Origin of the sequence: Amycolatopsis sp. WQ 127309, from assembly GCF_023023025.1 — a bacterium.
Classification (GTDB): Bacteria; Actinomycetota; Actinomycetes; order Mycobacteriales; family Pseudonocardiaceae; genus Amycolatopsis.
The window spans coordinates 10,055,457-10,506,114 of sequence record NZ_CP095481.1 but is presented as its reverse complement, the minus strand read 5'-3'; the positions used below and the strand labels follow the sequence as shown (position 1 = coordinate 10,506,114).

The window sequence follows — 450,658 nt, the reverse complement described above, 5'->3', positions numbered from 1 at the left end:
CCGAGGCGGACGCGGCGAGCGGCACGATCGCCTACTACCTGCAGCCGTCGCTCGACGGGTCCCGGCCGGGCACGTACTACGCGAACACGTACGAGGCGGACAAGCGCCCGCGGTTCACCAGCGAGGCGATCGCGTTCCACGAAGCCGTTCCTGGGCACCACTTCCAGCTCAGCCTGGCTCAGGAACTGCGGGAGCTGCCGCTGCTGCGGCGGATCGGCATGTTCAACGCCTACGCCGAGGGCTGGGGGCTCTACACCGAGCGGCTCGCGGACGAGATGGGGCTGTACTCCGACGACGTCTCGCGCTTCGGCATGCTGACGCAGGACTCGATGCGCGCGGGCCGGCTGGTCGTCGACACCGGGCTGCACGCGCTGGGCTGGAGCCGGCAGCGGGCGATCGACTTCCTCGTCGAGCACACGCCGATGGCGCGGCTCGAGATCGAAGCCGAGGTCGACCGCTACACGGCGTGGCCGGGGCAGGCGCTCGGCTACATGGTCGGACGGCTGGAGATCCAGCGGCTGCGCGCGGAGGCCGAGCAGGCGCTGGGTGAGCGGTTCGACATCCGCGGGTTCCACGAAGTCGTGCTGGGCCACGGGATGCTGCCGCTGACGGCGCTGGCCAAGGTCGTCGCGGACTGGGTGGCGGCGGGCAGCGCCGGGGACACCCCGGACAGCCTCGCCGACGAGCTGGTCGCGGTGAACTTCGAGCGGCAGCCGGTCTTCCCGTCGGTGTTCGGCCTGCCCGGCGACCACGACAAGCTGGCCGACCAGAGCGCCGAGGCCGAGGCCCGCTTCCGGGCCCGGTACGCGGACATCGCCGCGCGGGCCGGGGCACTCGACGTCACCGGCCTGCCGGCCGCCACGCGAATCACCCGGGAAGTCGTGGTCTCGCAGGCGAAGACCGAGATCGACGTGATCGACTCCCGCCGGTCCGACGTCGCGGTCAGCGACGGGCTCGCCGCGCCCGCCCTGGAACTGCTGCTCTACCTGCCGCAGACGGTGCTGGACGACGAACCGAAGGTGCGCGGCTACCTCAGCCGGCTCGCCGGCATCGGGGACTACCTCGACGCGTTGATCACGCGTCAGCGCGCCGCCGTCGCCGAGGGCTTCGTGCCGCCGGAGTTCCTGGTGCGCATCGGGATCGGTTACGTCGAGCGGTATCTCGGCGCGCCGGCGAAGGACCCGCTGAAGGTGACACCGCCGTACGCGCTCGACGGCTTCGAGGCCGAGCGTGACCGGCTGCTCGCCGAGGTCGTCCGCCCGGCCTACGAGCGCTACCGCGCGTTCCTGGCCGACGAGGTCACGTCGGCGGCCCGGCCCGAGACGTCCGCGGGCATCGGGCAGCTGCCCGGCGGGGCCGAGCGCTACGCGGCGCTGATCCGCGCGGAGACGACGACCGAGCGCACGGCGCAGGACCTGCACGACACCGGCCTGGCGCTGATCGAGCGGCTCGCGGGGGAGTACCGCGAGCTGGGCGGGAAGCTGTTCGGCACCAAGGATCTCGCTGAGATCTTCGACCGGATCCGGACCGATCCCGCGCTGCGCTGGCGCGACGGCGAGGAGCTGCTGGAAGCCGCGCGCACGGCCATCACGCGCGCGGAAGCCGTGGCGCCGCACTGGTTCTCGCGGGTCCCGGCGCAGCAGTGCGGCGTCGCGCCGGTGCCCGAGGCGGAGGCGACGAGCGGCACGATCGCGTACTACCTGGAGCCTTCGCTCGACGGGACCCGGCCGGGCGTCTACTACGCCAACACCCACGAGGCCGAGAAGCGCCCGCGGTTCACCAGCGAGGCGATCGCGTTCCACGAAGCCGTGCCGGGGCACCACTTCCAGCTGTGCCTCGCCCAGGAGCTCACCGGGCTGCCGCTGCTGCGGATCATCGCGCACGTCAACGCGTACGCCGAGGGCTGGGGCCTGTACGCCGAGCGGCTCGCGGACGAGATGGGGCTCTACTCCGACGACGTCTCGCGGCTGGGCATGCTGACGCAGGACTCGATGCGGGCCGGCCGGCTGGTCGTCGACACCGGGCTGCACGCGCTCGGCTGGAGCCGGCAGCAGGCCGTCGACTACCTCGTCGAGCACACGCCGATGGCTCAGCTCGAGATCGAGGCGGAGATCGACCGCTACGCCGCGAACCCGGGCCAGGCGCTCGGGTACATGGTCGGGCGGCTGGAGATCCAGCGGCTGCGGGCCGAAGCCGAGCAGGCGCTGGGCGAGGCGTTCGACATCCGCGAGTTCCACGACGTCGTGCTCGGCAACGGGACGCTCCCGCTCCCGGTGCTCGCCACCGCCGTCGCCGATTGGGTGGCCGCGCGCGCCGCCCGGGACGAGGAGTGACCGTGACCTGGCTCGAACTCGCCGACGACACGCCGTTCGGCTTGGACAACCTGCCCTACGGCGTGTTCTCCGTGGGCGGGGCGCCCGAGCGCCGGATCGGCGTGCCGGTCGGCGACCGGGTGCTGGACCTGACGGCCGCGGCGGCGGAGACGGCGGCGTCGTTCGCGCCGCTGCTGACGTCCGGGGTGCTGAACCCGCTGCTGGCCGCCGGGCCGGCGACGTGGCGGGAGGTGCGCGAGAGCGTCCGGGAGTGGCTGACCGAGCCGCGGTACGCCGATCAGCTGCGGCCGCACCTGGTGCCGCTGACCGAGGTGACCACGCACCTGGCGATCGAGGTCGCGGACTACGTCGACTTCTACTCCAGCGAGCACCACGCGCTCAACGCGGGCAAGATCTTCCGGCCCGACGCGGTCGAGCTGCCGCCGAACTGGAAGCACCTGCCGATCGGCTACCACGGCCGGGCCGGCACGGTGGTCGCGTCGGGCACCCCGGTCGTCCGCCCGAACGGCCAGCGCAAGCCACGCAACGCCGACGCGCCGGCGTTCGGCCCGTCGCAGCGGCTGGACATCGAGGCGGAGGTGGGCTTCGTCGTCGGCGTCCCGTCCACGCTGGGCACTCCGGTGTCCACAGAGGACTTCGCGGCGCACGTGTTCGGCGTCTGCCTGGTCAACGACTGGTCGGCCCGCGACCTGCAGGCGTGGGAGTACCAGCCGCTGGGCCCGTTCCTGGCCAAGTCGTTCGCGACGTCGGTGTCGCCGTGGATCGTCCCGCTCGACGCGCTGGAGCACGCCCGCGTCGCCGGCCCGCCGCAGGACCCGGAGCCGTTCGAGTACCTGCGCACCAGCGAGAAGTGGGGCCTGGACCTGGCGATGGAGGTCCGGCTCAACGGCCACCTGGTGTCGAGCCCGCCGTTCGCCACGCAGTACTGGAACGCGGCCCAGCAGCTGGCCCACCTGACGGTCAACGGCGCGAGCCTGCGCACGGGCGACCTGTACGCGTCGGGCACGGTGACGGGCCCGGAGCCGCACCAGCGGGGCTCGCTGCTGGAACTGTCCTGGGGCGGCCGCGAACCGTTCGAGCTGCCCGACGGAACCACCCGCACCTTCCTGGAGGACGGCGACGAAGTCGCGATCACCGCAACGGCCCCCGGCCCGAACGGCACCCGCATCGGCTTCGGCGAAGTCCGAGGCACCGTAGTCCCCACCTGACCCCGAACCCGTCACCCGCGTGACCGAACCCGGAACTCGCGTGATCAGAGACGTGACTCGCGTGATTGGACCCGGAACTCGCGAGTTCCGGCCAGGATCACGCGAGTTCCGGCCAGGATCACGCGAGATCCGGCCCGAATCACGCGGGTTACGGGCCTGATCACGTGAGTTGCGGGCTGGGGGACGCGAGATTCGGGTTGGGGCGTGACGATCCCCCGGCGGGGGTGTCCGGACTGCGGGGGACACCTGCGGATGAGAGGGTCGGCGCGTGCAACGTGGAGCGGTGAAGGCCGTCGTGAGCAGGCCGTTCCGGCGGGCCGGGGCGACCCTGGCGCGGTACCGGGAACGCGACGGTGACCACTACGCCGCCGCGATGACGTTCTTCAGCCTCTTGGCGCTGGTGCCGCTGATCATGGTGGCCGTCTCGGTGGCCGGGTTCGTGCTGGCCGGCGACCGGCTGCTGTTCGCCGAACTCGACCGGGTCATCGCCGCCTCGCTGCCGCCCGAGCTGGGCGGGCAGGTCACGAACGTCGTGCACACCGTCGTCGGCGAACGCGGGCGGATCGGGATCCTCGCGCTGGCCGTCGCGGTCTACTCGGGCTGGAGCTGGATCAGCAACGTCCGCGACGCCGTCACCGCGATGCTCGGCCAGGAACGCACCCCGCGGCCGCTGCTGCGCGGCATCGCCGCCGACGTCGTGGCGCTCGCCGGCGTCGGGATCGCGATGGCCGTCTCCTTCGGCCTCGCGTCGCTCACCGGCGCGGCCGGCGCGTGGCTGCTCGAGGTGATCGGCCTGACCGGCGGCTTCGCGCACGTCGTGCTCGTCGCGGGCTCGCTCCTGCTCGGGCTGGCGGCGAACTGGCTGGTCATCGCCTGGTGCCTGGCCCGGCTGCCGCGCCGGGCACTGCCGCTGCGCTCGACGCTGCGCCCGGCCGGGGCCGCCGCCGTCGGGCTCGGCGCGATCCAGCAGGCCGGCGGCCTCTACCTGCACCTGCTCGGGCGCTCACCGGCCGTCGCGACGTTCGGCACGCTCGTCGGCGTCCTGCTGTTCGGCTACCTGATCGTGCGCTGGCTGCTGATGGTCACGGTGTGGATCACCGTCCGGGACGACCCGCCGGCCGGCACGTTCGGCGCCGACGTCCGGTACGCCGGCACGACGCTCGGGGCCGGCGCGTCGGCGGAGCTGGTGGTCCGCACGCTGACCGGCCGGTAACATCCGAACTAAGCGCTTGCTCACCACAGGAGGACGTCCATGAAGATCGGGACCGCGGTCAGCTACTCCGGAGGCTTCGCCGACAGCGTCGCCGACGTCGTCGAACTGGAGAAAGCCGGCCTCGACATCGTCTTCGTGCCGGAGGCGTACTCGTTCGACGCCGTCAGCCAGCTCGGCTACCTCGCCGCGAAGACCGAGCGTGTGCAGCTCGCGTCCGGGATCTTCCAGATCTACACGCGCACGCCGACCCTGACCGCGATGACCGCCGCCGGGCTCGACTTCGTCTCCGACGGCCGCTTCGTCCTCGGCCTCGGCGCCTCCGGCCCGCAGGTCATCGAGGGCTTCCACGGCGTGAAGTACGACGCGCCGCTGGGCCGCACCCGCGAGATCGTCGAGGTCTGCCGCCAGGTCTGGCGCCGCGAGCGCGTCGTCCACGAGGGCAAGCACTACACGATCCCGCTGCCGCCCGAGCAGGGTTCCGGCCTCGGCAAGCCGCTCAAGCTGATCAACCACCCGGTGCGCGAGCGGATCCCGGTGCTGCTGGCCTCGATCGGGCCGAAGAACGTCGCGCTCACGGCCGAGATCGCCGAAGGCTGGCAGCCGATCTTCTTCCACCCCGAGAAGGCCGCCGACGTCTGGGGCGCGTCCCTGGCCGAGGGCCAGGCGAAGCGCGACCCGGCGCTGGGCGAGCTGGACACCTACGTCACGGTCGCGCTGGCGATCGGCGACGACGTCGAGGCGCTGCTGGACCACGTGCGCCCGGTGGTGGCCCTCTACGTCGGCGGGATGGGCGCCCGGGGCAAGAACTTCTACAACGACCTCGCCTGCCGCTACGGCTACGAGGCCGAGGCGAAGCTGATCCAGGACCTCTACCTCGACGGCAAGAAGGCGGAGGCCGCGGCCGCGGTCCCGCTGGAGCTGCTGCGCGCGATCTCCCTGGTCGGCCCGGCGGGCTACGTGAAGGAGCGGCTGGCCGCGTTCGCCGAGGCGGGCGCGACGACGGTGATCGTCAACCCGCTGCAGCCGGGCCGCGAAGGCCGGGTGGCGGCGGTGTCGCAGCTGCGCGAGCTGATCGGCTGACCCCGCGCGCTCAGCTGGGCACGGCGTAGACGGCGACGCGCCGGCTGGTGACGCCGGCGCTGTCGAACGTCCCGTCGCTGGTGATCAGGCGCAATTCGGGCCCGGTGCCCTCCGGGGCGATGAGCGTGCTGTCCGGCTCGTTGGGCGGGAAGACCGCCGTGTGGCGGACGGCGAAGCTGGTGTCGTGGCCGGTTTCGTCGCGCACCACGATCTCCGCGCCGGGCATCAGGGTGCCGAGGCCGGCGAACGCGCCGTTCGCGTAGCCGAAGCCGGAGTGCCCGGACAGCACCGCGACGCCCGGGCTGCCCGGCGCCGGGCCGTCGGCGAACCAGCCGACGCCGTACGCCGTGCCGGGCTGCTCGCGGCGGCCGCCGGCGACCCGGCCGAGGTCGACGATGTGGTCGAGCGTCTGGTGGAGGTCGGGGATCCGCAGCCCGGCCGGCGGGGCGCCGGACGGCACCGCGGCGGGGCGGCCCGGGTCCGGGGCGCCGGCGGGCAGCGAGGTGTCCGGGGTGAGCACGAGGGTGACGCCGACGAGGACGCCGACGAGCCCGGCCACCACGGCGAGCACCACGCCGGCTGGTCGCACGAGTTCGGATCGCCGTTCGCTCACGTTCGCCTGCTCCACACCTGTTCGATGTCTCAACAGTCGCGATCCGCTGAGTGGCGTTACCGAATCGTGTCCAGTGGTGTCGAGGTTCACTCGATTGGGTTATCTGCCTGTGATCTGCGCGTCAGAAAGGCCCGTTGAGAGCGGCAAAATGCGTCAATGTCCGGCACCGTGAGGGGAGATCCGCCAAAATAACTGGTTTCGACCGGTCGGACTGGGGATATTCACCAGGCGGAAGTGAGGTGCGCCGAGCTGTGCGGAAAATTGAAGAGCCGGAAGCGGGCACAGTGGGCGTGCTGGACGTCGGATCGTTCAGCGCCCGGCTGGTGGTGGTGCCGGTCGCCGGCGCGTCCCTCGCGCCGGTGCTCAACCACCAGACGCGCCTGCGCCTGGACCGCGAGCTCGACGCCCGCGGCCGGCTGACCGCCCGCGGTATCGCTTCGGTGACCGCCGCCGTCGCGGCCGGCATGACCACCGCCTACCGCCACGGTGTCAGCAGTGTGTACCCACTGGCGACGTCGTCCATTCGCGACGCGGTCAACTCGGCCGACGTCGTCCGGCACGTCGCCGGCGAAACCGGCGTCGAGCTGCAGTTCCTGTCCGGCCGCCGCGAGGCCGAGCTGGCCTACCTGGCCGCGCGCCGCTGGTACGGCCCGAAGGCCGGGCCGCTGCTGATCCTCGACATCGGCGGCGGCACGGTGGAGCTCGCGGCGGGCTGCGGCGAGCAGGCCACGTTCGCGAAGTCGCTGCCGATGGGCGCGCGCTCCCTGACCCGCGACTGGCTGCCGACCGAGCGCGTCTCGGGCAAGCAGGTGAAGGCGTTGCGCGCGTACGCGCTGGACCAGGCCACCGCCGTGCTGGGCGCCGCGGACATCGCGGGCCACCGCACGGTCGGCTGTTCGAAGGTCCTGCAGCAGCTCGCGCGGCTCGCGGGTGCCCGGCCGGGCAAGTCCCGCGACCTGCGGCTCGACGACCTGCGCGCCTGCATCCCGCGGCTGGCCGCGATGCCGACGTCGAAGCGGGCCGAGCTGCCGGGCATTTCCCGCAACCGCGCCCACCAGGCCCTGGCGGGCGCGATCGTGGCCGAGGCCCTGCTGAGCGTCGCCGGCGGCCAGGTGACGATCTGCCCCTGGTCCACGCGTGACGGCCTGCTGCTCTCCCTGCGCGACGACGCCGTCAAGGGCCACCGCCGCGGTGGCCGCCGCGGCCGGGTGCAGGTCGCCTGAATCCCGCCGTCCCCTGGTCGTGGCCGGGAAAACCGGGTATCCCGGAAGGTATGAGCCAAACGCAGCGGTCCCACGGCAAGGACGACGAAGACGACGAGCTCCTCAAGCTGCCCACGGCGGGGCAGCTGACGCACGACGTGCCCACCACGCCGGACCCGGACGTCAAGCCGGCCGGCACCGAGGAGATCCCGGACCCACCCGGCCGGGACGCGGTGAGCGACCTCCCGCAGTGACCGGCCGCCGAAGTCCGTGAATGCCACATCCAGGGACGAGTGGTCCCTCGATGTGGCATTCACGGACTTTCGAGGTCAGCGCCCTTCAGCGCCCTTCGGCGGTGATCGGGTTGGACGGCTCCTCGAACTGACGCAGCTTCGACGTGTCGCGCCGCATCGGGGCGCGGCCCGGCGGCTGGTGCGGCGGGTCGCCCGCGTCGATCTTCGGGATCGCGAACCGCTGGGGCTCGACGGTGACCGTGACGCGCTCGCCGTGGTGCAGCACCTGCAGCGGCTCGCCGGCCAGCACGTGGTAGGTGGCCTGGTCGGGATCGATCTCGACCTGGAACCGCGTGCCGCGGAACATCAGCCGGAAGGTGATCCGGTCCAGCTGCGGCGGCAGCCGCGGCGCGAACGCCAGCACGCCGCCGTGGTCGCGCAGCCCGCCGAACCCGGCCACCGCGCCCTGCCACGCCCCGGCCAGCGACGCCATGTGCAGGCCGTTGCGGACGTTGTTGTGCACGTCGTGCAGGTCGGTCAGCGCGGCCTCGGCGAGGTAGTCGTAGGCCAGCTCCAGGTGGCCCACCTCGGCCGCCACCACGGCCTGCGTGCCCGCCGACAGCGAGGAGTCCCGCACCGTGCGGGCCTCGTAGTAGGCGAAGTTGCGCGCCTTCTCCTCCATGCTGAACGAGTCCCCGCACATGTGCAGGGCCAGCACGAGGTCCGCCTGCTTCACGACCTGCTTGCGGTAGAGGTCGAAGTACGGGAAGTGCAGCAGCAGCGGGTAGTGCGCCATGTCGGTGCCCTCGTAGTCCCACTCGTCGTGGTCGAGAAACCCCTCCGACTGCGGGTGCACGCCGAGCTCCTGGTCGTAGGGCAGGTACATCGCCGCGGCGGCGGCGCGCCACGTGTCGAGCTCGACGGTGTCGACCTCGAAGTGGGCCGCGATGTCGGGGTGCCGCTCGCACGACGCCGCGGCCGCCAGCAGGTTCCGGCGCGCCATCAGGTTCGTGTAGACGTTGTTGTCCGCCACCGCCGAGTACTCGTCCGGCCCGGTGACGCCGTCGATGCGGAACGCGCCGTGCCGGTCGTGGTGGCCCAGCGATGCCCACAGCCGCGCGGTTTCCAGCAGAAGCTCGACGCCGTAGTTGCGCTCGAACTCCTCGTCGCCGGTCGCGTTGAGGTAGCGCAGCACGGCGTCGGCGATGTCCGCGCTGACGTGGAACGCCGCCGTGCCGGCCGGCCAGTAGGCCGAGCACTCGGCGCCGTTGATCGAGCGCCACGGGAACGCCGCGCCGCGCAGGCCCAGCTGGTGCGCGCGTTCCCTGGCTTTGTCCATTGTGGAGTGCCGCCAGCGCAGCGCGTCGCGGGCCGCGTCCGGCATCGTGTAGGTGAGCACCGGCAGTACGAACGACTCGGTGTCCCAGAACGCGTGGCCGTCGTAACCCGGGCCGGTGAGGCCCTTGCCCGCGACCGCGCGGCTTTCCCCGCGAGCACCGGCCTGCAGCAGGTGGAACAGCGCGAACCGGACGGCCTGCTGCAGCTCGGGATCACCGTCGATCTCGATGTCCGAGGTGGCCCAGAACTCGTCGAGGAACTCGCGCTGCTCGGTGAGCAGGCCCTTCCAGGTGGTCTGCCGGGCCCCGGCCAGCGCGGCCTCGACCTGCGAGCGCAGCGCCGGCACCGAGCGCTGCGCCGACCAGCCGTAGGCGAGGAACTTCGTGATCCGCAGCCGCCCGCCCTTGGGGACGTCGACCGCGACGGTGAGCCGCGCGAGGTCCTCTTCGGAGTGGATCCGGGCGCGGATCCCGTCGTCCACCTCGATCTTGTGGTCCATGGCCGCGGCCATCCGCAGCCCGGAGCGCCGCGTCTGGTGCACCAGCACGGCGTTGTAGTCGGTGGCGCGGTGGAACTCGCCCACCAGCGGCGACTCCAGCGCCGCGGCCACCCGCGGGTCCCGGGTGTCGGACTCGATCGGCTCGTTGGCCAGCAGGTCGGACTGCACGACCAGCTGCAGGTCCTCGTCGAGCGGCTCGACCTCGTAGCGGATCGCGGCGATCGCGCGCTGGGTGAACGACACCATCCGCTCGGTGCGCACGCGGACCCGGCGCCCGGTGGGCGAGGACCACTCGGTCGTCCGGGTCAGCGTGCCGCGGCGGAAGTCGAGCACCCGGTCGTGCGCGGTCGCCGCGCCGTAGCGCATGTCGAGCGGCTCGTCCTCGACCAGCAGCCGGATGATCTTGCCGTCGGTCACGTTGACGACGGTCTGGCCCTCTTCGGGGTAGCCGTAGCCCGCCTCGGCGTACGGGAGCCCGTGCTCCTCGTAGAAGCCGTTGAGGTAGGTGCCGGGCAGGCCGCGCGGCTCGGCTTCCTCGAGCGTGCCGCGCAGCCCGATGTGGCCGTTCGACACCGCGAAGGCCGATTCGGTGCGCTGCAGGGCGTCGACGTCCATGCCGCGCCACCGCAGTTCCCACGGCGAGCACTCGTACCCGCGTGGTTCGTCGCTCATTCAGTCCTCCAGCAGTTCGGCGAGGTCGTCGACGACGACGTCGGCGCCGTGCGCGCGCAGTTCTTCGGCCTGGTCGGCCCGGTTGACGCCGACGACGTACCCGAACCCGCCCGCCTTGCCCGCCTGGACGCCGGACTGGGCGTCCTCGAACACGGCGGCGTGTTCGGGTTCGACCCCGAGGGCTTCGGCGCCGGCCAGGAACGAGTCCGGCGCGGGCTTGCCCTTGAGGTGCTGCTCCCGGATGGTGAGGCCGTCGACGCGGGCCTCGATGTATTTGCTCAGGTCACCCGCGTCGAGCACCTTGGCGCCGTTCGCCGACGACGTCACGACGGCGATCCGGAGCCCGGCGGCCTTGACCGCTTCGAGGTAGCGGATCGAGCCGGGGTAGGGGCTCACTCCGCGTTCGTCGATGATCTTCAGCACCAGCTCGTTCTTGCGGTTGCCCACGCCGTTGACGGTCGGGGCGTCGACCGCGTCGTCCGGATCGCCTTCCGGCAGCTCGATCCCGCGCGACTTCAGGAATTCCCGCACCCCGTCGGCGCGGGGGCGGCCGTCCACATAGGTCGCGTAGTCCTTGTCCGTGAACTCCTGGAACCCGGCGCCGTCGCGGGCGCGCAGATATTCGTCGAATGTCCGTTTCCAGGCCTCACGGTGGAGAACCGCAGTTCCGGTCAGCACCCCGTCGAGGTCGAATAGGCACGCGGTGATGGTTTCCGGCAATCCCGTCATGCCCGCACGCTACCGGTCATCGCCGGGGTTCGCGGGCTCTTCGGGGTGCGGTCGCACCCGATGGATGAGTTCGTGCACGGTGGCGTCGGCGAGCCGGTAGCGCACCACCCGGCCGGTGCGCTGCGTGGTGACCAGCCCGTGCGCCCGCAGCAGCCGCAGGGCCTGCGAAACCGCGGTGTCCGTCATGCCCGTGACCGCGGCCAGGTCGGTGACGCTGATCTCCCGCGCGTAGTGGATCGAGACGAGCAGCGCGAGCCGCGAGGGGTCGGCGACGACGGAGAAGCGCTGGGCCCATTCGGCGATGACGGCGCGGTCGCCGAGCCCGTCGGCCGCCGCGGCCACCCGCTCCGGGTCGATCAGCTTGCGGCCGGGGTCGGTGCTCACCCCCGGATGATTCCACCTGGGGTCCGGGCGGACCACCGGTGGCCTGGGTCACGCGCCGCTTGACGCTGCCGGGGGTTCGGACGACGCTGTCGAATTAAGACGCTTGTCATAGTCCGCTCGCCCGAGGAGTCCAGATGACCGATGTCGCCGCCGAGGCCGGGACCAGCTCGAAGACCATCACCTGGCAGGACCCGCTGCCGACCGCCCGGCTCGGCCGCACGATGTCCGGCTTCGAGTACCTGACGGCCATCGCCGAGGGCCGCATCCCCGGCCCGCCGATCGCCGCGCACTTCGGGCTGCGCTGGGAAAGCATCGGCCACGGCGAGGTCGTCGCGGTCCTGGAGCCGGACGAGTCGATGTACAACCCGATCGGCATGGTCCACGGCGGCGTCGCGGCCACGATGCTGGACTCGGTGGTCGGCTGCGCCGTGCACTCGACGCTGCCGGCGGGCGTCGGCTACTCGTCGGTGGAGCTCAAGGTCAGCTACCTGCGCGCGATCCACGCGGGCCGCGGCGAGATCCGTGCGACCGGCCGCGTCGTGAAGGAGGGCTCGCGGATCGCCTTCGCCGAGGGCGAGATCCGCGACGCCGAGGGCAAGCTGCTCGCGACGGCGTCGGGGACCTGCGTCATCACGCGCTAGCGGGCTTCCTTGACGTCCCAGTGCTCCACGAGCAGGCCGTCTTCGACGCGCAGGATGTCGACGACGGCGTAGCTGCTCCCGGGGAGCTGCACGCGCAGGTGCACCGCGACGAGGTCGTCCTCGGCGACGACGTGCTCGATCGTCGTGGTCCCGCCCATCAGCGGCGAGTTCGCCACGGCTTCGGCGAACGCGTCACGGCCGGCGGGGAGGCCGGGGCTGTGGGTGACGAAGTCGGGGTGCAGCACGGCCTTCGCGGCGTCGATGTCCTTGTGCACGAACAGGTTCTCGAGGCAGTCGACGACGATTTCGCGGGTTTCGCTCATGGCGTCCATGGTCGGCTTTCCGCGGGCGGCCGTCGATTACGCCGGAGGTAATCACCTCGGGGGCCGCGGACCACCGGGACCCGGAGATCACGGTGCCCCTCACGGCTCGAAAGTCAGGCCGCGCCCACGCGGCGGTCGAAGACCAGGCCTTCGGCCGCCCGCAGGCCCACGCTGATGGCGCCCGTCAGGACCGCGTCTTCGCCCAGTTCGCCCTGGACCACCTTCGGCACCAACGGCGTGAACGCGCGCAGGGCCCGGTCGATCGGTTCCAGCAGGAGGTCGGCCGCCGTGCCCATGCCGCCGCCCAGGACGATCAGTTCCGGGTCGATCACCGCCGCCACCGAGGCCACCGTGTACGCCAGGCGATCCGCTTCCGTCTCCACCGCGCGGCGGGCGAGCTCGTCGCCTTCGCGGGCCAGGCGGAACACCTCGCGGGCCGATTTCGCGGTGCCCAGGCCGAGTTCGCGGGCGCCGCGGACGACCGACTGGGCCGCCGTCGCCTCTTCGAGGTGGCCGCGGGTGGGCGGCAGGCCCGGGGAGTCGGCCGCGCGGGTGCGGCCGTACGGGAGGTAGCCGATCTCGCCCGCCGCGCCGGTGGCGCCGCGGAACACCCGGCCGTCGACCATGATGCCCATGCCGACGCCGGTGCCGATCGTGATGCAGCCGAACACCGCCACACCCCGCGCGGCGCCGCTTTCGCCTTCGCCGACGGCGGTGAGGTTCGCGTCGTTCTCCACCACCAGGCCCGGGCCCAGCGCGGCCTCGAGGTCGTCGATCAGCCCGGCCCGGCCCCAGCCCGGCAGGTTCGGCGCGTGCCGGAAGCAGCGCTTGTCCGGGTCGGCGACGCCGGGGGAGCCGACGACGCGGACAACGATGTCGGCCGCCGTCAGGCCCGCCTCGGCGACGGCGTCGGCCGCGATCCGGCCGACCGTGGCGACCAGCGTCGCGCCGGAGCGGGCGGAGTTGCGTTCGTCGCGGCGCGCCACGAGCGTCCGGCCGAGGTCCGACACGGCGACGCGGATGTGCTCGCGGCCGATGTCGACGCCCAGCACGTACCCCGCGGTCGGGTCGGCTTCGTACAGCACGGCGGACCGTCCGGTGCCGGTGGAGGTGTGCCCGGTCGGGCGCGCCAGCCCGGCCGCCTCGAGCGCGAGCAGCGCCTGGCTGACCGTCGGCTTCGAGAGCCCGGTGTCCTTCGCGACCTGCGGCCGCGTCGCCGGGCCGCTGCGCCGCAGCAGGTCCAGCACCGCGCGCTGGTTGATCTTCCGCATCCCGGCGGGGGTGCCGACCGTGGGGATTTCTACGCCGGCCACCGGTGCCCGCCTCCTGTTGTCCTCGTGCTCACTGCCAACCTAACCGCCGCGCCGCCGCCGGGGACGGGAATTCCGCCGGAAGGCCGTCCGTTGAGCCGACCATGAGCACTCCGGTACGCGGGCGGGTCCGCGTGGCACAAGGCGCGAAGCGGGTACGGGTGTTCCTCGGCGGGCGGAACGTCGCGGACACGGTGCACCCCCTCCTGGTGTGGGAAGTCCCGTACTACCCCACGTACTACTTCCCACGCGCGGACGTGGAGAGCGGCCTCCTCACCCCCTCCGGGCGGACGTCGCACTCGCCCAGCCGGGGAGAAGGTGTTCTGTCGACGATAAAGGTTGCCGGGTCCGAGGCGGTGGACGGCGCGCTGGAGTACCCGGATTCGCCCATCGAGGAGCTGCGCGGCCACGTGCGGTTCGACTTCGCCGCGTTCGACTGGTTCGAAGAGGACGAGCAGATCTTCACCCACCCCCGCGATCCCGGGGTCCGCGTCGACATCCTGCCCAGCTCGCGGCACGTCCGGATCGAGGTCGGCGGCGTGACCGTCGCGGACACCGTCCGCGCGCACCTGCTGTTCGAGACCGACCTGCCCACCCGGTACTACCTGCCGCGCGTGGACGTCCGGATGGATCTGCTCGAGAAGACCCAGACGGTGACGCACTGCCCGTACAAGGGGGCGACGGAGTACTTCTCGGTGACCGGGCACGAGGACCTCGCCTGGAGCTACCCGACGCCGTTGCCGGAGAGCACCCGCGTCGCCGGGCTGGTCGCCTTCCTCGACGAGAAGGTCGACGTCTACGTCGACGACGTCCTGCAGGAGCGGCCCAAGACCAAGTTCGCCTGAGTCCTCACGCGTCCGGCAGCCAGTTCCCGTGGAACCCCGCGGGCACCCGCTGCGGCAGGTGGACGACGGCGACCGGCGCGGCGGCGACGTCCCCGGCGTCGAAGACCACGAGGTCGCTGCGGTCTTCGGCGGCGTCGTGGACGTAGGTGAGCAGCCAGCCGTCGCCGCCCGCGGCGGGGACGAACACGGCCTCGCCGGGGGTGCGCCCGGGCGCGAAGACGTGCTGCTCGACGCCGCCGGTGTGCAGGTCGTGGCGGCGCAGGAAGCTCTGCTCGCCGTCGCGGCCGCCCTGCGTGACGTGCCCGAACCGGACGTCGGAGCCGGCGAACCGGTCGTCGATGCGGGGGAACTCGGCGGGCCGCTCGTCGAGCCGTTCCTCGGTGACGCGGCCGGTCGCCGGGTCGAGCGTCCAGCGCCACAGCACGCCGCGCGCCGGGTCGTGCCCCGCCCACCACAGGTGGTCGTAGCGGACGACGTGCACCACGATCCGGCCGTCGGCGGTGTCGTGCGCGTTGAGCGTGTGGAAGACGTAGCACGGCTCGACGTCGAACCAGCGGACGCCGCCGGCCGGGTCGTCGCGGCGCAGCACACCGAGGCGCGCGCCGTAGCCGGCGTCCCAGCGGTAGGGCATGCCCTGGCCGACCGACGCCGGGTCGAACACCACCGGCAGGTCGTAGAACACGGCGTGGGCCGCGGTGAGCGCGAAGTCGTGCATCATCGTCAGGCCCGGCACGTCGATCGGCTGCTTCACGACGAGCTTCCCGCTCGCGTCGGCGCGGTAGTAGCTCACGTGCGGCGCGGTGATGCTGCCGTAGCCGAAGAAGTGCAGTTCCCCGGTGGTGGGGCAGATCTTCGGGTGCGCGGTCATCGAGTCGGCCAGTTCGCCGCCGAAGTCGTACGCGCCCACGGTGTCCAGCTCGGTCGTGATCTCGTACGGCAGCGACGACTCGACGAGCGCGAGCGTCCGGCCGGCGTGGGTGACGACGTGCGTGTTGGCCGTGCTGGTGCGCAGGTTCCGGGAGCCGTCGGCGTTGTAGAGCACGGCGTCGTCGTCGCCGAAGCTCTCGGTGCGCACCCAGCGGTTGCGGTACCAGGCGGCGCGGCCGTGCTCGAGGCGGACGCCGTGCAGCATGCCGTCGCCGGTGAACCAGTGCTTGCTGCCGGTGCGCGGGTTGGGGCCGTTGCGCAGGTACCAGCCGGTCAGCTCGGGCGGCAGCGCGCCGGTCACCGGCAGGTCGAACGCGGTCAGCTCGTCGTGGACGGGCGCGTACGCCCCGGTGAGGTGGAAGTCGGTCGTGGTCATCGGGTCACGCGGCTTTCTGCGCGCGGGCGCGGACGATGCGCGGGTAGCGGACGGTGAAGGCGACGGGGACGGCGAAGCCGAGGACCTTGAGCACGATCAGCGCGGCCGTCGCGTGCGGGGCGTAGTGCAGCAGCGCGATGCCGGCGAGGCCGGTGACGGTGAAGCTCACGGCCCACACGAGCGTGATGATCAGGTTGACGCGCTTGAAGCCCGGGTTGTCCCACAGCTCCGGCGGCGTCATCGTCTTGGCGATGCCGAGGGTGAACGGGCGGCGCAGGAGGATCGAACCCCAGGCGGTGAGCGCCAGCCAGGCGTCGGTGAGCGCGCCGGTGTAGGTCTTCAGCGGCGACGCCGGGAAGCTGAACGCGACGACGGTGAGCAGCGCGAAGAAGGCGAGCGCGCTCAGCTCGATGATCAGCGTGGCCGTCTTGCGGCCTTCACGGCGGGCCACGGCGAGCAGGACGGCGGCCAGCACGAGCCCGGTGAGGGCCGACCAGCGCCAGTCGAACTGGGTCGCGACGACCGCGAAGGCGATCCACGGGATGAAGCTCTTGAGGTAGTTCATGGCCGGTCTCCCCATGACGTTCCAACTATGACATGTCGAAACTAGAGGGTCATCGTTGGACATGTCAAGTGTGGAAGGTAAGATGGGGGCATGAGCCTTCGACACGCGGTGCTCGGCATGCTGGACGAGGCGCCGGCCAGTGGTTACGACCTGCTGAAACGCTTCGAGCAGGCGATGTCCAACGTGTGGGCGGCGACGCAGAGCCAGCTGTACGGCGAACTCGGCAAGCTCGAGAAGGCCGGCCTCATCCGGGTCCTCGCCGAGGGCCCGCGCGGGCGCAAGGAGTACGAGATCACCGAGGACGGCCGCGTCGAGCTGCGGCACTGGCTGGTCGAGGTGAAGCCCAACCGGTCCCCGCGCAACGAGGTCCTGCTGCGCGTCTACTTCCTGGGCTCGGTGTCGCCGGAGAAGGCGAAGGAGTTCATCGAGTACATGGGCGAGAACAGCCGTCAGCGCGAAGAACGCCTCACGGAGCTGGAAGCGTCGATCGACTGGGGCGACGACAACGAGGCCCAGTACGGCCGCCTGGTCCTGGAGTGGGGCAAGCGCTTCTCGGCGATGAACCGCGAGTGGTCCGAATGGGCCGTCAAGCAGATCGAGTGACTCGCGTATAACGCCCTATATGGGACCGCCCGGCCGTGTCGGCTCCGACGTCGGCTGGACCGGCCGGCGCACTCGCTTGCGCCGTCCGGCACTGTGGCGGCGCACACATTCGGCGGCTTCCGCTGTCATCTCGTCACAGAGATGGCCTGACACGACTACGCCGCGTTGACGCCCTGACAACGCCTGCTTAGCGTGACCCGGGTCACGAGGTCCCCGCCTCCCCGCCACGCTGCTCCGTCCCGTGCCGCTGTGACGCGCACCCGGAGCCCCCGAAGGGATTCCCGATGGCCAGTCCCACCACCGAACCCGCGAACCCGGGGCAGGTCGGCCGCCGCCGGTTCCTGACCTACCTGGTCGCCGCGCCGACCCTCACCATCGCCACGAAGCTGACCGCGGACGCCGTCACGCCGGCCGTCGCCGAAGCTTCGATCCCGACGCTGCCGCAGCCCGCCGAGATCCTCGACCTCGGCGACGTCCTGACGCTGTCGGGCGTGCCGACCGCCGGGTTGCTCGTGCTCGAGATGACCGCGGACGGCCGCGCGCGGCTGCAGCTGCCGCGCTGCGAGGTGGGCCAGGGCATCAGCACGGCGAACGCGATGCTCGTGGCGGAGGAGCTGGACCTGCCGCTGGACCGCGTCGACGTCGTGCTTTCCGACGCCCGCACCGAGCTGCTGTTCAACCAGCTCACCGGTGGCTCCAACACGATGCGCTCGCTGTACGACCCGGTGCGCCTCACCGCGGCGACCGCGCGAGCGCGGATGATGGCGACGGCCGCGGCGCAGTGGGGGACCGACGCGTCGCGACTGTCCACACGCGACGGTGCGGTGTGGGCGCCGGACGGCCGCAAGGCCGGTTACGGCACGCTCGCCGGGCCCGCGTCGCGCGCCGGCCTCAGCATCGGCGTGGTGCAGCCGAAGCCCGAGTCCGCGCACACCCTCGTCGGCACGCCGACCTCGCGCAAGGACGCCCGCGCGATGGTCACCGGGCAGCAGGTCTACACCCTCGACCTCGACATCCCGGGCGCGAACCCGGTGATGGTGCGCCGGCCGCCGACGATCAACGGCACCGTCAAGAAGGTCGACAACGAAGCCGCCGTCCGGGCCATGCCGGGGATCATCGACATCGCCGTCGTGAAGACCGGCGTCGCGGTGATGGCCGAGACGTTCGGCCAGGCCCTCGACGGCAAGGACGCCCTCGACGTCACCTGGGGCCCGGGCACCGTCGACGGCGAGAACAACGAGACGATCAAGAAGAAGCTGCACGACGCCACGCTGCCGTTCGTCGTGCCGCCGCTGCTGACGCAGTACGTCGACGGCGAGTTCGACTTCGCGTTCGCCAGCCACGCGCCGATGGAGTCGAACTCCGCGGTCGCCGACGTCCGCGACGGCAGCGCGACCATCTGGGCCGGCCTGAAGTCGCCGATCGTGGCGAAGCAGACCATCGCGCAGGAGCTGGGGCTGCCGGAGAACAAGGTGACCGTGCACGTCCAGCAGGGCGGCGGATCCTTCGGCCGCCGGCTGTTCTTCGACGCCGCCCTCGAAGCCGCACACATCTCGCAGGCGATGAAGAAGCCCGTCCGGCTCATGTGGAGCCGGATCGACGACATGCGCCACGGCCGGGCGCGCGCGGCGAGCCACCACAAGATCCGCGCCACCTTCGCGCTCGGGCAGGTGCTCACGTTCGAGCACCGCGTCGCCAGCGTCGAAACCGATTGGAGCCACGGCCTCGGCGAGATCCTCACGGCGTTCGCGGCGAAGCTGCCCGTCGCCGGGAACCTGAGCTTCGCGCAGACGGTGTTCCTGCTGACGATCAAGTCGCCGTACAACTTCGGCGTCACCACACAGCTGCTCAACGAGGTGCCGCTGAAGTTCCACACCGCGGCGTGGCGCTCGGTCTACTCCGCGAACACCCGCGGCGCCGAGGAGATCATGGTCGACGAGATCGCCGCGAAGCTCGGCAAGGACCCGGTGCAGTTCCGCCGCGAGTTCATCAAGGTCGACCGCCAGCGCGCGGTGCTCGACAAGGTCGCCGAGCTCGGCGGGTGGGGCAAGAAGATGCCGAAGGGCTTCGCGCAGGGCATCGCGGTGCACGGCGAGTACAAGTCGTTCACCGCTTGTCTCGTCGAGCTGGACGCCCGCGACCCGAAGTACCCGCGCGTCACCAAGGCGACCATCGCGGTGGACGTCGGCAAGCCGGTGAACCCGCGCGGCATCCAGGCGCAGATGCTCGGCGGCCTGACCGACGCGATCTCGACGACGCTCACCGCGGGCCTGCACATCGACAAGGGCCTGCCGCTGGAGGGCAGCTACTCGCAGTTCCACTACGCGCGGCAGAAGAACTCGCCGCCGGACGTCACGGTGCACGTCATGCCGGCGACCGGCGACGACATCGGCGGCGCGGGCGAGCTCGGCCTGCCGGCACCGGTCGGCGCGATCGCCAACGCCTACGCCCGCGCCACCGGGATCAAGCCCCGCAGCTTCCCGCTCACGTTCCCGGTCGACTTCGACCCGTTCCCGCGCTGACAGGAGTTCCCACCATGCCGAACTACACCTTCGTGGTGAACGGGAAGACCGTCACCGTGGACGCGCCGGCCGACCTGCCGATGCTGTGGGCGCTGCGCGACAAGCTCAAGGTCCGCGGGCCGAAGTACGGCTGCGGCATCAACGTCTGCAAGGCGTGCACCAGCCACCTCGACGGCGAGGCGTTCAACCCCTGCGTCACGCCCGTTTCCGACTGCGCGGGCAAGGAGGTCACCACGATCGAGGGGCTGGCCGACGGCGAGAACCTGCACCCGGTCCAGGAAGCGTGGCTGGAGCAGGACGTCGCGCAGTGCGGGTACTGCCAGCCCGGCCAGATCATGGCCGCCGTCGCGCTGCTGAAGAAGACGAAGAACCCGACCGACGCCGAGATCGACGCGATCGAGAACGTCTGCCGCTGCGGCACGTACTTCCGGATCCGGGAGGCGATCAAGAGCGCGGCCGCCAAGATGTGATCACGCGGATGCGGGGGTTCCGCGACGGAATCTCCGCATCCGCGGATCTTGGCCGAAGTTCACCCGGTCGTGGTGCGGCCGTTCGGGTTAGATGTCGGTCTCGGGCCTCGACGAGGAGGCCGGGGACGCGGAGGCACCATGCACGACCAGGCCGGAGAGCTGGCGCCCGCCGTCTCGACGCTGGCCGCCGAGGTCGAGCGGAAGCTGCCGGAGCTGATCGAGAGCACCGTCGCCCGGATCCGGGCCGAGATGCCGGTGTACCGCGACGCCCGCTTCGTCACCCAGGCGGAGCTGCGGAACTCGGTGCGCGCCAACCTCGACCACGCGCTGCGGACGCTACGCGGCGCCGGCGGACCGGACCTGTCCCAGGCCCGCGCGACCGGCCGGGCCCGCGCGCTGCAGGGCGCGCCGCTGCCGGAGCTGCTGCGCGCCTACCGGATCGGGCTGACCGAGGTCTGGCACCGGTTCGTGGAGCTGACCGCGCGCGGCTCGTCGCAGGACCTGGCCGGGCTCGTCGCCGCGACGACGGCGATCTGGGCCCTCATCGACGACCTCGCCGAAGCGCTCACGACGTCCTACCGGGACACGACGGCGGAAGTGCTGGTGGCGCACCAGAACCGGCGCTCGGCGCTGGTCGAGGCGCTGTTCGCCGGCGGCTCCGCGACCGAGGGCACGCTGTGGGACATCGCCCGCGTGCTCGACCTCTCGCTCGACGGCACGTTCGTGGTGGTCGCCGCGGAGACCCCGCGGCCGGGCCACGAACCGCTGCCGCAGATCGAGCAGCGGCTGCGCGACCGGCACCACGCGTCGGCCTGGCGGCTCAGCCCGGACCTGCAGGTCGGCGTCGTGTCCCTGCGCGACCCGAGCGCGTCGAAGGCGATCGTGGAGCTGGTCCGCGAGCACCCGGTGGGCCGCGTCGGGATGAGCCCGGTGTTCACCGGCCTCGCCCACACCGCCCGCGCGCTGCACCTCGCGCGGGTGGCGCTGTCGAGCCTGGCGCCGGGCACGCCGTCGCTGGTGCAGTTCACCGAGTCGCCGCTGGCCGGGCTGGTGGCCAGCTCGCCGGAGGCGTCGGTGCAGCTGGCCCACCACGTGCTGCAGCCGATCCTCGACCTGCCGGGCGACGACCGGAACGTGCTGCTGCTGACGCTGCGCGCCTGGTTCGACTGCCAGGGTTCGACGAAGCTGACGTCGGAGCGGATGTTCTGCCACCCCAACACGATCCGCCACCGCCTGCGCCGCGTCACCGACGAGCTGGGCCGCTCCCTGACCGACCCGGCGGACATCGCCGAGCTGGGCGCGGCACTGCGGGCACTGAACCTCTTCCCGGAAGCGACCCACCTCCCCGCGCCGCGCTGAGCCCGCCACTCTGCTCGAAAGCCGTGAAGGACTCCTTACCAGCGCTAAGAGCCGGGAAGGAGTCCTTCACGGCTTTCAGGCCGCTCCCTGGCTTTACATTGCCGTGTTGCCGGAGAGGTCACGACGCCAGTAGTTCGCGGGTGCGGGCCTGGTCCGCCGCCGAGCCGAAGGGCATCACCAGCAGCTCCGTCGCACCCGCGTCTTCGAGGGATTTCACCTGGCGCCGCACGGTTTCCTCGTCGCCGATGATCGCGCTGTCCGACGCCTTCGCGTAGCCGTCGCGGTCCAGGACCGCTCGGTACGCCGGGACGCTCGCGGCGGCGCCGTAGGTCTCCTCGACCCAGGCGCGGCGTTCGTCCACTTCGGACGTGACGCAGATCAGCTGCCCGGAGACCACGCGCGACGCGGTGCCCAGCGCCGGCACCACGAACTCGCCGATCGCCCGCGGGCCGGCCCAGGTCGTGATCACGCCGTCGGCGAGCTCGCCGGCCAGCCGGGTCGACCTCGGGCTCACCGAGCCCACCAGCACCGCGGGCCGCCCGGCGCCGGGGGCGTTCACGCCGCCCGCCGCGGTGAGCGTCTCGCCGTGGACGTCCGCCTTTTCCCCGCGCAGCACCGGGTTCAGCGCCTGGAGGTACTCGCGCAGGTGGCGGATCGGGCGGTCGTAGGAGTAGCCGAACTCGTGCTCGACGATGTACCGGTGGCTCAGCCCGACGCCGAGGTGGACCGGCACGCCGGTGGCGGCCTGCACGGTCAGCGCCTGCGCGGCCATGGTGATCGGGTGCCGCGGGTAGGTCGGCACGACGCAGGTGCCCAGCTCGATCCCGGGCGCGGCGGCGCCGAGCGCGGGCAGCGCGGTGAGGGCGTCCCAGCCGCCGCGTTGCGCCAGCCACAGGGTCCGGTAGCCGAGCTTCGCCGCTTCGCGTGCTTGCGCGGTCATGGCGTCGAAGCCGACGCCGAGTTCGTCGATCAGGATTCCGGTGCGCATGTGTGTTCTCCCAGTGTGTTCAGTACGCGCGTTCGAGCCGTTTCCGGTCGAGCGCGACGGATTCGGTGAAGAGCGCGATGGCCCGCGGCGCGACCGCCCGCAGCTGCGTCGTCGAGACGGCCACGGGTTCGAAGGCGTGGTCGACGGTGTCGGCGATCAGCGCGGGCTCCGCCGGGGGAACGCCGACGAGGAAGCCGTGCAGCACCGCGCGGTAGGCGACGGCGAGCTCGCGGGCCGGCCGGTCGGTGCGGAGCAGGTCGTTGTCCGCCAGCAGTTCGAGGTACTCGACGAACGCCTCGTCGTGGCGCGGGTCGAGCTTGTCGTGCAGCTTCGGCAGGAGCTTGCCGAGCGTCTCGGTGTCGTCGGCGTACCCGGCGCGCAGCAGCGGGCGGGCCAGCACGTTCGTGTACTGGACCTCGGTCAGCGTGGCGAGCCGCGCGGCGAGCGGGTCGGCTTCGAGCGTCCGCACCAGGTCTTCGATGCTGCGGACGGACTCCCGCAGCAGGACGGCGAGGAACAGCTCCTCGCGGTTCTTCCAGTGCAGGTAGACGGTCCCCTTGCCGACGCCGGCGCGCTCGGCGACGTCCTCGATCGTGGTGCGCCGGTAGCCGGCGCGCAGCAGCAGCTCGGCGGCGGCGTCGAGGATCCGCTCGGCCCGTTCGGCGCGGTCTTCGGCAGGAGGCATGTGGCCATCGTATGACCGAATACGAAATCTGGTCAAACGTCAGGCCGGGAAAACGGCGAGGCGCTCAGCACCCCGCCGTCCCGTTGCCGGACCGGTCGGCGACCGTCAGCCGTCCGACGACCGCTTCCAGAGGTTGATGTCCGCGTCGGTCGCGTGGCCGTCGATCTCGGTCAGCTCCTCGGAGCTGAAGTCGAGGTTGCCGAGCGCGCCGACGTTGTCCTCCAGCTGCTTGACGCTGCTCGCGCCGATCAGCACCGACGTCACGCGGGCGTCGCGCAGCGCCCAGGCCAGCGCGAGCTGGGCCAGCGACTGCCCGCGGCGCCCGGCGATCCCGTTGAGCGCGCGGACGCGGCCCAGCCGGTCGTCGTCGAGGGTGTCCGGGTCGAGCGACTTGCCCTGCGCGGCCCGGGAGTCCGCCGGGACGCCGGTCAGGTACTTGTCGGTCAGCAGGCCCTGGGCGAGCGGGGAGAACGCGATGCAGCCCGCGCCCGCGTCCGCCAGCGTGTCGAGCAGGTGGTCCTCCTCGATCCAGCGGTTCAGCATCGAGTACGACGGCTGGTGGATCAGCAGCGGCGTGCCGAGCTCCCGCAGCAGCCGCGCCGCTTCGGCCGTCCGCTCCGAGCTGTACGACGAGATCCCGACGTAAAGCGCTTTCCCGGCGCGGACGGCGCTGTCGAGCGCGCCGACCGTCTCCTCCAGCGGCGTCTCGGGGTCGAACCGGTGCGAGTAGAAGATGTCGACGTAGTCCAGGCCCATGCGGCCCAGCGACTGGTCCAAGGAGGACAGCAGGTACTTGCGGGAACCCCACTCGCCGTACGGCCCGGGCCACATGTCGTAGCCGGCCTTGGTCGAGATCACCAGCTCGTCGCGGTAGGGCTTGAAGTCGGTGGCCAGCAGCCGCCCGAAGTTCTCCTCGGCCGAGCCGAACGGCGGGCCGTAGTTGTTGGCCAGGTCGAAGTGCGTGATGCCGAGGTCGAAGGCGCGGCGGGTGATGTCGCGCTGGGTCTGCAGGGGCTTGTCGTGGCCGAAGTTGTGCCACAGCCCGAGCGAGATCGCGGGCAGCTTCAGCCCGGACCGCCCGCAGCGCCGGTAGGGGATCGAGTCGTATCGGCCGGAAGCCGCAACATAGGTCACGCGGCCGATGCTAACCGTCCGGGACGTACTCGCCAGTCCGGTAGAGTCCGGGGTGAGCGAGCGCTTAGGAGGCCATCGGTGGGCACCGGATTCTTCACCTCCGTCGACGACGTGTCGGCGAAACTGGCCGAGGCCGGCTACCTGGCGTCGACGGCGGTGGCGACCACGGTGTTCCTCGCCGACCGGCTCGGCAAGCCGTTGCTGGTCGAAGGCCCCGCCGGCGTCGGCAAGACCGAGCTGGCCAAGGCCGTCGCCCAGGTCAGCGGCTCGCGGCTGGTGCGCCTGCAGTGCTACGAGGGCATCGACGAGGCCCGCGCGCTGTACGAGTGGAACCACGCGAAGCAGCTGCTGCGGATCACCGCCGGCCGCGACGAGACGTGGGAGGACGCCCGCACCGACATCTTCGGCGAGGAGTTCCTGCTGCGCCGCCCGCTGCTCACGGCGATCTCCTCGGACGAGCCGACCGTGCTGCTCATCGACGAGACCGACAAGGCCGACATGGAGGTCGAGGGCCTGCTGCTGGAGGTGCTCGGCGACTTCCAGGTGACCGTGCCGGAGCTGGGCACGATCACCGCCACGCGCGCGCCGTTCGCCGTGCTGACGTCCAACGCGACGCGCGAGCTGTCCGAGGCGCTGCGCCGCCGCTGCCTGTTCCTGCACATCGACTTCCCGGACGAGGACCTGGAGCGCGAGATCGTCCGGCTCAAGGTGCCCGGCATCGACGACGCGCTGGCCGATTCCGTCGTCCGGGTGATCGCCGCGCTGCGCGCGATGGACCTGCGGAAACTGCCGTCGGTCGCCGAGACCATCGACTGGGCGCGCACGCTGCTCGCGCTGGGTGCCACGACGCTGAGCGAGCAGGTGGTGCGGGAGAGCCTCGGCGTCGTGCTCAAGCACCAGGACGACATCACCAAGGCCGGCGCCGGGCTGCAGCTCGAACAGGTCCTGGACGCGTCGTGACCGGCGGCGTGCCGGAGCGGCTCGCGTCGTTCGTCAAGGCGCTGCGGGTGCAGGGCATCCCGGCGGGTCCGGCCGAGACGGTCGACGCCGCCGCGGCGCTGGAGGTCCTCGGCTTCGACGACCGCGAGCTGGTCCGCGAAGGCCTGGCCGCGGCCCTGGTCCGCCGCGGCGGGCAGCGCGCGGTGTTCGACGCCGCGTTCGACCTGTACTTTCCCGCCGGGATCGGCGCGCCCGAACGGGCCCGGTCGGACACCACCCTCGAAGAGCTGCGGGAGCAGCTCGCGGCGGCGTTGACCGCCGGCGACGAGCAGGCCCTGGCGCAGCTGGCCGGGCTCGCCGTCGACATGCTGGGCCAGTACGGCTCGTCGTCCGGCCCCGGTGGCGGCTTCTCGGCCCACCAGACCCTCGACCGGCTGCAGCCGCAGACGCTCATCGCGCGCGTGCTCGCGGCGATGCGCGGCGGCGGGGCGCGCGGCGAGTTCACCGACCGGCTCGACCGCGACGAGATCCGCCGTCGCGTCGAGGGCTTCCGCGGCCAGGTCCGCACCGAGGCCCGCCGCCGCGCGGCCGAGGTCCGCGGCCGCGAGCGCGTCGCCAAGCACGCGATCGCGCCCGCGGCGGACCGCGTCGACTTCCTCATCGCCAGCCGCAGCCAGCTCGCCGAGCTGCGGCGCACGATCCAGCCGTTGTCCCGCAAGCTGGCGACCCGCCTCGCGGCCCGCCGCAAGCGCACCACGCGCGGGCAGATCGACCTGCGCCGCACACTGCGCCGGTCGCTCTCGACCGGTGGCGTGCCGCTGCGCCCGGCGTACCGCCACCGCCGGCCCGGCCGGCCGGAAATCGTGCTGCTGTGCGACCTTTCCGGCTCGGTGGCGGGGTTCGCGAACTTCACCATGCTGCTCGTGCAGGCGCTGCGCGACCAGTTCAGCAAGATCCGCGTGTTCGCGTTCGTCGACAGCGCGGACGAGGTCACGCACCTGGTCACCACCGGCGTCGCCGACCCGGAGAAGCTCGGCGCGCGCATGCTCGCCGAAGCCGCGCTGGTGCGCTGGGACGGCCACAGCGACTACGGCGGCTCGCTCGCGCAGTTCACGGCGAACTGGCTCGACGCGGTCGGCCCGCGGACGTCGGTGATCATCCTCGGCGACGCCCGCACCAACGGCGGCGACCCGAACCTCGACGCCGTCCGCGCGATCAAGTCGCGCGCCCGCCACGTCTACTGGCTGAACCCCGAGCGGCGATCGCTGTGGTCGACCGGCGACTCGGCGGCGCTGGAGTACGCCGACGTCGTCGAGATGCACGAATGCCGCACGGTGCACCAGCTTTCGACGCTGGTCACCCGCCTGCTGCCGGTGTGAGCCACGCGTCGATGTCGCGCAGCATCCCGGATTTCGTCGTCTCGGGCGCGAACGACGCGTGCACGCTCGCCCGGGCGAAGTGGGCCATCACGGCGTCGTCGTAGCCGAAAGCCTGTTGGACGCGGGCGTATTCGCCGGCCAGCTGCGCGCCGGTGACCGACGGGACGTCGGTGTTCAGGGTGACCCGCAGGCCCGCGTCGAGCAGCCGGGGGAGCGGGTGCCCGGGCAGTGACGGCACCAAGCCGAGCGTGACGTTCGACGACGGGCAGACCTCGAGGGCGAGCCCGCGGTCGCGGACCTCCGCGGTCAGCTCGGGGTCGTCGAGGACGCGGATGCCGTGGCCGAGGCGTTCGGTCCGGCCGATTTCGAGGGCTTCGCGGATGCTGTCCGGCCCGGCGTCCTCGCCGGTGTGGTGCAGCAGGTGGATCCCGGCCGCGCGGGCCTTCTCGAAGAGCGTCGCGAACGGCCGGAGCGAGTGGTTCTCCTCGCCGGCCATGCCGATCGCGAACACGTCGTCGTACTTCAGGGCGAGTGCGAGGGTGCGCTCGGCGCGGTCGACCGACCGGCGGCGGGAGTGGTCCAGCAGCAGCCGCCACTCGATCGCGCCGCTGTCGCGGAGTCCTTTGAGGACGGACGCGAGCGGCATCTCCGGGTCGCCCAGGCGTTCCCCGTGGGCGGCGGTGGTGAACGTGATCTCGGCGTAGCGCGTGCCCTGCGCGGCTTCGTCCGCGCAGTACTCGCGGGCGATCCGCTCGAAGTCCTCAGGCCGTCGCAGGCACGACCGGATGAGCGCGTTGTAGTCGGCGAAGGCGCGGAAGCCGTCGAAGGCGGGCTGCTCGGCCGGGACGTCGACGCCGTTGGCCGCGCCGAGCTCGCGGAGCGTGCCCGGCCGGATCGTGCTCTCCAGGTGGACGTGCAGGTGGGCTTTCGGCAGGGCGGCCAGGTCGCGCATGATCGCGAGCCTAGGGGGCCGTGGCCGGGATGCGCGCGCGAATTTCCGGCCGAGACGCAACTCGCGGGTTGCGCCTGACGCAGTCTCGTGCAACTCTGTGGTTGCACGAGAAACCGACTCAAGGGGATGAAGATGAACCAGGACCAGGTCGAGCAGGAGATCGTGATCGACGCGCCGGTCGAGCGGGTGTGGGCGGTGCTCACCGAGCCGGAGCACGTCGGCCGGTGGTTCGGCGACGGCACGCCGGCGCCGGTGGACCTGCGGCCGGGCGGGATCATCCGCCTCGACCACGGCGACCACGGCACCTTCCCGACCAAGATCGTCGCCCTCGACCCGCCGCGCTCGCTGTCGTACCGCTGGGCCAGCGGGTTCCCGGGCGTCGTCGCCGACGAGGACAACTCGACCCTGGTCGAGTTCACGCTGTCGGCGGAGGGTGGCGGCACGCGGCTGAAGGTGGTCGAAAGCGGCTTCACCACCCGTGCGCCGTCGCCGTCGCCGTCCCCGGACGACACCCGCGAGAGCCACGAGCAGGGCTGGACGGCGGTGATCGCCAAGCTCGGGGAGCTGTCCGAGAAACTGGCGGTATGACGACGGAGCCCACCGAGCCCACCGAGCCCATCGCGGCCGAAGAGGTCTTCGCGGCCCTGGCCGACCCGACCCGGCGCCGCCTGCTGGAGCTGCTGTCCGGGCGCGGCGACGCGACGGCGACGGAACTGGCGGCGGACCTCCCCGTCACCCGCCAGGCCGTGGTCAAGCACCTCGCGGTGCTGGATCAGGCCGGCCTGGTGACGGGCCGCCGCGACGGCCGCGAGCGCCGCTACCAGGTCCGGCCGGCCGGACTGGCGGCCACGGCGCACTGGATGAACGAGGTGGCCACCCGGTGGTCGTCCCGCTTGTCGGCGATCAAGCGGCTGGCGGAGCAGGCCGAGCAAGACTGACGCCGCCCGCCCGCGGCCCGTCGCGCGTGACCGAGCCCGTGACTCGCGTGACCGAGCCCGTCACCCGCGTGACTGGGCCCGTGACTCGCGTGATCGGGGCCGGAACTCGCGAGTCACGGCTTCGATCACGCGAGTTCCGGCTTCGATCACGCCGGTTCCGGCTTCGATCACGTGAGTTACGGCTTCGGACACGGTGGTTCCGGCCTCGGGCACGCGAGATCGGGGTGCGGGGAGACCGGGTGGTCCGGCGGGCCGGAGGTTTGGCGGAGGTCACACGGGGAACCTCTGGGGGGTTCGTCCGCGTTGTCAGGATGACCGTTACCGATGAGGGAGGACCACCGTGGCTTTCATGCGCAAGCTCACCGTGCTGGCCGGAGCCGCCGGCGCCGCCCGCGCCTACGCCAAGAAGAACCCCGAGAAGGTGAACCAGGTCGTCGGCAAGGCCGCCAAGTTCGCCGACGACAGGACCAAGGGCAAGTACCACCAGCAGATCGCCGGCGTCGTCCGCAAGGTCAGCACGGTGACCGGGCCGGACGGGCGGCCGGGGCCGGCCGCCCGCTAGACCCGGGTCACTCGGCGGACAGGGTTTCGAGCACGCCTTCGCCGTACTTGGCGAGCTTGTTCTCACCGACTCCGCTGACCGTGCCCAGGTCCGCCAGCGACGACGGCCACTGCGTGGCGATCTGGCGCAGGGTCGCGTCGTGGAAGATGACGTAGGCGGGTACGCCCTGCTCCTTCGCGACGCCGGCCCGCCAGGCCCGCAGCCGTTCGAACAGCGGGGCCGCCTCCGCGGGCATGTCCACCGCGGGGGCGGCTTTCCTGCTGCCGCCACGCGCTTTCGGCGGGGCGGTCCGCTCGGGCTCGCGCCGCAGCATGACCTCACGGTCGCCGCCCAGCACCTCGGCGCTCGCCTCGGTGAGCACCAGCGAGCCGTAGTCGCCCTCGACCGCGAGCCAGCCCTGGGCGAGCAGCTGCCGCACGACCGCGCGCCACTCCGGCTCGCGCAGCTCGGTGCCGATGCCGAACGTCTTCAGCGTGTCGTGCTGGAACTGCGTGACCTTCGGCGTGGACTTGCCGAGCAGGATGTCGATGACCTGCCCGGCGCCGAACTTCTGGCGGCGTTCGTTGCGCAGCCGCACGATCGTGGACAGCAGCTTCTGCGCGGGGATCGTGCCGTCGAACTTCTCCGGCGGGTTCAGGCACGTGTCGCAGTTGCCGCAGGGCTCGGCCTTCTGCCCGAAGTAGTTGAGGATCTGCACGCGGCGGCATTCGACCGTCTCGCACAGCGCCAGCATCGCGTTGAGGTGCGCGCCGAGCCGCCGCCGGTGGGCGTCGTCGCCCTCGGACGTGTCGATCATCTTGCGCTGCTGCACCACGTCCTGCAGCCCGTAGGCCAGCCAGGCCGTCGACGGCAGCCCGTCGCGGCCCGCGCGGCCGGTCTCCTGGTAGTAGCCCTCCACGGACTTGGGCAGGTCGAGGTGCGCGACGAACCGGACGTCCGGTTTGTCGATGCCCATCCCGAACGCGATCGTGGCGACCACGATCAGCCCGTCTTCCCGCAGGAAGCGCGACTGGTGTTTCGCGCGGATACGCGAGTCCAGCCCCGCGTGGTAGGGCACGGCCGGGATCCCGTTCTGCACCAGGAACTCCGCGGTCTTCTCCACCGAGTTCCGGGACAGGCAGTAGACGATCCCGGCGTCACCCTGGTGCTCGGTGCGCAGCAGCTCCAGCAGCTGCCGCTGCGGCGAGTTCTTGCCGACGATCCGGTACTGGATGTTCGGCCGGTCGAAGCTCGCGACGAAGTGGCGGGCCTCGTCGAGGTTCAGCCGGGCCGCGATCTCCTTGTGCGTGGCCTCGGTGGCGGTCGCGGTGAGCGCGATCCGCGGCACGTCCGGCCAGCGCTCGTGCAGCGCCGAGAGCTGCAGGTAGTCGGGCCGGAAGTCGTGGCCCCACTGGGCGACGCAGTGCGCTTCGTCGATCGCGAACAGCGAGATCTTGCCGCGGTCGAGCAGCCGCACGGTGGCTTCCACCGAAAGCCGTTCCGGCGCAAGGTAGAGCAGGTCGAGCTCACCGGACAGGAACGCCGACTCGACCTCCTGACGGGCTGCGTAGTCCTGGGTGGAGTTGAGGAAACCCGCCCGGACGCCGGCGTTGCGCAGCGCGTCGACCTGGTCCTGCATCAGCGCGATCAGCGGCGAGACCACCACGCCCACGCCCGGCCGCACCAGCGCCGGGATCTGGTAGCACAGCGACTTCCCGCCGCCGGTGGGCATCAGCACGAGCGCGTCGCCGCCGGCGATCACGTGCTCGACGATCGCCGCTTGTTCGCCGCGGAAGCTGTCGTAGCCGAACACCCGGCGCAGGGTGTCGAGGGCTTCGGAGTCCGTTCCGGCTTCGAGGTGGGTCTCGGTGGCTGCCACCCGGCCGAGTCTAGAGCCGGGGTACGACAACTTCCGTGCGCCCTCTCCGGCGTGCCGGAACAGGCGGTCGGGCGGGCCGCACCCCGCGGAAGCCGCGTGATCCGGAACCTGACCCGTCCCCGTCACGGCCGGGTGACACACTGGAGCCGATGGACGAGTACTTCCCGGTGACCGACCTGGCCGCGCACTTCGGCGGCGAGTGGCGGCTGGACCGCGAGATCCGCACCGCCGACGGCGAGCCCGCGGGCGAGGTCACCGGCACCGCCACCTTCACCGAGGAGAGCGGCGTGCTCGTCTACCGCGAAGCCGGCGAAATGCGGCTCGACGGCTACACCGGCCCGGTGACGCGCACGCTGCACTACCGGCCCACCGCGCCCGGCCGGGCCGACGTCCACTTCGACCACGGCGGCTTCTTCCACGAGCTCGACCTGCGTGAAGGGCACTGGCGGACCGACCACCCCTGCCGCGACGACCTGTACCGCGGCAGCTACCGCGTGCTCGACGCCGGCCGCTGGCGGCAGGAGTGGGCGGTCCGCGGGCCGGCCAAGGACCACGTGATCGTCACCCGGTTCAGCCGGCCGCCGGGCTGAGCAGGTCGGCCAGGTCGATCCGGCGCAGGAACTCGCTCCGGATCCGGTCGCCGACCTCCGCGACCAGCCACCCGCCGTCGTCGGCCGGGTCGATGTGCGTCCGGAACGGCCGCTGCCCCTTGGGGAGGTCCACCACCCGCGCGAGCTCTTCGGCGACCGCCGCGACATCGGCGCCGGCCGGGGTGATCTCGGCCAGCTTCGCCGCGACGTGGTCGGTCAGGCCCGCGTAACGCTCTTCGTAGGCGGCCGCGACGTCCGTGTCGGCCGGGTGCCCGGAGTTCGGGAAGTGATTGGTGCCCGAGGTGAACGCGCCGGGCACGATGATCGCGGTGTCGACGCCGAAGCGGGCCACCTCGGCGGCGTAGGAGACGGCGAGGCTGTCCATCGCCGCCTTCGCCGCGAAGTACGGCGCGAGGTAGGGCGGGGTGCCGCCGCGGACGCTGCTGCTCGACACCCACACCAGCAGCCCGTCGCGCTGCGCGCGCAGGTGGGGGAGGGCGGCGCGGTTGACGCGCTGGGTGCCGATCGCGTTGGTGTCGTACAGCTGCGCGAGCTGCTCGGCGGTGAACGCCTCGGCCGGGCCGAGCACCATGTGCCCGGCGTTGTGCACCACGACGTCCAGCCGGCCGTGCTCGGCGACGATCGACGCGATCGCGGCGTCGGCCGACTCCTGGCTTGAGACGTCCAGCTCGACCGAGCGCAGGTCCGTCTCGTGGTCGCGGGCGAACGCGGCGGCGGCGTCGACCTGCGGCGCGTTGCGGCCGCCGGTGTCGCGCATGCCCGCGTAGACGGTGTGCCCGGCGCGGGCCAGCGCCCGGGCGGAGAGGGCGCCGATCCCGCTGGAGGCGCCGGTGACGACGATGATCATGGCTCTTTTCCTTTCCGGGTAAGGGTTTCTCAGACGATCCCGCCGTTGGCGCGCAGCACCTGGCCGTTGACCCAGCGGGCCGGCCCGGCGAGGAACGCGACGACCTCGGCGATGTCCCCGGGCTGCCCGAGGCGCTCGAGCGGCGGCTGCTTGGCCATCCGGTCGATGGTCTCCTGGTCCTTGCCGTCCAGGAACAGGGCGGTCGCGGTCGGCCCGGGGGCGACGGTGTTCACGGTGATGTCGCGCCCGCGCAGCTCGCGCGCGAGGATCATGGTGATCGCCTCGACCGCGCCCTTGGTGGCGTTGTAGACGCCGTAGCCGGGCAGGTTCAGCCCGAGCACGGACGTCGAGGTCAGGACGACCGCGCCGCCGTCGCGCACCCGCTTCGCCGCCTGCTGGGCCACGGCGAACGTGCCGCGGATGTTGGTGCGGTGCACCCGGTCCAGGACGTCGAAGTCGGTGTCCGCGATCGGGGTCGGCGCGGTCATCACGCCGGCCAGGTGGGCGACGACGTCGACGCCGCCGTAGGTGCGCTCCGCCGTGTCGAACAGGTCCGCGACCGCGTCGAGGTCGGCGACGTCGGCCTTGACCGCGATCGCCCGGCCACCGCGCTCGGTGATGGCCGCGACGGCGGCGTCCGCCTCGGTCTGGTTGCCCGCGTAGTTGACGACGACGGCCATACCGTCGGCGGCCAGGCGTTCGGCGACCTGGCGGCCGATGCCGCGGGAGCCGCCGGTGACGATCGCGACGCGGGGTTCGGTGGTGCTCATCGGTGCCTTCTTCCTCTCGGGTGGCGCTGGTAGCGCCGCTTCCGTCTTGCTGTTATCGACGATAGCACTCGAACGTTAACGACGCTAGTCTTGAGTTGTTATCGTCGTTACACCGTGCGCGCCTTCCCGGGGGTGTGGGCATCCGGCGGTACCGGCATCCGCCGGACGGCCGAATCGGAAGTCCGGGCGCGCCAACGGGTTTCGGAGCCGGTGGAGCGGGAACCCTTGGCATATCGGGGAGCTCGACATCCTTTAAGGAGTTTTGTGCGATGCCCACATGGCTGATCGTCGTGATCGTCGTCGTGGCCGTCGCGGTGCTCGGCGCCGTGATCTGGCTGGTGACGCAGGAGATGCAGCGGAAACGCCTGCAGCAGCGGTTCGGTCCGGAGTACGACCGGACGGTCGAGGAGAAGGACAGCCCGCGGGCCGCGCAGCGTGAACTGGCCGAGCGGGAGCGCCGCCACAAGGAGCTCGACATCCGCCCCCTGTCGGCGTCGGCGCGCGAGCGCTACACCCGGGAATGGGCGCAGGCCCAGGAAAACTTCGTCGACCACCCGGCCGCCGCGGTGGCCGAGGCCGACCGCGTCCTGGTCTCCCTGATGTCCGATCGCGGGTACCCGACCGAAGGCTACGAGCAGCAGCTGGCCGACCTGTCGGTCCGGCACGCCAAGACCCTCGAGCACTACCGCGCCGCCCACGCGACGCAGCACGAGCGCAGCGGCGCGTCCACTGAGGACCTCCGCGACGCGATGGTGCACTACCGCACCGTGTTCGAGGACCTGCTGACCGACGGCTCCGATGGTGCGGACAGCGCGGACGCCGCCGACGACCACCACGAGCAGCGCCGCAACGGCCACGACCACAACGGTCACGACCACAGCGAGCGCGAGCACGACCGCACCGCCCAGGACGGCACCGCTGTCGCGGCGGACCGCACCGCCGGTGCGTCGGACCGCACCGAACACGACCCCAGCGAAAAGGTACGAGACCGTGACGGCGTACAGCCCGAGCGGGAAGCGTCCGCACAGCCGCGGACCGAGTGGAACGGAGGACGCTGACCATGACCGATCACCTCACCCGGCACAGCGCCGAACAGGACGACGACTTCGCCCGCGAGGGTGACGTGCGCGAGACCGGCGCCGGCGGGCTCGCCGAGCACGGCGGGACGGACTTCCGCGAGCCGGTCGCCGAAGACCACGGGGACGACCAGGCCCTGAGCACCGCCGACCTGGCGTCGGCGACGGGCCGGCACGACACCGCCACGGACACCACGGCGGACACCAGTGCCGACACGGCCGCTGACACCACATCGGACACTCACACGGACACCGCCGCCTCCGCACGGCCGTCGGCCGATGACGGCGCCGACCAGCAGCCGTTGATCGACGAGGAGAAGGTCACGGGCTTCCGCGACCGCTGGCAGGGCGTCCAGACGGGCTTCGTCGACGACCCGCAGAAGGCGGTCCGCGAGGCCGACGAGCTGGTCGCCGGCGTCATCAGCGCGCTGGCCACGACGTTCGCCGAGCACAAGAGCGAGCTGGAAGGCCAGTGGCAGCACGGCGAGCCGGCCACCGAGGACCTGCGTCTCGCGCTGCGGCGCTACCGCTCGTTCTTCGACCAGCTGCTGCCCCGCTAGCCACCACCGGTGCCGGCGTGCATGATCGACGCACGCCGGCACACCGGTGTCCGCGAACGGGGAGGGCAAGCCGATGAACGTGGCCGATCTGCTCACAGACGGCTTCAGCAGGGTCCAGGGCTCCGTGCACGCGGCGGTGGAAGGTCTCACCGCCGAGCAGCTCGGGGCCCGCCTCGACGACGAGGCCAACTCGATCGCCTGGCTGGTCTGGCACCTGACCCGCGTCCAGGACGACCACGTCGCCGGCGTGGCCGGGACCGAGCAGGTGTGGACGAGCCAGGACTGGCTGACCCGGTTCGGCCTCCCCTTTCCGGCGGGCGACACCGGCTACGGGCACCGCCCGGCCGACGTCGAAGCGGTCCGGGTCGAGGCCGAGCTGCTCACCGGGTACTACGACGCGGTGCACGAGCAGACCCTCAAGTACGTCCAGGGGCTCGACGGCCAGGCCCTCGACCGGGTCGTCGACGAGGCCTGGGACCCACCGGTCACCCTCGGCGTGCGGCTGGTGAGCGTCGTCGACGACGACATCCAGCACGCCGGGCAGGCCCAGTTCGTCCGCGGCGTCCTCGAACGCCGCTAGTCAGTCCTCGTAGCCGTCGCCGCGGTGGTCCGGGAGCCGTTGCGGCCCCGGACCGGCGGCGCCGAGCCGGTCGCCCGGGTTGGCGAGCCGGCACTTCGACAGCGACATGCAGCCACAGCCGATACAGTCGCCCAGCTGGTCGCGCAGCTGCGCCAGCTGCCGGATCCGCGCGTCCAGGTCCTCCTGCCAGCAGCGGGAGATCCGCGCCCAGTCGGCGCGCGTGGGGGTGCGGTCGTCGGGCAGCAGCGCGAGCACCTCGCGGATCGCCGACAGCGGCATCCCGACCCGTTGCGACATCCGGACGAACGTCACCCGCCGCAGCGTGTCGCGGCAGTAGCGGCGCTGGTTGCCGGCCGTGCGCCGGCTGCGGATCAGCCCCTCGTCCTCGTAGAAGCGCAGGGCCGAGGCGGGCACCCCGCTGCGTCGCGACAGTTCGCCGACGGTGAGGTCGGGCAGCCTCCGGGCTGTGGCGTTCACCATGCTCCCAGCCAACCACAGCCGCGCGCTTGACTTCAAGCGAGCTTGAAGTCTCATCCTGACCCGGACGGCAACAACGCCGCTGTGTCAAGGAGGAAGCGTGGCCGAAGTTCCGGTACGGGTCGCCGTGATCGTGGGAAGTGTCCGGGAAGGACGGTTCGGCCCGGTGGTCGCGGACTGGCTGGCCGCCGTCGCGGGCGAGCACGGCGGGTTCGACGTCGACGTGGTCGACCTCGCCGAACCGGAGCTGCCGCTGGCGATGCCGGCGTTCGGGAGCACGCCGCCGCCCGCGGTGCTCGCCGAGGCCGCCAAGGTGACGCCGCGGCTGGCGGCCGCGGACGCGTTCGTCGTGGTCACCCCGGAGTACAACCACAGCTACCCGGCGGCGCTCAAGAACGTCATCGACTGGCACCGCACCGAGTGGGCCGCGAAGCCGGTCGCGTTCGTCTCCTACGGCGGCATGTCCGGTGGCCTGCGCGCGGTCGAGCACCTGCGCGCGGTCTTCGCCGAACTGCACGCGGTGACCATCCGCGAGACGGTCAGCTTCCACGGCGCGCACACCCGGTTCGGCGCCGACGGCGTCCCGACGGACGACAGCGCGGGTGTCGCGGCGAAGGCGCTGCTGGACCAGCTGCAGTGGTGGGCGCGCTCGCTGTCCGAGGCCCGCGCGGCCCGGCCCTACCCCGGCTGACGCCGGGGCCGGGTCGCTCAGAACGCCTGGCAGGTCTGCGACGGGAGCTGGAAGTCGGAGCCGGCGAGGGTGATGGCGCCGTCGGCCACGTAGCCGCCGTCGGCGACCAGGGCGGCGACCGCGGTGCAGACCAGCTGGTTGACCGCGATCTGCGTGAGCCGCTTCAGCGGGAACGAAAAGGTGATCGTCGTGGGTGAGCCGGAGCTCAGCGTGATCGGGCCGGTTTCGGCCGGGAGCATCGTCGCGTAGCCGTCGGCCGTCTCGGCGTAGGACGGGCCGCCCAGCAACGTCGCCAACGCCGCGGAGACGCCGACCGCGTCCCCGGTCGACCGGGTCACCGGCGTCACCCGCCCGTCGAGGACGAAGTACAGGGTCAGGTCGGTGCCGAGCCCGTTCGTCGCCGGGTTCCGCAGGGTCGGCGCCGGCCCGGCGGGGACGACCGGCGTCGGCTTGACGCCGCACGCGCTCACCAGGAGCAGCGCGGCCAGGACGAGGAGCTTCTTCACCACGCCTCCCGGGGCAGGCGCAGCTCGAACCGGGCGCCGGTGCCGGTGTTGACCGCGACGATGTCGCCGCCGTGCAGGCGGGCGTTCTCGCGCGCGATGGACAGCCCCAGCCCACTGCCTTCGGACCGGGCCCGGGCCGTGTCGGCCTTGGTGAAGCGGTCGAACACGCGGGGGAGCACCGCCTCCGGGATGCCCGGCCCGTGGTCGGTGACGGTGAGCACGATGTCGCCGCCCGCCGCCCGCACGGCCACCTCGACCGGCGGCGCGCCGTGCCGCAGCGCGTTGCCGACCAGGTTCGCCACGACGATGTCGAGCCGCCGCCGGTCGAGCCGCGCCGTGATGCCGGGCGGCAGGTCGGCGACCACGTCGGCACCGGGCTCCCAGCCGCGCGCGGCGAGGCTGTCGGTGACCGCGGCGGCGACGTCCAGGTCCTCCCGCCGCAGCTCCGCGCGGCCGGCGTCGAACCGGGAGATCTCGATCAGGTCCTGCACCAGCCGGGTCAGCCGCCGGGTCTCGGCCGACACCAGCCGCGCCGCGACCGCCGTGTCCGGCGGCAGCTGGTCGGCGTCCTCGTCGAGGACGTCGGTGACCGCGTTCATCGCGGCCAGCGGGGTGCGCAGCTCGTGCGAGACGTCGGCGACGAACCGGCGCGCCTCGGACTCCATCGTGCGCAGCGTGCCGACCGTGCGCTCCAGTTCCGCCGCGGTGTTGTTGAACGTCGTGACCAGCTGCGCCAGCTCGTCGGACCCCTTCACCCGCAGCCGCACGTCCAGCTTGCCCCGGCCGAGCTGGCTCGCCGCGGTGTTCAGCGCCCGCACCGGCCGCAGCACCTGGCGCGCGGCCAGCAGCGCCAGCACCACCGCGAACGGGAGCGCCAGCGCCGAGGTCTGCCAGGCCGTGCGGGACAGCTCGTCGATCGCGGCCTGCTGCTGGATCAGCGACACCATCGTGTAGACCTCGATGCCACTGGTCCGGCCGCTCGTCCCGGTCTGCACCGGCACGCCGACGAAGAACTGGGGGAAGCCCTCCGTGTCGACCCGCTGGAACTGGATGTTCGTGCTGACGGACACGGCATGGCGCAGGTCGGCGGGCACGCTGTCCACGCTGATGCCCGAACCCGAGCGCAGGCCGTGGTAGACGACGACGGCGTTGCTGGACTTGAGCGCCGTGCCGAACGCGTCGAGGCTCGCCTGGGTCGGCGGCAGGGACACGGTCGGCAGGTACGCGACGATCTGGTCGCGCAGCTTCAGCATCGTCTGGTCCTGGAAGCCGCCGAGGATGGCGTTGCGGGCGGAGACGTAGCTGGCGCCCGCCGCGGCGGTGGCGCCGATGATCATGATCACCGCGAACGCCGCGACCAGCCGGGGTCTCAGCCCGGCGAGCCACGACCGGATCCGCGAGGTCACGACCGGCCGAACCGGTAGCCGAAGCCGCGGACGGTCTGCACGTACTCCGGCCTCGCGGGCACGTCCTCGATCTTCGCGCGCAGCCGCTGCACGCAGGCGTCGACCAGGCGGGAGTCGCCGAGGTAGTCGTGGTCCCACACCGACGAGAGGATCTGCCGGCGGCTGTACACCTGCCCGGGGGTGCGCGAGAGCTCCAGCAGCAGCTTGAGCTCGGTCGGCGTCAGCGAAACCGGGGTGCCCCGCTTCGTCACCTCCAGCCCGGCCCGGTCGATCACCAGGTCGCCGTGCCGTTCCTCGGGGGCGGGCTGTTCGGTGGGCCGTTCGCTGACCGCGCGACGCAGCACGGCGCGGATCCGCGCGTCCAGCACCCGCGGTTCGACCGGCTTGGCCACGTAGTCGTCCGCACCCGCTTCCAGCCCGGCGACGATGTCGAAGTCGTCGCTGCGCGCGGTCAGCATGACGATCGGGATCGGCCCCGACGCCCGCATCCGGCGGCAGGTCTCGAAGCCGTCCATGCCGGGCAGCATCAGGTCGAGCACGACGATGTCGGGTCTGCGGAGCACGAGCAATTCGATGCCGGCCTCGCCCGACTCCGCGGTGTGCACCACGTGTCCCTGCCGGCGCAGGGCCAGTTCCAGTCCCTCCCGCACCGCCGCGTCGTCCTCTACCACCAGTACCTCGGCCACGGCGCCATTATTCGGAAAACCGCACGTCGTGGCGACTCAGGGCGATCTTGTAGCAAAACCATGACATCGTGCTGACGGGATCTCGAAATGCCGGCTCCAGACTCGGGGACATGGCAGTGATTCTTTTCGAGGCACCCCCCACCGCCCGCCCCGCGCGGCACGCCCTGGTGACCCGGGCCGCGTCCCGTACCGCGGTGCTCCTCGCGGGCACGGCCGGGTTCGCCCTCGCCTTCGTCGCGGCCTACCTGCTCTTCGTCCGCACCGAGGCCGGGCGCAGCGTCGAGAACGGCGTCGTCCGCAGCGCCCAGTCGGCGGGCTCCACCGTGAGCTGGGCCCAGCCGCTGGCGGACCTGGACCTGGTGGTCGTGCTCGGCGGCGTCGCGGTGCTCCTCGTGGTGATCTCCCTGCTGCGGCGCCGGTTCGCGCTCGGCGTGACGGCCCTGATCCTGCTCGCGGCCCCGCTGGTGGTGGCGCAGCTGCTCAAGCTGTACGTCCTGGACCGCCCCAGCACCGGCGACCGGCTCGGCGTGGCCGCCCACAACAGCTTCCCCAGCGGGCACGTCAGCGCGGCGATGGCCGTGCTGCTGGCGCTCGCGATCGTCCTGCCCCGCCGCTTCCGCCTGCAGGTATTGGTGGCCGGCGGGGTCGGCGTCGCCTGGGTCGCGGCCGCGGCCGTGGCGCTGGGCTGGCACCGGTTGAGCGACACCGTCGGCGGCTGCCTCCTGGTCGCCGCGGTCACCTGCGCCGGGGCGGCGGTGGTGTCCGCCCGCCGCCCCGACGGTGACCGCGTGCCGCTGGTCCCGGTGCTCTGCGGCCTGCTGGCCCCGCCGGCGCTGGTGCTCGCCGGCTTCGCGGTGCTGGCCACGGCGACGTCCGGCGCGGCCCAGTTCGTCGCCGCGATGGTGCTGGCCGCGCTGTCCGCGATGGCGGTCGTGCTGCTGCTCACGGGCCCGCTGCGCCGCGTGGCGTTCGACCCGGCCGAGAGCCGGATCCGGCTCTCGGCCCCGGCGCCGCTGACCCGATGCCGCTGATCCGGCGGCCGGTGCTGGCGGTCTGCGGCTGGAGCCGCCCAGCGGTCGCCGGCGGCCGGTTCCAGTGGCGGGAACCGGTGCTCGGGTTCTCCGGTGCTCGGGTTCTCCTGCGGGCAGGTTCTCCGGGCGGGCGGGTTGTCCGGCGGGTGTGCTGTCCGATCGGGCGAGGGAGGGGCGGATGTCCAAGGATCCCGCCCGGTTTCGCCCGGCCACGGCCGGGGTTGCTGCCGCGGTTGCGGGCGTCACGCGTGATTCGCGGGGCATCGCGCGTGATCGGGGAGGCATTGCGCGTGATTGGCGGGGCATCACGTGTGGCTGGCGGGGCATCGCGCGTGATTGGAGGGTCGCGTGACTGGGGTCGACACGGTGCGTTGGTGGCGGGCCAGTTTTGGGGGATTGGCCCGCGACAGGCGTTCTCGCGGGGCTTAGCGTCGGGGACATGCACCCGAGGCTGGCCCATGACCTGAACTCCCTGCCTGATCTTCTTGACGCCACGCGGAAACTGGCCGGGGAGGCGCTTGCCGGGCTGGATGGGCGGGCCGCTGCTGTGCCGCCTGGGGTGGCGACGCCGGCTCCGTTGCCGGTTGAAGGGGTCGGAGGACTTGGGGCGTTGGACGAGTTCGCGCAGCGGTGGGAACCCGGGTTCGCCGCCAGTGCCGGGCCTCGTTACCTCGGGTTCGTGACCGGTGGGGCGACGCCCGCGTCGCTCGCCGGGGACTGGCTCACCGCCGCCTACGACCAGAACCCCGCCAGCGGCATGGACTCCTCGGCGCAGGACCTGGAGCGCGAGACCGTCGGCTGGCTCGCCGAGCTGTTCGGGCTCGGCGCGGAGTTCTCCGGCGCCTTCGTCACCGGGGCCACGATGTCCACCGTGACCGGGCTCGCCATCGCGCGGGAATGGCTCGGTGAGCGGGCCGACGTGTCCGTCACCGACGACGGCGCCGCCGCGCTCGGTCCGGTCACCGTGCTGTCCGGCTCGCCGCACTCGAGCATCCCGAAAGCGTTGTCGTTCCTCGGGATGGGCCGGTCCGCACTGCGGAAGGTGCCGGTGCTGCCAGGCCGTGAAGCCGTCGACGTCGCGAAGCTCGGCGAGCTGCTCGAAGCGCTCGACGGCCCGGCCGTCGTCGTCGCCAACGCGGGCACGGTGAACACCGTCGACTTCGACGACCTGCGCGCCATCGCGGCGCTCAAGCAGCGCCACGACTTCTGGCTGCACGTCGACGCCGCGTTCGGCGGGTTCGCCGCCCTGGCCCCGGAGCACGCCGCGCTGACCGCTGGCCTCGACCAGGCCGACTCCGTGGTCGTCGACCTGCACAAGTGGCTCAACGTGCCCTACGACTCGGCCGTCCAGTTCACCCGCCGCCGCGACCTGCAGCTGCGGGTGTTCAGCAACAACGCGGCCTACCTCGGCGAGATCGGCGAGACCCCGGACTTCCTGCACCTGACGCCGGAGAACTCCCGGCGGCTGCGCGCGCTGCCCGCCTGGTTCTCGCTCGTGGCCTACGGCCGGGACGGGCACCGCGAGATCGTCGAGCGCTGTGTCGCGCTGGCCCGGGACCTCGGGCAGCGCCTCGACGGCTCGCCGCGCTGGCGGCTGCTCGCGCCGGTGCGGCTCAACGTGGTCTGCTTCACCACGGCCGGGGACGTGACCCAAGCACGGATCGACGCCCTCGTCGACGGGATCGCCGCGGAGGGCACCACGTTCCTGACCCCGACGGTCCACGACGGCCGCCCGGCGCTGCGGGCCGCGTTCAGCAACTGGCGGACGACCGCGGCCGACGTCGAGCGGGTCTTCGCCGCGCTGGAACAGGTGGGCGCCGGCTAACTGCGGTCCGACTTCGGCATCAGGTACTTCCACGGCGACGCGCCGGTGCCCAGCTCGCACGGCACGTGCACCAGCGCCGGGCGGCCCGAGGCGAACGCCTTGTCCAGGGCGCCGCGCAGTTCGTCCGGGGTGCGGGCGGTGAGGCCGAGTGCGCCGAACGTCTCGGCCAGCCGGGCGAAGTCCGGGTTGTGCAGCCGCCCGCCCAGGGCCCGGCCCTCGAACAGCCGCTCCTGGTCGAGGTGGACGTTGCCGTAGTAGCCGTTGTCGAACACCACGGCCACCACGTTCAGCCCGTATTGGACGGCCGTGGCCAGCTCCTGCGCGGCGAACATGAAACCGCCGTCGCCGGCCACCGACACCACCGGCCGGCCGGGGAACGCGGCCTGCACGCCCAGCGCCGTCGGGTAGCCGAAGCCGAGCGTGCCCTGGTGGCCGCAGGTGACGAAGGTGCGTGGGGTGTAGACCTCGAACCCGAAGTAGGACGCGAACCCGACCTGGCAGATCTCCTCGACGAAGAAGCCGTCGCGGGGCAGCACGTCCCGGATCGCGCGCAGGTATTCCAGTTCCGGGCCGACGTCGGAGAACCGCTCGGCGGTGTTCGCCTTCAGCTCGGTGAACTCCGCGGTCCGGTCCGTCCGTTGTGGACCGACGGCGGCGGCCAGCGCCGCCGCGGCGTCACCGGCGTCGGCGACGATCGCGACGTCCGCCTCCAGCCGGGTCGCCTGCCGCGGGTCGATGTCGAGCAGGATCGTCTTCAGGCCCGCGGGTTTCTCCGGCCAGCGGAACCAGGACAGCTCCATCCGCGAGCCGATGCCGATCACGACGTCGGTCTCCGGCCACCGCTCGAACCCGGACACGCAGGTGAAGCCGAGCGGGTGGTCGTCGCCGACGATCCCGCGACCGCCGCGGAACGGCACCACCGGCGCCTGCAGCCGCTCGGCCAGCGCCCGGACCGCGGCGGCCGCGTGCCGGGCGCCGCCGCCCACCATGATCATCGGATTCTTGGCGCCGGCCAGCAGTTCCGCGGCCGCCGCGATGGCGTCCGGGTCGACGGCCGGGCGGGGCAGCGGCAGTGGTCCGGCCACCTCGGCGGGGGCGCGCAGGCCCAGCACGTCCCAGGGGACGGCCAGCGAGACCGGCCGCGGCCGCCCGCCCGCGGCCTCCCGGAACGCCGTCGCCAGCGCGTCCGGGACCTCGGCCGGGTGCTCGACCAGTGCCGACCACTTGGTGATCGTGCGCAGGGTGGCGAGCTGGTCGGGCATCTCGTGCAGGTGCCCGAGCCCGCGGCCGAGGTAGGCGCGCGGGATCTCGCTCGTCAGGCACAGCACCGGCGCGCTGGCCCCGTGGGCCGAGAGCATGGCGGCCGAGGCGTTGAGGACGCCGGGCCCCGGCACCACTGTGTAGACGCCGGTCCGGCCCGTCGCTTGCGCGTACCCGAACGCCATGTAGGCCACGGTCTGCTCGTGCCGCGCGCCGATCACCCGGATGCCGCCGGTGCGGGCCAGGCTGTCGAACAAGTCGTAGGTCTGCACGCCGGGCAGCCCGAACACGGTGTCGACGCCGTGGGCGCGCAGCCCGCCGACGATCAGGTCGGCCGCGGTGGGGGAAGGCGGGGACATCGGCATCGGCACGGCCTCCTGGGCGTCGTCCGTCGGCGGGACCATATATGGTTTCCTACATGATCAGCGCCTCCTCGGGAAGACCGGCGGTCACCAAGTCCCAGCTGGCCTACGAGACGATCAAGGCCAGGATCGTCGACGGCCGCTACGGGCCCGGGTACCGGCTGGTGCTCGACCGGATCGGCCGTGAGCTGGCCGTCAGCGCGGTGCCGGTGCGCGAGGCCCTGCGCCGGCTCGAGGCCGAGGAGCTGATCGAGTTCGAGCGGAACGTCGGGGCTCGGGTGATCGCCATCGACCCCACCGCCTACCAGCACGCCATGCAGACGGTGGCGATCGTCGAAGGCGCGGCCACCGGGCTCGCCGCGCCGCTGCTCACGCCCGAGACGCTCGCGCGGGCCCGCGCCCTCAACGACCGGATGCGCCGCAGCCTCGCCGAGTTCGACCCGCTCGCGTTCACCGCGCTGAACGCGGAGTTCCACGAGGTGCTCTTCAGCGCCTGCCCGAACCCCAACCTGGTCGACCTGGTCCAGCGCTGCTGGACCCGGCTCGCCGCGGTCCGCGACAGCACGTTCGCCTCCGTGCCGGGGCGGGCGCCGCGCTCGGTGGCCGAGCACGACCGGCTGCTCGACCTGATCGAGGGCGGGAGTGACCCGGCGGAGGTCGAGCAGTACGCGCGAGGGCATCGGCTGGCGACGCTGGCGGCCTACCAGGCCCGGGAGCGCTGAGCCGTTCGCCCGGGCCCCGGTCAGGCCGGCGGAGGCCGGTGAGTCAGCGAGCCGGGTTGTGGCGTGGCTTGATGCGGACCGCCGGCAACTCCGGGGCCGGCAGCCGCTGCGGGGTGCCCGCGTAACCGGTGACGCTGCCGAACTGGTCGGACTCCGCTTGCCACGCCTCGCGGAAGTCCGCGATCTCCTCGTGCGTCCGGCCGACGAAGTTCCACCACATCAGGATCTCTTCGTCGAACGGTGTCCCGCCGAGCACCAGGAAACGCGCGGGCGTGGATCCGTTGTTGCTCAACGTCAGGCGGCGCAGGCCGGTGCCGACGTAACCCAGCTCCGCCGCGCGGACGGCGGTGCCGGCGACGGTCACCGCGCCGGAGTCCACGAGGACGCCGTGCTCGAAGTCCGGGTCGACGCCGAGGGACATGTGGGCGTCCGGGTGCAGCACCAGTTCCGCGCCCAGCAACGGGGTGAACGTCGGGATCGGCGACGTGCGCCCGGCCAGCGACCCGAGGAACACCCGGATCTCCGCGCCCTCGATCCGGTTCACCGACGGCACGTAGTGGTGGAAGCCGCGGGCCGTGTGCCGGTGCCGCTCGGGCAGCGCCACCCAGAGCTGGACGCCGTGCAACGTCTTCGTGGCCGGGGTCGAGACCTCCGAGTGGCAGATGCCGTGGCCGCCGGTCATCAGGTTGAGCTCGCCGGGCCGGACCATCGCGTGCGTGCCCAGGCTGTCGCGGTGTTCGACCTCGCCCGCAAACAGCCAGCTCACCGTCTGCAGGCCGGTGTGCGGGTGCGGCGCGACGTCCATGGCGACGTCTTCCGGGCCGTAGTGATCGGCGAAGCACCACGCGCCGATGAGCGAGCGGGACCGCTGGGGGAGCGTCCGCCGCACGCGCATCGCCCGCGGGCCGCCCAGCGGTACTTCGCGCGGGGTGAGGACTTCCACGGCCGGGCGCAGCGGGTCGGCCGCCTCGGGCCGGTCGCCGCAGGCGAGCTCGGCGGGGTCGGCCTCGATGTTGCTCATGCCGCCACCGTACTTGCGTTCTGGAGTTGTCAAACACCTCGGCCGCTCAGGCGGCGGGCCGCTGCTCTCCGGTGACGATCGCCTGGCCGGCGGGCGTCAGCACCGCCGGCACGAGCTCGCCCGGCCGCCCGGTGCAGGTCGCGCTGATCAGCCCCAGGTGGGCCAGCGCGTGCGCGGCGAACTGGTCGCCGCACGACAGGCCGTCGATGAAGAGGTCGGGTTCGCTGCTGCACGACACCAGGCCCCTCCCGGCCCCGACGGCCCGCAGCATCGCCAGCATGCGGTGGTTCACCAAGGGGTGCACCGTCGTCCGTGGCTTTCCGTCCCCGTCCATCCCGGCCCCTCCCGCTCGTGGTTCGGCATCGTCCTACTCATGCGTCGAACCAGATGACGGGACTTCGACATCACATCCGGTACCGGCCCGGCCAGAGCGTGTGCCTCATCGTCGCTCCGGCCGGTCCAGCCGGGCTCGACTTCCCGTCGACAGTCGTTCGGAAGGGAGTCGGGAGCGGATGGGTGCGGCCGGCCTCAGAAGGGCGGTTCCCCCACCCCGGCGGCCACCGGTTCCGGCATCCAGGCGCCACCTCCCGTGCCGTCGCCGACCCGGACGGCCTTGGTCACCTTCGCCGTGGCGTACCGCAGCGACGGGCCGATCTCGTCGACGTCCAGTTCCAGCACGGTGCGCTTCTCGCCCTCCTTCGTGTCGTACGACCGCTGTCTCAGCCGGCCGTGGACGACCACGCGCGCGCCGCGCCCGAGCGACTCCGCGACGTTCTCCGCGTACTGCCGCCACACGCTGCAGCGCAGGAACATCGCGTCACCGTCGCGCCATTGGCCGGACTCGCGGTCCAGCGTGCGCGGCGTGGACGCGACCGTGAAGTTCGCGACCGCGGCGCCGGCCGGGGTGAACCGCAGCTCGGGGTCCGTCGTCAGGTTGCCGACCACCGTGACCAGCGTTTCGCCTGCCATCGGGTCCTCCTTCTCCTCGGGTGCGGGGTGCACCGCTCTCGCCGACGAGCAGAGCACGGGGGACCGACAATTCCGGGCGGAGGCGACGAGTCGCCGTCCCCCGGCCGAGGTGGTTGCATGCCGCCATGCCGACGGCGTTTCAGAAGGAGCTCGTCACCCTGGCCCACCGGCTCGCGGACCTGTGCGGGCTGGTCGCGGGCACGCTCGAGGTGGCCACGCGCGCCCTGCTCGAAAGTGACCTCACGCTGGGCGGACGCGTGCGGGAACAGGCCGCGGCGGTGACCGCGCTGGGGGCCGCCTGCGAGGACCAGGCGTGCGCGCTGCTGGCCCTGCACGCCCCGCGCGAGGAGGACGTCAAGGCGGTCGTCGCCGCTGTGCACACCGCCGCGGATCTCACTCGGATGGGTGGTCTCGCGGACGAGGTCGCGGACCGGGTGCGGCGGGTGCCGGTGGACGCGCGGCCCGCGTTCACGCGGCTGGCCGCGCACGCGGTCGCCGCCGCGCGGGACCTGCAGAAGATCCTCACCGGAGCGGACGCCGGGCTCGCCGAAGCCGTCGAAGGCACCGAAGCGGCCGAGCGGGAGCTGCGCGAGTGGGCCGGGTCCCTTGAGCGGCCGCACGGCGCGGTCGACGTCGTGCTGCTCGCCGCGGCCCACGTCCGGTTCGCCGGGACGGCCGCCCGGATCGCCCGCCGGGCCGGCGGGTTCGCGCGGCTCCCGGCGGTCAGTGCCTAGTGCTCAGCGGCCCTGCTGCGGGAACTCGCCCTGCTGGGGGTTCGGGCCCGGCTGCTGGAAGCCCTGCGGCTGCGACGGGTGCGGCGGCTGGAAACCCTGCTGCGGGAACCCCTGGGACGGGTGCTGCGGGTAGGGCTGCGACGCCTGCTGCTGCGCCTGCTCCTCCTGCGCCTGCAGCCGGACGGCGTCCTCCTTCGGGATCCGGTTCTCGATCCCGCAGAACGTGCACTGCGCCGTGTACTTGACGTGGATTGGGAACAGCGGGATGAAGAAGAGCGTGAACTTCGTGACCGACTTGCGGACGGCGTGCGAGGCGGGGTTGCCGCAGCGGCCGCAGAGGAACGTCGTCATCGCCAGCACGAAGATCCTCGTGCGGTAGCCCCAGATCAGCATCGTCTTCTCTCCTGTCGGTCCTGCGTTCGCCGGGGAGCCTGACACACCGGCGCGCCGGGCCGTGGAGGTTTCGCCAAACCGGCCGGATGGGTTCCCGGCAAAGCGGACATACGCGTACCTGGAGGGTCGGCCCGGGGCGCCGGGACTAGATTCACGATCATGCCGAGCGACTTCAGCCTCAAAGCGATGAACGCCGTCCACCGCGGTCTGGTCAAGATCACCGGCGGCCGGCTGGGCTGGAACGCCGCCGCCATGCCGGTCCTGGAGCTGACCACCGTGGGCCGCAAGAGCGGGCAGCCGCGGTCGGTCATGCTGACCTCGCCGCACCAGGAGGGTGACGCGCTGGTCGTCGTCGCCTCGCGCGGGGGCGACGACACGCACCCCGCGTGGTTCCTGAACCTGCGCGACAACCCGGACGTCGAGGTGTCGGTCAAGGGCGCGCCGCGGCGGCCGATGCTCGCCCGGGTCGCCGACGGCGAGGAGCGGGCCCGGCTGTGGCCGAAGATCACCGCCGAGTTCAAGAACTACGCGGGCTACCAGACGAAGACCGAGCGGGAGATCCCGCTCGTGTTCCTCGAACCGAAGTAGGTCACGACCGGGCCGCCAGGTACGCCGGGTCCGGCCCGGGGATCTGCTGGTCCGGCACGCCGGCCAGCAGCCGGCTCATGGCGTGGAAGTACGGCGGCGCGGCGACCGTGCCGCCGAACGCGCCGTGCCCGCAGTTGCCCAGGTGCACGGGTGTGCCCGGGCAGATCTCCCGCGGGTGCGAACCGTCGGCGAACACCATGGACGACACGGCGTAGCCGTCGACGCCGCCGACGAACGCGACCGACTCGCTCTGCTGGGTCGTGCCCGTCTTGCCGATGTCCGGGCGCGTCCAGCCCGCCGCGTGCGCGGCCTGGGCCGACGTGCCGCTCGTGGTGTCCTTGCTCAGGCCCGCTTCGAGCGTGTTCGCGACGCCGGTGGGGATGACCTGCTCGCACGCCTGCTGCGGCACGGACACGGCGTTGCCGTTCCGGTCGGTGACCGACAGGATCGGGTTCGGCGGGCACCAGACGCCGCCGCTCATCAGCGTCGCCGAGACGTTGGCCATCTCCAGCGGGCTGACCGGGCTGTTGCCGAGGGTGAACGAGAGCAGGTTCTGGAAGTACTTCGACTGCGGTTCGTTGTACTGCGGGTTCGACGACTTCGGGTCGGGCACCGCGCCCGCGTCGTTCGTCGCGAGGGTGTTGCGCAGCCCCAGCTTTTGCGCCATGTCGAGCACGGCGGGCATCCCGACCTCGTTCTCGAGCCCGACGAACGCGACGTTCGGCGACGTCGCGAGCCCGTCGGCGAGGGTGATCGGGTCGGCGTAGTGGCCGTCGTTGTGGACGGTGTAGCAGGCGGTGTGGCTGTCGGCGTTCGGCGGCGTGAAGCACTGGCTGTCCGGGTTCGGCAGCGGCGTGTCCAGGCCGGCCTTGCCGGTGACCATCGCCGCGGCCGAGGTGAAGATCTTGAACGACGAGCCCGCGCCGAACTCGTTGCTCGCGTCGGCCACGATGTCGGTGGACGTCTCACCCTTCGCCGGGTCGGTGCCGAAGTTCCGGTTGGCGACCATGGCGAGCACCTGGTGCCCGTTCGCGCCCGGCTGCACGACGGCGAAGGTGTTGGCCACGCCGTCCTGGGTCGTCGGCACGTTCGCGTCGACGGCGTCCTTCGCCACCTGCGAGACGCGCGGGTCCAGCGTGGTCTTGATCGTGTAGCCACCGGTCGCGAGCTGGTCCGGCGTGAAGCCGGCGTGCGCGAGGTAGGTCTCGGCGTAGGTGCAGAAGAACCCCGCGTCCGGCGCCGCGCCCATGCACGTGCCCGACGGGGTGACCGGGCCGCCGGGCAGCAGCCCGAGCGGGGCGTCCTTGGCCGTCGCGGCGTAGGCCGCGGGCAGCGAGCCGTTGGTGACCATGTCGTCGATCACCGTGTTGCGGCGCTGGGTCGCTTTGTCCGGGTGCGAGTACGGGTTGTAGATGCTCGGGTTGTTCACCATTCCGGCGAGCAGCGCGGCCTGCGGCACGGTCAGTTTGTCCGCCGTCGTCCCGAAGTACGCTTTTGCCGCGGCTCCGACGCCGTACACCGTTCCGCTGAATTCGACCACGTTGAGGTAACTGGCCAGAATGTCGTCCTTGCTCATCGTGTCGTTGAGCTGGACGGCCATTTTCGCCTCGCGCAGCTTGCGGGCGAGCGAGTCCTCGCGGTCGGCTTGCTGGGCCGCCGGGTCGGTCCGGTCGACGACGTTCACGAGGTAGTTCTTGACGTACTGCTGGGTGATCGTCGACGCGCCCTGCAGCGAGCCGCCGGCGCTGTCGTTGACCGCCGCCCGCGCCATGCCCTGCAGGTCGACGCCGCCTTCGGTGTAGAAGCGGCGGTCCTCGACGCCGATGATCGCGGCCTTCATGGTCGTCGCGATCCCGGCCGCGGTCACCGGCAGCCGGTACTGCGAGTACAGCGTCGCGATCGGGGCGCCGTCGCGGTCGGTCACCGTGGTCGTCAGCGGCGGATCGGCCGCCGCGAGCTGTGCGGAAATGGCGTCGACGGAATCGCTGACCTCATTCGACAGCAGGCCGGCGCCGATGGCGGCGGGCGCCACCGTGCCGGCCGCCAGAATTCCGGCGAGCACACAAAAACCGACAAAGGGGACCACGCCCCGGCCACGATTCACGGAATCGAGATTAGCCATTTCCGGATAAGGCCTCCGTTCGGTGAGACATGTGCCTCACCGGGCCAACCTGCCGAGGAGTGCCGAAGCGACCGAAATCGCCACCACCGTCGCGGCGATCAGGACGGCGAAGTCGAGCCCGAGGTGGGCCGGGGTGCCGATGAGCAGCCCGCGCAGGGCGTCGACCTGGTAGCTCAGCGGGTTGACGTGGCTGAGCACCTTGAGCCAGCCCGGCATCAGGTCCACCGGGTAGAGCGCGTTCGACCCGAAGAACAGCGGCATCGTGATCGCCTGCCCGATGCCCATCAGCCGTTCGCGCGACAGCACGACCCCGGCGATGACGATGGACAGACAGCAGAAGAACGCCGACCCGAGCACCAGCACGACGGCCATCGCGAGCAGCTTCAGCGGGTTCACGGTCAGCCCGACGCCCAGGATCGCGGCGAGGATCAGCACCATCAATGCCTGGACGAGCGCGCGGACCCCGGCCGCGAACGCCTTCCCGGCGACGAGGGCCGCGCGCGGGGTCGGCGTCACCAGGAGCTTGGCGAGCACGCCCGCGTCGCGTTCCCAGATGATCTGGATGCCGTAGAAGATCGAGATGAACAACGCCGACTGCGCGAGGATGCCGGGCGCCAGGTAGTCGAGGTAGGGCGTCGAGCCGGTCGGGATGGCCTTGAGCCGGGTGAACGTTTCGCCGAAGATCAGCAGCCACAGCGCGGGCTGGATCGCGCGGGTGAGCAGCTCGGTCTGGTCGCGGCGCAGCTTCTGCAGCTCCACCAGGCACATCGCGCCGACACGCGCGGCCAGGATGCGCAGCTGCCGCAGCGGGCCGGGGTCAGCCGAGACGGCGGGCGGTGCGGCGAGTGGCACGGACACTGCGGATCCCTCCTTCTGCACTCGCGAGCCGGTCGCCGGTGACCGCGCGGAACACGTCGTCCAAAGTGGACTCGGGGCCGAGGTCGGCCTCGAGCTCGGCCGGGGTGCCCAGCGCGCGGATCTTGCCGGTGTGCATCAGCGCGACGCGGTCGCAGTACTGCTCGGCCTCGTCCATGTAGTGCGTGGTGACGAGCACGGTCATCCCGGTCTCGGCGCGGATCTGCGCGATCCGCTCCCACACCGCCGAGCGGGCGACCGGGTCGAGCCCGATCGTCGGCTCGTCGAGGATGAGCAGCCGCGGGGAGCTGACCAGGGCCTGAGCCAGCTCGAGGCGGCGGATCATGCCGCCGGAGTAGCCCTTGGCCGTGCGGTCGGCGTCGCCGGTCAGGCCGACCAGGTCGAGCGCGCGCCCGACCTCGTCGGCGCGCCGGGCGCGGGGGACGTCGAAGAGCCGGGCGAACAGGGCGACGTTCTCGCGGCCGGTCAGCGCGCCGTCGGCGGACAGCTGCTGCGGGACGTAGCCGATCAGCCGCCGCACGGCCATCTTCCGGCGGGCGACGTCGAGGCCGCACACCGTGATCCGGCCGGGCCCGGTGGGCAGCAGCGTGGTGATCATCCGCAGCGTGGTGGTCTTGCCGGCGCCGTTCGGGCCGAGCAGGCCGAACACCTCGCCGGGGTGGATCTCCAGGTCGACGCCGTCCACCGCGCGCGTCGCGCCGAAGGAGTGAGTGAGGTCGGTGCACCGCACCGCGGGTTCGGTCACGGCCGCTCCTTGAGGATGCCCATGAGTTTTTCCAGCGCCGGCAGGGCTTGTTCGATCACGGCTTTGTCCTCTTCGGACAGTCCGGTGAGGGCGTCGGCGACCAGGCCGGTCCGGGCGCGGTGTCAGGCGGCCATCCGGTCGGTGGCCGCGGCGGTGAGCTCCAGCCGGGTCGCGCGCCGGTCGAGGGGGTCGGGTTCACGGTGCAGCAGCCCGGCTTCGACGAGCTGGTTGACCAGGGTGCTGACGGAGTTGGCCGCCAGGTGCAGTTCGCGCGCGGCCGCCGCGACGCCGACGCCGGGGTGGTCGGCGACCACGCGCAGGACCTCGACCTGCGCGCCGGGCAGGGGAAAGCTCGGGACGTCGGCCCGAACCCGGCGGCGCACCACCCGACGGATGCCCTGGACGGCGCCCAGGAGCCGTTCGGCGAGTTCGGTCATGGCCCCAAAGTAGCTCTGAATCAGAACTATTAGCAACGCTAAATGTCTGGTTGGTGAGAAAGCGGGGGAAAGGTCCGGATGATCGCGCCGCACGACCGGCCGGGTTCGCGGGTCAGTGTGGCGATCATGGTCAGCCGGTGCGGGAACGCCCAGGACGGCCGGCTCGCGGAGTACCGCGCCGTCTCCGGAAACGCCGGCGAAGGCGCACGGGGCGCGCGTGGTCGCGACGACGTCGAGTGCGGCGAAGGCGGCCAAGCCGGCCGAACTCGGGGCGGACACGGTGATCGACTACGCCGGGACGCCCGAGCGGGGCCGGGCCGTGCCCGACGCGACCGGCGGTTGCGGCGTGGGCCGGATCGTCGAGGTGGATGGGCCCGGCACGTTCGCGCGGTCGCTCGTCGCGGCCGGGACGCACCACGCCGAGATCGGGTTCGCCGGCGGGGGCGGTGCGGCGGCTCGCCGTCCGCCCGATCGGACCGGTCATCGACAGCGTTCACCCGTTCGGGGACGCCGACGCAGCGTTCCGGCACTTCGCGGGCCGGGGGAACTTCGGGAAGGTCGTCATCACGACCCCGTGAAAGGGGTACCGCTGATCGGCTGAACCACTGTGACGTCGACCGTTCGGCGGCACCCCGGCGCCGTTCGCCGCGTGATCGGCCGGTTCCGGACCGGAATCGCCGGGCCGGGGAGCATGCTGTCCTTTCCGACCCCGCGACCCCGCACCTGACGTCCACTGTGGACATTGCCAGCGTGCCCGGCCCGGCGTCATCTCGACCGGAGAATGGACACCCCGCCCGTGACCCTGCTGGACAGCAAACTCGTCCGCTGCTGGACTTCCCGCCCGAACCTGCAGTCCCTCTACGGCCTCGCCGCGGCCGCTCCGCGGGTGCGCGGCGCGCTCGGCCTGGTCCCGACCGGCGGCGGCACGCTGAGCTTCAAGGTGGACGGCGACGCGCTGGACCGCACCGAGGCCGAGCTGCTCGCCGCGACGTCGGCCAAGCTGCCGGTGCACCCGCTGGTGACCCAGGACCTCTACGGCCGCTCGACGGTCCGCTGCTGGCGCCGCAACCGCGACCTGCGCGTGCTGACCGGTGACCTGGTGGACGTCGCCGACCGGCTGGCGCGGGCCGGTTACGGCGGCGCGCTGCGCTTCGCGAGCGTCGAGTTCGCTGACCCGGACGGCCGCCGGGACGGCCGGCTGCAGCTGGTGTACCTGTTCGGGCGCGGCACCTTCCACGCCGCGGCAGCGCCCGGGACGGGCACCCTGGACCGCGCGCTGGAGCTGCGCGCCCGGGCCGCGCTGCACGGCTCGCTCCCGTTGGAACCGCACGCGCACCGCCGCTTCGTCGTCTGAAAATTTCGCGTTTGGCGTGGTCACGGGCTTCTGCGAGGATGCTGCATCTTCCGACCGAAGGAGAGCGCCATGGCTTCCCGCCTGAACCCGTACCTGAGCTTCGAGGACAACGCCCGCCAGGCCATGGAGTTCTACGAGACGGTGTTCGGGGGCAAGCTCACCGTGCACACGTTCGGGTCATTCGGTGCGCCTGACGGGCCGGAGGCCGAGAAGGTCATGCACGCCCAGCTGGACACCGACGGCGGCTACACGCTGATGGCGTCCGACACCCCCGAGGGGATGGAATACCACCCGGGCACGAACATCACCGTCAGCCTCAGCGGGGACGACGCCGACGACCTGCGGACCTACTGGGACAAGCTGAGCGCGGGCGGCACCGTGACGGTTCCGTTCGAAAAGCAGGCGTGGGCCGACGAATTCGGTTGCTGCATCGACAAGTTCGGCATCCCGTGGATGGTGAACATCGGGCACTAGCCCGAACCGGGGCGTTGCAGCGGGCGCCGTCGTCGGTGACGATGGAGGACCGGCGTGCCCGAGATCGCGCCGGGGCCGAAGGAGGCCCGATGGCGGGTTCCCCCTGGACGTGCGCGCAGTGCGGCGCGGTCAACGCCGCCGCCGCGCAGCGGTGCGGCACCTGCGCGAGCCTGGCCCCTGGCCGGGCCCGCGCGCGGGCGCTGTGGGTGCTGCTCACCCTGATGGTGGTCGCCGCCGTCGCGGTGACCGGCGTCCTGCTGTTCGCCGGGCGCCCGAAGTCCTCGCCGGCCGCGTCCGGGCCGTTCCCGCAGTACACGACACCCGCGTTGCCGACGACCAAGACGGTCGTCACGACCGCGAACGGCGTCACCCCGCCCGCCCCGCCCGCGCTGTCCGCTCCGTCGTCGACGTCGGCCCCGCCGTCGACGTCGTCGGCCCCGGCCGGGAAGCCGTGCCCGGGTGACGCCGCCCGGTACCTGCCCGGCGGCGCGGGCACGGCGCTGCTCGTGGGGGAGACGGTCAAGTCCGTCGTCACGGTCTGCAAGACCCCCGACGGCCGGATCTTCTACGACGGCCAGGCCCGCGGGCAGGGTGCGTCGGACGACACCCACATCACGCTGCCGGCCCAGCCCTCGGGCGACGGCTTCGTCGCGGTGAACGGCCAGTACAGCTACCAGGTCGGCGGCGGCAGGCTCGTGGTGTCGGACGGCGGCCAGGTGCTCTCGGACGACGAGCTGACCACGGTCGGCTGAGCGCGCGCTCACGATGTGGGAGCGGCGGCGCGCGGCGGGGCTTTCGACGCATCCTGGCGGGTGATCACCCCGAGCCGGAACCCCCGAGGTAGCGCATGTCTTCTCCGCTGGACAACCCGACCTGGACGTCGCTGGCCGGGCCGCACGCCCGCTTCGCCGAGCGGCAGGGGCGCGTGCTGCGGTACCCGGAAGACGTCGCGCCCTTCCTGGGGCTGCCCGACGACCCCGGCGAGCAGGACTGGCTCGACGTCGCGACGCTGGGCGGGCCCGGCGCGACCGTGGTCGTCGCCTCCACCTTCGCCCGGCCGCCTGCCGGGTGGGAGGTGATCGAGGCGCTGCCGGGGGTGCAGCTCGTCGACGAGGGGGTCGCGGCCGCCGAGGACCCGGAAGCCGTGCGGCTGGGGCCCGCGGACGTGCCGGAGATGCTCGACCTCGTCGCGCGGACGCAGCCCGGGCCGTTCCGGAAGCGGACCGTCGAGCTCGGCACCTACCTCGGGATCCGGCGTGAGGGCGCGCTCGTGGCGATGGCCGGGGAGCGGCTGCACCCGCCCGGCTACACCGAGATCAGCGCCGTCTGCACCGACCCGGCGTTCCGCGGGCAGGGCCTGGGCACGCGGCTCGTGCACGCGGTCGCGTTCGGCATCCGCGCGCGGGGCGAGACGCCGATGATGCACGCGGCCGCGCGCAACACCTCGGCGATCCGGCTCTACCAGTCGCTCGGGTTCGTGCTGCGGCACCGGCCGGACTTCGTCGCGGTGCGGGTGCCGGCCTGAGTCAGGCGCCGGTCGACGAGCCGGGCCGGACGATCATCAGCACGGTGACCGCGGCCCAGAGCAGGTTGAACACGCCGGTCGTCATGCCCAGCCGGCTCACGGTGCCCGGCGCGGGTGCGGCCAGCTGACGCCGCTGGCTGGGCAGCACCACGAACGCCAGCACGGCAGCCGCGACCGCCGTCAGCCCGATGGACACGATCAGCCACGGGTCGCCCATGACGTGCATGGTGCCCGCGACGCCGAAGCCGAACACCGGCACGGCGATCGCGACGTAGGCGTAGACGCGGCAGATCCGGTGCAGCACGGTCACCGTGGTGAGATCGCCGCCGGCGGCGACGCGGCGCACGGCCGCGGGGAACATGCTGGCCGCGACGGCGACCGGGCCGACGGCCAGGATCGCCGCCAGGACGTGCACCGAGAGCAGGAACTTCGACACGGAACTCCTCAGTCGTGCGGGGGACGAGCCGAAGTTATCGGCCCGGCCGCGGCACCGGGAGTGGCTGGAATGCCAGATAGCGCCGGGATCTGGCCAACGCCCGCCGGGTCAGCCGTCGAGGTCGGCCAGGCCCGCGTAGACGTCCGGCCGCCGGCGTCGCAGCCAGGCCGCCAGGGCCAGCCCGGCGACCAGCGCCACCGCCGGCAGCCACGGCAGCAGGGCGATCGCCGGCGCGTCGGAACCGGCGAGGGTGGGGAAGTTGAGGATCGCCAGGGTCGTCACGGCGATCAGGCCGAGGCCACCGAGCGCGGGCGCCACCGCCGTGCGCGCGGCCGAGCGCGAACAGGTACCGCGTCGCGGAGTTGTGCAGCGCCAGCAGCGCGGCGAACAGGCTGACGACCAGCAGCAGCATCATCACGTCGGTGAGGACCGGGCCCAGGTCGGTACCGCTGATGGCGAACACGAGGTCACCCGCCGAGAGGTGGTCCCGCGCGGCCGCCCCGGCCTGCTCGACGCCGGTCGCGCTGACGACCGCCCACGTCGTGACCGCGGCGAAGACGCCGATCAGCACGATCGCGGTGTAGGTCGCGCGGGAGATCGTCCGGTGCGGGTCGCGGGCCTCCTCGCTGAACAGGCCGGTCGCCTCGAACCCGACGAAAGCGTTGAAGGCGAACAGGAAGGCGATCCCGGCCGAGCCGGAGAACACCACGCTGGGGTGGAAGGCGTGGACGTCCAGGCCGGTCCGGGCGCCGCCCGAGCGCGAACACCGCGACGGCCGACACGAGGCTCCACAGCGGCCACGGCGTGTGCCACCCGAAGACCTGCTCGACGACGTTGGCCGTGAAGAACCCGCTCGTGCCGACCGCGCCGGCCACGAAGCAGTTGTAGCCCAGGAGCGCGACGAGCGCCGCGACCAGGCCGAGCGGGCGGCCAGCCCGCGCGTGACGTAGCCGTAGAACCCGCCCGCGCCGACGACGACCTTGCTCATCTGGGCGTAGCCGACGCCGAAGAGCACCAGGATCACCGCGGCGAGCAGGAACGCGCCGGGCATGCCGCCGCCGTCGCCGAGGGCGATCCCGAGCGAGGCCACGACGATGATGCCGGTGAGCGGGGCGACCGCGGCCAGCACGAGGAACACCACCCCCGGCGTGCCGAGGGCGTCCCGGCGCAGGGCGCCCGCTTCCGATCCGGCCATGGACGTCTCCTCCGCTGGGGCACCGATGCCCCGGCATCGTGCGCCGCGCGGCGGCCCGCGGTCTTGCTCCGCAGCGCAAGGCCGTTGTCGAGGGACGCCTAGCTGGGCACCCACAGGGTGACGCGGGTGCCGCGGCCCGGCTGGGAGTCGACCGTGCCGCGGCCGCCGACCTCGGCCAGCCGCGCCATGATGGACTGGGTGATGCCGAAGCCCGGCGGGCGGTCCTGGACGTCGAAGCCCTGGCCCTGGTCCCGCGCGACCACCGCGATCCCGCCGTCGCGTTCCTCCACGCGCAGCACGACCTGCTTGGTCCCGGAGTGCTTCACGGTGTTGCGCAACGCTTCCCGGACCGCCTCGCACATCGCGGTCCGGCGGTCCTGCGACAGCTTGTCGTCGTCGGCGAAGTCCGCGGCGACCAGCTGGGTGCGCAGGCCGTCGCGGGCCATCTCGGTCGCGACGTCGGCGAGCTCGACGGCGAAGCCGCGCGACGAACCGGACTGGACGGGCTCGGTGATCTTCCGGCGCAGCTCGGCCGCCTCGGCCTTGGCGACCGAGCGCAGCTCCTTGAGCCGGGCGACGGCCTGCGCGTCGTCCCCGGGGGCCGAGATCGCCAGCGCTTCGAGGGTCTGCAGGACGCTGTCGTGCATGATGCGCCGGGTCCGGTGGCGCTCGGCCTCGCGCCCGCGGCGCAGCCCGATGTCGAGGGCGAACCGGGTGCCGACGCCGAGCAGGATGAGGATGCCCGCGCCGAGCACGATGGCGACGGCGAGCGCGATCATGCAGCCGACCGACCGGGTCAGCACGAGCGGGTCGTCCAGCGGGAGGCCGCCGGCCAGGGTGAGCGCCGAGCGGAGCGGGAGGGCCGCGGCGAACAGCCACAGCGCCGTCGGGATGCCGGAGGTGCCCGCCCACATCGCGACCGCGCCGACCAGCCAGGTCCAGGTGACGTCGACGGCGAACGGCTGCACCGCGGCCGGGACGCTCACCGCGACGGCGAAGTTGAGCGCCACGCCGATCGCCAGGTCCAGCGCGAGGGCGCGGCCGGTGACGCGGCCTCGCAGGCCGCCGGCCCGCAGCACCCAGGCCACGGCGGCGATGTTGACGACGACGGCGAACACCGTGGCCGAGAGCACCGGGCCCAGCCCGAGGCGGCCGTTGGCGGCGGTGTACCCGATGAACACCTTGATGAACGTCGCGATCCGGTAGGCCAGCGGCACGACGACCCAGTAGCGCGAGGCCCGCGCGAGTGTCGCGGCGCCGACCGCGGCGAGGTCGGCCCCGTCGGCGTCCGGGTCCGCCGTCTCCACGGGCGTGCCGTTGCGCAGCAGCGTGCGGACGTACGCGCGCGGCGGCGCGCCAAAGCCCGCCTCGGGCATCGATGTCCCCATTCATCCGGCCGTCCGGGCGGCCTGAGCCTGACAGCGCGGCCAGGGCACAGTCAACCGTCCGGCTGACAAGTCTGCCCTGGTGGACCAAAGCCCGCCGTACGAGCGGGCGGCCGGGACGTGATCAGTAGGTGGCCCCCGCGTGGAATGTGGTGTCCTCGCCGGTGTAGGCCAGCCAGCCCGGCGAGCCGGTGGTGGCGAAGCGGTACCAGGCGCCGTTCAGGTCGTGGGCCAGCTGCCGCGGCGCGTGCTCGCCGAGGAGGCCGCGCGGCCCGGACAGCACGTCGAGCGCGTCGAAGACGAACGGCAGCTCCAGGCCGTGGCACGCGCCCAGCCGGCCGTCCATCAGCGGGGAGCGCCACTCGAACTCGTAGCGGTAGGTGCGCCCGGCGTGGTTCTCGGCCAGGTCCCGCACCGAGTCGCGGAAGACCAGGTCGGTCAGCGCGTCGACGAGCACCTCGCCCGCCACGCGGTCGCCGCCGAGGCCGTAGCGCCGCAGGACACCGGCCGGGTCGGGGTGCGACACGGCCAGCGACGCGACGGCCTGGTCGTCGGTGACGGCTTCGAGCACGCCGGTCGGCACCAGGTAGAGCCGCATCTCCTCGCGGCAGCTGCCGACGATCAGGTCGACGCCGGCCCCCGCGCCCGCCTTGATCGCCTTGCCCGGGTGCTGCGGCAGCACGTCGTCGCCGACCATCGGCAGGAACGGGCTGATCCCGTAGCCGCGGTCGTAGCCCAGCGCGTCGCGCAGGTCGGGCGCGCCACCCGGGCGCAGCACCGCGTCCTGGGCGTCGAGCAGCTGCTCGGTCGACACCTTGCGGAACGCCTCGGCGGTCGCCTCGACGCGCAGCTCGTCGGCGACGACGCGGGCGAGCCGCCGCGCCTCGACGACGCCGCGCACCATGTCGGGGTGTCCACTTTGGACGATGGCCCGGCGGAACAGCCCGGTCGCGAGCGGCGAGGCGAGCAGGCACGCGACGCTCACCGCGCCGGCGGACTCGCCGGCCAGGGTGACGTTGTCGGGGTCGCCGCCGAACGCCGCGATGTTCTCCCGCACCCACTTGAGCGCCGCCAGCTGGTCGCGCAGGCCCAGGTTCGTCACGCCGCCGTCCAGCGGCAGGAACCCGTCGACACCGAGCCGGTACTGCACGGTCACCAGGACCGCCCCGGCTCGCGCGAACGCCGTGCCGTCGTAGACCGACGCCGAGCCGGTGCCGCCGATGAACGCGCCGCCGTGCACGAACACGAGCACCGGCAGCCCGGCCGCGCCCGGGTCCGGCGTCCAGACGTCGACCGTCAGGTACTCCGGCCCCGGCCGCCAGCCGGGGCCGACGACCGGGCCGAGGTCGAGGCCCGGGAAGTCGCGGTGGCGCTGCGGGGCGGTCGGCCCCGGTCTGCGCGCGTCGCGGACGTCCTCCCACGGCGGCGCCGGCACGGCCTCGGCGAACCGCAGCTCGCCCTCGGGCGCGGCGGCGTACGGGACGCCGCGGAACCGGGCGACGCCGGCGGCGGTGAGCTCCCCGCGGACCGCGCCGGACGTGGTGGGGACGACGGGCTCGGTCATGCGGGGGTCCCTTCGTGGAAAACCTTGCCGGGGTTGAGGATCTGGTGCGGGTCCAGCGCCCGTTTGACCGCGCGGTGCAGCTCGAGCACCGCCGGGCCGAGCTCGCGGGTCAGGCCGGATTGCTTGAGCAGGCCGACGCCGTGCTCCCCGGTGACCGTGCCGCCGAGGTCGAGCGCGTCGGCGATGATGTCGTCGAACGCGGCCTGGGCGTTCTTGCGCGCGGTCTCGTCGCCGGGCGGGGTCACCAGCAGCGGGTGCAGGTTGCCGTCGCCGATGTGCGCGATGTTGGCGATCACGACGTCGTGGCGCAGCGCGGCCCGGTCGATCCGCGCGAGCATCTCCGGCACGGCCCGCGTCGGCACGCAGACGTCCTCGGTGAGCACCGGCCCGAGCCGTTCCAGCGCCGGGTAGGCCAGGCGCCGGGCGTCGAACAGCGCGTCGGCCTCGGCCTGGTCGGTCGACTGGGCGGCCCACGTCGCGCCGGCCTGTTCGAAGCATTCGAGCAGCACGGCGGCTTCGTGCTCGCCCTGCGCGCCGGGTGCGTCGGTGCGCCCGAGCAGCACGACGTTCGCGTCGGTGCTCAGGCCCATGTTCTTCCACGCGTCGACCGCGGCGAGGCAGTGCCGGTCGACGAGTTCGAGCGCCGAGGGCAGCACGCCGCGGGCCGCGACCGCCGCGGCGGCCTCCCCGGCCGCGACCGTCGTGTCGAAGTAGCCGGCCACCGTGCGCTCGGCGGCCCGCGCCGGGCGCAGCCGCACGGTGACTTCGGTGATGACGCCCAAGGTGCCTTCGGAGCCGACCATCAGCCCGGTCAGGTCGTAGCCCGCCACGCCCTTCGCGGTGCGGCGGCCGAGCCGGACGAGCTCGCCGGTGCCGGTCACGACCTGCATCGCCAGGACGTAGTCGCGGGTGACGCCGTACTTGACGCAGCAGACGCCGCCGGCGTTGGTCGCCACGTTGCCGCCGATCGTCGACCACGGCGAGCTCGCCGGGTCCGGCGGGTACCAGAGCCCGCGCTCGGCGCAGGCGGCGCGCAGGTCGTCGTTGACCACGCCGGGCTCGACGACCGCGAGCCGTTCCTGCTCGTCGATCTCCTTGATGGCGCGCAGCCGGTCGGTCACCAGCACCACGCAGCCTTCGACGGCGTTCGCGCCACCGGAGAGCCCGGTGCCGGCGCCGCGGGTGACCAGCGGCGCGCCGTGCCGGACGCACTGGCGCACCACGGTCTGGACCTCTTCGGCGGTGTGCGGCCGGACCACGACGACGGGCAGCGCGCAGGGCGCCCATTCGGCCTCGTCGTGGGCGAAGCCGCGCAGCACGTCCGGGTCGCGGACCAGGCGGTCGGCCGGCAGGGCGGCGGCCAGGTCGTCGATCAGCATTCTCGGGGGACTCCTCGGTGTCGCCCGTCAGCCTAGGACTGTGGAGGGGCCGCGTCATGGGCGAATCGGCCCGTGATCGTCGCGGAAGGGTAACGGCCGGGTGAGGCATCCCGGAGGAGTCGGTTGTGGTGCGCAACTCGGCAGGTGGACGTGACTTTCCGGCACCGCGTGGTGACGCCACGCGAAGGCGCCCGGCCGCGATGTGTCCTTTGTGGACGCATCGCGGCCGGGCCGCCGGGATCGCTACTCCGACTGGGCCTCCGCCAGCAGGTCCTCGATGGTGATCGGGATGTGGCGGACCCGGACGCCGGTGGCGTTGAACACGGCGTTGGCGACGGCGGCGGCCATCCCGACCGTGCCGATCTCGCCGAGCCCCTTGGCGCCCACGGCGTTGTGCAGCGTGTCCGGGTACTCGACGAAGTGGACGTCGACCTCCGGGATGTCCGCGTTCACCGGGAGCAGGTAGCTCGCGAAGTCGCCGTTGGCGAGCCGGCCGTTCGCCTCGACCTCCAGGCCCTCGTGCAGCGCGGCCGACACACCCCAGATCATCCCGCCCATGAGCTGGCTGCGGGCCGCCCGCGCGTTGATGATCCGGCCCGTGTCGAAGACGCCGAGCATCCGCGACACCCGCACCTCGCGCGTCCACTTGTGCACGCGGACCTCGCAGAACTGCGCGCCGAAGGAGCTGAAGGAGTGCTTCGTCAGCTCCTCGCCGGGAGCCGACGAGCCCGTCACCTCGAGGGAAGTGCGGCCGACGGCGCGCAGCAGCTCGCCGAACGTCATCGACTTCCCGCCGGCCAGCACGCGGCCGTCGGCGTAGGAGACCTCGGCGCCCGCGAACGGCGCGCCCGGGTCGGCCGCCAGCGCCACCAGCTCGTCGATGGCCTTGGTCGCGGCGATCATGATGGCCGTGCCGACGCTCGCCGTCGCGGTCGAGCCGCCGGACAGCCCGCCCGGCGGCAGCGACGAGTCACCGAGCTTGGGCACGATCTTCTCCGGCGCGATGTCCAGCGATTCGCCGCCCACCAGGGAAAGCACGGTCAGCAGGCCGGTGCCGGGGTCCGCGCCGCTCGTCGCGACGACGGCGGTGTCGTCGGCCTGCAGGGTGATCCCGACGGTCGTCGGGAAGCGCAGGGCCGGGAACATCGCGGTGGCCGTGCCGAGGCCGACCTCCCAGTCGCCGTCGGTGTGCCCGTGCGGCTTGCGGTGCTCCCAGCCGAACCGCTGCGCGCCGATCTGGAAGCACTCGTCGAGGTGCTTGCTCGACCACTGCAGGTCGTGCCCGGGCGGCGCGGTCGAGTTGTTGCGCGTGCGCAGCTCGATCGGGTCCATGTCCAGCGCGACGGCCAGCTCGTCGATCGCGCTCTCCAGCGCGAACGACCCGGGTGCCTCGCCGGGGGCCCGCATGAACGTCGTCGGCGGGATGTTCAGCGGCACCACCTTCTGGCTGATGTGCAGGTTGCGGGTGGCGTACCACTCGCGGGACGTGCCGTGCGACGTCGGCTCGACGAACGCGCGGTGGATGTCGGTGCTGCACCAGGAGTCGTGGCGCAGGGCGACGAGCGTGCCGTCGCGTTCGGCGCCGAGCGTCATCTTCTGGACCGTCGCCGCGCGGCCCGCGGTCGCGGTGAACACCTGCTCGCGGGTGAGCGCGGCCTTCACCGGCCGGTCGAGCGCCCGGGCCGCGGCGGCGGCGAGGAACGCCGGCGCCGAGGTGCGGCCCTTGCCGCCGAACGCGCCGCCGACGTACGGGTTCAGCGCGTGCACGGCCGCGACGTCCAGCTGCAGCGCGCTCGCCAGTTCCTGGGCCTGCAGGTGCGCGCCCTGGTTTCCGCTGTAGACGGTCAGCTCGCCGTCGTCCCAGACCGCGACGGCCGAGTGCGGCTCCATCGCGGCGTGGTTCTGGGTCGCCGTGCGGTAGGTCGCTTCGACGATCACCGGGCTCCCCGCCAGCGCGTCGTCGAAGGATTCGACGCCGTCTTCGAGGACTTCGAACGTCGACGGGGTGCCGTCCCGGCCCGGCGGGGCGTCCTCCGCCGCGGCGAGGCCGTCCTCCAGCGACGTCAGCGCCGGCTTGGCGCGGTAGGTGACCTCGACGAGCATCGCCGCGTCGCGGGCCTGCTCGAAGGTCTCCGCCACGACGAAGCCGATCGCCTGGCCGTAGTAGGCGACTTCCTTGTCCTGCATGGGCACCCACGTCTCGCCGAACAGCGGCGAGACCGGGGTGCGCAGCTCCAGCGGGTCGAACGGGGAGTACACGCCGAGCACGCCGGGCGCGCTCTTCGCCGCCGTGACGTCCATGGCTTCGAGCTCGGCGTGGGCGACCGTGCTGAGCACGACGTAGCCGTAGACCATGCCGGGGACGTTGTGGTCGGCGCCGTACTTGGCCCGGCCGGTGACCTTCACCGGCGCGTCGAGACGGGCGGCGGTCATCGGGCGGTCCCCTCGGTCAGCTCGAGCAGGGCGCGGATCAGGGTCCGCTTCAGCAGCGGCACCTTGAAAGCGTTTTCGGACAGCGGCCGGGCCCCGTCGGCCGCGCCGGACACGGCGGCCTCGAAGGTGGCCTGCGTCGCGGGCTTCCCGCGCAGCGCGTCCTCGACGGCGGGCAGCCGCCACGGCACCGTGCCGACGCCGCCCGCGGCGATCCGGGCGTCGGCGATGACGCCGTCCCGGACGTCCAGCGCGACGGCGGCGGAGCACAGCGCGAACTCGTAGGACTGCCGGTCGCGCACCTTGACGTAGGTGGAGTTCGCCGCCCAGGCCAGCTCGGGGACGACGACCTCGGTGATCAGCTCGCCGGTGCGCAGGTCGTTCTCCACCTCGGGCGTGTCGCCCGGCAGCCGGTAGAACTCGGCCAGCTTCACCGTGCGGGTGCCGTCCGGGCCGGCCAGCCGCAGCTCGGCGTCGAGCGCGACCAGCGCGACGGCGACGTCACTGGCGTGCGTCGCCGCGCAGGAGCCGCTGCTGCCGAGGATCGCGTGCATCCGGTTGGCGCCTTCGAGCGCCGGGCAGCCGCTGCCGGGCACCCGCTTGTTGCACGGCGTGGCGACGTCGCGGAAGTACGAGCAGCGCGTGCGCTGCAGCAGGTTCCCGCCGATGCTGGCCATGTTCCGGAGCTGCTGCGACGCGCTCAGCAGCAGCGCGCGGGAGATCGCCGGGTACACCCCGGGGTGCGCGGCGATGTCGCTCATCCGCTCGAGCGCGCCGAAGCGCAGCCCATCGGTGGTGTCGATGCCGCGCAACGGGACGTTGTTGATGTCGAGGACGTGGCGCGGGGTGAGGACGTTCAGCTTCATCAGGTCGACGAGCGTCGTGCCGCCGGCGAGGAAGGTGCCGGGCGTGGCGAGGGCGTCGTCGAGGGTGGTGGGCGCGGTCAGCTCAAAGGGACGCATCGACCCGCCTCGCCTGCTGGACCGCCGCGACGATGTTCGGGTAGGCCGCGCACCGGCAGAGGTTGCCGGACATGAACTCGCGCACGTCGGTGACGTCCTGCTCGACGGCCGCGACCGCCGACATGATCTGGCCGGAGGTGCAGAACCCGCACTGCAGCGCGTCCTGGTCCACGAAGGCCCGCTGCACCGGGTGCAGGTCGTCCCCTGTGGACAGTCCTTCGACGGTGGTCACCGGCTGCTGCACGGTGGCGGCGAGGGTGAGGCACGAGAGCACGGGCCGGCCGCCGACGTGCACGGTGCAGGCGCCGCACTGGCCCCGGTCGCAGCCCTTCTTCGGGCCGGTGACGTCGAGGCGCTCGCGCAGTGCGTCGAGCAGGGTCACGCCGGGATCGACGTCCAGGTGCTCGGTACTGCCATTGACTTCGAGTGAGATGTCCACTGGTCTCTTTCCGCGGATCGTCCGGGTGGGGAGCTGGCGGCGTGGTGGGAGCGTGGTGTACCGGATACTCATCCGCTTCACCTTTTCGCGAGGTTAGCGGATTACAATCCGGCTCGCAACGAACCCGAAAGCTGGAGTTGCTCCAGGCCGGGGCGGCGCTGCACTAGATTACCGGCGAACGGATCCACCACCGGGAGGGACGATGACGACCGGCGCGGCAGGCTCTACGGGTTCGGTCAGCCCCCGGCGCGCCGACACCCGGCGCAACCACGAGCGCATCCTCGTCGCGGCCGGCGAGTCGCTCACCGCGACGGGCGAGGTCTCGTTCAACGCGATCGCGAAGCACGCCGAAGTCGGTGTCGGCACGGTGTACCGGCACTTCCCGACGCCGGAGGCGCTGATCCTGGCGGTCTACGAACGCGAGGTGCGGCACCTGGTCGACGTCGTCCCGGTGCTGCTGGAGAAGTACGCGCCGGCGGAGGCGTTCCGCGTCTGGGCGACGGACCACCTGGCGCACTACATGATGACGAAACGCGGGCTGGCGGACGCCCTGCGCGCGGCGACGGCGTCACGCGGCGAACTGCCGGCGAGCGCGTACGAAGCGATGGTCGGCGCGGTCTCGACGCTGCTGGCGGCGACCACCGAGGCGGGCGTGGTCCGCGCGGACCTGGATCCGGTGACGGTGCTGCGGGGGCTCGGCGGGCTGCTGCACCTCGACCCGAACGGCCAGTGGCGGCGGGACGCGGCGGCGCTGGCGGATCTGCTGTGGCGGGGAATGGCCGCGCCCGGCGCGGCGGCCTGCGACTGAAATCCACCGGCATTCACCCGCGGTGAGCTGGGAAATGACAACGGCTGTCCGGTGCACGTTTCTCGAAACAGCCGAGCCGGAATCAGGCGGCCGGCCGGAAGGATATCCACCGGCGGCGAGTGAGCAGTGTCCTCGCCGCCGGTGGATCGGCCTTCGTGATCGCTCCCCGGAGATCGGCCGGCACGGCACTACTTCTTCGCGGCGGCGACCTTCTTGCGCGGCGCCCGCTTGCGCGCCGGCGCCGGGGCGGCGGCCTGCAGCTGCGCCTCGTCGTAGGCGTTGACGATCTCGGAGGACAGGCGGCCCCGCTCGGAGACGTCGTAGCCGTTCTCGTTGGCCCAGGCGCGGATCGCGCGCGAGCGCTCGCGGTCGGCCGAGCTCGCCGCCGTCGACTGGCCGGTCGCGACGCGCACCTTGCGGCCACCGGTCTTGCGGCCCGCCGCGATGAACCGGGAGAGCTCCTCGCGCAGCGCGGCGGCGTTCTCGTCGGAAAGGTCGATCTCGTAGCTGACGCCGTCGAGGCCGAACGGAACGGTGTGGCTGGCCGGGCTGCCGTCGATGTCGTCCAGCATTTCGACGAGGACCTTCTGGGCCATGGGGCTGCTCCTTGAACGTTGATGTCCGTAGTGCGACTGTGACCGAACGCACGATAAATGCCCGATCCACTGTGGAGCGTAGCAGTCGACATACTGGCGCGTACGTTGTCGATCGAATGAGCTAATCAAGTGTCGATACAATTCGCTCTTTGTCTCCGTTCGTTTCGGTACGTCGAGCGCAAATCAAGTCCTTTGTGGACCACCGGGCCGTCGTGGTCCGGGATCGCCGACGCCGGGGGCGAGCGCGGCGGCTTTCCGCTGATGACGCTGCGGTGAACGGAGAGTGAACAGCCCAATCCGGCGCGTAGGACCGGCTTCCGGCGGGCCTGCGCGAGCGTCCGACGACACGCCGCTGTGAGCTGTTGCGCTGAACGGGTGACACCGCCGCGGGCCCGGGAGTGCGGTACGGTCGGCCGGCAGCGGTTCAACCGGCAGCCGTCGCACCCCGAGACCCACGACCCCGTCAAGGGGCCGGTGTGGGACTGGACTGGTGCACGAGCGGTTTGGCCTCACGGTTCAACCCAGGAGGCTTCGCCTATGACCATGATTCCGCTGCCCCGGCCCAGAGACCCCGCAGGTCAAGCGGCCATCGCGAGCTTCGACGTGCTCATCACCGCCGACGCCGCCGTGCTCTCGGCCACCGGTGAGCTCGACATCAGCGTCACCGATCACCTCGCCGGCCTCATCGAGCGGGAGCTCGCCTTCCGGCCGCGCGCCCTGGTCGTCGACGCCTCGGCCGTGACGTTCTGCGCCGCCCGGGCGCTGACCGTCCTGCTCAACTCCGCCGCCGACGCCCACGCGGCCGGCGTGCCCTTCGCCGTCGTCACCCGCAGCCGCGCGGTGCTGCGCCCCCTGAGCGTGCTCGGGCTGGAGCGCGTCCTGCCGCTGCACGCCGACCTTTCCGAGGCCCTGGCCTGGCTGACGCTGCTGCCGGACCTCACGACCGGCTAGCTCGGCCCCGGCTGGTCCGCACTAACTCGCCCGCGGGCAGGGCTCTTCCGTCTCCGCGCAGCGCAGGCGGCCCCACACGAGCTTGCCGTCGTCGTGGTGGCTCACGCCCCACGCGAGGCACAGCTGGTCGACGACCCGCAGGCCGCGCCCGCCGTCCCGGCCGGGGACCCGCAACCGCGGTTCCCCGGTGCCGACGTCGGCGACGGCGACGGTCACCTCGCACGGCCCGCAGGTGCAGCGCAGCCGCAGCTCGACCGGCCCGCCCGCGTGCAGGTAGGCGTTGTCCAGCAGTTCTCCGACAATCAACAGCGCGTCCAGCCGATGCAGGTCCCCGAGCGCGGTCATCCGCGACTCGGCCCACATCCGGGCATCGGCGAGACCGGACGGGTCGGTGCCGGCCACGTCCAGGGTCTGCCAGCCTGGCTGGTCCGCCGTGGTCCAGTTCACAGGCACGATGTGACTCCTCCCGAGGGCGCGCACCCGGGGGCGCGACGTCCTCTACCGAGGAGGGTTACCCGGGCCGGCGGCGGTTACCCGCGAATCGGCACATCGGGTTCCGCCCGGGTGACGGCGGACGGGCGGGTCCGCGGGCCGAACACGGCCAGGACCACCGCGCCGACCAGCCAGGTGCCGGCGATGAAGAGGAACACGCTCCGATAGCCGCTGCCGGTGTAGAGCGCGGCCACGATCAGGGGACCCGCCGCGTTCGACAGCCGCCCGAGCCCGTAGGAGACGCCGGTGCCCAGCGACCGGCTCCGCGTGTCGAACAGCTCGGGGGAGTAGGCGTAGCCGAGGGCCGTGTAGCCGCGTTCGAACAGGTTCACCAGGAACCCGAAGACCACGATCAGGACCGGGTTGAAGGTGAGCCCGTAGAGCAGGCCGCACAGCGCGATGACCGTGCCGAAGGCGACCAGGCACCACTTGCGTTCGAACCGGTCGGTGACCAGGGCGGCCAGGTACGACCCGAGCGGCGCGCCGACGGTCGTCAGGGCCACGTAGAAGACCGACTTCTCGACGCTGAAGCCCTCCTGGGCCAGCAGCGTGGGCGCCCAGCTCGAGTAGCCGAAGAAGCCGATCGTCTGCGTCACCCACACGACGGTCAGCAGCAAGGTGGGGTACAGGTACTTCTTCTGCAGCAGCAGGCGCAGCGGCGCCTTCGTCACCGAAGCTTCTTCGACGGGCGGTTCGGGCTCGGGCAACGGCCCCTGCTCCGCCGCGACCTGGTCTTCGATCTCCCGCAGGATCCGGTCCGCCTCGGCGTGGTCGCCGCGGCTCTCGTGCCAGCGCGGTGACTCCTTGAGCCGCCGGGTGAAGAAGACGAGCAGCACGCCGAGCGCGCCCCACAGGTAGACCAGCCGCCACGACCAGTCGTTGATCGGCACCACCGCGCTGGCGATCAGGTTGGTGACCGGGGTGCCGCAGATGCCGATCACGATCGCGTAGGCCTGGTACTTGCCGCGGCTGGCGGCCGGGTACAGCTCGTTGACGTAGATGACGGCCACGACGGTCATCGCCGAAAGCCCGGCCGAGGTCAGGACGCGGAACACGCCGAGGGAAACGACGTCCCACGAGAAGACGGCGGCGAAGGAGAAGACGCCGAACCACAAGGTCGTCCACAGCAGCGCGCGTTTGCGGCCCCACCGGTCGGCGAGGCCGCTCGCGATGACCGCGCCGAAGAACATCCCGACGAACGACAGCGACGTGACGTAGGCGACCTGGTCGACCGTCACGCCCCACAGCTTGATCAGCTTGGGCGCGGTGGTGGCGAAGCTGTTGATGTCCGCGAACTCGAAGAAGTAGGCGAACGAGACGGCGAGCAGGGTGATCTTGTGGAACCGGGAGATCGGCAGGCGGTTCAGCCGGTTCAGGGAGTTCGCTTGCTGCATGGGGGTTCCTGTCGCTCAGGCGTCAGTCATTGCCGGGCCAGTACAGGTGCGCCGGGTTGGCCACGAGCAGCTTCCGCTGCTGTTCGGCCGTGATCGCCACTTGCGGCACGTAGTCGACCAGCAGGCCGTCGTCCGGCATGTGGCCCAGGAGGTTGGGGTGCGGCCAGTCGCTGCCCCACAGCACGCGGTCGGGGAACTCCGCCACGACGCACCGGCCGAACGGGACGACGTCGCGATAGGCGTGTCGCTCGCCGCCGAGGGCGGGCGGCCCGGTGACGGTCAGGCGCTCCGGGCAGCTGACCTTGACCCAGACGTCGTTGCGCTCGACGAACCGCAGGAAGCGGCCGAACTCCCGCCCGCCGACCGGCTGCGTGACGTCCGGGCGGCCCAGGTGGTCCACGACGAGCGGGGTGGGCAGCGCGCCGAAGAACCCTTCCAGCTCGGGCAGGTCGACGCTCTCGAAGTAGAGGACGACGTGCCAGCCGAGCGGGGCGATCTTCTGCGCGATGGTGGCCAGCGCTTCGTGCGGGGCGGTGTCGACCAGGCGTTTCACGAAGTTGAAGCGCACGCCGCGCACCCCCGCGGCGTCGAGCTCGCGCAGTTCGCGGTCGCTGACGTCCGGCCGGACGGTCGCGATCCCGCGCGCCCGGCCGCCCGCCGCGCGGACGGCGTCGACCATGGCGGAGTTGTCCGCGCCGTGGCAGGTGGTCTGGACGATGACGTTGCGCGAGACGCCGAGGTGGTCGCGCAGGGCGAAGAGGTCGTCCTTGCCGCCGTCGCACGGGGTGTACTTGCGTTCCGGTGCGAAGGGGAACTCGGCCTGCGGGCCGAAGACGTGGCAGTGCGCGTCGACGGTGCCGGGCGGGAGCCGGAACTCAGGCTTCGACGGGTGGGCGTACCAGTCGAGCCAGCCGGGGGTTTTCGGTTCGGTCATGGGGCTTCCTCACCGGCCTTGACGCGTCAGCAGGGCATCGAGGCGGGGGTAGACGGCGCGGGCGTTGTGCTCCCGGATCGCGGTCAGGTCCTTTTCGGACAGTTTCGCGGCTTCGACGTAGCGCCGCGTGTCGTCGAAGTGGTGGCCGGTCGACGGGTCGACGTCGCGGACGGCGCCGATCATCTCCGAGGCGAACAGGATGTTCTTCGCCGGGATGACGTCGAACAGCAGGTCCGAGCCGGGCTGGTGGTAGACGCAGGTGTCGAAGAAGACGTTGCCCAGCAGGTGTTCTTCGAGCGGCGGCTTGCCCAGCGCCAGCGCCAGGCCGCGGAACCGGCCCCAGTGGTAGGGCACCGCGCCGCCGCCGTGCGGGATGATCAGCCGCAGGGTGGGGAAGTCCGCGAACAGGTCACCCTGGAGCAGTTGCATGAACGCGGTGGTGTCGGCGTTGAGGTAGTGCGCGCCGGTGGTGTGGAAGGCGGGGTTCACGCTCGTGCTGACGTGGACCATCGCCGGGACGTCGTACTCGACCATCTTCTCGTAGACGGGGTACCACGACCGGTCGGTGAGCGGCGGCGCCGTCCAGTGGCCGCCGGAGGGATCGGGGTTGAGGTTCAGCGCGACGGCGCCGTACTCCTCGACGCACCGCGTCAGCTCCGGGACGCAGGTGGCCGGGTCGGCGCCGGGGGACTGCGGGAGCATCGCGGCCGGCGCGAACCGCCCGGGGTAGAGCGTGCTGACGCGGTAGCAGAGCTCGTTGCAGAGCGCGGCCCACGCCGACGACGTCGCGAAGTCCCCAATGTGGTGGGCCATGAAGGACGCGCGGGGCGAGAAGATCGTGAGGTCGATGCCGCGTTCGTCCATCAGTCGCAGCTGGTTCGGCTCGATCGTTTCTCGCAGCTCGTCGTCGCTGATCCGCAGGTCGGCGCGGGCCGGCGCGGGCCAGCCGGCCAGGGCGGCGACCTGCCGCTCGCGCCAGGCGGCCAACGCCGGCGGCGCGGTGGTGTAGTGCCCGTGGCAGTCGATGAGCATGACTCGCACCCTAATCGTCGATGAAATTGTTGACAATATCTACGACGAAAAGTTCTCACGCACCCGCCGCTGCTCAGTTGTCCACATCCCCCGAAATCCCTCCACAACCCCGCATCTTTCGTAGCGAAAGTGGCGTTCTGGGGGTGAGTGGTGAGCGGGCTTCGGGGTTGTGGGGAGGGTGGTTCAGCCGAGGTCGAGCAGGGGGGCGGCCATGCGGTCGACGTACGCGCCGAGCGCCTCGCGGTCGGCCGCGGTCAGGGCCTTCGTGCCCACTTTGCCGCGCAGTACGGCGATCCCGGTGATCACCGCGGCCAGCAGCTCCGCGCGCAGCTCGCGGTCCGGGCCGCTCAGGCGCGGGGCGAGCTGCTCGTCGAAGGCGCGTTCGATCCGCTCGCGGACGACGGCCCGGATCATGTCGTCGTTCGCCGCGATCACCAGGCCGGACAGGCCGCCGGGGTGCTCGGCGCCGACGTTCAACGCGCGCTCCAGCAGCGCGCGGGGGAGGTCCTTCAGCGGGAGGTCCGTCGTCATGGTGTCGGCGGAGTCCCAGCCTTGGTCCGCCGCCTCGGCGAACAGCTTCTCCTTCGATCCGAAGTAGCGGTAGACCAGCGCCTGGTTCACCCCGGCCCGGGCCGCGACGTCGCGGGTGCTCGTGCCCTCGACGCCGTTTTCGCTCAGCAGCGTCCGGGCCGCGGTCAGCAGCGCTGCCCGGGTCGCCGCCGCGTCCCGGCGGCGGGCGCGCGGTGTCGCCGTGTCCATCGCCGGCCTCCGTTTCGTCGGTCTCCGCAGTGTAGACCAGCGCAAACGCACTGTGAGGGCGATCACCAGGCGGTTAAGTAGTCACTCGTTGACTTGGCTTCCGGCACCTGGCTACCGTGGAAGTCGTCAGTTGACTACAAAGGAGAATCCCGTGTCCGACACCCTCACCGCCCCAGCGCCCGTGCGGCCCGGCCGGCGCGCGGAGTCGCATCCGACGGCGGTGCTGCTGGTGCTGGCGCTGTCGACGTTCGCGATCGTCGTCATGCAGAGCATGGTCATGCCGATCCTGTCCGGCCTCGCTCAGTCGCTGGACGTCTCGATGGCCGACGTGTCGTGGGTCGTGACCGTCAACATGCTGTCCGCGGCGGTGTTCACGCCGTTGCTCGGTTCGCTCGGCGACAAGCTGGGCCGCAAGCGCGTCCTGATGGCGACGCTCGCGCTGACCACCCTCGGCTCGGTGCTGGTGGCCGTCTCGACGTCGATGGGCGTCGTGCTGGCCGGCCGCGCGCTGCAGGGCATGGGCTTCGCGGCCATGCCGCTGGCCATCGGGATCGTCCGGTCGATCTTCCCGCCGGAGCGCGTCCCCTCGAGCATCGCGCTGCTGAGCGCGCTCACCGGCATCGGCGCGGGCGCGGGCCTGCTCGTGTCCGGGCTGCTGGTGCAGGCGGGCGTGTCGGCGCAGGGCATGTTCTGGATCTCGGCGGCGGTCACCGCCCTCGGCCTGCTCGGCACCGCCGCGCTGATCCGGCTGCCGGAGACGGCCGGCAAGTTCTACGTCGACGTCTTCGGCTTGCTGACGCTCGCCGGCGGCCTGGTCTGCCTGGTGCTCGGCATCAACCGCGGGCCGGCGTGGGGCTGGGGCTCGGCCACCGTCCTCGGCCTGTTCGCCGGCGCGGTCGTGCTGCTGGCCGCGTGGGTGGTCGTCGAGCGGCGCGTGCGCGAACCGCTGGTCGACATCGCGATGATGCGCACGCCGGTCGTGCTGGGCACCAACATCGCCACCTTCCTCACCGGCGCCGGCATGTACGGCGCGTTCATCCTGGTGATCCAGTTCGTGCAGACGCCGGGCCGGTTCGGGTACGGCTTCGGGTCCGACGCGCTCGGCGCGGGCCTGACGCTGCTGCCGATGACCGCGGGCACCCTACTTGCCGCCGGCGCGGTGTCGGTGCTGATCCGCCGCGTCGGCCCGAAGTGGCCGATGGTGATCGGCACGGTCGTCGCCACCGCGACGTTCGCGTTCCTGCTCGCCTTCCACGCCGAGCACTGGCACTTCTACGTCGCGACCGGCCTGCTCGGCCTCGGGCTGGGGCTGGCGTTCGGCGCGATCCCGACGTTGCTCAACAGCGGCGTCACCCCCGAGCAGACGAGCGTCGCCAACAGCGTCAACCAGACGCTGCGCTCGATCGGCGGCTCCATCGGCACGGCGGTGGCGTCGGCGATCCTGGCCGCGACCCTGCTGCCGGGCCTCCCCCTGCCCACGGTCGGCGCGTACACCACCGCGTTCACCGTGTCCGGCGCGATCTGCGTCCTCGCGGTCGTCGCCGCTGTGTTCGTCCCGTACCGACACCGCGAAACCACGAAGGAGTCTCGATGACGAGGGCGTATCCCTTCAGTGAGCCGGAAAAACTGGACATCGAGCCGCTGTTCGAGCAGCTGCGCACCGAAGAACCGCTGAGCCGCGTCACCATGCCCTACGGCGAACCAGCCTGGCTGGCGACGCGCTACGAGGACGTCAAGGTGGTGCTGGGGGACCCGCGCTTCAGCCGCGCGGCGGCGACCGGGCGCGACGAGCCGCGGCTGCGCCCGCACCTGCCGCCGCCGGGCAACATCCTCAGCCTCGACCCGCCGGACCACAGCCGGCTGCGGCGCCTGGTGATGAAGGCGTTCACCATGCGCCGGATCGACGCGCTGCGGACGCGGGCGCAGGAGATCGCCGACGGGCTCGTCGACACGATGCTGGCCCAGGGTCCGCCCGCCGACCTGGTCGAGGCCTTCGCGCTGCCGTTCCCGGTGACGGTGATCTGCGAGCTGCTGGGCGTCCCGTTCGAGGACCGCGGCGACTTCCGCGTCTGGTCGGACGCGTTCCTCTCGACGACGAAGTTCACGCCGGACGAAGTCCTCGACGCGATGACGAAGATGAACGAATACATGGCCGGCCTGATCGCGCAGCGCCGGGAGACGCCGCACGACGACCTGCTCGGCGCGCTGGTCGTGGCCCGCGACGAAGACGACCGGCTCTCGGAGGAGGAGCTGCTGTCGCTGGCGCAGACGCTGCTGGTGGCCGGGCACGAGACGACCGCGTCCCAGATCCCGAACTTCGTGTACGCGCTGCTCACGCACCCGGGCCAGCTGGCGCTGCTGCGCGCGGACCTGAGCCTGGTGCCGAAGGCGGTGGAGGAGCTGATGCGGTTCGTCCCGCTCGGCACCGGCGCGGGTATCGCGCGCTACGCGACGGAAGACGTCGAGCTGGGCGGGGTGACGGTCCGGGCGGGGGAGCCGGTGCTGCCCGCGCTGGCGTCCGCGAACCGCGACGGCTCGGTGTACTCGGACCCGGAGGTGCTGGACCTGCTGCGCGGGGAGGCGACGCACATCGGCTTCGGCCACGGCGCCCACCACTGCCTGGGCGCGCCGCTGGCCCGGATGGAACTGCAGGTCGCGCTGGACACGCTGCTGCGGCGGCTGCCGGAACTGCGGCTGGCCGAGGGCGAGGCCGGCATCGGCTGGAAGCTGGGCCTCTCGACGCGCGGGCCGCTGCAGCTGCCGCTGGCCTGGGGCTGAGCGACCCCGTCCCGCACCCGGCACGCGCCGGGTGCGGGACCGGGCTCAGTGCACCCGGGTGAGCGGGATGCGGTGGAACACAATGGTTTCGTACGGGCCGGCCGTGCCGGTCTCGTAGAGCAGCCCGGCGGTGAGCGGGTCGGCCTGCACGAGGTCGGAGTACGCCGCGGGCCCGGTGGTCAGCGTCCGGCCCGGGATCCAGGTGCGCCCGCGGTCGGTGCTCAGCCGCAGCTGCATCACCGCGCGCGTCGCGGGGTCGGAGGGGCCGGAGTACAGCAGCAGCCACGGGATCGTCGTCTGCAGCACGCTGCCCTCGACCTTCGTCCCGGACAGCGCCGGCTGCGCCCGGTACGGCCGCACGAGCGTCTTGCCGCCGTCCACGCTGTAGCCGTCGACCCGGTGCTCGGCCGCGGAACCCTGGTTGCGGCTGGAGAAGTAGAGCGTGCCGTCGGGCAGTTCCGTCGCCGAGGTCTCGTTCGCGGCGACGACGCCGTCGGTGCGGTCGTCGGTGAAGCCGATGTGCCAGGTGCGGCCGTCGTCGTCGCTGTAGAGGTCGTGGCCGCCGTAGTACTTCGCCTCGGTGCCGACGTCGGCCGAGCCGGCCGGCGGCGAGCTGGAATGGTTGGCGGGCACGACGATCCGGCCCGCGTGCGGGCCGTGCCGCAGCAGCGTGGCGTGCCCGGGACCGGTGGCGTACCACCGCCAGCCGGGCCGTTTCGTGTCCGCGGTGATGTCGCGCGCGGCGCTCCAGGTGCGGCCGTTGTCGCCGCTGCGCTGGACGAACACCCGGCGGGTGTCCTGCTCCGACGCCGCGCCGGTCATGATCTGCTTCTCCGAGACGAGTCCGTTGTGGACGGTCAGGAGGACGAGGTCGCCGTTGCGGGCCAGCACCGGCGTCGGGTTGCCCGCGGTGGCGTCGCCGTTGGTGGTCACCACGGCGAGCGGGCCCCAGGTGCAGCCGCCGTCGCGCGACGAGCGGGACACCGTCCGGATGGCGCCGGAGTCGCCGGCCGAGTCGCGCCGGCCTTCGGCGAACGCCACCAGCGACCCGTTCGCGGCGCGCACCACCGCGGGGATCCGGAAGGTGTCGTATCCCTCGGTGCCGGAGGTGAACGGCACCGAGGACGCGCATCCTCGGTCGGCGGCCGAGGCCGCCCGGGTGAAGGGCAGCCAGACCACGGCCGCGGCCAGCAGGATCGCGCCCGCTCGGCGTTTCGATGACACCGGTTCCGCCTCCTCGCTGAGGGGATGGAGTGGTAGGACATGGGATGTCCGACGTCCTATGACCGACAACCTAAGGAGGCGGTGCGCGGTTCGTCAAGGACTACGCTGAACCGAGCGCTCGCGAGGAGGACCGTGGACCACCGGAAGCACTTCGCCGACATCCACCGGCGTCCGCAGCTGTACGGATTGGACGGCAGCTACCACGACTACTGCACGTACCTGCTCGGTGTGGACGCGGGCAACGACGGCGGGCTGCTGACCGGCTTCAAGGAGTCGCTCGTGCCCCGGGTCGGCACCGGCGGCAACCTGACCTGGACGTCGCTGGTGCTGTACCTGGCCTTCCCCGGCCGCACGTCGGGGTGGCACGACGAAGCGGCGGGGGACGGCCGTCAGCTCGCGGTCGACCTGCTCTTCACGTTGCTGGACGAGTTCCTCGAGACGCGTTCCGAGGCGCGCGGCACCGCCGCGATCTTCGCCGGGTACCTGGCCTGGCGCGAGGCCCGGCCGTGGGCGCGCCGCGCGTCACTCGGCCAGGTCGTCCCAGCGGAGGAGGATCGCGGCGGCGAGCAGGCCGGCCACGACGATCTTCCCGATGATCAGCAGCGCGCTCGCGCCGGTCACCTGCCTGAGGTCCAGTAGCACCCCGGCGAACACCTTCGCGCCCCCAGCGCCGCCGGAAGCCGACGGCGACCACGCCGGCCAGCTGCACCGCGGAGGCCAGCAACGCCAGCACGAGCCACGGCGACGTCTCGCCGCCGTGGCCGATTTCGTCGGCCAGGCCCCCCAGGACGCCACTTTCGCTACGAAAGATGCGGGGTTGTGGAGGGATTTCGGGGGATGTGGACAGTGATCTGGAGGACCAGGACCAGGACCAGGACCAGGACCAGGACCATGGCCACGGCCGTGCCCAGGCCGAAGAGGACCAGCATCACCGGGAGGAAGACCCGCCCGGCGGTGCCGCCGGTGGCGGGTTCGGGCACACGACGACGAGGCACGGCGAGCCCTCCGCTCCAGCGATCCGGAACCTCCCACCGTGCCGGAAACCGGCGCCGTTGACCATCGGGCATTCGCCGTAGCCGCGGTGCCGGGCGGGCTTACCGCCCGGCACCGGTGGTCACGACGCGCTGCAGAGGGTGCCGTTCAGGGTGAACGCCGTCGGCAGGATGTTCGGGCCGCCGTAGTCGGCCGTGAAGCCCGGGTCGACGCTCGCGCCCGGGGCCAGCGCCGTGGCCGACGTGACCGTCACGGTGGTGCCGGTCTGGGTCCAGGTGCCGTTCCAGCCGCCGGTGAGGTGCTGCCGCGCGGTCGGCCAGGTGAAGGTCAACGTCCAGTTCGGCGCCGGTTTCGTGCCCGTGTTGGTGAGGTGGACGCCGCCGACGAAGCCGCTCGACCAGTCGGTGACGTCGGACATCGTGGCCGCGCACGTGCTCCGCGCCGGCGCGCCCGTGGTGAACGTCAGCGACGGCGACGCCCAGGAGACGGTGCCCGCCGTGTCCCGCGCCAGCACGTTGACCGTGTACCGGCTGCCCGGGACGAGGTTGCCGACGGTGAACGACCTGCCCGCGGTCTCGCCCCACGCCTCACTGGTCGTGCCGACGGTCCGGTAGACCTCGTACTTCGCGACCGGGTGGCCGCCGGGCGCGGCCGCGGGCCAGGTGAGCGTCGCCGAACGGTCGGTGACCTGGCCGGCTGTCACCGGACCGGGTGCGGCCGGGGCTCCGGTGACCGCGGTCGCCGGGTGCAGCACCAGCGTGGTCAGCGAGTACGGCGGCAGCGTCCGGCTCGTGCTGCTGCCGCCGGCGCCCTCCGCGATCGACGTCGCGCCGTTGGTGAAGGTGTACACCTTCGACGCCGTGGCGGCCGGGGCGTAACCGGCGTAATCGACGGCGACCGTGTGGGCGTTGCCGGGATCCTTGTTGACCAGCAGCACGGAAAGATCGCCGTCGGGCCGGCGGGCGGCGTGCGCGGTGACCAGCGGCTCGCTCGTCCCCGCGCGGACCAGCTGGTCTCCGGGGCGCGCGAAGAGGCTCAGCATCTTCAAGCCGTGGTAGGGCGCGAACGGCGTGTTCAGCGGCGGCTCGCAGACGTCGCCCAGGCACGTCGCGCTGGAGAGCATCCCCATGTCCCCGTAGTCGGTCTGACCCTCCACTGTGGACACCTGCGACGCGCCGTTGTGCGTGTCCCACCAGTCGACGGTGAACACGCCGTTCTCCAGCATCGTGCTGTACGTCTCGGCGGCGAACAGCGCGCCGGGCTGGGTGTCCATGCCGACCGAGGTGTTGGTCTCGGTGAGCGCGACGCCGATCCGCCCGGGGTTCGCGCCCGCGTACTGCGCGATCTCGCGCCGGACGACGTACACCATGTCGTCCACCTGCTCGGGCTTGGCGAGCGCCTCCGCCGCCGTGGCGCCGCCGGGGTACCAGTGCAGGACGACGAAGTCGACATGGGGACCGGCGATCGACAGCACGGTCTGGTTCCAGTCGGCGGTGTCGCCGTCGCCGACGATGCCGTCGGGCCAGTTCGCCGGGGTCGTCAGCACCGCGCCGATCTTGACCGACGGGTCGACGGCCTTCATGGCCGCGGCGTAGGCGACGACGCCGTTGGCGTAGGCCGTGGGGCTCTTGTCGGCGTGGTTGTCGGCTTCCCAGTTCGCGCCGTAGTGGCCGTTGCCGTACAGCTCGTTGCCGATCTCCCAGTAGCGGGCGCCGTAGCCCTTGGTGACGTTGGCGTACCGGACCCAGTCCGCCGCTTCCTGCGGTGTGCCGGTGCCGTAGTTGGCGATGATGATCGGCTGGGCCCCGGTGCGCCGCGCGCCGCCCATGAAGGTGTCGAAGTCGGTGTCCGGTGCGACGTAGCCGCCCGGCGCGGTGTTGTCCTTCCAGTGGTAGATGTCGCCGTAGGAACCGCCGGGGTAGCGCAGCACGCGCACGCCGGCGTCGCCGAGCAGGCCGGCCACGGTGTCGGTGCCGAGCTGGCTGTCCCAGACGGCGTGGTTGGCCCCGAGTGCGGTGTCCGCCACGGAGGCCAGGCCGGCCCGCGCGTTCACGGTGACGGCGACGTCCGGCTCGGCCGCGGTGGCGGGGGCGGCCCCGGCCAGGCCCGCGGCGAGCAGGACCGCCGCGGCCGTGACGGCGCGGCGAAGTGGTCGAGCTGTCATGAAGAGTCCATCCCTCACTCGTCCGGATCGAACAGAATGCAAGATGGCTGAGAGCGCTCCCAGAAAGCGAACCACCGGCGCTGCCGGAAGTCAACGCCCGGGGTGAAGGGTTCAGCGGGTCGCGGCGTGCTCGCGCGACGCGGCGCGGACCAGTCGCGCGGTGGTGCGGGTTCGGCTGTGCGGGCCGAGGACCCGGGCGGTTGAGCGGGCGCTGGTCGTGCGACGCGGTGTCGACCGGGTCGACTGTGCGACGGCCGCGCGAGCGCGGTCGGTGTGGTGGGTGGGGCGAGGATCCGGACGGTTTAGCGGGTCGCCGCGTGCTCGCGTGACGCGGCGCGGACCAGGCCGGCGACGGCGCGGGACCGGCTGTGCGGTGGCCACGCGATCACCGTCGTCACGGCGGGCGCGTCGACGACCGGCACGGCGGCGAGGTCCGCGCGCAGGTGGGTGCGGCACGACTCGGCGAGGATCACCGTGGTCCGGCCGAGCGCGATCAGCTGGTAGAGCTGGGTCAGGTTCCGTACCTCGGCGCCCGGGCCGTCCGGATAACCGCCGTCGGGACGCGGCCAGCGGGCCATCGGGAGGTCGGGCAGCGCCGCGACGTCGGCGGTCCGGACGTGCGACCGGCCGGCGAGCGGGTGCCCGGCCGGCAGGATCACGACCTGCCCCTCGGTGCCCAGCTCCTCGGTGTCGAACCCGGCCGTCGAGTCGTAGGGCCAGTGCATCAGCGCGACGTCGGCCTGCCCGTCGCGCAACAGCCGTTCCTGCTCGCGGGCCTCGCACAGCAGCACGTCGACGTCGGCGGCGTCCGGCTCGGCGGCGTACGCGGCGAGCAGTTCCTTCAGCAGGTCACCGGAAACGCCGGCCTTGGTGACGAGGACGAGCCCGGTCCGGCCGGTCGCGGCCCGCCGGGTGCGCCGCTCGGCCGCGGCCAGCGCGCCGAGGACGGCGCGGCCCTCGGCCAGCAGCACGGATCCGGCGTCGGTGAGCGTGACCGAGCGGCTGGTGCGCTCGAACAGCGTGACGCCGAGCCGCCGTTCGAGAAGGCCGATCGCGCGCGACAGCGGGGGCTGGGCCATGCCCAGACGCTCGGCCGCGCGGCCGAAGTGCAGTTCCTCGGCGACGGCGACGAAGTACTGCAGCTCGCGCGTCTCCATGACCTCACGCTACATCGATACCGGCCGGGTATCGATCGCCGACGCGGACGGTGTTGGTGCCCGGCCGCGGCGCGGCCAAGCTCGAGTTCATGAGTGAAAAGACGATCGCGCTGGTCACCGGCGCCAACAAGGGAATCGGGTACGAGATCGCGGCCGGCCTGGGTGCGCTCGGCTGGAGCGTGGGCGTCGGCGCCCGCGACGAGCAGCGGCGCGAGACCGCCGTGGCGAAGCTGCGCGCGGGCGGCGCCGACGCGTTCGGCGTACCCCTCGACGTGACCGGCGACGCGAGCGTGACCGCCGCGGCCGTGCTCCTCGACGAGCGCTTCGGCCGCCTCGACGTCCTGGTCAACAACGCCGCGGTCGTCGGCGGTTTCCCGCAGGAGCCCACGAAGGTCGGCCTCGGCACCGTGCGCGCGGCCGTGGAGACCAACGTGTACGGCGTGATCCGGGTGATCAACACGATGCTGCCGCTGCTGCGCCGTTCGGCCTCGCCGCGGATCGTCAACCTGTCCAGCGAAACCGGCTCGCTGACCCGGCAGTCCGCGGCGGACGCCGACTTCGGGTTCCTGTCCGCCGCGTACATGCCGTCGAAGACGTTCCTCAACGCCGTCGTCGTCCAGTACGCCAAGGAACTGCGCGACACGAACATCCTGATCAACAACGCCTGCCCGGGTTACGTCGCGACGGACCTGAACGGCTTCCGCGGCGTGCGCACCCCCGAACAGGGCGCGGTCACGGCGATCCGCCTCGCGACCCTGCCGGCCGACGGCCCGACGGGCGGCTTCTTCGACGACAACGGCGTGGTGCCCTGGTAGCGAACAGGTCCAGCGGCCGCCGGGTCAGGTGCGGTACGGGCCGTGGTTCCCGAGGTCCGGGCTGACGTGCGGGCCGGCGGCGTCCGGGTCGCTCCCGGGGAAGCGGGTCCGCACGCGAGCGTCCTGGCGCCGGCGGACCAGCGCCGACAGCGTCGCCGCGTGCACCACGGCCAGCAGGAGCAGGAACACGCCGACCCGGCCGACGAGCGCGGGCGCCGAGCCCGACCACCCGGGGCCGATCACCGAGAGCAGGGCCAGCAGGCCCAGCGCGACGAGGTGGAAGACCGTCACCACCATCGTCGCCGTCGGCCCGCCGGCGCCGTCCGGGCCGCGCAGGTAGCGCCGGCCGTCGCGGTGGAGGACCTGGCCGTCCGCCACCACGAAGATCAGCCCGATGATCAGGAACCCCAGCAGATCGTTGCCGGCCATCGTCGCCTCCTCGTTTCGGGTGGGGTACCCGCGCGACGAGCCCCGGCCGGGTCGTTCACCGCATCGAGCGAGTACGTCACGTGGCGGGCGACCGGGTCCGTTGTGCGCCACCGGTCTGGTTCCGCTGGATCACCCCGGGATACAGTGCGCGCGGTTGAAAAACACAGCCGCCGGTGGCCTTGCCTGTGCGGGCGCCGTTACGCCTGATCCGGTGGCCTGTGTGCGGGCGGCTTGGTGAGGCCTCATTCGAGAGAGGCTCGATGTCGTGACCGCTCCTTCGGTCGGCTCCACCCGCGTCACGGTGCCCCCGCTTTCGCTGCCGTCCGCGGTCAACCGGCTCTCGGTGCTGCTGGTCGAGGACGACGACGGCGACGCGCTGCTGGTCGAGGAGATGCTCGCCGACGTCCCGGTCGAGGCCGAGCGGATCACGCTGCTGCGGGTGGCGACCCTGGCGGCCGCGCTGCCGCACGTCGGGGGCGTCGACTGCGTGCTGCTCGACCTGCAGCTGCCCGACGCGTCCGGCCTGACCGCCCTCACGACGTTGCGCCGACACAGCCCGGGCAGCGCCATCGTGGTGCTGACCGGGCAGAACGACACCGCCACCGGCGTGGCCGCCGTGGCCGCCGGGGCCCAGGACTACCTCGGCAAGGACCAGGTCGACGGCCCGCTGCTGATGCGCGCCATGCGCTACGCCTGGGAACGGCGGCGAGCCGAGGGCGCCGAACAGCGGCTCCTGGAGCAGCAGCTGCTCGCGGGGGAGAACGCGCGGCTCGAACGCGGCCTGCTGCCCACCCCGCTGCTCGCCGACGACGGCCTCGGCCTGGCGGTCCGCTACCGCCCGGGCCGCGACGGCGCGTTGCTGGGCGGCGACTTCTACGACACGGTCGAGCTCGCCGACGGCACCGTCGAGGTGATCATCGGGGACGTCTGCGGGCACGGCCCGGACGAAGCCGCGCTGGGCGTGGCGCTGCGGATCGCGTGGCGGGCCCTGGTGCTGGCCGGGCTGCCGGCCACCGAGGTGCTGGCCACGGTCGACCGGGTCCTGGTGAACGAGCGGATCGAGCCGCTGTTCGCCACCGCGTGCGTGGTCACCGTGGCCCCGGACCGGACGTCCGCGCGGATGGTGCTCGCCGGGCACCCGCCGCCGTTGCTGCTGGGCGGGGCCGGCCCGGTGGAGTTCCTGTCCTCCGACGGCCTGGGCCCGCCGCTGGGCCTCCCGCTGAAGCGGCCCCGGCGCCAGACCGAGGTCGCGCTGGCGCCGGGCTGGTCCCTGCTGCTCTACACCGACGGCATCTTCGAGGGCCGCTCCGGCGGCGGCGATCGCCTCGGCCGCACCCGGATGGCCGCGCTGGCCGGGGAGCTCCTCACCGGGCCGGGTGACGCCGGTGCGGCGCTGGACGCCCTGATCGGCCGCGTCCAGCAGCTGAACGACGGCCCGGTGGACGACGACATCGCGCTGGTCCTGCTCACCCAGCGAGCCGCCGGAGGAGCCCGATGACGCGGGAACGCGCGTCCTGGCCGCTGCGGCGCTGGGCCGGGGTGCTGGCGCTCGTCGAGGCCGTCCTGCTCGTCGGCGCCCTCGCGGGCGGCGCGCTCGCGCTGTCCCGCCTCGACGACGCCCGGAGCCGGCTGCTCGACGTGGTGGGGCCGCAGCTGCTGCAGGCCAAGGCCCTCTCGACGGCGCTGGTCGACCAGGAGACCGGGATCCGCGGTTACCTGCTGACCCGGCAGCAGGAGTTCCTCGAGCCGTACCGGGCCGGGCTCGCCGACCAGGACCGGGCCGTGGCGGAGCTGCGCCGGCTGGGCGCCACCCCGGACACCGCGCCGGGGCGCGACCTCGCCGCGGTCCTGGCCGGCGCCGACGCGTGGCGTGGGGCGGCCCTCGCCCAGGCGGCGCCGGGCGGCCCCGCGCCGACGGCGGGGCAGGTGGAACAGGACAAGAAGCTCTTCGACGCGCTGCGCGGCCGCCTCACCGAGCAGGACGCGCACCTCGACGCCGCCCGGCTGGACGCCCGCGCGGACCTCGCGGCCGCGACGAACCTGCTGACCTGGATCCTCGTCACCATCGCCGTGGTGATCGCGGCGGCGTTCGTCCTGCTGTTCGCGGGCCTGCGCCGGGCCGTGGTCGGGCCGATCCAGCAGCTGGCCGCCGCGGTGCGCGACACGGCCGCGCGCGACCTGCACCGGCCGGTGGTGGCGACCGGGCCCCGGGAGGTGCGCCAGCTCGGCGCCGACGTCGACGTGATGCGCCGGCGCATCCTCGAAGAGGTGGCCGAGCTGGAGCGGGCCCACACGCTGCTGGAGGCCCGGACGCACGCCCTGGAGCGGTCGAACTCCGACCTGGAGCAGTTCGCCTACGTCGCCTCGCACGACCTCCAGGAGCCGCTGCGGAAGGTGACCAGCTTCTGCCAGCTGCTGGAGAAGCGCTACCACGACAAGCTCGACGAGCGCGGCGAGCAGTACATCGGGTTCGCCGTCGACGGCGCCAAGCGGATGCAGGTGCTGATCAACGACCTGCTGGCGTTCTCCCGCGTCGGCCGCCGCGGTGGCGAGCCGGTGGCGGTCGAGACGGCGGCGCTGGTGGCCACGGCCACGGCGAACCTCGAGAGCGTGCTCGCCGACGCCGGCGCGCGGGTGAGCGTCGCCGACGGCCTGCCGCCGGTGCGGGGTGAGCAGTCGCTGCTGACCGCGGTGTTCCAGAACCTGATCGGCAACGCCGTGAAGTTCCACGGCGAACGGCCACCCGAGATCACCGTCGCCGCCGAGCGCGACGGCGCGGACTGGGTGTTCTCCGTGACGGACAACGGGATCGGGATCGACGCGCAGTACGCCGAGCGGATCTTCGTGATCTTCCAGCGGCTGCACGGCCGCGGCGACTACCCGGGCACCGGGATCGGCCTGGCGATGTGCCGCAAGATCGTCGAGCACCACGGCGGCCGCATCTGGCTGGACACCGAAGTCGCCGAAGGCACGTGCTTCCGATTCACCCTCCCCGCACTCGTGGCCCCGGAACTCGCCGGTGCCGTCGCCGAAGAACAGGACGCGGCATGACCCAGACCCCGGAACCGATCGACGTCCTGCTCGTGGAGGACGACCCCGGCGACGTCCTGATGACGCGGGAAGCGTTCGAGCACTACAAGATCCGCAACACCCTGTCGGTCGTCTCCGACGGCGAGCAGGCGCTGCAGTTCCTCCGGCGCGAGCCGCCCTACGAGGACGCGCCGCGGCCCGGCCTGATCCTGCTCGACCTCAACCTGCCCCGCCGGGACGGCCGTGAGGTGCTCGCCGAGGTCAAGGCCAGCCCGGAGCTGCGGAGCATCCCGGTCGTCGTGCTGACGACGTCCGAGGCCGAGGAGGACATCGCGCGCAGCTACGACCTGCACGCCAACGCCTACGTCACCAAGCCCGTCGACTTCGACAGCTTCGTCGAGGCCGTCCGCCAGATCGACAGCTTCTTCGTCACGGTGGTCAAGCTTCCGCACTGAGCCGGTCTTCGAGCACGCCCGCGAGGGCCGCGGCGATGAGCGCGACGGCCCGGTCCTCGTCGCCGGCCAGCCGCCGCAGGACGTCCTTCGCGAGCGCCGGCGGCATCTCGGCGAAGGCCTGGGTCAAGCGGATCCGCACCGCGGAGTCCGCGGTGGGCGCGGCCAGCTCGGCGGTCAGCGCGCTCATGATCCGGTCCGCGCTGGAGGCATCCCGGGACAGCGCGCCGAGCAGCTCCGCCGCCTCGACGTCGTTCGTGCCCTCGACCACCATCGTGACGAGCGTCGGCACGGCCGCGGTCTCGCCGCGCGCGGCCGACGCCAGCGCGGCGTGCCGGCGCACGGCCGGGTCCGGGTCGCCGAGGGCCGCCGCGAGCAGCGCGGTCGCCTCGGCGCCGGCGAACCCGGCGATCGCCCGGACCGCGCGCCGGCGGACGTCGACGTCCGCCGAGGTCATGCCGGGCGCCAGGCTCGCGACGCCGTCGCCGCCCGCCCGCGCGAGGGCCCACCGCAGGGCGCCGGCGACGTTCGCGTCGGCCTCGGCCAGGACCGCGCCGGCCAGCAGGTCGGCCGGCAGCGGCACGTCGTCGGCCGGGGCCAGGACGGCCTGCTGCCGGCGCGCGGCACTGGCCGAGTCGAGCCCGCGCAGGAGCTCGATGATGCCCAGGACGTCCGGCCAGCCCTCGGGCGCCGAAGCGTCGACCGCCCGGAGCCGGTCGAGCAGCTCCCGCTCCCGCCGCAGCCGGTCTTCGGTCCGCCGGATGAGGTCGCCGACCAGCGTGGCCGGTGCGAAGGCGGGATCCTCCAGCGCCCGGCCGATCTGGCGCAGCGACAACCCCAGTGACCGCAGGCTCTCCACGTGGAAGATCCGGCGGATGTCCCGGGCCGCGTATTCGCGGTAGCCGCCGACGGTGCGCCCGGTCGGGCGCACCAGCCCGAGGGTGTCGTAGTGCCGGAGCATCCGGCTGCTCACCCCCGAGCGGCGCGCCACCTCGCCGATCAGCACGACGTCCCGCCCGAGTGCTCCGGGCCGAGCGCGACGATCCGCTTGGCCTCGTCGACGCCCGGGTCGAACGCGGCGTCCGGGTCGCGCAGCAGCCGTTCCGTGGCACGGGCGTGCGCCCGCACCGCCGGGTCGGCACTCGCCAGGCCCGGCCGCAGCGCCGGCTCGACGCCGTCGCCGAGCGCGACGAGCGCCCGGCTGAGGCTCAGCCGCACGGTCCGGTCGCCGCGACCGAGCTGCGTGACCAGCTCCGCGGCCAGCTCGCCGCGGTCGCCGTCCGGGACGAGGACGACGGCGGCCCGCCAGGCGCTGCGCGCGACCTCGTCGTCGGCGTCGCGCAGCAGCGCCGGCGTGATCGCGGGCCACGTCGCGGCGTCGCCGATCTTGGACAGCGTGTGCAGGGCCTGGCTCCGGGCTTGCGCGTGTTCGGACCGGAGCTCCCCGAGCAGCTTGGGCACGGTGACGTCCGCCGGGAGCCGGGTCAGGGCCCAGGTGAGCATGTCGCGCACGAAGAAGTCCGGCTCGATCGCGGACCGCGCCACGAGCGTGTCGGCGAAGCCGGGCTCGGCGCGCGTGCCGGCCTCCAGGGCCGCCTGCAGCCGCGTCGACGAGTTCCCGGCGCCCAGCGCGTCGAACAGGGTCGGGTTCACGGTGATCACCTCCTGCGCCCAGTGAAGACCTTGTCACGGTGTCAAGGTCAAGGCGCTTGCCAGTTCTTTGACAGGTGTCTATAAAGTGCGGGTGAGCATCGACAGCCGTGACCCGCGGGCCGCCCGGTCGCGGGCGGCGCTGTACGCGGCGGCCGTGCGGCTGGTGTCCGGCCGCGGCAGCGCGAGCGTCCCGGTGACCGACCTGGCCGAAGCCGCCGGGGTCAGCCGTCAGCTCGTCTACCTGCACTTCGCCGACCGGGACGCGCTGCTGGTCGCCGCGGCGCTCGACCTCGCGCGGCGCGAGCTGCTGCCCGCCCGGGAGTCCGGGCGCGCCGCGGTGCTCGCCACGGCCCGGCACTTCGCCGCGCACCGCGCGTTCTACCGCGCCCTGCTCACCGGCCCGTGCGCGTTCGCGCTGACCACCGCATTGGGTGAGCTGCTCGCGCCGGTCAACCGCCACGCCGTCCGGGCGCTCTTCGGCGACCGCGTGCCGGCCGGGACGGCCGACGACCTCGCCGTGTTCCTCACCGGGGGCGCCGGCGCGGTGATCAACGCCTGGCTGCTCGGTGCCGAGGAGACGCTCGATCCCGGGGACCTTGCCGATCGCCTCGGCCGCATCCTGCACACCCTCGGCGCGAGAAGGGAAGCGTGACGATGACCCACCCGGAACTGACGATGGAACTGGTGGCCAGGCTGGAGGTGCTGATCGCCGAGCCGATCGACGCCGGGGTGACGCCGGCCGGGCACCGGCGCGTCATCCCGATCACCGGCGGCCGCGCCGACGGCCCGCGCGTCACCGGCGAGGTGCTCGGCATCGGCGCGGACTGGAGCGTCGTGCGGGGTGACGGCGTCGCCGCCGTCACGGCGAAGTACCTGATCCGCACCGACGACGGCGTCGTGCTCACCGTGACCAACACCGGCGCGTTCACCGCGCGGGGGATTGTCACGAGCCCGCGCGTCGAAGCGCCCGAAGGCCCGTACGCCTGGCTCAACGACGCCGTTCTCGTCGGCACGCTCGTCCCGCTGCTCGACGGCGCCCGGCCGCGCGGGGTTTCGCTGCAGTTCCACCAAGTCACCGCGAAGTGAGGTCGTCCGTGTCGATCCTGTCGAAGCCGTTCGTCGCCGACGGGGTGGCCCGCCTGCTGGGGGCCGCCGCCGCGCGGGCGGTCAAACCGCGTCCGCTGTTCCCCGAGATTCCCGGCCGCACCGGCGAAATCACGATCCCGACCCGGCACGGCCCGATGGCCGCCACCCTGTACCGCCCGCCGGGAGACGCCCGGGGCGTGTACGTCAACGCCCACGGCGGCGGGTTCGTGATCGGCGCCCCGATCGGGGACGACCCGCTGTGCCGGTACCTCGCCGAGCACGCGGGGGTGGTCGTGGTCAACGTCGACTACGCGCTCGCGCCGGCCCGGCGGTTCCCCGTGCCGTGCGAACAGGTCCACGACGCGCTGACGTGGGCGGCCGCGCCCGAGCGCGAGTGGGCCGGCGGGCGGCTGTGCGTCGGCGGGCAGAGCGCCGGCGGCTCGCTCGCGGCCGCGGCGTCCCGGCTCGCGCTGCGCGACGGCGGTCCGGCGATCGCGGTGCAGGTGCTGCACTACCCGCCGCTGGACCTCGTCACCCCGGCCGCGGCCAAGCCCGCGCCGCGGGGCGCGGTGATCCGGCCGTGGATGGGGGAGGTCTTCGACACCGCCTACATCCCCGACGCCGCCCGCCGCACCGACCCGCTGGCGTCACCGGCGTGGGGGAGCAACGGCGACGGCCTGGTGGGCATCGCACCCGCGCTCGTGCTCACCTGCGAGTACGACCGGCTGCGCGCCGAAGCCGTCGCCTACGCGGCCAAGCTCGCGGAAGCCGGCGCGCTGGTGGAGCACTACGACATCCGCGGCGTCGACCACGGGTACGACCTCATGGGCGGCGACTCCGAGCTGGTCCGGCGGGTCTACGCGTTCCTCGCCCTGCACGTCGAACGCGCGGTGACGGCCTGAGCGGTGTCCTCAGGGCACCACCAGCACCGGCCAGTGGCCCGCCCTGATCAGCTTCGTGGCGACCGAGCCCGCGAAGCGGTGACCCGCCTTCTGCGACGCGCCGACGACGACCGTGTCCACCTGGCAGCGATCGGCGGTGTCGCGCAACGCCGTGTACGGGTCGCCGAACATCTTGAGGAGCGTCACCGGCACCTCGAGTTCTTCGGCGCCCGACCGGATCTGGTCGCGCAGCTCGGTGTAGACCTGCCACGTCGTGTCGTGCTCGACGGCGGCGGCGACCGGCGGCCCGAGGGTCGTCAGGGCCGAGTGTCGCGCGATGAAGGCGACGATCAGCCGGCCGCCTTGGCGCCGCGTCAGGCCGAAAGCGTAGGCGGCCGCCCGCATCGCGGTGTCGGAGCCGTCGACCCCGGCCAGGATGGCCCGCGCCGCCGGGCCCCGGCGCGGGCCGAACCGCTCCACAGTGGACTCGAAAGCACTGGACCCGAATGCACTGGACCCGAACGCGTTGGACCCGAACGCGTCGAGCTCGGCGGGGCTCATCGTGGCCACCTACCCCGCGACCGGCGCTTCGGTCTTCCGCTCGACGTCGATCGTCGTGCGCAGGGTGATCGGCTTGAGCAGCAGCGCCGCGATCACGCCGACGACCGCCACCGCCGCGGAGATCAGGAAGATGTGCGCGGTCGCGTCGCCGTAGACGGTGTGGACGACCGTCTGCACCTGCGGCGGCAGGGCTTTGAGGTTCAACGCGCTGACGCCGCCGGTCGACGCCTGGCCCGCGGGCACGTGCAGCGCCGCGGACAGGTCGGCCGTCACCCGGTTCGCCAGGACGGCGCCCAGCACCGAAATGCCGATGGTGCCGCCGAGTGACCGGAAGAACGTGACCGACGCGCTCGCCGAGCCGAGGTCGCGCAGGGGCACGTCGTTCTGCACGGCCAGCACGAGGTTCTGCATGGTCATGCCGACCCCGACGCCGACGACGGCCATCGCGACGCCGATCAGCCACAGTGACGTGGCGTGGTCGACCAGGCCCAGCACGAGGAACCCGGCCACCAGGATCACGCTGCCGGCCACGATGTAGGGCTTGATCTTGCCGGTGCGGCTGATCAACCGGCCGGAGACGGTCGAGGAGACCAGCACACCGGCCATCATCGGCATGGTCAGCAGACCGGCCTCGGTGGGCGAGAAGCCGCGGCCGATCTGGAAGTACTGGCCGAGGAACACCGCGCCGCCGAACATGGCCATGCCGACCGCGAGGCTGGCGATGATCGCCAGCGCGGGGGTGCGCTGGACGACGATCTTCAGCGGTACCACGGGTTCGCGGACCTTCAGCTCCACCAGCACGGCCAGCGCGAGGAGCACGAGACCGCCCGCCACCATCACGGCGGTCTGCCAGGAGCCCCAGGCGAAGGTGTTGCCCACGAAGGAAACCCAGATCAGCAGGACACTCACGCCCGCGGCGATGAGGCCGGCGCCTAGGTAGTCGACCCGGACGTCGTCGCGGCGCACGGTCTCCAGCTTGAGCGTGCGCTGCAGGACGACGAACGCGAGCGCCGCGATCGGCACGCCGACGAAGAAGCACCAGCGCCAGCCGAGCCACGGCACGTCCACGATCAGGCCGCCCAGCAGCGGGCCACCGACCGTCGCCACCGCCATCACGGCGCCGAGGTAGCCGTTGTACCGGCCGCGTTCCCGCGGCGGGATGATCGCCGCGATCACGACCTGGACCAGGGCTTGCAGGCCGCCGACGCCGATGCCCTGGAACGCGCGGGCGGCGATGAGCTGCCCGGTGTCCTGGCTGAAGCCGCTGATCGTCGACCCGGCCACGAAGATCACGATCGCGACCTGGACCAGCGTCTTCTTGTTGAACAGGTCGGCGAGCTTGCCCCAGATCGGGGTCGTGGCCGTGGCTGCCAGCAGGGTGGCCGTGACCACCCACGTGTATTGGGTCTGGGTGCCGTTCAGCGAGCCGATGATCAGCGGCAGCGAGGTCGAGACGACCGTCGAGCTGATCATGGCCACGAACAGCGCGAGCAGCAGCCCGGACAGCGACTCCAGCACCTCGCGGTGCCGCATCGCGCCCGCCTCGTTTCTCTCCGCTTTCACAGGACTCCTTCACGTCTCCGTAAATTATTGCCCACTGTGCAAACTTGCGCAATGGGCACTATGGGCCCGTCGTTAAGCTGTCGGCATGGACACCCTCGACACGCTGCGCACGCGCAAGAAGGCGGCGACGCGGCAGTCGCTGCACGAGGCGGCGCTGCGGCTGGCGGTGGAGCGCGGCCTCGACGGCGTCACCGTCGAGGACATCGCCGACGAGGTGGGCGTGTCCCGGCGGACGTTCTCCAACTACTTCGCGAACAAGGAAGACGCGATCCTGCACGCCGACCGCGAGCGGACCCGGGAGCTGGTGGCCCTGGTCGAGAGCAGGCCGGCCGGCGAGGAGCCGTGGGCGGCGCTGCGCGCGGCGAGCCGCGGGCTCTACCAGGCGCGGCCCGTGCCCGACCCCCAGTGGGTGGCGCAGCTGCGGCTGCTCCGGCGGCACCCGTCGCTGCTGGCGCAGCAGGCCGGCGACCAGATCGCCCTGGAACGCGACCTCACGGCGGTGCTGCTCGCCCGCGGCGGCCGCGTCGACGACGAACTGGCCCGCCTCATGACGGCGACGTTCCTCGCGGTCGTGCGGACCGGGATCGTGCGGTGGCTGGAAGGTCCGGGCGAGCAGCCGCTGGCCGAGGTCGTCGACCGCCTGCTGGGGCGCGTCCAGCTGCGCTGAGCGCCGCCCGACCCCGCGGTGTCGGATGGCGGCGAGTGCGTTCGTGGTGGAGGTGAGAGGCCGGCACCGGACCGGTCCCCGCGCACCGCTCGCGAGGAGAACGCCATGACCGCCACGTACACGTTCGACGTCTTTTCCACCCTCGACGGCTTCGGCTCCCACCACGGCGACTGGGGTGGCTACTGGGGCAAGCAGGGCCCCGAGCTGCTCGCCCGCCGCCACGCCTTGTACGACGAAGAGCAGCGGATGGTCTTCGGCGCCGGCACGTTCCGGGAGCACGTGGCGATGCTGGCCGCGAGTCCCGCCGAGGTCTCCGACCCGTGGGTCACGAGGATGCGGAACCTCCCGGCGACGGTCCTGTCGAGCACCCTGCGAGAGCCCCTGGGCTGGCCGGACGCGACGGTGGTGACCGGCGACGCGGTCGACGTCGTCACCCGGCTCAAGGAGGAGTCCGACGTCCCGTTGCGGTCCCACGGGGGCCTGTCGCTGAACCGCGCCCTGCTGGCGGCCGGGCTGGTGGACCGCGTCCAGGTGACGCTCTTCCCGGTGATCAGCGGCCGGACGGGACAGGCCCCGATCTTCCACGGCGCGGCCGACTTCGATCTGGAGCTGCTGGAGACCCGGACCCTGGACGGCCGCACGCAGGAGCTGGTCTACCGGCCCACGGTGCACGCCGGCTCGCGCTGATGGCCCGGTTCGCGAGTAATCGCCGGTCGTCCGGGTAACCCCGGGGGGAGACGCAGTCGTCGGCTCCCCATCGCTCGGCAAAGGACCTCATGGACGACCCGGACCAGTCCACTCGTGAATACCGCTTCGAGGCCGGTGCCGTACCCGACCTCGCGGCCATGCGGGGGTGGCTGCGACGCGTGCTCAAGGGCGCCTCGCCCGACGGTGTCCAGGACGTCCTGCTGCTGGCGACCGAGCTGGTCACCAACGCGCTGGACCACGCCCACGGCGTGCAGGCGCTGCGCGTCCGGTACCGGGCTCGCCGTTCCCCGGTCCGGCTGGAGGTCGACGACCCGCGGCCGGACCTCGGGCTACGGCTCGGCGGGTCGTCGCCGGGCGACACGCGGGGGCGGGGGCTCCTGCTCGTCGACGCGATCAGCCGCCGGTGGGGCGTCGTCACGCACGGCACCGCCCGCAAGACGGTGTGGGCCGACGTCGTCGCCGGCTGAGCCGCGCGTGCTGGTGCACTGGCCTTTGGCCGGGGTTCGAGCCCCAGCCGACCGGCCCGACCCCGCCAGGCGCGTCGGCCACTTCGACGAGCGCGGCGTGACGGCGAGCGGAACGGTTTGCGTGGTGCGGCCGGGAATCAGGTGGCTTCCATGTCCACACCGGACACTTTGGGCGCACGAGGCACGGCAGGCACAACCGGAGCCGGCGCCGGATCCAGGACGAACCGGGTCAACGCGGCGCGGGGATCCATGCCGCGCAGCTGATTGAGCTCCCGCAGGGGTTTGCGCAGCTGCTCGAACTCGGGCCCGACCTCGTCGGTGATCTGCTGCTGCATCGCGCCGAGGGCGTTCTTGCCCTTCACCACGGCTTTGCGGACGGTGGTGAGCGCGCCGGGCAGCCGTTCGGGGCCGATGATGAACAGCGCGGCCACGAGCAGGACGAGCAGGTGCTCGGCGCTGAGTCCGAACATCGTGATCTCCTTTCCGGGCAGGACGCGGTGGGTGCCGGATTCCCCGACGGAACCCGGCACCCGCCGCGGCCGGTGCTCAGTTGGCGGCGCTGGTGTTCACTTCGCCGTTGACGCCCTTGGGGAAGAACCCGCCGGAGGTGGCGGCCTTGTTCGTCAGGTAGACGATGTTGAGGACCTGACCGGGGGAGCGGCTGTAGGCGATGCCGTTGGCGTCGGTGGGGACGATGTTGGCGTTGCCGTGGCTGTCGATGACGCCCTGGTCGTCGTCGGTCGGGCCGTCGAGGCTGTCCCGCGCGTTGGACAGCTTCACGCTGGCCTCCCGGAGGTCGCGGCCGAGCAGGCCGAGCCCGAGGATGCCTTCGTTGTGCTGGTAGAGCGCGCTGCGGATGTTGGCCGCGTGGTAGGCCTCGACGGCGAGGATGCCCGCCGCGGCTTCGAGGTAGGTCTTGTTGGTGATCAAGGGCGCGGCGCCCTTGTAGGCCGTGACGCCGACGTCTTCGAAGAGGAACGCGGCGAGCAGGAAGTTCTCCTCGCACGCGAAGGCGTCGAAGCTGCGGCCGGGCTTGACCAGGCCGGCGGCCTGGGCCGCGGCGGTGAAGCTGGACTGCAGGTCGATCGCGGGGCGGCTGACGGCGGCGGAGCCGAGGGCGGAACGCAGGAACTGGACGTGCGCCTTCTCGTCGCCGGCGATCTCCTGCGCGTACTGCTTGGCGGCCTTGGTCTTGAACTTCACCGCGCGGCCGCCGGTGACGCCGCCGCGGGTGCCGGTGCCGGTGGTCATCGCGTCGGCGAGGCCCTTGCCGGTGACGGCGTGCAGGTAGAACTCGGCTTCGAGGTACTCGAGGTTGAGGGCGAAGTTGAGCACCGCCCCGTCGCTCACCCCGCTCGCCGCGGCCGCCGCGGCGGCCGCGGCCGGTCGTGCGGTGGCCGCGGACGCGGTCCCGTTGGTGAGACCGCCGAGCGCACCGGCGCCGACGACGCCGAGCCCGGTCATACCGGCGGCCTTGAGGAAGCGGCGGCGGTCCTGGTCGTTCTCCGCGCTCCGGTTGATCATCGAAGCGGCGTAACGCTTGCCAAACACGGACGAACTCCTCCCCGCCCGCGCAGGGCGGGCGTAACCCACCGTCGGATTCCCGGCGCTGGGCGGATCCTTCGTGGACCTTCCCCTTTCGGGGCCGCGCCGATCGCGGATTGGTGTGGATCGCCGGATCGGGTGATCGTCTTCCGTCCAGGGGTCGCCCGCCGGCTGTGCGTGCGGCTGCTGCCCGCGGTGCCGGGCGAACCCGCCGGGAACGTGGCTTCCGCGCGCCGGATCCGGGTGTTGGTGGTCCGGGCGCTGCGGGCCGAGCCGGGGCCGCGGTGCGACGCGGCGCTGCTGGAGGCGGCCCTCGCCGACGCCGTCCTGAGGTCGCCGCGACGACCGGCTGGACCCGGGCCCAGGTGCTGCGCCTGCTCGACGCGGGACTGTCGTCGATCACCACGCGTGTCCACATCGGTCACCTGCCCCGGCAGACGAGCAGGGCGACCCAGGGCTGTTCGACGCCCCGACGGCACGAGGCCCTCCGGCGTACCGGAAGGCCTCGTGCGGTGACCGGAAAGGTCAGTGGGGCAGGTGGAAGTCGTTGCCGGAGCCGATGGACAGGTGGCTCAGGTCGGCGCCGATGGAGCCGCTCAGCGCGCCGTCGCCGATGTTGCCGACGACGTCGTGGACGTCGGAGACGCCGGACACGTCGCCGTGCGAGGCGATGTCGCCGACGTGGCTGGTGACATCGCCCAGGTGGGTGGTGACGTCGCCGAGGGTGCCGTTGTGCGAGACGTCGCCCAGGTGCGCGGTCGCCTGGTTCACGACATCGCCGACGGTGTGCTCCAGGCCGGTGTTCGCGCCCAGCGAGCCGGTGAGGTCGCCGATCGTCGAGCCGACGCCCTGCGCGCCGTCGACGGCCGAGGTGAGGCCGGAGACGTTCTGCAGGCCCGAGGTGAGGTTGCCACCGTCGAGGGCGCCGGTGACGTCGCCGCCGGCCACGTGCCCGGTGACGTCGCCGACCGCGCCGGTCACGGTGGTGACCGGGTCGAGCTGGCCGCCGCCGACGTGGTCGATGCTGCCGGCGAGGTCGCCCGCGGCGGAGAACGGGTCGGTGATGTTCTGGGTGAGGGCGGTCATCCCGCTCACCGCGCCGAGCACGTTGTTCTCGGAGGTGGCGTCGCCGAGGGCCAGGTTCTGCGTGAGGGCCTTGAGCTGCTCGATCGCGCTGGCCTGGCCGGTGATGGAGCCGAGGTCGAGGCCGTTCTCGCCGCCCAGGTTGCCGACGGGCGCGAAGTCGAGCACGAGCGGGAGGATGTCGTGCAGGTCGGCGCCGGAGATGTCGCCGAGGCCCGCGTCGTTCAGCGTCTGCTGCGGGTCCTGGCCGAAGGAGCCGCGGGCGGACGGGTCGTTGAGCAGGTTGAGCGTGAATTCGTACAGCGACTGCGCGGGGTTCATCGACCAGGCTCTCTGTGGGGGGCAGGTGACGTCGCCGATCACGGGGATCATCGACCGCACCGACGCTAAGGCCGGCCCGGTGGCGGCCACATCAGGTCTGACGCCTAGTCACGATCTTGACCACCCCTGAGGGGGACGCCTCAGCCGTTAGGGGATCGGGCGCCGGTGTGGCGCAGGTCTCGTCCGCGAACCCGGGGTCGAACCGCCCATCTGCGCGCCCGTGCTGGCCCGAACCTCTTGCGGTGACCAGAACGGGTCGCCGGGTTCGGAGGTGCGACCGTCGTGAAGGAGCTGCTGCCCCCGCAGCTGCGTGACCTGCTGACCGGGATCGCCACCCGACCGGCGGACCCGGTCCGGGTGATCCTGTCCGGCCCGCCCGGCCACGGGAAGTCGACGATGCTGAGCGCGATCGGCCGGCACTACCGCGACGCCGGCGTCGCGGTGATCGGCCGGGACACGCTCGCCGAGCGGCCGGTCCCGCCCGGCGCGGCGATCCTGCTCGACGACGCCGACACCCTCGACGGCGCGGCCCGCGCGACGCTCGCCGGGCTGGCCGGGGCGACGGACCGGCTGGTGCTCACGCACACGCCCGGGGCGCCGGGCGCCCTCGCCGCGGAGCTGATCCTCCCGGGCACCCGGCACATCCGGCTCACCGCGTGGGCCGCCGACGACATTGCCCGGTTCGCCCAGGAGACGCTCGGCCGGTCCCTCACGCGCGATCAGGCCGCGTCGGCCCAGCGGGCTACGGCGGGGCTGCCCCGGCTGGTGACGCACTGGCTGCGGCTGTCCGGCGCGGGGGAGCTGATCGACGAGCTGCGCTCGGAGCTGGACCTGCTCGGCGAACCGGGCCGGACCTACCTCGTCGTGGCCGGCGCCGGGAGCGGCCGTGACCTCGAGCTGCTCGCGGCGGCCCTGGACCTGGACCGCGACGACGTCTCCGCGGTCGTCACCCGGGTCCGCGGCGCCGGGCTCCTCGCGGCCGGCGACAGCGTGCCCCCGCTCGTCGTGCGCGCCCTGCGCGAGCACGTCGGCGTCGACCGCCAGCTCACCGTGCTGGTCCGGATGCTCGACGTCCTGCTGGCCGCCGGGCAGCCGGTGCTGCCGGTCGCCCGCGAACTGCTGCGCCTGGGGGCCGCGGGCGAGGTCGTGCGGGCCGGGCTCGAGGCCGCGGCCGGCGAGGCGCTCGCCGGCGACCCGTCGCTCGCGGCCGACCTCTACGCCGCCGCGGCTCGCGGTGGCAGCTCGCGGACGCGGCTGGCCCCGGGCTGGGCCAGCGCGTCCGTCCGCGCGGGACGGCTCGACACGGCGCTGGCCCTCGGCGACGAACTCCTGAACTCCGCCACGCCCGAAGACCGGACGCGCGGCGCGCTGGTCGCGGGGACGGTCATCGCCCGCCGCGGCGACCTGGCCCGCGGCGCCGAGCTCCTGCGCTGGTCGGGGGAGCCGGGCGCGAGACGGCTGGCCGACCTAGCCGGCATCGCCCTCGGCGAGGCGAGACCCGGCGAACCGGAAGCCGCCGGGCCGCTCCCGGCCTACGGGCACGTCGCCGGGCAGCTGCTGGACGGGATCCGGGAGTCGGTGTCCGGCCGTCCCGAAGCCGCGCTGGCGACGCTGCTGGCCGCGGCCGACTCCGCGGCGGCCGACGGTACCGGTCACCTCCTGCCGGATTCCCCGGCCGCGCTGGCCGCCCTGGTGGCGGTGCACGCCGCCGAGTTCGACCTCGCCCACGGCGTCCTCACCCGCGCCGCCGGCGGCGACCGGCACACGCTCCTGCTCGGCTGGACCGCGATGCTCCGCGGCGACCTGGCCGCCGCCGGAACCCACCGCGCGGCCGTGCGCGGACCGCTGGCTCCACGCGACGAACTCTTCCTGCACGCCCTCGACCTCGGGCTGGCGCGGCGCAGCGACACCCCGGACGCGGTCCGCGCGCGCTGGCCCGCGGCCTACGAGGCGATGATGCGCCAGCCGGTCGACCTGTTCACGCTGCTGCCCCTCGGCGAGCTGCTCGTGGCGGCGGCGCGGGTCGAGGAGAGCTTCCGCGTCGCGTCCCACCACGCTCGGGCCGTCGCGCTGCTGGAGCGGCTCGGCTCGCCGGCGTTGTGGTCGGCGTGGCTGAACTGGTCGGTGTTCCACGCCGCGGTCGTGACCGGGGACCGCGAGACCGCACGCGAGACCCTGCGTCCCTTCGCCTCGGCGTCCGGACGGCTGGGGCCGGCACTGGCCGCGGCGGGTGACACGTGGCTCGCGGTGCTCGGCGGCACCGTGGACGGCGACGCCGTGCTGGCCGCCGCGGAGCAGCTGCACCGCGCCGGGCTCCGGTGGGACGCCGCGAGGCTCGCCGGGCAGGCGGCGATCCGCGCGACCGACCGCACGGCGATGGTGACGTTGTTGCGTGCGGCCAAGAGGTTCTCGGCCGGGGCCACCGCGAAGCCGGCCACGACGGACACGGCGGCCGCGACCACGCTGACCCCGCGCGAGCGCGACATCGGCCGGCTGGTCGTCGAGGGCCACACCTACCGCGAGATCGGGGAACAGCTCCACATCTCGGGCAAGACCGTCGAGCACCACATGGCCCGCATCCGCGGCAAGCTCGGGGTGACCGACCGGCGCACGATCGCGACAGTGCTGCGCGGCATGCTGGGCGAGACCGTCTGATCGCTTGCGGGGCGCGGAAATCGCGTCGGGGAGGGCCGGTCGCCGCCACGGCCCTGGAGTGATCCGGCGGTGGCGACGACCGGCGGAACGCCGCCGCTTCGGCGTCCCCCGGCGGCGGACTCGTGCAATCCGCCGTCAGGTCTTTCGGGCGCGCTTGTCCAGCGCGCACAACGCGACCGCCGCAGCTCCGGTCATCACCGGGCTGCGGCGGTCGTCGTCACCGGGCCACCCGCAAGGGAGGTAGTGGAGGCCCGGAAGTGCTTACTGCTTGTTGGTGCCGGGGGTGAGCACCTTGTCGATGACGAAGACGGTGGCGTTCTTGGTGGGGATGTTGCCGCAGAGGATCTTCGCGCCGTTGACGGTCATGTTGTCGCCGGTACCTTCGATCTTCAGCGGGCCACCGGCGGCGTTGAGGCTGTCGAGGGTGCCGGCGGACGCGAGGCCCTTGGCGTCGTAACGCTTGCCGACGACGTGGTACTGCAGGATCGGCGACAGCTCGGCCGGCTTGCCCGCCAGCTCGTTGAACTTGGCGTCACCCAGCGCGGCAAAGGCCGGGTCGGCCGGCGCGAACACCGTGATGGCCGGCGCGCTGTTGAGGGTGTCGACCAGGTTGGTGGCCTTGACCGCGGCGACCAGCTTGGTCAGCAGCGGGTTGGTCGAGGCGGCGGAGGCGACGGGCTGCGGGCCCATCGAGTCCAGCGAACCGGGCGCGGAACCCTGCGGCAGCTGCGAGCAGGCCGGGCCGAAGACGTCGGCGTTGGTCGTCATGCCATCGGAAGCACCCGCGGCGGCGCTGGTCGACGGGGCGGCCATCGAGGACGACGGGGCCGGGGCGCTGGAGCTGCCCGACGACGCGGTGTCGCTGCTGCCACACGCGGTCAGGGCCAGGGCGGCAGCCGCGGCGATGCCGATTCCGGCGACACGAAGCTTGGTCACAAAGATCACTCCTATTGAGCGGCTGAAGCAGTCCACTGTGGACTACCTGGTGCCGGTGGTCCGGCACGACCGCCGGAACGTTTCGGCGGTGCGTCGTGCTGGGATTCGCAGCCGCCGCGGCGGCGGACGGGTCCGGTCGCACGATTAACTCGATCAGGTGAACGGACGTGCTTCCGGAACGTCCGCCGCCGAGATCACGGCGTCCGGTGTGGACCGTGCTCGCCGGAAACTCCGCTCGTCACCCACAGGCGTGGTCCACGGTCCGGTGCCCGTCTTTCGCCCACAGCGGCGGCGAACGACCAGTGATCCCGCCGGGATCAGGTCCGTTGTTCGTTCGAGGAGAAGGAGATCACCGTGAGCACACTCCGCCGTCGCGTCCTGGCGACCGCCGCACTGCCGGCCGCGGCACTCGGCTTCCTGCTGATCGCGCCGGGGGCGGCGTCCGCCTCCACCGCGGCTCCGCAGGTGACCGCCGCGGTCGCCGATCACCACCACCACGACCACGGCTTGAACCTGAGCATCCTGATCGGCCTGCGGATCACCGGCGGCCACTACGGTCACGACGGCGGTCACGACGGCGGCTGGGACGACGGCCTGCTCGGCGGCGGTGGCCTGTTCGACCTCGGCTGAGCTGTTCCTCGTACCCCGTAACGGGCGGGGCACCGGATACCTCCGGTGCCCCGCCCGTTTTGCCGTCGGCCGAAACGCGTTACCGGGGAAGGCCGCAGCGGCACCCGCCGCTCGCGTGGCAGATCATGCCCTCGGTCTCCGGGATCCGGCTGTAGCGGGTGCCGTCGTCGAACTCGACCTCGATGATGTCGAGCGGGTCGACGTCGCGGACGGTGCCGCGGGTGGCCTGGCGCGCGCCCGTCGCGGGATCGGGTGCGCTGAACACGACGACCCGGTCGCCGCGGTGGAAGTGGTTCCACTCCCAGCCGTTGAGGTCGTACCACGTCCCGGTGAACGCGCGCGAGACCATCGACACCGGCAGGTCGAGCGTCATCGCCACCCGGATCATCGCCTCCGGTGGGATGAGCTCGGCGGGCCGTTCGCCCGGCCGGAGCCAGTCGCCCAGGGAGGGCAGGCCGGCCGACGCCGCGATCGAGCGCGGTGACCGGCCGGGTTGGTGGCGGTCCAGCAGTACCGCGACCCGCGTCCGTTCCATCTCCACCTCCTCCCCGCCGGGGCCCAGTATTCCGCACTTGCGGATCCAGAGGATTGTTCGAACCGATAACGCGGAAAAAAGTACCCACCTGGAGCCGTGGCTGCCGCGAATGACCGACGCAGGCCCTCGGACGACGGGCCGGGGACTTCGGAGGAGTGCGGCGATGTGGACCTTGATCCTGATCGGTTTGCTCGGCGGGTTGATCACGGGGGTGTCGCCGTGCATCCTGCCGGTGCTGCCGGTCGTGTTCTTCGCCGGTGGAGCCAAGAAGACGGCCGACGGTGAGCCACCGCCCGAGCCGGACGTCGCGGGGGACGGCGGGGTCGCGGTGGCGACCCGGAAGCAGCAACGGGCCCGCAACCGGCGGCCGTACGCGGTGATCGGCGGGCTCGTGCTGAGCTTCACCGTCTTCACCCTGCTCGGCTCGTTGCTGATCAAGGCGCTGAACCTGCCGGACGACATCCTGCGGATCGTCGGGCTGGTCGTGTTGTCGGTCGTGGGCCTGAGCCTGCTGGTCCCGCCGCTGGAACGCCTGCTGGAGAAGCCGTTCTCGAAGCTGCCGCAGCGGAAGGTCAACCCCAACGGCGGCGGCTTCGGCCTCGGGCTGGGGCTCGGGCTGCTGTACGTCCCGTGCGCCGGACCGGTCCTGACCGCGATCACGATCGCCGCGGCCAACGGCAAGATCGGTGTCGAGACGGTTGCTCTCACCGTGTCCTTCGCGATCGGCGCGACCGCGCCGCTGCTGGTGTTCGCTCTGGCGGGGGCCAAGATCTCGGAGCGGGTGAAGTTCTTCCGCAAGAACAACGGCAAGGTCCGCGCGATCGGCGGCGTCGTCATGCTGCTGCTCGCGGTGGCGCTGTACTTCGACCTGCCGTCGCTGCTGCAGACCAAGCTGCCGGACTACACGGGTGCGTTGCAGGAGAAGGTGGAGGGCAGCGACGCGATCGGCAAGCTGCGGCTGTCGAACCTCGGTGACGCGAGCAACCAGGCGCTGGACAAGTGCGCGAACAACGACCAGGGCCGGCTGCGCGACTGCGGGCCGACGCCGGAGTTCGAGAACATCGACGCCTGGATCAACAGCTCGCCGCAGACGATGGCCGGGCTCAAGGGCAAGGTCGTGCTGGTCGACTTCTGGACGTACTCCTGCATCAACTGCCAGCGCAGCATCCCGCACATCAAGGACCTCTACTCCCGCTACCAGGCCGACGGTCTCGAAGTCGTCGGCGTGCACACGCCGGAGTTCGCGTTCGAGCACGACAAGGGCAACGTCGAGGCCGCGACGAAGAAGTTCGGCATCACCTACCCGGTGGCGATCGACAACGAGACGAGCACGTTCAACAACTTCCGCAACCAGTACTGGCCGGCGCGCTACCTGATCGACGCGACCGGGCAGGTCCGCTACTTCAAGCTCGGTGAAGGCGACTACGACCAGACGGAGAACCTGGTCCGGCAGCTGCTGCAGCAGGCCAAGCCGGGTGTGGCCCTGCCGGCGCCGGGCGACCTGCCCGACACCAGGCCGACGGATCAGCGCACGACCCGCGAGACGTACCTCAGCCGCGGCGAGCTGCCGAAGACCTACGCCCCGGGCGGAACCCCGCTGGCGCTGGAGAAGGAAACGAGCTACGCGTTCCCGTCGGTGGTGCCGGACGGCAAGGTCGCGTTCGCCGGCAACTGGACGGTCGACTACGAGAAGTCCACGGCGGGCGCGGGCGCGGAGGTCCGGCTCGGGTACACGGCCAGGAGCACGAACCTGGTGCTGGCGGGCGAGGGCACGGTGACGATCGCGAACGGCGACGGCCCGTCGCGCACGATCAAGGTGTCCGGGACGCCGAACCTGTACCGCCTGACGCAGACGCCGGACCTGCACACCGGCCAGCTGACGTTGACGCTCAGCCCGGGTCTGCAGGCTTACTCGTTCACCTTCGACTGAGCACGCGAGGACCACGGAAATGCTTGAGGGACAAGAAGAGGTGCGGGGCCTGATCGTCGTCGGGTCGGGTCCTGCCGGATACACCGCTGCCGTTTACGCGGCGCGGGCGCAACTCGAACCGCTGGTGTTCGAGGGCACGCAGTTCGGTGGCGCGCTGATGACGACGACCGAGGTCGAGAACTTCCCCGGGTTTCGCGACGGCATCATGGGTCCGGACCTTCTTCCGCGACCACGACATCGTGGTCGCCGGTGGTGGCGACTCGGCGATGGAGGAGGCGACCTTCCTGACGAAAGGTCGAGGGCCTGAAGCTGAAGGACACCATCACCGCGTCCGGCTCCGGCTGCAGCGCCGCGATCGACGCGGAACGCCGGCTCGCCGAACACAGCACAACCATGAGGAGAAGCCATGTTGGAAGTCACTGACGCCAGTTTCGCCACCGACGTCCTCCACAGCGAGAAGCCCGTTCTGGTCGACTTCTGGGCGACCTGGTGCGGACCGTGCAAGAAGCTCACGCCGGTGCTCGAAGAGATCGCGGCCGAACAGAGCGACGTGACGTTCGTGAAGCTGAACGTCGACGACAACCCGGACACCGCCCGCGACTACCAGGTGATGTCGCTCCCGACGATGATCCTGTTCGCGAACGGCGAGCCGGTGAAGCAGATCATCGGCGCGAAGAAGAAGACCGCACTGCTGTCGGACATCGCCGGCGCCCTGTAGCCGAGCCCGTCCTCCGCGCCGATCGGTCCACGGCACTGGCGGGGGCGGAGCGAGACGAGCACGGCGCCGGTGTCAGGTGCCGATCGCCAGCAGGACGACGTCGTCCTCGTGGCCGCCCGGCTCCACCATGTGCTCCAGTGCGGCGTCGGCCATGGCCTCTGGGGCCTGGCCGGCCAGCCGGGAGAGCAGCGTGCGGAGGCGGTCGATGGCCCGGTCGAGGTCTTCGCCGCGGCGTTCGATGAGGCCGTCCGTGTAGAGGAAGACCAGGTCGCCCGGCTCCAGGGTCCGTCGCTGGTCCGTGCGGTCGCGGGTCCGGAAGCCCAGGTGGCTGAAGAGCGCGTCGTGCTCGGTGAGCAGCTCTGTGCGGCCGTCGGCGTGGACCAGGATCGGGGGTGGGTGGCCCGCGTTGGTGCTCGTCAGCTCCCAGCGGCCGGTGCCGTCCGGGCTCAGGTGCGCGTGCAGCAGCGTGCCGCTCGCGGGGATGTCCAGCCCGGTCAGGGCGGCCTCCAGGGCTTCGACGGTCGCGGCCGGGCCGGCGTCGGGCAGGTTCCACGCGGTCTGGCGCATCATGCTGCGGACCTGCCCCATCAGCGTGGATGCGTGGACGTCGTGGCCGGTGATGTCGCCGACCGTCACGGCCAGGGCCGGCGCGCCGGGGAGCGGGACGGCGTCGTACCAGTCGCCACCGACGGCTTCGTCGACCTCGGACGGCCGGTAGCGGGCCGCGAGCCGCAGGCCGGGCACCGACGGCAGGTCCGTGAGCATGGCTTCCTGCAGCTCGCGGGCCACGCTGATCCGCCGCTCGAGCTGGCGGACGCGTTCGAGCGCCTGGGCGGTGTAGGTGGCCAGGGTGGTGATCACGGCGCGCTCGGCGCTGTCGAGCGCGTGCGGCCGGTCCCAGCCGAGGGTGAGGACGCCGAGGACGTCCCGGCTGCCGACGAGCGGCGCACAGGCCGTCGCGTGCAGGCGCAGGTCGCGGTAGAGCCGCCCGACGGCGTCGGGGAACTCCGCGTCGATCGCGGCCGGGTCCTCGTAGCACAGCAGCCGTCGTTCGCGGAACGCCTTCGCCGTGGCCAGGGCGGCGTCGGCCCGGAAGACGCCGAACTCGGCGTCGGCGAGGGCCGGGCGGCCCGGCTCGGGCACCCGGCGCAGCATCCCGCCGGGCTCGGCGACGACCAGCCCGATGTAGGTCGGCCGGTGCTCGGCGGAGACGAACCAGCTGATCTCGTGGCGGATCTGCGCCAGCGTCCGGCTCCCGGCCAGCGCCTGTGCGGCGCTGAGCAGGATCTCGTTGCGGGCGTGGGCGCGGTCGAGCTGGGTGGCCAGCTCGTCCCGGCGGTCGCGGTCGCGCTTGCTCTGCCGGGTGGCCAGGCGCAGGCGGATCTCGGTGGCGCACATCGTCGCCAGGTCCGTCAGGGTGGCGATCTCGTCGCCGGTCCAGGTCCGCGGCCGGGTGTCGATCGCGCACAGCGAGCCGAGCACGTGGCCGTCGGTGTCGGTCAGCGGGATGCCCGCGTAGGCGACGACGCCGAGGTCGGGGATGGCCAGGTTGTCGCTGGTCAGCGCCACCGTGCGGGCGTCGGCGAGCACGAGCGGTTCGCCGGTGATGACGACGTGCTGGCAGAACGAGTGGCTGAGCGGGGTGTGGCGGGCGGTGGCCCACGGCTCGGGGAGCCCCTGCATGCCGGGGAAGACCTGGCGGTCCGGCTCGACCAGGGACACCAGCGCCACCGGGACCCGCAGCTGCACCCGGACCATGGCGGCGAACCGGTCCATCGCGCTGTCCGCGCGGGCCGAGAGCCCGCTGTCGTGCAACGCGCCCGTCCGCCCCGGGTCGCAGAGGACCAGGTCGGGTCTGCCGTCCGGCACCGGGCTCGCCTCCCCGCCTCCGGTCGGTCCGGAGCACCAGGACAGCGTAAGTGGTGGGCCCGGGCGGACCGGGCGAGCGGGGCACCGGATCGCGGTACCCCGCTCGCCCGCCTCGCTGTGACGACGGGTCCGGTCAGGCCAGCGGGAGCCGCGCCACGGCGGCGGTGGTCGGCTGCGGCGAGCCCGCCGCGGGCTCCGTGGTGATGGCGACCCGGTCGGTGTCGCCCGGCAGGACCGCGCCGAGCGTCCCGTCGCCCGCCGGCAGCAGGCCGGCGGACTGCGGACCGCGCGGGCCGATCAGCCAGACCTGGTAGGCGTGCCCGGCGTCGAGCGCGGGCAGCCCCGAGGCGGTCACGACGACCCGGCCGAGCGACCGCGAGAGGATCGCGGTGGCCGCGCCGGCCCGGACGGTGACGGCGTCCGAGGCGTTCTGGACCTGGGCGGAGCCGGCGACCGGAACCGGTGTGGTGCCGGTCTGCGACAGGCCGATCCCGACGCCGCCGACCAGGATCGCGGCGGCGGCCGCGATCGACGCGGTGACGATCGTGGCGCGCTTGCGCCACGTCCGTCGCGCGGCGGCGGGTGCCACCCGGGGCGGGAGCTGCCGGGTCTCGGCGACCGCGGTGAGCACCCGGCTGCGCAGGCCGTTGCCGGGGACGGCCGTCATCGCGGCACCGAGGCGCGCGGCGGTCTCCCGGAGTTCGCGGACTTCCGCGGCGCAGGTCCCGCACTCGGCCAGGTGACGGTCGAAGGCGGCGCGTTCGAGGTCGGTGACGGCGTCGAGGACGTACGCACCGGTGAGGGTGTGGGCTTCGGCGGTGGTCATCGGGTCGCTCCCAACGCGTCCCGCAGGCGGATCATGCCGTCGCGCATGCGGGTTTTGACGGTGCCGATCGCGACGCCGAGCTTTTCGGCGACCTCCCGGCAGGTGAGTCCGTGGAAATAGGCGAGCAGGATCGACTCCCGCTGCAGATCGGTGAGCACGCCCAGCGCCTCCCGGACCAGGTCGCGGTCCACAGTGGACATCGTCGACTCGGCGACGTCGTCGTACGGGCGTCGCATGTCCAGCAGGTCGGATCGTTCCTGCCGGTTGCGGGCGGACTGCTCGGAGCGGACCCGGTCGATGGCCCGGCGGTGGGCGATCGTCAGCGCCCACGTGCTGACCTTCGCCCGCGCGGAGTCGAACTGGGCGGCCTTGCGCCAGATTTCGAGCAGCACCTCCTGGGTGACCTCTTCGGACTGCGCGCGGCTGCGCAGGACCTGCATCACGGTGCCGAAGATCGGGCTCGCGAGCTGGTCGTAGAGCAGGGCGAAAGCCTGCTCGTCGCCCAGCGCGGATCGCCGGAGGAGTTCTTCGGGGGTGGCGGGCGCGTTGTCCGGGTGGGTGCCGGTGGGTCGATGGAGGAGGGTTACGGTGGTGGCGCGTGCGGCGGCGGCCATGAAAGTCCTTCCCGGCCGGAGCCGAGCCTGTGACGCAGTGGATCGCTGCGAGCGGCCTGTCTTCAGATGTTCGAGGTCGACCCCGGTGCGTATTGGTCGTTGTTCCAGCCGAGCGGCCGACGCCCCTTTCGGGTGATCGTGGGTGTCGGGAAGGTCACGGCACCAATACGCTGGGCGGGTCAGAGCCGAACGCCGGGTATGACCGCAACGGAACTGGCTCGCCCCGAGACACCCGCGCCACCGGGGAAGACGCGGCTGCGGTTTTTCGCGGCCGCTTTCACCGGCGTCCTCGCCCTGGCCGCCGCACTGGCGGCCGGGCACCTGGTCGCGGGGTTCATCAGCATCAACGCCTCGCCCTACCTCGCGGTGGGCAACGGCGCCATCGACCTCACGCCGATCGAGCTGAAGGACTTCGCCGTCCGCACGTTCGGCACCTACGACAAGCTCGTGCTGCTGGGCAGCATGGCCGTGGTCATGGTGGGCGTCGCCGCGCTCGCGGGTGTCCTTTCGCGACGGTCGCCGGTGCCGGGCACCGTGCTCATCGCCGTGTTCGGCCTGGTCGGCGCGTTCGCCGTCTACCAGCGCCCGGACCTGAGCGCGGTCGCGCTGCTGGCCCCGGTCGCCAGCCTGATCGTCGGCGTCGCGGTTTTCCTTCTCCTGCACCGGATCGCGCCGCGGGTGTGGCGCGACCCGGAGACCGACGAGAAGACCGGCACGTCCCGGCGGCGGTTCCTGATCGGCGGCGCGGGTGTCGTCGTGGGTGCCGGCGCGGCCGGTCTCGGCGGGCAGCTGATCAGCTCGTCCCGCGACGCCACCGCGTCCCGGGAGGCGGTCGGCAAGCTCGTCCCGGCGCGCACGGCGCCGATGATCCCGGCGGACGCCGACTTCGCCAAGCTGGGCACGCCGCCGTTCCTGACGCCCAACGACAAGTTCTACCGCGTGGACACGGCGTTGTCGGTGCCGCAGGTGCGGACCGAGGACTGGAGCCTGCGGCTGCACGGCATGGTCGGCCGCGAAATCCGCTACAGCTACAACGACATCCGCAACCGGCCGCTGGTCGAGCGCACCGTCACCATGACGTGCGTGTCCAACGAGGTCGGCGGCGACTACGTGTCGACGTCGAACTTCATCGGCGTCGACCTGGCCGACCTGCTGCAGGAAGCCGGCGTGAAACCCGGCGCCGAGCAGCTGTTCTGCACCAGCGTCGACGGCTGGACCTCCGGCACGCCCGTCGCGGCCGCCCAGGATCGAGGCCGCGGCGCGATGCTCGCCATCGGCATGAACGGCGAGCCGCTCCCGCTGGAACACGGTTTTCCCGCCCGGCTCGTCACGCCCGGCCTGTTCGGCTACGTGTCGGCGACGAAGTGGGTCGTGGACATCGAGGTCACGACGTGGGCCGCGCGTCAGGCGTACTGGCTGAAGCGCGGCTGGAGCAAGGAAGCGCCGATCAAGACGGAGTCGCGGTTCGATTCGCACCGCGGGTTCGCCAGCGTCCCCAAGGGGAAGACGCGCGTCGCGGGCGTGGCGTGGGCCCAGCACACCGGGATCGAGAAGGTCGAGGTGCGCGTGGACCAGGGCCCGTGGCAGCAAACCACGCTGTCGCAGGAGGTCAACCTCAACACCTGGCGGATGTGGTGGACCGAGGTCGACCTGCCCGCCGGCGTGCACCAGGTGTTCTGCCGCGCCACCGACAAGTCCGGCTACACCCAGACCGACATGCGCGCGGGCACCGTTCCCGACGGCGCGACCGGCTGGCACAACGTCACGTTCACGGCCGCCTGAGAAAACCTTCCCCGAAACCAATCCGGTTCCCCGGGGGTTCCGAATCACCAGCAACAAGACGGAAACCGCTGAAGTTCCGTTTCCACCGCGTAATCCCCTGGAGTGAATTCATGAGCAAGCTTCGTATTGCCGGAATCGGTCTCACCGCGGCTGCCGCCCTGACCCTGACCGCGTGCAGTGGCAGCGACACCGCGTCGTCGGGCAGCTCCAGCGCCCCGGCCCCGTCGTCCTCGATGGCCGCCCCGTCGACCAGCGCCGCCGCCGGTGCTTCCGATGGCATGACGACCAACGCCGACGTCTTCGGCCCGGCCTGCTCGCAGCTGCCGCAGGGTTCCGCGCCCGGTTCGCTGGACTCGATGGGCCCGCAGCCCGTCGCCTCCGCCGCCTCGACCAACCCGCTGCTGACCAAGCTGGTCGCCGCGGTCAAGGCCACCAACCTGGTCGACACCCTCAACAGCGCGCCGGCCATCACGGTGTTCGCGCCGGCCGACCCGGCCTTCGCCGCGCTGGGTGACGCCAAGTTCAACGAGCTGGCGGGCAAGCCGGCCGAGCTGTCGCCGATCCTGCAGTACCACGTCGTCGGCAAGCGCTACGACGCCAAGGGCCTCGCGTCCGCCGGCACCCTCGACAGCCTCAACGCCGCCGGTGGGCCGCTGAAGATTGAAGGCACCGGGGACAACATGACCGTCAATGGCGCGAAGATTCTGTGCGGCAACATCCCCACCAAGAACGCCACCGTCTTCGTCATCGACAAGGTGCTCACCCCCGGCACCAACAAGTAAGTCCTTCGTCCGGTCGTCGCCGTAGCCGAATCTCCATGGCTACGGCGACGACCGGTTTTCCGCGTTCGACGGCAGCACCGGGGCCGCGGGCGGGCTCCACTTCTCCTCGATGCGGCCGAAGTGCCAGACGGCGAGGGCGGCCAGCCAGGTGAGGACGAAGAGCCCGACGATCAGGAAGCCGCGCGAACGCCCAGGCGTAGGCGAAGTTCGTGAAGCACCCGTCGATGGCGTCGAACGCGTGCCGCATGCCGAGCGTGAACGCCGTGACCCCCAATCCCAGGCCGAACACCCCGGACGGTGGTGTTCTTCGGCATCGCGCTCATCGCCGCCTCGAGTTCGGGGGACACGGTGGAGCAGGGAATATCGGTGACACCAGACAGATGAACAGGTCGAAGGCAACGGCCGGAATGTTCACCTGTTCGGGAGTGAACCGGACCACACACGGCTCCGAATGGGATCGTGCTTGCCCGGAAGAACGGGCCCGGAGGCTGTTTCCGCATCGGGCGGGAACGACCCGGAACGGCACCGGCGACGGTGCCGTCGGTGAAAGGTCTGCTGCATGCCAGTACTGCTCCCGTCCCGCCGGACCCGGCGTGTGGGCCTCTCCCTGCTCGCGGTGGGGAGTGTGGTGCTCACGAGCGCGCTGATCGGCCTGGGCACCGATCTCGCCGCCGCGTCGAGCCACCGCGAGGCGCCGCTCATCGCCGGGGACCCGCCGGTCGACAACACCGACGTCTACGCCTTCGTCAGCCCGGACAAGCCGGACACCGTCACGCTGGTCGCGAACTGGTACCCGTTCGAGGAACCCAACGGCGGCCCGAACTTCTACCCCTGGGCCACCGACGCCCACTACGACATCAACATCGACAGCGACGGCGACGCCAAACCGGACCTGACCTACCGGTGGACGTTCAAGACCGACGATCGCCGCGGCAAGTCGACGTTCCTCTACGACAACGGCCCGGTGACGTCGCTCGACGACCCGAACCTGTTGTTCCGCCAGAGCTACGACCTCGACGTGATCGACAAGTACGGCCGCTCGAAGAACGTCGTGCGCTCCGGCAAGACGGCGCCGTCGAACACCGGTGCGGCGTCGATGCCGAACTACGGCGCGCTGCGCGATCAGGCCGTGACGAACCTGCCCGGCGGCGGCAAGAGCTTCGCCGGCCAGGCCGACGACTCGTTCTTCCTCGACCTGCGCGTCTTCGACCTGCTCTACGGCGGCAACCTGTCCGAGGTCGGCCAGGACACCCTGCGCGGCTACAACGTCAACACCATCGCGCTGCAGGTGCCGAAGTCCGCGCTCGCGCTGAACGGCAACGCGGCCCGCAACCCGGTGATCGGCGTGTGGAGCGACACCGAACGGCAGTCGCTGAGCATCAAGACCCCGGGCAAAGACACCCAGGCCGGCCCGTACGTCCAGGTCTCGCGCCTGGGCAACCCGCTGGTCAACGAGGTCGTCGTGCCCGCCGGGCTCAAGGACAAGTTCAACGCGCTCACCCCGGACCAGGACCACAACGTCCCGGAGCTGGTCAGCCGGGTCACCGACCCCGAGGTGCCCAAGCTGATCCAGGCCATCTACGGGCTCCCGGCCCCCGCGACCCCGCGCAACGACCTGGCCGAGATCTTCCTGACCGGCGTCACCACCAAGGCCGGTGGCCCGATCAAGGCGGACCTCAACTCGCAGCTGAACAACGCCGACGTCAACGCCAAGAAGTTCACGCCGTCGGAGATGCTGCGGCTCAACACCGCGGTGCCGGTCGCGGCGAACCCGAACCGGCTCGGCGTCCTCGCCGGTGACCTGCAGGGCTTCCCGAACGGGCGCCGGCTCACCGACGACGTCGTCGACATCGAGGTCCAGGCGCTCGAAGGGGCCGCGCAGACCGGCGTCATCGTCCCGGCGCTGGCGACCGGGGACAAGGTGGACGCCAACGACGTGCCGTTCGGGAGCGCCTTCCCGTACGTCGCGCTGCCGCACAACTCCGCGGTGAACGCGGGCGGCGGAGGCGGGGCCGCCGGTGGAGGTGCCACGTCCGGAGGAGCCGCCGGTCCCGCTGCCGGCACCCCGTTCCCGGTCAAGCCCGCGCTCGGCGGCCTGGCCGCCGCGGCGCTGCTGGGGTCCGGCGTGTGGTTGCTGCGGCGCCGTCCCGGTACCGCGGTCGAATAAGTCCACCGACGCCGGTGGCGGGTGCTCGGCACCCGTCACCGGCGTCCGGCCGTGAGGTCCCCGAATGTCCGAACGCTCCACCCGCCCGCGCCGGATCCTGGCGGTCGTCGTCCTGGTCGCCGGCGCGGTGACGCTCGTCGCGAGCGTCTCGGCCGGGCAGTCCGCCCCCGCCGCGGGTCCCGCGCCGGTCCCCGTCGCGCAGAACACGCTGGCCCACAGCATCAGCGTCGCGCAGGACAAGCTCCGCCGGACGCCCCAGGACCCGCTCACCTGGGCCCAGCTCGGCACCGCCTACGTCGAGCAGGCCCGGATCACCGCGGACCCCGCCTACTACCCGAAAGCGCAGGGCGCGCTGGAGAAGTCCCTGCAGCAGCAGCCCGAGGGCAACGGCCCGGCGCTGATCGGGATGGGTGCGCTCGCCAACGCCCGGCACGACTTCGCCGCCGGGAAGACCTGGGGCGAACGCGCGGAAGCCGCGTTGCCCGACACCGCCGAGTCCTACGGCGTGCTCGCCGACGCGCTGACCCAGCTCGGCGACGCAGGCGGGGCCACCGACGCGATCCAGCGGATGCTCGACCACAAGCCCGGCGTGTCGTCCTTCACCCGCGCCTCCTACGACCTCGAGCTGCACGGCCGGGTCGACGACGCCCGGGCGGCCCTGCAACGCGCGGTCGCCGACGCCACCAGCCCCAGCGACGTCGCCTTCTGCCGCTACTACCTCGGCGAACTCGCGTTCAACTCCGGCGACCTCGACGCCGCGGCGGCCGAGTACGACCAGGGGCTGGCCGTCGACACGCGGAACGTCTCGCTGCTGGAGGGCCGGGCCAAGGTCGCCGCCGCGCGCGGCCGGGTCGACGACGCTCTGGCCGGCTACCGCGACATCGTCGCCCGGGTGCCGCTGCCGCAGTACCTGCAGGAGTACACCGACCTGCTCGTCGCGGCCGGCCGCGGGCCCGAGGCCGAGCAGCAGTTCGCGGTGCTCGACAGCCAGCAGCGGCTCTTCGCCGCGGCCGGGGTCACCGACGACCTGACCGCGTCCGCCGTCGCCGCGAGCCGCGGCGACAACGCCGGTGCGCTGGCGCACGCGCAGGCCGAATGGGGACGCCGGCAGAATGTGCTCGTCGCCGACGCCCTCGGCTGGGCCCTGCACCTCAACGGCCGCGACGCCGAGGCGGTGACCTACCTCGACCGCGCCGCCTCGCTCGGCGGGCGCACCGCGACGTTCGCGTACCACCGGGGTATGACGCTCTCGGCGCTGCACCGCGACGCCGACGCCGTCGCGGCGCTGTCGGACGCGCTCGGCACCAACCCGTACTTCTCCCCGCTCGGCGCCCCGGACGCGCGCCGGACGCTCGACCGGCTCAAGGCGGCGCGGTGAAACGGCTCGTGGCCGTCCTGTTCGGGCTGCTGGCGCTCGCACTCCTCGCCGCGCCGGCCGCGGCCGCGCACCCGCTCGGGAACTTCACGGTCAACCACTACGACGGGCTGACGCTGCACCCGGGCACGCTCGACCTGTTGTCCGTTGTGGACAGTGCGGAGATCCCGACGGTCCAGGACAAGCCGGCCGTGGACACCGACCACGACGGCGTGGTCAGCGCCGCGGAGGCCGCTGCCCGGGCCGCCGTCGACTGCGCGGCCAAGCTGTCGGCCACGCCCGTCACGGTCGACGGCCGGCTCGTGCCGCTGACGCTGAACTCCAGCACCCTGGAGTTCCCGCCGGGCCAGGCCGGGCTCGCGACGAGCAGGCTCACCTGCGCGATGTCCGCGCCCGCTCGGCTGGACCGGGCCGCGACGCTGACGATCCGCGACGGCTTCCGCACCGACCGGATCGGCTGGCGCGAGATGACCGCCGTCGGCGACGGCGTCCGCCTCCCGGCCGACGGGCTGCCGACGTCCAGCGTCAGCAACGAGCTGCGTGCCTACCCCGACGACCTGCTGGCCAACCCGCTCGACGTCCGCGAGGCCACCCTGCGCGTCGAACCCGGGGCCGGCGGGGGTGCCGCCGCCGACGTCGCCCCGCACCTCGGGCCGCTGGACGCGGTGGTCGGCACGGTCACCCGGACGTTCACCGGCTTGGTCGGCACCGACGACCTGACCCCGGCGGTGGGCGCGCTCGCCGTGCTGCTGTCGCTGCTCCTCGGCGCGTCGCACGCCGCCCTGCCCGGGCACGGCAAGACGCTGATCGCCGCCTACCTGGCCGGGAAACGCGGGTCGACGCGGGACGCGCTGGTCGTCGGCGCGACGGTGACGGTGACCCACACCGCCGGGGTGCTGCTGCTGGGGTTGGTCATCAGCGGGTCGAGCGCGCTCGCGGGGGAGAGCGTGCTGAGCTGGCTCGGGGTGGCGAGCGGGCTGCTGGTGACGGGCATCGGCGGCTGGCTGCTGGTGACGGCGCTGCGCAACCGCGCGAAGCAGGTGCCGGAGGAACCGGTCCTGGTCGGTGCCGTCGCCGGAGCGGGAACGCCCGGCCACGGACATGGGCACGGTCATGGGCATGGCCACGGCCACGGGCATGGACACGGACACGGGCATGGGCAGGGCTTCGGGCGTGGCGGACTGATCGGGATGGGGGTCGCCGGGGGGCTGGTCCCGAGCCCGTCGGCGCTCGTCGTCCTGCTGGGCGCGGTCGCGCTCGGCCGGACGTGGTTCGGCGTCCTGCTGGTCTTCGGCTACGGGTTCGGCATGGCGGCCACCCTGACCGCCGTCGGCCTGATCCTGGTCCGGCTGCGCGACCGCCTGGAGACGATGCGCCGCATGGACCGGCTGCGGGCCCGGGCCGCCCGGTTGTCCGGCTGGATGCCGGTGCTCACCGCGACACTGGTGCTGGTGGTCGGGCTCGGCCTGGCCGTCCGTGCCGCGACGGGAAACGGATGACGATGCGCGTGATCGCCGTACTGGCCTGCTTGCTCTTGGTCGCCGGGTGTTCGGCCGCCCCGCCCGATCCCGGGCCGGTGTTCGACAACGAGGGCAACCAGCCGGTCGGCTGCATGAAGCACCAGCCGGCCGGTCCGGGCGCCCGCTACCGCGATCCGGCGCAGGTCCGGACCGACGAAACCCTGCCCCTGCTGCGGTACTACACCGCCAACGGGCGGAAGCCGTACTGCGACCGCGCGGCGCCGTCCGACGCCGACCGGGCGTGGGCGGGGGTGTACGTCACCTTGGGGGCCGACCGCGCGAACGTCGCGGGCGTCCTGGGCTGACGGCGCTCAACGCGGGATCAGCTCCCGGAGCTTGGCCGCGGCCAGCCGCACGCGCGACTTCACGGTGTTGACCGGAATCCCCAGTGCCGCGGCGATTTCCCGGTAGGCCACCCCGTCGATGTAGGCCCGCGTGAGCAGGATCTGCTGTTCCTTCGGCAGTTTCGCCAGCGCGTCCCGGAGCCTGCGGACCTCGGCCCCGGTGAGGGCCTGTTCGCTGGGATCGGGCTCGGTCGGGATCAACGCTTGTCGGGCGACCAGGTTGTCGCGCTCGCGCGCCGCCTGTGCCGCGCGCACCCGGTCGACGGCCCGCCGCCGCGCGATCATCGTGACCCAGCGGGCGCCGGTGCCCTGCGCGACGTCGAAGCGGGCCGCTGTCGCCCAGAGTTCGAGGAACGTCTCCTGGGTGACCTCTTCGGACTGCGCGTGGTCCTGCACCACGCCGAACACGATGTGGAAGACCAGGCCGAAGAATTCCCGGTACAACCGGTCGAAGGCGGAACGGTCTCCGCACGCCACCCGCTCGAGCAGTTCTTCCATGGCCGCGATTCCTGTCTCGGCAGTCTGAACGACAGAACGTGAACTCGTTTCGGGCAGCGGGGGCCGGGCTGCCTGTCCATGAAGCGTTCGAGGCATTGGCGCGTCGGGCTTGGTCCGAGCCGGCGCCGCGCGGACGAAGCCCGGCGGACCGGTGCCGCGGAGACTGGGCCATCAGAGTGATCCTCGCGAGGATCAGGTCAGGGGATTTCTCACCCTGATGTGCGTTTCGTCGCAGGTGGCGGGGATGCGCCCGGAGAATCCGGGTGTTCTGCAGGCCGGCCGGGTCGCCTTACCGGGTGAACCCGATCGGGTGGGCCTCCGAACCATGGTGGTCGGTGGACACCGATCCGAGATCTGGCCGAGGCGGTCCGACCCGGGGTGCGCGGCAACCGGTGAGGTTGCCGCCCGCACTCGGATGATCGCCGGTTTCGCTGACTTTCGTCTTTGCTCCGGCCGGATCTCACCAACGAGCCTGCTCGGCTTCGAGCCGGACGCAGCGCGCAGAGAGCGTGGTGTCGAATGCGATCTTTCAGGAACGACAGGGTTTTCGGCGGTAAGCCGGTGCTGGGTATCGCCGGCGAGACCGACCGCCGGGCCTTCCTCCGGATGGCGGGTCTGGTCGGGGTCGGCGCGACCCTGGTCGCGGGCGGCCTGGGGTCGGTGGTGACCTCGGCGATCGCCGCGCCGGCCGCCGGTGACGCGGGTGATCTCGAGATCCTCAACTACGCGTTGACGCTCGAGTACCTGGAGTCGGACTTCTACACGATGGGGCTGGCGAAGAAGCTCGTCAGCGGCCGTGAACTCGAGCTGATCACCGAGATCGCCGACCACGAGAGCGCGCACGTCACGGCGGTCACGGCGTTGATCAAGCAGCTCGGCGGCACCCCGGTCGCCAAGCCGGCGATCAAGTACCCGGACGAGACGTTCAAGGACAAGGCGGGTTTCCTGAAAGCGGCGTCCACCTTCGAAGAGGTCGGCGTGACGGCGTACCACGGTCAGGTCGGGCTGATCAAGAGCGGTGACGTGCTGGGCGCGGCCGCGTCCATCGCCGGTGTGGAGTCGCGGCACGCGGCCGTGCTGGCCTCGCTCATGGGCGGCGCGCCGTTCCCCGCGCCCATCGAGAAGCAGCGGACGAAGGACGAAGTCCTCGCCATCGTCAAGCCGTTCCTCTCCTGACTTCCCGACCTCGTAAGGAAAGCACTCATGAACAGGCGTGATCTCATCCACGGGCAGGCCACCGACGTCTCGCCCCAGCTGGCACTCGGCGCGCTCAACAACCGCTGGGCGCTGGCCCAGGCCGGCGACTTCGGGAGCGACCTCGACGTCCTCAACTACGCGCTGACGCTGGAGTACCTCGAATCGGCGTTCTACGTCCAGGGCAACAAAGCCGTCTCCCTCGAAGGAGCGGAAGCCGACTACCTCAAGCAGATCCAGTCCGACGAGGAGTCGCACGTCACGACCCTGACCGCGACGATCAAGAAGCTGGGCGGGACCCCGGTCGAAGCGCCGATGGTGAACTTCGGGGCCGCGTTCGACAACCGCATGAGCTTCCTGACGGCCAGCCACACCTTCGAGAACGTCGGTGTCGGCGCCTACCTCGGTGCGGCGGGCTTCGTCAAGGACAAGACCATCCTGCAGGCCGCGGCGGGCATCTTCGGTGTGGAAGCCCGGCACGCGGCGGTCGTCGGGAACCTGCTCGGCCTGCCCGCCAAGGGCGGGGTCTTCATGGGCAACACCGAGACGCCGAAGGACAAGGCGACCGTGCTCGCCGCCGTCGCGCCGTTCCTGGTCGCCACGCCGACCGTGCCGAAGGGCGCCCCGGCGATGGGCGCGGGCGGTGCGAGCGACGACAAGACCGGCATCGCCCTCACGGCCACCGGAGCGGTCCTGGTCGCCGGCGCGGCGGCGGTCGCCGTGGGCCGCCACCGCCGTCCGGGCGACGACGAAGAAACCCGTGGCTGACCAGGTTCCCGAGCCCGGCGGGCGTCGTGTCGACGCCCGCCGGCGCCGCCGCGTGCTCCTGCCGGCGCTCGCGGTGGTGCTGGCCCTGACCGGCGGCGGCCTGGTCTGGGCCGGCGTCACCCACAAGCCCGGCCCAGACCCCGTCGCCGCGGCCGGCAGCATCCCCGCACCGGCCACGAAGACCCCGCCGCCCACGACGCCCACCGGCCGCCCGGCCCCCCGCCCGACGGTGCCGTTGCCCCGGTCGACGCCGGTCTCGATCCAGGTGCCCAGCATCGGCGTGGACGGTTCGCTGCTGTCGCTGGGCCTCAACCCCGACCGGACCGTCGAGTCGCCCAAGGACTTCAGCAGAGCCGGGTGGTACGACTACGGCCCGACCCCGGGCGAGGCGGGCGCGTCGGTCATCCTGGGCCACATCGACTCCTACCGCGGCCCGGCCGTGTTCTACCGGCTGTCCAAGCTCACACCGGGGGCCGAGATCCACATCCGCCGCAGCGACGGCAGAACGGCCACGTTCACGGTCGACGCCCTGAGGCAGTACCCGAAGAGCCGATTCCCGGCGGAGGACGTCTACGGAGCAGTCGAGTACGCGGGCCTACGCCTGGTCACCTGCGGTGGCGACTTCGACCGAGCGGCGCGCAGCTACCTGGACAACATCGTCGCCTACGCCCACCTCACCGGAACGAGCTGAGCAGCCCGACGCGAACCGGTACCCGAGGTCGTTCGTCCACACAGGACCGTGATGGATGCCTCGGCGCTGGTGTCACGCCTGGACCAGCCTGATGTCACGGGCGTAACGTGCGCGGGATGGGTGTCGAACCTCGTGGCCACCCGGCACCGCGGCTTCGCGCCGTCGGCCGGCAGTGACCGGCTCGTTCTGGTGGGACCTGCTGATCGGCGCCGCCATCGCGCTCGTGCTGGCCTGGCTCGCGCTGATCGTCGCGCTCGTCGTCGTCCGGCCGCGGGGCGGTCTCCTGCGCGAGGCCCTGCGGCTGCTGCCTGACGTGCTGCGGCTCATCCGGCGCCTGGCCGCGGACCCCGCCCTGCCCCGCGGCGTCCGGATCCGGCTCGGTCTCCTGCTGGTCTACCTCGCCATGCCGATCGACCTGATCCCCGACTTCATCCCGGTGCTCGGCCACGCCGACGACGCCATCATCGTCACGGCCGTCCTCCGCGGCGTCGTCCGCCGCGCGGGACTCGACGCCGTGCGCGCCCACTGGCCCGGCACCGACGACGGCTTCGCCGCGGCGGCCCGCCTGGCCGGAATCCGCACCCCGGCGAACTGACCGTTCCGCTCGTGCGGGGAGGGCCGCCGTTCGTCCGTGATCCGGTGCCGGTCGTTCGTGATCGGTTGCCGGGCCCGGCGCGGGGCGCAGAAGGTAACAGCCATGTTCGTGCACTGTCTCGGAGTCGCGGCCGGCGGCGGATATCCGCAGTGGAACTGCGCGTGCGCCGGCTGCCGGAAGGCCCGTGCCAAGACCGAAGCCGCGACGACCCACGCCGGGATCGCCGTCTCCGGAACCGGTGAGCGGTGGTTCCTGCTGAACGCGACCCCGGACGTCCACCACCAGATCGCGGCGGATCCCGCGCTGCACCCGGGCCCGGAAGTCCGCGAGACACCGGTGGCCGGGGTGCTCCTGACGGACGCGGAGTTCGATCACACGATCGGCCTGCTGGTGCTGCGGGAGGGATCGGCGCTGACGGTGTACGGGACGTCGCCCGTGCTCGAAGCGCTGACCACGTCCTTCCCGGTCCGGGACCTGCTGAGCGATTACGCCGACCTCTCCTGGTCCCGGCTCGACACCGGCCGGCCCCTGGACCTGGACGACCGGTTGCGCGTGACGGCCTTCCCGACCGGGTCCAAGCCACCTCGCTACGTCGGGCGTCCGGGCGCCTCGGCCGAGTGGGAGGTGGGGTTCCGCCTGGAAGACCGGGTGACGGGCGGAACCGTGGTGTACGCGCCGACGCTGCCCCGGTGGGACGCGGCGTTCGCCGAGCAGGTGGCGCCGGCCGACTGCGTCTTCCTGGACGGCACGTTCTGGACGGACGACGAAATGTCCGGCCAGGGCGCGGGAAGCCGGACCGGGCGCTCGATGGGACACTTGCCCGTCGGTGGCGCCGACGGCTCCGCTCACGCGCTGGCCGCGCTGCCGGCGAAGCGGAAGATCTACACGCACATCAACAACACGAACCCGATCCTCGACGAAGAGTCCCCGGAGCGACGCCGGCTGACGGACCTGGGCATCGAGGTCGGTCGGGCCGGCTTGGAGGTGGAAGTGTGAACGCCTGGTCCTCGGAAGCGACGGAGGAGTTCGAAGCGCGGCTGCGGTCGATCGGGGAGAAGCGGTACCACCACCTGCACCCGTTCAACGAACGGATGCACGCGGGCTCGCTGACCGAAGAGGAGTTCCGGGGGTGGGTGCGGAATCGCTTCTACTACCAGGTGAACCTGCCGGTGAAGGACGCGTTCATCCTGACCAAGCTCCCCGGCCGGGACGACCGGCGCCGGTGGATCCAGCGCATCATCGACCACGACGGGCGCACGGGGGACGAGGGCGGCCTCGAGAAGTGGGTGCGCCTGGGCGCAGCCGTCGGGTTGACCCGCGAGCAGCTGTTCGACAACGACACGGTGCTGCCCGGCGTGCGCTTCGCCGTGGACGCCTACGTGGACTTCTGCCGCCGGCGGCCGTGGCTGGAGTCCGTGGCGTCGGCTCTGACCGAGCTGTTCGCGCCGGATCTGCTCAGCCGCCGGATCACCGACGTCGAGCACCACTACCCGTGGATCGCGCCGGAAGGCCTGGACTATTTCCGGGCCCGGCTCACCCAGCAGCCGAAAGACATCGCGCACCTGCTCGACCTGGTGCTCGGCCACGCGACGTCCCGGGAGCAGCAGGACGCCTGCGCGCGGGCGCTGGAGTTCAAGTGCGACGTCCTCTGGAGCCTGCTCGACGCCGTGCAGCTCGCGTACGGCAAGAGTTCGTGATGGACACCGGCGACCTGACGGCCACGCCCCGGCTGGCCACCAAGGCGGTGCTCAAGCACGACAGCGTCCGGGACGTGGAGCTGCTGCTGCTACCCGAGAGGGTGGTGCTCCTGAACAAGTCCGGCGCGGCGATCCTGGGACTCTGCGACGGCAGCCGGACCGTGCGGCAGCTGGTCGAGCGGCTCGAGCACGACTTCGAGGCGACCGATCTCACCAGCGACGTCATGGCGTTCCTCCAGGACGCCAGCGGCCGCGGCTGGGTGGTGGTCACATGACCGCGCCGCCGCCCTACGGCCTGCTGGCCGAGGTCACCCACCGGTGCCCGCTGCACTGCGTCTACTGCTCGAACCCCCTGGCGCTGCTCGAGCGGCAGGACGAGCTCGGCACCGAGCACTGGCTGCGGGTGCTCGGCGAAGCGGCCGGGCTCGGCGTCCTGCAGGTCCACTTTTCGGGCGGCGAACCCCTCGTCCGCGGCGATCTGGAGACGCTGGTCGCCGAGTGCCGCCGCCTCGGCCTGTACACGAACCTCATCACCAGCGGCCTCGGGCTCACCGAGCGCCGCGCGGAATCGCTCGTCGCGGCGGGGCTCAACAGCGCACAGCTGAGCATCCAGGGCGACGCCGCCGAGGCGACGGACCTGATCGCGGCGAGCAAGCGCTTCGACAAGAAGGAAGCGGCCGCGCGCGTCATCCGCGACGCCGGGCTGCCGCTGAACATGAACGTCGTCCTGCACCGGCTGAACCTGGACCGGCTGGACGCGATCATCGACGTCTGCGTGAAGTGGGGCGCCGAACGGCTGGAGCTCGCCAACGCCCAGTACTACGGCTGGGCGCTGCGCAACCGCGAACCGCTGATGCCGAGCCAGGCCCAGCTGGACGAGGCGGTCGGCGTCTACGCCCGCCGGAAGGCCGAACTGGCGGAGCGGCTGGAACTGCTCTGGATCCTCCCGGACTACTACGAGACCTACCCCAAGCCGTGCATGGGCGGCTGGGCGCGCACGGCGCTGACCGTCGCCCCGGACGGCGTCGTCTACCCCTGCCCGGTGGCCGCCGGGATCACGACGATGGAGTTCGCTTCGGTGCGCGACCACGACCTCGCGTGGATCTGGACGAAGTCGGCCGCGTTCGAGGCGTTCCGGGGCACGGACTGGATGCCCGGCCCGTGCCGGAGCTGCCCGCGCAAGGAGCTGGACTTCGGCGGCTGCCGGTGCCAGGCCTTCGCGCTGACCGGCGACGCGGGCCGCACCGATCCGGTGTGCAAGCACTCGCCGGACCACCACCTGGTGCAGGACGTCCTGCTCCGGGCCAACCGGGAAGATCCCGGCGGGCAGCTCGTCCACCGCGGGCCGACGGTTCCGGCGCACGAGCGGTAGTCCCATTCGTGGGCCGCGGAGCGCCGTTCGGCACCGGTTGCCGACCGCTGGTTCAAGATCGGTTGTAGCGCCTCCGCCGGATCCCAGATGCTCTTCGATGTCCGCGACAGAGGAGGAAAACATGCAGTGGGAAACTCCGGAGTACACGATCGTCGAGGTGTGCGCTGAGGTCACCGGCTACTTCTACCGGGGCTGACCGCAGAGTCCCCGTGTCGGCGTGAGGCCCCGGCTCCCGGAATCCGACCGGGGCCTTCCGCCACCCTGGTCCTTCTCCCGAGGTGGTTCGAGTGACGCTTGAATTCCTTCCGCTGATCGCCCTCGCCTTCGGTCTCAGTCTCGACAACTTCCGCTCGTCGATCGCCATCGGCACCATCCCGTTCGGCTGGCGGCGCGCTCTGCAGGTGGCCCTCGTCTTCGGCGTGTGGGACGCGGTGGGGCCGCTGCTGGGCGGATTCCTCGGTCACTTCCTGGGCGACTTCCTCGGTGACTGGGCCGAGTACATCGGGGCGGCCGCGCTCGGGTTGTACGGGGTGTACTTCATCGTCGGGGCGATCCGGCACCCGGAGCCCGAAGACATGGACCACCCCTGGGTGACGCTCTTCGGGATGCCGCTTTCGCTGAGCATCGACAACTTCATCGCCGGCACGAGCCTGGGCATCGCCGGGTTCTCCCTCGTGGTCCCGATGCTGGCCTTCGGCGGCATGACCGTGCTCATGTCGTTCGCCGGCCTGTACGTGGGGCGGCTGGCCGCCAAGGTCGTCCGGGTCCGGTCCGACCTGTTCAGCGGGATCGCGCTGCTCGGCGCGGCGATCCTGCTGCCACTGGCCTTCGGCTGAACCGTGGGTGACACCGGATGCCCGAGAACCCCGACACCCACGTCTACCGCACCTACGACAAGGTCCTGGGCACGACCCGGGCGGCCCGGCGGAACCCGCCGGTGGCGAACGGTGACCCCAACGACTGGTGGCCGCACCGGGTCGACCTGACGGCCCTGCACCGGCGCTCGCTCCCGGACTTCGGCTACGCCGCGGAATTCGCGACGGTGGACCTCGGCGAACTGGCGCGGGACGTCGACGAGGTGCTCACGACGTCCCAGGACTGGTGGCCCGCCGAATTCGGGCACTACGGTCCCCTCGTGCTGCGCATGGCCTGGCACGCCGCGGGCACCTACCGCGTCAGCGACGGCCGGGGCGGCGCCGCTGCCGGCATGCAACGCTTCGCCCCGTTGAACAGCTGGCCGGACAACCGGAACCTCGACAAGGCGCGCCGGTTGCTGTGGCCGGTCAAGAAGAAGTACGGGCGCCGGATCTCCTGGGCGGACCTGATGGTCTTCGCCGGCAACCGGGCACTGGAGTCCATGGGCTTCAAGACTTTCGGGTTCGGCGGCGGCCGTCCCGAGGTGTGGGGACCCGACGAGACGTACTGGGGTCCGGAACGCAAGTGGCTGGCCGAAGAGCGCTACAGCGGCCTGCGCGAGCTCGACGAACCCCTGGCCGCCACCGAGATGGGGCTGATCTACGTCGACCCGCAGGGCCCGGCCACCAACCCCGACCCGCGGCTCGCCGCCCGCGACATCCGGGAGACCTTCAAGCGGATGGGACTGGGCGACGAGGAGACGGTGGCGCTCATCGCGGGCGGGCACACCTTCGGCAAGACCCACGGCCCGGCGGAGCCGAACGCGGTCTGCGGGCCCGAACCCGAGGCCGCGCCGCTCACCGCGCAGGGCCTGGGCTGGACCGGCAGGCACGGCAGCGGCATCGCGGCCGACACGGTCACCAGCGGACTGGAAGGGATGTGGACGCGCACGCCCGCCGCGTGGGACCACACGTTCTTCGAGACGCTCTTCGAGTACAAGTGGGACGTCGAGCTCAGCCCGGCCGGCCTGTGGCAGTGGATCCCGGCCGACGGCCAGGGCGAAGGCACCGTGCCGGACCCCTTCGACCCGGACGTGAAACACCACCCGGTCATGCTCACCACGGACCTCTCGCTGCAGGAGGACCCGGTCTACGCGGCGATTTCGCGGCGGTTCCTGGAGCACCCGGACCAGTTCGAGGACGCGTTCGCGCGGGCCTGGTTCAAGCTGACCCACCTCGACATGGGCCCGCGCCGGCGGTACCTGGGGGCGCTCGTCCCGGCCGAACCGCTGATCTGGCAGGACCCGGTGCCGGCGGTGGACCACGAGCTCGTGGACGCCGGCGACGTCGCCGCCCTCAAACGCGAGATCCTCGGCTCCGGCCTGAGCGTCACCCAGCTCGTGGCGACGGCGTGGGCGTCGGCTTCGACCTACCGCGACAGCGACAAGCGCGGCGGGGCGAACGGCGCGCGGATCCGGCTCGCACCGCAGCGCGGCTGGCCGGTCAACGAACCCGGGCAGCTGAACGTCGTCCTGCCCGTGCTGGAAAGGATTCACCAGCGGTTCAACGCCGCGCAGCCGGGGGACAAACGGATCTCGATGGCCGACCTGATCGTGCTCGGCGGGTGCGCCGCGGTGGAGCGCGCCGCCGCGGCCGGCGGCCACGACGCCGGCGTCCCGTTCCGGCCCGGGCGCACCGACGCGACCCAGGAGTGGACCGACGTCGAGTCGTTCGGCGTGTTGCACCCCTGGGCGGACGGCTTCCGGAACCACCTGCGCGACGGCTTCCGGCTGCCGCCCGAGCACCTGCTGATCGACCGGGCGAACCTGCTGACCTTGAGCGCACCCGAGATGACCGTGCTGCTCGGCGGGCTGCGGGTGCTCGGCGTCACCCACCGGCGTTCTCCGGTGGGGGTGCTGACTTCGGCGCCGGGGTCGTTGACGAACGACTTCTTCGTCAACCTGCTGGACATGGCGACGGTGTGGGCGCCGAAGGGGAGCGGGGACCGGTGGAGCGCGATCTACGAGGGCCGCGACCGGGGCACCGGGGAGGTGAAGTGGACCGCGAGCCGGGTCGACCTCCTCTTCGGTTCGCACTCCGAGCTGAGAGCGCTTTCGGAGGTGTACGCGAGCGACGACGCGGGCGGGAAGTTCGTCCGGGACTTCGTCGCGGCGTGGGTGAAGGTCATGGAACTAGACCGGTTCGACCTGCGGTGAACGGTACCTCTCGCCGGGCGAACGGTGGGGCCGGGCTGTTCTGTGGCAACGGATATCGTGCGGACGGGCCCGGAGGTAGAGTCCGAACGCGTTGCAGGACAACAGAAGTCCGAAGCACCTGTAGGAGGTGGGTCCGATGACGACTGCCCAGGAACGAGAAGACCTCCTGGTCGATCTCCGCGGACAGAACAAGGCGACCATCGGTGCCGTGCTCGGGTCCGGCACGATCGCCAAGGCGACCGAGCGGGCCGACGGGACGATGGAAGCGACCATCCGGATCCGTGAGGACGCCATGGCGTGGGAACCGGGGGTGCTGATCATGCCGCACTCCGGCGTCCTCGAGCTGACGATCATCAACGACGACAAGAACACCCACGCCTGCTTGCTGCCCAGCAACGGGGACAAGCAGTTCATCGGCCTGCTGAACCACTCGAAGGGCAGTGCGACCATCGAACTGGACGGTCCCGGCTGCTACTGGTACGGCTCGCCGGCCGGCAACGACGAGGGCCGGGGCCTGACCGCCGCCATCGTCGTGACCGGTGAAGTGCCGCCGGAGGCCAAGCTCGACCGACCCGCCCAGCCGCGGCCGTAGAAAGGCAGGAACCACCATGACGATCGAATACCTCGACGCCGGCAAGGCGATCGACCACGGCAAGCTGTCCAACCTGCCGCACCGCGCGCCGGACGTGACGCGCGGCCTCGGCTACGAGCGCATCCTCCGGGCACGCAGCGAATCGCACAACTGGATCACCTACTACGGCGACTACGACGGCAAGCGGCACAGCCTGCTCGAGGAGATCGACGCCGGGAACGTCAAGGACCTGAAGGTCGCCTGGATCTTCCAGGCGGGGGCGAGCGGAATGATCGCCTCGACGTCGACCTACGCGTTCGAGGCCTGCCCGCTGGTCGTCGACGGCGTCATGTTCGTCACCGGCTGGGACGGCTGGCTCTGGGCGCTCGACGCGAAGAGCGGCGAGCAGCTGTGGCGCTACAAGCACGCGATCCCGATCGACGTGACCCTGTGCTGCGCCAACGTCAACCGCGGCTGCGCGGTGGCGAGCGGCAAGGTCTACATGGTGACCCAGAACGCCCAGCTGGTCGCGCTCGACGCCACCACGGGGCGGAAGGTCTGGCAGAAGCCCATCGGCGACGTACGAGCCGGCGAGAGCGCCACGATCGCCCCGCTGGTCATCAAGGACACCCTCATCACCGGGTCCTCCGGCGGCGAGTACGGCGTCCGCGGCCACATCGACTGCTGGGACCTCGAGACCGGCGAGCGGCGCTGGCGCACCTACACCGTGCCGAAGCCGGGCGAGCCCGGCTCGGAGACCTGGCCCGCCGACGGCGAGGCCTGGCAGCGCGGCGGCGCGAACCACTGGGTCACCGGAAGCTTCGACCCGGAGCTGAACCTCTACTACGCGGGCACCGGGAACCCGGCTCCCGACTTCGACGGCGACGTCCGCGTAGGGGACAACCTCTACACCGACAGCGTGGTCGCGCTGGACGTCGACACGGGCGAGATCCAGTGGCACTACCAGTTCACCCCGCACGACCTGTGGGACTACGACTCCACGATGGAGATGACCCTGTTCGAGCGGGACGGCAAGAAGCTGCTGGCCCACTTCGACAAGAACGGGTACATGTTCGTCCTCGACCGCACCAACGGCGAGCTGCAGCACGTCACGCCGTTCGTCGACCGGATCGACTGGGGCGTCATCACCCGCGACGGCAAGGTGACCGCGCGGAAGTACCCGGACAAGGAAGGCGAGCCCTGCCACTTCTTCCCCGGCCCCGCCGGCGCGAAGGAGTGGACGCACGCGTCGTACAACCCGGACCACGACCTGTTCTACGTCCCGGTGGCCGACGTGGGCGCCACCGCCACCCGGCGTCGCCGCGAGTTCAAGGAGGGCATGCCCTACTGGGGTGCCGCCGTCGAGGTCGACGTCGACGACATGGCCGGCTCGGTCAGCGCGTTCGACTCCCACGGTGAAGAGAGGTGGCGCCACCGGCTCGACAGCATGCCGATGGCCGCGTCGACCCTCAGCACCGCGGGGAACGTCGTGTTCGCCGGCACGCCCGCGGGTGATTTCCTGGCGCTGCACGCGGAAACGGGGGAGAAGCTCTGGAGCTTCCAGTGCGGCTGCGGTCACCACAGCAGCCCGAGCACCTACAGCGTCGAGGGCAAGCAGTACATCGCGGTGCCGGTCGGCTGGGGTGGCTGGCTCGAGGGCATCGTCCCCGGCATGTCCGGTCAGGGACACGGTGCCGCGCTGATCGTCTTCGCCCTGTGACGGGAAACCACCGCTGACGCGGCCGAGCCGTCGCCGCGGCGACGGCTCGGCCACGGGACCGAGGTGATGTGATGGACCAGCCGGCGGTACCCGGGAGCGTGCGGTTGCCGTGCCTGTACTGCGGCGAGCGCTACGGGCCCGACGACGTCGCACGGCACACCGAGCCGGTGCGCTGCGGGCGCTGCATCACGTGCGTCGACAAGCCCGCGTGCTTCGACTGCCGCCTGATGTACTGCGTCTGCGACGTGCACCGGTACCGCGGCTGACGAGCGCCGGTCAGATCTCCAGCGCCCGGCGCACGGTCGGGGCGTTCCGCCGGGAGACCGGCACCATGGTCTGGGCGTCGTCGTCCATGACCAGGAACAGCTCGCCCTTGTGCCGGCGCTCGACCTCCCGGATCCGGCTGAGGTTCACCACGTACTGGCGGTGCACCCGGAGGAACCCGGAACCGGTCAGCTCGGCTTCGAGCCGGTCGAGGCCCGGCGAGGCGGAGCGCAGCAGTCCCTGGTCGGTGGACAGCCAGACGTCGTTGCCGTCCGACTGGGCGAAGGAGACTTCGGGCAGCCACAGCAGGACCATGCGGTTCTCGCGGGTCGCGACCATCCGGTGCGGCTGCACGTGCGGCGGCACGTCCTCCTTCGCCCGGGGCAACGGATCCCCTTCGGCCACACCGAACGAAACGACGTTGCCGACCAGGTGCCCGGACAGGAAGACCGGCTGGAAGCTGATCGACGTCGGTTCGCTGGCCAGCCGGGTGGAGATCTGCGTCGAACCGGCCCAGTCGGGATTGCGCACCGCCTGCGCGGCGGCGTGCTTGGCGGCCCGGATGAACTCCGGCAGCTCCGGTTTCCACCGCACCGCGGGATCGGGCGCCGGGGTGGAGCCCGGGATGCCGAGGAGCACGCCCGCCGTGTCGTCGGCGAGCACGACCCGGCCCGCGGCGTCCACGGCCGCGAGCGCCGCGCTCGAGCCCGACCTGACGTGGCCGAAGGCGGCCATCAGCTCGGCGCCGTCGTCCCTGGCGCGCCGGCGCAGGATGCGCTGGGTCATCGTGGCGGCGTTGCCGAGCCAGGCTCCCACCGTGCCGGGGAGGTCGCCGCGCCAGCACGAGATGTTGAGCACCGCGACCGGTTCCCGGGTCACCACGTCCCGGACCGCCACCCCGGCGCAGGTCCAGTCGTGGAACGCCCGGCACCAGTGCTCGGCGCCGCGGATCAGCACCGGGGCGTAGGACATGAGCGCGGTACCCATGCCGTTCGTCCCGGTGGCGCCCTCGGACCAGCAGAACCACCGGGCCAGGTTGGCTTCGGCGGCGACGTCCTGCGTGGCCTGGTCACCCCATTGGGCCAGCACCCGGCCGGTGCCGTCGGTGATGGTCACGATGCCGCCGAGGGTGCCGACCTCGTGGGCCAGCGAAGCGGCGCGGAAGCCGAGCTCGGCGAACACGACGTCGTGCTCCAGCGCGTGGCCGACCTCCGCGACGGCCGCCGGGGCTTCGGTCAGGCCCGGGTCGACCCGGTACTGGTCCCGGCACCGGTGCCAGGAGATCGCTATCTCGGGCCGCACCCCGCTGAGGTCGTCCCCGCCCCGCGCGAACCGCTCCCACGCCTGGAACACCGACGCGCCACCACGGCCGCGGGAGCTCGGGTCGAGCTGGCGTACCTGTGCCATGGGGAGACCGCCTTTGGTCTGTCGGGCCCGGGCGCGGCGATTGGCCTTCGTAGCAAGCTAAACCGGGCATCGGAGCGAGGGCAAGCCGCGCGTGATGACTGCGGGCGAACGTCCCACGAACGGTGGTGCGGCGATGACGGGCGGCGGCCATTCACCCACCGGCGGTCGGGACGGTGTTCGGCCACCAGCCGGGCATATGCTCGGAGCCTGCCCGGAATTCTTCGCCAGCCCACCCGTCCGTCCGGGTAGTTCTACAGCGAAGCGGCCGAACGGCGTGGACAAGTCGTGAGATCCTTCGCCCGGCGACAAGGAGGTCGCGATGACCGGGACAGTGCCGCCACTGGTGATCGCACCGAGCCGGCCCGGGTCCGCCGGCTCCCTGATGGCCACCTCGTCGGCGAAGGAAGTGGCCCGGGCGTGGGAGGACTTCGCCGGGGGCGAAAACATCGAAACGGGCGTTCGGCCCGAGATTCTCGCCTCGTGGTACCGGTGCCGGGATCGCTACGACGTGGACCGCGCGCTGGACGTCGCGCCGGAGGCCCGGGGCGAAGAGGGCCGGCGGAGCGACACCGGCGTGATCTTCACCGCGCTCGGCGGCCTCGGCGCGCTGGCCGGCCGGGAAGTGGAGCGCGACGGCGCCGTCGTCACCGTGACGGACGGGGACGGGCGCGTCCTCGGCGCCTGGGGCGACCCCACCGCGCAGCGGCGCGCCGAACTGCACAACCTCGCGCCGTGGTCGTCGTGGTCGGAGGAGTGCACCGGCACGAACGGGATGGGGACGTCGCTCGAGGTGTCCGGTCCGGTGACCGTGACGGGGCCGGAACACTGGTGCGAAGCGTTCCACCAGTGGGCGTGCGCGGGCACTTCCATCCGCGACGTGGTGACCGGTGCGCCGGTCGCGTCGATCAACATCTCGCGGTGGAACGCGGCGCTGTCCGAGCGCGTGCCGCCGTGGCTGACGCAAGCGGCCGCGTTCGTGGAACAGGAGATCTACCGGCGCGCCATCTACGAAGCCGACAAGGTCGTCGCCGAGTTCACCAGGAAGTGCGCGCACGCCGGTGGTTCGTTCCTGGCGGTGGATCGCGGGGGAAACGTGCTCGCCGCGAACGAATCGGCCGTCGCGATGCTCGGGCTGACCGGCGAAGCCCGCATCGTCACGGGGGTGACCGAACCGGCGCGGCGGTGGACCCCGGACATCACGGGACTGCCGGAAGTGCTGCGGTGGGCGAAGGACCGGGCGCGGGGAAGCGCCGAGTGGAGCGGCCACGCCCGGCTGCCGGTTCGTCCCGGTGAAGAGCCCACGCCGGTGACCGTGCGATCCGTCGTCGACGCGAACCACGTGGTGGGCATGCTGTGCGCGTTCGGGGTGGCTGAGGGGGAGGCCTACGAGGGAGGCGCCGACGACGTCGTCGGACCGCTGCCCCGGTGCGTCATCGGGATGCGCAACGACCGGCTGGTCCTGCTGGCCCCGTCGGAGATCCGCTACGCCGAGGCCCAGCGGAACATCGTCTGGCTGGTCACGGAACGGGGCCGGATCCAGGCCGCGACCCGCGGCCTGGACAACGTCGAGCGGTCCCTGACGTCCTACGGATTCCGCCGGGCGCACCGCCGTTTCCTGGTGAACCTGCGCCGGGTGGCGGAAGTGGAGCGGGGCATCAAGGGAGAGCTGTTCCTGATCATGGACTCCCGGACCCACGAGCTGGTCCCCGTTTCCCGGCGCCACGCCCCGGACCTGCGGCGCATGCTGGGAGTGTGACCAGCGGGAAAGCGCTTCCAGTACCCCGAGACGACGAGGTGCCGTCCCCATGGCCGCCAGAAGATGGTTCCAGCGGGAGCACGACGCGGATGCCCCAGAGCTGCCCGGCCTCCGGCGCCTGACCGTACGCGAGTGGCTGCGCGGACGCCTGACGGACCACGGGCGGGCGAAAGCCGCCTGCAACGCACTGTGCGAGCACGACGAGAAGTCGGCGCCGTGCTGGATCTGTTCCGTGCGGTACTGGTGAACTGCCGGCGCGGTGGATGAGTAAACCGGCCGAAAACGGGAAAACCCAAGCATGACTCACGACTTCGAGAAGCGCGATCGGGTCCGGAGCGAGAAGACCGGGCGCACCGCCGTCCGCCGGCCGGACGCTGTCCACCCGGCCTGACCACGCGACATCGTCGAGAGAGCGGAGCGGACATGAGTGCCGAAGACAACCAGATCGTCACCGATATCGCGAAGAAGGTCGGTACGGCGATGATCACCACCCACCAGGCCGACGGCAAGCTGGTGAGCAGGCCGATGACCGGTCAGCGGGTGGAGTTCGACGGGTCGGCGTGGTTCTTCGTCGCGAGAAGCGCCGACATGGTGGCCGAGGTCGCCCGCGACAGCCGGGTCAACGTCGGTTACGCCGGCTCCGGTTCGTGGCTGTCGCTCAGCGGTGCCGCGTCCGTGGTGGACGACGTCGCCCGGAAGAAGGCTTTGTGGAACGAGTTCGTCGAGGCGTGGTTCCCGGGTGGTCCGGAGGACGCGGACGTCGTGCTGCTCAAGGTGGACGCGCAGTCGGCGGAGTACTGGACGACCCCCGGCGGCAAGCCGCGGGCGTTGTTCGAGATGGCCAAGGCGCGGGTCACCGGGTCGGCTCCTGACCCCGGCACCAACGAAACCGTCGATCTGTAGGGTTCAAGCGAGGAAGCCGTGACCTGCCCTGACGGGCCGGTCACGGCTTGAGTTCCTCGGTGGTCAGGGGTGCAGGACGACCTTCGTCCAGCCGTCCTCGCGCTTGTCGAAGTGCTCGTACCCTTCGGCGGCCTGGTCGAGGCTCAGTTCGTGCGACACCAGGAACCCCGGCGTGGCGATGCCTTCGGTGATCAGATCCCGCAGCTGCGCGTTGTACTGCTTGGTGTTGCACTGGCCGGTGCCCATCGACTGGCCCTTGAAGAAGAACGTGCCGTAGTCGAACGCCAGCTTGCCCTGCTTGGCGAGTTCGCCTTCGGCGCCCGGGTCCTGCGGCACGTAGACGCCGACGACGCCGATGCCACCGGTCGGTTTCACCGCGGCGACCAGCTCGTTGAGGACGATCTCCGGCTGCTCGACGCCGTCGGCGCCGTGGGCCTGGTAGCCGACCGCGTCGACCCCGCGGTCGGCGCCGCCGCCGGTGAGGTCGGTGAGCTGCTCGACGGCGTCGCCGGTGGACCGGTCGATCGGGATCGCGCCGAGCTGCTCGGCGAGCTTGAGCCGGTCGGGCTGCTGGTCGACGACGAAGACGCGGGACGCGCCCTTGATCTTGGCGGCGTGCGCGGCCATGAGACCGACGGGCCCGGCGCCGTAGACGACGATGGTCTCGCCGGGCTGCATCTTGGCGAGTTCGACGCCGTGCCAGCCGGTCGGGAAGATGTCCGAGAGCATCGTGTAGTCGAGTTCGTGCTCGGTGCCTTCGGGCAGCACGAGCGCGTTGAAGTCGGCCCACGGCACGCGCAGGTATTCGGCCTGGCCGCCGTTGTAGGGGCCCATGCTGGCGTAGCCGTACGCGGCGCCCGCGGAACCGGGGTTCGCGCGCAGGCAGAAGCCGGTCAGGCCCTTGAAGCAGTTGCCGCAGGTCCCGCACGCGATGTTGAACGGCAGCGAGACGCGGTCGCCGACCGCGATCCGCTCGACGGCATCGCCGACGGACTCGACGACGCCCATGTTCTCGTGGCCGAGGACCTTGCCTTCTTCGACGTCGGTGCGGCCTTCGTACATGTGCAGGTCCGAGCCGCAGATGTTGGTCGTGGTGATCCGGACGATCGCGTCCTTGGGGTCCTCGATCCGCGCGTCCGCGACGTCCTTGACGGTGACGTCGTACGGTCCTTGGTACACCAATGCCCTCATGGGAGGCCCTCTTTCCCGATCTTGGTCGTACCCCTCGGATTCCCGGGGCGCCCGATCGGAAACCTCGCGGGGCGTCAGGAAGCCGGGTACGGCGCCGCGCTGAGCAGGCGGACCAGGTGGACGGCGTGTCGATTCCGGAGCTGCGGCAAGCCTTGACCTGCTCAGGACCGAGTATCGAGCCGGGAACCTGGCCGCAGTCAGCTCGTTGCCGGGTGGTCGAGATTAGAACAGATGATCGACATCACGATGTCCTATATGGACGCCTCGCCGACCCCTCTGCGGTGCGGCACAACGAAGTTCGCGGTCGCCGGGTTTGGAGATTCGGCCGTTCTGGTAATACTCTGTGTGACGTCGGCCAGTACGGGCCTGACGAGTTCCACTTTGGAGGACTGGAATGACGAACAAGGCCCAGCTGATCGAGGCTCTGTCGGAGCGCTTGGGTGACGACAAGAAGGTGGCTGCGCAGGCCGTCGACGGTCTGGTGGACATCATCATCCGGACGGTCAACAAGGGCGAGAAGGTGAACATCACCGGCTTCGGTGTGTTCGAGAAGCGCGCCCGTGCGGCCCGCACCGCTCGCAACCCGCGCACCGGTCAGGCCGTGAAGGTCAAGAAGACCAACGTGCCCGCCTTCCGCGCCGGCACCACCTTCAAGGACGTCATCTCCGGCACGAAGAAGCTGGCCAAGGTCGCGCCGGTGAAGCGCGCCACGGCGGCGTCCACGACGACTCGTGCGTCCGTGGCGAAGGCGTCGGCCCCGGCGAAGGCCACCAGCACGCGGGCCACCACGCCCCGCGCGGCCGCGGCCAAGCCGGCCACCGCCCGCGCGACGGCCACCCGCACGCGCGCCACCACGGCGAAGCCGGCCGCCAAGGCCACCGCGACCAAGGCGGCGACCGCCACCAAGGCCGCCCCGAAGACCGCGGCCGCCAAGGCCGCCCCGGCCAAGGCCACCGCCGCCAAGGCCACCACCACCCGGGCAAAGGCGGCGGCCAAGCCGGCCGCCACCAAGACCGCGGCGGCGAAGAAGCCCGCCGCAGCCAAGGCCCCGGCCAAGCGCACGTCGGCCGCCAAGAAGTAGGTTCGCTCACTCGAAAGCCGGAAGGGCCCCGCACACCTCGTGCGGGGCCCTTCCGCATGTCCGGGATCTCGAGTCCGAGCCAGCAGCTGCGACGGCGCCAGCACTGCGGCCTCGGCGTAGCCCGGATCGAGCAACCTGGTCCGGAGAGCGACGAAGTTCTCATCGGGCCGACGCCTGCTCAGGTTTCTCAGGACGTTGAGCGCGACCCGGGCGTTGTGGTGCTGTGCCCATCGTTCGCCGTGGCCTTGAAGCACCAGGAGGATCCGCTCGGATACCTGCAAGCACCGGGCTGGAGGTCGATCCCGGCCGAGAATGCGAGGACCAGCAGGGCGGCGAACGTCGCGAGGAGCCGGTCCCGACGTCGGCCCACGGCGGGGCGGTTTCGCAGATGGCTTCGGCGGAGGTGCCGGCGTCGAGGTAGGCGCGTGCCGTGGCGTGGGCCGGTCCCCGGAGCTGATCGTTTTCCAGTGTCAGGCGTTGGATCTGGGCGCAGGCGAGGTCCAGTTGGCGGCGTAGGTCGTGGTTCTGCGTTCGCAGCACGGCGTTGGCGTGCGCGAGGTCGCGGGCTCCTGTTGGCCAGGCCGAGGCGTTGGGCGAGGGCGAGCACGCTGACCTGGTTGCCGTCGCGGGCCATGGCGGAGAGGGCAGCCTGGACGTCGTCAGGGGATGGCAGGACGGTGTGGCGGGTCATGATGCTTGTCGCACCTCACATGATCAAGGAGCAGATGGTGCTCCTGGTGGATCTAGCATCGGAATGGCCCGGCCCGGGAAAGACCGGGTTCGAGCCTGAAAGGATGCGGCGTGGGTTCGACGAACACGGTGGCGGAGTTCCAGCACTTCCACGAAGAAGGACGTGCGCCGGAACAAGGCATGCGGTACGCGTGCCGGATACCGGTGGCGGGGAACACTGTCGGCTGGCAGGCCTGTGTCGGTGCGGGCGGCTCGAGGTTCCGGGTGGACAAAGAGCTCGTGACGTCGCGCACGTCTTTTCTCGAGACCTTCGCCGGCGCGAAGGGTGAGCAAAGCTGGCAGTTCGGCGGGGAGGACAGCGTCACTCCCGCACCCGTGTTCTACCTGCTGGCGCCCGTGGGCGGGGACGTCCGCATCCGGCACGCGGGTGCGGAGACCGTGCTGTCGGCGGGGCAGTTCACGATCGCCACCTCCGCCGCGCGGCTCGTGGTGGAGTACGGCGAGGGCGCCCGGGTGATCATGGCGTTCGCCGCGGAAACCACCGTGCCTCGCCGCAGCGCGCTCACCGCCGCGCTCGGCGTCGCACAGCCGGTGGACGAGACCGGTGGGCTGCTGCTCAAGCACGTCGATGCGACGTTGCGGGTCGCGAGGCTGCTCAAGCCCGAATCGCTGGGAGCCGCGGCGGACGCCGCGGGCGAGTTGATGACGGCCACGCTGGCCGGTCTTCCGCACGGCGGGACGACCGCGGACGACCGGCTGCGGAGCCGGATCGAGACCTACGTCGAACTCCGGTTGCGCGATCCCCACCTCGGCGTGGAGCAGATCGCCGCCGCGCACCACGTCTCCCGGAGAACGGTCTACCGGCTGTTCGAGAAGATCGGGGAGGGGGTGGCTTCCTACATCCGCGGCCGCCGCCTCGACCGGTGCCGTGCCGATGTCATCGAGCGTCCCGACCTCTCGGTCGCCGCCATCTGCGAACGCTGGGGAGCCGGAGAGCCGAGACACTTCGCCCGGACGTACCGGGCCCGCTTCGGCGAGAGCCCGGGGGACACCAGGCGCCGGCTTGGCACGGAGGGGTGATCCGAGACGGCACGGATCGTGGTCGCCGGAGGCCGGTCCGCGAGGTCACGCTGGACTCCTGATCAAGAACGAGGAGACCACATGCCAGGCAAGCTCGCCGGGAAGATTGCGCTCATCACCGGAGGATCGACCGGGATGGCCCTGTCCACGGCGGAGAAGTTCATCGCCGAAGGCGCGGTCGTCTACATCACCGGGCGACGTCCCGAAGTGCTCGACGAAGCCGTCGAGCGGCTCGGACCGCGCGCCCGCGGCGTCGTCGCCGACGGCGCGAGCCTGGACGACATCAACCGCCTCTTCGATCGGATCGGAGCCGAAGAGGGGCGGCTCGACGTGCTGTTCGCCAGCGCCGCGGCCGGCACGCTTGTCGAGCCGCTCACCGAGGTGACGCTGGAAAGCTACGACCGGATCTTCGGTATCAACGTCCGGGGCACGGTGTTCACCGCGCAGAAGGCCGTGGAGCTGATGACCGGCGGCGGGTCGATCATCCTGAACGGGTCAGCCGCCGCGGTGAAGGCGATGCCCGGGTCGTCGCTGTACTCGGCCAGCAAGAACGCGCTGGCGGCCCTCGCGCGCGTCTGGAGCGCCGAGCTGGCGGATCGGCGGATCCGGGTGAACGTCCTGCACCCTGGTCCGATCGACACCGCCGCACTCCAGACGATCACCCCGGAGCACCGCGACCACCTGGTGGCGCTCACCACCATCGGCCGCCTCGGCCGGCCCGACGAGATCGCCACGGCTGTGCTCTTCCTCGCCTGCGCGGATTCCAGCTTCGTCAGTGGCACCGAGCTCTTCGCCGGTGGTGGCATGGGCCAGAGCTGAGTATCCCTTGCCCACTTGCTGCTGACCCTGCTCTCGCAGGCCGCGGATGGGGCTCGGAGGCGGGTGCTCGCTCGGAGGCGATTCGCTCGACCTCCGACCGCGGCACACCCAGGGTGTCTTCGGCCCCGGTGGCCGCAACAGTTGCTCACGTGTGCGCGTGGCCGAAGCCCGGAAACTTGCCGTGCCGCCACACCGTGGTCAGCCGGACCCGGGCGATCTTCCAGCCGTCGGCGGTGCGGCGGAGGTCGTGGTCGTACCAGCCGCCGACCATCCAGTCGCCGGCTTCGTCGTCGGGTTCGACGACGTGCATCGCCTGGACGTAGGAGTTGGTGCGCGCCGAGTCGCCGGTGATGTCGATGCGGTGGTTGCTGCTCATGTGGTGGGTGCCGTGGATGGCCATCAGGCCCTTGGGACCCCCGTCGGCCTGCAGCACCGTCTTGTTCTTGTGGTTGCCCGGTAGCTCCAGCACGCCGTCCTCGGTGAACAGGTCGAGCCAGTCCTGCCAGTGCTTCGTGTCGAGGTTCTGGGCGAAACGGTGGAGCACGTCGCTGATGAGCGTCCGGTCGTAGAGCCATTCGAGCTTGCCGGTGGTGTCCATGGAGTCCTCTTCCCGGATCGACGTCAGTCGGCGAAGGGCAGGTCGCTGCGACCGCGCACGGGCAGCAGGACGTGCGATGGGTGGGTGGCGCCGAGGTGCACGGTGTCGCTGCCGACCTGGGTCGGCAGGAAGGCGTGGTGGAACTGGTCGTCGGTGAACTTGGTGTCCATGCAGGCGATTTCCACGCGGATGCGCGAGCCGGCGGAGAAGTGGTGCCCGCAGCCGACGAGCGCGATCCGCAGCTCGGCCGGCTCCCCGGGCGGCAGCGGTTCGGCCTTCGTGTGCAGGTGCCGTGGCTCGCCCGGCACGCTCGCCACCTCGTCGAGCGCGCGGTGGGCCGCTCGGAGCCAGCCCTTGCTGACGATCCGCGACGGGGGCTGGATCCCGGCTGATCGCCGCGCGTCGTCCTGGGGCAGCTGTTCGCAGAGCCGCACGACGACTTGCGTGTCCTCCCTGGTCGAGGACAGGTGCGTGACGACCTCGACCGGCCCGGCGACGTCGACGCCCTCGGCCAGGGGCGCCGAGGTGAACGTGATGGTCTCGCGCACGGTGTCGGGCCCGGCGGGCGTCATGACAACGGGGCCGAGCAGCCAGTTCTCCTTCGGGTAGTCGTAGGAGGTGCTCGAGTCGGCGCCCGGCTCGGGCACGAGGCTCCCGTCGTTGACCGATGTGACGGAACCGCTCGTGCGGCCGTCGAAGTACAACGGCGTGTAGGTGGCGTCGCCGGGCGGCCACTGCTCGGCCGCGACGGTTTCCCTGCTGCCGGCCAGGGTGTACTCGACGGTCGGGCGCTGGGTGTACTCGGTGTCGAGACCTTTGAGGTAGTGGTCGTAGAACGGCAGCAGCACCTCCCGGTGGAACTCCACCGTCGCGAACAGCCGCAGCGCCTCCGCACCGCTGGCCAGGTCCAGCACCTTGAGCTTCTTCGGACCGCCCAGCAGCTGGAAGGCGCGCAGGTTGCCGCCCAGGTGCAGTTCGCGCTTGGCCCAGTTGCCGATGGAGTAGACCGGGATGTCGACGTCGGCGAAGGCGGACTCGAAGTCCCGCTCGGCCCAGAACTCGTCCCGTTCGGGATGTTCGAGGAGCAAGGCGTCGAGGTCGACGTCGAGGCCGCGGGGCGCGGAGCCGTTGGCCGGGTGCTTGTTGGCCACGCGCACGGAAGCGTTCCACCACCACCACATGAAGGTCGACATCACCCCGCCGGGGTAGGCCCAGCCCAGGTACGGGTCGTAGTGACCGTCGTAGGGTGCGGCGCAGGTCAGGTGCGGGGGCCGCTCGGAGATCATCATCCACTGCGCCATGCAGTAGTAGGACATGCCGATCGACCCGACCTTGCCGGTCGACCACTCCCGGCCGGCCACCCACTCGATGGCCTCGGCCAGGTCGCGGCGCTCGCGACGGTCGAGGAAGCCGTACTGTCCTTCCGACTTGCCGGTGCCGCGGACGTCGACGTGGACGTAGGCGTAGCCCTGCTCGACGTAGAACTCGATCGGGCCGGTCTCGAGCCAGAAGAAGACCATGCTCGGTGGGAGGTCGTCGTTGTCGTAGCGGTACGGCGACGCGGCGAAGAGCGCCGGGAACGGGCCGGGGCCTGCCGGCCGGTACACCCTGGCGCCGAGGGCGACGCCGTCGCTCATCGCGATCTGGATCTCTTCCCGAATCACGGGAGCTCCTCTCGTCGGTGTTCTCCTCACCACCGTCGTCCGGTCCGGTCATCGCGTCCAGCGATGATCGACAATCCTGCTATCGCGTAGCGCGATAGTATGGGATCGTGGAGCTACACCAGCTGGAGTACTTCGTGGCCGTCGCCGAGGAGGGCGGCTTCACCGCGGGCGCGCGCCGGGCGGGCGTGGTCCAGTCCGCCGCGTCCACCGCGGTACGCCGGCTCGAGGCCGAATTCGGCCTGGACCTGTTCACCCGGGCCGGACGACGGGTCGAGCTGACCGAGCCCGGACGCACGCTGCTCGCCGACGCGCGCGAGATCATCGCCGCGACCCGGTTCGCCCGCGAGCACCTGCAGCAGCGCGGAGAGGGGCTCACCGGCACCGTCACCATCGGGACCCTGCTCGCGACCGGCTCCCTCGACCTGGCCGCGGCCCTGCGCACGTTCCACGCGCAGCACCCCGCGGTCTACGTGCGGCTGCGGCACCGCCCCGGCCATTCGGAGACCCACCTCGCCGCGGTCGCCGAAGGCGCGGTGGACCTCGCTGTGGTGCTGGTCCCGGGCCGCGTGCCCGACGGGGTGCGCATCGACCCGGTGGCCGCGATCACCCCGGCGCTCGTGGCGTCGCCACACCACGACCTGGCCGGGCGCGCGGAGGTGCGGCTGGCCGACCTGGCCGGCAAGACCTTCATCGACTTCCCGGCCGGCTGGGGAAACCGGGACGCCACCGACGCGCTGTTCCGCACGGCGGGCGTGCACCGCACGGTGTCGATCGAGGCCACCGACATCGCGTCGACGCTCGAACTGGTGGCCGGGGGACTCGGGCTGGCCTTCGTGCCCGAGTCCGCGGCCGGCCACCACGGCGGCGTCGTCCGGATCCGCCTCGCCGCGGCGCCCCCGACGGTGCCGCTCGGTATCGCGAGCACGAGCCGCCGCCGGCTGTCCCCGGCCACCGACGCCTTGCGCCGCGCCTTGCTCGTCACCGCCTGACGCCACCGCGCTCACGACCAGGTGGACGTCGCCGCGACCGCGTCGAGCGGAATTCCGCGTACAGCTACCCCCACGTCCGCCACGCGAATCGAAACGGCTCCTGGAGTCCGAAGTGGACACCGGCGATCACTTCCCGCAGGCCTGTGGTCGCTTGGGCTGGTCCTCGATGCGGGGAGGATCGACGGCGACGACGATAGCTGCGGCGACTCATGACGGGAACATGACGATGCGGCTCCTGAGTGCGGCGACGTTGTCGCCTGATCAGATTGTCGCTGTATTGAGTCAAATTTCACGTGGCCCGTGACACCGTGCAACGGTGCGCGGACCTGGTGGTTGAAGGCAACGTCGGCTGAATCGCTCCGGCCGCGCACAACCTCGCGGCCGGTTCTGCAGCCTGCTCTCCGACCCTAGTCGGGTGGCGTCGAACCTGCGTTGGCCGCCATCGCGTCGGCGATCTGCTCCCACAACGGTGCCGGCAGGTCGTGACCCATTCCGGGGAAGGTGAGCAGGCGGGAACCGGGGACGGCGGCAGCGGTGGCCTCGCCCCCGCTGAGGGTGATCAGCGGATCGTCTTCGCCGTGGATGACCAGGAACGGTGTGCGGACCTTTCGCAGGCCGTCGGTGCGGTCCGGTGAGCTCAGGATCGCGGCCAGCTGACGGCTGAAACCTCGGGGTGAGTAAGACCGGTCGTACGCAGCGGCGGCCAGTTTCCACCGGACGTCGTCGTCGACCGGGTAGGCCGGGGAGCCGATGGCCCGGCTGATCCCGACGGAGCGAGCGATCGCCTCCTCCCGGGTCGCGCCCGGCGGCGTGAGAAGCGCGGTGGTCGCCTCGGCGGTCGGGGCGCCCACGTGCGGGTTGCCGGTGGTCGACATGATGGTGCAGGCCGAGGCGACGAGTGCGGGGTAGCGGATCGCGAGCGCTTGCGTGATCATGCCGCCCATCGACATGCCGGCCACGTGCGTCCGGGCGATTCCCAGGTGTGTCAGCAGGCTTGCGGTGTCGTCGGCGAGGTGATCGATCCGGTAGGGCGCGGAGGTGGAGTCGCCGCTGAGGACGGCGCCGAGGTCGGGTGGACCGTCGAGCTTGGCCGAGAGGCCGCTGTCGCGGTTGTCGAAGCGGATGACGAAGAAGCCGTGGCCGCGCAAGAGGTCCACGAGTCCCTCCGGCCACGCGGTGAGCTGGAGGCCGAGACCCGTGATGAGCAGGAAGGCGGGATCGGCGGGATCACCGTCGGTGACGTAGTGGATGTCGTTCCCGTCGACAGGTGCTGTGGGCATCGATCAGTTCCCTTCGGCCTGCGGTGTGATGAGGTACTTGGCGCCGGTCGCCTTCCTCGAATAGGCGTCGATCGCTTCCGGGGTGAGCGCCTGCGCGAGGGTCAGTTCACCGGTGTAGCCGCTGGCGAAGGTCGTCGTGAGTTCCGCCGCGACGCGGCCGAACATCCGCGTGCGCTCGTCGTCCCCGACGCCGGCGAGGAAGGACAGGAGCAGCCAGCCGCCGATACTCCAGGCGAAGCCGAAGTTCCTGGCGAGCACCGTCGGGCTCGGGTCGAGGCCGCCGTAGACGTACACCTGCTTGTGGACGCTCGACCCGTATCCGGCGAACGGCGCGGCCGCGCCGGCCACCGTCTCCATCGCCGTGAGGATCCGACCGGCCAGTTCACCGCCCGCCGTGGCGTCGAACGCCAACGTCGCGGAAGCCTCGGCAAGCGCGGCGACGAGGTCCTCGGTGAACGTGGGCGCCGAGGAGTCGCAGACGAACTCGGCGCCGATCGAGCGCAGCAGTTTCTCCTGCTCCGGCCGGCGGACGACGGAGACGAGAGGCACGTCGTCGGCGCGACAGAGTTTCACCAGCATCTGCCCCAGGTTGGAAGCGGCCGCGGTGTTGACGAGACCGGTGTGGCCTTCGCGGCGCAGGGTGGCCACCATGCCGAGAGCGGTGAGCGGATTGACGAACGAGGATGCGCCCTGCTTCGCCGACACCCCCTCGGGCAGCGGCAGACAGCCTGCCGCGTCGGTGATCCGGTACTGCGCGTACAGCCCTGCGCCGGCCAGCGCCACGGTGCGTCCCAGCAGCGCCTGCGCCGCGGTGTCGACCCCGGCGGCCACCACCGTCCCGGCGCCCTCGCTGCCCGCAGGCAGCGAGATGCCGACGCGCGCTGCCAGCCGTCGCAACGTCCCGCCGGCCAGGGGCGCGGTGACGATCGGCCGGTCTCCGGAGCCGGAGTAGCGCGCTCCGGCCAGGTTCGGGCCTGCGAAAAGCAGCATGAGGTCCGAGGGGTTGAGGGGTGCCGCGTCCACCCGGACCAGCACCTGGTTTCCGATGGGGACGGGGACCGGGGTTTCGGCGATCGAGAGCTCGATCGTGCCGTCCGCGGTGACGCGGCTGCGCAGCTCGAGCGACGTGGCGGGAAGCGTGGCCGGCATCAAACCTCCTTCGCGTCCGTGTCGGGGCGGAAGTCGAGCCCGTCGAACCGTGCGCTGTCGCGCCACTTCTCGATGTAGCGGAAGTACTCCGCCGAGCCGGCCGGGTACCGGGACTGGTTGAGCCGTTCCCGGCGCTGGAGCGGGCGCCCCTCGTTGTTGTAGTAGCCGGGAGTGCAGTCGGGGTCGTAGATCAGCGACATGGTGGGGTCGAGCAGCTGGTCGATCCACGCCGCTTGCGCGGTCGCGGTCGTCTCGACCTCCCTCGCGCCGGTGGCGTGCGCGTGGGCGATGACCGCGGCGGTGGTGGTCCCCGCCTCGACCAGGTTGTGGGTGACGTTCGAGATCAGGTTGGCCGCCTGTCCCGTCTGGACGACGAACATGTTCGGGAAGCCGTGCACGTGGATGCCGTGCAGCGACACCATGCCCTCGGACCAGGCCTGGGACAGCGCGACCCCGCCGCGGCCGACCGGGTCGAATCCCGCCCGGCGCTCGTAAGAGGTGCCGAACTCGAATCCCGACGCCAGGATCAGGCAGTCGAGCGGGTAGTGCTTGCCGCCTGCCCACGCGCCGGTGGCGTCGATCCGCTCCACGCCCTGGCCGTCGGTGTCGATCAGCTGGACACCCGGTCGGTTGTAGGCGTCGAGGTACTCGTCGTGGAAGCACGGGCGTTTGCACAGCTGCCGGTACCACGGCTTGAGGGCTTCGGCCGCTGCCGGATCCGCGACCATGGCGTCGATCCGGGCGCGGATCTCGTCCATCTTCTCGTCGTCGGCGTCCTCGTAGGCTTGGCGGAAGGTCTCCGGCGTGGGTGTGCCGCCGCCTGCGACGATCCGGTCGCGGATCCGGATGGCGATGTCGGTCCAGCCGTCTTTGACGAGGTCTTCCCCGGCGAACCCGCCACCCTGCAGCGTGGCGAAGTTCATCAGCCACTCGCGTTGCCACCCTGGCTTGAGCGAGGCGAACCAGTCAGGGTCGATCGGGTGGTTGCCGCGCACGTCCACAGAGGACGGCGTGCGCTGGAACACCGAAAGCGAACCGGCGTCCCGGGCCAGCCGCGGGATGCACTGGACCGCGGTCGCCCCCGTGCCGATGATCCCGACCCGCTTGTCGGCCAGCCCGGTCAGCGGTGCGCCGTCCGGGTCTCCGCCGGTGTAGCCGTAGTCCCAGCGGCTGGTGTGGAAGCACTGGCCCGCGAAGGTCTCGATACCCGGGATACCGGGGAGCTTCGGCCGGTGCAGCGGGCCGGTGCCCAGTGTCACGAACCGGGCCCGCAGCTCGTCGCCCCGGTCGGTGCGGACCAGCCACCGGCTGCGTACCTCGTCCCAGATCAGCTCCTGCACCACGGTGGCGCACAGGGCGCCGTCGTTCAGGCCGAACGTGTCGGCGATGCGGCGGGCGTGGGCGAGGATCTCCGGCGCCTGCACGTATTTGGCGGACGGGACGTGCCCGGTCTCCTCCAGCAGCGGGAGGTACACCATGGCCGCGGTGTCGCACATCGCCCCGGGGTAACGGTTCCAGTACCAGACACCGCCGAGGCCGCCGCCGCCCTCGACGATGCGGATGTCGGTGACGCCGGCCTCGACCAGGCGGGCACCGGTCACCAGGCCGGCGAACCCGCCACCGATGATCACGACCTCGACGTCGTCGACGATCGGGTCCCGCTCGGTCCGGCTCGTGTGGGGATCGGCGGTGAAGTGCGCGAACCGGCCCACCGGTTCGAGGTACTGATCGGTTCCGTCCGACCGGACCCGCTTGTCCCGCTCGCTGCGGTAGCGCGCCCGCAGATCTGCTCGTTCCATGTCAGTGCTTCTTCACGAGGTTCTTGGCCACGAGGGTCTCGGCAGCGGCGACGATCGCCTCCTCGGGTGAACGCGGTACCCAGCCGAGCACCTCGCGGGCCTTCGTGTTGGACGTCTTGCGCGCATAGCCGAGGTCGGGTGCGATGTGCCGCATCTCCCCGGACAACCGCGCCCCCGCCCGCACGACGAAGTCCGGGATGTTCCGCGTGGGGACCTTCTTGGCGGCGGCGCCGAGGCGCTGCCTGATCAGGGCACCGATGTCCCTCATCGGGATCGCCGGGCCGGTGGAGAGGATGAACCGCTGGCCCGCGGCAGCGGGCGTCGTCATCGCGAGGACGTGGGCCGAAGCGACGTCACGCACATCGACGACCGGGAAGTAGAGGTCCGGGAAGCCGGGCATGTCGCCGTTGAGGATCCGCTGGATGAGCTGGTTGGAGCCGGAGACGTCGTGGCCCATGACCGGCCCCATGACGGCGACGGGAAGCGTCGTGGCGAGCTCCAGCGAACCGCCTTCGGTCTTGACGAACTCCCAGGCGGCCTGCTCGGCGATGGTCTTGCTGGCGCCGTAGGCGTCGACGTCGTGAGCACCGACGACAGTCCAGTCGTCCTCGGTGAAGACGTGGTCGTCGTGCGGGTGGCCCCAGCCGACCGCGTGGAACGCCGAGGTCAGGACGACTCGCCGCACGCCGGCGTCCCGGGCGGCGCGCAGCACGCGCAGAGTGCCCTCGCGAGCGGGCGCGATCAGCTCCTCCGGGTCGTCGACGTGTCCGGGCTGCACGGGAGAGGCGACGTGCAGGACGTAGTCCACTTCGGACACCGCGTCCGCCCAGCCGGCGTCGTCGGTCAGGTCGGCGGCCACGAAGCTGAGGGCGTCGCCGTTGACCATCCCCGCTTCGGTCAGCACGGACCGCACGGCTGCTTCGCGGTGCAGTGAGCGGACGGTGGTGCGCACGAGGTAGCCCTGCTCGAGCAGGTGAAGGATGCAGTGGCCGGCGATGAACCCGGAGCCACCGGTGACGAGAACTCGTTCTTGGATCATGCTCCCAGAGTTGCGCGCCGTTCGGGTGCCTGCCAGTTCCCGTCGTTCCTGGGGACAGCAGGACCAGCCACCCGTGACACTCCGCAGCTACCGTGGTGGGGGTGAGCGATGATCGGAATCTGCTGGGCGACTTCTTGCGCGCACGCCGTGAGCTGATTTCACCCGACCAGGTGGGTATCCCCGTCCACGGCCTGCGGCGCGTGCGCGGTCTGCGCCGGGAGGAAGTCGCGATGCTGGCCGGGATCAGTGCCGACTATTACCTCCGTCTCGAACAGGGGCGTGACCGTCGGCCGTCGGTTCAAGTTCTCGAGTCGATCGCCAGGGCTCTGCGGTTGGACGCGGAGTCGGCCGCGTACCTGGCAGGGCTCGCCGGAGACGGACGCAAGCGTCGTCGGCGGGCGGCCAAGGAGACGGTCCCGGCCGGGATCCGGAAGCTCGTGGCGACCCTGCCGCTGCCGGCTTTCGTCGAGGGCCGCTACCTCGACGTCCTGGCGGCCAACGCTCTGGCGACGGCGATCTCGCCGCGGCTCGCGGTGGGCGGCAACCGGCTGCGGGACGTGTTCCTGGATCCGGCGGAGCAGGCTCTCATCCCGGACTGGGAAGTGGTCACCAGGGGGCTGATCGCGGGGTTCCGCCAGTCGGTCGGCGCCGATGTCGGCGACCAGCGTTCCATCGATCTCGTCGGTGAGCTCACGCTGGCGAGCCCGCGCTTCGTGGCCTTGTGGGCACGTCACGACGTCGGCCCTATGCAGGGCGGCCTGATGCGGTTCGACCACCCCCAAGTGGGGGAGATCGTCGTGAACCGGGAGAAGCTCGCCATCCCGGGCACCGAGGGCATGATGCTTGTGGTGTACCACGCCGACGCCGGCACCGAGAACGCGGAGAAGCTCGCTCTCCTCGCCTCGGCCTCGCTGTCGCCGGTAGCTCCGAAGGACCGCGAAACCCGGTCACCCAGAACATGATCCGGCGCCGGGCCCAGCTGGCCGAGCGCCCGTTCGACGAGGTGTCCGCGAACGACGTCCCAGGGCGCGACGTCCGGTGCGGGCTGCACCCGTTCAGGTGCACGGGCAGACGTCACCACTTTGTGCCGCCGCTCATCGAGGACAAGAGCAAGGGGCACCACCGCCGAGCGCTTCTGGTTGCGGTCCGCCCTCGGGGCGCGGAACAACTCAGTTGGTGTAGAGGTCGCCCTCCTCCGGGCCGCGTCGTCGCGACGGAGAATGTGGCACCCGTTCGAGAAGGTTCAGTTCGGACGAAGCATTACATCGAGGCGGCGTACGAGGTGCGTGATGGTTTCATCAGCGGAGCCATCGGCGGCGGTCTGGGCGCTCTGGGCGGCGGGGCAGCTGGCAAGATTGTGAAGAAGTTCATCAGTCGCTGACGAGGCTGGCTCCCGCTGGCTCCCGCAAACGTAGGGGCCAGCAGGGCTGACTCTTGAGGAAGGGCTAACGTGGCAAAAGGTTCCGAAATAGCCAGGAAGTAAAAAAATGTTCTGGGCATTCCCTGCTTCTCCTCTTGGTAGCGGCTGCGACGATGTTCTTCGTAATCAGGACGCCGACCAATTGGTTGCTGGTCATAGTCTTTTCGGGACTCGGACTCGTCATCATCGGTTCGCTGCTTCGCGTCGCGCTCCACGCCGGTAACCGAAGTCGCATAACCTCGCGACTCGGCCTGCCTGAACGCGGGTATAAGTCACCATTCCGCTGCTTCAACGGGTGCTGTACGAGCTTGTGTGGGCGAGTCACGTTTGGAGCCGGATGGGCCGTGCGGCCAGACCGTCACCCAGATCGCCTCGTGGGCTTACTACGACTCGTTGGGGACCGACTCCATCGCCGACCTGCTCAACCAGGACCTGGCCAAGTTCCCGCCCCCGACGCCACCCGAGAAGGAACGAGCCCGTGGAAGCTGGTGCAGCTCCAGCGTCAACGACATCCTGCGGAACCCCAAGTACACCGGCTATCAGGTCTACAACCGGCGGGCCACGCGATCACGCCGAGCCGGCTCACGAGCCACTCGTCCCGAAGTGGATGTACGACGAGCTCATGGATCGTCGGAAGGCCAAGCGACGGTCCCGGGCCGACAGCGGACCGAACTCGCACCCCCAGACGCGCCGGACGTACACCTTCCGCGGGATGATCTTCTGCCCATGCAGTCGCCGCATGGTCGGTGACCCATGTCACGGTCGTGCGTACTACCTGTGCCGGCCGAGCAACAACAACCGCGGCAGGCCCGACAAGTGGCCGGGTCTTCGGGCCGGACCGGAAGGGGATCATCGAGGCGCAACTGGCAGGCGTCGATGATCACGAGACAACGAAGCCGAGGCGCAGCGGCAAAGACTCAGGCAAGCCATGGACGACTTAGCGAAGAAGCAGCGCCGAGTTGGCGGCGAAGCTGTCCGGTGTGGACGAGGCGGCCAGTGCAGGTCCGCGGCTGCCGACCGCAGACGATCTGTCGCTGCTGGATGGACTGCCGTACCTCGCCGTCAACCTGGCCAAGGCGCCCGAAGCGCTGCTCAGGACACTCTTCGAGGTGCTTCAGCTCCGCGTCCAGGTCCACGACGGGGGAGAGCATGCGGCACTGACGGTTACCTTGCCCGCCGACCAGGTCAGCGAGGTCGCGGGCACAGCAGAGAGGATCAGCGATCAGATGAACCCGCAAGCAACGCCAGGCCAGAGTGCCGGAGCGGCTTGTGGGGTTCTGGAACGTGCCCCCGGTGAGATTCGAACTCACACTGGACGGGTTTTGAATCCGTTGCCTCTGCCAGTTGGGCTACGGGGGCTTGGCATGGTGACTCTACGGGATCACCGCACGCGGGGCGTGGTCGGGGGCGGGGTGTCGCGCCCGCCACTACGTGGTGAACGCCATCTCTTCGACTGGATCGTTCCCGGTAGGCTTCAGGCTTCGCGGAACGCCGCGAAATCGAACGTTCCGCCGAGTCTTCAGGAGGACCCCGGTGACCGATCAGGCTACCGAGGCCAACGGTGCCGCCACCGTGCCGCAGCGTCGGGTGCTCGTTGCGGAGGACGAGGCGCTCATCCGGCTGGACCTCGTCGAAATGCTGCGTGAAGAGGGTTACGAGGTCGTCGGTGAGGCAGGGGATGGCGAACAGGCCATCGCGCTGGCCACCGATCTCAAGCCCGACCTCGTGATCCTCGACGTCAAGATGCCCAAGCTCGACGGCATCGAGGCCGCGTCGAAGATCACCGGCGATCGGATCGCGCCCGTGGTGATCCTGACCGCCTTCAGCCAGCGTGACCTCGTCGAACGGGCGCGGGACGCGGGCACCATGGCCTACCTCGTCAAGCCGTTCGCGAAGCGTGACCTCGTGCCGGCCATCGAGCTCGCCGTCAGCCGGTTCTCCGAGCTGCAGGCCCTCGAAGCGGAGGTCGCCGGCCTCACCGACCGGCTCGAGACGCGGAAGGTCATCGACCGCGCCAAGGGCCTGCTGATGAGCCGGCAGGGCTTGACCGAGCCGGATGCCTTCCGGTGGATCCAGCGCACCGCGATGGACCGCCGGACCACGATGAAGGCCGTCGCCGAGGCGGTCGTGGAGAGCATCGGGACCTAGAAACGACGGCGGCCGGCAGGCAGAATCACGTGAGTGAAACTCCGCCTGCCGGCCTTCGTCGTCCTGGGACTGGTGCTGGGACTGACGGCGGGCTGCACCGCCGCCGAACCGAGCGCCCCCGCGCCGACGACCTACGAGCTGCCGCCGCGTCAGGTGCGGCCGGACGAGACCGCGCTCAAGGTGCCGCCCGCGAAGAACGGCGACACCGAGTTCGACCTGATCGGCTTCGCCGCGGGGCTGCCCAGCATCACCGGCAGCCACACCGAAATGCCCGCCAAGGGCCAGTACGTGCGGCTGCGGCTCGTCGTGACCAACACCGGCACCTCGAGCGTCCTGTTCGACACGATGCGCCAGCTGCTCGTCGACGACCAGGGCGCCACCCACCCGCCGGACGAGCAGGCCATGCTGATCAAGCGTCAGCCCGCCCAGTTCGACCTCGGGCACAGCGTGCGCGTCGAGTTCGACCTCTACTGGGACATCCCGAAGGACCGGAAGCCGATGAGCGTCAGGGCCTTCGGCGGCCCCACCATCACCGACATGAAGAACGTCAACGGCACCGACATCAAGCTGTGAGAAAAGGGGCCCGGCACGAAGCCGGGCCCCCCAAAAAACACTCTCAGACGCCGAGGTCGCCACCGAGGTAGGCAGCCCGCACCTTCGGGTCGTTCAGCAGGTCGGCCCCGCGGGCGCTCTGGACCACACGGCCCGTCTCGAGCACGTACGCGCGGTCCGACAGCTTCAGCGCCTGCTGGGCGTTCTGCTCGACCAGCAGCACCGTGGTGCCGCGCTTGTTGATCTCGCGGATGATGTCGAAGATCTGCGCGATCAGCATCGGCGCCAGGCCCATCGACGGCTCGTCGAGCAGCAGCACCTTGGGCTTCGTCATCAGCGCGCGGCCGATGGCGATCATCTGCTGCTCGCCGCCCGACATCGTGCCGCCGAACTGCGTCTTGCGCTCGTTGAGCCGGGGGAACAGCTCGTAGACCTCGTCGAGGTCGCCCTGGAGCTCGTCCTTGCGGGTGTAGGCACCCATCAGGAGGTTCTCCTGCACCGTCATGCCGGGGAACACGCCCCGGCCTTCCGGCGACTGGCCGATCCCGAGCAGCACGCGCTTGTGCCCCGGGGTCTTCGAGATGTCCTGGCCGTTGAACACGATCCGGCCGCTGGTCAGCGGGCGGAGGCCGGAGATCGTCTTGAGCGTCGTGGTCTTGCCGGCGCCGTTGGCCCCGATGAGGGAGACGATCTCGCCCTCGTCGACCTGGATGCTCATGCCCTTGAGGGCGGCGATCTTCCCGTAGTGGACGTTGATGTCCTCGACCTCAAGAAGCATCTTCGGACACCCCCAGATACGCCTCGATCACCTTCTGGTTGTTCTGCACCTCGTGCGGCAGCCCTTCTGCGATCTTCTGGCCGAAGTCCAGCACGGCCAGCCGGTCGCTGATGTGCATGACCAGGCCCATGTCGTGCTCGATCAGCAGCACGGTGCGGCCGTCGTCGCGGATCTTGCGGATCAGCTCCTGCAGGGCGATCTTCTCCGCCGGGTTCATGCCCGCGGCCGGTTCGTCGAGCAGCAGCAGCTTCGGGTCGGTCGCGAGCGCCCGCGCGATCTCCAGCCGGCGCTGGTCGCCGTAGGAGAGGTTCTTCGCGACGTGGTGCTCGACCCGGCCGATGCCGACGAAGTCGAGCAGCTCACGCGCCCGGTCCCGGCCGTGCTTCTCTTCCTTGCGGTGCGTCGGCAGGCCGAGCACCGCGCCGATGGCGCCCGTCTTGTGGTGCGCGTCCGCGCCCACCATGACGTTCTCCAGCGCCGACATGTTGTGGAACAGCCGGATGTTCTGGAACGTCCGGGCGACGCCGCGCTTGGCGACCTTGAACCGCTTCATGCCGTCGATGCGGTCGCCGTCGAAGCGGACCTCGCCCTCGGTCGGCGAGTAGACGCCGGTGACCACGTTGAACACCGTGGTCTTGCCGGCGCCGTTCGGGCCGATGAGGGCGAAGATCTCGCCCTCGTTGATGCTGATGTTGACCTCGCGCAGGGCGGTGACGCCGCCGAACCGCATGGTCACGTTGTCGAACTCGAGCAAGGGGCTCACTTGGTCACCTCCGCCGACGCCTCGGAGTCGGGGCCGGCCACTTCGGCACCCATCGCGCCCATGCCGCCGGTTCCTTCCCGTAGTTCGGCCTTCCGCTGCCGGGACGGCAGGATGCCTTCCGGCCGCAGCGCCATCATCAGCACCAGCACGGCGCCGAAGACGAAGATGCGGTAGTCGGCGAAGTCCCGGAACCGCTCGGGCAGCCACGCGACGACGAACGCGCCGAGGATGACGCCCGGCAGGTTGCCCGCCCCGCCCAGCACGACCGCGGCCAGGATGGTCGCGGACAGGATGAACGGGAAGTTGTTCGGCTCGACGAAGACCGCCTTGCTCGCGTAGATCGTGCCGGCGAAGCCACCGATCATGGCGCCGATGGCGAAGGCGAGCAGCTTGAACTTGAACGTCGGCACGCCCATCAGCTCGGCCGCGTCCTCGTCCTCGCGGATCGCCGCCCACGCCCGCCCGACGCGGCTCTTGTTGAGCCGGATCGAGAAGACGACGACGAGCACGATCGCGAACAGCATCAGGTAGTAGTACGGCGCCGGGTCGAGGAAGAACTCCATGCCGAACAGCGGCTCCGGGTGCGGGACGTTCGTGATGCCGCGCGCGCCGCCGATGGCGTCGGTGTTGTTCGCGGTGATCCGGACGATCTCGCCGAAGCCCAGGGTGACGATAGCCAGATAGTCACCCCGTAGCCGTAGTGTCGGGGCGCCGAGGATGACGCCGGACACCGAGGCCAGGAAGATGCCGAGCACCACCGTGGGCCAGAACGACCAGCCGTACTTCGTGCCGATCGCCGCCCACGTGTAGGCGCCGATCGCGAAGAACGCGACGTACCCGAGGTCCAGCATGCCGGCGTGGCCGACCACGATGTTGAGGCCGACCGCCAGCAGGATGTACGTCCCGATCGGGAAGATCAGGACCGTCGTCCAGTCCGAGTCCGGGGACATGAACGAGCCGATCCACGGCGCGGGCAGGATCAGCGCGAACACGATCACCAGCAGGTAGACGCCGTAGCGCTGCCACTGGGGCGCGTCGGCCCACCAGTCCCGGGTGCCGTCGATCGGGTGGAACCTCCGGCGGGCCGGCGATTCGTTTCCGTCTACCACTTCGTCGCCTTTCATACGCGTGCCCGCTGCAGCGATTCACCGAGAATGCCGGTGGGCCGGAACATGAGCACGAGCACCAGGATCACGAAAGCGGTGACGTCCTTCCAGGCCGAGCCCAGGAAGATGGAGCTCCAGTTCTCGACCAGGCCCAGCACGATCCCGCCCAGCAGGGCGCCGCGCAGGTTGCCGATACCGCCGAGCACGGCGGCGGTGAACGCCTTGATGCCGAGCAGGAACCCGATGCGGTAGTCGGTGTTTTCGTATTCCATGACGAACAGGGCGGCGGCGACGCCGGCCATGGCCCCGCCGAGCAGGAAGGTGATGCGGACGATCCGGTCGATGCTCACGCCCATCAGGACGGCGGCCTCGGGGTCCTGCGCGGTGGCGCGGATACCGCGGCCGATCCGGGTGCGGCGCACCAGCTGGTCGAGCACGACCATCACGATGACCGCGCCGATGATGACGAAGACGTGGTCGGTGCGCACGACGCCGTTGCCGATGCGGAACAGTTCCTCGTGCGGGATGAACCGGGGCGCGGACTGCTGCACGCGGCCGGACTTGCCGAAGACGTCCGGGATGACGATGAGCGCGAACAGCTCCTGCAGGAACAGCGACGCGCCGATGGCCGAGATCAGGGCGGCGAGCCGGGTCGCGCCCTTCTTGCGCAGCGGCCGGTAGGCGACCTGCTCCAGCACGATCGCCGAACCGCCCGACACGAGCGCCGAGACGACGATGAGCAGGATCAGGATGCCGATCATCGAGAAGATCGTGAACGGCGCCGCCGGCGCGATCGTGATGAGGATGAACAGGGACGTCATCGTCCCGATCATGAAGATTTCGGAGTGCGCGAAGTTGATCAGCCGCAGCACGCCGTAGACCATCGTGTAGCCCAGGGCGATGAGCGCGTAGATGGAGCCGGCTACCAGGCCGCCGATGGTGCTGCCCAGAAACTGGCTCTGCAGATCTTGGAACATGACGTAGTTGCCTTACCTGACGGGGCGAGGATGGTCGCCACATTGGCGGAGAGCGGGGGTGCTGTGGCCGACCACAGCGCCCCCGCTCCCGTTAGGTGTTTCTACCGCTCCGTCAGCCGGTGATCTTGGCTTCGGTCGAGGCGCCGAGGTTCTTGATGACCCCGCCCACGACCTGGTACACGTAGATCGCGTTGGTCTGCGGCTCGCCGTTGTCCTTGAACTTGATCTGCTTCGACGCGCCCTTGAAGTCCTCGGTCTTCAGGAAGTCGTTGATCTTCTCGCCGGTGGTGTTGCCCGCCTTGACCGCGTTGATGATGGCGGTCGCGGCGTCGTAGCCCTCGGTCGCGTAGATCGCCGGGTCGACGTTGAACTTCGCCTTGTACTTGGTGGCGAACTCGTTGCCCGGGGCACCCGCGTCGGGGATGTTGCAGGGGCAGCCGACGACGGCGCCTTCGGCGGCCGCGGCACCCGCGCCCGAGACCAGCTGCGGGTCGAGCGAACCGTCACCGGTGGCGAAGACGGCCTTCACGCCGCCGTCGCGGAGCTGCTTGAGCAGCCGGCCGGCCTGGGCGTAGTAACCGCCGTAGGTGATGACGTCCGGGTTGGCCGCCTTGACCTTCTGGACGGTCGAGGAGTAGTCCGACGCGTCCTTGGCGAACTTGTCGCGCTCGGTCGTGATGCCCTTGTCCTTGAAGGTCTTCTCGAACGCGTCGGCCAGGCCGACGCTGTACTCCTGGTCGTCCGAGAGGACGTACGCGTTCTTCGGCGACTTCGCCGTGATGAGGAAGTTCGCGATGCCGGGACCCTGGTCGTTGTCGTTCGCGACGACGCGGTGCCAGTACTTCCAGCCGTTCGCGGCCAGACCCGGGTTGGTCGCCGACGGCGACACGCTCGGGACCTTGCCCTGCTCGAGGACGCCGCCGACGGCCTTCGACTCACCGGAGAAGGCCGGGCCGATCAGCGCGGTGATCTTGTCCGTGCCGATCGCGGTCTGCACCAGCGAGGTGGCCTGCTCCGGCTTGCCCTGGCTGTCGTAGTTCTTCAGCTCGAGCTTCACCGAAGGATTCGTGGCGTTGTACTCGTCGATCGCGAGCTTGGCGCCGTTGTTGGGCGGGATCACGATCCCGGAGTTCTCCCCGGTCAGGTCGCCCATGAACCCGATCTTCAGCGTGCTGCCGTCACCGCTGCCCGACGAGCTGCTGCCGCCGGCACAGCCCGCCAGCGCAAGCGACGTCGCCGCCGCGAGGGCGAGGACCCGTCCAAAACGCACTCCTGACACCGACTACCTCCCATGACCAACCACCGCCGGTAGGCGTTGCCCCCGACACAGGGGCTAGGTTAGGGCAGGAAGATATCCCTCTCGCCCGTCATGTGCACAGGCGGCCTCACTACTCTGTGTCCACATCGTGACGATCGCAACCGACACGAATTGCACGAAAAGCCGAACAACGTTTCGCTTCAAGGTCGTGCTGGTCACGCAGAGAAGTCGACTATCCACGTCCACCGGACGAATGGATGACGGCCGTGTTTCCGCCGTATGTCGTCGCCCATTTCCCGGGACGGTGCGTGGCCGGTTTCCCAGGCGATCCGCTGTTCCCCCGCACGGACCGGGCGCTGTCGCCGGGATGCACCTTACGTCCGGTTCGCCCGGCCCGGCGCACCACCCCCGTCCCAGGTCTGCCCGAAAGGCTTCCCGCCCGGGAACTCCGGTCACAACCACCGGTTGTCGACGGCGTCGAAACGGCTGTTGGACGCCCCCGCCGCTGCGCGGTTCGCTGGTCGCAGACCGGAGAACAAGGGAGAACAGATGCGGATCGCGGAGCTCGAAGTCGTCGAAGGGGTCGCGGCGGGGGTGCCGTTCGTGGCGTTGCCGCCGGCGGATCCGGCCGCGCCGGCGGCGCTGCTGGCCGGCTGGCACCTGATGGAGCCGCCCGCGAGCGAGCGCGCGCTGGCGGCGGCGCTGCCGATGGCGGGACTGCAGGCCTGGCGGGTGTACTTCGGGCTCCCGCTCACCGGGGCGCGGCTGCCCGGGGGCGGGCCCGCCGAGCTCTTCCGGCTGGCGAGCGAGGACGCCGTCCTCAACGTCTTCGGGCCGGTGACCGACCAGGCCGCGGGGGAGTTCCCGGCGGCGCTCGCCGCGCTGCGCGACCGGCTGCCCGGCGCCGACGGCCCGCTGGGCGTCTTCGGCGGCTCGGCCGGCTCGCTGGTGGCCCTGGAGGTGCTCGCCCGGGGAGACGCCGACGTCGCCGCCGGCGCGATCGTGAGCCCGGTCGCCCAGCTGGCGCCGGTCATCGGGCGCAACGAGCGGGTCTACGACGTCACCTACCCGTGGAGCGCGCGGTCCCACGCGGTCGCGGCGCACCACGACTACGTCAGGCGGGCCGCCGAGCTCTCGGCGCCGCTGCTGATCGTGGCCGGGTCGGCCGACGACATCGCGGTCCGCGAGCCCGCCGCGGCCCTGCGCGACCGGCTCGGCGACCGGGCCGAGCTGGTGACGATCGACGGGATGGGGCACGAGTTCGCCGAGGCGCCGGGGCTCGACGCCGCACCGCAGACCGCGGACGCGGCCCGGGTCGACGCCGCGTTCAGCGCGTGGTTCGGACCGCGGTTGCGACGCTGAGGTCGCCTTCCGGCAGCCAGGCGCGGTCCGGGTCGTAGGCGCACCAGTCCTCTTCGCGGCCGGTGCGCCAGGCCAGCGTCAGCAGCCGCCGCAGCGCCGGGCGCGCCTTCCCGCGCCGCCAGACCAGCGACCACGGGAACAGCGGCGACGGCTCGAACGGCAGCACCTTCAGGTCGAGGTCGGGCGCCAGCTCCATGTCCGCCCCGGCGAGGGTGACGCGCCGCTTGCCGTAGCGCGTCTGCTCGAGGGTGTGCCGCAGGTCGTAGCTGACGCCGGAGTCGTCGATCGGCACGCCGAACGTGCCGCACAGCTCGGCCACGTACGACTGCCATTCGGCGGCCCCGCCGTGCCCCGGCAGCCAGATCCCGTCGGCGCGCAGCTCGTCGAGGGGCAGCACGTCCAGCACGGCCAGCGGGTGTTCCGGGGCGAGCAGCGCGACCAGCGGTTCCAGCCGGATCGGCCGGTGCTCCAGCTCGTCCGGCAGCGGCTTGCCGAACCCGGTGACCCGGCCGACCGCGACGTCCAGCTCCCCGGACAGCAGCGGCTCGACGGCGTGCGCGAACCCGCCGCCGGCGATCCGGTCGATCCGCAGCGCCGGGTCGCGCTCGGCGAGCCGGCGCAGCAGGAACATCGGGGCGAGCCGGAAGTCGACGACGTCCAGGCGCAGCGGCCGGTCGTCGGCGCCCATCGCGGCGACCGCGGCGTCGGCCACCCGCAGCAGCTCGAGCGCGTGCGGCAGGAACCGCTCACCGTCGGCGGTCAGCTCGACCGACCGGTTGGTGCGCAGGAACAACGGCACCGCCAGGGCGTCTTCGAGCTTCCGGATCCGCTTCGACAGCGCCTGCTGCGTGAGGAACAGCGTCTGCGCGGCGCGGCCGAAGTGCCGCAGCTCCGCGGTGACGGTGAACGCCCGCACCTGGGCGATGTCGAGGTCCACGGCTCAGGAGCCCGGCGGGCGGTCCCGGACGACGCAGGTGAGCCGGGCGGTGCAGGTGCGGCGGCCCTCGTCGTCGGTCAGGACGATTTCGGTGGTGATGGTGCCGCGGCCGACGTGCAGCGGCGTCGCCACCCCGGTGACCTTGCCCGAGCGGACGGCCCGGTGGTGGGTGCAGGACAGCTCGAGGCCCATCGCGGCGCGGCCGGGGCCGGCGTTCAGCGCGGCGACCGTGGAGCCCAGCGCCTCGGCGAGCACGGCGTTGGCGCCGCCGTGCAGCAGGCCGTAGGGCTGGAGGTTGCCCTCGACCGGGATCGTGCCGACCACCCGCTCGGGTGTCACCTCGATCAGCTGCATCCCGACCTTGTCGTTCAGCTGCTGGTCGGCCGCCGCCGGGTCGATGCCCGCCAACCGGTCCACGTCGATGTGGGCGGGACGTTCCGTCACTCAATGCTCCTGTTCCTATGCGACACGTAAGAGTGTCGTACCCCCAGCCTAGACTCGGCGACGTGAGCCCGAGTGAGAAGACGACCGTTGCCAACGCCACAGGAACCACCGCAGTCGCGGAGCGGCCGAAGCTGCTGCTGATCGACGGCCATTCGATGGCCTACCGCGCGTTCTTCGCGCTGCCCGCCGAGAACTTCAGGACCAAGACCGGGCAGGTCACGAACGCGGTCTTCGGGTTCACGTCGATGCTCATCAACCTCCTGCGCGACGAAGCGCCGACCCACCTCGCGGTGGCGTTCGACCTCTCGCGCAAGACGTTCCGGTCGGAGACCTTCGCCGACTACAAGGCGAACCGCAGCGCGACGCCGGACGAGTTCCGCGGCCAGGTCGACCTGGTCCGCGAAGTCCTGGACGTGCTCGGCATCCCGTCGCTGACGAAGGAGAACTACGAAGCCGACGACATCATCGCCACGCTCACGACGCAGGCCACCGCCGAAGACTTCGACGTCCTCATCTGTACCGGCGACCGCGACGCGCTGCAGCTGGTCACCGAGCACGTCACCGTGCTCTACCCGAAGCGCGGCGTTTCGGAGATGACCCGGTTCACCCCGGAGGCCGTCGAGGAGAAGTACGGGCTCACCCCGCGGCAGTACCCGGACTTCGCGGCCCTGCGCGGCGACCCCTCCGACAACCTGCCGAACATCCCCGGCGTCGGCGAGAAGACCGCGGCCAAGTGGATCAAGCAGTTCGGCTCGCTCGACGACCTGATCGACCGCGTCGACGAGGTCAAGGGCAAGGTCGGGGACGCGCTGCGGGCCCACCTCAGCTCGGTGCAGCTGAACCGCCAGCTGACCGAGCTGATCCGCGACGTCGAACTGGAGATCGGCCCGGGCGGGCTGGAGCTGCGCCCGTGGGACCGCGAGGCCGTGCACGCGCTGTTCGACGAGCTGGAGTTCCGCGTGCTGCGGGACCGGCTGTTCGCGACGCTGCAGAGCGCCGAACCCGAGGCCGACGAAGGGTTCGAGGTCTCGGGTGACGCGCTGGCCCCCGGCGCGCTGGCGGCGTGGCTCACCGCGCACGCGGGCCCGGCCGAGCCGGTGGCGCTGTCCTTCCGCAGCATGGGCACCTCGGTCCGCTCCGACCTGCGCGCGGTCGCCTTCGCGACGGCTGACGGCGAAGGCGCCTACGTCGACGTCACGGCGATGGACCAGGCCGACGACGCGGCGCTCGCCGCCTGGTTCGCCGACCCGAAGATCCGCAAGACCGGCCACGACCTCAAGGTCGCGCTGCACGCGATCCACGCCCGCGGCTGGGCGCTCGCCGGGCTCGCGATGGACACCGCGCTGGCCGCGTACCTGGTGCGGCCGGGGCAGCGCACGTTCGACCTGGACGACCTCGCGCTGCGCTACCTGCACCGCGAGCTGCGCTCGGAGACCGACGGCGGCGACGGGCAGCTGTCGCTGCTCGACGGCGGCGCCGAAGGCTTGGAGCAGAAGGAGATCCAAGAAGAGCTCGTCAAGGCGCGGGCCGTCTTCGAGCTGGCCGGCGCGCTCGACAAGGAGCTCGACGAGATCGGCGGCGCGAAGCTGCTCGCCGAGCTGGAGCTGCCGCTGCTGGAGGTGATCACCGCGCTGGAGGTCGCCGGGGTCGCCGTCGACCTGGAGCAGCTGACCACGCTCGAGGCGCACTACCTGAGCCGTGTTACGCAGGCCGCCGAAGCCGCGTACGAGGTCATCGGCAAGCAGATCAACCTCGGTTCGCCGAAGCAGCTGCAGGTCGTGCTGTTCGACGAGCTCGGCATGCCGAAGACCAAGCGCACCAAAACCGGCTACACGACCGACGCCGAGGCGCTGCAGGGGCTGTTCGAGAAGACCGAGCACCCGTTCCTGCAGCACATGCTGGAGCACCGGGACGCGACGAAGCTGCGCACGACGGTCGAGGGGCTCATCAAGTCCGTCGCCGACGACGGCCGCATCCACACCACGCTGCTGCAGACGATCGCGGCCACCGGGCGGCTGTCGTCGACCGAGCCGAACCTGCAGAACATCCCGGTCCGCACCGAGGAAGGCCGCCGCATCCGCGACGCGTTCGTCGTCGGCGCGGGGTACACCGAGCTGATGACCGCGGACTACAGCCAGATCGAGATGCGGATCATGGCGCACCTCTCGCAGGACGCAGGCCTCATCGAGGCCTTCAACAGCGGCGAGGACCTGCACACGTTCGTCGCGTCGCGGGCGTTCTCGCTGCCGCCGGAGGAGATCACGCCGGAGCTGCGCTACCGCGTCAAGGCCATGTCGTACGGCCTCGCGTACGGGCTGTCGGCGTACGGCCTCTCGGCGCAGCTGCGGATCTCGACCGACGACGCCAAGTCCCAGATGGAGGCGTACTTCGACCGCTTCGGCGGCGTGCGCGACTACCTCCACTCGGTCGTCGGGGTGGCCGCGAAGAACGGCTACACCGAGACGGTCTTCGGCCGCCGCCGCTACCTGCCGGACCTCAACAGCGACAACCGCCAGCGCCGCGAGATGGCCGAGCGGATGGCGCTCAACGCCCCGATCCAGGGCAGCGCGGCCGACATCATCAAGGTCGCGATGCTCAACGTCCACCGCGAGCTGGTCAAGGCGAAGCTCGAGAGCCGGATCCTGCTGCAGGTGCACGACGAGCTCGTGCTCGAAGTCGCCGAGGGCGAGCGCGAGGAGCTGGAGAAACTCGTGCGCCACGGCATGGGTTCGGCCTACGAGCTCGCCGTCCCGCTGGAGGTTTCGGTCGGCTACGGCCGGTCCTGGAACGACGCCGCGCACTGACGTCTTCCCGGCGAACCCCGCACCGTCCGGTGCGGGGTTCGTCCACGTCCAGGTGACGTCGCCTACGCTGCGTCGCCGTCGGAATCACCGGGTCGTGGGGCGGGACTACTCGGCCGGACGGCGCCGCGCGCCGGTCCGCCGGACGAAGCTGGGTGGCCCGAACGGCCCACCGGGCCCGGCCGAAAGGACCACCATGGCCACCGATTTCCAGCGGCGCAAGATCTCCGGCGTCTTCGGCGCGATGGACGCCGACGCCGACGGCTACCTCACCGAGTCCGATTTCCGGGCGCTCACCACGAGATGGCTCGACCTGCGCGGCACCGACGACAGCACCGCCGAAGGGCAGAAGCTCGCCGCCATCATGATGGGCTGGTGGGGCACGTTGCTCGCGGCGTCGGACCGGGACCGCGACGGCAAGGTCACCCTCGACGAGGTCCTCCAGGTCGTCGATGACCTGCCCAAGACACCCGCCGCGGTCACCGGCACCGCCGACGCGATGTTCGAAGCCGTCGACGAAAACGGCGACGGCGCCATCTCCGCGGCCGAGTACCGGCAGCTGATCGAAGCCTGGAACGGCACCGAAACCCCGACCGACGAGGTCTTCGCCCACCTCGACCTCGACGGTGACGGCCGGCTCTCCCGCGAGGAGTTCACCGGGCACTGGCTGGAGTTCTGGGCGGGCGACGACCCCGCCGCCCCGGGTAGCTGGGTTTTCGGCCGCGTGTGATCCGCTCTGTGATCCGCTCATCGGGACGCCGCTGCGCCGAATGGCGGACGCCGTCCGGCGCAGGTGTTACTGCTGGGTAGCGGGTCCCGCGCCGACGTGAGCCGATCACGGCGTAGGGTCCGCCGAATGGGGTTCGAGCGTGAGCGACGACGCTGGCGGGTCCGGCTGCACGACGAACTCGGCCGGCTGTGCGGCGCGGGCACGGTACTCGACGAGTACCACGTCCTCACCAGCGCGCACGTCGTCGAGACCGCCGGCGGCGCGCGATCCGCGTTGAGCGTCGACTTCGTCGGCCTGGCCGAGGCGTTGCCCGGCACGGCCACCGTCGTCGAAGGGTGCTGGGTGCCCTCCGACGGCGGTGGCCGTGGCGACCTCGCCCTGCTGCGCCTCGAACGTCCCGAGTCCCGCGTGTTCCGCGCGCCGCTGCACCGGATGCCGCTCGGGGAGCACCAGCTCGTGCGCGCCTTCGGTTTCCCGCCCGGCTCGGTCGGCCGCTGGACCCACGCCCGCCTCGGCGGCGCCGAACACCCCGGCGGCCCGGGCGGCGAATGGATCCGGTTGCTGCGCACGGCCGAGGCCGAGTCGCTCGGCCCCGGGTTCGGCGGCACCGCGGTGCTCGACGAAGCGACCGGGCACGTCGTCGGCATGGTCGTCGGCAAGGACACCGGGACCTGGATGATCCCCGTCGAGACCATGCTCGGGCACCTGCCGCAGCTGAGCATCTGGACCTCCGGCGGCCCCGCCGTCGACGCCAGTTTCTCCCGCCCCGTCGGCGAAACCGTCGACGTCTCCTTCGTGCAGCGCGTTGTCGACTGGTTCGCCAAGGCCGAGCCCGGCACCGTCTGGGTCGTCGACACCGGCGAGGCCGGCTCGCCGGTCGCGGCGGCGCTGCGCTTCGGCATCGTGCTGGCCGACCGCGAACGCTCGCTCGGCGTCCCCGGGCTGCCGCCGGCGCTCGGCCAGATGCCCCCGGCCGGCAGCGTCGACCTCGCGGTGGACGCGACCGGCCGCACCGCCGACGCCGTCCGCCACCGCATCGAAGAACGGCTCACCGGCGGCGTCGCCGGCCGCACGCTCGTCGTCGACGCGATCGACGACTCCGCCGAACCGGACCGGCTCGTCGGCGAGGTGCTCGGCCCGCTCGCCGGCCGCGCGGCCGAGCTCGGCATCCGCCTGCTGCTCGGCTTTCGCGAGGAGTCCTCGCCCGGAGTGGCGGCGGTGCGGGCGAGCACGGACCGGGCCCGCCCGGCGACCGACGACCTCGCCGGCCGCCTCGACGTCCTGACCCAGGCCGTGGAAGAGCTCGCCGAGATCGAGGCCTACCAGCTGCGGGTGGCGACGCGCTTCACCGGCGTCGCGATGCTGCCCGCGCGGGCCCACCGGCTGCGCGGCACGCTCAAGCAGCTCCGCTCGGCCGAGGTCGACGGCGACGCCGAGTGGGTCGAGCGCCACATCGACGGCCACGAGCACGCGGTCGCCCCGGCGGTCGAGGACGGCCGCCGCCAGCGCGCGGTGCTCGACGGCCTCGTCGCCCGCCGCGAGGAGCTGCGCGCCCGCCTGGCCGGCGACAACGAACTGGCCCGCGAACACGGCGTCGCGACCGACCCGGAGCTGGAGCAGGTGTACGTCCCGGCGAAGCGCCTGCTGATCGACGGCCCCTGCGAACTCACGGCGGCGGCCACCGCGGTCGACACGTACGCGGCCGCGGTCCGCGCCCGCATCGAAGACCGCTGACCGCCAGCTTTCCGCTCGGCGCAAGGAAAAGCCGTGAAGGCCTCCTTACCGGCTCTTACGGCCGGTAAGGAGGCCTTCACGGCTTTCGGCGCCCGGAATTGTCGGTGCTCGCCGGTAAAGTGGAAGACGGGGGCGGCGCCCCGCGGGCTACCGCGAAACCGTGGCCGAGCGAACCGCGGGCTACCGCGAAACCGCGGCCGAGCGAACCGCGGCCGAGCGAACCGCAGCCGCGGAAACCGCGGCCGGCAAAGCGCGCCCCGCGGTCGCCGGTGAAGCGGCAGCTACCTCCTGCCCAGGCCGCGGATCAGCACCATCACCGCGTCCCGGACCTCCGCCCGCGTCCGTTCCGGGCCGAACACCTGCCAGTCCAGCGCGACCACCAGCATCGTGCCGAACAGCCCGGCCGCCGCCGTCGGGATCTGGACTCCCTCCGGCAGCCTCCCGGCCTCCTCCAAGCGGGAGAGCTGGCTCTTCACGATCGAGATGATTTCCTCGCGCAGCAAGGAAAGCGTGCCGTGCCACTGGCCGGGTGTGCGCCACAGCTCGCTCACCAGGATCTGCGAAAACCCCGGATACCGGGCGATGAACTCCAAAGTCACGTCGATCTGGGCCTCGATCACCTCGAGGGGATCCGCATCCGAAACCGCGTCGCGCAGCCGCCCGGCGAGCGTGTCGACGCCGTAGCGCAGGAGGCCGTCGACCAGGCCGTCCTTCGAACCGAAGTTGTAGTAGACGGTGCCCTTCGCGACGCCCGCCTCGGCGGCGATGTCGTCGACGGTGAGGCCCACCAGGCCCCGGCTCTTCGTGAGGCGCAGCGTGGCCTCGAAGAGCTTCTGCTTGGTCCCGCCGCTCACAGGCTCAGCTCGGGCTTGAGCGCCGACACCGTCCAGACCCGGCGTTTGCGCGCGGCCAGCGTGGACACCAGGATCCCGCCGGCCAGGTAGGCCAGCAGCACGCCGATGTCGCCGAGGATCTGCACGGTGGCGCCACTGTAGAACAGGTGCCGGAAGCCGTCGATCGCGTACCCCATCGGCAGCACGACGTGCAGCGGGTACAAGGCGTCCGGGATGGTCTGCCACGGGAACGTGCCGCCCGCGCTGACCAGCTGCAGCACCAGCAGCACCAGGCCGAGGAACTTGCCGACCGCGCCGAAGAACGCGTTGAGCGCGTGCACTACCGACGTGAACGTCAGCGACACCAGCACCGCGAACCCGATCGCGCCCAGCGGGTGCGCGATGTGGATGCCGACCAGCCACGTCACCGCGCCGAACAGGACGATCACCTGCGCGATGCCGAGCAGCGCCGAGGACAGCCAGCCGCCCACGGCGACCCGGAACGGTGACGCGCCGGCGGTCAGCGCGCGCGTCGAGAGCGGGCGCAGGATCAGGAACAGCACGAACGCGCCGATCCAGGTGGCCAGCGAGATGAAGAACGGCGCCAGGCCCGCGCCGTAAGTCCCGGCCGACGCCTCGCCGTTGGCGTTGACCGCCACCGGGTCCGCGATGGTGTTGGCCGTCGCCGCGCGGGTCGGGTCGTCCGGGTTCGGGATCTCCTTGAGCCCGGCCGAAAGCCCGTCACGCAGCTTCACCGCGCCGTCGGCGAGCTGGTTCGTGCCGGTGACCGCGGTCTTCTCGCCGTCGTCGAGCTTGGCGGCGCCGTCCTTGAGCTGGTTCGCGCCGTCGGACGCCTGCGCGATGCCGTTCGCCAGCTGCGGCGACGCGGTGGCGAGCTTGGCCGCGCCGTCGGACACCTGCTTGGCGCCGTCGGCCAGCTTCGCGAGATCCCCGTTGGCCTGCTGGATCTTGCTGTTGGCCTGGTCGACGGGGGAGCGCAGCTGGTCGGCCTTCGCGAGGATCGCCGTGACCTGCTCCTCCGGCACCCCGGCGTTCCGGAGATCGGTCTGCAGCTGCGTGCGGTAGCTGTCGAGCTTGCCCTGGATGTCGGACGACGCGGTCGCGGCGACGGACGCGGCGTCGGCGACCTTCTGGTCCCCGGCGGCCACCTGCGAGGCACCGTCGGCGAGTTTCTGCGTCTGGGACGGCAGATCCGCGGTGCTGCTCTTGAGCGTGCCGAGGCCGGTGGCGAGCGTCGAGGAGCCATCGGCGAGCTGGGCCGCGCCGCTGGCGAGCTGCTGCTGGCCGGACTTCAGCTGGTTGGCGCCGTCCGCGAGCTGCGACGCACCGGTCGACGCTTCCTGGATCTTCCCGTAGATCGTGGAGAAGCCGACCAGGAACCGGTCCGCGGCCTCGCTGCCGACCTTCTCCGCGATCGTCTTGCGCACCTGCTCGGCGACCTGCTTCGCGATCGTCCCGGACAGGTAGTTGTTGGCGTCGTTGGTGGTCAGCGTGATCGTCGCCTGCTGCGGCTGGAAGTTGCCGACCGACAGCAGCGCGGCGGAAAACCCGCTCGGGATGCCGATCGCGAAGGAGTACTTGTCGTCGCGGACGCCGTCACGGGCGTCCTGCTCGGACACCTCGTGCCACTGGAACGTGCCGGACTTGACCAGCTCGTCGGTCACCTCACGGCCGACGTTGCGTTGCTGCCCGGTGGAGTCCTGCGCGCCCATGTCGCTGGTGAAGACGGCGGCGGGCAGCTTGTCCAGCCGGCCGTACGGGTCGTAGTTCGCGTAGAGGTAGAAGGACGCGTACAGCAGCGGCACCAGCACGAGCGCGACCAGTGCCAGCTTGGGCATCGTGCCGGTGGACAGCCGCCGCAGTTCGTTGCGGGCGATCCGGAAGGCGTTCATGCGGATTCTCCGTCAGTGACGTTCCCCGGGCTCGCAGGGAGCTCTTCGGTGGGTTCCGGGGAGTAGTTCTGCGGCGACGGCTGCTCGGCCGAGCCGATGCGCGCGGGGGTGAAGGGCAGCGCGGACGCCGGCGTCGTGGCGGTCAGCACCACCACGGCGAGGCCGCGTCCGGCCTGCTCGCGGGCCAGCCCGGCCCAGCTGTCGACGTCGCTCGTGTGCCGGTCGGGGGTGTCGAGCACGAGGACGCGCACGCCCTTGCGCGCCGCGGCCAGCTCGGTGAGCAGCCGGGTGCGCAGGGCGGGGGCGAGGTTCTCGAACCGGGTGCCGGCGTACGGCGCCGCGTCGTGCTCGGTGAGCCAGCGGGCGACGTCCTCCTTGCCCGCCGGGCGGTGCGCCAGGGCCAGCTCCTCGCCGACGACCACGCGCAGGGGCAGCGCGTCGTCCGGCTCGCTGACCTCGGGCGCGTCGACGACCGCGACGAGCGCGGACAGCCCGGCGTCCGAGCCGTCGACCGTGACCGTGCCGGTGCTCGGCTTGAGCCGCCCGGCCAGCGCCAGGCCGAACGCGGTGACGCCGACGCCGGGTTCACCGTGCACGATCGCCAGGTCGCCCTCGCCGACGGTCAGCGAGGTGGGCGGTAACAAGGTGCCGTGGTGCCCTTCGAGGGACACCCGATCGGCTCGGACCTGCACGGGGACTCCAGCGTGGAAGACTTTTGAACTGACCGGTCAGTTCAAAAGTTAGCCCTCGCCGGGGTGTGGAGCAAGATCACCGGACGCACGTCACACCAGTGGGTGACTCACCGCAGCGCGGCCGCCGGCCGCACCTCCCACGTCGTCCACAGTGGACGATAGCCCTGCCGGTGCCAGAACACCGAGGCCAGCGGGTTGGTCGGGTTGTAGTAGAGGTACGTGCCGGTCGCGCCGCCCGCGTGCAGCTCCCGGTGGACGCGGGCCATCAGCGCCCGGCCGACGCCGCCGCCCCGCTCGCCGGGCGCGGTCACGACGTTGTTCACGTAGCCCCAGCGCCCCGGCGGGAGCAGCTCGGCCGCCGCGCCGCCGGGGGTCGCCTCGACCCACGCGCAGTGCGCCATCGCGCGCACCTCGCCGTCGTCCCCGGCCAGCCAGACCAGCGGTTCTTCGGCGTCGAGGGCCTCGCGCAGGGCGGGCGCCAGCAGATCGGCGGTGTTCGCGCGGCGGGGTGCGGCGACCAGGCCGGTGTAGTCGAACGTCGCCGTCGCCAGCTCCAGCGCCACGGCGAAGTCGGCGGGCCCGGCCCGGCGGACGGCCGCCGAGGGGTCCGGCGCGGCCGGGGGAGCGGTCCGCACGCCCAGCGCGCCGAGCGGGACCAGGCCGTGGTCGAGGAAGGCGCGGATCGCCTCGGCGTCCCGGCTGGGCCAGACGACGACGCACGCCGAGTCGGCGCCGGTGGCCTCGCTCTCGAGCTGCCCCTTCAGCGCGCGCAGGAGCAGGTCGGCGCCCTCGGTGCCGGTGTCGCCCAGGTAGGGGAACAGCTGCCAGGTGTCGGCGGCCGACCACAGCGTCGCCGCGTCGCCGGGGCCCAGCCGGTGCCGCTGCAGCACGCCGGTGACCTGGGTGCCGTCCGCCGTCGCCGCGTCCAGCCGCAGGCCCTCGGCGGGCGGCGCGGCGGGCGGCAGCAGCGCGTCGACGGCCGCGAAGCGTGCCTTGTGGGCAGCGAGCAGCGGCTCGGCGATGTCCATGGTTCCCCTCTGGTCGTCGGTCAGGACCAGGCCGGTCGCCGGATCCACATCGTCCACAGTGGACGATAACCCTGCCGGTGCCAGAACACCGGGGAGAGCGGGTTCGCCGGGTGGTAGAAGAGAAAGGTACCGCGCACCTCGTACGAGAGCAGGGTGCGATGGGCCGCCGCCATCAGCGCCCGGCCGACGCCGCCGTCGCGCGCCGCGGGCGCCACCGACAGCGTGTCGACGTACCCCCAGAGCCCCGGGAGCAGCCGGCCGTGGATGCTGTCGCCCGGCGCCGGCGAGGTCAGGGCGCAGGCGGCCATCCCGGCCGGCACGCCCTCGTCCTCGGCCAGCCAGGCCAGGCCGCTGAACCGCTGCGCCCGGACGACCTCCGCGCGCAGCCGGGCCCGCGCGTCCGGCCGCGGCACGGCGGTGCCGACCAGCGACGTGTACCGCCACTCGGCCAGCCGCAGCTCGGTGAGCGCCTCGACGTCGCCGCTGCCGGCCCGCCGGACGCGCACCCGCGCCGGGCCCGGGTCCGGCGGCGGCTCGACGGGCCGGACGGCCAGGCAGGTCATCGGCGCGAAGCCGTGCGCCAGCAGGACGGCGGACGCCTCGTCGTCCCGGCTCGGCCAGGTCAGCATGCAGCCCGAGTCCGGCCCGCTGCCCGCCCCGCGCAGCCGCTCGCGCCACGCGCCCAGCAGCGCCGCGAGACCCGCCGCGCCGGTCTCGCCCGGCACCGCGGTCAGCTCGTGGATCTGCGCCGGGCCCCACAGCGCGGGCCACGACGCCGGCGCGTGCACGGCGTGCGTCAGCAGGCCGCCCGCCTTCCGGCCGCCCACGGTCACCAGCAGCGGCTCGCTCGTCATGGGCGGGGCCGCGATCGGCGGCAGCTGCGGGTCGAGCGCGGCGAACCGCGCGTTCTGCTGGTCTTCGAGGGACGTCACGAGCGGTGCGTGCGGAAGATCGCGGTGCCCGGGAACAGCCGGCCGCGCAGCGGGCTCCACTGGCCCCACGGCCGCGTGTGCCCCGCCGGCCACTCCGGCTCGACCAGGTCGGTGAGGGTGAACCCGGCGGCGGCCAGCGCGCGCACGTAGTCGCCGAGGGTGTGGTGGTACTCGACGTAGGTGGCGGTGCCGTCGTCGTCGACCTCGACGTAGGGCGTGCGGTCGAAGTACGGCTGGGTGACGGTGAGCCCCTGCGGGCCCGGGTCGTCCGGGAAGATCCACCGCATCGGGTGCGTCACCGAGAACACCCACGGCGCGCCGGGCCGCAGCACCCGGTGGACCTCGGCGAACACCGCGTCCACCGACGCCACGAACGGGATCGCGCCGAACGCCGAGCAGGCCGCGTCGAAGCTGCCGGAGGCGAGCGGCAGGTACTCGGCGTTGGCCTGCACGAGCGGCACGGCGACGCCGGTGCGCGCGTTGCCGGCCTGCGCGTGGCGCAGCATGCCGGCGGACAGGTCGGTCGCCACGGCGTCGGCGCCCTGGGCGCGCAGCCAGCGCGCGCACGCGGCCTGGCCGCAGCCGACCTCCAGCACGCGCTTGCCGCGGACGTCGCCGAGCAGCCGCGCCTCGTCTTCCCGCACGCCCTCCGGGCACCAGACGAAGTCGGCGTCGCCGAGGAACCCGCCGTGCTCGGCCTGGTAGTCGTCGGCGTCGGCGTCCCACCAGGCGAGGTTCGCGGCCGCGGCCTCCGGCCCGCCGACCTCGCGGTAGGCGACGGCGGTCGTGCCCAGCCGGTGCTCGGCGGCGTCGTGGCGCCCCGGCGCGGCGGGCTCGTTCGGTGGCATGATGGTGTCTCCGGTCCCGGCCGCCGGCGGCTGCCCTGCTGCCTGCTCCACCCGCGTCCTCCAGCCTGCGATTTGCCTTCGCGAGGACCTTAGCGATCGCCGGGGGACCCTGATTGTGCCGCCTAGCGACTGCCGCGTAGGATCAGTGTTAGCGCAGTGGGTTCGCGCTGCCTTCCGCTCAGCTTCGTCTCGGGCTCGGGTCGCGCACCGTTTGCGGGTCATGCCGCGGTCGTTCACTGGTGGACGTTTGCTCGCAGGGTCGTCGCATGCTCCCAACAGCCCATCGCGCCGACAACTGCCAACCCTCGATTCCCATCCACCGGAGCAACCCGCCTAATGACCATCGACACCGTCACCGCCCCGACCGCCCCGAACGCGGCCCCTCAGGTCGCCATCAACGACATCGGGTCGGAGGAAGACTTCCTCGCGGCTATCGACAAGACGATCAAGTACTTCAACGATGGCGACATCGTCGAAGGCACCATCGTCAAGGTCGACCGCGACGAGGTCCTGCTCGACATCGGCTACAAGACCGAGGGCGTCATCCCCTCGCGTGAGCTCTCCATCAAGCACGATGTCGACCCGGCTGAGGTTGTCACCGTCGGCGATGAGGTCGAAGCCCTTGTCCTCCAGAAGGAGGACAAGGAAGGCCGTCTGATCCTGTCCAAGAAGCGCGCGCAGTACGAGCGCGCCTGGGGCACGATCGAGGAGCTCAAGGAGAAGGACGAGCCCGTCAAGGGCACCGTCATCGAGGTCGTCAAGGGCGGCCTCATCCTGGACATCGGCCTGCGCGGCTTCCTGCCCGCGTCGCTGGTCGAGATGCGCCGCGTCCGCGACCTGCAGCCCTACGTGGGCCGCGAGCTCGAGGCGAAGATCATCGAGCTGGACAAGAACCGCAACAACGTGGTCCTGTCCCGCCGCGCCTACCTCGAGCAGACCCAGTCCGAGGTGCGCAGCGAGTTCCTCAACGCGCTCGCCAAGGGCCAGGTCCGCAAGGGCGTCGTGTCGTCCATCGTCAACTTCGGTGCCTTCGTGGACCTGGGTGGCGTCGACGGCCTGGTGCACGTTTCCGAGCTGTCCTGGAAGCACATCGACCACCCGTCCGAGGTCGTCGAGGTCGGCCAGGAGGTCACGGTCGAGGTCCTGGACGTCGACATGGACCGCGAGCGCGTCTCGCTGTCGCTGAAGGCGACCCAGGAAGACCCGTGGCGCCAGTTCGCCCGCACCCACGCGATCGGTCAGATCGTGCCGGGCAAGGTCACGAAGCTGGTTCCGTTCGGTGCGTTCGTGCGCGTCGAAGAGGGCATCGAGGGCCTGGTCCACATCTCCGAGCTGGCCGAGCGCCACGTGGAGATCCCGGAGCAGGTCGTCCAGGTCAACGGCGACGTCATGGTCAAGGTCATCGACATCGACCTCGAGCGCCGTCGCATCTCGCTGTCGCTGAAGCAGGCGAACGAGGGTGTCACGCCGGACACCGAGTTCGACCCGACCCAGTACGGCATGGCCGCCGAGTACGACCCCGAGGGCAACTACATCTACCCCGAGGGCTTCGACCCGGACACCCAGGAGTGGCAGGAAGGCTTCGACAAGCAGCGTGAGGAGTGGGAGCGTCAGTACGCCGAGGCCCACACTCGTTACGAGGCCCACATGAAGCAGGTCGTGAAGGCCGTCGAGGCCGACGCGGAAGCCGCCGCCGACGCGGCGACCGGCATCGAGGGTGGCGCGGAAAGCTACACCTCGTCGGGTTCGACCTCGACCGACACGAAGAGCAGCGGTGGCACCCTCGCCTCCGACGAGCAGCTCGCGGCTCTCCGCGAGAAGCTCTCCGGCGGTGCGTGAGCACTAGCTCTCTGAGCTGAAACCCAGCGAACCCCGGTCCGGAAACGGCCCGGGGTTCGCTGCGTTCCAGGCCCCGCCGACTCGGCCCGCCCAGCCTGGTCTCGGGGTCCGCGAGTCACGCCCCGAAGCACGCGAGTCCCGGCCTGGATCACGCGGGTCACGGCCCGAGTACGCGAGTCTCGGCCCCGATCACGCGAGTTCCGGCCTGGATCACGCGAGTTCCGGCTCCGATCACGCGGGCAGCGGCCTGGATGACGCGACTTCCGGTCCTGATCACGCGGGCAGCGGCCTGGATGACGCGACTTCCGGTCCTGAACACGCGGGTCGCGGCCCGAGTACGCGAGTCTCGGCCCCGATCACGCGAGTTCCGGCCTGGATCACGCGAGTTCCGGCTCCGATCACGCGGGTCGCGGGTCCGGACACGCGGGCCGTCCGCCGGTTCGAGCAGTCTCGCGCCGTCCGTCGACCCGGACCGGACCGGGACCGGACCGGCCTCGCCGGCCGCGGTCGTGAGGTCAGTGGTTGCGCAGGCCCAGGCCGGTCGTCATCGCTGTGACGCCGCGGCGGTACATCTCCGCGTTCGCCTCGTCCGTCGGCGGGATGAACCACTCCGGCAGCGCCGTCCGGGAGGCGAGCATCAGCTCCGCGCCGACCAGGCCGTGCATCGCCGTCCACAGGTGGTACGCCGCCGTCCGGGCGTCGACGTCGGGTGGGCTGATCCGGCGGACCCGGTCGATGAACAGGCCGAACGTCGTGCGCACCACGGCCGAGCGCAACGCCGGGTCGGGGTCGAACCCCGGGATCGGGCGCTCGAACATCAACGCGTAGCGCGCCGGGCTTTCGCGGGCGAAACGCCGGTACGCCATCGCCAGGTCGAGCAGGTCGGCGAAGCCGTCGGGACCCTCCGGCGGCAGCGCCTCCAGCATCTCGCGCAGCGAGTCGAACGTGCGCTCGTACAGGGCGTCGAGCAGGCCGTCGCGGCCGCCGAAGCGGGCGTACACCGAGATCGTCGACGCGCCGGCCGCCTCGGCCACGCCCCGCACCGTGAGAGCCGTGACGCCGCGGTCGAACAGCACCGACAGCGCCGCGTCGAGGTAGCGCTCGCGGTGTCCCTGTTCGACGGGGCGCATCGAGACGTGCCTGGTGGCCACGGGCGCACCCCCTTCGCAGCAGCCGCGCACGACGGCGTTCGGGTTACTCACCCGCAGCAAAAGATACGATATCCGCAGCTTCTTGGGAATGCGCCGCATGTCCGGATGTGCGGCATTCCCGTCCGATGGGCACCGGTCGGGCTGCGGCGAACCCTGGCAGCGTGCGGAAGCACCGACGAAAGGGCTTCCCCGATGACAGACACCATCACCGTCCCCGACACCGCGCTGGCCCGCGAAGCCGCCGAGCTCGTGCGCGACACCGCCGGTCCGCTCCTGTTCGACCACTCTTCGCGCGTCTACCTGTTCGGCGCGCTGCAGGGCCGGCGCCGTGGCCTCGCCTTCGACGCCGAACTGCTCTACGTCGCGGCCCTGTTCCACGACCTCGGCCTGGTCGACGGCCATCGCACGGACCGCCGCTTCGAGCTCGACGGCGCCGACGAAGCCCGGCGCTTCCTGCTCGGTCACGGCGTCGACGCGGAACGGGCCCGGATCGCCTGGACGGCCATCGCGCTGCACACCACCCCCGGCATCCCCGAGCACATGGAACCGGAGGTCGCGCTGGTCACCGCGGGGGTCGAGTACGACGTCCTCGGCATCGGCTACCACGACCTGCCCGCGCGGGACCGTGCCGCGATCGTCGCCGCGCACCCGCGGCCGGACTTCAAGCGCCGCATCCTTGCCGCGTTCACCTACGGCATCCGTGACCGGCCCGACACGGCGTTCGGGAACGTCAAAGCCGATGTGCTGGCGCGGTTCGTGCCAGGCTTCGAGCGGCAGGACTTCGTCACCACGATCTTGGACTCACCCTGGGAGGACTGAACCGGATGGAGCACCCCGAGCCCGGCACCGTCGTCGTCACCGCGACCGGCGACGGCACCTACACGCAGCAGGTCGGCACGGCGGGGCACACGCTGCTGGTCGACGAGCCGGTGTCCGTCGGCGGCGCCGACGCCGGCCCGAACCCGTACGAGCTGCTGCTCGCGTCGCTGGGGTCGTGCACCGCGATCACGCTGCGGATGTACGCCGACCGCAAGGGCATCCCGCTCGACGCCGCGACGATCCGGCTGCGGCACGAGCGGATCCACGCCGAGGACTGCGAGAAGTGCGAGACCGAGCACGGGATGCTCAGCCGCATCACCCGCGAGATCGAGCTGGCCGGCGACCTCGACGACGACCAGCGCGCCAAGCTCATGCTGATCGCCGACAAGTGCCCGGTGCACCGGACGCTGTCGTCGGAGATCGTGATCGAGACGCGCGAAACGGGCCGCTGAGCAGGGCCCGTCAGGCGGCCTGCGCCGTGACCGGCCGCACGGTGGCGACGCCGACGGCGGGGACCCAGATGCGTTCGAGCGCGGCCGCGCGGGCCTTGCGGCGGAGCCCGGCGAAGCTGTGCTTCGCCGGGACCAGCAGGGTGCTCAGCCACGTCCGCCGGTAATCCTCCAGGGCCGTCGCCACGGAGTGGTGAACCAGGCAGTGCACCAGCCCCGGCGAGCCGAGCCGGTGCCTCCCGACGTGCTTGCTGTCCGCCATCGTTCCTCCGTGTGGGCGACCCTCGTCGCGGCGCACGGTACGCATCTGCACCGATGAAGGTGAGCAAGAAACGCGGCGTGTCCACATTTCGGTTGAGTCACGCGTCACGATCGGCTTGCGGATCACCCGTCCGTGTGTTTCGTGTTAAGCGGTCCGGGCATCGCCCTTCACGCACAGGGTGCCGAACGGGATCCACGTGCTGCCCACCGCGCAGAGCGCGCGCTGCGGCGTGTGCCGGCAGGTCACCTGCACCCGGCGGACGCCGGACACGCACTGCGTCACCGTGGCGCCGGCCGACGGCGTGGTGGACGCGACGTCCGGCACGGTCAACGCGAGCCCGCCCGCGCACAGCACGGCCGCCGCCGACCTGCCGATGTTCGTCATCCCCATGAGCCCTCCCTCGATGACGCGAGCCGGAAGACCCGCTGCCGGGGGCGTCGGAAACGATTACCCGCGTTACGGGCGCCGACGGCGTGTCACGCGAATGGCGCAGACCGCCGCCGAAGTCCGCAGGCGGCCGCCGGGGGAGCTTGACTAGGGTGATCGGCATGTTGCGTGTGGGGTTGACGGGTGGGATCGGGGCCGGCAAGTCGACCGTGGCGAACCGGCTCGCCGAACACGGCGCCGTGCTGGTGGACTCCGACAAGATCGCCCGCGAGGTGGTCGAGCCCGGCACCGAGGGGCTCGCCCGGCTCGTCGAGGAGTTCGGCCCGGAGATCCTGGCCGCCGACGGTTCGCTCGACCGGCCGGTGCTCGCCGCCAAGGCGTTCGCCGACGACGAGTCGCGCCGCCGGCTCAACGCGATCGTGCACCCGCTGGTCGGGGCCCGCACCGGTGAGCTGATGGCCGCCGCCGCGCCGGACGCGATCGTCGTGCACGACATCCCGCTGCTGGTGGAGGGCGGGCTCGCGACGGCGTACCACCTGGTCGTCGTGGTCGACGCGCCCGTCGAGGTGCGGGTCCGGCGGCTGGTGTCGGCGCGCGGGATGGCCGAGCCGGACGCCCGCGCGCGGATCCGGGCGCAGGCGAGCGACGAGCAGCGCCGCGCCGTCGCCGACGTCTGGCTGGACAACGGCGGTGCCGAGGACGCGGTGCTCGCCGACGTCGACGCGCTGTGGGCGGACCGGCTGGTGCCGTTCGAGGCGAACGTCCGGCTGCGCCGGCCGCGGCCCCCGGTGTCGCCGAAGATCGCCGGGTACGACCTCACCTGGCCGCAGCAGGCCGAGCGGGTGCTCGCCCGCGTCCGCGCCGTGAGCGGCGAGCTGGCCCGGCGCGCCGACCACATCGGGTCCACCGCCGTGCCGGACCTGCCGGCCAAGGACGTCCTCGACCTCCAGCTGACCGTGTCCACTTTGGACGACGCCGACAAGCTCACCGAGCTGCTCTCCGACGCCGGTTTCCCGCGCCTGGCCGGGGAGTGGGGCGACGACGCCCAGGACGGCGCCGGCACCTGGCCGAAGCGGCTGCACGTCGGCGCCGACCCGAAACGGCCGGTGAACCTGCACGTCCGGTCCGTCGAGACACCCGCGTGGCGGCTCGCGCTGCTGTTCCGCGACTTCGTGCGCGCGCACCCGGCCGAGCGGGACGACTACCGCGACGTGAAGCTGCGGCTGGCCGACGCGCACGCCGCCGACGGCACCGTCGCCGCCTACGCCGACGAGAAGCAGGACTGGGTCAACGGCGCGTTCGTCCGGGCGGAGAAGTGGGCCGAGACGACCGGCTGGACGCCCTAGGAGCCGAGCAGCCCGCGTTCGAACGCGACGGCGACGGCGGCCGCGCGGTCCTTGACCCCGAGCTTCGCGTAGACGTGGATCAGGTGCGTCTTGACCGTCGCTTCGCTGATGAACAGCTTCTTCGCCGTCTCCTTGTTCGACGAGCCGCGCGCGACCAGCGTCAGCACCTCGAGCTCGCGCTGCGACAACGGTTCCCGCGCGGGCCGGCGCATCCGCCCCATCAGCCGGCCGGCGACGGCGGGGGAGAGCACGGCCTGTCCGCGGGCCGCCGCCCGGACCGCGCGGAACAGCTCCTCGCGGGGCGCGTCCTTGAGCAGGTAGCCGGTCGCGCCCGCCTCGATCGCCGGCAGGACGTCCGAGTCGGTGTCGTACGTCGTCAGCACCAGGATCCGCGCCGGGTTCCCCAGCCGCGCGAGCTCGCTGATCGCCGTGACGCCGTCGGTGCCCGGCATCCGCAGGTCCATCAGCACGACGGCGGGCCGCAGCCGTTCGGCCAGGGTGACGGCTTCGGCGCCGTCGGCCGCCTCGCCGAGCACCTCGAAACCCTCTTCGCCGTGGGCCGGTTCCGCGGACAGGATGCCGCGCAGGCCGTCCCGGACGATCGGGTGGTCGTCGGCGATCAGCACGGTGATCGTCATGCGGGAGCCTCCGGGAGCAACGGGACGGCGGGCAGGGCGACGGAGATTGCGGTCCCGGCGCCGGGCTCGGACTCGACGTGGAGCGTACCGGCGAGCCGCCGCACCCGGCGGCGCATGCCCGGCAGCCCGAACCCGCCGTCCCCGGTCGCGGGCTCGAAGCCGGCTCCGTCGTCCCGGACGTCCAAGGTCACCTCGTCGTCCATGTACGACAGGGTGAGACCGACCCGGCCCGCCGCCGCGTGCTTGTCCACATTGGACAGGGCTTCCTGGGTGATCCGCAGGACCGTCGCCTCGATCTCCGGGTGCAGCCGCCGCGGGTCGCCGGTGGTGGTGCACGTCGCGGGCACGCCGGTCCGCTCGCTCCACCGCGCCGCGACGTCGGCCAGCGCGTCGGGAAGCGTTGCGCCGTCGAGGGGTTCGGGGTGCAGCGCGCGCACCGAGCGGCGCGCGGCGGTGAGGTTCTCCCGGGCGAGCGCGGTCGCGGAGTCCAGGTGCCGCTGCCACTCCGCGGGGTGCTCCTTGGCGAGCGCGGCGGCTTCCAGCTGCGTGATGATGCCGGTGAAACCCTGCGCCAGGGTGTCGTGGATCTCCTGGGCGAGCCGCTGCCGCTCGTCGAGCATCCCGGCTTCCCGGGCCTGGCTGAGCAGCTGCCGTTGCAGGCCTTCGTTCTCGGCTTGGGCGGCGGCCAGTTCGTCCAGGGTGCGGCGGCGTTGCTCGTTCTGCCGGGCGACGGCCGTCGACAGCAGCCCGCCGCCCCCGATCGCCGCGGTCTGCACGATGGTGATCGTGATCCAGATGCCCGGCTTGTCGCCCAGGGCGCGGACCGGCCCGCCGTTGCCGAGGGTGTTGATCAGCAGGGACGTCGCCGCCAGCGCGAGGAAGGCGAGCCAGGTGGGCCGCACCTGCATCGCGGCGAGGAACGCGTAGATCATGAAGATGAGGAACGTGACGTCCCGGACCTCCAGCGCACTGCCCAGTCCGATCACGCCGAGGAAGGTGACCAGGGCGAACACCGGGTGCTCGCGCAGCCGCACCGGCGCGAGGACGACCGTGCCGAGCACCCAGAGCGCGGTCGCGGCGACCAGGACGCCGGTGGTCGCCCACCAGCGGCCGCCGTGGCCGCCGACGCCGAGGGTGATCGCGGTCGCGATCGCGAGCAGGACGCCGGGGACGTACCTCTCGATCCGGCTCAGCCACGGCTGCCAGCCGGTCGGCTCCTGCGCGGTCAGCGGCGGCCACAGCGGCCGGTTCCAGTCGAACCCGGCGCTCACGCCCGGAGCCCCGGCCGGATCGCGGCGAACGGCAGCAGCGCGGTTTTCGCCTGGTCGGAGGCGGTGGTCACGGCGTTCATCACGCTCCTGTCCTTCGCCGGGGCCGGTCTTGCGCCGCACCCTACGGGCTTCACGTGTGTGTGTTCGTCAGCTTCGGCCACAGCGTGGGCCACGGCTCGGTGCGGCCGGTCGCCAGCCACATCGGCTGCCCGGCGAAGTAACTCGGCTTCGCTTCGCCGGTGTCCACCTCGCCGAGCGGCCGGAGGCCGGCGAAGTGCCCGAGCAACGGCCGCGGGTCGGCCCCGACGTACAGGACGTCGGTCGCGTCGGCGGCCGGCACGACCAGGGTCGCGTACCCGCGGTTGCCGCTGGCCGGTTCCGGCAGCCCGAGGTCACGGCCGTAGCGGTCGAGCGCGCTCGCCTCCCAGTACGACTCGGTCACCACCGCGGTGTGCGCCTTGCCGGGCAGCGCGGCGAACGTCGTAGCGACCGACCGGGCGCCTTCGGGCCAGCCGATCTCCGCGAACGCGAACACCGGCGCCGGCAGCGCCGGGTGCTCGGTCAGCCAGGCCCGCGGCCAGACCGGCAGCGCGCCGGGCACGGCGAGCAGCGCCGCCACGACGTAACACGGCCACGTCGCGAGCCACCGCCACCGGCGTGACGGCTCCCGGCGTTCCAGCGCGACCGCGGCCATCGCCCAGCACACCGGGAACATCCCGGCGACGTAGTAGTTCCGGCCGTTCACGGCCAGGAACACCACGGTCAGCGCGACCGCCGTCCAGCCGAGGAACCGGAGTTCGGGGCTGCGCAGGAGCCGCCACAGGCCGTAGCAGAGCAGGACCGCGCCGACCGGGAGGCCGGCGACGAGCAGCACCTCCGGCAGGAACAGCCCGCGCCCGCCCCAGGTGTCCGCGACCTCCTGGGAGATCGCCGCGCCCATGCCGAGCTGCGGCCAGCCGTGCGCCGCCTGCCAGAGCAGCGTCGGCACCAGCGCCACCACGGCGATCGCGGCCCCGGCCCACAACGCGGGCCGCCGCAGCAGTTCCCGCGGGCCGCACACCAGGATCGCCACGCCGGCGGCGAGCCAGAAGCCGCCGATGAGGAACTTCGTGTACAGCGCGAGCGCCGTCACGACCCCGGCCCACACGAGCAGGCCGTCGGCGCGGGTGCGCAGCCAGCGGACCAGCAGCCACAGCAGCAGTGTCCAGAGGAACGGGTCCACTGTGGACGTCGCGAGGTAGTGCCCGCTCGCCAGGACCTGGATCGCCACGGCGAAAGTGCCAGCGGCAAGCGTTTGCGCCTTCGCCGCGCCGCCGAGTTCGCGGGCGATCAGCGCGGTCAGGACGACGCCGGCCAGCACCGCCAGCATCGCCGGGATCCGCAGCACGAACGGCGTGTGGCCGAGCGCGTCCATCGTCCGGGCGAGCAGCGGCAGCAACGGCGGCTGGTCGACGTAGCCCCAGGCCAGGTGCCGGCCCGCGGCGAGGAAGTAGAGCTCGTCGCCGAAGTAGCCGTAGCGGTTCGCGGTCAGCACCAGCGGGACGGCGAGCAGCGCGGTGACGACGGCCAGCGGGACGCGGGCGATCGGGGCCACCGGCCGGCGCCGGGCCGGTGCGGGCGCGGTCGTCACACCCATCGGAACACCCGCGTCGCGATCGCCGTGCAGACGACGGCGAAGGCCGCCATCGCCCCGAGCTGCAGCAGCTCCGGGGCATCGCCGGCCCAGGTGGCGCGCAGCGCGTTGAGCGTCGCGCCGAGCGGCAGGACGTCGGCGACGTGCTGCAGGAACGGCGGCAGCTGCTCCTTCGGCACCCACACCCCGCCGAGCGCCAGCATCGGGAAGAACAACGCCGACCCGATGCCACTGGCCGCGCGGCCGGTGGGCGCGAGCGCCGCCACCAGCAGCCCGACCGAGAACAACGCCAGCGCGCCGAGCACGAGCGAGAGCAGGAACCCGGCTGGGTTGCCCGGCAGCGCGATGCCGAGCGCGAGCGTGCCCACCCCCACGATGAGCACGACCACCACGACCACCGCGGCCAGGTTCACCAGCAGCTGCGCGGCGAGCAGCCGGCTCGGCGGCACCGGGCTGGCGGAAAGCCGTTTCAGCAGGCCCTTTTCCCGGTAGGTGCCCAGCGCGTTCGGGAACTGCGTCAACGCCAGCATGGCGATCAGGATCGTCACGGCCATCGGCGCGATCACCGTGGCCAGCGCGCTGTGCCCGCCGTACTTCGGGTCCGGGGCGTTCGCGCCGGGCATCAGCCCGAACACCAGCAGCAGCGCGAGCGGGATGCCGACGACGACGGCCGGGGCACCCGGGTCGCGCAGGAACACCTTCGCCTCGGCGGTGGTCAGCTTGGTCAGGACACTCATGGTTTCCCCCTCATTCCGGCTTGTGGCCGGTCAGCGCGACGAAGGCGTCGTCGAGACCGGCTTGCTCGACGCGCAGGTCCCCGGCGATCACGCCGAGCCGGGCGAGCAGCGACGTCACGGCGTGCAGCACGTTGCCCCGGCCGGTCACCACGACCTGGCCGCCGTGCCGCTCGACGCGGCGGACCTCGGGCAGGGCCTCCAACGCGGCCGCGTCGACGGGGCTCGACGGCCGGAACCGGACGACCTGCTCGTCGTCCACCCCGGCGACCAGCCCGGCCGGCGTGTCGAGTGCGACGACGCGTCCGGCGTCGATGACCGCGATCCGGTCGCAGAGCCGCTCGGCCTCGGCCATGAAGTGCGTGACCAGCAGGATCGTCACGCCCTGGTCGCGCACGGCCTCGATCAGGTCCCACGTGTCGCGGCGGGCCTGCGGGTCGAGGCCGGTGGTCAGCTCGTCGAGCACCGCGACCTCCGGGCTGCCGATCAGCGCGAGCGCGATGGACAGCCGTTGCTGCTGGCCGCCGGAGAGCTTCTTGTACGCGGTGGTCCGCTGCTCGGTCAGCCCCAGCGTGGCGAGCAGCCGAGACTGGTCCGCGGGCTTGCGGTAGAAGCCGGCGTAGAGGTCGAGCAGCTCGCCGACCCGCAGCTTGTCCTGCAGCCGGCTCTCCTGGAGCTGGACGCCGACGCGCTGGCGCAGCTCGGCGCGGTCGCGGTGCGGGTCGAGCCCGAGCACCGACAGCGTGCCGCCGTCGGGCACCCGCAGCCCTTCCAGGCACTCGACGGTCGTGGTCTTGCCCGCGCCGTTCGGGCCCAGGATGCCGAAGATCTCGCCGCGCTCGACGTCGAACGAGACGTCGTCGACCGCGACCTTCTCGCCGTACCGCTTGTGGAGGTGCTCGACCTGGATGACCGGCATGCCGCCGTCCCCTCTCGATCCGTTGTGCGAACGGATCGAGCGTCCCGCGGCGGCGGGGGCCGGCGAATCGTCGGGACGGCCGGGATCGGGTCCTCCACCGGAGGACCCGGCATCCACCGGATGGTGGACCCGGTGGCCCTCAGGGGTGGCGCCGCCAGGTCAGCGTGACGTCCTTCGTGGCGAGCCAGGCGGCGAGGTCGTAGCCGTGCGAGGCCAGCCCCTCGATGGCCGCGTAGGTGGTCTCCAGCGCGGCCTCGGCCTCGTCCGCCGTGACGAGGCCCGCGGTGCGGGCTTCCAGCAGCTCGTCGGTGTCGATGGTGCGCAGGGAGAGCTTGTCCTTCAGCACGATGTCGACGTAGAGGTCGGTGGCGACCCAGCGGGGGCCGTCGCGGTTCACGCGGACGACGTCCAGGTAGAAGTCCTGGTCGCGTTCGTGGCCGGGGGAGAACCAGAAGTCGGTGACGCGCAGGCCGAGCTCCGGCAGCAGCCACGACTCGAGGTAGTGGAACTGGGCACGGCCCGGCGCCGGGCGGGCGAGGTACAGGCCGAACGGTTCCTCGCGGAACTCCTCGACCTCCCGGCTGATGCCCTTCGGGTCGATGTTCGTGCGCGCGGCCGGGTCGAAGATTTCGACCTTGGGCGGGTGCAGTCCCGTCATGGCCCCATCCTGCCCGCAAGTGAGCGGAACCCGGTCACGAATCGCGAACGGCGGCGGTGCGAGCCACACGTTCGGGCTAAGGTGCGCCGACGACCGGGGGAACCGAGGGGACTGGGGATGTTCGGGATCATCAGGCCGTGCCGGCACCGGCTGTCCGGTTCGTTGCACGCGGACTGGGTCGCGCACCTGTGCGGGCTCTGCCTCACGCTGCGCGACGAGCACGGCCAGCTCGCGCGCGTCGTCACCAACTACGACGGGCTGATCATCTCGGTCCTCGTCGAAGCCCAGACGCCGCGCGCGGACGGGCGCCGCGACGCGGGTCCGTGCCCGCTGCGCGGCATGCGCTCGGCGTCGGTGGCCCGCGGCGAAGGCGCCCAGCTGGCCGCGGCGGTGTCGCTGGTGCTGGCCGCGGCGAAGGTCGGCGACCACGTCGAGGACCGCGACGGCGCGTTCGGCAGGCGCCCGGTGGCGGTGGCCGCCCGCCGCGTCGCGTCCCGCTGGGCGAAGCAGGGCAGCCGCACGGGTGGCCGCGTCGGGTTCGACACGACGGTGCTGACCGAAGCCGTCGACCGCCAGGGCGAACTGGAACGGGCGATGCGCCCGGGCGACTCGGCGCTGCTGGCCACCGAGCCCGCGGAACTGGCCACGTCGGCGGCGTTCGCCCGCACGGCGGAGCTGGCCGGACGGCCGGGCAACGTGGCGCCCCTGGCCGAGGCGGGCCGCCTGTTCGGCCGCGCGGCGCACCTGCTGGACGCGGTCGAGGACCAGGCGGCGGACGCGGCGGCGGGAGCGTGGAACCCGTTGCTGGCCACGGGAACGGACCTCGTGGAGGCCCGCCGGCTGTGCGACGACGCGGTGCTGGGGGTGGAGCTGGCGTTGCGGGAGGCGGAGTTCGCCCAACCGGCGCTGGTGCACGCACTGCTGGCGCACGAGCTGAGGCAAGCGGTCCGCCGCGCCTTCGGCCACGGCTCGGCCCACGACCACAGCGGTGGTCACGCGCACGGACACAGCCACGGCGGTGCTGCAGACGGTCCGCAGGGGCACGGTTTCCGGCCTGGCGATCCCGCCGGGCCGGGCGGTCAGCCGTGGTTGCCTGCTGCCGGTGCCGCCGGGCTGCTCGGCGGTGGTTTTCAGCCTGGCGATCCCGTTGGGCCTAGCCGGTTCACGGTTGGTGGCCTTAAGGCCGGCGATCCCGCCGAGCCGGGTTCGCAGCTCGGGGACAGCGCAGGTGGTGCCACCGGGCAGCAACCGCCGCCAGGGTGGATCGGGCCGGGGCCGCGGCCTCAGCAGCATCCGCACCAGCCGCCGGGGCAGCAGCCGCCGCCTGGAGGTCCGCAGTGGGGCGGTGGGCCGGGCGGTCCCGGCCGGCCGGGAAACCCGGGTGGCCCGGGTTGGTCCGGAAGCCCCGGCGGCCCAGGTGGTCCTGCCGGACCCGGCGGTCCCTGGGGTCCGGCCGGACCCGGAGGCCCAGGCGGTCCGGGAGGCCCCGGCGGCCCGGGCGGACCGGGTGGCCCCGGAGGTCCCGGCGGGCCGGACGGGCCCGACGGCCCGGAACCCGAGCCCCTCGACGGCAAGGGCGGCGGCCTCTGGGTCCCGAAGTTCGCCGTGCCCCCGAAGAAGCGCACCTTCTTCTTCGGCTGCGCCGTAGCCTCCTACATGTGCTGTACCTGCCAGTTCTGCTGCCGTGATCCCTATCCCGGGCCGTGGAGCGGGAAACCGTCGGCGACCGGCGGCTGCGACTGCGACTGTGACTGCTGCGACTGCTGTTCCTGTTGTGACTGCAACTGAAGGGAACCGTGATGACCGAGCCGATGGACCAGCTGCACGACCGCGGCCGCGCCACCTTCGCGGGGCTGGTCGAGGGTGGCGAAGCCCGGCTCGACGCCCTCTTCGCCACCGTCCCCGCGCTCGGTGAGCTGGCCGTCGGCACGGTCTACGGTCACCTCCACGAGCGCCCGGCCCTCGACGCCCGCACACGCGAAGCCGCCACCCTCGCCGCGATCATCGCGGCGGGGATGGTCGGGCCGCCGCTGAGCGTGCACCTCCGCACCGGCCTGGCGTCCGGGCTGTCGCCGGCCGAGGTGGGCGAGATCGTGGTCCAGACGGCCGCGTTCGCCGGTTTCCCCCGCGCGGTTTCCGCGGCCGACCAGCTGAACCGGCTCTTCGACGGTCACGGCCTGCCGATCCCGCCGCCGGCGTCGGCCCGCGAGGTCGTCCTGGGGTACCTGGAAGCGCCGGGCGCCGAGGTCGCCGAGGTGCTCGCGGAGTTCCCGCGCACCGAGGTCCAGGCGACCGGCCCCGACCGGGTGCTGGTCTCGTGCTTCGGCCCCGGGCCCGCGCCGGGCGCCGTCGTGCACTGCGTGGTGGCCGGCGGCGAAGTGGCCTTCGCGACGGTGTTCCGACCCCGCTGACCAGGGCCGACGGAAATTGTCGGTGCCGAGGCTTACTCTGGTCGACGTGGCTTTCGCAACCGAACACCCCGTGCTGGCGCAGTCCGACTTCCGGCCCGTCTCGGAGATCCCCCGGGAAGGCGGCCGGTTCGAGGTCGTCAGCGACTACCAGCCCGCCGGTGACCAGCCGGCGGCCATCGACGAGCTCGAACGGCGCGTCAACGCCGGCGAGAAGGACGTCGTGCTCCTGGGCGCCACCGGTACCGGCAAGTCGGCGACGACAGCGTGGCTGATCGAGCGCGTGCAACGGCCGGCACTGGTGATGGCGCCGAACAAGACCCTCGCCGCGCAGCTGGCGAACGAGCTGCGCGAGCTGTTCCCGCACAACGCGGTCGAGTACTTCGTCAGCTACTACGACTACTACCAGCCCGAGGCGTACATCGCGCAGACGGACACCTACATCGAGAAGGACTCGTCGATCAACGACGACGTCGAGCGGCTGCGGCACTCGGCGACGATGAACCTGCTGTCCCGGCGTGACGTCATCGTGGTCGCGAGCGTGTCCTGCATCTACGGCCTGGGCACCCCGCAGTCCTACCTCGACCGGTCCTCGAAGCTGAAGATCGGCGAGCGGCTCGACCGGGACGTCTTCCTGCGCGCGCTGGTCGACGTGCAGTACACGCGCAACGACATCGCGTTCGCGCGCGGCACGTTCCGCGCGCGCGGCGACACGGTCGAGATCATCCCGGCGTACGAGGAGCTCGCGATCCGCGTCGAGTTCTTCGGCGACGAGATCGAGAAGCTGTACTACCTGCACCCGCTGACCGGCGACATCGTCAAGGAGGTCGACGAGGTCCGGATCTTCCCCGCGACGCACTACGTCGCCGGCCCGGAGCGCATGGAGAAGGCGATCAAGGGCATCGAGCAGGAGCTCGAGGATCGCCTGGCGGAGCTGGAGAAGCAGGGCAAGCTGCTGGAAGCGCAGCGGCTGCGGATGCGCACGTCCTACGACATCGAGATGATGCGGCAGGTCGGGTTCTGCTCCGGCATCGAGAACTACTCGCGGCACATCGACGGCCGCGGCGCCGGCACCGCGCCGGCGACGCTGATCGACTACTTCCCGGAAGACTTCCTGCTGGTCATCGACGAGTCGCACCAGACCGTCCCGCAGATCGGCGGGATGTACGAGGGCGACATGTCGCGCAAGCGCAACCTGGTCGAATACGGCTTCCGGCTGCCGAGCGCCGTCGACAACCGGCCGCTGACCTGGGAGGAGTTCTCCGACCGGATCGGGCAGACGGTGTACCTGTCGGCGACACCGGGGCCGTTCGAGATGGGCCAGGCGGGCGGCGAGTTCGTCGAGCAGGTGATCCGGCCGACCGGCCTGGTCGACCCGAAGGTGGTCGTGAAGCCCACCGAGGGCCAGATCGACGACCTGGTGCACGAGATCCGGGAGCGCGCGGAGAAGGACGAGCGCGTCCTGGTCACCACGCTGACGAAGAAGATGTCCGAGGACCTCACGGACTACCTGCTGGAGCTGGGCATCCGGGTGCGGTACCTGCACTCCGAGGTGGACACGCTGCGCCGGGTGGAGCTGCTGCGGCAGCTGCGGGCGGGCGACTTCGACGTGCTGGTCGGCATCAACCTGCTGCGGGAGGGCCTCGACCTGCCGGAGGTGTCGCTGGTGGCGATCCTCGACGCGGACAAGGAAGGCTTCCTGCGCAGCGGGACCTCGCTGATCCAGACGATCGGCCGCGCGGCGCGCAACGTGTCGGGCGAAGTGCACATGTACGCCGACAAGATCACCGACTCCATGCGGCACGCGATCGACGAGACCGACCGCCGCCGCGAGAAGCAGGTCGCCTACAACGTGGAGCGCGGGGTCGACCCGCAGCCGCTGCGGAAGAAGATCGCCGACATCCTCGACCGGGTCTACAGCGAGGCGGAGGACACCGAGCAGGTCTCGGTCGGCGGCTCGGGCCGCAACTCCTCGCGCGGCAAGAAGCCGGAACAGGGCGACCGGGTGCGCAGCTCCGGGATGCTGGTGGACAAGGACGTCTCGGCGATGCCGCGGGCCCAGCTCGCGGACCTGATCCAGCAGATGACCGACCAGATGATGCAGGCGGCCCGCGACCTGCAGTTCGAGCTGGCGGCCCGCCTGCGCGACGAGGTCCAGGACCTGAAGAAGGAGCTGCGCGGAATGGACGCCGCAGGCATCAAGTAGCCGGACACGACACCAGCAGGGTGGCGGTTGTCGCCCGGGCGGAACAGTGATCGCCCGATCGAGTATTACACCCCTGTTGGTACGCTTCCACCATGGCGATGAACATCAAGGACCCGGAGGCCGAGCGCTTGGCCGCCGAGGTCGCCGCACTGACGGGTGACACCAAAACCGGTGCCGTCCGCGAAGCCCTGCGCCTGCGCCGCGACCAGCTCATGGCGCGGGACAACGCCGAAGTGCGGCTGAAGCGGATGCGGCGAGTACTGGAAGAGGAGATCTGGCCGTTGATCCCGCCTGAGGAGCTCGGGAAGCCGATCCCGAAGGACGAGTGGGAAGAGATCCTCGGGTTCGGGCCGGGTGGCGTGTGATCATCGACAGCTCGGCCATTGTGGCGATCCTGCGCCAGGAGCCGGACCACGAACGACTCGAGGAGCGCCTCGCGGAGGCGGACTCGGCCAGGATCGGCGCGCCGACTCTCGTCGAGGTCGGCATCGTGCTCACCACGCGGCTCGGCGCGCGGGGCCAGCTGGTGCTCGCCAGGTTCCTCCAGGACAACAACATCGCGACCGCACCCTTCACCGAAGAACACGCGGAGGTGGCGATCGAAGCGTTCAAGCAGTACGGGAAGGGACATCACCCGGCCAAGCTGAACATGGGCGACTGCTACAGCTATGCCACCGCCAAGGTCGCCCGGGAGCCGTTGCTGTGCATCGGCGACGACTTCCCGCAGACCGATCTCGAGCTGGTGAAGCTCGGGTCGTGAACATCGAAGCCGTGGTCGCGTACTGCCTGGGGTTGCCGGGTGCCGAGGAGACCTATCCGTTCGGTGACCACGTGCTCGTCGCGAAGGTCGGCGGCAAGGGGTTCGCCTTCATCGGCCAGGAGGAGCCCGGCAGTGTCGCCGTCAAGTGCGGGGCCACGCTGGAAGAAGCGGCCGAACTGCGTGAGCGCCATCCCGACGCCGTGACCGTGATGGACTACCTCGGCCGGTACGGCTGGAACCGCGTCCGGCTCGGCGCCGGGGTGTCCGACGCCGAGCTGGAAGAACTCCTCGACGCCTCCTACGAGGCCGTCGTGAAGAAACTGCCCCGCGCCAAGCGGCCCTGAACTCAGTCCGGCACCGGCGCGTTCTCGTCCGCCTGCAGCATCCCGAAGATGTTGCCCTCGGTGTCCTTGCAGTACGCCAGCCACCCGACACCCGGGACGGGCTGCTTCGGGAGCGCCAGCGTTCCGCCCGCCCGCGCCACTTCGCCGAGGGTGTGGTCGACGTCGGCGACGTCGATCGTGTTGACGAAACCGTGTACCGGCCCCGAATCCGCGGGTGGCGGGCCCTGCCGTGGCACCAGGCCGCCGTCGATGCCCTCGCCGTCGCCGGTGGAGATCATCCAGTACGGGACCTCGCCCCAGCGCTCGAACTTCCAGCCGAACACCGCGGTGTAGAACGCCACCGCGCGCTCGGGGTCGGCCGCGTGGATCTCGAAGTGGATCGGACGAGGCATGCTCGCCTCCTCAGGCCGGGTCGGCAGGTGACGGGAGACTACGCCTGCCGACGCGGAACAGGGGAGGTCAGAGCCGTGGGTGCCCCGACAGGGTGAGATCGGCGTCGAAGTCCGGGAAGCCGGCCGGCGCGCTCCGGGCGCTCAGCGCGGACGCGGCCGGGGGCAGCCCGGCCCAGCGCCGGACCGTCGCGGTCGCCGCGGCGGCGTCGGCCGCGGGCAGCTGGGCGATCCTCGAGCCGTGGTTGCCGCCCGGGACGTAGTAGCGGTACGAGTCCCGGCTGCCGAAGCCGAGCTCGAACGGCTCGGCGCCCCACGGGTCGTTCGAGCCGTAGACGAACAGCAGCCGCGTGCCGCGCGACTTCACCCAGAAGTCGACGTCCGGCATGGCCAGGTAGTCGAACCGGGGCAGGCGGACCGAGCTCGGCACGAACGTCTTCGGCTGGTCGGCTCCCGGGTAGCGCAGCAGGTCGCGCAGGTAGCCGTCGTACGCCTCGGGCGCGCCCAGCTGGACCGCGGCCTGGTAGTAGTACGGGATGTAGGGCGAGAGGTCCTGGTCGGAGTAGGTGTTGAGGCTCTCCACCTTCTCGTACCAGGCGTAGACGTCGGCCGCGGGCGCGCCGGGTTTCGGCACCGTCGCGCAGTCCGCCTGCGTCTGGTACTGCCAGAACGCGAAGTACGAGTCGATCACCGAGATCTCGAGGGACTTGTCGGCCGAGCCGACGATCGAGAACGTCAGCCCCCGCTTCGCCGCGTCCACCGCGGCGATCGCGCCGAGCTCGTCACGACGCTTCAGCGCGTCGCGCTGGATGGCCTTGAGCGCGTCGCGGCAGCCGGGGTCGTTGCCGACGCGCGAGAGGAACTTGTTGTAGACGTCGATCGGGTCGATGACGTCGTTGGGTGCGACGTAGGGGACCGTGCCGTCGACGTCGTCGGGGAAGAAGCGCCGGAAGTACGTCGCGGTCATGCCGCCCTTGCTGCCGCCGGTGGCCAGCCACTTGCCCGGGTAGATCGCCTTGAACGCCTGCACGGCGCTGTGCTCGTCCGCGGCGGCCTGCCAGATCGTCAGCTGCTGCGCCCAGTTCTCCGGCTGCGGCCGTGACGGCGTGAAGTAGCGGTACTCCATCGAAAGCTGGTTGCCGTTGACGATCTGCGTCGGCTCCGACCGGTTCGGCGCGGTGCTGACGTTGTAGCCGCTGGTGAAGGCGACCGTCGGGGCGGCGAAGTCGCGGTGCAGCAGGGTGAACCGCTGCTGGAACGTGCCCGCGCCGGGGTGGCGGTGGTCGGCGGGCTGGGTGAAGGTCAGCTCGAAGAACCGGAACCCCGCCGGGGCCGGGTCCTCCTTGACGATCGTCAGGCCGGGGATCCCCCGCAGGGCCGCTTCGATGTCGGTCGCCGCGCCGGCCGACGGCGCGAGGCCCGTCAGCGCGGCCAGTGCCAGCACGGCCGCCGAACAGGCGGTGAACAGTCTGCGCATGAAGCACCTTCCCCGGCTTCGGACCACTGCGTGGGACCCTCACAGAACCGGCCGGGGTGGGCAATCGGCTGACCGGGCGCACCCTTCGCCGGAAACCGACTTTCGGCGGGTACCGCGGCTCCCGGGTGGCGTCCTCGCCGCTGCGCAGTCGCGCGCATTGTGCAAGTTGTCCGGGTGATCGGCGCCACGTTACCGTCCGGATCCAGAAGGCACCGGCATCGAGCGAGGGGTCCGCCATGAAGGTTTCCGACTGCCCGACCACCCAGGTCGAGGTCCGCATCGAGGCGTCGCCGGCCGAGGTCTGGCACTGGCTGCTGGACGTCGACCTGCCGGCCCGCTTCTCCACCGAGTTCCAGGGCGGCGGCTGGCTCGAAGGCAGCGCGCCCGGCCTCGGCGCGCAGTTCCGCGGCCGCAACTCCCACCCCGTCGCGGGGGAGTGGGAGACGGTCTCGACCATCACCGGCTTCGAGCCCGGCCGGCTGTTCGCGTGGGCCGTGATGGACGTGGCCGACCCGGCCGCGTCGTGGAAGTTCCAGCTGGTCCCGGACGGCGAGGGCACCATCCTGCGCCAGTGGGCGCAGATCGGCCCGGGCCCGTCCAACCTGACGACCATCATCGGCTCGATGCCCGAGCACGAAGAAGAGATCGTCGCGATGCGCCTGGGCGAGCTGCACGACAACATGCAGCGGACGGTCGAAGGCATCAAGTCCCTCGCCGAGTCCGGCGTCCGCGCGGTCTAGGCGCGGCCGGAGCCGCCCAGCACCTTGTCCACATAGGACTTGACGGCGCCGAGCGCCTCGGGCGCCCGCCACATCCGCTCGATCCGCGGGTCGTCGGCGTGGCGGTACTCCGCGATCCGCTCGTGGTAGGGCTGCCGGATCTGGGCCTTGGTGTGCGCGAACGGCTCGGCGGGCAGGTCGCCGAGCCGGGCCGCGATGGCGACGGCCCGCTCGAGGACCTCCTCCGGCGGCGCGAGTTCGTCGGCCAAGCCGCGGGTGAGTGCGTCCTCGCCGCCGACGGTCGCGCCCGAGTAGGTCAGCGACGGCAGCGGTGTCGTGCCGTACGCGCAGCGCAGGATCTCCAGCGCGGCGAGCGGGAACGGCAGCCCGACGAGCAGTTCGGTGACGCCGATCCGGCCGGGCCCGGTGGTGAGGACGCGGTGGTCGCACGCCGCGGCGAGGACCGCGCCGCCGGCGATCGCGTGGCCGTTGAGCGCCGCGACGACCGGACGCGGGAAGCCGAACACCGCCAGCAGCGCGTCCGACAGCAGCGGCAGGAACTCCGACACGTACGCGGCGCCGCCGTCGCTGATCCGCCTGAGGTCGACGCCGGCGGAGAAGATGCCGCCGGTGCCGGTCAGCACCACCGCGCGGGCGGCGCCGGCTTCCTCCAGCCGCAGCACGAGGTCCCGGCAGGAATCGGTGTCGAGGGTGTTGCCCTTGCCGTGGTCGATCCGGAGCACGGCGACGTCGGACTGGCTCTCCAGGGTGATCGGCACAGCGCGACCGTACCGCGCCGGGACGACCCCGGCCGAGCGGAAACCGCCCGGCCGGGCCGCCTCAGCTGGTGATGTCCTTCGTGGCGAACCGGCGGCCCGCGTAGAGGAAGAACACCGCGCCGTAGATCGTCGCCGACAGCAGGCCGCTGGCCAGGTTCGTCCAGTCGACGTCGGTGGAGATCAGGTCCATCCAGGAGAACCCGTAGTGCGTCGGCAGGTAGTTGCGCAGGCCTTCCAGCGCCGTGATCTGGTCGAGGATCTGTGACAGGATCGCCGCCAGCACCGCGCCGCCGACCGCGCCGAGCGGGGCGTCGGTCGTCACGCTCAACGCCAGCGCGAGCCCGGCCACCCAGGCCAGCTGCAGGATGATGTACACAGTGGACAGTGCGATGGCGAGCAGGCTGTCGCCGAAGGACACCGCGTCGCCGGTCGGGCTGATCGCGTCGCCCGCGCCGTACCAGATGACGCCGACGCCGAGCGAGACCAGCGGCAGCAGGATCAGCGCCGCCGCCGACAGCAGCCCGGACACGATCGCCTTCTGGCGCAGCACCCGGTGCCGCGGCACCGGGATCGCCAGCAGGTACTTCAGGCTCGACCACGACGCCTCGCTCGCGATGGTGTCGCCGAAGAACAGCGCGACGATCATCGGCAGCAGGAACGTGCCCGACACGAACAGCGCCAGCACCACGAAGTTCGGCGCGCTGGCCGTGGCCAGGTCGACGAACCCGCCACTGCGCCGGTTCGGGTTCGACTGCCCCGCCTCGAACGCGATCACCAGGATGAACGGCAGGATCGCGACGAACCCGAGCAGCAGCTGTGTCCGCCGCCGCTTGAGCTGACGCCGCAGTTCGACGCCGAGCCCGAGCGTCCGCCGCGCTGAGTAGCCCGCGACGGCGCCGTCCGGCCCGACCCCGGCGTGTTCGCTCGAGGCGAGGTCGCTCAGCTCGTCCAGCGCGTGCGGGTCCGTGTGGACCCCTGAGTTCGAGCTGTTCACGACTGGTCTCCCACCAGTTGCAGGAACGCGTCTTCGAGCCGGCGCCGCGGCCCGGCCTGCTCCACGGCGACCCCGGCGCGGACCAGGGCCGCGACCGCTTCGGCACGTGGCAGCCCGTCGAGGTCGGCGTGCACCAGATCGCCTTCGACGTCGACCGTGCTGACGCCGGCGATCGCCTTGAGCGCCGCGGCGGCCGCGGCCGGGTCGTCGACCCGGAACGTCGCCTCGCCGCCGGCCGCGGCCAGCTCGCCGACCTCACCCGAGGCGACCAGCGCGCCGCGGTGCATGACCACGACGTGCGTGCAGGTCTGCTCGACCTCGGCCAGCAGGTGGCTGGACACCACCACGGTGCGCCCGGTCGCGGCGTAGCGCTGCAGCACCTCGCGCATCTGGTGGATCTGGGGCGGGTCGAGCCCGTTGGTCGGCTCGTCGAGCACCATCAGCTCCGGCAGGCCGAGCATCGCCTGGGCGATCGCCAGCCGCTGCCGCATGCCCTGGCTGTAGGTCCGCACCCGGCGGTCGACGGCGGTGCCGAGCCCGGCGATCTCCAGCGCCTCGCCGAAGTGCGCCTTCTCCGCGGGCCGCCCGGTGCTCGCCCAGTACAGCCGGAGGTTCTCGCGGCCGGACAGGTGCGGCAGGAAGCCGGACCCCTCGACGAACGAGCCGATGCGCGAGAGCACCGGCGCGCCGGCGGTGATCTTGTGGCCGAACACGCGGATGCTGCCTTCGGTCGGCGTGATCAGGCCCATCAGCATCCGCAGCGTGGTGGTCTTGCCCGCGCCGTTCGGCCCGAGCAGGCCCAGCACCTGGCCCGGTTCGACGCGGAACGACAGGTCGTTCACGGCGACGAACCCGCCCGCGTACGTCTTGCGCAGGCCCTCGATGACGAGCGGCGTGGTGGCCAGCTCCGGGTCGACGTCGGTCGCCCGGCGCCGGCGCAGCGCCGCGAACAGCACCGCGGCGAGGGCGATCGCCAGGGTGACGGCGATGCCGACGATCTGCCCGACCGGGGCCGGGGTGCCGACCGACGTCCCGGGCACGACCGGCAGGGCCAGCGCGGTGCCGCCGCCGGCGAGCGCGACGCGGAACACCGCGGGCGCGGCCGGGGCGGCGAACGCCTGGTCGGTGGTGCCGACGACCAGCCGCAGCGAGTGCCCGCCCTCGATCGGCCGGACGATGCCCGGCAGCGTCACGGTGACCTCGACCGGGTTGCCGTTGGCGGGCAGCCCGCTCACCCGGAACGGGGCGATCGCGTTGGCCGGCAGCACCCGCGAGCCGTCCTGGCCGACGTCGTAGAGCTTCGCGAACAGCACCGCTTCCGGCTGCGGTTGCGCCGGGTCCGCGGCGACCTGCAGCCGCACGGTGGCGGCGCCGCTGACGACGACCTGCCCGTCGACCGGCGCGGTGGTGAACTGCGCGGCCTGGCCGGGCGGGTCGTTGCTGAACAGCGCGCCGAGCCGCGAGGTGCTGCTCGCGAGGCCGTTGAGCCCGGGGATCCCGCTCACCGCCGCGGGGTTCGCCCCGGCCGGGCGCACGACCGGCTGGACCGGGCCGGACATCGGCAGCAGCCGCCGCTCGGTGGCCGGCCCGGTCAGGCCGGGGTAGGCGGCGGCGTTGACCGTGCGCACCGACGGCGTTCCGTTGGCGCGCAACGTGCCCTGGACGTCGTAGCTGAACCCGGTGCCGGGGTCGCCGCCGGTGACGGCGGTCCAGAGGAAGTCGCCGATCTTCCCGCGCAGCTGCGGCCCGGGCTTCCCGCCGTCGTGGCCGCCGGTGTACCAGACGGTCTTGACCTTGCCGCCCGCCGCGGTGATCTGCCGGGCGGTCGCGTCGGCCTGGTCGAGGCCGAACAGGGTGTCGCTCTCGCCCTGCACCAGCATCGTCGGCACGGTGATCTTGCTCGTCACGGACACCGGGGAGACGCGGCGCAGCAGGTCCAGGCTCGCCTGGCTCGACGCGCCGGTGGTGCCCAGCTCGGTGTAGGCCTTGCAGACGGCGGCGGTGAACCGGCCGCACGGGTCGGCCGACCCCGCGCGTGGCCCGCCCCCGCCCGAAGGCGCGGCCGGGACGGCGGCCGCGGCCCCGGCGGCGCCGGTAGACCCCGTGTCGGTCGCCTGCCCGGCTTCGGGCGCGTCGGCCGACGGCGCGCCACTGGAGGCGGGGCCGGAGCCGGCGGAGAAGAAGATGCCGGCCCAGCTCTTCTTGAACACGCCGTCGGTCGCGAACGCCCCGGCGGCCGGGGTGCCCGCCGCCGGGGCCTTCGGGGCGGCCGCGTTCGGGACGAGGGCCTGCCCGAGGTCGTTGTAGGTGATCACCGGCGCGATCGCGTCGACGCGCTTGTCCGTGCCGGCCAGCAGCAGCGACAGCGCGCCGCCGTAGGACGCGCCGGTGACGGCGATCTTCGGGTCGCCGTTGGGGTCCGTCGTCACCTGGTGCTGCGCGACGAGCCGGTCGATCAGCCGGCTCGCGTCGGCGACTTCGCCGTCCGGGTCGTTCAGCCCGATCTTGCCGGTGCTCTTGCCGAACCCGCGCGCGGACCACGTCATCACGACGAAGCCCTTCCGGGCGAGTTCGCGGGCGTCGTCGGCGACGCTGGTCTTGTCGCCGCCGAAGCCGTGCGCGAGCAGCACCGCGGGCGCGGGCACGGTGGCGGGCAGGTAGGTGGTCGTGTCGATCTTGACCTGGTCGGCCGAACCCGGCGCGGCGGGCATGTCGATCAGCGCGTCCTGGGTGGGCACCGCGGGCGGGGCCGTGTCGCGCGTCGCCCAGAGGACGGTCGCGGCGGCCAGGACCACCACGACGGCGCCGAGCGCGGTGAGGCGGCCGCGGCGGGAGCGCGGGAGCGGGAGTCGGGGCACGGGGTGACCGTATGTGAAGTTTCCTGAGAGTGCCCTCCGCAACTCACGTCGATCACACGCTGATCACACGCTCGGGACCACCTGGTGGACCGAAGTGACCGGAATTACAGGACCAACCTGGTGACGTGCGCGATTCCGGCTGGCGCTCGGGCGGGGAGAACCGGCAAACTGGACGCGCTGTGAGGGGAGTATTCCTTCGCGGCGGTGTCGTCAGCACGGTGGCCATGCGCCCCCGGCACCGTCGGCCGGTGTTCGCACCGGCGGAAGAGACCTCCGGTTAGTTGCTCATGCGCGCTATCCGGAGGTTCTGGTTCCATGACTGTCCCCCTGTGGCTGTGGATCGCCACGATCGGTGGCCTGCTCGCGCTCATTGCGCTCGACCTGGTCATCGTCGATCACAAGCCGCACGCGGTCACCACGGGTGAAGCCGCGCGCTGGGTGGTCTTCTACGTGTCCTGCGCGGTGCTCTTCGGCGCCGGCGTGTGGTTCTTCGCCGGGCACGACCCGGGTGTCGAGTTCTTCACCGGGTACATCACCGAGTACTCGCTGAGCGTCGACAACCTGTTCATCTTCATGATCATCATGGCGTCGTTCAAGGTGCCCGCCATCCACCAGCACCGCGTGCTGCTGGTCGGGATCCTGCTGGCGCTGGCGATGCGCAGTGTGTTCATCGCCGTCGGCGCGGCGTTGATCGAGCAGTTCGTCTGGGTGTTCTTCCTCTTCGGCGCGATCCTGGTCTGGACCGCGATCAGCATGCTGCGCGGCAAGGGCGAGGACGAGGAGTACCACGAGAACGCCGTCACCCGGCAGGTCCGCAAGATCGCCCCGGTCACCGACGACTACCACGACCACAAGTACACCGTGAAGATCGACGGCAAGCGGATGATCACGCCGATGCTGCTGGTGATCGTGGCCATCGGCTCCGCGGACCTGCTGTTCGCCGTCGACTCGATCCCGGCGATCTTCGGCATCACGCAGGAAGCCTTCCTCGTCTTCACCGCCAACGCGTTCGCGCTGATGGGCCTGCGGCAGCTGTACTTCCTGCTCGGCGGCCTGGTGACGAAGCTGGTCTACCTGACCTACGGCCTCGCGGTGATCCTCGCGTTCATCGGCGCGAAGCTGTTCCTGCACGCGCTGCACGAGTACCACGTGGTGCCGGACTGGCTGGACATCAACAACTGGATCTCCCTCGGCGTGATCATCGTCGTCCTCACCGTCACGACGGTGACGAGCCTCGCGAAGGCGCGGCGTGACGAGCGCAAACAGGTGACCGCGTGACGACCGACGAAAGTCGTTCGCACCGCTAAGGGATTCGGGTACCGTCGGACGGGTGCGCCCTGCCGACATCGAACACCTCGTCGTCCCCGGCCGTCCCGCCCTGCGCGGCGACCTGCTGCTGACCGCCGTCCAGAACCCCGACCTGAAGACGAACGCCGCGCACAGCGCGCTGCGGCGCGTGTCGTTCGACGGCGGCGAGTCCGCGTGGACGCACGGTCCGCGTGACTCGGCGCCGTCGATCTCCCCGGACGGGCGCTGGGTGGCGTTCCTGCGCGCCGGGGCGGGCGAGGATGCCGACGGGCGCCCGCAGCTGCACCTGATGCCGACCGATGGCGGTGACGCGCGGCGCCTCACGTCGCTGCACCTCGGCGCCGGCGAGCCGGTGTGGGCCCCGGACTCGCGGCGCGTCGCCTTCGTCGCGCGGCTGCCCGAAGCCGGGCGCTACGGAACCGAAGACGCCGACGGCGAGACGCCGGAACCGGCGGCCGAGGCCCCACGCCGGATCACGCGCATGGACTACCGGATCGACGACATCGGCTTCCTCCGCGACCGCGTGCAGCGTCTGTTCGCCGTCGACGCCGTGGCGGCGTTCGAAGCGGGCGACGAGCCGGCCCTGGAACCGCTGACGTCGGGCGAGTTCGAACCGGCCCAACCGGTGTGGACGCCGGACGGCAGCCGGATCGTCTTCACCGCGGCGCCGGACTGGGACGCGGCCGAGAGCGACGTGCGCGACATCTGCGCGATCTCCGCCGAGGGCGGCGAACCCGAGGTCCTCGTGCGCGGCGAGGGGTACTCGGAGCGTCCGGTGTTCGGCCCCGGCGGCACGTTGTTCTACTTCGGACAGTCCTTCGAGGACCACCGCGAAGCCGCGGCGACGGGGCTTTACGCCGCGACGCCGGCGTTCGGCGCCGGACCGGTGGAGGCGCGCCGGCTCACCGACATCGAGACGGTCGACTGCGAGGCGGCCGCCGGGCCGCCGGCGCCGCGCGAGGGCGACGTGCTCGTGGCCGTCCGCAACCGCGGCGCGGTGGAGCTGCGCGCGGTTCCGCTCGACGCCGTCGACGCGCCGCTGGCCGACCTGACCGTGGTCTACGCGGACCGCTCCGCGGTCCGGTCGTTCACCGTGGACGGTCCGGTGATCGCGGCGGTCGTCGCCACCCTGGAGACCTCGGGTGACCTCGTGGTGCTCGGCCCGGTCGCCCCGCGGGTGCTGACCGACTACTCGAAGCCGTTGCGGGATAAGGGACTCCGGCCGGTCCTCGAGCTGGAGACCACCGCGCCGGACGGTTACCCGGTGCACGGCTGGCTGGTGCTGCCCGAAGGCGAGGGCCCGCACCCGGTGCTGCGCGTGGTGCACGGCGGCCCGTTCGCCCAGCAGGACTGGGCGGTGTTCGACGAGGCGCAGGTGTTCGCGTCCGCCGGGTACGCGGTGGTGCTCGGCAACCCGCGCGGGTCGGCGGGCTACGGCCAGCAGCACGGCCACGCGATCACCCACGCCTTCGGCACGGTCGACGCCGACGACGTCCTGGCCCTGCTCGACAAGGCGCTGGAGCGCCCGGACCTGGACGCCTCGCGCGTCGGGATCATGGGCGGCTCGTACGGCGGGTTCATGACGAGCTGGCTGGCTTCCCACCACGGCGAGCGGTTCCGCGCGGCGTGGAGCGAGCGCGCGGTCAACGCGTGGGACTCGATGGCCGGCAGCTCCGACATCGGCTACACGTTCGTCGACTCCTACATCGGCGCCGACCCCGAGGTGCAGCGCGACCGCAGCCCGCTCAGCTACGCGGACAAGATCCGCATCCCGTTCGCGGTGGTGCACTCGGAGGAGGACTGGCGCTGCCCGCTGGAGCAGGCGCAGCGGATGTTCGTCGCACTCCGGCGCGCCGGCGTGGACGCGGAGTTCCTGCTGTTCCCCGGCGAAGGCCACGAGCTGTCCCGCTCCGGCCGGCCGCGCCACCGCGTCCAGCGGTTCGACGCGATCCTCGAGTGGTGGGCGCGGCACCTGTGACCGCGCGGGTCTTGTCCCGGCCCCGGCCGCCTGCGAATCTTCGTACCCATGACGCTGCCCGAGGTGGACTTCGAGCTGGAGACCTGGCGCATGGTGCTGTTCCGCAAGGGACCTCGCGCCGACGAGATCTCCGAGGAGATGGCTCGTGAGCTGCGGGCCCGCCACCTCGCGGCCGCCCGGCAGCAGCAGGCGGCCGGGTCGCTGCGGCTCGCGGGGGCGATCCCGGAGCCGTCGGCCGCGCTGCCGGTGACCGGGGTGGCGTTCTTCCGGACGTCGGAGGCGGAGACGCGCGCGATCCTCGACGCCGACCCGGCCGAGCAGGCCGGGCTGATCGCGTCGGAGATCGTCGGGTTCGTCTGCCCGCGGGGCACGCTCGGCTGAGCGGCCCGGCGCTCAGTTCAGGAGCGTGTAGTTCAGCTCTTCGCAGACGCGGCCGAGCGGGACGTCCAGGCCCGGGTGGTCGAGGGGCAGCAGGACGTCCGGCGCGATCGGCAGGGCCGCGCCCGCCGGCGGGTCCCACAGGCAGATCGCGGGGTCGCCGGAGTCCATCGAGGAGCGGTACCAGAGGCCGTCGAGGTCGCTGAAGGCCGCGCGGATCGCCCGCGCCCAGGCTTGCGTCAGCTTCTTCGGCCCGCTGGAGATCTCCTGCGACGCGCCGACGCGCGTCGGCCACAGGCCGGTCAGGTCGAGCAGGCGCAGCGTGCGGGTCGGGCGGACCACGACCAGCCGGGGGCCGCGGGTGCGGCGGTCGACCGTCGAGCTGGTCTGGTAGACCTCGGCGATCGACGTGCGCACGGTGAGGCCGAAGTAGAGCACCCCGTTGGCGGGGTCGGTGACCGGCGCGCCGCCGCGGCCGGGCGACTGCTGGTCGAACCGGCCGTGCGGGAGCGGGCCGGTGTAGCGGAACGAGTTCCACTGCTGGGGGTGGTTGCCGTGCGCCGTGAAGATCCGCACCAGCCTGGTCGTGGGCTGGACCGTCACCACGTCACTGGCGCGATTCAGCTGCCGGACCAGGACGGATCGGGCGGGCGGCAGCGGTAGCCGGGCCATGGGTCGGGGGTGGTCCGTCCTTGTCGGTGATCTTGCTCGGGGAGGTCCAGCCTAGAACGGCGAGCCGAGCGTGGCGATGAGGCGCGCGACGTGCTCCGGGTCACCACCCGAGAGGAGCCACTGGCGCGGGGTCGCCGGGTGGTCGTTGATCACCAGATCGGGTTGGGGGGTGCTCATGAACGCGGCGACGACGAGCGCGGGCTGGTCCTCGGGCAGGGCCTTGAGCACGACCTCGAGACCGGGCAGCACCCCCGAGCCGGCGAACTGCCACGCCGGGAGCCGCCAGCCGCTGTCCTTCCAGCCGGTCAACCGGCCTTCCTTGAGACGGTGCCGGATGCGGCTGTCGTCGACCCCGAGGGTCTTGGCCGCTTCGTTGACACTCAGGGCGCCTTCGGCGAGCACGGCGTGGGCGGCGACGGTGCGCGCCCGAAAGTCCGGTTCTTCTTCCCGCCGCGGCGAGAGATCCAGGCCGACATCGGTGAGCGCGGCGCGCTGATCGGCCGAGAAGTAGTGCGAGGGATCAGGATTAGGTGGGGAAAGCCTGCGCGCGGCGTCTTCGACGAGCGTGAGGAACTCGTTCGCGTCGACCTTCAGACCCGCCTTGGCGAGGATGTTCTCCAGCGCTACAGACATGCCGCTCAGGTTAACCCGAAACAGCGCGGCTGTGCGGGTTCGTGCGGGTTCGTGCCCTATCTGTGGGCGAATTCACCAGAGATCGACACTTTACGCACATCATCCAACACGTTGAGTAGGCAACTTCCGCAAAGTTTGCCCGCATCGGGCGAGGTTGTCCAGTCGCCCTTTCGCTTGACACCTCGCCTCCGCCGACTTAGGTTCCGTGTGAGTAAACGATTTCCGCTCCGTGCTCACAGGATCCGGCGAGTTGGCGCCGGTCATGGGGGACACAGGGGGTGGGGCGTGCCTGGGGGCCTGGCACGAGCCGCCCCCAGGCACGTCTGTCCCCGGTCCAGCTGAGTCTCGGGTTCACGCCGAACGCCCGCGCCTCGAGCCCTCGGCTACGTGAGCCGACGCTCCAGGCACGCGACCCGACGTTCCAGGTACGCGAGCCGACGGCTGGGTACGTGGGCCGACTCTCTAGGTACGTGAGCCGACCCTTCAGGTGTGCGACCGACGGTCTGGGTACGCGAGCTGATCTTCCTGGCGTGCGAGCCGGCTCTGCCGGGAACCGGCCCTGGAGTGCAGGAGCCGACCCACCGAGTGCGGTGCCGGTGTTCAGGTGCGCAAGCCGACCGTTCAGGCGCGCGAGCCGACTCTCCAGGTGCGCGGGCCGACTGGCTGGGTGCGTGAGCCGACCCGTTGGGATGCGCGCGCCTACGCTGCCGGGAGCTGGTCTCAGGTGAGCGAGGCGGTATTGCGGGTGCGGGTCAGCGGCGGGAGCTCTTCCGCTCGATCAAGCGTGCTTCCAGCGTGGTCGTCGTCGTGTCGCGGGTGCTGTCCGAGATCCGGGCCAGCAGCAGCTGTGCCGCTACCCGGCCGACCTCGTACGCCGGTTGGGCGACCACCGTCAGGGGTGGGTCGATCAGGGTTGTCCACGGGGCGTCGTCGAACGAGACGATGCCGATGTCCCGGCCCGAACGCAGGCCGCGGGACGACAGCGCCTCCAGGACTCCGATCGCCATCGTGCTGTTCGCGACCAGGAGCGCGTCCGGCGGGGACGGCTCGTCCAGCAGCTCCAGCGCCGCCAAGCGGGCGCCTTCCGCGCGGTACTCCGCCCGCCGGAACACGGCGTTCTCCTCGCCGACGACGTCGGCGTAGCCCGCCAGGCGGTCGTCGGCCGTGCGGACGCCCGCGGGGCCGGTCAGGCAGCCGACGCGGTCGTAGCCGCCCGCCAGCAGGTGCCGGGTCGCCTCCGCCGCCGCGTGGCGCGTGTCGACCAGCACCTGGTCGCCCGCCGCTTCCGGCAGCGGCCGGTCGACCGCCACCAGCGGCGTGCCCTGGCGGTGCAGGCCCTCGACGTTCGTCGACCGGCCGGTGGGGGACAGCACCACCCCGGCGACCCGCTCCTGCAGCGCGACCTCGATGTAGCGCCGCTCCTTGTCCTCGTTCTCGTCGGAGTTGCAGAGCACCACCGAGTACCCGGACCGCTGCGCGAGGTCCTCGACGCCGCGCGCGATCGCCGTGAAGAACGGGTTCTCGACGTCGGAGATGATCAGCGCGAGCACCGCCGTCTCCTGACGGCGCAGGTTCCGGGCCAGCCCGTTCGGGTGATACCCCAGCTCGGTGGCGGCTTCCTGCACCCGCGCGGCCAGCGTCGGGTCCACTGTGGACTTGCCGTTGAGCGCGCGCGACACGGTCGCCGTGGAGACGCCGGCCCTCGCCGCGACGTCACTGATGGTGGCCACACGCCCTCCCGATCGAAGCCCTGGTCACACTTCGAGGGGGAGGATAGCGCTCCCGGTGGTCGTTCACCGTCCGCTCACCGATCCGGGCCGGGCACCCCGCGCCGTTACGCCGAACGGACCTCGTCCACTGTGGACCGCCCGGCGAAGTAGGCGCGCGGGGTCAGTCCGGTCAGGGCCCGGACGTCCCGGCTGAGGTGGGCCTGGTCGGCATACCCCGCGGCGGCGGCCAGCGCGGCCAGCCCCGGTGCCCGCATCGCCAGCGAGACCGCGCGCTGGAACCGGCTCACCCGCAGGTAGGTGGCCGGCCCGTAGCCGATCGCCTGGACGAAGCGCCGCCGCAGCCGGCGTTCGGCGACGCCGACCTGACCGGCGGCTTCCGTGACCCGGGTGGCTCCGGCGTCCAGCCGGGCGACCAGTGCCGCCACCGCGGGGTCGGGCGGTGGGGCGTCCGGCAACCGGGTGGCGATCGCGGCCGCCGGGGAGAGGGCGCCCGAGAGCAGCTGTTCGGTCAGCAGCTCGCCCTCGTGGCCCCACAGTTCGCGCAGGGGGACGCGGTGGTCGCGCAGCTCGTCGGCGGCCACGCCGAGCACCGCCGCCGCGCGGCCCGGGGTGAACCGGACGCCGTGCATGACCTCGCCGGGCACGGTCACCGACGACCAGGCCCGGGTGTCCGGGCCCGCGACGAACGCTCCGCTCGCGCCGACGACCAGGTCCAGGCAGCCGTCGGGCACGATCCGCTTCGGCGCCGAGGCGGCCGACCGCCACACGCAGCGGGCGACGCCCCGCAGCGGCGGGGGTGGCGCGACCTCTTCGTACATACTCCGATCATGCACCCGGGGTCCGACAGTTTCGCGCCGCCCATCGACTCGCTGGCCTGGATCCACGTCCGCGACCGGCGGCTGTTGTCGGTCCGCACCACCGGGAAGACGAAGTTCTACCTGCCGGGCGGCAAGCGTGAGCCGGGCGAAGGCGACGTCGCGGGGTTGTGCCGCGAGATCCGCGAGGAGCTCGGGATCACGCTCGACCCGCTCAGCTTCCGGTTCTTCGCCGCGCTGGAGGAGCAGGCCGACGGGTTCGCCGACGGCCGCCTGGTGCGGATGACCTGCTACACGGCCGCGCACGAGGGCGAGCCGGCGCCGTCGCGGGAGATCGCGGAGGCGGCCTGGCTGAGCACGGCGGACGCGCCGGTGTGCCCGCCCGCCGGTCAGCGGGTGCTGCGGATGCTCGCTGACGCCGGGCTGGTGGATTGACGACGCGGCTCATGGCTGCAGATCGAGGGTGCCGCGGTCGTTTCGTGTGTTCGCCCGGCTGGGCGCCGGGTGTGGTGGATGCTCGCGGGAGCTGGGTTGGTGGATTGACCACACGGCTCGCGGCCCGAGATTCACGATGCCGCGGTCGCTCGTGCGCGCCCGCGGGGCGTCGGTGTTGTGGATGCCTGCTCGGAGCTGGGTTGGTGGATTGATCACGCGGCTTATGGCTGGAGGTCGACGAATGCTGCGGTCGTCTCGCGCGTCCGCCCGCGCGCCGGGTGTTGTGGATGCCTGCCCGGGGCCGGGCTGGTGGATCGACCACGCCGCTCACGGCTCCAGGTCCACGACGCCGCGGCCGCTTGGCAGGTCGAATGGCACCGATGCCTGGTCGTGGACTATCAGCCAGTCGCCCTCGATCTTGCGGAAGCCGAACGTTGCCCGGACCCACATTCCGTTCGTCGCCGTTCCGTCACCCAGGGTGCCGCTGAGCCGGCCGAAGCAGTGGCCGAACGCCACGTCCTCACCCACGATGAGCGTGAGGTCGCGTACTTCGTACGTCACCTCCGCGAACAACGTGAACGCTCTCGCCCAGTTCTTCAGCTTCGCCTCGACCCCGACGTGCTGCAGCGGCGGCTCGACGTCGAACGACACTACGTCCGCCGCGTAGATCCGTCTCAGCGCGTCGAGATCCTTGGCTTGGATCCCGGCGACGATCTTGCCGACCTGCTGCCGGATCGCGTCGTGTGCCGTTGTCGTCATCGTCGTCCCCTTCGGTTGTGGACCTTCACTGATAACGACGACGCAGCCCGTGGAAATGTGAGGTCCGCGGCGCACCCGATTGGGTGAAAGTTGGACTTCTTGCCGACCAGGCGTTAACGCGGAGTTAGGTCACGGCGAGATGTAGACGACGTACTCGACGGAAGTGCGCTCGACGAGAGAAGACCTCTCCATGAGTGTTCCCATCGTGACCCAACCTGCGACGCCCAACGAGCGGGACCGCGGCCGCTGCCGGCCCGCGGGCAACGTCGTCGTCGTGCTCGGGGTGCTCGCACTGGCGTTCGTGGTGACGTCGTACGTGGTGCCGCGGTCCGGCGGCGGCCCGGTGCGGGACGAGCCCGTCGCCGCCCCCGTCGCGCCGGCCGCCGTCCGCACCGTGACCCACTCCGTCGTCTACGAGCTGCTCGGCGCGAACGGCGCCCGCAACGTCACCTACTCGGCCGCGGGGTCGACGCTGGCCCAGCAGACCGAGGTCACCACGCCGTGGTCGACCACCTTCACCCGCGTCGGCCCGGCCGACCGCACCGAGTTCTACAGCATCGCCGCCCAGAACCCCGGCCCCGGCGAGCTGCGCTGCCGGATCGTCGTCGACGGCGTCGTGCTCGCCGAGAAGGCCGTTAGCGCGCCGGGACGCCAGTTCAGCTGCGCCGTCTGAAGGCCGCGTAAGGCAGGATCGGCGGTGTGATCACCTTCGGGCCCGCCCTGGTGGCGGTGCTGGTCCTGCTCACCGCGGCCGGGGCCGCCATCGTCCGCTGGGGTGAGCTGGGCCAGGGGCGGGCGGTGCTGATCGCCGCCGTCCGCGCGGTCGCCCAGCTGGCCCTCGTGTCGCTGGTGATCACCGCGATCCTGCGCTCGAACCCGCTGACCGGCCTGTTCGTGCTGCTCATGTTCGGCATCGCCGCGGCGACGTCCGCGCGCCGCGCCGGCGGCTGGGCGAACCTCCCGTGGACGGCCCTCGCGATCGCGGCCGGCGTCGCGCCCGTGCTGGCGCTGGTCCTCGGCGCCGGGGTCGTCCCGCTGCGGCCGATCGCCGTCGTGCCGATCGCCGGCATCGTCATCGGCGGCGCGATGACGGCGACGTCGCAGGCCGCCCGCCGGGCCCTCGATGAACTCGAGGCCCGCCACGGCGAGTACGAAGCCGCGCTCGCCCTCGGCTTCATGCCCCGCCCGGCCGCCCTCGAAATCTGCCGTCCGAGCGCCGGCCACGCGTTGATCCCGGCCCTGGACCAGACCCGCACAGTCGGCCTGGTGACGCTGCCCGGCGCCTACGTCGGTGTCCTGCTCGGCGGCGCCGGCCCGATTCAGGCGGGTACGACGCAGGTGCTCGTGCTCATCGGGCTGCTGGCCGCGGAGGCCGTGGCGATCCTGGTGACCGTGCAGTGCGTCGCGGCCGGGAAGCTCAGCCGAGCGGGTTAGCGAGGTGCGCGGTGTCGTTGAAGCGCCGCACGATCCAGTTGTCGCCGTGCAGCACCAGGTGCGAGATCGAGCCGTTGTCCGCGCCGAGGTAGGCGAACCGCTCGACCGAGCGACCGGCCTGGGCGAACACCTCGCCGATCACGCCGCCGTGGGTGAAGACCGCGACGCGCTGGTCGGGGTGGGCGGCGGCGATGCGGGTGAGCGCGTCGCGCAGCCGGGCGCCGAACGCCTCGTCGGACTCCGCGCCGGGGATGACGTCCCAGCGCTGCTCGGCCCACAGCCGGTCGACGATCGGGTGGCCGTCGGTCGTGTGCTTCCGGAAGAGACCGTTCTCCCAGTCGCCGAGGTGGATCTCGCGCAGCTCCGGCTCGACGACCGGGGTGATCCCCAGCTTCTCGGCCAGCGGCGCGGCGGTCTGCACCGTGCGGCGCAGCGTCGTCACGTAGATGGCGTCGATGCGCTCACCGGCCAACCGGTCGCCGACGCGCCGGGCGTGGTCGCGGCCCTCCGGCGCGAGGTCCGGGTCGGCCTGGCCGTCGACCAGGTCGAACGGGGCGCTGGCCCGGGCCGGCGCGGATTCGCCGTGCCGGATCAGGAAGATCTCGGTGGCGCCGGACGGCGGGGTGAACCGGTGCTGCCGGTACTCGATCTCCTGCTCGGGCGTGCTCATGGCCCCGACCCTAGCCGAGCTGTTTGTCCACGAAACACCATCGCCACGTCTCGCCCGGCTCGAAGCTGCGCATCACCGGGTGCCGGCTCTCGTGGAAGTGGCGGGTCGCGTGGCGGCGCGGCGAGGAGTCGCAGCACGCGACGTTGCCGCACTTGAGGCACATCCGCAGGTGCACCCAGGTCGTCCCCTCCTCGACGCAGGCCGCGCAGGTGTCCGGCGAGCTGGGGTCCTTGTCGACCCACTCGTGGGCCAGGTGCTTGCACGAGCCGGCCGTCGCGGCCGGGGTGCGCAGCTCGCGGCCCTCGACCTCGGGTTCCTCCTCGGCGCGGTCGAGCATGGACTCCTCGATGTCGAGGCGCTCCAGGACCTTCCGCAGGACGTCGTCGTCGGCGCTGCCGGCGTCGCGGGCCTTCAGGAACTGGTCGCGTTCGACCTCGAGGAGCTGGATCCGCAGCCGGCGGTAGGCGTCGCTGGGCGTCTCGGCCAGCACGCTCTGCCGGCCGAGCCGCTCCCACGCCGAGTCGGACCGGTTCTGCAGCCGGTCGCGGATGCGCTGGATGATCTCGGGCGGGTCGTCCGGCTGCTGGATCTCCTCGAGCTTCGTCAGCGCCGCGGTCGTCATGTCGTGCAGCACCGACGCCTCCTGCAGCGCGTCCTCCGCCGGGTCCGGCCGCGGCAGGCGCAGCCGCCGGATCAGCGGCGGCAGCGTCATGCCCTGCACGGCGAGCGTGCCGGCCACGACGACGAACGCGGCGAGCACCAGCACGGCCCGCTGCGGGGTGTCGGCGGGCAGCACGAACGCGGCGGCGAGCGTGACCACCCCGCGCATCCCCGCCCAGGAGATCACCGCGGAGTAGCGCCACGGCCAGATCTTCGCCTTCGGCCGCTTCGGCACGAGCCGCCGTTCCAGCCGTTTCACGGTGCCGATCCCGAGCATCCACAGCATCCGCGTGGCGATCGTCGCGCCGAGCACCGCGACGCATATCCAGGTCAGCAACCCCAGCGACAACCCGGTTTCGCTGACTTCGGACAGGATCCGCCGCAGCTGCAGGCCGATCAGCAGGAAGACCATGTTCTCCAGCAGGAACGCGATGGTCTGCCAGTTCAGCCTGCTGGCCAGCCGCGCCGGGCCGGAGAGGATCTTCGGGGCCTTGTGCCCCAGGATCAGCCCGGCGACGACCACCGCGAGCACACCGGACCCGTGGATCGCCTCGGCCGGGATGTAGGCGATGAACGGCACCGCGAACGACAGCGCGGTGTCGAGCACCGCTTCGTTCATCCGCGCGCGGATGAAGGCGGCCACGAACCCGATGACCAGCCCGACCACGATCCCGCCGATGGCCGCGCGCAGGAAGTCGGCGCCGACCTGCCAGATGCTGACCGAGCCGGCCAGCGCGGCGATGGCCGTGCGCAGCGCGACCAGCGCGGCCGCGTCGTTGAACAGGCTCTCGCCCTCCAGCAGCCGGATCAGCTTGCGGGGCATGCCGACGCGGCGGGCGACGACGCTGGCGGCGACCGCGTCCGGCGGTGCGACGATCGCCCCGAGCGCGATCGCGCCGGCCAGCGGCAGGTCGGGGACCACGGCCCAGGCGACCAGCCCGACGCCGAAGGCGGTGAACACGACCAGCCCGACCGACATCAGCCCGATCGCGCCGCGGTTCTTCCGGAAGTCCACCAGGGACGTCTGGATGGCCGCCGAGTACAGCAGCGGCGGGAGCAGGCCGAGGAGCACGACCTCGGGGTCCAGGTGGTACTCGGGCACGCCCGGCACGTAGGACGCGCCGACGCCGACGACGATCAGGCACAGGGGCGCGGACCAGTCCAGCCGCCGCGCGAGCGCGCTGACGACGAGGACGGTCACGACCAGGGCCACTATCTCTGCCGCGATGTGCACGGGGGTAATCATCACCCGGACCGCCGTGGCGGTGTGCCGCGCGGGTCGGTTCTGGTTGAATCCTCCCTGGCTCAGCGAGTGGACGCCGCCGGCTCCTGAAGCCCTGCTTGATCCGTTTCGTCCGATCATGGAGGGTTTGATGGCGGTTTCGCGAACACGACGTCTGCTGCGGCTCGGCCTGGTGGCCGCGCTGACGGCCGCGGCACTGGCCGGCGGGGTGGTCACCGCCTCGGCCGCGCCCGTCCCGTCCACCAGCGTCGTCCCGGCGCCCGCGAGCACTGTCCCGGCGAGCGGGGTGACGTACACCCTCGGCTCCGGCGTCGCGATCTCCGCCGACGTCGCCGCGATCGGGGACCAGCTCGCGACGACCCTGCGCCGGTCGACCGGCTACGCGGTCCCGGTGCACACGCCGCCGTCGGGCACCGACGGCGTCCGGCTGCTGCTCTCGGGCGCGCCGGATTCGGTCGGTGACCAGGGCTACCAGCTCGACGTCACGGCGTCGGGCGTGGTCGTGCGGGCCCGGCAGGCCGCGGGCCTGTTCGCCGGCGCCCAGACGCTGCTGCAGCTGCTCCCGCCCGCCGCCCAGGGCAGCACCACGGCGGCGGGGCCGTGGGTGCTGGCCGGCGGCCGGATCACCGACCAGCCGCGGTTCGGCTACCGCGGCGCGATGCTCGACGTCGCCCGGCACTTCTTCACCGTCGCGCAGGTCGAGCGGTACGTCGACCAGCTCGCCCGGTACAAGGTGAACACCCTGCACCTGCACCTGGCCGACGACCAGGGCTGGCGGATCGTGATCAACGGCTGGGAACGGCTGGCGACCTACGGCGGCAGCACCCAGACCGGCGGCGGGCCGGGCGGCTACTACACGCAGGCCGACTACGCCGCGATCGTCGCCTACGCGCAGGCGCGGTACATCACGGTCGTCCCGGAGATCGACATGCCGGGCCACACGAACGCCGCGCTGGCCTCCTACGCCGAGCTGAACTGCGACGGCAAGGCGCGCCCGCTCTACACCGGCACCGACGTCGGGTTCAGCTCGCTGTGCACGTCGAAGGAGATCACGTACACGTTCCTCGACGCCGTCATCGGCCAGCTGGCGGCCCTGACGCCGGGGAAGTACCTGCACATCGGCGGGGACGAGGCGCAGTCGACGAAACCGGCGGACTACAAGACGTTCATGAACCGCGTCCAGCAGATCACGGCGTCACACGGCAAGAGCGCGCTGGCCTGGCACGACGTCGTCAACGCGACCCCGGCGGCCGGCACCGTCGCGCAGTTCTGGGACACCACCACGAGCAACAGCGCAGTGGCGACGGCGGCCAGGAACGGGACGAAGCTCGTGCTGTCGCCGGCCAACCACGCCTACCTCGACATGAAGTACACGTCGAGCTCGCCGATCGGGCAGGACTGGGCCGGGCTGGTCGAGGTCAAGAAGGCCTACGACTGGAACCCCGGCGCGTACCTGTCGGGCGTCGCCGAGTCCGCCGTCTCGGGCGTCGAAGCTCCACTGTGGACGGAGACGGTCACGACGAGCGCGGACGTCGAGTACCTGGCCTTCCCGCGGCTCGCGGCGATCGCCGAGCTCGGCTGGTCGCCGCCGAGCACGCACGACTGGACGGCGTTCTCGAAGCGGCTCGCCGCCCAGGGACCGCTCTGGAAACTGCTGGGGCTCAAGTACTACAAGTCCCCGCAGGTGCCCTGGCCGGCCGGTTCCTAGCCGCGACGGTACAGGTCGAGTTCTCCGGGCAAGGCCGCCGCGCCGCACTCGGCGCCGGGCCGCGAGAAGTCGGCGAGGTACGCGGTGTCGGCGGCGTGCTGTTCCGCGATGCCCGTCACGACCGCGGCCGCGCCGAACGCGGTGAGGGCGAGGAGCAGGACGACCGGCAGGACGCGGATCACCACGCGGGCATTGTCCGCCTAGGCTGGCTTCGTGACGATGGCAGAGATCGCGGGCGGCGCGGTGCGCGGCTCCGCGCGGGACGGGGTCAGGACCTTCCTCGGCGTGCCGTACGCCGAGCCGCCGGTGGGGGCGCTGCGGTTCCGCGCGCCGCGGCCGGCGCCGCCCTGGTCCGGCGTCCGCGACGCGACCCGGTGGGCCCCGCGGGCGCCCCAGCCCGAGCTGACCGGGCGGGGCTTCACCGGCGACGAGGACTGCCTCTACGTCAACGTCTACGCGCCGGAGGCGCCCGGCCCGTACCCGGTGCTGGTGTGGATCCACGGCGGTGGCGGCGTGATGGGCGCGCCGCACCAGTTCGACGGGTCGGCGCTGGCCCGGCGCGGGGTGGTCGTCGTGACCGTCGCCTACCGGCTCGGCGTCCTCGGCATGCTGCACCTGCCCGGCGTCGCCGACGCGAACCTCTCGCTGCGCGACCAGGTGGCCGCGCTGGAATGGGTGCGCGGCAACGTCTCCGCGTTCGGCGGCGACCCGGCGCGGGTCACGCTGGCCGGGCAGTCCAACGGCGGCCGCACGGTCGGGACGCTGCTGGCCGTGCCCGCCACGCGCGGCCTGGTCCACCAGGCGATCGTGCAGAGCGGCACCGGCGTCGGCGCGGTGGTGCACACCCCGGCCGAGGGCGCGGCGATCGCGTCGGCGGTCCTCAAGGAGCTGGACGTCTCGGCTGCGGAGCTGGCGACGTTGCCGATGACGCGGATTCTCCAGGCGCAGCAACGGGTTTCGGCCGCGTCGGGCACCAAGGTCACTTACCGCGTGGTCGTCGACGGCGACCTGCTGCCTTCGCGTCCGCTCGACGGCGTCCGCGAAGTCCCGCTGCTCATCGGGACGACGGCCGACGAGGAAGACCTCTTCAGCTGGCTGCAGTCGGGCGGCGCGAAGCTCCTCGGCGCCGGCTCGACGATGCTGGGGCCCGCGGAGATCGACAAGGCCGTCGCGGCGTACGCCGAGCTGCTCGACTGGCCGGACGAGCAGGTCCGTAACCGGGCGCTGACGGCGGGAGACTGGTGGATCCCGGCGATCCGGTTCGCCGAGAAGCAGCGCGACGCCTGGATGTACCGCCTCGACTGGCGGATCGCGCCCCGCGGCCGCGGCCTGGGCGCGCCGCACGGCCTGGACCTGCCGTTGGTGTTCGACGACATCGGCAACAAGAACTGGCGCTTCCTCTTCGCCGGCCGCCCACGCCCCGCCGAGCGCTTACAGGCGCTGGCAACGGAGATGTCGAGCGCCTGGGTCCGCTTCATCACCACGGGCGACCCAGGCTGGCCGCGCTACACGCCGTCCGAGCGCATCACGCGCCTCTTCGACGACGTCACCACCACGGTCCCCGACCCGGACCGCGCCCAGCGCCTGCTCTGGGACACCTTTAGTCCGTGAATGCCACATTGAGGGACACTAGGTCTCTCAATGTGGCATTCACGGACTTGGGCTAGACGGTGATCTTGTCGACGTTCGGGCCGCCGTTGGCGGTCGTCGCGGTCGTCTTGATCTTGTTCGGCCCGGCGGTCAGCGTCACGTGGACCGTGACCGTCTGCCAGGTGTCCCAGTTCCCGGTGCCGCCGAAGGCCAGCGCGGACGCCACCTTCGTGCCGTTCACCGAGACGTCCATCGGGCGGTTCACCGTGGTGCCGTTGGCGTACCGCAGGACGACGTCGGCGGGGCCGGCGGCCGCCGCGTCGACGGAGAACTCCACCGCGCTGCCGGTCGCGTTGTCGTAGTTGACGAACCCGCTGCCGGTGAACCCGGCGTGGTTCGACTCCGCGACACCGCTGGTGATCGTGGCGTCCTCGGCCTGGTAGTCGGCCGGGGTGCCGGGGGTGCCGGGGGTGCCCGGATCGGTGGTGCCGTTCGCGGGCACCGTCTTCGTGCCGGTGTTCCAGCCCGCGACCCGCACGGACGGCGTCGCGCCCTTGAGGTCCGCGGTCCGGTACGTCGCGGTGAGCGTCGCCGACTCGCCGGGCCAGAGGCTGACCTGGTTGTCGGTCCACGTCACCGGCAGCACCGGTGCGCCCGCCGCGCCGAGGACGTGCGCGTCGACGAAGAACGCCGGCAGCTTGCCGGTGGAGCTGTTCTTCAGCGTCACCTTGGTGGTCGTGGTGCCGTCGGAGTTCGCCGCCGAGTTCGCGGTGGTGTCGACCGCGACCTGGCCCAGGCCGTTCAGCCCGGTCAGGTCGGCGTACGACGTCGTCGGCGTGTAGTACCAGTCGCTGTTGTCCCAGTCGAGCGTGTCGGCCTTGGTGGACAGCCAGTAGACGTTGCGGCTGACCTCCTTGCCCGCCGGGTCGGTCAGGACGAGCTTCGCCAGGTACGTCGTCGACAGGCCGCTCACCGCGGGGATGGTCAGCGCGGTGGTCTTGGCGCCGTCACCGCCGACCGAGAGACCGGTCTTGGACTGGGTGAACTTCTCCGTCCCGTCGAGGTTGTACAGCTTGACCGACGCGGTCAGGTTCGACGCCGCGTCGTGGTTGTGGTTGACCACCACGACGGACTTGTTGTCGTAGGAGTACTGGATGTGCAACGGTTCGTTCGCCTTCTTGGCCCCGAAGTACGAGCCGTTCTGGTCGAGGTAGGCGTCGAACAGCTGCCAGTGCAGCGACGTCCAGCCGCTGTTGAGCATCCAGTAGATGATCCCGGTCGACGGGTTCGAGCTGTCGCTGAAGTTGCGCGAGTGCGACTCGAACTCGGCGCGGACGTTCTCGTACTGCGCCAGCTGCGCCTTGCGGACGAAGTCGTCCAGGCTCGCCGGCTTGCCGTAGCGGCCGGTCAGCGCATCGCCGTAGAGCTTCAGGTTGGCGAACGTCGAGGACGACGACCGGTGGTACTGCGCGGTCGACGGGCTCTTCCACAACGTGTCCAGCTCAGTCGGCGACATCATCCGCTTGAGCGTGTCCATCGTCGGGATGTCCGGCCCGGCGCTGGTTTCGGAGTTGAAGCCGAACGCCCCGCCGAGGTCGGTGTGCGCCTTGTCGTACCAGTAGTTCGGCGGGACGTAGTCGTACGGCCCGTTCATCTTCATGCCGGACGCGCCGAGCTGCGGCGACGACTTCGCCGACGCGGCCGGGACGATCGGGGTGGCCCAGTCCGCGGCCTTCAGCGCGTCGAGGTAGTTCTTCTCGATCGTCGCGTCGGGGGCGAAGTCGCTGCCGATCAGGAACGAGATGACGCTCGGGTGATCGCGCAGCCGCTCGGCCTCCGCGGTCATCGACGCCTTGGCGATCGGGTAGTCGGCGGCGGTCCAGGGGTCACCCTTCTCGCTGCCGTTGACCTGGCCCTCCCACTTGTCGCAGCACTCCCAGCCGGGCAGCGTCAGCACGCCCATCCGGTCGGCGAGGTCGAAGAACTCGTCCGGTTCGATGTGCCCTTCCAGGCGCACGGTGTTGAGCCCGAGGTCCTTGACGTAGGCCAGCTTGTCCGCCGCGTACTGCGCGTTCCAGCGCAGGAACAGGTCCGGCGAGTAGCCGCCGCCCTTGATCAGCAGCGGGCGCCCGTTGATCGTGTACGCCCGGCCGCCGGCGGAGTTGACCGTCGACTTCACCTCGCGCACGCCGAAGCTCTCGTGGGAGGTGTCCGACGCCGTGCCGCCGACGTTCGCGCTGAGGCCGAGGTCGTAGAGCGGCTGCCCGCCCATCCCGGCCGGCCACCACACCTGCGGGTTGTCGATCCCGACGGCCGGGAAGGTGACGGTCTTCTTCTCCTTGGCCGCCAGGGAAACCGCCTGGCTGATCGCCTTGCCGGCGACCGTGCCGGACACCGTCGCCGAGACCGCGGCCGCCGAGTCGTTGCGGACGTCGGCCTTCACCGTGAGGTCGGCGTGCGTCGTGCCGGTCAGCTTCGTCACGACGTGGCCGCCGCGCAGCGCGACCGGCCCGCTGCGGCGGACCAGGACGTCGCGCACGATGCCCATGTTCTGGTCCGGCGGGGTCTGCGCCCAGTCGATCCAGCCCATCGACAGGTCCTTGTCCGGGTCGTTCGGGTAGACCTTGAACGCGACGCTGTTCGTGCCGGCCTTCACCTGCGCGGTGATGTCCAGGTCCTGCCGCGTGTAGGCGCCGTTGACCTGCGCCTTGTCCGCGATCTTCGTCCCGTTGACCCAGACGTCGGCCTTCGACAGCACGCCGCTGAAGTCGAGGTAGGTGCGCTGGGTGGTGTCGGTGACGGTGAGGTCGGTCCGGTACCACCACGGGACCTTGAAGTCCGCGGCCGGCACGTTCTTCATGTTCGTCGAGTAGAACGGGTCGGCGTACTTGCCGTTGGCCAGCAGCCCGGCGTAGACCGTCGAGCGCGGGCCGACCGGGTACCAGCCGGCGGTGTTGAAGCCGGGCTTCGACACCGCCGAGTCGTCGCCGACCTGGGCCGAGGTCTGGATCAGGAAACCGGGGACCGCGGTGGCCGGGCCGGCCGCGGCGACGGTGGCTTTCGCCGCCACCTGCCCGCCGGCCGCCGGAACGGCCGCCCCGCCCAGCGCGACGGCCAGCGTGACCGCCGCCAGCAGCCGTAAGGTTGTTCTTTGCCGATGACTCACTAGCTGCGCCTCCTAGGCACCACGGCGGCGAGGGACGGTGACCATCGTTAGGGAACTTTCCTAACAATTGCGGACGATAGTAGCGGTCCGGTCACTCCGGGAACAGGGGTGTTCGTCCGGTTGGTCAGCCCCGCGCCGCGTGCCACGCGGCCGCCGCGCGCAGGGCCAGCAGGAGCGGCAGCGAGCCGTCTTCCCAGATCCGCCGCGGTAGTGCCTCGCTCAGCGGAACACCGGCGGCCAGTGCGGCGCCGACCGCCGCGAGATCGACGTCGAAGAGCGTCGACCCGGCGCTGTAGAGCCGCTCGCCGCTGACCGGCCGGCGTCCGGCGACGTCCGCGCTGTCGACGTCCAGCTCCGTCAGCCCGAAGAACTCGGGCTTCGCCCCGCGCTCCATCCAGCGCGCGAAGCCGACCAGCCGGGTCTCGCGGACGTCTTCGGGCTTGAGCCCGCTTTCTTCGCACAGTTCGCGTTCCATGCCCGCACGGACGGCGTCGTGCAGCAGCGGCCGGGGTTCGCCGGCCGGCGTCCGCAGGTCGCGGGGTTCGAGCGAGCCGCTGCCCGAGGGCGCCAGCAGCAGCCCGCTCGCGGCGTTGAGCGACGACTGCCGGACGGTGACGAGCTTGCCGTCGGTGGTGAAGGCGACCGTGGAGACGCCGACCAGGTCCGTCAGCGCGCTGCTGCTCAACGTCCGCAGCACGCCGGCCGAGTCGGTGAGCTCGGCCTTGCGCAGGTCGTACTCCTCGCCGGTCTCGCCGCGGGTGATGCGCAGCGTGCCGAGTTCGTTCGAGCAGACGGCGTCGAAGAACCGCGCGCGGTGCAGCCGGATCGGCGCGGGCCGAGAGCCGGCGGCGGGCAGCGGATCGCCGTGCATGCCGACGACCGGGCCGTTGAAGAGCAACCGCCCCCGGGCGCGCAGCGGAAGCACGTGCGGCGCGGTCGCCTTCAGCGCGGGCGGCAGCCGGTAGGGCTCCTCGGCGACGGTGATCGTGTGCTGCCCCGCCCAGAGGTCCCGGTCGATCGCGGCGCTGACCAGCGCGGTCCCGCGCGCGGGCACGGCGAGGTACTCGGACGGCGGGTAAGCGGCGGGCGGCGGCAGGTCACCGGTGGGGAAGGGCGCGGCGATCGCGGTGAACTCGAACCCGGCCCAGCGGCGGCGCAGCAGCCGGACGTCCCGGGTGAAGGTGGCGACGCCGAGCGCGAGTGCGACGACCGACAGCACGACGCCGACGGCACTGGGCAGAATGGTGACCACGCCGAGCAGCACCCCGAGCCCGGACGCGGCGAGCGGCCACTCCCGGGCGCCGATGAAGCCGAAGTAGTCCGCCTTCGCCCGCGCGCGGCGCGTCAGTTTTCCCATCGCCGCACTGTTTTAGCACGACGGGGGTGCTGCGCGGGACGGGTTTCGGCGACTGCCGTCGATCCGGTCCGCTCGGCGTCCGTGGCTTGCTGCAGCCGGCCGGGCGCGTCGCCCAGCGTGCGCGACGCTCGGCGTCAGGCTTCCGCGTCGAGGTAGACCCAGTGGCCGTCGTCGCGGCGGAAGCGGCTGTTCTCCTCCAGGAAGCCGTCGCGGCCGCGGTGGCGGTAGTGCGCGCGGAACTCGACGGTGCCCTCGTTGTGCAGCAGGCCGCCGCCGGTGCGGGCGAGGATCTCCAGCCGCGTCCACTGCTGGCCGGCGTCGAGCGCCAGCTTCCGCGGCCGGGTGTCCGGGTGCCAGGTGCGCAGCAGGTAACCGGCGTCCCCGACGGCGAAGGCGCTGAACCGCGACCGCATCAGCAGCTCGGCGGTCGGCGCCGCCAGGCCACCGTCGTGGAACCGGCCACAGCAGGCGGCGTAGGACCCGGTGAGGCCGCACGGGCAGGAAGCGGGAGACATCCGGGAATTGTGCCACGGCGCACCGAGCGGGCAGCAGCCGTCCTTTGTGGACTAGTCCGCGTTGACCGGCTTGCCGCTCTCCCGCGCCTCCTGGGCGCCGCGCACCGCGAGGCGGTCCGCGCGCTCGTTGCCCGGCAGGCCCGCGTGGCCCTTCACCCAGAGCCACTCCACCTCGTGCTCGCGGACCGCTTCGTCCAGGCGCTGCCACAGGTCCGCGTTCTTGACCGGCTCGCGCGCCGCCGTCTTCCAGCCGTTGCTCTTCCACCTCGGGAGCCACTGCGTGATGCCGTTGCGCACGTACGTGCTGTCGGTGAACACGCGGACCTGCGACGGCCGCTTCAGGCTCTCCAGCGCGCGGATCGGCGCCGTCAGCTCCATGCGGTTGTTCGTCGTCGGGGTGGCTTCGCCGCCGTACAGCTCGCGCTCGTGCCGCCCGTACGTCAGCACCGCGCCCCAGCCGCCGGGTCCCGGGTTTCCGCTGCACGCGCCGTCGGTGTAGATCTCCACGGCCTGTCCGTCCTCGCCTGCCACGGCGGCGACCCTACCGGTCGTCTTGCCCTCGCCCCGGGCCACCACGCCGGGTTACGGTGGAGATCCGGAGGGGAGCCATGACAGGGCACGACGACCAGGCCGAGGGGGCGCTCCTGGCCTACCTCGCCGACGCCGATCGCGAGTACCTGCTCGCCCGGGGGACCCGCCGCCGGTTCCGCGCCAACGACGTCGTGCTCATGGAGGGTGACCCGTCCGACCACGTGCATGTGCTGGTCTCCGGCTGGGTGCGGGTCTCGAAGATCGTCGAGGACGGCCGTGAGGTGCTCTTCGGGCTGCGTGGACCCGGCGAGGTCCTGGGCGATCTCGCCGCGGTCACCGGCCGGCCCCGGACGGCGTCGGTGCGCGCGATCGAGCCGTGCACGGTCTTCCAGCTGACCGGCGCCGAGTTCGTCGACGTGCTGCACGTCCGGCCCGAAATCGCCATCGCGACGATCAAGACCGTCGCGGCGCGCCTGCGCTACGCCGAGTCGGCGCGGGTCGACTCGGCCGTCTTCGACGTGAGCCGCCGCGTCGCGGTCGTCCTGGTGCGGCTCGCCGACGAGCACGGCCGTAGGGTGCCCGAAGGCATCGTCATCGAGGCTTCACTGTCGCAGGAAGACATCGCCGCCCAGATCGGCGCCGCGCGCCGGACGGTCGCGCGGGCCCTGCGCGTGCTGCGCGAGCGCGGGATCGTCGAGACCGGCCGGCGCCGGATCCTGATCCGCCAGCCGCGGGTGCTGCGGGCGTTCGCCAGTTCTGAGCCAAACGGCACACAACGCCCGTGACAACGGGCCTCTGAGAACCGCCCGCCTCGCGCGATTCTGGGATCGGCCGGAAAAGAAAGAGATGCCACCGGCCGGATTCCGTTTTTGAGCGAGGCTCGGGGGAGTGCTTGTCGTGAACGTCTACTGCAAAATCCGGACCCTGGTGAAATCCGTTTCCGCCGCGTTCGCCGCCGGCGTCGTCGCGGGTTTGCTGGTGGCCTCCGGAACCGCGGCGGAACCGGCGGCACCGATCCCCGCCTCGTCCTGGGTGCAGCGATGAGGAGGTGTGTGATGGAGAGCCACTCGATCTGGGCGCTGATCTTCGGCGCGAACTGACGCACCCGCGGTGCGGCCCGGCCGGCCGGCTCGTGGGGGGTCGACCGGCCGGGCTATTCGCCCGCACACAACTGTCCGCTATTTGTCATGCCGGCGCGGAACTGCCGCTGGTAAGGTGACGAGCCGTTCTGCGACTCTCTTTGCCGCAGCGAGGAGGAGGGCCGGGTGACGGCGGAGAACTCCTTCCCGTTCGTGCGCGAGCTGAACGAACTGCGCCGCGGCCGCGGTCTGGACGCCACCGATCTGCACCAGCGGATCGGGCCGTGCCTGCGCGAAGCGTGCCGGATCGCCGAGGCCGACTCGCCCGCCGCCGCGCGGCACAAGCTCGTCCTGCGGCTCACCGAGCTCTGCGGCCGGCTGCCCGCGGACCTGCGGCTGGCCGCGCTGGCGGCGCTCGGCCTGCACGAGGAAGCGGCCGGGGAGTTCCTGGACCGGCGGATCTCGTGGCTGGCCGGCATGCTCGACCGGGACCCGCGCACCGCGCGCCGGCGCATCGACCTCGCCTTCCGCCGGCTCGACGAGCTGCTCGGCGAACCCAGCCAGGGCCGGGACCTGCATCCGCTGGCCGGCTGGTACGTCGAGTCGATGAAGGTGATGCTCCGCTTCGACCGCGATCTCCCGGACCTGCAGGAGGAACGCCGGATCGTCGCGGAGGTCGACGAGCTCGACGAGCTGGTCCTGTCGTTCAGCGTGCCGGCCGTGCCCGGCACCGACCCGGTGCCCGACATCACCGCCGACGTGCTCTTCGGCGGCGAGATCGTCGAGGCCAAGCAGGTTTCGGCGAGTCACGCGCAGTTCGTCATGCGGCTGCCCAGCCCGTTGCGGCTGGGCCAGCGCCACGAGTACGGCATCCGGTTCACGCCGCAGCGGACGTCGTTGCGGCCGTACTACGCCCTCACCCCGTTGCGCCGCTGCGAGGAGTTCTCGGTCCGCGTCCGCTTCGACCGCGCCGATCCGCCGGCCCGGGTGTGGCGGCTCAACGGCGTGCCGGGGCGGGTGGTCGACGACGGCGTCGACTCGGGGGACGCGCTGACCGTCAACCGGGTCGGCGAGGTGGGGCTGGAGTTCCACGAGCTGCACCAGGGGCTGAGCTACGGCCTGCAGTGGTCGTTCGACCCCCGGGGCGACTGAGCCGGGAGGAATGAGGAGGCCGTGCGCACCGTCCCGCTGGCCGCGACCGTCGTCCGGATCGGGATCGTCGCCCCGAGCCGCGGCCGCACCGCGCGTTCGGTGCACCTCGCCGTCACCCTCGACGCGGTGCTGGACGAGGTGTTCGAGCGCGTCCCGGTGCCCTACCGCACCCCGAGCTGGTACCGGCGCCCGGAAGGGGACAACACGACGCTGGTCATCCCGCCGGCGGTGCCGCCGCGGTGGGTCGCGACCGGGCTGGTCGAGCTGGTGGCCGAGGCGCTGGGCCGCCGCAACCGCCACCTCAACGAGTTCGGCCGGCTGCGCCTGCGGCTGGCGGTCGCCCACGGCGACGTCGTGCTGCGCCCGCCCCACTTCGGCGGCGCCGCGGTCGCGTTGTCGTCCTGGCTGTGCGACTCGGCCGAGCTGAAGGCGGCGATGACCGCGGCTCCGGAGGAGGACCAGGTGCTGATCGTGTCCGACCGGCTCTACGACGAGATCGCCGGTGAGGGCGAGCACGACCTGGACCCGGCGGTGTTCCGGCGGGTCGTCGTCCCGGCCGGCGGCGGCCGCGAGATCGGCTGGCTGCACGCCCGTCCGGATGCTGGGACGCGGAATAGCGGGGCGAGGGACGGGTTGCCTCCTTTGTAGCCGACGGGAAGGGGCCCAGCGATGAGCACGTTCACGCAGGAGTGGCAGGACTGGAAGACCGGGCGCGAGTCGGACCTCGCCGCACCGCACGGCTGGCTGGCGCTGGTGTCGCTGGACTGGCTGACCGACGCCCCGCGCGAGTACCCGGGCATCCCCGGCCGCTGGTGGCAGGACGCCGACGCGGCGTACGTCGACCCGGCCGGCGCCTCGCTCGAGCACGACGGCACCCCGATCACGGACGTCCGGCGCTTCGAGCTGGTCAACAGCGGCGCGGGCACGCGCGTGCTGGCCGGCGACGTCGAGATCGAGGTGGCCCGCCGCTCGGGATACCTGATCCGGGTGCACGACCCGAAGGCCGAGGTGCTGCGCGCTTTCCACGGCGTCCCGGCGTACGAGCCGTCGCCGTCGTGGGTGCTGTCCGGCCGCTTCGAGCCGTTCGACGCGCCGCGGCCGACCACGGTGGGTGCGGTGGTCGAGGGCCTGAGCCACGTCTACACGGCGCCGGGCCTGGTCCACTTCGAGCACGACGGCGCGTCGCACACGCTGACCGCGTTCAACGGACGGGAAGGCGGCTTCAGCATCCTGTTCACCGACGGGACGAGCGGCGTCACGACGTACGCGGCCAACCGGTCGCTGCCGGTCGGCGCGCCGGCCGCGGACGGCACGGTGACCCTCGACTTCAACCGCGCGGTCAACCTGCCGTGCGCGTTCACGGACTTCGCGACGTGCCCCCTGCCCCCGGCGGGCAACCACCTGGCCTTCGCGGTGGAGGCGGGGGAGAAGACCCCGTACGAGCGCTGACGGGGTCCGCCCCACGTTTCAGCTGGCGACGTCGATCACGATGCGGTTGGGCGCGGTGAGCGTGAAGACGTTCACCGTCGTCCGCGACCGCACGCCGAGCCCGACGGTCAGCTGGGCTTCGAAGTCCCCGGTGACGGCGACGGCCATGACGTTGCGCAGGTTCCACGTCCGGAACTTCTGCGGCCCGGTGTAGGTGGGCACGCCGTTGTCGTCGTGCGCGGCGGCGAACGGCACGGTGACGTTGATGAAGTACTGCCCGGTGAGCCACACGACGTCCCCGGTCGGGTCGGCGGTGAGCTCGTCGAACAGCTGGTAACTGGCGCTCGGCGCGCCGCCGGCGGTGAGGTCGAGCACGATCCGGTCGAACCCGGGGTTGGCCCCGGTCCGGATGGCGGTCAGGGTGGGAACGCTGTGCACGGCGGCGTTCGCGGGCGCCGCGGCCGCGGTCACCGCGGCGGCGAGCACCATGGTGACGGCGACGAGGGCGCGTCTGACGGGTCTGGACATGGTTGGGCCTCCTGGCGGGTGCGAACCGGTGGAAGCCCCAGCGCTGGGGTCATGCGGGGGACGCCCGGTTCGTCCGGGGAGTTGCCCGGTGTCCGGGATCGGCGGCCCAAGCGTTATCCGGCTGCTCCGAACGTGTCGTGAGCGGGAAACCGGGTTCTGACCCGGTTTCCCCTTCACGACCGCGTCTGGGACCTCACCAGCCGCGTTCGCGCCATTCGGCGAGCTTCGGGCGCTCCGCGCCCAGTGTCGAGTCGTCGCCGTGGCCCGGGTAGAACCACGTGTCGTCCGGCAGTTCGTCGAAGATCCGGGACGACACGTCGTCCACCAGTGTCGAGAAGTCCTCCGGGGACGTCGTCCGGCCCACGCCGCCCGGGAAGAGCGAGTCTCCGGTGAACAGGTGCGGGTGGCCCGCCGGGTCGCGGTACAGCAGGGCGATCGAGCCCGGTGTGTGGCCGCGCAGGTGGATCACCGAAAGGGTGACCTTGCCCACCGTGAGCGTGTCTCCGTGCTCCACCAGGAAGTCCGGCGGCACCGGCAACGGCTCGGCGTCCAGCGGGTGCGCCGCGGTGTTCGAGCCGTTCGCGCCCGCCACCGCGCCCAGGGCCTGCCAGTGGTCCTGGTGCTGGTGGGTCGTGACGACCGTGCGCAGGGCCGGGCGGTCCGGGCCGTGGCCGATCAGGTCGGAGATGCGCTCGGGGTCGCTCGCCGCGTCGATGAGCAGGGCTTCGTTCTCCTCCCGGCACACCAGCAGGTACGCGTTGTTGTCCATCGGGCCGACGGACAGCTTGGTGATGGTCAGCGCGTCCAGGGTCCGCCGGGAGGCGTCGCCGCCCGGGTCGACGTGCCCGGTGTAGGTCTCCACGATGTTCACCCCGCCCACGGTAGTCGGGGCACCGCAAGCGGTTCCACCCGCACAAGCGTGCGCTCACCTCGCCACGTAGGCTCGCCGGAGCCCCGCAAGCCGACCCCGCGCCGACCCGTGCCGACCCAGGGAAGACCGTGCCGACGACTCCGACGCCGACCCCGGTGCGAGGCGTACGCCGGATCAGCTGGGACCTCCTGCGCGTCTTCGCCGTCCTCGCGGTGATCCTCGGACATGTCACCCACCAGGGTGCTCTTCTGCACCCGGAGCTCACGGGGTACCCCGTGCGGGTGACCGCGCAGTTCGGGGCGGCGATCCTCCTGGTGATCTCCGCGTTCTTCGTGTGCGCGAGCCTCCGCAAAGGCCGTCCGGGCCGGTGGCTGTGGAACCGGGTCGCACGGCTCGTGCCCGCCTACCTGGTCGCGGTGCTCGTCACCTACCTGGTGACGCGGTACGCCGCCATCCGCTTCAGCGGGCTGCCGTTCCCGCCGGGCCTGACCGGCTTCCTCTTCGGCGTGCCGCAGGGTCTGCCGACGGACCCCTCGCCCTGGTACATCCCGACCTGGGCCGACCTGCTCGCCAACCTGGGCATGGTCCCCGAATGGGGTTACCGCTTCGAGTGGTTTTACTACCTCGACGGCTCCTATTGGACACTCCCCGTGCAGCTCGCGGCCTTCGCCTGCGCGGCGCTGCTGTGGCCGCGGGCGTGGCGGACACACCGGGTGACCGTCGGCCTGCTGTGGGCGCTGATCCTGGTGCCGCTGGTGATCCGGTTCGCGATCGTCCCGCCGTCGCTGGAGCCGTCCACGCACCAGAAGGTCGCCGACTCCGTCTTCTACGGCCTGGGCCTGCACCGCGCGCACGTCTTCGCCATCGGCGCCGCCCTCTGGCTGTGGTCGAAGGAGCGGCTCGCGCACTGGCACGTCGCGCTGTTCGTGCTCGCCACCTGCGTGGCGCAGGACCTGCAGGTGTTCCCGTTCCACCGCGAACTGCCGCAGGACGCCCAGCGCTGGCCGTCCACGATCGGGTTCGCCGTGCTGCTCGCGGGCGTCTGCCTCGCCGCGCGCGGGCCGGACTGGCGCTTCCCCGGGCTGCGCCGGATCGCCCCGGCCGTCACCTGGCTCGCGGGCATCTCGTATGGTCTTTATCTGGTGCACCAGGAACTGGGTTACATCCTGGCGCGCGCCCTGATCAACCTCGGCGTCCCCGGCTGGCTGCGGCTCCCCGCGGTCGTGGCCGCCGCCGTGCTGGCGGGCTGGGCGATCACCGCGGGCGTCGAACGGCCGGTCCACCGGTGGCTCACCGCTCGCCGGGATCGCCATCGCAAGCCGGAAGAACCGCAGGTCACGGACTCGGAGCCGGTTTTTGTCGGTGGTGGCTCGTAGCATGGAGGCCGCCGCTCGTGCAGTCTCCGACCGAGCCGGCAACCAGCTGAGAATGACACTGAAGGGACCCTGGCGTGGCTGATCGCCTCGTTGTTCGCGGCGCCCGCGAGCACAACCTCCGCGGCGTGGATCTCGACCTGCCCCGCGACAGCCTGATCGTGTTCACGGGTCTGTCCGGCTCCGGTAAGTCGAGCCTCGCCTTCGACACCATCTTCGCCGAGGGGCAGCGCCGGTACGTCGAGTCGCTGTCCGCGTACGCCCGCCAGTTCCTGGGGCAGATGGACAAGCCGGACGTCGACTTCATCGAGGGCCTCTCGCCCGCGGTGTCGATCGACCAGAAGTCCACCTCGCGCAACCCGCGCTCGACCGTGGGCACGATCACCGAGGTCTACGACTACCTCCGGCTGCTCTACGCCCGCGCCGGCAAGGCCCACTGCCCCAAGTGCGGTGAGCCGATCAGCAAGCAGACTCCGCAGCAGATCGTCGACCAGGTGCTGGAGATGGACGAGGGCGTCCGCTTCCAGGTGCTCGCGCCGGTCGTGCGCGGCCGCAAGGGCGAGTACGTCGACCTGTTCGAGAACCTGCAGCAGCAGGGCTACGCGCGCGTGGTCGTCGACGGCACGGTGCACCCGCTCACCGACCCGCCGAAGCTGAAGAAGCAGGAGAAGCACCAGATCGGCGTGGTGATCGACCGGCTGAGCGTGAAGTCGAGCTCGCGCCAGCGGCTCACCGACTCGGTCGAGACGGCGCTGCGGCTGGCCGACGGGCTGATCGAGCTCGAGTTCGTCGACCTGCCGGAGAACGACCCGCACCGCATCCGCGGCTTCTCCGAGAACCTGGCCTGCCCGAACGGCCACCCGCTGGCCATCGAGGACCTCGAGCCCCGCTCGTTCTCCTTCAACTCGCCCTACGGCGCGTGCCCGGTGTGCACCGGCATCGGCATCCGCAAGGAGGTCGACCCGGAGCTGGTGGTGCCGGACGACGAGCTGTCGCTGGCCGAGGGCGCCATCGCGCCGTGGGCGGGCGGGCAGAGCGCGGACTACTTCGTCCGGCTGCTCGAGTCGCTGTCGGAGACCATCGGGTTCCGGATGGACACGGCGTGGCGCAAGCTGCCCGCGCGCGCCCAGAAGGCGGTGCTGCACGGCGTCGACGAGCAGGTGCACGTCCGCTACAAGAACCGCTACGGCCGCCAGCGGTCGTACTACGCCAGCTTCGAGGGCGTCATCCCGTTCCTCGAGCGGCGCCAGGAGCAGACCGAGTCCGAGTACATGCGCGAGCGGTACGAGGGCTACATGCGCGAGGTGCCGTGCCCGACCTGCCAGGGCACCCGGCTCAAGCCGGAGATCCTCGCCGTCACGCTGCAGCACAAGACCCGCGGTGACATGTCGATCGCCGAGGTCTGCGGGCTCTCCATCGCCGAGGCGTCGCAGTTCCTCGACGAGCTAGAGCTCGGGCAGCGCGAGTCGATGATCGCCGGGGCCGTGCTCAAGGAGATCCAGGCCCGCCTGCGGTTCCTGCTCGACGTCGGCCTGACGTACCTCTCGCTCGACCGCGCGTCGGGCACGCTGTCGGGCGGCGAGGCGCAGCGCATCCGGCTCGCCACGCAGATCGGCTCCGGCCTGGTCGGCGTGCTGTACGTGCTGGACGAGCCGTCGATCGGCCTGCACCAGCGCGACAACCACCGGCTGATCGAGACGCTGACCCGGCTGCGCAACCTGGGCAACACGCTGATCGTCGTCGAGCACGACGAGGACACCATCCGCTCCAGCGACTGGGTGGTCGACATCGGCCCGGGCGCCGGCGAGCACGGCGGCCACATCGTCCACAGTGGACCGTACAAGAAGCTGCTGAAGAGCAAGGACTCGCTCACCGGGCAGTACCTGTCCGGGCGCCGCAGGATCGAGGTCCCGGCGATCCGGCGGCCGATCGACAAGAAGCGGCAGCTGACCGTCATCGGCGCGCGCGAGCACAACCTGCGCGGGCTGGACGTCTCGTTCCCGCTCGGCTGCCTCGTCTCGGTCACCGGGGTCTCCGGTTCGGGCAAGTCGACGCTGGTGAACGACATCCTGGCGACGGTGCTGGCGAACAAGCTCAACGGCGCCCGCCAGGTGCCGGGCCGCCACACCCGGATCAACGGCCTCGCCCAGGTCGACAAGCTGGTGCGCGTCGACCAGTCGCCGATCGGGCGGACCCCGCGGTCCAACCCGGCCACCTACACCGGTGTCTGGGACCACGTCCGCAAGCTGTTCTCGGCGACCACCGAGGCGAAGGTGCGCGGCTACCAGCAGGGCCGGTTCTCGTTCAACGTCAAGGGCGGCCGCTGCGAGGCCTGCGCCGGCGACGGCACGATCAAGATCGAGATGAACTTCCTGCCGGACGTCTACGTCCCGTGCGAGGTCTGCAAGGGCGCGCGGTACAACCGCGAGACCCTCGAGGTGCACTACAAGGGCAAGACCGTCTCGGACGTGCTCGACATGCCGATCGAAGAGGCGGCGGAGTTCTTCGAGCCGATCAAGGCGATCCACCGGCACCTGCAGACCCTGGTCGACGTCGGCCTCGGCTACGTCCGGCTCGGCCAGCCGGCGCCGACGCTCTCCGGTGGCGAGGCGCAGCGCGTGAAGCTCGCGAGCGAGCTGCAGAAGCGCTCGACCGGCAAGACGGTCTACATCCTCGACGAGCCGACCACCGGCCTGCACTTCGAGGACATCAACAAGCTCATCGGCGTGATCAACGGGCTGGTCGACAAGGGCAACTCGGTGATCGTGATCGAGCACAACCTCGACGTGATCAAGACGTCCGACTGGATCATCGACATGGGCCCGGAGGGCGGCAACGGCGGTGGCACGGTGATCGCCGAGGGCACGCCCGAGCACGTGGCCGGGGTCGAGACCAGCTACACCGGCGAGTTCCTGCGCCACGTCCTCACGGCCGAGTAGGCCGGGTAGCGCGTCACCGCTCCTTGCCGGTGGTCTGGTGGACCACCGGCGAGAGCGGCCCGTAGAAGAGCGCACGGACCCGGTACGACGATCCCTGTTCCCCCGGCAGGAGGGACAGGGCGCACACGGACGTGTCCGGGTCCGTCACCTCGACCGGCGAGAAGTCCTTCTCGCCCGGGCGGCGGATCTCCAGCAGGAACCCGGCTTCGTCGGGTGACATGTCGGTCCACGAGACCGTCAGCGTGCCGTCCCCGGCGTCCACCAGGCGCAGGTGCGCCGGCCCGGTGCCGCCCTTCGAGAGCTTCGTCGGCGCGCCCACGGTCGTCTCCACCGACACCGGGCCGGTGAACGGCTGCTCCCGGTAGTAGAACGGCGTCTCCGGGATCAGGTCCGGGTGGTGGTAGCTCGTCGTGTGCGGCGGCAGGAACTCGAGCGTCGTCCACGGCCCGGCGGGGTCGTTCGCGTACTCGACGCGGTGGCCCGCGTCGTCGTCGGGCCACGCCAGCACCACGTCGGTGGGGGACGTCAGGGTCGCGGTGAGCGGCGGCGGGGCGGGGGCGGGTGCCGCGGCGCAGCCCGCGGCCAGGAGCACCACCAGGACTAGCGGTTTCGCGGACACGGCGGCTCCCGGGACGACGGGGGCGGCGGAACGGTACCCAGCCTAGGAACCCGCCCGCACGGCGACAAGACCGTGCCGATCACCGGGACACACCAATCCGTCCGTGAACCGGCACCGAACCCGCGCGAATCCCCCCTGAACCGTTTCGGCCGGGCGTCCGTGTCTGGGATGTCGAGGTCCGCTGGACGGCGGTGCCGCCCTCACCGAGGAGAAGAACGTGATGAACCGTATCCGGACGGCCGTCGTCTGCGCTGCCGCATTCGCTGTCGTGGCCCCGCTGTCGGCCTGCGGCGACATGGCATCGGGAGCCGTGGGGCCGGAACACGGCCAGCCCGGGCACGTGATGCTGGCCGCCGCCACGGTGGCGGGAGTCGGCGCGGTCGTCACGGACGCCTCCGACAAGACGCTGTACCGGTTCGACAAGGACATGTCGCAGCCGCCGACGTCCACCTGCGACGCTCAGTGCGCGGCCACCTGGCCCCCGGTGCTCGCCGGGGAGGCCCCGCCGATGCTCAAGGGCATCCAGGACACCCAGGTCGGCACGCTGGACCGCAAGGACGGCAGCAAGCAGCTCACGCTGAACGGCTGGCCACTGTACGAGTTCTCGGGCGACAAGGCACCGGGGCAGGCGAACGGCCAGGGCGTCAACGGCACCTGGTTCGCCGTCGCCCCGGACGGCAGCAAGATCACCGCGCCGGCCGCGGCCGGCGGCTCCGGCTACTGATACCGACGGTTTCCGGGCAGAACGAGGAAGGACGGGCAGCCGATGAACACCATGGTCGCGCTGCGCTCGACCCACGCACCGCCGGTGGCGCTGCGGGTTGCAGTACTGTCCTCGCCGACTCAGAACACCGTCGGGAGGACGAGGGTGGCGATCGGAGGCAGGCGGCCGAAGAAGGCCAAAGGCGAAGACCTGATTCGGCAGCTTTACGCCGAACACGGGCGGAGCCTGCTGGCCTACGCGACGAGGCTGACCGGTGATCGTGCGGCAGCCGAGGACGTGGTCCAGGAGACGCTGGTACGGGCGTGGAAACACGCAGACGACCTGCAGAACGACGGGAAGGGCTCGGTGCGCGGCTGGTTGCTGACCGTCGCGCGCAACCTGGTCACCGACCGGGCGCGAGCCCGGGCGGCACGGCCACAGGAAGTGGCCGAACCGGCCGAAGGCGTGCCCACGCCGTCCGTCGAGCGCGATCACGCCCAGGGCGTGGTCGACTCGATGACGGTGCTCGGTGCGATGGACGGGTTGTCCAACGAACATCGAGAGGTCCTGGTGGAGATCTACTACCGGGGACGGACGGTGGCCGAAGCGGCGAGAACACTGGGCGTCGCACCGGGTACCGTGAAATCAAGGTCGTACTACGCACTCAGGGCTCTCAGAGCCTCGATGATCTCGGGAAGCGGAACGGAGGTGGCGCGGTGAACGCGGTGGACGAAAGTCATACGCAGCTCGGCGCGTACGCCCTCGGGGCGCTCGACCCGGCGGAGGCGGCCGACTTCGAACGACGGCACCTGCAAACCTGCGCCCAGTGCAGGTTCGACCTGAACGAGCTCGTGGCGTTGCGCGAGTCGCTCGACGAGGTGCCGCCCGAGGCGTTCCTCGACGGGCCGCCCGAAGGCGGGGAGCTGCTGCTGCAGAAGACCCTCCGGCGGGTGCGCGAAGAGGAGACGGCGGCACCGGCGCGGACCGCGTCGCGGCCGGCGTCCCGGCGGGGCCTGGCCCTGGTCGCGGCGGCGGTGCTGGTCGTGGCCGCACTCGGCGGCGGGATCCTGGTCGGGCGGCAGACGTCCGACTCGAGCATCGCGGCGCCGGCGTTCCCCCCGGACACCCCGGCGGGGACGAAGAGCGTCGAAGGGCGGGATCCGACGACCGGCGTGCAGCTGGCCGCGTCGGTGGCGCCCTTCGCGGGCTGGGTCAAGGTCAACGTCGCCGTCAAAGGCGTCAAGGCCGGGGAACAGTGCCTGCTGCAGGTCGTGACCAAGGAAGGCCAAGCGGTCACCGCCGGCAGCTGGAAAGTGTCCGAGAAGTGGGAGAGCCAGGGCTTTTCGCTCGATGGGTCCGCGCTGGTCGCGCCCGACGACGTGAAGTCGGTCGACATCGTCACGGTGGACGGCCGGAAGCTGGTCTCGGCCCAGGTGTGAGGTCGTGATGGGCGCGCGCTACCGGTTCAGCAGCTCCTGGCTGCTGCCCGGTACCGCGCCCGAGCGGGTGTTCGGCGCGGTCACCGACCTCGCCGGCTACCCGCGGTGGTGGTCGGACGTCCGCACGGTGCGCCGGGTGGACGACGACACCGCCGAACTGGTCTGCCGTTCGCGGCTCCCGTTCCGGCTGGTCGTCCGGATGCACCGCGACCACCAGGACGAGCGGGCGGGCCTGATGCGGGTCAGGCTCAGCGGAGACCTCGAAGGGGTGCTGGCCGGCACCGTTCGCGCGACGGGCGCGGGGACGCTGCTGGAGATCACCCAGGACGTCCACGCGCGCAAGGCGTTGCTGCGGCGGTTCGGCACGGTGGCCCGGCCACTCTTCCGCGTGAACCACGCGCTGATGATGCGCCGGGGTCACCGGGGCTTGAGCACCTACCTCGCGTGAGCGGGGCGACGACCCGGCCGGGAGAACCCGGGTCGTCGCCCCGCTCACGCGGAACCGGCGACGCACACCTCCGGCTCGGTGGCGCTCCGGTGTGGACGTCGGGCCAGCACCGCCGCCCCGAGCGCGATCGCCGCGATCAGGAACCCCGCGCTCGTGCCGTAGGCCAGCCGGAAACCCGACGCCAGCGCCTCGCGGTGGTCCACCGAGCCCAGGCTCGCCGTGCGCGACGCGGCCACCGTGGCCAGTACCGCGGTGCCGATCGCCGCACCCACCTGCTGCGTGGTGTTGATCAGCCCGGACGCCACTCCCGAGTCCGCCGGCGCGGCACCCGACATCGCCAGGCCCATCAACGCGGGGATCGCCACGCCGGCGCCGAGACCCATCACCAGCAACGGCGGCAGGACGTCGGTGAAGTAGGCACCCCGCACCGAAACCCGGGTGAGCAGCAGCAGGCCGGCGATCACCAGGCCCAGGCCGGACAGCAGCACCGTGCGCGGCCCGAACCGCTCCGCGAGCTTGCCCGCGAAACCGAGCGACGCGATCGCGATCACCACCGGCACCGGCAGGAACGCGACGCCGGTGCGCAGCGCGTCGAGGCCCAGCACCTGCTGCAGGTACAGCGCGGTGACGAACTGGAAGCCGAGCATCCCGGCGACCATCAGGACCATCACCAGGTTGGCGCCGGTGACCGCGCGGCTGCGGAACAGCCGCAACGGCAGCAGCGGCGTGCGCGCCTTCGCCTGCCGCACCACGAATCCGGCGAGCAGGACGACGGCGGCACCCAGGGCGATCCGGTTGTAGCCCGTGATCCCGTAGACGCCGAGCATCACAGCGGCGGTGACCAGGACGGCGCCGAGCGCGTCCAGGCCCGCCCGCAGGCCGCTGCCGCGGTCCGCCTCGACCACCCGGACGGCCAGCACCAGCGCGACGGCGCCGATCGGCAGGTTGACGTAGAACGTCCAGTGCCAGCTCAGCGCCTGGGTCAGCGCGCCGCCCGCGATGAGCCCGATCGACGCGCCCGCGGCCTGCGTGAAGCTGTAGACGCCGATCGCCTTCGCCCGGGCCCGCGGCTCCGGGTACATCGTGACGATCATCCCGAGCACCACGGCCGACGCCAGCGCGCCGCCGACGCCCTGCACGAACCGCGACACGACCAGGGACGGCCGCGCTGTCGGCGAGGCCGGCGGCCAGCGACGCCGCCGTGAACAGGCCCAGGCCGCCGAGGAAGACCCGGCGGCGGCCGAGCAGGTCGCCGAGCCGGCCGGAGAGCAGGAGCAGGCCGCCGAAGGCAACCAGGTAGGCGGTGACGACCCAGGCGAGCCCGGCGGCCGTGAAGCCGAGGTCGGCCTGGATCGCGGGCAGCGCCACCGCGACGATGCTGCTGTCGAGCACGACCATCAGCGACGCGGCGCACAGCACCGCCAACGCGAGGCCGCGGGATCGGGTGGGATGGTTCTCGGCCATGGCAGGCCCCTCCAGTCGAGCGTTTCCCCTGGTCGTCTCCAGGGCACTTCTTGTAACAGTGCCCATCATGTGTGACCATGGGTGCGCCGTGAAGGAGGCACTTCCATGTCCCAGGGGAACATCGATGTACCTGTCCAGGCAGCGGAGGTGGACCCGGAGAAACTCGAGGCCTGCACGCTGCTCGAGGTCATCAACCGGGTCAGCGGGAAGTGGCCGATCGGCATCCTGCTGGAGGCCATGCGCGGCCCGGTGCGGTTCACCGAGCTGGAGCGCGCGGTCGAGGGCATCAGCCGCCGGATGCTGACGCTGACCCTGCGCAACCTGGAGCGTGACGGCCTGCTGGTGCGCACGGTCTACCCGACGGTCCCGCCGCGCGTGGAGTACGAGGCCACGCCGATGGCGAAGGAGCTGTACCAGTCGCTGACCGGCCTGCTCGGCTGGGCGGAGCGGCACCGCGAGTCGATCGCCGCCGCCCGCGTCGTCTACGACGGCCACGCGGCCTGCTGACAGGCCGCCGCCTGTGTGAAGTTCGCGTGAAGCGATGCATCTTTCCTGGGGAAAGCTACGCCTCGGGGCCCTCGGGCGCAGCTTTCTCGCCGAAAGTGCCGACCTGAAGACGTGGAAACGGGCCGCGGTGCGAAGTCGGGGAACTCGCACCGCGGCCCGCGTGGCTCGTGCTCAGCGGGGGCGTGAGCACGAACGTGGTGGGGTTACTTCGCGGGTTGCTTGGCCGCGTCGTCCAGGTCGTCGGTGGCGGCCGCGTGGCTGTGGTCGTCGAGCATGGTCGCCTCGTCGAAGGGTTCCTGCCCGGCGAAGACCCGCTCGGCCTTCTCCCGGTCGAACTCCTTCGTCCAGTTTCCGATGAGGACGGTCGCGACGGCGTTGCCGGCGAAGTTCGTCAGCGCGCGGGCCTCCGACATGAACCGGTCGATGCCGAGGATGAAGCCGACGCCGTTGACCAGTTCCGGCCGGTGCGACTGCAGGCCGGACGCCAGCGTCGCGATGCCCGAGCCACTGACGCCCGCCGCGCCCTTCGACGCGATGATCATGAACGCCAGCAGGCCGATCTGCGAACCGATCGAGAGCGGCTCGTCCTGCGCGGCGGCGATGAACAGCGTCGCCATGGTCAGGTAGATCGCGGTGCCGTCCAGGTTGAACGAGTAGCCGGTCGGCACCGTGATGCCGACGACCGACTTGCTGACGCCGACGTGTTCCATCTTCGCGATCAGGCGCGGCAGCGCCGACTCCGAGGACGACGTCGAGAGGATCAGCAGGAACTCGCGGCCGAGGTAGCGCAGCAGGTTCCAGATGAACACGCGGGCGCCGAGCCACAGCACGATCCCGAGGATCACGAACACGAAGATCAGGCAGGTGGCGTAGAAGCCGATCATGATCACGGCGAGGCTCTTCAACGCGGCCCAGCCGGTCGCGCCGACGACGGCGGCGATGGCGCCGAACGCGCCGATCGGGGCGGCCCACATGATCATGGACAGGACGCGGAACACGAGACGCTGGATGTGCTCGATGCCGCGCAGGATCGGGGCGCCCTTGGGGCCCAGCTTCTGCAGTGCGAACCCGACGAACAGCGCGACCAGCAGGGCCTGCAGCACTTCGCCGTCGGTGAAAGCGGAGACAAAGGTCTTGGGGATGATGCCGAGCAGGAAGTCGACCGGGCCTTCGGCGCCGGTGGCGGACTTCTGGACGCTCTTCACGTCGGCCGGGTTGAGGTGCAGGCCGGTGCCAGGGTGCAGGATGTTGCCGACGACCAGGCCGATCGCCAGGGCGAAGGTCGACATGATGATGAAGTAGAACAGGGCCATCAGTCCGACTTTGCCGACCTTGGCCGCTTTCGCGACGGAGCCGACGCCGATGACGATGGTGCAGAAGATGATCGGTGTGATCATCATCTTGATCAGGTTGACGAAGCCGTCACCGAGGGGCTTGAGGCCCTTGGCGAAGCCGGGGAAGAGGAAACCCACCAGGATCCCGAGGGCCACGGCGACGATCACGGCCAGGTACAGGTAGTGGGTCTTGTCCCGCTTGCGCGGGGTCTCCTCGGTTGTCGGTGGGGTCGGCACCGTTGCCTCCAGCTCAGGGGTGTTCCAGGTTGCGGCACACTGTAGGCCCACCGAGGTGACCCGGCTCACTTGTGTTCATTGAGTTCGCGCGATGATCGCACCGTCCCGTTCGGACACCCGGGCCCCGGTGTGCTGGTATGAGGAGGTGTCCCCGACGTCGTCCCGCTGGAGCCTGGCGCGCCAGCTGCTCGTGCTGCAGCTGGTGGTGCTCTGCGTGCTCGCGGGCGCCGGGATCACGTTCGCCTACCTCGACGCGTCGCGGGCGACCGACCAGAACGCCAAGGACCAGGTGCGCGCCGTCGCCGCGACGGTGGCCGACGCGCCGTCCGTCATCGCCGCGGTGGACGCGCCCGCCCCGAGCGCCACGCTGCAGCCGTTCGCGGTGCGCGTGCAGGCCGACACCGGCGTCGACTTCATCACGATCATGAGCCCGGCCGGGATCCGGTTCACCCACCCGAATCCGGCCCTGATCGGGCAGCACTACATCGGGAACATCGCGCAGGCGCAGCGCGGGCAGCAGCTCACCGAGACCTACACCGGCTCCCTCGGCCCGTCGATCCGCACGGTCGTCCCGGTGTTCGGCGCGGACCGGCGGGTGATCGCGCTGGTCGCCGTCGGGATCACCGTCGCGGCGATCTCGGCCGAGCTGCGCGAACGGCTCTGGCCGCTGTTCGGCGTCGCGGGCGCGGTGCTGCTGGTGGGCGCGCTCGGCGGCTGGCTGATCAGCGCGCGGCTCCGCCGCCAGACGCGCGGGATCGCGCCGGACGAGCTGAGCAACCTGTTCGAGTACCACGAAGCCGTGCTGCACTCGGTCCGCGAAGGGGTGCTGCTGGTCGGCCGCGACGGGAAGGTCGGGCTCTGCAACGACGGCGCGCGCGTCCTGCTCGGACTCGACGCCGACCCGGTCGGCCGGGAGCTGGGCGCGCTGGGCCTGCCCGCCGAGCTGGTGACGGCGTTCGGCTCGGCCGAGACCCGCGCCGAGGAGCTGCACCTGACCGACGCGCGCGTGCTGCTGGTCAGCACGACCGCCGTCCGCGCGGGCGGCCGGGCGCAGGGCACCGTCGTGGTCCTGCGTGACCACACCGAACTGCAGTCGCTGACCGGGGAGCTGACCACCGCGCGCGGTCTCGCAGAAGCGTTGCGGTCGCAGGCGCACGAGGCCGCGAACCGGCTGCACACCGTGGTTTCCCTGGTGGAGATCGGCAAACCCGAGCAGGCCGTCGAGTTCGCGACGGCCGAGCTCGCGCTCGCCCAGGAACTGACCGACCGCGTCGTCGGCGCCGTCGCCGAACCGGTGCTCGCCGCGCTGCTGCTGGGGAAGGCGGCCGAGGCGAGCGAACGCGGAGTGGAGCTGACGATCACGCCGGACACGATGATCGACGACGCGACCCACGGCGTCGCCGCGCGCGACCTCGTCACCATCCTCGGCAACCTGATCGACAACGGCATCGACGCCGCGGTGCACGGCGACGGCCGGCCGGCGGTCGTCGTCACCGCCCGCTCCGACGCCGACGAGCTGCTGCTGCGCGTCGCCGACACCGGCCCGGGCGTCCCCGACGACGCCGACGTCTTCCGCCGCGGCTGGTCGACGAAGGCCGGGGAAGGACACGGCCTCGGGCTCGCGCTCGTCGGGCAGGCGGTGCGCCGCTACGGCGGTACGGTCGACGTCGGGCGGGACGGCGGCGCGGTGTTCACCGTGCGCCTGCCGCGGCAGGAGGCCGGCCGGTGATCCGGGTGCTGGTGGTGGAGGACGAACCGGTGGCCGCCGAGGCGCACCGCGTCTACGTCGAACGGCTCGCGGGGTTCTCCGTGGCGGGCGTGGTCCACTCCGGTGGCGACGCGTTGCGGTTCTGCGAACGCGAGCCGGTCGACCTCGTGCTGCTGGACTTCTACCTGCCGGACACCCACGGCCTGGCGGTCTGCCGCTCGCTGCGCGCGGCCGGGCTGCCGATCGACGTCATCGCCGTGACGTCGGCGCGCGACCTCGCGCTGGTGAAGGCCGCGGTGTCGGTCGGTGTGGTGCAGTACCTCCTCAAGCCGTTCACCTTCGCCACCCTGCGCGAAAAACTGGAGCGCTACGCCGAATTCCGCGACGCGTCCGGCGAGGTGTCCGGCCAGGCCGAGATCGACCGGGCCCTGGGCACGCTGCGCACGACCGAGCAACCGCCGCTGCCGAAGGGCATGAGCGTCCAGACGCTGGAAGCGATCACCGACGCGCTGGGCGGGGCAGCGGACGGCCTGTCGGCGGGCGCGGCGGCCGCGGCGATCGGCGCGTCCCGCGTCACGGCCCGCCGGTACCTGGAGTACTTGGCGGACAACGGAATGGCCCACCGCGAGCCGCACTACGGCCAGGTCGGCCGGCCCGAGGTCTGGTACCGCCTGACCCGTGCCTAGGCGGTGTCCTGCAAGTCAAGCTCGCGGTCTTCGCGCCCAGGCGGCCCCTGACGGCACGGGCGGATCACCCGAGTACAACCCGGTACGAGGGCGCTCCGCCCGCACCGCCAGGAACCACCTGGATCACGAAGCCCATCGAGCAGACTTACAGGACACCGCCTAGGCTTCGCGCGGCTCGATGCGCTCGGTCAGTTGCTCGCTCCACGCCCGGATGGCCGCGGCCTGGGCGGGGCTGAGCGTGTCGAGGAAGTAGCGGCGGATGTTGCCGGCGTGCCCGGCGATCGCGTCCCGCGCGGCGCGGTCGCCCTCGGCGGTCAGCCCGACCCGCGTGCGGCGGCCGCCGGTCCCGGACTCCGTCCGCGCCACGAAACCGCGGTTCTCCATCCGGGTCAGCTGGTGCGAGACACGGCTCTTCTCCCAGTCGAGGGACGCGCAGAGCTCGCTGACGCGCAGTTCGTGGCCGGGCGCGCGCTGCAGGGTCAGCAGCACGCTGAACTCGGCCTTCGAAATGCCGGAGTCGCGTTGCAGGCCGCGGTCGAGCTCCTGGGTGAGCAGGCGCTGAGCCTGCGTCCAGGAGTGCCAGAACGCCCACTCGTCCGGGGTCAGCGACTCGGTCATGACGAAAGCGTACCCGAGAGTTGACGCGTCAACTACACGCGCCCTACAGTTGACGTATCAACTGAGCAAAGGGGAATCATGGGAACTCTGGTGCGCGGCGGCACGGTCATCAGCGTCGACCCGGCGATCGGCGACCTGCCGCGCGGGGACGTGCTCGTCGAGGACGGCCGGATCAGCGCCGTCGCCGAGCGGCTCGACGCGCCGGGCGCGGACGTGCTCGACGCGACCGGCATGCTCGTGCTGCCCGGTTTCGTCGACACCCACCGGCACACCTGGCAGGCGGTGTTCCGCGGGCTCGCCGCCGACTGGACGTTCGCCCGGTACGGCCCGGCGATGCACGGCTTGCTGCGCCCGCTCTACCGGCCCGAGGACGTGCTCGTCGGCACGCTGCTCGGCCGGCTCGAAGCGCTGCACTCGGGCGTCACCACGGTGCTGGACTGGTGCCACTGCACCGACACTCCCGCCCACGGCGACGCCGCGCTCGACGCCCTTCGCCAAGCGCCCGGGCGGAGCGTTTTCTGTTACGGCGCAGGTGTCGCCACCGACGGCCCGGTCGCCGCCGAACTCGCCCGGATGCGCGACCGGTGCCCCGGCGACGACGGGCTCGTGACGATGGCGGCCGGCCTGCGCGGTCCGCAGCGGACCGCCATCGAGACCACAGCCGCCGACGTCGCCGCGGCCCGCGACCTCGGGCTGCGGGTCAGCGTCCACGCGCACGTCCGCGCCGGGGCGACGGCGGGCCGCCGGCCGATCGCGGCGATGGGGGAGCACGGGCTGCTCGACGACCGGACGACGATCGTGCACGGCAACGGCCTGGACGACGACGAGCTGGCGATGCTGGCCGACGCGGGCTGCTCGGTGTCGATCAGCCCCGACGTCGAGCTGAAGATGGGCCTCGGCTGGCCGGAAACCGGCCGCGTGCTCGCCGCGGGCATCCGCCCGGCACTGTCCGTCGACAACTGCCCCACGGCCGGCGGCGACATGTTCTCGGCCATGCGCACCGCGCTCGGCGTGCAACGCGGCCTCGACACCGCGCACGGCCGGCCGCCGTCGCTGACCAGCCGTGACGTGCTGGAGTTCGCCACCGTCGACGGCGCCCGCGCCCTCGGGCTCGGCGACCGGACCGGCAGCATCACCCCGGGCAAGCAGGCCGACCTCGTGCTGCTGCGCGCCGACGACCTGACGCTCTTCCCGGTCAACCACCCGGCGGGCGCGATCCTGTCCGCCGGACATCCCGGGCTCGTCGACACCGTGCTCGTCGCCGGCGAAGTCGTCAAACGCGGCGGCGCGCTGGTCGGCGTCGACCTCGAAGAGCTGCGAGAACGCGCGTTGCGCTCCCGCGCCCGGATCGCCGCGGCCGCCGGCATCCCCCTCGACGGGTCGTGGCTTCCCGTATAACGCTCTATACCGTGGCGCGACTTCCGGGGGTTCCGGTGGGGAAAGCATTGCGGTACAACGGGAACCTGCCGATGAAGGGGAAAGCCGCATGCGGAACTGGGCCGGTCTCGTCGCCGCGGTGCTGCTGCTGGCCGCGGGGGCCGTCACCCCGGCGTACGCCGGCGAACCCGCGGGCACCGTCACCGACGTCCAGGTGACCGGGCCCGTCGCCCAGCGGTTCAACCTCGTCGTCCTCGGCGACGGCTACACCGCGGCCGAGCAGCCGAAGTTCCAGGCCGACGTCGCGCGGCACATGAACACGCTCTGGTCGCTCGAGCCGTTCAAGTCCTACCGCAGCTACTTCAACGTCTACGCCGTGTCGATCGCCTCGCCGGAGTCCGGTGTGGACTGTGACCCCGGGCTGGACGCGCCGCGGCGGAACACGCCGCTGAACATGGGGTTCTGGGGCGGGTGTGACGCCGGGAGCGTGCAGCGGCTGCTGACCGTCGACGACGCGGCCGCCCAGCGTTACGCCGACCTCGTGCCCGGCACGACCAAGGCCAACCGGCAGATCCTCGCGCTGGGCAACAGCACCACCTACGGCGGCGCGGGCGGCACCTACGCGACGGCGTCGGGCGGCAACGCGCTGTCGGCGCTCATCTCGCCGCACGAGCTGGGCCACTCGCTCGGCGGCCTCGACGACGAGTACGACTACTACGCGCGCGGCGTCCCGGGCGGGGCGTACGAAGGCGGCGAGCCCGCGTCGATCCACCACACCACGCTGACCGAGCCGCAGATGCGCGAGCAGCACGCGAAGTGGTACCGCTGGCTCGGCGAGCCCAGCGAGTCCGGCGGCACGATCGGGCGGTACGAAGGCGGGCTCTACACCCAGACCGGCGTGTGGCGGCCCAGCGCGCACTCGATGATGAAGACCCTCGGCTACGCCTACGACCAGGTCGGCCGCGAGCGGATGACCCAGCGGATCTCCGCGAAGGTGCCGTTGCTGGGCGACGGCACCCCGGCCGGGACGATCGGCGCCGACCGCGTCGTGTGGGTGCGCACGATGCACCCGGTCGATCACCGCCTCGACGTCACCTGGACCCTCGACGGCCGTCCCGTGCGTGGCTCCGACGCGCTCGACCTGCGCCACGTCCGCGTTTCGCCGGGCAAGCACACGCTGACGGCGAAGGTGACCGACCCGACGCCGTTCGTCCGCGACCCGGCGGCCCGGCCGACGGCGACGCGCACGTGGACCGTCGACACGACGGTGACCACCGCGCCGTCCGGCGGCCCCGCGGTCGTGGGGTCGACGCCGACTTCGCAGCCGGTCGGCGGGCACGACGTCGTCTACGTCGAAACCGGTGAGCCGACCGGCTCGATCCCTTCCGTGCGCTGGAAGCTCGACGGTCGTCCGGTCGCGAGCGGCCCCGACTTCGCCCTCGGCGAGTCCCGCGGCGCGCACACCCTCACCGCGACCACCGGCGGCACGACCCTGACCTGGGCGGTGGACGCGTCCGGCCCGACGACGACGGCCGAACTGCCGGCGGGCAAGGACCACGTCTTCCACGGCTCGTTCACGATGCGCCTGACGGCGTCCGACGGTTTGCCGGAGTTCCGCGTGGACGGCGACGGCTGGTACAAGTACTACGGCTGGCCGACGGACCCGAACGCGCCGTTCCTGTTCACGCCGCGGGGTACGGAGATCGACGGCCTGGCGTACGGCAACCTCGGCCCGGGCGGGCTGACGGTCTCGCCGTTCGCGCCCCGCACCCCGGGTTACGGCCGTCACCGCATCGAATACCGCTCGATCGACGCGGCGGGCAACGTCGGCCCGACGAAGTCGGTCACGGTGACGCTGCTGCCGTGACGCGCGTGCGTAAACCCGTTGGCGATCCACCGCGGCCGCTGCTACCGTCCCGGCAGCCGTGCCAGAGAACGAGGAGGTGGTACCCGTGACCGCAGTTACGACATGGGTGCTCCCCTCCGGGGTCACGGCCGGGCGATAAGTCGTCCGGGGAGCGCCGTTCAGCGCACTCCCGAAAGGCACGACCATGCACTTCACCTCAGAACAGCGCCTCGACGACGGCGTCCTCGAGCGCGAGTTCACCCTCGGCGAGATCCCCGGCATCCTGTGGACGCCCGAAACCACCGCCGCCCCGGTCCCGTTGATCCTGCTCGGCCACCCCGGCGGCCTGCGCAGGATGTACCCGCGCCTGGCGGCCCGGGCCCGGGCCGCCGTGGCTGAGGGCTACGCCGCGGCGACCATCGAGCTGCCCGGCAGCGGTGACCGGCCCCGGTTCACCGCCGTCGACGAGGCCCGCGCCGACCTGCAGCGGGCGCTGAAGGCCGGCGAGCCGGTCACCGGCGACATCGTCGACCGGCTCGTCCTCCCGCTGGTCGAGCGGGCGGTCCCGGAATGGCGGACCACCCTGGACGCCCTCCTCGCGCAGCCCGGGATCGGCGGCCCGGTCGGGTTTTCCGGCGGGGTGCTCGCGATCGCCATCCGGCTGGCGGTGGTCGAGCCACGCATCGCGGCCGCCGTGCTGTTCGCCGGGAGTTTCGTGCCCCGCAGCGTGGTCGAGGAGGCCCGTCAGGTCACCATCCCGCTGCTGGTCCTGCTGCAGTGGGACGACGAAGGCAACGACCGGCAGCTCGCCCTGGACGTGTTCGACGCCTTCGGCTCGAAGGAGAAGACGTTGCACGCCAACACGGGCGGGCACACCGGCGTCCCGGCGTTCGAGGGTGACGACGGGAACCGGTTCTTCGGCCGGCACCTGAGGTAAGGCGGCGGTTCAGCGTGGCCGGCCCGGCACTCCCGGCCGGGTCTGCCACGGCCGCGGCCCGTCGAGCGGCCGGTACTCGACGCCGAGCGCGTCCAGCCGCGGCAGGTGGTGGTCCCGCAGCCGCGGCAGGAACTCGGCGTAGTCGCGCGGCCCGCTGCTCCACGCCACCTCCGCGAACGCCGACAGCCGCGGGAACGCCATGTAGTCCACCCGCCGGACGCTGTCCAGGTGCTCGCTCCACACCTGCGCCTGCACACCCCGCAGGCGCGGTCCGCTCAACGCCGGTTCGTAGGCGTAGACGTCCTCCAGTGTGTGCACCATGCCGACCGGGATCGGCTCGTCCGGGTGCGCGGACTGGCGGTGGTCCAGGTACACGTGCTGCTCGGGGCACATGACGACGTCGTGCCCGGCCGCGGCGGCCTGCCGGCCCGCGGTCTCGTTCTGCCAGGAGCCGATCACCATCGGGGGCAGGCCGCCGATGTCGAGGACCTCGTCCCAGCCCATCGGCGTCCGGCCGCGCGCCACCAGGTGCTCGGCCAGTAGCCGGACGAACTCGCGGTGCTCGTCGGTCGCGCCCGGCGTCTCGTCGCCGCCCAGGGCGATCACCGGGGACGGGAAGATCTCCAGCAGGTGGTCGAACACCTGGCGGAAGAAGTCCAAAGTGGACTCCTTCGGCGAGAGCAGCGAAGTGCTGATGCCCCAGGCGGTCCAGATCTCGTAGGACGCCTCGGTGCCCAGCTCCGGGTACGCCGCCAGTGCTGCGCGCGCGTGGCCGGGGATGTCGATCTCCGGGACCACGGTGATCGCCCGCTCGGCGGCGTAGGCCACGATCTCCCGCAGGTCGTCGCCGGTGTAGAACCCGCCGTGCGGCCGGCCGTCCTGCGCGCCCCCGCTGCCCGCCATCGACGACGGCCGCCAGCCGCCCACCGACGTCAGCTTGGGAAATGAAGGGACCTCGAAGCGCCAGCCCTGGTCGTCGGTCAGGTGCAGGTTCAGCACGTTCAGCTTGTGCGCGGCCAGCAGGTCGACGAACCGCAGCACCTCGGCCTTGGTCCGGAAGTGCCGGGCGACGTCGAGCAGGCAGCCGCGCCAGCCGAAGCGCGGGTGGTCCTCGACCACTCCGCACGGCAGCGAGAGTTCCCGGCCGAGCGAAGCCGCGCGGAACGCGTCCGGCCCCACGAGCTGGCGCAACGTCTGCCGCCCGTAGACCTCCCCGGCCGCGTCACCGCAGGACAACACGACGCCGTCCGGCGAGATCTCCAGCCGGTAGCCCTCGGCGGGCAGGTCCGCCGGCCGCACCTCGACCGGCGCGGGCCACGGGCACGAACCCGCGGCGGGCGTCACCGAAACCGGGCGGGGGAGCAAGGTGGCAAAAGACATGTCAGCCCTTCACGGCGCCGGCCATGCCGGACACCAGCCGTCGTTGGACGAGGACGAAGAACACCAGCACCGGCACGGTCATCAGCGTCGAGGACGCCATCACCGCGCCCCAGTCGGTGTCCTCCGGCTTGAAGAACACCAGGATCGCCTGCGGCAGCGTCTGGTTCTCGGTCTTGGAGATGATGAACGTCTTGGCGAAGAGGAAGTCGTTCCACGCGTGGATGAACGCCAGCACGCTCACTGCGACCAGTCCGGGCGCGACCAGCGGGAACAGGATCTGCCAGGTGAACCGCATCCGGGACGCGCCGTCGAGCTTGGCCGCCTCCTCCAGCTCCACCGGCACCGCCGCGACGAACCCGCGCAGCATCCAGATCGCGAACGGCAGGCTGAAGGCCAGGTGGACCAGCACCAGCGAACCCAGCTCGTTCAGCCCGAACGCCGGCGCCACGCCGCCGATCTGGCGCATCAGGAAGAACAACGGAATGGTCAGCGCCTCCACCGGCACCATCTGCGCGACCAGGATCATCACCAGCAGCACGGTCCGGCCCTTGAACGAGAACCGCGTCAGCGCGACCGCCGAGAGGAACGACAGCAGCAGCGACAGCACCACGACGACCAGGGCCACCACCAGGCTGTTCAGGAAGAACCGCCCGAAGCCCGACACCGTGAGCACGCGGGTGAAGCTGTCGAACGACGGGCTGAACGTCCACGGTTTCGGGTTCGCCGACTGGATCTCGCCCGGCGGCTTGAACGCCGAGAGCAGCATCCAGTACAGCGGGAACGCCACGATCCCGGCGATCACGACCGTGACGATCTCGGCGATCAGCCGGCCCGGACGGCGGACGCGGCGGACGCGCCGGCTCGTGATCACAGCCATGCCGCGCTCCGGCGCTGCGAGCGGACGTAGAGCCCGGTGACCGACAGCAGCAACAGCGTCATGACGACTCCGATCGCCGAGCCGAGGCCGTATTCCTGCCCGGCGAAGGCCTGTTGGTAGGCGTAGACGTTGAGGACCAGGTTGCGTCCGGCGACGCCGCCGCCGTTGGTCATCACGTAGATCTGGGTGAACACCTTGAAGTCCCAGATGATCGACTGGACGGTCGCGATCACCAGCAGTGGCCGCACCATCGGCAGGACGATCGACCGCGTCGAGCGCCAGGCCGACGCGCCGTCGAGCGACGCGGCCTCCAGGACCTCGTCCGGGATGCCCTTGATCCCGGCGTACATCGTCACCATGACGAACGGGAACGAGCACCAGACGACCTCGGCGGCGACCAGGCCGAACGCGCCGATCGTGCCGAACGTCCAGGAGTGGTGCTCGAACGGCAGCCCGATCCCCGAGAGCACCTCGTTGACCAGCCCGAAGTCGGTGTCGAAGAGGAACAGCCAGACGTAGGAGCCGGCCATCGCCGGGGTCGACCACGCGCCGAGCGCGGCGAGGAACAGCAGCATCCGGGGGAGCGCGCGCACCCGGCTCGCCAGGACCGCGAGCCCGGTGCCGACGAGGAGACTGCCGAGCACGCAGGCCGCGGCGAACCCGACCGTGTTGCCGAGCACCGTCCAGAACTGCACCTGCGACAGCAGGTCGGCGTAGTTCGCGAAACCGAGGAACACCAGCGGCGCGTTGCCCGCGGCCTGCGGCTGGCCGTAGTCGTAGAACGAGATCAGGACCAGTTCGTAGATCGGGTACGCGAGCAGCGCGGCGAGCAGGACGCCCGCGGGCAGCAGGTACAGGATCGCGGCCCGGCCGTCCCGCCGCCGCCGTCGCGGCGCCTTGGCGGGCGCCGCGACAACCGGACGGGTTTGCTGGGCGACCACTACCCGAAGGCCTTGTCCATCGCGGCGGCGGCGTCGGTCAGCGCGGCGGCCGGGTCCTTGCCGCCGGTGGCGATCTGCTGCACGGCGGTCGGCAGCACGTTCTGGCTGTCGATCTTGGACCACGCCGGCGTCGCCGGGACGAACTTCGTGCCCGCCTTGAGGGTGTCGACGAACGGCTTGAGGAACGGGTCGTTCGCGGCCAGCTTCTGCTGCACGGAGCTCAGCGTCGGCAGGTTGCCCATCGCCGTGTACATCTTCTCCTGGTACTTCGCGCCGCCGAGCAGCTCGATGAACTCCAGCGCCAGGCCTCGGTGCTTGCTCGCGTTGAACACGCCCAGCAGGTTGCCGCCGGCGAACGCCGGGGCGACGCTGCCCGCCGTGGTGCCCGGGATCGGCACGACGGCGTACTTGCCCTTCACCGCGCCCTGGTCGACGGCCTTGCGGTTGAAGTCGCCGCCGACGGTCATCCCGGCCTTGCCGCCCGCGAACGCCGTGACGCTCTGCGTGCCGGTCAGGTTCGCGCACTGCGCGGGCGGGCAGATGTCGTCCTTGAGCAGGTCGGCGTACTGGGTGACGCCGGACCTGGCCTGCTCACCGGTGACCGTCGACTTCCACTTGCCGTCGCTCTCCTGCGCCAGCTCACCGCCGTTGGCCCAGAGGAACGGCAGCATCGCGTAGGTGTACTTGCCGCCGACGGAGATGCCGTACAGGTCCGGCTTCGCGGCGCGGATCTTGCGCGCGTCCTCGGTGAGCTCGGCGAGCGTCGTCGGCGGCTTGAGGCCCAGCTCGGTGAAGACGTCGGTGCGGTAGTACAACGCGCGGACGCCGGTGTACCAGGGCAGGCCGTAGGTCTTGCCGCCGGACTTCGCCGTGTCCACGACGGTCGGGATGAGGTCCTTGCCCTCGCTCCACGCCGCGAGGTCGCCGGTCAGGTCGGCGAGCGCGCCGGTGGCGGCGTAGTTGGAGACGTCGGTGTTGCCGAACTCGGCGACGTCCGGCGCGTTGGCCGGGTCGTTGAAGGCGCCGGAGAACTTGTCGGCGCGACCCTCGACCGGCACCCACTGGACGTCCACCTCGACGCCGGAGTGCGCGGCCTTGAACTCGGCGATCGCGTCCTTGACCGCCGCCTCCTTCGGCGCGCGGCTGGCCTCGTCGAACAGCCAGACGCGGACGGTGCCGGTCTTGTCGTCCGCGCCGGCGCCCGCGGGCGCGGACTGGGTGGGGGCGCAGCCGGCCAGCAAAGCCAGGCCGGCGACGACGGGCAGGGTGCGGCGCAGTCTCATGGGGTCCCTCCAGTGGGTGCGCTCGTGAGTGGTCAGGGCGGTTGGAACCGCCCTGACCACTCACGAGGCTGGTGCTCAGACGAAGTAAGTGGAGTTGACGCTGCCGACGGCCAGGCTGCCGGCGACCGCGCCGGGCAGGCCGGTCGCCGGGTCGCGCGGCAGCCAGGTGACGGTGCCGGAACGCTGGTTCGCGACGTAGAACCAGGCTTCGGCGGGATCGAGGGACACGTGCCGCGGCCAGTTGCCGCCACTGGACACAGTGGACACCAGCTTGAGCGTGGCGCCGCCGCCGGAGACGGCGAACGTGGCCAGGGTGTTGGGCCCGCGCACGGTGGCGTGGACGAACTTCCCGTCGCGCGACACGACGATCTCGCCCGGGTACAGGTCGCCGGTGCTGCCCGCCGGCACGGCCGGGACGACCGACAGCGCCTTGAGCGTGCCGGCCGCCGCGTCCCAGCTCGCCACCGTGATCTCGGGCCGCAGCTCCTGCACGATGTAGGCGAACTTCCCGGTGGGGTCGAACGCCAGGTGCCGCGGCCCGGCGCCGGTGGGCAGCTTCAGCTGCTGGTGCTGCGAAAGCTTCCCGGTGGCGACGTCGAGTGAGTAGACGTACACCGAGTCCGCGCCGAGGTCGACCGAGAGCACCCAGCGCCCGCTCGGGTCGTTGACGACCTGGTGCGCGTTCGGCGCGCGGTCGGATCCCTGGTGCTGAGCCAGATCCGTGGCCGCGCCGAGCTTCCCGCCCGTCAGGATCGGCAGCACGACGACGCTGCCGGTGCCGTAGTTGGCCGCCAGCACGTACTTCCCGCTCGAGTGCACGCTCAGGTGCGTCGGCGCGCTGCCCTTCGTCGAAACCTTGTTGAGCAGCTTCGGGTTCGTGACGTCGGTGATGTTCAGCGCCGAGACGAACCCGTTCGGGTCGCCCTCGTTGGTGACGTACAGCGTCTTGCCGTCGGCGCTGCGGCCGAACCAGGACGTGTCGCTGATCCCCGGCACCGTGCGGACCTGGGTCAGCGCGGCACCGGAACGGCTCGTGACGTCCAGGCCGTGGCCGTCGGCTCCGGTGGTGTAACTGCCGACGTACACAGTGGCTCCGGCGGTGCAGACCTGCGCGGCGGCGGACGCGAACTGCGCGCCCAGGACGGTGGCGGCGCCGGCGGCACCGGCCGCGCCGAGGAACGTGCGACGGGAAAGCTCGGCCATCGTGGTGTCTCCCAAGGGTATCGGTGACGGCGAACGTGGCGGCGTATCGGTCCAGTGTAGTGGAAATTCCGCTGTGGTCTAGACCACAAGCATGGCCAGTGCGGCGACCGCGAAGCCCGACACCGAAAGCACGGTCTCCAGCGCGGTCCACGTCTTCAGCGTCTCCGGCACGGTCATCCCGAAGTAGCGCGAGACGATCCAGAACCCGCCGTCGTTGACGTGCGAGGCGATGATCGACCCGGCCGAGATGGCCACGACGATGAGCGCCAGCTGCGCCTGGGAGTAGTGCAGCTCGGCGACGGTCGGCGCGACGATGCCACTCGTGGTCACGATGGCCACGGTCGCGGATCCCTGGGCGATCCGCATGCCGCAGCTGATCACGTACGAGGCGAGGATCACCGGCAGGCCGGCGTCCCCCAGCGACTTGGCGACGGCGGTGCCGATGCCGGTGGCCGAGAGCACCGCGCCGAAGAACGCGCCCGCGCCGACGACCAGCAGGATCATCGCGACCGGCCGCAGCGCCGCGGCGGACAGCTCGCCGAGCTGCTTGCCGTTGATCCCGCGCCGGTGCCCGAGCAGCCACGACGCCAGCAGCACCGCGATGGTCAGCGCGACCGCGGGCGTCCCGATGAACGCGGCGACCCCGGCCAGCGTCGAGCCCTTGGGCAGCCAGATGCTGCCGAACGTGCCCGCCAGGATCAGCACCAGCGGCACCGCGATGATGCCGCCGACCAGGCCGAGCGACGGCGGGTTCTCGTGCTCGTCGTCGGCGCCGCCCAGGTCCGCGAACTCCTCGGGGATCTTGATGTCGATCTTCTTGCCGATCCACGTCGAGTACAGGATGCCGCCGACGAACCACGCCGGGATGCCGCAGATGGCCCCCATCAGGATGATCCAGCCGAGGTCGACGTGCAGCAGCCCGGCGGCCGCGACCGGCCCGGGGTGCGGCGGCAGGAACGCGTGCGTGATCGACAGGCCGGCCAGCAGCGGCAGGGCGTAGAGCACCAGCGAGCGGCCGCCCTGCTTAGCAGCGGCGTAGACCAGCGGCGCGAGCACGAAGATGCCGATGTCGAAGAACACCGGGATGCCGAAGATCAGGCCCGACACGCCCATCGCCAGCGGCGCGCGCTTCTCGCCGAACGCCCGCAGCAGCGACGACGTCAGCACGCGGGCGCCGCCGGACTTCTCCAGGATCGACCCGAGCAGGGTGCCGAGCCCGATGATCGCGGTGATGTGCCCGAGGATGCTGCCGAACCCCTTCTCCAGCAAGGAGTCCGACGTCTTCTGCGCGGTGCCGACCAGGGTGCCGACCGGCAGGCCGGCGGCCAGCGCGGTGAGCAGGCTGACCACGATCAGGGCGATGAACGGCTCGACCTTGACCTTGATGATCAGCAGCAACAGCAGGGCGATCGAGACGGCGGCGAGGGTGAGGAGCCCGCCCGTGGTGTGTTGCAGCCAGTGGATCATCGGGTTCTCCCGGGATTGCGCAGGGATCGGCCGGCGAGGGCGCCGGTGGGACGGCCGTCGTCGAGGGCGGCGACGCCGTTGACGAACACGTGCGTGATGCCCGCGGCGGCCTGCCGCGGGTCGTCGAAGGTCGCGGTGTCGGTGACCGCGTCCGGGTCGAACAGCACCAGGTCCGCGGCGTAGCCGGCGCGGACGAGCCCGCGGTCGGTCAGCCGCAGCCGCCGCGCGGCCCGCCCGGTGAGGTGGGCGACGCACTCGGCGAGGTCCAGCACGCCCAGTTCACGGACGTACCGGGCCAGGTAACGGGGGAACGTGCCCCAGGCCCGCGGGTGCGGGCGGGCGCCGACGAGCAGGCCGTCGCTGCCGCCGGTGTGCGTCCGGTGGCGCATGATCGCCTGGACGTTCTCCTCGTGCCCGACGTGCATCAGGCACGACGTGCCGAGGCGCTCGTCGAGCAGCGTGTCGAAGTACAGTGCCGCCGGTTCGCTGCCCGCGGCGCGCGCCGAACCGGCGACACTGTGCCCCACCAGGTGGGCGTTGTGGTCGTTGCGGACGCCGTTGATCTCGATGGCGTCCCAGTCGATCGGGACGCCGTGCGCCCCGTCCGAACCGGACTCTTCGATCTCCGCCCGGATCCGTTCCCGGGTGTCCACATCGGACAGCCGGGCCAGGGTGGCGTCGAGCCCGCCCTCGGTGGCCCAGCTCGGCAGCAGCGCGGACAGGTAGGTCGCGCCCGGCAGGTACGGGTAGGTGTCGAGGGTGACGTCGCAGCCGTCGTCGAGCGCCTCGTCCAGCAGCTGCAGCAGGTCGGGCGCTTTGCCCTTGTTCACCGAGAAGTTCATCGTCGCGTGCGCCAGGTGCAGCGGGCAGCCCGACCGCCGGGAGACGTCGATCATCTCGGCGAACGCTTCGAGGGCGCCCTTGCCGTAGCTGCGGTGGTGCGGGCTGTAGAAGCCGCCACCCTCGCCGACCACGCGGCACAGCTCGACCAGCTCACCGGTGTCCGCGTACATCCCCGGCGTGTAGGTGAGGCCCGACGACATCCCCATCGCGCCCTCGGCCAGGCCGGTCGCGACGAGCTCCTTCATCCGCGTCAGCTCGGCGTCGGTGGCCGGCCGGTCGTCCCAGCCGACGGCGAGCATCCGCACGGTGCCCTGCGGCACGAGGTAGGCGGCGTTGACGGCGACGCCCTGGTCCAGGCGGTCGAGGTACTCGCCGACCGAGCGCCAGTTCCAGTCGAAGCCCGCCGGGTCGTCGTTCCAGCCCGCGAGCTGCTGGCGCAGCGCCGCGAGGACGACGTCGTCGACCGGGGCGTAGGACAGCCCGTCCTGGCCGAGCACCTCGGTGGTGACGCCTTGGGTGATCTTGGCCGGGTGGTCCGGGTTGGCCAGCAGCTGCAGGTCGGAGTGCGAATGCATGTCGATGAACCCGGGCGCGAGGACCAGGCCGTCGGCGTCGATGTTCCGGTTCCCGGCCAGCGAACCGGCTTCCGCGACGCTCGCGATCCGGCCGCCGGTGACGCCGACGTCGTGGCGCGTGAGCGCGTCCCCGGTGCCGTCGGCGACCAGTGCGCCGCGCAGGACGACGTCCATCAGAACCACGTCCGGACGAGGTCGACGACGGTTTCGCCGTCGGCCGCCGTCACCGGCAGGAGCGGCCACTTGTCGAACACCGTGCACGGGTGCGAGAGGCCGAGCCCGATCCAGTCGCCGACCTCGACCGGCGATCCCGCCGGCAGCGTGAGGAAGGCGTGCTGGTCGTTCATCTTCGCGATGACGTGGCCTTCGAGCGGTTCCGCGGGGCCACGCGGGGTGCGGCGCAGCTGCGGTTCCGGCATGCCTTCGTCGAAGGACGCGTCCCGCTTGCCGATGGTCAGCAGCGCCAGGGTGTCCGACGGCTTCGACGTCACCTGGGCCCAGGCGTGCAGTGCGGGCCGGAAGGACTCGACGCCGTCGATGCGCGGGTGCTCGCCGAGCGGGGAGATCTCGCGGTAGAAGCCGTCGTCGTGGGTGATGTAGGCGCCGCTGCGCAGCACCGGGAGCACGTCGAGACCGTCGGGCCACGGCTTGGTGAGCTCGTTCGCGACCTGGTCGAAGTAGGCGCTGCCGCCGGCGGTGACGATGATCTGGCCGTTGAGGAGACCCTTGTCCGCGAAGGTGATCGCGAGCTCGCGCAGACCGTCCACGTAGGAGCTGATCTTGGCGAGGGCGGCGTCGTCGGTGTCGTGCGAGAGCGCGCCTTCGTAACCGCCGGTGCCGCGCAGCCGCAGCGCCGGGCTGGCGTGCACGGCTTCCGCGACGGCCAGCGCGGTCGCCGTGTCGCGGACGCCGGTGCGGCCGCCGTCGGCGCCCAGTTCGAGCAGGACGTCCACCGGCCGGCTCGTGCCTTCGAGGGCTTCGGTCATCAGCTCGACGCCGCGGACCGAGTCCACCCAGCAGATGAACTCGAACGTGGGGTCGGCCTTGAGTTCTTCCGCCAGCCAGCGCAGGCCGCCGGGGTCGAGCAGCTGGTTGGCCAGCAGGATCCGCGAGACGCCGAACGCGCGGTAGATGCGCAGGTGCCCGGCGTTGGCGCAGGTGATGCCCCAGGCGCCGTGCTCGATCTGGCGGGCGAACAGCTGCGGGGCCATCGTCGTCTTGCCGTGCGGGGCGAGGACGACACCGCGGGCGGCGCACCAGGCGGCCATCGTCCGCAGGTTGTGTTCGAGGGCTTCGTCGTCGAGCACCACGAAGGGTGCGAAGAACCCGTCGGTGAACAGGTTGAGCCGCCGGTCCGCGGCCTCGCCCAGCGTGAGCCCGGTCAGGGCGGGCGCGGCCGAGCGGAACCGCCAGTCGACGCGCTCCTGGCGGAGGGCGTCGAGCGCGGCGGTGTCGATCGAGCAAGGGGCGGGTGTGTTCATCGGCGGCGACCTCGGTTGCGTATGTTGCAACGACTGTTGCGCATTTTGAGTGCCATAGGTGTAGCATCCGGGTCGCCACAGGTCAACGGGGTGAAGGACAGGGGAGACGGAAAGTGACAAGCGGGCCCGAAGTGCTCTGTGTCGGCGAGACGATGGCGCTGTTCGTGCCCGCCGAACCCGGCCCGCCGGACGAGGTGCGCCGGTGGACGCGCACCATCGGCGGCGCCGAGTCGAACGTGGCCTGTCACCTGCCCGCGCTCGGCGTCCCGAGCGGCTGGGTGAGCGCGGTCGGCGACGACCCGTTCGGCCACGCGATGCTGCGCGAGATCGCGGCGGCCGGCGTCGACGTCAGCGCGTGTTCGGTCGACCCGGTGCGCCCCACCGGCCTCTACGTCAAGGAAAGCGGCGCCGGCGGCAGCCCCGTGCGCTACTACCGCGCCGGCTCCGCGGCCTCCGGCATGGGCCCTTCGCTGCTGGATCGGCTCGACCTCGACGGCGTCCGCGTGTTGCACCTGTCCGGGATCACCCCGGCGCTGTCCGACAGCTGCCTCGCGCTGGTGCGCGCGCTGCTGGACGCGCCCCGCGGCGACCGGCTCGTCTCCTTCGACGTCAACCTGCGGCCCGCGCTGTGGGCCGGCCGCGACCCCCGTCTGCTCGCGGAACTGGCCGGCCAGGCCGACATCGTCCTGACCGGCGACGACGAAGCCCAGCACGTGTGGGGGACCGGCGACCCGGTTTCGCTGCGGGCCCTCCTGCCGGGCCCGCGCACGCTGGTCGTCAAACACGGCGAGCGCGGGGCGACCCTCGTCGAAGGCGAGCCGCTGTTCGCGCCCGCGTTGCGCGTCGACGTCGTCGAGCCGGTCGGCGCCGGGGACGCGTTCGCCGCGGGTTTCCTCGCCGCGACCCTGCGCGGCGCCGCGCCCCTGGAACGGCTCCGGCGCGGGCACCTGCAGGCCGCCGCCACCCTGCTCACCCACGACGACGTCGGCGTACCGCTGCCGCGCACGGTCGTGGATACCCTGCTGAACGCGGACCCGGACGAGTGGCGTTCGGCCAGGCTGACGGGAGAGGGGGTTCTCGCTTGAGTCAAAGTCTGGACCGCGCGCTGACGCTGCTGAACTCGATCGCGCAGGACGCGCGCACCCTCGACGACCTCGCCGAGGAGATCGGCGTCCACAAGTCGACGGTGCTGCGCCTGCTGCGCACCCTGGAGCAGCACCACTTCGTCCGCCGCGAGGGCACCCGCTACTACCGGCTCGGCAGCGCGATGTTCGACCTCGCGAACCAAGCCCTCGACTCGATCGACGTCCGGCGCAGCGCCCAGCCCGCGCTGGCCGCGCTCAACGCCCGCACCGGGCACACCGTGCACCTGGCCAGCTACGACGACGGCGAAGTCGTCTACATCGACAAGTACGAGGGCCGCCACTCGGTGCGGATGTACTCCCGCGTCGGCAAGCGCGCGCCGCTGCACTGCACCGCCGTCGGGAAGGTCCTGGTCGCCGCGATGCCTTCCGCGAAACGCGAGGAGATCGCCCGGTCCATGGAGTACCCGGTGCTGACGCCGAACACGATCACCACGCCGGAGGACTACCTCGCCGAGCTGGATCGGGTCGCGCAGCTCGGGTACGCCGTCGACAACGCCGAGCACGAGGACTTCATCCACTGCGTCGCGGCGCCGGTGCGCGGCGCGGACGGCGAAGTGCTGGCCGCGGCGTCGATGTCGGTGCCGAAGGTGCTGCTCGACTACGAAGGCCTGCTCGCGCTGGTCCCGGACCTGCGGGCCGCGACGAACGAAGCTTCCGTCCACAGTGGATGGACGGGGAACGGAAAGGGGCACTGATGAGCAAGACGGCAGTTTCCACCGAGAACGCGCCGAAGCCGCCGGCGAAGTTCTCGCAGGCCGTCCGCAAGGGAAACCTGCTGCAGGTCGCGGGCCAGGTGGCCTTCGACCCGGCCACGAACGAGATCGTCGGCGACGACGTCGCGGGCCAGACCCGCCAGACGTTCAAGAACATCGAAGCCGTGCTCAAGGAGGCGGGTTCGAGCCTCGCTGACGCGATCATGGTGCGCGTCTACCTCACCGACACCGCGCACTTCGCGCCGTTCAACGAGGTCTACAACGAGCTCATCGGCGAAGGCCCGCACGCCGCCCGCACGACGGTGTACGTCGGCCTCCCGGGCGCACTGCTCGTCGAGATCGACGTGCTCTGCGTGCTGGACTGAGGTCGTCCCTGGGGCCGGCTTCCCGGCCCCAGGGATCAGCCGAGGACGCTCGTGTAGCCGTTGATCGCGGGCTGCCCGCCGAGGTGGGCGTAGAGCACGTTCGAGCCGCGTTCTATCTCACCCCGGCCGACCAGGTCGATGAGTCCCGCCATGGACTTCCCTTCGTACACCGGGTCGGTGATCATCCCCTCCAGCCGGGCGCACGTCTCGATGGCGTCCACAGTGGACGCGTCGGGGATGCCGTAGATCCCGGCGTGGTACCGGTCGTCCAGCTCGACGTCCGCGATCTCGCCCGCGCCGATCAGCTCCGCGGTGGCGCGCGCGATCCGCGTGACCTGCTCGCGGGTTTCGTCCGGCTTGGCGGAGGCGTCGATGCCCAGGATGCGCCGGGGTTTGCCTAGCGCGGTCCCGGCGACCATCCCGCCCTGGGTGCTGCCGGTGACCGAGCAGACGATCACGGTGTCGAAGAAGACGCCGAGCTGCTCTTCCTGCGCTTCCAGCTCGACGATCCAGTTGGCGAAGCCGAGCCCGCCGAGCCGGTGGTCCGACGCACCGGCCGGGATGGCGTACGGCTTCCCGCCGCCGGCCTCGATCTCGGCGACGGCGTCCTCCCAGGCCTGCTTGAACCCGATGCCGAAACCGGCGTCGACCAGCCGGACGTCCGCGCCGAGGATCCGCGAGAGCTGGATGTTGCCGACCTTGTCGTAGAGCGGATCGTGCCAGTCGACCCAGCTTTCCTGCACCAGCACGGCCTTCAGCCCGGCACGCGCCGCGGCGGCCGCGACCTGCCGGGTGTGGTTGGACTGGACACCGCCGATCGAGACGAGCGTGTCGGCGCCTTCTTTCAGGGCGTCGGCGACGAGGTACTCCAGCTTGCGCGTCTTGTTGCCGCCGTACGCGAGCCCGGAGTTGACGTCCTCACGCTTGGCCCAGACCTGCGCGCCGCCGAGGTGGGCCGTGAGCCGCTCCAGGGGATGCACCGGCGACGGCCCGAAGAGCAACGGGAAGCGCGGGAAGTCGGCGAGGGTCATCGGTCCTCCAGCAGGTCGGTCCAGATGGTCGAGATCACGGAGACGGCGGTGTCGGTGTCGCGCTTCTCGAGGGCGTCGATGAGCCGCGTGTGGCGTTCCACCGAGTTCCAGGCGAGCGCCGAGCTGAACCGCGCGTGTTCGAGCCGGCGCAGCAGCGGCGTGTACCGGTCGAGAGTGGCGGCCACGGCGGCGTTCCCGGCCAGCCGCACGGGAACATCGTGCAGCTCGTCGTCAGCCTTGACGGCGGCGGCGACGTCACCGGCTTCGATCGCCGCGGCAAAGCGATCGTTGGCCGCCCGCATCACGGCGACGTCGTCCCGGCCGACCTTCGCCACAGCCTGCCGGACGGCGAACTCGTGCAGCAGCCGGACGATCTCCCGGGCGTCGAGGACGTCGGGGGACATCACTTCGGAGACCCGGGTGTAGCTCTGGGGTTTGGAGTCGACGAGCCCGTCGTCGGCCAGCCGCAACAGGGCTTGGCGGATGGGGGCTCTCGACAGGCCGAGCTGATCGGCCAGATCGGCGTCGCGCAGCGGCGCACCGGGCGGCAGCGAGCCATCGACGATGGCGTGACGGATGCGGTCGTACGCCTCGTCTCGCAGTAATGGGCGACTGACCTTCGAGAGACTCACATCTAACATGTTAGATGTTATGAGGCTCGTCCGGCAACTATTTCGAGCTTGAAGCCATCCCTGGCGCCGGGCGCTTAGCGTCGGTGCCGGGTGCCGGGTGCCGGGTGCCGGGTGCCGGGTGCCGGGTGCCGGGTGCCGGCGCGGTGCCGGTGCTGAATGCGGGTGCTGGCGCGGGGTGCTGGATGCGGGGTGCTGGCGCGGCGCGGGGCTGGTGCCGGATGCGGTGCTGGCGCGGCGCGGGTGCCGGTGCCGGATGCGGTGCGCGGTGTTGGCGTGGGGTGCTGGATGCGGGTGCGGCGCGCGGTGTTGGCGTGGTGCCGGTGCCGGTGCCGGTGCCGGTGCCGATGCCGATGCGGGGGTGCTGGTGCGGTGCGTGTGCGGGTGCTGGATGCGGGTGCGGTGCTGGCGTGGTGCTGGTGTTGGTGCACCGGTGGTGCGGGTCGCGGTCGGCGAGCCAGACCCAGCGGGACACCGGAGCATCGCGGTGCGCTTCCGCCGCGATGTCTCCATCCGCCCGTGACGTCTCCAGTCGCCCGCGGGTCCCCGCCCGCCATGCCGCCAGTCGTCCGCGATGCCCACGGGTGCCGGACGCTTGTCCACAGGTGCCCCGTGATGTGGACAACCGAGCCCAGACCGCCGCCTTTTCCGGGTCCTGTCGGGCACCCCCGGTAAACTGGACTTGGGGACGCCCCCCGGAGAGGGCGGGGGCTGTTCTTTGGGCGGGGCCGCCGGGAAGTGCGGTCAGTAAACGGGGCCGGTGTACTTCTCGCCGGGGCCCTGACCGGGGGCGTCCGGCACGGCCGACGCCTCGCGGAAGGCCTTCTGGAGCGACTGCAGACCGTCGCGCAGCGGGCCGGCGTGCAGGCCGAGGTACTCGGCGGACGCGGTGATGAGCCCGGCGAGCGCGGTGATCAGGCGGCGCGCCTCGTCGAGGTCGCGGTGCGGCGAGTTGTCCGGGTCGGCGTCGGCGAGGCCGAGGCGTTCGGCCCCGGCCGACAGCAGCATGACGGCCGCGCGGCTGATCACCTCCACGCTGGGGATGTCCTCCAGGTGGCGGGCTTCGGGGGAATACGGGGGCGGTGCGGAGGGTTGATCTGACACGTCTGGTACTCTTCCACCTGCGACCAGCTCCCGAGCGATCGGGGGCGGCAAGTGGAGCCCCGCTCCCACCCGCGTCACCGTTCAGGTGTCCGGGTCCGGTCTCGCCCGGACTGCAAGTCCAGGGTGAAGTACCCGGCTTAGCGGCCGGATGCGATCGGAAACAGAGTGGGCCCCGCGCACCGAAATGGTGTCGGGGCCTTCGCTATGTGGGCACCAGGTCGAAACGAGAACAGGAAACATTCCTCGGACCAAGGAGGCCCCATCAGCTCCGAGACACGCATCAACGACCGAATCCGGGTGCCGGAGGTCCGACTCGTCGGACCCGCCGGCGAACAGGTCGGCATCGTCCGGATCGAAGATGCGCTGCGCCTGGCGCAAGAGAACGATCTCGACCTCGTCGAGGTCGCGCCGCAGGCCCGCCCGCCGGTGTGCAAGCTCATGGACTTCGGCAAGTTCAAGTACGAGAGCGCGCAGAAGGCCCGCGAGTCGCGTCGCAACCAGCAGCTGACCGTCATCAAGGAACAGAAGCTGCGCCCCAAGATCGATCAGCACGACTACGAGACCAAGAAGGGTCACGTGTCGCGCTTCCTGGCGGCGGGCAACAAGGTCAAGGTCACGATCATGTTCCGCGGTCGCGAGCAGTCCCGGCCGGAGCTCGGCTACCGGCTGCTGCAGAAGCTCGCCGAAGACGTCACGGAGCTCGGCTTCGTCGAGTCGTCGGCCAAGCAGGACGGTCGCAACATGATCATGGTGCTGGCCCCGCACAAGAACGTGAAGCCGAAGGCCAAGGTCGAGCCGGTTCCCGAATCGGTCCCCGAGGCGTAAGGCGCCGACCAGCACATGTCAGCGGCTCACCGGAGTCTCCGGTGAGCCGCCGCACGAAAGAGGACTGAAATGCCGAAGATGAAGACCCACAGCGGCACGTCCAAGCGCGTCCGCGTCACGGGCACGGGCAAGCTGCGCCGTCAGAAGGCCGGCCGCCGGCACCTGATGGAGAAGAAGTCCAACCGCCTCACGCGCCGGCTCGAGGGCACCACCGAGATCGCCAAGCCCGACACCGGTCGCGTCAAGCGCCTCCTCGGCCGCTGACCACCGACTTGCTCTAACCACCCGGGGCGCCCCTTCGCCCCCTGAGATCGACAGGATGGACCCGTGGCACGCGTCAAGCGGGCGGTCAACGCCCAGAAGAAGCGTCGCGCAACTCTCGAACTGGCCAGCGGCTACCGCGGCCAGCGTTCGCGGCTGTACCGCAAGGCCAAGGAGCAGACGCTTCACTCGCTCAACTACGCCTACCGGGACCGTCGTGCCCGCAAGGGTGACTTCCGTCGCCTGTGGGTCACCCGCATCAACGCGGCCGCCCGCGAGAACGGCGTGACCTACAACCGGTTCATCCAGGGCATCAAGGCCGCGGGTGTCGAGGTCGACCGCAAGATCCTCGCGGACCTCGCCGTCAACGACGCCGTCGCCTTCACCGCGCTGGCCGAGCTCGCCAAGGCCAACGTGAACACCGAAGCGAAGTCGGCCTGACCGGCAGCTTTCCCCGACCCGGGGTGGATCCGTTCACCGAACGGACCCCCCGGGTCGTTGCTGCGCGCAAGCTGACCCGGCGCGCGGACCGGGACAAGACCGGCCGGTTCCTGGCCGAAGGCGCCAACGCCGTCGAAGCCGCCTTGGCGAACGGAACGGTCCACGAACTGTTCGTGACGTCGCGCGCGGCCGCCCAGCACGCGAACCTGGTCGAGGCCGCCCGCGCGGCCGGCGTCCCGGTCTCGCCGATCACCGACCGCGCCGCGGACGGCCTGTCGGAAACCGTGACGCCCCAAGGCATCGTGGCGGTCTGCGCCCTGCTCGACCATCCACTCGAGACGGCCGTGATCCCGGGCGCCCGGCTGGTGGTCGTGCTGGTGGACATCGCCGACCCGGGCAACGCGGGCACGGTGATCCGCGTGGCGGACGCGGCGGGCGCGGACGCCGTCGTCCTGGCGGGCGACACGGTCGACCCCCACAACGGCAAGTGCGTCCGAGCGGCCGCGGGCAGCCTGTTCCACCTCCCGATCACCCGCGTCCGGGACATCTCGGCCGCGCTGAAGGCCTGTTCGGCGGCGGGCCTGCGCACGTACGCGGCCCACGGCTACGCCGACGCCGAACTCGATCGGGTGGACCTGACCGAGCCGACGGCCTGGGTGTTCGGCAACGAGGCCCACGGCCTTTCGGAAGCTGTTCTGGCCGAGACGGATCTGGCGGTCCGCATCCCGCTGTACGGCAAGGCAGAGAGCCTCAACCTGGCCACGGCGGCGGCGGTCTGCGTCTACACGAGCGCCATGGCGGCCCGCCGCTGAGGCGTGGCCCATCGCCCGCTCAGCCGAGACCACCGCCCGTCCCACCACGGCCTCCCTTGCGTGGCGCCGCAGCGTCGACCCCACCGCGGCCTCCTTTCGTGGCGCCGCGGCGGCCGACCCCACACTGCCCGTCCCGCCGTGGCCGCCCGTCGTGGCGTCCCGGCGGTCGGTCGCGCCGGTGTCCGCCTACCGGACACGCGCTGCAGGCCGACCAGTGGTTTCACCCCGCGCGACCGGATTACCGGCGGCCCGGCCTGGTCATCGTTCAGTCCTGTCAGGCCCGTACCCGGGCGTGCATCGGCACGGGGCGAGGGCGACCAAGGGCGCCCTGACCCGATCCCATAGACTTTTCTTGCCTTTGACCTCTCGTGCGCCGCGTTGTCCGGCGGAGCACGAACGACCAGTCCCAGCGGACGCCGAGGAGTTATGTCCGGAGCCAAGGAGAAGGAAGCCCAGGGCGGCGCGGTTCTCGCCCCCGAGACGCTGCAGGAGGCGGTCAAGGCCGCCGAAGCGGCGTTCGCCGCCGCGACCGGGCTCGATGCGCTGGCCGAGGTCAAGCCCGCGCATCTCGGTGACCACTCGCCGCTGCTGCTGGCGCGCCGCGAGATCGGCGCCCTGCCCAAGCAGGAGAAGGCCGAGGCCGGCAAGCGCGTCAACGAGGCGCGCCAGGCCGTCCAGTCGGCCTTCGACACCCGCCGCGCCGAGCTCCAGGTGGAGCGCGACGAGCGCGTGCTGCGCGAAGAAGCCGTCGATGTCACCCTTCCGTGGGACCGCGTGCCGCGCGGTGCCCGGCACCCGATCAGCACCGTCTCCGAGCGCGTCGCCGACGCGTTCATCGCGATGGGCTACGAGGTCGCCGAAGGCCCGGAGCTCGAAGCCGAGTGGTTCAACTTCGACGCGCTGAACTTCGGCAAGGACCACCCCGCGCGCCAGCTGCAGGACACGTTCTACGTCGGCGAAGAGGACTCCGGCCTGGTGCTGCGCACGCACACCTCGCCCGTCCAGGCCCGCACCCTGCTGCACCGCGACCTGCCCGTGTACGTCGTGTGCCCCGGCCGGACGTACCGCACCGACGAGCTCGACTCGACCCACACCCCGGTGTTCACCCAGGTCGAGGGCCTCGCGGTGGACAAGGGCATCACCATGGCGCACCTCAAGGGCACGCTGGACGCCTTCGCCCGCGCGATGTTCGGCGAGAACTCCAAGACCCGGCTGCGCCCGCACTTCTTCCCGTTCACCGAGCCGTCCGCCGAGGTGGACGTCTGGTTCGAGGAGAAGAAGGGCGGCCCCGGCTGGGTCGAGTGGGGCGGCTGCGGCATGGTCAACCCGAACGTCCTGCGCGCCTGCGGCGTCGACCCCGAGGTGTACTCGGGCTTCGCCTTCGGCATGGGCATCGAGCGCACCCTGCAGTTCCGCAACGGGATCCCGGACATGCGCGACATGGTGGAAGGCGACGTCCGCTTCACCCTTCCCTTCGGAACGGAGGCGTAGTGCGAGTCCCAGTCAGCTGGCTGACCGAACACCTCGACGTGGGCGAGGAGATCACGCCGCAGGACCTGGCCGACGCGTTCGTCCGGATCGGGATCGAGGTCGACGACCTCCGCGAGCTCGGGCCCGTGACCGGCCCGCTGGTCGTCGGCCGCGTGGCCGAGATCGAGGAACTGACCGAGTTCAAGAAGCCGGTGCGCTTCTGCCGCGTCGACGTCGGCGAGGTCGCCGAGGACGACGACGAGCCCGAAGACGACGACGAAGACGAGGACGACGAAGAGTCGGGCGAGTTCGACGAGGGCCCGCACGGCATCAGGACCCGCGGCATCATCTGCGGCGCGCGCAACTTCACCGAGGGCGACCTGGTCGTCGTCGCGCTGCCCGGCGCGGTGCTGCCGGGCGACTTCGCCATCGCCTCCCGCAAGACCTACGGCCGCATCAGCGACGGCATGATCTGCTCGGCGCGCGAGCTCGGCCTCGGCGAGGACCACACCGGCATCCTGGTGCTGCCGCCGGGCACCGCGAGCCCGGGCGACGACGCCCAGGAGCTGCTCGCCCTGAACGACACGGTGATCGAGCTCGCGCCGACCCCGGACCGCGGTTACGCGCTGTCGGTCCGCGGCCTGGCTCGCGAGCTGTCGAACGCCCTCGACGTGCCCTTCGGCGACCCTGCGCTGCTGGAGGTCCCGGCGGCCGAAGGTGACGCCTGGCCGGTCCGCGTCGAGGACCCCGAGGGCTGCCCGCGGTTCGTGCTGCGCCGGGTCACCGGGCTGGACTCGACCGCGCCGACCCCGTGGTGGATGCGGCGGCGGCTGATGCTGGCCGGCATCCGCTCGATCTCCCTGGCCGTCGACGTCACCAACTACGTGATGCTTGAGCTCGGGCACCCGCTGCACGCGTTCGCCACCAAGGCCATCCAGGGCGATCTGGTGGTGCGCAAGGCGAAGCCGGGCGAGAAGCTGACCACCCTGGACGACGTCGAGCGCACGCTCGACCCGGACGACGTGGTGATCGCCGACGACAGCGGCGTCATCTCGCTGGCCGGCACCATGGGTGGCGCGAGCACCGAGATCACGCCGGAGAGCACGGACGTGCTGCTCGAGGCGGCGCACTGGAACCCGGCGTCGATCAGCCGCACGGCCCGGCGCCACAAGCTGTTCTCCGAGGCGGCCAAGCGGTTCGAGCGGTTCACCGACCCGCAGCTGTGCGGGCCGGCGGTCGAGCTGGCCGCCCGGCTGCTGCGGCAGTACGGCGACGCCGCCATCCGGCCCGGCCGCACCGACGAGGGCACGGTCGAGCCGAACCCGCCGGTCCGGATGCCGATCAACCTGCCCGACAAGGTCGCGGGCGTGAGCTACCAGCGCGGCGTGACCGTGCGCCGGCTCAGCCAGATCGGCTGCAAGGTCACGGTCAGCACGGGCGACGACGGCACCGGCCTCGTCACCGCGATCCCGCCGAGCTGGCGCGGTGACCTGCGCCAGCCCGCCGACCTCGTCGAAGAGGTGCTGCGGCTCGAGGGCTACGACAGCATCCCGTCGACGCTGCCCGCCGCCCCGGCCGGCCGCGGCCTGACCGACGGCCAGCGGCGCGTCCGCGGTGTCGCGCGGGCCCTGGCCGAGGCCGGGTACGTCGAGGTGCGCCCGTTCCCGTTCGTCGGCGACGCGGTGTGGGACGCCTTCGGGCTCCCGGCGGACGACGTCCGCCGCAACGCCGTCGTGGTGCGCAACCCGCTGGAGGCCGAGCGCAACAAGCTGGCCACCACGCTGCTGCCGGGCCTGCTGGACACGCTGCAGCGCAACGTGTCGCGCGGGATGAAAGACGTGGCGCTGTTCCACGTCGGCCAGGTCGTGCTGCCCGCGCCGAACCCGCTGAAGGTCCCGGTGCTCGGCGTCGACCGCCGCCCGACCGACGAGGAACTGGCCGTTCTCGAAGAGGCCGTGCCGAAGCAGCCGCTGCACGTCGCCGTCGTGCTCGCCGGCCAGCGCCACCGCGCCGGCTGGTGGGGCGGGGGCGAGCAGGCGAGCTGGGCCGACGCGGTGCAGGCCGCCCGGACGATCGCCGAGGCCGCCGGGGTCGAGCTGACCACGCAGGCCACCGATCTGCCGCCGTGGCACCCGGGCCGCTGCGCCCAGCTGCGGGTCGGCGACTGGCCGGTCGGCCATGCGGGCGAGCTGCACCCCAAGGTCGTCGAGGCGCTCGGCCTGCCGCCGCGCACCGTGGCGATGGAGCTCGACCTCGACGCGATCCCGCTGCCGGACTCCCGGCCGGCGCCGAGCGTGTCCGGCTACCCGCCGGTGCTGCTCGACGTCGCGCTGGTCGCGGCCGCGGACGTTCCGTCGGGTGACCTGGCCGCGGTGCTGCGCACCGGGGCGGGCGAGCTGCTCGAGGACATCACGCTGTTCGACGTCTACGCCGGCGAGCAGGTCGGCGAGGGCAAGCGGTCGCTGGCCTACAAGCTGCGCTTCCGCGCCCCGGACCGGACGCTGACCGTCGACGAGGCGACCAAGGCCCGCGACGCCGCGGTCGCCGCGGCGGGCGAACGGTTCGAAGCGACCTTGCGCTGACGCACGACGCTCTCGAAGAGGGGCCGGGAAACCGGCCCCTCTTTCGCGTCCGGCCCCGCACACCCGACCGACCAGTCGCACCAGAACGCAGGCGACCCACCAGGCGCGCGCCCCGACCCTCCAGGCACGCGAGCCGACTCTCCGGGTACGCGACCCGACCGTCCGGGCACACCGGTCGGCCGTAGGTGTCGCGGCGCCGGGCACCTCTTCGAAGCCGAACGTCACCCGATGTGCTTGAGCGCCTCCCGGCGCGACAGCCCCGACAGGCCGGGGTGATCGTCCACGAAGGACCGCACCCAGTCCGGTGACGTCTTCGCGTAGTCGCGCAGTGCCCAGCCGATTCCCTTGCGCAGGAAGAACTCCGGCTCGGCGATCGCGGGTTCGATCGCCCGGGTCAGCAGGTCGGTGTCGGTGTCCTCCTTCGCGCCGACCTGGCAGATGATCGCCGTGCGCCGCCGCCAGAGGTCGTCGTCGGCCGCCCAGCGCAGCATGATCGGCGTGACCTCGCCGCGGGCGGAACGCAGGATCGGGCCCACCCGCCGGATCGCCAGCTCGTCGACGTGGTCCCACCACGCCCCCGTGACGATCATTTCCTCGTACATCGGGATCAGCCCGGGATCCTGCCACGACCGGTAGGCGCGATAGCCGGAAAGATCGACCGCCGCGTACCGCTCCTCCCGGAACTCGGCGTCCCGCCACAGCGCCAGGATCGTCGCCGAATACGTCACTCGATCGGGCAGTATGTGGTCGGCGAACACCCGCTTGAGAAGCATGCTCCGCTCCGGTTTGGCCACTCCGCGATACGGCATGGCCGACTTCATGTACGCCCGCATCTCGGGTGCCTTCACCGGATCGCCCAGCTCGGCCAGCCCGGTGCGGACGGCTTTGACCAGCCGTTCGTCCGCGGTCATCCGTCCTCCCGTCATCCCCGGTCGCCCGGAGCGTACCGGCGGCCACCGACGGTTCCGGGTGCTCGCCGATCGGGGGAGGTCCCGACGAAAGGCGGATGGCGGAAGTCGTGGCGGTCAGCGAGATTGTGCAGGGTTGCCGGTAGTTTCGGCGAAATCCGGCGAACTCTGTCGAATGCGGACGAAAAGGACGACTGTGATAAGAATCGTTGCCGCTGTCGCCGCTGTGGGGCTCGCGGCCGGGCTGCTGGCCGCCGCACCCGCCGCGTCGGCGGACCCCGGGGTGCAGTTCAGTCCCGCGCCGATCGCCTGGGGGCCCTGCGACTCGGCGAGCCTCAAGGCGGCGGGCGCCGAGTGCGGCTTCCTCGAAGTGCCGATGGACTACGCGAAGCCGGGCGGGGCGAAGGTCTCCGTCGCGGTGTCGCGGATCAAGCACAAGACCGCGCAGTCCCAAGGGATCATGCTGGTGAACCCGGGCGGCCCCGGCGGGTCCGGCCTCGGGCTCTCGGTGCTCGGCAAGTACGTGCCGAACCACGCGGGGGACAACTACGACTGGATCGGCTTCGACCCGCGGGGCGTCGGCTCCAGCAAGCCCGCGATCAGCTGTGACGGCAACTACTTCAGCTACGACCGGCCGGCGTACGTGCCGACCTCGCCGAAGCTGGAGAAGACCTGGCTCGACCGCTCCAAGGGCTACGCGCAGGCGTGCCGCAAGAACGGCGCGATCCTCGACCACCTGAAGACGACCGACGTCGCGCAGGACATGGACAGCCTGCGCAAGGCGCTGGGCGAGAAGCAGATCAACTACTACGGCTTCTCCTACGGCACCTACCTCGGCCAGGTGTACAGCACGATGTACCCCAAGAACGTCCGCCGGATGGTGCTCGACGGCAACGTCGACCCGCGGAAGGTCTGGTACCAGGCCAACCTCGACCAGGACGTCGCGTTCGACAAGAACATCAAGATCTACTTCGACTGGCTGGCGTCCTACGACAGCGTCTACCACCTGGGCAAGACCGGTTCCGCGGTGGAGAAGCTCTGGTACGACACCCAGCGCAAGCTCGCCAGGAACCCGGCCGGCGGGGTGATCGGCGGTGACGAGTGGACCGACGTCTTCCTGCAGGCCGGCTACTACGTCTTCGGCTGGGTCGACATGGCCAAGGCGTTCGACGGTTTCGTCCACAAGGGTGACTGGCAGACGCTGAAGGCGCTCTACGACGACTCGAACCCGCCCGGCGACGACAACGGTTTCGCCGTCTACCTGGGTGTGCAGTGCACCGACACCCAGTGGCCGACCAGCTGGAACAAGTGGCGGGTCGACAACTGGCTGACCTACGCCAAGGCCCCGTTCGAGACCTGGGGCAACGCCTGGTTCAACGCACCCTGCGTGTTCTGGCCGGCGAAGGCGGGCAAGCCCGTCGACATCAACGGCAGCAAGGTCGCCGGGGCGCTCCTCATCAGCGAAGAGCTCGACGCCGCGACGCCGTACGCCGGCAGCCTCGAGGTCCGCAAGCGGTTCCCGAACTCGAGCCTGATCAGCGCGCCGGGCGGCACCACGCACGCCGGTTCGCTGTCCGGGGTGTCCTGTGTGGACGACAAGATCGCCGACTACCTGGCGAACGGAACGTTGCCGGCGCGCCGGCCCGGCAACCACTCCGACGTCCAGTGCAGCCCGGTTCCGCCGCCGGTGCCCGACGGCGCCGCCGCGCAGAAGTCGGACAACACCGCGAAGGCGGCCCAGGAGAAGCAGCGCACCTTGGCTCAGCTGCTGCACTTCTGAGCGGAATCGACGTGGGTCAGTGCCCCGGTCCGGCTCGTCCGGACCGGGGCACCGTCTTGTCCGCAGGTGTCGCATCGTGGCCTCCCGGTGACGTGGTGTGGTCGACGAGGACGCTAGGGGAGGGGTCCGACAATTTCGGAGCGGAGTCGGCCGTGAGCAGCGCGTGGCCGAAAATTGTCGGGGGTGCGCGCTAGCTTCACGGCATGTCGATCATCGAAGAGCGCCGGACCGAGATCCGGGCACAGGAGATCATCTACCAGATCGCGGTCGCCACCAGGACGGACGAAGACCGCGCCGAACCGAACACCAGGGTGATGATCACCCTGGAAGCCGGCGGTCCCGAGGGCGAACCGGTCGCCGAGGGCAGCCTCGACCTGGACGTCGCCGTGGCGGCCACGGTGGCCGACCTGGTCGCCGACGGCCTGTTGTCCGCGACGACCGGCGCCGGCCGGTCGTCGCGGCGAAGATCCGCGGCCCGGGCCGCCCAGCAAGGCCGCCCGTGGAACGACGAGATGGACGCGGAGCTGGAGAGCCGGTGGCTGGCCGGCGAGAGCGTCACGGAGATCGCGGCGTACTTCGAGCGCACCCCCGGTGGCATCCGCTCCCGGCTGCCGCGCGTGGGCTGCGACCCGGAGAACCCGGGCTGCTACCTCCCCGTGCCGCCGAGCCGGCGCGTGGACCTGGACGGGGGTGAACCGGGCTGAGCACGGTGGCGGGCCGGTCCACTCCGGACCGTCCCGCCACCGCGGCCGTCCCGTTTCCTTCACCCACCGGAGTTGTCCTGATGAGTTTCGATCTCGCCGTGTGGCACCAGCCCACGGCCGCCGAAGAAGCGGCCCGCAAGTACGCCGCGCTGACGTCCCCCGAACCGGTGGTGATCCCGCTGCACCCCCGGGCCGTCGCGTACCACCGGGAGCTGACGGCCCGCTACCCGGAACTGACCGACGTGCCGGTCGAGGACCTCGGCAGCTGCCCGTGGTCGTGCGCCTTGACCGTCGCCGGTGACGGCGTGGTCATGTCGCTGAGCTGGTCCGCTCCCGACGCCGTCGTGTCGTACGTCCAGGAGCTGGCCGGGCGGCACGGGATGGTCCTCTACGACCCGCAGGACGCCACCGTGTACCCACCCTCGGGCGGTGCAGAGTGAGTTCCGTGCCGGGGAACCCGGACGACCGCGGATCAGCCGCCCACGCCCGCGCCCGCCAGCGCGCGGGCGGCGAGGACCTCCAGGCGGGCCACCAGTTCCGGCGGCTCCTCGACCGTGAACGCGCAGCCCAGCCCGAGCAGGCGGAACGCGAGCCAGTCCAGGGTGTCCCCGTGGCTGTGCCAGCGGCAGCCACCGTCCGGCAGCGGCGTCAGCTCGCCCACCGCCGTGCCCAGGCGCGGGGTGATCTCGTCGGCCGTCGCGGCCAGCGTGGCCACCGCCTGGTAGGTGGGCGCGAGGTCGTAGAGCCGTTCGACGACGTAGGCCGCGAGATCCGTCGCGGGTGGCCGGCGCGGGGCGATGCGGCCGCCGGTCGCCTCGGCGTCGTGGACCCGGTCGACGCGGAAGACCCGCCAGTCGTCCCGGTCGAGGTCGAAGGCGACCAGGTACCAGCGCCGTCCGGTGGCGACCAGCCGGAGCGGCTCGGCCCGGCGCCGGGACTCGGTCCCGTCGCCCGAGTGGTAGCGGAACCGGACCGTCTCGTTGTTGGTGATCGCGCCGGCGAACACGGTCAGCTGCGCGGGGTCGACGACGGGGCCGGTGGCCGGCACCGCGACGGTCGCCGTGCCGATCGTGCTCACCCTGCGGCGCAACCGCGCGGGCAGGATCTGCTCGAGCTTGGCCAGCGCCCGCACGGACGCTTCCTCGATGCCGTCGACGGCTTGGCCCGCGGCCGTCCGCAAGCCCACGGCGATCGCGACGGCTTCGTCGTCGTCGAGCACGAGGGGTGGCATCGCGGTGCCGGCGATCAGCCGGTAGCCACCGGTGACGCCGCGGCTGGCCTCGACCGGGTAGCCGAGTTCGCGCAGCCGCTCGACATCACGGCGGATCGTGCGCGGGCTGACCCCGAGCCGGTCGGCCAGTTCGCTGCCCGGCCACTCCCGTGGGGTCTGGAGCAGCGAGAGCAGTCCGAGCAGCCGCGCCGGGGTGTCCGTCATCGGCACAGCATCCCAAGCGCCGCGGCACGGCGTCCGCGCGGTGGCGGGCACCACTTCCCGGTATTCCTGTTTGTTTAGCCTTGCAAGGGCGTGCATAATCATGCGTATGACGGTGAACATCGCGGTGACCGGAGCCAGCGGGTACGCGGGCGGCGAACTCCTGCGCCTGCTGCTGGCCCATCCCGAGGTCGAGATCGGCACGCTCACGGCGGCCAGCAGCGCCGGCACGAAGCTCGGCGTCCACCAGCCACACCTGGTTCCCCTGGCCGACCGTGTCCTGACGGAGACCACGCCGGAGACCCTGGCCGGCCACGACGTCGTCTTCCTGGCCCTGCCCCACGGGCACTCCGCGGCGATCGCGGCGCAGCTCGGCCCGGACGTCCTGGTCGTCGACCTCGGCGCCGACCACCGGCTGGCCGACGCGGCCGATTGGCAGCGTTGGTACGGCGGTGACCACGCCGGCCAATGGCCGTACGGCCTCCCCGAACTGCCGGGCGCGCGGGAGAAGCTCGCCGGCACGAAGCGCATCGCCGTGCCGGGTTGCTTCCCGACCGGCGGCTCGCTCGCCCTCGCGCCCGCCCTGGGCGCCGGCCTGATCGAGCCCGACGTGACGGTCGTGGCCGTCACCGGCACCTCCGGCGCGGGCAAGAGCCTGAAGCCTAACCTGCTCGGCTCCGAGGTGATGGGCTCGGCCAGCGCGTACGGCGTCGGCGGCGCCCACCGCCACACCCCGGAGTTCGCGCAGAACCTCGCCGCTGTCGCGGGTGAGCGGGTCACCGTGTCCTTCACCCCGGTGCTCGCGCCGATGCCGCGCGGCATCCTCACCACGGCGAGTGCCCCGCTGAAGGCGGGCATCGACGCGGCCGCTGTCCGCGAAGCCTACGAAAAGGCCTACGACGCGGAACCGTTCGTCCAGCTCCTGCCCGAAGGCGCCTGGCCGACCACCTCCGCGACGCTCGGCTCGAACAACGTCCAGCTCCAGGTCACGGTCGACACCGACGCGCGGCGCCTGGTCGTCGTCGCCGCGATCGACAACCTGACCAAGGGCACCGCGGGCGGTGCCGTCCAGTCGATGAACCTGGCCCTCGGCCTCCCCGAAACCACCGGCCTTTCCACCGTAGGAGTGGCACCGTGACCGTCACCGGCCCCCAGGGCTTCCGCGCAGCCGGCGTCGCCGCCGGGATCAAGGCGTCCGGCGCCCTCGACTTCACGCTGGTCGTCAACGACGGCCCGCTCGACGTCGCCGCGGGTGTGTTCACCCGCAACGTGATCAAGGCCGCGCCCGTGCTGTGGTCGCAGGAGGTGCTCAAGCAGCAGCGGCTCAAGGCCGTCGTCCTCAACTCCGGCGGCGCCAACGCGGCCACCGGGCCCGGCGGTTTCCAGGACACCCACGCCACGGCCGAGAAGGTCGCCGAGGTGCTCGGCGCCGGCGCGATCGAGGTGGCCGTCTGCTCCACCGGCCTGATCGGTGAACGCCTGCCGATGGACGCCGTGCTGGCCGGGGTCGACACCGCCGTGAAGGCCCTCGACGCGAGTGACCAGGCGAGCCTGAACGCAGCCACCGGCGTGATGACCACGGACACGAAACCGAAGCAGGCCTTCGCGAAGCACGACTCCGGCTGGAGCGTCGGCGGGTTCGCCAAGGGCGCGGGCATGCTCGCCCCGAACCTCGCCACCATGCTCTCGGTCCTCACCACCGACGCCGTGGCGGACAAGGAAACCCTCGACCGCGCCCTGCGCGCGGCCACCCACGTCACGTTCGACCGCCTCGACGTCGACGGCGGCACGTCCACCAACGACACGGTGCTGGTCCTGGCCTCCGGAGCGAGCGGCGTCGAACCCACCGAGGCGGAGCTCGCCGAGCTGCTCACCGCGGTCAGCCACGACCTGGTGCTCCAGCTGCGCGCCGACTCCGAGGGTGCGACGAAGGACGTCGACATCACCGTGAAGGGCGCGGAGTCGGAGACCGACGCGATCGCCGTCGCCCGCACGATCGCCGAGGACAACCTGGTCAAGACGGCCCTCTTCGGCTCCGACCCGAACTGGGGCCGGATCGCCATGGCGCTCGGCCGCGTCCCGGCCCGCATCGACCCGGAGACCGTGTCGATCGCGGTCAACGGCGTCACCCTGTTCGCGAAGGGGATGCCGGCCGCCGACCGGTCCGAGGCCGACCTCACCGGCCGGGCCATCGAGATCGTCGTCGACCTGGGCGTCGGGTCGGCCGGATCGACGGTCTACACCACGGATCTTTCGCACGGTTACGTCGAAGAGAACAGCGCGTACTCCTCATGACCGGCTCGGAGGCTCTGATTTCCGCGGACGAGAGACTGGCGACGGCGGCCGAGAAGGCCGGGGTGCTCATCGAGGCGCTGCCCTGGCTGCAGCGGTTCCACGGCGCCACCGTCGTGGTGAAGTACGGCGGCAACGCCATGATCGACGACGCCCTGAAGGCGGCCTTCGCCGAGGACATGGTGTTCCTCCGGCTGGCCGGCCTGCGCCCGGTCGTCGTGCACGGCGGCGGTCCGCAGATCACCGCGATGCTCAACCGGCTCGGCGTGCCCGGCGAGTTCAAGGGCGGGCTGCGCGTCACCACGCCGGAGACGATGGACATCGTCCGGATGGTGCTCACCGGCCAGGTCAGCCGCGAGCTCGTCGGGCTGATCAACGCCCACGGGCCGTACGCGGTCGGCATCTCCGGCGAGGACGCCCGGCTGTTCACCGCCGAGCGCAAACAGGCCACTGTGGACGGTGAACAAGTCGACATCGGCCTGGTCGGCGAGGTCGCCGAGGTCAACCCGGACGCCGTGCTCGACATCGTCAACGCCGGGCGCATCCCGGTGGTGTCCACGGTCGCCCCGGACGTCGACGGAGTGGTGCACAACGTCAACGCCGACACCGCGGCCGGAGCGCTGGCGGCCGCGCTGGGCGCCGAAAAGCTCGTCGTGCTCACCGACGTCGAAGGCCTGTACGCGGACTGGCCGGACCGCTCGTCGCTGATCGACCGCATCCGCGTCGACCACCTCGAGCCGATGCTGCCCGGCCTGGCCAGCGGCATGATCCCGAAGATGGAGGCGTGCGTGCGCGCCATCCGCGGCGGGGTGCGCCGGGCCCACGTGATCGACGGCCGCCTCGCCCATTCGGTGCTGCTGGAGGTCTTCACCTCCCGCGGCGTCGGCACCATGGTCTTCCCCGAAACGGAGCTCCCGTGACCGACCTCAAGTCCAATGTGGATGGCCAGCAGCACTGGAAGTCCGCGCTGATGGACAACTACGGCACCCCCGCGCTGACCCTCGTCCGCGGCGAGGGCGCGAAGGTGTGGGACGCCGACGGCGCCGAGTACGTCGACCTGGTCGGCGGCATCGCCGTCAACGCGCTCGGCCACGCGCACCCGGCGATCGTCGCCGCGGTCACCGAGCAGATCTCGCGGCTCGGCCACACGTCGAACCTGTACGTCAACCCGGTCGCCGTCGAGCTCGCCGAAGCGCTGCTCGACGTCGCCGGCCTCGCCGGCAACGGCAAGGTGCTGTTCGTCAACTCCGGAGCCGAGGCGAACGAAGCCGCGCTGAAGATCAGCCGGCTGACCGGGCGCACCAAGGTGATCGCGGCCGAGGGCGCGTTCCACGGCCGGACCATGGGCGCGTTGACCCTCACCGGGCAGCCCGGCAAGCGCGACCCGTTCAAGCCGCTGGTGCCCGGGGTGGAGCACGTGCCGTTCGGGGACGTCGCGGCGCTCAAGGCGGCCGTCGACACCGACACCGCGGCCGTGTTCCTGGAGCCGGTGCTCGGCGAAGCCGGGGTGATCCCGGCGCCGGACGGCTACCTGCAGGCCGCGCGCGAGATCACCAAGGCCACCGGCACGTTGCTGGTGCTCGACGAGGTGCAGACCGGCCTCGGCCGGCTCGGCACCTGGTTCGGCTACCAGCAGGCCGGCATCGTGCCGGACGTGATCACCCTGGCCAAGGGGCTCGGCGGCGGCCTGCCGCTGGGCGCGGTGATCGGCGTCGGCGCGGCGGCCGACCTGCTCAAGCCCGGCCAGCACGGCACCACGTTCGGCGGCAACCCCGTCTGCTGCGCGGCGGGCCTGGCCGTGCTCCGGACCATCGCCGACGACAACCTCCTCGACCACGTCTCCGCGCTGGGCAAGGACATCGCGGCGGGCGTCGAAGCGCTCGGCCACCCGCTCGTCGCCGGGGTGCGCGGCGCGGGCCTGCTGCTGGGGATCTCGCTGCGCCGGCCCGTCTCGGTAGCGGTGGCCAAGGCCGTCCAGGACGCCGGCTACCTGGTCAACCCGATCGCGCCCGACACCGTGCGGCTCGCGCCGCCGCTCGTGCTGGACAGCGACCAGGCCGACGGCTTCCTCGCCGCGCTTCCGGGCGCGCTCGACGCCGCGGCCACCGAATCGAAGGACTCCGACTGATGCCCCGCCACTTCCTCCGCGACGACGACGTCAGTCCCGCCGAGCAGAAAGCCATCCTCGACCTCGCCGACGCGCTGAAGGCCGACCCGCTCGGCAACCGCACGCTGGCCGGGAAGTCCGTCACGGCGATCTTCGAGAAGAACTCGACCCGCACCCGGTTCTCTTTCGAGGTGGGCATCAGCCAGCTCGGCGGGCACCCGGTGATCGTCGACGGCCGGTCGATGCAGCTGGGCCGGGAAGAGACGATCGAGGACACCTCGCGCGTGCTGTCGCGGTACGTCGACGCGATCGTCTGGCGGACCTTCGCGCAGAAGCGCATCGAAGCGATGGCCTCGGCCGCGTCGATCCCGGTCGTCAACGCGCTGACCGACGAGTTCCACCCGTGCCAGGTGCTCACCGACCTGATGACGATCCGGGAGCGCAAGGGTGAGCTCGCCGGGCTCACCCTCGTCTACCTCGGTGACGGCGCCAACAACATGGCGCACTCGCTGCTGCTCGGCGGTGTCACCGCCGGGATGCACGTCCGGGTGGTCTCGCCGCTCGGGTTCCAGCCCGACCAGCAGGTCATCCTCGACGCCAAGACGCGCGGTGAGGACACCGGCGGCACGGCCACGGCGTTCACCGATCCATACGAAGCGGTGGCCGGCGCCGACGTGCTCGTCACCGACACCTGGACGTCGATGGGGCAGGAGAACGACGGCCTCGACCGGATCGGCCCGTTCCGCGCCCTCCAGGTCAACACCGAGCTGCTGAAGAAGGCGGCGGACGACGCGATCGTGCTCCACTGCCTGCCGGCGCACCGCGGCTGGGAGATCACCGACGAGGTGATCGACGGCCCGGCCAGCGCGGTGTGGGACGAGGCCGAGAACCGGCTGCACGTCCAGAAGGCGCTGCTGGTCTGGCTCTTCGAAGAGAGCCGGCCCGAAGAGAGCCGGCGATGACCAGCAGCCGGGTGGGGCGGCAGGCCAGGATCACCGAGCTGGTGTCGTCCACGACCATCCGCAGCCAGACCGAGCTCGCGAAGCTGCTGGCCGCGGAGGGCATCGACGTCACCCAGGCGACGCTGTCGCGCGACCTCGACGAGCTGGGCGCGGTCAAGCTGCGCGGCCCGGACTCCGGCGCGCCGGTCTACGTGATCCCCGAGGACGGCAGCCCGGTCCGCGGGGTCCAGGGTGGCACGTCACGCCTGTCCCGGCTGCTGGCCGAGCTGATGGTCTCGGCCGACTCGTCGGGCAACCTGATGGTCCTGCGGACCCCGCCGGGCGCGGCGCAGTTCCTGGCCAGCGCCATCGACCGCGCGGCGCTGGAGGAGGTCGTCGGCTCGATCGCGGGCGACGACACCGTCGCCGTCATCGCCCGGGAACCCTTGTCGGGCAAGGAACTCGCCGAACGCTTCGCCGCGCTGGCCCAGCGCTCGGTCACGGAACACGGAGACGAGACAACGCCATGATCGTGCTCGCCGGTACCGGTGGGGAGGTCGCCCCGGCCGCCGCGAAGCTCGCCGAGGAGACCGGAGCCGAGGTCGTGACGCTCGTCGTCGACCTCGGCGGCCACCCGCCGGCCGGCGGCTCGAACCACGACACGGCCGCCTTCGCGGACGACCACTGCCTTCCGGCGATCCAGGCCAACGCGCTCGTCACCGGACTGGCCTGGCCCGCGGTCGTCCGCCGGCTGGCCGACGCGGCCCGGCGGTGCGGCGCCACGACCGTCGCGCACGGGTACGCCGGGCGCGGCGCGCACCGGTTCGCGGCCGGGCTGGCCGCGGTCGCTCCGGATCTCCGGGTGCTCGCGGTGCCCGGCGCGCCCCCGGCCGAGCGGACTCTCTGGGGGTACGTGGTCGAACCCGGCGACCGGTGGCGGTTCCCCGCCGAGGGGGAGTTCCTCGCCCCGGAGGAGGTCACCGTGACCTTCGACGCCGGGGTCCCGGTGGCGGTCGACGGTGAGACGGTCTCGGTCGCCGAAGCCCTCCGGAGGCTGAACCGCCGGGCGGCGGCGCAGGGCGCCGGGAAACACCGGACCGAAGACGGCCGGACGTTCGCGGCTCCGGGCGCACTCGTGCTGGTCACGGCGCACCGTGCGCTCGAAAGCGCCACCCTCGAGCCGGAGCTGGCCCGGTTCAAGCGGCAGGTCGACCGCGAATGGGCCACCCTGGTCCGCGACGGCCAGTGGTTCTCACCGCTGAAGCACGCGCTGGACAGCTTCGTCGTCGAAGCGCAGGAAGCGGTCTCGGGCGACGTGCGGCTGTTGCTGCACGACGGCCGCGTCACCGCGCTCGAACCGCGTGACGCCCGGCCCGCGGCGGAGTACGTCGCGCGGCCCGGCAAGATCACCGCACAAGCTTGACCCACCGATCGAACCAGATACAGGAGAAGCGAGAACAGTGAGCGGGAACGAGCAGCCGGTGCAGCTGTGGGGCGGCCGGTTCGCCAGCGGTCCGGCGGAGGCCATGGCGGCGCTGAGCGCGTCGACGCACTTCGACTGGCGCCTGGCGCCCTACGACATCGCCGGCTCCCGCGCGCACGCCCGGGTGCTGAGCAAGGCGGGCCTGCTCACCGGCGACGAATTGACCGGCATGCTGACCGCGCTCGACACCCTCGCCCAGGACGTCGCTTCCGGGGCGTTCACCCCGACGATCGCCGACGAGGATGTGCACACGGCACTCGAGCGCGGGCTGCTGGAGCGGGCGGGCACCGAGCTCGGCGGCAAGCTGCGCGCCGGCCGGTCGCGCAACGACCAGGTGGCGACCCTCTTCCGGATGTGGCTGCGGGACGCCGCCCGCCGCGTCGTCGCCGGCACGCTCGACATCGTCGACGCGCTGGTGTCGCAGGCCAAGCGGCACCCGGACGCGATCCTGCCCGGCCGCACGCACCTGCAGCACGCCCAGCCCGTGCTGCTCGCGCACCACCTGCTGGCCCACGGCCAGGCGCTGCTCCGCGACGTCTCGCGGCTGCAGGACTGGGACGCCCGCACGGCCGAGTCGCCGTACGGCTCGGGTGCGCTCGCCGGCTCGTCGCTGGGGCTCGACCCGGAGGCGGTCGCCGCGGAGCTCGGCTTCGCGACCAGCGTGGAGAACTCCATCGACGGCACCGCCTCGCGCGATTTCGTCGCCGAGTTCGCCTTCGCCGTCTCGATGCTGGCGATCAACCTGTCCCGGATCGCCGAAGAGGTGATCATCTGGAACACCGCCGAGTTCGGCTACGTGACGCTGGACGACGCCTGGGCCACCGGCAGCTCGATCATGCCGCAGAAGAAGAACCCGGACGTCGCCGAGCTGACCCGCGGCAAGGCGGGCCGGCTCATCGGCAACCTCACCGGTCTGCTGGCGACGCTGAAGGCCCAGCCGCTGGCCTACAACCGGGACCTGCAGGAGGACAAGGAGCCGGTGTTCGACTCGGTCGAGCAGCTCGAGCTCCTGTTCCCGGCCATCGCCGGCATGCTCGCCACGCTGACCTTCCACACCGACCGCCTCGCCGAGCTGGCCCCGGCCGGGTTCACGCTGGCCACCGACATCGCGGAGTGGCTGGTGCGCCAGGGCGTCCCGTTCCGCGTCGCGCACGAAGCGGCGGGTGAGAGCGTCCGGGTCGCCGAGTCGCGCGGCGTCGGCCTGGACGAGCTCACCGACGAGGAGTTCGAGAAGATCAACCCGGCCCTGACGCCCGCGGTGCGCGAGGTCCTGACCGTCGAAGGCTCGGTGAAGTCCCGCGACGCGCGGGGCGGCACGGCGCCGGTGCGGGTGGCCGAGCAGCGCGCGCGTCTCGAAGAGCGGGTCACCGCCGCCCGCCACTGGCTGAACTGAGCCGGCGAGCCGGGCCGACACCACTGTCGGCCCGGCTCGATAGGCTGGTCGTCGCACGACTTCCCGAAGGAGGGGACGCTTGAGCGGCGACGCAGGCCGGTTGTTCACCCGCGCCGAACTGGCGCTGGACCCGGTCGACCTGGCCCAGTTGCTGCTCGGCTCCGTGCTGGAGGCGACCGGGCCCGACGGCACCGTCGGCGTCCGGCTGGTCGAGGTCGAGGCCTACCGCGGCGAAGACGATCCGGCGTCGCACTGCTACCGCGGCCGGACCCCGCGCAACGCGGTCATGTGGGGGCCGGCCGGTCACCTGTACGTGTACTTCGTCTACGGGATGCATTTCTGCGCGAACGTCGTCGGCACCCACGAGGATATGCCGGGAGCCGTGCTGGTGCGGGCCGGCGAGGTCGTCTCGGGTCTCGACGTCGTCCGCAAGCGGCGCCCGAACGCCCGGGGGACCGGGGAACTGGCCAAGGGCCCGGCCATCCTCACGTCGGTGCTGCGCATCGACCGCGAGCAGAACGGCGTCGACCTGACCGACCCGGCGTCGCCGGTGCGGCTGCACGTCGGCGAGCGGGTGCCGGCCGAACGGATCCGGGTCGGGCCCCGCGTCGGCGTCGCGACGGCGATCGACACGCCGTGGCGGTTCTGGGACGGTGCCTCCCCGGCCGTGTCCACCTACCGCCGCGGCGGGAAGCGCCGGGTCCGACCCGCCAGTTAGTCGGTTGACCTGGTGCGGGAGGATCTACAGGCGTGAGCGAACACATCCTCGACGAGCTGTCCTGGCGCGGCCTCATCGCGCAGTCCACCGACATCGACGCCCTTCGGCGCGAGCTCGACCAGGGTCCTGTGACGCTCTATTGCGGTTTCGACCCGACCGCGCCCAGCCTGCACGCCGGCAACCTCGTCCCGCTGCTCATGCTCAAGCGGTTCCAGCGCGCCGGGCACCGGCCGATCGTGCTGGCCGGCGGCGCGACCGGGATGGTCGGCGACCCGCGCGACACGGGTGAGCGCACGCTGAACACCCTCGACGTCGTCGCGGAGTGGGCCGGGCGCATCCGCGGTCAGCTGGAGCGGTTCGTCGACTTCGACGACAGCCCGATCGGCGCGGTCGTCGAGAACAACCTCAACTGGACCGGCCAGCAGAACGTCCTGGAGTTCCTGCGCGACGCCGGGAAGCACTTCTCGGTCAACGTCATGCTCAACCGGGAGACGGTCAAGCGCCGGCTCGAGAGCGACGGCATGTCGTACACCGAGTTCAGCTACCTGCTGCTGCAGTCGCAGGACTACCAGCAGCTGTACCGCCAGTACGGCTGCAAGCTGCAGGTCGGCGGCTCCGACCAGTGGGGCAACCTCGTCGGCGGGGTCGACCTGATCCGCCGCACCGAGGGGGTGAGCGTGCACGCGCTCACCGCGCCGCTGGTCACCGACGCCGAGGGCCGAAAGTTCGGCAAGTCCACCGGCGGCGGCAAGCTGTGGCTCGACCCGGAGATGACCTCGCCGTACGCCTGGTACCAGTACTTCGTCAACGTGGGTGACGCCGACGTGGTCCGCTACCTGCGGATGTTCACCTTCCTCGACCAGGAGGAGATCGCCGCGCTGGCCGAGGACACCGAACAACGTCCCCACCTGCGCTCGGCGCAGAAGCGGCTGGCCGAGGAGTTCACCACCCTCGTACACGGGGAGAACCAGACCCGGCAGGTGATCAACGCCAGCCAGGCGCTGTTCGGCCGCGGCGAGCTGGCCGACCTCGACGAACGGACCCTCGACGCCGCCATGGCCGAGGTCCCGAACGGCAAGGTCGACCCGTCCGGCGAGGCGACGATCGTCGACCTGCTGCTCGCCGGGGGACTGGTCGACAGCAAGGGCGCCGCGCGCCGCACGGTGAAAGAGGGCGGCGCGTACGTGAACAACGTGAAGATCGGTGACGAGGAGTGGAAGCCCGCTTCGGACGACGCGCTCCACGGCAAGTGGCTCGTCGTCCGCCGGGGCCGGCGCAACGTCGCCGGCGTCGCGCTGGGCGGTTAGCCGCCTCCGCGGCCCGGAACAGGGCTTGACCTGCGGTAACGCGGTTAAGGTACCCCCCTGTTCCGGGCCCCGGAAGGCCATGTAAAGTTCTCCAAGTCGCCAGGGAAACCGGGTGGCCACCGGGACACGAACCAAGCTCTCGCAGAAGCGATTGAGTGGGTGTCCCACCAAATAGCTTGAAACAATCGCCGAGGTTGAGCCCGCCGATAACGTGGGTGATGTCAGAGTGTGTTGCTTGAGAACTCAACAGTGTGCTAGTGAACTAAGCCAGTAGAGCTTATATAACCTCGTATGAGGTTCCTTTGAGATTGATTGAGTACATAGTCTCGATCAAACTATTCATTGTTGGAGAGTTTGATCCTGGCTCAGGACGAACGCTGGCGGCGTGCTTAACACATGCAAGTCGAACGATGAAGCCTTCGGGTGGATTAGTGGCGAACGGGTGAGTAACACGTGGGTAATCTGCCCTGCACTCTGGGATAAGCCTTGGAAACGAGGTCTAATACCGGATATCACAACGCTTCGCATGGAGTGTTGTTGAAAGTTCTGGCGGTGCAGGATGAACCCGCGGCCTATCAGCTTGTTGGTGGGGTAGTGGCCTACCAAGGCGACGACGGGTAGCCGGCCTGAGAGGGTGACCGGCCACACTGGGACTGAGACACGGCCCAGACTCCTACGGGAGGCAGCAGTGGGGAATATTGCACAATGGGCGAAAGCCTGATGCAGCGACGCCGCGTGAGGGATGACGGCCTTCGGGTTGTAAACCTCTTTCGCCAGGGACGAAGCGCAAGTGACGGTACCTGGATAAGAAGCACCGGCTAACTACGTGCCAGCAGCCGCGGTAATACGTAGGGTGCAAGCGTTGTCCGGATTTATTGGGCGTAAAGAGCTCGTAGGCGGTTTGTCGCGTCGGCTGTGAAATCTGGAGGCTTAACCTTCAGCGTGCAGTCGATACGGGCAGACTTGAGTTCGGTAGGGGAGACTGGAATTCCTGGTGTAGCGGTGAAATGCGCAGATATCAGGAGGAACACCGGTGGCGAAGGCGGGTCTCTGGGCCGATACTGACGCTGAGGAGCGAAAGCGTGGGGAGCGAACAGGATTAGATACCCTGGTAGTCCACGCTGTAAACGGTGGGTGCTAGGTGTGGGCGACATTCCACGTTGTCCGTGCCGTAGCTAACGCATTAAGCACCCCGCCTGGGGAGTACGGCCGCAAGGCTAAAACTCAAAGGAATTGACGGGGGCCCGCACAAGCGGCGGAGCATGTGGATTAATTCGATGCAACGCGAAGAACCTTACCTGGGCTTGACATGCGCCAGACATCCCCAGAGATGGGGCTTCCCTTGTGGTTGGTGTACAGGTGGTGCATGGCTGTCGTCAGCTCGTGTCGTGAGATGTTGGGTTAAGTCCCGCAACGAGCGCAACCCTTATCCTACGTTGCCAGCGCGTTATGGCGGGGACTCGTGGGAGACTGCCGGGGTCAACTCGGAGGAAGGTGGGGATGACGTCAAGTCATCATGCCCCTTATGTCCAGGGCTTCACACATGCTACAATGGCTGGTACAGAGGGCTGCGATACCGCGAGGTGGAGCGAATCCCTTAAAGCCGGTCTCAGTTCGGATCGCAGTCTGCAACTCGACTGCGTGAAGTCGGAGTCGCTAGTAATCGCAGATCAGCAACGCTGCGGTGAATACGTTCCCGGGCCTTGTACACACCGCCCGTCACGTCATGAAAGTCGGTAACACCCGAAGCCCATGGCCCAACCCTTCGGGGAGGGAGTGGTCGAAGGTGGGACTGGCGATTGGGACGAAGTCGTAACAAGGTAGCCGTACCGGAAGGTGCGGCTGGATCACCTCCTTTCTAAGGAGCACAACACATCCACGTTCCCGGGATACCCGGATCAAGGGCGTGGGGTGGGCGCGGTTTAACACTCGAATGCAGTGTTGCCGGGCTTGCTCAAGGAATTGTGGAACTACTGGTTATGGCTCATCGCGGTGACAGACGCCTGCTGTTAGTACTGATCCTTCGGGGTCGTGGAGGACGCTCGCAGAGTCGAGTGGTGGGTTGTTCGCGAAGCACACTGTTGGGTCCTGAGGCAACACGCCTTAGGGCTTACACAGCCTGGGAATGTGGTTTGTTTCTGGTGTGGTGTTTGAGAACTGTAGAGTGGATGCGAGCATCTTTGTGGTCAAGTTGTTAAGGGCACATGGTGGATGTCTTGGCTTCAGGAGCCGATGAAGGACGTAGGAGGCTGCGATAAGCCTCGGGGAGCTGTCAACCGAGCTGTGATCCGAGGATTTCCGAATGGGGAAACCCAGCACCAGTGATGTGGTGTTACCCGCACCTGAATATATAGGGTGTGTGGAGGGAACGCGGGGAAGTGAAACATCTCAGTACCCGTAGGAAGAGAAAACAACCGTGATTCCGTGAGTAGTGGCGAGCGAAAGCGGAAGAGGCTAAACCGATTGCATGTGATACCTGTCAGGGGTTGTGTAGTCGGTGTTGTGGGACCCGCCTTGAAGGAACTGACATTTCTTCGGAATTGACGCATGGGTTAGTGGAACGCCTTGGGATGGGCGGCCGGAGTGGGTGAGAGCCCCGTACGCGAAAACTTGTGTTGTTGTTCTTGGTGGTGTTCCCGAGTAGCAGCGAGCTCGTGGAATTTGCTGTGAATCTGCCGGGACCACCCGGTAAGCCTAAATACTTCCTGAAGACCGATAGCGGACTAGTACCGTGAGGGAAAGATGAAAAGTACCCCGGGAGGGGAGTGAAAGAGTACCTGAAACCGTGTGCCTACAAGCCGTCAGAGCTGTAATGGTGATGGCGTGCCTTTTGAAGAATGAGCCTGCGAGTTAGTGCTGCGTGGCGAGGTTAACCCGTGTGGGGTAGCCGTAGCGAAAGCGAGTCTGAATAGGGCGAATATAGTCGCGTGGTCTAGACCCGAAGCGGAGTGATCTACCCATGGCCAGGGTGAAGCGACGGTAAGACGTCGTGGAGGCCCGAACCCACTTAGGTTGAAAACTGAGGGGATGAGCTGTGGGTAGGGGTGAAAGGCCAATCAAACTCCGTGATAGCTGGTTCTCCCCGAAATGCATTTAGGTGCAGCGTCGTATGTTTCACCACGGGGGTAGAGCTACTGGATGGTCTAGGGGCCTTACCGGGTTACCGAAATCAACCAAACTCCGAATACCGTGGTGTGAGAGTGCGGCAGTGAGACGGCGGGGGATAAGCTTCGTCGTCGAGAGGGAAACAGCCCAGAACACCAGCTAAGGCCCCTAAGTGTGTGCTCAGTGGGAAAGGATGTGGGATTGCCCAGACAACCAGGAGGTTGGCTTAGAAGCAGCCACCCTTGAAAGAGTGCGTAATAGCTCACTGGTCAAGTGGTCCTGCGCCGACAATGTAGCGGGGCTTAAGCACACCGCCGAAGCTGTGTCATTGACACAATAGATCCATGCGAGCCCTTGAGGTTTGTGTGTAGTCGTGTTGATGGGTAGGGGAGCGTCCTGCACCCAGGGAAGCCGTGGCGGAAGCTAGCGGTGGAGGGTGTGGGAGTGAGAATGCAGGCATGAGTAGCGAATGCAGAGTGAGAAACTCTGCCGCCGGATGACCAAGGGTTCCTGGGCCAGGCTAATCCGCCCAGGGTAAGTCGGGACCTAAGGCGAGGCCGACAGGCGTAGTCGATGGACAACGGGTTGATATTCCCGTACCCGAGCATGTGCGCCCATGACGAGGCGTTTGATACTAACCACCCAAAGCCATATCCTGAAGTCTTCGGATGGAGGGGTGTGTGTGGAGCGTGGGACCTGATTTCGTAGTAGTCAAGCGATGGGGTGACGCAGGAAGGTAGCTCCGCCAGGCGATGGTTGTCCTGGTGTAAGCGTGTAGGAGAAAGCATAGGCAAATCCGTGCTTTATATACTCTGAGACGTGATGCGTAGCCGTTTGAGGCGAAGTAGAGTGATCCTATGCTGCCGAGAAAAGCCTCTAGTGAGTGCATGCACGGCCCGTACCCCAAACCAACACAGGTGGTCAGGTAGAGAATACTAAGGCGATCGGGTGAACTGTGGTTAAGGAACTCGGCAAAATGCCCCCGTAACTTCGGGAGAAGGGGGGCCAAACATCCTGAAGCTCTTCGCGAGCTAGGGGTGGGTGGCCGCAGAGACCAGCGGAAAGCGACTGTTTACTAAAAACACAGGTCCATGCGAAGTCGCAAGACGATGTATATGGACTGACGCCTGCCCGGTGCTGGAACGTTAAGAGGACCGGTTAATCCCTTCGGGGGTGAAGCTGAGAATTTAAGCGCCAGTAAACGGCGGTGGTAACTATAACCATCCTAAGGTAGCGAAATTCCTTGTCGGGTAAGTTCCGACCTGCACGAATGGCGTAACGACTTTCCGGCTGTCTCAACCACAGGCCCGGCGAAATTGCACTACGAGTAAAGATGCTCGTTACGCGCGGCAGGACGGAAAGACCCCGGGACCTTTACTATAGTTTGGTATTGGTTTTCGGTTCGGCTTGTGTAGGATAGGTGGGAGACTGTGAAGCGGTGACGCTAGTTACTGTGGAGTCATTGTTGAAATACCACTCTGGTCGAATTGGGAATCTGAACCTCGGGCCATGATCTGGTTCAGGGACAGTGCCTGATGGGTAGTTTAACTGGGGCGGTTGCCTCCTAAAGAGTAACGGAGGCGCCCAAAGGTTCCCTCAGCCTGGTTGGCAATCAGGTGTTGAGTGCAAGTGCACAAGGGAGCTTGACTGTGAGACAGACATGTCGAGCAGGGACGAAAGTCGGGACTAGTGATCCGGCACCACCTGGTGGAAGGGGTGTCGCTCAACGGATAAAAGGTACCCCGGGGATAACAGGCTGATCTTGCCCAAGAGTCCATATCGACGGCATGGTTTGGCACCTCGATGTCGGCTCGTCGCATCCTGGGGCCGGAGTAGGTCCCAAGGGTTGGGCTGTTCGCCCATTAAAGCGGCACGCGAGCTGGGTTTAGAACGTCGTGAGACAGTTCGGTCCCTATCCGCCGCGCGCGTAGGATACTTGAGGAAGGCTGTCCCTAGTACGAGAGGACCGGGACGGACGAACCTCTGGTGTGCCAGTTGTCCCGCCAGGGGCATGGCTGGTTGGCCACGTTCGGAAGGGATAACCGCTGAAGGCATCTAAGCGGGAAGCCTGTTCCAAGATGAGGTATCCCACCCTTTGTGGGTTAAGGCCCCCAATAGACCATTGGGTTGATAGGCCAGATATGGAAGCACAGTAATGTGTTGTCGAGTTGACTGGTACTAATAGGCCGAGGACTTGTCTACGAAGGTGTTACGCATCCACTCTACGGTTCTGAAACACCACACGACCCTCTTTTTGGGGGTGTGGGTGTTTGATAGTGTTTCGGTGGTTTTAGCGTCAGGGAAACGCCCGGTCCCATTCCGAACCCGGAAGCTAAGCTTGACAGCGCCGATGGTACTGCAACCGAAGGGTTGTGGGAGAGTAGGACACCGCCAAACTTACCTTCCGTACGGCCCGTTAGGATAGCCAGTTGGCTGCCCTAGCGGGCCGTACGTGTATGTCCAGACCAAGATTTTCCACGGCAGGAGGCCAGGTGTCCGAGTTCGGTCGACGAGACTCAAGCGATGATGGGTCCGGCCGGTCGGCTCGCCGGGACGAAGGCTCCCGGAGCCGGTCGGACGCACCCCGGGGGAACCCCCAGCGTGGTGCCCGGCAGGACCGAGGCGGCCGCGACGGTGGTTACCAGGGCCGGCCTCGCCGTGACGACCAGGGCGTCCGGGGTGGTGGCAAGCCGTCCCGGGGCGGCGACGGTCCCCGTGATCGCGATCAGCGCGGCGGATACGCAGGTCAGAGCCGTGACAGCGGCCGCGCGTCCAGCTCCAGCTCCAGTGACCGCGGTGGTTACCGCGACTCCGGCGACTCGCGTGACCGGGGAAGCCGGCCCAGCGGTGGCGGCACCCGGTTCTCCGGTGGGCCCGCTCGCTCGGGTGGCGGCCGCTACGAGGACCGTGGCGGCAACCGCTCCGGCGGGCGCTACGAAGGCTCGGGCAACCGGTCGGGCGGCGGCTCCGACGACCGCGGCGGCCGGCCGAGTGGCGGCCGTCCGCAGGGCAAGTCGTCCTTCGGCGACCGCAAGCCGCGCTGGGAAGACCGCAGCGGCTCCGACCGCGGCCCCCGCACCGGCGGCTTCAAGCCGGACGACCGCGGCAGCTCCAGCCGTCGCGACGACGACCGCGGCCCCCGCACTGGTGGGTACCGTTCGGACGACCGCGGCAGTTCGGCTCGTCGTGATGACGATCGTGGTTCCCGTTCCGGTGGTTTCCGTTCGGATGACCGTGGCAATTCGAGTCGTCGTGACGATGACCGTGGTTCCCGTTCCGGTGGCTTCCGTTCGGACGACCGCAGCAGTTCGAACCGTCGTGATGACGACCGTGGTTCGCGTACCGGTGGATTCCGGTCGGACGATCGCGGCAAGAGCAGTTACCCCCGTCGTGATGACGACCGTGGGCCCCGCACCGGTGCTCCGCGTTCGGATGACCGCGGTAAGGGCAGCTACGAGCGTCGTGACGACTCCCGTGGTGACCGTTCCGGCAGCTTCGACCGGAGCAAGAGCAGCTACCCGCGTCGTGACGACGATCGTGGCCGTGGTGGCTACGACAAGGGTGCTCGCTCCAGCGGTCCCCGTTCCGATGACCGCGGCTCGGCGCGTACCGGCGGCTTCCGCTCGGACGACCGCAAGAGCAGCTACCCGCGTCGCGACGACGATCGTGGTGCCCCTCGCTCGGACGACAGCGGCAAGAGCAGCTACCAGCGTCGTGATGACGACCGCAAGCCCGGGACCTCCCGGGAGTCCGGCAGCTACCAGCGCCGGGACGACGACCGCAAGCCGGGCGGCTACCAGGGGCGCGACGAGAACCGCCGCACCGGTGGTTACCAGGGGCGTGACGAGAACCGTCGGACCGGTGGCTACCAGGGCCGTGACGACAACCGCGGTCCGCGCGACTCCGGCGGCCGGGACGACCGCTCCGGCGGGGGTTCCCGCGACACCGGGAAGCCGTTCGACAACACCCGCGACGACAAGCGTCCGGCTCGCGACCACGGCGACCGCAAGGACCGTCCCGTGCGGCGGGAGTTCGAGCGCAAGGACAGCGTCCACCGCAACCCGCGGCCCGGCGTCCACACCCCGCTCGACGACGAGGCCTTGGCGAGGGAGTTCCTGGAAGCGCCGGAGCTGCCTGAAGGCGTCGAGTTCTCCGACCTCGACGAGGAAGCCCGCCGCGAGCTGCGGACGCTGCCGAAGGCGCTGGCCGAGACCGTCGGGAAGCACCTCGTCGCGGCCGGCGGCCTGATGGACAGCGACCCCGAGGCCGCGCTCGAGCACGCCAAGTACGCCAAGGCCAAGGCCTCGCGCGTGCCGATCGTCCGGGAGGCGCTCGGCCTGGTCGCCTACAACTCCGGCAACTGGGCAGAGGCGCTGTCGGAACTGCGTGCCGTCCGGCGGATGACCCGCAGCGACGACCACATCGCCATCATCGCCGACGCCGAACGCGCGCTGGGCCGGCCCGAGCGGGCTCTGGACCTCGCGAAAGAGGCCGACACGACGAAGCTGGCGAAGGCCACGCAGGTCGAGCTGGCGATCGTCGCGGCCGGGGCGCGCCGGGACCTCGGGCAGATCAACGCCGCGGTCGTTTCGCTGCAGGGTGCGGACCTCAAGGCCGAGAAGCGCGACCCGTGGAGCGCGCGGCTCTTCTACGCCTACGCCGACAACCTGGTCGCGGCGGAGCGCAAGGACGAGGCCATCCGCTGGTTCCTCAACGCGGCGGAAGCCGACGCGGACGACGAGACCGACGCGGCCGAGCGCGCCGCGGACCTCTCGAACGAAGGGATCGAGCCGGCCAAGGCGGCCAAGACCACCGAGGCTCCCAAGACGACCGAGTCGGCGAAGACCGCTGAAGCGGCCGGGACCGACGAGCCCACCAAGGCAACGAAGGCGACCGAGCCGACGAAGGCGACCGACGCTGTCGAGACGACCGACGCGGCCCAGGCGGACGAGCCGACGAAGGCGACTGGGGCGGCCAAGACCGCTGAGGTAACCGAGGCGGCCAAGGCAACCCAGGCGAACGAGTCGGCCGAGACCGCCGACGCAACCGACCCGGCCAAGGCTGAAGCCGCCGACCCGGCCAAGGCCGAGGCCGACAAGCCGGCCAAGGTTGAAGCCGACAAGCCGGCCCCGGCCGAAGGTGACGAGCCTGGTGCCACCGTCGAGTCGGATGACTGACTCCCTGCTGGCGGCCTGTGACGCCGTCCTGTTCGATCTCGATGGCACCGTCTACCACGGCACCCAGGTGATCCCGGGGGCCCCGGAGACGGTCAAGGCCGCCCGGGATCACGGGACGCCGGTGCGGTTCGTCACGAACAACGCGTCCAAGGCTCCGGTCGAGGTCGTCGAGCACCTCGTCGGCCTCGGCATGCCCGCCGACGTCGGCGAGGTGCACACCAGCGCCCAGGCTGGTGCGGTGCTCCTGAGGGAACGGCTCGCGCCGGGGGCCGAGGTGCTCGTCGTGGGCACCGAGGCGCTCGCGGCCGAGGTTGCCCAGGCCGGGTTGGAGCCCGTCCGGGAGAACAGCGAGAGCGTCCAGGCTGTCGTGCAGGGGCACTCGCCCGACAACACCTGGGCCGCGCTCGCCGAGGCGTGCCTGGCCATCCGGGCGGGTGCGCTGTGGGTGGCCTGCAACGTCGACGCGACGCTGCCCAGCGAGCGGGGCCTGCTGCCGGGCAACGGCTCGATGGTCGCCGCGCTGCGCACGGCCACCGACGTCGAACCGGTGGTCGCCGGGAAGCCGGAGCCGCTGCTGTTCGAGACCGCGGCGAAGTCGGCCGGGGCGGAGCATCCGCTCGTCGTCGGTGACCGGCTCGACACCGACATCGCCGGCGCGGTCGCCGCGGGTGTCGACTCGCTCGTCGTGCTCTCCGGCGTTGCGACGCCGAAGCAGCTGGTCGAGGCCATCCCGGCCGAGCGCGGTACCTACCTCGCGGCGGACCTCACCGCGCTCACGTCCACTCTCGAAGAACTGAAGATCGGGCCTCGGCCCGGCTGGTCGGTCGACGCCGGGGACGGCGTCCTCACCGTCGACGGCGAGGGTGACGACCTGGACCTGCTCCGGGCGCTCTGCCACGCGGCGTGGGAGTCCGGCAAGACGAAGGTCCAGGCCGACGGCGACACCGCGAAGGCCGCGCTGGCGCGGCTCGGACTGGCCTGACTGATACCGTTCTTGACGTGCAGGATCACCCGTACCCCGTCCCGGGACCGCCGCCCGGTGCGTTCTCCGAGCAGACCGACCCGCGGGCCGGCATCGCCGAGGCCGTCGCCGGTCTGGACGACCTGGACGCGCTTCCGCTCACCGAGCACGTCGAGCGCTTCGACGCCGTGCACACCGAGCTGACCGTGGCCCTGTCCAGCATCGACAAGGTCTGACCAGGTGCCCAAGCGGGCCCGCCTCGACGCGGAACTGGTTCGGCGCGGCCTCGCCCGCTCACGCGAGCAGGCCTCGGCGCTGATCACCGGCGGCAAGGTCACCGTGCGCGGGATGGTCGCGGCGAAGCCCGCCACCGGTGTGGAGACCGACGCGCCCATCGTCGTGAAGGACGAAGACGACCCCGGCTGGGCTTCGCGCGGTGCGCATAAGCTGCTCGGGGCGCTCGAGGCGTTCGGCCCGCTCGGGCTGGAGGTCGAAGGCAAGCGCTGTCTCGACGCCGGTGCGTCCACCGGCGGGTTCACCGACGTGCTGCTGCGCGCCGGCGCCGCGACCGTGATCGCCGCCGACGTCGGCCGCGGCCTGCTCGACTGGCGGATCCGCACCGACGAACGGGTCGTGGTGCTGGACCGCACCAACGTCCGCAACCTCACGCCGGACGATCTTGGCGGCCAAGTCGATCTCGTGGTCGGCGATCTGTCGTTCATCTCGCTCAAGCTCGTGCTGCCCGCGCTCGTCGACTGCGTGCGCGAGGGCGCCGATCTGGTGCCGATGGTGAAGCCCCAGTTCGAAGTGGGCAAGGACCGGCTGGGTAGCGGTGGTGTCGTGCGCGACCCCGAACTGCGCGCCGAATCGGTGCTGAACGTGCTCGACGAAGCCGCGAAACTGGGCCTCTCGCTGCGCGGGGTGACCGCCAGCCCGCTGCCGGGGCCGTCCGGGAACGTCGAGTATTTCGTGTGGCTCAGGAAAGAACACGTGGCCGAGTCCACTGTGGACGCGGTAGACAGGTCTGAGGCCGAGCGGCTCGTCCGAACCGCCGTCGAGGAAGGGCCCGCATGACCACCGAACGTGAAGTTCTCCTCATGGTGCACCCCGACCGGGACGCCACCGGCGAGGCGGCGCGCGAGGTTTCCGCGCGCTTCGCCAAGGCCGGGATCCGGATCCGGGTGATCGAGGACGACGTCTGCGCGCTGATCAACCCGGACGAGCACGGCGTCGGCGCGTCCTGCACCGTCGTCGACCCGGACGACAACCCCGCCGCGGGGGTCGAGCTGGTGTTCGTGCTCGGCGGTGACGGCACGCTGCTGCGCGCGGCCGAAATCGCCCGCCCGGCCGGGGTGCCGGTGCTGGGCGTGAACCTGGGCCGTGTCGGGTTCCTCGCCGAGGCCGACTCGGACGCGCTGGCCGACACCGTGCAGCGCGTCGTCGACGGCGACTACCAGGTCGAAGAGCGGATGACGATCGACGTCACCGTCACCCACGGCGGCACCGAGCTGAGCCGGACCTGGGCGCTGAACGAGGCCAGCGTCGAGAAGAGCACGCGCGAGCGGGTGCTCGACGCGCTGATCGAGGTCGACGGGCGGCCGGTTTCGGCGTTCGGCTGCGACGGTGTGCTGTGCGCCACACCGACCGGTTCGACGGCGTACGCGTTTTCGGCCGGCGGCCCGGTCATCTGGCCGGACGTGCAGGCGCTGCTGGTCGTGCCGAGCAACGCGCACGCGATGTTCTCGCGGCCGCTGGTCGTCTCGCGCGACTCGGTGATCACCGTCGGGATCGACCCGGACGGCTCGTCCGCGGTCCTGACCTGCGACGGCACCCGCAGCCACGACCTGCCGCCGGGCGCGCGCGTGCGGGTCACGTGCGGCGGGACGCCGGTGCGGCTGGTCCGGTTGTGGGACGGCCCGTTCACCGATCGCCTGGTGCAGAAGTTCGCTTTGCCGGTGAAGAGCTGGCGCGAGCGGCACGCCCGCCCGAACGAGTAAGGGCGCGAACGGCCCGTTCGGCGCTTTATTCGAACATATCGGCGACTCGCCGGGCCGCCGGGTGCGCGGAGTGTCGGTGGGGGCCGCTACGGTAGGCGGCGTGCTGGCCGAGATGCGCATCCAGGGCCTCGGAGTCATCGAGGACGCCCTGCTGGAACTGCACGCGGGCTTCACCGTCGTCACCGGTGAGACGGGTGCCGGGAAGACCATGGTCGTCACCGGGCTCCACCTGCTCTCCGGGGGCCGGGCCGAGGTCTCGAAGGTACGAACGGGGATGCTCAAGGCGTTCGTGGAAGGACGGTTCACCTATTCGGGCGTCGAAGGCGCCGAACGGATCGTCACCGACTCCGGTGCCGACGTGGACGAGGACGGCAGCGTCATCGCGCTGCGCGCCATCGCCGTCGACGGCCGGTCCCGGGCCCACCTGGGCGGTCGGTCGGTGCCGGTCGGCGTGCTCGCGGAGCTGTCCGAACAGCTGATCGCGGTGCACGGGCAGAACGACCAGCTGCGGCTGCTGCGCCCGGCCGAGCAGCGCGCGGTGATCGACCGGTTCGCCGGCGACGCCGTCACCAAGCCGCTGCGCGCCTACCAGGAGATCCGCTCCGAGTGGCTGGCGGTGATCGCCGAGCTGACCGAGCGCTCCACTCGCTCCCGCGAGATGGCCCAGCAGGCGGACCTGCTCAAGCACGGGCTCACCGAGATCGACGCGGTCGAGCCGACCCCGGGCGAGGACGTCGACCTCACCGCGCAGATCAAGCGGCTCGCGGCGGTCGACGAGCTGCGGGCGACCGCGACCGAGGCCCACATCGCCGTGTCCGGCTCGGCCGAAGGCGATCCGGACGCCCCGGGCGCCATGGGCCTGGTCTCCGAGGCGCTGCGGCGGTTGTCGACGTCGGAAGACGGCGTGCTGCGCGAGCTGGCGCCGCGGCTGGAAGAGGCGTCGGTGCTGCTGGCCGACGTCGGGGCCGAGCTCGGCGGGTACGTCGAGACGCTCGACGCCGACCCGGCACTGCTGGAGAAGGTGCTGGCCCGGCAAGGCGACCTCAAGCGGCTGACCCGCAAGTACGCGGCGGACGTCGACGGCGTGCTCGCCTGGGCCGAGGACGCCCGGCGCCGCCTGGAGACCATGGACACCTCGGAAGAGGCGCTGGCCGAGCTGGCGATGCGGCGCGACCAGCTCGCGGTGCAGCTGGCCACCCACGCCGTCGAGGTGTCGGCGGCGCGGGAGAAGTCCGCCTCGGAGCTGGCGGCGGAGATCACCCGGGAGCTGTCCGGCCTGGCGATGGGCCAGGCCGCGATCGAGGTGACGGTCGAGCAGCGCCCGGCCGAGCACGGCGACACGCACGCGCTGGCCATCGACGGCCACGCGGTGCACGCGGGCGCGGACGGCATCGACGACGTCGAGCTGCTGCTGCGCGCGCACGACGGCGCGCCGCCGCTGCCGGTGCACAAGGCCGCCTCGGGCGGTGAGCTGTCCCGGGTGATGCTGGCGATCGAGGTCGTTCTCGCGCACGCCGACACGGTGCAGACGCTGGTGTTCGACGAGGTCGACGCGGGCGTCGGCGGCCGTGCGGCGATCGAGATCGGCCGCCGGCTGGCGCGGCTCGCGCGGACCCACCAGGTCCTGGTGGTCACGCACCTGCCGCAGGTGGCCGCGTTCGCCGACCAGCACCTGGTGGTGGACAAGGGCCACACCGGCGGGGTGACCCGCAGCGGGATCAAGAACCTGAGCCAGGGCGACCGCGTCAGCGAGCTGGCCCGGATGCTCGCCGGCATGGACAACGAAACGGGCCGCGCGCACGCGGAGGAACTGCTGGCGACGGCCGAGAAGGACAAGACCGAGTTCGAGCCGAAACGCAAGCGGGCCAAGAAGAAGTAATACGCGTCAGCCGTCCAGGTCCGCGTTGACGGCGCGGAACACGTCCGCGAGCACGCGGGCCTGCTCGCGGCTCACGTGCTCGGCGAAGTGGCGTTCGACGCCCCGGACGTGCGTGGGCCACGCCTCCTCCAGCGCCGCCAGGCCCGCCGGCGTCAGGATCACCAGGGTGGCCCGGCGGTTGCCCGCGTCCACCTCGCGCCGCGCGTAACCGTTGCGCTCGAGGCCGTCGACCAGGCGGGTCAGCCCGCTCGCGCTGTGCACCAGGGCGTCGGCCAGGTCCTTCATGTGGAGCCGCTGCTCCGGCGCCTCCGAGAGCTGGACCAGCGCGTCGTAGGTGCGGTGCGACATCCCGTGCGCGGCGCGCAGGTCCGCGTCCAGCGCCCGCAGCAGCAGGGCCGACGAGCGCAGGAAGCCGCGCCACGCCGCGTCGTGTTCTCGGGACAGGCTCACTCCGGGAATAGTACTCGTGCGAACAGTTGTTGTGCGGACTGTTCGCTTGCGAAGAAAGGACGCCCGATGCGCGCAGTGGTACTCCGGGAACCCGGCCCGGTCGAGAACCTCGAACTGAAGGACATCCCGCTGCCCGAGGCGAAACCGGGCTGGGTCCGGATCGCCGTCAAGGCGTTCGGGCTCAACCGTTCCGAGCTGCACACCCGTCTCGGCCTGGCCGACGGCGTCACGTTCCCGCGGGTGCCCGGCATCGAGGCCGTCGGCGTCGTCGACGCCGCGCCCGACGGCGGTTTCGCGGTCGGACAGCAGGTCGCCACGATGATGGGCGGGATGGGCCGCACCTTCGACGGCGGTTATGCCGAGTACACGCTCGTCCCGCGCGAGCAGGTCGTGTCGTTCCGCTCGGACCTGCCGTGGGAGGTGCTCGGCCAGGTCCCGGAGACACTGCAGACCGCGTACGGCTCCCTCACCACCGGCCTCGACCTGCGGGAAGGCCAGACGCTGCTGATCCGCGGCGGGACGTCGGCGCTCGGCTTCGCCACCGCGACGCTCGCCCGTGACCTCGGCGCCACCGTCTTCGCCACGACCCGGCAGCGGGACCGCCTGGGCACCCTGGCCGCGCACGGCGTCGAGCACCCGCTCCTGGACGACGGCGACGTCGCCGCGCAGGTCCGGGCGATCGTCCCGGACGGCGTCGACGCCGCTCTCGAACTCGTCGGGACGCCGACCCTGCCGGACACCCTCGCGGCCGTCCGCGTGCACGGCACCGTGTGCTTCACGGGCATGCTCTCGAACCAGTGGACAATCAAGAATTTCTATCCGATCGGATACCTTCCCGCCGGTGTGCGCTTGACCGCTTATGGTGGTGAGGCGGACGATCTGCCCGCATCGGTTCTCCAGCGGTACCTCGACCGGATCGCCGCCGGCGGCGTCAGCCTCGGCCCGGCCCGGGTCTACCCGATGGAGGCGATCCGGCAGGCGCACGACGACCTGGAGCACAACCGGACGGCGGGCAAGCTCGTCGTGCTGACCGGCCGAGTGGAGGGAGCCGCCCCTTGATCCTGCCGCCACCCGCGGATGTCGAAGCGCAGCTGGCCGCCGCCCGCCGGGAGGGCGACCTCGACACCTACCTCGGCCTGCTCGCCGGGGAGGAACTGTTCGTCCCCATCCGGCGGGCCGACGCCGAGAGCATCCTCGAGGACCGCGCCGAGACCTTCCCGAACGTCTACCACGAGACCGGCGGCGACGAGTTCCTGCAGGTGTTCACCCGCGGCGCGCTGCCCGACCTCGGGCCGGACGTCGTCGTGATGAGCGGGGCGCTCGACTGGGCGGTCGACGGCGTCGGGCGCCACGAGCGGGTCGTGTTCAACCGCGGCACCCGGGGCGAGTGGCGGCTGCCGGGCGCGACGCTGCAGCCGTGGCTGGACGCCCACCTCGATGACGTCACGCCGCTGGAAGAGCAGGTCGAACGGCTGATCACCGCGCCCTACGGGCACCTCGAAGGGCCGATCGCGCACGCGCTCGCCTGCGGGGCGCACCTGGCCGTGCTGAACGCGGCGCCGTGGAACCTGCTCGACGCGCGCTACCACGACTACGTGGCCGAGGTCCGCGGCCTGCGCGACTGGTGGGGCGTGGCCGACCCGCCGGCCTGGCGCGCCACGATCGGTGACCTCATCGGCGACGGCTACGCGCTCACGCCCGGCAACCTGGTGCTGATGCTGCGCCTGCGGTTCGCCGCCGAGTCCGGGCTGCGCGACGGCGAGTTCGACCCGCTGACCTGGGCGCAGCTGGTGGGCCGGTGGTGCGCGGAGAACGACGCCGAGGACCAGGCCGACGAGCTGCGCGACACCGTGCGCCGGGTGTCGCGCTACGAGCAGCGCTTCCGCGCCGACGGCCTGCTCGACGCCGGGGGTTTCGTCACGACGGCGTTGTCCTGGGACGTCGGGCGCGCGGTCAACATCGCGCGCTGGGGGCTGGCCGCCGGGTACTGCGACGCGCTCACCGCCGAGCTGATGGTCCTGGAGGCCGGCTCGCTCGCGCGTCGCTACCACCAGTCATGGGCCGACCTGTCGGCGGGCTACCTCATGGGCCGGGTGCTGCACAGCCGGGACGACGAGTTCGGCGAGTGGTACCCCGCCGCCGTGCGGGTCCACCACCAGCTCCTTCAGGACCCGGGCAGCCCCTGGGTGAACCTCGATTTCGGGTCTCTTTCGGAGGAGTCCGACGCCTGATCGGGAACTTGGGCGCGGCGTGGCTCACCACAACGAGTCACCTCTGCTACGGCGTGGCGTGCGCAGTCCCACGAGCAAATTTGTCACCATCGGCCACATGAAGCTCACCGGGCTGCTCACGCGGAACTCCGAACCCCTGCCGGGCATCACCGGGGTCGCCAGGGTCGACCGCCGCACCCGGGAGCTGCTGCGCCGGATCAGTCCGGGCGACATCGTCGTGCTCGACCAACTGGACCTCGACCGCGCGACGGCCGACGCGCTCGTCGACGCCGAGGTCGCCGGCGTGGTCAACGCGTCGCCCTCGATCTCCGGCCGGTTCCCCAACCTGGGCCCCGAGATCCTCATCGCCGCCGGCGTCCCGCTGGTCGACTCGGTGGGCGGGGAGCTGCTGCGCTCGATCAAGGACGGCACGAAGCTGCGGCTGCTCGACGGCGTCGTGTACGTCGGCGAGCGCCAGGTCGCCTCCGGCATCGAGCAGACCGCCGACAGCGTCGCGGACCAGATGATCGAGGCCAAGGCCGGGATGTCGACGCAGCTGGAGGCGTTCTCGGCCAACACCATCGAGTTCCTGCGCCGCGAGCGCACGCTGATCCTCGACGGCGTCGGCGTGCCGGAGCTGAAGGTGCAGCTGCGGGACCGGCACGTGCTGGTCGTCGCGGGCGGCAACGGGCACGCCGAAGACCTCAAGAAGCTCAAGAAGTACATCGCCGAGCACCGGCCGGTGCTGATCGGCGTCGACGCCGGCGCCGACACTCTGCGGGCGCAGGGCCACCTGCCGGACGTCATGGTCGGCGACCCGACCGGGATCGGCACCGCGACGCTGCGCAGCGGCGGCGAGGTCGTGGTGCCCGCCCAGCCGGACGGGCACGCCCCCGGCGTCGAGCGGATCCAGGACCTCGGCATCGGCGCGGTGACGTTCCCCGCGTCCGGCAACGCCGAGGACCTCGCGCTGCTGCTGGCCGACGCGCACGGCGCGACCCTCGTGGTCACGGTCGGTTTCCAGGCCACCCTGCGCGAGTTCCTCGACCACGGCCGGTCCGGCTCCAACCCGTCGACGTTCCTCACGCGCCTGAAGCTCGGCACGAAGCTCGTCGACGGGAAAGCGGTGGCGACGCTGCACCGCAGCCGGGTCTCGATCGGCGCGGTCGTCCTGCTCGTGCTCGCCGCGGTCGTGGTCGTCGCCGCGGCCCTGCTGGTGTCCGACGTGGGCTCGGTCTACCTGGACTGGCTCCGGCACACCTGGAATTCGCTCGCTGCCTGGGTCAAGGGATTGTTCACGTGATTTCGCTTCGCTACCACGTAGTTTCCATCGCCGCCTGCTTCCTGGCCCTCGCCGTCGGCGTCGTGCTCGGTTCGACGGCGCTGAACGGCTCGCTGCTTTCGGGGCTGGCGGGGGAGAAGAAGGACCTGGGCAGCCAGGTCTCCGACCTCGAAGCCCAGCGCAACGCGCTCACCGCCCGGCTCGCCGACGCGGACGCGTTCGCCGGCGCCATGGGGCCGAAGGTCGTCGCCGGGGTGCTGGACAAGCGGACGGTGGTCCTCGTGACCACCGAGGACGCGCGCCCGGCCGACCGGGACGCGCTCAAGCAGCTGATCGGCCAGTCCGGCGCGACCGTGACCGGCGAGGTGCAGCTGACGGCCGCGTTCGCCGATCCCGAGAAGGCCGACCAGCTCCGCGACGTCGTCACGCGGCTGCAGCCGGCCGGGTCGAAGTTCCCGACCGCGGGTGACTCCGGCACGCTCGCCGGCGCGCTGCTCGGCTCGGTGTTGTTGCTGGACAAGGCGTCCGCCAAGCCGCAGTCCTCGGGTGAGGAGCTGGCCGCGGCCCTGGGCGGGCTCACCGACGGCGGGTTCGTCAAGGCGGGCCCCGACGTCAAGCCGGCGCAGCTGGCCGTGGTGCTCACCGGCGCGCAGGCGACCGGCGACGGCGCGGGCGACCGGGCGGCCACGATCGCGCGGTTCACCACCCAGCTCGACCGCACCGGTGCGGGCACCGTGCTCGCGGGGGACGCCGGTTCCGCCGACGGCACCGGCGCGCTCGGCGTCGTCCGCGCGGACACCTCGGCGACGTCGATCCTGTCCACTGTGGACAACGTGGACACCTCCGCCGGCCGGGTGAGCACCGTGCTGGCGCTGAAGGAACAGCTCGACGGTGCGGCCGGCCGCTACGGCATCGCGGGCAACGCCCAGGCGCCCGCACCGGGCGTCACCAGCCCCACCGGCAACTGACCCCGCAAGCGTTTCCCCAGGAAAAGTCCGTGAATGCCACATCGAGGGACGCTATGTCCCTCGATGTGACATTCACGGACTCGGGTGGGGCGAGTGGGTCAGCCGGCGAGCCAGAGGGCCGGGACGTTCGGCGGTTCCCAGCCCACCAGCGAGGTGTGGGCCTGGCGGCACGTGTACGTGACGCCGTTGTAGGTCACCTTCGCACCCGTGGCGTAGGCCGTGTTCGGCGCCCACGCGGGGACCGACGGCGGCGTGGTGGGCGTGGTCGTCGGCGGAGTGGTGGGTGTCGTGGGCGTGGTCGGGGTGGTGGGGGTCGTCGGGGTGGTGGGTGTGGTCGGGGTCGTCGGCGTGGTGGTCGGCGGCGGTGTCGAGCAGTTCGGCGTCGACGCGGCCAGGCCGTTGACCACGGCGTGGAAGAGCGTCGAACCCGGGTCCAGGTCGTAGAGCGAGAACATCATCGCGCCGCCGAGGCCGGTGCAGTGGATGTAGTCGGTGCGGGCCTTGATGGACTGGGCCGAGGAGCCGCCGAAGAAGTTGGTCCCGTCGTAGAACCAGGCCGACTGCGTGACCGGGTCCCAGTAGGTGTCGGCCGGGTTGTCGACGATGCCGGAGAGTTCCTTGTACATCGCCACGCCCGGCACGTTGCCGCTCAGCGTGTGGCCCGCGGACGGCCCCGACGCCGACTGGTACAGGCCGTGGTTCGAGCCGGCCGGCACGCCGGTCCAGCCGCGGTAGTAGAACGGGATGCCCAGCGTCAGCTTGCTCGCGGGGAACCCGCCCGCGATGCCGTACGCGCTGTTGCCGTGCAGGTAGTCCTTGATCACCGAGTCGGTCGTGTACTTCTCGGTGCCCGGGGGAATGGTGCCCGACGGGTCGCTCGGCGAGGAGTACAGCGGGTCCTGGAAGTTCGTCGGCCCGGTGGCGTCCCACGCGCCGTGCATGTCGTAGGTCATCGCGTTGCCGAAGTCCAGGTACTGCCCGATCTTGTCGGTCTGGATCTTCGCGATCTTGTCCTGCCCGCCCGGCAGCGCGGCCGACAGCGCGTAGTGCTTGCCGCCCAGCGCGTCCAGCTCGGTGCGGAACTCCGCCAGCAGCGCGGTGTAGTTCGCGGTGTCGGCAGCGCTGTAGTGGTTGCCGACGTGCCCGGTGGGCGAGCCCGGGTACTCCCAGTCGATGTCTATGCCGTCGAAGATGCCGGCCGCGGTGCCCGGGCCGCCGTAGCCGCCGGAGGCCGGGATGTTGCCCTTGATGAACATGTCCAGGCACGAGCTGACGAACTTCTTGCGCGACGCGTCGGTCGCGGCGGCGTCGGAGAAGTACTTCGAGTACGTCCAGCCGCCGATCGACAGCAGCACCTTGAGGTTCGGGTGCCGGGCCTTCAGCTCCTGCAGCTGGTGGAAGTTGCCGACGATCGGCTGGTTGAAGGTGTCGGCGGTGCCGTCGACGCTGATGTCGGAGCCGAAGGACTTCTGGTAGTCGGCGAACTGGTCCTCGCCGCCGTCACCGGCGTTCGGGTCGGTCTCGCCGCCCGGGTCGGGCGTGGTCGCCTTCGACGCCTCGAAGCAGGTGTGGTTCGTGGGATCGATGTTCTCGAAGTCGTAGAGCAGGTAGTCGAGGTTGCCGGCGATCGCGTCGACGTTCTTCAGGTAGTAGGCGTTCTGGTAGATGCTCCACTGGTCGAAGTAGGCGATCCGGACCCCGCCGGACGTAGCGGCGGCCGCGGGTGGCGCGGCCGGGCCGGCGACCGTGAGCGCGCCCACGACCAGGGCGGCCGCGGCGGCGGCGACCATCGCCAATCTTCGGGAAACCCTCTGCATGCTGTCTCCTCGCGCAGGCGGACGGCCCCCTCCCGGGCCGCGTCGGCGCGAGAGGGGGCGGTACGCGATGGTTCTTCACGAACAGGTGCCGGCCCGTTCATGAATGTGCGCGTGCGCACACCGAGTGTCAATACTTTGGACTAGACCAATCTCGGCAGCCGTGTGCTATGGGGTCCGGTGTCCGGATTTCCCAGCGATGGTAGGGGTTACTTGAGCGGCGGGTCGAGCGGGAAGCACGACACGCGCACCGGCCACGTGTCACCGCCGGCGGGCAGCGGCATCTTCTTCAGCGCGGCGGCCGCCTGGCCGTCGTGCGCTTCCTCGGCCGCGGCGTGGAAGATGTCCGCCGCGATCGACTGGTCGAACACGCCGATCTGCTGGTGCGGCCAGCCCGCCGCGCCCTGCAGCGCGCCGGGGATCAGCTGGTCGACGACCTTGCGCAGGGTCGCCCCGTTGGGCGCGGTGTACTTCCAGACGTCGACGCCGAGGTTCTTGCCGAGCTCGGCCATCCGGCCCCACGCCGTGAGGTTGAAGTTGACGTAGTGCCACGACATCGTCCGCGCCAGCTCGAGCGGCTGGCTGCCGTCGGCGGCGAACTGGACCGGGAACCGGTTCTTCTCCGCGTCCAGCACGATCTTCCTCGCCGCGTCCCGCCGGCCCAGGTACGCGGCGATCGTCGCGTTCTGCATGTCGAGGAACGTGCCGTGGTTGTTCGTGGCGGCCAGTTCCAGCTTCGCCTGCGGGCTGGTCTGCATCCAGTTCAGGTACTGCGCGAGCCACGCCTTGACGCCGGCGCGGTCCTGGCCGGTCCAGCCCGGCGCGCCCGTGTCGAGCAGCGCGAACACGTCGAGGACCTGGCTGAACGACTGCGTGGAGTCGATGATCCCGGTGCCGCTGATCGTGTTCTTGCACGGGATGATCTGCGAGTACGTCATGTTCGGGTTCATCTTGGTGGCCGGGTCGAGGAACCACGTCCGGATGTCCAGCGCCGCCCGCTTCGCGTACTTCGCGTCGCCGGTGTAGTACCAGGCGAGCGAGAGGTAGTACATCGCGTCCCACGCCACCATCCGGTAGGTGTGGTCGGTGATCGCGTCGGCCTCCGGGTTGCGCTGGCCGTCCTTGTTGACGTACGGGCAGCCCTGCGGGTTCTCCGGCGTCTTCTCACTCGCCCACCAGTAGGGCGCCTGGCTCAGGTAGTCGTGCTTGTCACCGCTCGGCGGCGCGGTCGGCTTGTCCACGACCGACCACGGGCCGGCTGTCAACGCCGTGTTCGCCTTGCCCAGCACCACCTTCAGCGCGTCGCGCTGCGCCTGCGTGGCGTGGCCGTGCTTGAGCGCCGACTGGATGTCCGCGAGCTTCTGGCCGTCGGTGACGACAGTGTGCGGCGCCTGCCCGGCCGTCGCCGTCCCGCTGAGCGGGACCAGGGCCAGGCACGCGGCCAGCACCGTCGCCCCGAGAACGTGTAGCTGCCTTCGCACCTTGGACCGCCCTTCGGGGACGCCAGGATCCCCACTCGTCACCGGGCGGCGGTACGGCAGTGGCGACGGCGATTCTGGCTCCCCGGTGCGGCGGCTGTCAAACGGTCGGCCAAGTCCGCTTCTTGTCCAGCGGCCGGGCGTAGGACCCGGCCCGGCTGGTCTTGAGGCCCAGCGCGACGAGCGACTCGGCGAGGCGGACGGCGGCGGCGACGCCGTCGATGACCGGGATGTCCAGCATCGTCGCGATCCGCCGGTCCAGCCCGGTCATCCCGGCGCAGCCGAGCACCAGGACCTCCGCCCCGGCGTCGCGCGCCCGGCGCCCGGCGGTCAGCAGCGCCGACTCCGTGCGGCGTTCGTCCGTCAGCTCCAGCACGCCGAGGCCGGCACCGGTGACCGTCACGCAGTTCTGGGCGACGCCGGCGGAGTGCAGGCTGTCCTCGATCAACCCGCACGTCCGGTCCAAAGTGGTCACGACGCCGTAGCGGCGGCCCAGCAGGCAGGCCAGGTGCGCGGCGGCTTCGGTGATGTCGACGACCGGGACGTCCAGCAGTTCGCGGGCGCCCTCGCGGCCGTGCTCGCCGAACCCGGCGAGCACGACCGCGTCGAACGGTTCTTCCAGGCCCCGCAACAGATCGAGCACGGCGGCCGCCGACAGGAAGCTGTCCAGCCACCCCTCGGCCGACTCCGGGCCCCAGCGCGGCGTCCGGGCGAGGATCTCGGTGCCCGGGCTCGCCGCGGCGCGGGCACCGGCACCGATCTCCTTCGTCATCGCCTCGGTGGTGTTGCAGTTGGTGACGACGATCCTCATCGCTGGTTCCGCGAGACCGCGAAGTACAGCAGCGCGGACGACGCCGTGCCGATGAACCACGAGTACGGCGCGGCCGGGGCGAAGTACGGCACCAGCGCGATCACCGCGGCCAGCGCGGCGGTCGGGAAGAACGCCACCAGGGCGCGCGGGTTCACCCGCGGGTAGACGCCGCCGTCGACGAACAGCTGCGCGACGTCGACCTTGCCGCGGCGGATCAGGTAGTAGTCGACGATCATGATCCCGAACAGCGGCCCGAGGAACGCGCCGAGCCCGCCGAGGAAGTAGTTGACCACCGCGGGCGAGGAGTACAGCTTCCACGGCAGCACGCACAGCGCGGCGACCGCGCTGATCATCCCGCCGATGGTGAACGTGATCCGCTTCGGCCAGATGTTGGCCAGGTCGTAGGCGGGGGAGACGAAGTTCGCGACGATGTTGACGCCCATGGTGGCGATCGCGAAGGTCAGCGCGCCGATGATCAGCACCGGCGTGTTGTGCACCTTGGACAGCAGCTCGGCCGGGTCGGTGATGGCCTCGCCGAACACCTGCATGCTGCCCGCGGTGACGACGACCGACAGCAGCGCGAACGCCGTCGAGTTGATCGGCAGGCCCCAGAAGTTGCCGCGCCGCACGGTTTTCTGGTCCGGGGCGTTGCGGGAGAAGTCGCAGAAGTTGAGCATCAGCGTGCCGTAGGTGGCCAGGATCAGCCCGGCCGCGCCGAACCACTGCCGGATCTGCTCGCCGGTGGACAGCTGCTTCGGGCTGCTGGTGAACGAGATGTTCCAGTGGGCGGCGGCGAGGATCCACACGGCCAGGGCGATCATCACGACCCAGATCGCCGGGCCGCACCAGTCCTGGAACTTGCGGATCGACTCCATGCCGCGGGTCAGGATCAGCGCCTGCGCCGCCCAGAGCGCGACGAAACAGATCCAGCCGAGCGCGTGCAGGCCGAGGAAACCGTGTTCGGTCAACGGTTTCAGGCCCGGGTCGATGGCGAGCACGAGCAGCGTGATGGCCACGCTGGCCAGGTAGGTCTGGATGCCGTACCAGAAGATCGCGATGATCGCGCGGATCAGCGCGGGCAGGTTGGCCCCGAACGTGCCGAAGCTCAGCCGCGCGACCACCGGGAACGGCACGCCGGTGCGCTGGCCGATCCGGCCCATCAGGTTCATCCCGACGTAGATGATCACGAACCCGAACAGCAGGGCGGTGAACACCTGCCAGGCCGACAGGCCGAGCACGAACAGCCCGGCCGCGAAGGTGTAGTTGCCCAGGTTGTGCACGTCGGACATCCACAGCGCGAAGATGTCGTAGACCTTCCACCGGCGTTCTTGGGCGGGGGCGAGGTCCTCGTTCCAGAGCCGGGGGTCCGGCGGGGCGGGCGTCTCTTGCTGCGAGTCGGTGAGCGGGGCGGCGGTCATGATTGCCTCCGGTCGACGTGCGACGGCGGGGATTTGGGATACCAAAAATTGGTATCCCAAATATCACCCCGGGGTCTTCGGCAGTCAACCCTCCCGTCGATAAACTCGTGTTACGTCCGGTTACGGAGATGTTGAGGGGAGCCCGGTGACGTCGGCGAGTGAACGGCAGCCCCTCGCGGCCACCCGGCAGCGGGTGCGCGAGGAGCTGCGGGAGCGGATCCTCACCGGGCGGCTGCGCCCGGGCGACCGGCTGGTCGAGCGCGAGCTGGCCGAGGACCTGGGCGTATCCCGGGTGCCGGTCCGGGAGGCCATCCGCAGCCTGGAGGCCGAGGGGTTCCTCGTCGTCCAGTCGCCGCGCCGGGTCGTCGTCCGGCAGCTGGCCCGGGTCGACGTCGAGGAGCTGTTCGACGTCCGGGAGGCCCTGGAGGGCCTCGCCGCCGGGCTCGCCGCGTCCCGGGCGGGCGCGGCCGAGCTGAAGCGGCTCGAGCGCGTCCTGGCCGACGCCGCCCGCGCGACGGCCCGCGGCGACGCGGCCCGGATCACCGTCCTCAACTCACGCTTCCACGACGAGATCGTCGCCATCGCGGGCAACGCGCTGCTGACCACGATGCTGCAGCCCCTGGAGGGCCGGCTGCGTTGGCTCACGAGCCAGAACGAGCACTGGGCCGACCTGCTCGACGAGCACCGGCGCCTCCACGACGCCATCGCCTCGGGCGACGCGGACCGCGCGCACGCCGAAGCGGCCGAGCACGTGCGCGTCAACCGGACAGTGACGCTGAGGTCCCTTTTCGGGGACGACGAGCCGGGTGAGCGGCCGGCCGGGTGACCCACTATGGTCACTCTTGGTGCCCGATGGCTCACTCATTAACATGATCATCGGGATCGCGCGCTCTGAGTGGACGTGGCATATCCGACAGCGCGCGGGAGCTGGTCCAACAGGCGGCTCCCAGTGGGTACATGGGAAATTCACAGAATGGGCGGCAAACCTGACACCGTGATCAACGCCGAATCTGGTGCCGTGAAGGTGGCACGATGACGACCGCCCAGGCCACGCTCGAGGCCCCCGCCCGCGGCACGAGACCGGGCGGCAAAGCGCCCTACCTCCACCAGATCGACCTGTTCCGGTTGATCACCTTCGCCTGCGTGATCCTGATCCACGTGGTCGGCGCGACGAACTTCGCGCAGGACGTCGGGGCGAACGCCGTCGAGACCCCGCTGCACTTCACGCGTGAGGCGTTCTTCGCGCTGACCGGGTTCGTGCTGGTGTTCCAGAACCGCGGCCGCGAGCTGACGGCGGGTGACTTCTGGCGCCGCCGGCTGCCGCTGGTCGCGACGCCCTACCTCGCGTGGACCATGTTCTTCTGGGCGTATTCGCTGGTCACCGGCGGGCAGCAGCCCGGCTCGCTCGAGGCGTCGATGCGGCTGCTGCTGACCGACCTCGTCACCGGCGGTGCCTGGTACCACCTGTACTTCCTGCTCGTGACGATGCAGGTCTACCTGCTGTTCCCGTTCCTGATGAAGCTCCTGCGGGCCACCGCGGGCAAACACCGGTGGCTGCTGCTGGGCAGCGGGCTGGTGCAGGTCGGCGTGGTCGCGTTCATGACCTACCAGCCGCTGGGCGTGAGCTACGAGACGATCACGCACCTGTACGCCACGATCCTGCCGTACCAGTTCTACACACTCTTCGGTGCCGTGATCGCGATGCACTTCGAGACCGTGCACGCCTGGGTCGGCCGGCACCGGCTGCTGCTCGGCGGCGCGCTGGTGGCGGTGCTGGCCGGCACCGAGTGGTGCTACCTCCGGACCGTCCACAGTGGAACGTTCCCGCAGGTGGCCAGTGACCCGTTCCAGCCGTACCTGATCCCGTGGTTCCTCACGGTCATCGCGGCGATCTACGCGTTCACCACGTGGTGGGCCGCACGCCGCCGGGAGGGCGGCAAGGGCGCCCGGCTGGTCTCCTGGGCGGCGAACCGGTCGTTCAGCATCTTCCTGGTCCACCCGCTCGCGCTGGCCCTGCTCGGCCCGGTCATCCCGCACGTGGCGGAGCGCTTCGGCGCGCCGTGGCTCAGCGCGGTCATCTACGTCGCCACGATCGCGCTGACGATCGTCATCGTGGAGGTGCTGCGCCGGCTGCCGGGCAGCCGCGCGCTCACCGGCCGCCCCCGGCTGCGACTCGCCAAGGTCGCCGCCTGACGCGTGGTCAAGGGCACTGTGTTTCGCGGGGTCGAACCCCGCGCCCCGCCGGGGGGCTCCGCCCCGCCGGACCCCCCGAAAGCGGCTTAGGGCATGTCCCGGCGCGCGGATCCGCGGCCTTCGGATATGCTGGCGGCCCGTGGGACTTCAGTCGCGGGCTACCAAGTACGTATTTGTCACCGGAGGCGTTGCCTCCTCTCTGGGTAAGGGACTCACGGCCTCGAGCCTGGGGCAACTCCTTACCGCGCGCGGGCTTCGCGTCACGATGCAGAAGCTCGATCCGTACCTCAACGTCGACCCCGGGACGATGAACCCGTTCCAGCACGGTGAGGTGTTCGTCACCGACGACGGCGCCGAGACCGACCTCGACATCGGGCACTACGAGCGCTTCCTCGACCGCTCCCTCGACGGCAAGGCCAACGTCACGACCGGCCAGGTCTACTCCGAGGTGATCGCCAAGGAACGCCGCGGCGAGTACCTCGGCGACACGGTGCAGGTCATTCCGCACATCACCGACGAGATCAAGTCCCGGATCACCGCGGCCGCCGAGCCCGACGAGGCCGGGAACGCCCCGGACGTCGTCATCACCGAGGTCGGCGGCACGGTCGGCGACATCGAGTCGCTGCCGTTCCTGGAGGCGTGCCGCCAGGTCCGCCACGACGTCGGCCGCGACCAGTGCTTCTTCCTGCACGTCTCGCTGGTGCCGTACCTGGCGCCGTCGGGCGAGCTCAAGACGAAGCCGACCCAGCACTCGGTCGCCGCGCTGCGCAACATCGGCATCCAGCCCGACGCGCTGGTCTGCCGGGCCGACCGGGAGATCCCCGAGGACCTCAAGCGCAAGATCGGCCTGATGTGCGACGTCGACAACGAGGCGGTCGTCGCCTGCCCGGACGCGCGGTCGATCTACGACATCCCGAAGGTGCTGCACCGCGAGGCGCTCGACGCCTACGTGGTGCGCCGCCTCGGCCTGCCGTTCCGCGACGTCGACTGGACGGTGTGGGGCGACCTGCTCGACCGGGTGCACAACCCGAGCGAGACGGTGAAGATCGCGGTCGTCGGCAAGTACATCGACCTGCCGGACGCCTACCTCTCGGTCACCGAGGCGCTGCGCGCGGGCGGGTTCGCGCACCGGGCCAAGGTCGAGATCGTCTGGGTCGCCTCCGACGACGCGCAGACCGCGTCCGGTGCGGCGTCCGTGCTGTCCGATGTGGACGGTGTGCTGATCCCGGGCGGGTTCGGCATCCGCGGCATCGAGGGCAAGGTCGGCGCGATCGAGTACGCCCGCACCCGCGGCGTGCCGCTGCTCGGCCTGTGCCTCGGCCTGCAGTGCATGGTCATCGAGGGTGCCCGGCACCTGGCCGGCATCACCGACGCCGGGTCGTCGGAGTTCGACGAGAACACCGAGCACCCGGTGATCTCGACGATGGCCGACCAGCGCGACGTCGTCGCGGGCGAGCGCGACATGGGCGGCACCATGCGGCTCGGCGCGTACCCGGCGAAGCTCAAGCCGGGCTCGCAGGTCGCGAAGGCGTACGGCACCACCGAGGTGTCCGAGCGCCACCGGCACCGCTACGAGGTGAACAACGCCTACCGCAAGCAGCTCACCGACGCCGGCCTGGTGTTCTCCGGCACGTCGCCGGACGACCGCCTGGTCGAGTTCGTCGAGCTGCCCGCCGACAAGCACCCGTTCTTCGTCGGCACCCAGGCGCACCCCGAGCTGAAGAGCCGCCCGACCCGGCCGCACCCGCTGTTCAGCGCGTTCGTCAAGGCCGTGGTGGACCGCAAGGTCGCCGAGCGGCTGCCGGTCGAGCTGCCCGAAGCCCCCGTGGCCGCCCGGTGACCGCGCCGGGAGAGCACGAGTTCACCGTCGCCGCCAGCCGCGACGTCCACATCGGACGCGTCGTCGGCCTGCGGATCGACCAGGTGGTGATGCCGGGTGGCAACACCGCGGCCCGCGAGGTCATCGAGCACCTGGGCGCGGTCGCGATCGTCGCGCTGGACGAGGACCAGCAGGTCACGCTGGTGCACCAGTACCGGCACCCGATGGGGCACCGGCTGTGGGAGCTGCCCGCCGGCCTGATCGACCACCTCGGCGAGGACCCGGTCGGCACGGCCAAGCGGGAGCTCGTCGAGGAGGTCGGGCTGGCCGCCGCCGACTGGGCGACCCTGGTCGACGTCGCGGCGTCACCCGGCTTCACCGACGAGGTGGTGCGGATCTTCCTGGCCCGCGGACTGTCCGATGTGGAGCGTGACGTGCTCGGGGACGAGGAGGCCGACCTGGTCGTCCGGAAGTTCCCGCTGGCCGAGGCGGTCCGGATGGCCCTGGCGGGCGAGCTGGTGAACGGCGCCACGGTGTCGGGGGTGCTGGCCGCGCAGGCGGTGGTCACCGGCGGCGCGGAGCCGCGCCCGGCCGACGCGCCGTGGCGCGACCGCCCGACGGCGTTCGCCAAGCGCCGCGAAGCCTGACCTCATGCGCCCCGAGGTGGCGTTCGGTGCGTCAGACGCACCGAACGCCACATTGGGGCGCTTCGGTCAGGGGCGCAGCGGGCGGCCTTCGGCGTCCAGGCCGCCGTTGGCCAGCAGCATGACGCCGTCGATGATCGGCCAGAGCACGCCGATCCCGGTCAGCAGCACCACGAGGAGCTGGAGCAGGCCCAGCCCGGTCTGCCCGGTGTAGAACCGGCCGACGCCGAACGGCAGCACGATCTGGAGCACCCCGGCCACGGTCTTGGACCGGTAGGACGTGGGCACCGGCATCGGCGCGTACGGCACCGGCAGCGGCATCGGGGCCGACGCCGGGAGTGGCCCGTACATCGGCAGCTGCATCGTCGGCTGCGCGTACATCGGCAGCTGCGGCGGCGCGAGGAACCCCGGGTGCGGCTGCGGCAGGTCGCGGAACAGCGGCCGCAACGCGCCCAGGGTCACGGCGGAGTAGGCGTCGGTCACCCGCGCCTCGTACTCGTCGGGGGTGATGCGGCCCATGCCGAAGTGGTCGGCGAGCAGTCTCGCCGCCTCTTCCCGCTCGGCCGTGCCGATGCGGAGCTCGTCGGACTCCATGAAATCCACGGTAACCGCGCGAAGCTGAGAACGGGGTTTCTCCCGGGTCACGGTGCCCGCACGGCCTAAGGTGACCGGCGTGGCCTCCAGCCCGCACCGCACGGCCGACGTGATCGCCGCCTACCTCGACCACCTGGTCGTCGAACGCGGGACCGCGCGCAACACCCTCGACAGCTACGCCCGTGACCTGCGCCGGTACGCCGCGCACCTCGACGGCTCCGGCGTCGCGGAGATCGCCGACATCACGGCCGCCCACGTCACGTCGTTCGGCGCCGCGCTCCGCGAAGGTGACGCCGAGCACCAGCCGCTGGCCGCGTCGTCGGCCGCCCGGGCGCTGGTCGCCGTGCGGGGCCTGCACAAGTTCGCGCACGCGGAGGGCGTCACCGAGCACAACCCGGCCCGCGAGGTCCGGCCGCCGACCCCGGCGAAACGGCTGCCCAAGGCCCTGCCGGTCGACGACGTGCTGCGGCTGCTGGAGACCCCGGCGCCGGACGGCGAACGCGCGCTGCGCGACCGGGCGCTGCTGGAGCTGCTCTACTCGACCGGCGCCCGGATCTCCGAGGCCGTCGGCCTCGACCTGGACGACGTCGACGACGACGAGCGCACGGTCCGGCTCGACGGCAAGGGCGGCAAGCAGCGGCTGGTGCCGGTCGGCCGGCCCGCGATCGCCGCGCTGCACGCCTACACCGTCCGCGCGCGGCCCGTGCTCGCCGCGCACGGCCGCGGCACCGCGGCGGTGTTCCTCAACGTCCGCGGCAGCAGGCTTTCGCGGCAGAGCGCGTGGCAGGTCCTCAAGGACACCGCCGAGCGCGCCGGGATCGCCGCGGCCGTCTCGCCGCACACGCTGCGCCACTCCTTCGCCACGCATCTGCTCGAAGGCGGCGCGGACGTCCGCGTCGTGCAGGAACTGCTCGGCCACGCGTCGGTGACCACGACGCAGGTGTACACGCTGGTCACGGTCAACACGCTGCGCGAGGTCTACGCGACGGCGCACCCCCGGGCGTTGGGCTAGCCGGCCCAACGGCGGCGCCACAGCCCTCCTAACCTGGACCGACGGCCGACTGACATTGCCCCCTCGGGTCCGGCGCGTTGCTTTGCCGGGGCTCCGAGTCCGCGCATAGGCTGCCCCGGACGCCACGGACAAGGAGCCTTCTCGCCATGTCGACACCGAACCAGCCGGCCGTACCGGCCGCGTCCGCCGGGTCGGCCGCGGCGAACCTCCAGCACGTCACCATCGCCACCCCCGCCCACCACGACGGCGACGAGTCGAGAGAGCGCAACGGGCGGAAGGTGAAGCTCGAGGGCATCGGGCCGACCGGCCGCCCGATCCGCGAGATCCCCGAGCCGCCGCCGCTGGAGCGCCACGGCCCGGCGAAGATCATGGCGATGTGCAACCAGAAGGGCGGCGTCGGCAAGACGACGTCGACCATCAACCTGGGTGCCGCGCTCGCCGAGTACGGCCGCAAGGTGCTGCTCGTCGACTTCGACCCGCAGGGCGCGCTCGCCGTCGGTCTCGGCATCCAGCCGCACGAACTGGACCACACGGTCTACAACGCCATCATGGAGCGGGCCGTCAGCGCCACCGACGTGCTGCTGAAAACCCGCGTCGACGGCGTTGACCTGCTGCCGAGCAACATCGACCTGTCCGCGGCGGAGGTCCAGCTCGTCGCTGAGGTAGGGCGCGAACACACGTTGTTACGGGTCCTTCGTCCGGTCATGAACGACTACGACTATGTTCTTGTCGACTGCCAGCCCTCGCTCGGCCTGCTCACGGTGAACGCGCTGACCGCCGCGGACGGCGTGATCATCCCGTTGGAGTGCGAGTTCTTCAGTCTGCGAGGTGTAGCGCTCCTGATCGACACGATCGAGAAGGTGCAGGAACGCCTCAACCCCAAACTGGACATAGTCGGGATTCTCGCCACCATGTACGACCCGAGAACCCTGCACTCGAAGGAGGTCATGGCTCGCGTGGTGGAGGCATTCGGCGAGATCGTGTTCGACACGGTCATCAACCGCACGGTGCGGTTCCCCGAGACGACGGTCGCGGGTGAGCCGATCACGACCTGGGCCCCCAAGTCGGCCGGCGCGGCGGCGTACCGCCAGCTGGCTCGCGAGGTGATCGGTCGGTGAGCAGGCGCGCTTCCCTGCCCGGAGCGTCGGAACTCTTCCGCATCACCTCCAGCCCCGCTCTCGACCTGCCGCCCCAGACGTCGCCCGCGCCCGCCGAACCCGTCGAGAACGGCAACGGCAAGGCGGGCCACGGCCGCACGGAGCAGCTCGCCCGCAGCGGCGACGCCCCGCACGGCTCCGGCCGGACCAAGCACGACGCGAAGATCACCGTCTACGTCTCCGGCGACGAGCTGGTCGCGATGGAGCAGGCCCGGCTGACGCTGCGGGCCAAGCACGAGCTGGTCGTCGACCGCGGCCGGCTGGTCCGCGAGGCCGTCGCGGTGCTGCTGGCCGACTTCGACGCGAACGGCGAGGACTCGGTGCTGGTGCAGCGGTTGCGGGTCGTCGGCTCAGACGGCGGCGAAACCGAGGGCTGATGGACACCCCGGCATCGGCCGAAACGCCGCCGGAGCCGGTCGGAGAGGCCCCTGAGGAACCCACCCCCGACGACCCGGCCCCGGACGAGCAACCGCACGAGCACCAGACGGTGCACGGCGGCATGGTCCCCGAAGGCCTGGCCAACGAGGAACTGAGCACGTCGAAGTTCAAGGTGCGGCTGGCCAACTTCGAAGGGCCGTTCGACCTGCTGCTGCAGCTGATCTCGCAGCACCAGCTCGACGTCACCGAGGTGGCGCTGCACCGGGTCACCGACGACTTCATCGCCTACACCCGGGCGCTGGGCACGGACTGGAACCTCGACGAGACGACCGAGTTCCTGGTCATCGCGGCGACCCTGCTCGACCTCAAAGCCGCGCGGCTGCTGCCGTCGGCCGAGGTGGAGAACGAGGACGACCTCGCCCTGCTCGAGGCCCGTGACCTGCTGTTCGCCCGGATCCTGCAGTACCGCGCGTACAAGCAGGTGGCGGCGTTGTTCGGCGAGCTGGAACAGGGCGCGCTGCGGCGGTACCCGCGGTCGGTGGCGCTGGAGGAGCGGTTCGTCGGGCTGCTGCCCGAGGTGATGCTGGGCGTGACGCCGGCGAAGTTCGCCGACATCGCCGTCACGGTGTTCAAGCCGAAACCGCCGCCGACGGTGTCGATCGCCCACATCCACATGGGCCGCGTGTCGGTGCGCGAGCACGCGGCGCTGCTGCGGGTGATGCTGGCCGAACGCGGCCAGGCGACGTTCGGCGAGCTGGTCGGCGACTGCGAGCACACGGTCGAGATCGTGGCGCGGTTCCTGGCCCTGCTCGAGCTCTACCGCGAGGCGACGGTGCAGTTCGAGCAGTCCGAGGCGCTGGCCGAGCTGCACGTGCGCTGGACCGGCGGATCGCAGGAAGAAGCCTCCGTGGCGGCCGAGCAGGATCTCGCTGCCGACGCCGCCGGAGACGAGGAGGAGTACGGGTGAGCCCCGAAGACAACGACCGGGTCCGCGACGACGACGTGGCGGCCGAGGCCGCGGCGCCGGAGCCGCCGGCGAGTGAAGAGCCCGCCGAGGCCGCGGCGGAACTGGCCCTGGACGAGGCCCTGTCCGGCGAGCCGGTGACCGAGGACGGCGACCCGGTGGAGCCGGTTCCGGTGGCGGCCGCTGCTGAAGAGACCGCTGCCGACGAGCCTGCGGTCGCGGAGCCGGTGGTCGAGGAAGCCGCCGCCGAGGAGCCTCCTGCCGATGAGGCCGCGCCGGACCAGGCCGCGGCCGAAGCCGTCGCGCCCGGGGAAGCCGCCGCCGAGCCCGAGGAGGCCGCGGCCGTCGACGATCCCGCGTCGGATCTCGTCGCCGCCGGGGATGCCGACTCGCTGCCCGACATCACCTCCGACGAGGCTCTCGAAGCCGCGCTCGAGGCGTTGTTGCTGGTCGTCGACTCGCCCGCGAGCGAGGAATCCCTGGCCGACACCCTGCAGCAACCCAAGGCCCGGATCGTCGTCGCGCTGCGCACCATGGCCCAGAAGTTCACCGACCGGACCAGCGGGATCGACCTGCGGCGCGTCGGCGAAGGGTGGCGGTTCTACACTAGAGACGTCTATGCCCCGTTCGTGGAGAAGCTCCTGCTGGACGGCCAGCGGTCGAAGCTGACCCGGGCCGCGCTGGAGAGCCTCGCCGTGATCGCGTACCGGCAACCGGTGACCCGTTCCAGGGTCGCCGCGGTGCGCGGCGTGAACGTGGACGGTGTCATCCGGACGTTGCTCGCGCGCGGCCTCATCGGCGAGATGGGGACCGACCCCGAGACGACCGGGACGCTGTACGTGACGACCGAGCTGTTCCTGGAGCGACTGGGGCTGTCGTCACTGAACGACCTGCCGGCCATCGCTCCGTTGCTACCCGAAGTGGACACCATCGATGACTTCCAGTGAACACCCCGACGGCATCCGGCTGCAGAAGGTGCTGTCGCAAGCCGGGGTCGCCTCCCGGCGCGCGGCGGAGGACCTGATCGCCGCCGGCCGGGTCGAGGTGAACGGCGAGGTCGTCACCGAGCAGGGCCGCCGCGTCGACCCGGACGTAGCGGTCATCCACGTCGACGGCACCCGCGTGAACCTGCGCGACGACCTGATCTACCTGGCGCTGAACAAGCCCAAGGGCGTCCACTCGACGATGTCGGACGACCGCGGCCGCCCCTGCGTCGGCGAGTACCTCATGGGCCGGTACGAGGAGACGCCCGGCGTCGTGCACGTCGGCCGGCTCGACGAGAACACCGAGGGCCTGCTGCTGCTGACCAACGACGGTGACCTCGGCCACCGGCTGATGCACCCGTCCTACCAGGTGCTCAAGACCTACCTGGCCGAGGTCGACGGCCTGGTGCCGCGCGGGCTCGGCAAGGAGCTGCGCAACGGCTGGGAGCTGCCGGACGGCCTGGTGAAGGTCGACCAGTTCCGCGTCAAGGACATGCACTCCGGCAAGTCCCTGGTCGAGCTGGTGATCCACGAGGGCCGCAAGCACATCGTGCGACGGCTGCTCAAGGACGCCGGGCACCCGGTGCTCAAGCTGGTCCGCACCGCGATCGGCGACGTCCAGCTCGGCAACCAGCGCGTCGGCTCGATCCGGCGGCTGACGAAGGGCGAGGTCGGCGCGCTCTACCGCAACGTCGAGCTCTGACGTGCGGCGGTGACGAACCCGTCCGCGGTCTGCTCGTCCTGACGGCCGTAGCGCGGACGTCGCGGAGCGGGTGACCGTGGCGGGTTCCCAGCCGTGCTCGCGCAGCCGTCCCGGCGCCCAGTCGTCGCGCAGGTCCGCGCCCGACGGCGACCCGTTCGCACGACGGTTGCGCGCCCTGCCTGGCCAGCACCCGGTCCTCGAACGCCAGGACCTCGGGCAGGTCGAGTTCGAAAGCCGGGCCAGCTACGCCCGACTTTCCGCCGTGGCGGGAACGATCTCCGGCTCGTAGCGTGACGCGCATGCGATCCGGTCTGGTGTGCGGAATCCTCGCGGTGGTCCTGTTCGGCGCACTCGCCCCGGCCGTGGCCGCGGCGCCCCGGGCGAGCGAACCCACCTACGACTACACGAAGGCGATCCGGGAGACCGTCTGGGTCGACATCGGCCGCGACGGTGACGGCGACGGCAAGCCCGACCGGGTCGCCGCCGACATCGTGCGCCCGGCCGAGCCCGCGGCGCAGGGCACCAAGGTGCCGGTGATCATGGACGCCAGCCCGTACTACTCGTGCTGCGGGCGTGGCAACGAGAGCGAGCTGAAGAGCTACGACAGCGCCGGGAAACCGGTGAAGTTCCCGCTGTTCTACGACAACTACTTCGTGCCGCGCGGGTACGCGGCGGTGCTCGTCGACCTGGCCGGGACGAACCGGTCGGCCGGCTGCGCGGACGTCGGCGGCCCGTCCGACGTCGACTCGGCGCGCAAGGTGGTCGACTGGCTGAACGGCCGCGTCACCGGGTACAGCGCGAAGACCGGCGGCAGCGCCGTGACGGCGGGCTGGAGCACCGGGAACGTCGGCATGATCGGCAAGTCCTACGACGGCACGATCGCCAACGGCGTCGCCGCGACCGGGGTCGCCGGGCTGAAGACCATCGTGCCGATCTCGGCGATCAGCTCCTGGTACGACTACTACCGCTCCGACGGCGCGTCGTTCGGCTCGAACCCGGCCGGGCTGGCGCAGACCGTCGAGTCGGCCAACAGCGGGCAGAACTGCTCGGCGCAGAACCAGGCCCTGAGCACGGGCGCGACCGCCAACGGCGACTACGGGCCGCTCTGGGCCGCGCGCGACTACGTCACCCAGGCGCGCAACGTCCACGCCAGCGTGCTGCTCTCGCACGGCGTCAACGACCTCAACGTCAAGACGATCAACTTCGGGCAGTGGTGGGACGCGCTGGCCGCCAACCACGTCGAGCGCAAGATCTGGCTCGCGCAGACCGGGCACGTCGACCCGTTCGACTACCGCCGTGCCGACTGGGTCGACCTGCTGCACCGCTGGTTCGACCACTACCTGCTCGGGATCGACAACGGCGTCCAGAACGGCCCGATGGCCAGCGTCGAGCGGCAGCCGGACCAGTGGGTGGACCAGCCGGCGTACCCGGCCGCGAACGCCGTGGCGACGGCGTTGCGCCCGCAGGCGGGCGGCAAGCTCGGCACCGCGGCGGCGCCGGGTACGGCGTCGTTCACCGACAACCCGAACGTGGGCGAGGACACCTGGGTTACCAACCCGGGCAGCGCGGCGCTGACGTACTCGACCGGGACGCTGACGTCGGCCCTGCAGGTGTCCGGGACGTCTTCGCTGACGGTCACGGCGACGCCGAGCACGTCGTCGGCGCGGGTTTCGGCGGTGCTCGTGGACCTCGGCGCGGCGACCATCCGCAACTTCGCGGGCAGCGGCGAGGGCATCAAGACGGCGACGACGGAGAACTGCTGGGGCTCGTCGACGGCGGGTGACGACGGTTGTTACCGCGTGGCCTCCGCGGACGTGAAGAAGGTGAACTACACGATCCTCAGCCGCGGCTGGGCCGACCTCGCGAACTACGCTTCCCTGACGCAGGAACGGGTCCTGACCCCGGGGACGGCGTACACGATGACGTTCCGCCTGGCGTCGACGGACCACGTCGTGCCGAAGGGCCACGCGCTGGCCCTGATCATCGGCGGCACGGACGGCAGCTTCATCCGCGGCCCGGCCCAGCCCGGACGGCTCACGCTGGACCTGGCGAAGACGTCGATCTCGGTCCCGCTGGCCGGAGTCCTGCCGGCGGCCTCGACCCACCCGACCACGGGCGGCGGCGCGTTCGTGCCGTCGGCGGGCCGGTCGGAACTGGGCTTTCGCTAGCTCGCTTCGGCGGGAGCGGTGCGTGTGGCCGACTTCCGTTGCAGCGCCCGGGCTATCGGCTCGACGACGCGGGCGGCCGTCGGGCCGAGGATGGCCATCAGCAGGACGTACGCCGTCGCCAGTGCGGCCAGCTCGCCGTCCACCGCGCCCGCCGTCACCGCCAGGCCCGCGATGACGATCGAGAACTCGCCCCGGGCCACCAGCGATGCCCCGGCTCTGGCGCGGCCCATCTTCCCGATGCCCTGGCGGCGCGCGGCCCACCAGCCGGTGGCGACCTTCGTCAGCGTCGTGACCACCGCGAGCACCACGGCCCAGCCGAGCACCGGCGGGATCGACGCCGGGTTCGTGTTGAGGCCGAACACCACGAAGAACACCGCGGCGAACAGGTCCCGCAGCGGCTCGAGCATGTGCGTCGCGTTCTCGGCCGTCGAGCCGGAGATGGCGATGCCGAGCAGGAACGCGCCGACCGCGGCCGACACCTGCATCGCCGACGCGACGCCCGCCACCAGCAGCGCGGCGCCGAGCACCTTGAGCAGGAACACCTCGCGGTCCGGGCTGTCGACCGCCGCCGAGACGTACCGGCCGAACTTGAGCGCGATCACCAGGACCACGGTGATCACCAGCAGCGAGATCCCGACGGCCTCCATGCCGCCGAGCAACGAGACGCCGCCCAGCACCGCGGTGAGGATCGGCAGGTAGAGCGCCATCACCAGGTCCTCGAACACGAGGATCGACAGCACCACTGGCGTCTCGCGGTTGCCGAGCCGGCCGAGATCGCCGAGGACCTTGGCGACGATCCCGGACGACGAGATGTACGTGACGCCCGCCATCACCATCGCGCCGACCGGGCCCCAGCCCAGCAGCAGCGCCACGGCCGCGCCCGGGGCGGCGTTGAGGACGATGTCGACCAGCCCGGCCGTCCACGAGCGGCGCAGCCCGGTGAACAGCTCGGCCGCGGAGTACTCCAGGCCGAGCAGCAGGAGCAGCAGCACGACGCCGATTTCGCTGGCCAGGTGCGTGAAGCCGCCGATGTCGGTCAGCGGGATCAGCCCGCCGGAGCCGAAGCAGAGGCCGCCGAGCAGGTAGAGCGGGATGGGGGAGAGGCCGATCTTCCCGGCCAGGCGCCCGAGCACGCCCAGCACGAAGAAGACCGCCCCCAGTTCGATCAGGGACAGCGCGGTGTGGTCCATCTTGCGCTCAGCCGTACTTCAGGATCTTGACGGCGGCCTCGAGGCCCTCGCTCGTGCCCACCGTCACCAGCAGGTCGCCCCCGGTGAGGGTGAAGTCCGGCGTCGGCGACGGGTGCACCTGGCCGGCGCGGGCCACCGCGACCACCGAAACCCCGGTGCGGGTGCGCATCGCCGTGTCGCCGAGCGTGCGGCCGTCGAACGGGCCGGACGGCTTGATCGGCAGCTGCCGGGTGCTGATCCCGGGCAGGTCCCGGTGCTCCTCGGTCAGCTGCGCGACGAGCTGGGGCGCGCCGAGCAGGTTGGCCAGCGCGCCCGCTTCGTCGGCGCTCAGCGGGATCGAGGCGACGCAGGTGTCCGGATCGTCGGTCTTGGAGACGATCAGCTCGAGGTGTCCGTCTCGCTGGGTGACGACGCCGATGCGGCGGCCGGTACGGGTGGCGAAGTCCTTGCGGACCCCGATGCCGGGCAGGGGGGTTACTTCGACGTTCACCCAACCACCGTAACCCACGTGTCCGATTCGCGACTTTCAGCCGAGAAGGAGCAGGCCCGCCGCGATGACCATCACGAGGGCGGTCAGGCCGTGGACGCTGTACGCGATGGCCTTCTTCCCGCCGTGGCGCAGCACGATCAGCATGTCGAAGACGGGCCAGACGGCCGCGACGAGGATGACCCAGCCCAGCGCGTGCGGGTCGCCGTAGATCATCAGGGCCAGCGGGATCAGCCCGGCGCCGATGTCACGGCCGCCCTTGACGTTGAGGAAGCTTTCGGCGTTTTCGGGGACCTCGGTGAACCCGAAGCCCGCCGCGATCTTGGCCGGCGCGAACAGGTAGTTGAGGCCGACGTAGATGATGCCGAGCGAGACGATCGCGACCAGGACGTAGCCGGTGATGAGCATGGTGTTTCCCTCCAGTGAACTAGCGGTGCTAGCAATACTAGCAACGCTAACTTAGCGACGCTAGATTGTCTAGCGGTGCTAGTATCGACGGTATGACCCAGCGACAGCGCCGAGTGCGCGACCGGACCGAGCGCGGGCAGCGGATCGTCTCCGCGGCGCGGGAGCTGGCCGAGGCGGAGGGCTGGGACGCCGTCACCACCCGGCGGCTCGCGGCGCTGATCGAGTACAGCCAGCCGGTGCTCTACAGCCACTTCCCGGGCGGCAAGGACGCGATCATGGCGGCGGCCGCGCTGGAGGGCTTCGCCGAGCTGGCCGCCGTGCTGGCTGCCGCCCGCGAAGGCGGTGTCGCCGGGGTCGCGGGCGCGTACGTCGCCTTCGCCGACGCCAAGCCCGCGCTCTACGACGCGATGTTCACGCTGGCCTCGGACCTGCCCTTCGCGCGGGACGACACGCCGCCCGTGCTCCAGGAGGCGTTCGCGGGCCTGTACGCGGCGGTCGAGCCGGTGGCCGGCGGGCAGCAGCCAGGCACGCTGACCGAGGTGTTCTGGGGCGCGCTCCACGGCCTGATCACGCTGGACCGCGGCCACCGGCTCTCCCCGGAGAACCACGCGGAGCGGCTGGCCGTGGTGGTCGCCCGCTTCGGCGCGCCCGGCACCTGACGTCGTAATGCCGTGAAGGGCACCTTCAGGGACTTATAAGCCATGAGGGTGCCCTTCACGGCATTCACGGCTTCGCGCTCGGAGGGTCGGCTTGCGTGCTTGGAGGGTCGGCTCGTGTGTCTGGAGGGGCGACACGGTCGAGGCGCCGCTTCGGGGCGGGTCCCGTCTTGCCGCCGATGCCGTGAAGGTGCCCTTCACGGCGTTGCGCTCGGAGGCCTAGGCGTCCCGACTGATCCCGTTCGCACCGCGCCCGGCAGAATGGGGTACGGCCCGAACGAGACGAGAACGCGAGGAGAGTGCCGGTGACGGGAGCCCTACGTGGTGTGGTCGCGCTGGACGGCCCGTCGGGGACCGGGAAGACCACCGTCGCGCGCAAGCTCGCCCAGCGCCTCGGCGCGGGCTACCTCGACACCGGCGCGATGTACCGGATGGTCACCCTCGCCGTGCTGCGCGCCGGGGTGGACCCGGCCGACGCCGACGCCGTCGCCGACCTGGCCGGCCGCGCCGACTTCGCCATCGGCACCAGCCCCGACCGGCCCGAGATCCGGCTGGGCGGCAGCGACGTCGCCGCCGACATCCGCGGCCCCGAGGTCACCAAGGCCGTCTCGCCCGTCTCGGCCGTGCCGCACGTGCGCGAGCTGCTCGTGGCGCGGCAGCGGCGGATCATCGGCGAGGTGCTCGACAGCGTCGGCGGGATCGTCGTCGAGGGCCGCGACATCGGCACCGTCGTCGCGCCGGACTCGCCGCTCAAGGTCTACCTGACCGCGTCGGCCGACGTCCGCGCGTCGCGGCGCAGCACCCAGGACTCCGCGGCCGGGCGCAAGTCGTCGGTCGCCGACGCCCTGGCGAGCGTCGAGCGCCGCGACCACCTCGACTCGACCCGCGTGACGTCGCCGCTGCGCGCGGCCGAGGACGCCGTCCCGGTCGACACGTCCGAGCTGTCCATCGACCAGGTGATCGTCGCGCTCAGCGAGCTCGCCAGCCACCGCGGCCTGCTGGTGGGGTGCAACGCCGAGGTCGCGCGATGAAAGCTGGGTCCTCTGGGGCCGAGCCCCAGGCCCCAGCCGGGGGGCAAGCCCCCCTGGACCCCCCGAAAAGATCGGCGGCCGGACTGCCCGAGGGCTCCGTCGGCTGGCTCCACGACGCCGGCCGGATCTTCGGCCGGTACCATTTGCGATCGGCCTTCCGCATCCGCGTGCACGGCCGTGACCGCATGCCCGCCCGCGGGCCGGTGCTGGTGATCGCCAACCACAGTTCGATGATCGAGCCGCAGCTGATCTTCGGAATGCTGCCGCGGCGTTCGGCGTTCCTGGTCAAGGCCGAGCTGTTCAAGGGCGTGGCCGGCCGGTTCCTTGTGGCCATCGGGCAGATCCCGGTCAAGCGCGGCGCGATCGACCGGAAACCGCTGCTGACCGCGGTCGGCGTGCTCAAGGACGGCGGGGTCGTCGGGATCTTCCCGGAGGGCACCCGCGGTGCCGGGGACGTCGGTGCGGCCGAACGCGGCGCGGCGTGGCTGGTCCGGGCGTCGGACGCGGTCGTGCTGCCGGTGGCGACCCGCGGGACGCTCAAGCCGGCGGACGGCAAGCGGCGCTGGCGCCCACGCGTGGACATCCTCGTGGGGGAGCCGTTCACGCCGAAGGTCGGACCCGGGAAGACCGGGCTCGACCAGGGCACCGAGGAGCTGCGCGGCGAGCTCGCGGCGCTCGTGAAGACTTTGGACGATTGGCGTACCGAAAACGGTTTCGTTACGCCATAAGGGAAATTGGGTAGTGATGGCTGAGTTTGATTCCGCCTCCGCGGGAGAGAGTACGTCGGCGGCGATCGACGGCGTCGGCGAGATCGACGGCACCTGGTCCGACGAGACCGAGTTCGCCAGGCTCGACGCGCAGATCGAGGCGGCGGAAGCGGCCGAGGAGGCCGCGCTCGCGCAACCGGTGCTCGCCGTGGTCGGGCGGCCGAACGTGGGCAAGTCCACGCTGGTCAACCGCATCATCGGCCGCCGCGAAGCCGTGGTGCAGGACGTGCCGGGCGTCACCCGCGACCGCGTCGCGTACGACGCCTACTGGGGCGGGCGCAAGTTCACCCTGGTCGACACGGGCGGCTGGGAGCCGGACGCGACCGGGCTGCAGGCCTCCGTCGCCGCGCAGGCCGAGCTGGCCATGCAGACGGCCGACGCGATCCTGCTGGTGATCGACGCCTCGGTCGGGGCCACGGCCACCGACGAAGCCGCCTCCAAGGTGCTGCGCCGCTCGAAGAAGCCGGTGCTGCTGGTGGCGAACAAGGTCGACGACGACCGGCTGCTCGCGGACACCGCGTCGCTGTGGTCGCTCGGTCTCGGCGAGCCGCACCCGGTCAGCGCGCTGCACGGCCGCAGCTCCGGCGATCTGCTCGACGCGATCCTCAAGACCCTGCCCGAGGCGCCGCGCGAAGGCGTCGCGGCGACGTCGGGCCCGCGTCGTGTCGCGCTGGTCGGGAAGCCGAACGTCGGCAAGTCGAGCCTGCTGAACAAGATCTCCGGTGAAGAGCGCTCGGTCGTCGACTCGGTGGCCGGCACCACGGTCGACCCGGTCGACTCGCTGGTCGAGCTGGACGGCGAGACCTGGCGGTTCATCGACACCGCGGGCCTGCGCAAGCGCGTCAACTTCGCCGCGGGCGCCGAGTACTACGCCTCGCTGCGCACCAAGACCGCGATCGACGCGGCCGAGGTCGCGGTCGTGCTGCTGGACGCGGCCGAGCCGATCTCGGAGCAGGACCTGCGGGTGCTGACCATGGTCGTCGAGGCCGGGCGCGCGTGCGTGCTGGTGTTCAACAAGTGGGACCTGGTCGACGAGGACCGCCGCCACGCCATGATCCGCGAGCTGGAGCGCGGCCTGGTCCGCGTCCCGTGGGCCGAGAAGGTCAACGTCTCGGCGCTGACCGGGCGGTCGGTGCGCAAGATCGCGCCGGCGCTGCGGACCGCGCTGAAGTCGTGGGACCAGCGGGTGCCGACCGGCCAGCTCAACGCGTGGCTGTCCGACCTGATCGCGGCCACCCCGCCGCCGGTCCGGTCCGGCAAGCAGCCGAAGGTGCTGTTCGCGACGCAGGCCGGTATCCGGCCGCCGACGCTGGTGCTGTTCACCACCGGCTTCCTCGAGGCGGGCTACCGCCGGTTCATCGAGCGGCGGTTCCGCGAGCAGTTCGGCTTCGAAGGCAGCCCCGTCCGGGTGAATGTGCGCATCCGCGAAAAGAAGGCCCGGCCGAAGGCCGGCGGAAAAGCGGCCAGGCCCGCCAAATCCCGGTGATTTCCTGACCCGTTCCGGCGAACCCGCGGGCCCGGACGGACGACTCGCGTGCCCGAATGGACGACACGCGTGCCTGGATGGACGACACGCGACGACACGGCGCCCGGACGAATCTTCGGCCGGGCGCCGGGTCGACCGGCCGATCACGCGTGTGACCTGCTTCGCACCTGGGTTCGTCCGGGGCGTGAGGTCCGACACTCCGCCGTGACCCAGGAGATATCTTTCCTTGATCCGCGGGTATGGTTGAGGGTCGTTGCGGGCGCCTCATTCCGGAGTGCAAGCCCGATAGAGGCTCGCGGAAGGTGAGTGATGGGCTTGCGCGCCCATAGTTCGTTGCTGCACGTCTTCGTCATGGCCGGGGTGTCCGGACGATGACCGTCACCGTAGAACCGGCGGAATCCGCCTCGGAAATCACCGCGCCGCTGCCGTGCGTCGCCGAGGTGACGCACGCGCCGTCGACCGCCCCGGTCGCCGACCGCGCCCTCTTCTGGTCCGGGCTCGGCGCGAGCGAGCGCACGCTGCTCGACGTCCTCGCCGCCACGGCCGAGCGCCACCCCAACGCCGCCGCGATCGACGACGGCACGACCACCCTGACCTACCGCCGGCTCCTCGAAGAGATCGACGCCTACGGCCGCCGCCTGCGCGGGTACGGCGTCGGCGTCGGGGACCGCGTCGGCGTCCGGATCTCCTCCGGCACCGCCGAGCTGTACGTCGCGATCCTCGCCACCCTGTCCGTCGGCGCCGCCTACGTGCCGGTCGACGCGGACGACCCGGACGAGCGCGCCGAGCTGGTCTTCGAAGAAGCCGCGGTGGCCGCGGTCGCCACCGACGGCAAGATCAACGTCCACAGCACGCCTGGTGGCCGCGAGGGTGTCCCCGGCCCGGCCGACGACGCCTGGATCATCTTCACCTCCGGCTCCACCGGCAAGCCCAAGGGCGTCGCGGTCTCGCACGCCGCCGCCGCCGCGTTCGTCGACGCCGAGGCCGAGCTGTTCCTCACCGAGGAGCCGATCGGCCCGGGCGACCGCGTGCTGGCCGGGCTGAGCGTCGCCTTCGACGCCTCGTGCGAAGAGATGTGGCTGGCCTGGCGCCACGGCGCGTGCCTGGTGCCGGCGCCGCGCGCGCTGGTCCGCACCGGCGTCGACCTCGGCCCGTGGCTGGTCGCGCAGAGCATCACCGTCGTCTCCACCGTGCCGACGCTGGCCGCGCTGTGGCCCGCCGACGCGCTCGAAGACGTCCGCCTGCTCATCTTCGGCGGCGAAGCGTGCCCGCCGGAGCTGGCCGAGCGCGTCGCTGTCGAAGGCCGCGAAGTCTGGAACACCTACGGCCCCACCGAAGCCACCGTCGTCGCCTGCGCCGCGCAGCTGACCGGGGAGGCGCCGGTCCGGATCGGCCTGCCGCTGTCGGGCTGGCAGCTGGCCGTGGTCGACGACGACGGCCGGCCGGTCGCCATGGGCGAGACCGGTGAGCTCGTCATCGGGGGAGTCGGCCTGGCCCGCTACCTCGACGCCGAGAAGGACGCCGAGAAGTTCGCGCCGCTGCCGTCGCTGGGCTGGCAGCGCGCCTACCGCTCGGGCGACATGGTCCGCGCCGAAGCCGAAGGCCTGCTGTTCCTCGGCCGGCTCGACGAGCAGGTCAAGCTCGGCGGCCGCCGCATCGAGCTGGGCGAGGTCGACGCCGCGCTGCAGGCCCTGCCGGGTGTGCAGGGCGCGGCCGCCGCGATCCGCCGCACCCAGGCCGGCAACCAGGTCCTCGTGGGGTACGTCGTCCCGGCGCCCGGCGTGACCTTCAACCAGGACGAAGCCGCGACCCGACTGCGCGAGCACCTGCCCGCCGCGCTGGTGCCGCTGCTCGCCGTCGTCGAAGACCTGCCCACCCGCACGTCCGGCAAGGTCGACCGCAACGCCCTCCCGTGGCCGCTGTCCACAGTGGACGCCGCTGGGCTGTCCCCGACGCAGGCGTGGCTCGCCGAAGGCTGGGCCGAGATCCTCGGCGTGTCGGTCGACGACCCCAAGGCCGACTTCTTCACCCACGGCGGTGGCAGCCTGACCGCCGCCCAGGTCGTGGCGCGGATCCGCACGCGGCACCCGCAGGTGTCGGTCGCCGACATCTACTCCTACCCGAAGCTGGGCGCGCTGGCCGCGATGCTGGACGCGCTGAGCGGCCAGGCCACCGAACGCCGGGACATCGCGCCGACGAAGCGCCGTGCCGGGGTGATCCAGACGTTGCTGATGGTCCCGCTGATGGGGCTCGCCGGCCTGCGCTGGGCGACACTCGCCGCCGCGCTGTCGAACGTCCTGTCGCTGCTCGGGTTCGCCTGGGCGCCGACGCTGAACTGGGCGTGGCTCGTGCTGGCCTGGGCCGTGCTGTTCAGCCCGGCCGGCCGCATCGCGATCGCCGCGGGCGGCGCGCGCGTGCTGCTCTCCGGCGTGCGGCCCGGCACCTACCCGCGCGGCGGCAGCGTCCACCTGCGCCTGTGGACGGCCGAGAAGCTCGCCGAGTTCAGCGGCGCGGACAGCGTCGCCGGCGCGTCCTGGATGACGACCTACGCCAAGGCCCTCGGCGCGCGCATCGCCAAGGACGTCGACCTGCACTCGCCGCCGCCGGTCACCGGGTTCCTCAAGCTGGGCCGCGGTGCCGCCGTCGAGCCCGAGGTCGACCTGTCCGGCCACTGGGTCGACGGCGACCGCGTGCACATCGGCAAGGTGCGCATCGGCGCGGAGGCCCGGATCGGCGCGCGCAGCACGCTGTTCCCCGGCGTCCGCATCGGCAAGGGCGCGGAGATCGCGGCCGGGTCGACCGTCCGCGGCGCGGTGAAGGCCGGCCAGCACTGGGCCGGCTCGCCCGCCGCCCCCGTCGGCAAGGACGGCAAGGACGCGAAGGACGCGCTGAAGTGGCCGTCGAGCCGCCCGCCGCGGTCGCACTTCTGGGCCGCGGTCTACGGCGTGACCTCGGTGCTGCTCGGTTTCCTGCCGGGCCTGGCCGCGCTCGCGGGCGTGGCGGTGCTGGGTTACGCGATCGCCGGCGCGCCGACGCTGCCGGCCGCGTTCACCCAGGCGCTGATCTTCGTGCCGGTCGCGACCGCCGCGTACTTCCTGACGTACATGCTGTTCGTGCTTGCCGGCGTCCGGGCGCTGAGCATCGGCATGGTCGAGGGTTACCACCCGGTCCACGGCCGCGTCGCGTGGCAGGTCTGGGCCACCGAGCGGCTGATGAACATGGCCCGCGAAGGCCTGTTCCCGTTGTACGCCAGCCTGTTCACGCCGGTCTGGCTGCGGTTGCTCGGCGCCAAGGTCGGGCGCAACGTCGAGGCGTCGACGGTGCTCGCACTGCCGAAGATGACCCAGATCGACAGCGGCGCGTTCCTGGCCGACGACACCATGGTCGCCACCTACGAGCTCGGCCACGGCTGGCTGCACGTCGCCCCGGCCCGGATCGGCAAGCAGGCCTTCCTCGGCAACTCGGGGATGACCGCGCCCGGCCGTTCGGTGCCGAAGCGCGGCCTCGTGGGTGTGCTGTCCTCGACGCCGTTGCGGGCGAAGAAGGGCTCGTCGTACCTCGGCATGCCGCCGCTGCCGGTGCGCCGCGCGATCGGCGACGCCGACACGAGCCGCACCTACACCCCGGCGCTGCACCTCAAGGCGGCCCGCGCGCTGGTCGAGCTGTGCCGGATCATCCCGGTCATGTGCGGGGTCGCGCTGAGCGTCACCGTCGCGTTCGGGCTGCTGCAGGCCGCGTCGGTGTTCGGGTTCGGCGTCGCCCTGCTGCTCGCCGGGCCCGCCCTGCTGGCCGCCGGGATCGTCGCGGCGCTGACCGCGACCGTCATGAAGTGGCTGCTGGTCGGGAAGTTCCGCGAAGTCGACCACCCGCTGTGGAGCTCCTTCGTCTGGCGCAACGAGCTCGCGGACACGTTCGTCGAGGCGCTGGCCGTGCCGTGGCTGATCGGGTCCCTCGGCGGTACTCCGCTGCTGGCGGCCTGGCTGCGCACGATGGGCGTCAAGATCGGCCGCGGCGTGTGGCTGGAGACGTACTGGCTGCCCGAGGCCGACCTCGTCGAGCTCGGTGACGGCGCGACCATCAACCGCGGCTGCGTCGTGCAGACGCACCTGTTCCACGACCGGATCATGAGCATGTCGCGGGTGACCCTCGACGAGGGCGCGACGCTCGGCCCGCACGGCATCGTGCTGCCGGGCGCGAGCATCGGCGCGCGCACCACGGTCGGCCCCGGGTCCCTGGTGACCCGCGGCGACGAGGTGCCGCCCGACTCCCGCTGGCTCGGCAACCCGATCTCCGCCTGGACGGGCAAGTAGGTCACGAAGTCACCACCCGGCTCGCACGGAATCACCCCTCCGTGCGAGCCTGGTTCGAAGTACGCACGAGGAAAGGTCCGGCACGGGTGATCTCGAAGGCTTCCGCTCCCGCACCCGGCGCGGACACCTCCGGCGACTCCTACCTCCCCGCGCACGGCAACGGCGGTTACCGGGTCCGGCACTACGACCTGACCCTCGACTACAAGGTCGCGCCGAACCGGCTGTCGGCCTCGGCGGTGATCACCGCGGAGGCGACGCAGGCGCTTTCCCGCGTCACCCTCGACTTCGGCGAGTTCCGGATCACCCGCGTGCTGGTCGACGGCAAGCCCGCGAAGTACCTCAAGCGCGTGCGGAAGCTGCACGTCAAGCCGCAGAAGGCGATCGCCGCGGGCAGCGAGTTCACCGTCGAGGTGGTCTACGTCGGCAACCCGCGCCCGGTGGGGAGCCGCTGGGGTGACGTCGGCTGGGACGAGCTGACCGACGGCGCGCTCGTGGCGAGCCAGCCGGTCGGCGCGCCGTCGTGGTTCCCCTGCAACGACCACCCGTCCGACAAGGCGACCTACCGGGTGAGCGTGACGACGTCGTCGCCGTACCTGGTCGCGGTCACCGGCGAGCTGGTCGACCGCTACACCTCGGCCAGCACGACGAAATGGGTCTTCGAACGCCACGAGCCGACGGCGACCTACCTGATGAGCGTGCAGATCGGCCGCTACGACGACGTCGACCTGAGCGGCGGCGGCTGGTTCGCGCACGTGGGCGCGGCCGCGCGCCGGCTGAGCGTCGACATCGGCCGCGCGAGCGGGCAGGTGGAGGCGGTCCACGAGACCGTGCCGCAGCGCGCCGCCGTGCCGCCGCGGCTGCGCCGGCCGTTCGAGCACGACTTCGGCCGGCAGGGCCGGATGATGGAGGTCCTGCAGCGGCTGTTCGGCCCGTACCCGTTCGGCGAGTACCAGATCGTCGTGACCGACGACGACCTCGACGACCCGATCGAGGCGCAGGGCATGTCGATCTTCGGCGCCAACCACGTCGACGGCCGCCGCACGTACGAGCGGCTCGTCGTGCACGAGCTGGCGCACCAGTGGTTCGGCAACAGCCTGACCGTGGCCGACTGGCGCCACATCTGGCTGAACGAGGGTTTCGCGACCTACGCCGAGTGGTTGTGGTCGGAGGAGTCGGGCGGCGAGTCGGCGCAGTCGCTGGCCCGCACGTGGCACACCCGGATGAAGGCCAGGCCGGCCGACGTCCGGGTCGCCGACCCCGGCGTGGCGCGGATGTTCGACGAGCGCGTCTACAAGCGCGGCGCGCTGACGCTGCACGCGCTGCGGGCGGAGATCGGCGACCCGGCGTTCTTCGCGGTGCTGAAGGCGTGGACGACCGAACACCGGCACGGGCTCGTCACGACCGCCGCGTTCATCGCGACGGCGGAGGAGTACGCGGGCCGCTCGCTGGGGACGTTCTTCACGCGCTGGCTCGACACCCCGGCGCTGCCGCCGCTGCCCTGATCCGGCCGTTCTCACCCGGACGGGTGGTCTTCCCGGCAGAATGAGCGTCTCGACGAGGGGAGCGCTGATGAGCGAGCCGGGGCCGCCCTACGGGTATCCGCCGTGGCAACCGCCGGCGCCGCCGAAGAAGACGTCGCCGGCGGCCGTCGTGCTGATCACCGGCTCGGTCGTCGTGGTCGTCGTGATGGTGCTCGCGTTCCTGGCCTGGGGGTATCCCGGGTTCCTGCGGAAACCGGAGGGCAACGCCGACGGCGTGTGGTTCCCGACGGCGCCGTCGTCGTCGCAACCGCCGGCGACCATCGCCTCGCCGAGCGCGTCGGTGCCGCTGCCCGGTGGTCGTGCGCCGCTGCCGAAACGGCCGCGGCCGCTGGCCGACCCGATCACCTGCGCGTTCACCCCCGCCCCCGGCTCGCCCGCGCCGAAGCCGGCCACGCCGCCGCCGGACGGCCCGGCGCCGTCGTCGGGCACCGTCGGAGTGCGGCTCACGACCAGCGCGGGCGCCATCGGGCTGACGCTCGACCGCGCGCTGGCGCCGTGCACCGTGGTGAACTTCCTGAGCCTGGCGAAACAGGGGTTCTACGACGGCACGTCGTGCCACCGGCTCTCGGTGACGGACGGGCTCCAGATGCTCCAGTGCGGCGACCCGGCCGGCGACGGCACCGGCGGCCCGGGTTACACGATCAAGGACGAGACGTTCCCCGAGCTGACCTACGGCCGCGGCATCCTCGCGATGGCCAAGACGTCCGAACCCGACTCGGGCGGCTCCCAGATCTTCCTGGTCTTCGGCGACACGCAGATCCCGCCGGAGTACACGGTCTTCGGCAGCATCGACGACGCCGGCCTGGCGGTCCTCGACAAGGTGGCCGCCGCCGGCGTCGACACGTCCAAGCCCGGCATCGGCGACGGCAGCGGCCCCCCGAAGACCCCGGTCACCTTCACCGCCATCACCACCCCGTAACTCACGTGATCACAGCCGGAACTCGCGTGATTGAGGCCGGAACTCGCGAGTTACGGCCTCAATCACGTGGGTTACGGGTCTGATCACGCGAGTCACGGGTCTGGTCACGCGGGTTACGGGCGGTCCAGCAGGTCTCGGAGGGCGGCCAGGAGGGTGGGGACGGCCGTGGGGGACGACGTTGTGCTGCGCCAGGCGATGTAGCCGTCCGGGCGGACCAGCAGGCAGCCGTCCTCGGCGATGCCGCTGAGGCGGGACCAGCCGCCGTAGGCGTCGCGGACCTCCGGGTCGCCGACGCGCACCGTCCGCAGGTCGAGGCCCAGCTCGGCGCCCACCTTGGCCGCGGCGTCGCCCCACGCGGTGCCGGTCAGGCCGGTCAGCACCGTCCAGCGGCCGCCGCCGACGACGTCCAAAGTGGACACCCGGCGGCCGTGCGGGCCGACCAGCCACGCGTGCGGCAGTTTCGCGCCCGGTTCGGTGCTGGGCCGGTGGAACAGCTCGGGATCACGGTCGGATGCCGCCGGAGCGACGCCGTCGGGCAGCACCGCGCCGGAGACGTAGCGCTGGTCCATCTCGACGCCGTGGGCGTTGAACTCGTAGTGCTTCAGCTCGATCGCCTTCTCCAGCTCACGCCGTTTCGACGCGCCTTCGGGCGTCGGCGCGAGGCAGGTTTCGAGGCCCGCGGTGATGCCGTCGGAGTCGGTGTCGCCGGCGATGCCGAGCGCGGCGAAGATCGGCCCGAACTGGTCGCGGCTGAGGTTCGCCCGGTCGACGATCTGCTTGCCGACCGGCGCGCGCTCGGCGGTGTAGCTGTCCAGCAGGCCTTCGCCCGCTTCGCCGCGCACGACCATCGCGAGCTTCCACGCCAGGTTGTACGCGTCCTGGACGGACGTGTTCGACCCGAGCCCGTTGGACGGCGGGTGCCGGTGCACGGCGTCCCCGGCGCAGAACACCCGGCCGTTGCGGTACTCCGTCGCGTAGTTGTGGTTGACCGTCCACAGCGACGTCGAGGTGATCTCGACGTCGAGGTCCGGGTCGCCGACGAGGTCGCGCACCAGCCGCGTCGCCTCTTCGACGTCGACCTCGGGCGGCGCCTGCTCGATGTCGTAACCCCAGGTCAGCAGCCACTCGTTCCACGGCCGCACCATCCGGACCAGGCCCATCCCGATCCCGCCGAGGTGCGCGCCCGGCCGCATCACCCAGTACAGCACGCTCGGCCGGTGGGCCACGTACGGCGCGAGGTCCGCGGTGAACGTGATGTTCATGCTGCCCGCCTTGCCGGTCTGCCCGGCGATCGGCAGGCCGGCCAGCTCGGCGACGCGGCTGCGTGCGCCGTCCGCGCCGATCAAGTACTTGGCGCGCAACGAGAACTCGTCGCCGCGCACGCGGTCGCGGAAGCGGACCGTGACGCCGTCCGTGTCCTGCGTGAAGTCGAGGAACTCGGTGTCCAGCCGCAGTTTCGCGCCGCGCGCGGCGGCTTCGCTCGCCAGGATCGGCTCGAGGTAGGTCTGCGGCAGGTCGATCATGTGGCACGGGCTCGCGGCGGTGTACTCCGACGCCGACGAGGGCCCGGTGCCCCAGCTGGCGATCCGGCCGATCTCCGGCCCGGTCAGCGACGTGCAGAGCACGGTGTCGCCCATCAGGTCCGGCGGCGTCCCGACCGCGAGGGCCTTGTCCTCGACGCCGAGGTCGCGGAAGACCTCCATGGTCCGCTGGTTGGTGATGTGCGCGCGGGGTGTGTTGGCCATCCAGCCGTACTTGGTGGCGAGCACCGCGGGGACGCCGTAGGTGGCGAGCAGCAGGGCCGCCGAACCCCCGGCGGGGCCGCTGCCGATCACTATGACGTCGGTGTCGTAACTCAGCTGGCTGCTCATCTCGTGCTCCCGGGCTGGATGCGGAAAGTGAAGTCGAGCCGGCGCCAGAGCCCGGGCTCGCGGCCGTCCGGGGCGGGCCCGGACTGCTCGGTGAAGTCGACGATCAGGCCGTCCTTGACGCCGAACACGGTGTCGGAGTCCAGGTATTCGCCGCCGCGGACGAACAGCTGCGTGATCAGCGTCCGGAACCCGGGCTTGGCGATCATGAAGTGCACGTGCGGCGCCCGGTACGGGTGGCGGCCGACGACGTCGAGCATCTGCCCGACCGGCCCGTCGGCGGGGATCGGGTACGCGCTCGGCACGATGGTCCAGAACCGCAGCCGGCCGTCGGCGTCGGTGCGGAAGCGGGCGCGCAGCACGGGTCCGTCGAGATCGGGCAGCTGGACGTCGTAGAAACCGTCCTCATTGGACTGCCAGACGTCGACGACCGCCTCGGGAACCGGGGCGCCGTGGGTGTCGGTGATCCGGACGTCCGTCCACAGTGGAGTTCCGGGCAGCCCCGCCGCGAGGTCGGCGCCCTGCGGTGTCTCCGGCGGGCCCTCGACGTAGAACGGGCCCAGCACGGCCGACGGCGTGGTGTCCGGCGTGCGCGAGTTGGTCAGGACGTCGACGACGCTGGACACGCCGAGCGTGTCCGACAGCAGGATGAACTCCTGGCGCGTGTCGCTGGAGATCTGCCCGGTGCGGGTCAGGAACCCGATCGCGTACTCCCACTCCTCCTGCGTGAGGTCGGTGCGGATCGCGTAGCCGTGCAGCGTCTCGACGAGGTCGGTGAGCAGCTCGCGGACGCGGTCCGGCGCGCCCGCGAAGCTCTCGACGACCTGCTTCGTGAGCGCCGCGAGCACCGGGGGAGCCGTCGTGCGGGTGCCGTTCAGGGCCTGGCGCAGCAGCTCCGCTTCGGGCTCGTCGGCGATGTCGGCTTCGGTGAGCCCCAGTTCGGCCAGCGAGTGCGGGATCGGCAGGGACGCGGTCAGCTCGAAGACGTCGTTCGCGTCGTCGAGGCCCAGGTGCGCCATGACGTGCGGGAGCAGGACGGCGTGGGTTTCGGCGTGCGGCAGCCCGAACTTGCCGCCGAGGTGGTGGCACAGCTTGTGGTGCAGGCCCATCGAAACGCTGTCGAGGCACGAACCCGCCAGCCACGCACCACGCAGGGCGGCGGTCCGCGCGTCCACATCGGACGGATCGGCCACGATCCGCGGCAGGGCGTCCGTGAGCAGCCGGATGGCCTCGCCGGCCAGCAGATCCGTCATCGGGTCGGCGTCCGGGGCGTAGCGCGCCTCGACGGCGTGGGCGAGCGCGTTGATCCCGCTGGCGGCCGAGGTGGCCACCGGCAGCGAGAGCGTCAGGCCGACGTCGTAGAGCACGACCTCGGGCCGCACCTTCGGGGACCGCTGGGTGGTCTTGTGACCGTCGGCGGTCTCGCCGAGGACGCTCGTCAGCTCCGAGCCCGCGTACGTCGTGGGCACGATCAGCTGCGGCAGGTCGGTGCGCAGGGCGATCGCCTTGGCCAGCCCGGTGGCCGAGCCGCCGCCGACCGCCACGACGCCGTCGACACCGTGGTCGGCGACGACCTTCAGCGCGCGCTCGGTGACGTCGACCGGGGTGTGCATCGCCGCGTCTTCGAAGCGCGCGGCCAGCAGGGGACCGAGCGCGGCGGCGGCGCGGTCGCCGTAACGCGGGCCGGCGACGAGCAGGACGCGCCCGAGTCCCAGGCGGCCGGCTTCCGCGCCGACGTCGTCGAGGGAGCCGAAGACCACCCGCACGGGGTTCGCGGCGTAGCTGAACGAGGTCATGCGAGGGAGTATCCGGCCTGGTCGGGGCCCGGTCCTGCACGTTCGTGCTGCGCCGAGGCACGAAACGCGCGTCTCGGCGTCTCAGCTTGCCCGGCGCAGGGCGGCCGGCGTGGTGCCGAGCTGGGCGCGCAGCACGCGCGTCAGGTGCTCCTGGTGCGAGAAGCCGCAGCGGACGGCGATCTCGGCGATCGGTTCGGTGCCGGTGCGCAGCAGCAGCCCGGCCTGCTCGACGCGCAGCCGCAGCAGGAACCGGTGCGGCGGCAGGCCGGTGCGGGCCTTGAACTGCCGCGAGAACTGGCTCACGCTCAGCCCGGCGAGCGCGGCCAGGTCGGCCAGCGGCGCCGGCTCGGCCAGCTGGTCCGCCATCCGGTCGCGCACCCGCGCGAACTGCCGGTCGGACAGGCCGCGAGCCGGCTCGGGGAGCAGGACGCGCCCGGCGTGGTGGTGGCGGACGAGCTGCGCGGCGACGAGCGCGCCGAGCTGGTCGGCGTAGGTCCGCGCGCTCGGCTCCCAGTCGCGGACGACGCCGTCGAGGCTCAGCACGAGCTGTTCGAGCAGCGGATCGCTGCCGAACTCCTCGGCGAGCCGCACGGGCGCGTTCCCGCCGGCCGCTTCCTGGACGGCGTCGTCGGCGACGTAGACGTGCAAGGTGTCGAGCTCCCCGCCCAGCTCGACGGACAGGTCGACGTGCGACGGCTGCAGGAACAGCCCGCCGGCGGGCATCCGCCGGCTCCGCTCGTGGGGGGTCCCGACGCCGCGCCGGACCGTCACCGGCCCGCCGAGGTGCAGGATCAGCTGGTGGCTGCGCGCGGGCCCGAACGCGGCGCGGTACGGGCGTTCCCGCTGCTTGGAGAGGTAGACGCGGTCCCAGCCGAGGCCGGCGCTGGTGCGTTCCGGGCGGACCCAGGGCAGCGCGAGGATGCCGTTGGTGTCGGTCAGCCCGAGTTCGCCCACGCCTGCCTCCTCGACGTCGAGGCCGACCCCGATCGTACCCGCGGGAAGGGTCGGCTCACGTCTTCGAACGGAGTCAGCCTGGGCTGGCGCGGCCGTGGCGCCAGTAGCCGAGGAACGCGACGTGGGACTTCGGCCAGCCGCGGTCGCGCACCAGGTGGCGGCGCACCCCGGTGGCGAGCGCGGCCTCCCCGGCGACCCAGGCGTAGGCGCGGCCGGCCGGCAGGTCGGCGTCCCGGACCGCCTGCAGCGCGAGCGCGCCCGGGCGGCCGGGCCGGAGCCGGGGCAGCCAGTGCACCCGGACGCCGGGCGGGGCCTCGACCTCCCGGATGTCCGACTGCGCCGGCACCTCCAGGAACACCTCCGCGACCAGGTCGGCGGGCGCGCCTTCGAGGATCGCGAGGACGGCGGGCAGCGCGCTCTCGTCCGCGGCGAGCAGCTGCCAGGCCACCTCGGCGGGCGGCAGGTAGCTGACGCCGAGGTCGAAGACCCCGGCCGGGTCGCCCGGGCGGGCGCGGCGGGCCCACTCGGCGGCCGGGGCGTCGCCGTCGTGCAGGGCGAACTCGATGTCGATCTCGCCGGGGCGGGACCGCCGGATCGTGTAGTTGCGGACCCACGGGCGGCGGCTCTTCGGCATCAGCAGGACCTCGGCCATCCAGCCCTCGTGGTCCCGGGTCGGCATCCGCAGCCCGTCCTGCCCGGCGCGCGGGAAGAACAGCCGGACGGCCTGGTCGTCGCCCGCCGGCTCGAACTCCGCCAGCTCCGGGCCGCCGAGGGTGACGGTCCGGAACGCCGGGCTCGGCGCCGTGGTCGCCAGGACTTCGAGGGTGATCATCTTCCGCGTCTTCGCGCGGCGGACCTTCGGGATCATCAGACGTCCAGCACGAGCCGGGGCGAGAGCGCGCGGGAGACGCACGCGTACATCCGGCCGGGCGGCGCGCCGATGTCGTCGCGGTGCTCGGGTTCGCCGTCGACGACCGCCAGCTCGCAGCTGCCGCAGACGCCTTCGCGGCAGCCGGACGGCACCGGGCGCCCGGCGTGGGTCAGCGCGTCGAGCAGGGACTCGTCCGGCGGCACCTGGATCGTCTGCCCGGAGCGAGCGCAGACGACCTCGAACGCCGTGTCGGGCCCGAACACGCGGCGGGTGGGCTGGAAGCGTTCGGCGTGCACCCGCGGGAACACGGCCTCGGCCGCGGCGAGCATCGACGCCGGGCCGCAGCAGTAGACCTCCGCACGCGAGTCGAGTTCCGCGAAGTCCGGCCGGCCGCGTTCGGCCGTGGGGAACAGCCGCACGCGGTCGCCGTACTCGGCAAGGAGTTCCGAAGCGAAGGGCATGGTCGCGAGCGACCGGCCCGCGTAGACCAGCGTCGCCGCGGCGCCGGACGCGACGGCGGCCCGCAGCATCGGCACCATCGGCGTGATGCCGATCCCGCCGGCCAGGAACAGGTACTCCGGCGCCGGTTCCAGCGGGAAGTGGTTGCGCGGCACCGAGACTTCGAGCGTCCGGCCGGGGCGCAGGTACCGGTGGACGTACTCCGAGCCGCCGCGGCTGAGCGGGTCGTGGCGGACCGCGATCCGGTAGCTCGTGAGATCGCCCGGGTCGCCGCACAGCGAGTACTGCCGGGTCAGCCAGTTGGGCAGCGCGAGGTCGACGTGCGCGCCCGGCTCCCACGGCGTCAGCGGTCCTTCGTCTCCTTGCAGGACAAGGGAAACGACATCGTCGGCGAGCCGCTCGACGCGGTCGAGGATGGTCTTCTGCATGGGTCAGTACAGCTTCCGGTAGCCGGCTTCGAGCATGGCCTCGAACTGCGCCGGGTCGACGTCCACGCCGAGCTGGTCGGACACGATCTCACCGGCCGACGGCAGCTCTTCGGCCAGCGCCTGGCTCGCGGGGTCCCAGAGGCGGGAGCGGATCAGCGCGCGGCCGCAGTGGAAGAACACCTGCTCGACCTCGACGACGATCGCCAGGTCGGGCTCCTTCGCCTCGGTCCGCATCCGGGCGAGCACATCGGGGTCGTCGGTGACGTACGCGCGGCCGTTGACGCGCACGGTTTCCCGCACGCCGGGGACGAAGAACAGCAGGCCGACGCCGTCGTTCTCGGCGATGTTGCGGAAGGAGTCGGCGATCTTGTTGCCGGCGCGGTCGGGCATGGCGAGGGTGCGCTCGTCGAGGACCTTCACGAAGCCGGGGTAGTCGCCGCGGGGCGAGCAGTCGGCGCGGCCCGCGGCGTCGGCGGTGGCGAGGGTGAGGAAGGGGGAGTGAGCGATGAAGCGGCGGACGTGCCGGTCGACGTGGCCGAGGATCTTGGCCTCGATCATCGCCTCGGGTTCGCCAAGCCGCGCCCGCACCTCGGCCATGGAGACTCGGCGCAGCGTGTTTGTGCTGGTCATGACACAATTATGAGCAATCATTCGGATCTGGCGCTACTCGCTTTTGGGGAGCGCGACAGGAGGAGCCGTGCCGTCGGACCCGCGCCGCATCCAGCCACGTAAACAGCCCCGCCAGGTCCGCGCCGAGCTCACCCGGGAGCGGATCCTCACCGCGGCTGCTCACGTTTTCGCCGAGCACGGCTACGCCGCGGGCACCACCAACCGCATCGCCGAGCGGGCCCGGATCTCCATCGGCTCGCTCTACCAGTACTTCCCGAACAAGGACGCGATCCTGGCCGAGCTGCTGATCCGGCACCTGGACTCCGGGGAGGAGTCGACCGGCTGGCAGCAGCGCCACGAGCTGACCGGCTCGCTCGACGAGATCGTCCGCGCCCTGGTGCACCTGGTGATCGAGCACCACCTCGACGACCCGCAGCTGCTGCGCCTGCTGCTGGAGCAGGCGCCCCGCTCGCAGGAGCTGCTGGAGAAGGTGGGCCGGTACGAGAAGGCGCGGATCGCTTTCGCCCGTGACCTGTTCGACCGGCACCCGGAAGTCGGGGTCGTCGACACCGCGACGGCCGCGAAGCTGGTCGTGACGACGTTGGAGCTGGTCGTGCACCAGCTCGTCGCGTCCCGGGAGCCGGTGGACATCGACCGGCTGGAGAACGAGCTGGTCGGCATGCTCACCCGCTACCTCAGGGGCTAGCTCCTGAACAGCGTCCAAGACTTTCGTCCTCCTCCGCGCGGGGGAGGGCACGCGGCCCGACGTAATGCTCGCCGGTGGCCGGAAGTTTCACAGGTGCACGCGGGGAGTGCGTGCCCGTCCTCAGCAAGGCCGGGGGGCCTGAGGGCGGACGGGGAGTGGTGCCGGGCCCGCGCAGGGGCGGGCCCGGCACCGCCTAGCTGTTTCGGGCGGTAAGGGCGGCCTGGGTCCGGCTGGTGACGCCGAGCTTGGCCAGGACGTTGCCGACGTGCGCCTTCACCGTGCGCTCGGCCAGCCGCAGCCGGGCCGCGATGTCGCGATTGGACAGTCCTTCGCCCAGCAGCTCCAGCACGTCCCGCTCGCGCGGGGTCAGCGTGCCGCCCGCGGTCAGCGCCGCCGCGGCCGCCGGGCTCAGCGCCGTCACGCCGTCGTGCGCGGCCCGGACGGCGGCCGCCAGCTCCTCGCCGGAGGAGTCCTTCAGCACGAACCCGGCCGCGCCCGCGGCCAGGGCTTCGCGGATCTCCCGCGGGCGGCCCACTGTGGTCAGCATCAGGACCCGGGGCGGCGCGGAGCGTTTCCGGAGTCGCCGCAACACGGCCAGGCCGTCCATGCCGGGCAGGTACAGGTCCAGCAGGACGACGTCGGTCTCGACGGCGGAGGCGAGCAACTCGTCACCGCTGCCGTACTGCGCGACGACGTCCAGGTCGGGCCGGGCGCCCAGGACCAGGGCGAGACCTTCGCGCACCACCGCGTGGTCGTCGACGACCTGCACCCGGATCATGCGCGCACTCTACTGTCGGGCCCATGCGCCAGTCCCTCGTCACGACGGCCGCGGCGGCCGCCGTCTTCTTCGCCGGCGGCGCCTGGAGCCCGCACCAGGGCTGGCTCGCCGCGCTGCTCAGCGTGGTGCAGCTGGTGCCGCTGCTGTGGTCGCGGCGCGCGCCGGCCGTCGTGCTGGTGGTCGTCACCCTCGCCACCGTCGGGCACCTGCTGCTCGACCAGCCGCGCAACACCATGTACATCCCGGTCCTGCTGGCGCTCTACAGCACGCCGCGGCGGTGGCTCGCGGCGTCGGCGGCGCTCGCGATCGGCGTCGCCGTGTTCCCGGCGAAAGGCCCCGTCGACGGCACGGTGCTGGCCGTGACGATCTGCGCCGTCGCCTGGCTGCTCGGTGCCGAACGCCGTCGCGCGCTCGCCGACCGGGCCGAACGCGCCGCGCGCCGGCTGCACGACACCCTCGCCCAGACCACGGCCGTGATGCTCGTGCAGGCCGAGACCCTGCGCGCGGTCGGCGACCTGACCGACGCCGACCGCGCGCGCCTCGACACGCTCCTGTCCGCCGGACGCGGCGCGCTGACGCTCGTCCGCCGCACCCTCGACGACCTGCACGACGACGAGGACCGGCCCACCGACCTCGCCGAGGTGCTGGCCCGGCTCCGCACGGCCGGCCTGGTCCTGGACCGCGACCCGGTGCTGCCCGCGCTGCCGCGTCCGGTGCGCGAGCTGGCCGAGAGGTTCGTCGCGGAGACGGCCGTCAACGCGTTGCGCCACAACGGTCCCGGCGTCCGGCTGCGCCTCGGAGTAGAGCCCGGCGACCGCGTCACGATCACCGCCCGCAACGCGCTCAAGGGACCACCACGCGCGGGTGGCGGTTACGGCCTGGCCGGGCTCGCGGAACAGGCCGCGGCGGCCGGCGGTGAGCTGAGCCACGGGCCGCACGAGGGCGACTGGGTCGTCAGCGTCGTGCTGCCAGCAGCTGCGACACGGTCACGAACCGGAAGCCGCGCTGCTTGAGCCCGTCGAGGATCGGCCCGAGCGCTTGGCGCGTCGGCTCGCGGGACGCGTACATCGCGTGGAGCAGCACGATCGAGCCGGGCCGCACCTGGGTGAGCGTGGTGTCGCGGATGGTCGCGGCGTCCGGGGTGCCCGCGGAGTCCGGCTCGACGTCGCAGGTGACGGTCGTGCGGCCGTGCGCCGCGAGGTAGTGCGGCAGCGCCAGGAGCTTCTTGCTGTTGGGCGGGCGGAACAGGATCTCGCCGGTGTAGCCGGTGGTGCGGATGAGCGCGTCGGTGGCCTCGACCTCGTCGGCGACCCACGCGGGCGTCACGCCGATCATCCGGTCGTGCGAGAAGCTGTGGTTGCCGATTTCGTGCCCGGCCGCGGCGATGTCGTGGGCCAGGTCCGGGTGCGCGGCGATCTCGCGGCCGATGAGGAAGAAGGTCGCGGGCACCTGACGGCTTTTGAGCGTGTCCAGGACGGCGTGGGTGCCGGCCGGGTCGGGCCCGTCGTCGAAGGTCAGCGCGACGATCTTCTCGCTGGTGTCGACGCGGTTCACGAGGGTGCCGAAGAACTGGAACGTCCGCGAGTCGGCGACCCGCAGCAGCACGTACCCGGCGCCTAGCACCACGACCAGCACGCTCGCCACGACGATCGTCCACTTCCGCGCGCGGCGGGATCTCAAGATCATGCGCCGACCCTGGCGTCACCCGTGCGGCCCCGGAAGCCGCGAAGGTACTAGTACCAAAGCCGTGAAGGCCTCCTTACCGGCCGTAAGAGCCGGGAAGGAGGCCTTCACGGACAACGGCTCAGAGCGGGTTGAACTCGCCCAGGGGGGCGGTGCAGAAGGGGCCGCCGACGTACTCGGCCGCCGCGCCCGTGGGGGCGGGGCGGGACGCCAGCTGCTCCGCGTAGACCTCGGCGTCGTCCAGGGACTTGTAGCCCAGCGCCTCGGCTTCGGCCAGCGAGTAGATCCGGCGCGTGTTGTCCGAGACGCCCCAGATCAGCCGGTAGCCCGGCGACGGCGCGGCGAGGCAGGCCTCGAACAGCCGCGCGCCGTCGTCGGGGGAGAGCCACGTCGTGAGGCCGCGCGGGCCCAGCGGCAACGGCGTCTCGAAGCACGAGCCGATGCGGATCACGATGACGTCCATCCCGAACCGCGAGTGGTACAGGCTGCCGAGCGCCTCGATCACGGCCTTGCTGACGCCGTAGTAGGTGTCCGGGCGCGGAGAGGAGTCCGCGGGCAGGTCGTCGTCGTTGCGCCGGAAGCCGACGGCGTGGTTGCTCGACGCCAGGAGCACGCGCTTGACCCCGGCTTCGCGCGCGGCCTCCAGCACCGTGTGGGTGCCGTCGATGTTGACGTCGAGGGTGGCGGCCCACGAGTTCTCGCGGCTGTGGCCACCGAGGTGGATCAGCGCGTCGACGCCCTCGCACGCCGCGGCCATCGCCGCCGCGTCGGTGACCGATGCCGTCACGACCTCCTCGGCGGCGTCCGACGCCGTCTGCGGGGCCACGTCGAGCAGGCGCAGCACCCGGCCGGGGCGCCGCAGGCGGGGGCGCATCAGGGTGCCGACGACACCCGCCGACCCGGTGATGAGCACACGCTGGTCCGTCAATGGACTTCCTTCCGTAAGGGCGGCGGTCAGCGGATTCCGGCCCGGCGCAGCTGCTGCCCGAGCTCGGTGGTGGTCTCCGCCAGCAACTCGCCGACGCGCTGGGCGTCGGCGTCGGTCACCTGGGAGATGGGCATCGAGCAGCTGATCGCGTCCGTGCCCGGGATCCGGTAGGGGATCACCGCGGCGACGCACCGGACGCCCAGCGTGCCCTCCTCGATCTCGGCGGCGTACCCGCGTTCGCGGGTCGCGGCGCACTCGGCGTGCAGCGCTTCGAGCGAGGTGATGGTGTTCGGGGTCAGCGGGATCAGCGTCGACGGCAGCAGCGCCTCGATCTCTTCGTGCGTCAGCTCGGCCAGCAGGGCCTTGCCCAGCGCGGTCGCGTGCGTGGGCAGCGTGCGCCCGACGCGCGAGACGAGGTGCGTGGAGCGCTGCGACTCCCGCGTCTCCAGGTAGACGACCTCGGTGGCGTTGCGGCGCGCGAAGTGCGCGGTGAAGCCGGTCTTCTCCCGGATCCGTTCCAGGGCCTCGGTGGCGAACGGGACGACGGCGTCGCGGTCGAGGTAGGCCGTGCCGCAGATCAGCGCGCGGACGCCGAGCCGGTAGCGGGCGGTGTTCGCGTCCGCCTCCAGCCAGCCGGCTTCCAGCAGCGTGCGCAGCAGGCCGTGCAGCGACGAGCGCGGGAACCCCGTGCGCGCGTGCAGGTCGGAGAGCGAGAGCCAGACGTCGTTCGCCGCGAAGGTTTCGATCAGATCGACCGCCCGGCGCGCGGATTTCACCCCGGACGACTCGGCGGGCGCACCGTCGGTCGCCGCCGGGTTGGCCACCTTTTGCGGCATTTTCGCGCCTCCGTTCGGCCGTTGACTTGTGACTCCGGCCATATTAGCGTCCCGAACAACGTTCTTATGGATGAACATAGTCACTATAACAGACTCCATTCATGGATGTGAACATGCTTGTGGTGCCCGTTCCGACGATCGTCACCGGCCTCGTCGCGCACGCGGGCGTCGCGTGTACCACCGACTTGCTCGTTCATGTGCCGGCGAAGACGCTCGAGTACAACGGAGGCATGGGAAACCCGGTGCGGTGCCACGAAGCAGCGCCGGGCACGACCGTGCCCACCTGACCCGGCCGGCACCCGGCCGAAACCGACAAAAGGACGAGAGAGCAGAAACTGATGGCACAGACCGAGATCGCGCTGGACGGCCTGCTGGCGTTCCCCCTCACCCCGTTCACCGAGGACCTCGAGGTCAACCTCGACGCGCTCGCGGAGAACGTGGAGAGCCACATCGCGGCCGGCGCCGGTGCGCTGTTCGTCGCGTGCGGCACCGGCGAGTTCAGCTCGCTCTCGCCCGCCGAGCACGCCGCGGTGCTCGCCAGGTCCCGTGAGGTGGCGGCCGGCCGCGTGCCGGTCTGGGTGGGGGCCGGCGGTGGTGCCGCGGCGGCGCGGGCCGGCGTCGCGGCGGCCGAGGCTGGCGGCGCGGACGGCGTCCTGCTGCTGCCGCCGTACCTGGTTTCCGGGCCGCAGACGGGCTTGGTCGACTTCGTCCGCTACGCCGTCGGCGACACGTCCGTGCCGGTGATCGTCTACCACCGCGGCACCGGTGTGTTCACCGCGCCGGCCGCGGCGTCGCTGCTCGACATCCCCTCGGTCGTGGGCCTCAAGGACGGCTACGGCGACGTCGAGGTGATGACCCGGATCGTCACCACGATCCGCTCGCTCGACACCGATCGCGCGCGGGACTTCCTGTTCTTCAACGGGTTGCCGACCGCGGAGATGTCCGCCAAGGCGTACGCCGCGATCGGCGTCGCCCGCTACTCCTCGGCCGTGCACTGCTTCGCGCCGGAGATCGCCCACCGCTTCCACCGCGCGCTCGCCGAGGGCGACAACGCGACGATGGACACCCTGCTGGCCGGGTTCTACCTGCCGCTGGTGGCGCTGCGCGACGAGTCGCCCGGCTTCGCCGTGTCGCTGGTCAAGGCCGCCGCCCGGCTGCGCGGTGACAAGGTCGGTTCGGTCCGGCCGCCGCTGGTCGAGCCGACGCCCGAGCAGATCGACCGGCTGCAGAAGGTCGTGGAGGACGGCTTCACGACGTTGAAGGCGCTGAGCTGATGAAGATCCTCGATGTGGTGCTGACCCCGGTCGCGTTCGCCGACCCGCCGCTGCTCAACGTCATGGGCGTGCACGAGCCGTTCGCGCTGCGCGGCATCGTCCAGGTCAGGTGCGAGGACGGGATCGTCGGGCTCGGCGAGTCCTACGGGGACGAGGCGTTCCTCGGCGAGGTGCGCAAGGTGCTGCCGCGGCTGCGCGGCCACGACGTCTTCGACCTGCCCGGCCTGCAGCGGCTCGTCGCGCAGGCACTGTCGGGCACCGTGCTGACCGACGCGCACGGGCTGATCGGCGGGTTCTCCATCCGCAAGACCGTCGCGAGTGTGTACTCGCTGTTCGAGGTCGCCTGCCTGGACGCGCAGGGGCAGCTGCTCGGCCGCCCGGTGAGCGACCTGCTCGGCGGCAAGGCGCGCGACGCCGTCGAGTTCTCCGCGTACCTGTTCTACAAGTACGGCAAGCACGTCGACGGCCGCGAGGACACCTGGGGCGAGATCACCACGCCCGAGACCCTGGTCGGCTCGGCGAAGCGGATGATCGACGAGTACGGCTTCCGCTCGATCAAGCTCAAGGGCGGCGTCTACGAGCCCGCCCAGGAGGTCGACGGGATCCGCGCGCTGGCCGAGGCGTTTCCCGGCCACCCGCTGCGGATCGACCCGAACGCCGCGTGGACGCCGGAGACCGGCATCCGGGTCGCCGCCGAGCTGGACGGCGTCCTGGAGTACCTCGAAGACCCGACGCCGGGCATCGAGGGCATGGCGCGGGTCGCTTCGGCAGCGTCGATGCCCTTGGCCACCAACATGTGCGTGGTGAACTTCGGCGACGTCGAGCCCGGCTTCCGGGCCCGCGCCATCGGCGTTCTCCTGTCGGACCACCACTTCTGGGGCGGCCTGCGCGCCACCCAGTCGTTGTCGGTGACCTGCGAGAGCTTCGGCGTCGGCCTGTCGATGCACTCCAACAGCCACCTCGGGATCAGCCTGGCCGCGATGGTGCACGTCGCCGCGGCCACCCCGCACCTGACCTACGCCTGCGACACGCACTGGCCGTGGAAGGTCGAGGACGTCATCGAGCCGGGCGTGCTGGCGTTCCGCGAGGGCGCCGTCGCGGTGCCGACGACGCCGGGCCTGGGCGTCACGCTCGACGAGGACGCGCTGGCCAAGCTGCACGAGAACTACGTCCGATGTGGACAGACCAAACGGGACGATGTGACCTACATGCGCAAGTACGTCGAGGGTTTCGAGCCGAACACGGCGAGGTGGTGACCCGGTGAAGGTGACCGGCTACGCCTACCCGTGGGACGTCCTGGAGGACGGCTTCCTCGATCGCGCGCGCGGCCTCGGCGTCGACGAGGTGGCCGTGGCGCTGTCGTACCACAGCACCCGCGCGGCGACGCCCTGGTCGGCGTCGCGCACGGCCGTCGTGGCGCGGCACGCCGCGTTCTACCGCCCGGTGCGCCCGTCGTCGTGGGGCTCGCTGCGTCCGTCCACTCCGGACTGGGTGTCCTCCGAGGACAGTGGCGGCGACGCCGTCCGGTTGCTCAACGAAGCCGGGATCCCGGCCGCCGCGTGGATCGTGCTGACGCACAACTCGCAGCTCGGGTACGCGCACCCGGACGTCGCCGTGCGCAACTGCTTCGGCGAGGTCTACCCGTGGGCGCTGTGCCCGTCGCAGCCCGCGGTGCGCGAGTACGCCGCGGCGATGACCGCGGAAGCCGTCGCCGGGCTCGAGCTGTCCTCGGTGGTCCTCGAGGCGTGCGGCCCGCTCGGCGCGGTGCACCAGCACCAGCACGAGAAGACCGACGGCGTCTGGGCGCCCGCGGTGGCCCGGCTGCTGTCGATCTGCTGCTGCGACGCGTGCGCTTCTTCGTGGGCCATCGACGCGGACACCGTCCGGGCCCAGCTCGTCGAGGAGGTGCGGCGACTCGTCGCCACCGGCGACCTCGGCGTGACGGCCGACGCCTTGCCGCCGTCGCTGACCCAGGCGTTGCTGCGGACCCGGCAGGCGGCCACCGACGCGCTGCGGGCCGCCGTGCTGGCCACGCTCCCGGCGGGCACCCGGATCGTGCTGCACGGCGCGCTCGACCCCTGGGTCACCGGCGCGCTGCCCGGCCTGACGCCGGGCGCGATCGAGGACGCCGATTCCGTCGTACTCTTCGGCTGGGCGCCCGCGACGGGGGCCGACGCCGTCGCCGCGGCCAGGGAGGCCCTGCCGGAGCGGGTGGCGATCGGCAGTTACATCACCGCCGTGGCGGCCGCCCCCGTGCCCGACATCGCCGGCTACGTCGGCGAGCTCGCCAAGGCGGGCGCGGCCGAGCTGCACCTGTACCACCTCGGACTGGCCGGTCCGGGCCGCTGGCACGACCTGGGCACCGCCACCGCCGCCGCCCACGAGAACTGAGGAGCTGTTCCCGAAATGAGCCAGGCCACCGACGCCGCCACGCTCGAGAAGATCCTGGCGGCCGCCGCCGAAGCCGCCCGTCCGGCCGCCGAGGCCACCCCGGCCGAGCGCGGCCGCTGGCTGACCGCGGCCGCCGACGCGCTCGACGCCGCGGCCGGCGAACTGGTCCCGCTGGCCCACGCCGAGACGCACCTGCCCGCCACCCCGCGGCTGGCCGGCGAGCTGAAGCGCACGACGTTCCAGCTGCGGCTGTTCGCCGAGTCCCTCACCGACGGCGCGTACCTCGGCGCCACCGTCGACCACGCCGACGCCGGCTGGCCGATGGGCCCGCGCCCGGACATCCGGCGCGTCAAGACCGCGATCGGCCCGGTGCTGGTGTTCGCGGCCAGCAACTTCCCGTTCGCGTTCAGCGTCGCCGGCGGCGACACCGCGTCCGCGCTGGCCGCGGGCTGCCCGGTGATCCTCAAGGCGCACCCGGGCCACCCGGAGCTGTCCGCGCGGACCGGCCTGATCGTGCGCGAGGCGCTGCTCGAGGCGGGCGCCCCGGCGGGCCTGTTCACCGTGATCTTCGGCCAGGACGAGGGTGTCACCGCGCTGAAGGACCCGCGGATCGCGGCGGCGTCGTTCACCGGCTCGATCCCGGGCGGGCGGGCGCTGTTCGACATCGCGAACGCGCGGCCGCGGCCGATCCCGTTCTACGGCGAGCTGGGCAGCGTGAACCCGGTCGTCGTCACCGAGGGCGCGATCGCCGCCCGCGGTGAGGCCGTCGCGAAGGGCTACGCCGGGTCGTTCACCCTCGGCGCCGGCCAGTTCTGCACCAAGCCGGGCCTGCTGTTCCTGCCGGAGGAGCACGGCCTGACCGAGACGCTGCGCTCGGCGCTGGAAGGCGCGGCGCCCCAGCCGATGCTCAACGACCGCATCGCGAGCGGGTACGCCTCGACGCTCGCGAAGCTGCGTGAGGTCCCGGGGGTCGACGTCGTGTCGGCGTCGCCGTCCGAGGCGCCCGCGTTCACCCCGACGCTGCTGGCGACCACCGGCAAGCAGTTCCTCGAGGGCGGCGAGGCCGTGCACCAGGAGTGCTTCGGGCCGGCGTCGCTGATCGTCACCTACGCCGACCAGGCCGAGCTGCTGCGCCTGCTCGACGTCATCGAACCGGGGCTGACCGCCACGATCCACGGCGAGGAGTCCGACGCGGACTGGATCCGGCCGGTGCTGCCGGCCCTGGCCCGCATCGCCGGCCGGCTGCTGTGGAACGACTGGCCCACCGGCGTCACGGTGAGCTGGGCCCAGCAGCACGGCGGCCCGTACCCGGCCACGACCGCCCCGACCACGACGTCCGTCGGCACCGCCGCGATCGAGCGTTTCCTGCGCCCGATCGCGTGGCAGGGCTTCCCGGACGCGCTACTGCCCGAACCCCTGCAGGAGGCCAACCCCTGGCAGCTGCCCCGCCGCACCGACGGAACCCGCTGACCCCGTAACGCGGCACTTTCACTCCGAGGTGCCCACCTGGCCCCGTCACTTTCACGTGAAAGTGACGGGGCGTTCCACCCACGCCGCCGCACGACCGCATTTCCGTTCCCATCCCCGCAAGCCAAGGATGTCTTGATCCTGGGAGGCATTGTCATGCCCGTGAACCGGAGAAACGCCCTGCGCGGCGGCGCCCTGGCGGCCGCTTCCACCGTGTTCCTCACCCGTCCGGTGTTCGCTTCGGCCGCCACCCCGGTGGCCGCGGCGAGTGGCGTTCCCGCCGCGACCGCGCCGATCGTCGCGGCCTACCGGCAGCTGCAGAGCGGCATCAACCGGCCCTCGCCCGAACGCACCGCGGCGCTGGCCAACCTGAGCCGCGTCGCGAAGGCGTACCACGACAGCCTGTCCGTGGCGGGCGGTGGCGCTCCACTGTGGACGGACCTGCCGCTCGGCCCCGGCAGCGACTACACGACGTCGATGTACGCGCGGCTGCGCGCCATCGCCGTCGACTGGGGCACCCCGGGCGGCGCGCTGTCCGGCGACCCGGCCGTGCTCGCCCGGATCAAGGCGGCGCTGGAGCTGATCTACGCGAGCCAGTACAACCCGGACGTCGGTGAAATCGGCAACTGGTACACCTACGAGATCGGCGTCCCGTACTACGTCCTGCACACGCTGTCGGTGGTCGCCGACCAGCTGACCGCCGACGAGCTGGCCCGCTACGTCAGCCCGATCAAGCGGTTCGTGGGCAACCCGAACGTCCGCGCGAACAACACGGCGCTCGTCGAGACCGGCGCCAACCGCGCGGACAAGGGCCTGATCTCCATCGTCGCCGGCGCCCTGATCGGTGACACGGCGTGGATCAAGACCGGCATCGACGCGCTCACCGACGTCGCGGGCGGGGGCGCGGCGAGCGTCGTCGCGCGGCTGGACCGCGCGGCCGGCGACGGCTTCCACGTCGACGGCTCGTTCATCCAGCACGACACCATCCCGTACCCCGGGCACTACGGCATCGTGCTGCTCACCGCGCTGGCCGGGGCCATCCACGTCACGGAGGGCACCGAATTCGCGCTCCCACAGCCGTTGAAGGACAAGATCTACGGGCTGGTCGCGGACGCGTTCGCGCCGTTCGTCTACGCGGGCGCGCTCGTGGAACCGGTGCGTGGGCGGATGCTCTCGCGCCAGGGCGAGACCGGACACGACATCGGCCACCAGCTGACGGTCGCGACGCTGGTGCTGGCCCGCACCGCTTCGGGCAAGACCAAGACCGACCTCAACGCCCTCGCGGCGAAGTGGATCACCGAGGGCACGTACGCGCCGTTCCTCAAGATCCCGGACCCGGAGCGGTTCGCGCCGGGGCCCGACCTCGTGGCCACGCCGGGCATCGAGTTCGCGCAGGACGCCCTCGCCGCGCACGCCCGCCCGGCGCGGACGACGGCCACGCACCGGATCTTCGGCCAGCAGGACCGGCTGGTGCACGTCACCGAGACCTGGACGGCGTCGCTGGGCGTCAGCTCGACGCGGATCTCCCGCTACGAGTCCATCAACGGCCAGAACCTCAAGGGCTACTACGTCGGCGACGGCGTGCTCTACACGTTCGTGCCGAACGCGAAGGGGCACTACACCGACGCCTACTGGCCGACGGTCGACCCGCTGCTGCTGCCGGGCACGACCGAGAACGCCGGCCCGGCCGACCCGGCGTTCGGCAACGTGCCGGTCGGCCCGAACCCGCACACCGGCGGCGTCCGCTGGGACGACAAGCACGGCGCCTACGCGTTCGACTTCAAGTCCTGGGACGGTTCGCTGGTCGCGAAGAAGTCGTGGTTCTTCACGCCGTCCGGGATCGTCTGCCTGGGCGCCGGGATCACCAGCACGTCGGCGGCCGCGGTGCGCACGACGATCGAGAACCGCAACCTCGGCGAGGGCGGTCGCGGGACGTTGACCGCGGACCTCCGGCGCGTCGCGACCGATCTCGGGAAGGCCTCCGCGCTGCGGCCGAAGTGGCTGCACCTGGAGAACGTCAGCGGGTACGTGCTGCTCGACGACGCTTCCGTGACGGCGTTGCGCGAGGACCGCACGGGCGCGTGGCGCGACATCGACACCGGCGCCAACACCAAGGGCACGACGACGTCGAACACCCGCCGGTACCAGAAACTGGTGCTGGAGCACGGGATCAAGCCGGTGAACGCGACGTACGCGTACGCGGTGCTGCCCGGCGCGTCGGTCCTCGGCACGGTCGCCACGTCGTGGGCTTGGCAGGTGCGGGCCAACACCGCGACGGTCCAGGCGGTCCAGGTCGGCGAGACCCTGCTGGCGAACTTCTTCGCGGCCGGCTCGGTCGGCGACGTCCGCGTCTCCGGGCCGGCGTCCGTGGCGATCGGGCGGTGCGGCTGGGGTAGGCAGCTGGCGGTGTCGGACCCGACGCAGACGCAGGACAGCGTCACGGTGACGGTGCGCGGGAAGTCCGTGGTGGTGCCGCTGAAGGGCTCGTTCGGCGCGACGAAGGTCGTGCCGCTGCCGTAGGCCTTGCTGAGGTGGTGCTCCTCGCCGGGTCGGTGCCCCGACCCGGCCCGGCGGGGTCCCCACCTCGGTTACGCTGGAATTCATGACCAGCGCGGAGCACGTGGACGTCCTGATCGTGGGCGCCGGCCTGTCCGGCGTCGGCGCGGCTTGCCGGCTCCAGGAACGGTTGCCGGGCAAGAGTTACGCCGTGCTCGAAGCGCGTGACACGATCGGCGGAACCTGGGACCTGTTCCGGTACCCGGGCATCCGCTCCGATTCGGACATGTTCACCCTCGGTTACCCGTTCCGGCCGTGGAAGGACGCGAAGGCGATCGCCGACGGGCCGTCGATCCTGAGCTACGTCCGCGAGACCGCGGCCGCCTACGGCATCGAGCGGCACATCCGGTTCGGGCACCGGGTGGTGCGGGCTTCGTGGTCGTCCGCCGACGCGCTCTGGACCGTGTCGACGGCGCACGGCGCCACGTTCACCTGCCGGTTCCTGTACCTGTGCAGTGGTTATTACGACTACGCGGGCGGCCACGTCGTCGACTTCCCGGGTCGTGCCGAGTTCGCGGGCGAGATCGTGCACCCGCAGCACTGGCCCGCAGGCCTGGACTACGACGGCAAGCAGGTCGTGGTGATCGGCAGCGGCGCGACGGCGGTGACGCTCGTCCCGGCGATGGCCCCGCGCGCGGCGCGCGTCACCATGCTGCAGCGGTCGCCGTCGTACATCGTGGCGCGCCCGGGGCGGGACGCGCTCGCCGACCGGATCCGCGCGCTGCTGCCGGAGAACCTCGCGCACCGGGTGGTGCGCGGCAAGAACGTCGTGATGGGCACGTTCTTCTTCCAGCTGATGCGGCGGCTGCCGGACTGGGCGTCGCGGACGCTGCGTGACAGGGTGGCGGCGCAGCTGCCGGCGTCGATCCCGGTCGACCCGCACTTCGTGCCCGGCTACGCGCCGTGGGACCAGCGGCTGTGCCTGGTGCCGGACGCGGACCTGTTCCAGGCGCTGCGCTCGGGCAAAGCGGACATCGTGACCGACCGGATCGCGCGGTTCACTCCCGGCGGCGTGCTCTTGGACTCCGGCCGCGAGTTGCCCGCGGACGTCATCGTGACGGCGACCGGGCTCCGGCTGGTGGCGTTCGGCGGGATCACGCTGAGCGTCGACGGCCGCGAGATCGAGCCGGGCGAGCAGCGGGCGTACAAGGGCATGATGTTCGGCGGCATCCCGAACCTGGCGTGGTGCGTGGGTTACACGAACAACTCGTGGACGCTGCGCGCCGACCTGACGTCCCAGTACGTCTGCCGCCTGCTGGAACACCTGGACCGCCGCGGGTTCGTGTCGTGCACCCCGGACGCGGCGGCGGCTTCGGGAGCGGGCCGCCCGCGCCCGATCGTCGACCTGGCGTCCGGGTACGTTAAAAGGGCCGCCGCCGACCTGCCGAAGCAGGGCGGCCGACGGCCCTGGATGATGCGCCAGAACTACCTGCTGGACTTCGCGGACATGCGCTTCAACCGCCTGGAGGACGGCGTGATGCGCTTCGGCCGCGCGGAATCCCCGATCGGCGCGGCCCGCTGATCGTCAGCCCTGGCGGCCCTTGGCGCGCGGGTTGTCCTTGTTGATCACGAACACGCGCGTGCCGCGGCGGATGACCTGGGCGCCCGGCTGGCGGGCGAGCGAACGAAGCGAACTGCGGACCTTCATGGTGAGCCGTCCTTCCTGGTCGGCGGTGCGGGCCCCGAAAACGTCCCACGATGGCTTCAACAGCGGCCGGGGTGGGTTTAATCCCGCAACTCAGCTGTTCTCGCGGGACACCCAGGCCTGCAGGTCGTCGCCGCGGACAGCCGCGGCCATCAGTTCCGGGAACTGGTCCGGCGTGCACGCGAACGCCGGGACGCCCAGCTCGGCCAGGGCCGCCGCGTTCTCGTGGTCGTAGGACGGCGCGCCCGAGTCCGACAGGGCCAGCAGCGTCACCACTTGGACCCCCGAGCCGACCAGCTCGGCGACGCGCTGCAGCAGCTCGTTCTCGTCGCCGCCTTCGTAGAGGTCGCTGATCAGCACCAGCAGCGTCTGCTCGGGGCGGCCGACCAGGCCCTGGCAGTAGGCGATCGCGCGGTTGATGTCGGTGCCGCCGCCCAGCTGGGTGCCGAACAGCACGTCGACCGGGTCGGCGAGGTGCTCGGTGAGGTCCGCGACCTCGGTGTCGAACGCGACGAACGACGTCTTCAACGCGCGCATCGACGCCAGCACCGCGCCGAACAGCCCGGAGTACACCACCGACTCCGCCATCGAGCCCGACTGGTCGACGGCCAGGATCACGTCGCGCTGCACCGCCTGCTGCCGCCGGCCGAAGCCGATCAGCTTCTCCGGCACGATCGTGCGCAGCTCGGGGGAGTAGTGCTTGAGGTTGGCGTGGATCGTGCGGGCCCAGTTGATGTCGCCCGGACGCGGCCGGTGCGTGCGCGACGCCTTGTCGAGCGCGCCCTTGATCGCCGCGCGGGTGCGGTCGGCGAGCCGCCGCTCCAGCTCGTCGACGACTTTGCGGACGACCTCGCGCGCGGTCTCCTTGGTCTCCTCGGGCAGCACGCTGTTGAGCGAGAGCAGGGTGCCGACCAGGTGGACGTCCGGCTCGACCGCCGAGAGCAGCTCCTTCTCCAGCAGCATCCGGGTCAGCCCGAGCCGGTCGACGGCGTCGCGCTGCATCACCTGCACGACGGTGCTGGGGAAGTAGCGCCGGACGTCGCCGAGCCAGCGCGCGACCCGCGGCGCCGACGCCCCGAGGTTCGCGCTTCGCGGCCCGCCGGCGGCGTCCTCGTCCGGCTTGTCGTAGAGGGCCGCCAGGGCCTTGTCCACGCCACTGTCCTCTTCGGACAGCTGGGCGTCGGCCAGGCCCGAGCCCTCGGCGCCTTCGCCGCCCAGCACCAGCCGCCAGCGACGCAACCGGTCCGTGTCCACGCTCATGCCCCCACCCCCAGCAATGTCGCCATGACGGGCAGTACCCGCTCGGCTCGTTCCTCGTCCAGTTCGTCGGCTGCCGGCACGACGACCCGCGCGGCGCCGGTGAGCCCGGCCGCCCGCTGTCCGATCGCCCGCTTCTCGGGACTGCTGAACGCCCCGAAAGTCCGCCGCAGCAACGGAAGCACCTCGGTGAAGACGTCGGCCGGGATCGCCGCGAGCCAGGCGTCGATCACCCGCAGCAGGCCCTCGTCGTGCACCAGCAGCAGCGCCCCGCCGTCGAAGAAGCCTTCGACGTAGGCCGCGCCCGCCGACGGCGTGACGCCCGGCGTGAGCGCCCGGCCGAGCCGCAGTTCGATGTCGAGCGCGCCGAGCAGCCCGGCGTCGTGCAGGATCCGGGACAGCCGCCCGGACAGCAGCGGCGGCAGCGCCGGGCGTTCGGCCAGCCGGGCCAGCGCGGCCAGCCAGCGGTCCTTCGCCTCGTCGCCCAGCAACGCGGTGGCGTCGTGGACGCCGTCGATCAGCTTGCAGAACCGGGCCGCGGCGTCGTCGTCGATCCCGTGGGTCGCCGGCGGGAGCCCGGCGCAGACCCGCTCCAGCATCCGCAGGGCGACCGCGCGCAACGCGCCGGTGTCGGTGCCGCGGACGTCGCCGTAGCGGGTCGCCCGGGCCAGCGCCGGCAGCGCGGACATCAGCCGCGCGACGTCCGAGTCGGCCGCGGCCCGCGCGTCCAGCGCCGCGAGCGCGTCGGGCAGCGCGTCGGCCAGGTCGGCGAGCAGGCAGTTCTCGACGGCGGTGGTGACCTCGTCGAGCGGCGGGGTGCCTTCGACCGTGTCGCGGACGGCAGACGCGGCCGCCGACGGCACGGTGGTGCCGTGCACAGCCGCCGCGACGAGGTCGACCTCGAACGACGGCTCCCAGCACAGCGCCCAGGTCTCCCGGAACGTGCCGCGGTTCCGCCGCGCCGACGCCTCCCGGCTGCCCCACTCGATGCCGAGCACGCGCAGCCGGTGCAGCAGCCGCGAGCGGTCCAGCCCGCCCGGGGTCCGCAGGTCGAGGTCGAGCTCCTTGACGATCGGATCCTTCTTCAGCCGCAGGCGTTTCGCGGTCGCGGTCAGGTCCGCGGCCAGCGGCGGCTGCGGCACGCGGTCCGGCACCTCGCCGAGGCGTTCGCCGACGACGAGGCGCCGGGTGACCAGCCCGACCTGCACGTCGTCCCCGCCGCACAGCACCGACCGGGTGGCTTCGGTGACCTCCGCCAGCCCCGCCGACGAGCGGCCGCGCAGCGCGGCCAGCGCCTCGGCCAGCCGGACCGCCTCGATGACGTGCGCGGTCGAGACCGGCAGGTCCTCTTCGCGCAGCACCGCCGCGACGCCCGTCAGCCAGCGCGTCGTCACGTCCTCGGCCGTGGTGAAGAGGTGGTGGTACCAGCCCGGAGACAGGACGCCCGCGCCGTAGCCGCTGGCCGTGGCGAGGCGCCCGTGCGTCCACGGCACCCAGGTGCACGCGACCTTCCGCTTCGGGAGTCCTTTGAGGACGGCCGCGTCGTGCGACGCCGGCGGCAGCGGGTCGGCCAGCGCGGGCACGTGCCACGCCCCGCACACGACGGCGATGTTCTCGAAGCCGTCCTTGCGCGTGCGGCGCAGCACCGAGCGCATGTGGGCCTCGCGCCGCGCTTCGTTGCCCTGCGGCGGCTCTTCGTCTTCGCGCAACGCGGTCATCGCCTCGGCGATCACCTCGAACGGCGACGCGTCGTCCCGCCGCGACTCGACGACGTCGTCCCACCAGCGTTCGGGGTCGTCGTAGCCACCCGCGGCCGCCAGCCCGGCGAGCGGATCGCCGTGGGGCGCGCCGAGGTCGTCCGGCCCGGCGGCGAACGTGTTCGCGGCCGGCAGGTCGCAGAACCGCACCGGGACGCCGGCCTCGCGGGCGTACGCAAGCGCTTGCCACTCGGGACTGAAGACGGCGAACGGCCAGAACGCGGCGCGCGAGACGTCGTCGGTCGCGTAGGCCAGCAGCGCCACCGGGGGCGCCATCGCCGGGTCCTCGGTCAGTTCGACGAGCGCGTCGGCCTCCGGCGGCCCCTCGATCAGGACGACGTCCGGGGCGAGCTCCGCCAGCCGCGCCGCCACGGCCCGGGCCGAACCCGGGCCGTGGTGGCGGATGCCGAGCAGGTGCGTAGTGGTCACGAAATCTCCTGGCCGGCCCGGTAGAAGTCGGCCCAGCCGTCGCGCTCGCGGACCACCGTCTCCAGGTACTCCAGCCAGATCGCGCGGTCGGCGACCGGGTCCTTGACCACCGCGCCGTGGATGCCGGCCGCGACGTCGTGCGGGCGCAGGACGCCGTCGCCGAAGTGGGCCGCCAGGGCCAGGCCGCCGGTGAGCACGCTGATCGCCTCGGCGGTGGACAGCGTGCCGGACGGCGACTTCACCGCCGTGCGGCCGTCTTCGGTGCGGCCCGAGCGCAGCTCGCGGAACACCGTGACGACCCGGCGGATCTCGGCCAGCTCGGCGGCTTCGGCGGGCAGCTGCAGCGACGTGCCCAGCTCCCGGACCCGGCGGCTGACGATCTCGACCTCCGCCTCCGCGCTGTCCGGCAGCGGCAGGACCACGGTGTTGAACCGCCGCCGCAGCGCGCTCGACAGCTCGTTGACGCCCTTGTCGCGGTTGTTCGCCGTCGCGATCATGTTGAACCCGGGCCGCGCCTGCACCTCGTCACCCAGCTCCGGGATCGGGAGCGTCTTCTCGGACAGGATGGTGATCAGCGTGTCCTGGACGTCGGCCGGGATGCGGGTCAGCTCCTCGAGCCGCGCCAGCTTGCCGTCGCGCATCGCGCGCACCACCGGGCTTTCGACGAGGGCGGCCGCGCTCGGGCCCTCGGCGATCAGCCGGGCGTAGTTCCAGCCGTAGCGGATCGACTCTTCGGACGTGCCCGCCGTGCCCTGCACCAGCAGCGTCGAGTCGCCGCTGATCGCGGCGCACAGGTGCTCGGACACCCATGTCTTCGCCGTGCCGGGCACGCCGAGCAGCAGCAGCGCGCGGTCGGTGGCCAGGGTGGCGACGGCGACCTCGATCAGCCGTCGCGGGCCGACGTACTTGGGCGTGATCACGGTGCCGTCCGGCAGGGTGCCGCCGAGCAGGTACTCGACGACGGCCCACGGGGACAGCAGCCAGTTCGGCGGCTTGGCCCGCTCGTCGGCGGCGGCCAGGGCGGCCAGTTCGGCGGCGTGGTCCTGTTCGGCGTGCGGCCGGAGGACGGTGGCGGGGGCGGTCATGCGAGCTCCTCGTACATTTCGCGGCGGAAGTTCAACGTTTCGGTGAGCGCCCGGCGCCACGGCCCGGCGTCCATGGTCAGCCGGGTGGTGGCCAGCGGGTGGCGCAGGCAGCCGGGCGGGACCGCGCGGGCGATCACGACGGCGGCGTGCGAGACCAGGCGGTGGTCGTCCTGGCGGGCGATCCAGTCGAGCAGCGCGGTGCCGAGCTCGGCCGTCCACGGCCGGGGCAGCTCGTGCACCAGCCGGGCGAACGACTCGGTGGGCAGCCGCCCGACCAGGTGCGCGATGGTGGTGGCCTGGCTCGCCGGGCTCAGCACGCCGAGCAGCGGCGGGGTGGTGCGCCCGCCAGGGTCGGCGCCGATCAGGGCGTGCGCCCAGGTTTCGTCGCCCTGGCGCAAGGTTGCGGACGCCCAGGCGTCACGCAGGACGCCGGGTGGGCAGCCCTCGACGGTCATCCGCACCACCTCGGCGGGCGGCCCGAACTCCGTCCAGAACGACAGCGGCGCGGCGGCGATCAGCGTGCGCAGCCGGACGGTGCCCTCTTCCCGGCCGCGTTCGGTCCGGGGCAGGGAGATTTCGAGGATCCGGCCCCGGCGGCGGACGAGCGGCCGCAGCCGTTCGGCCATCCGGTGCCCGTGGCGCGTATCCGGCAACCGGCCGAGCAGGTCCGCGGCCTTCTCGCGGACGGCGGCCGCGCGGTCGGTGAGGGCGGCTTCGAGGAAGTTCTCGTCCGCGTCCCGGACGTGCCCGGCGAGCACCCCGAGGAAGTCGGCGCGGACGTCGCCGGGCTCGCTCTTCCACGACGTCGTCAGCGCCTCGCGGGCCGTGTCCGGATCGTCGGTCAGCCGCGCGGCCAGCCAGCGGCGGCGCTGGGCGAGGCTGCCGTACTGCCAGACGTCGCCGGACTCCTCGGCGGGCGCGGCGAGGAAGGCCCAGTCGGGGTTGCGCTGCCCGAGCCACGCGCCGAGGGACCCGGCGACCGCGACGAGCGGCCCCCGCAGCCCGGTCTTGGTCCGCGCGGCTTCGGCCAGCAGGGGCAGGAACTCCGGCGGGACGCGGTAGGGCGTCCCGGCCAGAATGCCGAGCCACTCCTGGAGCAGGTCGGGGTGGCTCGCGGCCAGCAGCCGGGCGAGCCGTTCCCGCGCGAGGGCGGGCACGAACGGCCGCTCGTCGGGCGCGGCGGCGGGCAGCGGCTTGACGTCCCCGAGCGCCCGCCGCCCGGCCCGCCGGTAGGTGGTCAGCACCGCGGCGGCGGCCAGCAGCTGTTCCGCGGGCTCACCGCGTTCGGTGGCGAGCTCCCGGACCGCGGCGGGCTGGGTGCTCAGGTCGAGCGGGCGCCGGCGGGTGCCGAGGAGCGCGGTGCCGACGAGGTCGTCCCAGGCTTTCACGAGCGCACCTCCTTGGTCTGCGGGTGGGGGTTCGGTGGACCGGCGAGCGATCCCGGCACGGGTGCGTATCGGGTCGACTCGCGTGTTCGGGGAGCCGACACGTGTGTTTGAAAGGTCGACTCGCGTGATCGGGGGGTCGACACGTGTGCTTGGAGGGTCGGTTCGCGTACCCAGAGGGTCGGTTCGTGTGCTTGGGCGGTCGATTCGTGTGATTGGCGGGTCGACACGTGTGATGGGGGAGTCGACACGGGTGGCTGGAAGGGCGGCGCGGGGGTGGTGGGGGTCATAGCCGCACCGCGCGGTTCTCGTGCCAGCACGTCAGCGGGCGCAGACCCGCTTGGCTCCATTCCGCCGCCACCGTCAGCGGGCCGCCCGCCGACAACGCCAGCAGTGACCACGGGAACGCGTACGGCACCAGGGGGAGCGCTGTTCCGTCCTTTTCGGACAGACACCAGCCGCCGGCGTGTTCGGCCGGGGTCACCTCCGTCAGCAGGACCGGCCAGCGTTCCAGCCACGGGTCCGCCGCCATCGCCCGGGCGTACGCCGCCAGCGCGCCGTCGATCGAGCCGCCCTCGGCCGACGGGGCCGGCAGCGGAATTCCCTTCTCCGCCACCAAGGCGCGCAGCGGCGCGGCGCCCGGGTAGAACGCCAGCTCCGCCGCCAGCAGGTGCCCGGGCGGCAGCGACGCGTCGAGCGGGCGGCCCGGCGGTGCGAACGAGAGCACCAGCGCGTCGCGCCCCGTGAGCCGGCCGCGCAGCCAGGTGCGCCGGGTCAGCAGCCGGTCGTTCTCCTCGTCGGCCGCGCCGGTGATCAGCCACTCGTCCGAGACGCGCTCGCCGCTCTCCAGGACCCGTGCCGTCTCGACCGAGAACCCGAGCCGCGTCCGCACCGTTTCCGCCAGCTCCGGCGGCAGCCCGCCCAGCCGGCCCGCGGCGTCCGCGAGCAGGAACAACAGCGACAGCTCGGCCAGGACCGCGTCCGGCCAGTCGCGGCGGCCGACGATCCCGGCCGCCCGCCGCAGGCCGCCCGCCAGGCCCGACGCCTGTGCGTCGACCATCCGGGCGGCGACCGTGCGCAGCTCCTCGGCGCCGTTGCGGTCGAAGCCCGCGAACCCCGCCCCGATCCGGTCGGTCAGCCACACCTTCAGCTCCGCGACGCCGCCTTCGACGCGCGCCGCGCGGCCTTCGGCCCGCTTCGCCGCGGCCTCTTCGTCCTTGGGGCCCGCGGCTTCCGCGCGTTGCTCCGCCTTCCGCGCCCGGTCCGCCCGCTCGGCGAGCCACGTGCTCACCCACTCCGGCGGCGCCGCCGCGGCGACCTGCCCGGCGGCCCACATCAGCAGCAGCCCGACCGCGTGCTTGCACGGGAACTTGCGGCTGGGGCAGGAACACCGGAACGCGGGCTCGGCCAGTTCGACGCACGTCTGGTACGGCTTCTTGCCGCTGCCTTGGCAGAAGCCCCAGACCGCGTCCTCGTTCACGCCCGCGCCGGACCACTTCGCCGGTGTCGCGAGCGCCCGCCCGGCCTTCTCCGAAGCGGGATCCGGGGCGAGCCCGGCCACGCGTTCCGCGGTCCACGGCACCGCCGTCACCACCTGTCCCCCCACTGGTTTCCTTTGCTGTCCGGTCGGTTTCCCCGGGCGGGAGGCCCGGGGTGGCTTACCCGACGAAGCATGCCAGTACCCACCGACAATTTCCGTGAGCGCAGGTCAGTCCGGGTTCGGTGGGGTCGCGATCTATGCTGGGCCGCCCCGGAGGTGAGTGTGGACGCGCGGCAGCTCGAGTACTTCCTCGCCGTGGTCGACCACGGCGGGATGAGCCGGGCCGCGCACGCCCTCTACATCGCGCAACCCTCGCTCTCCCAAGCCGTCCGGGTCCTCGAACGCGACCTCGGCACCCGCCTGTTCGACCGCGTCGGCCGGCGGCTCGTGCTGACCCAGGCCGGGCACGCCCTGGTCGAACCCGCCCGGCAGATCGTCCGCGGGCTCGACGCGGCGCGGGCCGCCGTCGACTCGGTCGGCGGCCTCGAGGCGGGGCGGGTCGAGATCGCCGCCATGCCGTCGCAGGCGGTCGAGCCGCTCAGCGGGATGATCCGGCGGTTCACCGCGCGCCACCCCGGGCTGACGGTGGCCGTGCGCTCGGCGTTCACCCCGGACGACGTCCTCGGCATGGTCCGCGGCGGCGTCACCGAACTCGGCCTCGCCGCCGGTCCGGAGCCGCTCGAAGCCGCCGGGCTCACGGTCATCCCGTGCGGCCGGCAGCGGTTCGTGCTGGTCACCGGGCCGGACGCGCCGTTCCCGGACGGCGAGCCGGTGCGGCGCGAGCTGCTCGACGGCCGGCGGCTCATCGTCGGCCAGCCGGGCACCGGCATGCGGCGGCTCGTCGACGACATCCGGGCGAGCGGCGTCGGCGTCGTGCCGGTCGTCGAGACCGAGCACCGCGAAGCCATCCTGCCGCTGGTGCTGGGCGGGGTCGGGATGGCCGTGCTGGCCGACTCGTGGACGTCGCTCGCGGAGCGGGCCGGGGCGCGGGTGTTCGCGCTGGATCCGCCCGCTCACCTGCACGTCGCGCTGGTCGGCCGGGCGGCGCTGACGCCGACGGCGGCCGCGTTCGTGGCCGCGATCGATAGGCCGGGCCTATCGGACGGGCCGTGATCCGGTCTTGGACGCGGGCCACCGCCGCCTGCTGACATCGAGGGCATGACCTCCCACCGCATCGCCCTCATCCCCGGCGACGGCATCGGCCGCGAAGTGACCCCGGCGGCCTGCGCCGTGCTCGACGCCGCCGGCGCGCGGCACGGCGTCGCCTTCCGCTACGACGAGTTCGACTGGTCCTGCGAGCGCTACCTCGCCGAGGGCGCGATGATGCCCGCCGACGGCCTCGACCGCGTCCGCCACCACGACGCGCTCTTCCTCGGCGCCGTCGGCGCGCCCGGCGTGCCCGACCACGTTTCCCTGTGGGGCCTGCTCATCCCGCTGCGCCGCGGCTTCCGGCAGTACGTCAACCTCCGGCCGATCCGGGTGTTCGAGGGCCTCGACAGCCCGGTCCGGGGCGCCCGCGACGTCGACTTCGTGGTGGTGCGCGAGAACGTCGAGGGGGAGTACAGCGAGATCGGCGGCCGCCTCAACCGCGGCCTGCCGGACGAGCTCGCCGTGCAGGAGGCCGTGTTCACCCGCGCCGGCGTCACGCGCGTCGTCGACTTCGCCCTCGACCTCGCCGAGCGTCGTCGTGGGAAGCTGACGTCGGCGACGAAGTCCAACGGCATCGTGCACACCATGCCGTTCTGGGACGAGATCGTCGCCGAGCGCGCCGGCACGCGGCCCGACGTCGACGTCGAGTCCGAGCACATCGACGCCCTCGCCGCGAAGTTCGTGCTCGACCCGGGCCGCTTCGACGTCGTCGTCGCGTCCAACCTCTTCGGCGACATCCTCAGCGATCTCGCGGCCGCCGTCGCAGGCGGGATCGGCCTCGCCCCGGCCGCCAACCTCAACCCCGAGCGCGACTTCCCGTCGATGTTCGAGCCGGTGCACGGCTCCGCGCCGGACATCGCCGGGCGCGGGATCGCGAACCCGATCGGCGCGATCTGGACGGCTGCGCTGCTGCTGGCGCACCTCGGCCACGCCGAAGCCGCCGCCGACGTCGAAGGTGCGCTCGCGGCAGTGCTGGCGAAGACTCGGCTGCGCACGCCCGACCTGGGCGGCACCGCGACGACGGTGCGCTTCACCCGCGCGGTGCTCGACGAGCTGGGAGGAGCCCGATGAGCGTCCCGCTGCCGTTCCGGTACCGCACGGTCGACGCGGGTGTCCCGATCCGCTGCGCGATCGGCGGCGAGGGCCCGCCGGTCCTGCTGCTGCACGGCTACCCGCAGACGCACGTGATCTGGAACGCCGTCGCGCCGCTGCTCGCGGAGCGCTTCACGGTCGTGGCGACCGACCTGCGTGGTTACGGCGACAGCGGCAAACCCGCGCCCACCAACGGAGACGCGGAGTATTCGAAGCGGGTCATGGCCAGAGACCAGGTCGCCGTGATGGCCGAACTCGGCTTCGACCGCTTCGCCGTCGCCGGGCACGACCGCGGCGGCCGCGTCGCGCACCGGCTGGCCCTCGACCGGCCGGACGCCGTGCGCGCGCTGGCCGTGCTCGACATCGTGCCGACGCGGCACGCGTTCGCCTGCGCCGACCGGGACTTCGCGACCGGCTACTGGCACTGGTTCTTCCTCACCGCGGGCCACGGCATCCCGGAGCGGATGATCGGCGCCGACCCGGAGTTCTGGATCCGCGCCCGGATGACGTCGCGGCACGCGGGCGGCACGCCGTTCGACCCGGCCGCGATGGCCGAGTACGTGCGGTGTTTCGACGAGGCGTCGATCGCCGCGTCCTGCGCGGACTACCGGGCCGCCGCGACCGTCGACCTGGAGCACGACGAGGCCGACGCCGGCCGTCGCCTGCAGGTCCCCGTCCGGGCGCTCTGGGGCGAACGCAGCTTCGTCGGCCGCAGTTACGACGTCCTCGACGTCTGGCGCGGGTACGCCGAAGACGTCACCGGCCGGGCCCTGCCGTCGGATCACTACCTGCCCGAGGAGGCCCCGGCCGAGGTCGCGGCCGAACTGGGGGAGTTCTTCGGTTGACTCCACGCGGTATTCCAGCACTAGAATAGTCGGGTGCTCACCGACGCGGAACTGACGGTGCTCGGCCTCGTCGTCGAGCGGCCGAGGCACGGCTACGAGCTGGACGAAGTGGTCGGGGAACGCGGTATGCGCGACTGGACCGCGCTCGGCTTCAGCTCGATCTACTACGTCCTCGGCAAGCTGCGCGACCGCGGGTTGATCGCCGAGGTCGCGGCCGACCGTGCGCACGCCAAGGCCAAGAAGACCTTCACGGCCACCGAAGCCGGCCGCGAAGCGTGCGCGCAAGCCGCGGAGGCGGCCATCGCCGAACTGCGCCCGGTGCACCCGCCCGTGCTGGCCGGGCTCGCGAACAGCCCGGTCGTCCCGCCCGAGCGGCTCGCCGCCGCGCTGGCCCGGCGCGCCGAAGCCGTCGACGCGCGGCTGGCCGAGGTGCGGCGCGCGGCCGCCGCCCAGCCGGCCGCGCCGCCGTTCGTCCGGGCGATCTTCGGCTACTCGATCAGCCAGCTGGAAGCGGAAGCCGCGTGGCTGGCCGCACTGCCCGGAGGGACGCCCTGATGCCGTACGACGTCAAGAAGGACCTGAAAGCGTTGTACGCGCCCAAGAACACCGACTGGGCGCTGGTGGACGTGCCCGAGCAGCGGTTCCTCGCGATCGACGGCCGCGGCAACCCGAACACCGCAGACGGCTACAAACGGGCCGTCGAGGCGCTCTACGCCGTGGCGTACACCCTCAAGCGGGCCGCGGAGCGGGACTTCGTCGTCGGCCCGCTGGAGGGCTTGTGGTGGGCCGACGACCTGGCCGCGTTCACCGTCCGCGCCAAGGACAGCTGGCAGTGGACGATGCTCATCAGCCAGCCCGGGTGGATCGGCGAGGATGACGTCGAAGAAGCCCGCGAAACCGTGCGCCGCAAGAAGAAGCTCGACGCCGACGTCCGGTTCGAGACTCTCGAGGAAGGCCGGTGCGCTCAGGCGCTGCACGTCGGTTCGTACGACGACGAAGGCCCGCTGCTGGCCCGGCTGCACGGCGAGTACCTGGCCGCGCACGGGCTCACGCCGACCGGCCGGCACCACGAGGTCTACCTCGGCGACCCCCGCCGCACGGCACCGGAGAAGCTCAGGACCGTGCTGCGGCAGCCGGTGTCTCAGTAGTCCGTAGTGGCCGGCCAGGTGTCGTCGTGCAGCAGGCGCTTGAGGATCTTGCCCGTCGCGTTGCGCGGCAGGTCCGGCACGAAGTAGACGTCACGCGGCACGGCGAAGCGGGCCAGGCGGTGGTGGATGTACTGCCGGATGTCCTCCGCGTGCAGGGAAGCGCCGCGCCGCGGGACGACGTAGGCGGCCAGCCGCTGGCCCCACTCCGCGTCGGCCACGCCGACCACCGCCGCGTCGTGCACGCCGGGCAGCGCGACCAGGGCTTCTTCGACCGGGCGCGGGAAGACGTTCTCGCCGCCGGAGACGATCATCTCGTCGGCCCGGCCGGTGACGAACAGCCGGCCCGCCGCGTCGAGGTAGCCGACGTCGCCGGTGGCCATCAGGTCCGCCGCCCGCGCCGGGTCCGTGCCGGAGGTGTAGCCGTCGAACAGCATGTCGTTGCCGACGAAGATCTGGCCCTCGCCGCCCGGCGGCACCGGCTTGCGGTCCTCGTCGAGGATCGCGACGCTCGTGCCGAGCGGGCAGCGGCCCGCGGTGGTCGGGGCGGCACGCAGGTCGGCGGGGTCGGCGATGCTCGCCCAGGAGACCTCGGTCGAGCCGTAGAAGTTGTAGAGGACGTCGCCGAAGGTGTCCATGAACGACGTCACGAACGCCCCGGACATCGCCGATCCGCTGCTCGCGACGATCCGCAGCGACGACAGGTCGTAGCGCGCGCGGACGCGTTCGGGCAGGTCCATGATCCGCTGCAGCATGATCGGCACGACGAACAGCGCGTCGCACCGCTGCTCGGCGATCGTCCGCAGGGTCTCTTCGGCGTCGAACTTGCGGACCAGCGCGAGCGGTGACCGCAGGGCCATCCCGATCTGCATCGCGGCCAGGCCCCAGCTGTGGAACAGCGGCGCCGCCACGAGGATCCGGTCGCCCGAGCGCAGCGGGATCCGGTCGAGGATCGACGCGGCCGCGCCCATGCCCTTCGGGGTCGGGCGGCGCGCGCCCTTCGGCGTCCCGGTGGTGCCGGAGGTGAGCACGATCAGCCGGCCCGGTCGCTCCACGGGCTTGGGCCGGTCGGCGGGGGCGGCCTGGATCAGCTCGTCGACGGTCGGGTAGCCGGTCTCGGAGTCCGGCCAGGTGCTGATGCGCGCGAAGTCGCCGGGGACGTTCGCGATGGTCTGGGCGAACTCGTCGTCGGCCAGCACGGCGGCCGGGCGGTGCTCGGCCAGCACGTCCTTGACCGACGACGCGGAGAGGCCGGTGTTGAGCAGGATGACGTCGGCGCCGAGCTTGCTGGCCGCGACGAACGACTCGACCATCGCGGAGTGGTTGCGGCACATGAGCGCGATCCGGTCGCGCTCGTCGACGCCGAGCTCGGAAAGCGCGTTGGTGAGCCGGTCGCTGCGCTCCTGGACCTGGCCGAAGGTGCGGACGTTGCGCTCGTCGTGCAGCGCGGGGTGGTCGACGGCGCGGGCCGCGGCGGCCTGGTAGCCGCCCGCGACGGTCGCACCCCACTGCGCCACGGAGTTGAGCTGGCGCGCCAGCTTGTCCGGCCGGCCGGGGCTGAGCACCCCGGCGCGCACCAGGATGCCGGTGGTGCGGATCTTGGTGGCCTTGACGCCTTCGCGGCCGGCGTCCGGGTCGGCCTGACCGGACAGGTGCAGGTCGAGGCGCCGCGCGACGACGCGGATGTCCTTCTTGATGGACGACACCAGCTCCAGGTGCGCCGGCTGCAGCATCATCCGGACGAACAGCTCGGTCTTCCCGCCGGCCAGGGGTCTCAGCTCCAGGGACACCCACGTGCCGTCGTCGGGGACACCGCACCACACGACGTGCTCGCCCGGTCGGTAGACGACGGCCTGGATCTGCGTCTCCAGCATCGGGCGGCGCTCGGGGACGATCCGGATCAGGCCCTTGGGACCCCGGCCGCGCGAGGCCGGTTCCTGGACCTCGCACCAGCTGATCTCCGGAACGAACCGGGAATACCACTCCGGCGATCCGACGATCTGCCACACCACCTCCGGCGGATGCCCGACCACGGCACTCGCCTCGATCACATCGTCACGCATCGTCTGCCCTCACCGAAGTGTCACCGAACACACGTTCAGGTCACGGAGGCGTTACGGTAGCAGCAAACGGGTGAGCACGGATACTCCGAACGGCATGATACCGGAGAGTAACGGACACTCTTGGTGGGTGTTCGTACTGTCCACAGTGTACCGATGAACGGTGTTTACCGAGTCTGGCAGGACAAAGCGCACGCTCAGTAGAACCGCTAAAAGATCTTCACCCGATCAGTGACGGTACTGAGCGACCAGTTCGGATCCGAGGCGAGCCAGCTCCGCACGTACGGATTCCGGACCTTCGACCTCCAGCAGCGCACCCCAGCCGGCCAGCTCCTGGGCGATCATGATCGGCGCCGGCGCGGCGACCCGGACGCGCACGCGGTCGTCCGGCAGCTCGCCGATCAGCTCGCAGTGCCGGCCGAACCGGTCGCGCAGCACCCTCAGGTACCGCCGGTCGAGCACGACGTCCGCGGTCAGCGGGGAGCGGCGCTTTTCGACTTCTTCGACGACTTCTTCCCACACCCGCGCCAGTTCGAGGTCCGACGGCCGGTCCGCGACGGCGTCGATCGGCTCGGCCGCGGTGATCCGGTCGACGCGGAACGTGCGGCGGCCCTTCTCGGTACCGGCGACGAGGTACCAGACGTCGTCCTTGTCGACGAGGCCCCACGGGTCGACGAGCCGCTCCGACGTCTCGCGCCCCGCGTACGTCAGGCGGACCTTGCGGCGCGCGATGACGGCGTCCCGCAGCGCCTCGACCATCGGCGGCCGGGCCTTCGGCCGCTCGCCCCAGCCCGCCTGGTCGACGACCACCGCGTCCGCCGCGGCCTCGGCGTCCGCGCGGAACGTGCCGGGCAGCGCGCCCATCAGCTTGCGCAGCGCGGACTTCACCTCCGGCGCGATCGCGGCGGCGGGGCCGGCCAGGAGGAACAGGGCCTGCGCTTCGCGGGAGGTGAGGCCGGACAGGTCGGTCCGCGCGCCGCCGACGAGCTGCCAGCCCCCGCCCCGCCCGGGCTGCGGGTAGACGGGCACGCCGGCGGCCGAGAGCGCTTCGAGGTCACGGCGGGCGGTCGCGACGGAGACCTCCAGCTCCGCGGCCAGCTCGCCCGCGGTGACGCGGCCGCGGGTCTGCATCAGCAGGAGGGTGGCCACGAGGCGGTCGGCGCGCATGGGAGCAGTCTCGCAAACAAAGTGCTCACTCGATGCGCACTTTCGTCCCGCATGCTGTCTCCACACCGAAGGAGCAAGGAGCAGACATGCTGCGAGGAATGGCCACCGTCTCGTACTTCGCCGACGACCACGCGGCCGCGCAGGCCTGGTACACGGAGTTCCTGGGCATCGAGCCCTACTTCCACCGCCCCGGCTACGCCGAGTTCCGCATCGGCGACTACCAGCACGAACTCGGCCTCATCGACCGCAAGTACGCACCGGCGGGCGCGGACACGCCGGGCGGCGAGATCGTCTACTGGCACGTCGACGACCTCGAGGCGACGGTCGCGCGGCTCCACGAGCTGGGCGCGAAGGAGTACGAGCCGATCACCGAGCGCGGCCCGGGCTTCGTGACGGCCTCGGTCGTCGACCCGTTCGGCAACGTCCTCGGCGTCATGACGAACGTGCACTACCTGTCCGTGCTGACCGAACGCGCATAGCGGCGGCGACCACTGGATCTTCCCGGGTTGTGGGTTCCGCGCACATGGCTCGGCACCGGTGGCACGCTTACCGTTCCCGTCCATGACCAGCGATCTGGACGGGCGCACCGCCCTCGTCACCGGCGGGGCCGGCGGTATCGGCCTGGCCTGCGTCCGCGCCCTCGCCGCGGCCGGGGCCAAGGTGCACGTCGTCGACGTCGACGCGGAGAACGCCGAGGCCGCGGCGACCGAGGTCGGGGGGTGGGCGCACGCCGTCGACCTCACCGACGCCGGGGCCATCGACGCCCTCCCGGCCGAGGTCGACATCCTGGTCAACAACGCCGGGATCCAGCACGTCGCGCCGCTCGAGGATTTCCCGCCCGAGCGGTTCGCGCGCATCCAGGCGCTGATGGTCACCGCGCCCTTCCTGCTCATCCGGCGGAGCCTCCCGTCGATGTACGCGCGGGGCTGGGGGCGGATCGTCAACATGTCGAGCGTCCACGGGCTTCGCGCCTCCGCCTACAAAGCCGCTTACGTCACCGCGAAGCACGGGCTCGAAGGGCTCTCCAAGGTCGCCGCGCTGGAGGGCGCCGAACACGGCGTCACCAGCAACTGCGTCAACCCCGGCTACGTCCGCACCCCGCTCGTCGACGGGCAGATCGACGCGCAGGCCGCCGAGCACGACATCCCGCGTGCGGACGTCGTCGCCGAGGTCCTCCTCAAGCGCGCCGCGATCAAGAAGCTCATCGAACCCGGGGACGTCGCTTCCCTGGTGACGTGGCTGTGCTCGCCGCACGCCGGCCACGTCACCGGGGCCTCCATCCCGCTCGACGGCGGCTGGACCGCCGCCTAGAACCCGTCCGCCACAAGGAAGTGGAGCCCGAATTGGACGCCGAATTGGACGCCCCAGTGAGCCAGCCCCCGCGGTCGGCGATCGCCAAGATCGTCGGCGCGAGCCTGATCGGCACCACCATCGAGTGGTACGACTTCTTCCTCTACACCTCCGCCGCCGCGCTGGTGTTCAACAAGGTGTTCTTCCCGACGGCGAACCCGCTCAACGGCACGCTGCTGGCGTTCCTCACCTACGCCGTCGGGTTCCTCGCGCGGCCGATCGGCGGGCTCGTCTTCGGCCACTACGGCGACCGGCTCGGCCGGAAGAAGCTCCTGATCTTCAGCCTGGTCCTGATGGGCGGCTCGACCTGCCTGATGGGCGTGCTGCCGACGTACGCCACCGCGGGCGTCGCCGCGCCGGTCCTGCTCACGCTGCTGCGCCTGGTCCAAGGCTTCGCGCTCGGCGGCGAATGGGGTGGCGCGGTGCTGATCGTCTCCGAGCACGGGGACGCGAAGCGGCGCGGGTTCTGGGCGTCGTGGCCGCAGTGCGGCGCGCCCGGCGGCAACCTGCTCGCCACCGGCGTGCTGGCGATCCTGTCCGCCACGCAGTCCGACGCGACGTTCCTGGCGTGGGGCTGGCGGGTCCCGTTCCTGCTCTCCGGGGTGCTGCTGGTGATCGGCCTGTGGATCCGGCTGGCCGTCTCGGAGTCGCCGGTGTTCCTGGCCGCCCAGCGCCGCGCCGAGGAGCGGCCCGGGAAGCACGTCCCCGTCGTCGAGGTCTTCCGCGACAGCTGGCGCCAAGTGCTCGTCACGATCGGCGCGCGGATGGCCGAGAACGTCTCCTACTACGTGCTGACGGCGTTCATCCTGGTGTACGTCACGACCGGGCTGCACCTGGCGAAGGGCCTCGGCCTGAGCGCGGTGCTGATCGGCTCGGCCGTGCACTTCGTGACGATCCCGTTGTGGGGCGCGCTGTCGGACCGCGTCGGCCGGCGTCCGGTGTACCTGTTCGGCGCGATCGGCATGGCCTTGTGGGGCTTCGCGTTCTTCGCGCTGCTGGACACGAAGTCGGCCGCCGTGATCGTGCTGGCGACGACCGTCGGGCTGGTGCTGCACGGCGCGATGTACGGGCCGCAGGCCGCTTTCTTCGCCGAGCAGTTCCCGACCCGCGTCCGCTACACCGGCCTTTCCGTCGGCGGGCAGCTGTCGTCGATCGCGGCCGGGGCCGTCGCGCCGCTGATCGCCGTGGCGCTGTTCCAGAGCTGGGGCAGCACGATTCCGGTGTCGCTGTACGTCGCCGCGATGTGCCTGATCACGGTCGTCGCGCTGCTCGCCGCCCGCGAGACCCGCGGCGAATCCCTGCACGACGAAGACGTCCAAGCGGAGACGGCGACCGTTTCGCCCTAGCATGACCGCCGTGACCGCACCCTCGGACGCGCTGCGCCGGCTGCTCGACCTGCTCGCCTCCGGGGCGAGCACCGAGCAGCTGGCGCACGTCGTCGTGGCCGCGCGCGCCGAGGGCGCCCTCGCCGCCGCCGACCTGACCGCGCTGGCGAACGCGGGCGAGCTGGCCCTGCGCATCCGCGAGACACTGGCCGAGCACCGGCGGCGCGAGGCGCAGCTGGTCGCGTTGTTCGACACCGCGAGCGAGCTGGCCGGACTGTCCGAACCGGACACCGTGCTGCGCTCGATCGTCCGCCGCGCGCGGGCGCTGCTCGGCGTCGACGTCTCGTACCTCAGCCTCAACAACGAGGCCGAGGGCAAGACCTACATCCGGGTCAGCGACGGCTCGGTGTCGGCGGAGTTCCAGCAGATCGTGCTCGGCATGGGCGAGGGCCTCGGCGGGCTCGTCGCGCAGACCGCGCGGCCGTACTCGACGGCGGACTACTTCACCGACGAACGCTTCCGGCACACCCGCCACATCGACTCCGGCGTCAAGGACGAGGGCCTGACCGCGATCCTCGGCGTCCCGCTGGCGATCGGTTCGAAGGTGCTCGGAGTGCTCTTCGCGTCCGACCGCAGTGCGCGCGAGTTCTCCGCGGACGAAGTGGCGCTGCTGTCGTCGCTGGCCGACCACGCGGCGATCGCCCTGGACAGCGCGAACCTCCTCGACCAGACGCGCCGCGCCGTCGCGGAGCTCAACGAGGCCAACGCGACGATCCGCGCGCACAACGAGGCGATGGAACGCGCCGAAGACGCGCACGACCGCCTCACCGACCTGGTGCTGCGTGGTGGCGACCTGCCGGACGTCGCGGCGGCCGTCGCCGGGGTGCTGCGCGGGGCCCTCACGGTGTTCGACACCGAGGGCGCCGTCCTGGCGCACTCGGCGGACCCGGCGCGCCACGACCCGGCCGCGCTCGCCGCGTCCCGGGCGGCGGGCCGGGCCGTGCCCACGGTGTCCGATGCGGACTCCTGGGTCTGCTCGGTGCAGGCCGGGCCGGAGCTGCTCGGCAGCCTGGTGCTGACCGGCCGCGCGGACCTCGCCGACCCGGACCGGCGGCTGTTCGAACGCGCCGGCGTCGTGACGGCGTTGCTGCTCATGCTGCGGCGGTCGGTGGTGCGGGCCGAGGACGAGGTGCGCGGCGAGCTGCTGACCGACCTGCTCACCGCGCCCGGCCGCAACCCGCGCGCGCTGCTCGCCCGCGGCCGCCGGCTCGGCATCGACCTCGCCGCGCCGCACGCGGTGCTGGTCGTGCACGCCGACGACGTGTCCCGGCGACGGCTCGCGAGCGCCGCCGTCCGGCACGCGACGCTGGTCGGCGTGCACGCGGAGGAGGTCGTCCTGCTGGGCACCGGCGACCCGGGCGAGCTGGCCCGCCGCGTCGCCGCCGACCTCGGCGCGGTGACCGGGCGCCCGGTCACCGTCGGCGCGGCCGGCCCCGGCGCGGGGCCCGAAGCCCTGGCCGCGGCCCACGCCGAAGCGGCGCGGTGCGTGCGGGCGCTGCTCGCGCTCGGCCGCGCCGGCGAGGGCGCGGACATGGCCGGCCTCGGTTTCCTCGGCCAGCTGCTCGGCGACCAGGCCGACCTCGGCGCGTTCGTCCGCGCGACGCTCGGCCCGGTCCTCGGCTACGACGAACGCCGCGGCACCGAGCTGGTCGCGACGCTGCGCGCGTACTTCGCGAGCGGTTCGCAGCTGGCGCGGACGAAGGACGTGCTGCACGTCCACGTCAACACCGTCGTGCAGCGGCTGGAACGGATCGCGTCGCTGCTGGGGGAGGACTGGCAGGCGCCGGACCGGGCCCTGGAGATCCAGCTGGCGCTGCGCCTGCACCGCCTCGGTTGAACGACCCACACCGGACCGCGCTCCCGGCGGATACCCTGCTCCTCCCATGAAAATCCGCGCCCTGCCCGAACTCGCCGTCGCCGCCGCGGCGACGGTCGCGGGCCTGTGGGGCTACTTCGCGTTCTTCCTCGACGGCGACGGCGGCAGCCAGGGCACCGGGGTGGCGATCCTGCTGGGTGCCTACGCCGTCAACGGCCTGCTCCAGGTGTCGCTGGCGGTCTACGTCCGCGCGGACCTTTCGCCGCGCGGGAAACTGGTGTGCGACATCGACTCCTGGTCGTCCCGGGACGGCGGGCCCACCGGCCGGCAGGCGGCGGTCGCGTGGTTCGGCCCGGTGGCGGCCGGGCTCGTGGTGATGCTCGTGGCCACTCCGGCGTCGACGCCTTCGCTCGACGAGGACTTCGGCATCCACACGTCGATCGTGCTGCTGACCCTGCTCGGCTCGGCGGCCGTGCTGCTGGGCGCCTTGGTGTGGCCGTTCGCGATCCTGCCGCTGACGGCGACGGCCGGCGTGCTGCTGCCGGGACCGGCGTGGCCGTCGCGGGCGGAGATCCTCACCCGCTCGTGGCTGCTGCCCGTGGCGGTCGGTTTCGGCACGGTCATGACCTTCAGGGGTGACATCAACGGCTCGGGCCTCGGGTACTGGCTCGTCGACGACTTCGGCCTGCCGGTCACCCCCGCCGCGTTCCTGGCGGTGCTCTCGGTCGCCGCGATCGTCGGGCTGATCGTCGGCCACCAGCGGGCTAGGGCACGGCGAGCACGATCTTGCCCCGCCGCGGCCCGGCCACCGCGTGCGCCGCGGCCGCTTCGGCCAGCGGGAACACCGCCTGCACCGGCACGTGGAAGCAACCTTCCTCGAACAGCGCGGCAGCCCGCGCGAGACCGTGCCGCCCGTCCGGCTGCCCGCCGAGCGCGCCGACCGAGACGCGGACGCCGTGCTCGGGGCCGCTGAAGTCGGCGAGCGTGACCACCTTCGACGGCGTGCCGGTCAGCTCGATCAGCTCCGGCAGTGATCCCTTCCCGGCGACGTCGAGCGCCGCGTCGACCGGCCCGGTGACGCGTTCGCGCAGGCCAGCGCCGTAGTCGACGGGCTCCGCGCCCAGCTCGGCGAGGAAGTCGCGGTTCTGCGGGGCGCCGGTGCCGAGCACCCGCGCGCCGCGGGCCAGGGCCAGGCCGACGGCGAGGCTGCCGACCCCGCCGGTCGCGCCGTCGATCAGCAGCGTCGAACCCGGGCCGACGGCCAGGAGGTCGAGCGCGCGGGTCGCCGTCTCGACGCCGGACGCGGCGCCACCGGCCTGCTCCCACGGCATCGACGGCGGTTTCGGCGCCCAGAACGCCAGGACCGCGAACTCGGCGCTCGCCCCGCCGAGGCGGGCGACGTCGACCGCGCCGAACACCTCGTCGCCGATCCCGGGACCTTCGTCGACGACGCCCGCCGCGTCCACGCCGGGGATGTGCGGCAACGCGATGGGCGAGCGCGACTTCCCGGCGCGGATCGCCAGGTCGACCGGCGAGACCCCGGCCGCCCGCACGCGGATCCGGACCTCGCCCGGGCCGGCGTGCGGCTCCGGCAGCGCACCGACGGACAGGACCCCGGGCGGGCCGAACCGCTCGAAGAAGGCTGCGAACACGATCACTCCTCGTCTCGGGACGTCTGCGCCTACGGTAGGAGTGAGCAGGGGTGACGAGCGGGAAGTGAGAGCCGTGCGGGACGAACCGACTCGGAAGCGCCGGGTGGACGCCGAACACAACCGGCGTCACCTGGTGACGGTCGCGCACGCGGCGTTCGCGCGGGACGGCGCGGACCTGCCGGTGCGCGAGATCGCCCGGCGCGCGGGGCTGGCCCCGGCGACGGTCCACCGGCACTTCCCGTCCCGCGACGACCTCCTCGCCGCCGTGCTCGCCGGGCAGGTCGAGCGGTGCGCGCAGCAGCTGCGGGCCGCGCTCGCCGACCCGGACAGCCGCCGCGCGCTGACCCGGACGTTCCACCGCTTCGGCGAATGGCAGGTCCAGGAGCGCGGCCTCGTCGAGGCACTGGGCGGCCCGGCGTTCGCCGGCCGCCGCCGCGAGCACGCCGAGGCGTTCGGCCGGCTGGTCGAGCGGGCCCGCGACGAAGGCGTGCTGCGGCCCCGCGTCTCGGTCGACGACGCCCGCGTCGCGTTGATGGCGATCACGTCGGCGCGGACGGCGGCGGTGGCCCGGCAGCTGACCGGGGTGTTGCTGACGGGACTGCTCGCCGGCTAGCTCCCGGGGAACTGTCGGTGCCCTTCGGTAGCGTGGAAAACGGGGGCTGCTCAGCCCGGTGGTTTCCGGAAAGCGGGTGCGTCGGCCTAGCCCTCGGTGAGGACGCCCGCCTCGGAAGTCCGTTGGTACAGAACGAAACGCCCGTCGCGGACCTTGCTGACGAGGCCCGCGCGGTGCAGGGCGCTGAGGTGGTAGGACACCGTGCCCGGGGTGTAGCCGATCCGGGTGGCCAGCTCCGCGGTCGACCGGGCGGTCTCGAGGTCCGCCAGCAGCGCCGCGCGGGCGACGCCCACCACCCGCGCGATCGTGGCCGGTTTGCGGTCCCGGCCGGCGCCGACCCGGTGGGCCGGGTAGTAGAGCACGACCTGCCCGGGCACGTCGACCTGGATGACCGCGCCGGGCCAGCCGAGAACACTCGGAGCGAGGACCAGATCCCGGCCCGCGACGTCGATTTCGCCCTCCCACCGCGCGTCGAAGGTGATCGCGTCGCCCGTCCAGCCGATGTCGGGGTGCAGCGTGCCGAGCACCCGCCCGACGCCGTGGCCGACGAGGGTCTGCGCGCGGTGGGCGATGTCCTGGTCGATGATCGAGCGCAGCTCGGGCCAGCCCGCGGACAGGGCGTCGCGCCAGAACCGGGCCAGCCCCGCGGCGAGGCGGTGCTGCATCCGCCCCGACTCCGCGATCCGGCGGACCGCGGTGGGGAGCGGCCGGCTCCAGTGGGCCCGGGTGCCGTCGAGGATCTGGAACTCGAGGTCGTCCTGCGCCGTCGCCTCGATCCGGGCGAGCTGTTCGTCGAGCAGCTCGCGCGGTCCGGTGCCCGCGCCCGGCTGGGGCGTGAGCAGGTCGGGGGTGTAGCCGTCACCGCCCCGCGGCAGCAGCTCCGCGAGCAGGGCGACGTCCGGGTGGGCGAGCGACGCGCGGGCGAGCGGCCCGGGATCCCCGAAGACCGCATGCCGCCCCGAGCCGGCGACGAGCTTCAGCCACGCCACGGACTCCGACGCCGGGGACGGCGACAGGCGGGTCCGGGACACCGTCTCGGCGTCGACCCGCAGCGTGAACACCGGATCGACGGTAGCAGCGGGCGCGGCGGATTTGAACCGGCTCGAATGCTTTCCGGTTGCGCCCTCCCGCCGGGTTGGGTGATGGGGGTGTGGCGAATCCTCTGGCCGGTGCTCGCGCTGCTTCCCGTGACGCCGGTTCCCCCGGCGCCCCCGTGCGGGCCGTCGCTGACCTGGCAGCCGGTCGCGGTCCGCCGGATCGGCGCGCCTTGCCGTCCCACGCCGCAGGGGTGTATCCGGCGGATCGAGGTGACGACGGTGGTCTTCGTGATGTCCGGTTTCGGCCACCCCGTTCCCCCGGCCGGCCCTGGCGCGTCCCCGGTGACCCGGGTGACGATGGCCGTCCGCGATCAGCGATCCGAGGGGGATTCGTGAACGAGTTCAGATACGCGCTCACATCGGCGTTCGGCACCGGACCGGCCGCTGTGCCCGGTCTGATGGTCGACCGGCTCGACGGCCGGCGCACAGCCGAGCCGGGGGCGGTGAGGATGTGCGTCGCGTGCTTCGGAGACACCTCGGTCAGTCCCTGCAAGGATGAGCTGCCGCCGCTCTCCCGGTGACCGATCCGCTGGTCGGGTTCAAGCGCCACCTGAGCGTCACCGTGGTGCCCGGCGACGCGGTGTACGTGGTGTCCGAGGACGACGCCACGGCCTTGCGCGGGCCGCACCTGGAGGCGCTGGTCCCGTTGCTCGACGGCACCCGGGACTTCGCGGCGCTGCGCCGCGCGCTGCCCGGCGACGTCCCCGCCGACGAGGCCGCCGGGGTCCTCGATCACCTCGCCGAAGCGGGGCTGATCTCCCTGCGGCAGCCCGGCACGGACCCGGCCTACTGGGACGCGGCGGGCGCCGCCGGTGGCCAGGGCGGCCGGATCGCGCTGCGGGGAGCGGACCCCGGCTCCGCGGCCGCGGCCGCCCTGCGGGCCGCCGGGCTCGAGATCGACGGGGCCGCGGACCTGTCCGTGGTGCTGTGCGACGACTACCTCGCCGCTCATCTGTCCGATGTGGACGCCGAGCACCGCGCGCTGGGCCGGCCGTGGCTGCCGGCCAAGACCGTCGGCGCGCGGCTGTGGATCGGCCCGTTCTTCACGCCGGGGGACGGTCCGTGCTGGCACTGCCTCGCCGCCCGGTTGTGGGGCAACCGCCCCGCCGAGGCGCACGTGCGCGACACGCTGGGGCTGGCCGGTCCGCTGCCGCGGCCGGCGGTGGCGTTCGCCCCGCTCACCGCGGTCGCGCTCAACCTGGTGGCGCTGGAGGCGGCCAAGTGGCTCGCCGGGCTGCGGTACCCGGGCCAGCGGACGCTGTGGACGTTCGACAGCCGTGATCTGACCGGCGAACGGCACGCCGTGCGCGCCCGGCCGCAGTGCCGCTCCTGCGGCCGGCCCGACCTGGTGCGGGAGCGGACGCGCCGGCCCGTGCGGCTGGAGTCCCGGCCCAAGGCCCACCTCGCCGGGGGCGGGCACCGGTCCCGGCCGCCGGAAGAGGTCCTCGCCGCCTACCGGCACCTGGTCAGCCCGGTGACCGGCGTCGTCAAGGAGCTTCGCCGCGACACGCGGGGCCCGGCCCTGTTCGCCTCGTACCTCGCCGGCCCCAACGTCGCGCTGGGCCGCCGCGGCGCCGAACGGCTGCGCACGGCGCTGCGAAGCGAAAACGGCGGCAAGGGCGTCACCCCGATCGAGGCCGAGGTGGGCGCGCTGTGCGAGGCCCTCGAACGCCACAGCGGCCACCACGACGGCGACGAGGAACGGGTGCGGGGCAGCTTCCGCGCGCTCGGCGCCGCGGCTGTGCACCCCGGCACCTGCCTGCTGTTCCACGAACGCCAGATCGACGGCGACCCGTTCGACGAGGACGCCGTCCTCGACTGGACGCCGGTGTGGTCGCTGACCCGCGGCGAGCACCGGTTGTTCCCGACCGCGCTGCTGTACTTCGGCGGGCCCGCCGGCCCGGTGTTCGCCGACTCCAACGGCAACGCCGCCGGCAGCAGCCTGGAGGACGCGACGCTGCAGGGGATGCTGGAGGTCGTGGAACGCGACGCCGTCGCGCTGTGGTGGTACAACCGCACGCGGCAGCCCGGGGTCGACCTGGCCGCGTTCGGCGATCCCTGGCTCGCCGAGCTGCGGGCGGCCTACGCCGGCCTGGGGCGCGAGCTGTGGGTGCTGGACGTGACGTCCGACCTGGGCGTGCCGGTGATGGCGGCGGTGTCCCGGCGCACCGGCGGGCCGCGCGAGGAGATCGCGTTCGGCTTCGGCGCGCACCTCGATCCGGCCGTCGCCCTGCGGCGCGCGCTCACCGAGCTGAACCAGCTGCTGCTCGCGATCCCCGACGGCTCCGACAGTTCCGACAGCTCCGACGGCTCGCGCTGGTCGCGGGAGGCCACGGTGGCGAACCAGCCGTACCTGGTGCCCGATCCGGAGCGCGCCGCGCTCGGCCCCGGCGACTACGGCTACACCTACACACCCGACCTGCTGGCGGACGTGCGATCACTGCAGGACCGGCTGGAACGCGCCGGGCTGGAGGTGTTCCTGCTCGACCAGACGCGCCCGGACATCGGCCTGCCCGTGGTGAAGGTGATCGTGCCCGGCATGCGGGGCTTCCGGCCGCGGTTCGCGCCGGGCCGCCTCTACGACGTCCCCGTGCGGCTCGGCCGGGTGACCGAGCCCACGGCGTACGACGACCTCAACCCGATGCCGATCTTCCTCTAGCACTGCCCGTCGGCGAGGACCCAGTAGCCCGACGACGTCTCGCGCAGCGCGTGGACCGTGAAGGTGTTCCACAGGCCCATCGCCTGGTTGGACCCGTTCGCGTACGTCTGGCCGCTGCTCTGGTGCGCGCGGCCCGCCTGGGTGTGGGCGTAGTTGCTGGCCGACACGCAGGCGCCCGACGGCGGCGGGGTGGTGGTCGGCGTGGTCGTCGTCGGCGGCGGAGTGGTCCCGGATCCCTTGTCCAGCCCGAAGAACACACCCGTGTAGTAGCTGGAGCAGATCCCGGCGAGGAAGTACGCGCCGGTGCTGCCGCACTGCGTCGTACCGGTGCCGGGGTCGACCGCGGTGCCGTGGCCCATGCCCGCGATCGAGTAGAGCTGGACCTTGTCGCCGTAGGCCGTCAACGTCGTGCCGCCGGGCAGGGACTGCGTGCTCGTCGGCGTCTGGGAGAGGCCGTGCACCGCGGTCCACTGGTCGCGCAGCTCGGTGCCGTTGACCGGGTAGACGGTGTAGTCGCCGGTGCCCTGCCAGATCGCGACGCGCGGCCACGGCCCGCCGTAGCCCGGGTACTGCGCCGTGACGCGCGCGGCCCACTGCGCCGGCGTCAGGTTCTGGTTGTTCTGCTGGCAGTTCGTGGCCTGCGTGACGCTGGTGGCGCACTGCGCGGGCAGCCCGGCGTTGATCCCGCCGCCGGCGAAGACGTCCGGGTAGGCGGCCAGGAGGTCGGCCGTCATGCCGCCGCCCGCCGACAGGCCCGTGACGAACACGCGGGAGCGGTCCGAGCCGTGGTCGCCGATCGCCTTGTCCACCATGGACTTGACGGACGCGGCCTCGCCGTTGCCCCGGGTGTCGTCCGCGGTGCCGAACCAGTTGAAGCACTTCAGCGAGTTGTTCGCGGTGGACTGCTGCGGGAACACGACCTCGAAGCGCCACCGGTCGGCCAGCGCGGGCCAGCCGGAGTGGGCGTAGTAGTCCGACGCGCTCTGCGTGCAGCCGTGCAGCGCCACGACGACCGGGCGCCCGGTTTCGAGGCCGCTGGGGGTGTAGGTGTACATCGCCAGCGCGCCCGGGTTGGCGCCGAACGACGAGATCTGGACCAGGGACGCGGCGGGTGGGTCGGCGGACGCCACCCCGACGGTGGTGAGCACGGCGGCGGTGATCGCGGCGAGCCCGGCGAAAGCGAGTTTGCGCATGGGGATTCCTTCTCGGCGTTGAGAGGGTTTCCGACGACGTTAGGTCGGCCGCGACGGCCTGACCATGTGGCCGCGCACCACATCGGCACGGGGATTCATGGTGGCGGCCCGGGTGGTTCCCGGCGTCCGGGCACGCTTGGGTTCGGTTCACCCGAGACCGGAGGTGGACCGTGCGCGGTTGGCTTGCTGTGGTGCTGGTTTCCGTTCTGGCGACGGCGGTGCCCGCACCGGCGTCCGCCACGAGTGCGCGGGTCTTCGTGCCCGGCGCCGAAAAGCAGGTCGCCGTCCGCCTGGCCGACCTGACGGCGACCGGCACGCTCGCGTCCGGTCACACCGTCGAGGCGGACTGGGCCGGGCTGACGTCGGCGGGCCTGCCGGTGCCGGGCCGGGTGCCCGGCGTCCAGGTCGACGGCTACTTCCCGGACACGTCGGCGACGAACGCCAACCACGGCTGGAACCACGACGCGCAGTTCGTGCTGCGCCTGCCGGACCGCTGGAACGGCGGCCTGGTCGTGTCCGGCTCGCCCGGGACGCGGCGGCAGTACGCGAACGACCGCGCGATCGGCGACCAGGTGCTGGCCGAGGGGTACGCGTTCGCCGCGACCGACAAGGGCAACACCGGCGCCGCGTTCTACGAAGACGGCGTCCGGCCGGGGGACGCACTGGCCGAGTGGAACACGCGCGTCACCCAGCTGACCCTGGCCGCGAAGGCGGCCGCGCTGCTGCACTACGGCCGGCCGCCGGCGCGGACGCTGGCCGCCGGGTTGTCGAACGGCGGCTACCTGGTGCGGTGGCAGCTGGAGAACCGGGCGTGGCTCTACGACGGCGGCGTCGACTGGGAGGGGACGCTCTGGCGCGCCGACGGCCCGAACCTGCTCACGTTCCTGCCGCCCGCGATGCGCGCTTATCCCGCCTACGCGGCGGGTTCCGCGGCCGCCCACCAGTCCATTCTGGACGGCGGGTTCGCGCCCGGGCCGGAGTTCCTGTGGGACTACCACTACCGCGTCTACTGGGACCTGACCCAGCGGATCTACCGGGAAGAGGTCGACCCGTCGTTCGACGGCGCGCTCGCGGCGGGCGTCCCGTTCTGCGCGAGCGGGACGCCGTCGTGCGACGCGGACTACGCGTACGCGTCGCGGCCCGCGCCGGTGGCCCGCGCGGTGGAGCGGATCTCCCTGACCGGCCGGATCGGCAAGCCGCTGCTCACCCTGCACGGCACCCTGGACACGCTGCTGCCGATCACCCGCGACTCGGACGTCTACGACCGGCTGATCACCGACGCGGGCCGCGGCGCGCTCCACCGCTACTACCGGATCGACGGCGGCAACCACGTCGACGGCCTGGTCGACCAGTTCCCCGCGCAGCTGCGGCCACTGGGCCCGTGCTTCCGGACGGCGTTCGACGCGCTGGCCGGCTGGCTGCGCGGAGTGCGCCCGCCGGCGTCGGCGACGATCGCCCGGCCCGCCGGAGCGACCCCGGCGGACCTGGCCCGCACCTGCTCGCTCGGCTGACCTTCGCCGACGGCCCCGCAGTCCGTGAATGCCACATCGAGGGACATAGTGTCCCTCGATGTGGCATTCACGGACGTGAACGAGAGCCCGGCCTGTCCCTCCGCCGGGTGATCCCGGACTCCGGCGGCCGCGGTGCCGTCGGCCGGCGGCGGTGCGGAATTCGCATTCCGGGTAGCCCGCCGCGACGCCGTGCGCCTGCCACGGGAAAGAAAAGTGAACCGGATCGGACTCGTGCGCGTACTACCTGGTGAGGGGCTTGGTCCAGCCATCGCAAAATCGCTCTGACCAGCCGTTTCACCGCCCGGACGGGCGACCCCGTTCGGCCGCTTGCGGGACCGTTGTACGTCGTTCATGATAGGCATCGGGGTCCGCGAACAATCGATTACGTCGAATATCCAGGTGCCGCGCATGCTTCGGAAGAACCGTCCGTCCGGAAGTGAACCTCATGCTGCTACCCGTCGCCGGGGCCGCCTGATGGCCGCGGATCTGCCCGGCCTCGCGATCGTCGCCGGGCTGCTGCTGCCGGTGCTCGCCGCCGCGGCCTGGGCGATCGTGCTCGAACGCCGTCCGCGCCCCGGCCCGGCCGAGCCGGAACCCGAACCCGACTGGACCGTGGCCGGCATCCAGGCCCGCCTCCGGTTCGAGCAGGCCGCCCGCCGGTTCGCCGAGGCGGGCACGATCGCGCTCCCGACCCTGCCGATCCCCGAGCAGCTCGGCCGCGACTGTTCACCCGACCGCCTCCCGTGGCGGCTGCCCCGCACGATCCCGCCACCCCGCCCGTCGTCGGGAGCCTTCTCGGCCTCGGCCGCCATCCCGGTCTCGCGGTTCGCGTTCGCGCCCCCGGACAACGACCTGATGCGCCGCATCCTGGACGGCCTCCGCAAGATGGACTGACCTGGGCTCGATGTCCTGAAGGGCACCCTCAGGGACGTGCAGTCCCTGAGGGTGCCCTTCAGGACATTCGAACCCCCAGCCGAGCGCACTGCGGCGGGCCCGGAAGGCGACGCCGCGCTGCGTCACCAACGCCGCCGTAGGGTGACCGGGTGGTCACCGGCGGCAGCTTCTTGAACGGACCCGAGTCGCCTTCGCGCGGGATGGGGTTCGTGGTGGCCTGCTGGTTGCTGGTCCTCGCCGGGTGGCTCGTCTCGATCGTGGTCGCCTGGGCGACGGTCGTGAAACTCGACCGGCCGCCTTGGCTCGGTCTCGCCGCCGGTGTGGTGCTCTACGCGGTCGTCATCGGTGTCGAATGGCTGGTCGTCACGGGCTGAGGGCAGCGGGGGAGTCCGCGTCCGGGATCAGCAGCCGGGCCGTGCCCGTGCCGTCCGCCGGCACCGACCACACGTCCGAGCGGCCCGGGCCGCGCGGGATGCCGTACCCGATCGTGTGGTTGTCCAGCCAGGCCGGCTGGTCGTCCACGCTGCGCGTCTCCGCCAGTGGCGTCACCACCGAACGGGCCAGGTCCAGCACCGACAGGCGCCAGCCCTTCGCCGGGTCGGCGTCGATGGCGGACTTGAACGCCACCCGCGTGCCGTCCGGGGAGAGCGACGGGCACTCGACGTTCTCGCGCAGTGTGCGGATCGTGTGCGCCGTGAAGTCGCCCGTGACCAGGTAGCGGTGGCCGGCCGTGGACATCGTCGCGTAGAAGTGGCGGTCGTCGCGGGTGAACGTCACGCCCCAGAAGTTGAGGTCGGCCGCCTGGTACGGCCGGCCGTCGAGCGTCACCGCGTAGTCCTCCAGCGTGCCCGCCAGGTCGCCGGTTGCCGTGTCGAGGATGCCGGCGCGCGTCGAGAACATCCCGCCGTTGTACGAGTCGCCCGTGACGAACACCGTCCACGCCAGCATCCGGCCGCTCGCCGACACCCGGGCCCGGTTCGGCAGCCCGACCAGCGGGATCTCCCGCTGGGACGCGAGCCGCGCGTCGAGGACCACCAGCTGGTAGGTGGTCAGGTCGCCGTCCTGGCGCAGGCAGAGCCCGGTGCCGCCGGCCGCGTACACCCGGGCGCACGACAGCGGCGACACCGTCCGCGCGCCGCCGGGGTCGGTGGCCGCCACGGTGGCGACGTGCCCGCGGTCGGCGTCCGCGGTGCTCCGGAACAGCAGCCGCGGCCCGGGCGCGAGGCTGACCGCACCGGTCGCGGTGACGTCGTGGTTGCGCGCGCTCGCGAACCCGACGTACGCGACGGCCACCCCGGCCAGCACGAGCACCCCGGCGAGGGCGATCAGGATCCGCGCCTTCACGCGGGCCGCCGCGGGGAGAGGACGACGAACGTGACGCCGATCGCGACCACCGCGGCGCCGGCCGCGACGCCGATCGCGAGCTCGGCGCCCCAGAACTGCCAGGCCAGTCCGAAAAGGACGGACGAGGCGAAGTACGCCAGCGCTTGCGCCGTCTGCACCAGCGAAATCCCGGTCGTGCGCAACGCTTCCGGCAGCAGCGGCCCGGCCAGCGCCATGAGCACGCCGTCGGTCGCCGCGTAGAACGCGCCGTAGAGCGCCAGGGCCAGCGCGAACAGCGGCCAGCCGGACACCGGCCCGGCCAGCAGCAGGTAGACGACGGCGAGCGTGCCGTACCCGCCGAGCACCACCGGCAGCCGCCCGATCCGGTCGGCCAGCGCGCCCAGCGGCGCCGCGAGCAGCAGGTAGCTGAGGTTCGTGCCGACCGCGAGCAACGGGAACCAGCCGGTCGCGACGTCCTCCTTGTGCTGCAGCAACAGGTAGACGAAGCCGTCGCCGACGGTCGCCAGCCCGAGCACGCACGCCGCGACCAGCAGCCGCCGGACGCCGCGGCCGCGCAGGAGCCCCAGCGCCGCGCGGGGGGACACCGCGGCGGCCGTCCGAGGCGTCCGGCGGTCGCGCACGAACAGCACCAGCAGCAGCACGCCGATCGCGGCGATGCAGAAGCTCACGACGAACACCGCGTCGAACGCCTCAGGGTCGGTGGCCCCGACCGCCGCGAGGACGCCGAGCGCCACCAGCGGCCCGGCGAACGCGCCCACGCTGTCCATCGCGCGGTGCACGCCGAACGCCCGGCCGAGCAGCGGTTCGGGCGCCGACAACGTGATCAGCGCGTCGCGGGGCGCCGTCCGCAGGCCCTTGCCGGTGCGGTCGAGGGTGATCACGGCGCCGATCGCCGTCGCCGACGCCCCGGCCGCGAGCAGGCCGAGCTTCATCACCGCCGACAGCGCGTAACCCACGCCGGCCACGGCCTTGCGCCGCCGCACCCGGTCCGCGACGTAGCCGCCGACGAGCCGCAGCAACGCCGTCGCGCCGGTGTAGAGGCCGTCGAACAGGCCGTACGCCGCCGGGCTCAGGTGCAGGCCGAGCACCAGGTAGACCGGCAGGATCGCGGTGACCATCTCCGAGGAGACGTCGGTGACGAGGCTGACGGCGCCGAGCGCGAAGACGTTCGCACCGACCGCCGAGAGCGTGCGCCGCGACCCCGTCGCGGCGTGCTCGCGGCGGCCGATGGTGGAGAGGTACACGCGGTTACTGCCAGACGTCGAGGATCGGCGACTTGCTCGCGGCGCCGCCGATGCCGGGCAGGCCGTAGGACGCCTCGATCGTGCGCAGCACCGTGTAGTGGTTGATCGATTCGCTGTAGCTGCCGGCCTTGACGTGCGCGCCGGTGAACGACGTGAAGATCTGGTTGACCGACGTGCCGCTGTCCTCGTCGAAGGTGGTGATCAGCAGGCTGTTGTGCGTCTTGGCCCACTGCGCGTACGCGTCGAGGTTGTTCTTCAGCCAGGTGTCGCCGGTGCCGATCGCGCAGTCGTGCATGTCGCTGCACATGTTCGGCGTCACGAAGGCGACCGTCGGCAGCTGGGTGAAGTCGGCGGGGAAGCTCGTGTAGCGCACGTTGCTCGCCGCCGGGACGTTGCTGAAGTCCACCCAGCTGTTGTGCTTGCGCATGTAGGTGCCGCTGGAACAGCCGGTGTAGCCGTCCGAGGGCATCGACTCGGAGTAGCCCTTGAACGTCTTCCCGGCGCCGATCAGCTGCCGGCCCAGGTTGTCCTTGGCGCCGAGGTTGGCCGGGCAGCTGTCGCTGGTGACGCCCTGCGTCGCGCCGGAGAACAGCGCGACGTAGTTGGGCTGGCTCGGGTGCGTGATCGCGAAGGAGTTCGTGAACTTCGCGCTCTGCGCGGCCAGGGTGTTGAAGTAGGGCGCGCTGGAACTGCCGTTGATCGACGAGTACTTCTTGTTCTCGAACATCACCAGCACGACGTGGTCGAACGCGGGCACGCTCGCGGCCGTCGGCTCGACGGCGGGCTCGGCCGCCCGGGTGACGACGGCCGCCGTGACGGCACCGGTCGTGACGAGGGCGGCCGCGGCGAACACGGCGAAGATCCGCCTGCGGATCATGGGTCCTCCAGCGCTGGAGCGGCCGGCCCGGCCGCGGGCTTCGTGGTGGGAGCGCCTCATGGTGCCGAGAGCAGGGAGCCGGTGCGTGCCGTGCTGCGGTCCAGCGCGTGAACACCGGGAAACCACCGTCGGACAAGAGAAAGAGTGGGTGAATGCCTGTCCGGCGTCAACCTCCTTTGGTAGCGGGATGGGTAGCGGGGATGGGTTGTAGGGAACCGACAGGTTGTACCCAGGGGGCTCACAGGAGCGGCGCCGAAACTCGGTCCCATGGACCCCGAAACGTCAGCCAGGACCGCCCGCCGCGAGCACGGCCGCCGCAAGGCCGCGCTGGCCACCGCGGCCGCCGCCGTGCTCGGCGCGGCCGCCGTCGGCGCGATCGGCTTCGGCCTGTCGTCGGCGAACGCCGCCGACGACACCACCACGCAGACCACGACCGGCACCGACAACACGACGTCGCAGGACCAGCTGCAGTCCGGCAGCGGCGTCGACTCCGGTTCGGGCGGCCGCGCGCACACCGGCTCGGGTGCGTCGTGACCCCGGCCGCCACGGCGTTCCGCGCGCTCGGCACCACCGCCGAGGTGCTCGTCACCGACCCGGCCCGGCTCGAAACCGCCGTCGAGCTGCTGCACGACGAACTCGACGCCGTCGACGAGGCCTGCAGCCGGTTCCGCGCCGACTCCGAGATCTCCCGGCTGCACGACGTCGCCGGCCGGCAGGTCCGGGTCGGCCCGCTGCTCACCGAAGCCCTCGCCGCCGCCCTGCGCGCGGCCCGGCTCACCGGCGGGCTGGTCGACCCGACCGTCGGCACGGCCGTGCGGGCCCTGGGCTACGACCGCGACTTCGCCGCCGTCACCGACGGCCCGCTCGGCGCGGCGGCGCCCGCGCCCGGCTGGCACCGGGTGCTGTTCGACCCGGTGCGCGCGCTGGTCGTGCTGCCCCGGGGCGTCCACCTCGACCTCGGCGCGACGGCGAAGGCGCTGGCCGCCGACCGCGCGGCGCGCCGGATCCACGCCGCGACCGGCTGCGGGACGCTGGTGAACCTCGGGGGCGACCTCCGCGTCGAGGGCCCGGCACCCGCGGGCGGCTGGCAGGTCGCGATCGGCGACGACCACGCCGGCGCCGTCACCCGGCCGGACACCACCATCGCGCTGTCCGGCGGCGGGCTGGCGACGTCCGGGACCACCCGGCGGCGCTGGCGGCGCGGCGGCCGCACCGTGCACCACATCGTCGATCCGCGCACCGGCGACGTGCCGGAACCGCGCTGGCGCACGGTTTCCGTCGCGGCCAAGTCCACTGTGGACGCCAACACCGCGAGCACCGCGGCGGTCGTCCTCGGCGACGCGGCCCCTGCGTGGCTGGCGGACCGCGGTCTGGCCGCGCGGCTCGTCACCGGGAGCGGTGACGTCGTCACGACGCCGGGCTGGCCGTGCGAGTCCGAGCTGCGGGAGGCGTCGTGAGCTCCGCCGTCTGGTACTTCAGCCGCGCGACCGGGCTGGTGTCGCTGGTGCTCTTCACCGCCGTCGTCGTCCTCGGCGCGCTCGGCGCCGGCCGGTTCGCCACGCGGGAGTGGCCGCGGTTCACCGTGGCCGCGGTCCACCGGAACCTGGCCCTGACCAGCCTCGCGTTCCTCGCCGCGCACATCGCGTCGGCCATCCTCGACGGTTACGTCTCGCTGAGCTGGCTCGACGTCGTGCTCCCGTTCGGCGCGAGCTACCAGCCGTTCTGGGTCGGCCTCGGCGCCGTCGCGATCGACCTGCTGCTCGCGATCGTCGTCACCAGCCTGGTGCGCACTCGAATCCCGGCGAAGGCGTGGAAGGCCGTGCACTGGCTGGCGTACCTCTGCTGGCCGGTCGCGCTGGCGCACGGCATCGGCATGGCCGAGAGCGACGCCGCGCACGGCTGGCTGATCGCGCTCGACGTCCTGTGCGTGCTCGCCGTGCTCGGCGGGATCGCCTTCCGCGCCGGCACCCGGCACGCCGACACCGAAACCCGCAAGCTCTCCCCGCTCGGAGGCACCCGATGAGCACCCCGACGACCACCCTGCCCCCGCACCGGCTCGACCTGGCCGGCCACCGGCGTCACCACGGCGTCGTGCCCTGGGTCGCCTACCACGGCGACGACGGCCGCGACCGGCTGATCGACGCCGTCGCGGCGGCGGACCTGCGCGGCCGCGGTGGCGGTGGCTTCCCGACGGCGGTCAAGCTGCGCGCGGCCCGGGCCCGGCGCTCGATCGTCGTCGCGAACGGTTGTGAAGGCGACCCGTTGAGCCGGAAGGACGCCGCGCTGCTCGCGCTGTCCCCGCACCTCGTGCTGGACGGCCTGCAGCTCGCCGCGCACGCGATCGGCGCGACCGAAGCCGTCTTGTGCGTGCACGCCGGCAGCCCGGTGCTCGGGAGCATCGCCACGGCGCTCGCCGAGCGCGACGACCGCGTGCCGGTGCGCGTCGTGGAGATCCCGCGCCGGTACGTCGCGAGCGAGGAGTCGGCACTGGTCCACTACCTGACCTCCGGCGACGCGCGGCCGCTCGGCAAACAGCCGCGGCCCGCCGAACGCGGGGTGCGCGGCCGGCCGACGCTGGTGGACAACGTCGACACCCTGGCGCAGCTCGCGCTCGTCGTCCTGCTCGGCCCGCACCACTACCGCGCGACGCGGACGGACCTGGTCACGGTGACCGGCGCGGTCCGCGGCCCCGGCGTCGTCCTGGTGCGCGCTGGAGCTGCCCTCTCGGAGGTGCTCGCGGCGGCGGGCGGCGAGGCCGAGGCGGTCCAGGCGGTGCTCGTCGGCGGGTACGGCGGGACGTGGACGGCCGATCTGCGCGGCGCCTTGTCCGGGATCGCGGCGGTGCACGTCCTGCCGGCGTCGGCGTGCGGTCTCGGCTACACGGCGAAGGTCCTGGCGTTCCTCGCGGCGGAGTCGGCGCGGCAGTGCGGGCCGTGCATGTTCGGCCTCCCGGCGATCGCGGCGGACTTCGCCGAGCTGGTCCGCGGCGGCGACGCGACCGGACGCCTGGCGCGGCGCATCCCGTTGCTGACCGGCCGCGGCGCGTGCGCCCACCCGGACGGCGCGGCCCGCCTCGCCGCATCGGCGTTGCGGACGTTCGAGGCCGACGTCGCGGCGCACCTGGCCGGCGGCCGCTGCCGGGTCCCGGCGGGTGTGGCGTGAAGCTCTCGGTGGATCCGATCGGCTGCCGCGCCCACGGGCTGTGCGCGGACCTGCTCCCCGAACGGATCCGGCTCGACGAATGGGGCTACCCGGTGCTGGCCGCGGGCCCGGTCCCGCCGGCGCTGGTGGCGGACGCCCGCCGCGCCGCCGCGGCGTGTCCGGTGCTGGCCATGCGGCTGCGGAAGTGACGCGGTAAATCGCTCGTGAGGCGGCCTTCCGCTCGTTAACCTCGGGAACCATGAACGAGGAACTCGTCGATCGCGGCCTGGACGGCGTGTGGGCCCCGCCCGACACCGCGCTGTGCCGGGCGTCCTGGCGCGCGTCGCGGGCGCCGGCGCCCCGGCGGTTCCGCAGCACGGCGCGGTGTTCGTCCTTTTCGGACAGACACGCGACGCGCGGGACGTCTTCGCGGCGCGGGGGTTCCTCCTGGCCGCCGGCGGTGCGCCACCGGTGGGGCAGTCCCCGTGCGCGGTGGTGCTACGGCCCGGGGCGGCGCGGGTGATCCGCGAGGCCCGCGCGCAAGACTGGCCGGCGATCTGGCCGATCGTCCACGACATCAGCACCGAGCAGGAGACGTTCCCCTACGACCCGGCCATGACCGAGGCCGACGCGCGGCGGATGTGGCTGGTGGCCGCGCCCGGCCGGGTGGTCGTCGCGACCGAGGGGGACCGGGTGACCGGGACCGCGAACATGTACGCCAACCGGCCCGGGCCCGGCAGCCACATCGCGTCCGGCAGCCTGATGGTCGCCGCGGGTGCGCGGGGCACCGGGGTGGGCCGGGCCCTCGCCACGGACCTGATCGGCTGGGCCCGGCGCACCGGGTTCGCGGCGATCCAGTTCAACGCCGTCGTCGACGTGAACACCGCCGCGGTCCGGCTCTACGAGAGCCTCGGGTTCGTCACCCTCGGCACGGCACCCGGCGCGTTCCGCCACCCGCAGCGGGGCGACGTCGGCCTGCGCGTCATGTGGCTGGACCTGCGCTGACCGGCTTTGCCGAACATCGCGCAGGTCACGGCGTTCTGCAGCGCCCGCTGGGCTTCGGCCAGCTTCGGGTCGGCGTCGAACTCGAACAGGAACTCCGTCGGGACGAGGATCGTCGCGGTGCGGCGGCCGGTGCTGTCGGTGATGGTGCTGCTGGAGTAGCCGGTGATCCCGCCGTCGTGGCCCCAGAAGGTGCCGCACGGGGTGGTGGCGGTCAGGATTCCCAGTCCGTAGCCGGGGCCGACGACCGTGCGCATCTCGGCCAGTTGTGCTGCGGGCAGCAGCTTTCCGGACATCAACGCGGTGTAGAAGCGCGCCCAGTCCGGTGCGCTGCTCACGATCGCCCCGGCCGAGGCGCCCCAGCCCGGGTCGTTGCCGGAGACGTCCACGTGCCCGGCCCGGTGCGTCCCGGCGACGTCGGTGAACTCCGCGGGCACCGCCAGTGGCATGTGGGTGGCGTCCGGCTCGTAGCCGTGCGCGTGCCGGCCGCGCCAGGCGCCGTCGGCGGGCAGGTAGGTGTGCGCCAGGTGCAACGGCCGGGCGATCCGGTCCCGCACGAGGTCGGCGAGGCTCGCTCCGGTGACGCGTTCCAGGATCACGCCGACGGCGGCGTAGTTCGTGTTGCTGTAGGACCAGTCCGCGCCCGGCGCGAACAGCGGCGGGTGCCCGGCCCCGACGGCGAACAGCTCGGCGGCGGTCCACCGATGGGGGTCCTTGCCGAGGATCGCGCCGCGGAGGGCGGGGTCCTCGGCGTAGTCGGACAGGCCGCTGGTGTGGTTGAGCAACATGCGCACCGTGACGCCGGATGCTGCGCCCGGCAACCACTTCCCGGCGGGATCGCTCAGCGCGAGCCGGTGTTCGGCCACGAGCTGCAGGGTGATGGTGGCCATGACGGTCTTGGTGTTCGACCCCATCCGGAACTCGTCCCCGCCCTCGAGCCGGTGCGCCCAGGGCGCGTGCTCGGCGATCTCGACGGGCCGCCCGCGCCCGTCGTCCACGCGCACGATCACCCCCGGCGCACCGGCGGCCACCAGGTTCCGGGCGAGCTGTTCGAGCTGGGTGCTCGCGGCGGCTTGGGTCGCGGTCGTCAGGCCCGCCGTCGCGATCACGGCCGCGACCAGGGCTGTTCGTCTCATCCTCACGAAAGCGACGCTAACGAGGGCCGGAGCCGCGATCCATGAGGCCAGCAGGCGTCCGGACCCCCGGGTTTTCCGGAAGAGCTAGTCGAAAGCCGGGCCGGAGCAGGTGACGACGTGCTTGCGGACCCGGTCCTCCTTGATCTCCGCCGGGAACGTCGGCGGCGGGGCGATCGCGCGCCAGGCGTCCAGGATCTCCGGCGTCTCCCAGTGCTCGAAGATGTTCACCCGGGCCGGGTCGAGCGGATCGGGGGAGATCGAGACGTCGAGGCAGCCCGGATGCCGCCGCGCCGCCTCGACGACGACCCGGAGCCCGGCGACGACCCGGTCCCGGTCGGCGGGCTCGACGAACACCGGGCCGGCGACGATCACAGTCATGGTGAAGTCCTTTCCTGCGGTGGATACTGCCCCGACGAACGGCCGCCCGCCGGACAGACACCTCAGGCCGACGCGACGGGTGCCGTCGTCAGCAAGCGCTGGGCCGCGACGCTCGCGCCGTCCACCCGGACCCGGCCCGCGAACTCCCGCGCCCGGGCCGCCACCTGCGGCGCCAACGCCGTGCCGAGGGCCGCGGCCAGCGACTCCGCCGTCAGCGCGCCCGGTGCGTGCGCCGCGCCGATCCCCAGGTCGTTGACCCGGCCGGCGAAGTAGAACTGGTCGTACATCCGCGGCGCGACGACCTGCGCCGCCCCCGCGCGGGCCGCCGTCGTCGTGGTGCCCGCGCCGCCGTGGTGGACGGCCGCCGCGACGCGCGGGAACAACGCCTGCTGGTTGATCTCGCCGATGCCCAGGCAGTCCGGCGCCGCGTCCGCCACCGCCAGGTCGGCCCAGCCGCGGGCGATGATCGCCCGGCGGCCGTGCGCGCGGGCCGCGGCCAGCATCGCCTCCGCGAGGCCCGCTTCCGCGCTCATGCTGCCGAAGCCGAAGTACACCGGCGGCTCGCCCGCGTCCAGGAACTCCCGCACTTCCTCCGGCAACGGCCGCGAGTCGGAGTGGGTCCAGGCACCCGTCCGGACGATGGGCGGCCCGGGCCACGGCGCCAGTGCGGCGTCGGCCGCGAGCCACGGCCGGTCGGTGAAGACGTGGCTCTGCAGTTCTTCGACCGGCTCGAGCCCGGAAGCCACCCGGTGCGAGTTCAGCGTCGGCCCGAACGTCGCGTTCAGGTGCCGGGCGTCCTCGGCCCAGCGGGCGCGCGGCGTGTTCGCCGACCGCCACGGCATCGGCGGCGGTGAATGCAGGTCCGACGGCAGCGTGATGGGGCAGAAGCTCGCGTAGACGTAGGCGACACCCAGCCGTTCGGCGATCGAGCGGGCGGCGAGCTGCAGGGCGCCGGCGGCCACGATCACGTCGCAGCCCTCGGCCGCCTCCGCGACCGTGACGAACTGGGCGGCGACCGTCTCTTCGGCCAGTTTCCGCAGGTCACCGGCCGCGGGCCGGCCCTTCCCGCGCAGCTCGGGCCCGATCGGGGTGACGGCGAACCCGAGCCCGGAGAGCCAGTCGCGGAAGTCGGGCGGCACGCACAAGCGGACGTCCTGGCCGAGCGCCCGCAGCTCCGACGCCAGCGCCAGGACCGGCTGGACCTCGCCCCGCGAACCGATCGTGGACAGCAAGACACGCATGTGGGGATCCCCTCGGGTGGAAGTGAGCCCGAAGTGTGGACCCGCACCGGGGCCTTGCCGCAAGTCCCCCTCTCGGCTATACCTTGGAAGGGGAAGAGGCGATCTCCGCCTCCACAGTGGACAGAACGATCGTCACCCCAGCGTGAAGGGGTCGCGGGTCCCGCCGGACAGCTCGACCCACACCGCCTTGTCGGTCAGGTACTCGTCGATCGCGTGGACGCCGTTCTCCCGGCCCAGTCCCGAATCCTTGACCCCGCCGAACGGCACGGACGGCGCCACCACGCGGTAGGCGTTCACCCACACGGTGCCGGCCTTGAGCTTCGCGGCGACGCGGTGGGCGCGGTGCACGTCCTTCGTCCACACCGCGCCGGCGAGGCCGTACGGCGTGTCGTTGGCCAGGCGGATCGCCTCCGCCTCGTCGGTGAACGCACACGCGGCCAGCACCGGCCCGAACACCTCCTCGCGGAAGATCGTCGACTCCGGCGTGACGCCGGTGAGCACGGTCGGCTGGACGAACAGCCCGCCCAGCCCGGGGTCGGGCACGCCGCCGCAGGCGACGGTCGCGCCCTCGGCCCGCGCGGTTTCCAGGTAGTGCAGCACCTTCGCGTACTGCGGCGCGTTCGCGACCGGGCCCATCTCGGTGGCGGGCTCGGCCGGGTCGCCCAGCTTGATGGCCGACGCGCGCTCGGCGATCAGCCGGATCAGCTCGTCGTGGACGTCGGCGTGCACGATCAGCCGTGAGCCCGCCATGCACGTCTGGCCGGTGGCGGCGAACACGCCGGCGATGACGCCGTTCGCGGCCGCGGCGAGGTCGGCGTCGGGGAAGACCACCTGCGGTGACTTGCCGCCCAGCTCCAGCGTCACCTGGTTCAGGTTCGCCGCGGCCGCCGCCGCGACGGTCCGGCCGGTGGCGGTCGAGCCGGTGAACGCGACCTTGTCGACGCCAGGGTGCCCGGCGAGCGCCGCGCCCGTCTCGCGGGACAGGCCGGTGACGACGTTGACGACGCCGGGCGGGAACCCGGCCTCGGTGATCAGCTCGGCCAGCCCGAGCGTCGAGACGGGGGCGTGCTCGGACGGCTTCACGACCACCGTGCACCCCGCGGCCAGCGTGGGCGCGAGCTTCCAGGTGAGCAGCAGCAACGGCGAGTTCCACGGCGTGATGGCCGCGACCACGCCGACCGGCTCGCGGTGGGTGTAGACGAGGTAGTCCGGGTTCGGCGCCGGGATCTGGCGGCCTTCGATCTTGTCGGCCAGGCCCGCGTAGTAGTGGTACCAGCCGCCCAGGCCGGTCAGCTGGCCGAGCATCTCGCGGTGGAGCTTGCCGGAGTCGTTCACCTCGAGCCGGGCGAGCCGCTCGGCGTGCTCGCCGATGAGGTCGCCGAGCCGGTGCAGCAACGCGGCCCGCGCGAACCCCGTCATCGCGCCCCACTCGCCCTCGAGCGCCGCCCGGGCCGCGGCGACGGCGTCGTCGACGTCCTCGGGCCCGCCGTCCGGCACGACCGCCCACGGCCGCCCGGTGTACGGGTTCTGCGACTCGAAGGTGCGCCCGGAGCGGGCGCCGACGGCCTTGCCGTCGATCACCAGGGAGAAGGTCGGTAACTGTGCGCTCATGGGCCCCGTCCTCGTCGACGTCGTGGCGTGCGCTTCCAGCCTGCACCCGGCGGGGTGCCTGACGTAACCTTGGGGGAGGAAACCCGTACCAGGTGGGCAGACCCGGTCGGCAGGAGGCCAGGATGGCGCTGCACAGCGTGTTGCTGGACGACGAAGTCATCCTTTCGATCGACGGCGCGTTCGACGTCGTCCTCGCTCCCGGGTACCTCCGCGCGGTCGAAGCGGCCTTCGCCGCCGACGTCCGCCGCATGGTCGTCGACCTCGCGCTGACGACGGCGGTCGACGCCGTCGCCGCGGCGGCCCTGACGGAGACGGTGGCCGCCTGCGCGTCCCGCGGCACCCACCTCGTGCTCGCGATGCCCGCCGGGGTCGAAGCCGAGGTCACCGACCCGGCGCAGATCAAACCGCTCCTGAACGGTTTCGAACCCTGGCAGGACGCGGGCTAGCGAATCCGAAGATCGTTTCCCGAAGCGCCGGGAAATGATCTCGTGATCAAGCGGCCGCGTTTTCGACGTTTTCGATCCCGGCTTCCCGTGTCACCGGTGTGGCCAGTTCCTCGGCGAAGATCGCATCGATCTTCCGGCTCGCGGTGCGCAGTTTCGTGACGCTCGCGACGAGCAGCAGCAGGACCGCGATCGGCACCACGAGCAGGATCGGCGACCAGCCGGCGCCGACGACCACGCCGGCGGAGATCAAGGCCAGGGCCAGGAAACCCGACCGGGCGACGACCCGCGGCCACGTGGCGCGGGGCTTGGCGTGCCGTCCGCTCGGTGCTCCGAGTACGGGGCGCGCAAGGGCAGCGTGGACACTCATCCCAACCTCCGGAAAGTCGTGGAACCGGCCGGGACGGGGGATTCCCGGCGGGTGGTGCCGACTCGAAACGCGGGGACTGGGCGCGGCCGACACGCTCGATCAGTCGTGCCGCGAGGCGCCCGGGTTACAAGCCGTTATTGGTTCGAGTCCGAATTCGGAAAAGCGAATTCCGACGGTGTCCATGACTATTCCACGGCCATTCCGGGCGGTAGGGCCGTTGGGCCCTGCTTCACTCGCCGGAGGCCCCGGTTCACGAATCGGTGCCCGGACCCGGGCCCTTGCCCTTCCCCTTGTTGCCGCCGGGCGGCTTCACGTTCTTGCCGGGCTTGCCCTGCTGCTTCCCGGCCTTCTGCGGCTGGACCGGGCTCTGGTGCGTCACGGCGGCCGGCTCCAGGTCCGCCGACTCGGTCACGGCCGGCGCGGCCACCTGCTGCGGCGACGTCGACGGCGCGGCCGGCGGGTGCACCGCCTCGGTGACACCCGGCGCCGGTGACTGGGTGGACGAGCCGGCGCCTTCGGGCGCGGCCAGCAGCACCGCGGCGACCGTGGCGGCGGCCGCGGTGGTCAGGGCGGCGGCGAAGACGGCCCGGAAGTGCCGCGCCGGACGTCCGGCCGGCGCGGCGGTGGGCAGCGTCGCCGACGGGGTGCTCAGCGACCCCAGCACCTCGGCGGCGGTGGGCCGGTCCGCGGGCTCACGCTGGGTCATCCGCCGGAGGGTGTGCGCCAGTGACGGCGGCAGGTCCTCCGGGATCCGGGGGGCCCGCGTCAGCCGCGCCATCGCCGCTTCGACCATCGTGCCCTGGTACTCGCGTTCCCCGGTGACGCACTCGAGCAGGATCAGGCCGAGCGCGTAGACGTCGGCGGGTGGCCCGGCGGGCTGGCCGGCGACCTGCTCGGGTGCGAGGTAGGCGGCGGTGCCCGGGATGACGCCGGTGCCGGTGATGTGGGTGGTGTCGAGCGCGTGCGCGATGCCGAAGTCGCCGATCAGCGGGCCGTCCGCGCTCAGGAACACGTTGGCCGGCTTGAGGTCGCGGTGGACGACCCGCAGCCCGTGCACGTGGGCCAGTCCTTCGGCGAGCCCGGTGGCCAGCGTCGTCACCTCGGCCACCGTCATCGCGCCGCCGAGCAGCCGTTCGGCGAGGTTCTCGCCCTCGACGAGCTGCATCACCAGGAAGGTCCGGCCGTGCTCGGTGCCGCTGTCGTGCAGCGCCACCACGCCGGGGTGGGCGATGCTGCCCTGGATGCTCATCTCGCGCAGCCGGCGGCGCTGGTCCTGCGCCACCGCGCCGCGGTCGTAGATCTTGACGGCGACCGGGCGGTCGAGGTGCAAGTCGTAGCCGCGGTAGACGCGGGCCGTGCCGCCGCTGCCGATCAGCCGGCCGATCTCGTAGCGCCCGCCGAGCGTGGTGGGCGGCGGTTCGTCGCCCAGCGCCGGCCGTGGCATGACGGAGAACTCACCGAGTGCGTAGTGCGCACACGTGGGTTCGTCCGCCTCGCTCATCGCCCGGGCACCCCGTTCTGCCGCTTGGTCGGCCACCCCCGCGATGTACCCCGATGCCGTGATCCGGAAACCTCCGAAGATCGCGGGCGGGGTACGCGCGTTCAGCGGCCGTCGAAGGCGTCGACCCCGGTGAGCTGCGCCGACAGCGCCCACAGCCGCTCGGCCTGTTCTGGGTCGACGGCGTAGCGGCGCACGCCCGAAGCGGCGAGTCCTTCGGCGTCCTCAGGGGACAGTTCGGCGACGTCACAGTCCTCGAGGTACAGCCCGCCGAGCCCGGCCAGCTGCGGTGACGTCGCGGCCCAGACGGTCGTCGCCGCGCCCTGCTCCGGCGTCTTGAACTCGACGAGCATGGTGCCCGCCTCGTCCATCCAGCCGCGCTCGACCATCTCGGCGCGCGACAGGTGCCGCTGCAGCGGCGTCATGATGCCGCCCGGGTGCAGCGCGAAAGCGTGCACGCCCTTCTCCGCGCCGAGCTTGTCGAGCTGGACGGCGAAGAGCACGTTGGCCGTCTTCGCCTGGCCGTAGGCGGCCCACTTCTCGTAACCCTCGGTGAACATGACGTCGTCCCAGCGCATCGGCGAGTTGTGGTGGCCGCGGGAAGACAGCGCGACCACGCGGGCGCCGTCGGCGACGGCCGGCCACAGCCGGTTGACCAGCGCGAAGTGGCCGAGGTGGTTGGTGGCGAACTGGGCCTCCCAGCCCGGCCCGACGCGGGTCTCGGGGCACGCCATGATGCCGGCGTTGGTGATGAGCAGGTCGATCCGCCGCCCGGAGGCGAGGAACCGCTCGGCGAACGCGCGGACGCTGTCGAGGTCACCCAGGTCCAGCTCGTCGACCTCGACGCCGTCCAGGCCTTCGAGGGCCTGCTCGGCGGTCTCGCGGCGGCGGGCCGGGACGACGACGTGGGCGCCGGCGCCGGTGAGCGCGCGGGTCGCCGCCAGGCCGATGCCGGAGTAACCGCCGGTGACGACGGCGAGCTTCCCGGTGAGGTCGATGCCCGCGACGGCTTCGGCGGCGGTGGTGCCGGCGCCGAAGCCCGAGCCGAGCTTGTGCTGTGCGGTGGTCATGGCCCCGACGCTAGGACCTGGAGCGCACTCCAGCGCAAGTCGCGCGTCCCGGGCCGAAAGAGGGGACAATCGACCGCGAGAGGCCCAGCGACGCGAGGAAGGCCGTGATGTCCGACTACTACGGGAACACACCCCAGGACGTCCGCCCGGGGATCGACGCACGCCGGCTGTGGGCCGGTGGCGTGGCGACAGCGGTGGTCGCGGCCCTGGTCGCGGTGGTCGGGCTGCTGATCGCCCGCGGCATCTTCGAGGTCGAAGTGCTGGCCCCAAAAGGGGAAGGCGTCTGGGGCAACGCCAGCACCACGACGTACGCAGTGGTGGCCGCCGCGGTGGCGTTGCTGGCGACGGGGCTGATGCACCTGCTGAGCGTGGCGACGCCGGCGCCGTCCCAGTTCTTCGGCTGGATCATGGTGCTGGTCACGTTGATCGCGGTGGTGCTGCCGCTGACGCTGAGCGTCGCCCCGAGCGCGAAGATCGCGACGGCGGCGATCAACCTGGTGATCGGCCTGGTGATCGCGGCGATCGTGAGCAGCATGGCGGCGAGCGCGCGCACCCTGCATCGGCGCCGCTCGACGGCTCCGCCGGCCCAGGCCGCGCCGCCGGCGGCGCCGACCCGGCAGTGGAATCAGCAGCAGCAGCAGGAGCCGCCGACGACCCGCTACTACGACCGCTGAGCATGGGGCAGCGCAAGACGAACCGCCGCGTGATCGAGCAGTTCCGCGCGGGCGAGGAGGTGGACGGTATGCACCGCGAACGACTCGTGCTCCTGACGACGACGGGCCGCAACTCGGGCAAGCCGCGCACCGTCCCGATGATGTTCCACCGGGACGGTGACCGGCTGCTCGTGGTGGCGTCGAACGTGGGCGCCGCGAAGGACCCCGACTGGTACCAGAACCTGACGGCCGACTCCCGGGTGAAGGTGGAGGTCGACGGCCGCGCGTTCGCGGCCGAAGCCCTGCCCCTGCTGGGCGCGGACTACGTGCGCACGTGGACGGAGCTGGAGAAGCACTACCCCTTCCTGGCCGACCACCGGGAGAAGGCGAAGCGGTCGATCCCGATCGTGGAACTGTCCGAAGAGGACTGACGCGCTAGGCGGTCCGGTAGCGGAGCAGCGCGGCGGCCCCGTTCTGCCCGGCCGAGGCCAGGCGGAGATCACCCGGTGCGGTGAACCACGTGCGGCCGGAGCCGAGCACGAACGGGGACACGAGCAGGCGGTACTCGTCGACGAGCCCGTGCCCGGCCAGGGTGTGCACGACACTCGTGCTGCCGATGACGATGACGTCGCGCTCTTCGCGCAGCCGCCGCTCTGAACTCACCACCGCGCGCCGTGTTGGCCACTCCGGTCGCCAGGCCGGTCCGGCCGTGCGCACGGCCGGACCGCGGCCAACGGCCAAGTCCCTTGAGGACGGTGCTACTTGCTCGCCACCTTGCGGTACCGCGCCGTCGCCAGGGGCGCGAAGACCGCGATGATCGCCACGCAGCACAGGATCGAGTACAGCGCCGCGTGCTCCGCCGGCCAGCCCGTCGGCGGGACGCCGAAGCGGTTGCCGAACAGGGCGCGCGTCGCGTTGATCACCGCGGTGAACGGGTTCCAGTCGGCGATCGCCCGCAGGAACGGCGGCATCTTGTCCGTCGGGACGAACGCCGACGACACGAAGCTCAGCGGGAACATCCAGATCAGCCCCGCGCTCTGCGCCACCTCGACGCTGCGCGCCGTGAGGCCGATCAGCGCGCCGACCCACGACAGCGCCCACGCGAACATCAGCATCACCAGGTAGCCGAGCACGGCGTCGAGGAAGCTGCCGCGGATCCGCCAGCCGACGATCAGCCCGCACAGCGACATCACGACCAGCGCCACCACGCTGACGACGAGGTCCGACGTCGTGCGGCCGAGGACCACCGCGATCCGGGACATCGGCAGCGAGCGGAACCGGTCGATGATGCCCTTCTGCAGGTCGTTGGCGAAGCCGATGACCGTGAACGCCGAGTTGAACGCCACCGTCTGGGCGAAGATCCCGGCGATGAGGAACTCGCGGTAGGCCCCGCCGCCCGCGTCGCCGCCGATCGCGTTGCCGAAGACGTAGGCGAACAGCAGCACGAACATGATCGGCTGCAGCGTCGCGGCCATCAGCCAGTCCGGGTTGCGCCGGACGTTCATCAGGTTGCGCCAGGTGATGACACCGCCGTCGGAGATGCCTTTCGTGAACGCGTTCACTTCGCGGCCTCCTCTTCGGCGCCGTGCCCGGTCAGGGACAGGAAGACGTCGTCAAGCGTCGGCCGGTGCAGGCCGACGTCCTGGACCGTGACGCCGAGGCCGTCGAGCTGCCGCAGCGCCTCGATGAGTGCCTTGGGCCCGGTGTCGACGAGGATCTCGGCGCGGCGCGTGTGCTCGTCCCCGGACGGCTCGCCGGTGCCGACCGCGCGCAGGACGCCGAGGGTGGCCGGCAGGTCCGCGGCCGCGGCGACGACCAGCTCCAGGCGTTCGCCGCCGATCTGCGCCTTGAGCTCGTCGGCGGTGCCGCGGGCGATCACCCTGCCGTGGTCGATGACGACGATCGCGTCGGCCAGCTGGTCGGCCTCTTCGAGGTACTGGGTGGTCAGCAGCACGGTGGTGCCGTCGGCGACGAGCTCCTTGATGACGGCCCAGGTGTCGAGGCGCCCGCCGGGGTCGAGGCCGGTGGTGGGCTCGTCGAGGACGACGACCGCCGGCTCGGCGACCAGCGCGCCGGCCAGGTCGAGCCGCCGGCGCATGCCGCCGGAGTACCCCTTCGCCGGCCGGTCGGCGGCCTCGGCGAGCTGGAACCGCGCCAGCAGCTCGCGGGCGCGGGCCCGGGCCGCGGGTTTGCGACGGCCGTAGAGCCGCCCGACCATGTAGAGGTTCTCGAAGCCGGTGAGGTTCTCGTCGACGGCCGCGTACTGCCCGGACAGCCCGATCCGCTGCCGCACGGCGTCCGGTTCGGCCAGGACGTCGTGCCCGGCCACCCACGCCTCGCCCGAGTCGGGACGCAGCAGCGTGGTCAGGATCCGGACGGTGGTGGTCTTGCCGGCGCCGTTCGGGCCGAGCAGGCCGAGCACCCGCCCGGCCGGGATCTCGAGGTCGACGCCGTCGAGCGCGCGGGTCGAACCGTAGGTCTTCACGAGCCCGCGTACCCGGACGGCGATGTCCGGCTCCGGCGGTGACAGGGCCGGCATGGCGGCTCTCCTTCCGACGACACACCGCCAAGCTAGGGCACGTTGTCCCGGTTTTCCTCCGGGATTCTCCCGGAGACGCGTCAGTTCGCCGAGAGCGTCACGGCGAACTCCGGCGGCGTCCGCAGCGACTGGAAGACCACGCAGTACCGCTCGGTGAGCTTCTTGAGCGTCGCGAGCTGGTCGGCGTCGGCGTCGGTGTCCAGGGCGAACGACAGCCGGATCGCGCGGAAGCCGACCGGCGCGTCCTTCGCGACGGCGAGCGTGCCGCGGAAGTCGAGGTCGCCTTCGGCGCGGACGCGCCCGCCCCGGACGTCGAGGCCCAGCGACGTCGCGACCGCCCGCAGCGTCACCCCGGCGCACGCGACGAGGGCCTCCAGGAGCATGTCGCCGGAGCAGGCGAGGGTGCCGTCGCCGCCGGTCGCGGGGTGCAGGCCGGCTTCCACGACCGCGCGGCCCGTTTCGACCTTGCAGGAGATGCCGAGGCCGTCCAGCTCGGCGTCGGCGTGCAGGGTGACGAGCGCGCTTTCCGGTGCGTCGCGGTACTTGTCCTTCAACGGGGCCTGGGTCGCGCGCAGCTCTTCGGTGTCCATGGGCCGATTGTGCCCGCTCGCCAAGGAAAAGCGAAAAGGCGGGGAGGCCGGATTTCCCGGTCTCCCCGCCTTTTCAGTGCGGATTCAGCTGGTTCAGCTCAGCGTCACCGCGGCGTCGTCGATCACGAACGACGTCTGCAGCGAGCTGTCCTCGGTACCCGTGAACTTCAGCGCGAGGGTCCCGCCGGCGGCCGACGAGACGTCGACCGTCTTGAGGACGTACCCGGTGGCCTTGTTCAGGTTGGAGTAGCTGCCCAGGGTGGTGCTGCCGTTGGTGACGGTCAGCTTGTCGTAGGCGGTGGTGGTGGTCGTCTCCGCCGAGTCGATGTGCAGGTAGAACGTCAGGCTGGCGTGGCACCCGGCCGGGATGCTCACCGACTGCGCGAGCGTGTCGGTGTGCGTGGTGCCGTACCCGTTCAGCCAGGCGTTGTAGGTGCCGCCGTGGGTCGGCTGGCCCTGCGAACCGTTCTGCCCGATGACGCCGCTGGTCTGCGTCCAGCTGGTGGCGCCGGACTCGAAGCCGCCGTTGGCCAGCTTCTGGCCGGAGCAGCCCGTGGTGGTGCCGACGGTCCAGGTGAACGACGCCGTGCCGGTCTTGTTGGCCGCGTCCTTCGCCGTCACCGTGACGTTCGAGGTGCCCGCGGTGGTCGCGGTGCCCGAGATCGTGCCGGTGGAGGCGTTGATGGACAGGCCGGCCGGGAGGCCGGTGGCGGTCCAGGTGTACGGCGAGGTGCCACCGCTGGCGGACAGCGGCAGGTTGACCGAACCACCGGTGGTGGTGGACTGGTTGCCCGGGTTCGAGACGGTCACGGTGCCGGTCGCGGAGCACGTCGGGTCACCCGACTGCGCCGGCACGGAGATCGCGTCCCACGCCGCCTTGACGGTGTTGAACTCGGTGCAGCTGCCCGGGAAGAGGTTCTTCGCCGCGGTCAGCGTCCAGGTGCGGTACTTCAGGTACGAGCTGCCCGTGGTCTTCAGCAGCATCGCGTTGTAGAAGATCTTCACCGCGTTCTGCACACCGAGGCCGGTGATGCTGGTGCTGTTGCACGTGGTGCTGGTCGGCTGCCCGTTGGTCGGGTTGGTGCCTTCGGCCAGCAGGTAGAACCAGTGGTTGCCGGGGCCGGCAGACGCGTGGACCTCACCGTTGGGGACGGAGCTGTCGTAGCAGTTCTTGTCGCCCAGCGCCGACGGGTTGTACATGTTGCGGATCGGGCCGGAGCCGACCAGGTTGACCGACTCGCCGACGAGGAAGTCCGGGACGTCGCCGCCCGCGGGCTCGTTGGCGAACCACTCGGTCGAAGCGCCGAAGACGTCCGCGACGAACTCCTGGGTGCCCGAACCGGAAATGCCGCCCGGGGTGTGGTCGTCGATGCCGTGGCCGTGCTCGTGCGCGACGACGTCGATCGAACCGATCCACTGGTTCTGCGTGTTGTGGCCGATCTGGACCTGGGTGCCGTCGTAGTAGGCGTTCTCGTCGTTCAGGCCGACGCGGATCGGCCAGCCGCCGCCGCTGCCGTCGAAGCCGTTGCGGCCCAGCCACTGCGAGAGCATCTTGTTCTCGGTCTGGGCGGCGAAGAGCGCGTCGACGCAGCCGGTCTCGCGGCTGGTGGCGTTGCCGTTGCCCCAGGCGTCGTCCGGACCGCTGAAGGTGGTGTTGTTGGCCGCGTCCTGGCAGGACGTGTTGGTGATGGCCGGGTCCTTCAGGGAGTACGTGCTGCCCGAGTGCGTGGTGTCGAGGTGCACCGGGTTCGGCTTGTTGTACGCGCTGGTGCCGTCACCGTTCATGACGTGTTCCTGCGTGTGCAGCACCTTGCCGGTGGCGGCGTCGACGACGACGTCGAGCCGGCTCGGCCCTTCGGCGTTGCGGCCGACGACCGTGCTCTGCCACGCCAGCGCCGGCGAGCCGAGCGCGAAGACGACCTGCTGCGCGGGGCTCACGCTGTCCACGGAGGCCAGCTGCTGCCGGGCGGTGGCTTCGGCCGCGGCCTTGGTCACCTTGCCCGAGGTCGTGGCGAGGTTGATGGTCTGGTCCTGCGCGACGGAGGTGCCGAGCACCTGGCCCGTCGAGTTGGTCGTGACGACGAAGTCGCCGCCGACGACCGGCAGGCCCTTGTAGCTGCGCTCGTAGGGGATGTACTGCAGCCCGTTGGTGGAGGAGATCGCTTTCTGGGCCAGGAAAACGTCGTCCGAGCTGGCGTGCAGCGCGGCGGGCCTGCTCGCCACGAGGCCGGCGGCCGCGGTGGCGGCTTGGGCCTGGGCGCTCGGGGCGGCGTTCGGGGTCGCGTTCGGGGCGGGTTGCGCCTGTGCGGTACCGGTGATGCAGAGGGCGCCGATGAGCACGCCGGTTGCTGCCAAGACGACAGGACGTCTCAGATCCATCGAGGAATCTCCTCCGGGCAGGGTGAACCAGGCCCGGGTTCGAGGCGGGCCCAGATCAGGGGAACGAGAGGTGGTGCTGTGGAACGGAAATCAGAATCCGGTGCCGAGGCCTCGTGAACAAGCGACTAACGTACGGTCTTATTGACATATGGCAATACTTCCCAAAAGGGACATTCAACACCTTTGGGATTCTGTCGGGTGATCGTCCACTGAGGACTTCCGGTTGCTCACCGCCGTTCGGGTGATCTTTGCTGCGGCGGGAAAAAGAAGGGCCCCCTCGCCGCGGACGGTGAAGGGGCCCTTCTTGGTACGAGTGTGTCAGGCGGTCGTGGCGCGCTTCGGGAGCTTCCAGCCCGGGCGCACGAAGTGGCACGTGTACCCGTTGGGGATGCGCTGGAGGTAGTCCTGGTGCTCCGGCTCGGCCTCCCAGAAATCGCCCACCGGGGCGAGTTCGGTGACGACCTTGCCGGGCCACAGCCCGGACGCGTCGACGTCGGCGATCGTGTCCTCGGCGACCCGCTTCTGCTCGTCGTTCTCGAAGTAGATCGCCGAGCGGTAGCTCACGCCGATGTCGTTGCCCTGGCGGTTCTTCGTGGTCGGGTCGTGCACCTGGAAGAAGAACTCGAGCAGGTCGCGGAACGTGGTCTGCGCGGGGTCGTAGACCACCTCGATGGCCTCGGCGTGCGTGCCGTGGTTGCGGTAGGTGGCGTGCTGGACCTCACCGCCGCTGTAGCCGACCCGGGTCGACAGCACCCCGGGCAGCCGGCGGAACAGCTCCTGCATTCCCCAGAAGCAGCCACCGGCCAGGATGGCCTTCTCGGTTGACGTGGTCACGGCGTCACTCCTTCTCCTCGTGCGGTGCTACCACCGGTACAACTTCTGTGGTCAGCCGATGATTCCACGCGGGGATTACGGAAGCCTGACGTCACCCGGCCTGGAGCTTCGCGAGGGTGAGCACGTCGCCGCCGATGCCCCAGCCGCCGTCGGCGACCTCCTCGACCAGCACCATCGTGGTCGCCCGGGCGCGGTCGCCGTAGATCTCGGCGTAGAGCTCGGTGGTGCGGGTGACGATCTGCTCCTTTTGTGCGGGGGTGAGTGTGCCGGCGGGGACCTTGAAGTTGGCGAACGGCATGTCGGTGTCCTTCGTTATCGTCGCTTACGTGATGACGTAACCGACGTTAACACCTTGACTGAATCGACGCTACCGTCTGCTTGATAACGGCGATACTAGCTGGTAGCGTCGCTGCCGTGGACTTGCGCACGCGGATTCTGGAGGCGGCCGCCGACCTGCTGTCGCGGTCGGCCGAGGCCGACTTCTCGACGCGCGCGGTCTGCGAGGCCGCCGGGGTCGGCGCGCCGGCGCTGTACCGGCAGTTCGGCGACAAAGAGGGCCTGATGGCCGCCGTCGTCGACCACGGGTTCGAGAAGTACCTCGCCGGCAAGCGGGCCGCGCGCCCGTCCGACGACCCGGTGCGCGACCTGCGCGACGGCTGGGAGAACCACGTCGCGTTCGCCGTCGGGAACCCGAACTACTACCGGCTGATGTACTCGGGCCTCTCGACGCCGCCCAACGCCGCGGCCGAGGCGCACGGCCTGCTGCTCGAGGTGCTCGAACGCTGCGCCGCCGCCGGGCGGCTCGCGGTGGCGCCGGCGGTCGCCGCGCAGATGGTGATGGCGGCCAACGCCGGCGTCGCGCTCTCGATGATCACCCGGCCGGCCCTGTACCCGGACACCGGGTTCTCGGTGCGGGTCCGGGAGAGCGTGCTCGCGGGCATCCTGGCCGGCGAACCGGCCGAACCGGCCGGGGGAGTGGCCGCCACGGCGGCCACGCTCGGCGCCCAGCTGCGCAAGGACGCCCCGGCGGCCCTGTCCGCGGCCGAGGTGACGCTGCTGCAGGAGTGGCTGGACCGCCTGGCCGAATGATCCACAGTGGACACTCGGCTGGACATTCGAGCGGACACTCGGCCGCCTGGCGGCAGGTGATGCGCCATCCGGGTTGTCTTCGCCGCGTTCCGTGTTTGACGCGGCAACGCCGCGCACGGCGATGCGACCATGACCCCGGGGCCGGTCTCCGGACCTGCCTGGGGAGGAGGCGCGATGCCGGACATCGCCCCGGAACGCACCAGCGGCGTCCTGGTCGTCGAAGTGCGCGGGGAGCTCGACATCGCGACGGTCGTCCGCTGGACGACGGTGATCGAGGCCGCGATCTGCGAGCTGCCGGGTCCCCACCTGCTGGTCGTCGACCTCGCCGAGCTGGGCTTCCTGTCCGCCCGCGGCGCGGGCGGCCTGCTGGAGGCGTTCGACCTCTGCCGCGACCGGGGCATCGACGGCTGCCTGATCGTCCCCCCGGGCACGGCGGTCAGCCGGGTGGTGCGGTTGTCCGGGCTCGACCGCCGGGTCCCGGTGTACCCGGACCGCCTGGCCGCGATCGCGGCGTCCCAGCCGGTGGAGATGCGCTGGCTGCACGCCCAGGCACGCTGACGTCCCGTCCGCGCCCCGCGCTCCCGCTCGGCTGCCGTTCACGCTGCCGCTCGGCCGCGCCCCGCGCTCCGCGCCCCGCGCTCCGCGCCCCGCGCTCCGCGCCCCGCGCTCCGCGCCCCGCGCCCCGCGCTCCGCGCCCCGCGCTCCGCGCCCCGCGCTCCGCGCTCCGCGCTCCCGCTCGCGCTGTCGCGAAGTCCGTGAATGTCGCATCGAGGGACATCACGTCCGTGAATGTGGCATTCACGGACCTGGGCCCGCGCGACGTCAGGCCGGCTCGCGCACCAGTTCGGCCGCCGCCTCGGTGAACGCCCGCACCCGGGCCGTCGTCGCGTCGGCTCGCCAGACCAGGCCCCACTCCAGCCGCGGCGCGTCGCCGACCGGGACGTACGCGAGGTCGGGCCGCGGGTAGTACCGCCGGATGTGGGCGCCCACCGGCAGGACGCCCTCGCCCGCGCCCGCCGACGTCAGCAGCTCCTGCAGGCCCGCGGCCGGCCGGGTCACGGCGTCCGGCGCGTGCTCGTCGAGCCACGGGTCCGGCAGCGCGCAGCGCAGCACCGTCACCCGCGCCAGGTCCGCGGCCGGCACCGACGCGCGCCGGGCGAACGGGTGGCCCGCGGCCACCGCGAGGAAGCGCAGCTCCCGCACCAGCACCGGGCCGGTGACCAGGCCCGGGCCGTCGAGCGGGAGGCCGGCCAGCACGACGTCGACCTCGCCGTCCCGCAGCCACGGCAGCACCTCGGCGGGCCGGACCTCCCGGAACTCGACCCGGCAGCCCGGCTGCCGCCGCCGGAACAGCTCGGCCACCCCGGCCAGCAGCTGCCCGCCCGCCGCGTCGCCGAACGCGACGCGCAGCGTGCCCGTCACCCCGCGCCCGGCCTCGATCGCCTTCCCGAGCGCCGCCTCGACCGCCGACCACGCGGGCCCGAGGTCGGCCAGCAGCCGCCGCCCGGCCGGCGTCAGCTCGACCCGGCGGCTGGTCCGCGCGAACAACGGCACGCCGACGTGCCGTTCGAGCTTCCGGATCGTCTGGCTGACCTGCGCGGTCGACACGTGCAGCCGCTCGGCCGTGCGGCCGAAGTGCAGCTCCTCGGCGAGCGTCAGGAACGACTCGACCTCACGCCGCTCCGGCGCACCGTTAACCACCACTTAACGATCGTGGCACAAAGGTGCGTTGATCACCCTCACGAGCAGGACGAGCCTGGACCGCGTGACCACTTCGTTCCAGGAACTCCACGACCGCGTCGAGATCATCGACGCGCTGTACCGCTTCGGCCTCGGCCAGGACCTCAAGGACCGGGCGTTGTTCGCGTCATCGTTCGCGGCCGACGCCGAGGTCGACTTCCGGCCGGCGGCCGCGCGGTGGGGCGCGGCGCCGCCGGTGCTGACCGGCCGGGACGCCATCGTCGACACGATCCTCGCGCTGTTCGCCGGCCGCGTCGACACGACCCACCAGGTCACCAACCCGCGCGTCACGATCGACGGCGACACCGCGCACCTGACCGCCCTGGTCGAGGCGCAGCACCTGCTGAGCCCCGCCCACGACGTCCACGCGCTGCTGAAGAACCGCTACGACGCCGACCTCGTCCGGGACGGCGACCGCTGGGTGCTGCGCCGCGTCGTCATCGCAAACGCTTGGTACACCGGCGATCCCGCCGCGATCTTCGGCTGAGCCGGGCTACTCGCCGCGCATCGAGCGGCGGATGGCGGCCAGCCTGTCCTTGGCCGCCTGGTCGCGGTCGGCGATCTGCTTGTCCAGGGCCTCGGTCGTGTTCTCGGACCCCAGCCCGGCCACCTCCTCCGCACCGAGCGAAGTCGTGTACCGGTTCTCGATCTTGTCCCGCACGAAGTCGAAGCTCGGGACGCCGCCCTCGTTGTAGTCCGGGTCCGGCAGTGGTGGTGCCGGCGACGGCACCGCGAGGGCGGCGGTCGGGGTGTCGTCGACGATCTCGCCGTCCACCACGTTCGGGTCGTCCACGGGCTTGTCGTTCATCGTCGCTCCTCGCCACTGCCGGTCTGCCACCGACCTTAGCGCCGGAGCGGTCAGTCCCGCCGGTGCTTCGCCGGTGGCGCCGCCAGCGTCGCGCGGACCGCCCGCTCGACGAGGATCGGCACGAAGACGTGGATGCGGGCGTCGCCGAACCGCGCGCGTTCGCGCTCGACCAGGTCGTGGACGGACTCCCGGCCGTAGTCGCGGGCCAGCCGGTCCTCGACCACCGACAGCTGCAGGTCCAGCTGCTCGGAAGCGATGGTGTCCAGCGTGGGTGTGCTCATGAAGGGCCTCCCTGCGTCGCGTGAGGGTGAAGTACCCGGCGAGACGACCAGGGGGTGAACTGAAGATGAACGACAGGGGCGCGTCCGGCAGTGGGTAATTCGGCCGTGTGCGGTCGCCCCCGGGTGGTGAATTCTCGACGCGGTAAGTCGCTTGCCGGAGGGAGCAGACCATGAGTGCCGGGGCGTACCACGCCGAAACGACGGAGATGGGGACGGTCGTCAAGGCGGTCGAAGACGTCGGGTCGTCGTTCCTGTCGACCACGCGGGACCTCGAAGGGCTCGTGCTGAACGCCCTGTCGTTCGCCGGGATCGGCAGCGGCGTCGCCGCCGCGAACTCGGCGCTGCACTCGCAGCTCGGCAGCGCGTTGCAGAAGTTCCTCAGCCTGATCGGGAACGTCAACCAGAACGTCCAGACGGCCGCGAACGGCTACAACGCCGCGGACGCCGACGTCGCCCAGGGCTACGGCGGCGGCACGCAGCAGGCCGCGGCCGGCGGTGGCGCCGCGGCGGCCGCGGCGGTACCGACGCAGCTCGACCCGCGTGTCGTCGACTCGATCATGGCGTCCGAGGGCGCCACGGGGGAGCAGGGCGGCGTGCCCGAGGCCTACGGCTTCCGGCAGAACATGCACAACGGTTACGACCAGATCATCGCGGCGCGCGAGCAGTACGGCCAGGGCAGCGCCGAGGAACGCGCCGTCGTCAGCGACCTGATGAGCGCGAACGCCCGCGCGGCCGGCGCGCTCAACTTCACCGACGCCGGCACGCAGGCCGCGATCATGTCGGGCGCCCACATGCGCGGCGCCGGCGGCGTCCGCGCGATCATCAACCACATGGGCGGCGACGACATCGTGCGCAGCTCGAACACGATCAGCGACACGGCGATCCAGCACGTCCAGGGCCTCTCGGCGCAGGACTTCCAGCAGGAGTTCCACGACGCGCGCATCGAGTACGACCGCCAGATCTACGGCGGCACGACTACCCACCAGGGCGGGCACACAGCGAACTGGTGGGACCGCTACGGAAACGGGCTGACCCAGCGCTACGACCGCGAGCAGAACGAGTTCCTCGGGTTGTCCCAGCCGCAGAACTGAACCGTTCCAATGATCTTCAGGGCGATTCGAAGATCGGGAAACGGGGCACTTCACCTCCTGTAGCCGAACGACAGCGGGAGGCACACGATGATCCGGAGGATGACCGCGGTACTGGGCGGGATCGCCGCCATGGCGGGCGTGGTGACGCTCGCCGGGACGGCGGAAGCGGCTTCGACGCCGTGCAGTGCCGAAGCGAAAGCCTGCGTCCAACGCAGTACGAACACGGCGTGGTTGACGGACGGCGCCGGGAACGTCACGCACGGCGGGGTCCCGATCACGGTCGGGCTCGCGAAGTACCCGACTCCGCTCGGGACGTTCCACGTGCAGTACAAGGACATCGACCACTACAGCAAGCAGTTCAACGGGCCGATGCCGTATTCGGTGTTCTTCACGAACACCGGGGTCGCGTTCCACCAGGGCAGCCTGAAGGTGAAGTCCCACGGCTGCGTGCACCTTTCGCACGCGGACGCGGTGACCTTCTACAACTCGCTGCACCCGGGTGACGTGGTCCAGGTCGTGGCCTGAGCTGTCCGTCCTTTGTGGAGCAGTCCACCGAGGACGGCGCCGAAGACCAAGTGGTCCAGCACCTGCGGAACGCGGGGAAGCGTGCGCACCGCCGGGTAGGCCCTCGCGACGATCCCGAGATCGAGCGCCGCGATGGCCAGCCCGGCCACGGCACCGCGGGTGACGCCGAGTTCCTGGCGGCGGAAGGCGAAGCTCAGCACGACGGTCCAGAGGGAAGAGATCCCGATGTGCGCGACCAGCCCGGCGGCGACGCCGGGCCGGTCGCGCCGTCCGGGCAGGAGGGTCCCGGCCGCACGCGTCGCGGCGAGGACGTCACCACGCGTCAGCAAGGCATGAGCGGTGGACGGAGCCCCGCTCACCACAGCGGCGATCACCCCAGCGCGAATCATGTGGCGAGGTATCCGGCCAGCCGGATCCGCAGCCCACGGACGTAGGGAAGCGCGATGGTGAACGCGGCCGCAGGGTGGTACCCGGGCAGCCGGTCGCCGTGCGTACAAGGGCCGGCGAAGTAGACGAAGGCATCTTCGTCGTCATAGCGGCCGGGCGACCAGCGCGTCGCATCCCCGGCCCGTCGATCCGGGCACTCGGCCCGCGCGACCCAGTAAGCGTCGAGCTTCATCACCTTGGCCAGCTGAACGGCGAACCCGCCGAGATCGGTCTCCGGCAGCCCGAGCCCCCGCCCGCTCCACACCCGGGGCGTGCGGTAGTCGTCACCCACAAGGTGGCCGAAGGTGACCGAGCCGCCCACGCACCGCCGCGTCCAGCGAGCGGATTCCGTTGCCCCAGCGGAAACCCCACGCCGCCCGCCGACGATCTCCAGCGTCATGAGGGAACGATAGTCGATCAACCCGTGATCGACACCGCCGTGAGGGGTGCGCCGGCTGCGCCGCCCGGTCTAGTGACACCCGTTCAGAGGCGGATGGGCTTCTTGTTCATGAACTCCTCGATGCCCAGCGGTCCCAGCTCCCGGCCGATGCCCGAGCGCTTGATGCCGCCGAAGGGGAGGTCCGCCTCCGAGCCGCCCGACTTGTTCAGGTAGACCATGCCCGCCTCGATGCCGCGGGCTACCCGCGTGGCCCGGGTGCGGTCGGTGCCGAAGACGCTTGCGCCCAGGCCGAACGGCGTGTCGTTCGCCAGGGCGATCGCCTCCTCCTCGGTCTCCGCGCGGAACACCAGGACCACCGGGCCGAAGATCTCCTCGTGGTAGGCGGCCATCTCCGGCGTCACGTCGGTGAGGACCGTGGCCTCCAGGTAGGCGCCCGGGCCGGGGACTCGGTGGCCGCCCGCGCGCAGGGTCGCGCCCTCGCGGATCGCCGTCTGGACCTGGGCGGCGACCTCGTCCGCCGCCGCGATCGAGGCCAGCGGGGGCAGCGTCGTCGCCGGGTCCGCCGGGTCGCCCGGGACGTAGTACTCCGCGACGCGCTTGGCCAGCCGGTCGACGAACTCGTCGTAGAGCTCGCCCAGCACGATCATCCGCTTGGGCGCGTTGCACGACTGGCCGCAGTTGCGCATCCGGGCGGTCGCGGTGACCTTCACCGTCTCGTCCAGGTCGTCGGTGTCCAGCACGATCAGCGGGTCGGACCCGCCGAGCTCGAGGACGCACTTCTTGAGGTTCCGCCCGGCCTCGGCCGCGACGGAGATCCCGGCCTGCTCGCTGCCCGTCAGCGAGACGCCCTGGATGCGCGGGTCCGCGAGCATCCACGGGACCTGACGGCTGGACGCGAAGACGTTCACGTACGCGTCTTCGGGCACGCCGGCGTCCAGCAGCACCCGCTCGATCGCGGCGGCCGAGCGCGGGCAGATCGACGCGTGCTTGAGCAGGATCGTGTTGCCCAGCACCAGGTTCGGCGCGACGAACCGGGCGACCTGGTAACACGGGAAGTTCCACGGCATGACGCCGAGCAGCGCGCCGATCGGCTCCTTGGTGAGCACGGCCTCGCCGCCGCGGATCGGGAGCGGCTCGTCGGCGAGCAGGTCCGGGCCGCGCTCGCCGTAGTACCGGAAGATGTCGACGACGATGCCGATCTCCCCGCGGCCTTCGTTGATCCGCTTCCCCATTTCGAGGGTCATGATCGCGGCCAGCTCGTCGGCGCGTTCGGCGAACAGGTCCGCGGCCCGCAGCACGATCGCGGCCCGCTCGGCGACCGGCCGGCGCCGCCAGGCCCGGTAGCCGCCGTGCACCCGGCCGATCGCGGCGCGGACCTCGTCGTCGGTCGCGTTCGGGATCTCTTCGACCAGCTCACCCGTCGCGGGATCAGTGACTGAGTACATGCCGGCAGCATAGACTACTGAATACTGTATACACTAGCTGTGCCGGTTTTGTCGGACCCCGCGGGCATGATGGCCCGCGTGATCGGAACCTGGCACGGCCTCGTCCTCGACTGTCCCGACCCGGCCGCCCTCGCGGCCTTCTACCAGGAGCTGCTCGGCATGGTCCGCGTGCAGGACGGCGCGGACTTCGTCGTCATCGGTGACGCTCCGGACCGGCCGGGGGTCGCCTTCGCGCGGGTGCCCGGGTCGCGCGCTCCCGCTTGGCCCGACGGCGATCCGCCGCAGCAGATGCACTTCGACGTGCGCGTCGAGGATCTCGACGTCGCCCAGAAGCAGGTGCTGGCGCTCGGGGCGACGCCGCTGAAGGGCGGCGAGCGGTTCCGGGTCTTCGCCGACCCGGCCGGGCACCCGTTCTGCCTGGTGTCGTGGTGATCCCGGCTACGGGATGATGCCTCGCGACGCCAGCGCGTCCGCCAGGCGCTCGCGCAGTTCCTGCGCCGTGGCCTGGACGTCGATCTCCGCCGGGGGTGAGAGCACCTTCGAGATCACCGTCGACAGGTTCTGATACGCCGGGGTCAGGGGGCGGACCGCCGCGTCCGTCAGCGCCGCCTGGATGTCGCCCTTCATCGGGTACTGGTCGGCCATCGTCGGGTTTTCCTTCGGGTCACCCGGTTTCGCCGGGTCGAGCGGGGCCGTGTCGCGGTAGATCGACGCCAGGCTCGGCGGGATGCCGTCGACCAGGGCCTGGTACTTCTGGCTCGACGCGTTGCGCAGGCACAGCGCGGCTTCGAACGCTTCCGGCTTGTGCTGCGAGTACGTGCTCACCGCCAGGTTGAAGCCGCCGATGGTAACCCGGCTGGGCTGCCCGGCGACGACCGACGGGTAGCGCGTCCACTTGAAGTGGCTCAGCTCCTGCGGCTTCTCCTTGGCGTAGGAGGCGTACACGAACGGCCAGTTCAGCTCGGTCGCGGCCTGGCCGCGCTGGAACGCCTGGCGGATCTCGTCTTCTTTCTGGTTCGTCAGCGACGGGTCGGTGATCCCCGCGGTGGTCAGCTTCTTGAGCAGCTCGAGGGCTTTCACCGCGCCGTCGTCCATCACCACGGACTTGCCGTCGTCGGACAGGATGTGCCCGCCCGCCGACGCCACCAGCGTGTTGTAGAAGACGACCAGGCCCTCGTACTGCGCGCCGGTGAACACGACCTGGTACGGCTTCCCGGCTGCCTTCAGCTGCTGGGCCTGGTCCATCAGCTGGTCGAACGTCCTGGGCGGCGACGGCGTGATCCGGTCGTCGTACCAGAGCAGCTGCACGTTGGTGTTCTTCGTGGCGCCGTAGAGCTTTCCGTTCCACTTGGCCGTCGCCAGCGGGCCGGGCAGCACGTCCCGGGTGGCGGCCGCGGCGTCGGCGCCGGTCCACTCCTGCGCCCAGCCCGCCTCGGCGAACTCGGGCACCCAGGTGACGTCGAGGCCGAGCACGTCCAGCGAGGTGTCGCCCGCGGCGAGCCGGCGCACCATCTGTTCGCGCTGGCCGTCCGCACCGCGCGGCAGCTTGTTGTAGACGATCTTGTACCGGCCGCCGGCCTCCTGCGTGCACTTGTCGACCACCGTCTGGAGGTGGTCTTCCGGCGAGATGTAGAGGTTGATCGTCAGGCCCGCTGCTCCGGAGCACGCGGCGAGCGCGCTGCTCGCCAGGAGTGCGGCACCCACGACGGGAAGGATCTGGCGCATGTCGGCCTCCTTGCCGGACAGGCCACGCTGATTGCAAGCGCTTGCAGCGATGATTATCCTCGATCGAGGTGGGTGTCAATCCGCCAACCGTGAAGGCCTGCAAGCGCTTGCAAACCCGGGGTGGGGGAATGCCGGACAAGCTCGACGACGTCGCCCGGCTCGCCGGGGTCTCGGCGGCGACCGTCTCGCGGGCCTTGCGCGGCGTGCCGGGGGTCGCCGAGCGCACGCGGACGCGGGTGCTGGCCGCCGCCGCGGAGCTCGGCTACGCGGTCTCGCCCGCCGCGTCGAGCCTGGCCACCGGCCGCACCGGCACGGTCGGCGTGATCGTGCCCTACGTCGACCGCTGGTACTTCGCGCGCCTCATCGCCGGCGTCGAACGCGTGCTGCGCGAGGCGGGGATCAGCTTGCTGCTCTACAACCTGGGTGACGACACGGGCCGCACCCGGTTCTTCGCCGGCCTCCCGCTGCGCCGGCGCGTCGACGCGGTGCTCGTGCTGTCGCTCCCGCTCACGGCGATCGAACGCGACCTGCTGCTGGGCCTCGACGTCCCGCTCGTCACGATCGGCACCGAAGAGCCCGGCGCGGACTCCGTCGGGATCGACGACCACGGCGCCGCGGTGACCGCGATGCGCCACCTCGTCCAGCTGGGCCACCGCGAAATCGCGTTCATCGGCGAGGACGCCCCGGTGCCGCTCGGGTTCACGACGCCGTTGCGCCGGCTGGCGGCGTACCGCGAGATCTCCCACGCGGTGTGCCGCGAAGACGGCCGTGCGCCGGACGCCGCGTTCGAGACCGGCGGCGGGTTCACCGTCGCCGGCGGGGAACGGGCGATGGGCACCCTGCTGGGCCTGCCCCGCCGGCCGACCGCGGTGTTCGCCGCGTCGGACGAGATGGCCTTCGGCGCGTTGCGGGCGCTGCGCCGGACCGGGCTGCGGGTGCCGGACGACGTCTCGGTGCTCGGGTTCGACGACCACGACCTGGCCGAGCTGCTCGACCTGAGCACCGTCGCCCAGCCGGTGGCCGAGCTCGGTGCGCGTGCCGGCGAGCGGATCCTGGCGCGATTGTCCGATGGAAAAATCCTGACATCTCCGGCGATCTTGCGGACAAGACTAGTCCTTCGGGGCAGTACCGCCCCGCCGACGGCTCGTTGACCTGCGCTTTTTCCGGCGTTGCTCTGTTCGGTCGATTGCGGCCGCGGCGATCAGCGGGTCAAATAATCGCCGACAAGGATTAATCGCAGTGAGGAGCTGGCTGTGCAGTGGGGGTCCGTGCTCGAAGATGGCGGGGCGGGCATGGTCCGTCCGTACTTCCGCACCCATGGCCGGACACGGCCGACACGGGATCTTCCCGTCGAGACACTGGTCTCGACCACGCCGCGGGGGCGGGCCGTGGTGCGGGGGAGCTCGCGGGAGGAATCGGAGATCTGCGCGCTGCTCCGGACGTCCCAGTCGGTCGCCGAAGTCGCGGCGCTGCGCCGGATTCCGCTGGGGGTGGCGCGGGTCCTGCTGTCGGACCTCGCCGATCGCGGCCTGGTGGCCGTGCACACCGTCCGGATGACCGCGGGCAACCGGCCGAGCCTGGACCTGATGCACCGCATCCTCCAGGGCCTCAGCGCGTTGTGAACTCCCGGACCAGCCGGGCGAACTCGGCCGGCTGGTCCAGCGGGAGCAGCGTGTAGCTGTCGGCCACTTCGACGAGCTTTCCCTTGGGCAGCAACGCCGCCAGCCGTCTTCCGTGCTCCGGCGGCATCACGCGGTCCTCGCTCGCCCAGACGACGAGCACCGGCCGGTCGAACGCCGGCAGCCGCTCGGCGGGCTCCCGCAGGAAGCCCGGGTCGGCGCCCGCGGCGCGCAGCATGCGGACGGCGTCACGGCGGATCGCCGCGTCGGTCAGGATCGGCCGGACCCAGCCCGCGGTGGTCGCGTCACCGCGTTTGGTGAGCCGGCCGAACGCGATCGGCAGGCGCCGCACCGCACGCAGGCGCATCTGCTGCATGAACAGCCCGAACAACCGTGGCGAGAGCTTGCCGGACGTCACGACCGTCTTGCCGGTGAGGCCCGGCGGGAAGTTGTCGAACGCCTCGCACGAACCGAGCACCACGCGGCTCACGCGCGCCACGCCGTCCGCCATCAGCAGCTGGACCAGCGCGCCGCCGGTGTCGACGCCGACGAGCGTGACGTCCCGCAGGTCCAGCCGCGCGAGGAACTCGCCCAGCAGCCGGGCGATCCCGGGCAGCGACAGGTCCGCGTCCGCGCGCACCGGGCGCCGGTGCGCGCCGAGCGGCAACGTCGGGACGACGCACCGGTGGTCGGCGGCGAGATCCGCGACCGGGCCGTCCCACAGCGAGCCGTTCATCAGCAGGCCGTGGACCAGGACCACGACCGGGCCCGGCCCGCCGCTGTCGGTGTACTCGGCGGTTCCCGCGGACAGTTCGACCTGCATGACGGCCTCCCGGTGACGTCCCCCTGAACAGAAGTGAACCACGTGGTTCGCAAACTGTCGAGGAACTCAGGAAGCCGCTTCCTCCCGCTCCACCGCGCGCAGCAGCGCCTGGAACCCGGCTTCGGCGCCCGAGCCGTCGTCGCTGGTCAGCAGGTCCACCAGGAACCCACGCAGGGTCGCCAGGATCATCTCCGCGACCTCGAGTTTCCGCTGGTCGGGCCAGTGCGCCGGGCAGAACGACACCAGCGTCGGCAGGTACTGCTGCGACGCGCCCCGGCCGAGGGCGGCGTAGCGGCCCGGGTCGTACATCGCCAGGCCCATCGCCTGGTCGAGCACCCGCCGCAGCCGCGGCTCCTCGTCGCGGAGGCTGTGCCACGCGGCCCGGACGCGGGCGCTGAGCGTGGCCGGCTCGGCCGTGATCGCCGCCAGCGCGTTGCCGATCCGGCGCTCCCGCAGGGTGACGACCGCCTGGCGGAGCAGGTCTTCGGTGCCGTCGAAGTGGTAGAGCAGCACCTTGTGCGTCGTCCCGGCCGCCCGCGCGGCGCGCCGGAGCGAGAAGTCCACGAGGCCGTTCTCGGCGACGTCGTCGGTCACCTTGTCGAGCAGTTCCCGGCGCCGGGCCTGTCCGCGCGGCGAGCCGGCCGACCGGCGGTAGCCCGCCCGGGCCGGTTCGTCCCCGGTAGCGTTGTCCACGGGAGACAGCTTGGCATGCTGCCCCGGAGGGGATTCGCGATGCACGTGCTGGTGACCGGGGGCAATGCCGGCATCGGGTACTTCGCCGCCGAGCAGCTCGCCTCGGCGGGCGCGGAGGTGACCATCGGCAGCCGCGACGCGGCGAAGGCCGAGGCGGCGGCCGCGTCGATCCGCTCGCACGTCTCGGGCGCGAAGATCCGCCACGTCCGGATCGACCTGGCCGACCTCGCGTCGCTCGAACCGGTCGCGGACGCCGTCGGCGCGCTCGACGCCCTCGTCTGCAACGCCGGGGTGATGCTCGACGCGCCGCCGCGGCGCGAGACGGCCGACGGCCACGAAATGATGTTCGGCACCAACCACCTCGGCCACTTCGCCCTCGTGGCGCGGCTGCTGCCGAACCTGGCCCCGGACGGCCGGATCGTCACCACCGGCAGCTTCGCGGCGAAGTCGTCGAGCCTCGACTTCGCCGACCTCCAAAGCGAACGCGACTACCACCCGAAGCGCGCGTACGAGCGGTCCAAGCTGGCCCAGATGCTGTTCGCGCTGGAGTTCGACCGGCGGCTGCGGGCCGCGGGTTCGAAGCGGCTCAGCGTCGTCGCGCACCCGGGTGGCGCGCTCGACTCGCTGACGCCGTCGCGGCCGCCGGTGCACGTCCGCACCGCCGGGCAGTGGCTGCGCGGGCTGCCGGCCCGCGCGCTGCTGCAGGGCAAGGACGCCGGCGCGCGCCCGGCCGTCCGCGCGGTGCTCGGCCCGGACGTCGCGGGCGGGCAGCTGTGGGGCCCGCGGACGTTCGGTCTCCGCGGCCGTCCCCGGCTCGAACCCCGCTGGGCGAACCTGACCGAAGATCCTTCAGCGGCGCGGTTGTGGGCGGAAAGTGTCACGCTGACCGGGCTGGACCCGCTGGGCTGACCATGCGATGTGCACAGCGCTGACGGCCCGGCTGTGCACATCGCACGGTGACGTCTCCGGGAGGGCTGCTTACGGTGCGAGGAACCGTTCCCCAGCCCGGAGAAGGAGGTCGGCGTGGCCTCAACAGTCGGTGTCGACGACTATGCCCTGACCAGAGTGCCGGACCACGCCCGGTACTCGTGGTGGTCGGTCGCGGTCCAGCGGTTCGGTCAGGTGTCCGCCCTGTCCCAGTTCCTCCTCGGAGCCACCGTCGGCTTCGGGATGGGCTTCTGGCCGGCGGTCCTGGCCTTCACCCTCGGGTCGGTCATCCTCGAGCTCATCACCATCCTCGTCGGCGTCATCGGCGTCCGCGAGGGCCTGACGACGTCCATGATCGCCCGCTGGACCGGTTTCGGCCGCGGCGGCTCGGCGCTCATCGGGCTCGCCATCGGGATCAGCCTCATCGGCTGGTTCGGCATCCAGTCCGCGGTCTCCGCGCAGGGCCTCGTCGCGCTCATCGGCGGCCTGCCGGAGTGGGGCTGGGCGCTCGTGTTCGGCCTGCTCGTCACCGCGATCGTGGTGCGCGGCTTCCACTCCATGGCCTGGACGGCGTACGTGACCGTCCCGGCGTTCCTGATCCTGGTCGGCTGGTCGGTCGTCTCCGAGCTGACCCGCCACGACCTCGGCGCGCTCGTTTCGTCGGCCCCGCCCGGGCCGTCGCTGAGCCTGTTGCAGGGCACCACCCTGGTGGCGGGCGGCTTCATCGTCGGCGCCGTCATCACCCCGGACATGACCCGCTTCAACCGGTCCACTTCGGACGTCGTCAAGCAGACGCTCGTCGGGATCACCCTCGGCGAGTACGTGATCGGCCTGTCCGGGGTGCTGCTCGCGCACGCCATCGGCACGGCCGGGATCACCACGATCGTGACGTCGTCGGTCGGCTGGGTCGGGCTGCTGATCGTCATCGCGGGCACGATGAAGATCAACGACTGGAACCTCTACTCCTCCGGCCTCGGCGTCGTGAACTTCATCGGCACGGTGTCCGGCCGCAAAGCCCATCGCGGGCTCGTCACGGCGGTGCTCGGCCTGGCCGGCAGCGTGCTCGCCGCGGCCGGGATCCTGGCGAAGTTCACCGACTTCCTCACCGTGCTGGGCGTCGCGTTCCCGCCGATCGCCGGGATCATGGTCGCCGAGTACTTCGTGGTCAAGAAGTGGCGCGGTGACCTGGAAAGCGCCCGTGCCCGCGGCACCGTGCCCGACGACGCGCCGCTGTGGGTGCCCGCGACGCTCGTCGTCTGGGTCGCCGCGGCGCTCTTCGGGGAGTTCGTCGAATGGGGCCTGCCGAGCATCAACTCGCTCGTCGTGGCCTTCGTCCTGTACGTCGTCGCGGGGAAGCTCGGCCTGGTGCGGGGGTTCGGCAGCAGCCGGACCGCCGAGGCCGCTCCCGCCGTCCAGACCGCTTAAGGAGAACCTTCGTGCGCATCGGCATCGACGTCGGCGGCACCAACACGGACGCCGTCCTGCTCGACGGACACCAGGTCCTCGCCTCGGTCAAGACCAGCACGACCGCGGACGTCACCTCGGGCATCGTCGCCGCGATCGACGGCCTGCAGCGGCAACGCGCGTTCGACCCGGCGGCGGTGCGGGCGGTGATGATCGGCACCACGCACTTCATCAACGCCCTCGTCGAGGCGCACCGGCTGGCGCCGACCGCGGCCGTGCGGCTCAGCCTGCCGGCCGGGGCGTCGCTGCCGCCGATGGTCGACTGGCCGCAGCGGCTCGTCGACGCCGTGTCGGGGCGCAGCTACCTGGTCCACGGTGGGCACGAGTTCGACGGCCGCCACATCGCGGAGCTCGACGAGAGCGAGCTGCGCAAGGCGGCCGACGACATGGGGGCGGCCGGGGTGCGCAGCGTCGCGATCACCTCGGTCTTCTCCCCGGTCAACGCCGAGTTCGAGACGCGCGCGGCGGAGATCATCAGCGCGCAGCTGCCGGACGTCGCGATCTCGCTGTCCCACGAGATCGGCCGGATCGGTTTGCTGGAACGGGAGAACGCGACGGTGATCAACGCGGCGCTGCGGGAGCTGGCCGCCCACATCGTCGACGGCCTGGCCGCGTCGATCACCGGCGCGGGCATCACCGCGCCGCTGTACCTGAGCCAGAACGACGGCACGCTGATGGACGTCGACTTCGCCCGCCGCTACCCGGTGGCGACGTTCGCGTCCGGGCCGACGAACTCGATGCGCGGCGCGGCCGTGCTGTCCGGTTTGGGCACCTGCGCGGTGGTCGACGTCGGCGGCACGACTTCGGACGTCGGTGTCCTGCGGCAAGGGTTCCCGCGTGAGGCGACGACGGACGTCAGCGTCGCCGGGATCCGGACCAACTTCCGGATGCCGGACGTCCTGTCGATCGGCCTCGGCGGCGGTAGCCGGGTGCGCGGGAACGTCACGGTCGGCCCCGACTCGGTCGGCTACGAGCTGACGTCGAAGGCCCTGGTCTTCGGTGGCGACACGCTCACCGCGACCGACATCGCGGTCGCCGCGGGCCGCGCGGACATCGGGGACGCGTCGCTGGTCGCGCACCTCGACCGATCGCTGGTGCGTTCCGCGCTGGAGAAGATCGCCGCCGAGGTGTCCGATGTGGTCGAACGGATGCGGACGTCCGCCGAGCCGCTGCCGGTGGTGGCGGTCGGCGGCGGCTCGGTGCTGCTGCCGGCCGAGCTGGCCGGGTGCGGCGAGGTGCACCGCCCGGAGAACTACGCCGTGGCCAACGCCATCGGCGCGGCCATCGCGCAGATCGGTGGCGAGGTCGACCGCGTCTACGTGATCGAGCCGGGCCGTCGGGAGTCCGTTGTGGACGAAGCCAAGCAGGAGGCGATCGACCGGGCGGTCGCCGCGGGCGCGTCACCGGTGTCGGTCGGCATCGTCGACTTCGACGAAGTGCCCATCCCGTACCTGCCCGGCAACGCCACGCGCATCCGCGTCAAGGCCGTCGGCGACCTGCAGCTGGGGGCGTGATGCGCGAGATCACGCTCACCGATCTGGCCGACATCGCGCGTGGCGCGGCGATCCTCGGCACCGGCGGCGGAGGCGACCCGTACATCGGCCGGCTGCTGGCCACCGCGGCGATCCGGGCGGACGGCCCGGTGCCGCTGGTTCCCCTGACGGACCTGGACGACGACGCCGTGGTGCTGCCCGTGGCGATGATGGGCGCGCCGACGGTGATGGTCGAGAAACTGCCGTCGGCCGAGCAGGTCGGCCTCGCCGCGCGGACGCTCGCCGGCTACCTCGGCAAGGAGCTGACGCACATCGCGTGCGCCGAGGCGGGCGGCGTCAACTCGCTGATCCCGGTCGTCGCGGCCGCGCAGCTGGGCCTGCCGCTGGTCGACGCCGACGGCATGGGCCGCGCGTTCCCGGAGTTGCAGATGGTACTTCCCACACTGTATGGAATCCGTGCGACGCCGATGTCCATTGCCGACGAAAAGGGCAACCGTGGAGTATTGGATACCGTCGACAATCACTGGGCCGAGCGGCTGGCCCGGTCGGCGACGATCGACATGGGCTGCTCGGCGATGATCAGCAACTACGCCATGTCCGGCGCGCAGGCCCGGGAGGCGCTGGTGCCGGGCACGCTCAGCCTGTGCGCCGAGCTGGGGGCGCTGGTGCGGTCCGCGCGAGAGGCGCACGCCGACCCCGTCGCGAAGGTCGTCGAGCGGCTCGGTGGCCGGCGGCTGTTCAGCGGCAAGGTCGTCGACGTCGCCCGCCGGACGGTCACCGGCTTCGCCCGCGGCGAGGCCCGGCTGTCCGGAATGGACGGCGACACGGGCGCGGAACTGGTGCTGCGGTTCCAGAACGAGCACCTGGTCGCCGAGCGCGACGGCGTCGTCGAGGCGTCGGTCCCGGACCTGATCTGCACCCTGGAACGCGAGTCCGGCGAGGCCGTGACGACCGAAGGCCTGCGGTACGGCCAGCGCGTCACGGTCATCGCCGCGCCCGCCGACCCGCGCTGGCACACCCCGGAAGGCCTCGCGCTGGCCGGGCCGCGGTACTTCGGCTACGACATCGACCCGATCGGGGTGGCCGGGTGAGCTGGACCCTGACCGAGGACGACCTGCCCGACCTCGCCCGCGGCGCCGCCGTGCTCGGCACCGGCGGGGGCGGCGACCCGTACGTCGGGCGGCTGCTGGTGCGCGAGGCGATCCGCGCGCACGGGCCGGTCACCGTGCTCGACCCGGCCGAAGTGGATGACGACGCCCTGGTCATCCCGACCGCGCAGATGGGCGCGCCGACCGTGGTGCACGAGAAGCTGCCGAGCGGCGGCGAGCCCGTGCTGGCGTTGCGGACGCTGGAGAAGCACCTCGGCAAGCGCGCGGATGCCACCATGCCGATCGAGTGCGGCGGGATCAACTCGATGATCCCGCTGCTCGTCGGCGCGCGGCTCGGGCTGCCCGTGGTCGACGCCGACGGCATGGGCCGCGCGTTCCCCGAGCTGCAGATGGAGACGTTCGGCGTGTACGGCGTCCCCGGCTCGCCGATGGCGATCGGCGGCGAGCGCGGGGAGACGGCGGTGATCGACACCGGCCCCGACAACCGGCGGATGGAGTGGCTGGCGCGCGGCGTCACCGTCCGGCTCGGCGGCGTCGCGCACATCGCCGAGTACGCGATGAGCGGCGCCGACGTCAAGCGGACGGCCGTGCCCCGGACGTTGTCGCTGGCGTTGACCGTGGGCCGGACGATCCGGGAAGCGCGTGACCGCAACGAAGACCCGGTGTCGCGGCTGGCCGCCGCGCTGGTCGAGACGCCGTACCAGCACCTGCGCGTGCTGTTCCGCGGCAAGGTGTCCGATGTGGAGCGCCGGACCGAAGAGGGTTTCGCGCGCGGACGCGCGGCGGCGGTGTCGTTCGACGGCGCGCACAAGCTGGAGATCCTGTTCCAGAACGAGAACCTGCTGGCCACTGTGGACGGTGAGGTGCGGTGCGTGGTGCCCGACCTGATCTGCGTGCTGGAGGCGTCGACGGCCGAGCCGATCACCACCGAAACCCTGCGGTACGGCCAGCGCGTCACGGTGGTCGGCATCTCGACGCCGCCGCTGATGCGCACGCCCGAAGCCCTGGACACCTTCGGCCCCGGCGCGTTCGGGCTGCCCCACCCCTTCACCCCCGTCGAGGAGATCGCGTGAGCACGCTGGAAGACCGGACCGTCGTCATCATCGGTGGCGGCTCGGGCATCGGCCTCGAAGTCGCTCGCCGAGCGGCGCTCGACGGGGCCAAGGTGCACCTCGGCGGGCGCACGCCGGCGAAACTGGCCGACGCGGCGTCGGCGATCGGGGCCACCTGGCAGGCCGTCGACAGCACCGACCAGGACTCCCTGGCCGCGTTCTTCGGCGCGCTCGACCGCGTCGACCACCTGTTCACGCCCGGGGCGTCCTATGTGGTCGGACCGCTGCGCGAGCTGAGTGACGCGGACGCGGCGAGCCCGTTCGAGACGAAGTTCTGGGGCCAGTACCACGCCGTCAAGCACGCGGCGCCTCGGCTGGCCCCCGAGGGGTCGATCGTGCTGATGTCCGGCGCGGCGAGCGTACGGCCGCCGGGCGCGGCGCCCGCGTACGTCGCCTGCAACGCGGCGATCGAAGGCCTCGGGCGCGGGCTCGCAGTGGAGCTGGCACCGGTCCGGGTGAACGTCGTCGCCCCGGGCACGATCGACGGCAACCTCTGGGCCGGGCGGCCGGCGGCGGTGCGGGAGGCGAGCTTCGCGCAGTACTCGCGCGACACGCTGCTGCACCGCGTCGGCCGCGAGTCCGAAGTGGCCGACGCGGTGCTGTACCTGTTCGGCAACAGCTACACGACCGGGTCGACGCTGTATCCCGACGGTGGCTTCGCGCTGCGTTGACCTCGGCTAATGTGGTCGTCCATGCGCATCACGGCCGGTGACGTGCCCGCCCTCGAACGCGGCGCCGCCCTGCTCGGGTCCGGCGGTGGCGGCGACACCGCCACCGCCGCCGTGCTGCTGCGGCGGCAGCTCGAACGCGGGCACGAGCCGCTCGTGCGGCCGGTGGCCGACCTGCCGCCCGCGGCCCGCGTGGTCCCGGTCGGCGTGGTCGGCGCGACGGCGGCGTTCACCGAGAAACTGCCGGGCGGCGACGAGTTCGCGTCCGCGGTGGCGGCGGTCGAACGCTGGACCGGCGAGCGCGCCGACGCGGTGATGTCCATCGAGATCGGCGGCCTCAACGGCCTGATGCCGCTGGTGGTGGCCGGCGAGCTGGGATTGTCCTACGTGGACGCCGACCTGTCCGGCCGCGGCCTGCCCCGGCTGGACCAGCTGGCGGTCGCCGCGACCGGCCGCGGCATCGCCCCCGCGGCACTGGCCGAACCGGGCGGCCAGGTCATGCTGCTGGCGGCCGGCTCGGACGCGATGGTCGAGCGCGGCGCCCGGGCGTTCGTCGCCAGTTCGGGCGGCTGGGCGGCGTTCGCACTGGCCCCGATCCCGGCCGGCGAGCTGGCCGCGTGCTCGGTACCAGGCACGACGAGCGCCGCACTGGCGCTGGGCCGCCGGGTACTGGCACTGGGGGAGAGCCCGCCCCGCGCCGCCTTGGCCGCCGCCCTACGCGGCTCGGTCCTGGCCCGCGGCCGGGTCCTGGAGGTAGCGCGGCACGTCGGCCGGAGCAGTCCTGGATTCGGCCGCGGCAGCGTCACACTGGCCGACCACGACGACGGCTCGCTGCTGAGGCTGGAGATGGAGAACGAGTACCTGCTGGCCCTGCGCGACGGCGCCCCGGCGGCGTCCACACCGGACGTCCTGTCGGTACTGGACCACCGAACGGGTATCCCGGTGACGTGCGACGCGATCCGGACCGGAGTGGAGGTGGACGTGGTGAGGCTGGCGGCAGCCCCCTTCTGGACCGACCCACGAAGGCTGCCGGTACTGCAGCCACGGGCATACGGCATCGACTGCGACCCGGTGAGCGTCGGATGAGCCCGCGGGTGCCGGGCTGTGCCGACCTGCGGCGGTTGGTGCGGTCGGCGGGTGTGGGATTGGTTGTGGTGCGGTGAGCCTGCGGGGAGTGCCGGCGTCGCCGGGCTGTGCCGGCGTGCGGCGGTTGGTATGGCCGAGCGGGTGTGGGATCGATTGTGGCGCGGTGAGCCCGCGGGGAGTGCCGGCGTCGCCGGGCTGTGCCGGCGTGCGGCGGTTGGTGTTGCGGCCGAGCGGGTGCTGGAGTGATTGTGGTGCGGTGAGTCGGCGGTGGATGCCGGCGTCGCCGAGCTGGCCAGGCCCGCGGCGGTCGGTGCGGCCGAACAGGTGCGGGATCGATTGTGGTGCAGTGAGTCGGTGGCGAGTGCCGGCGGCGCCGGGCTGTGCCGACCTGCGGCGGCCGGTGTTGTGGCCGAGCGGGTGTGGGTTTGATCGTGGTGTGGTGAGCCGTCGGCGGGTGCCGGTGTCGCCGGGTCGGACTGGCCCGCAGCAGCCGTGTGGGTGCCAAGCGAAGGCGAGCCGATGAGCCTGCGGCGGGTGCTCGCCTCGCCGGGCTGGGCGGAGCACGTCCGGCTGGTTGCCGGGGCCGCCGGGCTTGACCGTCCACTCGCGACGGTTCAGGCCACTTTGGACGCTTCCCACGATCCGGTACCCGATGAGCTGGTCGTCGTCGTGCGGCCGGTTGCCGGGACCGATTGGCAGATCGACGCCCTGCTTCGGCGGTGCGCCGATGCCGGGGCCACCGGGGTGCTGCTGCCGGGCGTCGAACCGCTCGCCGCGTCGCGGTTGCTCGCTGATCGGCTGGCCGTGCCGCTGCTGAACACCCGTGCGTCGCCCCTGGACCTGGTTGTCGAGGCGCGATTATTGCTCGCGGCGCCGGAGCTGGCGCGGGCCGACCTCGTCCTGGCCACGCACCGCGCCCTCGGGGACCGGCCGCGGGCGCCCGAGGAGGTCGTCGCGGTGCTGCGGCGGCTGTTGCGGTCGCCGGTCGCGGTGCTCGACGACCGTGGCGTGCCCCTGGCCGGCGAACTCAGCGAAGCCGGGCGTGTCCGGCTCGGCGAACCCGTGCCGCAGCGGATCACCCTCGACGACGGCGTCCTCCTTGCGCATCCCGCGCTGGCCGTGTGGCTGGCCGTCGAGCTGCGGGGCACCGAGGCCGCCCGCGCGGACGTCGTCCCGCCCGCCCTCGCCGTCGCGGCCGGGGCGGTGCAGCGCTGGCTGCTCGCCAACCGCCTCGAGCTGGAACGCGACGCGCGCTCGCGCACGGCGTTGCTCGGCGACCTGCTGCGCCTCGACACCGAACCGGGCGCCGACCTGCGCCGCCGCGTCGCCGACGCGGGCTGGCGGCTCGGCGGCTGGCACGTCGGGCTGCACATCGGCGTCCCCGCGGCGGTCGACACCGTCGCGCGCACGCAGGAGGTCGTGCGGGCGCTGCGGGCGGAGGACGTCGAGGCGGTGGTGGTCGAGCACGGCGACGGCTGGACCGGCTGGGTCACCTTCGACCAGGAGCCGACGGCCGAGCGGGTGCGCTCGCTGGCGAGCCGCCTGCAGGCCGCGCACCGGACGTTGCGGCTGGGCGCGCACATGGGCGTCGGGCGGCCGCACCCGCGTCCGGACGGCCTGGCCGCGACGGTCGCCGAGGCGAGCGACGCCGCCCGCCTGGCCGCGACCCGCCCCGAGACGGGCCACTTCCTGCACGTCGACCAGCTCGGCATGGCCCAGCTGCTGCTCGAATGGACCCGCACGGACACGTTCGAACCCGCGGCCCGCGCACTGGTCGCGCCCCTGCGCGAGGTGCCGGGGGACCTGGTGCGGACGCTGGCGTCCTATTTGGACGCGGAGTCGTCGATCGCGGAGACGGCGACCGTGCTCGGCGTGCACCGCAACACGGTGGCGGCGCGGATCGCGCGGATCGAGCAGCTGCTGGGCGTCGACCTGTCCCGGCCGGACGAACGGCTGGCGCTGCACCTGGCGTCGCGAGCGGTGATCCTGTCCGACCCGTGACCGGCGGGGTGCGCCGGTCACGGGTCGGGGATCAGTCGTCGTCTCCGCCGCCGGTGACGTTCCCGATGCTGGCGGGCACGCCCTTGATCATGTCGACGACGGTCTTGCCGGCCAGGCCCGACTTGCCGAACCACGGGTCGGTCATGACCTTGATCGCCGACTCGAACTTCTCGGCGGCGGCCGGGCTGTTGAAGAGCTTGCCCAGCTCGTGCACGGAGAGGTTGCTGATCTTGTCGAACTTCTGCATGATCTCCGGCGTCACACCGTCCACTTTGGACAGCTTGTCCTTGATGACGTCGGTCATCTGGTCGGTGAACGGCTTGTGCGGCTTGGGCTCCGGCGCCGGCGTGGCCGGCGGGTTGCCGGCGTCGTCCGGCTTCGGCGGCGCGGGCTCCGGCTTGGGCGGCGCCGGTTCGGGCTTCGGTTCCGGAGTGGCCGAGGACGGCTTGGGGTCGGGCTCGGGCTTGGGTTCCGGCTTGGGCGGCGCCGGTTCCGGGGTAGCCGAGGACGACGGTGCGGGCTCGGGCTTCGGCTCGGGTGTGGGTTCGGGCTTCGGCTCGGGTTTCGGTTCCGGCTTGGGCTCGGGCGTGGCCGAGGACGGCTTGGGTTCCGGTTCGGGCTTCGGCTCCGGCTTGGGTTCCGGCTTCGGCTCCGGGGTCGCCGAGGAGGACGGCGCGGGTTCGGGCTTCGGCTCGGGTGCGGGCTCGGGCTTCGGCTCGGGCGTGGGTTCCGGCTTGGGTTCCGGCGTGGCCGACGACGGTTTGGGTTCCGGCTCAGGAGGCGCCGACGACGGCTTGGGCTCGGGCTCGGGAGTGGCCGACGACGGCTTGGGCTCGGGAGTCGCCGCCGACGACGGCGCGGGCTCCGGTTTGGGCTCGGGCTTCGGTTCCGGCTTGGGGTCGGGTTTCGGTTCGGGCTTGGGTTCCGGCGTGGCCGAGGACGGCTTCGGTTCCGGGGTCGCGTCCGGCTTCGGCAACGGCGTCGCGGGCGGCTTCGGGGTGGGTGTCGGCGTGAGGCTGCTCGTCGGGGGCTTCGCGCCGGCCAGCTCGTCACCCGCCTTGCCCATCTTCGCCAGCGACGCCACCAGGTCGCCCAGCTTCTTGGCCAGCTCGATGAGCTTCGTGCCGATCTTGCCCAGTGCCGTGGCCACCGTGCCGATCGTCGTGCCGACGAACAGCGCGATCGACGCGCCGAACGTCACCGGGGCCAGCGCCGCCGCGATCAGGGCGCCCTTGATGATCGTCGCCAGGAGCATCGCGATCAGGTCACGGAAGATGCCGCGGAACGCGCCGACGATGCCGCCGGCGATCTTCATGTTCTTGCCGGCCTGGTCCAGGTACCAGCCCAGGGAACCGAGCTGCTCGGTGACCGCGTCCATGTCCTTCTTGAACGCGTCGGCCGCCTTGCCGGACCAGTCCTTCATCAGCGTGTCGATCGCCGTCTGGTGGTCCTGCGACCACTGTTCCAGCTTCTTCTTCTCGGCCGTGAGCGCCTCACTGGCCGCCGCGATGCCGATCGGGTCGCCCATCAGGATGTCCAGCGGCCACCGCAGGATCGTGATGTGCTCGATGAGCCAGCCGATCCCGGCGGTCAGCAGGCTGCCGATCGGGTCCAGCACGAGACCGATGGTCTCCAGCGCCATGCCCGCCGAGCCGATGCCGATCGCGACCTTGTCGTTGTCCTTGACGGCCTTGTCCAGGCCCACCGCCGCCTCGAAGAACCCGGCTCCGGCCGACGCGTTGTCACTGTTGAAGAGCTCGCCGCCGTGGAGGCTGACGTCCTTGCTCTTGTAGTCGTCGGCCACTATTCGAACCTCACGATCGAGTCGACAGCGTCCTGCTCACCGGACTTGTACCGCTTCGCGGCCTCGGTGACCTTGTCCGCGAACTCGCCGATGGTCTTCGCGTAGTCCCCGAACTGGTGGTGTGCCTTGTCGGTCCACGTGCTCGCGCCCGCGGCCATCAGCTGGCACGCCGGGTTGATGCCGAACATGCCGGGGTCACAGGTCATGCCGCCGACCAGGTCCCCGGTGCTCTTGAGGTTGCTCTCGAGTTCGTCGAGGTGCTGGGCGAACTTCGCCAGCGGCTCGGAGTCGACCCGGAAACCGCCGCCGCTCACCAGGGGTTCGATTCGTCGTCGAAGGTGTCGTCGCCCGAGGGACGGCGACGCGGAGCAGGCCCGGCGGCCGGCGGTGGGCCGGCCGGCCGCGGCGGCGGTGGCGGGGTCGCGGCCGGCGGCGGGGTCCGCTCGGGCTCGGCGTTGTCCGGCGCCGCGAAGTCGCCGTCCGGCGGCGGGTCCGGCGGCAGGAAGGACCGGACCATGTCGGTGGACTCGCTGTCGCCGTTGATGGTCGCGAAGGAGTCGGCGACGCTGCGGGCGGTCTGGCGTTGCGCGTCGCGGACCGCGCCCATGATCGCCGCGGTCAGCCGGGCCGGGCCCATCTCGCAGGCCCGGAAGCCGAGCTCGAGGTTCGTCAGGGCACCGTTGGGGGCGAGGGTCACGGTGACGGCGCCGTCGCGGGTGCGCACGGTGGCCCCGGCGGACGAAAGGGCTTCACTCAGCGCCGCCGCTTTCGCCTGCATGTCCCGGACCTGCCGGTCCAGCAGGAGTTGGAAGTCTTCACCTGGCCCCAGGTTCGGTTGCACGAATTCGACTCCTCGCCATCCGGGGAGGCCGTCTACCAGCGACGACCTGAATCCGGGCAGATTAGCGCACACCGGACGTTCACTCACTGATAGTCGGGGGTATGCCTGCTTTTCTCCTCGTTCTTGCCCGGTTGTGCATCACCCGGTCGGGTTGACCCGGAGCACGGTCCGGGTTGCACGATCGAGGGCATGACCGAACTCGACCACTACCGGCCCCTGGGCCGCTCCGGGCTGCGGGTCTCGCCGCTCGCCCTGGGCGCGATGACCTTCGGCACCGGCGCCCTCTGCGCCGACGACGACACGGCCCGCAAGATCTTCCGCACCTACGTCGACGGCGGCGGGAACTTCGTCGACACAGCGGACAACTACGGCGACGGCCGCAGCGAGGTGCTCGTCGGCGAGTTCCTGCGCGACACCGCACGCGACGACATCGTGCTCGCCACCAAGTACTCCGGGCCCAAGTTCGCCGACGGCGGCCCGGTGTCGGATCCCCGGCACCGCAGCAACGGGCGCAAGAACATGGTCGCTTCGCTCGAGGCGTCGCTGCGCCGGCTCGGCGTCGACCACGTCGATCTGTACTGGCTGCACGTCTGGGACGGCTCCACCCCGGCGGAAGAGGTGATGGCCGCGTTCGACGATCTGGTGCGGGCCGGGAAGATCCGCGCCGCCGGGCTCAGCGACGTCCCGGCCTGGTACGCGACGAAGGCGGCCATGCTCGGCGGCCCGCCGGTGACGGCGCTGCAGCTGGCCTACTCCCTGATCGAGCGCGCGATCGAGGCCGAATACGTGCCGCTGGCCCAGGAGTTCGGCATCGCGATCCAGCCGTGGGGCGCGATCGGCGGCGGCTTCCTCAGCGGCAAGTACACCCGCGACGGCGAGGGCACCGGCCGCCTCGAAGGCTCCGACGTCCCCGAGCCGCGATGGGCGATCCTCGACGCCGTCCGCGAGATCGCCACCGAGGTGGACGCGACCCCGGCGCAGGTCGCCCTGCACTGGGTGACGCGCCGGCCCGCGATGCCGGCACCCCTGATCGGTGCCCGGTCACCGGAACAGCTGACCGAGAGCCTGGGCGCGCTGACTCTCGACCTGACCGGCGCCCAGGTGGACCGGCTGACGGAAGTGAGTGCGACGCCATTGCCGTTCCCGCACGGCATCCTGGCGCAGCTCAACGCGGGCCTGCCGCGCTAGCCGCCGTCCGGCCGGTCGCGCTTCTCGTCGCTGTGGTGGCCGGATTGCGGGCCACGCACGAAGGCCGCACAGCGACGGGAATGGCCGACACGGCCAACACGGCGCCCGGGACCGGCCAACGCGGTGTCCGAACTGGCCAAGGCGGCGTCCGGAATGGCCGACACAGCGCCTGGACCGGCCAACACGGCGACCGGGCCGGCCAACACGGCGACCGGAATGGCCAACACGCGACGCGAGGGCAGCTGAACGCGGGCCTGCCGCGCTAACCATCGCCGCCGTGGCCTCCGTGGTGGTCGTCGGCGACGGACTCCGCGTGGGGTTCGCCGTCGACGCAGGTCACGATCGTCATGTTCTCCGTGCCGCCGTTCTTGAACTTGATCGACGCCGAGGCGGCCGGGCCGCGGGAGACGTCGTCGGTGCGGAAGCCCGGGTCCGGGCTCCACGACCGCAGCGTCACCTGACCGCCCGCGCATTCGGCGACGAGGCTGCCACCCGGCACCGTCAGGCCGCGCGGTGCCGGGGCGCTCGAAGACGAAGGAGCGGCGGCGGTGGTCGTGGGCACCACCGCCGAAGAGGTGACCGGCGCGGCCGCGAGCGCGCGGGTGACGTCGTCCTGGGACAGGGGCTGGTTCTGCGGGCCGAGGATGCCCGCGCCGACGACGTCCAGGGCGAACGTGGCGGCCGCGGCCGTGGCCCCGGCGGCCAGCAGCCACCCCACCGCGATCAGCACCCCACGTCGTCCCATGCGGTCCACTGTGCCACCCCGAAGGGTTAAGGCACTCCTAACGCGGTCCTACGGTTCGCCACGATCCGGTCGACACGGCCTCGCCGGTATACCGTCCTGCGCATGGCCACGGTGTTGATCGTCGAGGACGACCCGACCATCCGCACAGCGGTGCTCCGCGCGTTGACCGACCGCGGGCACACGGTGACGTCCGCCGCGAACGCGATGACCGGGCTGCAGGCGGCGGTGACCGACCGCCCCGACGTCGTGCTGCTCGATCTCGGGCTGCCCGATCTCGACGGCCGCGAGGTGCTGCGCATGGTGCGGGCGGTCAGCGCGGTGCCGATCATCGTCGTCACCGCGCGCGGCGCGGAGGACGAGATCGTCCGGCTGCTCGACGCCGGCGCCGACGATTACGTCGTGAAACCGTTCGGTGGCGCGCAACTCGACGCCCGGATCCGCGCGGTGCTGCGGCGCAGCGAGCCGGAGGAGACGACGGCCCCGGTCGTCGTCGGCGGGATCTCGGTCGACGCGCGGACGCGGGAGGCGTCGCTCGACGGCGTCCCGCTCGACCTCACGCCGCGCGAGTTCGACCTGCTGCACTACCTCGCCGCCCGGGCCGGAACGGTGGTGAGCAAGCGCGAACTGCTCGCCGACGTCTGGAAACTGCCCTACGCGGGCGCGGACAAGACCGTCGACGTCCATCTTTCGTGGCTGCGGCGCAAGCTCGGCGAGACCGCGCAGGAGCCGCGGTACCTGCACACCGTGCGCCGGGTCGGCGTCCGGCTCGCCGAACCGGGGGCCGGGTCGTGAGGAAACGGCTCGCGCTGCTGGTGGCCGTCACGATGAGCCTGGTGCTCGTCGCTTTCCTGGTGCCGCTGGCGATCCTGCTGCAGTCGGTCACCGCCGACTGCGCGGTCACCGCCGCCACGGCGAAGGCGCAGTCGCTCACCTCGCTGGTGGCGACGGCCGACGCGCGCACGCTGCAGCCGGCGATCGACCAGCTCAACACCACCGCGGGCCACCCGGTGACAGTGTTCCTGCCCGACGGCACGGTGCTCGGCGCGCCCGCCGCGCGCACGCCCGGCGTGCAGCTGGCGGCGGTGCAGGGCAGCCTGACGGTCGAGGACGCGGACGGGCGGGAGATCCTGGTCGCCGTCCAGGGCCTGCCGCGGGGGACGGCGGTGGTGCGGGCCTACGTCGACCGGGCCGAGCTGACCCGCGGGCTGGGGTCGGCGTGGCTGGTGCTGGCGGGACTGGGGGTGTTGCTGCTGGCGCTCGGGGTGTTCGTCGCCGACCGGCTGGCCCGCGCGGTCGTGCGGCCGGTCCACGAGCTCGCCGAGGTGTCCCGCCGGCTCGCCGACGGCGACCTCGACGCGCGGGCACGCTCCGGCGGGCCCGCGGAGGTGCGGTCGGTGACCTTGGCCTTGAACTCCCTCGCCGCCCGGATCCGGGAGCTGGTCCGGCAGGAACGGGAGGCCGTGGCCGATATTTCGCACCGCCTGCGGACCCCGTTGACCGTGCTGCGGCTGGACGCCGAGTCCCTGCGCGACCCCGAAGAGGCCGAGCGGATCACCGGCCACGCGGAGAGCCTGGAACGCCAGGTCACCGCCCTCATCGAGCAGGCACGCCACCGCGATTCGGCGCCGGTTTCGTGCGATGCGGCGGAGGTCGTCGTCGAGCGGGCGGCGTTCTGGTCGGTGCTGGCCCAGGACCAGGACCGCGAGGTGCACTTGTACCTCGACCCGGGACCGCTGCCGGTCGCGGTCGGCGCGACGGAGCTCGCCGCGTGCCTGGACGCGTTGCTGGGCAACGTCTTCGCGCACACGCCCGAAGGAACGACGTACACGATCAGCCTCTACCCGAAGCCGGACGGCGCGCGGCTGGAGGTCGAGGACCAGGGTCCGGGGTTCGACGAGGTTCCCCTGCGCGGCCGGAGCGGCGCCGGGTCCACCGGGCTGGGGCTGGACATCGCCCGCCAGACGGCCCGCTCGTCCGGCGGGGAGTTCTACGTGCACCGGGTCCCGCCGCACGGCGCGCGGATCGTCCTCGAACTCCGAAGTCCTTAGGAGTTCCTTAAGCTGCCGGAAGCGCGCTGCTATCACTGATCGCGGGATGCTCGGTTTCGTTGTCGGAGAACGAAAAAGGAGCAGCGATGCGCAAGGTACTGGTGTTCGCGGTAGTGGGAGTGGCCCTCACGATCGGCGGGACGACGGCGGCACTGGCGTCGTCGTCGCACCCGGGTACGGACGACGGTGTCCGGCCGGCCACGGTCTCGACGACGTCGGGAACGCCCACGCACAGCGGGGTTTCGGCGACGGCCACGGTGCCGGAGTCATCGGCGACTTCGGTGCCGGGCGCGACGTCCGTCCCGAGCACGTACCCGTCGGCCGACCGGCACGGCGGCCGCACGACCGAGCCCGGTGACGACCGCGGCCGGTCCACTGTGGAGCCCGGTGACGACCGAGGCCGGGGTGTGGAGCCGGGTGATGACCACGGTGGGCGCGGTGTGGAGGCGGGTGACGACCACGGTGGCCGGGGTGGCGAGACGGGTGACGACCACGGTGGTCACCACGAGGCGGGCGACGACCACGGGGGTCGCCGGTGACCCTGGGAAAGCCGTGAGGGGCACCTTCATGGCGTTAAGAGCCGTGAGAGTGCCCCTCGTGACACGTGCTGCCGCGCGGTCCGCGGCGCGTCGTCGTCGGCGGTCGAGCCGTGCGCGTGGTGTCAGGCCGTGGGCGCGCCCGCGGTCACCGGGCCGACGGTCAGGTTGTGCGCTTCGGCGGAGTCGTCCAGCGCGCCTTGATTCCAGGGCAGGGTGATCGCCGGGTCGAAGGTGTCGCCACGCGGGGTGGTCGTCGCCGGCGCGGTCACCGTGACGCTCGTGGGCGACACCTGGTTCTCCGGGGCCTCGATGCCGGTCCAGTGCAGCAGCATCGACGCGGGCGCGCCGTCGGCGACGGTGACGGCCGGGGCGTCCGCGGCGGCCGGGTCGGGGCTCACGGTGACGCCGTCGGCGCCGGTCAGGGTGACCGGGAGCGCGCCCGGCAGGGTGCACGATTCGCCGGGCTTCGCGGTGAAGACCAGCGAGGCGTAGCGCTGGCCCGCGCCGGGGTCACCGGCGACCAGCGTCGTGTCGACCTGGCCGGAGGTGCAGTTGAAGTCGGTCGGCATCGCGGAGGCGGCCCCCGCCCCGGCGACGACAGCGGACGCGGCGGCGCCGGTCACGGCGAGAACGGTCACGGTGCGGCGGATGCTCGGACGAGTGGTCATGAGCTGTACCCCTTCCGGTGTCGGGCGGTTCCGGTGAGTGGTTCACTGAACTCCGCGCTCACTAGGAAAGATGCCCACGACCCGTCCGGGTTAGCTCCAAAGTGGGGTTGCCCGCAGAAAAGCAACCCTGGGTGATCTTGGACGTCTAACCAGACGCGATCCCGTGCGCGACGGCGCGGGGGTCGTTCACGTGCACCGGCCTGCGGGACCCAGCGAGACGCCGGCGTCGGCGAGACCACACCCGCGAAGCTCACCCGGCGAGGCGCGGCGGTCGCCGCGAGGGCGCGCACCACGGCGACGGCACGGGTCGGCTCGGCACCAGTCGGGTCCGGCTTCGGCGAGCGAGGCTCGACCCTGTCGGCGGCATTGGCCGGGTGCGGTCCAGCCCCGTCGGTGGCATTGGCGCGCGTGGCCCGGCCCTGTCGGCGGCGCTGGCGGGCACGGTCTGGCCTCGGCGGTGGCGCTGGCGGGGCGTGGTCCGGCCTTGTTGGTGGCGCTGGCCGGGTGCGGTCCAGCCCCGTCGGTGACATTGGCGCGCGTGGCCCGGCCCTGTCGGCGGCGCTGGCGGGCGTGGCCCGGCCCCGCCGGTGGCGCTGGCGGGGCGTGGTCCGGCCTTGTTGGTGGCGCTGGCCGGGTGCGGTCCAGCCCCGTCGGTGGCATTGGCGCGCGTGGCCCGGCCCTGTCGGCGGCGCTGGCGGGCACGGTCTGGCCTCGGCGGTGATATTTGTGGCGCGGTCCGGCCCTGTCGGCGGTGCTGGTGAGCGTGGCCCGGCTTCGCCGGTGACTTTGGCGTGGCTCGGCCTCGTTGGTGGCGCTGGCGGGCGCGGTCCAGCTCGTTGGCGGGGCTGGTGAGTGTGGTCCGGCACTGTCAGTGAAGCTGGAAGCTGGCGGGCGCCGTCCGGCCCCGCCGGTGACACGGGCGAGCGCTTCGACCGGTGGCAGGCCCTCGTGCGCTTGAACGGCAGGCAGACCCCCGTCCACACCATCGGGACGGGGACCACCGCACAGCCGGTCCGAACCTGGCCGGTCAGCCCACCGGCACGCCGCGCACCGTGACCGGGCCTCGGGTCGGGTCCAGTTCGGTCGCCTGGTCGACTCCTGCCGGGGTCAGGACGTCCAGGGTCTTCGGTGCCGTGGCCGGGTCGGCTGTGCACACCGGGGCCGTGCCGCCCGCCGCGCACAGGCCGAACGTGTACTGGCCCGCCGTCGGCGTGAACGGCCTTGCCTGGTCGGGGGAGTTGCCGTCCTGGCCGGTGAGGACCACCGCGAACGTCCAGCCCGCGCCCGGCGTTCCGAACGCCGACTTCGCCACGCTGACCGTGATGTAGCGCGTCGCCTGCGAGGCCTGAACCGCGGGCGTCGCCAGCGCGGCGCCCGAGGCGTCGACCAGTGACGGGTCGGCGAAGCCCTGGACTTCCAGGCGACGGCTCCACGCGTCGGCCGGTGCGATCGTGTACGCCCGGCTCGGGAACGGGGCCGCGGTCGACGTGGTCGTCGCGGCCGGGTCGTGGGCGTAGATCGTCAGCAGCTGGGCGCCCAGCGGTGATCCGAACGTCGGCGTGAGGTCGCGGACCTGGGCGCGGAACACCAGATTGGTGCCCGAGTCGATGACCTGGAAGCGCTGCAGGTCGAACGCGCCCGCGTGGAAGTCCGTCGCGGTCGGGTAGGTGTACGTGCCCGGGCCGTTGTCGTCGCCGTCCGGGTCGTTCTGGTCCAGCAGGACCGTGCCCGTGACGAAGTCCGAGCTGATCGTCCGCTGCGCGTAGCCCGTGCCGGCACCCGTGGCCGTCGCGGTGACGACGTTCGCGCCCAGGGGCGTCGGCACCGTCGCGGAGTACGTTCCCGTCGCCGAAGCCCGCACCGAGAGCACCGTGGTCGTCCCGGCGTCGGTGGCCGAGACGGCCAGGTCGACCTGGCTGCCCGCGGGCGCGGTGCCGGTCACCGCGGCCGTCGCGGTCGAGACCGACGCCGGTGCGTCCAGGGTGACCGTCAACGCCGCCGGCGGGGCGTGGGTGACGTACCGGGCGCGGACGTCGGCGGGCTGCTCGGGCAGCTTGCCGTCCGTGACGGCCCGGGCCAGGCGCACCGACTGGGACTGCGCCCAGCTCAGCGGCGCGACCGAGCCGACCGACTGGCCCGGCGTGAACCCGATGGACGCGGTCCGCGGGTCGGTGCCGTACGGCGACGCCGGGACCGCCGGATTCTCCCAGATCTGCTCGGGGATCAGGCCGGTCCCGCCGGTCTGGCCACGCATCGCGCGCAGCAACGCGGCCGCGCCCGCGCGGTCGCCGGTCTGGACGGCCTGCTCGCCGCGTTCGCCCGCGAGCACCGGCCAGAGGTGTCCGGACCCGGTGTTGGTCGTCGGCCACGGCGTGCCGGTCGGGGCGCAGTTCGTCGGGTCGGGCTCGTAGCAGTCGCCGTAGCCGTCCTCGCTGCCCGGCGCCGACGTGCCGTAGCGGTACCAGCCGGGGCCGGCCGGGGTGTCCCGCTTGATCACGCGGTCGACGACGGCCAGCGACGCGGTGACGTCGGGGTCGGTCGCCGGCAACACGCCGAGGCGGGTCAGCTCGAGGAACCCGGCGTCGACGACCGCGCGCTGGTCGGCGTCCACCGAGCCGTTGCCCAGGTTGTAGAAGTACTCCGAGTCCGGGTCGCCGTTCTTGGTCAGCCGCAGGAAGTAGCGGCCGCCGTACGGGCCGTTCGACGTCACGGTCCAGCCCTTGATGCTGCGCTGGAACTGGTCGGCGGTGGCCCGGTAGACGCGGGCGCGCGCCGGGTCGCCGTTGTGGTCGGCGATCACGCCGGCCGCGACGAGCCCGGCGATCTCGGCGGCGATCGTCGAGGGGGAGTAGCCGCCCTGCTCTTCCCAGCGCTCGGAGCCGAACGACGGCCCGTGCGCGACGACGAAGTCGGCGGCCGCGCGGATGTGGCCGGTGTAGAGCGTCCGGTCGCGGTCGAGCCCGGCCTGCAGCGCCATCAGGATCGGGTACGCGCTTTCGTCGAGCTGGTCACCGCCGGAGTCGGGGGCCTTCTTGCCGTTGAGCAGGGAGTTGCGCGGGAACCGGCCGTCCGGCTGCTGCTGGCGGGAGAACAGCCAGCGCACGCTCGCCCGCGCCGTGTCGCGGTCGCCCGCCGCGAGCAGGCCGGAGAAGCTTTCGTAGAGGTCGCGGGCGAAGATCTCGCGGTAGGAGCCGAAGTACACCGGCTTGCCGCCGGGCGCGTCGCCCGCGGACACAGCTTGGCCCCACGGGCTGCCGAGCGACGCCACCACCGCGCCCGGGAACGTCTTGTCCTCGCTGGCCTTCAGGACGTTGGCCGACTGGTAGTAGGCGTCCGAATCCTTGCCGCGCAACGGGGTCAGCCCGTTGTCGTAGTTCTGCCAGCCACGCGCGTAGTCGCGGTAGCTCTGGTCGAACGGCGTGCGCAGGCTCGCCCCGGCCGTCGCGACGGCCGCCCGCGCGTCCGTGCCGAAGCCCAGCGCCAGCACGGCCGGGCGGCGCGGGGCCAGGTCCAGCTGCGCGGTCTGCACGACGTTGCCGTTCACCGCCGTCGGCGTCGGGTCGGTGAGCCGGTGGGCGCGGTCCAGCTGGGCCAGTCCGTCACCGGCGGTGCCGGCGAAGCCACTGCTGGTACTCAAGAACCTGCGGTCCGCGCGCAGGGCGGCGGCCAGGGGCGTGCCGTAGTCGCGGGCCGGCGCGCTCGACACCGTGTTCGTGTCGGCGCTGACCAGCGCGGTCGTCGCCGCGTCGACCGTGGCCGTGTCCCCGCCGCCGTTGGCCTCCCCGCCACCGCCGTTGCCGTTGACGCTCGCGTCGAACCGCACGTAGACCTTCAGGTCCCGGCCGGAGTCGCGCAGCGGCTCGAGGCGGGTCCGGATCAGCACGCCGGTGCGCGCCGGGTCGGCCAGGTACTCGGTGACCAGCCGGTACTTGCCGCTGCGCGGGGTCGACGTCACCTCGCAGGCCATCCCGCCCGCGCTGGTCCGGACCGTGTAGGTCATGTCGCGGGCCTGCAGGTCGGTGAAGCTGCGGCCGTCGGTGACGGCGAACTGCAGCGTCTCGACGTTCGTGTTGTCGATCACCGGCGCGTAGACGTCGGAGAGCACGCCGTTCGCGACGGTGAACCATGCCTTGCTGGTCGTGTTCCGCGCGGTGCCCAGGCAGTCCTTGCGGGCCAGGCCGAAGTGCGAGACGGCGCCCGGACCGGGATCGGTGGCCGCCGAGGCGGCGGGCACGGGCAGGAAGGTGGCGGCGGCCAGCACCGCGCAGAGCACCACGGACGACGTCGACCGAGTCATCCGCACATCGGATCACGCCCGTTCGCGCCGCACCAGGGCCGAACGGCCGCCCGGGCGCGGTGACCGTTGGTTGAGAACCCGGACGGGTGGGTAGCAAACCCACAGTCCCCCGAGGAGGTGAATATGGAAGAGCACGGATCGGATGGATGGAACTACCGCGGCATGATCACCCCGCGCACGTTGCCGGGTCTGCGCCGCCATCTCATGTCGTGGCTGCGCAGAAGAGCCGGCGAAGAGGTGGGCCGTCAGGCCGACGAGATCGTTCTGGCCTGCTGGGAGGCGATGGCCAACGTGCTGGACCACGCCTACGGGGGCCGGCCCGGCGAGATCGACGTCCGGGCGCGGATCGACGACCGGGTCCTGATCGTCACGATCGCCGACCGGGGCAGCTGGCAGGCCCTGGAGGAGCAGGCCGACCGCGGCCGCGGGCTGCGGCTGATCCAGGCGCTGGTCGACGGGCTCGACCTGCGCTCGACCGACGACGGCACGGTCATGACGCTGACCTGGCCGTTCCCGGTCCGCCGCAGCGCCTGAGCAGCGGAGGACCGGACGCCGTCAGCCCGGCGTCGCGCCGTCGGACAGCTCGGCGACGAACCGGGCCGCGATGTCCCGCAGCTTCACGTTGGTGCGCTGGGACTCCGTGATGAGGCGCTTCATGGCTTCGTCGGCGGAGATCCGGTGCACGGCCATCAGGATGCCCTTGGCCTGCTCGATCACCGCCCGCGATCTCATCGCGGCCTCGAGCTCGGTGGCGCGCTGCCGGGCCTGGTGGTAGCGCCGCGTGGTGCGCAGGCCGAACGTGACGATCGTGGTGTAGAGCTTCAGCAGCTGGGAGTCGGTCTCGGCGAACCCGTGGTCGCCGAAGCCGAAGAGGTTGAGCGCGCCGCCGAGGTGCTCGTCGACCCGCAGCGGCGCGGCGAGGTAGCTGCCGACGCCGACGCTCCCGGCGTACTCGGTGAACTCCGGCCACACCCGCCCGGCCGTGGCGAGCGGCACCCGGACGATCTCGCCGGACGCCGCCGCCTGCAGGCACGGGCCCTCGCCCGCCGCGTACTGGACGTGGTCGATGTCGACGGCGCGGTCGTCGGTGGCGGCCGCGGTCGTCGGCTCGCCGTCGCGGATCGCGGTGATGCTGGCCATGTCGGCGCCCGGGATGGCCCGGATGGCCTCCGCGCAGACGGCCTGGAGGATCTCTTCGGCGGATTCGGTCTCCAGAGCACCCGTGAGATCCGCCATGGCGGCGGTCAGCTCGTCGAGGTCCTCGGCGGGGATCGGCGCACCGGTCACTGCTCAGCTCCGTCCGGGCCGCTGCGGTCAGGTCTTGAACCGCTGCTGCTTCAACGGAACGGCAAAACCCTACCCGCGCCGGTCGCGTCCTCCGCAACTCTGGGCCCGGTACGGCGGTGGCACCGGCCCGGAGCTCACTGCTGAACACCGTGGGTTGGCTGCCGGGACGCCACCTGGCGACCGCCGGCAGTGCCACCCACACATCCAGCCGTCACTGCCCCACGCGTACCCAAGCGGGCCCGATCCCAACCGGCCTCAGCGGATCGTGACCTCGGCGACCCTGGTGAGCCCCGACACCCGCAGCACCCGGCCGAGTAGTCGCGGGGCCACCAGCCGCAGGTCGTGGGAGCCGGCCCGGTCGAACAGCACCGCGACGCCGGCGCTGTCGAGGTAGGTCACGCCGGTGAGGTCAACCGTGACGGTGCCGCCCGCCGCCAGCTCGCGATCGAGCGCCGAGCCGAACTCGGCGGCGTTGCTCATGTCGATCTCGCCGGTCACGGTGAGTGTCCGGTCTCCCGCGTCATCGGGACCGGGGACCAAGGTGAGTGCCGTCGTCACGAACCGATTCTCCATTCCAAGGTGACGGTGGTGCCCTCGGGGTCGTGGCGGACGGTGACCGCGTCGGCCAGCGCCTTCATCATCGGCATGCCGCGCCCGCGCAGCACGTGGTTGTCGGGCGGCGGCTGCTTCCAGTGGCCGCGGTCGGTGATCGTCACGACCAGCCGGGCGCCGCCGAGGCTCGCGGACAGGTGCGGGTTCGCGCCGTCGCCGTCCACGTAGGCGTGTTCGACCGCGTTCGCGCAGGCCTCGCCCGCGGCGACCAGCACGTCCTGCGCGAGGTCCGGGTCGAGCTCCGCGGTGGCCAGCCACGCCCGCAGCCAGTGCCGGGTCGAGGCGAGGCTGTCCGGGTGCGCCGCGAACCCCATCGTCAGCGGCGGCACGGTCCGGCGGTAGAGCAGCAGGGCGACGTCGTCCTCGTAACCGTCGGCCGGGCGCAGCGAGGTCATCAGTGTGCTCGCCAGGTCGGTCAGCTCGGCGTCGTGCGCGCGGTGGGCGACGCCGTTCGCGCGGTCGATGCCGTCGTCGAGCGACTCGCGGCGGCGTTCGACGAGCCCGTCGGTGTAGAGCATGAGCAGCGAGCCGATGGGGACGACCGCCGTGGCTTCGGGCCGGGCTCCGGGGACGCGGACCGCGAGCGGGACGCTGCCGCCCGCGTCGAGGGACTCGGCCGTGCCGTCCGGGTGGATCAGGGTCGCGGGCGGGTGCCCGGCGCTGCTGTAGGTGAGGGTGCCGGTGGCGGGGTCGAGGACACCGCAGAACACGGTGGTGCACAAGGCATCCGGCACCTGGGCGGCGAAGCGGTCCAGGGCCGTCAAGGTGTGCGAAGGGCTGCTGGCTTCGAGCAGCAACGCCCGGCAGGCGCTGCGCAGCTGGCCCATCACGGCCGCCGCGGGCAGGCCGCGGCCGACGCAGTCGCCGACCACGATGCCGATGCGGTCGTCGTCGAGGGTGATCACGTCGTACCAGTCGCCGCCGACCTCCAGGGGCGGGGTCGCCGGTTCGTAGCGCACCGCGAACCCCTCGGGAAGCCGGGCGGGGCCGAGGATCGAGCGTTGCAGTGCGAGGGCGACCTCGCGCTGCCGGTCGTCGCGGTGCGCGCGGCGCAGGGCGTGCGCGAGGGTGCCGGCCAGCAACGCCAGCAGCGTCTGGTCCTCGGTGCCGAGCGGCCGTCCGGCCGCGGGCTCCACCCAGAGCGTCAGCTGCCCGCCGGGATGGTCGACCGTGGTGGCCGCGCCGGCCGAGCCCGCCGGCACGGTGTGCAACGCGGGAAGCGAGCGGAGCCCGTCGAGCGTCGCGCGCACCGGTGCGGCGAGGTCCGCCCACCGCCGGTCGGCGGGGTCGGTGGAGGTGAGTTCCGGCTCGCCGGCGCCCGGCCACTTCACGGCCAGCACCCGGTCGGCCTGGAACAGGTCGCGCAGCAGCTCGAGCGCGGCGCCGAGCAGGTCCCCGACGCCGCTCAGCCCGGTGAGCCGCTGGTTCATCGCCGCGAGCGCGGCTTCCCGCTGCACGGCGTAGCGCTCGGCGGTGACGTCGCGGATCGTGCCGACGAGGCGGCGCCGGCCTTCGTCGTCGTGGAGCACGTTGTAGGTGGACGCGGTCCACATCCGGTGGCCGTCGCGGTGCCGCATCGGCAGCACGAAGCTGCCGGTGGGCTCGGTCTTGGCCCGGGCCAGCGCGTCGAGCACCTGCCGGTGCCCTTCAGGATCGGTGTCCGCGGCGGGCAGCCAGGGGAACGGCTGGGCGTAGGGCAGCCCGTCCGCGCCGTAGCCCAGCAGCTCGGTGAACGCGGCGTTGATCTCCACGATCCGCCCGTCGGCGTCGCCGACGAAGAAGCCCTCCTGCAGCGAGTCGATCATCGCCGCGCGCCAGCGCGTGTGCTGCGTCCGCAGCCGGGCCAGCCGGATGGTGGTGCGCACCCGGGCGAGCAGTTCCCGCGCGGAGAACGGCTTCACGAGGTAGTCGTCGGCGCCGGCGGCCAGCCCGTCGACCGCGGCCTCCTGCCCGGCCCGCGCGGAGAGCAGGAGCACCGGGACGGCGGCCGTGCGCGGGTCGCCGCGCAGTTCCGCCAGCAGGGCCAGCCCGTCCAGCCGGGGCATCATCACGTCGCTGATGATCAGGTCCGGCGGGTCGGCGGCCGCGGCGGCGAACGCCTCGACGCCGTCGCGCACCGACGTCACGGCGTACTCGTCGCGCAGCAGCCGGGCGAGGTACTCGCGCATGTCGGTGTTGTCGTCGGCGACCAGCACCCGCGCCCCGGTGAGCCCGGACGGGACGACCTCGGCCGCGGGGCCGTCGTCCGGTCCCGGCAGCCAGCGCAGGGTTTCCGCCACGAACGGCTCGACGGCCTCCGCGGCGATCCCGTGCTGAACCGGCCCGGTGGCGACCTGCTCGGCGGGCAGGTGCCCGGTGCCCAGCGGCAGCCGGATGCGGAACGTCGTGCCGGCGCCGGGCGTGCTGTCCGCGGTGATGGCGCCGCCGTGGATGCCGACCAGCTCGCGCACCAGGGCCAGCCCGATCCCGCTGCCTTCGTTCGACCGCGCCCGCGCCGAGGGGATGCGGTGGAACCGCTCGAACAGCCGGGGCATCTCGTCGGCGGCGATGCCGATGCCCGTGTCGGTGACCTGCACCTCGGCGTGCTCGCCGTCGCGCCCGGCCGACACCCGGACCGTGCCGTCGAAGGTGTACTTGACCGCGTTGGACAGCAGGTTGAGGACGACTTTCTCCCACATCCCGCGGTCCACGTGCACCGGCTCGCTCAGCGGCGGGCAGTCGACCTCGAACGCCAGCCCGGCCCGCTCGACGGCGGCGCGGAACACGCTGGCCAGCTCCGCGGTGAACTCCGCGAGGTCGACCGGCTCGAAGCGCGCCTGCATCCGGCCGGCCTCGATCCGGGAGAAGTCGAGCAGGTTGTTCACCAGCCGCCCGAGGCGCACGGCGTTGCGGTGGATGACGTCGACCTCTTCGAGCACCGCTTCACCGGCGTCGGCGAGCGTCTCCCGCAGTTCGGCCGCCGGCCCCAGGATCAGGGTGAGCGGGGTGCGGAACTCGTGGCTGACGTTGGAGAAGAACGTCGTCTTCGCGACGTCCAGCGCGGCCAGCTCCTCGGCGCGCTCCTGCTGCAGCCGGTAGGCGACGGCGCCGTTGACGAGCGCGGTGGTCTGGTGGGCGACCAGCCCGAGGAACGTCCGGTAGTTCTCGTCGACGGCGTGCCCGCCGCTCGCCGCGAGCACGATCACCCCGGTGGCCGGGGTGTCCGCGGCGCCCGGCAGCGGCAGCACCACCGCCTCGGCGGGCGCGGTGGACCAGCCGCCCGCCGGCAGCTCGCCGAACTTCCCGGTCAGCCCGGACACGACGCGCGGGACGCCGTCGGCGAGGACCTCCGCCAGCGGCCAGCCCTCCGCGTCCCCGGAGCCGCCCGGCGTCACGGCGGCGAGCGTGAGGTCGCCGGTGCCCGGGTGGCGGAGGTGGATCGCGGCGTACGGGACATCGGCCCCGGCGTCCCCCAGCACCCCGGCGACCAGCTCGCAGGCTTCGGCGACGGTGCGGGCGATCCCGGCCCGCACGCCGAGCTCACGCAGCACGGCGAGCCGGCGTTCGCCGATCACGCGCTCGGTGGTGTCGGTGACGGCGGTGAACACCGCCCGCACGGCGCCGCTGTCGTCGTGGATCGGGCTGTAGGAGTAGGTCCAGTACGTCTCTTCCCAGTAGCCATGCCGGTTCATCGGCAGCAGCATGTCCTCGGACCAGGTCGCCTCGCCGGTGCGCAGCACACCGTCCAGCATCGGCCCGATGATGTGCCAGATCTCGCTCCAGACCTGCGCGCCGGGCTTGTCCAGCGCGGGGTGCTTGGTGCCGAGCAGCGGCTGGTAGGCGTCGTTGTAGAGGAACCGCAGGTCCGGTCCCCACCAGACGATCATCGGGAAGCGGGAGGTCAGGCAGATCCGCACCGCCGTCGTCAGGCTCGGCGGCCAGTCCTCCGGCGGGCCCAGCGGCGAAGACGCCCAGTCGAACTCCCGCATCCGCGTCGCCATCCGGCTGGTCCCGGGGATCACGGCACCGGGCCCGGACTCGTCAGCGGCGGTCATTTTTCTCCCGGATCTGGGCTCCGCGCACAGAATACCGGGGCGCCGCGGGACGCGCTGACCCGTGCGGGGTTCAGCTCGCCGCGTCAGTCAGCCAGGTCATCGTGATCGTCGTGCCGTCCTCGCGGTGGACCTGGGCGCACCGGTCGGTGAGGCTGTCGATGAGCAGCAGCCCGCGGCCGCGCAACCCGTTGGTGGGCACCGGTGTGCGCCAGTCGCCGTAGTCCGTGACGGTGACGGTCAGCCCGCCCGCGAACGCCTCGGCCCGGACGTCGACGTAGCCGGTTTCCTGGTCGCGGTAGGCGTGTTCGGCGGAGTTGGCCATCGCTTCGTAGCCGGCGAGGACGACGTCCTCCCCGCGTTCGGTGCCCAGGCCGAGCGCGCGCACCCAGCCGGCCAGCGCTTCGCGCAGCTCCGGCAGCCGGTCGGCGAGCGCGACCGTGCGGCGGTGGAACAAGGCCGGGGAGGGAGGCGCGCCCGGGGGGACGGAGTCCGTCATGGGCGGTCCTCTCCGCGGTGACGCACGTGGATCAGCGCGATGTCGTCGTCGTGGCGCCCGTGCGTGAGCTCGTCGACGAGGGTGTCCCACGCCGCTTCGAGGTCGGTCGCGGCCAGCAGGCCCGGGATCCCGGCCAGCAGCCACTCGATGCCCAGGGTGAGGTCGCGGGTGCGGCTCTCGACCAGGCCGTCGGTGTAGAGCACCAGGCCGGTGCCCGGCGGGAACGTGGTGGTGTCCTCGGGGAACGCCGAGCCGACGCCCAGCGGCTGCGCCATCGCCTCGCCGAGCTGCTCCACCGGGGCACCGGGCCGGATCAGGATCGCCGGCAGGTGCCCGGCGTTCGCGAAGCTCAGCGTGCCGTCCGGGTGGAGGACCGCGTAGAAGCAGGTGACGAAGCTTCCGCCGAACAACCCCGCGGTCAGCTCGGAGACGTTGCGCAGCACCTCCGACGGCGTCAGCTCCAGCTGCGCGTAACAGCGGATCGCCGTCCGGACCTGGCCCATCACCGTCGCGGCGGTGACGCCGTGGCCGACGACGTCGCCGATCACGAACGCGGTCGCGCCCGAGGGGAGCCGGATCACGTCGAACCAGTCGCCGCCGATCTTCGTCCCGGTGGCCGCGGGCAGGTACCGGGTGAGGACGTCGAGGCCGGGCAGGTCCGGGACGACCGGCAACATGCTGCGGGACAATTCGGAGACGAGGGTGCGTTCGCGCTCGTAGAGGCGGGCGTTGTCCAGCGCGATGGCCGTGTAGCCGGCGATGCCCTCGGCGAGGTACTCGTGCCGCTCGGTGAACCGGGCGGAGCCGGGGTGGCCGAAGAAGAACCCGCCCAGCACCTCGCCGGTGGTCGGGCTGATCGCCGATACCGCCAGGTAGCTGCGCACGGGCAGGTGCCCCTCGGGCATCCCGTGGTGGGGCGCGTTCTTCCCGAATCGCGGGTCCGCGGTGATGTCGGGGCTGCGGACGGTGCCGGTGCCGTCGAAGGTCGGGCCGAACACCGCGGTGTTGCGCGGCATCGGGAACCGCTCGAACGCCGCCCGCGGCACGCCCGAGAGCGTGTAGAGCGTGTACGACTCGCCGACATCGTTGACGAGGTTGTAGAAGAACGCGCCGAAGTCCGCGCCGGTCGCCTTCGTGGCGGCGTCGGTCGCGTCCTGCACGATCCGGCCGAGGTCCAGCTGGGCGGTCAGCCGCCGGCCGACCGAGTGCAGCGCGTCGATCACCGCGGCGTCGCCCTGCAGCCGCGCCACCGTGTCCACGAGGTCCGCGGTGGCGGCCCGCACCGCGACGGCGACGGCCTCGGTCACGGCCGGTTCGCCCGCCCCGTCGACGAAGGCCCGGCGCACGGCGTCGAGGACTGCGTCGAGGGGAGGCGGGGACATCAGGGATTCAGCGCGTCGGTGAGCGACGGGAAGATGGCGAGCTCGTCGGTCAGCCGCGTCAGCTCCAGCGGACGCAGCGTGATCCGGCCGTTGGCCACCACGCGCAGCGGGGCGGAGCCGGAGTCGCCGCGGTGCGCCCGCACGAGCTCGGCCATCCCGGCGGAGGCCAGGAAGGTGACGTCGGTGAGGTCGATGACCAGCACCGCCGGTTGCTGCCGGGAAGCGCGGTCGGCGAACTGCCGCAGCTTCGGCGCGAGCGCGAGGTCGAGGGCGCCGCTCACCCGGAGCACCGCCGCGCCGTCGCGGTGCTCCAGGACGACGGTGCCCGCGTCCGGTTCGGCCATGGTCACCATCCTGCCCGTTTGAGCGCGCGAGGCAAACCCGAGGGTGCTGAAACGGCGCAGGTGCCCTGCGGCGGGCATGATTGGTCACGGTTGAGCAGACAGCCTTCGTGATCAAGCGCGCCCGCCGGACGTTCCGGCGGCGGCGCCGAGGGCGGGAGAGACACATGACCGAGAACACCCACACTGAAGGCTCCCCGGCCGCTGTGCCATTCGGCGAGTTCAGGATCGCCCGAACGGAGCAGCAGGACGGCGCGGTGGTGCTCGAGGTCGCCGGGGACGTCGACACCACCACGGCGCCCGCGCTGGTCCAGGCGGCGGACGAAGCGCTCGCCGCGGTACCGAGACTGCTCGTGGTGGACCTGAGCCGCGTCGAGTTCCTGGCCTCGCCGGGGCTGACCGCGCTGCTGATGATCCACCGCAACTCCGCGGCGGGCACCACCGTGCGGATCGTCGCGACCGGCCGCGCCACCCTGCGGCCGATCCAGCTGACCGGCCTCGAGGACAGCCTTTCGCTGTTCCCGACCCAGGAGGCGGCGCTGACGGCTTCCTGAGCCGGCTCAGGCGTGGCGGTGGACCACGAGCAGGGCGACGTCGTCCTGCGCCGGCCGCGAGCCGATCATCGCCGCCATCAGCTGCGCGCACACGCGCTCGGGCTCCCCGGCCCGCACGGTGGCCGCGAGGTCGGTCATGCCGGTGTCCACCGCCCGGTCCCGGCGCTCGACGAGCCCGTCGGTGTAGAGCACCAGCACCCCGCCCGGCGGCAGGGCGACGACCGTGGTCCGCCGGTCGGGGTGCCCGATGGTCAGGCCGATCGGCGGGTCCGGCGGCGCCGTGACGAGCGCGCCCGGCTCGCCCGGGCGCGCCAGCACCGGCGGCAGGTGCCCGGCCAGCGACAGCGTCAGCGTCTCCCGCGGCGGATCGATGATCCCGTAGGCGACGGTGGCCATCGCGCCGTGTTCGAAGTGGTTGGCCTTGCGGTCGAGCTTGCCGAGCGTCTCGGCCGGGTCGTCGCAGTCGAGGGCGTAGGCGCGCAGGGCGCTGCGCAGCCGGCCCATGATCACGGCCGCCTCGAGCCCGTGCCCGGAGACGTCGCCCATCACGACGCCGACCCGGTCGCCCGGCAGCGGGAACAGGTCGTACCAGTCGCCGCCGAGCCCGGCCTCCGCGCCGGGCACGTACCGGGCGGCGAAGCCGAGACCGGGCAGTTCGGGCAGCCGGTCCGGCAGCAGGCTGCGCTGCAGGGCCATGGTGGCGGTGCGGTTCTCCTCGAGGGCCTCCACCTGGATCGCCATGGCGAGGCGGTCGGCGAGCAGCTGCAGGGTGCCGACCTCGGCCTCGGAGAACCGGCGCGGCCGGACGGATCCGACGTGCAGGACGCCGACCAGCTCGCTGCCGGTGATCATCGGCACGCCGAGCATGGCGTGCAGGCCGCGTTCCCACAGCAGGGAGTTCACGACGGTGGTCTCGTCGACGTGGTCGAGGGCGACGGGCGCGCGGTCCTGGGCCACCCGCCCGGCGAACCCGGTACCGACCGGCACGCGCACGCCCTGGTGGACCTCTTCCTCGATGCCCGCGGCCGCGATCGCCACGAGCTGCTGCCCGCCCGCCTGGTGGCGGAGCACGGTCGCGGTGTCGACCTTCAGCACCTCGCGGACGCGGTCCAGGGTCGCGGTGAGCAGCTCGGTCAGGCCGAGGTGGCCGGCGGGGGCGCCGATGATCGTCTCCAGCAGCTGCAGCCGGTCCTGGCCGTCGAGACTCCGCGACATGGACCGACCCTAGCCGGACGTCGTTGGGGGGCCTAGCCATCCCGGGTTTCGCGGGTGGGTCGCCGGGGGTACCAGCCGCGCGTGGAGGTCGACCTGGAATGGGTGGGTGTGCTGCGGCACGGCGAGAGCACCGGGAACGTCGCCCGGGAGGTGGCGGAGACGGCGGGCGCCGACGTGATCGACCTCGCCGAGCGCGACGCCGACGTGCCCCTGACCGGGCCGGGACGGGACCAGGCCACGGCGGCGGGGGAGCTGCTCGCCGGGCACCGGCCGGACGTCGTGGTCACCTCGACCTACCGCCGCGCCTGGGACACCGCCAAGCTGGCCGCGCCGGCCGGGGTGGCGATCGTGCCCGACGAGCGGCTGCGCGATCGCGAGCTCGGCGTCCTGGATCTGCTGACCACCCGTGGCGTCCGCGAGCGCTGGCCCGACGAGGCCCGGCGCAAGCGGCGGCTCGGCCGGTTCTACTACCGGCCCCCGGGCGGCGAGTCCTGGGCGGACGTCGTGCTGCGGGTGCGCTCCCTGCTCGCCGAGCTGAGCGCCGAGCGGCCGGGCGCGCGCGTCCTGCTGAGCGCGCACGAGATGACGGTGTTCGCGCTCCGGTACCTGCTGGAGGGCTTGCCGGAACCGGACCTCATGCGCGCGGCCGCCGCCACGGCGGTCCCCAACGGCTCGCTGACCACCTGGGAACGCGACCGCGACGGCGGCTTCACGATGGTGCTGGCGCAGCGGATCGCCTAGCGCTGGGCGGTGGGCCGGACCACGAGCTCGTTGACGTCGACGCCGTCCGGCTGCCCGATGGCGTACGAGATCGCGCCGGCGATGGCGTCCGGTGGCATCGCGTGCGCGCGGTAGGCGACCATCGCCTCCTTCGCGCCCGGCTCGGTGATCGTGTCGGCCAGCTCGGACTCCACGACGCCCGGTGAGATCGTCGTGACGCGCAGGCTCGGGTCGGACTCCAGGCGCAGGCCTTCGGTGATCGCGCGCGCCGCGTACTTCGTGGCGCAGTAGACCGCCGCCGTCGGCACCACCTCGTACGCGCCCGTCGAGGCGATCGTCACGAAGTGGCCGCCGCCCTGCCGCTCGAAGTGCGGCAGGGTCGCGGCGATCCCGTTGAGCAGGCCGCGGACGTTGACGTCGAGCATCCGGTCCCACTCCTCGACGTGCAAGGAATCCAAGCGGGACAACGGCATCACGCCGGCGTTGGCGACGAACACGTCGATCCGGCCGTGGTCGCGCACCGCCGCGTCGGCGAACGCGGCGACGTCGGCGCGGTCGGTGACGTCCAGGCCGTGCACGTCGGCGCGCCCGCCCGCCGCCAGGATCTCCGCGGCGAGGGCGTCGAGGCGGTCCTTCCGCCGGGCCCCGAGCACGACGTGGTGGCCTTCGGCGGCCAGCCGCACGGCGGTGGCGTGGCCGATGCCGCTGCTGGCCCCGGTGATGAGGACGATCTTCACTGACGTTTCCTTTCAAGGGTTTTCGGGCAGCACAACGAGACTGTCCAATGTGGAATACGCTTAGCGGTTGACGTTCTCCGGCGCGCTTTCGGCGGTCAGGCTGCCCAGCAACGACAACGCCGCTTCCGACGGGCTGCCCGGCTCCGCTTGGTAGACGACCAGCTGCTGCCCGGGCGCGCTGTTCACCGTCAGGGCCTCGTAGCTCAGCGTCAGGTCGCCGACCAGCCGGTGGTGGAACCGCTTGGTCTCGTGGGTCTTCTGCCGGATGTCGTGGCGCGCCCACAGCCTGCGGAACGCCTCGCTCCTGACCGACAGCTCGCCGACCGTCTCGATCAGCCGCGGGTCGTCGGGGTCGATCCCGGCGGCCGCGCGCAGGCCGCCGACGGTGTTGGCCGCGACGCGCTCCCAGTCCGGGTAGAACGCGCGGGCGTCGGGGTCGAGGAACACCAGCCGGACCAGGTCGCCGCTGTGGGTGTGGCCGTCGAACAGCGCCCGGCCCAGCGGGTTGTGCGCCAGCACGGTGAGGCACCGGCCGAGGACCACCGCGGGGGTGGCCGGCCAGCCCGCCATCAGCCGGACCAGGTTCGGGCTGACCTGCTCCCGCCGCCGGGCGCGGCGACGGGCCGCCGGGCGGGCCAGCCGGTGCAGGTGGGCGGTGGCGTCGTCGTCGAGCACCAGGGCCCGCGCCAGCGCGTCGAGGACCTGCTCCGACGGGTGCCGTTCGCGGCCTTGTTCCAGCCGGACGTAGTAGTCGGTGCTGACGCCGGCCAGCAGCGCGACCTCTTCCCGGCGCAGGCCCGCGACGCGCCGCCCGCGGCCGCCGGGCATGCCCAGCTCCTCCGGGCCGACCTGCGCACGGCGGGCCCGGAGGAACTCCCCGAGTACGTTTCCGCTGGTCATGAACCGAGGCTAACCCGGATCAAGCGTGGCTGACTGGCCGCGCCGCACCCACCCTCAGGTGAGGCGGATCGACGTCTCGTCGACGAGGCCGTCGTCCGTCGTCCGCTGCATCGTCGCCCACGCGGTGCGCCCGTCGACGTCCAGCGTCATCACGGCGTTGCCGAAGTGCGGCCCCGACACGCAGTCCCACGTCAGGTCGGTGGGCCGGACGCCGGAGCGGCGCGCGAGCCACCCCATCAGCCCGGTCAGCCGCCGGGACCAGCCGAGCCGGAACACCCGGTTCATGTACCACGGCACGGTGTTGTGCATCGGCGAGCAGGTGAGCTGGTGCACCGGCGCGGCCGGTTCACGCGGGAACCGGGCCCGCGCGACGTAGGCGTGGTGGACGTCGCCGGAGAGCACGTTGACCGAGGCCGCGCCGTCGTCGGCGACCCGGGCGATGAGCTTCGCCAGCCGGTCGAACGACTCGCGGAACGCCGGCCAGTGCTCGAGGTCGGCGAACTGCCGGAACCACTCGGCGGCCTTGCCGCGCACACCCGGCCGGGTGCACGCGCGTTCGTTGATCGACTGCGCGAAGGACAGCGCGGTCGGCAGCAGCCACGGCAGCGACGTGCCGATCAGCAGGTGGTCGACGTCGCCGCCGGCCTGCTCCTCGATCCAGTGGAACTCGTCCTCGCCGATCATCGACCGCACACCCCCTTCGAGGATGCGCCCGGCCCGCGAGTCGATCACGAGCAGCCGGACCGGGCCGAAGTCGCGCCGGTAGGACCAGCGCGTGCCCTTGGCGCCGTCGGCCTCCCGGTCGGCGCGGTCGGCGAACTCGCGCAGCAGCTCCGCGTTGTCCGTGCCGGACGAGCCGACCTGCTGGAAGAGCTTGTCGCCGGCGAGCTCCTCCGGGCCGAGGTTGCCCAGGTGCTGGTAGATCCAGTACGACACCAGCGCGCCGCGGATGCGCTCGGGCCACCACGACGTGGCGGCCATCTCCGCCCGCCAGGCCTGCGAGGTGTTCCAGTCGTCGCGGACGTCGTGGTCGTCGAAGATCATCGACGTCGGCAGCGTGGACAGCAGCCAGCGCACGGCCGGGTCGGACCAGGCCTCGGAGTAGAGGTGGCAGTACTCCTCGAAGTCCGCGACCTCGGTGCCCGGCGGCTGCGAGGTGTCGCGCCGGGTCGCGAGCCACTTCTGCGTGTCGTCGGTGGTTTCGTCGGCGTAGACCTGGTCGCCGAGCAGCACCAGCGACTCCGGCCACTCCTCCTCGGCGAGCTTGGCCATCCGGCGGGCGTACGCGGCGAGCGCGTCCTGCCCGAGGGCGTCCTGCTCGCGCGGCTTGCGGCAGGAGCCGAACACCAGCCGGAACCGGGAGTCCTCGGGGGAGAGCGTGCGGATCCGGCTCGGCGGCAGGTCACCGCCGGGTTCGGGCCAGACGACGTCGCCGTCGAGCCGGACCTCGTACGGCGTGCTCTTCGCCGGTTCGAGGCCGGTGAGCACGACCAGCGCGTAGTGGTGGCCGGAGACCTCGAAGGTCCGGGCGGTCGCGTCACCGGCGCCGACCTCGCACGGGCCGTCCGTCTCGACCCAGATCGTCGCCGACGTGGCGTCGACGTGCCGGAGGAGCGGGCCCAGCAGCAGCGCGGTCATCCGGCGATCCTCCCAGAACCGCGTCGTCCCGGCCGTCCGGCACGCAGTGCGCGGTGCGAAAGCCTCCGAAACATACCGATAGTCGTTGACCGGTTCCGGGGTGCGACGAACGATCGAGAGCGCTGCGCGCCCTGCCCCGGAAAGGAATCCCGAGTGAGAAGACTGCTCACTGTGCTGCTGGCCGCCGTCGTGCCGGTGGTCGCCGCGGTCGTGCTGCTCGTCGCGCAGCCCGCGTCCGCGGCGTCGCTGACCCGCGTGACCGGCTTCGGCACCAACCCCAGCAACCTGAACATGTACACCTACGTCCCGGACCGGGTGGCGGCCAAGCCGGCGCTGCTGGTCGCGATCCACTACTGCACCGGCTCGGCTTCGGCGGTCTTCAACGGCTACGCCCGCGACTACGTCACCGCGGCCGACCAGTACGGGTACGTCATCGTGTTCCCGGAGGCCACCCGCAGCGGCGCCTGCTTCGACGTCTCGTCACCGCAGGCGCTGACCCGGGGCGGCGGCAGCGACCCGGTCGGCATCCTCTCGATGGTCGACTACGCGAAGCAGCACTACAACGTCGACCCTTCCCGGGTCTACGTCACCGGGTTCTCCTCGGGCGCGATGATGACGAACGTGCTCGCCGCGGAGTACCCGGACGTGTTCGCCGCCGGGTCGGCGTTCATGGGCGTGCCCGCCGGCTGCTTCGGCACCACCGACGGGTCGAGCTGGAACTCCCAGTGCGCGAACGGCCAGCTGACGAAGACCGCGCAGCAGTGGGGTGACCAGGCCCGGCAGATGAGCGGCGGGCGCAGCGGCCCGTACCCGCGGATGCAGCTGTGGCACGGCACCGCCGACGACACCCTGCGTTACCCGAACTTCGGCGAAGAGGTCAAGCAGTGGACCAACCTCGCCGGGGTGAGCCAGACGGCGTCGGGCACCGACCAGCCGCAGTCCGGCTGGACCCGCGCCCGCTACGGCGGCACCGGCGTCCAGGCGCCGGTCGAGGCGATCAGCGTCCAGGGCGCCGGGCACGTGCTGCCGCAGAGCGGCATGGTGGCCTACGCGATCGCGTACCTCGGCCTGAACAGCGGCGGCACGACCACGACCACGCCGACCGCCCCGACCACGCCCACCACGACGACGTCGCCCCCGCCGACCGCGGGCACCACGCTCGGCGGCGCGGCCGCGCGGACCGGCCGGTACTTCGGCACGGCCGTCTCGGCGAGCAAGCTCTCGGACAGCGTCTACACCGGCATCCTGAGCCGTGAGTTCAGCATGATCACGCCCGAGAACGAGATGAAGATCGACGCGACCGAGCCGAACCAGGGCCAGTTCTCCTACGGCAACGCCGACCGGATCGTGGCCCAGGCCAAGTCCCAGGGTGCCCAGGTCCGCGGGCACACGCTGGCCTGGCACTCGCAGCAGCCCGGCTGGATGCAGAGCATGGAGGGCTCTTCGCTGCGCTCGGCGATGCTCAACCACGTCACGCAGGTCGCGACGCACTACCGCGGCCAGCTCTACTCGTGGGACGTGGTGAACGAGGCGTTCGCCGACGGCAGTTCCGGTGCCCGCCGCGACTCCAACCTGCAGCGCACTGGCAACGACTGGATCGAGGCGGCGTTCCGCGCCGCCCGGGCGGCCGATCCGAACGCGAAGCTCTGCTACAACGACTACAACACCGACGACTGGAGCCAGGCGAAGACCCAGGCCGTGTACCGCATGGTGCAGGACTTCAAGTCCCGCGGCGTGCCGATCGACTGCGTCGGCTTCCAGTCGCACTTCAACAGCGCCAGCCCGGTGCCGTCGAACTACCGGACCACGCTGCAGAACTTCGCCGACCTCGGCGTGGACGTCCAGATCACCGAGCTGGACATCGAGGGGTCGGGCACCACGCAGGCGAGCAGCTTCCGCACGGTCACGAACGCCTGCCTCGCGGTGGCGCGCTGCAACGGCCTGACCGTGTGGGGCATCCGGGACACCGACTCCTGGCGCGCGTCGGCCACCCCGCTGCTGTTCGACGGCAGCGGCACCAAGAAGGCCGCCTACACCGCGGTCCTCGACGCGCTGAACGGCGGCACCACGACCACGCCGCCGCCGACCACGACCACCCCGCCGCCGACGACCACGACCCCGCCGCCGTCGGGCGGGTGCACCGGGGCCTACACCAAGACAGCGGAGTGGAACGTCGGCTTCAACGGTCAGGTGAGCGTGACGGGCTCGAACAACTGGGTGCTCACGATCACCTTCCACGCACCCCAGAAGGTCATCGGCAGCTGGAACTACACCGGCACCTGGGACAGCACCGGGTACGTGCTGACCGCGAAACCCAACGGCAGCGGCAACGTCATCGGGTTCACCGTCGAGCACGGCGGGAACCTGACGGCGCCCACCGTGACCTGCGGGACGTCCTGACGGGTCAGAACAACCGGCCGACCTCGTCCGCGGGCGGTTCCTCCAGGCTCAGGAGGAACCGCTTGCGGGCCAGGCCGCCGGCGTACCCGGTCAGGCTCCCGCTCGTGCCGACCACCCGGTGGCACGGCACGATGACGCTGATCGGGTTCCAGCCGTTGGCGTTGCCGACGGCCTGCGCGGCACCCGGGTCGCCCAGTGCGGCGGCCAGCTGCCCGTAGGTGCGGGTCTCGCCGAACGGGATCTTCGTCAGCAGGTCCCAGACCTGCTTTTCGAACGCGGAACCACGCGGCGCGAGCTCCAGGTCGAACTCGCGCCGCGTGCCCGCGAAGTACTCGCCCAGCTGTGCTTCCACGACCTCGAAACCGGTCTCGGTGCGCTCCCCGAGGTCGGTCATCCGGGGCGTGCGCAGGTGGCCGTCGAAGTAGAGGCCGAGCAGCGCCCCGGCCGCGTCACCGACGAGGGTCAGTGGCCCGATGGGGGAGTCGATGACGGTGTGCCGGACGCTCATGGCGCCAGCTTATCGGCTCAGGAATCGCTGACCTTGACCGACAGCGAGTCGACGCTCATCTCGGCGCCCGGCGTAATGTCCGCACCCGGGGAGGTGCAGCCGCAGACCTTGTTCGGGTAGGAGCCGCCGATCGCGACGTCGAAGATGACGAAGAACCCGTGGTCGACCGCGGCCTTCCAGGTCGCGTCGGACACCTGGTTCTGCTTGACGGAGTAGGTCTGGTTGCCGTCGAGGTAGAACCGCAGTTCCTCCGCGGCGGCGTCGCGGCGGTCCACCACGACCGAGTAGGAGTGGTAGCCGTCCTGGCAGCCCGGGCAGTCCTGCAGGTCGCTCGTGATGCCGTCCGGGTCGTGGCACTCGCCCTGCCACTGTCCACAGTGGAAGGTGGTGGAGTGCTTGCTGAGCGCGTTGACGTCCTCCATGATGTCGAGCTCGCCGATGCTCGGCCAGTTCGTCGCGCCGACCGGCCGCGCGTCGCCGCCCATCGCCCAGAACGCCGGCCAGTAGCCGAGCCCGCTGGCCGGCGACGGCTGCTTGAGCGACGCGCTGATCTCCAGCTGCCCACCGGCCGGGGCGGCGAAGTCGGTCCGCTGCGTCTCGATCCGGCCGGAGGTCCAGTTGCCCGCGGCGTCGCGCAGCGGCTGGATGGCGAGGTGGCCGGCGCCGTCGTGGTAGACGTTGTCGGTCGAGTCCGTCGCCGTCTCGAGCTCGCCGGTGCCCCAGGCGCCCGCGCCGCCCGGGTAGCCGGTTCCCCTGTCGTAGAGCCAGTCCTGGGTGTTCAGGCCGGTACCGGCCGCGCCGTCGAAGTCGTCCTGGAACACGGTGGTCCAGGTCTCCGCGGCGGACGTCGTCGCGGGGGCGAGGAAGGGGAGTGACAACGTTGCCATCACGGCGGTCAGTCGCAGGAAACGCTTGCTGGGCTGCATGGGGTCCGCTTTCTCTGTGATGAAGCCGGAAAGGGGGTGCGTCCACCTGCGAGGCCGTCCACTGTCACCGACCGTTCGCGGGGAAGTCAAGGCCCCTGCCCGGAATTACCCGCGACCCGGTACCCGGGGGCAGGGCCTGGCCGGGATTGTTTGAAAATTCTCCGCGCGGGGCATCGCGCGCGCCGGGTGCGAACGGTGGTCTAGACCTACCTTGGAGGGGTTGTCAGGCCCGGCCGGCGGCGTTCATAGTTTGTTGGCGTCCACAACGAATCTGCGAGCGCGGCCTGTGTCTCCATTGTGGAGCACGCCGCGTGTTCTGGTAATCCTCAAAGTGGAGGAATCATGATCTCGCGCCGCTCGTTCCTGAGCCTTTCGGCGGCCACGCTCGCCACCGCCACCGTGCTGCCCCTGGCCCGCACCGCCTACGCCGCGACGCCGTCGACCTTCGGTCTCAAACTGGTCAACAACTCCGGCTCCGGCACCGTGTACGCCTACGTCACCGGCACGACCCCGGACGGCCGGCTGGTCCTGCTGCGCGCCGACGGCTCGCCGTACTACCCGGACTCGCCCGGCGCCGCGCACACGCCGTTGCCGGAGGACTGCGCCATCCCGGTCGGTTCCGGGGCCCAGGTCTCCGTGCCGAAGATGGGCGGCGCGCGGATCTACGTCGTCACGGACGCGAAGCTGGACTTCTTCCTCGACCCGGGGCCGGCCCTGGTGCACCCGAGCTTCCTGAACACCGCCGATCCCAACTTCGGGAAGAACTGGTCGTTCAGCGAGTTCACGTTCAACGACGAGCAGCTGTTCGCCAACATCAGCTACGTCGACTTCGTCGGGATGCCGATGGGCCTGTCGCTCACGACGTCCGGCTCGGGCACGAAAACCGTCAACGGCCTGCCTTCGGGGTCGCTGGACGCCATCTCATCGGAGCTGACGGCGCTGGGCGGCAACTGGCCGGGGCTGGTGCAGACCGGCGGCGGCGGGAACCTGCGCGCGCTGTCGCCGCACCACCACGCCGACCAGTTCGGCGGGTACCTCGACGGCTACATCGACCAGGTCTGGCAGAAGTACGAGGGCACGGACCTCGTGGTGGACTCGCAGAACCCCGGCCTGGGCACGTTCACCGGCCGCGTCACGGGCGGCCGGCTGGTGCTCGGAGGCGAGTCCTTCGCGAAGCCGGCCACGGCGGACGTCTGGAGCTGCGACAGCGGTCCGTTCGCCATCGCGGCCGGCGCGAGCGACGCGCGCAAGAGCATCATCCCGCGCCTGGCGGCGGCCCTGAACCGGACGACGTTGCTGGACAACGCGAACCAGCCGACGGCGGAGGACCCGGCGAAGTTCTACCTGGGCGACGTCACCAACCACTACGCCCGCATCGTCCACTCGAAACTGCCCGACAACCGGGGCTACGCGTTCCCGTACGACGACGTCAGCCCGGGCCCGGACTTCAGTGGCGCGGTGTTCGCCGGCGACCCGGACGTGCTGACGATCACGGTGGGAGCGACCCATGGCTGAGCCCGTTCAAAAACTGTCGGTGGTGGCGGTTAGCCTCATGGCATGAACACGGACGACGCGACGGTCCCGGCGGACCAGCTCACCAAGGGCCAGTGGTTCTGGCACGAGCCCGCCCCGGGGCTGCCCGCGTGGCAGCTACAGGTGACTTCGGCGGACATCCTGGAGGATTCCGTCGAGATCTTCACCACGGACGAGGAGCGCGAACTGGTGTCGTACCCGCGCAACCGCCTCGTGCGGCTGGCCAGCGCGGCCTGAGGTTCCCTGAAACGCGGTGGGCCGGTTCCGGCTCACCGCGTTTCTCGGCTTTCGAGCCTGCTCATCGCATTTCAGTGAGCGATGCCGGAGTGACTGACGGTATTCGGGCTGGTGGTCGCCCGCTGCTTCGTCAGCCGTGATGTTCTTTCATCTTGCTCGATTTCCCGAATCGGCCGGCCTCTTGCTCGCGCTCTCGTTCGCCGGCGGGGTTCAGGCCGCACCCGCGTGCCGCAAGGCGGCCGGGCGCCAGGTCATCCGGACCGTCGTGCCCTGCTCACCGGTGTCGATGTCGGACTGGTCGGTCACCTTGTCGATCAGCAGCAGGCCGCGGCCGCCCGAGGTGCGCAGGCCCGCGGTGCGGGGGCGGCTCGCGCGGGTCGCCGGGATACCGCAGCCGGTGTCGGTGACCGTCACGGTCACGGCGTCACCCACCCGCGCGGCCTGCAGGCGCGCCCAGCCGTGCTTGTCCGGGTAAGCGTGGGCCGCGACGTTCGCCAGCGCTTCGTAGGTCGCCAGCGTGATGTCGTGCGTGCTCTCCGGGTCCAGGGGGAGGGCGGCCAGCCAGCGGATGAGCTTGCGGCGCAGGTCGGCGACGTCGTTGGGCAGCGCCGGCGCGAGTTCTTCGAAGGTCGGGGTGACCACGGTCCCGGACCCCGCGGGGAGGCGGTCGGGGGACGTGGTCCCGGGTAGGCCGTCGTCGGCGGTCTCGCCGGTGCCGACGTCCGGTTCCGGGGTGTATCGATGCACGGT

Annotated in this window: 432 protein-coding genes, 1 tRNA gene, 3 rRNA genes and 3 pseudogenes (1 of these 439 running past the window's edge); 235 read left to right on the top strand and 204 right to left on the bottom strand. The window is 71.9% G+C overall.

Going from position 1 to position 450,658, the window contains the following annotated elements; translation table 11 throughout:
• From MUY22_RS46405 to MUY22_RS46390, 4 genes are all read left to right on the top strand, one after another.
• Positions 1-2,333, top strand: partial view of a DUF885 family protein gene (locus tag MUY22_RS46405; RefSeq protein WP_247054514.1) — the 3' end only. 2,659 nt of this gene lie to the left of the window's left edge; 2,333 of the gene's 4,992 nt are visible here — the last part of the coding sequence; the start codon falls outside the window, past its left edge; the stop codon is at positions 2,331-2,333.
• On the top strand, positions 2,330-3,541 hold the full coding sequence (fahA, locus tag MUY22_RS46400; RefSeq protein WP_247054512.1) for a fumarylacetoacetase: 1,212 nt from the start codon (positions 2,330-2,332) through the stop codon (positions 3,539-3,541). Before MUY22_RS46405 ends, fahA begins: the two co-directional genes overlap by 4 nt.
• A gap of 283 nt (positions 3,542-3,824) precedes the next feature.
• On the top strand, positions 3,825-4,754 hold the full coding sequence (locus tag MUY22_RS46395) for a YihY/virulence factor BrkB family protein (protein WP_247054510.1): 930 nt from the start codon (positions 3,825-3,827) through the stop codon (positions 4,752-4,754).
• Between the two features lie 39 nt (positions 4,755-4,793).
• Positions 4,794-5,834, top strand: a complete 1,041-nt coding sequence (locus MUY22_RS46390) for an LLM class F420-dependent oxidoreductase (RefSeq protein WP_247054508.1) — start codon at positions 4,794-4,796, stop codon at positions 5,832-5,834.
• A gap of 10 nt (positions 5,835-5,844) precedes the next feature.
• On the opposite strand, the gene MUY22_RS46385 is transcribed toward MUY22_RS46390, so the two are convergent.
• The gene (locus tag MUY22_RS46385) at positions 5,845-6,447 is read right to left on the bottom strand and encodes a class F sortase (RefSeq protein WP_247054506.1); all 603 of its coding nucleotides are present in this window, start codon (positions 6,445-6,447) and stop codon (positions 5,845-5,847) included.
• 251 nt (positions 6,448-6,698) lie between these two features.
• On the opposite strand from MUY22_RS46385, the gene MUY22_RS46380 reads away from it, so the two are divergent.
• Complete coding sequence (locus MUY22_RS46380; RefSeq protein ID WP_247054504.1) at positions 6,699-7,670, top strand: Ppx/GppA phosphatase family protein; 972 nt, start codon at positions 6,699-6,701, stop codon at positions 7,668-7,670.
• Positions 7,671-7,720: 50 nt separating this feature from the next.
• Positions 7,721-7,903: a hypothetical protein gene (locus MUY22_RS46375; protein ID WP_247054502.1), complete on the top strand. Its 183-nt coding sequence runs from the start codon at positions 7,721-7,723 to the stop codon at positions 7,901-7,903.
• Between the two features lie 85 nt (positions 7,904-7,988).
• Here the strand turns inward: MUY22_RS46375 and MUY22_RS46370 are convergent, their stop codons facing one another.
• The 3 genes from MUY22_RS46370 to MUY22_RS46360 are packed head-to-tail and all read right to left on the bottom strand — an operon-like array spanning position 7,989 to position 11,504.
• Positions 7,989-10,391: a glycoside hydrolase family 65 protein gene (locus MUY22_RS46370; RefSeq protein WP_247054500.1), complete on the bottom strand. Its 2,403-nt coding sequence runs from the start codon at positions 10,389-10,391 to the stop codon at positions 7,989-7,991.
• Positions 10,392-11,120 carry an HAD family phosphatase gene (locus MUY22_RS46365; protein ID WP_247054498.1) on the bottom strand — a complete coding sequence of 243 codons (729 nt, stop codon included), beginning with the start codon at positions 11,118-11,120 and terminating at the stop codon, positions 10,392-10,394.
• A gap of 9 nt (positions 11,121-11,129) precedes the next feature.
• The gene (locus MUY22_RS46360; protein WP_247054496.1) at positions 11,130-11,504 is read right to left on the bottom strand and encodes a helix-turn-helix transcriptional regulator; all 375 of its coding nucleotides are present in this window, start codon (positions 11,502-11,504) and stop codon (positions 11,130-11,132) included.
• Positions 11,505-11,638: 134 nt separating this feature from the next.
• Between MUY22_RS46360 and MUY22_RS46355 the strand changes: the two genes are divergently transcribed.
• Positions 11,639-12,145, top strand: a complete 507-nt coding sequence (locus tag MUY22_RS46355) for a PaaI family thioesterase (protein ID WP_247054494.1) — start codon at positions 11,639-11,641, stop codon at positions 12,143-12,145.
• Here the strand turns inward: MUY22_RS46355 and MUY22_RS46350 are convergent.
• Together MUY22_RS46350 and MUY22_RS46345 are read right to left on the bottom strand one after the other, a co-directional pair.
• On the bottom strand, positions 12,142-12,468 hold the full coding sequence (locus MUY22_RS46350) for a nuclear transport factor 2 family protein (RefSeq protein ID WP_247054491.1): 327 nt from the start codon (positions 12,466-12,468) through the stop codon (positions 12,142-12,144). The genes MUY22_RS46355 and MUY22_RS46350 overlap by 4 nt on opposite strands.
• 113 nt (positions 12,469-12,581) lie before the next feature.
• The gene (locus MUY22_RS46345) at positions 12,582-13,781 is read right to left on the bottom strand and encodes an ROK family protein (protein WP_247054490.1); all 1,200 of its coding nucleotides are present in this window, start codon (positions 13,779-13,781) and stop codon (positions 12,582-12,584) included.
• Between the two features lie 101 nt (positions 13,782-13,882).
• Here MUY22_RS46345 and MUY22_RS46340 point away from each other — a divergent pair, with 101 nt between their 5' ends.
• On the top strand, positions 13,883-14,623 hold the full coding sequence (locus tag MUY22_RS46340; protein ID WP_247054487.1) for a DUF427 domain-containing protein: 741 nt from the start codon (positions 13,883-13,885) through the stop codon (positions 14,621-14,623).
• 4 nt (positions 14,624-14,627) lie between these two features.
• Here the strand turns inward: MUY22_RS46340 and MUY22_RS46335 are convergent, their stop codons facing one another.
• Together MUY22_RS46335 and MUY22_RS46330 are read right to left on the bottom strand one after the other, a co-directional pair.
• On the bottom strand, positions 14,628-15,926 hold the full coding sequence (locus MUY22_RS46335; RefSeq protein WP_247054485.1) for a carotenoid oxygenase family protein: 1,299 nt from the start codon (positions 15,924-15,926) through the stop codon (positions 14,628-14,630).
• A 4-nt stretch (positions 15,927-15,930) separates the two neighbouring features.
• The gene (locus tag MUY22_RS46330; protein WP_247054483.1) at positions 15,931-16,491 is read right to left on the bottom strand and encodes a hypothetical protein; all 561 of its coding nucleotides are present in this window, start codon (positions 16,489-16,491) and stop codon (positions 15,931-15,933) included.
• 90 nt (positions 16,492-16,581) lie between these two features.
• On the opposite strand from MUY22_RS46330, the gene MUY22_RS46325 reads away from it, so the two are divergent.
• The 4 genes from MUY22_RS46325 (at position 16,582) to MUY22_RS46310 (ending at position 21,445) form a co-directional block, all read left to right on the top strand.
• Positions 16,582-17,094, top strand: coding sequence for a PadR family transcriptional regulator (locus tag MUY22_RS46325; RefSeq protein WP_247054481.1), 513 nt, complete (start codon positions 16,582-16,584; stop codon positions 17,092-17,094).
• A 284-nt stretch (positions 17,095-17,378) separates the two neighbouring features.
• Positions 17,379-19,616 (top strand): xanthine dehydrogenase family protein molybdopterin-binding subunit, encoded by a 2,238-nt coding sequence (locus MUY22_RS46320; RefSeq protein WP_247054479.1) that lies wholly within the window; start codon positions 17,379-17,381, stop codon positions 19,614-19,616.
• A gap of 14 nt (positions 19,617-19,630) precedes the next feature.
• Complete coding sequence (locus tag MUY22_RS46315; RefSeq protein ID WP_247054477.1) at positions 19,631-20,086, top strand: (2Fe-2S)-binding protein; 456 nt, start codon at positions 19,631-19,633, stop codon at positions 20,084-20,086.
• A 138-nt stretch (positions 20,087-20,224) separates the two neighbouring features.
• Entirely contained in the window at positions 20,225-21,445 is a 1,221-nt protein-coding gene (locus MUY22_RS46310) for a CdaR family transcriptional regulator (RefSeq protein ID WP_247054475.1), read from the top strand.
• A 118-nt stretch (positions 21,446-21,563) separates the two neighbouring features.
• Here the strand turns inward: MUY22_RS46310 and MUY22_RS46305 are convergent, their stop codons facing one another.
• The 3 genes from MUY22_RS46305 to mgrA form a co-directional block, all read right to left on the bottom strand.
• Entirely contained in the window at positions 21,564-22,433 is an 870-nt protein-coding gene (locus MUY22_RS46305) for a TIGR03564 family F420-dependent LLM class oxidoreductase (protein ID WP_247054473.1), read from the bottom strand.
• A 19-nt stretch (positions 22,434-22,452) separates the two neighbouring features.
• The gene (locus MUY22_RS46300) at positions 22,453-23,118 is read right to left on the bottom strand and encodes a TetR/AcrR family transcriptional regulator (RefSeq protein ID WP_247054471.1); all 666 of its coding nucleotides are present in this window, start codon (positions 23,116-23,118) and stop codon (positions 22,453-22,455) included.
• Positions 23,119-23,223: 105 nt separating this feature from the next.
• Positions 23,224-24,252 carry an L-glyceraldehyde 3-phosphate reductase gene (mgrA, locus tag MUY22_RS46295; RefSeq protein WP_247054469.1) on the bottom strand — a complete coding sequence of 343 codons (1,029 nt, stop codon included), beginning with the start codon at positions 24,250-24,252 and terminating at the stop codon, positions 23,224-23,226.
• Positions 24,253-24,330: 78 nt separating this feature from the next.
• On the opposite strand from mgrA, the gene MUY22_RS46290 reads away from it, so the two are divergent.
• Both MUY22_RS46290 and MUY22_RS46285 read left to right on the top strand, forming a co-directional pair.
• Entirely contained in the window at positions 24,331-25,212 is an 882-nt protein-coding gene (locus MUY22_RS46290) for a MoxR family ATPase (RefSeq protein WP_247054467.1), read from the top strand.
• On the top strand, positions 25,209-26,570 hold the full coding sequence (locus MUY22_RS46285; RefSeq protein WP_247054464.1) for a VWA domain-containing protein: 1,362 nt from the start codon (positions 25,209-25,211) through the stop codon (positions 26,568-26,570). The genes MUY22_RS46290 and MUY22_RS46285 overlap by 4 nt, the downstream gene beginning before the upstream one ends.
• Here the strand turns inward: MUY22_RS46285 and add are convergent.
• On the bottom strand, positions 26,548-27,522 hold the full coding sequence (add, locus tag MUY22_RS46280) for an adenosine deaminase (protein ID WP_247054462.1): 975 nt from the start codon (positions 27,520-27,522) through the stop codon (positions 26,548-26,550). The two genes, MUY22_RS46285 and add, sit on opposite strands and share 23 nt — an antisense overlap.
• A 132-nt stretch (positions 27,523-27,654) precedes the next feature.
• Here add and MUY22_RS46275 point away from each other — a divergent pair, with 132 nt between their 5' ends.
• The 3 genes from MUY22_RS46275 to MUY22_RS46265 all read left to right on the top strand — a co-directional run bounded on the left by MUY22_RS46275 (position 27,655) and on the right by MUY22_RS46265 (position 29,022).
• On the top strand, positions 27,655-28,110 hold the full coding sequence (locus MUY22_RS46275) for an SRPBCC family protein (protein ID WP_247054460.1): 456 nt from the start codon (positions 27,655-27,657) through the stop codon (positions 28,108-28,110).
• The gene (locus MUY22_RS46270) at positions 28,107-28,460 is read left to right on the top strand and encodes a helix-turn-helix transcriptional regulator (RefSeq protein WP_247054458.1); all 354 of its coding nucleotides are present in this window, start codon (positions 28,107-28,109) and stop codon (positions 28,458-28,460) included. The genes MUY22_RS46275 and MUY22_RS46270 overlap by 4 nt, the downstream gene beginning before the upstream one ends.
• 349 nt (positions 28,461-28,809) lie before the next feature.
• Entirely contained in the window at positions 28,810-29,022 is a 213-nt protein-coding gene (locus tag MUY22_RS46265; RefSeq protein ID WP_371827551.1) for an antitoxin, read from the top strand.
• A 7-nt stretch (positions 29,023-29,029) separates the two neighbouring features.
• On the opposite strand, the gene recQ is transcribed toward MUY22_RS46265, so the two are convergent.
• Positions 29,030-30,880, bottom strand: coding sequence for a DNA helicase RecQ (gene recQ / locus MUY22_RS46260; protein WP_247054455.1), 1,851 nt, complete (start codon positions 30,878-30,880; stop codon positions 29,030-29,032).
• A gap of 149 nt (positions 30,881-31,029) precedes the next feature.
• Here recQ and MUY22_RS46255 point away from each other — a divergent pair, with 149 nt between their 5' ends.
• Positions 31,030-31,470: a DUF6314 family protein gene (locus tag MUY22_RS46255; RefSeq protein WP_247054453.1), complete on the top strand. Its 441-nt coding sequence runs from the start codon at positions 31,030-31,032 to the stop codon at positions 31,468-31,470.
• Here MUY22_RS46255 and MUY22_RS46250 read toward each other — a convergent pair.
• Both MUY22_RS46250 and MUY22_RS46245 read right to left on the bottom strand, forming a co-directional pair.
• Positions 31,451-32,338, bottom strand: a complete 888-nt coding sequence (locus MUY22_RS46250; protein ID WP_247054450.1) for an SDR family oxidoreductase — start codon at positions 32,336-32,338, stop codon at positions 31,451-31,453. The genes MUY22_RS46255 and MUY22_RS46250 overlap by 20 nt on opposite strands.
• A 29-nt stretch (positions 32,339-32,367) precedes the next feature.
• Positions 32,368-33,108 (bottom strand): SDR family oxidoreductase, encoded by a 741-nt coding sequence (locus tag MUY22_RS46245; RefSeq protein WP_247054448.1) that lies wholly within the window; start codon positions 33,106-33,108, stop codon positions 32,368-32,370.
• Positions 33,109-33,377: 269 nt separating this feature from the next.
• On the opposite strand from MUY22_RS46245, the gene MUY22_RS46240 reads away from it, so the two are divergent.
• The 3 genes from MUY22_RS46240 to MUY22_RS46230 all read left to right on the top strand — a co-directional run bounded on the left by MUY22_RS46240 (position 33,378) and on the right by MUY22_RS46230 (position 35,324).
• Positions 33,378-34,166: a hypothetical protein gene (locus MUY22_RS46240; RefSeq protein ID WP_247054446.1), complete on the top strand. Its 789-nt coding sequence runs from the start codon at positions 33,378-33,380 to the stop codon at positions 34,164-34,166.
• A gap of 2 nt (positions 34,167-34,168) precedes the next feature.
• Positions 34,169-34,744: a hypothetical protein gene (locus MUY22_RS46235; protein WP_247054445.1), complete on the top strand. Its 576-nt coding sequence runs from the start codon at positions 34,169-34,171 to the stop codon at positions 34,742-34,744.
• Between the two features lie 73 nt (positions 34,745-34,817).
• Positions 34,818-35,324, top strand: a complete 507-nt coding sequence (locus MUY22_RS46230; RefSeq protein WP_247054443.1) for a DUF664 domain-containing protein — start codon at positions 34,818-34,820, stop codon at positions 35,322-35,324.
• Here the strand turns inward: MUY22_RS46230 and soxR are convergent, their stop codons facing one another.
• Positions 35,325-35,804 (bottom strand): redox-sensitive transcriptional activator SoxR, encoded by a 480-nt coding sequence (gene soxR, locus MUY22_RS46225; protein WP_247054440.1) that lies wholly within the window; start codon positions 35,802-35,804, stop codon positions 35,325-35,327.
• A gap of 97 nt (positions 35,805-35,901) precedes the next feature.
• Here soxR and MUY22_RS46220 point away from each other — a divergent pair, with 97 nt between their 5' ends.
• Positions 35,902-36,492: an NADPH-dependent FMN reductase gene (locus tag MUY22_RS46220; RefSeq protein WP_247054438.1), complete on the top strand. Its 591-nt coding sequence runs from the start codon at positions 35,902-35,904 to the stop codon at positions 36,490-36,492.
• A gap of 17 nt (positions 36,493-36,509) precedes the next feature.
• Here MUY22_RS46220 and MUY22_RS46215 read toward each other — a convergent pair whose 3' ends face one another.
• The 3 genes from MUY22_RS46215 to MUY22_RS46205 form a co-directional block, all read right to left on the bottom strand.
• Entirely contained in the window at positions 36,510-36,998 is a 489-nt protein-coding gene (locus MUY22_RS46215; RefSeq protein ID WP_247054436.1) for a hypothetical protein, read from the bottom strand.
• Complete coding sequence (locus MUY22_RS46210) at positions 36,995-38,335, bottom strand: ATP-binding protein (protein ID WP_371827712.1); 1,341 nt, start codon at positions 38,333-38,335, stop codon at positions 36,995-36,997. The genes MUY22_RS46215 and MUY22_RS46210 overlap by 4 nt, the downstream gene beginning before the upstream one ends.
• A gap of 65 nt (positions 38,336-38,400) precedes the next feature.
• A complete protein-coding gene (locus MUY22_RS46205; RefSeq protein WP_247054432.1) occupies positions 38,401-39,090 on the bottom strand; it encodes a response regulator transcription factor in 690 nt (229 codons plus the stop codon).
• Positions 39,091-39,200: 110 nt separating this feature from the next.
• On the opposite strand from MUY22_RS46205, the gene MUY22_RS46200 reads away from it, so the two are divergent.
• Positions 39,201-40,121 carry a phosphatase PAP2 family protein gene (locus MUY22_RS46200; protein ID WP_371827550.1) on the top strand — a complete coding sequence of 307 codons (921 nt, stop codon included), beginning with the start codon at positions 39,201-39,203 and terminating at the stop codon, positions 40,119-40,121.
• 610 nt (positions 40,122-40,731) lie between these two features.
• Positions 40,732-41,946, top strand: coding sequence for a pyridoxal-dependent decarboxylase (locus MUY22_RS46195; protein ID WP_247054430.1), 1,215 nt, complete (start codon positions 40,732-40,734; stop codon positions 41,944-41,946).
• Here MUY22_RS46195 and MUY22_RS46190 read toward each other — a convergent pair.
• A complete protein-coding gene (locus MUY22_RS46190; RefSeq protein WP_247054428.1) occupies positions 41,943-43,610 on the bottom strand; it encodes a thiamine pyrophosphate-dependent enzyme in 1,668 nt (555 codons plus the stop codon). The two genes, MUY22_RS46195 and MUY22_RS46190, sit on opposite strands and share 4 nt — an antisense overlap.
• Before the next feature lie 2 nt (positions 43,611-43,612).
• On the opposite strand from MUY22_RS46190, the gene MUY22_RS46185 reads away from it, so the two are divergent.
• A complete protein-coding gene (locus MUY22_RS46185) occupies positions 43,613-44,290 on the top strand; it encodes a GntR family transcriptional regulator (RefSeq protein WP_247054426.1) in 678 nt (225 codons plus the stop codon).
• A 43-nt stretch (positions 44,291-44,333) separates the two neighbouring features.
• On the opposite strand, the gene MUY22_RS46180 is transcribed toward MUY22_RS46185, so the two are convergent.
• The 3 genes from MUY22_RS46180 to MUY22_RS46170 all read right to left on the bottom strand — a co-directional run bounded on the left by MUY22_RS46180 (position 44,334) and on the right by MUY22_RS46170 (position 46,280).
• Positions 44,334-45,311 carry a pirin family protein gene (locus MUY22_RS46180; protein ID WP_247054424.1) on the bottom strand — a complete coding sequence of 326 codons (978 nt, stop codon included), beginning with the start codon at positions 45,309-45,311 and terminating at the stop codon, positions 44,334-44,336.
• A 46-nt stretch (positions 45,312-45,357) separates the two neighbouring features.
• Positions 45,358-45,645 carry a hypothetical protein gene (locus tag MUY22_RS46175; protein WP_247054422.1) on the bottom strand — a complete coding sequence of 96 codons (288 nt, stop codon included), beginning with the start codon at positions 45,643-45,645 and terminating at the stop codon, positions 45,358-45,360.
• Between the two features lie 194 nt (positions 45,646-45,839).
• Entirely contained in the window at positions 45,840-46,280 is a 441-nt protein-coding gene (locus MUY22_RS46170) for a single-stranded DNA-binding protein (protein ID WP_247054420.1), read from the bottom strand.
• A 125-nt stretch (positions 46,281-46,405) separates the two neighbouring features.
• On the opposite strand from MUY22_RS46170, the gene MUY22_RS46165 reads away from it, so the two are divergent.
• Positions 46,406-47,014, top strand: a complete 609-nt coding sequence (locus MUY22_RS46165; RefSeq protein WP_247054418.1) for a PhoU domain-containing protein — start codon at positions 46,406-46,408, stop codon at positions 47,012-47,014.
• A gap of 3 nt (positions 47,015-47,017) precedes the next feature.
• On the opposite strand, the gene MUY22_RS46160 is transcribed toward MUY22_RS46165, so the two are convergent.
• Positions 47,018-47,407, bottom strand: coding sequence for a zinc-ribbon domain-containing protein (locus MUY22_RS46160; protein ID WP_247054416.1), 390 nt, complete (start codon positions 47,405-47,407; stop codon positions 47,018-47,020).
• Positions 47,408-47,566: 159 nt separating this feature from the next.
• Between MUY22_RS46160 and MUY22_RS46155 the strand changes: the two genes are divergently transcribed.
• Entirely contained in the window at positions 47,567-47,995 is a 429-nt protein-coding gene (locus tag MUY22_RS46155; RefSeq protein WP_247054414.1) for a nitroreductase/quinone reductase family protein, read from the top strand.
• A gap of 1 nt (position 47,996) precedes the next feature.
• Here MUY22_RS46155 and MUY22_RS46150 read toward each other — a convergent pair whose 3' ends face one another.
• The 4 genes from MUY22_RS46150 to MUY22_RS46135 all read right to left on the bottom strand — a co-directional run bounded on the left by MUY22_RS46150 (position 47,997) and on the right by MUY22_RS46135 (position 52,175).
• Positions 47,997-50,117 carry a transglycosylase domain-containing protein gene (locus tag MUY22_RS46150; RefSeq protein WP_371827549.1) on the bottom strand — a complete coding sequence of 707 codons (2,121 nt, stop codon included), beginning with the start codon at positions 50,115-50,117 and terminating at the stop codon, positions 47,997-47,999.
• A gap of 36 nt (positions 50,118-50,153) precedes the next feature.
• The gene (locus MUY22_RS46145) at positions 50,154-50,975 is read right to left on the bottom strand and encodes an ABC transporter permease (protein WP_247054411.1); all 822 of its coding nucleotides are present in this window, start codon (positions 50,973-50,975) and stop codon (positions 50,154-50,156) included.
• Positions 50,935-51,738: an ABC transporter ATP-binding protein gene (locus MUY22_RS46140; RefSeq protein ID WP_247054409.1), complete on the bottom strand. Its 804-nt coding sequence runs from the start codon at positions 51,736-51,738 to the stop codon at positions 50,935-50,937. The genes MUY22_RS46145 and MUY22_RS46140 overlap by 41 nt, the downstream gene beginning before the upstream one ends.
• 122 nt (positions 51,739-51,860) lie before the next feature.
• The gene (locus MUY22_RS46135; protein ID WP_247054407.1) at positions 51,861-52,175 is read right to left on the bottom strand and encodes a MarR family winged helix-turn-helix transcriptional regulator; all 315 of its coding nucleotides are present in this window, start codon (positions 52,173-52,175) and stop codon (positions 51,861-51,863) included.
• A 217-nt stretch (positions 52,176-52,392) separates the two neighbouring features.
• On the opposite strand from MUY22_RS46135, the gene MUY22_RS46130 reads away from it, so the two are divergent.
• The 5 genes from MUY22_RS46130 to MUY22_RS46110 all read left to right on the top strand — a co-directional run bounded on the left by MUY22_RS46130 (position 52,393) and on the right by MUY22_RS46110 (position 55,528).
• Positions 52,393-52,776, top strand: a complete 384-nt coding sequence (locus MUY22_RS46130; protein WP_247054405.1) for a hypothetical protein — start codon at positions 52,393-52,395, stop codon at positions 52,774-52,776.
• A 180-nt stretch (positions 52,777-52,956) separates the two neighbouring features.
• Positions 52,957-53,529: a hypothetical protein gene (locus tag MUY22_RS46125; protein WP_247054403.1), complete on the top strand. Its 573-nt coding sequence runs from the start codon at positions 52,957-52,959 to the stop codon at positions 53,527-53,529.
• 69 nt (positions 53,530-53,598) lie between these two features.
• Positions 53,599-54,003, top strand: a complete 405-nt coding sequence (locus tag MUY22_RS46120; RefSeq protein ID WP_247054401.1) for a VOC family protein — start codon at positions 53,599-53,601, stop codon at positions 54,001-54,003.
• 89 nt (positions 54,004-54,092) lie between these two features.
• Positions 54,093-54,755: a hypothetical protein gene (locus MUY22_RS46115; RefSeq protein ID WP_247054399.1), complete on the top strand. Its 663-nt coding sequence runs from the start codon at positions 54,093-54,095 to the stop codon at positions 54,753-54,755.
• 95 nt (positions 54,756-54,850) lie between these two features.
• Positions 54,851-55,528, top strand: coding sequence for a GNAT family N-acetyltransferase (locus MUY22_RS46110; RefSeq protein WP_247054397.1), 678 nt, complete (start codon positions 54,851-54,853; stop codon positions 55,526-55,528).
• A gap of 1 nt (position 55,529) precedes the next feature.
• Here MUY22_RS46110 and MUY22_RS46105 read toward each other — a convergent pair whose 3' ends face one another.
• From MUY22_RS46105 to MUY22_RS46070, 8 genes are all read right to left on the bottom strand, one after another.
• Complete coding sequence (locus MUY22_RS46105) at positions 55,530-55,964, bottom strand: hypothetical protein (RefSeq protein WP_247054395.1); 435 nt, start codon at positions 55,962-55,964, stop codon at positions 55,530-55,532.
• A 34-nt stretch (positions 55,965-55,998) separates the two neighbouring features.
• Entirely contained in the window at positions 55,999-57,159 is a 1,161-nt protein-coding gene (locus MUY22_RS46100) for an APC family permease (RefSeq protein WP_371827548.1), read from the bottom strand.
• Between the two features lie 98 nt (positions 57,160-57,257).
• Positions 57,258-58,535 (bottom strand): sensor histidine kinase, encoded by a 1,278-nt coding sequence (locus tag MUY22_RS46095; protein ID WP_247054393.1) that lies wholly within the window; start codon positions 58,533-58,535, stop codon positions 57,258-57,260.
• Positions 58,536-58,668: 133 nt separating this feature from the next.
• Entirely contained in the window at positions 58,669-60,108 is a 1,440-nt protein-coding gene (locus tag MUY22_RS46090) for a carboxylesterase/lipase family protein (protein ID WP_247054391.1), read from the bottom strand.
• Positions 60,105-61,487: an FAD-binding oxidoreductase gene (locus MUY22_RS46085; RefSeq protein ID WP_247054389.1), complete on the bottom strand. Its 1,383-nt coding sequence runs from the start codon at positions 61,485-61,487 to the stop codon at positions 60,105-60,107. Before MUY22_RS46085 ends, MUY22_RS46090 begins: the two co-directional genes overlap by 4 nt.
• 243 nt (positions 61,488-61,730) lie before the next feature.
• Positions 61,731-63,920 (bottom strand): xanthine dehydrogenase family protein molybdopterin-binding subunit, encoded by a 2,190-nt coding sequence (locus MUY22_RS46080; RefSeq protein WP_247054387.1) that lies wholly within the window; start codon positions 63,918-63,920, stop codon positions 61,731-61,733.
• Positions 63,917-64,879, bottom strand: a complete 963-nt coding sequence (locus tag MUY22_RS46075) for a xanthine dehydrogenase family protein subunit M (protein WP_247054385.1) — start codon at positions 64,877-64,879, stop codon at positions 63,917-63,919. Before MUY22_RS46075 ends, MUY22_RS46080 begins: the two co-directional genes overlap by 4 nt.
• Positions 64,866-65,318, bottom strand: a complete 453-nt coding sequence (locus tag MUY22_RS46070; protein WP_247064444.1) for a (2Fe-2S)-binding protein — start codon at positions 65,316-65,318, stop codon at positions 64,866-64,868. Before MUY22_RS46070 ends, MUY22_RS46075 begins: the two co-directional genes overlap by 14 nt.
• A gap of 202 nt (positions 65,319-65,520) precedes the next feature.
• Between MUY22_RS46070 and MUY22_RS46065 the strand changes: the two genes are divergently transcribed.
• Positions 65,521-66,126, top strand: coding sequence for a TetR/AcrR family transcriptional regulator (locus MUY22_RS46065; protein ID WP_247054383.1), 606 nt, complete (start codon positions 65,521-65,523; stop codon positions 66,124-66,126).
• A 188-nt stretch (positions 66,127-66,314) separates the two neighbouring features.
• Here the strand turns inward: MUY22_RS46065 and MUY22_RS46060 are convergent, their stop codons facing one another.
• The gene (locus MUY22_RS46060; RefSeq protein WP_247054381.1) at positions 66,315-66,722 is read right to left on the bottom strand and encodes an Lsr2 family protein; all 408 of its coding nucleotides are present in this window, start codon (positions 66,720-66,722) and stop codon (positions 66,315-66,317) included.
• 537 nt (positions 66,723-67,259) lie between these two features.
• Here MUY22_RS46060 and MUY22_RS46055 point away from each other — a divergent pair.
• Positions 67,260-67,673, top strand: a complete 414-nt coding sequence (locus tag MUY22_RS46055) for an STAS domain-containing protein (RefSeq protein WP_247054379.1) — start codon at positions 67,260-67,262, stop codon at positions 67,671-67,673.
• Between the two features lie 21 nt (positions 67,674-67,694).
• Here the strand turns inward: MUY22_RS46055 and MUY22_RS46050 are convergent, their stop codons facing one another.
• The 5 genes from MUY22_RS46050 to MUY22_RS46030 form a co-directional block, all read right to left on the bottom strand.
• Positions 67,695-68,126, bottom strand: a complete 432-nt coding sequence (locus MUY22_RS46050; protein ID WP_247054377.1) for an ATP-binding protein — start codon at positions 68,124-68,126, stop codon at positions 67,695-67,697.
• A gap of 77 nt (positions 68,127-68,203) precedes the next feature.
• Positions 68,204-69,559, bottom strand: a complete 1,356-nt coding sequence (locus MUY22_RS46045; RefSeq protein ID WP_247054375.1) for an MFS transporter — start codon at positions 69,557-69,559, stop codon at positions 68,204-68,206.
• A gap of 22 nt (positions 69,560-69,581) precedes the next feature.
• Positions 69,582-70,493: an amidohydrolase family protein gene (locus tag MUY22_RS46040; RefSeq protein WP_247054373.1), complete on the bottom strand. Its 912-nt coding sequence runs from the start codon at positions 70,491-70,493 to the stop codon at positions 69,582-69,584.
• A gap of 9 nt (positions 70,494-70,502) precedes the next feature.
• Entirely contained in the window at positions 70,503-71,525 is a 1,023-nt protein-coding gene (locus tag MUY22_RS46035) for an amidohydrolase family protein (protein WP_247054371.1), read from the bottom strand.
• A gap of 183 nt (positions 71,526-71,708) precedes the next feature.
• Positions 71,709-72,284, bottom strand: a complete 576-nt coding sequence (locus MUY22_RS46030) for a TetR/AcrR family transcriptional regulator (RefSeq protein ID WP_247054369.1) — start codon at positions 72,282-72,284, stop codon at positions 71,709-71,711.
• A 151-nt stretch (positions 72,285-72,435) separates the two neighbouring features.
• On the opposite strand from MUY22_RS46030, the gene MUY22_RS46025 reads away from it, so the two are divergent.
• On the top strand, positions 72,436-73,878 hold the full coding sequence (locus MUY22_RS46025) for an MFS transporter (RefSeq protein ID WP_247054367.1): 1,443 nt from the start codon (positions 72,436-72,438) through the stop codon (positions 73,876-73,878).
• A complete protein-coding gene (locus MUY22_RS46020) occupies positions 73,875-75,062 on the top strand; it encodes a cytochrome P450 (RefSeq protein ID WP_247054365.1) in 1,188 nt (395 codons plus the stop codon). Before MUY22_RS46025 ends, MUY22_RS46020 begins: the two co-directional genes overlap by 4 nt.
• Positions 75,063-75,107: 45 nt before the next feature.
• Here the strand turns inward: MUY22_RS46020 and MUY22_RS46015 are convergent, their stop codons facing one another.
• Complete coding sequence (locus tag MUY22_RS46015; protein ID WP_371827547.1) at positions 75,108-76,286, bottom strand: exo-alpha-sialidase; 1,179 nt, start codon at positions 76,284-76,286, stop codon at positions 75,108-75,110.
• 132 nt (positions 76,287-76,418) lie between these two features.
• Between MUY22_RS46015 and MUY22_RS46010 the strand changes: the two genes are divergently transcribed.
• On the top strand, positions 76,419-76,925 hold the full coding sequence (locus tag MUY22_RS46010; RefSeq protein ID WP_247054363.1) for a hypothetical protein: 507 nt from the start codon (positions 76,419-76,421) through the stop codon (positions 76,923-76,925).
• Positions 76,926-77,086: 161 nt separating this feature from the next.
• On the opposite strand, the gene MUY22_RS46005 is transcribed toward MUY22_RS46010, so the two are convergent.
• The 3 genes from MUY22_RS46005 to MUY22_RS45995 all read right to left on the bottom strand — a co-directional run bounded on the left by MUY22_RS46005 (position 77,087) and on the right by MUY22_RS45995 (position 80,600).
• Positions 77,087-77,281, bottom strand: coding sequence for a hypothetical protein (locus MUY22_RS46005; RefSeq protein ID WP_247054360.1), 195 nt, complete (start codon positions 77,279-77,281; stop codon positions 77,087-77,089).
• Positions 77,282-77,400: 119 nt separating this feature from the next.
• Positions 77,401-79,443 (bottom strand): cellulose binding domain-containing protein, encoded by a 2,043-nt coding sequence (locus MUY22_RS46000; RefSeq protein WP_247054358.1) that lies wholly within the window; start codon positions 79,441-79,443, stop codon positions 77,401-77,403.
• A 302-nt stretch (positions 79,444-79,745) separates the two neighbouring features.
• Entirely contained in the window at positions 79,746-80,600 is an 855-nt protein-coding gene (locus tag MUY22_RS45995) for a LysR family transcriptional regulator (protein WP_247054355.1), read from the bottom strand.
• Positions 80,601-80,689: 89 nt separating this feature from the next.
• Here MUY22_RS45995 and MUY22_RS45990 point away from each other — a divergent pair, with 89 nt between their 5' ends.
• Positions 80,690-81,415: an SDR family oxidoreductase gene (locus MUY22_RS45990; protein WP_247054352.1), complete on the top strand. Its 726-nt coding sequence runs from the start codon at positions 80,690-80,692 to the stop codon at positions 81,413-81,415.
• A 24-nt stretch (positions 81,416-81,439) separates the two neighbouring features.
• Here the strand turns inward: MUY22_RS45990 and MUY22_RS45985 are convergent, their stop codons facing one another.
• Positions 81,440-81,844, bottom strand: coding sequence for a hypothetical protein (locus tag MUY22_RS45985; RefSeq protein ID WP_247054350.1), 405 nt, complete (start codon positions 81,842-81,844; stop codon positions 81,440-81,442).
• 301 nt (positions 81,845-82,145) lie between these two features.
• Between MUY22_RS45985 and MUY22_RS45980 the strand changes: the two genes are divergently transcribed.
• Genes MUY22_RS45980 through MUY22_RS45970 form a run of 3 tightly spaced genes read left to right on the top strand, consistent with a single transcriptional unit; the run spans position 82,146 to position 85,329 of the window.
• Complete coding sequence (locus tag MUY22_RS45980) at positions 82,146-83,342, top strand: PP2C family protein-serine/threonine phosphatase (protein ID WP_247064440.1); 1,197 nt, start codon at positions 82,146-82,148, stop codon at positions 83,340-83,342.
• Positions 83,339-84,895 (top strand): ATP-binding protein, encoded by a 1,557-nt coding sequence (locus MUY22_RS45975; protein ID WP_247054348.1) that lies wholly within the window; start codon positions 83,339-83,341, stop codon positions 84,893-84,895. Before MUY22_RS45980 ends, MUY22_RS45975 begins: the two co-directional genes overlap by 4 nt.
• Positions 84,892-85,329 (top strand): response regulator, encoded by a 438-nt coding sequence (locus tag MUY22_RS45970; protein ID WP_247054346.1) that lies wholly within the window; start codon positions 84,892-84,894, stop codon positions 85,327-85,329. The genes MUY22_RS45975 and MUY22_RS45970 overlap by 4 nt, the downstream gene beginning before the upstream one ends.
• On the opposite strand, the gene MUY22_RS45965 is transcribed toward MUY22_RS45970, so the two are convergent.
• On the bottom strand, positions 85,313-86,332 hold the full coding sequence (locus MUY22_RS45965; protein WP_247054344.1) for a MerR family transcriptional regulator: 1,020 nt from the start codon (positions 86,330-86,332) through the stop codon (positions 85,313-85,315). The genes MUY22_RS45970 and MUY22_RS45965 overlap by 17 nt on opposite strands.
• A complete protein-coding gene (locus MUY22_RS45960; protein ID WP_247054342.1) occupies positions 86,326-86,988 on the bottom strand; it encodes a HEAT repeat domain-containing protein in 663 nt (220 codons plus the stop codon). Before MUY22_RS45960 ends, MUY22_RS45965 begins: the two co-directional genes overlap by 7 nt.
• Positions 86,989-87,070: 82 nt before the next feature.
• On the opposite strand from MUY22_RS45960, the gene MUY22_RS45955 reads away from it, so the two are divergent.
• Genes MUY22_RS45955 through MUY22_RS45945 form a run of 3 tightly spaced genes read left to right on the top strand, consistent with a single transcriptional unit; the run spans position 87,071 to position 88,967 of the window.
• Positions 87,071-87,631, top strand: coding sequence for a TetR/AcrR family transcriptional regulator (locus MUY22_RS45955; protein ID WP_247054340.1), 561 nt, complete (start codon positions 87,071-87,073; stop codon positions 87,629-87,631).
• A gap of 2 nt (positions 87,632-87,633) precedes the next feature.
• Positions 87,634-88,065, top strand: a complete 432-nt coding sequence (locus MUY22_RS45950) for a DUF3237 family protein (protein WP_247054338.1) — start codon at positions 87,634-87,636, stop codon at positions 88,063-88,065.
• Positions 88,066-88,073: 8 nt separating this feature from the next.
• Positions 88,074-88,967 (top strand): alpha/beta hydrolase fold domain-containing protein, encoded by an 894-nt coding sequence (locus MUY22_RS45945; protein WP_247054336.1) that lies wholly within the window; start codon positions 88,074-88,076, stop codon positions 88,965-88,967.
• A gap of 9 nt (positions 88,968-88,976) precedes the next feature.
• Here the strand turns inward: MUY22_RS45945 and MUY22_RS45940 are convergent, their stop codons facing one another.
• Entirely contained in the window at positions 88,977-89,507 is a 531-nt protein-coding gene (locus MUY22_RS45940; protein WP_247054334.1) for a universal stress protein, read from the bottom strand.
• Between the two features lie 9 nt (positions 89,508-89,516).
• The gene (locus MUY22_RS45935; RefSeq protein WP_247064438.1) at positions 89,517-91,040 is read right to left on the bottom strand and encodes an MFS transporter; all 1,524 of its coding nucleotides are present in this window, start codon (positions 91,038-91,040) and stop codon (positions 89,517-89,519) included.
• Between the two features lie 115 nt (positions 91,041-91,155).
• Between MUY22_RS45935 and MUY22_RS45930 the strand changes: the two genes are divergently transcribed.
• The 3 genes from MUY22_RS45930 (at position 91,156) to MUY22_RS45920 (ending at position 92,912) form a co-directional block, all read left to right on the top strand.
• Positions 91,156-91,737, top strand: a complete 582-nt coding sequence (locus tag MUY22_RS45930) for a TetR/AcrR family transcriptional regulator (RefSeq protein WP_247054332.1) — start codon at positions 91,156-91,158, stop codon at positions 91,735-91,737.
• A 105-nt stretch (positions 91,738-91,842) separates the two neighbouring features.
• A complete protein-coding gene (locus tag MUY22_RS45925) occupies positions 91,843-92,424 on the top strand; it encodes a dihydrofolate reductase family protein (RefSeq protein ID WP_247054330.1) in 582 nt (193 codons plus the stop codon).
• A gap of 89 nt (positions 92,425-92,513) precedes the next feature.
• The gene (locus MUY22_RS45920) at positions 92,514-92,912 is read left to right on the top strand and encodes an ATP-binding protein (RefSeq protein WP_247054328.1); all 399 of its coding nucleotides are present in this window, start codon (positions 92,514-92,516) and stop codon (positions 92,910-92,912) included.
• A 137-nt stretch (positions 92,913-93,049) separates the two neighbouring features.
• Here MUY22_RS45920 and MUY22_RS45915 read toward each other — a convergent pair whose 3' ends face one another.
• The 3 genes from MUY22_RS45915 to MUY22_RS45905 form a co-directional block, all read right to left on the bottom strand.
• Positions 93,050-93,382, bottom strand: a complete 333-nt coding sequence (locus MUY22_RS45915) for a Sec-independent protein translocase TatB (RefSeq protein WP_247054326.1) — start codon at positions 93,380-93,382, stop codon at positions 93,050-93,052.
• A 76-nt stretch (positions 93,383-93,458) separates the two neighbouring features.
• Positions 93,459-94,463: a ferritin-like domain-containing protein gene (locus MUY22_RS45910; protein WP_247054324.1), complete on the bottom strand. Its 1,005-nt coding sequence runs from the start codon at positions 94,461-94,463 to the stop codon at positions 93,459-93,461.
• 519 nt (positions 94,464-94,982) lie between these two features.
• On the bottom strand, positions 94,983-95,861 hold the full coding sequence (locus MUY22_RS45905) for an IniB N-terminal domain-containing protein (RefSeq protein WP_247054322.1): 879 nt from the start codon (positions 95,859-95,861) through the stop codon (positions 94,983-94,985).
• Between the two features lie 282 nt (positions 95,862-96,143).
• Here MUY22_RS45905 and MUY22_RS45900 point away from each other — a divergent pair, with 282 nt between their 5' ends.
• A complete protein-coding gene (locus MUY22_RS45900) occupies positions 96,144-98,516 on the top strand; it encodes a LuxR C-terminal-related transcriptional regulator (protein ID WP_247054320.1) in 2,373 nt (790 codons plus the stop codon).
• Between the two features lie 261 nt (positions 98,517-98,777).
• Here the strand turns inward: MUY22_RS45900 and MUY22_RS45895 are convergent, their stop codons facing one another.
• Positions 98,778-99,452, bottom strand: a complete 675-nt coding sequence (locus tag MUY22_RS45895; protein ID WP_247054319.1) for a fasciclin domain-containing protein — start codon at positions 99,450-99,452, stop codon at positions 98,778-98,780.
• Positions 99,453-99,806: 354 nt separating this feature from the next.
• Between MUY22_RS45895 and MUY22_RS45890 the strand changes: the two genes are divergently transcribed.
• Positions 99,807-100,082 (top strand): hypothetical protein, encoded by a 276-nt coding sequence (locus MUY22_RS45890; RefSeq protein ID WP_247054317.1) that lies wholly within the window; start codon positions 99,807-99,809, stop codon positions 100,080-100,082.
• Between the two features lie 79 nt (positions 100,083-100,161).
• Here MUY22_RS45890 and MUY22_RS45885 read toward each other — a convergent pair whose 3' ends face one another.
• A complete protein-coding gene (locus MUY22_RS45885; RefSeq protein WP_247054315.1) occupies positions 100,162-100,617 on the bottom strand; it encodes a hypothetical protein in 456 nt (151 codons plus the stop codon).
• A gap of 163 nt (positions 100,618-100,780) precedes the next feature.
• Here MUY22_RS45885 and MUY22_RS45880 point away from each other — a divergent pair, with 163 nt between their 5' ends.
• The 3 genes and pseudogenes from MUY22_RS45880 (at position 100,781) to trxA (ending at position 103,265) form a co-directional block, all read left to right on the top strand.
• Complete coding sequence (locus tag MUY22_RS45880) at positions 100,781-102,547, top strand: cytochrome c biogenesis protein DipZ (RefSeq protein ID WP_247054313.1); 1,767 nt, start codon at positions 100,781-100,783, stop codon at positions 102,545-102,547.
• A 19-nt stretch (positions 102,548-102,566) separates the two neighbouring features.
• Positions 102,567-102,800, top strand: a pseudogene (locus MUY22_RS45875) (FAD-dependent oxidoreductase); the annotation flags it as partial.
• A 153-nt stretch (positions 102,801-102,953) separates the two neighbouring features.
• On the top strand, positions 102,954-103,265 hold the full coding sequence (gene trxA, locus MUY22_RS45870; RefSeq protein ID WP_247054311.1) for a thioredoxin: 312 nt from the start codon (positions 102,954-102,956) through the stop codon (positions 103,263-103,265).
• A gap of 72 nt (positions 103,266-103,337) precedes the next feature.
• On the opposite strand, the gene MUY22_RS45865 is transcribed toward trxA, so the two are convergent.
• The 3 genes from MUY22_RS45865 to sigK form a co-directional block, all read right to left on the bottom strand.
• Positions 103,338-105,134, bottom strand: coding sequence for a GAF domain-containing SpoIIE family protein phosphatase (locus MUY22_RS45865; protein ID WP_247054309.1), 1,797 nt, complete (start codon positions 105,132-105,134; stop codon positions 103,338-103,340).
• A 133-nt stretch (positions 105,135-105,267) separates the two neighbouring features.
• A complete protein-coding gene (locus tag MUY22_RS45860; protein ID WP_247054307.1) occupies positions 105,268-105,960 on the bottom strand; it encodes an anti-sigma factor domain-containing protein in 693 nt (230 codons plus the stop codon).
• Complete coding sequence (sigK, locus tag MUY22_RS45855; RefSeq protein WP_247054305.1) at positions 105,957-106,574, bottom strand: ECF RNA polymerase sigma factor SigK; 618 nt, start codon at positions 106,572-106,574, stop codon at positions 105,957-105,959. Before sigK ends, MUY22_RS45860 begins: the two co-directional genes overlap by 4 nt.
• A 198-nt stretch (positions 106,575-106,772) precedes the next feature.
• Between sigK and MUY22_RS45850 the strand changes: the two genes are divergently transcribed.
• From MUY22_RS45850 to MUY22_RS45820, 6 genes are all read left to right on the top strand, one after another.
• Positions 106,773-108,356 (top strand): molybdopterin-dependent oxidoreductase, encoded by a 1,584-nt coding sequence (locus tag MUY22_RS45850; protein WP_247054303.1) that lies wholly within the window; start codon positions 106,773-106,775, stop codon positions 108,354-108,356.
• Positions 108,357-108,466: 110 nt separating this feature from the next.
• On the top strand, positions 108,467-109,138 hold the full coding sequence (locus MUY22_RS45845) for a fasciclin domain-containing protein (RefSeq protein ID WP_247054301.1): 672 nt from the start codon (positions 108,467-108,469) through the stop codon (positions 109,136-109,138).
• 559 nt (positions 109,139-109,697) lie between these two features.
• Complete coding sequence (locus MUY22_RS45835) at positions 109,698-111,305, top strand: DUF4331 domain-containing protein (protein ID WP_247054299.1); 1,608 nt, start codon at positions 109,698-109,700, stop codon at positions 111,303-111,305.
• 64 nt (positions 111,306-111,369) lie between these two features.
• Positions 111,370-112,683: a lipopolysaccharide assembly protein LapB gene (locus MUY22_RS45830; RefSeq protein ID WP_247054297.1), complete on the top strand. Its 1,314-nt coding sequence runs from the start codon at positions 111,370-111,372 to the stop codon at positions 112,681-112,683.
• A complete protein-coding gene (locus MUY22_RS45825; protein ID WP_247054295.1) occupies positions 112,680-114,179 on the top strand; it encodes a nickel/cobalt transporter in 1,500 nt (499 codons plus the stop codon). The genes MUY22_RS45830 and MUY22_RS45825 overlap by 4 nt, the downstream gene beginning before the upstream one ends.
• Entirely contained in the window at positions 114,176-114,505 is a 330-nt protein-coding gene (locus MUY22_RS45820; RefSeq protein WP_247054293.1) for a hypothetical protein, read from the top strand. Before MUY22_RS45825 ends, MUY22_RS45820 begins: the two co-directional genes overlap by 4 nt.
• A gap of 6 nt (positions 114,506-114,511) precedes the next feature.
• On the opposite strand, the gene MUY22_RS45815 is transcribed toward MUY22_RS45820, so the two are convergent.
• A complete protein-coding gene (locus MUY22_RS45815) occupies positions 114,512-115,042 on the bottom strand; it encodes a sigma-70 family RNA polymerase sigma factor (RefSeq protein ID WP_247054291.1) in 531 nt (176 codons plus the stop codon).
• A gap of 519 nt (positions 115,043-115,561) precedes the next feature.
• Here MUY22_RS45815 and MUY22_RS45810 point away from each other — a divergent pair.
• The 14 genes from MUY22_RS45810 to MUY22_RS45745 all read left to right on the top strand — a co-directional run bounded on the left by MUY22_RS45810 (position 115,562) and on the right by MUY22_RS45745 (position 126,986).
• Complete coding sequence (locus tag MUY22_RS45810; protein WP_247054289.1) at positions 115,562-116,218, top strand: ferritin-like domain-containing protein; 657 nt, start codon at positions 115,562-115,564, stop codon at positions 116,216-116,218.
• A gap of 27 nt (positions 116,219-116,245) precedes the next feature.
• A complete protein-coding gene (locus MUY22_RS45805; protein WP_247054287.1) occupies positions 116,246-117,004 on the top strand; it encodes a ferritin-like domain-containing protein in 759 nt (252 codons plus the stop codon).
• The gene (locus MUY22_RS45800) at positions 116,997-117,695 is read left to right on the top strand and encodes a class F sortase (protein WP_247054285.1); all 699 of its coding nucleotides are present in this window, start codon (positions 116,997-116,999) and stop codon (positions 117,693-117,695) included. The genes MUY22_RS45805 and MUY22_RS45800 overlap by 8 nt, the downstream gene beginning before the upstream one ends.
• A gap of 172 nt (positions 117,696-117,867) precedes the next feature.
• Positions 117,868-118,290, top strand: coding sequence for a YkvA family protein (locus MUY22_RS45795; protein ID WP_247054283.1), 423 nt, complete (start codon positions 117,868-117,870; stop codon positions 118,288-118,290).
• A gap of 102 nt (positions 118,291-118,392) precedes the next feature.
• Positions 118,393-119,286: a pyrroloquinoline quinone biosynthesis protein PqqB gene (gene pqqB / locus MUY22_RS45790; RefSeq protein WP_247054281.1), complete on the top strand. Its 894-nt coding sequence runs from the start codon at positions 118,393-118,395 to the stop codon at positions 119,284-119,286.
• Positions 119,283-119,987 (top strand): pyrroloquinoline-quinone synthase PqqC, encoded by a 705-nt coding sequence (gene pqqC, locus MUY22_RS45785; protein ID WP_247054279.1) that lies wholly within the window; start codon positions 119,283-119,285, stop codon positions 119,985-119,987. The genes pqqB and pqqC overlap by 4 nt, the downstream gene beginning before the upstream one ends.
• Positions 119,987-120,262: a pyrroloquinoline quinone biosynthesis peptide chaperone PqqD gene (pqqD, locus tag MUY22_RS45780; RefSeq protein WP_247054276.1), complete on the top strand. Its 276-nt coding sequence runs from the start codon at positions 119,987-119,989 to the stop codon at positions 120,260-120,262. The genes pqqC and pqqD overlap by 1 nt, the downstream gene beginning before the upstream one ends.
• Positions 120,259-121,359 (top strand): pyrroloquinoline quinone biosynthesis protein PqqE, encoded by a 1,101-nt coding sequence (pqqE, locus tag MUY22_RS45775; protein WP_247054275.1) that lies wholly within the window; start codon positions 120,259-120,261, stop codon positions 121,357-121,359. The genes pqqD and pqqE overlap by 4 nt, the downstream gene beginning before the upstream one ends.
• Positions 121,360-121,456: 97 nt before the next feature.
• A complete protein-coding gene (gene pqqA / locus MUY22_RS45770; protein ID WP_247054273.1) occupies positions 121,457-121,555 on the top strand; it encodes a pyrroloquinoline quinone precursor peptide PqqA in 99 nt (32 codons plus the stop codon).
• 91 nt (positions 121,556-121,646) lie between these two features.
• Positions 121,647-122,195, top strand: a complete 549-nt coding sequence (locus MUY22_RS45765; RefSeq protein WP_247054270.1) for a manganese efflux pump — start codon at positions 121,647-121,649, stop codon at positions 122,193-122,195.
• Positions 122,196-122,212: 17 nt separating this feature from the next.
• On the top strand, positions 122,213-124,429 hold the full coding sequence (katG, locus tag MUY22_RS45760) for a catalase/peroxidase HPI (protein ID WP_247054269.1): 2,217 nt from the start codon (positions 122,213-122,215) through the stop codon (positions 124,427-124,429).
• A gap of 136 nt (positions 124,430-124,565) precedes the next feature.
• Positions 124,566-125,021, top strand: coding sequence for an MSMEG_3727 family PQQ-associated protein (locus tag MUY22_RS45755; RefSeq protein ID WP_247054267.1), 456 nt, complete (start codon positions 124,566-124,568; stop codon positions 125,019-125,021).
• A gap of 16 nt (positions 125,022-125,037) precedes the next feature.
• Positions 125,038-126,720, top strand: a complete 1,683-nt coding sequence (locus MUY22_RS45750; protein ID WP_247054265.1) for a PQQ-dependent dehydrogenase, methanol/ethanol family — start codon at positions 125,038-125,040, stop codon at positions 126,718-126,720.
• Positions 126,721-126,791: 71 nt separating this feature from the next.
• The gene (locus MUY22_RS45745; protein WP_247054263.1) at positions 126,792-126,986 is read left to right on the top strand and encodes a recombination activating protein 1; all 195 of its coding nucleotides are present in this window, start codon (positions 126,792-126,794) and stop codon (positions 126,984-126,986) included.
• A gap of 10 nt (positions 126,987-126,996) precedes the next feature.
• Here MUY22_RS45745 and MUY22_RS45740 read toward each other — a convergent pair whose 3' ends face one another.
• Positions 126,997-128,391, bottom strand: coding sequence for a DNA-binding protein (locus MUY22_RS45740; protein ID WP_247054261.1), 1,395 nt, complete (start codon positions 128,389-128,391; stop codon positions 126,997-126,999).
• A 319-nt stretch (positions 128,392-128,710) separates the two neighbouring features.
• On the opposite strand from MUY22_RS45740, the gene MUY22_RS45735 reads away from it, so the two are divergent.
• From MUY22_RS45735 to MUY22_RS45725, 3 genes are all read left to right on the top strand, one after another.
• Positions 128,711-130,147: a DNA-binding protein gene (locus MUY22_RS45735; RefSeq protein WP_247054258.1), complete on the top strand. Its 1,437-nt coding sequence runs from the start codon at positions 128,711-128,713 to the stop codon at positions 130,145-130,147.
• 49 nt (positions 130,148-130,196) lie between these two features.
• The gene (locus MUY22_RS45730) at positions 130,197-130,394 is read left to right on the top strand and encodes a hypothetical protein (protein WP_247054256.1); all 198 of its coding nucleotides are present in this window, start codon (positions 130,197-130,199) and stop codon (positions 130,392-130,394) included.
• A 176-nt stretch (positions 130,395-130,570) separates the two neighbouring features.
• The gene (locus MUY22_RS45725) at positions 130,571-131,050 is read left to right on the top strand and encodes a pyridoxamine 5'-phosphate oxidase family protein (protein ID WP_247054254.1); all 480 of its coding nucleotides are present in this window, start codon (positions 130,571-130,573) and stop codon (positions 131,048-131,050) included.
• A gap of 63 nt (positions 131,051-131,113) precedes the next feature.
• Here MUY22_RS45725 and MUY22_RS45720 read toward each other — a convergent pair whose 3' ends face one another.
• The gene (locus tag MUY22_RS45720) at positions 131,114-132,241 is read right to left on the bottom strand and encodes a glutathione-independent formaldehyde dehydrogenase (protein WP_247054252.1); all 1,128 of its coding nucleotides are present in this window, start codon (positions 132,239-132,241) and stop codon (positions 131,114-131,116) included.
• A gap of 394 nt (positions 132,242-132,635) precedes the next feature.
• Between MUY22_RS45720 and MUY22_RS45715 the strand changes: the two genes are divergently transcribed.
• From MUY22_RS45715 to MUY22_RS45705, 3 genes are all read left to right on the top strand, one after another.
• Entirely contained in the window at positions 132,636-133,322 is a 687-nt protein-coding gene (locus MUY22_RS45715) for an HU family DNA-binding protein (RefSeq protein ID WP_247054250.1), read from the top strand.
• A gap of 801 nt (positions 133,323-134,123) precedes the next feature.
• Positions 134,124-135,092, top strand: coding sequence for a helix-turn-helix domain-containing protein (locus MUY22_RS45710; RefSeq protein WP_247054248.1), 969 nt, complete (start codon positions 134,124-134,126; stop codon positions 135,090-135,092).
• Positions 135,093-135,173: 81 nt separating this feature from the next.
• Positions 135,174-135,911 carry an SDR family NAD(P)-dependent oxidoreductase gene (locus MUY22_RS45705; RefSeq protein ID WP_247054246.1) on the top strand — a complete coding sequence of 246 codons (738 nt, stop codon included), beginning with the start codon at positions 135,174-135,176 and terminating at the stop codon, positions 135,909-135,911.
• Between the two features lie 145 nt (positions 135,912-136,056).
• On the opposite strand, the gene MUY22_RS45700 is transcribed toward MUY22_RS45705, so the two are convergent.
• Both MUY22_RS45700 and MUY22_RS45695 read right to left on the bottom strand, forming a co-directional pair.
• Complete coding sequence (locus MUY22_RS45700; protein ID WP_247054243.1) at positions 136,057-136,509, bottom strand: nuclear transport factor 2 family protein; 453 nt, start codon at positions 136,507-136,509, stop codon at positions 136,057-136,059.
• A 23-nt stretch (positions 136,510-136,532) separates the two neighbouring features.
• Positions 136,533-138,173, bottom strand: coding sequence for a CocE/NonD family hydrolase (locus MUY22_RS45695; protein WP_247054241.1), 1,641 nt, complete (start codon positions 138,171-138,173; stop codon positions 136,533-136,535).
• A 107-nt stretch (positions 138,174-138,280) separates the two neighbouring features.
• Between MUY22_RS45695 and MUY22_RS45690 the strand changes: the two genes are divergently transcribed.
• On the top strand, positions 138,281-139,162 hold the full coding sequence (locus MUY22_RS45690) for a LysR family transcriptional regulator (RefSeq protein ID WP_247054239.1): 882 nt from the start codon (positions 138,281-138,283) through the stop codon (positions 139,160-139,162).
• Positions 139,163-139,569: 407 nt separating this feature from the next.
• Here the strand turns inward: MUY22_RS45690 and MUY22_RS45685 are convergent, their stop codons facing one another.
• The 4 genes from MUY22_RS45685 to MUY22_RS45670 are packed head-to-tail and all read right to left on the bottom strand — an operon-like array spanning position 139,570 to position 144,429.
• Complete coding sequence (locus MUY22_RS45685; protein ID WP_247054236.1) at positions 139,570-140,442, bottom strand: alpha/beta fold hydrolase; 873 nt, start codon at positions 140,440-140,442, stop codon at positions 139,570-139,572.
• Positions 140,443-140,445: 3 nt separating this feature from the next.
• Positions 140,446-141,591: a zinc-binding dehydrogenase gene (locus tag MUY22_RS45680; protein ID WP_247054234.1), complete on the bottom strand. Its 1,146-nt coding sequence runs from the start codon at positions 141,589-141,591 to the stop codon at positions 140,446-140,448.
• Positions 141,591-143,390, bottom strand: coding sequence for an NAD(P)/FAD-dependent oxidoreductase (locus tag MUY22_RS45675; RefSeq protein WP_247054233.1), 1,800 nt, complete (start codon positions 143,388-143,390; stop codon positions 141,591-141,593). The genes MUY22_RS45680 and MUY22_RS45675 overlap by 1 nt, the downstream gene beginning before the upstream one ends.
• Position 143,391: 1 nt before the next feature.
• Positions 143,392-144,429 (bottom strand): aldehyde reductase, encoded by a 1,038-nt coding sequence (locus MUY22_RS45670; protein WP_247054232.1) that lies wholly within the window; start codon positions 144,427-144,429, stop codon positions 143,392-143,394.
• Positions 144,430-144,530: 101 nt separating this feature from the next.
• Between MUY22_RS45670 and MUY22_RS45665 the strand changes: the two genes are divergently transcribed.
• Positions 144,531-145,391: a helix-turn-helix domain-containing protein gene (locus MUY22_RS45665; RefSeq protein WP_247054231.1), complete on the top strand. Its 861-nt coding sequence runs from the start codon at positions 144,531-144,533 to the stop codon at positions 145,389-145,391.
• Between the two features lie 770 nt (positions 145,392-146,161).
• Complete coding sequence (locus MUY22_RS45660; protein WP_247054230.1) at positions 146,162-146,599, top strand: recombinase family protein; 438 nt, start codon at positions 146,162-146,164, stop codon at positions 146,597-146,599.
• 535 nt (positions 146,600-147,134) lie between these two features.
• Here the strand turns inward: MUY22_RS45660 and MUY22_RS45655 are convergent.
• A tRNA-Leu gene (locus tag MUY22_RS45655) sits at positions 147,135-147,208 on the bottom strand.
• 174 nt (positions 147,209-147,382) lie between these two features.
• Here MUY22_RS45655 and MUY22_RS45650 point away from each other — a divergent pair.
• Both MUY22_RS45650 and MUY22_RS45645 read left to right on the top strand, forming a co-directional pair.
• Positions 147,383-147,997 (top strand): ANTAR domain-containing response regulator, encoded by a 615-nt coding sequence (locus MUY22_RS45650; RefSeq protein ID WP_247054229.1) that lies wholly within the window; start codon positions 147,383-147,385, stop codon positions 147,995-147,997.
• A gap of 33 nt (positions 147,998-148,030) precedes the next feature.
• On the top strand, positions 148,031-148,570 hold the full coding sequence (locus MUY22_RS45645; RefSeq protein ID WP_247054227.1) for a DUF4352 domain-containing protein: 540 nt from the start codon (positions 148,031-148,033) through the stop codon (positions 148,568-148,570).
• Positions 148,571-148,613: 43 nt separating this feature from the next.
• Here MUY22_RS45645 and MUY22_RS45640 read toward each other — a convergent pair whose 3' ends face one another.
• The 5 genes from MUY22_RS45640 to MUY22_RS45620 form a co-directional block, all read right to left on the bottom strand.
• Positions 148,614-149,327, bottom strand: a complete 714-nt coding sequence (locus MUY22_RS45640) for an ABC transporter ATP-binding protein (RefSeq protein WP_247054225.1) — start codon at positions 149,325-149,327, stop codon at positions 148,614-148,616.
• Complete coding sequence (locus MUY22_RS45635; RefSeq protein ID WP_247054223.1) at positions 149,317-150,090, bottom strand: ABC transporter ATP-binding protein; 774 nt, start codon at positions 150,088-150,090, stop codon at positions 149,317-149,319. Before MUY22_RS45635 ends, MUY22_RS45640 begins: the two co-directional genes overlap by 11 nt.
• Positions 150,087-151,214 (bottom strand): branched-chain amino acid ABC transporter permease, encoded by a 1,128-nt coding sequence (locus tag MUY22_RS45630; RefSeq protein ID WP_371827546.1) that lies wholly within the window; start codon positions 151,212-151,214, stop codon positions 150,087-150,089. The genes MUY22_RS45635 and MUY22_RS45630 overlap by 4 nt, the downstream gene beginning before the upstream one ends.
• On the bottom strand, positions 151,211-152,173 hold the full coding sequence (locus MUY22_RS45625) for a branched-chain amino acid ABC transporter permease (RefSeq protein WP_247054220.1): 963 nt from the start codon (positions 152,171-152,173) through the stop codon (positions 151,211-151,213). Before MUY22_RS45625 ends, MUY22_RS45630 begins: the two co-directional genes overlap by 4 nt.
• Before the next feature lie 112 nt (positions 152,174-152,285).
• Positions 152,286-153,443 (bottom strand): branched-chain amino acid ABC transporter substrate-binding protein, encoded by a 1,158-nt coding sequence (locus MUY22_RS45620; RefSeq protein WP_247054218.1) that lies wholly within the window; start codon positions 153,441-153,443, stop codon positions 152,286-152,288.
• Positions 153,444-153,980: 537 nt separating this feature from the next.
• Here MUY22_RS45620 and MUY22_RS45615 point away from each other — a divergent pair.
• Complete coding sequence (locus MUY22_RS45615) at positions 153,981-154,793, top strand: S9 family peptidase (RefSeq protein ID WP_247054215.1); 813 nt, start codon at positions 153,981-153,983, stop codon at positions 154,791-154,793.
• Here MUY22_RS45615 and MUY22_RS45610 read toward each other — a convergent pair.
• Together MUY22_RS45610 and MUY22_RS45605 are read right to left on the bottom strand one after the other, a co-directional pair.
• Complete coding sequence (locus MUY22_RS45610; RefSeq protein ID WP_247054213.1) at positions 154,759-155,730, bottom strand: LysR family transcriptional regulator; 972 nt, start codon at positions 155,728-155,730, stop codon at positions 154,759-154,761. The genes MUY22_RS45615 and MUY22_RS45610 overlap by 35 nt on opposite strands.
• 3 nt (positions 155,731-155,733) lie before the next feature.
• Positions 155,734-156,174, bottom strand: coding sequence for a PaaI family thioesterase (locus MUY22_RS45605; RefSeq protein ID WP_247054211.1), 441 nt, complete (start codon positions 156,172-156,174; stop codon positions 155,734-155,736).
• Positions 156,175-156,236: 62 nt separating this feature from the next.
• On the opposite strand from MUY22_RS45605, the gene polA reads away from it, so the two are divergent.
• The 3 genes from polA to MUY22_RS45590 all read left to right on the top strand — a co-directional run bounded on the left by polA (position 156,237) and on the right by MUY22_RS45590 (position 161,439).
• A complete protein-coding gene (polA, locus tag MUY22_RS45600) occupies positions 156,237-158,978 on the top strand; it encodes a DNA polymerase I (RefSeq protein WP_247054209.1) in 2,742 nt (913 codons plus the stop codon).
• A 193-nt stretch (positions 158,979-159,171) separates the two neighbouring features.
• Positions 159,172-159,705, top strand: coding sequence for an EF-hand domain-containing protein (locus tag MUY22_RS45595; protein WP_247054207.1), 534 nt, complete (start codon positions 159,172-159,174; stop codon positions 159,703-159,705).
• A gap of 126 nt (positions 159,706-159,831) precedes the next feature.
• Entirely contained in the window at positions 159,832-161,439 is a 1,608-nt protein-coding gene (locus MUY22_RS45590) for a serine protease (RefSeq protein ID WP_247054205.1), read from the top strand.
• Positions 161,440-161,720: 281 nt separating this feature from the next.
• Here MUY22_RS45590 and MUY22_RS45585 read toward each other — a convergent pair whose 3' ends face one another.
• The 6 genes from MUY22_RS45585 to MUY22_RS45560 form a co-directional block, all read right to left on the bottom strand.
• Positions 161,721-162,293, bottom strand: coding sequence for a TetR/AcrR family transcriptional regulator (locus MUY22_RS45585; RefSeq protein ID WP_247054203.1), 573 nt, complete (start codon positions 162,291-162,293; stop codon positions 161,721-161,723).
• Complete coding sequence (locus MUY22_RS45580) at positions 162,290-164,185, bottom strand: YhgE/Pip domain-containing protein (RefSeq protein WP_247054201.1); 1,896 nt, start codon at positions 164,183-164,185, stop codon at positions 162,290-162,292. Before MUY22_RS45580 ends, MUY22_RS45585 begins: the two co-directional genes overlap by 4 nt.
• Positions 164,182-164,877, bottom strand: coding sequence for an ABC transporter ATP-binding protein (locus MUY22_RS45575; protein WP_247054199.1), 696 nt, complete (start codon positions 164,875-164,877; stop codon positions 164,182-164,184). The genes MUY22_RS45580 and MUY22_RS45575 overlap by 4 nt, the downstream gene beginning before the upstream one ends.
• Before the next feature lie 107 nt (positions 164,878-164,984).
• Positions 164,985-165,905 carry a GNAT family N-acetyltransferase gene (locus MUY22_RS45570; protein WP_247064436.1) on the bottom strand — a complete coding sequence of 307 codons (921 nt, stop codon included), beginning with the start codon at positions 165,903-165,905 and terminating at the stop codon, positions 164,985-164,987.
• A gap of 20 nt (positions 165,906-165,925) precedes the next feature.
• Complete coding sequence (locus tag MUY22_RS45565; protein WP_247054197.1) at positions 165,926-166,837, bottom strand: GNAT family N-acetyltransferase; 912 nt, start codon at positions 166,835-166,837, stop codon at positions 165,926-165,928.
• Positions 166,834-167,685 carry a class I SAM-dependent methyltransferase gene (locus MUY22_RS45560; RefSeq protein WP_247054195.1) on the bottom strand — a complete coding sequence of 284 codons (852 nt, stop codon included), beginning with the start codon at positions 167,683-167,685 and terminating at the stop codon, positions 166,834-166,836. Before MUY22_RS45560 ends, MUY22_RS45565 begins: the two co-directional genes overlap by 4 nt.
• 336 nt (positions 167,686-168,021) lie before the next feature.
• Between MUY22_RS45560 and rpsA the strand changes: the two genes are divergently transcribed.
• Positions 168,022-169,524: a 30S ribosomal protein S1 gene (rpsA, locus tag MUY22_RS45555; RefSeq protein WP_247054193.1), complete on the top strand. Its 1,503-nt coding sequence runs from the start codon at positions 168,022-168,024 to the stop codon at positions 169,522-169,524.
• A 515-nt stretch (positions 169,525-170,039) separates the two neighbouring features.
• Here rpsA and MUY22_RS45550 read toward each other — a convergent pair.
• On the bottom strand, positions 170,040-170,654 hold the full coding sequence (locus tag MUY22_RS45550) for a TetR/AcrR family transcriptional regulator (protein WP_247064434.1): 615 nt from the start codon (positions 170,652-170,654) through the stop codon (positions 170,040-170,042).
• A gap of 213 nt (positions 170,655-170,867) precedes the next feature.
• On the opposite strand from MUY22_RS45550, the gene MUY22_RS45545 reads away from it, so the two are divergent.
• Both MUY22_RS45545 and MUY22_RS45540 read left to right on the top strand, forming a co-directional pair.
• A complete protein-coding gene (locus tag MUY22_RS45545; RefSeq protein ID WP_247054191.1) occupies positions 170,868-171,494 on the top strand; it encodes an HD domain-containing protein in 627 nt (208 codons plus the stop codon).
• A gap of 5 nt (positions 171,495-171,499) precedes the next feature.
• Entirely contained in the window at positions 171,500-171,946 is a 447-nt protein-coding gene (locus MUY22_RS45540) for an OsmC family protein (protein WP_247054188.1), read from the top strand.
• Positions 171,947-171,956: 10 nt separating this feature from the next.
• Here MUY22_RS45540 and MUY22_RS45535 read toward each other — a convergent pair whose 3' ends face one another.
• Positions 171,957-172,205, bottom strand: coding sequence for a hypothetical protein (locus tag MUY22_RS45535; RefSeq protein ID WP_247054187.1), 249 nt, complete (start codon positions 172,203-172,205; stop codon positions 171,957-171,959).
• A gap of 144 nt (positions 172,206-172,349) precedes the next feature.
• The gene (locus MUY22_RS45530) at positions 172,350-172,595 is read right to left on the bottom strand and encodes a hypothetical protein (protein ID WP_247054184.1); all 246 of its coding nucleotides are present in this window, start codon (positions 172,593-172,595) and stop codon (positions 172,350-172,352) included.
• Between the two features lie 158 nt (positions 172,596-172,753).
• Here MUY22_RS45530 and coaE point away from each other — a divergent pair, with 158 nt between their 5' ends.
• Positions 172,754-173,938: a dephospho-CoA kinase gene (coaE, locus tag MUY22_RS45525; protein ID WP_247054182.1), complete on the top strand. Its 1,185-nt coding sequence runs from the start codon at positions 172,754-172,756 to the stop codon at positions 173,936-173,938.
• On the opposite strand, the gene MUY22_RS45520 is transcribed toward coaE, so the two are convergent.
• From MUY22_RS45520 to MUY22_RS45495, 6 genes are all read right to left on the bottom strand, one after another.
• Positions 173,935-174,576, bottom strand: coding sequence for a response regulator transcription factor (locus MUY22_RS45520; RefSeq protein WP_247054180.1), 642 nt, complete (start codon positions 174,574-174,576; stop codon positions 173,935-173,937). The two genes, coaE and MUY22_RS45520, sit on opposite strands and share 4 nt — an antisense overlap.
• Positions 174,573-175,847 carry a sensor histidine kinase gene (locus MUY22_RS45515; RefSeq protein WP_247054178.1) on the bottom strand — a complete coding sequence of 425 codons (1,275 nt, stop codon included), beginning with the start codon at positions 175,845-175,847 and terminating at the stop codon, positions 174,573-174,575. Before MUY22_RS45515 ends, MUY22_RS45520 begins: the two co-directional genes overlap by 4 nt.
• 130 nt (positions 175,848-175,977) lie before the next feature.
• Positions 175,978-177,483, bottom strand: coding sequence for a glycosyltransferase family 39 protein (locus MUY22_RS45510; protein WP_247054176.1), 1,506 nt, complete (start codon positions 177,481-177,483; stop codon positions 175,978-175,980).
• Positions 177,474-178,217 carry an ABC transporter permease gene (locus MUY22_RS45505; RefSeq protein WP_247054174.1) on the bottom strand — a complete coding sequence of 248 codons (744 nt, stop codon included), beginning with the start codon at positions 178,215-178,217 and terminating at the stop codon, positions 177,474-177,476. Before MUY22_RS45505 ends, MUY22_RS45510 begins: the two co-directional genes overlap by 10 nt.
• A 10-nt stretch (positions 178,218-178,227) precedes the next feature.
• Positions 178,228-179,133: an ABC transporter ATP-binding protein gene (locus MUY22_RS45500; RefSeq protein WP_247054171.1), complete on the bottom strand. Its 906-nt coding sequence runs from the start codon at positions 179,131-179,133 to the stop codon at positions 178,228-178,230.
• 139 nt (positions 179,134-179,272) lie between these two features.
• The gene (locus tag MUY22_RS45495) at positions 179,273-179,791 is read right to left on the bottom strand and encodes a DUF402 domain-containing protein (protein ID WP_247054169.1); all 519 of its coding nucleotides are present in this window, start codon (positions 179,789-179,791) and stop codon (positions 179,273-179,275) included.
• A gap of 117 nt (positions 179,792-179,908) precedes the next feature.
• Here MUY22_RS45495 and MUY22_RS49885 point away from each other — a divergent pair.
• From MUY22_RS49885 to MUY22_RS45465, 6 genes and pseudogenes are all read left to right on the top strand, one after another.
• A pseudogene (locus tag MUY22_RS49885) lies at positions 179,909-180,808 on the top strand (DUF5685 family protein); the annotation flags it as partial.
• A gap of 782 nt (positions 180,809-181,590) precedes the next feature.
• Positions 181,591-182,202: a carboxymuconolactone decarboxylase family protein gene (locus MUY22_RS45485; protein WP_247054165.1), complete on the top strand. Its 612-nt coding sequence runs from the start codon at positions 181,591-181,593 to the stop codon at positions 182,200-182,202.
• Between the two features lie 46 nt (positions 182,203-182,248).
• Positions 182,249-184,405 carry an excinuclease ABC subunit UvrB gene (gene uvrB, locus MUY22_RS45480; protein ID WP_305879348.1) on the top strand — a complete coding sequence of 719 codons (2,157 nt, stop codon included), beginning with the start codon at positions 182,249-182,251 and terminating at the stop codon, positions 184,403-184,405.
• Positions 184,406-184,497: 92 nt separating this feature from the next.
• Positions 184,498-184,770: a type II toxin-antitoxin system VapB family antitoxin gene (locus MUY22_RS45475; RefSeq protein WP_247054163.1), complete on the top strand. Its 273-nt coding sequence runs from the start codon at positions 184,498-184,500 to the stop codon at positions 184,768-184,770.
• Positions 184,767-185,165, top strand: coding sequence for a type II toxin-antitoxin system VapC family toxin (locus tag MUY22_RS45470; protein ID WP_247054161.1), 399 nt, complete (start codon positions 184,767-184,769; stop codon positions 185,163-185,165). Before MUY22_RS45475 ends, MUY22_RS45470 begins: the two co-directional genes overlap by 4 nt.
• The gene (locus tag MUY22_RS45465) at positions 185,162-185,509 is read left to right on the top strand and encodes an MmcQ/YjbR family DNA-binding protein (protein WP_247054159.1); all 348 of its coding nucleotides are present in this window, start codon (positions 185,162-185,164) and stop codon (positions 185,507-185,509) included. The genes MUY22_RS45470 and MUY22_RS45465 overlap by 4 nt, the downstream gene beginning before the upstream one ends.
• A gap of 2 nt (positions 185,510-185,511) precedes the next feature.
• Here MUY22_RS45465 and MUY22_RS45460 read toward each other — a convergent pair whose 3' ends face one another.
• Together MUY22_RS45460 and MUY22_RS45455 are read right to left on the bottom strand one after the other, a co-directional pair.
• Positions 185,512-185,901 (bottom strand): VOC family protein, encoded by a 390-nt coding sequence (locus MUY22_RS45460; protein ID WP_247054157.1) that lies wholly within the window; start codon positions 185,899-185,901, stop codon positions 185,512-185,514.
• A gap of 67 nt (positions 185,902-185,968) precedes the next feature.
• Positions 185,969-187,375, bottom strand: a complete 1,407-nt coding sequence (locus tag MUY22_RS45455; protein WP_247054155.1) for a S28 family serine protease — start codon at positions 187,373-187,375, stop codon at positions 185,969-185,971.
• 236 nt (positions 187,376-187,611) lie between these two features.
• Between MUY22_RS45455 and MUY22_RS45450 the strand changes: the two genes are divergently transcribed.
• A complete protein-coding gene (locus MUY22_RS45450; RefSeq protein ID WP_247054153.1) occupies positions 187,612-188,115 on the top strand; it encodes an SRPBCC family protein in 504 nt (167 codons plus the stop codon).
• On the opposite strand, the gene MUY22_RS45445 is transcribed toward MUY22_RS45450, so the two are convergent.
• The 3 genes from MUY22_RS45445 to MUY22_RS45435 form a co-directional block, all read right to left on the bottom strand.
• Positions 188,112-188,873: an enoyl-CoA hydratase/isomerase family protein gene (locus MUY22_RS45445; RefSeq protein ID WP_247054151.1), complete on the bottom strand. Its 762-nt coding sequence runs from the start codon at positions 188,871-188,873 to the stop codon at positions 188,112-188,114. The genes MUY22_RS45450 and MUY22_RS45445 overlap by 4 nt on opposite strands.
• 61 nt (positions 188,874-188,934) lie before the next feature.
• A complete protein-coding gene (locus tag MUY22_RS45440) occupies positions 188,935-189,867 on the bottom strand; it encodes an ABC transporter permease (RefSeq protein WP_247054149.1) in 933 nt (310 codons plus the stop codon).
• Positions 189,864-192,725 (bottom strand): alpha/beta fold hydrolase, encoded by a 2,862-nt coding sequence (locus tag MUY22_RS45435; protein WP_247054147.1) that lies wholly within the window; start codon positions 192,723-192,725, stop codon positions 189,864-189,866. Before MUY22_RS45435 ends, MUY22_RS45440 begins: the two co-directional genes overlap by 4 nt.
• A gap of 315 nt (positions 192,726-193,040) precedes the next feature.
• Between MUY22_RS45435 and MUY22_RS45430 the strand changes: the two genes are divergently transcribed.
• Genes MUY22_RS45430 through MUY22_RS45420 form a run of 3 tightly spaced genes read left to right on the top strand, consistent with a single transcriptional unit; the run spans position 193,041 to position 196,392 of the window.
• A complete protein-coding gene (locus tag MUY22_RS45430) occupies positions 193,041-194,003 on the top strand; it encodes a TerC family protein (protein ID WP_247054145.1) in 963 nt (320 codons plus the stop codon).
• Positions 194,004-194,055: 52 nt separating this feature from the next.
• Positions 194,056-196,011 carry a S9 family peptidase gene (locus MUY22_RS45425; RefSeq protein ID WP_247054142.1) on the top strand — a complete coding sequence of 652 codons (1,956 nt, stop codon included), beginning with the start codon at positions 194,056-194,058 and terminating at the stop codon, positions 196,009-196,011.
• 48 nt (positions 196,012-196,059) lie between these two features.
• Positions 196,060-196,392 carry a hypothetical protein gene (locus MUY22_RS45420; RefSeq protein WP_247054140.1) on the top strand — a complete coding sequence of 111 codons (333 nt, stop codon included), beginning with the start codon at positions 196,060-196,062 and terminating at the stop codon, positions 196,390-196,392.
• A gap of 12 nt (positions 196,393-196,404) precedes the next feature.
• Here MUY22_RS45420 and MUY22_RS45415 read toward each other — a convergent pair whose 3' ends face one another.
• From MUY22_RS45415 to MUY22_RS45400, 4 genes are all read right to left on the bottom strand, one after another.
• Complete coding sequence (locus tag MUY22_RS45415) at positions 196,405-197,061, bottom strand: RES family NAD+ phosphorylase (RefSeq protein WP_247054138.1); 657 nt, start codon at positions 197,059-197,061, stop codon at positions 196,405-196,407.
• Positions 197,062-197,112: 51 nt separating this feature from the next.
• Positions 197,113-197,694, bottom strand: a complete 582-nt coding sequence (locus MUY22_RS45410) for a DNA-binding protein (protein WP_247054136.1) — start codon at positions 197,692-197,694, stop codon at positions 197,113-197,115.
• Positions 197,695-198,446: 752 nt separating this feature from the next.
• A complete protein-coding gene (locus MUY22_RS45405; RefSeq protein WP_247054134.1) occupies positions 198,447-199,424 on the bottom strand; it encodes a LacI family DNA-binding transcriptional regulator in 978 nt (325 codons plus the stop codon).
• A gap of 104 nt (positions 199,425-199,528) precedes the next feature.
• Positions 199,529-200,242 (bottom strand): helix-turn-helix domain-containing protein, encoded by a 714-nt coding sequence (locus tag MUY22_RS45400; protein WP_247054132.1) that lies wholly within the window; start codon positions 200,240-200,242, stop codon positions 199,529-199,531.
• A 9-nt stretch (positions 200,243-200,251) separates the two neighbouring features.
• Between MUY22_RS45400 and MUY22_RS45395 the strand changes: the two genes are divergently transcribed.
• Positions 200,252-200,674, top strand: coding sequence for an NUDIX domain-containing protein (locus MUY22_RS45395; RefSeq protein WP_247054130.1), 423 nt, complete (start codon positions 200,252-200,254; stop codon positions 200,672-200,674).
• A gap of 327 nt (positions 200,675-201,001) precedes the next feature.
• On the opposite strand, the gene MUY22_RS45390 is transcribed toward MUY22_RS45395, so the two are convergent.
• A complete protein-coding gene (locus MUY22_RS45390) occupies positions 201,002-201,433 on the bottom strand; it encodes a nuclear transport factor 2 family protein (RefSeq protein ID WP_247054128.1) in 432 nt (143 codons plus the stop codon).
• Between the two features lie 190 nt (positions 201,434-201,623).
• Between MUY22_RS45390 and MUY22_RS45385 the strand changes: the two genes are divergently transcribed.
• Together MUY22_RS45385 and MUY22_RS45380 are read left to right on the top strand one after the other, a co-directional pair.
• A complete protein-coding gene (locus MUY22_RS45385) occupies positions 201,624-202,106 on the top strand; it encodes an MmpS family transport accessory protein (protein WP_247054126.1) in 483 nt (160 codons plus the stop codon).
• 17 nt (positions 202,107-202,123) lie between these two features.
• Entirely contained in the window at positions 202,124-202,867 is a 744-nt protein-coding gene (locus tag MUY22_RS45380) for an ABC transporter permease (RefSeq protein ID WP_247064430.1), read from the top strand.
• Here the strand turns inward: MUY22_RS45380 and MUY22_RS45375 are convergent.
• Positions 202,851-203,537 carry a histidine phosphatase family protein gene (locus MUY22_RS45375; protein WP_247054124.1) on the bottom strand — a complete coding sequence of 229 codons (687 nt, stop codon included), beginning with the start codon at positions 203,535-203,537 and terminating at the stop codon, positions 202,851-202,853. The two genes, MUY22_RS45380 and MUY22_RS45375, sit on opposite strands and share 17 nt — an antisense overlap.
• Positions 203,538-203,547: 10 nt before the next feature.
• Positions 203,548-205,443 (bottom strand): Na+/H+ antiporter, encoded by a 1,896-nt coding sequence (locus MUY22_RS45370; RefSeq protein WP_247054122.1) that lies wholly within the window; start codon positions 205,441-205,443, stop codon positions 203,548-203,550.
• A gap of 127 nt (positions 205,444-205,570) precedes the next feature.
• Here MUY22_RS45370 and MUY22_RS45365 point away from each other — a divergent pair, with 127 nt between their 5' ends.
• Complete coding sequence (locus tag MUY22_RS45365) at positions 205,571-207,148, top strand: beta-N-acetylhexosaminidase (protein ID WP_247054119.1); 1,578 nt, start codon at positions 205,571-205,573, stop codon at positions 207,146-207,148.
• On the opposite strand, the gene MUY22_RS45360 is transcribed toward MUY22_RS45365, so the two are convergent.
• Positions 207,145-207,333, bottom strand: coding sequence for a hypothetical protein (locus MUY22_RS45360; protein WP_247054117.1), 189 nt, complete (start codon positions 207,331-207,333; stop codon positions 207,145-207,147). The genes MUY22_RS45365 and MUY22_RS45360 overlap by 4 nt on opposite strands.
• Positions 207,334-207,361: 28 nt before the next feature.
• Between MUY22_RS45360 and MUY22_RS45355 the strand changes: the two genes are divergently transcribed.
• Complete coding sequence (locus MUY22_RS45355) at positions 207,362-208,759, top strand: carboxylesterase/lipase family protein (protein ID WP_371827545.1); 1,398 nt, start codon at positions 207,362-207,364, stop codon at positions 208,757-208,759.
• 52 nt (positions 208,760-208,811) lie between these two features.
• Here MUY22_RS45355 and MUY22_RS45350 read toward each other — a convergent pair whose 3' ends face one another.
• The 4 genes from MUY22_RS45350 to rnhA form a co-directional block, all read right to left on the bottom strand.
• On the bottom strand, positions 208,812-211,904 hold the full coding sequence (locus MUY22_RS45350; RefSeq protein WP_247054116.1) for a carbohydrate-binding protein: 3,093 nt from the start codon (positions 211,902-211,904) through the stop codon (positions 208,812-208,814).
• Between the two features lie 124 nt (positions 211,905-212,028).
• Entirely contained in the window at positions 212,029-213,261 is a 1,233-nt protein-coding gene (locus tag MUY22_RS45345; protein WP_247054114.1) for a hypothetical protein, read from the bottom strand.
• A gap of 134 nt (positions 213,262-213,395) precedes the next feature.
• Positions 213,396-213,776 carry a YchJ family protein gene (locus MUY22_RS45340; RefSeq protein WP_247054112.1) on the bottom strand — a complete coding sequence of 127 codons (381 nt, stop codon included), beginning with the start codon at positions 213,774-213,776 and terminating at the stop codon, positions 213,396-213,398.
• A gap of 51 nt (positions 213,777-213,827) precedes the next feature.
• Positions 213,828-214,307: a ribonuclease HI gene (rnhA, locus tag MUY22_RS45335; protein ID WP_247054110.1), complete on the bottom strand. Its 480-nt coding sequence runs from the start codon at positions 214,305-214,307 to the stop codon at positions 213,828-213,830.
• Positions 214,308-214,384: 77 nt separating this feature from the next.
• On the opposite strand from rnhA, the gene MUY22_RS45330 reads away from it, so the two are divergent.
• The 5 genes from MUY22_RS45330 to MUY22_RS45310 all read left to right on the top strand — a co-directional run bounded on the left by MUY22_RS45330 (position 214,385) and on the right by MUY22_RS45310 (position 217,987).
• A complete protein-coding gene (locus tag MUY22_RS45330; protein WP_247054108.1) occupies positions 214,385-215,092 on the top strand; it encodes a Crp/Fnr family transcriptional regulator in 708 nt (235 codons plus the stop codon).
• A gap of 103 nt (positions 215,093-215,195) precedes the next feature.
• Positions 215,196-215,351, top strand: a complete 156-nt coding sequence (locus tag MUY22_RS45325; RefSeq protein WP_247054106.1) for a hypothetical protein — start codon at positions 215,196-215,198, stop codon at positions 215,349-215,351.
• A gap of 221 nt (positions 215,352-215,572) precedes the next feature.
• The gene (locus tag MUY22_RS45320; protein ID WP_247054104.1) at positions 215,573-216,538 is read left to right on the top strand and encodes a hypothetical protein; all 966 of its coding nucleotides are present in this window, start codon (positions 215,573-215,575) and stop codon (positions 216,536-216,538) included.
• Between the two features lie 21 nt (positions 216,539-216,559).
• Positions 216,560-217,186, top strand: coding sequence for a hypothetical protein (locus tag MUY22_RS45315; protein ID WP_247054102.1), 627 nt, complete (start codon positions 216,560-216,562; stop codon positions 217,184-217,186).
• A 21-nt stretch (positions 217,187-217,207) separates the two neighbouring features.
• Positions 217,208-217,987, top strand: a complete 780-nt coding sequence (locus MUY22_RS45310) for a DUF1684 domain-containing protein (RefSeq protein WP_247054101.1) — start codon at positions 217,208-217,210, stop codon at positions 217,985-217,987.
• Positions 217,988-218,005: 18 nt separating this feature from the next.
• Here MUY22_RS45310 and MUY22_RS45305 read toward each other — a convergent pair whose 3' ends face one another.
• Both MUY22_RS45305 and MUY22_RS45300 read right to left on the bottom strand, forming a co-directional pair.
• Positions 218,006-218,494, bottom strand: a complete 489-nt coding sequence (locus MUY22_RS45305) for a hypothetical protein (RefSeq protein ID WP_247054099.1) — start codon at positions 218,492-218,494, stop codon at positions 218,006-218,008.
• 193 nt (positions 218,495-218,687) lie between these two features.
• Positions 218,688-219,365, bottom strand: coding sequence for an MBL fold metallo-hydrolase (locus tag MUY22_RS45300; RefSeq protein ID WP_247054097.1), 678 nt, complete (start codon positions 219,363-219,365; stop codon positions 218,688-218,690).
• A gap of 128 nt (positions 219,366-219,493) precedes the next feature.
• Between MUY22_RS45300 and MUY22_RS45295 the strand changes: the two genes are divergently transcribed.
• Both MUY22_RS45295 and uvrA read left to right on the top strand, forming a co-directional pair.
• A complete protein-coding gene (locus MUY22_RS45295) occupies positions 219,494-220,741 on the top strand; it encodes an acyltransferase (RefSeq protein ID WP_247054095.1) in 1,248 nt (415 codons plus the stop codon).
• Positions 220,742-220,815: 74 nt separating this feature from the next.
• A complete protein-coding gene (uvrA, locus tag MUY22_RS45290; protein WP_247054092.1) occupies positions 220,816-223,677 on the top strand; it encodes an excinuclease ABC subunit UvrA in 2,862 nt (953 codons plus the stop codon).
• 13 nt (positions 223,678-223,690) lie between these two features.
• Here the strand turns inward: uvrA and MUY22_RS45285 are convergent, their stop codons facing one another.
• A complete protein-coding gene (locus tag MUY22_RS45285) occupies positions 223,691-224,296 on the bottom strand; it encodes a fibronectin type III domain-containing protein (RefSeq protein WP_247054090.1) in 606 nt (201 codons plus the stop codon).
• Between the two features lie 220 nt (positions 224,297-224,516).
• Here MUY22_RS45285 and MUY22_RS45280 point away from each other — a divergent pair, with 220 nt between their 5' ends.
• From MUY22_RS45280 to MUY22_RS45265, 4 genes are all read left to right on the top strand, one after another.
• Positions 224,517-225,020, top strand: a complete 504-nt coding sequence (locus tag MUY22_RS45280; RefSeq protein ID WP_247064427.1) for a hypothetical protein — start codon at positions 224,517-224,519, stop codon at positions 225,018-225,020.
• 144 nt (positions 225,021-225,164) lie between these two features.
• Positions 225,165-225,719 carry a sigma-70 family RNA polymerase sigma factor gene (locus MUY22_RS45275; RefSeq protein WP_247064425.1) on the top strand — a complete coding sequence of 185 codons (555 nt, stop codon included), beginning with the start codon at positions 225,165-225,167 and terminating at the stop codon, positions 225,717-225,719.
• Positions 225,716-226,438 carry an anti-sigma factor gene (locus MUY22_RS45270; protein WP_247054088.1) on the top strand — a complete coding sequence of 241 codons (723 nt, stop codon included), beginning with the start codon at positions 225,716-225,718 and terminating at the stop codon, positions 226,436-226,438. Before MUY22_RS45275 ends, MUY22_RS45270 begins: the two co-directional genes overlap by 4 nt.
• 7 nt (positions 226,439-226,445) lie before the next feature.
• Positions 226,446-226,886 carry an SRPBCC family protein gene (locus MUY22_RS45265; protein ID WP_247054085.1) on the top strand — a complete coding sequence of 147 codons (441 nt, stop codon included), beginning with the start codon at positions 226,446-226,448 and terminating at the stop codon, positions 226,884-226,886.
• A gap of 44 nt (positions 226,887-226,930) precedes the next feature.
• Here the strand turns inward: MUY22_RS45265 and MUY22_RS45260 are convergent.
• A pseudogene (locus MUY22_RS45260) lies at positions 226,931-228,350 on the bottom strand (DHA2 family efflux MFS transporter permease subunit).
• A 105-nt stretch (positions 228,351-228,455) separates the two neighbouring features.
• On the opposite strand from MUY22_RS45260, the gene MUY22_RS45255 reads away from it, so the two are divergent.
• Positions 228,456-228,857: a helix-turn-helix domain-containing protein gene (locus tag MUY22_RS45255; RefSeq protein WP_247054083.1), complete on the top strand. Its 402-nt coding sequence runs from the start codon at positions 228,456-228,458 to the stop codon at positions 228,855-228,857.
• A 203-nt stretch (positions 228,858-229,060) separates the two neighbouring features.
• On the opposite strand, the gene MUY22_RS45250 is transcribed toward MUY22_RS45255, so the two are convergent.
• Complete coding sequence (locus MUY22_RS45250) at positions 229,061-230,428, bottom strand: cation:dicarboxylate symporter family transporter (protein ID WP_247054081.1); 1,368 nt, start codon at positions 230,426-230,428, stop codon at positions 229,061-229,063.
• A gap of 91 nt (positions 230,429-230,519) precedes the next feature.
• On the opposite strand from MUY22_RS45250, the gene MUY22_RS45245 reads away from it, so the two are divergent.
• The gene (locus MUY22_RS45245) at positions 230,520-232,157 is read left to right on the top strand and encodes a sensor histidine kinase (protein WP_247054079.1); all 1,638 of its coding nucleotides are present in this window, start codon (positions 230,520-230,522) and stop codon (positions 232,155-232,157) included.
• Positions 232,154-232,822, top strand: a complete 669-nt coding sequence (locus MUY22_RS45240) for a response regulator (protein WP_247054077.1) — start codon at positions 232,154-232,156, stop codon at positions 232,820-232,822. Before MUY22_RS45245 ends, MUY22_RS45240 begins: the two co-directional genes overlap by 4 nt.
• Positions 232,823-232,981: 159 nt before the next feature.
• Here MUY22_RS45240 and MUY22_RS45235 read toward each other — a convergent pair whose 3' ends face one another.
• Complete coding sequence (locus tag MUY22_RS45235) at positions 232,982-233,440, bottom strand: MarR family winged helix-turn-helix transcriptional regulator (RefSeq protein ID WP_247054073.1); 459 nt, start codon at positions 233,438-233,440, stop codon at positions 232,982-232,984.
• Positions 233,441-233,518: 78 nt separating this feature from the next.
• Here MUY22_RS45235 and MUY22_RS45230 point away from each other — a divergent pair, with 78 nt between their 5' ends.
• From MUY22_RS45230 to MUY22_RS45220, 3 genes are all read left to right on the top strand, one after another.
• Positions 233,519-234,838, top strand: coding sequence for an amidohydrolase family protein (locus tag MUY22_RS45230; protein WP_247054070.1), 1,320 nt, complete (start codon positions 233,519-233,521; stop codon positions 234,836-234,838).
• Positions 234,839-234,926: 88 nt separating this feature from the next.
• On the top strand, positions 234,927-236,684 hold the full coding sequence (locus MUY22_RS45225) for a M64 family metallopeptidase (protein ID WP_247054068.1): 1,758 nt from the start codon (positions 234,927-234,929) through the stop codon (positions 236,682-236,684).
• 184 nt (positions 236,685-236,868) lie between these two features.
• Positions 236,869-237,600, top strand: a complete 732-nt coding sequence (locus MUY22_RS45220; RefSeq protein ID WP_247054066.1) for an alpha/beta hydrolase — start codon at positions 236,869-236,871, stop codon at positions 237,598-237,600.
• 9 nt (positions 237,601-237,609) lie between these two features.
• Here MUY22_RS45220 and MUY22_RS45215 read toward each other — a convergent pair whose 3' ends face one another.
• The 8 genes from MUY22_RS45215 to MUY22_RS45180 form a co-directional block, all read right to left on the bottom strand.
• A complete protein-coding gene (locus MUY22_RS45215) occupies positions 237,610-238,980 on the bottom strand; it encodes a beta-N-acetylhexosaminidase (RefSeq protein WP_247054064.1) in 1,371 nt (456 codons plus the stop codon).
• 1 nt (position 238,981) lies between these two features.
• Entirely contained in the window at positions 238,982-239,857 is an 876-nt protein-coding gene (locus MUY22_RS45210) for a carbohydrate ABC transporter permease (RefSeq protein ID WP_247054062.1), read from the bottom strand.
• The gene (locus tag MUY22_RS45205) at positions 239,848-240,798 is read right to left on the bottom strand and encodes a carbohydrate ABC transporter permease (RefSeq protein ID WP_247054060.1); all 951 of its coding nucleotides are present in this window, start codon (positions 240,796-240,798) and stop codon (positions 239,848-239,850) included. Before MUY22_RS45205 ends, MUY22_RS45210 begins: the two co-directional genes overlap by 10 nt.
• The gene (locus MUY22_RS45200) at positions 240,798-242,081 is read right to left on the bottom strand and encodes an extracellular solute-binding protein (RefSeq protein ID WP_247054058.1); all 1,284 of its coding nucleotides are present in this window, start codon (positions 242,079-242,081) and stop codon (positions 240,798-240,800) included. Before MUY22_RS45200 ends, MUY22_RS45205 begins: the two co-directional genes overlap by 1 nt.
• Positions 242,082-242,156: 75 nt before the next feature.
• On the bottom strand, positions 242,157-243,284 hold the full coding sequence (locus MUY22_RS45195; protein ID WP_247054055.1) for a lactonase family protein: 1,128 nt from the start codon (positions 243,282-243,284) through the stop codon (positions 242,157-242,159).
• Between the two features lie 78 nt (positions 243,285-243,362).
• Entirely contained in the window at positions 243,363-244,751 is a 1,389-nt protein-coding gene (locus MUY22_RS45190) for a GntP family permease (RefSeq protein WP_247054053.1), read from the bottom strand.
• A complete protein-coding gene (locus tag MUY22_RS45185) occupies positions 244,748-246,343 on the bottom strand; it encodes an amidohydrolase family protein (protein WP_247054051.1) in 1,596 nt (531 codons plus the stop codon). Before MUY22_RS45185 ends, MUY22_RS45190 begins: the two co-directional genes overlap by 4 nt.
• The gene (locus MUY22_RS45180; RefSeq protein ID WP_247054049.1) at positions 246,343-247,650 is read right to left on the bottom strand and encodes an amino acid deaminase; all 1,308 of its coding nucleotides are present in this window, start codon (positions 247,648-247,650) and stop codon (positions 246,343-246,345) included. Before MUY22_RS45180 ends, MUY22_RS45185 begins: the two co-directional genes overlap by 1 nt.
• A 113-nt stretch (positions 247,651-247,763) precedes the next feature.
• Between MUY22_RS45180 and MUY22_RS45175 the strand changes: the two genes are divergently transcribed.
• The 3 genes from MUY22_RS45175 to MUY22_RS45165 are packed head-to-tail and all read left to right on the top strand — an operon-like array spanning position 247,764 to position 249,873.
• Positions 247,764-248,735 (top strand): sugar kinase, encoded by a 972-nt coding sequence (locus tag MUY22_RS45175; RefSeq protein WP_256475144.1) that lies wholly within the window; start codon positions 247,764-247,766, stop codon positions 248,733-248,735.
• Entirely contained in the window at positions 248,732-249,490 is a 759-nt protein-coding gene (locus MUY22_RS45170; RefSeq protein WP_247054046.1) for an IclR family transcriptional regulator, read from the top strand. The genes MUY22_RS45175 and MUY22_RS45170 overlap by 4 nt, the downstream gene beginning before the upstream one ends.
• The gene (locus MUY22_RS45165; protein ID WP_247054044.1) at positions 249,490-249,873 is read left to right on the top strand and encodes a RidA family protein; all 384 of its coding nucleotides are present in this window, start codon (positions 249,490-249,492) and stop codon (positions 249,871-249,873) included. The genes MUY22_RS45170 and MUY22_RS45165 overlap by 1 nt, the downstream gene beginning before the upstream one ends.
• A 35-nt stretch (positions 249,874-249,908) precedes the next feature.
• Here MUY22_RS45165 and MUY22_RS45160 read toward each other — a convergent pair whose 3' ends face one another.
• From MUY22_RS45160 to MUY22_RS45150, 3 genes are all read right to left on the bottom strand, one after another.
• Positions 249,909-250,904 carry a 1-aminocyclopropane-1-carboxylate deaminase gene (locus MUY22_RS45160; RefSeq protein ID WP_247054042.1) on the bottom strand — a complete coding sequence of 332 codons (996 nt, stop codon included), beginning with the start codon at positions 250,902-250,904 and terminating at the stop codon, positions 249,909-249,911.
• Positions 250,901-251,545: a GntR family transcriptional regulator gene (locus tag MUY22_RS45155; protein WP_247054040.1), complete on the bottom strand. Its 645-nt coding sequence runs from the start codon at positions 251,543-251,545 to the stop codon at positions 250,901-250,903. Before MUY22_RS45155 ends, MUY22_RS45160 begins: the two co-directional genes overlap by 4 nt.
• A gap of 732 nt (positions 251,546-252,277) precedes the next feature.
• A complete protein-coding gene (locus MUY22_RS45150) occupies positions 252,278-252,637 on the bottom strand; it encodes a DUF1844 domain-containing protein (RefSeq protein WP_247054038.1) in 360 nt (119 codons plus the stop codon).
• A gap of 204 nt (positions 252,638-252,841) precedes the next feature.
• Between MUY22_RS45150 and infC the strand changes: the two genes are divergently transcribed.
• The 6 genes from infC (at position 252,842) to pheT (ending at position 259,028) form a co-directional block, all read left to right on the top strand.
• Positions 252,842-253,462, top strand: coding sequence for a translation initiation factor IF-3 (gene infC / locus MUY22_RS45145; protein ID WP_247064421.1), 621 nt, complete (start codon positions 252,842-252,844; stop codon positions 253,460-253,462).
• Between the two features lie 69 nt (positions 253,463-253,531).
• On the top strand, positions 253,532-253,726 hold the full coding sequence (gene rpmI, locus MUY22_RS45140; protein ID WP_247054035.1) for a 50S ribosomal protein L35: 195 nt from the start codon (positions 253,532-253,534) through the stop codon (positions 253,724-253,726).
• A gap of 63 nt (positions 253,727-253,789) precedes the next feature.
• On the top strand, positions 253,790-254,164 hold the full coding sequence (rplT, locus tag MUY22_RS45135) for a 50S ribosomal protein L20 (protein WP_247054033.1): 375 nt from the start codon (positions 253,790-253,792) through the stop codon (positions 254,162-254,164).
• Positions 254,165-254,187: 23 nt separating this feature from the next.
• The gene (locus MUY22_RS45130; RefSeq protein ID WP_256475142.1) at positions 254,188-254,976 is read left to right on the top strand and encodes an RNA methyltransferase; all 789 of its coding nucleotides are present in this window, start codon (positions 254,188-254,190) and stop codon (positions 254,974-254,976) included.
• Between the two features lie 426 nt (positions 254,977-255,402).
• Positions 255,403-256,467, top strand: coding sequence for a phenylalanine--tRNA ligase subunit alpha (gene pheS / locus MUY22_RS45125; protein WP_247054031.1), 1,065 nt, complete (start codon positions 255,403-255,405; stop codon positions 256,465-256,467).
• Positions 256,467-259,028, top strand: coding sequence for a phenylalanine--tRNA ligase subunit beta (pheT, locus tag MUY22_RS45120; protein ID WP_247054029.1), 2,562 nt, complete (start codon positions 256,467-256,469; stop codon positions 259,026-259,028). The genes pheS and pheT overlap by 1 nt, the downstream gene beginning before the upstream one ends.
• A 221-nt stretch (positions 259,029-259,249) precedes the next feature.
• Here pheT and MUY22_RS45115 read toward each other — a convergent pair whose 3' ends face one another.
• The gene (locus tag MUY22_RS45115) at positions 259,250-259,939 is read right to left on the bottom strand and encodes a DNA alkylation repair protein (RefSeq protein WP_247054027.1); all 690 of its coding nucleotides are present in this window, start codon (positions 259,937-259,939) and stop codon (positions 259,250-259,252) included.
• 193 nt (positions 259,940-260,132) lie between these two features.
• On the opposite strand from MUY22_RS45115, the gene MUY22_RS45110 reads away from it, so the two are divergent.
• The 3 genes from MUY22_RS45110 to MUY22_RS45100 all read left to right on the top strand — a co-directional run bounded on the left by MUY22_RS45110 (position 260,133) and on the right by MUY22_RS45100 (position 262,860).
• Positions 260,133-261,716 (top strand): alpha/beta hydrolase, encoded by a 1,584-nt coding sequence (locus tag MUY22_RS45110; protein ID WP_247054024.1) that lies wholly within the window; start codon positions 260,133-260,135, stop codon positions 261,714-261,716.
• A gap of 203 nt (positions 261,717-261,919) precedes the next feature.
• A complete protein-coding gene (locus MUY22_RS45105; protein ID WP_247054022.1) occupies positions 261,920-262,420 on the top strand; it encodes a helix-turn-helix domain containing protein in 501 nt (166 codons plus the stop codon).
• Between the two features lie 80 nt (positions 262,421-262,500).
• Positions 262,501-262,860, top strand: a complete 360-nt coding sequence (locus MUY22_RS45100) for a hypothetical protein (RefSeq protein ID WP_247054020.1) — start codon at positions 262,501-262,503, stop codon at positions 262,858-262,860.
• Positions 262,861-262,892: 32 nt separating this feature from the next.
• Here MUY22_RS45100 and MUY22_RS45095 read toward each other — a convergent pair whose 3' ends face one another.
• Positions 262,893-263,855: a YafY family protein gene (locus tag MUY22_RS45095; RefSeq protein ID WP_247054018.1), complete on the bottom strand. Its 963-nt coding sequence runs from the start codon at positions 263,853-263,855 to the stop codon at positions 262,893-262,895.
• A gap of 106 nt (positions 263,856-263,961) precedes the next feature.
• Between MUY22_RS45095 and argC the strand changes: the two genes are divergently transcribed.
• The 13 genes from argC (at position 263,962) to rrf (ending at position 279,595) form a co-directional block, all read left to right on the top strand.
• On the top strand, positions 263,962-264,990 hold the full coding sequence (argC, locus tag MUY22_RS45090) for an N-acetyl-gamma-glutamyl-phosphate reductase (protein WP_247054016.1): 1,029 nt from the start codon (positions 263,962-263,964) through the stop codon (positions 264,988-264,990).
• Positions 264,987-266,147 (top strand): bifunctional glutamate N-acetyltransferase/amino-acid acetyltransferase ArgJ, encoded by a 1,161-nt coding sequence (gene argJ / locus MUY22_RS45085; RefSeq protein WP_247054014.1) that lies wholly within the window; start codon positions 264,987-264,989, stop codon positions 266,145-266,147. The genes argC and argJ overlap by 4 nt, the downstream gene beginning before the upstream one ends.
• Positions 266,144-267,064, top strand: a complete 921-nt coding sequence (argB, locus tag MUY22_RS45080) for an acetylglutamate kinase (protein ID WP_247054011.1) — start codon at positions 266,144-266,146, stop codon at positions 267,062-267,064. The genes argJ and argB overlap by 4 nt, the downstream gene beginning before the upstream one ends.
• On the top strand, positions 267,061-268,272 hold the full coding sequence (locus MUY22_RS45075) for an acetylornithine transaminase (RefSeq protein ID WP_247054009.1): 1,212 nt from the start codon (positions 267,061-267,063) through the stop codon (positions 268,270-268,272). Before argB ends, MUY22_RS45075 begins: the two co-directional genes overlap by 4 nt.
• Positions 268,272-269,213: an ornithine carbamoyltransferase gene (gene argF, locus MUY22_RS45070; protein ID WP_247054007.1), complete on the top strand. Its 942-nt coding sequence runs from the start codon at positions 268,272-268,274 to the stop codon at positions 269,211-269,213. Before MUY22_RS45075 ends, argF begins: the two co-directional genes overlap by 1 nt.
• Positions 269,210-269,722, top strand: a complete 513-nt coding sequence (locus tag MUY22_RS45065) for an arginine repressor (RefSeq protein ID WP_247054004.1) — start codon at positions 269,210-269,212, stop codon at positions 269,720-269,722. The genes argF and MUY22_RS45065 overlap by 4 nt, the downstream gene beginning before the upstream one ends.
• A complete protein-coding gene (locus MUY22_RS45060; protein ID WP_247054002.1) occupies positions 269,719-270,615 on the top strand; it encodes an argininosuccinate synthase domain-containing protein in 897 nt (298 codons plus the stop codon). The genes MUY22_RS45065 and MUY22_RS45060 overlap by 4 nt, the downstream gene beginning before the upstream one ends.
• 37 nt (positions 270,616-270,652) lie before the next feature.
• On the top strand, positions 270,653-272,068 hold the full coding sequence (gene argH / locus MUY22_RS45055; RefSeq protein ID WP_247054000.1) for an argininosuccinate lyase: 1,416 nt from the start codon (positions 270,653-270,655) through the stop codon (positions 272,066-272,068).
• A gap of 79 nt (positions 272,069-272,147) precedes the next feature.
• The gene (locus MUY22_RS45050) at positions 272,148-272,786 is read left to right on the top strand and encodes a DNA-3-methyladenine glycosylase (RefSeq protein ID WP_247053998.1); all 639 of its coding nucleotides are present in this window, start codon (positions 272,148-272,150) and stop codon (positions 272,784-272,786) included.
• A 32-nt stretch (positions 272,787-272,818) separates the two neighbouring features.
• Positions 272,819-274,093: a tyrosine--tRNA ligase gene (gene tyrS / locus MUY22_RS45045; protein ID WP_247053996.1), complete on the top strand. Its 1,275-nt coding sequence runs from the start codon at positions 272,819-272,821 to the stop codon at positions 274,091-274,093.
• 342 nt (positions 274,094-274,435) lie between these two features.
• Positions 274,436-275,951: ribosomal RNA gene (locus MUY22_RS45040) — 16S ribosomal RNA — on the top strand.
• Positions 275,952-276,277: 326 nt separating this feature from the next.
• Positions 276,278-279,400 (top strand): 23S ribosomal RNA (locus MUY22_RS45035).
• Positions 279,401-279,478: 78 nt separating this feature from the next.
• Positions 279,479-279,595, top strand: a 5S ribosomal RNA gene (gene rrf / locus MUY22_RS45030).
• Together the 16S, 23S and 5S rRNA genes form the textbook arrangement of a ribosomal RNA operon.
• A 119-nt stretch (positions 279,596-279,714) precedes the next feature.
• Here rrf and MUY22_RS45025 read toward each other — a convergent pair.
• Positions 279,715-281,253 carry a hypothetical protein gene (locus MUY22_RS45025; RefSeq protein WP_247064524.1) on the bottom strand — a complete coding sequence of 513 codons (1,539 nt, stop codon included), beginning with the start codon at positions 281,251-281,253 and terminating at the stop codon, positions 279,715-279,717.
• Between MUY22_RS45025 and MUY22_RS45020 the strand changes: the two genes are divergently transcribed.
• The 6 genes from MUY22_RS45020 to recN all read left to right on the top strand — a co-directional run bounded on the left by MUY22_RS45020 (position 281,218) and on the right by recN (position 287,212).
• The gene (locus MUY22_RS45020; protein WP_247064417.1) at positions 281,218-282,375 is read left to right on the top strand and encodes a hypothetical protein; all 1,158 of its coding nucleotides are present in this window, start codon (positions 281,218-281,220) and stop codon (positions 282,373-282,375) included. The genes MUY22_RS45025 and MUY22_RS45020 overlap by 36 nt on opposite strands.
• Positions 282,368-283,357, top strand: coding sequence for an HAD-IIA family hydrolase (locus tag MUY22_RS45015; protein WP_247053994.1), 990 nt, complete (start codon positions 282,368-282,370; stop codon positions 283,355-283,357). The genes MUY22_RS45020 and MUY22_RS45015 overlap by 8 nt, the downstream gene beginning before the upstream one ends.
• 17 nt (positions 283,358-283,374) lie before the next feature.
• Positions 283,375-283,572, top strand: coding sequence for a hypothetical protein (locus MUY22_RS45010; RefSeq protein WP_247053991.1), 198 nt, complete (start codon positions 283,375-283,377; stop codon positions 283,570-283,572).
• Between the two features lie 4 nt (positions 283,573-283,576).
• Positions 283,577-284,410 (top strand): TlyA family RNA methyltransferase, encoded by an 834-nt coding sequence (locus MUY22_RS45005; RefSeq protein ID WP_247053989.1) that lies wholly within the window; start codon positions 283,577-283,579, stop codon positions 284,408-284,410.
• A complete protein-coding gene (locus tag MUY22_RS45000; protein WP_247053987.1) occupies positions 284,407-285,333 on the top strand; it encodes an NAD kinase in 927 nt (308 codons plus the stop codon). Before MUY22_RS45005 ends, MUY22_RS45000 begins: the two co-directional genes overlap by 4 nt.
• A gap of 100 nt (positions 285,334-285,433) precedes the next feature.
• Positions 285,434-287,212: a DNA repair protein RecN gene (gene recN, locus MUY22_RS44995; protein ID WP_247053986.1), complete on the top strand. Its 1,779-nt coding sequence runs from the start codon at positions 285,434-285,436 to the stop codon at positions 287,210-287,212.
• A 6-nt stretch (positions 287,213-287,218) separates the two neighbouring features.
• Here recN and MUY22_RS44990 read toward each other — a convergent pair whose 3' ends face one another.
• Entirely contained in the window at positions 287,219-287,662 is a 444-nt protein-coding gene (locus MUY22_RS44990) for a MarR family winged helix-turn-helix transcriptional regulator (protein ID WP_247053984.1), read from the bottom strand.
• A gap of 66 nt (positions 287,663-287,728) precedes the next feature.
• Here MUY22_RS44990 and MUY22_RS44985 point away from each other — a divergent pair, with 66 nt between their 5' ends.
• The 4 genes from MUY22_RS44985 (at position 287,729) to MUY22_RS44970 (ending at position 292,122) form a co-directional block, all read left to right on the top strand.
• Positions 287,729-288,721: a zinc-binding alcohol dehydrogenase family protein gene (locus tag MUY22_RS44985; protein ID WP_247053982.1), complete on the top strand. Its 993-nt coding sequence runs from the start codon at positions 287,729-287,731 to the stop codon at positions 288,719-288,721.
• Positions 288,718-289,893: a DUF1266 domain-containing protein gene (locus MUY22_RS44980; RefSeq protein ID WP_247053980.1), complete on the top strand. Its 1,176-nt coding sequence runs from the start codon at positions 288,718-288,720 to the stop codon at positions 289,891-289,893. The genes MUY22_RS44985 and MUY22_RS44980 overlap by 4 nt, the downstream gene beginning before the upstream one ends.
• A gap of 97 nt (positions 289,894-289,990) precedes the next feature.
• Complete coding sequence (steA, locus tag MUY22_RS44975; protein ID WP_247053978.1) at positions 289,991-291,175, top strand: putative cytokinetic ring protein SteA; 1,185 nt, start codon at positions 289,991-289,993, stop codon at positions 291,173-291,175.
• The gene (locus MUY22_RS44970) at positions 291,172-292,122 is read left to right on the top strand and encodes a copper transporter (protein ID WP_247053976.1); all 951 of its coding nucleotides are present in this window, start codon (positions 291,172-291,174) and stop codon (positions 292,120-292,122) included. The genes steA and MUY22_RS44970 overlap by 4 nt, the downstream gene beginning before the upstream one ends.
• A 98-nt stretch (positions 292,123-292,220) precedes the next feature.
• Here the strand turns inward: MUY22_RS44970 and MUY22_RS44965 are convergent, their stop codons facing one another.
• From MUY22_RS44965 to MUY22_RS44950, 4 genes are all read right to left on the bottom strand, one after another.
• On the bottom strand, positions 292,221-293,939 hold the full coding sequence (locus MUY22_RS44965) for a glycosyl hydrolase family 18 protein (protein WP_247053973.1): 1,719 nt from the start codon (positions 293,937-293,939) through the stop codon (positions 292,221-292,223).
• A 206-nt stretch (positions 293,940-294,145) separates the two neighbouring features.
• A complete protein-coding gene (locus tag MUY22_RS44960; RefSeq protein ID WP_247053971.1) occupies positions 294,146-295,417 on the bottom strand; it encodes an alginate lyase family protein in 1,272 nt (423 codons plus the stop codon).
• A gap of 97 nt (positions 295,418-295,514) precedes the next feature.
• Positions 295,515-296,225, bottom strand: coding sequence for an aspartate/glutamate racemase family protein (locus MUY22_RS44955; RefSeq protein ID WP_247053969.1), 711 nt, complete (start codon positions 296,223-296,225; stop codon positions 295,515-295,517).
• Positions 296,222-297,643 (bottom strand): NCS1 family nucleobase:cation symporter-1, encoded by a 1,422-nt coding sequence (locus tag MUY22_RS44950; protein ID WP_247053967.1) that lies wholly within the window; start codon positions 297,641-297,643, stop codon positions 296,222-296,224. The genes MUY22_RS44955 and MUY22_RS44950 overlap by 4 nt, the downstream gene beginning before the upstream one ends.
• Positions 297,644-297,788: 145 nt before the next feature.
• On the opposite strand from MUY22_RS44950, the gene MUY22_RS44945 reads away from it, so the two are divergent.
• From MUY22_RS44945 to MUY22_RS44930, 4 genes are all read left to right on the top strand, one after another.
• Entirely contained in the window at positions 297,789-298,469 is a 681-nt protein-coding gene (locus MUY22_RS44945; protein WP_247053965.1) for a GntR family transcriptional regulator, read from the top strand.
• Between the two features lie 206 nt (positions 298,470-298,675).
• Positions 298,676-299,836, top strand: coding sequence for an acyltransferase (locus MUY22_RS44940; RefSeq protein ID WP_247053963.1), 1,161 nt, complete (start codon positions 298,676-298,678; stop codon positions 299,834-299,836).
• 139 nt (positions 299,837-299,975) lie between these two features.
• On the top strand, positions 299,976-301,676 hold the full coding sequence (locus MUY22_RS44935; protein ID WP_247053961.1) for a CTP synthase: 1,701 nt from the start codon (positions 299,976-299,978) through the stop codon (positions 301,674-301,676).
• The gene (locus MUY22_RS44930) at positions 301,673-302,302 is read left to right on the top strand and encodes an NUDIX domain-containing protein (RefSeq protein ID WP_247053959.1); all 630 of its coding nucleotides are present in this window, start codon (positions 301,673-301,675) and stop codon (positions 302,300-302,302) included. Before MUY22_RS44935 ends, MUY22_RS44930 begins: the two co-directional genes overlap by 4 nt.
• Positions 302,303-302,368: 66 nt before the next feature.
• On the opposite strand, the gene MUY22_RS44925 is transcribed toward MUY22_RS44930, so the two are convergent.
• Positions 302,369-302,893 (bottom strand): DUF1707 domain-containing protein, encoded by a 525-nt coding sequence (locus MUY22_RS44925; protein WP_247053957.1) that lies wholly within the window; start codon positions 302,891-302,893, stop codon positions 302,369-302,371.
• A 109-nt stretch (positions 302,894-303,002) separates the two neighbouring features.
• Between MUY22_RS44925 and xerD the strand changes: the two genes are divergently transcribed.
• The 8 genes from xerD to MUY22_RS44885 all read left to right on the top strand — a co-directional run bounded on the left by xerD (position 303,003) and on the right by MUY22_RS44885 (position 310,258).
• Positions 303,003-303,905, top strand: coding sequence for a site-specific tyrosine recombinase XerD (xerD, locus tag MUY22_RS44920; protein WP_247064415.1), 903 nt, complete (start codon positions 303,003-303,005; stop codon positions 303,903-303,905).
• A 146-nt stretch (positions 303,906-304,051) separates the two neighbouring features.
• Entirely contained in the window at positions 304,052-305,023 is a 972-nt protein-coding gene (locus MUY22_RS44915) for a ParA family protein (RefSeq protein WP_247053955.1), read from the top strand.
• A complete protein-coding gene (locus MUY22_RS44910) occupies positions 305,020-305,439 on the top strand; it encodes a cobyrinic acid a,c-diamide synthase (protein ID WP_247053953.1) in 420 nt (139 codons plus the stop codon). The genes MUY22_RS44915 and MUY22_RS44910 overlap by 4 nt, the downstream gene beginning before the upstream one ends.
• A complete protein-coding gene (locus tag MUY22_RS44905) occupies positions 305,439-306,407 on the top strand; it encodes a ScpA family protein (protein ID WP_371827544.1) in 969 nt (322 codons plus the stop codon). The genes MUY22_RS44910 and MUY22_RS44905 overlap by 1 nt, the downstream gene beginning before the upstream one ends.
• Positions 306,404-307,351, top strand: coding sequence for an SMC-Scp complex subunit ScpB (scpB, locus tag MUY22_RS44900; RefSeq protein ID WP_247053951.1), 948 nt, complete (start codon positions 306,404-306,406; stop codon positions 307,349-307,351). Before MUY22_RS44905 ends, scpB begins: the two co-directional genes overlap by 4 nt.
• Positions 307,338-308,090, top strand: a complete 753-nt coding sequence (locus tag MUY22_RS44895) for a pseudouridine synthase (RefSeq protein ID WP_247053949.1) — start codon at positions 307,338-307,340, stop codon at positions 308,088-308,090. Before scpB ends, MUY22_RS44895 begins: the two co-directional genes overlap by 14 nt.
• 76 nt (positions 308,091-308,166) lie before the next feature.
• A complete protein-coding gene (locus MUY22_RS44890) occupies positions 308,167-308,379 on the top strand; it encodes a hypothetical protein (RefSeq protein ID WP_247053947.1) in 213 nt (70 codons plus the stop codon).
• 10 nt (positions 308,380-308,389) lie between these two features.
• Positions 308,390-310,258 carry a Xaa-Pro dipeptidyl-peptidase gene (locus tag MUY22_RS44885; protein ID WP_247053945.1) on the top strand — a complete coding sequence of 623 codons (1,869 nt, stop codon included), beginning with the start codon at positions 308,390-308,392 and terminating at the stop codon, positions 310,256-310,258.
• Here the strand turns inward: MUY22_RS44885 and MUY22_RS44880 are convergent.
• From MUY22_RS44880 to MUY22_RS44870, 3 genes are read right to left on the bottom strand one after another with little or no spacing between them, the layout of a single operon-like run.
• Positions 310,255-311,448 (bottom strand): cation:proton antiporter, encoded by a 1,194-nt coding sequence (locus MUY22_RS44880; RefSeq protein WP_247053943.1) that lies wholly within the window; start codon positions 311,446-311,448, stop codon positions 310,255-310,257. The two genes, MUY22_RS44885 and MUY22_RS44880, sit on opposite strands and share 4 nt — an antisense overlap.
• A gap of 7 nt (positions 311,449-311,455) precedes the next feature.
• On the bottom strand, positions 311,456-311,938 hold the full coding sequence (locus MUY22_RS44875) for a cation:proton antiporter regulatory subunit (protein WP_247053941.1): 483 nt from the start codon (positions 311,936-311,938) through the stop codon (positions 311,456-311,458).
• A gap of 36 nt (positions 311,939-311,974) precedes the next feature.
• Complete coding sequence (locus MUY22_RS44870; protein ID WP_247053939.1) at positions 311,975-312,343, bottom strand: DUF4267 domain-containing protein; 369 nt, start codon at positions 312,341-312,343, stop codon at positions 311,975-311,977.
• A 92-nt stretch (positions 312,344-312,435) separates the two neighbouring features.
• On the opposite strand from MUY22_RS44870, the gene MUY22_RS44865 reads away from it, so the two are divergent.
• The 7 genes from MUY22_RS44865 to MUY22_RS44835 all read left to right on the top strand — a co-directional run bounded on the left by MUY22_RS44865 (position 312,436) and on the right by MUY22_RS44835 (position 323,053).
• Positions 312,436-313,002, top strand: coding sequence for a TetR/AcrR family transcriptional regulator (locus MUY22_RS44865; protein ID WP_247053937.1), 567 nt, complete (start codon positions 312,436-312,438; stop codon positions 313,000-313,002).
• Between the two features lie 323 nt (positions 313,003-313,325).
• Positions 313,326-314,030, top strand: coding sequence for a (d)CMP kinase (gene cmk / locus MUY22_RS44860; protein WP_247064411.1), 705 nt, complete (start codon positions 313,326-313,328; stop codon positions 314,028-314,030).
• Positions 314,031-314,155: 125 nt separating this feature from the next.
• A complete protein-coding gene (locus MUY22_RS44855; RefSeq protein WP_256476009.1) occupies positions 314,156-314,758 on the top strand; it encodes a 1-acyl-sn-glycerol-3-phosphate acyltransferase in 603 nt (200 codons plus the stop codon).
• Positions 314,759-314,774: 16 nt separating this feature from the next.
• Positions 314,775-316,283 (top strand): ribosome biogenesis GTPase Der, encoded by a 1,509-nt coding sequence (gene der / locus MUY22_RS44850; RefSeq protein ID WP_247053933.1) that lies wholly within the window; start codon positions 314,775-314,777, stop codon positions 316,281-316,283.
• A gap of 371 nt (positions 316,284-316,654) precedes the next feature.
• Positions 316,655-320,593: a Pls/PosA family non-ribosomal peptide synthetase gene (locus MUY22_RS44845; protein ID WP_247053931.1), complete on the top strand. Its 3,939-nt coding sequence runs from the start codon at positions 316,655-316,657 to the stop codon at positions 320,591-320,593.
• Between the two features lie 86 nt (positions 320,594-320,679).
• Positions 320,680-322,095 carry a M1 family metallopeptidase gene (locus tag MUY22_RS44840; protein WP_247053928.1) on the top strand — a complete coding sequence of 472 codons (1,416 nt, stop codon included), beginning with the start codon at positions 320,680-320,682 and terminating at the stop codon, positions 322,093-322,095.
• Positions 322,096-322,162: 67 nt separating this feature from the next.
• Complete coding sequence (locus MUY22_RS44835) at positions 322,163-323,053, top strand: peptidylprolyl isomerase (protein ID WP_247053927.1); 891 nt, start codon at positions 322,163-322,165, stop codon at positions 323,051-323,053.
• Between the two features lie 113 nt (positions 323,054-323,166).
• Here the strand turns inward: MUY22_RS44835 and MUY22_RS44830 are convergent, their stop codons facing one another.
• The 6 genes from MUY22_RS44830 to MUY22_RS44805 all read right to left on the bottom strand — a co-directional run bounded on the left by MUY22_RS44830 (position 323,167) and on the right by MUY22_RS44805 (position 330,059).
• Positions 323,167-324,924, bottom strand: coding sequence for an FAD-dependent monooxygenase (locus MUY22_RS44830; RefSeq protein WP_247053925.1), 1,758 nt, complete (start codon positions 324,922-324,924; stop codon positions 323,167-323,169).
• Positions 324,921-326,717, bottom strand: a complete 1,797-nt coding sequence (locus MUY22_RS44825; RefSeq protein WP_247053923.1) for a maleylacetate reductase and hydroxyquinol 1,2-dioxygenase domain-containing protein — start codon at positions 326,715-326,717, stop codon at positions 324,921-324,923. Before MUY22_RS44825 ends, MUY22_RS44830 begins: the two co-directional genes overlap by 4 nt.
• 81 nt (positions 326,718-326,798) lie before the next feature.
• Entirely contained in the window at positions 326,799-327,671 is an 873-nt protein-coding gene (locus MUY22_RS44820; protein WP_247053920.1) for a helix-turn-helix domain-containing protein, read from the bottom strand.
• 73 nt (positions 327,672-327,744) lie between these two features.
• Entirely contained in the window at positions 327,745-328,539 is a 795-nt protein-coding gene (locus tag MUY22_RS44815) for a siderophore-interacting protein (protein WP_247053918.1), read from the bottom strand.
• Positions 328,539-329,429: a PDR/VanB family oxidoreductase gene (locus tag MUY22_RS44810; protein ID WP_247053916.1), complete on the bottom strand. Its 891-nt coding sequence runs from the start codon at positions 329,427-329,429 to the stop codon at positions 328,539-328,541. The genes MUY22_RS44815 and MUY22_RS44810 overlap by 1 nt, the downstream gene beginning before the upstream one ends.
• Positions 329,430-329,432: 3 nt before the next feature.
• A complete protein-coding gene (locus tag MUY22_RS44805; RefSeq protein ID WP_247053914.1) occupies positions 329,433-330,059 on the bottom strand; it encodes an MSMEG_1061 family FMN-dependent PPOX-type flavoprotein in 627 nt (208 codons plus the stop codon).
• Positions 330,060-330,126: 67 nt separating this feature from the next.
• Between MUY22_RS44805 and MUY22_RS44800 the strand changes: the two genes are divergently transcribed.
• A complete protein-coding gene (locus MUY22_RS44800; protein ID WP_247053912.1) occupies positions 330,127-330,744 on the top strand; it encodes a TetR/AcrR family transcriptional regulator in 618 nt (205 codons plus the stop codon).
• A 193-nt stretch (positions 330,745-330,937) separates the two neighbouring features.
• Here MUY22_RS44800 and MUY22_RS44795 read toward each other — a convergent pair whose 3' ends face one another.
• A complete protein-coding gene (locus MUY22_RS44795; protein WP_247053910.1) occupies positions 330,938-331,522 on the bottom strand; it encodes a response regulator transcription factor in 585 nt (194 codons plus the stop codon).
• A 23-nt stretch (positions 331,523-331,545) separates the two neighbouring features.
• On the opposite strand from MUY22_RS44795, the gene MUY22_RS44790 reads away from it, so the two are divergent.
• Positions 331,546-332,535, top strand: a complete 990-nt coding sequence (locus MUY22_RS44790; protein WP_247053908.1) for a histidine kinase — start codon at positions 331,546-331,548, stop codon at positions 332,533-332,535.
• On the opposite strand, the gene MUY22_RS44785 is transcribed toward MUY22_RS44790, so the two are convergent.
• The 3 genes from MUY22_RS44785 to MUY22_RS44775 all read right to left on the bottom strand — a co-directional run bounded on the left by MUY22_RS44785 (position 332,477) and on the right by MUY22_RS44775 (position 334,969).
• Positions 332,477-333,208 carry a polysaccharide deacetylase family protein gene (locus tag MUY22_RS44785; RefSeq protein WP_247053906.1) on the bottom strand — a complete coding sequence of 244 codons (732 nt, stop codon included), beginning with the start codon at positions 333,206-333,208 and terminating at the stop codon, positions 332,477-332,479. The genes MUY22_RS44790 and MUY22_RS44785 overlap by 59 nt on opposite strands.
• 118 nt (positions 333,209-333,326) lie before the next feature.
• Positions 333,327-334,133, bottom strand: a complete 807-nt coding sequence (locus MUY22_RS44780) for an NAD(P)-dependent oxidoreductase (protein WP_247053905.1) — start codon at positions 334,131-334,133, stop codon at positions 333,327-333,329.
• Between the two features lie 26 nt (positions 334,134-334,159).
• Positions 334,160-334,969 (bottom strand): IclR family transcriptional regulator, encoded by an 810-nt coding sequence (locus MUY22_RS44775; protein WP_247053904.1) that lies wholly within the window; start codon positions 334,967-334,969, stop codon positions 334,160-334,162.
• A 101-nt stretch (positions 334,970-335,070) separates the two neighbouring features.
• Between MUY22_RS44775 and MUY22_RS44770 the strand changes: the two genes are divergently transcribed.
• From MUY22_RS44770 to MUY22_RS44740, 7 genes are all read left to right on the top strand, one after another.
• Complete coding sequence (locus MUY22_RS44770) at positions 335,071-335,256, top strand: hypothetical protein (RefSeq protein WP_247053902.1); 186 nt, start codon at positions 335,071-335,073, stop codon at positions 335,254-335,256.
• 51 nt (positions 335,257-335,307) lie between these two features.
• Positions 335,308-336,243, top strand: a complete 936-nt coding sequence (locus MUY22_RS44765; protein ID WP_247053899.1) for a 5-dehydro-4-deoxyglucarate dehydratase — start codon at positions 335,308-335,310, stop codon at positions 336,241-336,243.
• Complete coding sequence (locus MUY22_RS44760) at positions 336,243-337,499, top strand: glucarate dehydratase family protein (protein ID WP_247053897.1); 1,257 nt, start codon at positions 336,243-336,245, stop codon at positions 337,497-337,499. Before MUY22_RS44765 ends, MUY22_RS44760 begins: the two co-directional genes overlap by 1 nt.
• 4 nt (positions 337,500-337,503) lie before the next feature.
• Positions 337,504-338,634 (top strand): hypothetical protein, encoded by a 1,131-nt coding sequence (locus MUY22_RS44755; RefSeq protein ID WP_247053895.1) that lies wholly within the window; start codon positions 337,504-337,506, stop codon positions 338,632-338,634.
• Between the two features lie 15 nt (positions 338,635-338,649).
• Positions 338,650-340,104: an aldehyde dehydrogenase (NADP(+)) gene (locus MUY22_RS44750; RefSeq protein WP_247053893.1), complete on the top strand. Its 1,455-nt coding sequence runs from the start codon at positions 338,650-338,652 to the stop codon at positions 340,102-340,104.
• Positions 340,105-340,257: 153 nt separating this feature from the next.
• On the top strand, positions 340,258-342,621 hold the full coding sequence (locus MUY22_RS44745) for a polysaccharide lyase 8 family protein (RefSeq protein ID WP_247053891.1): 2,364 nt from the start codon (positions 340,258-340,260) through the stop codon (positions 342,619-342,621).
• A gap of 82 nt (positions 342,622-342,703) precedes the next feature.
• The gene (locus MUY22_RS44740; RefSeq protein WP_247053889.1) at positions 342,704-344,179 is read left to right on the top strand and encodes an NAD(P)/FAD-dependent oxidoreductase; all 1,476 of its coding nucleotides are present in this window, start codon (positions 342,704-342,706) and stop codon (positions 344,177-344,179) included.
• Positions 344,180-344,182: 3 nt separating this feature from the next.
• On the opposite strand, the gene MUY22_RS44735 is transcribed toward MUY22_RS44740, so the two are convergent.
• From MUY22_RS44735 to MUY22_RS44710, 6 genes are all read right to left on the bottom strand, one after another.
• The gene (locus tag MUY22_RS44735) at positions 344,183-344,305 is read right to left on the bottom strand and encodes a ribosomal protein bL36 (RefSeq protein WP_247053887.1); all 123 of its coding nucleotides are present in this window, start codon (positions 344,303-344,305) and stop codon (positions 344,183-344,185) included.
• 90 nt (positions 344,306-344,395) lie between these two features.
• Entirely contained in the window at positions 344,396-345,562 is a 1,167-nt protein-coding gene (locus MUY22_RS44730; RefSeq protein WP_247053886.1) for a VWA domain-containing protein, read from the bottom strand.
• Positions 345,559-347,745: a DUF5682 family protein gene (locus MUY22_RS44725; protein WP_247053884.1), complete on the bottom strand. Its 2,187-nt coding sequence runs from the start codon at positions 347,743-347,745 to the stop codon at positions 345,559-345,561. Before MUY22_RS44725 ends, MUY22_RS44730 begins: the two co-directional genes overlap by 4 nt.
• The gene (locus tag MUY22_RS44720; protein WP_247053881.1) at positions 347,742-348,830 is read right to left on the bottom strand and encodes an AAA family ATPase; all 1,089 of its coding nucleotides are present in this window, start codon (positions 348,828-348,830) and stop codon (positions 347,742-347,744) included. Before MUY22_RS44720 ends, MUY22_RS44725 begins: the two co-directional genes overlap by 4 nt.
• A complete protein-coding gene (locus MUY22_RS44715; RefSeq protein ID WP_247053879.1) occupies positions 348,827-350,218 on the bottom strand; it encodes a DUF5691 domain-containing protein in 1,392 nt (463 codons plus the stop codon). Before MUY22_RS44715 ends, MUY22_RS44720 begins: the two co-directional genes overlap by 4 nt.
• Positions 350,219-350,501: 283 nt before the next feature.
• Positions 350,502-351,821, bottom strand: coding sequence for an SWIM zinc finger family protein (locus MUY22_RS44710; protein ID WP_247053877.1), 1,320 nt, complete (start codon positions 351,819-351,821; stop codon positions 350,502-350,504).
• 156 nt (positions 351,822-351,977) lie between these two features.
• On the opposite strand from MUY22_RS44710, the gene MUY22_RS44705 reads away from it, so the two are divergent.
• Genes MUY22_RS44705 through MUY22_RS44685 form a run of 5 tightly spaced genes read left to right on the top strand, consistent with a single transcriptional unit; the run spans position 351,978 to position 355,989 of the window.
• A complete protein-coding gene (locus tag MUY22_RS44705; RefSeq protein WP_247053875.1) occupies positions 351,978-352,868 on the top strand; it encodes a LysR family transcriptional regulator in 891 nt (296 codons plus the stop codon).
• 45 nt (positions 352,869-352,913) lie between these two features.
• Positions 352,914-353,975, top strand: coding sequence for a tartrate dehydrogenase (locus MUY22_RS44700; protein ID WP_247053872.1), 1,062 nt, complete (start codon positions 352,914-352,916; stop codon positions 353,973-353,975).
• Positions 353,972-354,841 (top strand): alpha/beta hydrolase, encoded by an 870-nt coding sequence (locus tag MUY22_RS44695; protein ID WP_247053870.1) that lies wholly within the window; start codon positions 353,972-353,974, stop codon positions 354,839-354,841. The genes MUY22_RS44700 and MUY22_RS44695 overlap by 4 nt, the downstream gene beginning before the upstream one ends.
• A gap of 33 nt (positions 354,842-354,874) precedes the next feature.
• Complete coding sequence (locus MUY22_RS44690) at positions 354,875-355,396, top strand: PadR family transcriptional regulator (RefSeq protein WP_247053868.1); 522 nt, start codon at positions 354,875-354,877, stop codon at positions 355,394-355,396.
• Positions 355,396-355,989, top strand: a complete 594-nt coding sequence (locus MUY22_RS44685) for a GyrI-like domain-containing protein (protein ID WP_247053866.1) — start codon at positions 355,396-355,398, stop codon at positions 355,987-355,989. The genes MUY22_RS44690 and MUY22_RS44685 overlap by 1 nt, the downstream gene beginning before the upstream one ends.
• Here MUY22_RS44685 and MUY22_RS44680 read toward each other — a convergent pair.
• The gene (locus MUY22_RS44680; protein WP_247053864.1) at positions 355,983-358,049 is read right to left on the bottom strand and encodes an AMP-binding protein; all 2,067 of its coding nucleotides are present in this window, start codon (positions 358,047-358,049) and stop codon (positions 355,983-355,985) included. The genes MUY22_RS44685 and MUY22_RS44680 overlap by 7 nt on opposite strands.
• Before the next feature lie 225 nt (positions 358,050-358,274).
• Positions 358,275-359,213 carry a YafY family protein gene (locus MUY22_RS44675; protein WP_247053862.1) on the bottom strand — a complete coding sequence of 313 codons (939 nt, stop codon included), beginning with the start codon at positions 359,211-359,213 and terminating at the stop codon, positions 358,275-358,277.
• 86 nt (positions 359,214-359,299) lie between these two features.
• Here MUY22_RS44675 and MUY22_RS44670 point away from each other — a divergent pair, with 86 nt between their 5' ends.
• From MUY22_RS44670 to MUY22_RS44655, 4 genes are all read left to right on the top strand, one after another.
• The gene (locus MUY22_RS44670) at positions 359,300-359,692 is read left to right on the top strand and encodes a VOC family protein (protein WP_247053860.1); all 393 of its coding nucleotides are present in this window, start codon (positions 359,300-359,302) and stop codon (positions 359,690-359,692) included.
• A gap of 82 nt (positions 359,693-359,774) precedes the next feature.
• Positions 359,775-360,524, top strand: a complete 750-nt coding sequence (locus MUY22_RS44665) for a 3-hydroxybutyrate dehydrogenase (RefSeq protein ID WP_247053858.1) — start codon at positions 359,775-359,777, stop codon at positions 360,522-360,524.
• A 56-nt stretch (positions 360,525-360,580) separates the two neighbouring features.
• Entirely contained in the window at positions 360,581-361,909 is a 1,329-nt protein-coding gene (locus MUY22_RS44660) for an MFS transporter (RefSeq protein WP_247053856.1), read from the top strand.
• Position 361,910: 1 nt separating this feature from the next.
• Positions 361,911-363,785: a GAF domain-containing protein gene (locus MUY22_RS44655; protein ID WP_247053854.1), complete on the top strand. Its 1,875-nt coding sequence runs from the start codon at positions 361,911-361,913 to the stop codon at positions 363,783-363,785.
• 219 nt (positions 363,786-364,004) lie between these two features.
• On the opposite strand, the gene MUY22_RS44650 is transcribed toward MUY22_RS44655, so the two are convergent.
• Both MUY22_RS44650 and MUY22_RS44645 read right to left on the bottom strand, forming a co-directional pair.
• Positions 364,005-364,382, bottom strand: coding sequence for a hypothetical protein (locus MUY22_RS44650; protein ID WP_247053852.1), 378 nt, complete (start codon positions 364,380-364,382; stop codon positions 364,005-364,007).
• 146 nt (positions 364,383-364,528) lie between these two features.
• Positions 364,529-365,416 carry an NADP-dependent oxidoreductase gene (locus MUY22_RS44645; RefSeq protein ID WP_247053851.1) on the bottom strand — a complete coding sequence of 296 codons (888 nt, stop codon included), beginning with the start codon at positions 365,414-365,416 and terminating at the stop codon, positions 364,529-364,531.
• 103 nt (positions 365,417-365,519) lie between these two features.
• Between MUY22_RS44645 and MUY22_RS44640 the strand changes: the two genes are divergently transcribed.
• The gene (locus tag MUY22_RS44640; protein ID WP_247053849.1) at positions 365,520-366,029 is read left to right on the top strand and encodes a TetR/AcrR family transcriptional regulator; all 510 of its coding nucleotides are present in this window, start codon (positions 365,520-365,522) and stop codon (positions 366,027-366,029) included.
• 86 nt (positions 366,030-366,115) lie between these two features.
• Here MUY22_RS44640 and MUY22_RS44635 read toward each other — a convergent pair whose 3' ends face one another.
• Complete coding sequence (locus tag MUY22_RS44635) at positions 366,116-367,090, bottom strand: helix-turn-helix domain-containing protein (protein WP_247053846.1); 975 nt, start codon at positions 367,088-367,090, stop codon at positions 366,116-366,118.
• Between the two features lie 553 nt (positions 367,091-367,643).
• Here MUY22_RS44635 and MUY22_RS44630 point away from each other — a divergent pair.
• Positions 367,644-369,785: a TOMM precursor leader peptide-binding protein gene (locus tag MUY22_RS44630; RefSeq protein WP_247053844.1), complete on the top strand. Its 2,142-nt coding sequence runs from the start codon at positions 367,644-367,646 to the stop codon at positions 369,783-369,785.
• Here the strand turns inward: MUY22_RS44630 and MUY22_RS44625 are convergent.
• A complete protein-coding gene (locus tag MUY22_RS44625; RefSeq protein WP_247053842.1) occupies positions 369,782-370,978 on the bottom strand; it encodes a PHB depolymerase family esterase in 1,197 nt (398 codons plus the stop codon). The two genes, MUY22_RS44630 and MUY22_RS44625, sit on opposite strands and share 4 nt — an antisense overlap.
• Before the next feature lie 188 nt (positions 370,979-371,166).
• Between MUY22_RS44625 and MUY22_RS44620 the strand changes: the two genes are divergently transcribed.
• The 3 genes from MUY22_RS44620 to MUY22_RS44610 all read left to right on the top strand — a co-directional run bounded on the left by MUY22_RS44620 (position 371,167) and on the right by MUY22_RS44610 (position 373,757).
• A complete protein-coding gene (locus MUY22_RS44620; protein ID WP_247064409.1) occupies positions 371,167-372,489 on the top strand; it encodes a tannase/feruloyl esterase family alpha/beta hydrolase in 1,323 nt (440 codons plus the stop codon).
• Positions 372,490-372,963: 474 nt separating this feature from the next.
• The gene (locus tag MUY22_RS44615) at positions 372,964-373,383 is read left to right on the top strand and encodes a hypothetical protein (RefSeq protein WP_247053840.1); all 420 of its coding nucleotides are present in this window, start codon (positions 372,964-372,966) and stop codon (positions 373,381-373,383) included.
• A gap of 200 nt (positions 373,384-373,583) precedes the next feature.
• Entirely contained in the window at positions 373,584-373,757 is a 174-nt protein-coding gene (locus MUY22_RS44610; RefSeq protein ID WP_247053838.1) for a hypothetical protein, read from the top strand.
• Here MUY22_RS44610 and MUY22_RS44605 read toward each other — a convergent pair.
• From MUY22_RS44605 to MUY22_RS44595, 3 genes are read right to left on the bottom strand one after another with little or no spacing between them, the layout of a single operon-like run.
• Positions 373,747-374,727, bottom strand: a complete 981-nt coding sequence (locus MUY22_RS44605) for a hypothetical protein (RefSeq protein ID WP_247053836.1) — start codon at positions 374,725-374,727, stop codon at positions 373,747-373,749. The genes MUY22_RS44610 and MUY22_RS44605 overlap by 11 nt on opposite strands.
• On the bottom strand, positions 374,724-375,971 hold the full coding sequence (locus MUY22_RS44600) for an MFS transporter (RefSeq protein WP_247053834.1): 1,248 nt from the start codon (positions 375,969-375,971) through the stop codon (positions 374,724-374,726). The genes MUY22_RS44605 and MUY22_RS44600 overlap by 4 nt, the downstream gene beginning before the upstream one ends.
• 4 nt (positions 375,972-375,975) lie before the next feature.
• The gene (locus tag MUY22_RS44595) at positions 375,976-376,848 is read right to left on the bottom strand and encodes an alkaline phosphatase family protein (protein WP_247053832.1); all 873 of its coding nucleotides are present in this window, start codon (positions 376,846-376,848) and stop codon (positions 375,976-375,978) included.
• A 267-nt stretch (positions 376,849-377,115) separates the two neighbouring features.
• Between MUY22_RS44595 and MUY22_RS44590 the strand changes: the two genes are divergently transcribed.
• From MUY22_RS44590 to MUY22_RS44565, 6 genes are all read left to right on the top strand, one after another.
• Positions 377,116-377,382 carry a hypothetical protein gene (locus MUY22_RS44590; protein ID WP_247053830.1) on the top strand — a complete coding sequence of 89 codons (267 nt, stop codon included), beginning with the start codon at positions 377,116-377,118 and terminating at the stop codon, positions 377,380-377,382.
• Positions 377,379-378,305, top strand: a complete 927-nt coding sequence (locus MUY22_RS44585) for an FAD:protein FMN transferase (protein ID WP_247053827.1) — start codon at positions 377,379-377,381, stop codon at positions 378,303-378,305. Before MUY22_RS44590 ends, MUY22_RS44585 begins: the two co-directional genes overlap by 4 nt.
• Complete coding sequence (locus tag MUY22_RS44580; protein WP_247053825.1) at positions 378,302-378,871, top strand: ferric reductase-like transmembrane domain-containing protein; 570 nt, start codon at positions 378,302-378,304, stop codon at positions 378,869-378,871. Before MUY22_RS44585 ends, MUY22_RS44580 begins: the two co-directional genes overlap by 4 nt.
• A complete protein-coding gene (locus MUY22_RS44575; RefSeq protein ID WP_247053823.1) occupies positions 378,868-380,010 on the top strand; it encodes an NADH-ubiquinone oxidoreductase-F iron-sulfur binding region domain-containing protein in 1,143 nt (380 codons plus the stop codon). Before MUY22_RS44580 ends, MUY22_RS44575 begins: the two co-directional genes overlap by 4 nt.
• Entirely contained in the window at positions 380,007-380,198 is a 192-nt protein-coding gene (locus MUY22_RS44570; protein ID WP_247053821.1) for a ferredoxin, read from the top strand. Before MUY22_RS44575 ends, MUY22_RS44570 begins: the two co-directional genes overlap by 4 nt.
• A gap of 88 nt (positions 380,199-380,286) precedes the next feature.
• A complete protein-coding gene (locus MUY22_RS44565; RefSeq protein WP_247053819.1) occupies positions 380,287-380,994 on the top strand; it encodes a GNAT family N-acetyltransferase in 708 nt (235 codons plus the stop codon).
• Here the strand turns inward: MUY22_RS44565 and MUY22_RS44560 are convergent.
• The 4 genes from MUY22_RS44560 to MUY22_RS44545 form a co-directional block, all read right to left on the bottom strand.
• Positions 380,889-382,127 (bottom strand): serine hydrolase, encoded by a 1,239-nt coding sequence (locus MUY22_RS44560; RefSeq protein ID WP_247053817.1) that lies wholly within the window; start codon positions 382,125-382,127, stop codon positions 380,889-380,891. The genes MUY22_RS44565 and MUY22_RS44560 overlap by 106 nt on opposite strands.
• Before the next feature lie 84 nt (positions 382,128-382,211).
• A complete protein-coding gene (locus MUY22_RS44555) occupies positions 382,212-382,505 on the bottom strand; it encodes a putative quinol monooxygenase (RefSeq protein WP_247053815.1) in 294 nt (97 codons plus the stop codon).
• A gap of 62 nt (positions 382,506-382,567) precedes the next feature.
• Complete coding sequence (locus tag MUY22_RS44550) at positions 382,568-383,746, bottom strand: glycosyltransferase (RefSeq protein ID WP_247053813.1); 1,179 nt, start codon at positions 383,744-383,746, stop codon at positions 382,568-382,570.
• A gap of 132 nt (positions 383,747-383,878) precedes the next feature.
• Positions 383,879-385,357 carry an aldehyde dehydrogenase gene (locus tag MUY22_RS44545; RefSeq protein WP_247053811.1) on the bottom strand — a complete coding sequence of 493 codons (1,479 nt, stop codon included), beginning with the start codon at positions 385,355-385,357 and terminating at the stop codon, positions 383,879-383,881.
• A 122-nt stretch (positions 385,358-385,479) separates the two neighbouring features.
• Here MUY22_RS44545 and MUY22_RS44540 point away from each other — a divergent pair, with 122 nt between their 5' ends.
• Positions 385,480-385,803: an STAS domain-containing protein gene (locus MUY22_RS44540; protein ID WP_247053809.1), complete on the top strand. Its 324-nt coding sequence runs from the start codon at positions 385,480-385,482 to the stop codon at positions 385,801-385,803.
• A 46-nt stretch (positions 385,804-385,849) separates the two neighbouring features.
• Here the strand turns inward: MUY22_RS44540 and MUY22_RS44535 are convergent, their stop codons facing one another.
• The 3 genes from MUY22_RS44535 to MUY22_RS44525 all read right to left on the bottom strand — a co-directional run bounded on the left by MUY22_RS44535 (position 385,850) and on the right by MUY22_RS44525 (position 388,738).
• On the bottom strand, positions 385,850-386,170 hold the full coding sequence (locus tag MUY22_RS44535; protein WP_247053807.1) for a hypothetical protein: 321 nt from the start codon (positions 386,168-386,170) through the stop codon (positions 385,850-385,852).
• A gap of 250 nt (positions 386,171-386,420) precedes the next feature.
• A complete protein-coding gene (locus MUY22_RS44530) occupies positions 386,421-387,671 on the bottom strand; it encodes a serine/threonine-protein kinase (RefSeq protein ID WP_247053805.1) in 1,251 nt (416 codons plus the stop codon).
• Between the two features lie 101 nt (positions 387,672-387,772).
• Entirely contained in the window at positions 387,773-388,738 is a 966-nt protein-coding gene (locus MUY22_RS44525) for an SDR family NAD(P)-dependent oxidoreductase (protein ID WP_247053803.1), read from the bottom strand.
• Positions 388,739-388,845: 107 nt separating this feature from the next.
• Between MUY22_RS44525 and MUY22_RS44520 the strand changes: the two genes are divergently transcribed.
• Together MUY22_RS44520 and MUY22_RS44515 are read left to right on the top strand one after the other, a co-directional pair.
• Positions 388,846-389,412: a DUF6069 family protein gene (locus MUY22_RS44520; RefSeq protein WP_247053800.1), complete on the top strand. Its 567-nt coding sequence runs from the start codon at positions 388,846-388,848 to the stop codon at positions 389,410-389,412.
• Between the two features lie 2 nt (positions 389,413-389,414).
• Entirely contained in the window at positions 389,415-389,822 is a 408-nt protein-coding gene (locus MUY22_RS44515) for a nitroreductase/quinone reductase family protein (protein ID WP_247053798.1), read from the top strand.
• 4 nt (positions 389,823-389,826) lie between these two features.
• On the opposite strand, the gene MUY22_RS44510 is transcribed toward MUY22_RS44515, so the two are convergent.
• The 7 genes from MUY22_RS44510 to MUY22_RS44480 form a co-directional block, all read right to left on the bottom strand.
• Positions 389,827-390,054 (bottom strand): dihydrofolate reductase family protein, encoded by a 228-nt coding sequence (locus MUY22_RS44510; RefSeq protein WP_247053796.1) that lies wholly within the window; start codon positions 390,052-390,054, stop codon positions 389,827-389,829.
• Between the two features lie 95 nt (positions 390,055-390,149).
• Positions 390,150-390,953: an ABC transporter permease gene (locus MUY22_RS44505; RefSeq protein ID WP_247053794.1), complete on the bottom strand. Its 804-nt coding sequence runs from the start codon at positions 390,951-390,953 to the stop codon at positions 390,150-390,152.
• A complete protein-coding gene (locus tag MUY22_RS44500; RefSeq protein WP_247053792.1) occupies positions 390,950-391,930 on the bottom strand; it encodes an ATP-binding cassette domain-containing protein in 981 nt (326 codons plus the stop codon). The genes MUY22_RS44505 and MUY22_RS44500 overlap by 4 nt, the downstream gene beginning before the upstream one ends.
• Before the next feature lie 80 nt (positions 391,931-392,010).
• Positions 392,011-392,520, bottom strand: a complete 510-nt coding sequence (locus MUY22_RS44495) for an OsmC family protein (protein WP_247053790.1) — start codon at positions 392,518-392,520, stop codon at positions 392,011-392,013.
• A gap of 93 nt (positions 392,521-392,613) precedes the next feature.
• Entirely contained in the window at positions 392,614-394,899 is a 2,286-nt protein-coding gene (locus MUY22_RS44490; RefSeq protein ID WP_247053788.1) for a M4 family metallopeptidase, read from the bottom strand.
• Between the two features lie 318 nt (positions 394,900-395,217).
• Positions 395,218-395,733 carry a peptide-methionine (S)-S-oxide reductase MsrA gene (gene msrA / locus MUY22_RS44485; RefSeq protein ID WP_247053786.1) on the bottom strand — a complete coding sequence of 172 codons (516 nt, stop codon included), beginning with the start codon at positions 395,731-395,733 and terminating at the stop codon, positions 395,218-395,220.
• Between the two features lie 91 nt (positions 395,734-395,824).
• Complete coding sequence (locus tag MUY22_RS44480) at positions 395,825-396,031, bottom strand: tautomerase family protein (protein WP_247053784.1); 207 nt, start codon at positions 396,029-396,031, stop codon at positions 395,825-395,827.
• Positions 396,032-396,147: 116 nt separating this feature from the next.
• On the opposite strand from MUY22_RS44480, the gene MUY22_RS44475 reads away from it, so the two are divergent.
• Positions 396,148-396,822, top strand: a complete 675-nt coding sequence (locus MUY22_RS44475; RefSeq protein WP_247053782.1) for a TetR/AcrR family transcriptional regulator — start codon at positions 396,148-396,150, stop codon at positions 396,820-396,822.
• A gap of 174 nt (positions 396,823-396,996) precedes the next feature.
• Complete coding sequence (locus MUY22_RS44470; RefSeq protein ID WP_247053780.1) at positions 396,997-397,380, top strand: STAS domain-containing protein; 384 nt, start codon at positions 396,997-396,999, stop codon at positions 397,378-397,380.
• Between the two features lie 264 nt (positions 397,381-397,644).
• On the opposite strand, the gene MUY22_RS44465 is transcribed toward MUY22_RS44470, so the two are convergent.
• On the bottom strand, positions 397,645-398,523 hold the full coding sequence (locus MUY22_RS44465) for a LysR family transcriptional regulator (RefSeq protein WP_247053778.1): 879 nt from the start codon (positions 398,521-398,523) through the stop codon (positions 397,645-397,647).
• 64 nt (positions 398,524-398,587) lie between these two features.
• On the opposite strand from MUY22_RS44465, the gene MUY22_RS44460 reads away from it, so the two are divergent.
• Positions 398,588-399,049, top strand: a complete 462-nt coding sequence (locus MUY22_RS44460) for a nuclear transport factor 2 family protein (protein WP_247053776.1) — start codon at positions 398,588-398,590, stop codon at positions 399,047-399,049.
• A 6-nt stretch (positions 399,050-399,055) separates the two neighbouring features.
• Here MUY22_RS44460 and MUY22_RS44455 read toward each other — a convergent pair whose 3' ends face one another.
• Together MUY22_RS44455 and MUY22_RS44450 are read right to left on the bottom strand one after the other, a co-directional pair.
• The gene (locus MUY22_RS44455; RefSeq protein ID WP_247053774.1) at positions 399,056-399,370 is read right to left on the bottom strand and encodes a hypothetical protein; all 315 of its coding nucleotides are present in this window, start codon (positions 399,368-399,370) and stop codon (positions 399,056-399,058) included.
• A 50-nt stretch (positions 399,371-399,420) separates the two neighbouring features.
• A complete protein-coding gene (locus MUY22_RS44450) occupies positions 399,421-399,651 on the bottom strand; it encodes a three-helix bundle dimerization domain-containing protein (RefSeq protein WP_247053773.1) in 231 nt (76 codons plus the stop codon).
• A gap of 170 nt (positions 399,652-399,821) precedes the next feature.
• Between MUY22_RS44450 and MUY22_RS44445 the strand changes: the two genes are divergently transcribed.
• Entirely contained in the window at positions 399,822-400,742 is a 921-nt protein-coding gene (locus MUY22_RS44445) for a hypothetical protein (protein ID WP_247053770.1), read from the top strand.
• A gap of 87 nt (positions 400,743-400,829) precedes the next feature.
• A complete protein-coding gene (locus MUY22_RS44440) occupies positions 400,830-401,267 on the top strand; it encodes a L,D-transpeptidase (RefSeq protein WP_371827543.1) in 438 nt (145 codons plus the stop codon).
• On the opposite strand, the gene MUY22_RS44435 is transcribed toward MUY22_RS44440, so the two are convergent.
• The 3 genes from MUY22_RS44435 to MUY22_RS44425 all read right to left on the bottom strand — a co-directional run bounded on the left by MUY22_RS44435 (position 401,222) and on the right by MUY22_RS44425 (position 403,538).
• Complete coding sequence (locus tag MUY22_RS44435) at positions 401,222-401,596, bottom strand: hypothetical protein (RefSeq protein WP_247053766.1); 375 nt, start codon at positions 401,594-401,596, stop codon at positions 401,222-401,224. The two genes, MUY22_RS44440 and MUY22_RS44435, sit on opposite strands and share 46 nt — an antisense overlap.
• Positions 401,597-401,652: 56 nt before the next feature.
• Positions 401,653-402,093: a hypothetical protein gene (locus MUY22_RS44430; protein WP_247053764.1), complete on the bottom strand. Its 441-nt coding sequence runs from the start codon at positions 402,091-402,093 to the stop codon at positions 401,653-401,655.
• 83 nt (positions 402,094-402,176) lie between these two features.
• On the bottom strand, positions 402,177-403,538 hold the full coding sequence (locus tag MUY22_RS44425; protein ID WP_247053762.1) for an NAD-dependent succinate-semialdehyde dehydrogenase: 1,362 nt from the start codon (positions 403,536-403,538) through the stop codon (positions 402,177-402,179).
• A gap of 78 nt (positions 403,539-403,616) precedes the next feature.
• On the opposite strand from MUY22_RS44425, the gene MUY22_RS44420 reads away from it, so the two are divergent.
• Positions 403,617-403,970 carry a VOC family protein gene (locus tag MUY22_RS44420; protein ID WP_247053760.1) on the top strand — a complete coding sequence of 118 codons (354 nt, stop codon included), beginning with the start codon at positions 403,617-403,619 and terminating at the stop codon, positions 403,968-403,970.
• 6 nt (positions 403,971-403,976) lie between these two features.
• On the opposite strand, the gene MUY22_RS44415 is transcribed toward MUY22_RS44420, so the two are convergent.
• Positions 403,977-405,263 (bottom strand): ABC transporter substrate-binding protein, encoded by a 1,287-nt coding sequence (locus MUY22_RS44415; protein ID WP_247053758.1) that lies wholly within the window; start codon positions 405,261-405,263, stop codon positions 403,977-403,979.
• A 128-nt stretch (positions 405,264-405,391) separates the two neighbouring features.
• Between MUY22_RS44415 and MUY22_RS44410 the strand changes: the two genes are divergently transcribed.
• Together MUY22_RS44410 and MUY22_RS44405 are read left to right on the top strand one after the other, a co-directional pair.
• Complete coding sequence (locus MUY22_RS44410; RefSeq protein ID WP_247053756.1) at positions 405,392-406,414, top strand: LacI family DNA-binding transcriptional regulator; 1,023 nt, start codon at positions 405,392-405,394, stop codon at positions 406,412-406,414.
• Positions 406,415-406,516: 102 nt separating this feature from the next.
• The gene (locus tag MUY22_RS44405) at positions 406,517-406,885 is read left to right on the top strand and encodes a DUF742 domain-containing protein (protein WP_247053754.1); all 369 of its coding nucleotides are present in this window, start codon (positions 406,517-406,519) and stop codon (positions 406,883-406,885) included.
• Here MUY22_RS44405 and MUY22_RS44400 read toward each other — a convergent pair.
• On the bottom strand, positions 406,872-407,705 hold the full coding sequence (locus tag MUY22_RS44400) for an alpha/beta fold hydrolase (protein ID WP_247053752.1): 834 nt from the start codon (positions 407,703-407,705) through the stop codon (positions 406,872-406,874). The genes MUY22_RS44405 and MUY22_RS44400 overlap by 14 nt on opposite strands.
• Positions 407,706-407,771: 66 nt before the next feature.
• The gene (locus tag MUY22_RS44395; protein ID WP_247053749.1) at positions 407,772-408,398 is read right to left on the bottom strand and encodes a TetR/AcrR family transcriptional regulator; all 627 of its coding nucleotides are present in this window, start codon (positions 408,396-408,398) and stop codon (positions 407,772-407,774) included.
• Positions 408,399-408,437: 39 nt separating this feature from the next.
• On the opposite strand from MUY22_RS44395, the gene MUY22_RS44390 reads away from it, so the two are divergent.
• The 8 genes from MUY22_RS44390 (at position 408,438) to MUY22_RS44355 (ending at position 418,258) form a co-directional block, all read left to right on the top strand.
• Positions 408,438-409,307 (top strand): SDR family NAD(P)-dependent oxidoreductase, encoded by an 870-nt coding sequence (locus MUY22_RS44390; protein WP_247053747.1) that lies wholly within the window; start codon positions 408,438-408,440, stop codon positions 409,305-409,307.
• Between the two features lie 114 nt (positions 409,308-409,421).
• On the top strand, positions 409,422-410,750 hold the full coding sequence (locus MUY22_RS44385; RefSeq protein ID WP_247053745.1) for a cytosine permease: 1,329 nt from the start codon (positions 409,422-409,424) through the stop codon (positions 410,748-410,750).
• Between the two features lie 11 nt (positions 410,751-410,761).
• Positions 410,762-412,303, top strand: a complete 1,542-nt coding sequence (locus MUY22_RS44380) for a hydantoinase/oxoprolinase family protein (RefSeq protein WP_247053743.1) — start codon at positions 410,762-410,764, stop codon at positions 412,301-412,303.
• Positions 412,303-413,373: a DUF917 domain-containing protein gene (locus MUY22_RS44375; protein ID WP_247064407.1), complete on the top strand. Its 1,071-nt coding sequence runs from the start codon at positions 412,303-412,305 to the stop codon at positions 413,371-413,373. Before MUY22_RS44380 ends, MUY22_RS44375 begins: the two co-directional genes overlap by 1 nt.
• Positions 413,370-414,464 carry a DUF917 domain-containing protein gene (locus MUY22_RS44370; protein WP_247053741.1) on the top strand — a complete coding sequence of 365 codons (1,095 nt, stop codon included), beginning with the start codon at positions 413,370-413,372 and terminating at the stop codon, positions 414,462-414,464. The genes MUY22_RS44375 and MUY22_RS44370 overlap by 4 nt, the downstream gene beginning before the upstream one ends.
• A complete protein-coding gene (locus tag MUY22_RS44365) occupies positions 414,461-415,174 on the top strand; it encodes an SDR family oxidoreductase (protein ID WP_247053739.1) in 714 nt (237 codons plus the stop codon). The genes MUY22_RS44370 and MUY22_RS44365 overlap by 4 nt, the downstream gene beginning before the upstream one ends.
• A gap of 21 nt (positions 415,175-415,195) precedes the next feature.
• Entirely contained in the window at positions 415,196-416,257 is a 1,062-nt protein-coding gene (locus MUY22_RS44360) for a DUF917 domain-containing protein (protein ID WP_247053737.1), read from the top strand.
• 861 nt (positions 416,258-417,118) lie between these two features.
• Positions 417,119-418,258, top strand: coding sequence for a CdaR family transcriptional regulator (locus tag MUY22_RS44355; protein ID WP_247053735.1), 1,140 nt, complete (start codon positions 417,119-417,121; stop codon positions 418,256-418,258).
• Positions 418,259-418,289: 31 nt separating this feature from the next.
• Here the strand turns inward: MUY22_RS44355 and MUY22_RS44350 are convergent, their stop codons facing one another.
• From MUY22_RS44350 to MUY22_RS44340, 3 genes are read right to left on the bottom strand one after another with little or no spacing between them, the layout of a single operon-like run.
• The gene (locus MUY22_RS44350) at positions 418,290-420,062 is read right to left on the bottom strand and encodes a WXG100 family type VII secretion target (RefSeq protein WP_247053733.1); all 1,773 of its coding nucleotides are present in this window, start codon (positions 420,060-420,062) and stop codon (positions 418,290-418,292) included.
• Positions 420,062-420,376 carry a hypothetical protein gene (locus tag MUY22_RS44345; protein WP_247053731.1) on the bottom strand — a complete coding sequence of 105 codons (315 nt, stop codon included), beginning with the start codon at positions 420,374-420,376 and terminating at the stop codon, positions 420,062-420,064. Before MUY22_RS44345 ends, MUY22_RS44350 begins: the two co-directional genes overlap by 1 nt.
• Complete coding sequence (locus MUY22_RS44340; RefSeq protein WP_247053728.1) at positions 420,373-420,903, bottom strand: YbaB/EbfC family nucleoid-associated protein; 531 nt, start codon at positions 420,901-420,903, stop codon at positions 420,373-420,375. The genes MUY22_RS44345 and MUY22_RS44340 overlap by 4 nt, the downstream gene beginning before the upstream one ends.
• 189 nt (positions 420,904-421,092) lie before the next feature.
• Here MUY22_RS44340 and MUY22_RS44335 point away from each other — a divergent pair, with 189 nt between their 5' ends.
• Positions 421,093-422,091, top strand: a complete 999-nt coding sequence (locus MUY22_RS44335; RefSeq protein WP_247053726.1) for an aldo/keto reductase — start codon at positions 421,093-421,095, stop codon at positions 422,089-422,091.
• A 262-nt stretch (positions 422,092-422,353) separates the two neighbouring features.
• Here the strand turns inward: MUY22_RS44335 and MUY22_RS44330 are convergent, their stop codons facing one another.
• Positions 422,354-422,836: a hypothetical protein gene (locus MUY22_RS44330; RefSeq protein ID WP_247053724.1), complete on the bottom strand. Its 483-nt coding sequence runs from the start codon at positions 422,834-422,836 to the stop codon at positions 422,354-422,356.
• Positions 422,837-422,938: 102 nt separating this feature from the next.
• Between MUY22_RS44330 and MUY22_RS44325 the strand changes: the two genes are divergently transcribed.
• The 3 genes from MUY22_RS44325 to MUY22_RS44315 all read left to right on the top strand — a co-directional run bounded on the left by MUY22_RS44325 (position 422,939) and on the right by MUY22_RS44315 (position 425,423).
• On the top strand, positions 422,939-423,628 hold the full coding sequence (locus MUY22_RS44325; RefSeq protein ID WP_247053722.1) for a response regulator transcription factor: 690 nt from the start codon (positions 422,939-422,941) through the stop codon (positions 423,626-423,628).
• Entirely contained in the window at positions 423,625-424,884 is a 1,260-nt protein-coding gene (locus tag MUY22_RS44320; RefSeq protein WP_247053720.1) for a HAMP domain-containing sensor histidine kinase, read from the top strand. The genes MUY22_RS44325 and MUY22_RS44320 overlap by 4 nt, the downstream gene beginning before the upstream one ends.
• A gap of 86 nt (positions 424,885-424,970) precedes the next feature.
• Positions 424,971-425,423, top strand: a complete 453-nt coding sequence (locus MUY22_RS44315; protein ID WP_247053718.1) for a hypothetical protein — start codon at positions 424,971-424,973, stop codon at positions 425,421-425,423.
• Between the two features lie 122 nt (positions 425,424-425,545).
• On the opposite strand, the gene MUY22_RS44310 is transcribed toward MUY22_RS44315, so the two are convergent.
• Both MUY22_RS44310 and MUY22_RS44305 read right to left on the bottom strand, forming a co-directional pair.
• Positions 425,546-426,091: a DUF4232 domain-containing protein gene (locus MUY22_RS44310; protein ID WP_247053716.1), complete on the bottom strand. Its 546-nt coding sequence runs from the start codon at positions 426,089-426,091 to the stop codon at positions 425,546-425,548.
• A 1,027-nt stretch (positions 426,092-427,118) separates the two neighbouring features.
• Positions 427,119-430,388 (bottom strand): glucodextranase DOMON-like domain-containing protein, encoded by a 3,270-nt coding sequence (locus MUY22_RS44305; RefSeq protein WP_247053714.1) that lies wholly within the window; start codon positions 430,386-430,388, stop codon positions 427,119-427,121.
• 162 nt (positions 430,389-430,550) lie between these two features.
• Between MUY22_RS44305 and MUY22_RS44300 the strand changes: the two genes are divergently transcribed.
• The gene (locus tag MUY22_RS44300) at positions 430,551-430,922 is read left to right on the top strand and encodes an ATP-binding protein (protein WP_247053712.1); all 372 of its coding nucleotides are present in this window, start codon (positions 430,551-430,553) and stop codon (positions 430,920-430,922) included.
• Positions 430,923-430,943: 21 nt separating this feature from the next.
• Here the strand turns inward: MUY22_RS44300 and MUY22_RS44295 are convergent, their stop codons facing one another.
• The 6 genes from MUY22_RS44295 to MUY22_RS44270 all read right to left on the bottom strand — a co-directional run bounded on the left by MUY22_RS44295 (position 430,944) and on the right by MUY22_RS44270 (position 438,543).
• Entirely contained in the window at positions 430,944-431,675 is a 732-nt protein-coding gene (locus tag MUY22_RS44295; RefSeq protein ID WP_247053711.1) for a GAF and ANTAR domain-containing protein, read from the bottom strand.
• A 255-nt stretch (positions 431,676-431,930) separates the two neighbouring features.
• Complete coding sequence (locus MUY22_RS44290; RefSeq protein ID WP_247053708.1) at positions 431,931-432,233, bottom strand: STAS domain-containing protein; 303 nt, start codon at positions 432,231-432,233, stop codon at positions 431,931-431,933.
• On the bottom strand, positions 432,230-436,321 hold the full coding sequence (locus MUY22_RS44285) for a SpoIIE family protein phosphatase (protein ID WP_247053706.1): 4,092 nt from the start codon (positions 436,319-436,321) through the stop codon (positions 432,230-432,232). The genes MUY22_RS44290 and MUY22_RS44285 overlap by 4 nt, the downstream gene beginning before the upstream one ends.
• A 70-nt stretch (positions 436,322-436,391) precedes the next feature.
• Positions 436,392-436,817 carry an ATP-binding protein gene (locus MUY22_RS44280; RefSeq protein WP_247053703.1) on the bottom strand — a complete coding sequence of 142 codons (426 nt, stop codon included), beginning with the start codon at positions 436,815-436,817 and terminating at the stop codon, positions 436,392-436,394.
• On the bottom strand, positions 436,814-438,199 hold the full coding sequence (locus MUY22_RS44275; RefSeq protein ID WP_247053701.1) for a PP2C family protein-serine/threonine phosphatase: 1,386 nt from the start codon (positions 438,197-438,199) through the stop codon (positions 436,814-436,816). Before MUY22_RS44275 ends, MUY22_RS44280 begins: the two co-directional genes overlap by 4 nt.
• Positions 438,199-438,543 carry an STAS domain-containing protein gene (locus MUY22_RS44270; protein WP_247053698.1) on the bottom strand — a complete coding sequence of 115 codons (345 nt, stop codon included), beginning with the start codon at positions 438,541-438,543 and terminating at the stop codon, positions 438,199-438,201. The genes MUY22_RS44275 and MUY22_RS44270 overlap by 1 nt, the downstream gene beginning before the upstream one ends.
• 164 nt (positions 438,544-438,707) lie before the next feature.
• Between MUY22_RS44270 and MUY22_RS44265 the strand changes: the two genes are divergently transcribed.
• On the top strand, positions 438,708-439,094 hold the full coding sequence (locus MUY22_RS44265) for an STAS domain-containing protein (protein ID WP_247053696.1): 387 nt from the start codon (positions 438,708-438,710) through the stop codon (positions 439,092-439,094).
• Positions 439,095-439,100: 6 nt separating this feature from the next.
• Here MUY22_RS44265 and MUY22_RS44260 read toward each other — a convergent pair whose 3' ends face one another.
• Complete coding sequence (locus tag MUY22_RS44260; RefSeq protein WP_247053694.1) at positions 439,101-440,309, bottom strand: PP2C family protein-serine/threonine phosphatase; 1,209 nt, start codon at positions 440,307-440,309, stop codon at positions 439,101-439,103.
• Positions 440,310-440,390: 81 nt separating this feature from the next.
• On the opposite strand from MUY22_RS44260, the gene MUY22_RS44255 reads away from it, so the two are divergent.
• Positions 440,391-441,050: a histidine phosphatase family protein gene (locus tag MUY22_RS44255; RefSeq protein ID WP_247053693.1), complete on the top strand. Its 660-nt coding sequence runs from the start codon at positions 440,391-440,393 to the stop codon at positions 441,048-441,050.
• Here the strand turns inward: MUY22_RS44255 and MUY22_RS44250 are convergent.
• From MUY22_RS44250 to MUY22_RS44240, 3 genes are read right to left on the bottom strand one after another with little or no spacing between them, the layout of a single operon-like run.
• Complete coding sequence (locus MUY22_RS44250; protein WP_247053691.1) at positions 441,047-441,766, bottom strand: SDR family oxidoreductase; 720 nt, start codon at positions 441,764-441,766, stop codon at positions 441,047-441,049. The two genes, MUY22_RS44255 and MUY22_RS44250, sit on opposite strands and share 4 nt — an antisense overlap.
• 60 nt (positions 441,767-441,826) lie before the next feature.
• Positions 441,827-442,666, bottom strand: coding sequence for a helix-turn-helix transcriptional regulator (locus MUY22_RS44245; protein ID WP_247053689.1), 840 nt, complete (start codon positions 442,664-442,666; stop codon positions 441,827-441,829).
• Positions 442,667-442,720: 54 nt separating this feature from the next.
• Positions 442,721-444,304 carry an alkaline phosphatase D family protein gene (locus MUY22_RS44240; protein ID WP_247053687.1) on the bottom strand — a complete coding sequence of 528 codons (1,584 nt, stop codon included), beginning with the start codon at positions 444,302-444,304 and terminating at the stop codon, positions 442,721-442,723.
• A 153-nt stretch (positions 444,305-444,457) separates the two neighbouring features.
• On the opposite strand from MUY22_RS44240, the gene MUY22_RS49665 reads away from it, so the two are divergent.
• Positions 444,458-446,704, top strand: a complete 2,247-nt coding sequence (locus MUY22_RS49665; RefSeq protein ID WP_305879346.1) for a PHB depolymerase family esterase — start codon at positions 444,458-444,460, stop codon at positions 446,702-446,704.
• A 4-nt stretch (positions 446,705-446,708) separates the two neighbouring features.
• Here MUY22_RS49665 and MUY22_RS44225 read toward each other — a convergent pair whose 3' ends face one another.
• Positions 446,709-447,212: a methylated-DNA--[protein]-cysteine S-methyltransferase gene (locus MUY22_RS44225; RefSeq protein ID WP_247053685.1), complete on the bottom strand. Its 504-nt coding sequence runs from the start codon at positions 447,210-447,212 to the stop codon at positions 446,709-446,711.
• Positions 447,213-447,229: 17 nt separating this feature from the next.
• On the bottom strand, positions 447,230-448,090 hold the full coding sequence (locus tag MUY22_RS44220; protein WP_247053683.1) for a glycoside hydrolase family 16 protein: 861 nt from the start codon (positions 448,088-448,090) through the stop codon (positions 447,230-447,232).
• A 390-nt stretch (positions 448,091-448,480) separates the two neighbouring features.
• Between MUY22_RS44220 and MUY22_RS44215 the strand changes: the two genes are divergently transcribed.
• Together MUY22_RS44215 and MUY22_RS44210 are read left to right on the top strand one after the other, a co-directional pair.
• Positions 448,481-449,653, top strand: a complete 1,173-nt coding sequence (locus MUY22_RS44215; protein ID WP_247053681.1) for a glycoside hydrolase family 64 protein — start codon at positions 448,481-448,483, stop codon at positions 449,651-449,653.
• A gap of 42 nt (positions 449,654-449,695) precedes the next feature.
• Complete coding sequence (locus MUY22_RS44210; RefSeq protein ID WP_247053679.1) at positions 449,696-449,908, top strand: hypothetical protein; 213 nt, start codon at positions 449,696-449,698, stop codon at positions 449,906-449,908.
• 210 nt (positions 449,909-450,118) lie between these two features.
• Here the strand turns inward: MUY22_RS44210 and MUY22_RS44205 are convergent, their stop codons facing one another.
• Positions 450,119-450,655: an ATP-binding protein gene (locus tag MUY22_RS44205; RefSeq protein WP_247053677.1), complete on the bottom strand. Its 537-nt coding sequence runs from the start codon at positions 450,653-450,655 to the stop codon at positions 450,119-450,121.
• Between the last annotated feature and the right edge of the window lie 3 nt (positions 450,656-450,658).

Bases quoted from the DNA above. Each gene is read 5' to 3' on its own strand.
- MUY22_RS45330 (WP_247054108.1), top strand. From the start codon at position 214,385: ATGACAGGGCACGACGACCAGGCCGAGGGGGCGCTCCTGGCCTACCTC.
- MUY22_RS44275 (WP_247053701.1), bottom strand. From the start codon at position 438,199: ATGTCCCCGCCTCCCCTCGACGCAGTCCTCGACGCCGTGCGCCGGGCC.
- MUY22_RS45450 (WP_247054153.1), top strand. From the start codon at position 187,612: ATGAAGGTTTCCGACTGCCCGACCACCCAGGTCGAGGTCCGCATCGAG.
- MUY22_RS46055 (WP_247054379.1), top strand. From the start codon at position 67,260: ATGACCATGATTCCGCTGCCCCGGCCCAGAGACCCCGCAGGTCAAGCG.
- MUY22_RS44530 (WP_247053805.1), bottom strand. From the start codon at position 387,671: ATGAGCGAGGCGGACGAACCCACGTGTGCGCACTACGCACTCGGTGAG.
- MUY22_RS44895 (WP_247053949.1), top strand. From the start codon at position 307,338: ATGACTTCCAGTGAACACCCCGACGGCATCCGGCTGCAGAAGGTGCTG.
- MUY22_RS44670 (WP_247053860.1), top strand. From the start codon at position 359,300: ATGCTGCGAGGAATGGCCACCGTCTCGTACTTCGCCGACGACCACGCG.
- MUY22_RS45755 (WP_247054267.1), top strand. From the start codon at position 124,566: ATGACGACTGCCCAGGAACGAGAAGACCTCCTGGTCGATCTCCGCGGA.
- MUY22_RS44770 (WP_247053902.1), top strand. From the start codon at position 335,071: ATGGATGTGAACATGCTTGTGGTGCCCGTTCCGACGATCGTCACCGGC.
- MUY22_RS45190 (WP_247054053.1), bottom strand. From the start codon at position 244,751: ATGATCCACTGGCTGCAACACACCACGGGCGGGCTCCTCACCCTCGCC.
- MUY22_RS45115 (WP_247054027.1), bottom strand. From the start codon at position 259,939: ATGACCGCGGACGAACGGCTGGTCAAAGCCGTCCGCACCGGGCTGGCC.
- MUY22_RS46190 (WP_247054428.1), bottom strand. From the start codon at position 43,610: ATGGTCCCGCCGACGGACGACGCCCAGGAGGCCGTGCCGATGCCGATG.
- MUY22_RS45230 (WP_247054070.1), top strand. From the start codon at position 233,519: ATGGGAACTCTGGTGCGCGGCGGCACGGTCATCAGCGTCGACCCGGCG.
- MUY22_RS45200 (WP_247054058.1), bottom strand. From the start codon at position 242,081: ATGAGACTGCGCCGCACCCTGCCCGTCGTCGCCGGCCTGGCTTTGCTG.
- MUY22_RS45995 (WP_247054355.1), bottom strand. From the start codon at position 80,600: ATGGAGACGCGCGAGCTGCAGTACTTCGTCGCCGTCGCCGAGGAACTG.
- MUY22_RS44695 (WP_247053870.1), top strand. From the start codon at position 353,972: ATGAGCGTCCCGCTGCCGTTCCGGTACCGCACGGTCGACGCGGGTGTC.
- MUY22_RS45680 (WP_247054234.1), bottom strand. From the start codon at position 141,591: ATGCCGGCCACGCTTCCCGCCACGTCGCTCGAGCTGCGCAGCCGCGTC.
- MUY22_RS45060 (WP_247054002.1), top strand. From the start codon at position 269,719: ATGATCGTGCTCGCCGGTACCGGTGGGGAGGTCGCCCCGGCCGCCGCG.
- MUY22_RS44950 (WP_247053967.1), bottom strand. From the start codon at position 297,643: ATGACCGCCGCCCCGCTCACCGACTCGCAGCAAGAGACGCCCGCCCCG.
- MUY22_RS44745 (WP_247053891.1), top strand. From the start codon at position 340,258: ATGCCCGTGAACCGGAGAAACGCCCTGCGCGGCGGCGCCCTGGCGGCC.
- MUY22_RS45015 (WP_247053994.1), top strand. From the start codon at position 282,368: ATGACTGACTCCCTGCTGGCGGCCTGTGACGCCGTCCTGTTCGATCTC.
- MUY22_RS45455 (WP_247054155.1), bottom strand. From the start codon at position 187,375: ATGCGCAGACTGTTCACCGCCTGTTCGGCGGCCGTGCTGGCACTGGCC.
- MUY22_RS45410 (WP_247054136.1), bottom strand. From the start codon at position 197,694: ATGTCTGTAGCGCTGGAGAACATCCTCGCCAAGGCGGGTCTGAAGGTC.
- MUY22_RS44735 (WP_247053887.1), bottom strand. From the start codon at position 344,305: ATGAAGGTCCGCAGTTCGCTTCGTTCGCTCGCCCGCCAGCCGGGCGCC.
- MUY22_RS46340 (WP_247054487.1), top strand. From the start codon at position 13,883: ATGAGCACTCCGGTACGCGGGCGGGTCCGCGTGGCACAAGGCGCGAAG.
- MUY22_RS45950 (WP_247054338.1), top strand. From the start codon at position 87,634: ATGACCCACCCGGAACTGACGATGGAACTGGTGGCCAGGCTGGAGGTG.
- MUY22_RS45210 (WP_247054062.1), bottom strand. From the start codon at position 239,857: ATGGCTGTGATCACGAGCCGGCGCGTCCGCCGCGTCCGCCGTCCGGGC.
- MUY22_RS45720 (WP_247054252.1), bottom strand. From the start codon at position 132,241: ATGAGGGCATTGGTGTACCAAGGACCGTACGACGTCACCGTCAAGGAC.
- MUY22_RS45165 (WP_247054044.1), top strand. From the start codon at position 249,490: ATGAGCAAGACGGCAGTTTCCACCGAGAACGCGCCGAAGCCGCCGGCG.
- MUY22_RS44430 (WP_247053764.1), bottom strand. From the start codon at position 402,093: ATGACGCTGGAGATCGTCGGCGGGCGGCGTGGGGTTTCCGCTGGGGCA.
- MUY22_RS45415 (WP_247054138.1), bottom strand. From the start codon at position 197,061: ATGGCCCGGCTACCGCTGCCGCCCGCCCGATCCGTCCTGGTCCGGCAG.
- MUY22_RS44215 (WP_247053681.1), top strand. From the start codon at position 448,481: ATGATCTCGCGCCGCTCGTTCCTGAGCCTTTCGGCGGCCACGCTCGCC.
- MUY22_RS45905 (WP_247054322.1), bottom strand. From the start codon at position 95,861: ATGAACCCCGCGCAGTCGCTGTACGAATTCACGCTCAACCTGCTCAAC.
- MUY22_RS44210 (WP_247053679.1), top strand. From the start codon at position 449,696: ATGAACACGGACGACGCGACGGTCCCGGCGGACCAGCTCACCAAGGGC.
- MUY22_RS44675 (WP_247053862.1), bottom strand. From the start codon at position 359,213: ATGCGCGCCGACCGCCTCGTGGCCACCCTCCTGCTGATGCAGACCCGC.
- MUY22_RS44335 (WP_247053726.1), top strand. From the start codon at position 421,093: ATGACCGAACTCGACCACTACCGGCCCCTGGGCCGCTCCGGGCTGCGG.
- MUY22_RS44680 (WP_247053864.1), bottom strand. From the start codon at position 358,049: ATGCGTGACGATGTGATCGAGGCGAGTGCCGTGGTCGGGCATCCGCCG.
- MUY22_RS46245 (WP_247054448.1), bottom strand. From the start codon at position 33,108: ATGAGCACCACCGAACCCCGCGTCGCGATCGTCACCGGCGGCTCCCGC.
- MUY22_RS45970 (WP_247054346.1), top strand. From the start codon at position 84,892: ATGACCCAGACCCCGGAACCGATCGACGTCCTGCTCGTGGAGGACGAC.
- MUY22_RS44325 (WP_247053722.1), top strand. From the start codon at position 422,939: ATGGCCACGGTGTTGATCGTCGAGGACGACCCGACCATCCGCACAGCG.
- MUY22_RS45940 (WP_247054334.1), bottom strand. From the start codon at position 89,507: ATGAGCCCCGCCGAGCTCGACGCGTTCGGGTCCAACGCGTTCGGGTCC.
- rpmI (WP_247054035.1), top strand. From the start codon at position 253,532: ATGCCGAAGATGAAGACCCACAGCGGCACGTCCAAGCGCGTCCGCGTC.
- MUY22_RS46250 (WP_247054450.1), bottom strand. From the start codon at position 32,338: ATGATCATCGTCGTCACCGGCGCCTCCAGCGGGATCGGCGCCCTCTCC.
- MUY22_RS46330 (WP_247054483.1), bottom strand. From the start codon at position 16,491: ATGAACTACCTCAAGAGCTTCATCCCGTGGATCGCCTTCGCGGTCGTC.
- MUY22_RS44795 (WP_247053910.1), bottom strand. From the start codon at position 331,522: ATGATCCGGGTGCAGGTCGTCGACGACCACGCGGTGGTGCGCGAAGGT.
- pqqE (WP_247054275.1), top strand. From the start codon at position 120,259: ATGACCGCGCCGCCGCCCTACGGCCTGCTGGCCGAGGTCACCCACCGG.
- MUY22_RS46065 (WP_247054383.1), top strand. From the start codon at position 65,521: ATGACGACCGGCGCGGCAGGCTCTACGGGTTCGGTCAGCCCCCGGCGC.
- MUY22_RS46210 (WP_371827712.1), bottom strand. From the start codon at position 38,335: ATGATCATCGGCGCCACCGCCGCGGCGGGCGCCAGCTACGTCTCCGCC.
- MUY22_RS44825 (WP_247053923.1), bottom strand. From the start codon at position 326,717: ATGACCTCGTTCAGCTACGCCGCGAACCCCGTGCGGGTGGTCTTCGGC.
- MUY22_RS46120 (WP_247054401.1), top strand. From the start codon at position 53,599: ATGGCTTCCCGCCTGAACCCGTACCTGAGCTTCGAGGACAACGCCCGC.
- MUY22_RS45505 (WP_247054174.1), bottom strand. From the start codon at position 178,217: ATGAGTGTCCTGACCAAGCTGACCACCGCCGAGGCGAAGGTGTTCCTG.
- MUY22_RS45235 (WP_247054073.1), bottom strand. From the start codon at position 233,440: ATGACCGAGTCGCTGACCCCGGACGAGTGGGCGTTCTGGCACTCCTGG.
- MUY22_RS44590 (WP_247053830.1), top strand. From the start codon at position 377,116: ATGGACCCCGAAACGTCAGCCAGGACCGCCCGCCGCGAGCACGGCCGC.
- MUY22_RS45705 (WP_247054246.1), top strand. From the start codon at position 135,174: ATGCCAGGCAAGCTCGCCGGGAAGATTGCGCTCATCACCGGAGGATCG.
- MUY22_RS45265 (WP_247054085.1), top strand. From the start codon at position 226,446: ATGGGCGCGCGCTACCGGTTCAGCAGCTCCTGGCTGCTGCCCGGTACC.
- MUY22_RS45520 (WP_247054180.1), bottom strand. From the start codon at position 174,576: ATGACGATCACCGTGCTGATCGCCGACGACCACCCGATCGTCCGGGAC.
- MUY22_RS44535 (WP_247053807.1), bottom strand. From the start codon at position 386,170: ATGAGTGTCCACGCTGCCCTTGCGCGCCCCGTACTCGGAGCACCGAGC.
- MUY22_RS45340 (WP_247054112.1), bottom strand. From the start codon at position 213,776: ATGTCTCCCGCTTCCTGCCCGTGCGGCCTCACCGGGTCCTACGCCGCC.
- MUY22_RS45485 (WP_247054165.1), top strand. From the start codon at position 181,591: ATGACCGAGCCGATGGACCAGCTGCACGACCGCGGCCGCGCCACCTTC.
- MUY22_RS46115 (WP_247054399.1), top strand. From the start codon at position 54,093: ATGGCGGGTTCCCCCTGGACGTGCGCGCAGTGCGGCGCGGTCAACGCC.
- MUY22_RS46135 (WP_247054407.1), bottom strand. From the start codon at position 52,175: ATGACCGAACTCGCCGAACGGCTCCTGGGCGCCGTCCAGGGCATCCGT.
- MUY22_RS45925 (WP_247054330.1), top strand. From the start codon at position 91,843: ATGACCGCCACGTACACGTTCGACGTCTTTTCCACCCTCGACGGCTTC.
- MUY22_RS44470 (WP_247053780.1), top strand. From the start codon at position 396,997: ATGCCGGACATCGCCCCGGAACGCACCAGCGGCGTCCTGGTCGTCGAA.
- MUY22_RS45430 (WP_247054145.1), top strand. From the start codon at position 193,041: ATGACTGTCCCCCTGTGGCTGTGGATCGCCACGATCGGTGGCCTGCTC.
- MUY22_RS46075 (WP_247054385.1), bottom strand. From the start codon at position 64,879: ATGCGTCCCTTTGAGCTGACCGCGCCCACCACCCTCGACGACGCCCTC.
- MUY22_RS45590 (WP_247054205.1), top strand. From the start codon at position 159,832: ATGGGGTTCGAGCGTGAGCGACGACGCTGGCGGGTCCGGCTGCACGAC.
- MUY22_RS44955 (WP_247053969.1), bottom strand. From the start codon at position 296,225: ATGAGGATCGTCGTCACCAACTGCAACACCACCGAGGCGATGACGAAG.
- MUY22_RS44265 (WP_247053696.1), top strand. From the start codon at position 438,708: ATGACCGAGAACACCCACACTGAAGGCTCCCCGGCCGCTGTGCCATTC.
- pheS (WP_247054031.1), top strand. From the start codon at position 255,403: ATGTCCGGAGCCAAGGAGAAGGAAGCCCAGGGCGGCGCGGTTCTCGCC.
- MUY22_RS45395 (WP_247054130.1), top strand. From the start codon at position 200,252: ATGCACCCGGGGTCCGACAGTTTCGCGCCGCCCATCGACTCGCTGGCC.
- MUY22_RS45500 (WP_247054171.1), bottom strand. From the start codon at position 179,133: ATGCCGGTCATCCAGGTCGAGCACCTCCACAAGCGGTACGGCGAGAAG.
- MUY22_RS46235 (WP_247054445.1), top strand. From the start codon at position 34,169: ATGACCGATCACCTCACCCGGCACAGCGCCGAACAGGACGACGACTTC.
- MUY22_RS44480 (WP_247053784.1), bottom strand. From the start codon at position 396,031: ATGCCGTTCGCCAACTTCAAGGTCCCCGCCGGCACACTCACCCCCGCA.
- MUY22_RS45220 (WP_247054066.1), top strand. From the start codon at position 236,869: ATGCACTTCACCTCAGAACAGCGCCTCGACGACGGCGTCCTCGAGCGC.
- MUY22_RS46365 (WP_247054498.1), bottom strand. From the start codon at position 11,120: ATGACGGGATTGCCGGAAACCATCACCGCGTGCCTATTCGACCTCGAC.
- MUY22_RS44330 (WP_247053724.1), bottom strand. From the start codon at position 422,836: ATGGGACGACGTGGGGTGCTGATCGCGGTGGGGTGGCTGCTGGCCGCC.
- MUY22_RS46155 (WP_247054414.1), top strand. From the start codon at position 47,567: ATGCCGAGCGACTTCAGCCTCAAAGCGATGAACGCCGTCCACCGCGGT.
- MUY22_RS45880 (WP_247054313.1), top strand. From the start codon at position 100,781: ATGTGGACCTTGATCCTGATCGGTTTGCTCGGCGGGTTGATCACGGGG.
- MUY22_RS44375 (WP_247064407.1), top strand. From the start codon at position 412,303: ATGCGCGAGATCACGCTCACCGATCTGGCCGACATCGCGCGTGGCGCG.
- MUY22_RS46315 (WP_247054477.1), top strand. From the start codon at position 19,631: ATGCCGAACTACACCTTCGTGGTGAACGGGAAGACCGTCACCGTGGAC.
- MUY22_RS46165 (WP_247054418.1), top strand. From the start codon at position 46,406: ATGCCGACGGCGTTTCAGAAGGAGCTCGTCACCCTGGCCCACCGGCTC.
- MUY22_RS44540 (WP_247053809.1), top strand. From the start codon at position 385,480: ATGGCGCTGCACAGCGTGTTGCTGGACGACGAAGTCATCCTTTCGATC.
- add (WP_247054462.1), bottom strand. From the start codon at position 27,522: ATGCGCGACCTGGCCGCCCTGCCGAAAGCCCACCTGCACGTCCACCTG.
- MUY22_RS46390 (WP_247054508.1), top strand. From the start codon at position 4,794: ATGAAGATCGGGACCGCGGTCAGCTACTCCGGAGGCTTCGCCGACAGC.
- MUY22_RS44830 (WP_247053925.1), bottom strand. From the start codon at position 324,924: ATGAGCAGCCAGCTGAGTTACGACACCGACGTCATAGTGATCGGCAGC.
- MUY22_RS45990 (WP_247054352.1), top strand. From the start codon at position 80,690: ATGAGTGAAAAGACGATCGCGCTGGTCACCGGCGCCAACAAGGGAATC.
- MUY22_RS45365 (WP_247054119.1), top strand. From the start codon at position 205,571: ATGGCGGTTTCGCGAACACGACGTCTGCTGCGGCTCGGCCTGGTGGCC.
- MUY22_RS46230 (WP_247054443.1), top strand. From the start codon at position 34,818: ATGAACGTGGCCGATCTGCTCACAGACGGCTTCAGCAGGGTCCAGGGC.
- MUY22_RS45460 (WP_247054157.1), bottom strand. From the start codon at position 185,901: ATGCCTCGTCCGATCCACTTCGAGATCCACGCGGCCGACCCCGAGCGC.
- MUY22_RS44415 (WP_247053758.1), bottom strand. From the start codon at position 405,263: ATGCGCCAGATCCTTCCCGTCGTGGGTGCCGCACTCCTGGCGAGCAGC.
- MUY22_RS46265 (WP_371827551.1), top strand. From the start codon at position 28,810: ATGCGCAAGCTCACCGTGCTGGCCGGAGCCGCCGGCGCCGCCCGCGCC.
- MUY22_RS45700 (WP_247054243.1), bottom strand. From the start codon at position 136,509: ATGGACACCACCGGCAAGCTCGAATGGCTCTACGACCGGACGCTCATC.
- MUY22_RS45860 (WP_247054307.1), bottom strand. From the start codon at position 105,960: ATGACCACCGCCGAAGCCCACACCCTCACCGGTGCGTACGTCCTCGAC.
- MUY22_RS44225 (WP_247053685.1), bottom strand. From the start codon at position 447,212: ATGAGCGTCCGGCACACCGTCATCGACTCCCCCATCGGGCCACTGACC.
- pqqA (WP_247054273.1), top strand. From the start codon at position 121,457: ATGTCCGCGACAGAGGAGGAAAACATGCAGTGGGAAACTCCGGAGTAC.
- MUY22_RS44905 (WP_371827544.1), top strand. From the start codon at position 305,439: ATGGACACCCCGGCATCGGCCGAAACGCCGCCGGAGCCGGTCGGAGAG.
- MUY22_RS44985 (WP_247053982.1), top strand. From the start codon at position 287,729: ATGCGCGCAGTGGTACTCCGGGAACCCGGCCCGGTCGAGAACCTCGAA.
- MUY22_RS44270 (WP_247053698.1), bottom strand. From the start codon at position 438,543: ATGGCCGAACCGGACGCGGGCACCGTCGTCCTGGAGCACCGCGACGGC.
- MUY22_RS44495 (WP_247053790.1), bottom strand. From the start codon at position 392,520: ATGGACACCGAAGAGCTGCGCGCGACCCAGGCCCCGTTGAAGGACAAG.
- MUY22_RS45675 (WP_247054233.1), bottom strand. From the start codon at position 143,390: ATGGAACGAGCAGATCTGCGGGCGCGCTACCGCAGCGAGCGGGACAAG.
- MUY22_RS45105 (WP_247054022.1), top strand. From the start codon at position 261,920: ATGTCGATCATCGAAGAGCGCCGGACCGAGATCCGGGCACAGGAGATC.
- MUY22_RS44450 (WP_247053773.1), bottom strand. From the start codon at position 399,651: ATGAGCACACCCACGCTGGACACCATCGCTTCCGAGCAGCTGGACCTG.
- MUY22_RS44785 (WP_247053906.1), bottom strand. From the start codon at position 333,208: ATGATCTTGAGATCCCGCCGCGCGCGGAAGTGGACGATCGTCGTGGCG.
- MUY22_RS46110 (WP_247054397.1), top strand. From the start codon at position 54,851: ATGTCTTCTCCGCTGGACAACCCGACCTGGACGTCGCTGGCCGGGCCG.
- MUY22_RS45215 (WP_247054064.1), bottom strand. From the start codon at position 238,980: ATGTCTTTTGCCACCTTGCTCCCCCGCCCGGTTTCGGTGACGCCCGCC.
- MUY22_RS45155 (WP_247054040.1), bottom strand. From the start codon at position 251,545: ATGTTAGATGTGAGTCTCTCGAAGGTCAGTCGCCCATTACTGCGAGAC.
- MUY22_RS45280 (WP_247064427.1), top strand. From the start codon at position 224,517: ATGAACCGTATCCGGACGGCCGTCGTCTGCGCTGCCGCATTCGCTGTC.
- MUY22_RS45545 (WP_247054191.1), top strand. From the start codon at position 170,868: ATGACAGACACCATCACCGTCCCCGACACCGCGCTGGCCCGCGAAGCC.
- MUY22_RS46040 (WP_247054373.1), bottom strand. From the start codon at position 70,493: ATGACCGAACCGAAAACCCCCGGCTGGCTCGACTGGTACGCCCACCCG.
- MUY22_RS45095 (WP_247054018.1), bottom strand. From the start codon at position 263,855: ATGACGGACACCCCGGCGCGGCTGCTCGGACTGCTCTCGCTGCTCCAG.
- MUY22_RS45255 (WP_247054083.1), top strand. From the start codon at position 228,456: ATGTCCCAGGGGAACATCGATGTACCTGTCCAGGCAGCGGAGGTGGAC.
- MUY22_RS45985 (WP_247054350.1), bottom strand. From the start codon at position 81,844: ATGGCCGGCAACGATCTGCTGGGGTTCCTGATCATCGGGCTGATCTTC.
- MUY22_RS46270 (WP_247054458.1), top strand. From the start codon at position 28,107: ATGACGACGGAGCCCACCGAGCCCACCGAGCCCATCGCGGCCGAAGAG.
- MUY22_RS45815 (WP_247054291.1), bottom strand. From the start codon at position 115,042: ATGGAAGAACTGCTCGAGCGGGTGGCGTGCGGAGACCGTTCCGCCTTC.
- MUY22_RS44515 (WP_247053798.1), top strand. From the start codon at position 389,415: ATGGGGCAGCGCAAGACGAACCGCCGCGTGATCGAGCAGTTCCGCGCG.
- MUY22_RS45550 (WP_247064434.1), bottom strand. From the start codon at position 170,654: ATGCGCCCCGTCGAACAGGGACACCGCGAGCGCTACCTCGACGCGGCG.
- MUY22_RS46100 (WP_371827548.1), bottom strand. From the start codon at position 57,159: ATGGCCGGATCGGAAGCGGGCGCCCTGCGCCGGGACGCCCTCGGCACG.
- MUY22_RS44440 (WP_371827543.1), top strand. From the start codon at position 400,830: ATGATCCGGAGGATGACCGCGGTACTGGGCGGGATCGCCGCCATGGCG.
- MUY22_RS45930 (WP_247054332.1), top strand. From the start codon at position 91,156: ATGGACACCCTCGACACGCTGCGCACGCGCAAGAAGGCGGCGACGCGG.
- MUY22_RS44925 (WP_247053957.1), bottom strand. From the start codon at position 302,893: ATGGAGTCCGACGAGCTCCGCATCGGCACGGCCGAGCGGGAAGAGGCG.
- MUY22_RS44390 (WP_247053747.1), top strand. From the start codon at position 408,438: ATGCACGTGCTGGTGACCGGGGGCAATGCCGGCATCGGGTACTTCGCC.
- MUY22_RS44550 (WP_247053813.1), bottom strand. From the start codon at position 383,746: ATGCGTGTCTTGCTGTCCACGATCGGTTCGCGGGGCGAGGTCCAGCCG.
- MUY22_RS45310 (WP_247054101.1), top strand. From the start codon at position 217,208: ATGAGCACGTTCACGCAGGAGTGGCAGGACTGGAAGACCGGGCGCGAG.
- MUY22_RS45745 (WP_247054263.1), top strand. From the start codon at position 126,792: ATGGACCAGCCGGCGGTACCCGGGAGCGTGCGGTTGCCGTGCCTGTAC.
- MUY22_RS44240 (WP_247053687.1), bottom strand. From the start codon at position 444,304: ATGACCGCGCTGCTGCTGGGCCCGCTCCTCCGGCACGTCGACGCCACG.
- MUY22_RS45535 (WP_247054187.1), bottom strand. From the start codon at position 172,205: ATGGCGGACAGCAAGCACGTCGGGAGGCACCGGCTCGGCTCGCCGGGG.
- MUY22_RS44360 (WP_247053737.1), top strand. From the start codon at position 415,196: ATGCGCATCACGGCCGGTGACGTGCCCGCCCTCGAACGCGGCGCCGCC.
- trxA (WP_247054311.1), top strand. From the start codon at position 102,954: ATGTTGGAAGTCACTGACGCCAGTTTCGCCACCGACGTCCTCCACAGC.
- MUY22_RS45495 (WP_247054169.1), bottom strand. From the start codon at position 179,791: ATGACGGGACTGCACCCGCCCAAGGTCGAAATCTTCGACCCGGCCGCG.
- MUY22_RS46370 (WP_247054500.1), bottom strand. From the start codon at position 10,391: ATGAGCGACGAACCACGCGGGTACGAGTGCTCGCCGTGGGAACTGCGG.
- MUY22_RS44655 (WP_247053854.1), top strand. From the start codon at position 361,911: ATGACCGCCGTGACCGCACCCTCGGACGCGCTGCGCCGGCTGCTCGAC.
- MUY22_RS45225 (WP_247054068.1), top strand. From the start codon at position 234,927: ATGCGGAACTGGGCCGGTCTCGTCGCCGCGGTGCTGCTGCTGGCCGCG.
- MUY22_RS44915 (WP_247053955.1), top strand. From the start codon at position 304,052: ATGTCGACACCGAACCAGCCGGCCGTACCGGCCGCGTCCGCCGGGTCG.
- MUY22_RS46125 (WP_247054403.1), top strand. From the start codon at position 52,957: ATGGACACCCCGCCCGTGACCCTGCTGGACAGCAAACTCGTCCGCTGC.
- MUY22_RS45735 (WP_247054258.1), top strand. From the start codon at position 128,711: ATGACCGGGACAGTGCCGCCACTGGTGATCGCACCGAGCCGGCCCGGG.
- MUY22_RS46090 (WP_247054391.1), bottom strand. From the start codon at position 60,108: ATGACCGAGCCCGTCGTCCCCACCACGTCCGGCGCGGTCCGCGGGGAG.
- MUY22_RS44400 (WP_247053752.1), bottom strand. From the start codon at position 407,705: ATGCAGGTCGAACTGTCCGCGGGAACCGCCGAGTACACCGACAGCGGC.
- MUY22_RS44555 (WP_247053815.1), bottom strand. From the start codon at position 382,505: ATGACTGTGATCGTCGCCGGCCCGGTGTTCGTCGAGCCCGCCGACCGG.
- MUY22_RS45595 (WP_247054207.1), top strand. From the start codon at position 159,172: ATGGCCACCGATTTCCAGCGGCGCAAGATCTCCGGCGTCTTCGGCGCG.
- MUY22_RS45935 (WP_247064438.1), bottom strand. From the start codon at position 91,040: ATGCGGCACCGCGAGGTGCTGGAGTCGCTGTCCGGGCTGCTGCTCGCG.
- MUY22_RS45000 (WP_247053987.1), top strand. From the start codon at position 284,407: ATGACCACCGAACGTGAAGTTCTCCTCATGGTGCACCCCGACCGGGAC.
- MUY22_RS45885 (WP_247054315.1), bottom strand. From the start codon at position 100,617: ATGGAACGGACGCGGGTCGCGGTACTGCTGGACCGCCACCAACCCGGC.
- MUY22_RS44545 (WP_247053811.1), bottom strand. From the start codon at position 385,357: ATGAGCGCACAGTTACCGACCTTCTCCCTGGTGATCGACGGCAAGGCC.
- MUY22_RS45725 (WP_247054254.1), top strand. From the start codon at position 130,571: ATGAGTGCCGAAGACAACCAGATCGTCACCGATATCGCGAAGAAGGTC.
- MUY22_RS46000 (WP_247054358.1), bottom strand. From the start codon at position 79,443: ATGACAGCTCGACCACTTCGCCGCGCCGTCACGGCCGCGGCGGTCCTG.
- MUY22_RS46020 (WP_247054365.1), top strand. From the start codon at position 73,875: ATGACGAGGGCGTATCCCTTCAGTGAGCCGGAAAAACTGGACATCGAG.
- MUY22_RS46180 (WP_247054424.1), bottom strand. From the start codon at position 45,311: ATGAGCAACATCGAGGCCGACCCCGCCGAGCTCGCCTGCGGCGACCGG.
- MUY22_RS44790 (WP_247053908.1), top strand. From the start codon at position 331,546: ATGCGCCAGTCCCTCGTCACGACGGCCGCGGCGGCCGCCGTCTTCTTC.
- MUY22_RS46355 (WP_247054494.1), top strand. From the start codon at position 11,639: ATGACCGATGTCGCCGCCGAGGCCGGGACCAGCTCGAAGACCATCACC.
- MUY22_RS46085 (WP_247054389.1), bottom strand. From the start codon at position 61,487: ATGCTGATCGACGACCTGGCCGCCGCCCTGCCGGCCGACCGCCTGGTC.
- MUY22_RS45385 (WP_247054126.1), top strand. From the start codon at position 201,624: ATGAGTGTTCCCATCGTGACCCAACCTGCGACGCCCAACGAGCGGGAC.
- MUY22_RS44490 (WP_247053788.1), bottom strand. From the start codon at position 394,899: ATGGATCTGAGACGTCCTGTCGTCTTGGCAGCAACCGGCGTGCTCATC.
- der (WP_247053933.1), top strand. From the start codon at position 314,775: ATGGCTGAGTTTGATTCCGCCTCCGCGGGAGAGAGTACGTCGGCGGCG.
- MUY22_RS45180 (WP_247054049.1), bottom strand. From the start codon at position 247,650: ATGAACACACCCGCCCCTTGCTCGATCGACACCGCCGCGCTCGACGCC.
- MUY22_RS44285 (WP_247053706.1), bottom strand. From the start codon at position 436,321: ATGACCGCCGCTGACGAGTCCGGGCCCGGTGCCGTGATCCCCGGGACC.
- MUY22_RS44865 (WP_247053937.1), top strand. From the start codon at position 312,436: ATGACCCAGCGACAGCGCCGAGTGCGCGACCGGACCGAGCGCGGGCAG.
- MUY22_RS44720 (WP_247053881.1), bottom strand. From the start codon at position 348,830: ATGACCGCCCCCGCCACCGTCCTCCGGCCGCACGCCGAACAGGACCAC.
- MUY22_RS44805 (WP_247053914.1), bottom strand. From the start codon at position 330,059: ATGACCAGCACAAACACGCTGCGCCGAGTCTCCATGGCCGAGGTGCGG.
- MUY22_RS45835 (WP_247054299.1), top strand. From the start codon at position 109,698: ATGCCAGTACTGCTCCCGTCCCGCCGGACCCGGCGTGTGGGCCTCTCC.
- MUY22_RS44310 (WP_247053716.1), bottom strand. From the start codon at position 426,091: ATGACCACTCGTCCGAGCATCCGCCGCACCGTGACCGTTCTCGCCGTG.
- MUY22_RS45615 (WP_247054215.1), top strand. From the start codon at position 153,981: ATGCGGATCGCGGAGCTCGAAGTCGTCGAAGGGGTCGCGGCGGGGGTG.
- MUY22_RS44305 (WP_247053714.1), bottom strand. From the start codon at position 430,388: ATGACTCGGTCGACGTCGTCCGTGGTGCTCTGCGCGGTGCTGGCCGCC.
- MUY22_RS46095 (WP_247054393.1), bottom strand. From the start codon at position 58,535: ATGCCCGAGGCGGGCTTTGGCGCGCCGCCGCGCGCGTACGTCCGCACG.
- MUY22_RS45750 (WP_247054265.1), top strand. From the start codon at position 125,038: ATGACGATCGAATACCTCGACGCCGGCAAGGCGATCGACCACGGCAAG.
- MUY22_RS44885 (WP_247053945.1), top strand. From the start codon at position 308,390: ATGCGATCCGGTCTGGTGTGCGGAATCCTCGCGGTGGTCCTGTTCGGC.
- MUY22_RS45370 (WP_247054122.1), bottom strand. From the start codon at position 205,443: ATGATTACCCCCGTGCACATCGCGGCAGAGATAGTGGCCCTGGTCGTG.
- MUY22_RS45810 (WP_247054289.1), top strand. From the start codon at position 115,562: ATGCGATCTTTCAGGAACGACAGGGTTTTCGGCGGTAAGCCGGTGCTG.
- MUY22_RS45345 (WP_247054114.1), bottom strand. From the start codon at position 213,261: ATGGGAAAACTGACGCGCCGCGCGCGGGCGAAGGCGGACTACTTCGGC.
- MUY22_RS44765 (WP_247053899.1), top strand. From the start codon at position 335,308: ATGGCACAGACCGAGATCGCGCTGGACGGCCTGCTGGCGTTCCCCCTC.
- MUY22_RS45915 (WP_247054326.1), bottom strand. From the start codon at position 93,382: ATGTTCGGACTCAGCGCCGAGCACCTGCTCGTCCTGCTCGTGGCCGCG.
- rpsA (WP_247054193.1), top strand. From the start codon at position 168,022: ATGACCATCGACACCGTCACCGCCCCGACCGCCCCGAACGCGGCCCCT.
- steA (WP_247053978.1), top strand. From the start codon at position 289,991: ATGAAGCTCACCGGGCTGCTCACGCGGAACTCCGAACCCCTGCCGGGC.
- MUY22_RS46310 (WP_247054475.1), top strand. From the start codon at position 20,225: ATGCACGACCAGGCCGGAGAGCTGGCGCCCGCCGTCTCGACGCTGGCC.
- MUY22_RS45975 (WP_247054348.1), top strand. From the start codon at position 83,339: ATGACGCGGGAACGCGCGTCCTGGCCGCTGCGGCGCTGGGCCGGGGTG.
- MUY22_RS45580 (WP_247054201.1), bottom strand. From the start codon at position 164,185: ATGAACGCCTTCCGGATCGCCCGCAACGAACTGCGGCGGCTGTCCACC.
- MUY22_RS44870 (WP_247053939.1), bottom strand. From the start codon at position 312,343: ATGCTCATCACCGGCTACGTCCTGGTCGCGATCGTCTCGCTCGGCATC.
- MUY22_RS46030 (WP_247054369.1), bottom strand. From the start codon at position 72,284: ATGGACACGGCGACACCGCGCGCCCGCCGCCGGGACGCGGCGGCGACC.
- MUY22_RS46255 (WP_247054453.1), top strand. From the start codon at position 31,030: ATGGACGAGTACTTCCCGGTGACCGACCTGGCCGCGCACTTCGGCGGC.
- MUY22_RS44425 (WP_247053762.1), bottom strand. From the start codon at position 403,538: ATGTACTCAGTCACTGATCCCGCGACGGGTGAGCTGGTCGAAGAGATC.
- MUY22_RS45185 (WP_247054051.1), bottom strand. From the start codon at position 246,343: ATGGACGTCGTCCTGCGCGGCGCACTGGTCGCCGACGGCACCGGGGAC.
- MUY22_RS44740 (WP_247053889.1), top strand. From the start codon at position 342,704: ATGACCAGCGCGGAGCACGTGGACGTCCTGATCGTGGGCGCCGGCCTG.
- MUY22_RS45830 (WP_247054297.1), top strand. From the start codon at position 111,370: ATGTCCGAACGCTCCACCCGCCCGCGCCGGATCCTGGCGGTCGTCGTC.
- MUY22_RS45195 (WP_247054055.1), bottom strand. From the start codon at position 243,284: ATGGCCGAGCTTTCCCGTCGCACGTTCCTCGGCGCGGCCGGTGCCGCC.
- MUY22_RS46080 (WP_247054387.1), bottom strand. From the start codon at position 63,920: ATGACCGCCGCCCGTCTCGACGCGCCGGTGAAGGTCACCGGCCGGGCC.
- MUY22_RS45670 (WP_247054232.1), bottom strand. From the start codon at position 144,429: ATGATCCAAGAACGAGTTCTCGTCACCGGTGGCTCCGGGTTCATCGCC.
- MUY22_RS45560 (WP_247054195.1), bottom strand. From the start codon at position 167,685: ATGCCACCGAACGAGCCCGCCGCGCCGGGGCGCCACGACGCCGCCGAG.
- MUY22_RS46060 (WP_247054381.1), bottom strand. From the start codon at position 66,722: ATGGCCCAGAAGGTCCTCGTCGAAATGCTGGACGACATCGACGGCAGC.
- MUY22_RS44525 (WP_247053803.1), bottom strand. From the start codon at position 388,738: ATGACCACCGCACAGCACAAGCTCGGCTCGGGCTTCGGCGCCGGCACC.
- MUY22_RS45100 (WP_247054020.1), top strand. From the start codon at position 262,501: ATGAGTTTCGATCTCGCCGTGTGGCACCAGCCCACGGCCGCCGAAGAA.
- MUY22_RS46185 (WP_247054426.1), top strand. From the start codon at position 43,613: ATGGTTTCCTACATGATCAGCGCCTCCTCGGGAAGACCGGCGGTCACC.
- MUY22_RS44760 (WP_247053897.1), top strand. From the start codon at position 336,243: ATGAAGATCCTCGATGTGGTGCTGACCCCGGTCGCGTTCGCCGACCCG.
- MUY22_RS45245 (WP_247054079.1), top strand. From the start codon at position 230,520: ATGATCGCACCGTCCCGTTCGGACACCCGGGCCCCGGTGTGCTGGTAT.
- MUY22_RS45630 (WP_371827546.1), bottom strand. From the start codon at position 151,214: ATGAAAGGCGACGAAGTGGTAGACGGAAACGAATCGCCGGCCCGCCGG.
- MUY22_RS44315 (WP_247053718.1), top strand. From the start codon at position 424,971: ATGCGCAAGGTACTGGTGTTCGCGGTAGTGGGAGTGGCCCTCACGATC.
- MUY22_RS44665 (WP_247053858.1), top strand. From the start codon at position 359,775: ATGACCAGCGATCTGGACGGGCGCACCGCCCTCGTCACCGGCGGGGCC.
- pqqB (WP_247054281.1), top strand. From the start codon at position 118,393: ATGTTCGTGCACTGTCTCGGAGTCGCGGCCGGCGGCGGATATCCGCAG.
- MUY22_RS44940 (WP_247053963.1), top strand. From the start codon at position 298,676: ATGACGACCGCCCAGGCCACGCTCGAGGCCCCCGCCCGCGGCACGAGA.
- MUY22_RS46325 (WP_247054481.1), top strand. From the start codon at position 16,582: ATGAGCCTTCGACACGCGGTGCTCGGCATGCTGGACGAGGCGCCGGCC.
- MUY22_RS45850 (WP_247054303.1), top strand. From the start codon at position 106,773: ATGACCGCAACGGAACTGGCTCGCCCCGAGACACCCGCGCCACCGGGG.
- MUY22_RS45685 (WP_247054236.1), bottom strand. From the start codon at position 140,442: ATGCCCACAGCACCTGTCGACGGGAACGACATCCACTACGTCACCGAC.
- MUY22_RS45510 (WP_247054176.1), bottom strand. From the start codon at position 177,483: ATGGGTGTGACGACCGCGCCCGCACCGGCCCGGCGCCGGCCGGTGGCC.
- MUY22_RS45730 (WP_247054256.1), top strand. From the start codon at position 130,197: ATGGCCGCCAGAAGATGGTTCCAGCGGGAGCACGACGCGGATGCCCCA.
- MUY22_RS44815 (WP_247053918.1), bottom strand. From the start codon at position 328,539: ATGATCCCGAAGGTCCGCCGCGCGAAGACGCGGAAGATGATCACCCTC.
- argF (WP_247054007.1), top strand. From the start codon at position 268,272: ATGCCCCGCCACTTCCTCCGCGACGACGACGTCAGTCCCGCCGAGCAG.
- argC (WP_247054016.1), top strand. From the start codon at position 263,962: ATGACGGTGAACATCGCGGTGACCGGAGCCAGCGGGTACGCGGGCGGC.
- MUY22_RS44880 (WP_247053943.1), bottom strand. From the start codon at position 311,448: ATGGACCACACCGCGCTGTCCCTGATCGAACTGGGGGCGGTCTTCTTC.
- MUY22_RS46375 (WP_247054502.1), top strand. From the start codon at position 7,721: ATGAGCCAAACGCAGCGGTCCCACGGCAAGGACGACGAAGACGACGAG.
- MUY22_RS44625 (WP_247053842.1), bottom strand. From the start codon at position 370,978: ATGCGCAAACTCGCTTTCGCCGGGCTCGCCGCGATCACCGCCGCCGTG.
- MUY22_RS44835 (WP_247053927.1), top strand. From the start codon at position 322,163: ATGAGCGAGCCGGGGCCGCCCTACGGGTATCCGCCGTGGCAACCGCCG.
- MUY22_RS46150 (WP_371827549.1), bottom strand. From the start codon at position 50,117: ATGGCTAATCTCGATTCCGTGAATCGTGGCCGGGGCGTGGTCCCCTTT.
- MUY22_RS44775 (WP_247053904.1), bottom strand. From the start codon at position 334,969: ATGCCGCAAAAGGTGGCCAACCCGGCGGCGACCGACGGTGCGCCCGCC.
- MUY22_RS45160 (WP_247054042.1), bottom strand. From the start codon at position 250,904: ATGACCCTCGCCGACTTCCCGCGCTTCCCGTTGCTCTTCGGGCCGTCG.
- infC (WP_247064421.1), top strand. From the start codon at position 252,842: ATGTGGGCACCAGGTCGAAACGAGAACAGGAAACATTCCTCGGACCAA.
- MUY22_RS44280 (WP_247053703.1), bottom strand. From the start codon at position 436,817: ATGACGGACTCCGTCCCCCCGGGCGCGCCTCCCTCCCCGGCCTTGTTC.
- MUY22_RS46350 (WP_247054491.1), bottom strand. From the start codon at position 12,468: ATGAGCGAAACCCGCGAAATCGTCGTCGACTGCCTCGAGAACCTGTTC.
- MUY22_RS44615 (WP_247053840.1), top strand. From the start codon at position 372,964: ATGGCCGCGGATCTGCCCGGCCTCGCGATCGTCGCCGGGCTGCTGCTG.
- MUY22_RS45805 (WP_247054287.1), top strand. From the start codon at position 116,246: ATGAACAGGCGTGATCTCATCCACGGGCAGGCCACCGACGTCTCGCCC.
- MUY22_RS44500 (WP_247053792.1), bottom strand. From the start codon at position 391,930: ATGCCGGCCCTGTCACCGCCGGAGCCGGACATCGCCGTCCGGGTACGC.
- sigK (WP_247054305.1), bottom strand. From the start codon at position 106,574: ATGGCCGCCGCCGCACGCGCCACCACCGTAACCCTCCTCCATCGACCC.
- MUY22_RS45820 (WP_247054293.1), top strand. From the start codon at position 114,176: ATGACGATGCGCGTGATCGCCGTACTGGCCTGCTTGCTCTTGGTCGCC.
- pqqD (WP_247054276.1), top strand. From the start codon at position 119,987: ATGGACACCGGCGACCTGACGGCCACGCCCCGGCTGGCCACCAAGGCG.
- MUY22_RS45625 (WP_247054220.1), bottom strand. From the start codon at position 152,173: ATGTTCCAAGATCTGCAGAGCCAGTTTCTGGGCAGCACCATCGGCGGC.
- MUY22_RS44700 (WP_247053872.1), top strand. From the start codon at position 352,914: ATGACCTCCCACCGCATCGCCCTCATCCCCGGCGACGGCATCGGCCGC.
- MUY22_RS45640 (WP_247054225.1), bottom strand. From the start codon at position 149,327: ATGCTTCTTGAGGTCGAGGACATCAACGTCCACTACGGGAAGATCGCC.
- MUY22_RS44520 (WP_247053800.1), top strand. From the start codon at position 388,846: ATGTCCGACTACTACGGGAACACACCCCAGGACGTCCGCCCGGGGATC.
- MUY22_RS44845 (WP_247053931.1), top strand. From the start codon at position 316,655: ATGACCGTCACCGTAGAACCGGCGGAATCCGCCTCGGAAATCACCGCG.
- coaE (WP_247054182.1), top strand. From the start codon at position 172,754: ATGTTGCGTGTGGGGTTGACGGGTGGGATCGGGGCCGGCAAGTCGACC.
- MUY22_RS44750 (WP_247053893.1), top strand. From the start codon at position 338,650: ATGAGCCAGGCCACCGACGCCGCCACGCTCGAGAAGATCCTGGCGGCC.
- MUY22_RS45570 (WP_247064436.1), bottom strand. From the start codon at position 165,905: ATGGACATCGCCGAGCCGCTGCTCGCTGCCCACAAGGCACGCTTCGCG.
- katG (WP_247054269.1), top strand. From the start codon at position 122,213: ATGCCCGAGAACCCCGACACCCACGTCTACCGCACCTACGACAAGGTC.
- MUY22_RS44595 (WP_247053832.1), bottom strand. From the start codon at position 376,848: ATGATCCGCAGGCGGATCTTCGCCGTGTTCGCCGCGGCCGCCCTCGTC.
- soxR (WP_247054440.1), bottom strand. From the start codon at position 35,804: ATGGTGAACGCCACAGCCCGGAGGCTGCCCGACCTCACCGTCGGCGAA.
- MUY22_RS46175 (WP_247054422.1), bottom strand. From the start codon at position 45,645: ATGGACGGGGACGGAAAGCCACGGACGACGGTGCACCCCTTGGTGAAC.
- MUY22_RS44300 (WP_247053712.1), top strand. From the start codon at position 430,551: ATGATCACCCCGCGCACGTTGCCGGGTCTGCGCCGCCATCTCATGTCG.
- MUY22_RS45065 (WP_247054004.1), top strand. From the start codon at position 269,210: ATGACCAGCAGCCGGGTGGGGCGGCAGGCCAGGATCACCGAGCTGGTG.
- MUY22_RS44575 (WP_247053823.1), top strand. From the start codon at position 378,868: ATGAGCACCCCGACGACCACCCTGCCCCCGCACCGGCTCGACCTGGCC.
- MUY22_RS44410 (WP_247053756.1), top strand. From the start codon at position 405,392: ATGCCGGACAAGCTCGACGACGTCGCCCGGCTCGCCGGGGTCTCGGCG.
- MUY22_RS45375 (WP_247054124.1), bottom strand. From the start codon at position 203,537: ATGAGCACGCCCGAGCAGGAGATCGAGTACCGGCAGCACCGGTTCACC.
- MUY22_RS46035 (WP_247054371.1), bottom strand. From the start codon at position 71,525: ATGCTCATCGACTGCCACGGGCACTACACCACCGCGCCGCCGGCGTTG.
- MUY22_RS45845 (WP_247054301.1), top strand. From the start codon at position 108,467: ATGAGCAAGCTTCGTATTGCCGGAATCGGTCTCACCGCGGCTGCCGCC.
- MUY22_RS44455 (WP_247053774.1), bottom strand. From the start codon at position 399,370: ATGAACGACAAGCCCGTGGACGACCCGAACGTGGTGGACGGCGAGATC.
- MUY22_RS46300 (WP_247054471.1), bottom strand. From the start codon at position 23,118: ATGCCTCCTGCCGAAGACCGCGCCGAACGGGCCGAGCGGATCCTCGAC.
- MUY22_RS44260 (WP_247053694.1), bottom strand. From the start codon at position 440,309: ATGTCGCGGAGTCTCGACGGCCAGGACCGGCTGCAGCTGCTGGAGACG.
- MUY22_RS45390 (WP_247054128.1), bottom strand. From the start codon at position 201,433: ATGACGACAACGGCACACGACGCGATCCGGCAGCAGGTCGGCAAGATC.
- MUY22_RS44965 (WP_247053973.1), bottom strand. From the start codon at position 293,939: ATGCAGAGGGTTTCCCGAAGATTGGCGATGGTCGCCGCCGCCGCGGCC.
- MUY22_RS45715 (WP_247054250.1), top strand. From the start codon at position 132,636: ATGACGAACAAGGCCCAGCTGATCGAGGCTCTGTCGGAGCGCTTGGGT.
- MUY22_RS46275 (WP_247054460.1), top strand. From the start codon at position 27,655: ATGAACCAGGACCAGGTCGAGCAGGAGATCGTGATCGACGCGCCGGTC.
- MUY22_RS46335 (WP_247054485.1), bottom strand. From the start codon at position 15,926: ATGACCACGACCGACTTCCACCTCACCGGGGCGTACGCGCCCGTCCAC.
- MUY22_RS44730 (WP_247053886.1), bottom strand. From the start codon at position 345,562: ATGAGCGTGGACACGGACCGGTTGCGTCGCTGGCGGCTGGTGCTGGGC.
- MUY22_RS45420 (WP_247054140.1), top strand. From the start codon at position 196,060: ATGACGCTGCCCGAGGTGGACTTCGAGCTGGAGACCTGGCGCATGGTG.
- MUY22_RS46045 (WP_247054375.1), bottom strand. From the start codon at position 69,559: ATGCAGCAAGCGAACTCCCTGAACCGGCTGAACCGCCTGCCGATCTCC.
- MUY22_RS46170 (WP_247054420.1), bottom strand. From the start codon at position 46,280: ATGGCAGGCGAAACGCTGGTCACGGTGGTCGGCAACCTGACGACGGAC.
- MUY22_RS46160 (WP_247054416.1), bottom strand. From the start codon at position 47,407: ATGCTGATCTGGGGCTACCGCACGAGGATCTTCGTGCTGGCGATGACG.
- MUY22_RS44685 (WP_247053866.1), top strand. From the start codon at position 355,396: ATGCCGTACGACGTCAAGAAGGACCTGAAAGCGTTGTACGCGCCCAAG.
- MUY22_RS44560 (WP_247053817.1), bottom strand. From the start codon at position 382,127: ATGAGACGAACAGCCCTGGTCGCGGCCGTGATCGCGACGGCGGGCCTG.
- MUY22_RS44610 (WP_247053838.1), top strand. From the start codon at position 373,584: ATGGGGTTCGTGGTGGCCTGCTGGTTGCTGGTCCTCGCCGGGTGGCTC.
- MUY22_RS45305 (WP_247054099.1), bottom strand. From the start codon at position 218,494: ATGTCCAGACCCGTCAGACGCGCCCTCGTCGCCGTCACCATGGTGCTC.
- argB (WP_247054011.1), top strand. From the start codon at position 266,144: ATGACCGGCTCGGAGGCTCTGATTTCCGCGGACGAGAGACTGGCGACG.
- MUY22_RS45475 (WP_247054163.1), top strand. From the start codon at position 184,498: ATGGCGATGAACATCAAGGACCCGGAGGCCGAGCGCTTGGCCGCCGAG.
- MUY22_RS45530 (WP_247054184.1), bottom strand. From the start codon at position 172,595: ATGGGGATGACGAACATCGGCAGGTCGGCGGCGGCCGTGCTGTGCGCG.
- MUY22_RS44245 (WP_247053689.1), bottom strand. From the start codon at position 442,666: ATGACCAGCGGAAACGTACTCGGGGAGTTCCTCCGGGCCCGCCGTGCG.
- MUY22_RS44445 (WP_247053770.1), top strand. From the start codon at position 399,822: ATGAGTGCCGGGGCGTACCACGCCGAAACGACGGAGATGGGGACGGTC.
- MUY22_RS44810 (WP_247053916.1), bottom strand. From the start codon at position 329,429: ATGCAGAAGACCATCCTCGACCGCGTCGAGCGGCTCGCCGACGATGTC.
- MUY22_RS46320 (WP_247054479.1), top strand. From the start codon at position 17,379: ATGGCCAGTCCCACCACCGAACCCGCGAACCCGGGGCAGGTCGGCCGC.
- MUY22_RS45540 (WP_247054188.1), top strand. From the start codon at position 171,500: ATGGAGCACCCCGAGCCCGGCACCGTCGTCGTCACCGCGACCGGCGAC.
- MUY22_RS45740 (WP_247054261.1), bottom strand. From the start codon at position 128,391: ATGGCACAGGTACGCCAGCTCGACCCGAGCTCCCGCGGCCGTGGTGGC.
- MUY22_RS46305 (WP_247054473.1), bottom strand. From the start codon at position 22,433: ATGCGCACCGGAATCCTGATCGACGAACTCGGCGTCGGCTTCGACGCC.
- MUY22_RS46240 (WP_247054446.1), top strand. From the start codon at position 33,378: ATGCCCACATGGCTGATCGTCGTGATCGTCGTCGTGGCCGTCGCGGTG.
- MUY22_RS46200 (WP_371827550.1), top strand. From the start codon at position 39,201: ATGGCAGTGATTCTTTTCGAGGCACCCCCCACCGCCCGCCCCGCGCGG.
- MUY22_RS45400 (WP_247054132.1), bottom strand. From the start codon at position 200,242: ATGTACGAAGAGGTCGCGCCACCCCCGCCGCTGCGGGGCGTCGCCCGC.
- MUY22_RS45920 (WP_247054328.1), top strand. From the start codon at position 92,514: ATGGACGACCCGGACCAGTCCACTCGTGAATACCGCTTCGAGGCCGGT.